This is a genomic window from Paraburkholderia ginsengisoli NBRC 100965 (assembly GCF_000739735.1).
In the GTDB taxonomy this organism is placed as follows: Bacteria; Pseudomonadota; Gammaproteobacteria; order Burkholderiales; family Burkholderiaceae; genus Paraburkholderia; species Paraburkholderia ginsengisoli.
In genome coordinates, this window is sequence record NZ_BBJF01000003.1 from 282,920 (window position 1) to 698,326 (window position 415,407).

General features: G+C 64.3%; 361 protein-coding genes, 11 tRNA genes, 1 other RNA gene, 5 pseudogenes and 1 riboswitch (1 of these 379 running past the window's edge). Of the genes and pseudogenes, 224 read left to right on the forward strand and 154 right to left on the reverse strand.

Annotated features, from left to right (window positions below; translation table 11 throughout):
- From BGI01S_RS02355 to BGI01S_RS02365, 3 genes are all read left to right on the forward strand, one after another.
- On the forward strand, positions 1-1,596 hold the 3' portion of the coding sequence (locus BGI01S_RS02355; protein WP_042321792.1) for a cation:proton antiporter. It extends 162 nt beyond the left edge of the window; only the last 1,596 of its 1,758 coding nucleotides appear in the window; its start codon lies off the left edge, out of view; the stop codon is at positions 1,594-1,596.
- A 148-nt stretch (positions 1,597-1,744) separates the two neighbouring features.
- Positions 1,745-3,289 (forward strand): type 1 glutamine amidotransferase, encoded by a 1,545-nt coding sequence (locus BGI01S_RS02360; RefSeq protein WP_042321795.1) that lies wholly within the window; start codon positions 1,745-1,747, stop codon positions 3,287-3,289.
- A gap of 577 nt (positions 3,290-3,866) precedes the next feature.
- Positions 3,867-4,634: a DUF2968 domain-containing protein gene (locus BGI01S_RS02365; protein ID WP_042321796.1), complete on the forward strand. Its 768-nt coding sequence runs from the start codon at positions 3,867-3,869 to the stop codon at positions 4,632-4,634.
- A gap of 96 nt (positions 4,635-4,730) precedes the next feature.
- On the opposite strand, the gene BGI01S_RS02370 is transcribed toward BGI01S_RS02365, so the two are convergent.
- Together BGI01S_RS02370 and BGI01S_RS02375 are read right to left on the reverse strand one after the other, a co-directional pair.
- Positions 4,731-5,831, reverse strand: coding sequence for a hypothetical protein (locus BGI01S_RS02370; protein WP_042321797.1), 1,101 nt, complete (start codon positions 5,829-5,831; stop codon positions 4,731-4,733).
- 303 nt (positions 5,832-6,134) lie between these two features.
- A complete protein-coding gene (locus BGI01S_RS02375) occupies positions 6,135-6,659 on the reverse strand; it encodes a GNAT family N-acetyltransferase (RefSeq protein WP_042322566.1) in 525 nt (174 codons plus the stop codon).
- A gap of 308 nt (positions 6,660-6,967) precedes the next feature.
- On the opposite strand from BGI01S_RS02375, the gene tcuC reads away from it, so the two are divergent.
- Complete coding sequence (tcuC, locus tag BGI01S_RS02380; RefSeq protein WP_042321800.1) at positions 6,968-8,269, forward strand: MFS transporter; 1,302 nt, start codon at positions 6,968-6,970, stop codon at positions 8,267-8,269.
- Positions 8,270-8,359: 90 nt separating this feature from the next.
- Here the strand turns inward: tcuC and BGI01S_RS02385 are convergent, their stop codons facing one another.
- Complete coding sequence (locus tag BGI01S_RS02385) at positions 8,360-10,207, reverse strand: tetratricopeptide repeat protein (protein ID WP_042321803.1); 1,848 nt, start codon at positions 10,205-10,207, stop codon at positions 8,360-8,362.
- Positions 10,208-10,434: 227 nt separating this feature from the next.
- On the opposite strand from BGI01S_RS02385, the gene BGI01S_RS02390 reads away from it, so the two are divergent.
- Both BGI01S_RS02390 and BGI01S_RS02395 read left to right on the forward strand, forming a co-directional pair.
- The gene (locus BGI01S_RS02390; RefSeq protein WP_042321805.1) at positions 10,435-11,457 is read left to right on the forward strand and encodes a cation diffusion facilitator family transporter; all 1,023 of its coding nucleotides are present in this window, start codon (positions 10,435-10,437) and stop codon (positions 11,455-11,457) included.
- Between the two features lie 159 nt (positions 11,458-11,616).
- A complete protein-coding gene (locus BGI01S_RS02395; protein WP_042321808.1) occupies positions 11,617-13,341 on the forward strand; it encodes an FAD-dependent monooxygenase in 1,725 nt (574 codons plus the stop codon).
- Positions 13,342-13,387: 46 nt separating this feature from the next.
- Here the strand turns inward: BGI01S_RS02395 and BGI01S_RS02400 are convergent, their stop codons facing one another.
- From BGI01S_RS02400 to BGI01S_RS02415, 4 genes are read right to left on the reverse strand one after another with little or no spacing between them, the layout of a single operon-like run.
- Complete coding sequence (locus BGI01S_RS02400) at positions 13,388-13,651, reverse strand: formate dehydrogenase subunit delta (RefSeq protein WP_042321810.1); 264 nt, start codon at positions 13,649-13,651, stop codon at positions 13,388-13,390.
- A gap of 8 nt (positions 13,652-13,659) precedes the next feature.
- A complete protein-coding gene (gene fdhF, locus BGI01S_RS02405) occupies positions 13,660-16,617 on the reverse strand; it encodes a formate dehydrogenase subunit alpha (RefSeq protein WP_042321813.1) in 2,958 nt (985 codons plus the stop codon).
- 14 nt (positions 16,618-16,631) lie between these two features.
- On the reverse strand, positions 16,632-18,200 hold the full coding sequence (locus BGI01S_RS02410; RefSeq protein WP_042321816.1) for a formate dehydrogenase beta subunit: 1,569 nt from the start codon (positions 18,198-18,200) through the stop codon (positions 16,632-16,634).
- Entirely contained in the window at positions 18,197-18,682 is a 486-nt protein-coding gene (locus BGI01S_RS02415; RefSeq protein ID WP_042321818.1) for an NAD(P)H-dependent oxidoreductase subunit E, read from the reverse strand. The genes BGI01S_RS02410 and BGI01S_RS02415 overlap by 4 nt, the downstream gene beginning before the upstream one ends.
- A gap of 133 nt (positions 18,683-18,815) precedes the next feature.
- Here BGI01S_RS02415 and BGI01S_RS02420 point away from each other — a divergent pair, with 133 nt between their 5' ends.
- Together BGI01S_RS02420 and BGI01S_RS02425 are read left to right on the forward strand one after the other, a co-directional pair.
- Positions 18,816-19,904: a substrate-binding domain-containing protein gene (locus BGI01S_RS02420; protein WP_042321820.1), complete on the forward strand. Its 1,089-nt coding sequence runs from the start codon at positions 18,816-18,818 to the stop codon at positions 19,902-19,904.
- Positions 19,905-20,013: 109 nt separating this feature from the next.
- Positions 20,014-20,280 carry a hypothetical protein gene (locus BGI01S_RS02425; protein WP_042321822.1) on the forward strand — a complete coding sequence of 89 codons (267 nt, stop codon included), beginning with the start codon at positions 20,014-20,016 and terminating at the stop codon, positions 20,278-20,280.
- Positions 20,281-20,363: 83 nt separating this feature from the next.
- Here BGI01S_RS02425 and BGI01S_RS02430 read toward each other — a convergent pair whose 3' ends face one another.
- Positions 20,364-20,732 carry a COG4315 family predicted lipoprotein gene (locus BGI01S_RS02430; protein WP_042321824.1) on the reverse strand — a complete coding sequence of 123 codons (369 nt, stop codon included), beginning with the start codon at positions 20,730-20,732 and terminating at the stop codon, positions 20,364-20,366.
- A gap of 268 nt (positions 20,733-21,000) precedes the next feature.
- Positions 21,001-21,570 carry a hypothetical protein gene (locus tag BGI01S_RS30040; RefSeq protein ID WP_157004104.1) on the reverse strand — a complete coding sequence of 190 codons (570 nt, stop codon included), beginning with the start codon at positions 21,568-21,570 and terminating at the stop codon, positions 21,001-21,003.
- Between BGI01S_RS30040 and BGI01S_RS02435 the strand changes: the two genes are divergently transcribed.
- The 21 genes from BGI01S_RS02435 to BGI01S_RS30815 all read left to right on the forward strand — a co-directional run bounded on the left by BGI01S_RS02435 (position 21,542) and on the right by BGI01S_RS30815 (position 42,409).
- Complete coding sequence (locus BGI01S_RS02435) at positions 21,542-22,495, forward strand: lysophospholipid acyltransferase family protein (protein WP_042321827.1); 954 nt, start codon at positions 21,542-21,544, stop codon at positions 22,493-22,495. The two genes, BGI01S_RS30040 and BGI01S_RS02435, sit on opposite strands and share 29 nt — an antisense overlap.
- A 122-nt stretch (positions 22,496-22,617) precedes the next feature.
- Positions 22,618-23,811, forward strand: a complete 1,194-nt coding sequence (locus BGI01S_RS02440) for an HlyD family secretion protein (protein WP_042321830.1) — start codon at positions 22,618-22,620, stop codon at positions 23,809-23,811.
- Positions 23,812-23,813: 2 nt separating this feature from the next.
- A complete protein-coding gene (locus BGI01S_RS02445) occupies positions 23,814-25,916 on the forward strand; it encodes a peptidase domain-containing ABC transporter (protein WP_042321833.1) in 2,103 nt (700 codons plus the stop codon).
- Positions 25,909-27,429, forward strand: a complete 1,521-nt coding sequence (locus tag BGI01S_RS02450; protein ID WP_084585243.1) for a TolC family outer membrane protein — start codon at positions 25,909-25,911, stop codon at positions 27,427-27,429. Before BGI01S_RS02445 ends, BGI01S_RS02450 begins: the two co-directional genes overlap by 8 nt.
- A gap of 284 nt (positions 27,430-27,713) precedes the next feature.
- A complete protein-coding gene (locus BGI01S_RS02455; RefSeq protein WP_042321836.1) occupies positions 27,714-28,148 on the forward strand; it encodes a hypothetical protein in 435 nt (144 codons plus the stop codon).
- Positions 28,149-28,273: 125 nt separating this feature from the next.
- Entirely contained in the window at positions 28,274-28,534 is a 261-nt protein-coding gene (locus BGI01S_RS02460) for a helix-turn-helix transcriptional regulator (RefSeq protein ID WP_042322570.1), read from the forward strand.
- 3 nt (positions 28,535-28,537) lie between these two features.
- Positions 28,538-28,924, forward strand: a complete 387-nt coding sequence (locus tag BGI01S_RS02465) for a hypothetical protein (protein ID WP_157004105.1) — start codon at positions 28,538-28,540, stop codon at positions 28,922-28,924.
- Positions 28,914-29,645 carry a ParB/RepB/Spo0J family partition protein gene (locus BGI01S_RS28875; protein ID WP_052400403.1) on the forward strand — a complete coding sequence of 244 codons (732 nt, stop codon included), beginning with the start codon at positions 28,914-28,916 and terminating at the stop codon, positions 29,643-29,645. Before BGI01S_RS02465 ends, BGI01S_RS28875 begins: the two co-directional genes overlap by 11 nt.
- On the forward strand, positions 29,642-30,121 hold the full coding sequence (locus tag BGI01S_RS30045) for a hypothetical protein (RefSeq protein WP_157004106.1): 480 nt from the start codon (positions 29,642-29,644) through the stop codon (positions 30,119-30,121). Before BGI01S_RS28875 ends, BGI01S_RS30045 begins: the two co-directional genes overlap by 4 nt.
- Complete coding sequence (locus tag BGI01S_RS02475) at positions 30,114-30,473, forward strand: hypothetical protein (protein WP_042321840.1); 360 nt, start codon at positions 30,114-30,116, stop codon at positions 30,471-30,473. The genes BGI01S_RS30045 and BGI01S_RS02475 overlap by 8 nt, the downstream gene beginning before the upstream one ends.
- A 2-nt stretch (positions 30,474-30,475) precedes the next feature.
- Positions 30,476-32,242, forward strand: a complete 1,767-nt coding sequence (locus BGI01S_RS30805; RefSeq protein ID WP_052400404.1) for a DUF927 domain-containing protein — start codon at positions 30,476-30,478, stop codon at positions 32,240-32,242.
- Positions 32,136-33,284 carry a DUF927 domain-containing protein gene (locus BGI01S_RS30810; protein ID WP_255219634.1) on the forward strand — a complete coding sequence of 383 codons (1,149 nt, stop codon included), beginning with the start codon at positions 32,136-32,138 and terminating at the stop codon, positions 33,282-33,284. The genes BGI01S_RS30805 and BGI01S_RS30810 overlap by 107 nt, the downstream gene beginning before the upstream one ends.
- A gap of 300 nt (positions 33,285-33,584) precedes the next feature.
- Positions 33,585-33,902: a hypothetical protein gene (locus BGI01S_RS02485; RefSeq protein ID WP_042321843.1), complete on the forward strand. Its 318-nt coding sequence runs from the start codon at positions 33,585-33,587 to the stop codon at positions 33,900-33,902.
- Between the two features lie 224 nt (positions 33,903-34,126).
- Positions 34,127-34,345, forward strand: a complete 219-nt coding sequence (locus BGI01S_RS02490; protein ID WP_042321845.1) for a hypothetical protein — start codon at positions 34,127-34,129, stop codon at positions 34,343-34,345.
- Positions 34,338-34,763, forward strand: a complete 426-nt coding sequence (locus BGI01S_RS02495; protein ID WP_157004107.1) for a phage antirepressor KilAC domain-containing protein — start codon at positions 34,338-34,340, stop codon at positions 34,761-34,763. Before BGI01S_RS02490 ends, BGI01S_RS02495 begins: the two co-directional genes overlap by 8 nt.
- Before the next feature lie 275 nt (positions 34,764-35,038).
- Complete coding sequence (locus BGI01S_RS02500; RefSeq protein ID WP_198488106.1) at positions 35,039-35,728, forward strand: hypothetical protein; 690 nt, start codon at positions 35,039-35,041, stop codon at positions 35,726-35,728.
- A 701-nt stretch (positions 35,729-36,429) separates the two neighbouring features.
- On the forward strand, positions 36,430-37,068 hold the full coding sequence (locus BGI01S_RS02505) for a hypothetical protein (protein WP_042321849.1): 639 nt from the start codon (positions 36,430-36,432) through the stop codon (positions 37,066-37,068).
- Positions 37,055-37,879: a hypothetical protein gene (locus BGI01S_RS02510; RefSeq protein ID WP_042321852.1), complete on the forward strand. Its 825-nt coding sequence runs from the start codon at positions 37,055-37,057 to the stop codon at positions 37,877-37,879. The genes BGI01S_RS02505 and BGI01S_RS02510 overlap by 14 nt, the downstream gene beginning before the upstream one ends.
- Before the next feature lie 271 nt (positions 37,880-38,150).
- Positions 38,151-38,939, forward strand: coding sequence for a hypothetical protein (locus tag BGI01S_RS02515; RefSeq protein ID WP_042321854.1), 789 nt, complete (start codon positions 38,151-38,153; stop codon positions 38,937-38,939).
- The gene (locus BGI01S_RS28885; RefSeq protein WP_052400406.1) at positions 38,936-41,515 is read left to right on the forward strand and encodes a glycoside hydrolase family 19 protein; all 2,580 of its coding nucleotides are present in this window, start codon (positions 38,936-38,938) and stop codon (positions 41,513-41,515) included. Before BGI01S_RS02515 ends, BGI01S_RS28885 begins: the two co-directional genes overlap by 4 nt.
- 477 nt (positions 41,516-41,992) lie before the next feature.
- On the forward strand, positions 41,993-42,409 hold the full coding sequence (locus tag BGI01S_RS30815) for a BRO family protein (RefSeq protein WP_217997656.1): 417 nt from the start codon (positions 41,993-41,995) through the stop codon (positions 42,407-42,409).
- A gap of 440 nt (positions 42,410-42,849) precedes the next feature.
- Here BGI01S_RS30815 and BGI01S_RS02535 read toward each other — a convergent pair.
- From BGI01S_RS02535 to ompA, 5 genes and pseudogenes are all read right to left on the reverse strand, one after another.
- Positions 42,850-44,082, reverse strand: a pseudogene (locus BGI01S_RS02535) (tyrosine-type recombinase/integrase); the annotation flags it as partial.
- A gap of 163 nt (positions 44,083-44,245) precedes the next feature.
- Positions 44,246-44,615, reverse strand: a transfer-messenger RNA (tmRNA) gene (ssrA, locus tag BGI01S_RS29110).
- 124 nt (positions 44,616-44,739) lie between these two features.
- A complete protein-coding gene (gene gph / locus BGI01S_RS02540) occupies positions 44,740-45,453 on the reverse strand; it encodes a phosphoglycolate phosphatase (RefSeq protein ID WP_042321858.1) in 714 nt (237 codons plus the stop codon).
- 30 nt (positions 45,454-45,483) lie between these two features.
- Complete coding sequence (gene ubiG, locus BGI01S_RS02545; protein WP_042321860.1) at positions 45,484-46,182, reverse strand: bifunctional 2-polyprenyl-6-hydroxyphenol methylase/3-demethylubiquinol 3-O-methyltransferase UbiG; 699 nt, start codon at positions 46,180-46,182, stop codon at positions 45,484-45,486.
- Positions 46,183-46,407: 225 nt separating this feature from the next.
- Positions 46,408-47,055 (reverse strand): outer membrane protein OmpA, encoded by a 648-nt coding sequence (gene ompA, locus BGI01S_RS02550; RefSeq protein ID WP_042321863.1) that lies wholly within the window; start codon positions 47,053-47,055, stop codon positions 46,408-46,410.
- 477 nt (positions 47,056-47,532) lie between these two features.
- Here ompA and gyrA point away from each other — a divergent pair, with 477 nt between their 5' ends.
- The 17 genes from gyrA (at position 47,533) to cysM (ending at position 67,095) form a co-directional block, all read left to right on the forward strand.
- Positions 47,533-50,169 carry a DNA gyrase subunit A gene (gene gyrA, locus BGI01S_RS02555; protein WP_084585245.1) on the forward strand — a complete coding sequence of 879 codons (2,637 nt, stop codon included), beginning with the start codon at positions 47,533-47,535 and terminating at the stop codon, positions 50,167-50,169.
- 128 nt (positions 50,170-50,297) lie between these two features.
- Positions 50,298-50,900, forward strand: a complete 603-nt coding sequence (locus tag BGI01S_RS02560) for a DUF2059 domain-containing protein (protein ID WP_042322585.1) — start codon at positions 50,298-50,300, stop codon at positions 50,898-50,900.
- A gap of 326 nt (positions 50,901-51,226) precedes the next feature.
- Positions 51,227-52,309, forward strand: coding sequence for a 3-phosphoserine/phosphohydroxythreonine transaminase (gene serC, locus BGI01S_RS02565; RefSeq protein WP_042322587.1), 1,083 nt, complete (start codon positions 51,227-51,229; stop codon positions 52,307-52,309).
- Positions 52,310-52,371: 62 nt separating this feature from the next.
- Positions 52,372-53,454 (forward strand): prephenate dehydratase, encoded by a 1,083-nt coding sequence (gene pheA / locus BGI01S_RS02570; protein ID WP_042321868.1) that lies wholly within the window; start codon positions 52,372-52,374, stop codon positions 53,452-53,454.
- 93 nt (positions 53,455-53,547) lie between these two features.
- Positions 53,548-54,660 (forward strand): histidinol-phosphate transaminase, encoded by a 1,113-nt coding sequence (gene hisC / locus BGI01S_RS02575; RefSeq protein WP_042321871.1) that lies wholly within the window; start codon positions 53,548-53,550, stop codon positions 54,658-54,660.
- Between the two features lie 69 nt (positions 54,661-54,729).
- The gene (locus BGI01S_RS02580) at positions 54,730-55,671 is read left to right on the forward strand and encodes a prephenate dehydrogenase (RefSeq protein WP_042321873.1); all 942 of its coding nucleotides are present in this window, start codon (positions 54,730-54,732) and stop codon (positions 55,669-55,671) included.
- Between the two features lie 19 nt (positions 55,672-55,690).
- A complete protein-coding gene (gene aroA, locus BGI01S_RS02585) occupies positions 55,691-56,995 on the forward strand; it encodes a 3-phosphoshikimate 1-carboxyvinyltransferase (RefSeq protein ID WP_042321874.1) in 1,305 nt (434 codons plus the stop codon).
- A 35-nt stretch (positions 56,996-57,030) separates the two neighbouring features.
- Positions 57,031-57,717, forward strand: coding sequence for a (d)CMP kinase (cmk, locus tag BGI01S_RS02590; RefSeq protein ID WP_042321877.1), 687 nt, complete (start codon positions 57,031-57,033; stop codon positions 57,715-57,717).
- Positions 57,718-57,879: 162 nt separating this feature from the next.
- A complete protein-coding gene (gene rpsA, locus BGI01S_RS02595) occupies positions 57,880-59,613 on the forward strand; it encodes a 30S ribosomal protein S1 (protein ID WP_042321879.1) in 1,734 nt (577 codons plus the stop codon).
- A 21-nt stretch (positions 59,614-59,634) separates the two neighbouring features.
- Positions 59,635-59,958 carry an integration host factor subunit beta gene (locus tag BGI01S_RS02600; RefSeq protein ID WP_007180889.1) on the forward strand — a complete coding sequence of 108 codons (324 nt, stop codon included), beginning with the start codon at positions 59,635-59,637 and terminating at the stop codon, positions 59,956-59,958.
- A 381-nt stretch (positions 59,959-60,339) separates the two neighbouring features.
- Positions 60,340-60,633 carry a LapA family protein gene (locus tag BGI01S_RS02605; RefSeq protein WP_042321884.1) on the forward strand — a complete coding sequence of 98 codons (294 nt, stop codon included), beginning with the start codon at positions 60,340-60,342 and terminating at the stop codon, positions 60,631-60,633.
- A gap of 70 nt (positions 60,634-60,703) precedes the next feature.
- On the forward strand, positions 60,704-61,879 hold the full coding sequence (lapB, locus tag BGI01S_RS02610) for a lipopolysaccharide assembly protein LapB (protein WP_042321886.1): 1,176 nt from the start codon (positions 60,704-60,706) through the stop codon (positions 61,877-61,879).
- Between the two features lie 90 nt (positions 61,880-61,969).
- Positions 61,970-63,373, forward strand: a complete 1,404-nt coding sequence (locus BGI01S_RS02615; protein WP_042321888.1) for a UDP-glucose dehydrogenase family protein — start codon at positions 61,970-61,972, stop codon at positions 63,371-63,373.
- Complete coding sequence (gene rfaE1 / locus BGI01S_RS02620; protein ID WP_084585258.1) at positions 63,339-64,346, forward strand: D-glycero-beta-D-manno-heptose-7-phosphate kinase; 1,008 nt, start codon at positions 63,339-63,341, stop codon at positions 64,344-64,346. The genes BGI01S_RS02615 and rfaE1 overlap by 35 nt, the downstream gene beginning before the upstream one ends.
- A gap of 95 nt (positions 64,347-64,441) precedes the next feature.
- Entirely contained in the window at positions 64,442-65,434 is a 993-nt protein-coding gene (gene rfaD / locus BGI01S_RS02625) for an ADP-glyceromanno-heptose 6-epimerase (RefSeq protein ID WP_042321891.1), read from the forward strand.
- Between the two features lie 77 nt (positions 65,435-65,511).
- Positions 65,512-65,877, forward strand: coding sequence for a ComEA family DNA-binding protein (locus BGI01S_RS02630; RefSeq protein ID WP_042321894.1), 366 nt, complete (start codon positions 65,512-65,514; stop codon positions 65,875-65,877).
- A gap of 315 nt (positions 65,878-66,192) precedes the next feature.
- Positions 66,193-67,095 (forward strand): cysteine synthase CysM, encoded by a 903-nt coding sequence (gene cysM, locus BGI01S_RS02635; protein WP_042321895.1) that lies wholly within the window; start codon positions 66,193-66,195, stop codon positions 67,093-67,095.
- A gap of 103 nt (positions 67,096-67,198) precedes the next feature.
- On the opposite strand, the gene mltB is transcribed toward cysM, so the two are convergent.
- Positions 67,199-68,383: a lytic murein transglycosylase B gene (gene mltB, locus BGI01S_RS02640; protein ID WP_042321898.1), complete on the reverse strand. Its 1,185-nt coding sequence runs from the start codon at positions 68,381-68,383 to the stop codon at positions 67,199-67,201.
- Positions 68,384-68,665: 282 nt separating this feature from the next.
- Between mltB and BGI01S_RS02645 the strand changes: the two genes are divergently transcribed.
- Both BGI01S_RS02645 and BGI01S_RS02650 read left to right on the forward strand, forming a co-directional pair.
- Positions 68,666-69,589 carry a histone deacetylase family protein gene (locus BGI01S_RS02645; protein ID WP_042322592.1) on the forward strand — a complete coding sequence of 308 codons (924 nt, stop codon included), beginning with the start codon at positions 68,666-68,668 and terminating at the stop codon, positions 69,587-69,589.
- Between the two features lie 70 nt (positions 69,590-69,659).
- Positions 69,660-70,460 (forward strand): enoyl-CoA hydratase, encoded by an 801-nt coding sequence (locus BGI01S_RS02650; RefSeq protein ID WP_042321900.1) that lies wholly within the window; start codon positions 69,660-69,662, stop codon positions 70,458-70,460.
- 152 nt (positions 70,461-70,612) lie between these two features.
- Here BGI01S_RS02650 and BGI01S_RS02655 read toward each other — a convergent pair whose 3' ends face one another.
- The gene (locus BGI01S_RS02655) at positions 70,613-71,515 is read right to left on the reverse strand and encodes an alpha/beta hydrolase (RefSeq protein ID WP_042321902.1); all 903 of its coding nucleotides are present in this window, start codon (positions 71,513-71,515) and stop codon (positions 70,613-70,615) included.
- A gap of 239 nt (positions 71,516-71,754) precedes the next feature.
- Between BGI01S_RS02655 and BGI01S_RS02660 the strand changes: the two genes are divergently transcribed.
- The 6 genes from BGI01S_RS02660 (at position 71,755) to BGI01S_RS02685 (ending at position 78,108) form a co-directional block, all read left to right on the forward strand.
- Positions 71,755-72,789 carry a methionine ABC transporter ATP-binding protein gene (locus BGI01S_RS02660; RefSeq protein WP_042321905.1) on the forward strand — a complete coding sequence of 345 codons (1,035 nt, stop codon included), beginning with the start codon at positions 71,755-71,757 and terminating at the stop codon, positions 72,787-72,789.
- The gene (locus BGI01S_RS02665) at positions 72,779-73,432 is read left to right on the forward strand and encodes a methionine ABC transporter permease (RefSeq protein WP_042321907.1); all 654 of its coding nucleotides are present in this window, start codon (positions 72,779-72,781) and stop codon (positions 73,430-73,432) included. Before BGI01S_RS02660 ends, BGI01S_RS02665 begins: the two co-directional genes overlap by 11 nt.
- A gap of 52 nt (positions 73,433-73,484) precedes the next feature.
- Positions 73,485-74,279 carry a MetQ/NlpA family ABC transporter substrate-binding protein gene (locus BGI01S_RS02670; protein ID WP_042321909.1) on the forward strand — a complete coding sequence of 265 codons (795 nt, stop codon included), beginning with the start codon at positions 73,485-73,487 and terminating at the stop codon, positions 74,277-74,279.
- A gap of 239 nt (positions 74,280-74,518) precedes the next feature.
- Positions 74,519-75,268, forward strand: coding sequence for an electron transfer flavoprotein subunit beta/FixA family protein (locus tag BGI01S_RS02675; protein ID WP_042321911.1), 750 nt, complete (start codon positions 74,519-74,521; stop codon positions 75,266-75,268).
- A gap of 13 nt (positions 75,269-75,281) precedes the next feature.
- Positions 75,282-76,217: an electron transfer flavoprotein subunit alpha/FixB family protein gene (locus tag BGI01S_RS02680; RefSeq protein WP_042321914.1), complete on the forward strand. Its 936-nt coding sequence runs from the start codon at positions 75,282-75,284 to the stop codon at positions 76,215-76,217.
- 100 nt (positions 76,218-76,317) lie between these two features.
- Positions 76,318-78,108 carry an acyl-CoA dehydrogenase gene (locus BGI01S_RS02685; RefSeq protein WP_042321917.1) on the forward strand — a complete coding sequence of 597 codons (1,791 nt, stop codon included), beginning with the start codon at positions 76,318-76,320 and terminating at the stop codon, positions 78,106-78,108.
- Positions 78,109-78,267: 159 nt separating this feature from the next.
- Here the strand turns inward: BGI01S_RS02685 and BGI01S_RS02690 are convergent, their stop codons facing one another.
- Complete coding sequence (locus tag BGI01S_RS02690) at positions 78,268-79,617, reverse strand: D-amino acid dehydrogenase (RefSeq protein ID WP_157004109.1); 1,350 nt, start codon at positions 79,615-79,617, stop codon at positions 78,268-78,270.
- A 104-nt stretch (positions 79,618-79,721) separates the two neighbouring features.
- Here BGI01S_RS02690 and BGI01S_RS02695 point away from each other — a divergent pair, with 104 nt between their 5' ends.
- The gene (locus tag BGI01S_RS02695; protein WP_042321922.1) at positions 79,722-80,210 is read left to right on the forward strand and encodes an Lrp/AsnC ligand binding domain-containing protein; all 489 of its coding nucleotides are present in this window, start codon (positions 79,722-79,724) and stop codon (positions 80,208-80,210) included.
- A 102-nt stretch (positions 80,211-80,312) separates the two neighbouring features.
- The gene (locus tag BGI01S_RS02700; protein ID WP_042321925.1) at positions 80,313-81,461 is read left to right on the forward strand and encodes a PA0069 family radical SAM protein; all 1,149 of its coding nucleotides are present in this window, start codon (positions 80,313-80,315) and stop codon (positions 81,459-81,461) included.
- Between the two features lie 15 nt (positions 81,462-81,476).
- Here the strand turns inward: BGI01S_RS02700 and BGI01S_RS02705 are convergent, their stop codons facing one another.
- Both BGI01S_RS02705 and BGI01S_RS02710 read right to left on the reverse strand, forming a co-directional pair.
- Positions 81,477-81,944 carry an NINE protein gene (locus tag BGI01S_RS02705; protein ID WP_042321928.1) on the reverse strand — a complete coding sequence of 156 codons (468 nt, stop codon included), beginning with the start codon at positions 81,942-81,944 and terminating at the stop codon, positions 81,477-81,479.
- Between the two features lie 193 nt (positions 81,945-82,137).
- Positions 82,138-83,322, reverse strand: coding sequence for a PQQ-dependent sugar dehydrogenase (locus tag BGI01S_RS02710; RefSeq protein WP_042321931.1), 1,185 nt, complete (start codon positions 83,320-83,322; stop codon positions 82,138-82,140).
- Positions 83,323-83,494: 172 nt separating this feature from the next.
- On the opposite strand from BGI01S_RS02710, the gene rpsP reads away from it, so the two are divergent.
- The 6 genes from rpsP (at position 83,495) to BGI01S_RS02740 (ending at position 87,816) form a co-directional block, all read left to right on the forward strand.
- Positions 83,495-83,749 (forward strand): 30S ribosomal protein S16, encoded by a 255-nt coding sequence (rpsP, locus tag BGI01S_RS02715; RefSeq protein ID WP_006050280.1) that lies wholly within the window; start codon positions 83,495-83,497, stop codon positions 83,747-83,749.
- Positions 83,750-83,869: 120 nt separating this feature from the next.
- On the forward strand, positions 83,870-84,604 hold the full coding sequence (rimM, locus tag BGI01S_RS02720; RefSeq protein WP_042321934.1) for a ribosome maturation factor RimM: 735 nt from the start codon (positions 83,870-83,872) through the stop codon (positions 84,602-84,604).
- Positions 84,605-84,628: 24 nt separating this feature from the next.
- Positions 84,629-85,396, forward strand: coding sequence for a tRNA (guanosine(37)-N1)-methyltransferase TrmD (gene trmD / locus BGI01S_RS02725; protein WP_042321936.1), 768 nt, complete (start codon positions 84,629-84,631; stop codon positions 85,394-85,396).
- A gap of 156 nt (positions 85,397-85,552) precedes the next feature.
- Positions 85,553-85,939 (forward strand): 50S ribosomal protein L19, encoded by a 387-nt coding sequence (gene rplS / locus BGI01S_RS02730; RefSeq protein WP_020069334.1) that lies wholly within the window; start codon positions 85,553-85,555, stop codon positions 85,937-85,939.
- Positions 85,940-86,031: 92 nt separating this feature from the next.
- A complete protein-coding gene (locus tag BGI01S_RS02735) occupies positions 86,032-86,751 on the forward strand; it encodes an NUDIX hydrolase (protein WP_042321938.1) in 720 nt (239 codons plus the stop codon).
- 126 nt (positions 86,752-86,877) lie between these two features.
- Positions 86,878-87,816, forward strand: coding sequence for a CobD/CbiB family protein (locus BGI01S_RS02740; protein ID WP_042321940.1), 939 nt, complete (start codon positions 86,878-86,880; stop codon positions 87,814-87,816).
- A 236-nt stretch (positions 87,817-88,052) separates the two neighbouring features.
- On the opposite strand, the gene BGI01S_RS02745 is transcribed toward BGI01S_RS02740, so the two are convergent.
- The 3 genes from BGI01S_RS02745 to BGI01S_RS02755 are packed head-to-tail and all read right to left on the reverse strand — an operon-like array spanning position 88,053 to position 90,602.
- Positions 88,053-88,373, reverse strand: a complete 321-nt coding sequence (locus BGI01S_RS02745; RefSeq protein WP_042321943.1) for a putative signal transducing protein — start codon at positions 88,371-88,373, stop codon at positions 88,053-88,055.
- 1 nt (position 88,374) lies between these two features.
- Complete coding sequence (gene rsgA, locus BGI01S_RS02750; RefSeq protein ID WP_042321945.1) at positions 88,375-89,346, reverse strand: ribosome small subunit-dependent GTPase A; 972 nt, start codon at positions 89,344-89,346, stop codon at positions 88,375-88,377.
- Positions 89,343-90,602, reverse strand: coding sequence for a M48 family metallopeptidase (locus BGI01S_RS02755; RefSeq protein ID WP_042321948.1), 1,260 nt, complete (start codon positions 90,600-90,602; stop codon positions 89,343-89,345). The genes rsgA and BGI01S_RS02755 overlap by 4 nt, the downstream gene beginning before the upstream one ends.
- Positions 90,603-90,803: 201 nt before the next feature.
- Between BGI01S_RS02755 and orn the strand changes: the two genes are divergently transcribed.
- Complete coding sequence (gene orn / locus BGI01S_RS02760) at positions 90,804-91,424, forward strand: oligoribonuclease (protein WP_042322595.1); 621 nt, start codon at positions 90,804-90,806, stop codon at positions 91,422-91,424.
- 28 nt (positions 91,425-91,452) lie between these two features.
- On the opposite strand, the gene mog is transcribed toward orn, so the two are convergent.
- The gene (mog, locus tag BGI01S_RS02765; protein WP_042321952.1) at positions 91,453-92,115 is read right to left on the reverse strand and encodes a molybdopterin adenylyltransferase; all 663 of its coding nucleotides are present in this window, start codon (positions 92,113-92,115) and stop codon (positions 91,453-91,455) included.
- Positions 92,096-92,707, reverse strand: coding sequence for a ribosome biogenesis factor YjgA (gene yjgA / locus BGI01S_RS02770; RefSeq protein ID WP_042321953.1), 612 nt, complete (start codon positions 92,705-92,707; stop codon positions 92,096-92,098). Before yjgA ends, mog begins: the two co-directional genes overlap by 20 nt.
- Before the next feature lie 399 nt (positions 92,708-93,106).
- On the opposite strand from yjgA, the gene pmbA reads away from it, so the two are divergent.
- Positions 93,107-94,477 (forward strand): metalloprotease PmbA, encoded by a 1,371-nt coding sequence (gene pmbA / locus BGI01S_RS02775; RefSeq protein WP_042321955.1) that lies wholly within the window; start codon positions 93,107-93,109, stop codon positions 94,475-94,477.
- A 164-nt stretch (positions 94,478-94,641) separates the two neighbouring features.
- On the opposite strand, the gene BGI01S_RS02780 is transcribed toward pmbA, so the two are convergent.
- The 9 genes from BGI01S_RS02780 to BGI01S_RS02820 all read right to left on the reverse strand — a co-directional run bounded on the left by BGI01S_RS02780 (position 94,642) and on the right by BGI01S_RS02820 (position 103,168).
- Positions 94,642-95,142, reverse strand: coding sequence for a dihydrofolate reductase (locus BGI01S_RS02780; protein ID WP_042321958.1), 501 nt, complete (start codon positions 95,140-95,142; stop codon positions 94,642-94,644).
- 98 nt (positions 95,143-95,240) lie between these two features.
- Entirely contained in the window at positions 95,241-96,638 is a 1,398-nt protein-coding gene (locus BGI01S_RS02785; protein WP_408638619.1) for a sigma-54 dependent transcriptional regulator, read from the reverse strand.
- Positions 96,639-96,815: 177 nt separating this feature from the next.
- Positions 96,816-98,267: a hypothetical protein gene (locus BGI01S_RS02790; RefSeq protein WP_042321962.1), complete on the reverse strand. Its 1,452-nt coding sequence runs from the start codon at positions 98,265-98,267 to the stop codon at positions 96,816-96,818.
- 108 nt (positions 98,268-98,375) lie between these two features.
- Positions 98,376-99,188 (reverse strand): hypothetical protein, encoded by an 813-nt coding sequence (locus tag BGI01S_RS02795; RefSeq protein WP_042321965.1) that lies wholly within the window; start codon positions 99,186-99,188, stop codon positions 98,376-98,378.
- Between the two features lie 7 nt (positions 99,189-99,195).
- Positions 99,196-99,909 carry a C39 family peptidase gene (locus BGI01S_RS02800; RefSeq protein ID WP_042321968.1) on the reverse strand — a complete coding sequence of 238 codons (714 nt, stop codon included), beginning with the start codon at positions 99,907-99,909 and terminating at the stop codon, positions 99,196-99,198.
- Between the two features lie 100 nt (positions 99,910-100,009).
- Positions 100,010-101,401 carry a hypothetical protein gene (locus tag BGI01S_RS02805; RefSeq protein WP_042321970.1) on the reverse strand — a complete coding sequence of 464 codons (1,392 nt, stop codon included), beginning with the start codon at positions 101,399-101,401 and terminating at the stop codon, positions 100,010-100,012.
- Positions 101,402-101,427: 26 nt separating this feature from the next.
- A complete protein-coding gene (locus BGI01S_RS02810) occupies positions 101,428-102,054 on the reverse strand; it encodes a hypothetical protein (protein WP_042321971.1) in 627 nt (208 codons plus the stop codon).
- A complete protein-coding gene (locus BGI01S_RS02815; protein WP_042321973.1) occupies positions 102,051-102,590 on the reverse strand; it encodes a hypothetical protein in 540 nt (179 codons plus the stop codon). The genes BGI01S_RS02810 and BGI01S_RS02815 overlap by 4 nt, the downstream gene beginning before the upstream one ends.
- An 80-nt stretch (positions 102,591-102,670) precedes the next feature.
- Positions 102,671-103,168 carry a hypothetical protein gene (locus BGI01S_RS02820; protein ID WP_042321975.1) on the reverse strand — a complete coding sequence of 166 codons (498 nt, stop codon included), beginning with the start codon at positions 103,166-103,168 and terminating at the stop codon, positions 102,671-102,673.
- 534 nt (positions 103,169-103,702) lie between these two features.
- Between BGI01S_RS02820 and BGI01S_RS02825 the strand changes: the two genes are divergently transcribed.
- A complete protein-coding gene (locus BGI01S_RS02825) occupies positions 103,703-105,097 on the forward strand; it encodes a sigma-54 dependent transcriptional regulator (RefSeq protein WP_042321978.1) in 1,395 nt (464 codons plus the stop codon).
- A gap of 345 nt (positions 105,098-105,442) precedes the next feature.
- Positions 105,443-106,414, forward strand: a complete 972-nt coding sequence (locus tag BGI01S_RS02830) for a thymidylate synthase (RefSeq protein WP_042321980.1) — start codon at positions 105,443-105,445, stop codon at positions 106,412-106,414.
- Positions 106,415-106,573: 159 nt separating this feature from the next.
- Here BGI01S_RS02830 and BGI01S_RS02835 read toward each other — a convergent pair whose 3' ends face one another.
- Together BGI01S_RS02835 and BGI01S_RS02840 are read right to left on the reverse strand one after the other, a co-directional pair.
- Positions 106,574-109,249 carry a DUF6600 domain-containing protein gene (locus tag BGI01S_RS02835; RefSeq protein ID WP_042321983.1) on the reverse strand — a complete coding sequence of 892 codons (2,676 nt, stop codon included), beginning with the start codon at positions 109,247-109,249 and terminating at the stop codon, positions 106,574-106,576.
- Between the two features lie 207 nt (positions 109,250-109,456).
- On the reverse strand, positions 109,457-110,170 hold the full coding sequence (locus tag BGI01S_RS02840; RefSeq protein WP_042321985.1) for an ArsR/SmtB family transcription factor: 714 nt from the start codon (positions 110,168-110,170) through the stop codon (positions 109,457-109,459).
- Positions 110,171-110,381: 211 nt separating this feature from the next.
- On the opposite strand from BGI01S_RS02840, the gene BGI01S_RS30470 reads away from it, so the two are divergent.
- On the forward strand, positions 110,382-110,525 hold the full coding sequence (locus BGI01S_RS30470; protein ID WP_167335623.1) for a hypothetical protein: 144 nt from the start codon (positions 110,382-110,384) through the stop codon (positions 110,523-110,525).
- 177 nt (positions 110,526-110,702) lie between these two features.
- Entirely contained in the window at positions 110,703-111,209 is a 507-nt protein-coding gene (locus BGI01S_RS02845) for an acyl-CoA thioesterase (protein WP_042321988.1), read from the forward strand.
- Between the two features lie 130 nt (positions 111,210-111,339).
- Here BGI01S_RS02845 and fumC read toward each other — a convergent pair whose 3' ends face one another.
- The 5 genes from fumC to BGI01S_RS02870 form a co-directional block, all read right to left on the reverse strand.
- Positions 111,340-112,740, reverse strand: a complete 1,401-nt coding sequence (gene fumC / locus BGI01S_RS02850; RefSeq protein WP_042321991.1) for a class II fumarate hydratase — start codon at positions 112,738-112,740, stop codon at positions 111,340-111,342.
- Positions 112,741-112,755: 15 nt separating this feature from the next.
- Positions 112,756-114,381, reverse strand: coding sequence for a phospholipase D family protein (locus tag BGI01S_RS02855; RefSeq protein WP_232624338.1), 1,626 nt, complete (start codon positions 114,379-114,381; stop codon positions 112,756-112,758).
- A 332-nt stretch (positions 114,382-114,713) separates the two neighbouring features.
- Positions 114,714-115,673 (reverse strand): ketopantoate/pantoate/pantothenate transporter PanS, encoded by a 960-nt coding sequence (gene panS / locus BGI01S_RS02860; protein ID WP_042321993.1) that lies wholly within the window; start codon positions 115,671-115,673, stop codon positions 114,714-114,716.
- 287 nt (positions 115,674-115,960) lie between these two features.
- Positions 115,961-117,373 (reverse strand): MATE family efflux transporter, encoded by a 1,413-nt coding sequence (locus BGI01S_RS02865; RefSeq protein WP_042321995.1) that lies wholly within the window; start codon positions 117,371-117,373, stop codon positions 115,961-115,963.
- 309 nt (positions 117,374-117,682) lie between these two features.
- Positions 117,683-117,904: an RNA-binding S4 domain-containing protein gene (locus tag BGI01S_RS02870; protein WP_042321998.1), complete on the reverse strand. Its 222-nt coding sequence runs from the start codon at positions 117,902-117,904 to the stop codon at positions 117,683-117,685.
- A gap of 310 nt (positions 117,905-118,214) precedes the next feature.
- Between BGI01S_RS02870 and BGI01S_RS02875 the strand changes: the two genes are divergently transcribed.
- The 3 genes from BGI01S_RS02875 (at position 118,215) to BGI01S_RS02885 (ending at position 121,457) form a co-directional block, all read left to right on the forward strand.
- On the forward strand, positions 118,215-118,670 hold the full coding sequence (locus BGI01S_RS02875) for a hypothetical protein (RefSeq protein WP_042322000.1): 456 nt from the start codon (positions 118,215-118,217) through the stop codon (positions 118,668-118,670).
- A gap of 87 nt (positions 118,671-118,757) precedes the next feature.
- Complete coding sequence (locus tag BGI01S_RS02880; RefSeq protein ID WP_042322001.1) at positions 118,758-119,021, forward strand: hypothetical protein; 264 nt, start codon at positions 118,758-118,760, stop codon at positions 119,019-119,021.
- A gap of 306 nt (positions 119,022-119,327) precedes the next feature.
- The gene (locus BGI01S_RS02885) at positions 119,328-121,457 is read left to right on the forward strand and encodes an ATP-dependent helicase (RefSeq protein ID WP_042322004.1); all 2,130 of its coding nucleotides are present in this window, start codon (positions 119,328-119,330) and stop codon (positions 121,455-121,457) included.
- A 241-nt stretch (positions 121,458-121,698) separates the two neighbouring features.
- On the opposite strand, the gene BGI01S_RS02890 is transcribed toward BGI01S_RS02885, so the two are convergent.
- From BGI01S_RS02890 to fdxA, 8 genes and pseudogenes are all read right to left on the reverse strand, one after another.
- On the reverse strand, positions 121,699-122,466 hold the full coding sequence (locus tag BGI01S_RS02890; RefSeq protein WP_042322007.1) for a DUF4088 family protein: 768 nt from the start codon (positions 122,464-122,466) through the stop codon (positions 121,699-121,701).
- Positions 122,467-122,747: 281 nt separating this feature from the next.
- Positions 122,748-123,071, reverse strand: a complete 324-nt coding sequence (locus tag BGI01S_RS02895) for an AzlD domain-containing protein (protein ID WP_042322009.1) — start codon at positions 123,069-123,071, stop codon at positions 122,748-122,750.
- 89 nt (positions 123,072-123,160) lie between these two features.
- Positions 123,161-123,901 (reverse strand): annotated as a pseudogene (locus BGI01S_RS02900) (AzlC family ABC transporter permease); the annotation flags it as partial.
- 228 nt (positions 123,902-124,129) lie between these two features.
- Positions 124,130-124,960: a helix-turn-helix transcriptional regulator gene (locus BGI01S_RS02905; RefSeq protein ID WP_042322012.1), complete on the reverse strand. Its 831-nt coding sequence runs from the start codon at positions 124,958-124,960 to the stop codon at positions 124,130-124,132.
- A gap of 127 nt (positions 124,961-125,087) precedes the next feature.
- A complete protein-coding gene (locus tag BGI01S_RS02910) occupies positions 125,088-125,564 on the reverse strand; it encodes a CreA family protein (protein ID WP_042322604.1) in 477 nt (158 codons plus the stop codon).
- A 297-nt stretch (positions 125,565-125,861) separates the two neighbouring features.
- A tRNA-Asn gene (locus BGI01S_RS02915) sits at positions 125,862-125,937 on the reverse strand.
- Between the two features lie 62 nt (positions 125,938-125,999).
- A tRNA-Asn gene (locus BGI01S_RS02920) sits at positions 126,000-126,075 on the reverse strand.
- A gap of 116 nt (positions 126,076-126,191) precedes the next feature.
- Positions 126,192-126,515 (reverse strand): ferredoxin FdxA, encoded by a 324-nt coding sequence (gene fdxA, locus BGI01S_RS02925; RefSeq protein WP_020069367.1) that lies wholly within the window; start codon positions 126,513-126,515, stop codon positions 126,192-126,194.
- A 294-nt stretch (positions 126,516-126,809) separates the two neighbouring features.
- Here fdxA and pncB point away from each other — a divergent pair, with 294 nt between their 5' ends.
- The 5 genes from pncB to BGI01S_RS02950 all read left to right on the forward strand — a co-directional run bounded on the left by pncB (position 126,810) and on the right by BGI01S_RS02950 (position 132,812).
- On the forward strand, positions 126,810-128,006 hold the full coding sequence (gene pncB / locus BGI01S_RS02930; RefSeq protein WP_042322015.1) for a nicotinate phosphoribosyltransferase: 1,197 nt from the start codon (positions 126,810-126,812) through the stop codon (positions 128,004-128,006).
- Positions 128,007-128,169: 163 nt separating this feature from the next.
- Complete coding sequence (locus BGI01S_RS02935) at positions 128,170-128,832, forward strand: LutC/YkgG family protein (protein ID WP_042322018.1); 663 nt, start codon at positions 128,170-128,172, stop codon at positions 128,830-128,832.
- 66 nt (positions 128,833-128,898) lie between these two features.
- Entirely contained in the window at positions 128,899-130,326 is a 1,428-nt protein-coding gene (locus BGI01S_RS02940; protein WP_042322019.1) for a sodium:proton antiporter, read from the forward strand.
- 54 nt (positions 130,327-130,380) lie between these two features.
- Positions 130,381-131,370, forward strand: coding sequence for a 2-hydroxyacid dehydrogenase (locus tag BGI01S_RS02945; RefSeq protein ID WP_042322021.1), 990 nt, complete (start codon positions 130,381-130,383; stop codon positions 131,368-131,370).
- Positions 131,367-132,812 (forward strand): DNA recombination protein RmuC, encoded by a 1,446-nt coding sequence (locus BGI01S_RS02950; protein ID WP_042322024.1) that lies wholly within the window; start codon positions 131,367-131,369, stop codon positions 132,810-132,812. Before BGI01S_RS02945 ends, BGI01S_RS02950 begins: the two co-directional genes overlap by 4 nt.
- A 58-nt stretch (positions 132,813-132,870) precedes the next feature.
- Here the strand turns inward: BGI01S_RS02950 and BGI01S_RS02955 are convergent, their stop codons facing one another.
- From BGI01S_RS02955 to BGI01S_RS02980, 6 genes are all read right to left on the reverse strand, one after another.
- Entirely contained in the window at positions 132,871-133,368 is a 498-nt protein-coding gene (locus tag BGI01S_RS02955; RefSeq protein WP_042322025.1) for a GNAT family N-acetyltransferase, read from the reverse strand.
- Entirely contained in the window at positions 133,368-133,643 is a 276-nt protein-coding gene (locus BGI01S_RS02960) for a hypothetical protein (RefSeq protein WP_042322028.1), read from the reverse strand. The genes BGI01S_RS02955 and BGI01S_RS02960 overlap by 1 nt, the downstream gene beginning before the upstream one ends.
- A 79-nt stretch (positions 133,644-133,722) precedes the next feature.
- Positions 133,723-135,033 (reverse strand): molybdopterin molybdotransferase MoeA, encoded by a 1,311-nt coding sequence (gene moeA, locus BGI01S_RS02965; protein WP_042322032.1) that lies wholly within the window; start codon positions 135,031-135,033, stop codon positions 133,723-133,725.
- A 61-nt stretch (positions 135,034-135,094) separates the two neighbouring features.
- A complete protein-coding gene (mobA, locus tag BGI01S_RS02970) occupies positions 135,095-135,739 on the reverse strand; it encodes a molybdenum cofactor guanylyltransferase MobA (protein ID WP_042322034.1) in 645 nt (214 codons plus the stop codon).
- Between the two features lie 11 nt (positions 135,740-135,750).
- Complete coding sequence (moaA, locus tag BGI01S_RS02975) at positions 135,751-136,860, reverse strand: GTP 3',8-cyclase MoaA (protein WP_042322037.1); 1,110 nt, start codon at positions 136,858-136,860, stop codon at positions 135,751-135,753.
- 195 nt (positions 136,861-137,055) lie between these two features.
- Entirely contained in the window at positions 137,056-140,328 is a 3,273-nt protein-coding gene (locus tag BGI01S_RS02980) for an Rne/Rng family ribonuclease (RefSeq protein WP_042322040.1), read from the reverse strand.
- A 732-nt stretch (positions 140,329-141,060) separates the two neighbouring features.
- Here BGI01S_RS02980 and BGI01S_RS02985 point away from each other — a divergent pair.
- The 4 genes from BGI01S_RS02985 to BGI01S_RS03000 are packed head-to-tail and all read left to right on the forward strand — an operon-like array spanning position 141,061 to position 144,174.
- Positions 141,061-142,086: an RluA family pseudouridine synthase gene (locus BGI01S_RS02985; protein WP_042322041.1), complete on the forward strand. Its 1,026-nt coding sequence runs from the start codon at positions 141,061-141,063 to the stop codon at positions 142,084-142,086.
- Complete coding sequence (locus BGI01S_RS02990) at positions 142,079-142,738, forward strand: HAD-IIIA family hydrolase (protein ID WP_042322042.1); 660 nt, start codon at positions 142,079-142,081, stop codon at positions 142,736-142,738. The genes BGI01S_RS02985 and BGI01S_RS02990 overlap by 8 nt, the downstream gene beginning before the upstream one ends.
- On the forward strand, positions 142,735-143,142 hold the full coding sequence (locus tag BGI01S_RS02995) for a Rieske (2Fe-2S) protein (RefSeq protein ID WP_042322044.1): 408 nt from the start codon (positions 142,735-142,737) through the stop codon (positions 143,140-143,142). The genes BGI01S_RS02990 and BGI01S_RS02995 overlap by 4 nt, the downstream gene beginning before the upstream one ends.
- 27 nt (positions 143,143-143,169) lie before the next feature.
- Positions 143,170-144,174: a S49 family peptidase gene (locus tag BGI01S_RS03000; protein WP_042322046.1), complete on the forward strand. Its 1,005-nt coding sequence runs from the start codon at positions 143,170-143,172 to the stop codon at positions 144,172-144,174.
- Between the two features lie 106 nt (positions 144,175-144,280).
- Here the strand turns inward: BGI01S_RS03000 and BGI01S_RS03005 are convergent, their stop codons facing one another.
- A complete protein-coding gene (locus tag BGI01S_RS03005) occupies positions 144,281-145,000 on the reverse strand; it encodes an SAM-dependent methyltransferase (protein WP_042322048.1) in 720 nt (239 codons plus the stop codon).
- Complete coding sequence (locus BGI01S_RS03010; protein WP_042322051.1) at positions 144,997-145,620, reverse strand: Maf-like protein; 624 nt, start codon at positions 145,618-145,620, stop codon at positions 144,997-144,999. The genes BGI01S_RS03005 and BGI01S_RS03010 overlap by 4 nt, the downstream gene beginning before the upstream one ends.
- A gap of 257 nt (positions 145,621-145,877) precedes the next feature.
- Here BGI01S_RS03010 and BGI01S_RS03015 point away from each other — a divergent pair, with 257 nt between their 5' ends.
- From BGI01S_RS03015 to nagZ, 22 genes are all read left to right on the forward strand, one after another.
- Positions 145,878-146,522, forward strand: a complete 645-nt coding sequence (locus BGI01S_RS03015; RefSeq protein WP_042322054.1) for a DUF177 domain-containing protein — start codon at positions 145,878-145,880, stop codon at positions 146,520-146,522.
- Between the two features lie 101 nt (positions 146,523-146,623).
- Positions 146,624-146,803: a 50S ribosomal protein L32 gene (gene rpmF / locus BGI01S_RS03020; RefSeq protein WP_042322057.1), complete on the forward strand. Its 180-nt coding sequence runs from the start codon at positions 146,624-146,626 to the stop codon at positions 146,801-146,803.
- 124 nt (positions 146,804-146,927) lie between these two features.
- A complete protein-coding gene (plsX, locus tag BGI01S_RS03025; RefSeq protein WP_042322059.1) occupies positions 146,928-148,034 on the forward strand; it encodes a phosphate acyltransferase PlsX in 1,107 nt (368 codons plus the stop codon).
- Positions 148,034-149,023, forward strand: a complete 990-nt coding sequence (locus tag BGI01S_RS03030; protein WP_042322062.1) for a beta-ketoacyl-ACP synthase III — start codon at positions 148,034-148,036, stop codon at positions 149,021-149,023. The genes plsX and BGI01S_RS03030 overlap by 1 nt, the downstream gene beginning before the upstream one ends.
- Before the next feature lie 101 nt (positions 149,024-149,124).
- Complete coding sequence (fabD, locus tag BGI01S_RS03035) at positions 149,125-150,063, forward strand: ACP S-malonyltransferase (RefSeq protein ID WP_042322064.1); 939 nt, start codon at positions 149,125-149,127, stop codon at positions 150,061-150,063.
- Between the two features lie 126 nt (positions 150,064-150,189).
- Positions 150,190-150,936 carry a 3-oxoacyl-ACP reductase FabG gene (gene fabG, locus BGI01S_RS03040; RefSeq protein ID WP_042322067.1) on the forward strand — a complete coding sequence of 249 codons (747 nt, stop codon included), beginning with the start codon at positions 150,190-150,192 and terminating at the stop codon, positions 150,934-150,936.
- A 154-nt stretch (positions 150,937-151,090) separates the two neighbouring features.
- Positions 151,091-151,330, forward strand: a complete 240-nt coding sequence (acpP, locus tag BGI01S_RS03045; RefSeq protein WP_004197638.1) for an acyl carrier protein — start codon at positions 151,091-151,093, stop codon at positions 151,328-151,330.
- 243 nt (positions 151,331-151,573) lie between these two features.
- Positions 151,574-152,812, forward strand: a complete 1,239-nt coding sequence (gene fabF, locus BGI01S_RS03050; RefSeq protein WP_028199203.1) for a beta-ketoacyl-ACP synthase II — start codon at positions 151,574-151,576, stop codon at positions 152,810-152,812.
- Between the two features lie 14 nt (positions 152,813-152,826).
- On the forward strand, positions 152,827-153,312 hold the full coding sequence (locus tag BGI01S_RS03055; RefSeq protein WP_322786959.1) for a protein YgfX: 486 nt from the start codon (positions 152,827-152,829) through the stop codon (positions 153,310-153,312).
- A 106-nt stretch (positions 153,313-153,418) separates the two neighbouring features.
- Positions 153,419-154,018, forward strand: coding sequence for an RNA polymerase sigma factor RpoE (gene rpoE, locus BGI01S_RS03060; protein ID WP_006051939.1), 600 nt, complete (start codon positions 153,419-153,421; stop codon positions 154,016-154,018).
- Between the two features lie 81 nt (positions 154,019-154,099).
- On the forward strand, positions 154,100-154,720 hold the full coding sequence (locus tag BGI01S_RS03065) for a sigma-E factor negative regulatory protein (protein ID WP_042322606.1): 621 nt from the start codon (positions 154,100-154,102) through the stop codon (positions 154,718-154,720).
- A 4-nt stretch (positions 154,721-154,724) separates the two neighbouring features.
- Entirely contained in the window at positions 154,725-155,768 is a 1,044-nt protein-coding gene (locus BGI01S_RS03070) for a MucB/RseB C-terminal domain-containing protein (RefSeq protein WP_042322609.1), read from the forward strand.
- 35 nt (positions 155,769-155,803) lie between these two features.
- Positions 155,804-157,324, forward strand: a complete 1,521-nt coding sequence (locus BGI01S_RS03075; protein WP_042322073.1) for a DegQ family serine endoprotease — start codon at positions 155,804-155,806, stop codon at positions 157,322-157,324.
- A complete protein-coding gene (locus BGI01S_RS03080; protein WP_042322075.1) occupies positions 157,321-157,584 on the forward strand; it encodes a glutaredoxin family protein in 264 nt (87 codons plus the stop codon). Before BGI01S_RS03075 ends, BGI01S_RS03080 begins: the two co-directional genes overlap by 4 nt.
- 202 nt (positions 157,585-157,786) lie before the next feature.
- A complete protein-coding gene (gene lepA, locus BGI01S_RS03085) occupies positions 157,787-159,580 on the forward strand; it encodes a translation elongation factor 4 (protein ID WP_042322077.1) in 1,794 nt (597 codons plus the stop codon).
- Between the two features lie 18 nt (positions 159,581-159,598).
- Positions 159,599-160,492 (forward strand): signal peptidase I, encoded by an 894-nt coding sequence (lepB, locus tag BGI01S_RS03090; protein ID WP_042322079.1) that lies wholly within the window; start codon positions 159,599-159,601, stop codon positions 160,490-160,492.
- Between the two features lie 174 nt (positions 160,493-160,666).
- Positions 160,667-161,941, forward strand: coding sequence for a ribonuclease III (gene rnc / locus BGI01S_RS03095; RefSeq protein WP_084585248.1), 1,275 nt, complete (start codon positions 160,667-160,669; stop codon positions 161,939-161,941).
- 54 nt (positions 161,942-161,995) lie between these two features.
- Positions 161,996-162,895, forward strand: a complete 900-nt coding sequence (era, locus tag BGI01S_RS03100; RefSeq protein ID WP_042322081.1) for a GTPase Era — start codon at positions 161,996-161,998, stop codon at positions 162,893-162,895.
- A complete protein-coding gene (recO, locus tag BGI01S_RS03105) occupies positions 162,882-163,835 on the forward strand; it encodes a DNA repair protein RecO (RefSeq protein WP_042322082.1) in 954 nt (317 codons plus the stop codon). The genes era and recO overlap by 14 nt, the downstream gene beginning before the upstream one ends.
- Entirely contained in the window at positions 163,832-164,596 is a 765-nt protein-coding gene (pdxJ, locus tag BGI01S_RS03110) for a pyridoxine 5'-phosphate synthase (RefSeq protein WP_042322084.1), read from the forward strand. The genes recO and pdxJ overlap by 4 nt, the downstream gene beginning before the upstream one ends.
- Positions 164,597-164,622: 26 nt before the next feature.
- Complete coding sequence (acpS, locus tag BGI01S_RS03115) at positions 164,623-165,081, forward strand: holo-ACP synthase (RefSeq protein ID WP_042322614.1); 459 nt, start codon at positions 164,623-164,625, stop codon at positions 165,079-165,081.
- Positions 165,082-165,151: 70 nt separating this feature from the next.
- Positions 165,152-166,180 carry a beta-N-acetylhexosaminidase gene (nagZ, locus tag BGI01S_RS03120; protein WP_042322087.1) on the forward strand — a complete coding sequence of 343 codons (1,029 nt, stop codon included), beginning with the start codon at positions 165,152-165,154 and terminating at the stop codon, positions 166,178-166,180.
- A gap of 143 nt (positions 166,181-166,323) precedes the next feature.
- On the opposite strand, the gene BGI01S_RS03125 is transcribed toward nagZ, so the two are convergent.
- From BGI01S_RS03125 to earP, 4 genes are all read right to left on the reverse strand, one after another.
- The gene (locus tag BGI01S_RS03125; RefSeq protein WP_042322089.1) at positions 166,324-167,703 is read right to left on the reverse strand and encodes a sigma-54-dependent transcriptional regulator; all 1,380 of its coding nucleotides are present in this window, start codon (positions 167,701-167,703) and stop codon (positions 166,324-166,326) included.
- Between the two features lie 281 nt (positions 167,704-167,984).
- Complete coding sequence (locus BGI01S_RS03130) at positions 167,985-168,191, reverse strand: CsbD family protein (RefSeq protein WP_012433871.1); 207 nt, start codon at positions 168,189-168,191, stop codon at positions 167,985-167,987.
- A 282-nt stretch (positions 168,192-168,473) separates the two neighbouring features.
- Positions 168,474-169,031, reverse strand: coding sequence for an elongation factor P (gene efp / locus BGI01S_RS03135; protein ID WP_042322091.1), 558 nt, complete (start codon positions 169,029-169,031; stop codon positions 168,474-168,476).
- Positions 169,032-169,424: 393 nt separating this feature from the next.
- A complete protein-coding gene (gene earP / locus BGI01S_RS03140; protein ID WP_042322092.1) occupies positions 169,425-170,624 on the reverse strand; it encodes an elongation factor P maturation arginine rhamnosyltransferase EarP in 1,200 nt (399 codons plus the stop codon).
- Positions 170,625-170,868: 244 nt separating this feature from the next.
- On the opposite strand from earP, the gene uvrC reads away from it, so the two are divergent.
- The 8 genes from uvrC (at position 170,869) to BGI01S_RS03180 (ending at position 177,278) form a co-directional block, all read left to right on the forward strand.
- Positions 170,869-173,091 (forward strand): excinuclease ABC subunit UvrC, encoded by a 2,223-nt coding sequence (gene uvrC, locus BGI01S_RS03145; RefSeq protein ID WP_042322094.1) that lies wholly within the window; start codon positions 170,869-170,871, stop codon positions 173,089-173,091.
- Positions 173,092-173,344: 253 nt separating this feature from the next.
- Entirely contained in the window at positions 173,345-173,938 is a 594-nt protein-coding gene (pgsA, locus tag BGI01S_RS03150) for a CDP-diacylglycerol--glycerol-3-phosphate 3-phosphatidyltransferase (protein WP_042322616.1), read from the forward strand.
- A gap of 228 nt (positions 173,939-174,166) precedes the next feature.
- A tRNA-Gly gene (locus BGI01S_RS03155) sits at positions 174,167-174,242 on the forward strand.
- A gap of 69 nt (positions 174,243-174,311) precedes the next feature.
- Positions 174,312-174,387, forward strand: a tRNA-Gly gene (locus BGI01S_RS03160).
- A 113-nt stretch (positions 174,388-174,500) separates the two neighbouring features.
- Positions 174,501-174,574 (forward strand) — tRNA-Cys (locus tag BGI01S_RS03165).
- 220 nt (positions 174,575-174,794) lie between these two features.
- Entirely contained in the window at positions 174,795-175,544 is a 750-nt protein-coding gene (locus BGI01S_RS03170; RefSeq protein WP_042322096.1) for a TraB/GumN family protein, read from the forward strand.
- Positions 175,545-175,685: 141 nt separating this feature from the next.
- Complete coding sequence (locus BGI01S_RS03175) at positions 175,686-176,666, forward strand: sensor domain-containing diguanylate cyclase (RefSeq protein ID WP_042322098.1); 981 nt, start codon at positions 175,686-175,688, stop codon at positions 176,664-176,666.
- A 111-nt stretch (positions 176,667-176,777) separates the two neighbouring features.
- On the forward strand, positions 176,778-177,278 hold the full coding sequence (locus tag BGI01S_RS03180; RefSeq protein WP_042322099.1) for a GNAT family N-acetyltransferase: 501 nt from the start codon (positions 176,778-176,780) through the stop codon (positions 177,276-177,278).
- An 88-nt stretch (positions 177,279-177,366) separates the two neighbouring features.
- Here the strand turns inward: BGI01S_RS03180 and BGI01S_RS03185 are convergent, their stop codons facing one another.
- Genes BGI01S_RS03185 through BGI01S_RS03195 form a run of 3 tightly spaced genes read right to left on the reverse strand, consistent with a single transcriptional unit; the run spans position 177,367 to position 179,373 of the window.
- Entirely contained in the window at positions 177,367-178,263 is an 897-nt protein-coding gene (locus BGI01S_RS03185; RefSeq protein ID WP_042322101.1) for a cytochrome c oxidase assembly protein, read from the reverse strand.
- Positions 178,264-178,281: 18 nt separating this feature from the next.
- The gene (locus BGI01S_RS03190; RefSeq protein ID WP_042322103.1) at positions 178,282-178,749 is read right to left on the reverse strand and encodes a copper chaperone PCu(A)C; all 468 of its coding nucleotides are present in this window, start codon (positions 178,747-178,749) and stop codon (positions 178,282-178,284) included.
- A gap of 18 nt (positions 178,750-178,767) precedes the next feature.
- Positions 178,768-179,373: an SCO family protein gene (locus tag BGI01S_RS03195; RefSeq protein WP_042322105.1), complete on the reverse strand. Its 606-nt coding sequence runs from the start codon at positions 179,371-179,373 to the stop codon at positions 178,768-178,770.
- Between the two features lie 489 nt (positions 179,374-179,862).
- On the opposite strand from BGI01S_RS03195, the gene otsB reads away from it, so the two are divergent.
- Positions 179,863-180,612 carry a trehalose-phosphatase gene (otsB, locus tag BGI01S_RS03200; protein WP_042322107.1) on the forward strand — a complete coding sequence of 250 codons (750 nt, stop codon included), beginning with the start codon at positions 179,863-179,865 and terminating at the stop codon, positions 180,610-180,612.
- A gap of 55 nt (positions 180,613-180,667) precedes the next feature.
- Positions 180,668-182,128 (forward strand): alpha,alpha-trehalose-phosphate synthase (UDP-forming), encoded by a 1,461-nt coding sequence (gene otsA, locus BGI01S_RS03205; protein WP_042322110.1) that lies wholly within the window; start codon positions 180,668-180,670, stop codon positions 182,126-182,128.
- Positions 182,129-182,245: 117 nt separating this feature from the next.
- Here otsA and BGI01S_RS03210 read toward each other — a convergent pair whose 3' ends face one another.
- On the reverse strand, positions 182,246-184,132 hold the full coding sequence (locus tag BGI01S_RS03210; RefSeq protein ID WP_232624339.1) for an ABC transporter ATP-binding protein: 1,887 nt from the start codon (positions 184,130-184,132) through the stop codon (positions 182,246-182,248).
- Positions 184,133-184,769: 637 nt separating this feature from the next.
- On the opposite strand from BGI01S_RS03210, the gene BGI01S_RS03215 reads away from it, so the two are divergent.
- The 3 genes from BGI01S_RS03215 to BGI01S_RS03225 all read left to right on the forward strand — a co-directional run bounded on the left by BGI01S_RS03215 (position 184,770) and on the right by BGI01S_RS03225 (position 187,532).
- Positions 184,770-185,834 carry a glycosyltransferase family 4 protein gene (locus tag BGI01S_RS03215; RefSeq protein ID WP_042322115.1) on the forward strand — a complete coding sequence of 355 codons (1,065 nt, stop codon included), beginning with the start codon at positions 184,770-184,772 and terminating at the stop codon, positions 185,832-185,834.
- A 226-nt stretch (positions 185,835-186,060) separates the two neighbouring features.
- Complete coding sequence (locus BGI01S_RS03220) at positions 186,061-186,915, forward strand: hypothetical protein (protein WP_042322118.1); 855 nt, start codon at positions 186,061-186,063, stop codon at positions 186,913-186,915.
- Between the two features lie 152 nt (positions 186,916-187,067).
- Complete coding sequence (locus BGI01S_RS03225) at positions 187,068-187,532, forward strand: DUF2214 family protein (RefSeq protein WP_042322120.1); 465 nt, start codon at positions 187,068-187,070, stop codon at positions 187,530-187,532.
- A gap of 185 nt (positions 187,533-187,717) precedes the next feature.
- On the opposite strand, the pseudogene BGI01S_RS03230 reads toward BGI01S_RS03225, so the two are convergent.
- The 5 genes and pseudogenes from BGI01S_RS03230 to BGI01S_RS03250 form a co-directional block, all read right to left on the reverse strand.
- Positions 187,718-189,596 (reverse strand): annotated as a pseudogene (locus BGI01S_RS03230) (ABC transporter ATP-binding protein).
- Between the two features lie 410 nt (positions 189,597-190,006).
- Positions 190,007-190,081, reverse strand: a tRNA-Val gene (locus BGI01S_RS03235).
- A 48-nt stretch (positions 190,082-190,129) separates the two neighbouring features.
- Entirely contained in the window at positions 190,130-190,864 is a 735-nt protein-coding gene (dnaQ, locus tag BGI01S_RS03240) for a DNA polymerase III subunit epsilon (RefSeq protein WP_042322129.1), read from the reverse strand.
- Between the two features lie 80 nt (positions 190,865-190,944).
- Positions 190,945-191,394: a ribonuclease HI gene (gene rnhA, locus BGI01S_RS03245; RefSeq protein WP_042322131.1), complete on the reverse strand. Its 450-nt coding sequence runs from the start codon at positions 191,392-191,394 to the stop codon at positions 190,945-190,947.
- Positions 191,391-192,251, reverse strand: a complete 861-nt coding sequence (locus BGI01S_RS03250; protein ID WP_042322133.1) for a class I SAM-dependent methyltransferase — start codon at positions 192,249-192,251, stop codon at positions 191,391-191,393. Before BGI01S_RS03250 ends, rnhA begins: the two co-directional genes overlap by 4 nt.
- Before the next feature lie 19 nt (positions 192,252-192,270).
- On the opposite strand from BGI01S_RS03250, the gene gloB reads away from it, so the two are divergent.
- The 7 genes from gloB to BGI01S_RS03285 all read left to right on the forward strand — a co-directional run bounded on the left by gloB (position 192,271) and on the right by BGI01S_RS03285 (position 202,600).
- On the forward strand, positions 192,271-193,062 hold the full coding sequence (gene gloB, locus BGI01S_RS03255; RefSeq protein WP_042322136.1) for a hydroxyacylglutathione hydrolase: 792 nt from the start codon (positions 192,271-192,273) through the stop codon (positions 193,060-193,062).
- Between the two features lie 156 nt (positions 193,063-193,218).
- Positions 193,219-194,910 (forward strand): transglycosylase SLT domain-containing protein, encoded by a 1,692-nt coding sequence (locus BGI01S_RS03260; protein WP_042322138.1) that lies wholly within the window; start codon positions 193,219-193,221, stop codon positions 194,908-194,910.
- A gap of 202 nt (positions 194,911-195,112) precedes the next feature.
- Complete coding sequence (locus BGI01S_RS03265) at positions 195,113-196,354, forward strand: MFS transporter (RefSeq protein WP_042322142.1); 1,242 nt, start codon at positions 195,113-195,115, stop codon at positions 196,352-196,354.
- 442 nt (positions 196,355-196,796) lie between these two features.
- Positions 196,797-197,951, forward strand: a complete 1,155-nt coding sequence (carA, locus tag BGI01S_RS03270) for a glutamine-hydrolyzing carbamoyl-phosphate synthase small subunit (RefSeq protein WP_042322144.1) — start codon at positions 196,797-196,799, stop codon at positions 197,949-197,951.
- 236 nt (positions 197,952-198,187) lie between these two features.
- A complete protein-coding gene (carB, locus tag BGI01S_RS03275) occupies positions 198,188-201,442 on the forward strand; it encodes a carbamoyl-phosphate synthase large subunit (RefSeq protein ID WP_042322146.1) in 3,255 nt (1,084 codons plus the stop codon).
- A gap of 151 nt (positions 201,443-201,593) precedes the next feature.
- Positions 201,594-202,070, forward strand: coding sequence for a transcription elongation factor GreA (greA, locus tag BGI01S_RS03280; RefSeq protein ID WP_042322149.1), 477 nt, complete (start codon positions 201,594-201,596; stop codon positions 202,068-202,070).
- A 20-nt stretch (positions 202,071-202,090) separates the two neighbouring features.
- Positions 202,091-202,600 (forward strand): DUF4149 domain-containing protein, encoded by a 510-nt coding sequence (locus tag BGI01S_RS03285; protein WP_042322151.1) that lies wholly within the window; start codon positions 202,091-202,093, stop codon positions 202,598-202,600.
- Positions 202,601-202,750: 150 nt separating this feature from the next.
- On the opposite strand, the gene BGI01S_RS03290 is transcribed toward BGI01S_RS03285, so the two are convergent.
- Positions 202,751-203,278 (reverse strand): YhbY family RNA-binding protein, encoded by a 528-nt coding sequence (locus BGI01S_RS03290; RefSeq protein ID WP_042322153.1) that lies wholly within the window; start codon positions 203,276-203,278, stop codon positions 202,751-202,753.
- 191 nt (positions 203,279-203,469) lie between these two features.
- Here BGI01S_RS03290 and BGI01S_RS03295 point away from each other — a divergent pair, with 191 nt between their 5' ends.
- From BGI01S_RS03295 to phoR, 11 genes are all read left to right on the forward strand, one after another.
- A complete protein-coding gene (locus BGI01S_RS03295) occupies positions 203,470-204,132 on the forward strand; it encodes an RlmE family RNA methyltransferase (protein ID WP_042322154.1) in 663 nt (220 codons plus the stop codon).
- Between the two features lie 188 nt (positions 204,133-204,320).
- The gene (gene ftsH, locus BGI01S_RS03300; protein WP_006051983.1) at positions 204,321-206,210 is read left to right on the forward strand and encodes an ATP-dependent zinc metalloprotease FtsH; all 1,890 of its coding nucleotides are present in this window, start codon (positions 204,321-204,323) and stop codon (positions 206,208-206,210) included.
- Positions 206,211-206,293: 83 nt separating this feature from the next.
- Positions 206,294-207,193 (forward strand): dihydropteroate synthase, encoded by a 900-nt coding sequence (gene folP / locus BGI01S_RS03305; RefSeq protein WP_042322618.1) that lies wholly within the window; start codon positions 206,294-206,296, stop codon positions 207,191-207,193.
- A 29-nt stretch (positions 207,194-207,222) separates the two neighbouring features.
- Positions 207,223-208,581 carry a phosphoglucosamine mutase gene (glmM, locus tag BGI01S_RS03310; RefSeq protein WP_042322156.1) on the forward strand — a complete coding sequence of 453 codons (1,359 nt, stop codon included), beginning with the start codon at positions 207,223-207,225 and terminating at the stop codon, positions 208,579-208,581.
- Between the two features lie 393 nt (positions 208,582-208,974).
- The gene (pstS, locus tag BGI01S_RS03315) at positions 208,975-210,006 is read left to right on the forward strand and encodes a phosphate ABC transporter substrate-binding protein PstS (RefSeq protein WP_042322158.1); all 1,032 of its coding nucleotides are present in this window, start codon (positions 208,975-208,977) and stop codon (positions 210,004-210,006) included.
- A gap of 169 nt (positions 210,007-210,175) precedes the next feature.
- Entirely contained in the window at positions 210,176-211,177 is a 1,002-nt protein-coding gene (gene pstC / locus BGI01S_RS03320) for a phosphate ABC transporter permease PstC (RefSeq protein ID WP_042322162.1), read from the forward strand.
- On the forward strand, positions 211,174-212,070 hold the full coding sequence (gene pstA, locus BGI01S_RS03325; protein WP_042322163.1) for a phosphate ABC transporter permease PstA: 897 nt from the start codon (positions 211,174-211,176) through the stop codon (positions 212,068-212,070). The genes pstC and pstA overlap by 4 nt, the downstream gene beginning before the upstream one ends.
- Before the next feature lie 17 nt (positions 212,071-212,087).
- A complete protein-coding gene (pstB, locus tag BGI01S_RS03330) occupies positions 212,088-212,936 on the forward strand; it encodes a phosphate ABC transporter ATP-binding protein PstB (RefSeq protein WP_042322166.1) in 849 nt (282 codons plus the stop codon).
- Between the two features lie 28 nt (positions 212,937-212,964).
- A complete protein-coding gene (gene phoU / locus BGI01S_RS03335) occupies positions 212,965-213,669 on the forward strand; it encodes a phosphate signaling complex protein PhoU (RefSeq protein WP_042322168.1) in 705 nt (234 codons plus the stop codon).
- Between the two features lie 26 nt (positions 213,670-213,695).
- The gene (gene phoB, locus BGI01S_RS03340) at positions 213,696-214,397 is read left to right on the forward strand and encodes a phosphate regulon transcriptional regulator PhoB (protein ID WP_028199153.1); all 702 of its coding nucleotides are present in this window, start codon (positions 213,696-213,698) and stop codon (positions 214,395-214,397) included.
- Positions 214,398-214,550: 153 nt separating this feature from the next.
- A complete protein-coding gene (gene phoR / locus BGI01S_RS03345) occupies positions 214,551-215,864 on the forward strand; it encodes a phosphate regulon sensor histidine kinase PhoR (RefSeq protein WP_042322169.1) in 1,314 nt (437 codons plus the stop codon).
- 100 nt (positions 215,865-215,964) lie between these two features.
- On the opposite strand, the gene ppk1 is transcribed toward phoR, so the two are convergent.
- Complete coding sequence (ppk1, locus tag BGI01S_RS03350; protein WP_042322171.1) at positions 215,965-218,028, reverse strand: polyphosphate kinase 1; 2,064 nt, start codon at positions 218,026-218,028, stop codon at positions 215,965-215,967.
- Positions 218,029-218,230: 202 nt separating this feature from the next.
- On the opposite strand from ppk1, the gene ppx reads away from it, so the two are divergent.
- Complete coding sequence (gene ppx, locus BGI01S_RS03355; protein WP_042322178.1) at positions 218,231-219,856, forward strand: exopolyphosphatase; 1,626 nt, start codon at positions 218,231-218,233, stop codon at positions 219,854-219,856.
- A gap of 80 nt (positions 219,857-219,936) precedes the next feature.
- Here the strand turns inward: ppx and BGI01S_RS03360 are convergent, their stop codons facing one another.
- The 5 genes from BGI01S_RS03360 to BGI01S_RS03380 form a co-directional block, all read right to left on the reverse strand.
- Positions 219,937-220,749: a GNAT family N-acetyltransferase gene (locus BGI01S_RS03360; RefSeq protein ID WP_042322181.1), complete on the reverse strand. Its 813-nt coding sequence runs from the start codon at positions 220,747-220,749 to the stop codon at positions 219,937-219,939.
- A gap of 199 nt (positions 220,750-220,948) precedes the next feature.
- On the reverse strand, positions 220,949-221,407 hold the full coding sequence (locus tag BGI01S_RS03365; RefSeq protein WP_042322184.1) for a SixA phosphatase family protein: 459 nt from the start codon (positions 221,405-221,407) through the stop codon (positions 220,949-220,951).
- Positions 221,408-221,679: 272 nt separating this feature from the next.
- Positions 221,680-221,756, reverse strand: a tRNA-Pro gene (locus tag BGI01S_RS03370).
- 96 nt (positions 221,757-221,852) lie between these two features.
- Entirely contained in the window at positions 221,853-222,011 is a 159-nt protein-coding gene (locus tag BGI01S_RS29230) for a DUF3309 family protein (protein WP_042322186.1), read from the reverse strand.
- Positions 222,012-222,598: 587 nt separating this feature from the next.
- Positions 222,599-222,778, reverse strand: a complete 180-nt coding sequence (locus BGI01S_RS03380; RefSeq protein ID WP_042322189.1) for a hypothetical protein — start codon at positions 222,776-222,778, stop codon at positions 222,599-222,601.
- 170 nt (positions 222,779-222,948) lie between these two features.
- On the opposite strand from BGI01S_RS03380, the gene BGI01S_RS30475 reads away from it, so the two are divergent.
- On the forward strand, positions 222,949-223,110 hold the full coding sequence (locus BGI01S_RS30475) for a hypothetical protein (protein ID WP_167335624.1): 162 nt from the start codon (positions 222,949-222,951) through the stop codon (positions 223,108-223,110).
- Between the two features lie 376 nt (positions 223,111-223,486).
- On the opposite strand, the gene BGI01S_RS03385 is transcribed toward BGI01S_RS30475, so the two are convergent.
- On the reverse strand, positions 223,487-224,848 hold the full coding sequence (locus BGI01S_RS03385; protein ID WP_042322191.1) for an MATE family efflux transporter: 1,362 nt from the start codon (positions 224,846-224,848) through the stop codon (positions 223,487-223,489).
- Positions 224,845-225,162 (reverse strand): DUF2288 domain-containing protein, encoded by a 318-nt coding sequence (locus tag BGI01S_RS03390; protein WP_042322192.1) that lies wholly within the window; start codon positions 225,160-225,162, stop codon positions 224,845-224,847. Before BGI01S_RS03390 ends, BGI01S_RS03385 begins: the two co-directional genes overlap by 4 nt.
- 108 nt (positions 225,163-225,270) lie before the next feature.
- Between BGI01S_RS03390 and BGI01S_RS03395 the strand changes: the two genes are divergently transcribed.
- Positions 225,271-226,005: a pentapeptide repeat-containing protein gene (locus tag BGI01S_RS03395; RefSeq protein WP_042322195.1), complete on the forward strand. Its 735-nt coding sequence runs from the start codon at positions 225,271-225,273 to the stop codon at positions 226,003-226,005.
- Between the two features lie 655 nt (positions 226,006-226,660).
- Here the strand turns inward: BGI01S_RS03395 and BGI01S_RS30920 are convergent.
- From BGI01S_RS30920 to BGI01S_RS03410, 4 genes are all read right to left on the reverse strand, one after another.
- Positions 226,661-226,783 carry a hypothetical protein gene (locus tag BGI01S_RS30920; RefSeq protein WP_255219616.1) on the reverse strand — a complete coding sequence of 41 codons (123 nt, stop codon included), beginning with the start codon at positions 226,781-226,783 and terminating at the stop codon, positions 226,661-226,663.
- Between the two features lie 81 nt (positions 226,784-226,864).
- Entirely contained in the window at positions 226,865-227,191 is a 327-nt protein-coding gene (locus BGI01S_RS03400; protein ID WP_042322198.1) for a hypothetical protein, read from the reverse strand.
- Positions 227,192-227,403: 212 nt separating this feature from the next.
- Positions 227,404-228,117 (reverse strand): peptidoglycan DD-metalloendopeptidase family protein, encoded by a 714-nt coding sequence (locus tag BGI01S_RS03405; protein ID WP_042322202.1) that lies wholly within the window; start codon positions 228,115-228,117, stop codon positions 227,404-227,406.
- A gap of 288 nt (positions 228,118-228,405) precedes the next feature.
- Positions 228,406-229,314 (reverse strand): aldose epimerase family protein, encoded by a 909-nt coding sequence (locus BGI01S_RS03410; RefSeq protein WP_042322204.1) that lies wholly within the window; start codon positions 229,312-229,314, stop codon positions 228,406-228,408.
- A gap of 666 nt (positions 229,315-229,980) precedes the next feature.
- Between BGI01S_RS03410 and BGI01S_RS03415 the strand changes: the two genes are divergently transcribed.
- Both BGI01S_RS03415 and BGI01S_RS03420 read left to right on the forward strand, forming a co-directional pair.
- The gene (locus tag BGI01S_RS03415; protein ID WP_042322205.1) at positions 229,981-230,811 is read left to right on the forward strand and encodes an undecaprenyl-diphosphate phosphatase; all 831 of its coding nucleotides are present in this window, start codon (positions 229,981-229,983) and stop codon (positions 230,809-230,811) included.
- Between the two features lie 310 nt (positions 230,812-231,121).
- Positions 231,122-231,195 (forward strand) — tRNA-Arg (locus BGI01S_RS03420).
- 73 nt (positions 231,196-231,268) lie between these two features.
- Here the strand turns inward: BGI01S_RS03420 and BGI01S_RS03425 are convergent.
- On the reverse strand, positions 231,269-231,652 hold the full coding sequence (locus BGI01S_RS03425; protein ID WP_042322207.1) for a DUF427 domain-containing protein: 384 nt from the start codon (positions 231,650-231,652) through the stop codon (positions 231,269-231,271).
- Between the two features lie 399 nt (positions 231,653-232,051).
- Positions 232,052-233,629, reverse strand: coding sequence for an acid phosphatase (locus tag BGI01S_RS03430; RefSeq protein WP_042322208.1), 1,578 nt, complete (start codon positions 233,627-233,629; stop codon positions 232,052-232,054).
- A 215-nt stretch (positions 233,630-233,844) separates the two neighbouring features.
- Here BGI01S_RS03430 and BGI01S_RS03435 point away from each other — a divergent pair, with 215 nt between their 5' ends.
- Positions 233,845-235,311, forward strand: coding sequence for a cytochrome-c peroxidase (locus BGI01S_RS03435; protein ID WP_084585251.1), 1,467 nt, complete (start codon positions 233,845-233,847; stop codon positions 235,309-235,311).
- A 67-nt stretch (positions 235,312-235,378) separates the two neighbouring features.
- On the opposite strand, the gene BGI01S_RS03440 is transcribed toward BGI01S_RS03435, so the two are convergent.
- Positions 235,379-235,618: a hypothetical protein gene (locus BGI01S_RS03440; RefSeq protein WP_042322210.1), complete on the reverse strand. Its 240-nt coding sequence runs from the start codon at positions 235,616-235,618 to the stop codon at positions 235,379-235,381.
- A 298-nt stretch (positions 235,619-235,916) separates the two neighbouring features.
- Between BGI01S_RS03440 and BGI01S_RS03445 the strand changes: the two genes are divergently transcribed.
- Both BGI01S_RS03445 and BGI01S_RS03450 read left to right on the forward strand, forming a co-directional pair.
- Entirely contained in the window at positions 235,917-236,303 is a 387-nt protein-coding gene (locus BGI01S_RS03445; protein WP_042322212.1) for a hypothetical protein, read from the forward strand.
- An 82-nt stretch (positions 236,304-236,385) separates the two neighbouring features.
- Positions 236,386-236,835 (forward strand): NUDIX hydrolase, encoded by a 450-nt coding sequence (locus tag BGI01S_RS03450; RefSeq protein ID WP_042322215.1) that lies wholly within the window; start codon positions 236,386-236,388, stop codon positions 236,833-236,835.
- A gap of 36 nt (positions 236,836-236,871) precedes the next feature.
- Here BGI01S_RS03450 and BGI01S_RS03455 read toward each other — a convergent pair whose 3' ends face one another.
- Entirely contained in the window at positions 236,872-237,906 is a 1,035-nt protein-coding gene (locus BGI01S_RS03455; protein WP_084585252.1) for a transporter substrate-binding domain-containing protein, read from the reverse strand.
- 142 nt (positions 237,907-238,048) lie between these two features.
- On the reverse strand, positions 238,049-239,758 hold the full coding sequence (locus BGI01S_RS03460) for a glutamine--tRNA ligase/YqeY domain fusion protein (RefSeq protein WP_042322217.1): 1,710 nt from the start codon (positions 239,756-239,758) through the stop codon (positions 238,049-238,051).
- A gap of 667 nt (positions 239,759-240,425) precedes the next feature.
- On the opposite strand from BGI01S_RS03460, the gene ggt reads away from it, so the two are divergent.
- Both ggt and BGI01S_RS03470 read left to right on the forward strand, forming a co-directional pair.
- A complete protein-coding gene (gene ggt / locus BGI01S_RS03465; RefSeq protein WP_042322219.1) occupies positions 240,426-242,186 on the forward strand; it encodes a gamma-glutamyltransferase in 1,761 nt (586 codons plus the stop codon).
- Between the two features lie 71 nt (positions 242,187-242,257).
- Positions 242,258-242,818: an RBBP9/YdeN family alpha/beta hydrolase gene (locus BGI01S_RS03470; protein WP_042322221.1), complete on the forward strand. Its 561-nt coding sequence runs from the start codon at positions 242,258-242,260 to the stop codon at positions 242,816-242,818.
- Positions 242,819-243,050: 232 nt separating this feature from the next.
- Here BGI01S_RS03470 and BGI01S_RS03475 read toward each other — a convergent pair whose 3' ends face one another.
- Positions 243,051-244,271, reverse strand: a complete 1,221-nt coding sequence (locus tag BGI01S_RS03475; protein WP_042322223.1) for a CaiB/BaiF CoA transferase family protein — start codon at positions 244,269-244,271, stop codon at positions 243,051-243,053.
- A gap of 284 nt (positions 244,272-244,555) precedes the next feature.
- Here BGI01S_RS03475 and alaS point away from each other — a divergent pair, with 284 nt between their 5' ends.
- Entirely contained in the window at positions 244,556-247,180 is a 2,625-nt protein-coding gene (alaS, locus tag BGI01S_RS03480; RefSeq protein WP_042322225.1) for an alanine--tRNA ligase, read from the forward strand.
- Between the two features lie 211 nt (positions 247,181-247,391).
- Here alaS and BGI01S_RS03485 read toward each other — a convergent pair whose 3' ends face one another.
- Positions 247,392-248,321 (reverse strand): LysR family transcriptional regulator, encoded by a 930-nt coding sequence (locus tag BGI01S_RS03485; protein WP_042322226.1) that lies wholly within the window; start codon positions 248,319-248,321, stop codon positions 247,392-247,394.
- Positions 248,322-248,465: 144 nt separating this feature from the next.
- On the opposite strand from BGI01S_RS03485, the gene BGI01S_RS03490 reads away from it, so the two are divergent.
- From BGI01S_RS03490 to BGI01S_RS03535, 10 genes are all read left to right on the forward strand, one after another.
- Positions 248,466-249,953, forward strand: coding sequence for a YbfB/YjiJ family MFS transporter (locus BGI01S_RS03490; protein ID WP_042322228.1), 1,488 nt, complete (start codon positions 248,466-248,468; stop codon positions 249,951-249,953).
- 184 nt (positions 249,954-250,137) lie between these two features.
- On the forward strand, positions 250,138-251,169 hold the full coding sequence (locus BGI01S_RS03495) for a threonine aldolase family protein (protein ID WP_042322230.1): 1,032 nt from the start codon (positions 250,138-250,140) through the stop codon (positions 251,167-251,169).
- Between the two features lie 135 nt (positions 251,170-251,304).
- Positions 251,305-251,835: an NUDIX domain-containing protein gene (locus tag BGI01S_RS03500; protein WP_042322231.1), complete on the forward strand. Its 531-nt coding sequence runs from the start codon at positions 251,305-251,307 to the stop codon at positions 251,833-251,835.
- A gap of 267 nt (positions 251,836-252,102) precedes the next feature.
- Positions 252,103-253,278 carry an iron-containing alcohol dehydrogenase gene (locus tag BGI01S_RS03505; RefSeq protein ID WP_042322234.1) on the forward strand — a complete coding sequence of 392 codons (1,176 nt, stop codon included), beginning with the start codon at positions 252,103-252,105 and terminating at the stop codon, positions 253,276-253,278.
- A gap of 57 nt (positions 253,279-253,335) precedes the next feature.
- The gene (locus tag BGI01S_RS03510; RefSeq protein ID WP_042322237.1) at positions 253,336-253,794 is read left to right on the forward strand and encodes an acyl-CoA thioesterase; all 459 of its coding nucleotides are present in this window, start codon (positions 253,336-253,338) and stop codon (positions 253,792-253,794) included.
- A gap of 4 nt (positions 253,795-253,798) precedes the next feature.
- Positions 253,799-254,737: a branched-chain amino acid ABC transporter permease gene (locus tag BGI01S_RS03515; protein ID WP_042322238.1), complete on the forward strand. Its 939-nt coding sequence runs from the start codon at positions 253,799-253,801 to the stop codon at positions 254,735-254,737.
- 136 nt (positions 254,738-254,873) lie between these two features.
- Positions 254,874-256,118: a branched-chain amino acid ABC transporter permease gene (locus BGI01S_RS03520; protein ID WP_042322242.1), complete on the forward strand. Its 1,245-nt coding sequence runs from the start codon at positions 254,874-254,876 to the stop codon at positions 256,116-256,118.
- 64 nt (positions 256,119-256,182) lie between these two features.
- Complete coding sequence (locus BGI01S_RS03525; RefSeq protein WP_042322626.1) at positions 256,183-257,019, forward strand: ABC transporter ATP-binding protein; 837 nt, start codon at positions 256,183-256,185, stop codon at positions 257,017-257,019.
- Positions 257,016-257,729: an ABC transporter ATP-binding protein gene (locus tag BGI01S_RS03530; RefSeq protein ID WP_042322245.1), complete on the forward strand. Its 714-nt coding sequence runs from the start codon at positions 257,016-257,018 to the stop codon at positions 257,727-257,729. The genes BGI01S_RS03525 and BGI01S_RS03530 overlap by 4 nt, the downstream gene beginning before the upstream one ends.
- A 411-nt stretch (positions 257,730-258,140) precedes the next feature.
- On the forward strand, positions 258,141-260,480 hold the full coding sequence (locus tag BGI01S_RS03535) for a hypothetical protein (RefSeq protein ID WP_042322248.1): 2,340 nt from the start codon (positions 258,141-258,143) through the stop codon (positions 260,478-260,480).
- Here the strand turns inward: BGI01S_RS03535 and iolB are convergent, their stop codons facing one another.
- The 7 genes from iolB to BGI01S_RS03570 form a co-directional block, all read right to left on the reverse strand.
- The gene (gene iolB / locus BGI01S_RS03540) at positions 260,481-261,281 is read right to left on the reverse strand and encodes a 5-deoxy-glucuronate isomerase (RefSeq protein WP_042322252.1); all 801 of its coding nucleotides are present in this window, start codon (positions 261,279-261,281) and stop codon (positions 260,481-260,483) included.
- Positions 261,278-262,216: a myo-inosose-2 dehydratase gene (iolE, locus tag BGI01S_RS03545; protein ID WP_042322258.1), complete on the reverse strand. Its 939-nt coding sequence runs from the start codon at positions 262,214-262,216 to the stop codon at positions 261,278-261,280. The genes iolB and iolE overlap by 4 nt, the downstream gene beginning before the upstream one ends.
- Before the next feature lie 10 nt (positions 262,217-262,226).
- Positions 262,227-264,191, reverse strand: coding sequence for a 3D-(3,5/4)-trihydroxycyclohexane-1,2-dione acylhydrolase (decyclizing) (gene iolD / locus BGI01S_RS03550; protein WP_042322261.1), 1,965 nt, complete (start codon positions 264,189-264,191; stop codon positions 262,227-262,229).
- Positions 264,188-266,239: a bifunctional 5-dehydro-2-deoxygluconokinase/5-dehydro-2-deoxyphosphogluconate aldolase gene (locus BGI01S_RS03555; RefSeq protein WP_042322263.1), complete on the reverse strand. Its 2,052-nt coding sequence runs from the start codon at positions 266,237-266,239 to the stop codon at positions 264,188-264,190. Before BGI01S_RS03555 ends, iolD begins: the two co-directional genes overlap by 4 nt.
- A gap of 70 nt (positions 266,240-266,309) precedes the next feature.
- The gene (locus BGI01S_RS03560; RefSeq protein WP_232624340.1) at positions 266,310-267,164 is read right to left on the reverse strand and encodes an ATP-binding cassette domain-containing protein; all 855 of its coding nucleotides are present in this window, start codon (positions 267,162-267,164) and stop codon (positions 266,310-266,312) included.
- A gap of 13 nt (positions 267,165-267,177) precedes the next feature.
- The gene (locus BGI01S_RS03565) at positions 267,178-268,347 is read right to left on the reverse strand and encodes an ABC transporter permease (protein WP_042322266.1); all 1,170 of its coding nucleotides are present in this window, start codon (positions 268,345-268,347) and stop codon (positions 267,178-267,180) included.
- A 143-nt stretch (positions 268,348-268,490) separates the two neighbouring features.
- Positions 268,491-269,537, reverse strand: coding sequence for a sugar ABC transporter substrate-binding protein (locus tag BGI01S_RS03570; protein ID WP_042322270.1), 1,047 nt, complete (start codon positions 269,535-269,537; stop codon positions 268,491-268,493).
- Between the two features lie 276 nt (positions 269,538-269,813).
- Between BGI01S_RS03570 and BGI01S_RS03575 the strand changes: the two genes are divergently transcribed.
- The 4 genes from BGI01S_RS03575 to BGI01S_RS03590 all read left to right on the forward strand — a co-directional run bounded on the left by BGI01S_RS03575 (position 269,814) and on the right by BGI01S_RS03590 (position 273,102).
- Positions 269,814-270,695: a MurR/RpiR family transcriptional regulator gene (locus BGI01S_RS03575; RefSeq protein WP_042322272.1), complete on the forward strand. Its 882-nt coding sequence runs from the start codon at positions 269,814-269,816 to the stop codon at positions 270,693-270,695.
- Complete coding sequence (gene iolG / locus BGI01S_RS03580; RefSeq protein WP_042322275.1) at positions 270,688-271,704, forward strand: inositol 2-dehydrogenase; 1,017 nt, start codon at positions 270,688-270,690, stop codon at positions 271,702-271,704. Before BGI01S_RS03575 ends, iolG begins: the two co-directional genes overlap by 8 nt.
- A complete protein-coding gene (locus BGI01S_RS03585) occupies positions 271,704-272,756 on the forward strand; it encodes a Gfo/Idh/MocA family oxidoreductase (RefSeq protein WP_042322278.1) in 1,053 nt (350 codons plus the stop codon). Before iolG ends, BGI01S_RS03585 begins: the two co-directional genes overlap by 1 nt.
- 118 nt (positions 272,757-272,874) lie before the next feature.
- Positions 272,875-273,102 carry a sulfurtransferase TusA family protein gene (locus BGI01S_RS03590; protein WP_041746333.1) on the forward strand — a complete coding sequence of 76 codons (228 nt, stop codon included), beginning with the start codon at positions 272,875-272,877 and terminating at the stop codon, positions 273,100-273,102.
- A 134-nt stretch (positions 273,103-273,236) separates the two neighbouring features.
- Here BGI01S_RS03590 and galU read toward each other — a convergent pair whose 3' ends face one another.
- Together galU and BGI01S_RS03600 are read right to left on the reverse strand one after the other, a co-directional pair.
- Complete coding sequence (gene galU / locus BGI01S_RS03595; RefSeq protein ID WP_042322281.1) at positions 273,237-274,118, reverse strand: UTP--glucose-1-phosphate uridylyltransferase GalU; 882 nt, start codon at positions 274,116-274,118, stop codon at positions 273,237-273,239.
- Between the two features lie 72 nt (positions 274,119-274,190).
- Positions 274,191-277,070, reverse strand: a complete 2,880-nt coding sequence (locus tag BGI01S_RS03600; protein ID WP_042322285.1) for a valine--tRNA ligase — start codon at positions 277,068-277,070, stop codon at positions 274,191-274,193.
- A gap of 271 nt (positions 277,071-277,341) precedes the next feature.
- On the opposite strand from BGI01S_RS03600, the gene BGI01S_RS03605 reads away from it, so the two are divergent.
- Together BGI01S_RS03605 and BGI01S_RS03610 are read left to right on the forward strand one after the other, a co-directional pair.
- Complete coding sequence (locus BGI01S_RS03605) at positions 277,342-279,693, forward strand: UvrD-helicase domain-containing protein (protein WP_042322289.1); 2,352 nt, start codon at positions 277,342-277,344, stop codon at positions 279,691-279,693.
- A complete protein-coding gene (locus BGI01S_RS03610) occupies positions 279,690-280,490 on the forward strand; it encodes a 5'-methylthioadenosine/adenosylhomocysteine nucleosidase (protein ID WP_042322293.1) in 801 nt (266 codons plus the stop codon). The genes BGI01S_RS03605 and BGI01S_RS03610 overlap by 4 nt, the downstream gene beginning before the upstream one ends.
- Before the next feature lie 45 nt (positions 280,491-280,535).
- Here BGI01S_RS03610 and BGI01S_RS03615 read toward each other — a convergent pair whose 3' ends face one another.
- Both BGI01S_RS03615 and BGI01S_RS03620 read right to left on the reverse strand, forming a co-directional pair.
- Positions 280,536-282,434 (reverse strand): propionate--CoA ligase, encoded by a 1,899-nt coding sequence (locus tag BGI01S_RS03615; RefSeq protein WP_042322295.1) that lies wholly within the window; start codon positions 282,432-282,434, stop codon positions 280,536-280,538.
- A gap of 343 nt (positions 282,435-282,777) precedes the next feature.
- Positions 282,778-284,037, reverse strand: coding sequence for an MFS transporter (locus tag BGI01S_RS03620; protein ID WP_042322298.1), 1,260 nt, complete (start codon positions 284,035-284,037; stop codon positions 282,778-282,780).
- A gap of 442 nt (positions 284,038-284,479) precedes the next feature.
- Between BGI01S_RS03620 and BGI01S_RS03625 the strand changes: the two genes are divergently transcribed.
- Positions 284,480-286,156, forward strand: a complete 1,677-nt coding sequence (locus tag BGI01S_RS03625; protein ID WP_084585253.1) for a methyl-accepting chemotaxis protein — start codon at positions 284,480-284,482, stop codon at positions 286,154-286,156.
- A gap of 137 nt (positions 286,157-286,293) precedes the next feature.
- On the opposite strand, the gene BGI01S_RS03630 is transcribed toward BGI01S_RS03625, so the two are convergent.
- The 4 genes from BGI01S_RS03630 to BGI01S_RS03645 are packed head-to-tail and all read right to left on the reverse strand — an operon-like array spanning position 286,294 to position 291,394.
- On the reverse strand, positions 286,294-287,169 hold the full coding sequence (locus tag BGI01S_RS03630; RefSeq protein WP_042322305.1) for an efflux RND transporter periplasmic adaptor subunit: 876 nt from the start codon (positions 287,167-287,169) through the stop codon (positions 286,294-286,296).
- Positions 287,170-287,182: 13 nt separating this feature from the next.
- Positions 287,183-287,383: a DUF1656 domain-containing protein gene (locus tag BGI01S_RS03635; RefSeq protein ID WP_042322307.1), complete on the reverse strand. Its 201-nt coding sequence runs from the start codon at positions 287,381-287,383 to the stop codon at positions 287,183-287,185.
- The gene (locus BGI01S_RS03640) at positions 287,373-289,583 is read right to left on the reverse strand and encodes an FUSC family protein (RefSeq protein WP_042322309.1); all 2,211 of its coding nucleotides are present in this window, start codon (positions 289,581-289,583) and stop codon (positions 287,373-287,375) included. The genes BGI01S_RS03635 and BGI01S_RS03640 overlap by 11 nt, the downstream gene beginning before the upstream one ends.
- A gap of 11 nt (positions 289,584-289,594) precedes the next feature.
- On the reverse strand, positions 289,595-291,394 hold the full coding sequence (locus BGI01S_RS03645; RefSeq protein WP_042322635.1) for an efflux transporter outer membrane subunit: 1,800 nt from the start codon (positions 291,392-291,394) through the stop codon (positions 289,595-289,597).
- A 155-nt stretch (positions 291,395-291,549) separates the two neighbouring features.
- Here BGI01S_RS03645 and BGI01S_RS03650 point away from each other — a divergent pair, with 155 nt between their 5' ends.
- A complete protein-coding gene (locus BGI01S_RS03650) occupies positions 291,550-292,488 on the forward strand; it encodes a LysR family transcriptional regulator (protein ID WP_042322312.1) in 939 nt (312 codons plus the stop codon).
- Positions 292,489-292,712: 224 nt separating this feature from the next.
- A complete protein-coding gene (locus BGI01S_RS30480) occupies positions 292,713-292,871 on the forward strand; it encodes a hypothetical protein (protein WP_167335625.1) in 159 nt (52 codons plus the stop codon).
- A gap of 117 nt (positions 292,872-292,988) precedes the next feature.
- Here the strand turns inward: BGI01S_RS30480 and BGI01S_RS03655 are convergent, their stop codons facing one another.
- From BGI01S_RS03655 to wrbA, 5 genes and pseudogenes are all read right to left on the reverse strand, one after another.
- Entirely contained in the window at positions 292,989-293,708 is a 720-nt protein-coding gene (locus tag BGI01S_RS03655; RefSeq protein WP_042322316.1) for an SOS response-associated peptidase, read from the reverse strand.
- Between the two features lie 373 nt (positions 293,709-294,081).
- Complete coding sequence (locus tag BGI01S_RS03660) at positions 294,082-294,888, reverse strand: metallophosphoesterase (RefSeq protein ID WP_042322637.1); 807 nt, start codon at positions 294,886-294,888, stop codon at positions 294,082-294,084.
- A gap of 60 nt (positions 294,889-294,948) precedes the next feature.
- A complete protein-coding gene (locus BGI01S_RS03665) occupies positions 294,949-296,373 on the reverse strand; it encodes an FAD-binding oxidoreductase (RefSeq protein ID WP_042322318.1) in 1,425 nt (474 codons plus the stop codon).
- Between the two features lie 225 nt (positions 296,374-296,598).
- A pseudogene (locus BGI01S_RS29235) lies at positions 296,599-297,126 on the reverse strand (DUF2069 domain-containing protein); the annotation flags it as partial.
- Between the two features lie 71 nt (positions 297,127-297,197).
- Entirely contained in the window at positions 297,198-297,800 is a 603-nt protein-coding gene (gene wrbA / locus BGI01S_RS03675; protein ID WP_042322321.1) for an NAD(P)H:quinone oxidoreductase, read from the reverse strand.
- Between the two features lie 121 nt (positions 297,801-297,921).
- Here wrbA and BGI01S_RS03680 point away from each other — a divergent pair, with 121 nt between their 5' ends.
- Positions 297,922-299,235 carry a YihY family inner membrane protein gene (locus BGI01S_RS03680; protein WP_232624341.1) on the forward strand — a complete coding sequence of 438 codons (1,314 nt, stop codon included), beginning with the start codon at positions 297,922-297,924 and terminating at the stop codon, positions 299,233-299,235.
- Between the two features lie 197 nt (positions 299,236-299,432).
- On the opposite strand, the gene BGI01S_RS03685 is transcribed toward BGI01S_RS03680, so the two are convergent.
- The 3 genes from BGI01S_RS03685 to BGI01S_RS03695 form a co-directional block, all read right to left on the reverse strand.
- The gene (locus BGI01S_RS03685) at positions 299,433-299,753 is read right to left on the reverse strand and encodes an Mpo1-like protein (RefSeq protein ID WP_042322324.1); all 321 of its coding nucleotides are present in this window, start codon (positions 299,751-299,753) and stop codon (positions 299,433-299,435) included.
- 208 nt (positions 299,754-299,961) lie between these two features.
- Positions 299,962-300,795, reverse strand: a complete 834-nt coding sequence (locus BGI01S_RS03690) for an alpha/beta fold hydrolase (RefSeq protein WP_042322327.1) — start codon at positions 300,793-300,795, stop codon at positions 299,962-299,964.
- A complete protein-coding gene (locus BGI01S_RS03695) occupies positions 300,792-302,216 on the reverse strand; it encodes an O-acetylhomoserine aminocarboxypropyltransferase (protein WP_042322329.1) in 1,425 nt (474 codons plus the stop codon). Before BGI01S_RS03695 ends, BGI01S_RS03690 begins: the two co-directional genes overlap by 4 nt.
- Positions 302,217-302,455: 239 nt before the next feature.
- On the opposite strand from BGI01S_RS03695, the gene BGI01S_RS03700 reads away from it, so the two are divergent.
- The 4 genes from BGI01S_RS03700 (at position 302,456) to BGI01S_RS03715 (ending at position 308,023) form a co-directional block, all read left to right on the forward strand.
- Positions 302,456-302,917 carry a CBS domain-containing protein gene (locus BGI01S_RS03700; RefSeq protein ID WP_042322331.1) on the forward strand — a complete coding sequence of 154 codons (462 nt, stop codon included), beginning with the start codon at positions 302,456-302,458 and terminating at the stop codon, positions 302,915-302,917.
- A gap of 245 nt (positions 302,918-303,162) precedes the next feature.
- On the forward strand, positions 303,163-305,100 hold the full coding sequence (locus BGI01S_RS03705) for an MFS transporter (RefSeq protein ID WP_042322333.1): 1,938 nt from the start codon (positions 303,163-303,165) through the stop codon (positions 305,098-305,100).
- A 253-nt stretch (positions 305,101-305,353) separates the two neighbouring features.
- Positions 305,354-306,454 (forward strand): chorismate synthase, encoded by a 1,101-nt coding sequence (aroC, locus tag BGI01S_RS03710; protein ID WP_042322337.1) that lies wholly within the window; start codon positions 305,354-305,356, stop codon positions 306,452-306,454.
- Positions 306,455-306,505: 51 nt separating this feature from the next.
- Complete coding sequence (locus BGI01S_RS03715; protein ID WP_042322339.1) at positions 306,506-308,023, forward strand: tetratricopeptide repeat protein; 1,518 nt, start codon at positions 306,506-306,508, stop codon at positions 308,021-308,023.
- 66 nt (positions 308,024-308,089) lie between these two features.
- Here the strand turns inward: BGI01S_RS03715 and BGI01S_RS03720 are convergent, their stop codons facing one another.
- Positions 308,090-309,763 carry an electron transfer flavoprotein-ubiquinone oxidoreductase gene (locus tag BGI01S_RS03720; protein ID WP_042322342.1) on the reverse strand — a complete coding sequence of 558 codons (1,674 nt, stop codon included), beginning with the start codon at positions 309,761-309,763 and terminating at the stop codon, positions 308,090-308,092.
- 201 nt (positions 309,764-309,964) lie between these two features.
- On the opposite strand from BGI01S_RS03720, the gene BGI01S_RS03725 reads away from it, so the two are divergent.
- Together BGI01S_RS03725 and BGI01S_RS03730 are read left to right on the forward strand one after the other, a co-directional pair.
- Positions 309,965-310,741: an SDR family oxidoreductase gene (locus tag BGI01S_RS03725; protein ID WP_042322345.1), complete on the forward strand. Its 777-nt coding sequence runs from the start codon at positions 309,965-309,967 to the stop codon at positions 310,739-310,741.
- 168 nt (positions 310,742-310,909) lie between these two features.
- Positions 310,910-311,341, forward strand: a complete 432-nt coding sequence (locus tag BGI01S_RS03730; protein ID WP_042322347.1) for an acyl-CoA thioesterase — start codon at positions 310,910-310,912, stop codon at positions 311,339-311,341.
- Between the two features lie 22 nt (positions 311,342-311,363).
- On the opposite strand, the gene BGI01S_RS03735 is transcribed toward BGI01S_RS03730, so the two are convergent.
- Entirely contained in the window at positions 311,364-311,909 is a 546-nt protein-coding gene (locus BGI01S_RS03735; protein ID WP_042322350.1) for a LuxR C-terminal-related transcriptional regulator, read from the reverse strand.
- 247 nt (positions 311,910-312,156) lie between these two features.
- Here BGI01S_RS03735 and BGI01S_RS03740 point away from each other — a divergent pair, with 247 nt between their 5' ends.
- From BGI01S_RS03740 to BGI01S_RS03810, 15 genes are all read left to right on the forward strand, one after another.
- Complete coding sequence (locus tag BGI01S_RS03740) at positions 312,157-312,861, forward strand: CoA transferase subunit A (RefSeq protein ID WP_042322353.1); 705 nt, start codon at positions 312,157-312,159, stop codon at positions 312,859-312,861.
- A gap of 2 nt (positions 312,862-312,863) precedes the next feature.
- Complete coding sequence (locus BGI01S_RS03745; protein WP_042322356.1) at positions 312,864-313,505, forward strand: CoA transferase subunit B; 642 nt, start codon at positions 312,864-312,866, stop codon at positions 313,503-313,505.
- A gap of 267 nt (positions 313,506-313,772) precedes the next feature.
- Positions 313,773-314,687: an alpha/beta fold hydrolase gene (locus BGI01S_RS03750; protein ID WP_042322358.1), complete on the forward strand. Its 915-nt coding sequence runs from the start codon at positions 313,773-313,775 to the stop codon at positions 314,685-314,687.
- Positions 314,688-314,768: 81 nt separating this feature from the next.
- Positions 314,769-315,122, forward strand: a complete 354-nt coding sequence (locus BGI01S_RS03755) for a RidA family protein (protein WP_042322361.1) — start codon at positions 314,769-314,771, stop codon at positions 315,120-315,122.
- A 63-nt stretch (positions 315,123-315,185) separates the two neighbouring features.
- A complete protein-coding gene (locus tag BGI01S_RS03760) occupies positions 315,186-317,429 on the forward strand; it encodes a RelA/SpoT family protein (protein ID WP_042322364.1) in 2,244 nt (747 codons plus the stop codon).
- 146 nt (positions 317,430-317,575) lie between these two features.
- Positions 317,576-317,652, forward strand: a tRNA-Val gene (locus BGI01S_RS03765).
- A gap of 252 nt (positions 317,653-317,904) precedes the next feature.
- Positions 317,905-319,812 carry a threonine--tRNA ligase gene (gene thrS / locus BGI01S_RS03770; RefSeq protein WP_042322366.1) on the forward strand — a complete coding sequence of 636 codons (1,908 nt, stop codon included), beginning with the start codon at positions 317,905-317,907 and terminating at the stop codon, positions 319,810-319,812.
- Positions 319,813-319,861: 49 nt separating this feature from the next.
- The gene (gene infC / locus BGI01S_RS03775) at positions 319,862-320,386 is read left to right on the forward strand and encodes a translation initiation factor IF-3 (protein WP_084585254.1); all 525 of its coding nucleotides are present in this window, start codon (positions 319,862-319,864) and stop codon (positions 320,384-320,386) included.
- Between the two features lie 248 nt (positions 320,387-320,634).
- Positions 320,635-320,832 carry a 50S ribosomal protein L35 gene (gene rpmI / locus BGI01S_RS03780; protein ID WP_006052501.1) on the forward strand — a complete coding sequence of 66 codons (198 nt, stop codon included), beginning with the start codon at positions 320,635-320,637 and terminating at the stop codon, positions 320,830-320,832.
- 29 nt (positions 320,833-320,861) lie between these two features.
- The gene (gene rplT / locus BGI01S_RS03785; RefSeq protein ID WP_006052502.1) at positions 320,862-321,221 is read left to right on the forward strand and encodes a 50S ribosomal protein L20; all 360 of its coding nucleotides are present in this window, start codon (positions 320,862-320,864) and stop codon (positions 321,219-321,221) included.
- Between the two features lie 158 nt (positions 321,222-321,379).
- Positions 321,380-322,393: a phenylalanine--tRNA ligase subunit alpha gene (gene pheS, locus BGI01S_RS03790; protein ID WP_042322369.1), complete on the forward strand. Its 1,014-nt coding sequence runs from the start codon at positions 321,380-321,382 to the stop codon at positions 322,391-322,393.
- Positions 322,394-322,555: 162 nt separating this feature from the next.
- Positions 322,556-324,991, forward strand: a complete 2,436-nt coding sequence (pheT, locus tag BGI01S_RS03795; RefSeq protein ID WP_042322370.1) for a phenylalanine--tRNA ligase subunit beta — start codon at positions 322,556-322,558, stop codon at positions 324,989-324,991.
- 69 nt (positions 324,992-325,060) lie between these two features.
- On the forward strand, positions 325,061-325,471 hold the full coding sequence (locus BGI01S_RS03800; protein ID WP_075301562.1) for an integration host factor subunit alpha: 411 nt from the start codon (positions 325,061-325,063) through the stop codon (positions 325,469-325,471).
- Between the two features lie 46 nt (positions 325,472-325,517).
- Positions 325,518-325,937, forward strand: coding sequence for a MerR family transcriptional regulator (locus BGI01S_RS03805; protein ID WP_042322374.1), 420 nt, complete (start codon positions 325,518-325,520; stop codon positions 325,935-325,937).
- Between the two features lie 63 nt (positions 325,938-326,000).
- Positions 326,001-326,077 (forward strand) — tRNA-Pro (locus BGI01S_RS03810).
- Between the two features lie 116 nt (positions 326,078-326,193).
- Here BGI01S_RS03810 and BGI01S_RS03815 read toward each other — a convergent pair.
- The 3 genes from BGI01S_RS03815 to BGI01S_RS03825 are packed head-to-tail and all read right to left on the reverse strand — an operon-like array spanning position 326,194 to position 330,726.
- Positions 326,194-327,345: an acyl-CoA dehydrogenase family protein gene (locus tag BGI01S_RS03815; protein ID WP_042322376.1), complete on the reverse strand. Its 1,152-nt coding sequence runs from the start codon at positions 327,343-327,345 to the stop codon at positions 326,194-326,196.
- Positions 327,346-327,357: 12 nt separating this feature from the next.
- On the reverse strand, positions 327,358-328,566 hold the full coding sequence (locus tag BGI01S_RS03820) for an acyl-CoA dehydrogenase family protein (protein WP_042322377.1): 1,209 nt from the start codon (positions 328,564-328,566) through the stop codon (positions 327,358-327,360).
- Between the two features lie 33 nt (positions 328,567-328,599).
- Complete coding sequence (locus BGI01S_RS03825) at positions 328,600-330,726, reverse strand: 3-hydroxyacyl-CoA dehydrogenase NAD-binding domain-containing protein (protein WP_042322380.1); 2,127 nt, start codon at positions 330,724-330,726, stop codon at positions 328,600-328,602.
- Between the two features lie 198 nt (positions 330,727-330,924).
- On the opposite strand from BGI01S_RS03825, the gene BGI01S_RS03830 reads away from it, so the two are divergent.
- On the forward strand, positions 330,925-331,833 hold the full coding sequence (locus tag BGI01S_RS03830) for a LysR family transcriptional regulator (RefSeq protein WP_042322383.1): 909 nt from the start codon (positions 330,925-330,927) through the stop codon (positions 331,831-331,833).
- An 87-nt stretch (positions 331,834-331,920) separates the two neighbouring features.
- On the opposite strand, the gene BGI01S_RS03835 is transcribed toward BGI01S_RS03830, so the two are convergent.
- Together BGI01S_RS03835 and BGI01S_RS03840 are read right to left on the reverse strand one after the other, a co-directional pair.
- On the reverse strand, positions 331,921-332,787 hold the full coding sequence (locus BGI01S_RS03835; RefSeq protein WP_042322386.1) for a hypothetical protein: 867 nt from the start codon (positions 332,785-332,787) through the stop codon (positions 331,921-331,923).
- A 242-nt stretch (positions 332,788-333,029) separates the two neighbouring features.
- Positions 333,030-333,734: a TetR/AcrR family transcriptional regulator gene (locus BGI01S_RS03840; protein WP_042322388.1), complete on the reverse strand. Its 705-nt coding sequence runs from the start codon at positions 333,732-333,734 to the stop codon at positions 333,030-333,032.
- Between the two features lie 180 nt (positions 333,735-333,914).
- Here BGI01S_RS03840 and BGI01S_RS03845 point away from each other — a divergent pair, with 180 nt between their 5' ends.
- From BGI01S_RS03845 to BGI01S_RS03855, 3 genes are all read left to right on the forward strand, one after another.
- The gene (locus BGI01S_RS03845; protein WP_042322390.1) at positions 333,915-334,859 is read left to right on the forward strand and encodes an SDR family oxidoreductase; all 945 of its coding nucleotides are present in this window, start codon (positions 333,915-333,917) and stop codon (positions 334,857-334,859) included.
- An 86-nt stretch (positions 334,860-334,945) separates the two neighbouring features.
- Positions 334,946-336,607, forward strand: a complete 1,662-nt coding sequence (locus BGI01S_RS03850) for an acyl-CoA synthetase (protein WP_042322391.1) — start codon at positions 334,946-334,948, stop codon at positions 336,605-336,607.
- Between the two features lie 6 nt (positions 336,608-336,613).
- Positions 336,614-337,138, forward strand: a complete 525-nt coding sequence (locus tag BGI01S_RS03855) for an Lrp/AsnC family transcriptional regulator (protein ID WP_042322393.1) — start codon at positions 336,614-336,616, stop codon at positions 337,136-337,138.
- 47 nt (positions 337,139-337,185) lie between these two features.
- Here the strand turns inward: BGI01S_RS03855 and BGI01S_RS03860 are convergent, their stop codons facing one another.
- Complete coding sequence (locus BGI01S_RS03860) at positions 337,186-337,596, reverse strand: DUF2000 domain-containing protein (RefSeq protein ID WP_042322395.1); 411 nt, start codon at positions 337,594-337,596, stop codon at positions 337,186-337,188.
- 342 nt (positions 337,597-337,938) lie between these two features.
- Between BGI01S_RS03860 and BGI01S_RS03870 the strand changes: the two genes are divergently transcribed.
- Positions 337,939-338,319 (forward strand): DUF5594 family protein, encoded by a 381-nt coding sequence (locus BGI01S_RS03870; RefSeq protein ID WP_042322400.1) that lies wholly within the window; start codon positions 337,939-337,941, stop codon positions 338,317-338,319.
- 30 nt (positions 338,320-338,349) lie between these two features.
- Here the strand turns inward: BGI01S_RS03870 and BGI01S_RS03875 are convergent, their stop codons facing one another.
- The 6 genes from BGI01S_RS03875 to BGI01S_RS03900 form a co-directional block, all read right to left on the reverse strand.
- On the reverse strand, positions 338,350-340,473 hold the full coding sequence (locus BGI01S_RS03875) for a phosphocholine-specific phospholipase C (protein WP_042322401.1): 2,124 nt from the start codon (positions 340,471-340,473) through the stop codon (positions 338,350-338,352).
- Between the two features lie 80 nt (positions 340,474-340,553).
- Positions 340,554-340,901 (reverse strand): hypothetical protein, encoded by a 348-nt coding sequence (locus BGI01S_RS03880; protein ID WP_042322403.1) that lies wholly within the window; start codon positions 340,899-340,901, stop codon positions 340,554-340,556.
- A 131-nt stretch (positions 340,902-341,032) separates the two neighbouring features.
- Complete coding sequence (locus tag BGI01S_RS03885) at positions 341,033-341,884, reverse strand: alpha/beta fold hydrolase (RefSeq protein ID WP_042322405.1); 852 nt, start codon at positions 341,882-341,884, stop codon at positions 341,033-341,035.
- An 8-nt stretch (positions 341,885-341,892) separates the two neighbouring features.
- Positions 341,893-343,491, reverse strand: a complete 1,599-nt coding sequence (locus BGI01S_RS03890) for a benzoate-CoA ligase family protein (protein WP_042322407.1) — start codon at positions 343,489-343,491, stop codon at positions 341,893-341,895.
- A gap of 78 nt (positions 343,492-343,569) precedes the next feature.
- On the reverse strand, positions 343,570-345,165 hold the full coding sequence (locus tag BGI01S_RS03895) for a 3,4-dehydroadipyl-CoA semialdehyde dehydrogenase (RefSeq protein ID WP_042322409.1): 1,596 nt from the start codon (positions 345,163-345,165) through the stop codon (positions 343,570-343,572).
- Positions 345,166-345,172: 7 nt separating this feature from the next.
- Complete coding sequence (locus tag BGI01S_RS03900; RefSeq protein WP_042322410.1) at positions 345,173-345,640, reverse strand: DUF4863 family protein; 468 nt, start codon at positions 345,638-345,640, stop codon at positions 345,173-345,175.
- Between the two features lie 201 nt (positions 345,641-345,841).
- On the opposite strand from BGI01S_RS03900, the gene BGI01S_RS03905 reads away from it, so the two are divergent.
- From BGI01S_RS03905 to boxA, 4 genes are all read left to right on the forward strand, one after another.
- The gene (locus BGI01S_RS03905) at positions 345,842-346,825 is read left to right on the forward strand and encodes a helix-turn-helix transcriptional regulator (RefSeq protein ID WP_042322412.1); all 984 of its coding nucleotides are present in this window, start codon (positions 345,842-345,844) and stop codon (positions 346,823-346,825) included.
- Between the two features lie 118 nt (positions 346,826-346,943).
- On the forward strand, positions 346,944-348,614 hold the full coding sequence (boxC, locus tag BGI01S_RS03910; protein WP_042322413.1) for a 2,3-epoxybenzoyl-CoA dihydrolase: 1,671 nt from the start codon (positions 346,944-346,946) through the stop codon (positions 348,612-348,614).
- 153 nt (positions 348,615-348,767) lie between these two features.
- Positions 348,768-350,195 carry a benzoyl-CoA 2,3-epoxidase subunit BoxB gene (boxB, locus tag BGI01S_RS03915; RefSeq protein ID WP_042322416.1) on the forward strand — a complete coding sequence of 476 codons (1,428 nt, stop codon included), beginning with the start codon at positions 348,768-348,770 and terminating at the stop codon, positions 350,193-350,195.
- A 45-nt stretch (positions 350,196-350,240) separates the two neighbouring features.
- Complete coding sequence (gene boxA, locus BGI01S_RS03920) at positions 350,241-351,482, forward strand: benzoyl-CoA 2,3-epoxidase subunit BoxA (protein WP_042322418.1); 1,242 nt, start codon at positions 350,241-350,243, stop codon at positions 351,480-351,482.
- A gap of 94 nt (positions 351,483-351,576) precedes the next feature.
- Here boxA and BGI01S_RS03925 read toward each other — a convergent pair whose 3' ends face one another.
- Positions 351,577-352,329: a TetR/AcrR family transcriptional regulator gene (locus tag BGI01S_RS03925; RefSeq protein ID WP_174447375.1), complete on the reverse strand. Its 753-nt coding sequence runs from the start codon at positions 352,327-352,329 to the stop codon at positions 351,577-351,579.
- Positions 352,330-352,631: 302 nt separating this feature from the next.
- On the opposite strand from BGI01S_RS03925, the gene BGI01S_RS03930 reads away from it, so the two are divergent.
- The 6 genes from BGI01S_RS03930 to BGI01S_RS03955 all read left to right on the forward strand — a co-directional run bounded on the left by BGI01S_RS03930 (position 352,632) and on the right by BGI01S_RS03955 (position 360,900).
- The gene (locus BGI01S_RS03930) at positions 352,632-353,915 is read left to right on the forward strand and encodes a Zn-dependent hydrolase (protein WP_042322420.1); all 1,284 of its coding nucleotides are present in this window, start codon (positions 352,632-352,634) and stop codon (positions 353,913-353,915) included.
- 126 nt (positions 353,916-354,041) lie between these two features.
- Positions 354,042-355,391, forward strand: coding sequence for an NAD(P)-dependent oxidoreductase (locus tag BGI01S_RS03935; RefSeq protein WP_042322423.1), 1,350 nt, complete (start codon positions 354,042-354,044; stop codon positions 355,389-355,391).
- A gap of 89 nt (positions 355,392-355,480) precedes the next feature.
- Positions 355,481-356,833: an NAD-dependent dihydropyrimidine dehydrogenase subunit PreA gene (gene preA, locus BGI01S_RS03940; protein WP_042322425.1), complete on the forward strand. Its 1,353-nt coding sequence runs from the start codon at positions 355,481-355,483 to the stop codon at positions 356,831-356,833.
- 115 nt (positions 356,834-356,948) lie between these two features.
- Entirely contained in the window at positions 356,949-358,460 is a 1,512-nt protein-coding gene (locus tag BGI01S_RS03945; protein ID WP_042322427.1) for an NCS1 family nucleobase:cation symporter-1, read from the forward strand.
- 66 nt (positions 358,461-358,526) lie between these two features.
- On the forward strand, positions 358,527-359,978 hold the full coding sequence (hydA, locus tag BGI01S_RS03950) for a dihydropyrimidinase (protein ID WP_042322429.1): 1,452 nt from the start codon (positions 358,527-358,529) through the stop codon (positions 359,976-359,978).
- Positions 359,979-360,117: 139 nt separating this feature from the next.
- Complete coding sequence (locus tag BGI01S_RS03955) at positions 360,118-360,900, forward strand: amino acid ABC transporter substrate-binding protein (RefSeq protein WP_042322431.1); 783 nt, start codon at positions 360,118-360,120, stop codon at positions 360,898-360,900.
- Positions 360,901-361,041: 141 nt separating this feature from the next.
- On the opposite strand, the gene leuA is transcribed toward BGI01S_RS03955, so the two are convergent.
- Entirely contained in the window at positions 361,042-362,760 is a 1,719-nt protein-coding gene (gene leuA / locus BGI01S_RS03960; protein WP_042322648.1) for a 2-isopropylmalate synthase, read from the reverse strand.
- 254 nt (positions 362,761-363,014) lie between these two features.
- Entirely contained in the window at positions 363,015-363,938 is a 924-nt protein-coding gene (locus BGI01S_RS03965; RefSeq protein WP_042322433.1) for a class I SAM-dependent methyltransferase, read from the reverse strand.
- 216 nt (positions 363,939-364,154) lie between these two features.
- On the opposite strand from BGI01S_RS03965, the gene BGI01S_RS03970 reads away from it, so the two are divergent.
- Positions 364,155-364,514 (forward strand): hypothetical protein, encoded by a 360-nt coding sequence (locus BGI01S_RS03970; protein WP_042322435.1) that lies wholly within the window; start codon positions 364,155-364,157, stop codon positions 364,512-364,514.
- 131 nt (positions 364,515-364,645) lie between these two features.
- On the opposite strand, the gene BGI01S_RS03975 is transcribed toward BGI01S_RS03970, so the two are convergent.
- On the reverse strand, positions 364,646-365,314 hold the full coding sequence (locus tag BGI01S_RS03975; protein WP_042322437.1) for a cadmium resistance transporter: 669 nt from the start codon (positions 365,312-365,314) through the stop codon (positions 364,646-364,648).
- A gap of 241 nt (positions 365,315-365,555) precedes the next feature.
- On the opposite strand from BGI01S_RS03975, the gene BGI01S_RS03980 reads away from it, so the two are divergent.
- Complete coding sequence (locus BGI01S_RS03980) at positions 365,556-366,041, forward strand: hypothetical protein (RefSeq protein ID WP_042322439.1); 486 nt, start codon at positions 365,556-365,558, stop codon at positions 366,039-366,041.
- A gap of 465 nt (positions 366,042-366,506) precedes the next feature.
- On the opposite strand, the gene BGI01S_RS03985 is transcribed toward BGI01S_RS03980, so the two are convergent.
- The 3 genes and pseudogenes from BGI01S_RS03985 to BGI01S_RS03995 form a co-directional block, all read right to left on the reverse strand.
- Positions 366,507-368,390 (reverse strand): glycosyl transferase family 1, encoded by a 1,884-nt coding sequence (locus BGI01S_RS03985; protein WP_042322441.1) that lies wholly within the window; start codon positions 368,388-368,390, stop codon positions 366,507-366,509.
- 165 nt (positions 368,391-368,555) lie between these two features.
- Positions 368,556-369,696, reverse strand: a pseudogene (locus tag BGI01S_RS03990) (DUF3443 domain-containing protein).
- 40 nt (positions 369,697-369,736) lie between these two features.
- The gene (locus tag BGI01S_RS03995) at positions 369,737-370,210 is read right to left on the reverse strand and encodes a DUF2844 domain-containing protein (protein ID WP_042322443.1); all 474 of its coding nucleotides are present in this window, start codon (positions 370,208-370,210) and stop codon (positions 369,737-369,739) included.
- Between the two features lie 458 nt (positions 370,211-370,668).
- Between BGI01S_RS03995 and bamC the strand changes: the two genes are divergently transcribed.
- Positions 370,669-371,901, forward strand: coding sequence for an outer membrane protein assembly factor BamC (gene bamC, locus BGI01S_RS04000; RefSeq protein WP_042322445.1), 1,233 nt, complete (start codon positions 370,669-370,671; stop codon positions 371,899-371,901).
- A 906-nt stretch (positions 371,902-372,807) separates the two neighbouring features.
- Here bamC and BGI01S_RS04005 read toward each other — a convergent pair.
- The 6 genes from BGI01S_RS04005 to BGI01S_RS04030 all read right to left on the reverse strand — a co-directional run bounded on the left by BGI01S_RS04005 (position 372,808) and on the right by BGI01S_RS04030 (position 379,961).
- Complete coding sequence (locus BGI01S_RS04005) at positions 372,808-373,734, reverse strand: DMT family transporter (RefSeq protein WP_042322651.1); 927 nt, start codon at positions 373,732-373,734, stop codon at positions 372,808-372,810.
- 341 nt (positions 373,735-374,075) lie between these two features.
- Positions 374,076-375,674: an L-lactate permease gene (locus BGI01S_RS04010; protein ID WP_042322447.1), complete on the reverse strand. Its 1,599-nt coding sequence runs from the start codon at positions 375,672-375,674 to the stop codon at positions 374,076-374,078.
- A 354-nt stretch (positions 375,675-376,028) separates the two neighbouring features.
- Positions 376,029-376,502, reverse strand: a complete 474-nt coding sequence (locus BGI01S_RS04015) for a hypothetical protein (protein WP_042322449.1) — start codon at positions 376,500-376,502, stop codon at positions 376,029-376,031.
- A 282-nt stretch (positions 376,503-376,784) separates the two neighbouring features.
- Complete coding sequence (locus BGI01S_RS04020) at positions 376,785-376,997, reverse strand: glycine zipper 2TM domain-containing protein (RefSeq protein ID WP_042322451.1); 213 nt, start codon at positions 376,995-376,997, stop codon at positions 376,785-376,787.
- Between the two features lie 289 nt (positions 376,998-377,286).
- Positions 377,287-379,218: a phosphomethylpyrimidine synthase ThiC gene (thiC, locus tag BGI01S_RS04025; RefSeq protein WP_042322453.1), complete on the reverse strand. Its 1,932-nt coding sequence runs from the start codon at positions 379,216-379,218 to the stop codon at positions 377,287-377,289.
- A gap of 85 nt (positions 379,219-379,303) precedes the next feature.
- A riboswitch (TPP riboswitch) is annotated at positions 379,304-379,422 on the reverse strand.
- A 128-nt stretch (positions 379,423-379,550) separates the two neighbouring features.
- A complete protein-coding gene (locus BGI01S_RS04030) occupies positions 379,551-379,961 on the reverse strand; it encodes a GreA/GreB family elongation factor (RefSeq protein ID WP_042322454.1) in 411 nt (136 codons plus the stop codon).
- Between the two features lie 559 nt (positions 379,962-380,520).
- On the opposite strand from BGI01S_RS04030, the gene BGI01S_RS04035 reads away from it, so the two are divergent.
- Together BGI01S_RS04035 and BGI01S_RS04040 are read left to right on the forward strand one after the other, a co-directional pair.
- Positions 380,521-380,979 (forward strand): hypothetical protein, encoded by a 459-nt coding sequence (locus tag BGI01S_RS04035; protein ID WP_042322456.1) that lies wholly within the window; start codon positions 380,521-380,523, stop codon positions 380,977-380,979.
- A gap of 371 nt (positions 380,980-381,350) precedes the next feature.
- Positions 381,351-382,280, forward strand: coding sequence for an EamA family transporter (locus BGI01S_RS04040; RefSeq protein WP_042322458.1), 930 nt, complete (start codon positions 381,351-381,353; stop codon positions 382,278-382,280).
- 112 nt (positions 382,281-382,392) lie between these two features.
- On the opposite strand, the gene BGI01S_RS04045 is transcribed toward BGI01S_RS04040, so the two are convergent.
- Positions 382,393-384,450, reverse strand: coding sequence for an NADPH-dependent 2,4-dienoyl-CoA reductase (locus BGI01S_RS04045; protein ID WP_042322461.1), 2,058 nt, complete (start codon positions 384,448-384,450; stop codon positions 382,393-382,395).
- A gap of 361 nt (positions 384,451-384,811) precedes the next feature.
- On the opposite strand from BGI01S_RS04045, the gene BGI01S_RS04050 reads away from it, so the two are divergent.
- Positions 384,812-385,606 carry a DUF4397 domain-containing protein gene (locus BGI01S_RS04050; protein WP_042322463.1) on the forward strand — a complete coding sequence of 265 codons (795 nt, stop codon included), beginning with the start codon at positions 384,812-384,814 and terminating at the stop codon, positions 385,604-385,606.
- 322 nt (positions 385,607-385,928) lie between these two features.
- Here the strand turns inward: BGI01S_RS04050 and BGI01S_RS04055 are convergent, their stop codons facing one another.
- Together BGI01S_RS04055 and BGI01S_RS04060 are read right to left on the reverse strand one after the other, a co-directional pair.
- Positions 385,929-386,066, reverse strand: a complete 138-nt coding sequence (locus BGI01S_RS04055; RefSeq protein WP_042322465.1) for an entericidin A/B family lipoprotein — start codon at positions 386,064-386,066, stop codon at positions 385,929-385,931.
- Positions 386,067-386,292: 226 nt separating this feature from the next.
- The gene (locus BGI01S_RS04060; protein ID WP_042322467.1) at positions 386,293-387,771 is read right to left on the reverse strand and encodes a sensor histidine kinase; all 1,479 of its coding nucleotides are present in this window, start codon (positions 387,769-387,771) and stop codon (positions 386,293-386,295) included.
- Positions 387,772-387,975: 204 nt separating this feature from the next.
- Between BGI01S_RS04060 and BGI01S_RS29245 the strand changes: the two genes are divergently transcribed.
- From BGI01S_RS29245 to BGI01S_RS04085, 5 genes are all read left to right on the forward strand, one after another.
- Positions 387,976-388,152 carry a DUF1328 domain-containing protein gene (locus BGI01S_RS29245; RefSeq protein WP_042322468.1) on the forward strand — a complete coding sequence of 59 codons (177 nt, stop codon included), beginning with the start codon at positions 387,976-387,978 and terminating at the stop codon, positions 388,150-388,152.
- 98 nt (positions 388,153-388,250) lie between these two features.
- The gene (locus tag BGI01S_RS29250; RefSeq protein WP_042322471.1) at positions 388,251-388,412 is read left to right on the forward strand and encodes a DUF1328 domain-containing protein; all 162 of its coding nucleotides are present in this window, start codon (positions 388,251-388,253) and stop codon (positions 388,410-388,412) included.
- Positions 388,413-388,512: 100 nt separating this feature from the next.
- Positions 388,513-389,085, forward strand: a complete 573-nt coding sequence (locus BGI01S_RS04075; protein WP_042322474.1) for a ferritin-like domain-containing protein — start codon at positions 388,513-388,515, stop codon at positions 389,083-389,085.
- 190 nt (positions 389,086-389,275) lie between these two features.
- Positions 389,276-389,908, forward strand: a complete 633-nt coding sequence (locus BGI01S_RS04080; protein WP_042322477.1) for a response regulator — start codon at positions 389,276-389,278, stop codon at positions 389,906-389,908.
- 20 nt (positions 389,909-389,928) lie between these two features.
- Positions 389,929-390,357 carry a response regulator gene (locus tag BGI01S_RS04085; RefSeq protein ID WP_042322478.1) on the forward strand — a complete coding sequence of 143 codons (429 nt, stop codon included), beginning with the start codon at positions 389,929-389,931 and terminating at the stop codon, positions 390,355-390,357.
- Between the two features lie 29 nt (positions 390,358-390,386).
- On the opposite strand, the gene BGI01S_RS04090 is transcribed toward BGI01S_RS04085, so the two are convergent.
- Complete coding sequence (locus BGI01S_RS04090; RefSeq protein ID WP_042322481.1) at positions 390,387-391,586, reverse strand: MFS transporter; 1,200 nt, start codon at positions 391,584-391,586, stop codon at positions 390,387-390,389.
- 260 nt (positions 391,587-391,846) lie between these two features.
- Here BGI01S_RS04090 and BGI01S_RS04095 point away from each other — a divergent pair, with 260 nt between their 5' ends.
- The gene (locus BGI01S_RS04095) at positions 391,847-392,332 is read left to right on the forward strand and encodes a DUF2569 domain-containing protein (protein WP_042322483.1); all 486 of its coding nucleotides are present in this window, start codon (positions 391,847-391,849) and stop codon (positions 392,330-392,332) included.
- 10 nt (positions 392,333-392,342) lie between these two features.
- Here BGI01S_RS04095 and BGI01S_RS04100 read toward each other — a convergent pair whose 3' ends face one another.
- The 6 genes from BGI01S_RS04100 to BGI01S_RS04125 all read right to left on the reverse strand — a co-directional run bounded on the left by BGI01S_RS04100 (position 392,343) and on the right by BGI01S_RS04125 (position 398,361).
- Positions 392,343-393,170 carry a phosphodiesterase gene (locus BGI01S_RS04100; protein ID WP_042322485.1) on the reverse strand — a complete coding sequence of 276 codons (828 nt, stop codon included), beginning with the start codon at positions 393,168-393,170 and terminating at the stop codon, positions 392,343-392,345.
- Positions 393,171-393,220: 50 nt separating this feature from the next.
- Positions 393,221-394,279, reverse strand: a complete 1,059-nt coding sequence (locus BGI01S_RS04105; protein ID WP_042322488.1) for an ABC transporter ATP-binding protein — start codon at positions 394,277-394,279, stop codon at positions 393,221-393,223.
- A complete protein-coding gene (locus tag BGI01S_RS04110; protein WP_232624342.1) occupies positions 394,276-395,241 on the reverse strand; it encodes an ABC transporter permease in 966 nt (321 codons plus the stop codon). Before BGI01S_RS04110 ends, BGI01S_RS04105 begins: the two co-directional genes overlap by 4 nt.
- Before the next feature lie 47 nt (positions 395,242-395,288).
- Positions 395,289-396,113 (reverse strand): ABC transporter permease, encoded by an 825-nt coding sequence (locus BGI01S_RS04115; protein WP_042322490.1) that lies wholly within the window; start codon positions 396,111-396,113, stop codon positions 395,289-395,291.
- Positions 396,110-397,168, reverse strand: coding sequence for an ABC transporter substrate-binding protein (locus tag BGI01S_RS04120; RefSeq protein WP_042322492.1), 1,059 nt, complete (start codon positions 397,166-397,168; stop codon positions 396,110-396,112). The genes BGI01S_RS04115 and BGI01S_RS04120 overlap by 4 nt, the downstream gene beginning before the upstream one ends.
- A gap of 113 nt (positions 397,169-397,281) precedes the next feature.
- The gene (locus BGI01S_RS04125; protein WP_042322496.1) at positions 397,282-398,361 is read right to left on the reverse strand and encodes a LacI family DNA-binding transcriptional regulator; all 1,080 of its coding nucleotides are present in this window, start codon (positions 398,359-398,361) and stop codon (positions 397,282-397,284) included.
- Positions 398,362-398,577: 216 nt separating this feature from the next.
- Between BGI01S_RS04125 and BGI01S_RS04130 the strand changes: the two genes are divergently transcribed.
- Positions 398,578-398,662 (forward strand) — tRNA-Leu (locus BGI01S_RS04130).
- Positions 398,663-398,774: 112 nt separating this feature from the next.
- Here BGI01S_RS04130 and BGI01S_RS04135 read toward each other — a convergent pair.
- Both BGI01S_RS04135 and BGI01S_RS04140 read right to left on the reverse strand, forming a co-directional pair.
- Positions 398,775-399,197 (reverse strand): PaaI family thioesterase, encoded by a 423-nt coding sequence (locus BGI01S_RS04135; protein WP_042322498.1) that lies wholly within the window; start codon positions 399,195-399,197, stop codon positions 398,775-398,777.
- A gap of 112 nt (positions 399,198-399,309) precedes the next feature.
- Positions 399,310-399,942: a LysE family translocator gene (locus BGI01S_RS04140; RefSeq protein WP_042322500.1), complete on the reverse strand. Its 633-nt coding sequence runs from the start codon at positions 399,940-399,942 to the stop codon at positions 399,310-399,312.
- A gap of 108 nt (positions 399,943-400,050) precedes the next feature.
- Here BGI01S_RS04140 and BGI01S_RS04145 point away from each other — a divergent pair, with 108 nt between their 5' ends.
- From BGI01S_RS04145 to BGI01S_RS04160, 5 genes are all read left to right on the forward strand, one after another.
- The gene (locus BGI01S_RS04145; RefSeq protein ID WP_042322502.1) at positions 400,051-400,503 is read left to right on the forward strand and encodes an Lrp/AsnC family transcriptional regulator; all 453 of its coding nucleotides are present in this window, start codon (positions 400,051-400,053) and stop codon (positions 400,501-400,503) included.
- An 82-nt stretch (positions 400,504-400,585) separates the two neighbouring features.
- Positions 400,586-401,050 carry a hypothetical protein gene (locus tag BGI01S_RS30050; protein ID WP_157004110.1) on the forward strand — a complete coding sequence of 155 codons (465 nt, stop codon included), beginning with the start codon at positions 400,586-400,588 and terminating at the stop codon, positions 401,048-401,050.
- Positions 401,026-401,637: a methyltransferase domain-containing protein gene (locus BGI01S_RS28900; protein ID WP_157004111.1), complete on the forward strand. Its 612-nt coding sequence runs from the start codon at positions 401,026-401,028 to the stop codon at positions 401,635-401,637. Before BGI01S_RS30050 ends, BGI01S_RS28900 begins: the two co-directional genes overlap by 25 nt.
- A gap of 72 nt (positions 401,638-401,709) precedes the next feature.
- Entirely contained in the window at positions 401,710-402,909 is a 1,200-nt protein-coding gene (locus tag BGI01S_RS04155) for a phytanoyl-CoA dioxygenase family protein (protein WP_042322503.1), read from the forward strand.
- Between the two features lie 121 nt (positions 402,910-403,030).
- Complete coding sequence (locus tag BGI01S_RS04160) at positions 403,031-403,534, forward strand: M48 metallopeptidase family protein (RefSeq protein WP_042322506.1); 504 nt, start codon at positions 403,031-403,033, stop codon at positions 403,532-403,534.
- A 13-nt stretch (positions 403,535-403,547) separates the two neighbouring features.
- On the opposite strand, the gene BGI01S_RS04165 is transcribed toward BGI01S_RS04160, so the two are convergent.
- A complete protein-coding gene (locus tag BGI01S_RS04165; RefSeq protein WP_042322510.1) occupies positions 403,548-405,878 on the reverse strand; it encodes an FdhF/YdeP family oxidoreductase in 2,331 nt (776 codons plus the stop codon).
- 185 nt (positions 405,879-406,063) lie between these two features.
- Here BGI01S_RS04165 and BGI01S_RS04170 point away from each other — a divergent pair, with 185 nt between their 5' ends.
- Positions 406,064-407,497: an aminotransferase-like domain-containing protein gene (locus BGI01S_RS04170; RefSeq protein WP_042322513.1), complete on the forward strand. Its 1,434-nt coding sequence runs from the start codon at positions 406,064-406,066 to the stop codon at positions 407,495-407,497.
- Positions 407,498-407,529: 32 nt separating this feature from the next.
- Positions 407,530-407,868, forward strand: coding sequence for a helix-turn-helix domain-containing protein (locus BGI01S_RS04175; RefSeq protein WP_042322515.1), 339 nt, complete (start codon positions 407,530-407,532; stop codon positions 407,866-407,868).
- A gap of 74 nt (positions 407,869-407,942) precedes the next feature.
- Here BGI01S_RS04175 and BGI01S_RS04180 read toward each other — a convergent pair whose 3' ends face one another.
- Positions 407,943-408,692: an SDR family oxidoreductase gene (locus tag BGI01S_RS04180; RefSeq protein ID WP_042322518.1), complete on the reverse strand. Its 750-nt coding sequence runs from the start codon at positions 408,690-408,692 to the stop codon at positions 407,943-407,945.
- A gap of 312 nt (positions 408,693-409,004) precedes the next feature.
- Between BGI01S_RS04180 and BGI01S_RS04185 the strand changes: the two genes are divergently transcribed.
- Together BGI01S_RS04185 and BGI01S_RS04190 are read left to right on the forward strand one after the other, a co-directional pair.
- Positions 409,005-410,159 (forward strand): BMP family ABC transporter substrate-binding protein, encoded by a 1,155-nt coding sequence (locus BGI01S_RS04185; protein WP_042322520.1) that lies wholly within the window; start codon positions 409,005-409,007, stop codon positions 410,157-410,159.
- 44 nt (positions 410,160-410,203) lie between these two features.
- A complete protein-coding gene (locus BGI01S_RS04190) occupies positions 410,204-410,746 on the forward strand; it encodes a nucleoside deaminase (RefSeq protein ID WP_232624343.1) in 543 nt (180 codons plus the stop codon).
- 162 nt (positions 410,747-410,908) lie between these two features.
- Here the strand turns inward: BGI01S_RS04190 and BGI01S_RS04195 are convergent, their stop codons facing one another.
- On the reverse strand, positions 410,909-411,508 hold the full coding sequence (locus BGI01S_RS04195; RefSeq protein WP_042322522.1) for a lysozyme inhibitor LprI family protein: 600 nt from the start codon (positions 411,506-411,508) through the stop codon (positions 410,909-410,911).
- Positions 411,509-411,827: 319 nt separating this feature from the next.
- Between BGI01S_RS04195 and BGI01S_RS29255 the strand changes: the two genes are divergently transcribed.
- Positions 411,828-412,676, forward strand: a complete 849-nt coding sequence (locus tag BGI01S_RS29255) for an SH3 domain-containing protein (RefSeq protein ID WP_084585256.1) — start codon at positions 411,828-411,830, stop codon at positions 412,674-412,676.
- A gap of 327 nt (positions 412,677-413,003) precedes the next feature.
- Positions 413,004-415,313, forward strand: coding sequence for a putative bifunctional diguanylate cyclase/phosphodiesterase (locus BGI01S_RS04200; RefSeq protein ID WP_042322525.1), 2,310 nt, complete (start codon positions 413,004-413,006; stop codon positions 415,311-415,313).
- Positions 415,314-415,407: the final 94 nt, after the last annotated feature.

Genomic DNA, 415,407 nt, shown 5'->3' on the forward strand with positions numbered 1-415,407 from the left:
GATGAGCAGACCATCCAGACGCTCGGCGAACTCGGCGTGGTGTTCCTGATGTTTTCGCTGGGGCTCGAATTCAGTCTGCGCAAGCTCTTTCAGGTCGGCGCGACGGCGATCGTCGCGGCGCTCTCCGAAATCGTGCTGATGCTGTGGATCGGCTACGAGATCGGCAGCGCGTTCGGCTGGAGCCCGATGGACTCGCTGTTCCTCGGCGCGATCCTCGCAATTTCGTCGACCACGATCATCGTCAAGGCGCTGTCCGAACTGGGCCTGAAGCGCGAGAGTTTCGCGCAGCTGGTGTTCGGCATTCTGATCGTCGAGGACATTCTCGGCATCGCGATGCTCGTGCTGTTGACCGGCATCGCGCAGACCGGGCAGTTGAGCGCCGGTCTCGCGATGGTCACACTGGGCAAGCTGCTGCTGTTCATGACGGTGTCGCTGCTGATCGGCGTGCTGGTGGTGCCGCGCGCGTTGAACTACGTCGCGCGCGCGCGCAGCGACGAGATGCTGCTGGTGTCGGTGCTCGGCTTCTGCTTCGGCTTCTGCCTGCTGGTGGTCAAGCTCGATTACAGCATCGCGCTCGGCGCGTTCCTGATCGGCGCGATCATGGCCGAGTCGCGCCATCTGCATCGGATCGAACATCTGATCGCGCCGCTGCGCGATGCGTTCTCCGCGATCTTCTTCGTGACGATCGGCCTGATGCTGAACCCCACCGTGCTGCTCGACTACGCCGGGCCGATCGCGGTGATCACGGTGGCGGTGATCGTCGGCAAGATCGTGTCGTGCGGGCTCGGCACTTTTCTCGCCGGCAAGGACGGACGCACGTCGATGCGCGTCGGCATGACCGTTTCGCAGATCGGCGAGTTCTCGTTCATCATCGCGTCGCTCGGCGTGACGCTGAAGGTGACGAGCGCGTTTCTCTATCCGATCGCGGTGGCGGTGTCGGCATTGACCACGCTGTTCACGCCGTATCTGATCCGCGCGGCCGATCCGCTGACCCGGCGCGTCGCTCAGGCGATGCCGAGCACGCTCGCCAATGTGTTCAGCCTGTACGGCCAGTGGTTGCGTAGCCTGAGCACGGGCAGCGGCGAGCCGACGCTCTTCAGCCTGACGCGGCGGATCATCTTGCAGATCGCGGTCAACCTGGCGCTGGTCGCCGCGATCTTTCTGGCCGTGTCGTACAGCGCGCCCTATACCGGCAAGCTGCTCGCGCACTGGTTGAGCTCCGAGCCGATGCAGCGCGTGGTGCAATGGAGCGTCGCGCTGGTCGTGTCGATGCCGTTCCTGGTCGCGGTCTATCGCAAGACCAAGTCGCTCGCGCTGCTGCTCGCCGAAGTCAGCGTGCAGCCGGCGACGGCCGGGCGTTTCACGAGCGCCATCCGTTATGCGATCTCCGATCTGGTGCCGGTGGTGTCGATGGTCGGCGTGTTTCTGCTGGTGGCGGCGCTGTCGGGCAGCATCCTGCCGCCGACCGGGCTGCTCGCCGTGGTGCTGATCTGCGCGGCGATCCTGCTCGCGCTTGCATGGCGCTGGTGCGTAAAGATCCATGCGTCGATGCAGATCGCGTTGCGTGAGACGTTCGAAGAACAGCCCGATCCATGAGCCGGTAACCGCGCGGCCACGACAGCGAGTTCCCTCGTCACGCCCGCAACAATGTGAGCAATTGTGTGCGGGTTTGCCGGGTGTGCTGGGCTAGCGGATAATCAGGGCATATTCATTCGTTCGCGTGGAAGGCGCCTGTCTGACTGTCATGAGCGAAAATAAACCCGACAACGCCGGTACGCCCGGCAGCCCACCGTCGCCTTCGGCGTCGCCCACGCCGACGCCGTCAGGCGCCACTCCTGGCGCAACGACTGGCGCCATGCCGCCAAACCCGGCGGCTTCGTTACCTCCCTCGCATGAAGACGCGATCCAGTCGCCGATCAAGGACGTCGTGACGCCCGCTGCCGAAGAGGCGGCCGCGCGCTCGTCGACCGACGATCCCGACAGCGCGTCGACTGTGACGCCCACCGACCCGCAAACGGCCCGGCGGCGCGACGCGGCCGAGGCGCGCAGTGCGGCTGCGGCGTCCACCGCGAAGCAGGAGGCCGAGGTGCATGAGCGCGAGGCCCGGCGTGCGGGTGCGCCCGCCGCGCATCCGGAGATCATGAAAGGCACGCAGAGCGCTCAGGGCGCGCGCGGCACGGCAAGTGCCACGAACACGATGGGCACAAAGAGCGCGCCCGCCGCGCCCACTTTCGCGAGCAGCGAGCCGCTTGCCGGCGAGCTCACCACCGCGACCGACGACACCGTCTCCGCCGAAGACGCCGAAGCTTCGGCCTCGCGTCCGGCCGGCGCGCCGCCGCCCGGCTTCGGCGCGGCGCCCGATTTCACGGCGAGCAATCCGCCGCCGCCCAACGCGTTGCCGCCGTCACCGCCGCGCTACCTGAAGCACAACGATTCGGCATGGACCGTGTTCGGCCGCATCATCGCGGCGCGCGCGCGGCAACTGTTCGATCGCGCCGGTCAGCGGATCACGCAGCGCACGCTGCGCATCGGCGTGTCGGCGCGCATCTTCCATCCGGAGCCGGGCGCGAAGGGGCTGCGCGGCAAGACCTTGCAGTACCTGGAGGAATCGATCGCGCATTGGGTGATGTCGCGCGACGTGCTGGTGTTCATGATTCCGACGGTCGGTCATCAGGGCATGCTGCACCCGAGCAATATCCGTTTGCGCGACTATGCGAAGCATCTCGACGGGCTGCTGCTGCAAGGCGGCGCCGACGTTTCTCCGCAGACCTACGCGGAGGAGGCAACCAGCCACGAGTGGCCCGGCGACCGCGTGCGCGACATGTACGAACTGGAGCTGCTGCACGAATTCGTCGAGTCGGGCAAGCCGGTGCTGGGCGTGTGCCGTGGCTGTCAGTTGATCAACGTGGCGTTCGGCGGGACCTTGTATCAGGACATCGCGACCGATGTGCCGACCGCGGGCGCGCACGTCAACGAGAACTACGACCAGCATCGGCACGGGATTCACTTTCCGGACGGTTCGACGCTGGTCAACATGTTCCCCGGCCAGCGCGATGCGATCGTCAACTCGATTCACCATCAGGCGGTGAAGACGCTCGGCCGCGATCTGAACATCGAGGCCGTATCGGCGACGGACGGCATCATCGAGGCCGTGCGTTATCGGCGTGCGCCGTTCGTGATGGGGGTGCAGTGGCATCCGGAATTTCATCGCGCGGGCGGGCCGGAGTTGCTCGATTGCACGCCGTTGCTCGATACGTTCCTGCGGGTGGCGCGCGAAACGCGGTTTTGAGGCGGTGGGTGTGCGGGCTCGCGTCTTGAGGGTGGCGCGCGGGCCTCGATGGACGTTTTGGCTGGAAGTTGGATTGGCTTGATCGGTTTGACTGGTTTGACGCACCGTCGTATGAAGCGGCGGTGCGTTTCGCTTCGCGTGCGCTGTTCCTTCTCTCTTCTCTTCGCCTGTTTCCTTTCGCATGTATCGCCGGTTGCGTTGCGTGGCCCTACGTGATTCTTTGTGGCAACTCCGTGATCGAATTTGCCAGATCCTCTTTATCAAGATAATCAGGAATCCGATCGTAATTTTTTCTTGTGATCGGCCATGCGACTATCTCGAAATTGCGCACCGACTTGCCACTCGATTCGTACAAATCCTGCGCAAGTTAGGAAGCTTCCGTGCGAGGTGGATTGATACGTTTTTCTCCTATCCGGAAACGTTTATTTCCCGATTGCGCGCTTCACTTGTCCAGTTTCATTCGTTGTCGATTTATCTCAATTTGAAGCTGCGTCAGCGCGCATTTGAGTGCTTCGCTTCGCAGCGAATCCGCGCGATAATCAGCGGCTGTTTCTGGATTTGGATGGAGCGAGCAGGTATGAAGTATCCCTTAATAATGCGGCGTGCCATGCTGCTCGCAGCCTCCTGCGTGCTGTTGCCGCATGCCGTCTCTGCGCTTGCGGCGCAGAGCGCAGAGGCGGCGCTGATTGCCGGCATGCGGCCCGCGATGAGCACGCTGACGCCGCAGCCCGATGCCGGCGCGACGACGGCGACGCCGTCCGCGGCGGATGCGTCGAACCCGGGTGAGTCGGCCAGCGACGCGCAAGGCAATGTCGCCGACTTGATGCAGATGATTCACGACGCCAGGCTGAGCGAGCTGCGGACCACGTATAACGGCAGTTACGGCGCGAGTCTGTTTTTCTATCCGCAAGAGGTCACGTACTACATCGCGTTATTTCAAGACAAACATTTCTGGCGCGTGATCAAGACCGAGAACGCGGATCGCGCGGAGGCGGTCTACGCGGGTTTCGCGCAGCAGACGGCGCAGCTCGCGGAGGTGGAGATTCGCCGTTTGCAATTGCAGGCGCAGAAGGCGTACATCGAAGACATTATCGCGACCTCGCAGGATCGCGCGAAACGCTTGCAGGCCGACCTCGACGTCGCGCGGACGCAGCAGGCCAAGGTCAACGATTACCAGCGGCAAACGGAGGGCGAGGCGGTCACGCTGCACGCGGAGAAGGAGCGGGCGCAAGCGCAACTGCGTCAGGTGCAGAACGAAGTCATGCAGTTGCAGCGGCAGACCGAATTCGGCTTGCCCATGCAGGGCGGACTGCCGATGCAAAGCGGGTCGACGAACCGGAAATGATGGCGTCGTGATGAGAAAGCCCGGCTGTGTTCACAGCCGGGCTTTTTTTGTGCCGCGATTTTTGGTTAGCGCCGGGTCGACGCTTTACTTTGCGGTTTACTTCGCGAACTGGTCCGGGACTTCGGTCACGCGACGCTGCGACATGTGGTTCATCCATTCCGTCCCGTTGCCGGCGGGCGCATGGTTTGACGAAGCAGGGCGGGACGGCGGCGCGATATCGCGCAGATGCGTTGCCGCGAACATCGTCACATCCGCGTATTCGTCGGTGCCGAGTTGCGACGGCGCGAGTGGGGAATAACGCCCCGCAGTGGACGGCTTAGGCGACGTGCGTTGTGCGGCCGGTGGGACCGCGCTGCGCGGCATCTCGTTGGCCATTGCCGCAACGTACGACAGCGGATGGCCCGGCGTGCTGCGCGCAACGTGGCGGCGGTTCTTTTCGTGTGCGCTGTCGTTCGTGTCGCGAAGCGCGTGGCGACGGTGCGCGACAGTATCGTTGCCCGAGACACGCGAGGCGGCCGTTGCTTTGGTCGATGTCGACGAGCGCGCATAGCCAGCCGCCGAGATTGATGGACTCTCCTCGCGCGCCGATGCGGTGCTTCGCGTCCGCGTTTTCACGTCGCCGGCAACCGGTCCGCGCGCACCGACGACGTCGCGCGCAAGACGTTGCGCCTCCGGTTCATTGCGATTAGCCGTGACGGTGTCCGCGGAAGTCACGGTGTCGTGCGTCTGGCGATGCATCAGATGACCGAACGCGATCCACGCGAGCATCGCCGCGCCGCTAAGTGCGCAAGCGCCGCCCGCGAGCGCGCCCCAATGTGGCCGCGGGCCGCGCGACATGGACACGAACACCGGCCCTTCGATCACCGGCGCGGCCGCAGCTTCGACTAACACCTGCGGCGCTGCTTCAACCGGCGGACGAAAGACCGTTGCACGCTTGTCCGTTGCAGCCGCAGCCACCGCGGCAGCAGCGCGCCGTGCGTTTAACGGCACCCATTTGCAGAACGAAAGGATGGCCTTGTCGCTCATGCAGAAGGTACGCAGCACCGCTGCATAGAGCGCTTTGATTTCCGTGCGCCAGCTATGGCCAGGCGCAAGCAGCGCCCAGTCGCGGCCGAAAGGCGCCGGCAGACGGTCGAGCGGACGCAGGCGCGGCATCGCGATTGCGCCTTCGACTGGGGTGAGCAAAATGGTGGACATCGGTCTCTTCCAGCGCCTCGTAGTGGGGCCGCGGTTGCGGCTGCGGGGGTCCGTGGGGACTCAGGCTCGGGGCGATGCGGACGGAACGCGTTGCGTGCGCGCAGTACGTTGCGCACGCCGCCCAGGAAGCGCGCTCATATTGAAAACAGAACGGGTGTGGGCGCGCTAGACGGTGAAGCCATTAACTACACGCGATGATGGAAGGGAATAACCGTGCGCGGAATCGGATATATCTGAAAAGGGGAACGCATCATCGCGGCGTCGACCGATACAAGGACACCGAACGATCCCGCGCGCGAGCCCTTAGCGCTTTAACCGGTAGACGTAGCGCAACGCGGTGATGTCGACACCACCCATGTGATCCGGCTCCGCGCCGACGAACTGCCAGCCTTGCCGTTCGTAGAAGCCGATCGCCGGCGCGTTGCCTTCGAGCACGTACAGATAGAGCTGCGTCTCGCCTTGCGCGCGAGCCCAGTCCTCGGCGGCGCGCATCAGCAGCTTGCCGACGCCGATGCCCTGATAGCCGGGCAGCGCATGCAGATTGTCGAGCAGCACGCCCCACGCGGACCCCGGCTGCCGTTCGACGCACACGAAGCCGACCGGCTCGCCGGCCTGCTCGGCGATCAGCACCATGCGGCGTTCGCCGCCCGGCGCAGCGAGCCGCGCCTTCCAATAGGCGGCGCGCTCGCGCGTGACTTCGCCGTCGAGGAACGCGTCGGGAAGCAGGCCGCGATACGTGGCCTGCCAACTGGCGCTGTGAATCGAAGCGATCAGCGCGGCGTCGTCGACGGTCGCGGGACGCAACGAAAGAACGGGGGTGGTTTGCATCGGGTAATGATGAACGGAAGTGCCGGGGCCGCACAGTCTACCGCGATGCATGATGGCTACCGCCGTAAGCAAACTGTATGAATTTCACTACAGCGCGATCAACGGTAACATGGGCTGGCGCGGCCTCCGCGCGAGACACAACGTTTACCCTGATTTCGCGTAAATGCGTCCGGCATGACAATGCCGCGCCCCCGGCGCGTCCTTTCCTTACCGTTCGCCTGCGGTCTCCGCTTGCCTGTGTAGCGGATCGTATCAACTGCCCGCCGTCATCGCATCGCATCGCGGCGACGGGCCTATCAGAGAATGTCATGTCCACAGCATCCCCCGCCATTTCCGTTCAGGAAGAATCCAAGGTCAAGACAGTGTTCCGCGTCGTCAGCGGCAACTTTCTTGAAATGTACGACTTCATGGTCTACGGCTATTACGCTTCGGCGATCGCCAAGACCTACTTCCCCAGCGGCAACGAGTTCGCGTCGCTGATGTTGTCGCTGTCGGTGTTCGGCGCCGGCTTCCTGATGCGGCCGATCGGCGCCATCGTGCTCGGCGCCTACATCGACCATCACGGCCGCCGCAAAGGCCTGATCCTCACACTCGGCCTGATGGCGCTCGGCACGCTCACCGTCGCGGCGATACCGGGCTACGCGACCATCGGCATTGTCGCGCCGGTGCTCGTTCTGTTCGGCCGGCTATTGCAGGGCTTCTCCGCCGGTGTCGAGCTGGGCGGTGTGTCGGTGTATCTGTCGGAGATCGCCACCAAGGGCAACAAGGGCTTCTATTGCTCGTGGCAGTCGGGCAGCCAGCAGGTCGCCGTGGTGTTCGCCGCGCTGATCGGCGTGCTGCTGAACAAGCTGCTGCCCGCCGACCAGATGACCGCCTGGGGCTGGCGCGTGCCGTTCCTGATCGGCTGCCTGATCGTGCCGTTCCTGTTCATCATTCGCCGTTCGCTGAAGGAGACCGAGGAGTTCAAGGCGCGCAAGCATCGTCCGAGCATGGGCGAGATCATGAAGTCGATGGCCACCAACTGGGCCGTCGTGCTGGGCGGCATGGGCATGGTCGTCATGACCACCGTGTCGTTCTACATGATCACCGCGTACACGCCGACCTTCGGCAAGGAAGTGCTGAAGCTCTCCGCGATCGATACGCTCGTCGTGACCGTCTGCGTGGGTCTGTCGAATCTGGTCTGGCTGCCGCTCGCGGGCGCGTTGTCGGATCGCATCGGCCGTCGTCCGGTGTTGATCGCGTTCACGATCCTCACCATCGTCACCGCGTATCCGGCGTTGCAGTGGCTGGTCGCCGAGCCGTCGTTCGCGCGTCTGCTGGCGGTGCAGTTGTGGCTGTCGTTCCTGTACGGCAGCTATAACGGCGCGATGGTGGTGGCGCTGACCGAAGTGATGCCGGTCGAAGTGCGTACCGCCGGCTTCTCGCTTGCGTACAGCCTCGCGACGACGGTCGGCGGCTTCACGCCGGCGATTGCGACGCTGCTGATTCACGTCACCGGCAACAAGGCGGCGCCGGGGCTGTTCCTCGGCGTGGCGGCGATTTGCGGGTTGATCGCGACGCTGTTCCTGTATCGGACGCCGGAGGCGCGCAATCAGTATCGGGCGGCTTGAATTTCTCCACGGCACTGCCGTGGTTGTTGATTAAGAAAAACCCCGCGTTCTCACGAACGCGGGGTTTTTTGTCAGGTGTGGCGCGCGCGACTAGCCTTTGCGCAACTCACTCGCCACGGCGTCGACCACCTCACCCCAAGCCCCCGGCCGTGGCTGACGCACGAGCGTCGCCCCCGGATACCACGGGCTACGCGTGTCGCCGTCGAACCAGCGCCAGTCCGCCGCGAACGGCAGCATCAGCCAGAGCGGCTTGCGCAGCGCGCCGGCCAGGTGAGCAATGGACGTGTCGATCGACACCACCGCGTCGAGCCGCTCGATGATCGCCGCGGTGTCCGCGAAGTCGCCGATGCGCGCGTCGAACCGATGAATCGACGCCGCGCGCGGATGCGCGTCGAGCGCCGCGCGTTCGTCGGCACTCAGGTCGGGCTGCAAGACGATCCAGTCGATGCCGTCGAGCGCGAACAGCGGTTCGAGCGCGGCGAGCGGCATCGAACGCGTTTCGTTCTGCTGGATGCGTCCCGACCACGCAATGCCGATCTTGCGTTTCGCGTGCCCGCCAAGCGAGCCGCGCCATTTGCGGCCATAGGCGGGTGGCACGTCGAGATAGGGCGTGCGGCCCGGGATGGTGTCGTAGCTCGTGCCGAGCGCGAGCGGCAGGCTCAACAGCGGGCATTGCAGATCGGCGGCTGGGCGCGGCGCGCCCTGGGCGATCAGCGTCACGCGCCACGCCTGCGCAGCAGGCGCCAGCAAGGGCAAGAGTTGCGGCTGCACTTCGAGCACGACCCGCGCGGCGCGCTGCGCGGCGAGCGGCACGAAGCGCACGAATTGCAGCGTATCGCCGAACCCTTGCTCGGCGTGGATCAGCAGCGTGCGTTGTGCGATCGGCTCGCCGTGCCAGCGCGGCAGCGTCTGCATGACCGGCTGCGCCACGGTCTGCAGACGCCATTCGTATTCGGGCAACCCGCGCGCGAAGTCGCGCAGCGTGAGCCACGCGAGCGCGCGGTTCATGTGCGCCGACGCGAGGTCGGGGCGCACGCGCAACGCCTGATCGAACGCGCGCACGGCTCGCGCAGGCGCGCCGAGCGCCTGATGCGCGTTGCCGAGACTGAGCCACGCGAGCGCGAATTGCGGATCGAGCCCGACCGAGCGCTCAAGATATGGCAGCGCCTGTTCGTGGCGGCCGAGTGCCGCGAGCGCGTTGCCCATGCCGTAGATCGCGGGTGGCAAGTTCGGCTGGAAGGTCAGCGCGGCTTCGAACGACCTGACTGCCTCGGCGTGGCGGCCGGTGGCGTCGAAGGTATTGGCGAGATTGAAATGCGCGGCGACGAAGCGCGGCTCGGCGGCGAGCGCGGCCTGGAAGCAGGGGATCGCCTCGTCGGCGCGGTTCAGCGCGTTCAGCGCCATGCCCATGTTGTTCAAGGCGCCGGCGTGGCCGGGGCGCAGTTCGAGCGCGCGCCGGAACGACGCGATCGCTTCCGTGTGACGCCCGAGCGCGTGCAGCGCGTTGCCGAGATTGTTGTGCGACGACGCGTCCTGCGGTTGCAGGCGCAGCGACCTTTCGAACGCGTCGGCGGCGTCTTCGTGACGGCCCTGCGACGCGTACGCGTTGCCGAGGTTGTAATGCGCCATCGGAAACGACGGTGCGAGCGTCAGCGCATTGCGGAACTGTTCGATGGCGTCGTCGATCTGGCCGAGCGCCTTCAGCGCGTTGCCGAGATTCAACTGCAGCGCGGCGTCTTCCGGGCGCAGGTTCACCGCGCGCCGCACGAGCGCGGCGGCTTCGGCGTGCTGGCCCTGCTGGTGGCGCAGGACGCCCAGCAGGTGCAACGCGTCGACGTGCGTGGGATTGCCGTCGAGCGTCGCGCGATAGCCGCGTTCGGCGTCGTCGAGGCGGCCGTCACGATGCGCCGCGAAAGCGCGGTCAAATACAGGTTGCATGACGGGGATGGCATTCGGGTGAGGCAGAGGCCGCATTTTCCCACACTCGCCGGAGTCCGCTCCGGTTTGACCGGGTTGATCGCGGCCTATAACATCAGAAAGGCTGTTCGTCTGTGCTGCAGCGATGCCCGATTCGTTGCGGTCCGCGATGGATTTTTCGCCGGTTTGTGCGCGGGCATGCTGGAACATGTTGCCAGGCCGGGCGACCCCTATTCTCAGGATGCGTGATGAACAAGAGCGATCATCGTGGCCACGATCACAGCGGCCACGACCACCACGATCACGACCACGTCGGTCATGACCAGGGCCACGACGCCCACGCATCCCACGGCCATTCGCACAGCGGCCACCATCACCACCACACCCCCGTCGAAGGCCACGGCCGCGCGTTCGCCATTGCGGTCGTGCTGAACATCGCGATCGTCGTAGTCCAGGCGATCTACGGCGTGCTCGCGCACTCGACCGCGCTCCTCGCCGACGCGGGCCACAACCTCTCCGACGTCCTCGGCCTGCTGCTCGCCTGGGGCGCCGCGTGGCTCGCGACCCGCCGTCCGTCGGCGCGCTACACGTTCGGCTACGGCAGCTCGTCGATCCTCGCTTCGCTCGTCAATGCGGGGCTGCTGCTGTTCGCGTGCGGCGTGATCGTCGCCGAAGCGATCGGGCGGTTGATGAACCCCGCGCCGGTGGCCGGGCTCGCGGTGTTCGTCGTCGCGACGGTCGGCGTGGTGGTCAACGGCATTTCCGCTTGGCTCTTCATGCGCGGCCAGAAGGAAGACCTCAACATCCGCGGCGCCTTCCTGCATATGGCCGCCGACGCCGGCATCTCGGCGGCGGTCGCGCTGAGCGGCCTCGTGATTATCTACACGCACTGGATGTGGCTCGACCCGCTGATGAGCCTGGTGGTGGTCGCGGTCGTGGTGGCGGGCACGTGGGGCCTGTTGCGCGATTCGCTGCGTCTCGCGCTCGACGCCGTGCCGCCCGGCATCGACATGCAACGCATCTGCGACTACCTGGCCGCGCAGCCCGGCGTGGTCGACGTGCACGACGTGCACGTGTGGGCGCTGTCGACGACCGGCAACGCGCTCAGCGCGCATCTGGTGATGCCCGCGGGCCATCCCGGCGACGAGTCGCTCGATCGCATCGTCGGCGCATTGCGCGAGCGCTTCTCGATGCAGCACGCGACGCTGCAAGTCGATCTCGGCACGACCGAGCATCGTTGTGCGCTGGATCACGCGCCGCACGCGCATTGAGCGATCGACGAAGCAGGCGGTAAGGGCCGCGTGAGCGGAGCGACGCGCTCGCAGGAAGGTCGCCGCGATCCCGCGCCCCCAGTCGCGAATGATGCAGCGCACCGCTGAACGCAATATCCGCGGCGTACACTAGAACGCATTGTTCCCTCGGAGTGCCGCATGGACGCTGTTGCCTACGACGCGTCGCCGGTGCTGATCGTCGGGGCGGGTCCGACCGGACTCGCCGCAGCGATGAGTCTCGCGCGTGCCCATATTCCCGTGCGTCTGATCGACAAAGCGATGCAGCCGAACCCCTATTCGCGGGCCATCGGCATACAGGCGCGCACGCTCGAACTGCTCGAACAGCATCGGCTGATCGAACCGTTTCTCGAACTCGGTCATCGCGCACGCATCGCCAATCTGTTTTCGAACGGCATGCGGCTCGCGCAACTCGATTTCGATCCGCTGCATACGCGTTATCCGTATCTGCTGTTTCTCGACCAGTCCGTGACCGAGCGTCTGCTCACCGAGCATCTCGCGACACTGGGCGTGACGATCGAGCGGGGCGTCGAACTGACGATGTTCTCGCAGGGCGCCGCGGGCCTTCAGGCGACGCTGCGTCGCGCGGACGGTCATACGGAGACAATGCGCCCGTCCTACCTGATTGCCGCCGACGGCGCGCACAGTGCGATCCGTCATCGGTTGGGGCTGAGCTTCGAGGGCAAAACCTTCGAGCAGACTTTCCTGCTCGCCGATCTGCACGCAGAAACCGATTGGCCCGACGACGAGTTCCATATCTTCGCGTCAGGCGAGGGACTGGTGGCGCTGTTTCCGATGGGCCACGGCCGGCATCGGCTGCTCGCGGATCATGCGATCGAACCGGCCGCGGTCGCCGCGTCACCGACGCCCGCGGTGCTCGGGGAGCCGCCGCTCGACCGCGTGCCGGCGCCGTCGCTCGAACAATGCAAGGCGCTGATCGCGCGGCGCGTGCGCGAACGCGTCGACGTGTCGGACCTCGCGTGGTCCTCGTATTTCCATTTGAACAGCCGGATGGTGGACCGCCTGCGCGTCGGCCGCATCTTCCTTGCCGGCGACGCCGCGCACGTGCACAGCCCGGCCGGCGCGCAAGGGATGAATACCGGCATTCAGGAGGCGTTCAACCTCGGCTGGAAGCTCGCGCGCGTGATCAAGGGCGCGGCGCCCGACCGCCTGCTCGATACCTACCATCTCGAACGGCATCCGATCGAGCGCGACGTGCTGCGGCAGACCGGCTTCATCACGCACATGGCCGAGGCCAATCATGGGCCGCTGAAGCTGCTGCGCGAGCGCGTGATGCCGGTGCTGGCCGCGCTCGGTCCGCTGCGCGATGCCGCGCGCCTGACCATCAGCGAGTTGGCGATTCAATACCGGCGCAGTCCGCTCACGCTCGAACGGGTACTGGACGGCGGCCCGCGTGCCGGCGAGCGCGCGCCCGATGCGCTGGTGCATGTGGTCGACGGACCGTTGGGACGCGCGCCGGGGGTCGGCTGCATTTTCGACCTGCACGATCCGGCTTTCTTCTCGCTGTTTCTGCTGGTGCCGCCGCTGCCCGTCGACGACACGCCGCTCGACCCGGCCGCCAAACATGCGCCGCCGCCGGACCCGGAACTGGAGCGGCTCGCCGACGAGGTCGAACGCATGCTGCCGGGCGCGGTGCGGATCTGGCGCATCACCGACACGACCGGCGACGGTGGCCCGGCGCTGTCGGAATCGTATGGACGCACGCGGCCGTCGTTTTATCTGGTGAGGCCGGACGGCTATATCAGCGCGCGCGGGCGCACCGGCTCCGATCTGCACGGGCTGCTGCGCCATTGCGAAGCGTGGTACGCGGTGGGGGGAGAGATACCGGAGCAGGCGGCGCTGTGACGTGCGCCGCGCCAGGAGAGCGGGGCGGGCGCCGCCGCGCCGCCGCTTAAACCGTCGATGCCGCCGCGGGCGTCAACTGCTCGCGATGCCGGACGAGCGCTTCCCTGACGAAGCCCGACAGTTCGATGCCGTCCGCGCCGTTTACACCCGGCGCCTCGTCGAGCGCCGCCAGCAGTGCGCGGCGCATGCGCGGCTCCCAGAAGCGGCGAATATGATCGGCGACGCCGGTGAGCGCTTCGTCGTGATCCGGCATCGACTCGAAGAAGTCGCCGATCCGGTTCGCCATGTCGATCAGGTTCTGAGTGTCCATCGCTCGCCTCACTTGCCCGATGTCGTGTTGGCCAGCTCGCGCTGTCTCAGCAGATCGAGCTGCTCGTCGTTAAAGCGCGAGTAGTCCTGCTGCCATTGCGACGGCTGTTCGACCGGCGTGACCTGCACCGCGGTCACCTTGTACTCCGGACAATTGGTCGCCCAGTCCGAGCTATCGGTGGTGATCACGTTCGCGCCCGATTCGGGGAAGTGGAACGTCGTATAAACGACACCCGGCTGCATCCGCTCGGTCACCTTCGCGCGCAACACGGTCTGTCCCGCACGCGATTCGATGCCGACCCAGTCGTCGGTCTTGATGCCGCGTTCCTCGGCATCGTGCGGGTGAATTTCGAGCCGGTCCTCGTCGTGCCAGCGCGAGTTTTCAGTGCGGCGCGTTTGCGCGCCCACGTTGTATTGCGACAGGATGCGGCCGGTCGTGAGCAGCATCGGAAATTTGCGTGTGACCTTCTCCGGCGACGCGATGAACTTCGTGATCACGAACTTGCCCTTGCCGCGCACGAAAGCGTCGACGTGCATGGTCGGCGTACCGTCCGGCGCGTTTTCGTTGCACGGCCACTGGATGCTGCCGAGTTCGTCGAGCTTCCGATACGACACGCCGTGGAAGGTCGGCGTGAGACGCGCGATCTCGTCCATGATCTGCGACGGATGCGTGTAGTCCATGTCATAGCCGAGCGCGCGCGAGAGCAGAATCGTCGCTTCCCAGTCGGCGTAGCCGGCGAGCGGCGGCATCACCTTGCGCACGCGCGAGATGCGGCGCTCCGCGTTGGTGAAGGTGCCGTCCTTTTCGAGGAACGACGAGCCGGGCAGCAGCACGTGCGCGTACTTGGCGGTCTCGTTGAGAAAGATGTCCTGCACGACGATGCATTCCATCGCCGACAGCGCCGCCGATACATGATGCGTGTTCGGGTCCGACTGCACGATGTCCTCGCCCTGGCAGTAGAGGCCCTTGAAGGTGCCATGCACGGCGGCGTCGAACATGTTCGGAATGCGCAGACCGGGCTCGGGTTGCAGCGTGATGTTCCACGCGTCCTCGAACAGCGTGCGCGTGATCGTATCGCTGATGTGTCGATAACCCGGCAGTTCGTGCGGGAACGAGCCCATGTCGCACGAACCCTGCACGTTGTTCTGACCGCGCAGCGGATTCACGCCCACCCCTTCGCGGCCGATGTTGCCGGTCGCCATCGCGAGGTTGGCGATGCCCATCACCATCGTCGAGCCTTGCGCGTGTTCGGTGACGCCGAGGCCATAGTAGATCGCGGCGTTACCGCCCGTCGCGTAGATGCGCGCGGCTTCGCGCACCTGCTGGGCCGGCACGCCGGTCAGCGCTTCGGTGGCCTCCGGCGCGTTCTCCGGCAGCGCGACGAAATCGCGCCACTGGTCGAATGCACGCGCTTCGCAACGCTCGGCGATGAACGCTTCGTTCATCAGACCTTCGGTCACGATCACATGGGCAAGCGCGTTGACGACCGCGACGTTGGTGCCCGGTCGCAATTGCAGATGGTGCGACGCCTTCACATGCGGCGTATCGACGATATCGATGCGACGCGGATCGACGACGATCAGCTTCGCGCCTTCACGCACGCGACGCTTCAGACGCGAGCCGAACACCGGATGGCCGTCGGTCGGGTTCGCGCCGATCACCATGATGACGTCGGCCTTATCGACCGAGGCGAACGTCTGCGTGCCCGCCGACTCGCCGAGCGTCGTCTTCAGGCCATAGCCGGTCGGCGAGTGGCACACACGCGCGCAGGTGTCGACGTTGTTGTTGCCGAACGCGGCGCGCACGAGCTTCTGCACCAGATACGTTTCTTCGTTCGTGCAACGCGACGACGTGATGCCGCCGATCGAATCGCGCCCATGCTTCGCCTGAATGCGGCGGAACTCCGACGCGGCATAGCTGATCGCTTCTTCCCAGCTGACTTCGCGCCACGGGTCGGTGATTTTTGCGCGGATCATCGGCTTCGTGATGCGGTCCTTGTGCGTCGCGTAACCCCACGCGAAGCGGCCTTTCACGCACGCGTGGCCTTCGTTCGCCTGGCCGTTCTTGTGCGGCACCATCCGCACGACCTGGTTGCCCTTCATCTCCGCCTTGAACGAGCAACCGACGCCGCAATACGCGCAAGTGGTGACGACCGAATGCTCAGGCTGGCCGAGCATGATCACGGACTTTTCCTGCAACGTCGCGGTCGGGCACGCGGCGACGCACGCGCCGCACGATACGCATTCCGAGTCCATGAACGGCTGGCTCTCGCTTGCCGCCACGCGTGATTCGAAACCGCGCGCCGCGATGGTCAGCGCGAATGTCCCCTGGGTTTCCTCGCATGCGCGCACGCAGCGATTGCAGACGATGCACTTCGACGGGTCGTACGTGAAGTACGGATTCGACTCGTCCTTTTTGTCCTTCAGGTGATTCACGCCGTCGAAGCCGTAGCGCACTTCGCGCAGGCCGGTCACGCCCGCCATGTCCTGCAGTTCGCAGTCGCCGTTGGCGGGGCAGGTGAGGCAGTCGAGCGGGTGATCGGAGATGTACAGCTCCATCACGTTGCGGCGCAGCGATTGCAGACGATCGGTCTGCGTGCGGACCTTCATGCCCGCCTCGACCGGCGTCGTGCACGACGCGGGATAACCGCGCCGTCCTTCGATTTCGACGAGGCACAGCCGGCACGAGCCGAACGGTTCGAGCGAGTCGGTCGCGCACAGCTTCGGCACGTTGACGCCGGCTTCGGCGGCGGCGCGCATCACCGAGGTGCCGGCCGGCACCGTCACCGCCTGGCCGTCGATTTCAAGCGTGACGTCGACGTCCGCGTGACGCGCGGGCGTGCCGTAGTCAGTGTCGTCGAGGAACGAGCGGTTGGTGCGTTGCTGCGTTTGCGCGGGCGCCTGCGATTTGCACGCGCAGTTGCCGGAACCGCAGCCGCCGGAGGGAGAGTTGAGCATGTCGGACATGATGGGCTCCTGGGTCAGGCCGCGGCCTTGGGCACGCTGTGGGTTGCATCGGCGAGACCGAAGTCTTCGGGGAAATGATCGAGCGCGGACAGCACCGGGAACGGCGTCATGCCGCCCATCGCGCACAGCGAGCCGGACACCATCGTGTCGCACAGATCGCGCAGCAGTTGCACCTGACGCGTGGACGTGTCGCCGTTGCGAATCCGTGCGATCACTTCTACGCCGCGCGTCGAGCCGATCCGGCACGGCGTGCACTTGCCGCACGATTCGAGCGCGCAGAAGTGCATCGCGTACTGCGCGAGTTCGGCGAGGTTCGACGTGTCGTCGTGCACGACCAGCCCGCCGTGACCGACCACCGCGCCGACGGCCGCATACGCCTCGTAGTCCAGCGGAATGTCCCACTGGCTTTCGGGCAGGTACGTGCCGAGCGGGCCGCCCACCTGCACCGCGCGCGCCGGCCGCCCGCTTGCCGTGCCGCCGCCGTAGTCGTAGAGCAGTTCGCGCAGCGTCACGCCGAACGCGAGTTCGACGAGGCCGCCTTGCTTCACGTTGCCGGCCAACTGGAACGGCAGCGTGCCGCGCGAGCGGCCCATGCCGAAGTCTTTGTAGAACGCTGCGCCGCGCGCGAAGATGATCGGCACCGTGGCGAGCGTGATCACGTTGTTGATCACGCTCGGCTGGCCGAACAGCCCCGAGAGTGCCGGCACCGGCGGCTTTGCGCGGACGATCCCGCGCTTGCCCTCGAGCGATTCCAGCAGCGCGGTTTCCTCGCCGCATACATACGAGCCCGCGCCCTTCGCGACGAACAGCTCGAAGCGATGCGCGGACGAGCCGAGCACGCTGTCGCCGAGCCAGCCGGCGGCGCGCGCGCGGGCGATGGCCGCTTCGAGCGTCGCGATCGAATGCGGGTATTCGCTGCGCACGTAGATGTAGCCGACTGTCGCGCCGGTCACGACACCCGCGATGATCATCCCTTCGATCAGCATGTACGGATCGCTTTCCATCACGAGGCGATCGGAGAAGGTGCCGGAGTCGCCTTCGTCGGCATTGCAGACCACGTACTTCTGCGCCGCTTGCGCGCCGCGCACCGTGCGCCATTTGATGCCGGCGGGGAACGCCGCGCCGCCACGGCCGCGCAGACCGGAGTCGATCAACGCGGCGCAGGCGGCGTCGCCGTCGGTTTCCAGCGCGCGGCGCAAGCCTTCGAGGCCGCCGTGCGCGACGTAGTCGGCGATGGAAAGCGGGTCGGTGATGCCGATGCGTGCGAAGGTCAGGCGCTGTTGCTTCTTCAGATAGGGAATCTCGTCGACCACGCCGACGCGCCGCGCATGCTCGCCGCCTGCGACGAAGCCGGCGTCGAACAGCGCGGCGACGTCATCGGCTTCGACGTTCGCGTAACCGATGCGGCCTTCCGCCGTGGCGACTTCGACGAGCGGTTCGAGCCACAGCAGACCGCGCGAACCGTTGCGCACCAGCTCGATCTCGATGCCGCGGCGTGCGGCCTCGGCTTCGATCGCTTGCGCCAGCGCATCGGCGCCGAGCGCGAGCGCCGACGAATCGCGGGGAACATAGATGCGCGTCATGCCGTCACCTCCACGCACTTACTGGCGGCCGCGAAGATCGCGTCGAATTTTTGCGGCGAGACCCGCGCGTGCAGCGTGCCGTTGACCATCATCGCCGGGGACAGCGCGCATTGGCCGAGGCAATACACCGACTCCAGTTCCACCGTCGCGCCGGGTTGATGGTCGGCATCGAAGCGGCAACCGGTGTGCGACTCGATATGCCGCGCGAGCGCTTCGGTGCCCATGCTGCGGCACGCTTCCGCGCGGCACAGTTGCACCGTGACCGGCGCGGCGGGCTCGCTGCGGAAGTGGTGGTAGTAGGTGATGACGCCGTGCACTTCGGCGCGCGACAGGCTCAGCGCACGCGCGAGCGGCGCAACCGCGGCGGGCGGCACGTAGCCGAGTTCGTCCTGAATCGCGTGCAACACCGCAAGCAGCGACATGCCGGGGCGCGCGTGACGCTGCACGAGTTGATCCGGCGCGATGGCATGGGAATCGTCCAAGGGGGGCTCCTCCTAAGTCATATATGCACTTGTTATTCATAAAGCGTGCACTTATGCTTCGTTTATTCAGTATGGTATGGCTGAACGATAGGCGGGCCGGACGGTGTACGCAATAGGAAGGAGTTGAACATATATGATCCGAATCGAGTGTCAGGCGCAACTGGTAGTGAAGGGCGCGGACGGCCGCGAGGCCAGCCTGTCGGACGTGGTGCCGCTGCTTGCGTTCGTCGACGAATCCGGCAGCATCGCGCAGGCGGCCGCGCTTAAGGGTTTGTCCTACCGACATGCGTGGGGTTTGTTGCGCAGCATCGAAGAGCGTCTGGGTGGTCCGCTGATTGCTAAGGAGCGTGGCCGTGGCTCAGTGCTCTCCGAACTCGGGCAGGCCGTGTTGCGCGCGCAGCGACTGTGCGGCGAGCGGCTCGACGGCAACATGCAGGCGCTCGCGAGCGAGGTGGCGAGCGACCTGAACCGCTGGCTCGCGCCGCCCACCGACGACGTGCGGATTCACGCGTCGCATGGCTATGCGGTGGCCGCGCTGGTGACGGCGCTCGTCGCGAACGATCTGCCGGTCGACATCAAATACCGCGACAGCGCCGACGCGGTCAGCGCCCTCGCGCGCGGCGAGTGTGATCTCGCAGGTTTTCACCTGCCGCTCGGCGAGTTCCGCGCGGCCTGCGCCGATACCTACCGGCGTTGGCTCGATCCACAGCGCCACGTGCTCGTGCATCTCACGCGACGCAAGCAGGGGCTGTTCATCGGCAAGGGCAATCCGAAACGGATCGCCGGCCTGGGCGATCTGGCGCGCGACGACATCCGCTTCGTCAATCGTCAGCCCGGCTCGGGCACGCGCATGCTGCTCGATCTCGCGCTGCGCCAGCTCGGCATCGACCCGGACCGGGTCAACGGCTACGCGTCGACCGAACTCACGCATTCGGCGATTGCGGCATTCGTCGCGAGCGGCATGGCGGACGTGGGCTTCGGCGTGGAGCCGGCGGCGCATCACTTCGGGCTCGACTTCATGCCGATCGTCGACGAGGACTATTACTTCGCGTGCGACCGCGCGAATTTCGAACGCGCGCCGCTCGCCACCGTGATCGACCTGCTGCGCGGCAGCGCGTTTCGCCATAGCGTCGAGCATCTCGACGGCTACGATCCGCGCGACTGCGGCAAGCTGGTCGATCTCGCCGCCGGCCTCGCCGGCTCTGGCGACGCGGCGGTGTAAGAGGCTGTAAACTTCGGTCAGCCCGCGGCGCTGCGCAGCGCCGCTGTTTCCGCTAATCTCTGAACTTCCGTTTCCGCCTTAACCTCGCGCCACGCCGCGCTGACTCGATATGAAAGCTCTTTTCCACGCATGTGCCGCCGCCGCGACCGCGGGTGCGCTGCTCGCCACCGCTTCGGTTGCATGTGCACAAAATTCACCCGGCGTGCCGGGCGGCATCCTGCAAGACGAGTTCCGTCTTGCCGAGCATCCGCAAATGCCGTTCGCCGCGTCGGCGCCCTCGGACAAATATCAGTCCGGCAAAAAATCGTCGATGCGCAAGCGCGGCGACATGGGCGATCCGAACGGCTGCAATCTGCAGTGTCCTAAAGACGAATAACGTTCTGTACACGGCGGCGCCGGCGTTGCACCGGCGCCGCCTTTTTTACGGCCGAGGTTCCATCGGCCAATCCTCAATGACTGTCAAGGCTTGGCTGTGTGCCACATGTCCTTGAAGCCGTCTCCCTTCGCATCCCCCGCCTGCTTGTCTGCCGCGTAGAGATACAGCGGATGGCCCTTGTACGCCCATTGCTGCTTGCCGTCGGCGCTCGGGATCAGCGTCCAGTCGCCCGACGGTTTATCGGTCGGGCCCGCCGTGGCCGCCGGCCAGTTGCTCATGCAGCCGCCGGTGCAGGCGCTCACGCCGGGCTTGGTGTCTTTGTCGAACGTGTAGAGCGTCATGCCGTCCGCGTTGACGAAGCGGCCGTTGTTCAGCTTGGGCGGATCGGCGAAGGCGCTGTGTTGCAGCGCGACCAGCGCGAGCGGGGCGAGGAAAAGAATTGTCTTGCGCATGATGCGGGCTCCTGTGTTGACGACGTGTTTGCAGCATGTGCTTCGAGTATAGGCAGCGGGCGCAAAGTCGCGGGCTGCCGTTGCGCCTGCCAGCCATAAACGGATGAGCGCGGGAGAATATTCCGTGCGGCTGTGGCAGTCAGATGCGGACTCACGGCGCTTGGTCAGGTATCGAATCTCCTTTGTTATTTTTCTATCTATTTGGAGAATACGAATTTTCTTGGAAATTTTTGGGAAAATTCTTTTGTTAGTTTTATGATAATCCGACTTATATCTCAATTCGTTTTGTGTTTGTCGCGAATTTGGCGAGGTTTATAAAATAATTAATCAACCTGGCCTGCCCTGGTGAGAATGCAAGCGGATCCAGCAATTGGGCGGCTTGGCGGAGGGTCTTGTGACATAGCGCGCCGCGCCGTGTAATAAGGTTTTCGGTCGAATTGGGCGGGCTGCGCGTACCGCGCCTGGAACGCCATCCAATTATATTTGCACGATAAAAATATTTATAAATATAAGATGGAAGTGTAAAAAAACGCAAACGAGCGGATATCAATAATTTCCGATGGTAAGATTCGCACTGCTTGCCGAATCGGGGTTTTATTCGCGGGCAAATTTGTTTAATCACTAAAAAGGTATTTGAAATGCAAAAGATCAATCGCAATGACCTGGCTAAATCCGCTATTGCAGGCGGCTGCTGCAAGACTGCCAACAAGACGGCGCCGGCTGCATCGAAGCCGGTGAAGGCGTAAGCCTGCGTGCCGGGGCAGTCCTCGCGGACTGCCCCGGCCTTTAGCATCAACGTGGAGTGAAACATGAGGTCGTGGGCCACCGCGTCGGTCATGCTGGCTTCGCTGCGCAATCGCATTGCGCATGCCGGGCGCAGACTGCAAGGCAGGTTGATCGCCCGCATGCCGGCTTCGGCAATCGAACCATTGGCCGCTGTCGTGTGGAAAGTCCACAGTCTCGTCAGCGCGCGCACGCGCTGGAACGGCATCTCGCGCTGCGAGATCGGCCGCGACGTGTTCGGGCTGGCGCCGTTTAGCGCCACTCAGGTGTCGTCCGGCAGTCTGCGTGAAAGCCTGATCGACAAGCGGATCTATTACGGCCGTCTGTCGCGCGGCCGCGAAGAGTGGCCGGACCTGGAGCGCGTAGCCACCCTGCTGGCCGCAAGAATCCGGCAACTGCAGGCGGAGGTGCCGGGGCGTCCCGTTATCGTGTCGCCGTTTCACTACGTGTCGCAGTACGCGAACATCTATGTGATCGACGCGTTGCGGGAAAGACTCGGACTCGAAGAGATTTCCGTGGTGTCCGGCGTGCCGCGCGATATGTACGGCGACGACCAGACACTCATCCCCAGTGTGACCGTGCTCTACACCTATGGCGACGACGACCGCAACGGGCTGGGTCTGCGTGTCGCGAAAACGCTGCGGCGCAACGGCGTCGCGGTGGTGTTCGCCGACGTGCCGCCGTTCACGCTGTACCGCTATCCGATGGAGACGGTCGGCGTGTCGATCTTCGGGCGCAATGCGCGCATTCACAACGGCGTGTTCCGGCTGGGTTCGGCGTTCAATGCGATGCTGCTGCCGTTCTATCTGCGCTTCAGGCAAGGCCGGTTCAGCGCCGAGCTGTTCGAGCCGCTGCGGCTCGCCGATCCCAACGCCCCGCAACAGCTCGCCGGTTATATCGAAACAGCCGTAACCGACAACTATCCCGACTGGCTCGTTTCAGGACATCCGTCGATGTACTCGTTCGCGCCGGTCCGCTAGACATGCCTCGCCCGGCCTGACAGCCGCGCGACACAACAAACGTCCGCCTCAGACGGACAGAGACGGGGCCGGACAGAGACCACGCAGAGACCACCCTGCCGGCACCCGACAGCAATGACGCTATGGAACCCATCAATCTCCCCCAGTTCAGGGACGTCTCATGGCGCTGGATCGCGTACGCGACCTCCACGCTCGTGAGCGCCGCGATCGTGTTCGCGTTCGTCTACGACGTCGAACTGAAGCAGGACGTGCGCGCGGAAATCGTGTCGCCATCCGAAGTCAAGATTCAGGGGCTGAGCGGCCTCGTGTCCGACATTTACGTGAACCGCTCGACGCGCGTCGCGCAGGGTGCGCCGCTGTTCCGCCTCGAGCGCGATCTTTCGCTCGCGAGCAATGGCCTGCAACGCCAGGCATTCGACGAACATGACCGGGACGAACAGATTCGCACGAGCGACGCGCAATACCTCCAGCGCAAGGCCGACCTCGGCGCGCAACTGACCGCAGCGGGGCTGACTGCGCAAAGCCGGCGCGCCGAGATTTCCGCGCTCGACGAACAACTGGCACAGAACCGCGCGCTCTCCGACGAAGCCGGCCGCAAGCTGGCGCGGCTGGAGTCGGTGGCCGACTACGTCACTGCCGACCGCATCGAGCAGGCGAGCGCCGACACTCATCAGGCGAAAGTCGCGCTCGCTCAAAGCGCGGCGCGTCGTCAGCAGCTCGCCGCCGAACTGGGCGCGGCGACCGGCACGCAAACGGGCCTCGCCGCGCAGCTCAACGAACTCGACGCGCGCCACGCGCGTGAGTTGCAGGACATCCGCATGCGCTTCGAGCAGACCCGCCAGGACGCGACGATCTCCGCGCCGAAAGCCGGCGTCGTCACCTATTCGGGTCTGGTGCCGGGGCGCACGCTCGCGCCCGACGACGTCGCGCTCGTCATCTCGACCGGCGGGAAGGGCGCGCTGCGCGCCGCGCTGCGCATTCCGTCGCGCCGGCGTGGCTTCGTGCGCGAAGGGCAAATTGTGCGGCTCAAGTTCGACGCGTTCCCGTACGCGAAATTCGGCAGCTATCCGGCGCGGATCGATTCGATTTCGCGCACCACGGTGCGCTCGGCGATGTCGCCGGCGGGCGCGTCCGAGCCGCGCAGCCCCGACGGCGATTACATGGCGTGGGCCACGCTGAGCGGCGACACGTTCAACTTCGAACGGCAACGCTTCGACATTCTGCCGGGCATGGTCGCGACCGCGAGCATCGTGATCGAGCGCCGCACCATCGCCGAATGGGTGCTCGCGCCGCTGTTCCGCGTGCTGCGAGGTTGACGATGCGCGCGATCTATCAAAACGAAGTGGCCGAGTGCGGCTACGCGTGTCTCGCGATGGTGCTGTCGCACTTCGGCCGCGCGACTGAAGTGCGTGAGTTGCAGGCATTCAGGCCGGTTTCGGCGAACGGTCTGACGTTGATGGACCTGTACGACGTCGCCGTCGAATACGGGCTCGCCGTGCAGGCCTACCGCTTCGGCGGCGGGGACCTGTCGAGCGTCAAGCGCGGATCGATCCTGCACTTCGGCGGCGCCCATTTCGTCGTGTTCGAAAAGGCCGGGCGCGGCTACGTGCAGGTGATCGATCCGGCGACCGGCCGGCGCCGCATCTCGATGGATACGTTCGTTGCCAATGTGTCGGGTTATCTGCTCGAATGCGCGCCGACGCCGGCCATGCCACGCATCCGCAACAAGTCGCGCGTGCCGGCGGCGCTCGCGCTAGTGCGCGCGCTCAATCCGCAGCTCAACGCGCAGATCGTCAAGGTGATGTTCATCGCGCTCGGCAGCCAGTTTGCGATTCTCGCGATGCCGTACCTCGGCAATCTGGTGCTCGACGACGTGGTGGCCGCCGACAACCTGAATCTGCTCAACGTGCTGGTGCTGACGTTCTCCGGCATTTTCATCGTCGGCGCGCTGAGCCAGTACATCGAAACCTACCTCGTCGAACTGCTGCACGGCCTCGTGCAGATGAACATGACCGAGGGCCTGCTGGCGAAGCTGCTGAGCAATCCGATTCCGTACTTCGAAAAGCGCCACGTCGGCGATCTGTTCGCGCGCGTGAAGGCGCAGGACGAGATCAGCGTGTACGCGACGCGCACCTCGATCGCGCTCGGCATCGACTTGATCGTCGGCCTGCTCGCGCTTGCGCTGATGCTGGTGCAGAGCCCCCAACTGACCGCGATCGCGCTGCTGATCTTCGTGCTCTACGTGGCGGTGTCGTTTGCGCTTTTCGCGCGCATGCGCGACACGCACGCGCTCGTGCTGGAAGAGTCGGCGCGCTGCGACGACACGCTGATCGAAACGATTCGCGGCGCGTCGCTGATCAAGCTGTCGCAGGGTGAGACGCGGCGCACCGCGATCTTCATGGCGAAGTACCGCGCGTATTTCGCGGCGGTCGTGCAGAATAGCCGGCTCGGCAGCGCGCGCGACGCGATCCTGAAGCTCGTCAACTACGCGGACATGATCGCGATCACCTGGTTCGCCGCGCGCCTGATGTTGGGCGGCGCGATCTCGGTTGGCGTGTTCTATTCGTTTCTGATCTACAAGTCGCTGCTGTCCGAGCGCTTCGCGCGCTCGATCAACGCGGCCTTCGAATACTTCATGCTGAGCGTGCCGGTCGCGCGGGTCGGCGATATCGTCGACGGCGAAGCGGAGCGCTACACGCCGCCGGCCGATGTGCACAAGACCGTCGAGGTGCGCAGCTTCGGGCGCATCGAAGTGCGCGACGTCACGTTTCGCTACGGCGTGTCGGATCAGCCGGTGCTCAAGCACGCGAACCTCGTGATCCGCAAGGGCGACAAGATCGTGATCACCGGCGCGTCGGGCAGCGGCAAGTCCACGCTGTTCAAGCTGCTCGCGGCGGCTGAGCCGCTTCAGGAAGGCGAGATCCTGCTGAACGGCATCGCGTGGCCGAATCTCGCCGTCGACGAAATCCGCCGTCACGCGGTGCATATGCGGCAGGGCGATCTGATCCTGCACGGCTCGATTGCGGACAACGTGTCGCTGTTCGCCGGCAACGCGGACGAAGCACGCATTCACGCGCTGCTCGACGACGTCGGCTTGCTGCCCGACGTGATGCGCTTGCCGATGCGAACGCGCACGGTGATCAGCGACACGATCGCGAATATCTCCGCCGGTCAGCGGCAGCGTCTGCTGCTCGCGCGTGCGCTGTACCAGCAGCGCGAACTGCTGTTGCTCGACGAGCCGACGTCGAATCTCGACCCCGCGTCGGTGCGGCAGATCGTTGCGTTGCTGCAGCGGATCGACCGGACCGTCGTCGTAATTACGCACGATATGTCGCTCGCGGCGGCGTTCGAGACGCGCTATCGGCTGGTCGAAGGCGAGCTGCTGTGCGAGGCGCGGGCCGAGGCGATGACCGATGAATAAGCGCACCGTAGCGGGCCTGCTGTTGGCGCTCGTCGGCGTGGCTCACGCTGCCAGCGCAGCGGCCGTCGACCTGCTCACCGTCGCGCAGCAGGCCGCCGACCGCGACGCGGCCCTGGCCGCATCGCGCGCGGGCTCGCGAGCCGCGCGGCAGGCGCTGCCCAAAGCCCGCGCGGCGTTGTTGCCGCAACTGTCGGGAGGCTGGGGGCGCGCGTACAACAAGACGGTGATGGAGGGGGTGCCGGGCGAGAGCTACTGGCAGAACGGCTGGACCGTCACACTGTCGCAGCCGGTCTTCGACTGGGGCCGCTGGACCGCGTACCGGCAAGCCGACCTGGTCGGCGCGCGCGGCACGGTCGACGCGGCGCGCGCGCAGCAGGCGGCCATCCTGCAAGCCGTGCGCGCGTATTTCGACGAACTCGCCGCCGAAGACGAACTCGCGCGCGCCGACGACTACACGGCAGCGCTCGAAGAGCACATGGCTCAGTTGCGGCGCCGGCGGGCGGCAGGGGAGGCGACCGTGATCGACTTGCAGGAGGCGGAGGCCGCCCGCGAGCAGGCGCGGCTGCAGCAACTGGACGCGCGCAGCGATTTGCGACTGCGGCGGCTGTCGCTCGAGCAGATCACCGGGCAGCCGTTTGCGGGGCTGGCGCGGCTGTCGGATACCGCGCTGATGCCGCGTCTGAGTCCCGACAATCGCGAAAGCTGGGCCGCGCAGGCCGAGGCTCACGACTATTGGGTGCAGTTGAAGCAGATCGACCGGCGCATCGCGCAGTTCGACGTCGAGAAGGCGCGGGCGCGCAATCTGCCGGTCGTGAATCTGACGGCGAGCCATACGCCGGCCGGCGCGGCCTCCGGCTATTCCCGGCCGACGACGACCACCACGGCGATGCTGTCGGTGACGATTCCGATTTTCGAGGGCGGCGAGACGGACGCGATCATCGATGAAACGCTGGCGCTCCAGGACAAGGCGCAGGAAGAACTGCTCGGCGCAACCCGGGTGGCTGGCGCGACGGCGCGGGAGAACTGGTCGCGCTTTCATGACGGCGTCACGCGGGTCGACGCGTTGACGCGTCTCGCGCGGACTTCACACGCCGCGCTGCTCGCGACGCAGGTGGGCTACAAGGTGGGCAGCCGGACGAGCACCGATGTGTTGCGGGCGGCGGAGGCGTTTTACGCGAATCGGCGGGATCTGATTCTGGCGCGCTATACGGCGATCGTCGCGTTGTTGCAGCTCAAGGCCGCGACGGCGACGCTGGATCTGGGCGAGGTCGCCCGGGTGAATGGGTTGCTGGATGGGGCGGAAAGGAGCGGGAGCGCGGTTGCGGATCGCCAAGCCGTTGCAGAAGACGATCGAGGCGTTACGGGTGAGGGCGTCGTGCCGCGGATGCAGGCGCAAGCGAGCGCCCCTCCGCCGATGACTCCCGCGCCGCCGGCGCCCTCAGGTCCGCCGGTGATGACGCCGCTCGAAGCCTTGCGCCTTGCGCAACAGAAGGCACTCGCGGCAACCCGCTAAGGAGCGCCGGCGGAAAAGAGACTGGGCGGAAAATAGAAAACCCCGCAAGCCTGAGGCTAACGGGGTTTCTTATATGACGCTCGCTGTTGCCAGCGCGATGTTTGGGGCGGCGTCACTCGAATTGTGGCGTGTAAGCCACGTCAGTGAAGGATCGCGTCGTTTTCGTTCGGAAATGTACCCCTAAAAATACCCCCGAAAACTCCTCGCTGAATGGTTTTCGTCTGGCAAGCGCCACGGTTCCCCGAGTTCTACAATCGCCGACAGCACATTTGTCACCCGATTGTATGAAACGTTCGTTCAAAAAAGCAGATGAAGCCCGCGCCTTCCTGCGGGAGTTGCTGCCGGTCGGCTCGCGCCTCCCCGGAGAAGCCGTGCGCCGGATCGCGGAACAGGCCGGGATCAACCTTCACACGCTCGACGCGGCGTCCTGTGGCTGGGTCACAAAAAGGAAGGCCGTTGACCCATCTGACGGGCGGCAGAGACATTTTTGGTGGATCGAGCCGCAGTCGAAGCCGAAGCCGCCGCCGGAACCGAAGCCGTCCAGGTGCAAGCCGGATGATGCTTTTCGGGCGGGGTATCTCGCGGCGCTGGGCGATCTTGAGTACGCATGCCGCAGCGCGCTAAAGTCCCGGCCGATAGGCTCAAAGATCAGGAACGAGGCGTTGAAGCTCCTTCGTTCAATGGTTGATGAAAAAGCGAATAAGGCAAAAGAATCATAATGTTATGAATCTTCTCGGTACGGAGAAGAGCGGGCGAGAGCCGCGTTTTCCGACCTAGGAAAAGGTTGCGCAAGCTGGCGCTCGATGGGCAATAAAGTTCGTGTTCCTCCTTTTTTGGGTTGAACATGAAAAAAGAAATTACCCCCTTGCGCTGCTTGGCTGCGGCGCTGCCGGAGTCCAAAGCGTTGCCGCTTGATGGCTTCAGCCGATGGAGCGACCTGCGCGATTTCGTCCCGATGTCGCGCGAAAGCGTGCGCTTACGCGAATTGGCAGGCCGCTTCCCGAAACGCGTAAGGCTGGGCTCGGAACGCTGCGTCGGTTGGGAAAATCGGCAAATACACCAGTGGCTGACCGATCCCGACGGCTACCGCGCTACGGAGGCTTGATTGATGACTCACGCCGAGCGCAGCACTGTACCGCCCAGCGCCTTGTCCAAACCGCGCCGCAAACACAAAGCAGAGGCGTCGCGCCGCAAACCGGTTTCGCTGCAGCGTCGCGCCAATGACGTTCTGTCAGGCCTTGACCTGATTGCGGCCCGCTTCGATCGGGCTGCAACTGATCTGGTCACAAAGAAAACGCAGTACGCAGGGATTGGTCTGGCGAGTTTGTATCGCGACTCGCAGTTCGATCTGGCAGCGCGCGACATAACGACTCCGGCTGAGCGGCGGATTGCCCGCTCCGCATGGAATTCCGCGTTTGAGCGTGAAGTCGCGCTCAAATATCCCAGTCATCCGCGTACGTTGCTGCGCAAGCGGGGGCAATGCAATGGCGGCTAGATGGCTGAAGCTGTGCGAGATCACTGAGGACTGCGAGGTCCAGATTCGCACCCAGTTGGATGAGGAAAAGGTCCGCGAATATGCCGAGGCCATGACAGCGGGCGAAAAATTCCCGCGCCCAGTGGTGTTTTTCGACAGGCTGACGTACTGGCTTGCGTCCGGCTATCACCGGGTGGAAGCCGCGCGCGTCGCCGGTCTCTCGGAGATCGAGTGTGATGTGCGTGACGGCCAAAAGCGTGATGCCGCGCTCTTTGCCCTGAGCGATAACAAGCACGGCGTTCACCTAACGCGCGTTGAAAAGCGCCGCGCGGTAGAGCGAATTATGGGTGATGGCGAGTGGACGAGGATGACCGACCTTGCGATTGCGCGACACATCGGCGTTAGCCGCGAATTTGTTAATCGAGTCCGAAACTCCTATGCGCCAGCGGATGAAGGTGTGACTAAGTCACACCTTGAGGCATTGCGGGAGGGTGGCAAAGTCATCGAGTGCACAACTTTCACGGCAACCGAAACAGCCGAAATCGACGGCGTGAAAGCCGCAACGATTACGCCTGATGCCGGTGGCACGTGCGAAGTGGAGGCCTCGTTTCCGGGTGAGCCCGAACCATCTGCCGTCGAGCTTGATGAACTTGCCGTGGCACGCGGGATTATCGCCGAGCAGGCCCGCGAAATTGCGCGTCTGACGGCCATCGTCCGTGACCTTCAGGAGATTGCGGCATGAGCCCGTTAAAAAAACGCTTGACGCCGGAAAACTCGATGCAATATTCTAATTGCGTTACTGAAACAACAGTGACTCGGGCGTCGCGGCTCGATTTGCAAAAGGCGGACAACCGCCAACCGGCGGTATTTTTTCGTCTGTATGCCTTCGCGCGTCTTCTTCAATGGCGGGCCTTGGCTGAGGGGACACCTTCGGGTGTGCCGGTTTCCTTTTGCGCCGGTCCGCGAACCCCAAAGCCCTGCGCCTGCCACCACCGCTTCGCGGCGGATGTGGCGGGTCTCGAAACCGCTGCAAAAGGAGGCCGCACCATGCGCCGCACTCACGCTCGTCCTGAGCAACCGCAATCACAAATCGAAATCATTCGTGTCGCCTTGCGCGATGCGACAACCGCGCCGACTGTGTTCGACGCACTCGACATTGCTGGCGACGCTCTGCGCCGTCTGGCCGAAATCAATCGTCAGGAGGTGGCTCGTGGATAATTTTTACTCGCGCGGCCACGGTCCGGTTTCGGATGCAATCGGACAGATTGATTTCTGTACAACGATGCCGGTCGGCGGCCTTGCCGATAACCTCGCAAAAGTCCACGCGGTGTCGCAGGGTCTCGCCGCTATTCTTCGAATTGCGCGCGCCGACGGGCTCGCGAGGGAGCGCGATGCCAGCGAAACCGGGCCGCTGCTCGCGCCGGGAGCGGTTGACGCGCTCCTGGCGCTGGGCGAGGTCTCGGCTGGAATGCTTGCAGACGACGCCGAAGCGCTTGCCGAATGGATTGGGCGCAGCGCTCGCGTTGCCGACGATGGAATTCGGCGTGCAAGCGGCAGTGAGGACTCCTAAACATGAGTGAGATCGTTTGCGAGCGAGCACGGATTGAGGCGGCGCTATCGTGCATTCCGCCTGATGTTGGGCGCGATCAATGGTGGCGCATCGCGGCATCGCTCAAAGATGAGTTTGGCGACGATGGTTTCGACGTGTTCGACCGTTGGAGCCAAGGCTGTGACCGATACTCGGTCAGCGATGCGCGCGATACGTGGCGCTCCCTGCAACCCGGTCGAGGTATCACTATCGCCAGCCTGCTCGACATGGCGAAGAGGCACGGTTTCGATCCGCGCTCGCATAGGGCTGCACCCATTGACCCGTCAGAGCAGGAGCGACGCCGTGCCGAACGCGCCACCAGAGCAAAACACGAGGATGCGCGGCGCGCGAAAGAACGTACGAACGCCGCAAAACTCGCGCTTACCGTCTGGAACACGGCCAAACCCGTACAGGGCGGCCACCCTTACCTGACACGCAAGGGTCTGGCCGCGCCGAGTACGTTACGTGAGCTTGACGCCGACAAGCTCGCCGCCCTGATCGGCTACAAGGCTTCGTCGTCGGGCGAAGAACTGACGGGGCGCATTCTGGTTGCTCGCATCCAGTCGGACACGCTGCTCACGTCAGTCGAAATGATTGACGAATCTGGGCGCAAATCGGCCCTGAAGGGTGGCGCGAAGGCTGGCGGCTATTGGGTCGCATCAGCGCCGACGAAGGCGTCAAGGCGCATTCTCGTCGGGGAGGGCGTGGCGACTGTGCTGTCGCTTCATGTGTGCACTGGGGACGCGGCTGTCGCTGCACTGTCGTCAGGCAATCTTGCGAAGGTGGCGCGGGCAATGCGCGAAGCGTTTCCGTATGCAGAGATCGTCGTTTGCGGAGACTTGGGGAACGGGCAGGATCAGGCGTGCGAAGCTGCACAGGCAGTCGGCGGCGCGCTGGCCTTGCCGGATTTCGGGCCGGATGCAGGCAACGGCCATACGGACTTTAATGACATGCTCATGCTGAGCGGTGCCGATGCTGTGCGCGACGTCATCAACGCTGCTGTTGATGCCGCCGTATGCGTGGCGCAAAGCCATGTCGCGCCGCCAGAAGAAGATGGCGGCCCACACGCGCGCTACGTCGTGTCTGACGATGGGGTTCATTACATCGGCGTCCGGCACGACCCCAAGGCCGAAAGAGACGTTGAGTTGCCGCCTGTCAGACTGTGCGACCGACTGGAAATCATCGGACGGGGCGAGGACGATTCCGGGCAGAACTATCGGATTCTCCGCTGGCGCAGTCGTGGAAGCGGGACTGAGCGGACAATTGCCCTTCCACTTGCCGAGGTCGGCGAGCGCGAAGGCTGGTCCCGTTTGCGCGGACTAGGACTGGCAGTCTCCACGGGTCGGCAGAAGACGGAACTGTTGGCCGAATATCTCCAGACGAGCGGTAGCGATGATCGGCACCGCGTGACAGCGCTCGGCGGATGGCAGCACGGCGGGTACATCCTGCCCTCGGGCGAGGTGCTTGGCAATCCGAGTGCGCCGGTCTTCTTCAACGGCGACAAGAGCGCGGTAGCAGCATATGTTGCCGCTGGAACGGTCGAAAGCTGGCGTGACTCTGTTGCTCGCCTCGCTCGTGGCAATACGAGGCCGACGCTCGCTATCGGCGTGGCGCTCGCGGCACCACTGCTGAGCCTCGTTGATCTTGAAGTCAGGCGGCATCCACATTTTCGGCAAATCCGGGTCTGGCAAAACCACCACGGCGAAGGTCGGCGCTTCGGCATGGGGCTCGCCCGGCCAGCAGGTTCTTAGCTGGGATTCGACCGCCTTGGCGCTTTCCAATGCCGCCGCCGCTCGCAACGATGGCCTGATGCTGCTCGATGAACTTGGGCAGGGCAGTCCTGATGCCGTCGCGCGGGCTAGTTATGTCGTTTTTAACGGCGTCTCGCGGATGCAGGGAGCACGGGACGGCGGGAATCGCGAGCAAGCCCGCTGGCGTGTTCTGGTGCTGTCCACGGGCGAAATTGATCTTGCGGGTTTCATGAGCGGCGGGGGGCATCGAACGCGCGCCGGTCAGGAGGTCCGACTGGCGAGTCTGCCCGCTGACGCCGGAAAGGGTTTCGGCGCGTTCGATCACCTAAGCGGGCATGCCGATAGCGGCGAGCTTGCCGAGGCCCTTGACGATGCTGCTCGCGACAACCATGGCGTTGTTGGCCGCGCATTCGTCGAGCACATCGCCGAGAATCGTGAATCCGCTGTGGCCCGGCTGCGTGTCGCTATCAAGCGTGTTCACGACGGCCTGCCGGAGGGTGCATCGGGTCAGGTTCGGCGTGTGGCGGCGCGCTTTGCTGTCGTGGCCGAGGCGCTTGAAATTGCGACGGACGTTGCGCTAACCGGATGGGATGCGGGCGACGGGCGGACGGCTGTCATGTCGTGCTTTTCTGCCTGGCTGTCCCGTTTCGGCGCGGGCAACCGTGAAGACCAGCAAATCACTGAGCAGGCGGAAAGCTGGTTTGGTCTGCACGCGGCGGGGAGGTTCATTGACTGTCGAGACGCTGCACAGCCGGACTGGCCGCCACGCATCCAAAGCTGCGCTGGGTATCTCAAACTGGATGCGTCTGGCGCTCTCTTTTGGCTCGTGGATCGCGGCGTGTTCGCCAACGAGATTGCCAAAGGCTTCGACTGCTCTGCCGCCGCCGACGTGCTCGCGGTAGCCGGGATGCTGACGAAGGGAAGCGACGGAAAGGCGACATCGAAACACAAGACGCCGGATAGACCGGGCGGGGATGCGCGACGGTTTTACAAGTTCGTTCGTACCGCCCGCGCTGATCCCGACGAGTACCAAGATCAATGATTACGCGCACACGTGCGATAAAACATGGTGGAACCGGTGGAACGGTGGAACCAATACTCTCTAGGCCTTATGTGGCGGGGTTTTTCACGGTTCCACCTCGGTTCCACCTAACTGATGCGAGGTGGAACCCATTCGGCTTTTTCAGGCATGAAATCCTTTGGTTCCACGGTGAAAATGGCTTAGGTGGAACCGTGGTGGAACCGCAATTTTCCATTGAATCAATGGCTTAAGTCACCGGTTCCACCGTTCCACCGGTTCCGCCGTCTTTTCTAATACATAGAGCGTTTGCAAGGAGTCGAAGTGAATCCGAAGGTTGCAAAGGAAGTGAATGGCCAGTACCTGATGAGTTCGGGCGCGGTTCTGCTTTTCGCCATCGAAAGTTCAGAGGGAGCCGACCGCCCGGAGTGCGGCAAAGCCCGCGCGCGCGAGATAGCAAGCAAGCTCTTCGGGCTGGCACGGACGTACGGTGATTTTCATCAGGAGGACGTGTTGCGCTCGCTCTTTGCGCGCGACGGATGGTCGGATCGTGTGGTCGATACTGCGCAATCCGCACTGCGCGGTGTGCCAACCGCCGAGCTTGTCAGAGCGCTCTCCAATGTCGGGAAGCTTGCTCAGTGACGAGGCGGGTGGTGTGAAATTCAGGGCAAAGCTGGAACCGAAGCGCCGGGCACGCGGACTCGACTGAGCGGCGGCACAGCGATGCCCATAATCGGGCCGCTGACGACTTTGCAGCACTGCGGTAATACCCAAGGGTAAGCCGGGGCGCGCGAGGCCACCGGAGGGCGCATAAAAGCGATTTGGTCAATCTTAGTGTTAGTGCTACTAAATAAATTAGGAAAACGATGGAACAAAACAACCGCAAACCGCCGCCCGAAATGGCGAGCAGCCTGCGTCGCCTGAAAGACGCGCGGGCCGTCCTGCGTGCCGTCGAGCAACGCACGCGCGTGCACCGTGACGCACCGAGCGATAGGGCCGCCGACGTGGCGAAGCGCCTCCAGGCGAATCAAGACGTGCGCACCGCCGTGATGGCGCTCATTCGCGGGGCGAATCGCGATGAGTGACCGCCCTACGAAAATGACACGTCGATTCGCGAAACGGGCCGCCAAGTGGAACGGCATCGCCGTGCGGTGTGGCGGAAAGCCGCTCGATGACGCGCGTGTGCAGGCCGCCTATGCCGCGCACGCGGCGCGGCAGGCAAGCATTCGCAGGGCAAACGACCGATTCGCCGGTTGCAAGCCCGTGACGGCTGTCGCGAAAAGCCTCGGCATGCGCCGCGATGACCTGTTTTCGTGGCTTCAACGCGAAGACTGGCTTCGGCGCGGCGAAGATGGGTGGCGCGCTACAGGCCGAGCCTTAGACGGCGAATGGGTCGTCATGCGCGGCGCGGGGGCCGTGTCGTGGCCGCAAATCACGGCGGTGGGCTTCCAGGAACTCGCCCGCCGCCTCGGCGTGAGCCGGGATGCTGACTCCGCAGCGTGAGCCTACGCGCGAGAATTTTTATACACGGTAACGCGCGGGCGCGCATGCGTGAGTTACGCGGACGCTGCCAGTGTTCGATGCAGCCGTCATTCTGCGCAGCGAAAGCTCCTCGAATGCTTGGCCGATGGCGACCCCAAACTCATGGCGCAAGGCTGAGTCGGCTAGTTGCGGTCATTCGACGACGCTGCTTTAATCGGTGACAATCGGAGTCGCTGGTCGATGATAAGCAGCCGGCCTGGCCAGCGAGGCAAAGAACAAACGACAAGCGGGGCACCATGAACAACAGCGACCAAGACAAGAGCGACGAGAATGCGAACCAAGCGGCTAGGCCGATCAAGCTGGTTACCGTAACAGCAGCTAACGGCGAAGATATGTCCGCCACGGTGGAAGGTTTCGCTCGTTTCATTGGCCTAGATCAAGTCGCGCCCGGTCGATACAGCTTGCTACTTGTATTGGCGTTATTCGGTGGCGCGCAATCGGGTATGTTGAATCCAGCCAAGGTTGTACATGAAATGCGCGCATTGGAGGGCATTGGTCCGCCGAGCAAACTGAAGGCAGCGATTCAGAACAAATATGCGCCGCTCAAGGGCTTATGGCATAAGCACTACCTCGAAGACGGCCCGCGTGCGATGGCGCTGAATATCCTGAAGGGTCTGAAAAGATACAGTATTCCGGTCTTTCAGCATCGTATTGATGAGGCGAAAGCTGCTGGTGAGGAACGCTACGTAACAGCGGAGGATATTGAAGCCATTTCCACCGATGCAGTGTATGGAAACTGGATGCGTCTAGCCGCCGCCGAAGCATTGACCGGTGAATGGATCATGTTCGCCCAGTACGAAGGCCAGAATTATTACCTTGCACTGGCAACGCATGACAGCAACACGCATGACCAAGTGCGCCAACAGATCGACGCGGTATGTTGTCAGGAATTCCCTTTCCTCGCCGACCTTCTAGCCAACGCTTGACTAGTGATTTAGGGCCATTTGCGTACGTTGACCGGATGACAGGGCAGTGTGAAAAATGGCCCGATAGCTAAAAATCACGCCCGCGTTGGCATCTCGCCACGCAATTGTCGGCTGTTGCTCGTCAGCGTTGCAAGCAATCGTAATGCCCTCTTTTTTGGGGGCCGCCACTGCCATCCTGCATGCCGCAGATTCTGGCAAGCAAGCCGTCGAATACTTTTACACCTGGCGCGCGCGTGGGCGGGCGCGCGCGAATAGCAAACTGCGTTTCGGCGGACCACAGTCGCGAACTGTCCGAAAACTGACAATGAGCAAGCCGGGGCGACTCCAAAGCGCTCGATGAAACCGACGGGCCGCGCCCCTGCTGGCGTGACACCTGGGGTTTTCTTACGCGACGTGCCTGCGCGCGGGGGCGCGCGAATATCCGATTGCTTGTCGGCGTGCAACGCCCGCGAACTGCCCGAAAACTGACCATTGGGCAAACCGAGGCGACACAGCATCGCCCGATGACAGCGCTCTGAATGTGCCGCTGCTGCCGTCATGCAGGAGTTTTCCGATGCCTGGGCGCGTGCGTGCGCGCGTAACAGGACCGGAGTCTAAGCGCAACGCTCGCGAACTGCCCAAAAACTGTCGCTTAGGAAAGCACGGCCAAGAGGCACGCCGGGCTGGGCTCACCATGTTGGCTCAACTAACGCGGAGTTCGCATGCAAGAATTGATCGATATTTTGAATGGTGGCGATAGCGCCGCTGACTTGGCGTTCGCCAAGCTGTATTTCGCAGCGTGGGGCGACCGGTCTGTTCGCCTTGCGCTCAACCGGGTTGCGGTCGCAGAGAAAGCACTGATCGACGAGGGCGCGCACTTCGAGGTCGCTGCGGCTGTGAATCAGTCACTCGCTGGCGGCGGCTCCGTCGCACAAATTCTGCGCGAGCGAGAGCTTCAGTTGATCCGCCAACGCGAGCTTTCACGCGCCGAGCGCGCCGTATTCATCGAGGCAGCGAATGCACGCCGCGCAGAGGCCGCGCCGATTCTGGCCGCGTGCGCACGGGAGCAACTCGAACTGGCGCAGACAATCGCCGCGCTCGAACTGGAAGTGAGCGCCGGTCGCGTCCACAACCGGCGCGAAGCTTCGTTGACCGCGATGCTGGATGCTGGTTTGACCTCCGAGCAGATCGAAGCCATTGGCGGTCCGAAGCCGACCGAAAACGAGCTTGCCGCGCAGCAAGCGAGCCTCGCAGCGATGCGGGCGCGCATGGCCCGCTTGAAAGCGTTTGCAGGGAGCGCGCCGTTTTTCGACCGGACACTGCTTGGCGACTCGACCGGGGCGACTAATGGCTGCCAGTGACTTTCTGACTGGACGGCCCCGCATCCTGAGTTCGCTCTGGACGGGGCTCAACCCAGCCTTGCTCGCGAAGTTCTATCCTCTCAAGCGCAACAACGACGGCGGATGGTCGCAGAGCACGGACGTGCGACAGATTTCCGAGGCGGATAGCTACTCGGTGGATGACGGTTTCGAAGTCCACGCGCCAATTACCGATGGCACCAGCGAGCTTTCTGCGAACTGGCACTCCCCATTTGAGGGCGCAGGCGCAGAGTCACAGGCTCCCACTATCTCGGCAATGCTTCAGTCCGGCTCGCTGACTCCGCAGTTGCAGGCGCTGTTTGGCATTCACGGCGATGACGCCAAGGCAGGCTCATCGGGGGTGCAGAACCTGCTCAATCAGGCGCAGGGCCGCACCGGCATTACCAAGCTGAACTCGACGCAGGTATTTAACGGGATGCCGCCCGTGAAGTTGTCGTTGACGCTGCACTTTCGCGCGCTGCTTGACCCGATCTCAGAGGTTCGCGATCCGATTATGCAGCTTAAGCAGTGGGCGCTTCCTGCTTACCTGGCCAGTGACAGCGTGGTTGCCGGGGCGCTAAAAAACGGCACGAACCAAAGCCCGCTTGAGACCATTTTTCCGTCCGTCGCGCCGCAGATCATCGGCATGCGCTACGGCGACCTGAATTATCAGCCGCTCGTTATCGAATCTGTTTCCGACCCGCTCACCGTGCCACGCGATTCGTCCGGCGCAATGATTGCCTGCACCGTGCAAATCACGCTTGGCACCCTCACGGCGCTCGACCGCCGCGACATTCAGACCATATATCTTTGACGGGGGCAGCCGTGTCTATCAGGTTCAGCAGGGAAAAATGGGAAGCGGTCCGGCTCGCCTACATCTCCGGCCAAACCGCAAAAGAATTGGAACGTCTTTACGGCGTTCCTGCCGACGCGATTCACCGAAGGTCATCCCGGCATCGGTGGGCCGACAGCGCGGGGGCGGCAGAAGCAATGCCTTGCCACGCGGCGGATCAACTGGATGCTACGTGTGAGCGGCTGGATGCCATTTGCGGACGGTTGGAGAATATTTTGGCGGCGAGGTCAACATGAGCGAGACCGATATCGAATTGGAACAGCAGCAGCGCACGCACGATGCTACGCCGCAACGCGAGCCCCGTGCGCCGATGACCGACGCGCGGCGTGAATTGCACGTCAAGCAGGCGCTCACGCGCTTCGTGCGCAACAAGAACCTGCCCGAAGAACTGGAAACGCTGCGCTACAACCTGATCGTCGCGCGCGTGCTATCGGGCATGACAGCGGTCGAGGCGGCGAAAGATTTCGGCTATGCGAATAGCACGCAACTGAGCCTGATCGAGTCCGGCGAGCGCCCGACGCCCAAGGATCACCAGTTCCTGCGGCAGGCGGCGCGCATTTATTCCGTGTCGACCGACTTCCTGCTTGGGCTCTCTCCGCACATGGAGTTCGACGCAAAGGTCTCGCACCAGCATGCGCTCATGCGTGGCACCGAGCGAATACTCGGCGGCATAGCGGCGCAGTTCACCACGGCCATGATCCAGTTCACCAACCAGACGCAGCCGGTCCCCGATGACTTCGAGCGCGTAGCGGCTGCAACAGAGCGCATTGAACAGGCAATCGCCGTTGCTCGCTCTCACGGGTTCGACGATGTGCGTGGTAGCGCAACGGTCGTGGCAGCGATGGACGCGCTGGGCCAGGCCGTCGAACCGATTCGCCGCAAGTGCAAGCAATTCCGCAGTATCGAAGGCTACTTTGACGACGTGCGCGAAGGGAAGCTTCAAGCAATCCCGTACCTCACCGAGCGATACAGCCCCCGTGACATTGCTCGCGATTTGCGGGCGGAGTGGGTCGCTCGATGAAATCCGACGACAAGGGCTTTCTGATTGCCGACAAGCCGCTAAACGTCGCGGACCTTTCCGAAGGGATTGGCGGCATCCGCAGCGATACGAGTGCAATCCTGGCGATGCTGAAATCGGGCATCAAGGATTCCGTCGCCCGTCGTCAGAAGGTGGCACAGTCCGCCGCGCCGCAGGTCGGCCCGCACGGCTCTCGCGCATCCACGGCTACCTCGCGCAGCATTGCGAGCGCGCCTGCACCTGACCGACTGCGCGACGCTCGCGGACGTTTCATCGCGGGCACGGCTGGCGTGAGCGCACTGACGCAGGCGGCGACCGCCGTCAAGACGCTAACGCGCCAACAGGGTGCGCAATACGCCGAAGCCAAGCGAGCCGAAGAAGCGCGCGACCGCGCGGGCGTGAGCAACGCAGCACAATCGCGTGATGCCCGTGGGCGGTTCGGATCGGGAGGCGGCAAGGGTGGCGCGGGTGGCGGCCACAACGATGACGGTTCTGACGGCAAAGGCATTGTCGCGAGCCTGAAGGGCTTGGGCTCTAGCCTGCACTCCACCGGCATCGATGTTGGTTCTTATGAAAAGCTCGATCCGACCGTGGAGGCGGGCAAGGAACTCAGCAAAATCGTGTCCGGCCCGTTCGGTGCGGTCGGCAAGCTGGGGAAGGCAACCATCGGGCGCGGCTTCGGGGTGGCGACCGGTAAGAATTCGCCTATCCCGTGGTATCGAAAGATTTTCGCTGAGCTACGCCTGACCCGCGAACAGGCGAGCGAGTTCAACATTGCGCAAGAGCGCACGCTGAAGGATATCGACCGAAAGACTGGCGGCGAGCACGACAGCGGCAAGGGCATTATCGGCTCGCTCGCGGGCATGCTTGGCGGCTTGCTAGGCAAAGGTGGCGGCCTGCTCGGCAAGGGCGGCGGTCTGATGAAGGCGCTTCTCGGTGGCGGTCTGCGCATGATGAAGGGCGGCGGTGGCCTGCTCGGCTCGCTCGGCAAGGGTGCGCTCGGGCTCGGAAAGATTGGCCTACGACGCCTGCCGCTGCTCGGCGCGCTGTTCGCGGGCGGCTCGGCACTCGCCAGCATTTTCGGCGACGACGACCCGAACAAGACCGCAGAGGAAAACCACACTGACCGCTTCAAGGGCGCGGGCTCCGGCATTGGCGCATTGATTGGAGGCGGCCTCGGCACACTAGTCGGCGGGCCGGTTGGCACCATGATCGGCGGCGTGATTGGCGATAGGGTCGGCGAACTTGTCGGCGAATGGCTCGCTACGGTCGATTGGTCCGCAGTGGGCAAGCAGATTACGGGCGCATGGGATGCAACGACCGGATTCTTCAAGGACTCATGGAAGACGGTAACTGACAAGCTCGGCGATATCGCAAAGACTGTCAGCGCCGCATGGAGCGTCATCGTTGATGGGGCGAAAGCCTTCCTGAAAGACAAATTTGGTCTTGACGTTGATGCCATTGCTCAGAAGGCGAGAGACGCGGCGGCGGCGGCGGCGGCATCCGCAAAAAAAGTCACCGCGCCAGTCGTTGAGTCCGTGAAGAAAGGCGCTCAGGTCGCCAAGGATGCAGGAAAGGCGGCGGTCGATTACGGCAAGGATCGCGTCGAGAAAATGGCCGAGCCGATCAAAGCGGCGGCGGCTAATGCCGTGGATGCAGCCAAGGGCGTATTCGGCGGCGGCTCGAAGGGCAACAAGGCTGCGCTCGTTGCCGAGATGAACAGTTCAGACATGACCAATGGAACTGAGCGCGCTATGTTCATGGCGCAGATGGACCATGAAAGCGGCGGTTTCCGCTCGCTTGAGGAGAGCACGAAGTACAAGCCCAAGCAGTTCCTCAAGCTTTTTGGCAAGCGCGCGGGCATCACGACTGAGGAGCAGGCGCAAGCCATCATCGACAAGGGGCCAGACGCAACTGCGGAGGCCATGTACGGCGGCGACTGGGGTAGAAAGAATCTTGGAAACACCGAGGCGGGCGACGGTGCGAAGTTCAAGGGGCGTGGATTCGTCCAGATCACCGGCAGGAACAACTACGCGGCGGCGGCAAAAGCAACGGGGCTCGACCTTATCGCTCACCCCGAACTGGCCGCCGATCCGGCGAACGCTGCGAAGATTGCTGTCTGGTTTCATCGTAGCCGCACGGGGCTTGTCGAGGCCAGCCAGAATGGCGACGTGCTCGCGGCGACAAAGAAGATCAATGGCGGGACCACTGGCCTCGATGACCGAAGCAGGCTGTTCAAACAATACCTTGCGGAAATGAACAATCCCGGCTTTTCGGCGGCGACTATTGCGGCTGGGAAGGTCGCGCCTGGCGTAGCGGTGGCAGCGTCTGTCGCGCCGTCCGTTGCACCGCCGACGGTGCAGGTAGCCGCCGCGACGCCCGTGCCGATTGCCCCCGTTCCGACCGTGACGGCACCGCCGATGAACGTTCCGCCGCCCCCGGCTGTCGCTGCGATTCCGGCGCAACTCAACACGCCGGGACCAATGGATGTACGAGTCACGAATAATCAGCAGGCCGGACAAGACCTGAGCGACCGACAACTCGCGCACATCGCGACGGGCGGCATTAGCGGAGCGTGAGCATGTCCGCGCGCGCCCGGCAGGAATAGAGCTTGCCGGGCGCGCCCGCCGAGCAACTAAACTGGCGGCGAGAGTAAGTCGTTGTTCCGTCTTCGCCGCGCCACTGAGCGCGGCTTTTTTTCGTCCGCTGAAAGCTGGGCCGCGCCCTATTTGTCGCTCAATAGCCGCATCATGGCGACGTGCTCGGCGCGCAATAGCCGTGTGGCCTCACCACGCAGGCGCTGGCCGGTTTGGAGGTGGGCGTGAATCTCTCGCGTGGTCGCGCCACGCATGTGCTGGCCCGTTTGAAGGTGGGTGTGAACCGCTTGCGTGGTTATCGCCCGAGCTTCTGAGAGCCGCCGCACTTCTCGCGCGGTGCGCAGGCGTTCCATCGTCGCTTCGATTGTTTGCGGCGGATTTCTAAAAATGAGTGGCATGGGGGCGCCCAGTGGTTCAGTGGGTGGCAGTTTGCGCCCGGCTGTGCGCTGCGATAGCGAGGTGCTTTCCGTCACTACTGTGACACGCCCGTTTGGCATGGAGTCGGTGCGCGTTGTCTTGATCGACGGTGAGCCGTGGTTCATTGCGCGCGACGTGGCGGCGGTGCTCGGCTATGCCGCGCCGGACAAGGCCGTTCGCGATCATTGCAAAGGGACGACTGAATCGGTCGCCCCTACGGCGGGCGGCGCGCAAACCATGAGTAGCCGCGAGACAGCGGAGCCGACCGGCAAGGGCCACGGCCATGTGATGCGCGATATTGATGACATGCTCGATGGCCTTGGGCAGTCCAAAGAGGGGTATATCCAAAAGTGGACACACCCCCAAAACAAGCAGGATTACGCGCCGCCGACTGCGGTGATAGGGATTACTTCGGCCTCGGGCTCCCGGAACGCATGGGCATTCGCGCGTGCGTCGTGAAGCGCGTGGTGTTGGCCCCCGTGGGTCGCGCGGTAGCTCTGGAGGCGCGCCGGGTCGATGCGTGCTGAAACATCCTCGGTACTCCATGCGCGCGGCAGTGGGCCGCCCAGCGCGAAGTAGAGCAATGGCAGGTCGTACTCAGTCCCGCCACCGTCACAGCACATCACAGGTGGTGGGTCGAGTGGGATTGCAGCGATCCACTTTCTCAACTCGTCACGGAGTCGCGCATCCGCCAACGCTCGCGCGGGCACCTTGCCGAGTTGCGGAAGTACGTGTGCTCGTACGAAGTCGCTGCACGCCTCGCGACTGAAGTCCGAGCGCTCGGCGTAGAACTCACTGCCGTCTTGGCCGACGATGCTGACGCTGATGAGTTCGGCGTTGTCGAGAGACGTGAACTCGGTATCAACGAAGTAGCGTGCCACGTTCGAGGCGCTGGTGGAGGCGGGCAATAGCGGGAGCACGGTCGCTCCCGCCTTGATCTGGCCGAGGTAGTCCGCCCACTTCTGCATCATCGCGCGGCGCTGGGAGAGGTGGGCAGTGCGGTTATATGCGCGCCCGAGTGGGTCTTTCACGGCGTGCGCAAGCTGGGCCTCGATGATTGCCGCCGACACGCCAAGCACCTCCTCAAGGATCGTGCGCGCCATTGCGCGGAAGCCGTGACCCGTCATTGTGGCTCCGTCATACCCGAGGCGGCGCAGTGCGCTGTTGACGGTGTTATCCGACATGGGGCGGTCTTTCGTCCGCACGCTTGGGAACAGAAATCGGCCGTTGCCGGTAAGCGCGCGTAGCTCGCGCAGAATGGCGACGGCCTGAGACGAAAGCGGGACGATGTGCGCGCCGCCAGCCGCCTTTCCCTGCTTCGTGCGCTTCATACGCTCACCTGGTATCTCCCAGGTGCCACCGTCCAGGTCGAACTCGATCCATTCGGCGGCGCGCAGTTCTCCGGGCCGCTGAAAAAGCAGCGGGGCAAGGCGTAGCGCGCACGCCACAGGGAGCGTGCCCTGATAGCCGTCTATTGCGCGCAGTAGTTCGGCAACCTGCTTCGGCTCGGTGATGGCCGCCATGTGTTCGGTCTGTGTGGGCGGGAGCGCGCCGCGAAGGTCGGCGGTAATGTCGCGCTGGGCGCGGCCTGTGGCGACGGCATAGCGGCACGCCTGCCCGATGTTGGCGTGGAGTCGGTGGGCGGTTTCGAGCGCGCCGCGTTTCTCGATCCGGCGTAGCACATCGAGCACATCCGTGGGCGCGAGGTCAGCAATAGGTTTGCCGCCGATCCACGGGAAGGCGTCAATCTCCAGTCGTCGGAGGATGCGGTCTCCGTGACTCGCTGACCATGTGGGCGCGTACTTGGCGTGCCACTCGCGAGAGACCGCCTCGAACGAGTTCTCTGCGTTCAGGCGCTGCGTGCGCTTTTCTGCCTTCTTCGCTTCACCTGGATCAATGCCAGTCACCAGCTTCTCGCGCGCCTCGTCGCGTTTCTTGCGTGCAGCCGCAAGCGACACGTCCGGATAAACGCCGAGTGCCAATAGCTTCTCTTTGCCCGCCACCCGGTACTTGAGCCGCCAGTAACGCTGGCCTGCGGGTGTGACGTGCAGGAACAGGCCGCCGCCGTCAAACAGCTTGAAGGGTTTCTCGGCGGGCTTCGCGTTGCGGATAGTCGTGTTGGTGAGTGGCATGGGGGTATGTAGATGCTGGGGTATGCTTGCTACCCCCGAAAATACCCCTAAATACCCCTTGCTGTCGATGGGCAAACTTTGCGGTGGATTGAAATAAAAAACCCGTGAAGCCTTGTGCTGTCACGGGTTTCTTGGTGTGGCTGGTGAAACTTTGGAGTGTATATGGTGGAGGCGGCGGGAATCGAACCCGCGTCCAGAAGCACTCTACGACCAGTTCTACATGTTTAGTTCTGTCATTTGATTTAACCCCAGTGACGCGGACGAACACGCTGCACTGAGGCGATTCACTAATTTTTCGACCCGGGCGTCGTGACACCGCCAAGGCTTAACTGACGTATATGACCTCTGTCGGTATTGCTACCGGTCTTGCGACACTAGCCCGTCAGTGAACTAGGCAGAGGACGGCGGCCCTTAGGCTGCCAGTGCGAACGTATCGTCGTTTGCAGTTACGTTTTTCCCATTGATTAACGAGGTGACGGGTCCTCGACATGCCCTAGCCGCTTCGCAACCCCTGTCGAAACCAGGTCGCCCCCGCGGTTCGTTGCTCATAATGTCTGAGCCAGACGCGGATTTTACAATAGATTGACGGCCGCGTCCTATCTCATTGGCGTAGCGGCCGCTGTGGCGCTGCTGCCGGCCTTGCCGGCTCAATGCGCGTCAGCAGATGTCGCGCAGCAGCTTCTGCAGTTCCGCCGGCGATTGCACGACGTGCTGCGCATGCCATTGCGTCGGCGGGATGTCGTTGCCGCAATAGCCGTATGCGGCCGCCACGGTCTTCATGCCGGCGGCAAAGCCTGCCTGCACGTCGCGCAGGTCGTCACCCACGTAGATGACACGTTCCGGCGCCATGTCCAGTTCGCGTGCGGCGTGCAGCAAAGGCGCCGGGTGCGGCTTCGAATGCGCAGTCGTGTCGCCGCTCACCACGCAGCCCGCGCGCTCCTCGAGGCCCAGTTGCGCGATCAGCGGCTCGGTCAGCCGAGCCACCTTGTTCGTGACGATGCCCCAGCGCACGCCCCGTGCATCGAGTTCGTCGAGCAGTTCGGGGATGCCGGGAAACAGCGTCGTCTCGATGCACAAATCCGCTTCGTAGTTGGCGAGAAATTCTTCGCGCATCGACGCAAACTCGTGGTCGTCCGGGCCGATGCCGAACGCCCCGCCGATCAGGCCGCGCGCCCCAGCGGACGCCAGCGGGCGCAGGTCTTCGAGCGGCACCATGTCGAGTCCGCGGTCGTGGCGCATCTTGTTGACGGCGGCGGCAAGATCGGGTGCCGTATCGGCGAGCGTGCCGTCGAGGTCGAAAAGCACGGCCTGGCAAAGACCGAGCGCGTCGTCGTTGTCTTCGCGTTGGGGCAGGGGGGTAGGATCGCTCATTGTTCGATTAGTCCGGCGGGTCGGGGCGGCTCAGGCGTCGCGGCGGCAAGCGAGCATGTAGTTCACGCTCGTGTCGGCGGACAGCGTGAAATGCTTGCCGAGCGGGTTGTAGACGATGCCTTTGATGTCGGCCGTGCGCAGACCGGCGGCGCGCACGAAGCTCGCCAACTCCGACGGACGGATGAAGCGCGCGTAGTCGTGCGTGCCCTTGGGCAGCATCCGCGCGATATATTCGGCGCCGATCACCGCAAACAGGTACGACTTCACGTTGCGGTTCAACGTGGAAAAGAACACCCAGCCGCCGGGTTTCACCAGCGTCTTGCACGCTGCGACGATCGCGGCGGGTTCGGGCACGTGTTCGAGCATTTCCATGCAGGTGACCACGTCGTATGTGCCCGGTTCGCGGGCGGCTAGCGCCTCGGCGGCGATTTCTTCGTAATTGACGGTTACACCACTTTCAAGGCTGTGAAGATCGGCGACGCCGAGCGCCTGCGTCGACAGGTCGATGCCTTTCACGTGCGCGCCGAGTCCCGCCATCGACTCGGACAGGATGCCGCCGCCGCAGCCGATATCCAGCACGTTCTTGCCCGCGAGATGCGCGTGGGCGTCGATCCAGCTGAGGCGGATGGGATTGAGTTCGTGCAGCGGCTTGAATTCGGCATTCGGGTCCCACCACCGATGCGCGAGGTCGCTGAATTTCTGTAGTTCGTGGGGATCGGCGTTGGTCATGGCGGAAGCTGCCTCGATGAGAGCGGTGAGCGGGCGCTCGAGGATAAACCCTGAGTATATAGGTCGAGGGACAGGGCGGCAAAAGGGCGGCGTGACGCGCGGCTACGGGGCCGCACGGACAGTGCTCTCGTCCACGGCCCGCAGGCCGCTGCCTGTATCGCGGCTCGGGCGCGCATAAAAAAAGCCCCGCCGGAGCGGGGCTTCGATACCGCGGCAATAAGGACCTTATTGCTTCGGCGTACCGACAACTTCGACTTCCACGCGACGATCCGGTGCGAGGCAGGCGATGAGTTGCTTGTGGTTCTTCTGGTTGCAACCAGTCGTGACCGGGTTGCGCTTGCCCTTGCCTTCCGTATAGATACGGTTGGCTTCGACACCCTTGCTGACCAGGAATGCCTTCACAGCTTGCGCACGGCGCATCGACAGACGGTCGTTATACTTGTCCGTACCGATACGGTCCGTGTGACCCGTTGCGACGACGACTTCCAGGTTGATACCTTGAATCTTCGATGCCAGTTCGCTCAGCTTGTCCTTGCCAGCCGGCTTCAGGATTGCCTTGTCGAAATCGAACAGAGCGTCAGCTTGATACGTAATCTTTTCGCTAGAGATAGCCGGTGCAGGTGCGACCGGTGCCGGCGGCGTCGGAGCCTGGGCAACCAGGGCGCCGTCGCACTTGGCGTTGGCCGTTGCCGGCGTCCAGAATGCATCGCGCCAGCAAAGCTCGTTCGTGCCGTTCATCCACACGTATTCGCCGGTACCATTCACCCAGTTGTCGTTCGTAGCTTGTCGCGACGCCGGCACCGACTGCGCCACGGCGGATGCAGCCATAACTGCGGTAGCTGCAATGAACGCGAGCTTTGAAAGTTTATTCATATTTCTCCTCTCGAAATTGAGATTACCGCAGGTTTACTGCGAGCCTGTTGACGAAGACAAGTCATACATTGCTCGAAGTATAACATTGGTGTGGAACAAAAAACGTGGTGTGTAGACTTCGAGCAGTGTCTAACTCTTTGTGCGTTGGCATTTTGCCATATCGTTCCCTTCCGACGATAAAAAAATCCGCCCCCGATCAAATCGCCCTTTAATTGTGGTGCTTGCGCAACAGAAGCAATCCCCGGAAGGCACCGCCAGTCATGGCTGAGCGGCGGATTGCCCCACGCACGAATCGCGCCTGACCGGATCGAAAATGAGGTCCGGCCAGACGTTTCGCTGACCTTCCTCTAATAGGTATACGTACCCTCGGCGGGAGCGGATTCGCGGCATGTTAGAATCGCGTGATGCGTTGCGCCTGCAATGCTTACGCGAAGGCGCGGAGTGATTCGTCGCCTTGGCATGTAAAAGATACGGATAATGGATCAATTCGCCAAAGAGACTCTGCCAATCTCCCTAGAGGAGGAAATGCGCCGTTCGTATCTCGACTACGCGATGAGCGTGATCGTAGGGCGTGCGCTTCCCGATGTTCGCGATGGCCTGAAGCCGGTGCACCGGCGCGTGCTGTACGCGATGCACGAACTGAACAACGACTGGAACCGCGCGTACAAGAAGTCGGCGCGTATTGTCGGCGACGTCATCGGTAAATATCACCCGCACGGCGACACGGCTGTTTACGACACCATCGTCCGGATGGCGCAGGACTTCTCGTTGCGCTACATGCTGGTGGACGGCCAGGGCAACTTCGGTTCGGTCGACGGCGACAACGCCGCGGCGATGCGTTACACCGAAATCCGCATGGCGAAGATCGGCCACGAACTGCTGGCCGACATCGACAAGGAAACGGTCGACTTCACGCCGAACTATGACGGCAGCGAAAACGAACCGGCCATCCTGCCCGCGCGCATTCCCAACCTGTTGATCAACGGCTCGTCCGGCATCGCGGTCGGCATGGCGACCAACATTCCGCCGCACAACCTCAACGAGGTCGTCGACGCCTGCCAGCATCTGCTGAAGAACCCGGAAGCCACGATCGACGAACTGATCGAGATCATTCCGGCGCCGGATTTCCCGACCGCCGGCATCATCTACGGCGTGGCCGGCGTGCGCGACGGCTATCGCACGGGCCGCGGGCGCGTGGTGATGCGCGCGCTGACGCACTTCGAGGAAATCGATCGCGGCCAGCGCATGGCGATCATCGTCGACGAGCTGCCGTACCAGGTGAACAAGCGCTCGCTGCTGGAGCGCATCGCCGAGCTGGTCAACGAGAAGAAGCTCGAAGGCATCTCCGATATCCGCGACGAGTCCGACAAGAGCGGCATGCGCGTCGTGATCGAGCTGAAGCGCGGCGAAGTGCCGGAAGTGGTGCTGAACAATCTGTATAAGGCCACGCAGCTTCAGGATACCTTCGGGATGAACATGGTCGCGCTGGTCGACGGCCAGCCGAAGCTGCTGAACCTGAAGGAAATGCTGTCGTGCTTCCTGTCGCATCGCCGGGAAGTGTTGACGCGGCGCACTGTATACGAACTGCGCAAGGCTCGTGAACGCGGCCACGTGCTCGAAGGCCTCGCGGTCGCGCTCGCCAACATCGACGAGTTCATCGCGATCATCAAGGCCGCGCCGACTCCGCCGATCGCCAAGCAGGAATTGATGGCGCGTCCGTGGGATTCGTCGCTGGTGCGCGAAATGTTGTCGCGCGCCGAGACGGAAAACGCGACGGCGGGCGGTCGCGAAGCCTATCGTCCGGACGGGTTGAACCCGTCGTTCGGTATGCAATCCGACGGCCTCTACCGTCTGTCCGACACCCAGGCTCAGGAAATTCTGCAGATGCGTCTGCAGCGCCTGACCGGTCTGGAGCAGGACAAGATCATCGGCGAGTACCGCGAAGTGATGGCGCAAATCGCCGACCTGCTCGACATTCTGGCTCGCCCGGAACGTATTACGGCGATCATCGTCGACGAACTCACGTCGATCAAGGCTGAATTCGGCGATGCGCGCCGCTCGAAGATCGAGTTGAACGCAACCGAACTGAACACCGAAGACCTGATTACGCCGCAGGAAATGGTCGTGACCATGTCGCATGCGGGCTACGTGAAATCGCAGCCGCTGTCCGAGTACAGCGCGCAGAAGCGGGGTGGTCGCGGCAAGCAGGCCACGGCGATGAAGGAAGACGACTGGATCGACACGTTGTTCATCGCGAACACGCACGATCACATTCTGTGCTTCTCGAATCGCGGTCGCGTCTACAGCGTGAAGGTCTACGAAGTTCCGCAAGGTTCGCGGAACTCGCGAGGTCGTCCGATCATCAATATCTTCCCGCTGCAGGAAGGCGAAAAGATTACGGTCGTCTTGCCGGTCAAGGAATTTTCGGCAGACAAATTCGTCTTTATGGGCACCGCGTTGGGAACCGTAAAGAAGACGCCGCTGGAAGCCTTCGGCCGCGTGTTGCGCAAGGGTATTATTGCGGTCGGTCTGGATGACGGCGATTACCTGATCGGCGCGGCCATCACGGACGGCCAGCATGACGTGATGCTGTTCTCGGATTCGGGCAAGGCGGTTCGCTTCGACGAGAACGACGTGCGTCCGATGGGCCGCGAGGCGCGCGGTGTGCGCGGCATGCAGCTCGAAGACGGACAGAGCGTGATCGCGTTGCTGGTCGCCGGCGACGAGCAGCAGTCGGTGCTCACCGCCACCGAAAACGGCTTCGGCAAGCGCACGCCGATCATCGAATACACCCGTCACGGTCGCGGCACGAAGGGCATGATCGCGATCCAGACGTCGGAGCGTAATGGCAAGGTGGTCGCCGCGACGCTGGTGGATCAAGAGGCGCAGATCATGCTGATCACCAATACGGGCGTGCTGATTCGTACGCGCGTGTCGGAAATTCGCGAAATGGGACGTGCAACCCAAGGTGTTACACTCATCAGCCTTGACGAAGGGACCAAGCTTTCCGGTCTGCAACAGGTTGCTGAGGCCGAAGCCGAAGGTGAAGTGGAAGGCGACGTCGAAGGCCCTGCCGAAGGTGACAACGGCAGTGAGGACGGTGGCGCAGCCTGATCCGCGTCGGCAGATTTCAGTCTCGGTTAATGGTTGAAAGCTATGCTGCGCCGGGAATAAGGGCGTGTCGGATCGATACGCGTCCCGCGCAGCGCGCAGTTCAAGTTAATTTCTCTTAGGGAGTAATGATGCAAAAACGATTCAAACAACTGATGTTGCTGGCTGCCCTCGTGCCGACCTTCGCTATGGCTCAAGCACTGCAAAGCCAGGCCCCGGCGGCCCCGGCTGCTGCCGCAGCACCGGTTGACCCGGCCAAGCAGGCTGCGATCAAGGACCTGCTGGACGCAATCGACGCGCAGAAGCTGGTCGGCGCGATCGGCAACAGCGCGCAAATGCAAGCCAAGCAACTGGTTCCGGCTATCCTGTCGGACGCGCTGAGCGAAAACAAGACGATGACGGACAAGCAGAAGCAGGCATCCGTCCCGGCGCTGCAAAAGAACGCCGTGCCGAAGCTGGTTGACGGCGCAGGTCAAGTGTTCGCAACGGACAGCTTCCGTCAGGACGCGATGCAAGCTCAGTACGACGCGTACGCGAAGTACTACAGCACGTCGGAAATCAAGGATCTGACCGCGTTCTACAAGAGCGCGACCGGCCGCAAGTTCATCCAGGTCCAGGACCAGGTGGGCCGCGACGTCGTGAACGGCCTGATGCAAAAGTACATGCCGCAATCGATCAAGGCAACGCGCGACCAGGCTGACAAGGAAGTTGCTTCGGTCAAGCCGGCCAAGTAATCCAGCTCAAGAGGCTGCGCTGACATCGCGCGAGCCGCTGCTTGATACGCGCGCCTGGTAGGCGGTACGGCGCGCCGGGTTTGGCGGGTTGACGGTGACAATGCGATAATGGCCGTTTGCGCACACGCGCAGACGGCCATTTTCTTTTGTGGCGCGAAAACCCGGTGGTTTCGCTGTGGCAATTCGTTTTGGCCGAGGTTCGCGCCAACGAAACCACGTCGTCGAACTCGCATGGCCCGTTTCACTGTGGCTGCGTTTGCAGCGGCCGCCTTCGCCGATTTTTGCGCGATCTTTTATTTTTCGCGCCCGCTTCCCAGGACTTCACGATGCGCGTCTTTAATTTCTCCGCCGGCCCGGCGGCCATGCCCGAAGAAGTGCTGCGTCAGGCCGCCGATGAGATGCTCGATTGGCAAGGCAGTGGCATGAGCGTGATGGAAATGAGCCATCGCGGCAAAGAATTCATGTCGATCCACGAGGAAGCGCTTACCGATCTGCGCGAATTGCTCGCGGTGCCGGCGAGCCATCGCATCCTGTTCCTGCAGGGCGGCGGTCTGGGCGAGAACGCCATCGTGCCGATGAACCTGATGGGCGCGAAACCGCGCGCGGATTTCGTCATCACCGGTTCGTGGTCGCAGAAGTCCTTCAAGGAAGCGCAGAAATACGGCACGGTGCATCTAGCCGCCACCGGCCAGACGGCGGACGGCTTCACGCGGGCGCCGGCCCGCTCGGATTGGCAGTTGTCGGACGATCCGGCCTACGTGCATCTGTGCACGAACGAAACCATCCACGGCGTCGAGACGTTCGAGATTCCCGACCTCGGCGACATTCCGCTGGTGGCTGACGCGTCGTCCCACATCCTGTCGCGCCCGATGGACATCGCGAAATACGGCGTGCTGTTCGGCGGCGCGCAGAAGAATATCGGCATGGCCGGTGTGACGGTGGTGATCGTGCGCGAAGACATGCTGGATCGCGCGCAGGCGATCTGCCCGTCTGCGTTCGAATGGAAGACCGTCGCCGAAAACAATTCGATGTACAACACGCCGCCCACCTATGCGATCTACATCGCCGGGCTGGTGTTCAAGTGGTTGAAGAAGCAGGGCGGCCTTGCCGCGATGGAAGCGCGCAATCTCGAGAAGTCGAAGCTGCTGTACGACGCGATCGACTCGAGCGCTTTCTATCTGAACAAGGTCGAGCGAGGCTCGCGCTCGAGGATGAACGTACCGTTCTTCCTCGCCGACGAGTCGCGCAACGAAGATTTCCTGGCCGGCGCGAAAGCGCGGGGAATGGTGCAGCTAAAGGGCCACAAGTCCGTCGGCGGCATGCGGGCGTCGATTTATAACGCCGTCCCGCTCGAAGGCGTCAAAGCGCTTGTCGAATACATGAAGGAATTCGAACAGAGCAACGCCTGAGTCGCTGACTCGCAGGCACGCGCATCTTTTCCAGCAGTTACCCGGCAGGGCCGTTTTCACGCATGGACGACGAACTCAATACCCGACTCAAACCCCTCCGCGATCGCATCGATGCACTCGATGCGCAATTGATCGCACTGCTCAACCAGCGCGCCGCGGTTGCGCTCGAAGTGGGGGAGGTGAAGAAGCATTTCAACGCGCCGGTGTTCCGCCCGGAGCGCGAACAGCAGGTGATCGCGCGTTTGCAGGACATGAGCGAAGGGCCGCTCGCGAGCGAGCACATCAGCGCGATCTGGCGCGAGATCATGGCGGCGAGCCGTGCGCTCGAAAAGACCATCAAGGCCGCGTATCTCGGGCCGGTCGGCACCTATAGCGAACAGGCGATGCACGAGTACTTCGGTCAGTCGATCGAAGGCTTGCCGTGCCCGTCGATCGACGAGGTATTCCGTTCGGTCGAAGCGGGCGCCGCGGAATTCGGCGTCGTGCCGGTCGAGAATTCGACCGAAGGCGCGGTGTCGCGCACGCTCGATCTGCTGCTGCAAACGCAACTGACGATTGGCGGCGAACTGGCTTTGCCGATCCACCACAATTTGTTGACGCTGAACGGCGGCCTCACGGGCGTGAAGCGCGTGTGCGCGCATGCGCAGGCGCTCGCCCAGTGCCAGCGCTGGTTGTCGACGAACGCGCCGCATCTGGAACGCCAGGCGGTGTCGAGCAATGCCGAGGCGGCGCGCATGGCGGCGGAAGACCCGAGCGTCGCGGCTATCGCCGGCGATCGCGCAGCGACCCACTACGGCTTGCTGGTGGTGAACGCGCTGATCCAGGACGACCCGCACAATCGCACGCGCTTCGTGATGATCGGCAAGCAGCCGGCCGGGCCGAGCGGATACGACCAGACTTCGCTGATCGTGTCGGTGGTCAACGAACCCGGCGCGATGGTCAAGCTGCTGGAGCCGCTGGCTCGCCATAGCGTGTCGATGACCCGTTTCGAATCGCGTCCGGCTCGCGTCGGCACGTGGGAGTATTACTTCTACATCGACGTCGAAGGCCATCGCGACGATCCGGCGGTCGCGGCCGCACTGATCGAACTCGGCGAGAAGGCCGCGTTCCTGAAGATACTCGGTTCGTATCCGCGCGCCCGCTAACGGGTCGTCGGCAACGGATGCAAGCAATGGGAAAGGGCGGCGTCGTGCCGCCCAGCCGCACATTCAACTACACCTAGTCGTTCGGAGATATTCATGACAGCGTCTTTCGGTCCTTCCTACGTGCGCGCAATCGCGCCTTACATCGCCGGCAAGCCGATCTCGGAAGTGGCCCGCGAGTTCGATCTGGACGAAGCGACCATCGTGAAGCTGGCATCGAACGAGAATCCGCTCGGCATGCCGGAGTCGGCGCAACGCGCGATGGCGCAAGCCGCCAGCGAACTCGGCCGTTATCCGGACGCGAACGCGTTCGAGCTGAAGGCCGCGTTGAGCGAGCGCTACGACGTGCCGGCTGACTGGGTCACGCTCGGCAACGGCAGCAACGATATCCTGGAAATCGCCGCGCACGCGTTCGTCGAGAAAGGCCAGTCGATCGTGTTCGCGCAGTATTCGTTCGCGGTCTACGCGCTCGCCACGCAGGGCGTGGGCGCGCGCGCGATCGTCGTGCCGGCCGTGGAGTACGGTCACGACCTCGACGCGATGCTTGCCGCGATCACCGACGACACGCGCCTCGTGTTCGTCGCGAATCCGAACAATCCGACCGGCACGTTTATCGAAGGTCCGAAGCTCGAAGCGTTTCTCGACAAGGTGCCGCGTCACGTGGTCGTGGTGCTCGACGAGGCGTACACCGAATATCTACCGCAGGAAAAGCGTTACGACTCGATCGCATGGGTGCGCCGCTATCCGAATCTGCTGGTGTCGCGCACGTTCTCGAAGGCGTTCGGCCTCGCGGGTCTGCGCGTCGGCTTCGCAATTGCCCAGCCTGAATTGACCGATCTGCTGAACCGTCTGCGTCAACCGTTCAACGTGAACACGCTGGCGCAAGCCGCGGCAATCGCCGCGCTCAACGACAAGGCGTTTCTCGAGAAGAGCGCGGCGCTGAACGCGCAAGGCTATCGCCGCTTGACTGAAGCGTTCGACAAGCTCGGTCTTGAGTACGTGCCGTCGCACGGCAACTTTGTGCTGGTGCGCGTCGGCAACGACGACGCGGCCGGCAATCGCGTCAATCTCGAACTGCTGAAGCAGGGCGTGATCGTGCGTCCGGTCGGCAACTACGGTTTGCCGCAATGGCTGCGTATCACGATCGGCCTGCCGGAAGAAAACGACGCCTTCCTCGCGGCGCTCGAAAAGACGCTCGCCACCGCTTGAGCGGTGGTTCTCACCTTTGACCCGCGCGCCTGATCGGCACGGCTTATCTGCATAACTGGCGCTTTTTCTGTGACCGACGTGGCCGCGTTTTCTTTTAACAAGCTGGTGATTTTCGGTGTCGGCCTGATCGGCGGATCGCTCGCGCGCGCGTTGCGCGAACGCGGCGAAACCGAAGGGGCGCGCAAGGTGATCGGCGTCGGGCGGTCGTCCGCGTCGAGCGAGCGCGCTTTGGCCTTGGGCGTGATCGACGGCGCGGCGGCGTTGAGCGACGATGCTGCGCTGCGTGACGCGCTGTCCGGCGCGGACTTTGTGTTGCTGGCGGCACCCGTCGCGCAGACCCAGCCATTGCTCGACCGCATCGCGCCCTATCTCGACGCGAGCACCATCGTTACCGATGCCGGTAGCACCAAGTCGGACGTGGTCGCCGCGGCGCGCGCGGCACTCGGTGCGCGGATTGGCCAGTTCGTGCCGGGGCATCCGATTGCCGGCCGCGAGTCGAGCGGCGTCGATGCCGCGTTGCCGGATCTGTATGTGAACCGCAATGTCGTGCTGTGTCCGCTGGCCGAGAATGCGCCGGACGCGGTCGAGCAGGTCGCGGCGATGTGGCGCGCCACCGGCGCTCTCGTGCGCGAAATGACGCCCGAGCAGCACGACCGCGTGTTCGCGTCGGTCAGCCATCTTCCGCACGTGCTGTCGTTCGCGCTGGTCGAGCAGATTCTCAATTCACCCGACGCCGCGTTGAAATTCTCGTTCGCGGCGGGGGGCTTTCGCGACTTCACGCGCATCGCTGCGTCGAGCCCGGAGATGTGGCGCGACGTGTGCGTCGCCAATCGCGTCGCGCTGCTCGACGAACTCGATGCCTACACCGCGGTGCTCGCGCGCCTGCGCGCGGCGATCGAGGCCGCCGACGGCGCCGCGCTCGAAGCCGTGTTCGCGCGCTCGCGAGTCGCGCGCACCGAATGGCAGGAACAGCGCGCGGCCAGCGTGGCCCCGAGCGACGCGTCGAAATAACCGGAAACTGGACTCAATCATGGAATTCCTCGATCTCGGACCGTTTTCTCGTGCGACCGGCACGGTTCGTCTGCCCGGCTCGAAGAGCATTTCGAATCGGGTGCTGCTGCTCGCGGCGCTCGCCGAAGGCGAAACGACGATCACGAACCTGCTCGACTCCGACGACACCCGCGTGATGCTCGACGCGCTCGAAAAGCTCGGCGTGCGTCTGAAGCGCGACGGCGACACCTGCGTCGTGACCGGCACGCGCGGCGCGTTCACCGCGCGCCAGGCCGATCTGTTCCTCGGTAACGCGGGCACGGCGGTGCGTCCGCTGACCGCGGCGCTGGCCGTGAACGGCGGTGACTATCGGATCCACGGCGTGCCGCGCATGCACGAACGGCCGATCGGCGATCTGGTCGACGGCCTGCGGCAGATCGGCGCGAAGATCGACTACGAAGAGAATGAAGGCTATCCGCCGCTGCGGATCCGCCCGGCACAGATCACCGCCGATACGCCGATTCGCGTGCGCGGCGACGTGTCCAGCCAGTTCCTGACTTCGTTGCTGATGACGCTGCCGTTGTTGCGCACCGAAAGCGGCGTGACCACCGTGCAGGTGGACGGCGAACTGATCTCGAAGCCGTACATCGAGATCACGATCAAGCTGATGGCGCGCTTCGGCATCAACGTGGAGCGTCACGGCTGGCATCAGTTCGTCGTGCCCTCGGGGCAGCGCTATCAGTCGCCGGGCACGATCATGGTCGAGGGCGATGCGTCGTCCGCATCGTATTTTCTCGCGGCTGGCGCGCTCGGCGGCGGCCCGCTGAAAGTGGAGGGCGTCGGCCGCGCGAGCATCCAGGGCGACGTCGGCTTTGCCGATGCGCTCATCAAAATGGGCGCGAACCTGCAGATGGGCGACGACTGGATCGAAGTACGCGGCGTCGGCAACGACCACGGCAAGCTCGATCCGATCGACATGGACTTCAATCTGATTCCCGACGCCGCAATGACGATCGCCGTCGCCGCGCTGTTCGCTGACGGCACCACCACGCTGCGCAACATCGCCAGCTGGCGCGTGAAGGAAACCGACCGCATCGCCGCGATGGCAACGGAGCTGCGCAAGGTCGGCGCGAAAGTGCAGGAGGGCGAGGATTTTCTCGTCGTCACGCCGCCTGAAAAGCTGATTCCGAACGCTTCCATCGACACGTACGACGACCACCGGATGGCCATGTGCTTCTCGCTCGTGAGCCTCGGCGGCGTGCCGATCCGGATCAACGATCCGAAGTGCGTCGGCAAGACGTTTCCCGATTATTTCGAGCGCTTCATTGCGCTCGCTCAACCCTGATTCGATCTCGAATCGACTGACGTGCGACTTTTTCGATGAAACCGACCCGTCCCTTTCACCAGACGCCCGTCATTACGATCGACGGCCCGAGTGCCTCCGGCAAAGGCACCGTGGCCGCGCTGGTTGCCGCGAGCCTCGGCTTTCACCTGCTGGATAGCGGCGCGCTGTACCGCCTCGCCGCGCTGGCCAGCCTCCGCTATGGCGTCGCGCCTGACGACGCCGACGCGCTGGTCAAGCTGATCGACGACCTGCATATCACTTTCCGCGAGGGGCTGGCGCAACTCGACGGCGTTGACGTGTCGGCGGAAATTCGCGCCGAGGCAGTCGGCAGCCGGGCGTCGGCGATTGCGGTGCACGCTCCCGTGCGAGCCGCGCTGGTGGCGCGTCAGCGGGCGTTCCGCAAGGAACCGGGGTTGGTCGCCGACGGCCGCGACATGGGCACTGTGATCTTCCAGGACGCCGTACTGAAGGTGTTCATGACCGCCAGCGTGGAGGCCCGCGCGGCGCGCCGACATAAGCAATTGATCCAAAAAGGCTTTTCTGCTAATATGGATGACTTGCTCCGGGATTTGCGTGAGCGCGACGAGCGTGACAGTCAGCGCGCAGCCGCGCCACTCAAGCCCGCAGCGGATGCAAAGCTGCTTGATACCTCTTCATTGTCGGTCGACCAGGCGGTCGAACAGGTGGTGCAGTGGTATGGAGCTTTAGTCCCGCATGGCTGATTGAAGTACGGTTGTGAATCAGCGGCGGCGCTGTAGAAGTCCGTTGTCGGTAGGTGCTTCACGATTGTCGTGAAGCGTTGTATTAACCCTTTAACCCCGCGTGGCATTCGCTTTCTTGCCGAAGTTGCTGACCGTCCCGGCCAGCCGGGCACCGCGAGAACCATGCAAATTTTGATTTTTATGTCCGACCTGCAAACCTCTACCCCGAATACCGAATCTTTTGCGGCTCTGTTCGAAGAGTCGCTGACCAAGCAAGACATGCGCGCTGGCGAAGTGATCTCCGCCGAAGTCGTGCGTGTTGACCACAACTTCGTGGTCGTGAACGCTGGTCTCAAGTCCGAAGCCTACATCCCGCTCGAAGAGTTCCTGAACGACGCGGGCGAGGTAGAAGTGCAGGCGGGCGACTTCGTTTCCGTCGCGATCGACGCGCTGGAAAACGGCTATGGCGACACGATCCTGTCGCGCGACAAGGCGAAGCGCCTGGCTTCGTGGCTGTCGCTGGAAAAGGCTCTCGACAACAACGAACTCGTGACCGGCACGATCACGGGCAAGGTCAAGGGCGGCATGACCGTGATGGTCAACGGCATCCGCGCGTTCCTGCCGGGTTCGTTGGTCGACACGCGTCCGGTCAAGGACACGACCCCGTACGAAGGCAAGACGCTGGAATTCCGCGTCATCAAGCTCGACCGCAAGCGTAACAACGTCGTGCTGTCGCGCCGCGCTGTGATCGAAGCGACCCAAGGCGAAGAGCGCGCAAAGCTGCTCGAAACGCTGAAGGAAGGCGCGATCGTGGAAGGCGTGGTCAAGAACATCACCGACTACGGCGCATTCGTGGACCTCGGCGGTATCGACGGCCTGCTGCACATCACCGACATCGCATGGCGTCGTGTGCGTCACCCGAGCGAAGTTCTGTCGGTTGGCCAGGAAGTCACCGCGAAGATCCTCAAGTTCGACCAAGAGAAGAACCGCGTTTCGCTGGGCATCAAGCAACTGGGCGACGATCCGTGGGAAGGCATCTCGCGCCGTTACCCGTCGGGCACGCGCCTGTTCGGTAAGGTCACCAACATCACCGACTACGGCGCATTCGTCGAAGTGGAATCGGGCATCGAAGGCCTCGTCCACGTGTCGGAAATGGACTGGACGAACAAGAACGTTGCACCGTCGAAGGTTGTGCAGCTGGGCGACGAAGTCGAAGTCATGGTTCTCGAAATCGACGAAGACCGCCGCCGTATCAGCCTCGGCATGAAGCAATGCAAGCCGAACCCGTGGGACGACTTCAGCCGCAACTTCAAGAAGGGTGACAAGCTGCAAGGCGCAATCAAGTCGATCACCGACTTCGGCGTCTTCATCGGTCTGCCGGGCGGCATCGACGGTCTGGTTCACCTGTCGGACCTGTCGTGGAGCGAAACGGGCGAAGAAGCAGTTCGCAAGTACAAGAAGGGCGACGAAGTGGAAGCGATCGTTCTCGGCATCGACGTCGAGAAGGAACGCATTTCGCTGGGCATCAAGCAGCTCGAAGGCGACCCGTTCAGCAACTTCGTTGCAATGAACGACAAGGGTTCGATCGTCGACGGCGTGGTCAAGACGGTGGACGCGAAGGGTGCCGTGGTTCAACTGTCGGCGGAAGTCGAAGGCTACCTGCGCGCTTCGGAAATCGCCCAAGACCGCGTGGAAGATGCTCGCAACGTGCTGAAGGAAGGCGACAAGGTCAACGCGATGATCATCAACATCGATCGCAAGTCGCGTGGCATCAACCTGTCGATCAAGGCCAAGGACTCGGCTGAGCAACAGGAAGCGATTCGCGGCCTGGCTTCGTCGGACTCGAGCTCGGCAGCCACCGGCACGACGAACCTCGGCGCGCTGCTGAAGGCCAAGCTCGACGGCCAGAACCAGTAAGTCTGAGAGGTCTGCTGCAGTATGACCAAATCGGAATTGGTCGCCCAGCTGGCTACGCGATTCCCGCAGCTTGTACTCAAAGATGCGGATTTCGCGGTGAAGACGATGCTTGATGCGATGTCGGAGGCGCTTGCCAACGGTCATCGCATCGAAATTCGCGGCTTCGGCAGCTTCGGGCTCAACCGCCGTCCCTCCCGCGTCGGGCGCAATCCGAAGTCGGGCGAGAAGGTGTTGGTACCTGAGAAGTATGTACCGCACTTCAAGCCGGGCAAGGAATTGCGTGAACGGGTAGACCGTCGTGCGGGCGAGCCATTGAAGGCCGAAGAGCCGGATGACGATCTGTAAATGCTTCGCTGCGCGTTTTGCAGCGTGGCATTGGTAGCGTCAGCGGCCAAAGCCAGTTGGCAAAAGACCAGAAAAAGCGCCTTCGGGCGCTTTTTTTTCGTCCATACATGTTGCGCCGCATCGTCGCGGCTGCTCTGTCGTGTCATGCCACGCCGGGTCACGTGCAGCTTGAATGACTGCATGCACCTGCCGCGCAATCAGAGCATGCGCCCCACCCATCCATTTGCGACAGGATAAACCCCGCGTAGTGCGCATTCCGCCACTTCCTGCCCAGCCACGAGGGCTTCAATTACAATACGGGTCACTTCGGCGCGGGCAATACCGTGGCGCGACGCGTCATCAAGCCGGCGTCACCCCGCAACTGCCGTCAAGAGACTATTCATGAAATTTATCGTCTGGCTGATCCGTGTGCTGGTGTTCGTGCTGCTGCTGGTGCTGGCGCTCTCCAACACGCAACCTGCTACGTTGAATTTCCTCGCCGGCTATACGTGGTCGGCGCCTCTGATCCTGATCGGCCTCGCATTCTTCGTAGTGGGGCTGTTGGCTGGCTTGGTGTCGGCGATGCCCGCCACACTGCGCCTGCGCATGGAAAATGGGCGGCTCAAGCGCGAGTTGCGCGTAGCGCGCGAAACCCCGGTGGTGGTCGAACAGCCGCCCATGCCGCCGTTGATCTGAATTGCTCTTCCGCCGCGCGCCTTGAGCGCGGTTTTTCCTTCCCGCTTTCCCGCACATTTGCATTAATCGCATGGATCTAGACTTCTGGTGGCTGCTCGTCATACCCGTCGCTTTCGCGTTCGGCTGGATGGCCGCGCGCTACGACCTTAAGACGCTGCTGTCCGAAAGCGCCAACCTGCCGCGCTCGTATTTCCGCGGCCTGAACTTCCTGCTCAACGAACAGCCGGATCAGGCGATCGATGCGTTCATCGAAGTGGTCAAGCTCGACCCTGAAACGGTCGAGCTGCATTTCGCGCTGGGCAATCTGTTCCGGCGCCGCGGCGAAACGGATCGCGCGATTCGCGTGCATCAGAATCTGCTGAGCCGCGCCGACCTGCCGGTCAGCGAACGCGATCACGCGCTCTACGAACTGGGCCAGGACTTCCTGAAGGCGGGCCTGCTCGATCGCGCGGAGGAAACCTTCCGCTCGCTCGAAACCGGCGACTATGCATTGGGCGCGCAACGTGCGCTGCTCACCATCTACGAAATCGAGAAGGACTGGGTCAAGTCGATCGACACCGCGCGCCACCTGGAAACGATGGGCGCCGAGTCGCTCGGCAAGGAAATCGCGCAGTTCCATTGCGAGCTCGCGCAGGAAGCGTTGCAGCAGAAAAACGCGGACGAGGCGCGCCGTCAACTCGGCTTCGCACTGAAGGCGAATCCGACCAACGTGCGCGCCACGATCCTGTTCGGTGACGTCGATGCCGCCGGCGGCGCGCAGGACGCGGCCATCGCGCAGTGGCGGCGCGTCGAGGAACAGAATCCGGCCTATCTGCCGCTGGTCGCCGAGAAGGTGATGAAGGCCTACGAAGCGCTCGGCCGTTCGCAGGAAGGCGCCGATCTGCTCACCACCTGGGTCGACCGTCATCCGACCAACGATCTGCTCGACGTCGCATATCAGCACGTCGCGTCGCTGCGCGGGCTCGATGCGGCGCACGCGCTAGCGCGCTCGCAGATGCAGAAATCGCCGAATCTGGCCGGCATGACGCGCCTGCTCGAAGCCCAACAGGCCGTCGCGGAAGAACCGCGGCGCAGCGAACTCGAATTGATGCGCACGCTGATCCGTCAGCGCACAAAAAATCTGCCGCGGTACACGTGCCAGAATTGTGGCTTCAGGGCGCGGCTTTTCTACTGGCAGTGCCCGGGTTGCAGCGGATGGGAAACCTATGCGCCGCGTCGCGTCGAACCGATTGCCGCGTCGAGTTGACGCCATCGCCCGCGCGGACGGATTTCGCGGCGAGCACATCGCCGGCCTCATGACCGGCAATCATCACCGGAACCTTCTACCGGAAAGCGTATGAAAATCACCATTATCGGCACCGGCTATGTCGGCCTCGTCACTGGCGCGTGTCTCGCTGAGATCGGCCACGACGTTTTCTGTCTCGACGTCGATCCGCGCAAGATCGAAATTCTCAATAACGGCGGCGTGCCGATTCACGAGCCCGGTTTGCAGGAGATGATCGCGCGCACGCGCGCGGCGCGCCGCATCACGTTTTCGACGGATGTCGCGGCGAGCGTCGCGCACGGCGACGTGCAGTTCATCGCGGTCGGCACGCCGCCCGACGAAGATGGCTCGGCCGATCTGCAATACGTGCTGGAGGCGGCCCGCAACATCGGCCGCACGATGAACGGCTTCAAGGTGATCGTCGACAAGTCGACGGTGCCGGTCGGCACCGCGCAGCGCGTACGCGCGGTGATCGCCGAAGAGCTGGCCAAACGCGGTTTGGCGGACAGCGAGCAACATCGCTTTTCGGTGGTCTCCAACCCCGAGTTCCTGAAGGAAGGCGCGGCGGTCGACGACTTCATGCGGCCCGATCGCATCGTGCTCGGCAGCGACGAAGACGAAGCCGGCCTGCGCGCGCGTGAATTGATGAAGCGCCTCTACGCGCCGTTCAACCGCAATCACGAACGCACGCTGCACATGGACGTGCGTTCCGCCGAGTTCACCAAGTACGCGGCCAACGCGATGCTCGCCACGCGCATCTCGTTCATGAACGAGATGTCGAATCTGGCGGACCGCGTCGGCGCGGATATCGAATCGGTGCGTCGCGGCATCGGCTCGGACCCGCGCATCGGTTATCACTTCCTGTATGCCGGTTGCGGCTACGGCGGCTCATGCTTCCCGAAGGACGTGCAGGCGCTGATTCGCACCGCTAGCGAGAGCGGCCACAATCTGCGCATTCTCGAAGCGGTCGAGGAGGTGAACGACAAGCAGAAGGACGTGCTGGTTCAGAAGATCACGGCCAGGCTCGGCGACGATCTGCGCGGCCGCACGTTCGCCGTGTGGGGCCTCGCGTTCAAGCCGAATACCGACGACATGCGAGAAGCGCCGAGCCGTCGCGTGATCGCCGAACTGCTGGCGCGTGGCGCCCAGGTGCGCGCATACGATCCGGTCGCGGTAACCGAAGCGCGCCGCGTGTTCGAGCTCGATCTACACGACACGCCCGAACAGCTCGCGCGCCTGAGTTTCGCGAGCACGCAGGACGAAACGCTCACCGGCGCCGACGCGCTCGTGATCGTGACCGAATGGAAGGAATTCAAAAGTCCGGATTTCGTGTACCTGAAGTCGGTGCTGAAGTCGCCGCTAATTTTCGACGGCCGCAACCTGTACGAACCGGACGCGATGACCGAGCTCGGCATCGACTATCACTCGATTGGACGCCCTTATGCCCAACCCTCTGAACTTCCGGCCGGTGCCTGAGGCCATGCCGGGAGCCTCCGCGTCCACGCCGGCGCAGCAACTCACGGTGGTGCCGCGCGCGCAGCTCGGCGCGGCGCGCGTGTTAGTGGTGGGTGACGTGATGCTCGACCGTTACTGGTTCGGCGACGTGAATCGTATCTCCCCGGAAGCGCCGGTGCCGGTGGTGCATGTGCAGCGCCAGGAAGACCGCCTGGGCGGCGCGGCGAACGTCGCGCGCAACGCGGTCGCGCTCGGCGCGCAGGCGGGTCTCCTGTGCGTGGTCGGCCATGACGAACCGGGCGAGCGCATCGTGCAGTTGCTCGGCGAAAGCGGGGTGACGCCGCATCTCGAACGCGATCCGGCGCTGTTGACCACGATCAAGCTGCGCGTGCTGTCGCGTCAGCAGCAGTTGCTGCGAGTCGACTTCGAAAACTCGCCGGCGCACGAGGTGCTGCTCGCGGGCCTCGCGCGCTTCGACGAATTGCTGCCGTCGCACGACGTGATCCTGATGTCCGATTACGCGAAGGGCGGCCTCACGCACGTCACGCAGATGATCGCGAAAGCGCACGCGGCCGGCAAGCCGGTTCTGGTCGATCCGAAGGGCGACGACTGGGAGCGCTATCGCGGCGCGACGCTGATCACCCCGAATCGCGCCGAGTTGCGCGAGGTCGTCGGGCAGTGGAAGTCCGAAGAGGATCTGCTCGCGCGCGTGACCAGGTTGCGCACCGAGCTGGCGTTCAAGGCGCTGCTGCTGACGCGCTCGGAAGAAGGCATGACGCTCTTCTCCGACGACGGCGTCCTGCACACCTCGGCCGTCGCACGCGAAGTGTATGATGTCTCGGGTGCGGGCGACACCGTGATCGCCACGCTCGCGGCCATGCTGGGCGCGGGTCTCACGCTGGTCGACGCGGTCGGCCTCGCGAATCGCGCGGCCGGTATCGTGGTCGGCAAACTCGGCACCGCCACCGTCGACTACGACGAACTCTTTCATTGATGCGGCCCGCCTGGTCCCTTTGAGAGCGCCTTCAGGCCGCACAAAAAAGGAATCGGCGGGGCGTCAACTGACCTCACTACCGCAGCAGGATCATCATGACCCTCATCGTCACCGGCGCGGCCGGTTTCATCGGCAGCAATCTCGTCAAGGCGCTCAACGAGCGCGGCGAACAACGCATCATCGCCGTGGACAACCTCACGCGCGCCGACAAGTTCAAGAATCTGGTCGACTGCGAAATCGACGACTATCTGGACAAGACCGAATTCGTCGAGCGCTTCAGGCGCGGCGACTTCGGCAAGGTGCGTGCGATTTTCCACGAAGGCGCCTGCTCGGACACGATGGAAACCGACGGCCGCTACATGATGGACAACAACTTCCGCTACAGCCGCGATGTGCTCGATGTCTGCCTCGCGCAGAACATCCAGTTCCTGTACGCGTCGTCGGCGGCGACGTATGGCGGCTCGAGCCGTTTCGTCGAAGAGCGCGAAGTCGAGCAGCCGCTGAACGTGTACGGCTATTCGAAGTTCCTGTTCGACCAGGTGATCCGCCGCGTGCTGCCCACCGCGAAAAGCCAGATTGCCGGCTTCCGTTACTTCAACGTGTACGGGCCGCGCGAAACGCACAAAGCGCGTATGGCGTCGGTCGCGTTTCACAACTTCAACCAGTTCCGCTCCGAAGGCAAGGTCAAGCTGTTCGGCGAGTACAACGGCTACGCGGCGGGCGAGCAGACGCGCGACTTCGTGTCCGTCGAAGACGTCGTGAAGGTCAACCTGTTCTTCTTCGACAACCCGGACAAGTCGGGCATCTTCAATCTGGGCAGCGGCCGCGCGCAACCGTTCAACGACATCGCGAGCACGGTGGTCAACACGCTGCGCGCGCTGAACGACGAGCCGGCGCTGTCGCTCGCGGAGCAGGTGCAGCGCGGGCTGATCGAATACATTCCGTTCCCGGACGCGCTGCGCGGCAAGTATCAATGCTTCACGCAGGCGGATCAGTCGAAGCTGCGCGCAGCGGGCTACGACGCGCCGTTCCTGAGCGTGCAGGAGGGTGTCGATCGTTACGTACGTTGGCTATTCGGCCAGGTGTAAATAATTCGGATACCTCTTTAAACTGGAATCTCCCGGTTGGTGATGGTCGCCAACCGGTTGTACGAGGGAGATTCCATATGTTTCGAAAAATTCTGGTTACCGCGGCCATGCTCGCCGCATTCGGCCACGCATATGCGGCGGTCGACGTCAACACGGCTAACGAGGATGCGCTGCGCGGCATCAAGGGCATCGGTCCTGCCAAAGCGAAAGCCATTCTCGACGAGCGCGCAGCGCATGGTCCGTTCAAGGACCCGGCCGATCTCGGCAAGCGTGTCAAAGGCATGGGCGGGCATACCGTCGAGCGCCTGCAGGCGGAGGGTCTCGCTGTCGGTCCGGCTGGCGCGGCTGCTAACACGCAGGTTGCGACGGCTGCACCGACCAAAGGCGCGGCCGCTTCGGCCGACGCGTCCAAAAGCAATCCCGCAGTGGCGGTAAAGAAATAACCTGACGCGAGCCGTGCGCGCGGGTAGTTCACTGCGCGCGGTTCGCAGCCGTCGTTCCCCCTTCATGGTCGGAGTGAAAAGAGGACTCCTTCAGCTGTCATGCAAATGACTGGCTCCCGCGGCTTCCCGCCGCGGGCTTTTTGCGTGGTGGACGCGCGGCTCGTGTTGCGCTTTCAGTGCGTCGACTGGCTTCGCAAACACACGCCGATCATCGCGTGCACCCATGCCGATAGAAGGGCCGCGCGGCAACGGCGGGCACGGTGGTTTAGAATCGATGGATTGAAGACTCCGCGCATCGACAGCACCAGAACCGATATGGCTTACAAAACGATTGAAGATACGATCGGCAATACGCCGCTCGTGCAACTCGTCCGGCTTCCCGACGACGAGATCCGCAGCCGCAATAACGTGATTCTCGCGAAGCTCGAGGGCAACAATCCCGCGGGGTCGGTGAAGGATCGCCCGGCCTTGTCGATGATCAAGAAAGCGGAAGCGCGCGGCCGCATCAAGCCGGGCGACACGCTGATCGAATCCACCAGCGGCAACACCGGCATCGCGCTCGCGATGGCCGCGGCGATCCGTGGCTACAAGATGGTCCTGATCATGCCGGAAGATCTGTCGGTGGAACGCCGGCAGAGCATGGCGGCGTACGGCGCGCAGATCGTTCTGACGCCCGTCACCGGCGGCATGGAGTACGCGCGCGATCTGGCCGAGCAGATGCAGCGCGAAGGTAAAGGCATCATCCTCGACCAGTTCGCGAACCCGGACAATCCGGCTGCGCACGTCGAAGGCACGGGCCCGGAAATCTGGCTCGACACCGAAGGGCGTATCACGCACTTCGTGTCGTCGATGGGCACGACCGGTACGATCATGGGCGTGTCCAGTTATCTGAAAACGCAGAATCAGGCGATCGAGATCATCGGCGCGCAACCGGAAGAAGGCTCGCGCATTCCGGGCATCCGCAAATGGCCGGAGGCCTATCTGCCGAAAATTTTCGACCGCAGCCGTGTAGACCGCGTCGAGAACGTGAGCCAGGCCGCCGCCGAAGCAATGGCGCGTCGCATGGCATCGGTCGAAGGCATCTTCGCGGGCATCTCATCGGGCGGCGCATGCGAAGTGGCGCTGCGTATCGCGCGCCAGGTCGAGAACGCGACGATCGTGTTCATCGTCTGCGATCGTGGCGACCGGTATCTGTCGACCGGGGTGTTCCCCGCGTAAGTGTGCGTCGTCACGCGACGAGCCCACATGAAAAAGCGCCGGTCGAGCCGGCGCTTTTTTTATGTCATGGCATGTGAGGCGCCCGTGGCACCCGCCACGGCATCTATTGCGAATTCCCGCTCGACGGCGCCGCGCCGTTGACGTCATTGCTACCATTGGCACCACCGCCACCGTTCACGCCATTGGCGGCGTCGCTGGCTTCCATCTGCGCCTTGACCTTCTGACCCAACTGATACACCGCGAGCGCATAGAAGAAGCTGCGGTTATAGCGTGTCAACACGTAGAAGTTCTTCAGGCCCAGCTTGAACTCGGTGCCGCGTCCCGGCGACGGCAGGTCGACCACCGTCACCGGCGTGCCGGCTTCCGCCGCGATATCCACGCCCGGTTCGTTCAGCAACAGACCGGCGCGCAGCAACTGGCTGAGCGGCCAGTGCGGCTCAGGCTGGCCGTCGGCGGCGGCTTGCGCGACGCCGAGGCTGCCGGCGTCCGAGCCGATCCGCCACACCACCGGCCGGCCGTTTTCCCAACCGTTCTGACGCAGATAATTCGCCACGCTGCCAATCGCATCCGCCGGGCTCGTGCGCAAATCGATCCGCTTGTTGCCGTCGTAATTCACCGCGTATTGCACGATGCTGCTCGGCAGGAACTGCGGAATGCCGATCGCGCCCGTGTACGATCCGAGCACCGTGCTCGGATCGATCTGCGCGTCGCGAGTCCACACCAGATAGTCCGCGAGATTCTTGCGGAACGTCGCCTGACGATCCGTGCGATTGACGGTGTTCGGGTAGTCGAAGGTGAGCGTGGTCAGCGCGTCGAGCACGCGGAAGTTGCCCATGTAGCGGCCGTAAATCGTCTCCACGCCGATGATGCCGACGATCACCTCCGGCGGCACGCCGAACTCTTCATAAGCGCGTTGCAGCGTCGCCTGGTTCTCGCGCCAGAAGCGCACGCCGGCGTTGATGCGGACCGGGTCGAGAAAGCGCGATTGATACACGCGCCAGTTCTTCACCGTCGGCGAAGGCGACGGCGTCACCAGCTTGACCGCGGTCGCCGAATAGCTGACGCCGGCAAAAAGCGCATGCAGCGCCGCTTCGTCGAAGTCGTAGCGCGCGACCATGTCGTTGATGAACGCGTCGACGTTCGCGTTGTTCGCGTAACGCTGCGGAATGATCTCTTCTTCAAACGTTTGCCCTTGCGGTACGGCCGATTGCGGTTGGCTTTGCGCGATCAGCACCGGCGGCTTTTTGGCGGCGCTTTGCGCGACTGCCGGACTGGTTGCCATGAACATGCACGATGCGACGGACAGTGAGGCGGCCAGCGTGCTGAGGTGAAGCCGGTTTCGTGCGAACAGGGCAAGCTTGACGGTCATAGTGGGCAAGGAGCGCAGTGTGCGGGAGCGGGAAAAAAGGTTCGGGGCAGTATACCCGACGCCTTCTGCAAAACCGTGTTGAACGCGACACAGCGGCGTCGTGTGGTAACTTGACGAATGTTGGCGCGCCGCAAGGGTGTGCGCCCCTGGAAGGAGACACGCTGCGCGCGCGTCGAAGGCGCCGCGTCGCAGAAGAAAATCATGGCAACAGGCTTCTATTCTCACGCCGACTGTCTGCTGCACGACATGGGGCAATGGCATCCCGAATGTCCCGCGCGCCTGCAGGCGATCGAAGATCAACTGATCGCGAGCCGCATCGACTCGCTGATCGAGCGCGAGTCGGCGCCGCTCGCCGACGAAGCCGCGTTGCTGCGCGTGCATACGCAAGCGCATGTCGACTACATCCGCGGCCGTTCGCCCGTCGAAGGCATCGCCGAAATCGATCCCGATACGACGATGAACCCGCACACCTGGCAAGCCGCGTTGCGCGCGGCGGGCGCCGCGGTGGCCGCGACCGACGCGGTGATCGAAGGCCGTTACGACAACGCGTTCTGCAGCGTGCGCCCGCCCGGCCACCATGCGGAGCCGGCACGCGCGATGGGCTTCTGCTTCTTCAACAATGTCGCGATCGCCGCGCGTCATGCGCTCGACGTGCACGGCCTGCAGCGCGTCGCGATCATCGATTTCGACGTGCATCACGGCAACGGCACCGAGGCGGCTTTCTCGGGCGACCCGCGCGTGCTGATGTGCAGCATCTTCCAGCATCCGTTCTACCCGTTCACGGGCGCCGACAATCAGGCGTCCAACATGTGCAACGTGCCGATGCCGGCGCGCTCGAAGGGCATGGAAGTGCGCGAGGCGGTCGACATGCTGTGGCTGCCGCGCCTGCACGAATTCAAACCGGAGATGCTGTTCATCTCGGCCGGCTTCGACGCGCATCGCGAGGACGACCTCGGCAACATGGGCCTCGTCGAAGACGACTACGCGTGGATCACCGACCAGATGCGCGAGATCGCGAAGCGCCACGCGCGCGGACGGATCGTCAGTTGTCTCGAAGGCGGCTACAACCTGTCGGCGCTTGGCCGCAGTGTGGTTGCGCACATGCGCTCGCTGGCCGGCATCTGAACAGCCTGAGCCTGTCGCGCCATGAGGCACGGGCGGCAGCCATGCACCGCAAAGTAATGAGGAGCGAGCCATGAACGCGGACGCGCGCAGCGCTTCACTGATCGAGATCGAACACGACGCCTATGAGGTGCCGGGTGTCGTGCTGCTGACGATGAACCGGCCCGACGCGTTCAATGCGCTCTCCGAGGCGTTGCTCGACGAGTTGCAGAGCGCGTTGACGGAGATTGGGCGATCGGATGCGCGTGTCGTCGTGATCGCGGGCGCGGGGCGGGCGTTCTGCGCGGGACACGATCTGAAGGAAATGCGCGCGGCGCCGTCGCTGGCTTATTACCAGCGGCTCTTCGCCCGTTGCACGAAGCTGATGATGACGATCCAGCGCTTGCCGCAACCGGTGATCGCGCGGGTGCAAGGCATTGCGACGGCGGCCGGCTGTCAACTGGTGGCGATGTGCGATCTGGCGGTCGCGGCGGACTCCGCGCGTTTCGCGGTGTCGGGCGTGAACCTCGGGCTCTTTTGCGCGACGCCTTCGGTGCCGTTATCGCGCAACCTGTCGCGCAAGGCGGCGCTCGAAATGCTGCTCACCGGCGAGTTTATCGATGCCGCCGAAGCGAAGCAGCAGGGCCTCGTGAACCGCGTCGTCCCCGCCGATGCGCTCGACGCCGAGCTCGCGCGGCTTGCCGCCAGCATCTGCGCGAAGCCGGTCGAAGCGGTGAGCGCCGGCAAGGGGCTGTTCTATCGGCAGCTCGAAATGGGTATCGAGGCGGCTTACCAACTGGCCGGCCAGACGATGGCCTGCAACATGATGGATGATTCGGCGCTCGAAGGCGTGCAGGCGTTCATCGAGAAACGCGCGCCGGAGTGGAAACGGTAGGCGGAGGCCAAAGGGGCGAGGTCGCCGGCGGCCCGCCATGATCGGCGCGCGCGGTGGGCTGCGGCCCGCGTCCTCGCGAGCCACACATCAGGTCGCAATCCGCAATCCCTGGCGGCCGAATGAAATCCGCGCTTCGCACGCGCGGCTCGGACTCAACGTCCTACGATCCGCTTCTCGATCCAATCGATCAGCGCCGCAATCACCCGGTCGCGGTCGACATCGTTCATCGTCTCGTGATAGCTGCCTTCGTGCAGCGTGAGCGTCTTATCCGGCGACCCCGCGTGCTGGCCGAAGGCGCGACTGCCTTCGGGCTCGGTGAGCTTGTCGGCGGTGCCGTGATACACCAGCAGCGGCATGCGCAAACCCGCCCGGCCGCGTTCGATCCGCGCCATCGCCAGTAGCAGTTCCGCGCCGGTACGCGCGGGAATCGCGCCGTGATGCACGAGCGGATCGTTGCGATTGGCGTTCACCACCGGCTGAAGACGCGACAGCAACGCGGCATCGACCTTCATGGCCGGGAAACCCGGATAGACACGGCTGATCACTTGGCTCAGCGCCAGCATCCAGCGCGGCACGTCGCGCCCTGGTGCGAGCGCGGGGCTAGACAGGATCAGACCGTTCAACCGGCGGCCGCTCGCGTCGAGGCGCTCGATCGCGTACAACGCGGCCACCGCGCCGCCCATGCTGTGGCCCATCAGGAAGAGCGGTGCGCAGCTTTGCGCGGCGGCGTCGAGCAATGCCTGCGCGTCGAGCAGATAGTCGTCGAAACGCTTCACATAGGCCCGCTTGCCGGGCGCGTGTCCGTGGCCGCGCAAGTCGATCGCGACGAGTTCGATGCCCGCGCCGTTCAATCGCCCGGCCAGCGCGGCGTAGCGGCCCGCGTGCTCGGCCAGTCCGTGCAGTAGCGCGACGGTCGCACGCGTCGGCCCGGCGGCTGGCCAGCGGTAGAGCGGCAAAGTCACGCCGTCGGCGGTCGTGACCGATGCGCGCTGCGGCCCGCCGGCGCTCCGGTTGCCCGCGCTCGCGCGCACATTGTTGTTTTGGGATGTTTCCATGGCTGCGGCCTGTCCTGATCTGGTGTCGCCCGATCATAGTCGCAGCGCCGCCCGGCGCGCGCGACTAATCGCGTCACATATTCCTCTAATGCTCTGAGGTTATGAAAAGATCGTAATTGATTATTAAAGGGAATGTCGGCGCTGCGGTAGAATTGCGGCCTCAAATCCCAATAAAAGCAACGGCGGCCGCTTGTCGGGAGCGCACAACGCTCGGACAGAGTCCGCCGTTTCGTTTTTCCATGATCGAAATACGCAATGTTTCCCAGCGGTTCGCCGGGCCCCGGGGCTGGGTCGAGGCGCTGCACAACGTCAATCTGTCGATTCCGGCGGGCGAGGTGTTCGGCATCATCGGCCGCAGCGGCGCGGGCAAGAGTACGCTCGTGCGCACGCTCAACCTGCTGACGCGCCCGTCCGAAGGCAATATCGTCGTCGCCGGTCGCGATCTGACCACGCTGCCCGCCGCGCAATTGCGCGAGGCGCGCCGCGAGATCGGCATGATCTTCCAGCATTTCAACCTGCTGTCGTCGCGCACCGTGTACGGCAACGTCGCGTTGCCGCTCGAACTCGCCGGCATGAAGCGCGACGAGATCGAGGCGAACGTGCTGCCGCTGCTCGAACTGGTCGGGCTGTCGGCGCAGAAGGACCGCTATCCGGCGCAGATCAGCGGCGGCCAGAAGCAGCGCGTGGGCATTGCGCGCGCGCTCGCGAGCAAGCCGAAGGTGCTGCTCTCCGATGAAGCGACCTCCGCGCTCGACCCCGAAACCACGCGGGCGATTCTCGATCTGCTCAAGCGCATCAATCGCGAACTGAACCTGACGATCGTGCTGATTACGCACCAGATGGACGTGATCAAGCAGGTCTGCGACCGCGTCGCGGTACTGGACGCGGGCCGCGTGGTCGAAGAGGGCAAGGTGATCGACGTGTTCCTGCAGCCGCATCATGAAGTCACGCGCGCGCTGATCGGCGACGTGATTGCGCAGGAACTGCCGCCGGCGATGAAGGCGCGCGTCGCAGAGCGTCTGAAGACCGGCAGCGGCCATTTGCTGCGGCTCGCGTTCACGGGCTCGGGCGTCGACCAGCCGATCCTGTCGGAAACGATTCGCCGCTACGAACTCGACTTCAACATCCTGCACGGCCAGATCGACGAGATCCAGGGGCAGGCGTTCGGCTCGCTCGCAGTGCTCGCGGGCGGCGAACCGGCGAAGGTGGCGCAGGCGCTCACGTATCTGCGCGAACAGGGTGTGGTGGTGGAGGAGCTCTCGCATGTTGAGTGAAATGTTCGATATGTTCGTCCAGTCGTTCTGGGAAACGCTCGTGATGGTGGGCATTTCCGGACTGGTCGGCGCATTGGTGGGGTTGCCGCTCGGCGTGCTGCTGTATCTGACGGACCGTCAGGGCGTGCTGGAAAACGTCGGCGTGAATCGCGTGATGGGCGTGATCGTCAACGCGGTCCGTTCGACGCCGTTCATCATCCTGCTGGTCGCCGTGATTCCGTTCACGCGCCTCGTGGTGGGATCGTCGATCGGTACGGCGGCGGCTATCGTGCCGCTGACGATTGCCGCCGCGCCGTTCATCGCGCGGCTGGTCGAAACCGCGCTGCGCGAGGTGGATCGCGGGCTGATCGAAGCGGCGCAGGCGATGGGCGCGACCACTTCACAGATCGTCTTCAAGGTGCTGCTGCCGGAATCGCTGCCGGGCGTGGTCGCCGGCTTGACGATCACCTTCGTGTCGCTAGTCGGCTATTCGGCGATGGCGGGCGCGATCGGCGGCGGCGGGCTCGGCGACCTCGGTATTCGCTACGGCTATCAGCGGTTCCTGCCGGAAGTGATGCTGACGGTCGTGGTGATCCTGATCGTGTTCGTGCAGTTGGTGCAGTCGTTCGGGGATTGGCTCGTGCGTCGTTTGAGCCATAAATAAATACGGGTCGTCGCAACCCGCTAACAGAGTCGGTAGATTGGAAAGGTCCATCATGCAACGTCGTTTCATTCTCAAGCTTGCCGCCACGCTCGGCGCCGCGTCGCTGTTCGCCACCGCGGCTCACGCGGAGGACAACATCAAGGTCGGCGTGACCGGCGGTCCGCATGCGCAGATCATGGAAGTCGTGAAGACGGTCGCGGCGAAGAACGGCCTGAACATCAAGGTCATTGAATTCTCCGACTACGTGCAGCCGAACGCGGCGCTCGCGGGTGGCGATCTGGACGCGAACAGCTACCAGCACGACCCGTACTTGCAGGCGCAGGTGAAAGATCGCGGCTACAAGCTGATCCGGATCGCGGACACGGTCACGTATCCGATGGGGATCTACTCGAAGAAGGTGAAGACGCTCGCCGAGCTGCAACCGGGCGCGAAGATCGCCGTGCCGAACGATCCGACCAACGGCGGCCGCGCAATGTTGCTGCTGCAAAAACAGGGTCTGCTGAAGCTGCGTACCGATGCGGGTCTGAAGGCGACGCCGCTCGACATCGTCGAGAACCCGAAGAAGCTGAAGATCGTCGAACTCGACGCGGCGCAAATCCCGCGCTCGCTGAACGACGTCGACGCCGCCGCGATCAATACCAACTTCGCGATGGAAGCCGGCCTGAAGCCGAAGCAGGATGCGATCGCGGTCGAGGATCCGAAAGGTCCCTACGTGAACATCATCGCGATCCGCGAGGCCGACCGGAACAAGCCGTGGGTTGCCAAACTGGTCGCGGCGTATCATTCGCCGGAAGTGAAGCAATTTGTCGACAGCAAATTCGGCGGGTCGGTGATCACCGCCTGGTGAGCGAGCGGCCTGCAGATATGGCAAGACACGACGGCAATGACGAATTAGACGCGTAAGTGAGAACCCGGGGTTGTCGCCCGGGTTTTTTCGAGATTAAAATAGAACGATCGTTCGATATTGCCGTCACGCCACTGAGGAGCGATATCCTCCTGCTAGAGCGCCCGCGACTACGGGCTGTCCTGAGGGCAGTCGTTATAATGTTCGTTGGGTTGACGTATTCGTAACTTTGGAGCGTGTGCATGAAAATCCTGGTGCCAGTCAAGAGAGTGGTCGATTACAACGTGAAAGTCCGGGTCAAGTCGGACGGCACGGGCGTCGACATCGCGAACGTGAAGATGTCGATGAATCCGTTCGATGAAATCGCGGTGGAAGAAGCCGTGCGATTGAGGGAAGCGGGTGTGGCGACCGAAGTGATCGCCGTGTCGGCCGGCGTTGCGCAAGCGCAGGAAACGCTGCGTACGGCGCTCGCGATCGGCGCCGATCGCGCGATCCTGATCGAATCGAATGAAGAACTGCAGCCGCTGGCAGTGGCGAAGCTGCTGAAGGCGCTGGTCGATAAGGAACAGCCGCAACTGATCATTCTCGGCAAGCAGGCCATCGACGACGATTCGAATCAGACCGGCCAGATGCTTGCTGCGTTGGCTAATCTGCCGCAAGCAACGTTTGCGTCGAAGGTTGTCGTGGCCGATGGCAAGGCGACCGTGTCGCGCGAAGTGGATGGCGGTGCCGAAACGCTGTCGTTGACGCTGCCGGCCGTAATCACCACCGACCTCCGCCTGAACGAGCCGCGCTACGTGACGCTGCCCAACATCATGAAGGCGAAGAAGAAGCCGCTGGAAGTGATCAAGCCGGAAGACCTCGGCGTGGACGTCACGCCGCGCCTGAAGACGCTGAAAGTCGCCGAGCCGCCGAAGCGCTCCGCCGGTGTGAAGGTGCCGGACGTGAAGACGCTGGTCGAGAAGCTGAAGACTGAAGCCAAGGTGCTGTGAGGAGACGGACGAAATGACGAATCTGGTAATTGCAGAACACGACAACGCGTCGATCAAGGCCGCGACGCTGAACACGATCGCGGCAGCGCAGAAGATTGGCGGCGATATTCACGTGCTGGTCGCGGGTCACAACGCGCAGGCTGCGGCCGATGCGGCGGCGAAGATCGCAGGCGTTAGCAAGGTGTTGCTGGCCGACGCGCCGCAACTCGAAGCGGGCCTCGCGGAGAACGTCGAAGCGACGGTGCTGAACATCGCGAAGGACTACTCGCACATCCTGGCGCCGGCGACCGCTTACGGCAAGAACATCACGCCGCGTATCGCGGCGAAGCTCGACGTCGCGCAGATCAGCGACATCACCGCGGTGGATTCGGCCGACACGTTCGAGCGTCCGATCTACGCGGGCAATGCCATCGCAACGGTGCAAGCTCAAGATCCGATCAAGGTCATCACGGTGCGTTCGACCGGCTTCGATGCAGTGGCAGCCGAAGGCGGCAACGCGACGGTGGAAAAAATCTCAGCCGCCGCAGACTCGGGCATCTCGCAGTTCGTTAGCCGTGAAGTGACGAAGCTGGACCGTCCGGAACTGACGTCGGCGAAGATCATCGTCTCGGGTGGTCGCGGTCTGGGCAACGGCGAGAACTACACGAAGGTCCTCGAACCGCTGGCCGACAAGCTGAACGCGGCGCTCGGCGCATCGCGTGCGGCTGTCGACGCGGGCTTCGTGCCGAACGATTATCAGGTCGGCCAGACCGGCAAGATCGTCGCGCCGCAACTGTACGTGGCCGTCGGCATCTCGGGTGCGATCCAGCATCTGGCCGGGATGAAGGACTCGAAGGTGATCGTCGCGATCAACAAGGACCCGGAAGCGCCGATTTTCAGCGTCGCCGATTACGGTCTCGTGGGCGATCTGTTCACCGTCGTGCCGGAACTGGTTAGCGAACTCGGCTAATTGCCGCAGCGCCGGAGAAAAGGCGTTTGGCAGCACACGAAGGGCGCGGGACCGATCAAGTCCAGCGCCCTTTTTTTATCAAGACAGGAGGAGAACCAAAATGAGCTACACGGCGCCCATCAAGGACATGCTGTTCGTGATGAAAGAACTGGCCGGTCTTGAAGACATCGCGACGCTGCCGGGCTTCGAGGACGCGAATCTCGACACGGCTCAGGCCGTGCTCGACGAATCGGCGAAACTGTGCGGTGAAGTGCTCGCGCCGCTGAACGTCGAAGGCGATCGCAATCCGAGCAGCTGGAACGATGGTGTCGTCACCGCGACACCAGGCTTCAGGGAAGCCTTCCGCCAGTTCGGTGCAGGTGGCTGGCAGGGTGTCCAACATCCCGTCGAATACGACGGCCAGGGCTTGCCGAAGCTGATCGCGACGGCTTGCGTCGAAATGCTCAACGCGTCGAACCTGTCGTTCGCGTTGTGTCCGCTGCTGACCGACGGCGCGATCGAAGCGCTGCTCACGGCCGGCACCGAAGCGCAAAAGCAGACGTATGTGCCGAAGCTCATTTCCGGCGAATGGACCGGCACGATGAACCTGACCGAGCCGCAGGCCGGCTCCGATCTCGCGCTGGTGCGCACGCGCGCCGAGCCGCAGGGCGACGGTTCGTTCAAGCTGTTCGGCACGAAGATCTTCATCACGTGGGGCGAGCATGACATGGCGAAGAACATCGCCCATCTCGTGCTGGCGCGCACGCCGAACGCACCCGAAGGCGTGAAAGGCATCTCGCTGTTCATCGTGCCGAAGTTTCTCGTCAACGAAGACGGGTCGCCCGGCGAGCGCAACGACGTGCGTTGCGTGTCGATCGAGCACAAGCTCGGCATCAAGGCGAGCCCGACCGCTGTCTTGCAGTTCGGCGATCAAGGCGGCGCGATCGGCCACCTGATCGGCGAAGAAAATCGCGGGCTCGAATACATGTTCATCATGATGAACGCGGCGCGTTTCGCGGTGGGCATGCAGGGCGTCGGCATATCGGATCGCGCGTATCAGAAGGCTGTCGCGTATGCGAAGGATCGCGTGCAAAGCCGCCCGGTGGATGGCTCCGCGAAACAGTCGGTGGCGATCATCCAGCACCCGGACGTACGCCGCATGCTCGCGACGATGCGCGGCCTGACTGAAGCGTCGCGTGCGCTTGCGTATGTTGCCGCCGCGCATTGCGACATCGCGCATCGTCATCCGGACGAAGCGACGCGGGCCGAGCATCAGGCGCTCTACGAATTCCTCGTGCCGATCGTGAAGGGCTGGAGCACGGAACTGTCGATCGACGTGACGAGCCTCGGCGTGCAGGTGCATGGCGGCATGGGCTTCATCGAGGAAACCGGCGCCGCCCAGTACTATCGTGACGCACGCATTCTGCCGATCTACGAAGGCACGACCGCGATTCAGGCCAACGATCTGATCGGTCGCAAGACGGTGCGCGACGGCGGCAAGGTGGCGAAGTCGCTGCTCGCCGATATCGCTGCAACGATCGAAGCGCTGGGCTCGCAACAAGGCCCGGCGTTCGACTCGATGAAGAAGTATCTGGCGCAGGGTCATCGTTCGCTGGGCGCGGCGGTCGATTTCGTTCTCGCGAATACGAAGGGCGATCCGAACGCGGTGTTCGCCGGCAGCGTGCCGTATCTCAAGCTCGCGGGCATCGTGCTGGGCGGCTGGCAGATGGCGCGTGCGCTGCTCGTCGCGGCCGGAAAGCGCGATGAAGATCCGTCGTTCTACGGCGCGAAGATCGCGACCGCGCAGTTCTATGCCGAGCATGTGCTGCCGCAGGCGTCGGCGCTCGAAGCGTCGATTACCAGTGCGAAGGGCGGGGAGAGCGTGCTGGCTTTGTCCGACGATCAGTTCTGATGCAACGCTCGCGGCGGGTTGCTGCGGCCTGAAAAAACAAAGGGCGCCTTGTGAGGCGCCCTTTGTTTTTGTTGCAGCGGTCTGCGCGATGATCGATCGGCGCAACCGCTTGCCGGATATCAGGCGCACTGCGCCCGGTGTCCGGTTTCAAGATCGAACTCAGGCATACGCTGGCCGATGCGCGCCGCCGGTCTCGCCGAGATAGCGATGCACCGACAGGTCGTCCGCCTTGATGGCCGGTTGCTTGCCCGACATCACGTCGGCCAGCAACTGGCCCGAGCCGCATGACATGGTCCAGCCCAAGGTGCCGTGGCCCGTGTTCAGGAACAGGTTCGCCACCGGCGTGCGGCCGACGATCGGCGTGCCGTCCGGCGTCATCGGACGCAGGCCGGTCCAGAACGTGGCCTTCGATGTATCGCCACCGCCGGGGAACAGATCGTTCACGCACAGTTCCAGCGTGGCGCGGCGAGCTTCGCGCAACGACTTGTCGAAACCGACGATCTCCGCCATCCCGCCGACGCGAATCCGGTCGTCGAAACGCGTGATCGCGATCTTGTAGGTCTCGTCGAGTACCGTGGAAACGGGTGCGGCCGCTTCGTCGACGATCGGCGCGGTGATCGAATAGCCCTTGAGCGGGTAGACCGGAATCTTGACCAGGCCCGATAGGAACCGGGTCGAGTACGAACCCAGCGCGACGACGAACGAATCCGCACGCACCAGCTCACCGCCGCATTGGACGCCGGCGACCCGGTCGCCCGCCATCGCGAGCGCATCGATCGGCGTGTTGTAGCGGAACTGGACGCCCAACTGCTCGGCCAGCGCGGCGAGGCGCGTGGTGAACATCTGGCAGTCGCCGGTTTCGTCGCCTGGCAGGCGCAGGCCGCCGGTCAGCTTGTGCGAGACCGCGGCGAGCGCCGGCTCGGCTTGCGCGAGTTCCGCTGACGACAGCAGCTCGTACGGCACGTTGGCTTCGCGCAGCACGGCGATGTCTTTCGCGGCGCCGTCGAATTGCTGCTGCGTGCGGAACACCTGCAGCGTGCCGCCGGTGCGGCCTTCGTACTGGATGCCGGTTTCGGCGCGCAGCGCTTGCAGGCAGTCGCGGCTGTATTCGGCGAGGCGGACCATCCGGCCCTTGTTCACCGCATAGCGCGACGTCGTGCAGTTTTGCAGCATTTGCCACATCCATTGCAACTGGAATTGCGTGCCGTCGAGGCGGATCGCGAGCGGCGCGTGTTTCTGGAACATCCATTTGACGGCCTTCAGCGGCACGCCGGGCGCAGCCCAAGGCGACGCGTAACCCGGCGAGATCTGGCCGGCATTGGCAAAACTGGTTTCGAGCGCCGGGCCGGCCTCACGGTCGATCACGGTCACTTCATGACCAGCGCGCGCCAGGTAATACGCGGTCGTCACCCCGACGACGCCACTGCCCAAAACGACGACTCGCATAGCTGCTCCAGGAAATTCAGAAGAGGTTGGAGGCCGCGCGCTCGTCGATTCGTTTGATTTCATTCGATTAACGAGGTGTAACGCGGACCGCCCAGTGTTAACCGCTATACTATTAACAGTCAGGTAGGTTTTGTTATTGTATTTTCAGAATTTTCAGCAAAAACATCATGCGTACACAGCGCCAACCGGTCCGGGCTCTCGACAAACTCGATCGCAAGATCCTGCGGCTGTTGCAGGAGGATGGCCGGATGGCGATGAAGGACCTGTCGGAACAGGTCGGGCTGTCGGTGACGCCGTGCATCGAGCGCGTCAAGCGGATGGAGCGCGACGGCGTGATCACCGGCTACCACGCGCGCGTGAACCCGGCTGAGCTGGGCGCGGCGCTGCTCGTGTTCGTCGAGATCACGCTGGATCACAAAAGCGGCAACATGTTCGACCAGTTCCGGCGCGAGGTGCAGAAGATTCCCGAGGTGCTGGAGTGCCATCTCGTGTCTGGCGACTTCGACTATCTGATCAAGGCGCGCATCGGCGAAATGGCCGACTACCGGAAGCTGCTCGGCGACATCCTTCTGCAGCTGCCCGGCGCGGTGCAGTCGAAGAGCTACGTGGTGATGGAAGAGATCAAGGAAACGCTGACGATCGCGGTCGGCGAATAGGTGGGCGCGTCGCGGACGCAAAGTTGGGCTCGACAAACGGCGTAAACACTGTATATTCATACAGGTGTTTTGCGCCGTTTCCCGTTTTCACGTGACCTAGCCGTGGCCGATCCCGATACCCGTTCCCTTCAAGAATTTCCGATCGCGCCGCCCGCGCCTCGCAAGGGGCGGGGCGCGGTGACGAACCTGCAAGGCCGCTACGAAGTCGACCAACGCGAAGCGGTCGACGACGGCTGGCTGCCGACGCAGGGAGAGGAGGGCGATGAGCCCAAGGTCTTGCGCACGCAGGTCTTCGAGGAGCGCGCCAAGACCATCCTCACGCGCAATGCGTCTCCGGACATTCCGTTCGGCGTGTCGCTGAATCCTTATCGCGGCTGCGAACACGGTTGCATCTATTGCTTCGCGCGGCCCACGCATAGTTATCTGGGGCTGTCGCCGGGGCTCGATTTCGAAAGCCGGATCTACGCGAAGATCAATGCGCCCGAGTTGCTCGAACGGGAGCTGTCGAAGAAATCCTATGTGCCCGAGCCGATCGCACTCGGCGTCAACACGGACGCGTGGCAGCCCGCAGAGAGAGACTTGCGGCTCACGCGCCGGATAGTCGAGGTACTCAGCGAGCGCAATCAGCCGTTTGCGGCGATCACCAAATCGTCGCTGATCGAGCGGGATATCGATCTGCTCGCGCCGATGGCGGCGCGCGGGCAATTCATGGCGGCCATTACCATCACGACGCTGGACGCCGACATCGCGCGCACGCTCGAACCGCGAGCAGCCACGCCGTCGCGTCGGCTACGCACCATCCGCACCTTGAGCGAGGCGGGCATTCCGGTCGGCGTCAGCATTGCGCCGGTGATCCCGTTCGTCACCGAGCCCGACATGGAACGCGTGCTCGAGGCCTGCGCTGAAGCTGGCGCGAGCAATGCGAGCTACATCGTGTTGCGTCTGCCGTGGGAAGTAGCACCGCTGTTCAAGGATTGGCTCGCCGCGCATTTTCCCGACCGCGCAGATCGGGTGATGAGCCGCGTGCGTGACATGCGTGGCGGCAAGGACTATGACTCGTCCTTTTCCGCGCGCATGAAAGGGGAGGGGCTATGGGCGGATCTGCTCAAGCAGCGCTTCCATAACGCCGTGCGCCGGTTGGGGTTGAACCGGCGCGACCGCGGCATTCTCGATATGTCGCACTTTCGCCGGATCGAGCCGCCGCCGGCCGCGGAGCCGGCGCGCGACAATCCGCAACTGAGGCTCTTTTAGCGCGGTGCGCGGCGGTTATTGCGAGATCGCCTTGGCCGCTTCCACCTGGCTTTCGAAGTAGGTCTGAAACGACAGGGCGAGGCCGGTCATCAACAGGAATGCGCCGATCAGCAGCGAAAAGATCACGACGAACACGACGGTCCACCCGGAGCGGCTCTTGCGTTGCGTTTGCGCGTTGAACTGCGCGTCCCATCTTTGATCGGGGCGCAGCCCGTAGACGATCGCGGCGAGAAACGCGGCCAGCAGCGAGACCGCGCCGAAAAAAGCCAGCACCCAGCCGAGGATCGAAGCGCGTTCGCTCGCCACCAGCAGCATCACGCCGGGGATGCCGATCAGCGTGCCGAGCAGATGAGCCCAGCCGAAAATGTCGCGTTTGCCATACAGATAGAAACGGTGGGCGCCGAGGCTGCCCAGCAGGAATGCCAGCGCAGCGGTGAGCGTCTTGGATCTGAAGCGCGGGGAAGTCGAAACAAGGGTGGACATGTAGGCGTGGGCAGAGTGACGGGCGGTCGAAAAAGGGCGGCGCCGTTGGCGCGGACCGACGCGCATTCTACGCCCGCCGCGCGCCGCTGGTCACGTGACGCGCAGGCGGGCGGCGGCTGAACTGTCGCGGGGAGGACGGCGGCAGGGCGTCTTCGCCTCGGACATACAACCGCCCCTCGTAGGGCTCGCTGGGCTACGGCGCCGAGTACGTCACGCGATAGATCGCGCCGGCGTAATCGTCGCTGATCAGCAGAGAACCGTCGGGCAACGGCAGAACGTCGGCGGGACGGCCCCAGACGGCTTCGCCGGGTTGCAGCCAGCCTTCGGCAAAGACTTCCTGGCGCGCGTTGCTGCCGTCAGACGCGGCGATCACCCGCACGACGCGATAGCCGATTTTCTTGCTGCGATTCCACGATCCATGCTCGGCGATGAAGACATTGTTGCGATACGCGGGCGGAAACATCGAGCCGTCGTAAAAGCGCATGCCCAGCGCGGCGACGTGCGCACCGAGTTTGGCCACCGGCGGCGTAAAGGCACTACACGGATGATCCTTGCCGAATTCCGGGTCGGGCGTGTCGCCGCCATGACAATACGGGAAGCCGAAATCCATCCCGGCGCGCGGCGCGCGATTGAGCTTGTCGTTGGGCACGTCGTCGCCCAGAAGGTCGCGGCCGTTGTCGGTGAACCACATTTCGTGCGTCACCGGATGCCACGCGAACCCGACCGAGTTGCGCACCCCACGCGCCATGACTTCGTAGTGGCTGCCGTCCGGGTTCATCCGGCCGATCATCGCGAAGCGGTCGCGATCTTTCTGGCACACGTTGCAGGGCGCGCCCTGCGGCACATACAGCTTGCCGTCCGGGCCGAAGGCGATGAACTTCCAGCCGTGATGTGTCTCGTCGGGCAGCGTGTCGATCACGACGGCGGCCTTGGGCGGATCGTTGAGATGGGCGTCGATCGCATCGAAGCGCAAAATTTTCGACACCGCCGATACGTACAGCGCGCCGTCGTGCCACGCCACGCCCGCCGGCGATTCCAGGCTCGAAGCGATCACATGGCGGCCCGTGACGCGGCCGTTCTGCAGTTCGAGCGCGTAGACATGCCCGTCGAGGCTGCCTATATAGAGGATGCCCTTCGGCGAGAGCGCCATCGCGCGCGCGCTCGGAACGGCGTCCGACAAGACTTCGATATGGAAGCCTGGCGGCAATTTGATGCGCTCGACCGGTGGCGCGGCGGCTGCCGACAACGTCTGGCCGGCGAGGGCAGCCGCTGCCGCGTAACGCAGCGCCCGGCTTCGCAGGCCGCGAGCGAGACCGGCAAACCACACGAGGACGAGAAAAAACGCGGGCAGAAACGCAGTCGGCGGCAAGAGTTTCACAGGCTCTCCGTCAGGTAATTCGGGCGTTCGGGCGTGATCCGGGGGGGCGGTTTGAATGGCCGGCGCCGCCCCGCTACTCAGTTTATCCCGGTAAGTGTTTGTTATGGCGTCGGTTTCCCGCTATAATCGCGTGTTTCAGTCGTTCCGAACCCCGGTTTTCAAGGATTCTAGTATGGTCATCATCCGCTTGGCTCGTGGCGGCTCCAAGAAGCGCCCGTTCTACAACATCGTCGCAACCGATTCGCGTAACCGTCGTGACGGCCGCTTCATCGAGCGCGTTGGCTTCTACAACCCGGTCGCTACGAAGGGTGAATCCCTGCGTATCGCTCAGGATCGCCTGACGTACTGGCAAGGTGTTGGCGCGCAACTGTCGCCGACCGTCGAGCGTCTCGTGAAAGAAGCGCAAAAGGCGCAGCCGGCTGCTTAATGGTAGCTAGCATGCGTATCGTCGTCGGTTCGGCCGGCGGCTCGCGCAGCTTGCGTGAGCAGTCCGATGCGCGAGTTGTTTTACTGAAGCAGACGTCGAAGCTGGCAGCGAGGTGTTCCTATGTCCGAACGTGATTCCGGCAGTTCAGGTCGCGTGAAGGCAAAAGCGGCAGCTCCGCGCGCGAAGACGTCTGATCAGGCGCCGTTCGGTGCATTCGTCCGCAAGCCGGTCGAACGAGCCGAAGGCAAGGCGCAAGCCAATGCTGCAAAGGCTGGTTCCGCTGCGGCAGAAATGCGCGCGGAAACGGTGGAAAGCTGGCCGGCCGACGCGGTCGAGGTCGGCGCAATCGTCGACGCCTACGGCCTCAAAGGCTGGGTCAAGGTAGCCGCGCATGCGGATGCCGGGCATGGCGGCGACGCGTTGCTGAGCGCGAAGCGCTGGTGGCTGTTGAAAGGCCACGAGCGCAAATCGGCGCCGTCATTGCAGGCGAAAACGCATAGCGACAGTGTGGTTGCCCATCTGGGCGGCGTCACTGATCGCGATGTGGCGCTGGCACTGCGCGGCTCCCGCGTGTATATCAGCCGCAGCGAATTTCCGGCCCTCGACGCCGACGAATTCTACTGGGTCGATCTGCTCGGCCTGGATGTGGTGAACGTTGCCGGAGTCCATCTCGGCACGGTTGCAGACATGATCGACAACGGTGCGCACTCGGTGATGCGTATCGAATACCCGGCTACCGACAAGAACGGCAAGCTGGCGGCAGGCGAGCGTTTGATCCCGTTCGTCGGCGTCTTTGTCAAAACGGTGGACCAGGCGGCGAAGCAGATCATCGTCGACTGGGAAGCCGATTACTAAAATCTTCGCTGAATGGAGAGGGCGATGCAGTTCGATGTCGTGACGCTCTTTCCAGAAATGTTCCGCGCGCTGACCGACTGGGGTATCACCAGCCGTGCCGCGAAGCAGGAGCGCTATAGGTTGCGTACGTGGAATCCGCGCGATTTCACCACCGACAACTACCGCACAATCGACGATCGCCCGTACGGCGGCGGCCCCGGCATGGTGATGCTGGCGAAGCCGCTGGAAGATGCGATCGGCGCGGCGAAAGCGGCGCAGGCGGAGCAGGGCATCGGCGCGTCGCGCGTCGTGATGATGTCGCCGCAAGGCGCTACGTTGAATCACGACCGTGTCATGCGGTTCGCCGCTGAGCCCGGCCTGATCCTGTTGTGCGGGCGCTATGAAGCGATCGATCAGCGTTTGCTCGACCGTGTCGTCGACGAGGAAGTCAGTCTCGGCGACTTCGTGCTGTCGGGTGGCGAATTGCCCGCGATGGCGTTGATGGATGCAGTCGTGCGCCAATTGCCCGGCGTGCTCAACGACTCGCAATCGGCGGTGCAGGACAGCTTTGTCGACGTGCTGCTGGATTGTCCGCACTACACGCGTCCTGAGGAATACGATGGCGTGCGTGTACCTGATGTGCTGCTCGGCGGCCATCATGCGGAAATCGAGGCGTGGCGTCGGCGTGAAGCGTTGCGCAACACGTTGAACAAGCGGCCCGATCTGATCGTGAAGGCCAGAAAGAACAAGATGTTGAGCCGTGCCGACGAGGCATGGCTCGCAAGTCTCGCAAAGGAAGAGTCGAAGGCGTAAAGCCGGCGGTCTTTCTAGCGGACACCAGGCGGCGTCGCACATGCGTGTTCGGCGCCAGATGTGAACCCATCCTCTATCGGGGCCGTAGCCGAGCGCAACAGGAAACTTCGCGCAAGGCAGGTACGAACGCCGACAAGATGGATCTAGGAGTCAGTAATGAATCTGATCGCAAAACTCGAGCAGGAAGAAATCGCGCGCGCCCTCGGCGAGAAGACCATCCCCGAATTCGCCCCCGGCGATACGGTGATCGTCAGCGTGAACGTGGTTGAAGGCACGCGTAAGCGTGTTCAGGCTTACGAAGGCGTCGTGATCGCCAAGCGTAACCGTGGTCTGAATTCGTCGTTCATCGTCCGCAAGATTTCGTCGGGCGAAGGCGTCGAGCGTACGTTCCAGACGTACTCGCCGCTGCTGGCAAGCATCGTCGTGAAGCGTCGTGGCGATGTGCGTCGTGCGAAGCTGTACTACCTGCGCGACCGTTCGGGCAAGTCGGCTCGAATCAAGGAAAAGCTGGTCTCGAAAGACCGCGCTGCTTCCCAAGCGTAAATGCTGTAAGAAAAAGCACCCCTCGCGGGTGCTTTTTTGTTTGCCAGGTCAAAATAGCGGCATGTCCCCTATCCGCTCATTCGAGAGACCCGTTGATCCGCCCCGCCTTTGAGCCTGAAGCCCTGCCTGTCGAAGCGACCGGCGCCCATTTGCCGCCGGTGGCCGGCGAGCGCCTCACACCCGATGGCCTGCGCGCGCGCTTCGAGCAGCGTCTTGACTGGACGCCCGAGCCGATCGTCGAAGCGCCGTGGCGCGTCACGCAGGGCGATCCGCGTGTGGCGTCGGTACTGGTGCCGCTGGTGGTCCGCGAGCGCGGGCTGACCGTGTTGCTCACGCAGCGTGCCGACCATCTGAACGATCACGCGGGCCAGGTGAGTTTTCCGGGCGGCCGCCAAGAACCCTTCGACGCCGACGCTACCGCGACCGCGCTGCGCGAAGCGCAGGAAGAGGTCGGCCTCGCGCCGTCGCGGGTGGAAATTCTCGGCGCATTGCCCGACTATCTGACCGGCACGGGGTTTTGCGTGACGCCGGTGATCGGTCTCGTGCATCCGCCGTTTGCATTGAAAATGGATGAACTCGAAGTGGCCGAAGTCTTCGAAGTGCCGCTCGCCTTTCTGATGGATCCGGCGAATCACGAAGAGCGCGTGTTCCGTTACGAGGGCGGCGAGCGCCGCTTTTTTACGATGCCGTATCCGCGCAATGGATCGACGGAGTCGAGTGGGCAGGGTGGCGGCGAAACAGGCAGTCATCATTTCATCTGGGGCGCGACGGCGGCGATGCTGCGTAACCTGTATCGCTTCCTCGCTGCGTGATTCGCGGGCGAGCCGTGCGTGAACATGCACTTGCCTGATGTTTGTCAGTGTCGGCGCTCAGTCGAATCCGACCCTGTGCTATCGTTATAAAACAATCGTAAAAACTCAAAAAGCACGGCGCATCGCATGACTTTTTTCTCCGTATTGCTGGCTCTGATCATTGAACAGGTACGCGCGCTGTCACCGAACAATCCGGTGTCCGCGTTGCTTCAATACCATGCGGAGTCGGCGGCGCACGGATTCGATGCCGGCAAGCCCAAGCACGGGCTGCTCGCGTGGCTCGTGGTGGTGGTGCCCTGGACGCTCGCCGTCGCGCTCGTCTACTACGTGCTGTATCACATTCATTTCGCGCTCGCGTTCCTGTGGAACGTCGCGGTGCTGTACTTCACGCTCGGCTTCCGCCAGTTCAGCCATTACTTCACCGACATTCACCTCGCGTTGAACAACGACGACGTGCCGCGCGCGCGCGAAATTCTGAATGAATGGACCGGGCTTGAAACGGTCGATATGCCCGTCAGCGAGATCGTCCGTCATACGCTGATTCATGCGGTGGTCGCTTCGCACCGCCATGTGTTCGGCGTGTTCTTCTGGTTCCTGATTCCGGTCGGGCCGGCGGGCGCGGTGCTGTACCGGATCGCCGAGTATCTGGCGCGGGCGTGGGCGCGTCCGGGCGACGAACGCACCGTCGCGTTTTCGAGCTTCGCGCAGCGCGCGTTCTTCGTGATCGACTGGGTGCCGTCGCGCTTGACGTCGCTGGGCTTTGCGATCGTCGGCAATTTCGAAGACGCGATCTATGCGTGGCGCAATCACGCGCGGCAGTGGCCCGATGCGAACGACGGCGTGTTGCTCGCCGCGGGCAGCGGTGCGCTGGGCGCGCGCCTGAGCGGGCCGCTGGCCGAGCCGTCGAGTCTGGACGCGCTCGCCACCGGCGACGGCGGTCCGATGCAGGTCGGCGACGACTGCACGCCGCGCACGCTGCAATCGGCGGTGGGTCTGGTGTGGCGCGCCGTGGTGCTGTGGATGATTCTGCTGCTGATGCTGACCATCGCGGTGTGGCTTGCCTGAGGGGCGCGGGCCTCGACAGGAAAAAAGGCAGTGCATAAAAAAACCGGGCAATCGCCCGGTTTTTTTATTGCCTTTGACTTGCGCGGCTTTGCTACGTATTGGCGGCAACGCGAACGAGGCCATAACGTATGCGTCGTGCCTGAACCGCTTCAGCATTTATCGCCCACGCGCAAACTGCATTGACCCAACCTGATAACCGACGCCTCTCGCACCAGCACCGTCTCCGTCACCCACCATCACCCATCCAACGGGTCACGCGCAGTTCCGCATTGCCAGCACACCGTGAACTGCGCTTCGAGCATTTCACCGCACTGACGGCATCGCCATCCCGGCGAGTCCGCTGCCGGCCCGTGCGAAGCCGCCTCGATCAAACGCCGGGCCATTGCTTCGTCGCGTTCATCGACGAGCCACAACTCCGGCGCGCACTGATCCGCCGGAATATCGCCGAGCGCGCCGTTCAGATAGCGGTTGTGCAACTCGCAAGCGATGCCCGCGGTCTGCAGCACGTTGACCCAATGCTGTCCGGTGATCAGATTCGGCGCGCGCATCAACCTCATGTCAGCGCACGATCTGACTGGCTTCGTGTACGAGTTGCGCGTACAGCGCGTGCCGTTCGCGGCGAATGCGGCCGTCCGCGACCGCTTCGAGAATCGCGCAGCCCGGCTCGTGCAGGTGATGGCAGTTGTAGAAGCGACAGTTCGGCAGCAGCGGCCGGAACTCCGGAAACGCGCGCTCGAGTCGCCCTTCGGTCAGATGATGCAGGCCGAATTCCTGGAAGCCCGGCGAGTCGATCAACGCGCCGCGTGCGCCGCTCGTGGCGCTGTCGTCGCCGCCTTCAATCCTCGGCAACGGATAAAGCCGCGTGAACGTCGTGGTATGGCGTCCGCTGTTCAACGCCGTCGAGATCTCGCGTGTGGCGACTTCGGCATCCGGAATCAGCAGGTTCACGAGCGTCGACTTGCCCATGCCCGACTGCCCGAGCAGGAGCGTGGAGTGACCGCGCAGATGCTCGATCAACGCGACACGCGCGGCTTCGGGTTGCGTCTTGATCGACACCTCGACGACCGTATAACCCAGCGCGCGATACGACTCGAGCCGCCTGCGCGCGCCTTCGAGTTCGCCGGTCACGTCGATCTTGTTCAGCACGATCAACGGCTTCAGTTCGTTCGCTTCGGCGGCGACGAGCGCCCGGCCGAGCAGGTCTTCGCTGAAATGCGGCTCGGTGGCGAGCACGATCAGCAGCTGATCCAGATTCGCGGCGAACAGCTTCGACTTGTACTGGTCCGAGCGATACAGCAGATTGCGCCGCTCACCGATCTCGACGATCACGCCTTGGTCCGCGGAAGTCGGCTCGTAAATCACGCGATCGCCGACCGCCACTTCGCTGCGCTTGCCGCGCGGGAAGCATTGGAGCATGGGGCCGCCGTCTTCCGGCGCGACCAGATAGTGGCGGCCATGCGCGGCCACGACGAGGCCGCCCACGCGTGTGCTGGCCGACGCGCGCGGCGCTTTCGGGGAGCGGCCGCTCATGCGTGCCGCAGCAAACGGTCGATCCGCTGCGACGCCGGCGGATGCGAGTAGTAGAACGCGGTGTAGAGCGGATCGGGCGTCAGGGTCGACGCGTTGTCCTCGTACAGCTTGACGAGCGCGTTGACGAGGTCTTGCGCATCGGTCTGCGTCGCGGCGAACGCGTCGGCTTCGAACTCGTGCTTGCGCGAACTGAGGCTGCCGAGCGGCGTGACGAAGAACAGGAATACCGGCAGCGCGAGGAAGAACAGCACCAGCGCGAGACCGCTATTGCCGCCGATCAGCGACGGCCGCACGCCGAGTCCTTCGTAGAACCACACGCATTGCGACAGCCAGCCGAGCAGCGCGAGCATCACGAGGCTGATCGCGAAGGTGACGAGCATCCGCTTGATCACGTGACGGCGCTTGAAGTGACCGAGTTCGTGCGCGAGCACCGCTTCGATCTCGCTGCCCGACAGGCGCGCGAGCAGCGTGTCGAAGAACACGATCCGCTTGGCCGCGCCGAAGCCGGTGAAGTACGCGTTGCCGTGCGCCGAACGGCGGCTGCCGTCCATCACGAAGAGGCCCTTGGCGGCGAAGCCGCAGCGCTTCATCAGCGCTTCGATACGGCTTTTCAGCGCTTCGTCCTTGAGGGGCTCGAACTTGTTGAAGAGCGGCGCGATGAACGACGGATACAGCACCAGCACGAGCATCTGGAACGCGACCCACACAACCCACGTCCACAGCCACCACAAGCTGCCGGCCTGGTTCATCAGCCACAGCACGACGAACAGCAGCGGCAGGCCGAACGCGGCGCCGAGCACGACGCCCTTGATGCGGTCGATGAAGAAGATGCCCTTGCTCATCCGGTTGAAACCGAAGCGTTGTTCGATCACGAACTGCCGGTAGTAGTCGAACGGCAGGTCGATCACGCTGGTGATCGCGATCACCGCGGCGACCAGCGCGATCTGGCCGATGTAGCCGCGCCCGAGCCAGTCGGAGATCGCCAGATCGAGCGCCTGCACGCCGCCGAGCAGCGTGAGGCCGATCAGCACGGCCGCGCTGACGACGACCTCGATCATCGTGAGACGGGTGCGCTCGACGGTGTAATCGGCGGCGCGCTGGTGCGCGCTCAACTGGATGGTGCCGGCGAACTGGCTCGGCACCTGCTCGCGATGGCCGGCGACGAAGCGGATCTGCCGCGACGCGAGCCAGAGTTTGGTGCCGACCATTGCCACGACGGCGATGACGAACAGAACGGTGAAGTACAGGGTAGGCATCCGGGGATTCCGTGGTATCTATGCGAGAATTATATGTTTGTTCCTGCCTCGCGGCGGGGGATACGCTCAAAGCGGCTTAAACCGGCTCGATCCGCCTCGAACCGGTTCGAGCCAGACGCTCAAACCAATCTCAAACGAACCAGCGCCGTGGCAGGCGAGCTTCCTGCGAAGCCGCCGGCCAAGGCCATCAGGGTTGCCTTCATGACTGACATCCTCGCATCCACCGAACAGCCGCCGCTCGTACGCAGCGACATGAATCTCATCTGGCTGGACATGGAAATGACCGGGCTCGAGCCCGACTCCGATCGCATCATCGAAATCGCGGTGGTGGTGACCAATTCGACGCTCGACCGGATGGTCGAAGGTCCGGTGCTGGCGATTCACCAGAGCGATGAAACGCTCGCCGGTATGGACCAGTGGAATCAGAACACGCATGGCCGCTCGGGCCTGATCGACCGCGTGAAGGCGTCGACGGTCAGCGAGGCCGACGCCACCGAACAGATCCGCGATTTCCTCGCGCAGTATGTGCCGCCCGGCAAATCGCCGATGTGCGGCAACTCGATCTGCCAGGACCGCCGCTTCATGGCGCGCTGGATGCCGGACCTGGAGCGCTTCTTCCACTACCGCAATCTGGATGTCAGCACGCTGAAGGAACTGTGCCGCCGCTGGCAGCCGGTCATCTACAAGGGCTTCCAGAAGCGCGCGATGCACACCGCGCTGGCCGACATCCACGAGTCGATCGACGAGCTGAAGTACTACCGCGAGCACTTCCTGATTCCGTCGGCGCTGGACGCACCGGACGCGGCGGCCGGCGCGGAATAAGCCCTTGGGCCTCGTGAAGCGTTGAACCTTAAGCTGGCCGGGGCGCGCGCACCGCGTTCTTCGGCCGGAATGCCTTCACGACGTCGGCATGGGTTTCCACGTACGGGCCGCCGATCAGGTCGATGCAGTAGGGCACCGCGGCGAAAATGCCCGGCACCTTCACCGCGCCGGCCGTGCCGCTCGCATCGGTTTCGCGCAGGCCTTCCAGCGTTTCCCTGATCGACTTCGGCTGACCCGGCAGGTTGATGATCAACGCCGCATGGTCCGCCGTTTCGCGGATCACCGCCACCTGACGCGACAGGATCGCGGTCGGCACGAAATTCAGGCTGATCTGCCGCATCTGCTCGCCGAAACCCGGCATGTCCTTCGTCGCAACCGCGAGCGTCGCCTCGGGCGTCACGTCGCGCCGCGATGGCCCGGTGCCGCCGGTGGTCAGCACGAGATCGCAGCCCACTTCGTCGACCAGTTCGATCAGCGTCGCGGAGATAGTGGGCGCGTCGTCCTGGATCAGACGCGTCACGACCTGCCACGGCGACGTCAGCGCCGTGCCGAGCCACTCCTGCAAAGCCGGAATGCCCTTGTCCTCGTACACGCCGCTGGATGCGCGGTCGCTGATCGACACGAGGCCGATCACGATTTCGTCGGCATGCTGGCGGACCGCCTTGGCCGCTTTACTCGTCGCGGTCGTCATCGTCGTCTTCCAGGGCGTCGTCGGCGTCGGAATCGCTCTGCGCGGACGGGCCGTCCGCGTTCTTGATCCACTGGAACAACTCGCGGAAATAGCGCGGCGGCTTGCTTTGCTGCGCTTCCCTGCGGGCGTTGCGGATCAGCGTGCGGCCCTGCTGCGGGTCGGCGTTCGGATGCTGGCGGATGAATTCGGTCAGCGCGGCGTCGTCGGCGAGCAGCTTGTCGCGGGTGCGCTCGATCCAGTGGAGCTTGGCCGTCTCCGCCTTGTTGACGCCGTTGTAAGTGTCGAGCGCGGTGCGCAGCGCGGCGGTTTCGTCGTCCAGCAGCGAGCGCATCACGCGGCCGACGTATTGCACCTGGCGGCGCTTGCCTTCGTGGTCGGTGATGCGGCGCGCTTCGCGCACGGCGTCGTCGAGCTTTTCGGGCATCGGCATGCGCTTGAGCGCGTCTTTGGGCAGCGCGATCAGCGCCGCGCCCAGTTCCTGCAGCTCGTGCATTTCGCGCTTGAGCTGGGACTTGCTGGGGCGGTCGTAACCGTTCTCGTCGACTTCCGGCGCGGCGGAGTCGATAGGTTGAATGCGGGTTTTGCGTGTCATGGCGGTATTGTAGCGTGCCGCGCCTGCGGGACCCGCGCAGTGGGCGTGTACAAGGGCTTTTGCGTGGCGGAGTGGTGGTGTGAAACGAAGCGGCGGGCGACCTCGCGGCAACCCGCAGTCAACCCTCGGGCAATGCACGGGCAACCCTCGCGCAACCGCGCGAACCACCTCGCGCCCAACCCGCGCCCAACCCGCGCTAGCCCGCAGGCAACTGCGCCTGCGCTCCTGGAACAACCCGCCTACGGCAAGCGAACGCCAGCCTCCCGCGAATGCCAGGTACGCCAGCGCGTACCTTGCTATGATCGCGGGATGCGTCAACCACCGCGCGCTTGCACGAGCATGCGCGCGGCATGTGCGAACACCTTGGGCCGCTCGGCCCCGAACAGGACGGCAACGACAATGGCAGCAGACATGGACGTCAAGCAGCGCTTTTTTCCGCATACCCAGGATGAACTGAAGGAAATCGCCTCGGACATCCTTCGTCACGCGAAGTCGCTCGGCGGCACCGACGCGGCAACCGAAATCTCCGAGGGCGACGGCCTGTCCGTCTCCGTGCGGCGCGGCGAAGTCGAGACGATCGAACACAACCGCGACAAGATGGTCGGCGTGACGGTGTTCATCGGCAACAAGCGCGGCAACGCGAGCACCTCGGACTTTTCTTCGCAGGCGCTGAAGGACACGGTCGCGGCGGCGTACAACATCGCGCGCTTCACCGCGGAAGACGACTGCGCCGGCCTCGCCGAAGCCGAGCTGCTCGAAACCGCGCCGCGCGATCTCGATCTCTATCACCCGTGGAATCTGTCCGCCGACGAAGCGGTCGAAATCGCCCGCCGCTCGGAAGACGCCGCGTTCGCGACCGATCCGCAGATCAAGAACTCGGAAGGCGCAAGCGTGTCGGCGCAGCACTCGCAGTTCGTGCTGGCCACGTCGCGCGGCTTCCTCGCGGGCTATCCGTACTCGCGCCACTACATCGCGTGCGCGCCGATCGCCGGCAGCGGCCGCAACATGCAGCGCGACGACTGGTACACGTCGACCCGCAGCGCGGGTGACCTGGCCGACCCGGAAGCGGTGGGCCGCTATGCGGCGCAACGCGCGCTCTCGCGCATCGGCGCGCGCGGCCTCGATACCCGCAAGGTGCCGGTGCTGTTCGAGGCACCGCTCGCCGCCGGTCTCCTCGGCGCCTTCGTGCAGGCCACGAGCGGCGGCGCGCTGTATCGCAAGACGTCGTTCCTCGTCGATAGCCTGGGCAAGCCGGTGTTCGCGCCGCACGTGCAGGTCGTCGAAGATCCGCACGTGATCCGCGCGATGGGCAGCGCGCCGTTCGACGAAGAAGGCGTGCGCACGAAGCAGCGCTCGGTCGTGAAGGACGGCGTGGTGGAAGGCTATTTCCTGTCCACCTATTCGGCGCGCAAGCTCGGCATGCAGACCACCGGCAACGCGGGCGGCTCGCACAACCTGTCGCTGCGCAGTTCGAACACGCGCCCGGAAGACGACTTCGAAGCGATGCTGAAGAAGCTCGGCACCGGCCTGTTGCTGACCGAACTGATGGGGCAGGGCGTGAACTACGTCACCGGCGATTACTCGCGCGGGGCGTCGGGCTTCTGGGTCGAGAACGGCAAGATCCAGTATCCGGTCGAGGAAATCACCGTGGCAAGCACGCTGCAGGAGATGTTCCACCACATCGTCGCGATCGGTGCGGATACGATCACGCGCGGTACCAAGCAGACCGGCTCGGTGCTGATCGAACGGATGACGATCGCGGGACAGTAAGCGCTCCGCGTCGAGCGGTTGGGTCTTGCCGCGCTACAAACAGAAACGCCACGCAAGATTTTGCGTGGCGTTTTTTTATCGAGCCGTGTCGCGCATTGCGGACGCCGCAGCGGCAACGCCGCCGACTGCTTCAGCCGTGCCGCGGTACGCTCATGCAACGGCTCTCAAACGTGTTTGCGCTTATACGTGACGAACGCATAGTCGAAGTCGTTCGGCGCGTCCGCGCGATGCGTCTCGTGCGCGACTTCTTCCCATTCGTTTTCATCGAGCTTGGGGAAGGTGGCGTCGCCATCGAAGTCCGCGGAAATCTCAGTGACGATCAGCTTGTCCGCTTGCCGCAAACCTTCGGTGTACAACTGCGCGCCGCCGATCAGAAACGCTTCCGGCGCCTGGTCCTGCGCGGCGAGACGCAATGCGTCCTCGAGCGTCGTGGCGGCGTCGCAGCCCTGAAAGCGGCGCGTCGCATCGCGCGTCACGACGATGTTGCGGCGTCCCGGCAATGGCCGGCCGATCGATTCGTGCGTCTTGCGGCCCATGATGATGGGCGCGCCCATGGTGGTGCGTTTGAAGAACGCGAGGTCTTCGGGCAGTCGCCAGGGCAACTGGTTGTCGCGGCCGATCACGCCGTTGTTGGCGCGAGCGACGATCAGGGTGAGCGTCGTCATCGAGTGGAAAGGGGAACGTAACCGGATCGATTCTACCTGACGCGCCAACGGGGACCGCCGGCCGTTCCCCCGGCTCGCCGCCGCGCCGGCACCCCGCGTCATTCGCGGGCCGCATCGCCGCCCGCCGCGAAGACTGCCTTGTCTTCGGCGTCGCTCAATTCGCGCAGGCCGTGCTGACCCATCAGCCGGTACAACGTGACGCGCGAAATGTTCAGGTCCGTCGCGGCCTCGTTCAGCCGATGCCGATGGCGCAGCAACGCCGCTTCGATCGCGCGCTTTTCGGCGGCCTCGCGCGCCTGCGTAAGCGTCACGCCCTGCTGCTCGCTGAAGTGCGCGAGGTCGAGGTCGTCGGCGGAAATCAGCTTGTTTTCCGCCATCACGATCGCGCGGCGCACGCGGTTGATCAGCTCGCGCACGTTGCCGGGCCACGTGTAGTTGTAAAGCGCCTCGATCGCGGACGGCGTGAAGCCGCGAATCTTGCGCGCGCTGTCGGTCTTGAACTTGTGCAGGATGTGATACGCGAGAATTTCGATGTCCTTGCCGCGTGCCCGCAGCGGCGGCTCGTCGACGCGCAGCACGCACAGCCGGTGAAACAGGTCCGCGCGAAAGCGCCCGTCGTGCATCGCCTCCTCGAGATCGACGTGGGTCGCGGAAATGATCCGCACGTCGACCGGGATCGATTCGCGCCCGCCCAGCCGCTCGATCTTGCCTTCCTGCAGGAAGCGCAAGAGGCTCGCCTGGCTTTCGAGCGGCAGATCGCCGATTTCGTCGAGCAACAGGGTGCCGCCGTCGGCGGCTTCGACCCGGCCGATCTTGCGCTGATTCGCGCCCGTGAACGCGCCGCGCTCATAGCCGAATAGTTCGGATTGCAGAAGATGGTGTGGGATCGCGCCGCAATTGATTGCGATGAACGGCGCCTTGCGACGCGGCGAGCGTTCGTGGATCGCGAGCGCCGTCAGCTCCTTGCCGGTGCCCGACTCGCCGGAGATGAACACGCTCGCGTCGGTGTTCGCTACCTTGCGGATCGTGCGAAAGAGCTGCTGCATCGCTTCGCAGGTGCCGACCATTTCCTCGTCGCCGGAATCGCCCGGCGGCGGCGTGAGTTCCGGCTCGCACAGCGTCACCATCCCGAACGCGTGGCCGACCAGATAGTCGACCGTCGCATGCGCGACCGGCGTTTTCACGAAGTCGAAACAGTAGTGGCGCACGAGCCGCCGCGCGAGCGGATCGTTCAGGCGCTCGCTGGTGGCGAGCGCGATCCAGCCGACCTGCTGCTGGCGCAGGCTCGCTTCGAGGCCGCCCAGATCGCGCGGCGGAAAGCTCGCCAGATCGACGATACCGGCGCACGCGACGCCGGGCTTCACGAGGCGCCCAAGTTCGTACGCCGAGCGCGCGGTGGCGACCTGCCAGCCCCGGCTTTTCAGATGCGCGACGAGTGGCTCGTCCAGCACACGCGCCGCGTACAGCAACGGGCGTTCGAGCTGGCGACGCGCCACCGCCGCGCCGCCGTCGATGGCGGCGAGGGCGGTCGACGCACCGTTCGACGGCGCCTCGGCGGCCCCGGCCGCCGACTGCGGCCGCGCCAGCGCCAGATGCGATCCTGCTCCGGCCACCGGAGCGACACTGGTCAGATGAGGTGATTCACGCACGTTCGACCTCGCATCGTTGACACGTCAGAAGGTGTAGGGAAACCGCACGCCGACCACGAAGTTCGGCGCATCCGGCGTGAGCCCGATCGACACCGCGCCGTTGATGGTCAGGTGTTTGTTCACGACGTGGTTCAGGCCAAAATTCATCGCGGCGGCCGTGGTTTCGCTGCCCGGCACCTTTTCGTACGAGCCGCCCGGCGCACGCGTTTTCGATTCGGGCTCGAGCGCCATCGTGAACGAGATGCTGGCCGAGTCCTTGTCCGAGAACGCGAGCGCCACGCCGCCGCCAAACTGCACGATGTCGCCGAGCTTGACCGTCGCCGGCTGGGTTTGCCCCTCCACCGACGAGATGTCCGCGAACGAGCGCGCGAGATTGTAGGTGTACGAAACACTGCCGAACAGCACCACCGGGTCGTAAGTCTTCAGCACCGAGACGCCGGCCGTGATGTTCCAGAAGCCGGTGCCGGTAGGCAGCTTGCTCGGCGCGACCAGGTTGGTGTTGCCCGGTTCCAGTTGCACCAGCTTCAGGCCGAACGGCGAGGTACCGGTCGGCGCCTTGAAGCGCAGACTGCCCACGATGTCCGGCAGGCTGTTGGTCTCTTTCAGGAACTGGTAGTAGATGCCGAAGTTGACATCGCCGAGCGCGCTGCTCGTCACCGACGCATCGGACAGCGTGCTCGCCGCGCCGCCCGCCCCACCGACGATGAAGTTGCTGCGCCGGTACACATACGGCACGTCGACGTCGACGCTGATGCGGTCGGTCAGGCCGTAGCGCGTGTCGAGGTCGGCCATCAACTGGTGCGACTTGGTCTCGCCCAGGTTGATGTTGCCGAGGAAGATCGCGTCGAGCGCAAGGAAGCCGGACAGCTGCAACTGGCGGCGATCGTAGTAGGTGTCGCTGATGCCGAAGTCCATCGTCAGCTTGTGGTCGAACAGCGGCGCGTGTTCACGCTGCACGACCGCCTGTTCCGCCTGCGTGCGCACCGGCTCGGCGGCGCGCTGGGTCTGGCCGACCGCGCCGCCGCTGCCGTCGGTGGCGGCGGGCAGGCCGCCCGCGTTGCCGGTCGCATTGCCGCCGTCGGGCGGCGGCGGAGTGACCGGCACCCCGGTCGCGGTGCCCGTGCCGCCGCCCGGCGCGGGCGTGACCATATTGACCTGGGCGAGCGGCGGCAGCGGCACCGGCAAGCCGTCGGCGCCGGGCTGGTCGGCCACGGCCTGACTGTCCGCGGGCGCACCGGCGCCCGGCATGCCGCGGCCGCGTTGCGCCATTTCCAGATGGACGACCTGGCGTTCGAGCGAGTGGATCTGCCGCTGCTGTTCGTCGACGACGCGCATCAACGTGTTCAGGCGTTCTTCCACGGATTGTCCGGCGAGCGCCTGCGCGCCCGCCGTGTGAGAAAAGGCCAATAGCATGACGGCGGCCGGAATGGCCGCCAGTGCCATGCGCGGCACCCTGATCGATGAACGATTTTTCATTGTGTGCTCCCCCGGTATTACGGCCGCGCGCCGCCGTCCCCCTGACGGCGCGCGGTCATTTCTGTACTGCCTTTCTACTGGTCCGGTGGCAGGTGGCGGCCCGCCGGTTTATCTCCTGTTTTGCAGCGCTTGTAGTGCGCCCAGCTGACGGATCATCGCGGCCGACATCTGCTGCGTCTGCAGATGCAACTGCAATGCGTTGGCGACTTGCTGGCTATTGCCTGCAATCTGCAGCAACTGGGCGATCTGCCCATTGCCCGGCGTAATGGTCTGAGTGGCGAGCCCGGCCGGTGTCTGCAGCGCGACGCGCACGCCGTTGCCGCTGAACGAAATGCCGGCTTTGACTGAGCCGGTCGAATTGCTGGCCGTGGCTGACGGTGCGTTGGCGGCGCTCGCCAGTGTCACGGCGTTGTTGTTGAAATCGATCAGCGCGGAGTTCAGGCCGCTGTTGCGATCGCCCGCCACCTGCGTGACTTGCGATACGCCGTTGACCGTGATGCTCTGACCGCCGTCGACCCGCGCATTGGGATTGGCACCCGAGCCGCCTGCGGGGCTGCCGGGTCCGCCACCTGTCACGCTCGCCAGCGTGGTGACGGAGGTGGAGATCTGACCGGCCGTGTTCTGCACCGCGGCGAGCGTGCCCTGGGCCAGGGCGGCCACGCCGTTGGGCAACTGCCATTGCGACAGAACGTTCAGAACGAAACCGGAGATCATCGACGCGCCGGCATATTTGCCTGTCTGATTGGCGAGCACATCGTCGTCGACCATCTGCACCCTGAGAGTGGCGGCGTCGGTGTCGTGCGTAGCGAGAAACTCGGGCACCGGTGGCAAGCCGATGCTTTGCGACGCATGGGCGCTGCCGGTCACGCCGCAGATGACGGCGCAGATGGCAAGCCCGAGCTGTGTGAGGTGTTGCTTCATGGTTGGGTCAGAACATGTCTGCCTTGTTCAAGCCGTACTCGACAAAGGGAGTCGCGGCAGTGCCGTTAGCCAGCGCACTGGCGCGCAGTTTCAGCGCGAGCGACTCGTTGTCCTGCAACAGCGGTGAATCCTCCCTGAAGGGTTTGCCGAGGACCGCGAACACGAGACCGTTCCAGGTCTTCGCGAAGTCCTCTTCGAGCACGATGCGATTTCCCAGGGCGGGGTCCGCGATGAACACGCGGCCGTCCTGCGCATGTTTGACGATCACGAAATGCTCGTACCCGTCGATGTTCATCAGAACCATGACGGGAATCTGCAAGTGGTAGAGCGCGTCGACGTTGACGCGAAAGCCGCGGCCGCGCAGACCGATGGTCTCGACGAAGTTCTTCATGTCGAGCATCGAGAAGCCGTTCTTGACGACCACTTCCGGGGTCGAGAAAACCATCATCCGGCGAATCAGTTCGGTCTCCGGAATATCGATACCGTAGCCGAACTTGAGCAGGGTGGCGAGCGCCGCCGCACCGCAGCTGTAGTCGAACTGCTGGTTGACGATGTGGCTGTAACGGAGGTCCTTCATCGAACGAACCGTCTTCGTCAGCGGCACGCCCGCCAGGGTGGACGTGTCGATGGTCGACTGCGCGTAACTCTGGTCCACGCACAGCGTGCAGCTTGCCAACGCCACGGCGAACCGTAGCGCCGGGAACCCCTTGAACCCGGACATGCTGGTCTCCTGCTGGTTCGCGCCGGCCGCTTCGATGGCGACCGGCGCGTCCTCCCAACTGTTCTGCTTTCTTCTGCCTGCCGTCGGTCCTGTCGGCAGCTTACCGGCCGCTATTGAGCGCGGCGATCGCGAGGCCGTTGTGCTGCAGGTTGCCCGCGCCGCCGGCGATGTTCACGCCGATGTTGCCGGACGCGCCCGCGAGCGAGTTGGCGCCCAGCATCGCGGTGCCCTGGAACTGCCCGACCACCGTCATGCCAGCGGTTTGCGCGTTGTCATCCGTGGCGATCATGGCGGTGGTCCGCGCGCGTTCCGGCGTGGTCGTCGTGACTGCACCGGCGAGGCTGTTGTTCTGCACGTTGCCGATACCCGACGCGACGTTCACCCCGACGTTGCCCGAGACATGCGACAGCGAGCCATCCCCGATCGACGCATTCAGATTGAAGTTGTTGATCTGGGCATTGCCGTTCGACGCCTGCGTGCTGAACACCTGCGCATTGCCGAACACGTTGCCGATGTCCACCGACGCAAGCGACACGTCGTTGCTCTGCGCGTTGCTGATGCCCTGCGCGATGTTGATGCCGAGGTTGCCCGACACGCCGCTCGCCGCATTGCTGCCGGTGGTGGCGGTCAACGTGCCGGCGGCCTGGTTGTTGTAGTACTGCGTGACCGTGCCGGTGGTGGTCGTGCTGCTGGTGGTCAGGCTGGCGTCGATGCCGAAGGCTGCGCCGTAGACGTCGGTGGACGACGAGCGGCTCGACGTGTAGCCGGATGAATGTCCGCCGGCCGATGCGTAACCCGAGCCTTCGTTGGCGTTGTAACCCCACACGCGGCCCTGGCCGGACGCTTCCGTTGCTTCGAAGCCGCCCGCGACGCCCGACGTGTTGGCGTAGCTCGATTCGTTGTAGCCGGCACGCAGACCGCCGCCGACGTTGAACGAGCCGTTGCCGTGCGACGGCGTGTCGTGCGCCTGATAGTTGTAGCCGCCGCCGATCGAGCCGCCCACCGCGAGATGGCCGCCGGAGTTGGAGCTCGTGTGGCTGAAGCCGCCCGCGATACCAGCGGCCTGCTGACTGGTTTCATAACCGCCGCCCGCTACCGACGCGCTCTGGTTGCCGTACGCATAGCCGCCCGATGCCTGGTAGCCTTGCGAGCCGGAGTTCATCGACGAGTGGCCCTGGGTCAGCACGGCGAAAGCGCTGCCGCTGCCCTTGATCGAGGTCGTGTTGCTGTTGTAGGTGGTCGCCACGCTGCCCATCATGTAGTTCTGGGCTTGCGGGACGAGCGACGCATTCACCGTGACCGACTGGTTGTTGTTGACCACCGCGCCGGCCGTGCTGGACACCTGCACGCAGCCAAACAGTCCGACCAGCCCTTCGACGGCGACCGCGTCGCCGACCAGCGTGGCGTTGAACAGGTAGGCCTTTTGCGGCGCGGCAAACGCGCTGCCGGATGCGGCAACGAGGACGGCTGCGGCAATAAGAGTGCGCTTCATGATTCGCTCCGATACTTTAAGTGTGGTCAGTTAAAAAAAGTGCCCGCCGGGGGACGGAGCACAAAACTGTTTGCCGTGGCGTTACCGGCGCCGGCTGCCTGGTTGATCTGCACGATCCCGCTGGCGTTCCTGAAGGCATCGCTGGAAATGCTTGCCTCGCGTACGCTATGAACCCCGATGGATTGACCCAGACCGCCGTTTTTCGGGGCCGTCGCGGATAGCTCCCCATCCGAGACGGACTCGACTCCGAGCGCCGCAGTCCCCAGCTGGGTGCTGTTGCGCTGCAGATTCCCTGCTCCGGCCGACTGGTTCACCAGCACCGCACCGGACGTATTCGAAAAAGCATTGGCTTCGATCGAGGCCCGCGCGGACGTGACCTTCGCGACGACCGTCGCGCTCTGCACGCTCGCGTTGAGGTTGCCGACCGCGCCGCCATTCGACACCGTGACCTGATTGACTTGGCCGTTGTCGATGCCGGCCGTTTCGTTGACCGTGAGTGCGCCGGCTACGCCGGCGCCCGCGCCGTTGCCTATGATTGCGGTGGTGCCGATGAGCGGCACCACCTGCGCATGGGCGTGGCTCGCGACGAGCGCCGCGCCGCTCATGCAGACGCACAGCGCCACCTGCCGCGAAAGACATCCGGGCGGGCTCATTTCAAACCTCCGGGCGCGCCGCTCAGCACGTTCGACAGCGGCGCGAGCGCGCCCGTCACCGACGAACTGATCGTGCCGCCGATGCCGGCCGTGGGGGCTCCGATGGCGCCGGCATTCAGCGCGACGTTGTTGCCGGTCGCCTTGCCGCTGAGGATCTGCGTGACCGCCTGCATGCCGGTGCCGTTGAGCACGCCATTGCTGGCTACGCCCGTTGACCCGTGCGCGTTCGTCAGATCGGAGTCGCCGACGAGTTGGGCGATGGCCGGATTGAACGAGTTAGCCGGGAAAGTGGTGGCTCGCACTGCGACCGGGTCCTGATCGCGGGGCACCGGGACGAACGCGTCGCGCGGCGTGACCGTGCGCTCGACGATGATGTCGCCCGGATTGACCGCCTGCTGCGCAACGGCCTCGCCGGCCAGGCATGGGGTGAGCAGGGCGAGGGCGCTTGCGACTGCGGCGGGCAGCCGGCTAAGGTCGCGGGCGGTCGACGCCGCCCGCGACCTGTGCGCGCGCGGCGTCCGAAGGGCGGTGGTCATGTCTCGGTCCTTTGTTCTGTTTTGTTCTGCGGATGACGGCCAGGGTGCGCCGTCGCCGTTGCATCGTTAATTTGTTCGCGCTACTTTCTCTGGTACGTGGCGACGTTGCTTTGCGCGGAGCGCGCGGCGTCGACCGGGATCGGCAACGGCGACGGCGGGGCGATTTCGTCCCACAGCGTCACGCGGGCGCCGCTATTGCCGCGCATCAACTGCGGCGTCGCAGCCACCATCAGCATGCCGACCGCGCCGCCGCGTTGCCGCGAGAGCGTCGGGTCGTCGAGCGCAATATCGTTCTCGGATGCCGCATCGGACGACGTGTCCGACGCATTGGGGACGAGCGGGGCGGATGGGTCGGCGGTGCCAGCCGTCGCATCGGGCGAGATCGTCGCGATCGGCTCAGTGCCCGCGAGTGGGGCGTTGGAAGCACCGGCGGATTCCGCCGGCGTGGCGGATGACGCCTGGACGGCCTGCGCGGCTTGGGCATGCACCGCGTCGGGCAGCGCGCTCAGAACGAGCGTCGCGCGCAGCGCGGCATACGGTGCGAATTTGCGCAGAGCGATGCGGAAAGCGAATCGCATGATGTGTCTCCCTGGTGCACCGCATTTAGCGAAACGTGTGCCATCGCTCGCAATCCTTTGATACGACTGAAGGCGATCGCCGATGCAGGAGAAACATTCGGGAATTCGGACAAAAACGTTTCAGTGCTGAAACGGCAGGCACAAAATACCTCTATTTCGTTAATCCGAAGGGTACAAACTACCTTCGGGTCTACGCCAGGAAAAGCGCTTCCACTTAGGTTTTATTCGTCGGCTGAATAAATGGTAATCGGCCGCCAAGCCCTGATGGTAAAAGGGTCCCCGATTAAATTCGTATAATTGTTTTCCAGGCGGCGCGCGTATAGTAAGCTCTCAAAAACAGCTTCAGATTTAAAAAAGGCCGATAACAGGCCGTCTCAAACACACACGCCGCTTTCTTGGGGATCAGCTGTCCGCACGGAATGGAATGGCCGTTCGGTTTTTGCTATTCGCGAATCCCGAACGAGTCAGCGTGTCTGAACAACAGTTCAGGTGCGTGCGTCATCCTTAACGTTCGTTGACGAAAGGATCTGAATAATGGAACCCGCAACGCGGCAACTGATTTATGTTTCACGCGATCCGAGCGCGGAACTGAATACCCGGTTTCACCAGCGCGGCTGGCATGTCGAAGTCGTTGGATCGGCGCGCGATGTGCGCCGTGCCGTTCGCGCCGGAATGGCGGCAGGCGGTTTGCTCGATCTTTCCAGCGATTTTCAGCCGCACGAAATCGCCGCTTTTGAATCCTGCCTGACCATGCCGAATGTCGGCTGGGTGGCAGCCACGATGCCGGGTCAATTACAGGACGCCGCATTGCGCCGGCTCGTGCGCGATTATTGTTTCGACTACGTGACGGTGCCGTATGCGGGCGACCGTATCGTCGATTCGGTTGGGCACGCGTACGGCATGATTTCGCTGGGCGAACCCGCTTCGAACGACGGCTCGCAAGGCGCCGAAGGCGAAATGGTCGGCTCGTGCGACGCGATGCTTGCGCTGTTCCGCTCGATCCGCAAAGTGGCGATGACCGACGCGCCGGTGTTTATCTCCGGCGAATCGGGCACCGGCAAGGAACTGACGGCGGTCGCGATTCACGAACGCTCGGCGCGGCGCAATGCGCCTTTCGTGCCGATCAACTGCGGCGCAATCCCGCCGCATCTGCTGCAATCGGAACTGTTCGGCTATGAGCGCGGCGCGTTCACCGGTGCGAATCAGCGCAAGATCGGCCGGGTGGAAGCGGCCAACGGCGGCACGCTCTTTCTCGACGAAATCGGCGACCTGCCGCTGGAAAGCCAGGCGAGCCTGCTGCGCTTCCTGCAGGAGCGCAAGGTCGAGCGGCTGGGCGGCCACGGTGCGATCGACGTGGACGTGCGGATCATTTCGGCGACTCACGTTGATATGACCGCCGCGATGATCGAAGGGCGTTTCCGCTCGGACCTCTATCACCGGCTGTGCGTGTTGCAGATCGATGAGCCGCCGCTGCGCGCGCGCGGCAAGGACATCGAACTGCTCGCGCGGCACATGCTGGAACGTTTCAAGAAAGATGCGAGCCGCCGTCTGCGCGGCTTCGCGCCGGACGCGATCGCGGCGTTGCATAACTATGGCTGGCCGGGCAATGTCCGCGAGTTGATCAACCGGGTGCGGCGTGCGATCGTGATGTCGGAAGGCCGGGCGATCACCGCGCGCGACCTGGAACTGGCCGAGTACGTCGAGATCGTGCCGGTGTCGCTCGCGCAGGCCCGCGAAGCGGCGGAGCGTCAGGCTATCGAGCTGGCGCTGCTGCGCCATCGCGGACGCCTCGGCGACGCGGCGCAGGAACTCGGCATTTCGCGCGTCACGTTGTACCGGCTGCTGTGCTCGCACGGGATGCGGCACATGGAAGGCGGGCCGATGTCGACGCCGCATGGCGACTTGCCGGCGTCGGTGCCGCATCTTTAAGGGCGCGTGATTTTTTCTAGACGCTTCCTGTGGTTCGTGCAGACCGGCGACAGGACCTGGTCCTGATAGGCCTGAGCCGGTTTGTGTGAGGCCCGCCTCGACAGGCGCGCTGCGAAGCTGTCGCCTTACTGCGCGCGAGCGTTTGCTGGCGGGCCCGTGCGACAAGCCGTGTGCCTTCAGTGCCTTCCATGCTCTCCATTCCCCACGGCCGCCTACCCCGGTTTTTTCACCGCTGCTTGCGGCGACCGGGCGTCGACCGGCCGCGCTTGTTAAAATCGGGTTTTCCGCTCAATCCCCCGGGGTGCGCGTATTGACTGAGCGCCGCGCCTCGTCGAAGGAACCCGCATGAAACAATACCTGGACCTCGTCCGCACGATTCTCGACACCGGCACGTGGCAGGAGAACCGCACCGGCATCCGCACTATCAGCATGCCGGGCGCGATGCTGCGCTTCGATCTCCAGCAGGGCTTTCCCGCCGTCACGACGAAAAAGCTGGCGTTCAAGTCGGCGGTGGGCGAACTGGTGGGGTTTCTGCGCGCGTCGCGTAGCGCCGCGGATTTTCGCGACCTCGGCTGCAAGGTGTGGGACGCGAACGCCAATCAGAACCCCCAATGGCTCGCCAATCCTTACCGGCAAGGCCCGGACGATCTCGGGGACGTGTACGGCGTGCAGTGGCGCCAATGGCCGGCGTACAAGGTGCTCGACGCCAGCGCGAGCGCGCAGCTCGCCGATGCGACAGCGCGCGGCTTCCAGGTGGTGACTGAATTCGAAGAAAACGGCAGCCCCAAGGTGCTGCTGTACAAGGCGATCGATCAGTTGCGTCAGTGCCTCGACACGATCATGCAGAACCCCGCCGACCGGCGCATTCTGTTTCATGCGTGGAACCCGGCGGTGCTGGACCAGATCGCGCTGCCGGCTTGCCATCTGCTGTATCAGTTCCTGCCGAATGTGGCGCGCCGTGAAATCTCGCTGTGCCTGTATATCCGCAGCAACGATGTCGGGCTCGGCACGCCGTTCAATCTGACCGAGGGTGCGGCATTGCTGCATCTGGTCGGGCGCTTGACGGGGTATATGCCACGCTGGTTCACGTATTTCATCGGCGATGCGCACATCTACGAGAACCAGCTCGATATGCTGCAGCAGCAGCTCACGCGCGAACCGTACGAGAGCCCGACTTTCGCGATTTCCGACCGCGTGCCGGACTACGCGAAAACCGGCGTGTACGAGCCCGAATGGCTGGAGAAGATCGAGCCGGCGGATTTCTCACTGGTGGGTTATCGGCATCATGAGCCGTTGACGGCGCCGATGGCGGTTTGAGCGCTGGTTCAAGGCGTTGGCGGTGGTTTCGGCCGGGCAACGAAAAAACCCCGCGATGGAAATCGCGGGGTTTTTTTTGCCGCTGCCGCATGGCGGATGCGGAATGACGATGCGAGGCGCCGATGTCGGAGCGGAAGCGCGAGACGGTTGCGGTCGCGCTCAGCCTTTATGGTGCTCGTCGCGGTTGCCTCCGCCCGAATGCTGGTCAGCGTGTTGCTGCTGAGGTTGGGTACGCTGCTGCTGTATCTGTTGCTGACGCGGTTCGGGGCGGGGCTGTTGCATTGGTTGTGGGCGTGGTTGCTGCACTTGCTGCGGACGTGGTTCGGGACGCGGCTGTTGCACCTGCTGCGGACGCGGCTCAGGACGAAACTGCTGAATCTGCTGCGGACGCGGATCGGCACGCGGCTGTTGCACCTGCTGCGGACGCGGCTCAGGACGAAACTGCTGAATCTGCCGCGGTTGCGGTTCGGCATGCAACAGTTGGTTCTGCGGCGGACGTGACTCAGGGCGTGGCTGCTGCGGCTGCTGCGGCTGCTGCGGCTGAATTTCGGCCGGCCGCATAGTCCGCGGCTCCGCCTGACGTTGCGCCTGCTGCATCTGGAATCCCTGCTGACGCAACTGTTGCTGTGCCACCGGATTCTCTCCGGGACGCGGGACGCCCTGTTGTTGCATCCCGGCATTGGCTTGGGCACCCGGCTGTTGCCCGAAACCCGACCGCGCCGGCGGTTCCTGAGGCCCACCGCGCGGCAGCGCCTGCTGAGCTTGTTGAACCTGTTGCGTTTGTGGCGCTCGCAGCGCCATCGGCGGATGGGGCTGCGTCCAAACAGGCGCGTGGCTCGCGTTCATGTCTGCTTGCGAACCTGCTTGCCGCGGCATGCCATGCTGTTGCGCATACCCTTCCGGATTGCCGCCGCCCGCCTGCGGCGGCCGCGGCACCCCATTCGACGGACGTCCCGCTTCGCCCGGCTGCGGTGGGCGTTGACCGGCGGCCATTTGCGGGGGCATCCCCGGCCGCGCTTGCGGCTCCGGCCCATGCGGCATCTGGCCGGCGGCACCGGCACCAAGGCCAGCCCCAGCCACTTCGCCCATCCGCTGCCCAGCCTGCCGCATCCCGCCAGGCGTCGCGGTCACCCCAGCCACTGGCGCTCCCGCGGCCGCCCCCGGGGGCCTCCCCACGATATGCGACTGCACGACCCGCACATTCCGCACCGGCAGCGCGCTCGCACCGCCGGTCATCTGAGCCGGCACCGACGTCCTCACGACAGGCTGCCCGCCGCCCGGCACCCGTCCGCCGCCTTGCGCAAATCGCTGCGCGAGGCTGTCGTGATAAGCGGCGGGCAACGCGGGACCGCGTGTGGCGATCACCGGTCGCGCCGTCACGCCCGCCGGCGGGCGGTAGTTCGCGTTGCGCTGACCCGGCCCGAAGCTTTCCCGCACCGGCGCGATCCCCGGTCCGCCGGGGTTGATCCGCGCGTTGTGCCATTGGCGCGGGTCGACCTTCTGCGCGAAGCGTCCGACCGGCTGGCCGTGGACGAACGCCGTCGCCGGCACCGCGGTCAAGCCGCCGCGCGCGCGATAGTTGACGTACGGGTTGGACATATCCACGTGGCGGTGGCCGTCGGCGATCGTCGTCCGGTTCACGCGGTTGTAGTAACCCGGGCTCCAGTGATCGCGATGACCCCAATGCGGGTGCCACGGCTCGCCGGGGCCAAGCGGAAACCACGCGACGCCGGCCGCCACCACGCCGCCGATCGCCAGATTCACACCCCAGTCGCCGAAGCCGCCATCGCCGGCGCCCTCGTCGTCGCCGACGAACGCGACTAGCGCCGGCGCATAGGCCGGCGGCGCGTCCGCTTCGAGCGGTCCCGGCACCCATGCCCACGTGTCCTCGACCTGCACCCAGCGGCCGTAGTGGTACGGCGCGAAGCCCCACGGTTGATCGTCGACCCAGGTCCAGCCCCATGGCGCCTGCCAGAGCCAGTGGCCGTCGTGGTAGGGCGCCCAGCCGGCGGGCGTCGCGCGCGGCACCCACACTTCGCCGTGTTGCGGGCTGTCGCGCCACGTGCCGTTGGCGTCGAGATCCTGATAGCCGGGGATATCGCGCGACACGTAGCGTGCCGACACGGAGCGGTCTTCCGCGGCATCGCGGCTCACGGCCCACTGGTCGAGGCTGTCGAGGCCCGGCACCTGGTCGTCGGCGAGCGTTTGCAAGTTGGTGCCGCCGAAGCGCACCTGCCGCCCTGCCGCGACCGGCACCTGGCCGCCGTCACCGTACACGGTGGCGCTGCCGCTGCGCACGGTCACCGTGGTGCTGCTGCCGTCGGGCGCGACGTCCACACGATAGTCGCCGGGGCTGTTCACGCCGAGCGCGAGATTCGGCGTGTCGACCTCATACGACGAACCCGGCGGCAGTTCGCGCACGCGGGTCGACAACGTGCCTTGCGCGACTTTCAGTTGCGCGCTGCTGTCGTCGAGATTGAGGACGTCGAGGCTGGTGGATTGGCCGAGGCGCACGGCAGTCGAGCCGATGTGCAACTCGGAGCGCGCGTTCCGATCGTTCCAGAGCTGGTCGCCGGTGGTGAGCGGGCGGTTGATTTGCGCGTACGACCAGTCGGCGGCGCCGGCGGGCTCGGTAGTCACGGCGCCGGCGGTGTAATTCAGCCGGGCGATGCGCCCCGGCGGATCGGTGTTCTGGGTGGTGGCTGCGTCCTCGGGCGCCGGCGGGCTATCCTGCGCCGGCGCGACTTGCGCGGCGCACAGGAAAACGGCGGCGGCGATCAGCGTGTAGCCGGGGACGGAGCGCCGCGAATGGGCGCGGGCGATGACGGTTCTCATGACTTATCTCCTGCGGACGCGGCGATCGGCCTGGTCCGTAAGTCACTGTACCCGTGGCGTTTGTTTCAAGGCCCCCACTTTTGTAAGGCGCTCTGATCGGCGTGTAACAAAAGGTCTCGCCGGCAGTTGGGACGCGCTCCCTGCGCTGCGCACTCTTTTCCGCGGATGGCCCCGGCGGCATGGCCGCGACCGCCGTCAGCCACCTGCTCACGCTGCCAGAAACGCGTCGAAATGACGGTGGCCCGCCGGCGTGATGCGCAGAATTCTCGGCCGCTCGGTCCGCTCGACCCAGCCGTGCGCCGACCACGCGTCGAGCAACGCCGCGCCGAGCGCGCCGCCCAGATGCGGCCGCCGTTCGCTCCAGTCGGGACAGGTGCAGGCGAAGCGCCGCCGACGGCTTTTCTGGACCGACATGTCGATGCCCCATTCGGCGAAGCGGGTGGCGCCGTCGTCGGTGGCTTCGAGCGTAGTGCCGTGTAGCGTCAGCAGACCGCGTCCGACCAGCCGCTCGAACACCTGCACCGACAGTTCGCCCGCCATGTGGTCGTAGCAGGTGCGGGCGTAGCGCATGTCGAGCGGCACGGTGCACACCGGGCGGGGCACGGTCCGCTGCGGCGCGCTGACTTGCGCGACGTTGGCGAGCGCCTCGATCGACGCGGCGATGTCGGGCGACGCGATCCGGAAATAGCGATGCCGGCCGCGCACTTCGAGCGCGAGCAGGCCGCCGTCGACGAGGCGCGCCAGATGCGCGCTGGCCGCCGACGGCGAGAGCCCGGCGATCATCGTCAGTTCGCCGGCGGGGCGCGCGCTGCCGTCCATCAGCGCCCACAGCATCGCGGCTCGGCCGGGATCGGCGAGCAGCGCGCCGATGCGACTCAAGCCTGGGAAATGGTTCTGCTCGTCGGTGAGCGGGGTGGGCATGGGGCGTCTCCAGTGGGCTGCGGCGGATGGCGCGCGATGCGCCATGCAGTCCACTGTAGCGGGCTGCGCGATTCGATGTTTCAGCTTAGCGTGAACAGTCGAATGTGACAGCTACGAAATTCCGGCGCGCACGGACAACGGCGCGCCGTTCCGGTGCCGCGTCGGGCCGCCAGGCTAGAATCGAAGTCTGTCTTTGCAGGAACACGTTGTGATGAAAACTCTTCTGGCCGTTGCGGTTGCGGCGTTGCTGCTCGCCGCCTGCGCGCAGGGCGGTGCGGGCACGGGCTCGGGGGCAGGCACCGGCAGCATCAGCATGTACGGCACGATCGACGAAGGGATTACCTTCCGCAAATAGGCGCTTTTCCAGCGCTCGCGCGAGGGCCGTCCGTGCGCCCGTCCACTTGCCGTTCGCCGAAGACCCGCCGGCTTGCGGGCAACATTTCTCCATCGCAGCCGGCCGAACCCGTCACGCGGTCAATATTGCGCTCGTATAATCGCCTCCTTTCAATGCATCCGATTGACCGGAGTCAAGATGAGCACCCCTCCCGTAGCGCCGCTGGACCGTTCGGAAACCACTTTCCGCTTTCTCGCCGAGCCGAGCTCGGTCAATTTCGGCGGCAAGGTGCACGGCGGCGCGCTGATGAAGTGGATCGACGAGACCGCGTACGCGTGCTCGGCGGTGTGGTCGGGACGCTATTGCGTGACGGTCAGCGTGGGCAATATCCGCTTCCGCCGGCCGATCCTGGTCGGCAATCTGGTCGAACTGCGCGCGCGCGTGGTCGCGACGGGGCGCACCAGCATGCACATTCACGTATCGGTGCAGGCGGGCGATCCGAAGGGCGGCGAACTGCTGCAAACCACCGATTGCCTCGTCGTGATGGTCGCTGTCAACGAGAACGGCCATCCGGTGCCGGTGCCGGCCTTCGTGCCGCAGACCGATGAGCAGAAGCGTCTTGCGAAGTACGCGATGGACGTGAAGGAAGCGCTCGACGCGATCGTCGAACTGAAGCCGGAAGAAGTGGCGCAAGGGAAGGTTTAAGCCGCGTCTGCAACGGAGCGCGCTCGCGGGCCGCGCGAACCTTGCGTTCGCGTCGGCGCCGGGGAGCCGCGGCAAAAGTCGCTACGCGAGCGGCCCGTCCTTCAGGCCGCCCGCACGCCGCCCCCACGTTTCATCCCGCCGAATTCCCGACCATATCCTTCGGTCGCACCCATTCGTCGAACTGCTGCTCGGTCACAAAACCGAGCGCGAGCGCCGACGCCTTCAGCGTGGTGCCTTCCTTGTGCGCCTTCTTCGCGATCTGCGCGGCCTTGTCGTAGCCGATGTGTGGATTGAGTGCTGTCACCAGCATCAACGATTCGTTCAGCAAAGTATCGATGCGCTCGTTATTCGGCTCGATGCCGACCGCGCAGTTGTCGTTGAAGCTATGCGCGCCGTCGGCGAGCAAACGCACCGATTGCAGCACGTTGTGCGCGATCATCGGCCGGAACACGTTCAGTTCGAAGTTGCCGCTCGCGCCGCCGATATTCACCGCGACGTCGTTGCCGAACACCTGCGAGCACAGCATCGTCAGCGCTTCGGACTGGGTCGGGTTGACCTTGCCCGGCATGATCGAGCTACCCGGTTCGTTTTCCGGAATCGACAGTTCGCCGAGGCCGCAACGCGGGCCGCTCGCGAGCCAGCGGATGTCGTTGGCGATCTTGTTCAGGCTTGCCGCGACGGTCTTCAACGCGCCATGCGCGAACACCAGCGCATCGGCCGCGGCCATCACCTCGAATTTGTTAGGCGCCGACACGAAGGGCAGGCCGGTCAGCTTGCCGATCGCCGCCGCGACCTTGTCGGCGAATTGTGGGTGCGCGTTCAGACCCGTGCCAACCGCCGTGCCGCCTTGCGCGAGTTCGTAGAGATGCGGCAGCGCCGATTCCACGTGACGGATACCGTGATCGAGTTGCGCAACGTAGCCCGAAAACTCCTGGCCGAGCGTGAGCGGCGTCGCGTCCTGCAAGTGCGTGCGGCCGATCTTGACGATGCCGGCGAAGGCCTTCGCTTTGCCGTCGAGCGTGCCGCGCAGCGTCTTCAGCGCCGGTAGCAGATGCTTGACGATTGCGTATGCGGCGGCCACGTGCATCGCGGTCGGGAACACGTCGTTCGACGACTGGCCGCGGTTCACGTCGTCGTTCGGATGCACCTTGCGCGCTTCGCCGCGCTCGCCGCCGAGCAGTTCGCTCGCGCGATTCGCGATCACCTCGTTGAGGTTCATGTTGGTCTGCGTGCCGGAGCCGGTCTGCCATACGGCGAGCGGAAACTCCTCCGGGTGCTTGCCGTCGATGATCTCGTCGGCCGCCTGCATGATCGCCTTCGCCTTGCTTTCGTCGAGTACGCCGAGGCCGTGGTTCACCTCGGCGGCGGCGCGCTTGATGACAGCCAGCGCGGTGATCAGCTCGGGCGACTGCTTCTCGGTCGAGATCCGGAAATTCTGCAGCGAGCGCTGGGTTTGCGCGCCCCAGAGGCGCGCGTTCGGCACGGCGATCTCGCCGAACGTGTCGCGCTCCATGCGTACGTCTTCAGTCATGTTTCACTCCGCTTCTCAAAGTTCTGCGTTGACCGGCAATAGGGAGAATAGACCTGTTAGTGCGTTCCGGTATAAACCTGCCTGCGGGTCGAAAATGTAGGTGCGCGGCGCGCCGTTGTCGACGTCGGTCCACACGAGCGGCGAGAGCGGCGCCCCGATCGAGCGCAGGTAGGCGAGTTGCGCGTCGTCGGCGAGCGTGACGCGATAGCTTTGTTCCGGCGACGTCGCATGCTCGAAGATCTGCGCGACCTGTTCGGCGAGTTCGGGGCTGTGGATCACCAGCGCGAGCTCGGTGTTCAGATTGGCCGAGCGCGGATCGAGGTTCATCGAGCCGATCACCAGAATCTTGCGGTCGATCACATACGTCTTCGCATGCAGGCTCGCGCGCGAACGCGACCCGGCGATGCCCGCGCGCGGCGTCTCCTGGCGCGGCTTGAATTCGTACAACTCGACGCCTTGTCGCAACAGCGGCACGCGATACGGACTGTAGCCCGCCTGCACGGCGACCGCGTCGGTCGCGGCGAGCGAGTTGGTCAGCACGGCGATGCGCACGCCGCGTTGCGTCAACTCGCCGGCGGTCTTCACGCCGGCGTCGTGCGGGACGAAGTATGGCGAAATGATCAGGAAGTCTTTCTGCGCGTCGCGCATCAGTTCGCCAAGCCGCTGCATCGGCGGACTGACGTAGTCCGGTGACGGATGTTCGATCTTCTCCGGCAGGTCCGCCTTGAACTCGGCGCGCGCCCACGTCAGGCCGAGTTGCTCGCTCGCGATCTGCGACGCGAGCGGGGTCGCGTTCAGCGGCTTCGCGTTGTACGGGTCGGCGTTGGTGCGCCAGTGCTGGCGCAGGTCGTCGCGCGTCTGGTCGAGTTCCTTCGCGTCGAACTTCTGCTTGTTCAGCACGCGCAGCGGATACGAGAGGCTGCTGTTCCAGTAGTCGTCGAAGCTCGACGAGACATCGGCGGTGATCGGGCCGGCGGCCAGCACGTCGAGGTCGCGAAACTGCAGCGTTTCGCTCGCGCTGAAATACTCGTCGCCGAGATTGCGGCCGCCGACGATCGCCAGCTGGTTGTCCGCGATCATCGCCTTGTTGTGCATGCGGCGTGTGAAGTGGCCGATCTGCGTGAACACATTCGTGGTGCGTTCAAACACGCCTTCCTGCGCGCTGCCGAACGGATTGAACACGCGAATCTCGATGTTGTCGTGCGAGTTCAGCCCCGCCATCAACCGGTCGATGTCCTTGAAGTTCAGATCGTCGACCAGCATGCGCACGCGCACGCCGTGATCGGCCGCGTACAGCGCCGCGCCGAGCAGCAGCTTGCCGGTGGTGTCCTCGTTGGCGATGTAGTACTGCATGTCGAGCGTTCTGGTCGCCGCGCGGGCGAGCGCGATGCGCATCTGCAACGCGTCGGTGCCGCTCGACAGCACCCGAAAACCCGACTGCTCCGGATGGGCCGCTTCAAGCGGCGCGAGCGCGGTACGCAGCGGCGTCGTTTCGGTGACGGGCAGCGCGTGCGTGACCGGACGGTCGAACGCGGTGGCGGGCGGTTTGGTCGCGCAGGCGGTGAGACATGCGGTGGCACAGCACAGCAGGATAAGCCGTCTCGTTGCTCCCCAGCGGACCTGGTTCCAGGTTGCGCTCAATACGCGCCTGCTTTGCAGTGCGCTCTGAATCTGTTCGTGATGCCCCGGCACGCTGTCATCCCCTTGTTTTGCAAGCTTCTTGTGGCGGCAGCGCGGATGGCTTACTCACGCTGTCGAGAAAAGCATTCTAAGGGGAATCGAGGTCAGCAGTTTTCGTGCCGCGGTGTGTGCGCAATGACGGATTGGGGTAGCGGGTCGATTGCGCTGTGGCGTTGGCCAAGACCAGGCGATGTGTGCCGGCCAAAGGCCGCGGTCAATCCGGCGGCACTCGTGTCGAGCGCCGCCGCGACCGCTCTTTAAAACCGCGGTCGCGACGGTGTAGCGAGTTCGCGTTAGCCGCGCTCGACGTTCAACGCACGCTCGCCGTCGGCATGCGTCGAGCCTTTCGCCGGACGTCCCGCCCAGTAGCCAGCGAGCAGCGAGCCGGACAGGTTATGCCAAACCGAGAACAGCGCGCCAGGCAAAGCGGCGATCGGCGTGAAGTACAGCTTGCCGAGCGTCGCGGCAAGGCCGGAGTTCTGCATGCCCACCTCGATCGCGAGCGTGCGGCAGACGGCTTCGTCGAAGCCGAGCAGACGCCCGCCCCAGTAACCGCCGAGCAGGCCGATGCCGTTATGCAGCACCACGCCCAGCATCACCACGAGGCCGACCGATGCGATGCTCTTCTGCGTGCCGCCGACCACCGCGCCGATGATCAGCAGGATCGCGACCATCGATACCAGCGGCAGAATCGGCTCGACCCTGCGGACGGTCTTCGTGAACAGGTGATTGATGATGAGGCCGACCACGATCGGCAGCGCGACGATCTGCAGGATGCTCATCAGCATGCCGTGAACGTCGACGGCGATCGACGCGTCCACGTAAAGACGCGTGAGCAGCGGCGTCGCGAACACGCCGACGAGCGTCGACAGCGCGCTGATCGTCACCGACAACGCGACGTCGCCGCGAGCCAGATAGATCATCACGTTCGATGCGGTGCCGCTCGCGACGCTGCCCACCAGCACCATCCCGGCGGTCAGGTCGGGGGGCATGCGCAGCGCCTTGGCGATCACCCAGGCGGCGAGCGGCATCACGAGGTAGTGCAGCACGATACCGGCGATCACCGGCGCGGGGCGCGTGAAGACACGCTGGAAATCGGCCACCGACAGCGTGACGCCCATCGCCAGCATGATGATCGTGAGGAGCGTGGTGACGTGCGGTGAGACGCCTGAGAACGACGCGGGGGAAAAGTACGCGGCAATCGAAACGAGCACGGCCCAGAGCGGAAATAAGCGGGTGACGCGGGCAAGCATGACGGGTGGTCCTTGGTTATGTTTTATGGCGAGAAAATCGAGGGTCGGTCGAGCGGGCCGTCGTGACGCGGTAAGCGGCGGCGCGCGTTCGGCAGTCTGCCGTGCGAACTCGGCATGCCGTGCGGCGTGGGTGGGCCTTGGGGCGGCGCCGGCCTTCGTGAGGCATGCGGGCGCGGTCTCGGCGCGTGGCGCGGGTGCGCGCCCGTGCGCCGAGCCGGGCATTTTACCTTTTGCGGCGAGGTGGCCGGGAGCGGGTGAAGACTAGCCACATCGCCGGGCCGTCGAACTCACACCGACCCGACGGGCGGCGTCACCCGCCCGCCCGGCACGCGCCGCAAGCTCAGCTTATGAAAGCGCAGCGTCATCAACACCGCGACGCTCGCAAGCCCGGCCGCGAGTCCCCACCACAAACCGCGCGCGCCCAGGCCGAAATGAAACGCCAGCGTGTAACCGGTCGGAAACCCGATCACCCAGTAGCCGAACGCCGCGGCGATCATCGGCACGCGGGTGTCCTTCAGGCCGCGCAGGCAGCCGGAACCGACCGTCTGCATGCCATCGACGATCTGGAAAATCGCCGCCACGCCCAACAACGAACTCGCCAGCGCGACCGTCGCCGCGTTGGCCGGGTCGTCGAGATGCAGGTAGAGGCCGACGATCCAGTGCGGCGCGGCGATCAGCACGATCCCCGACAGCGTCATGAAGCCGACGCCGAGCGCCAGCGCGACGAAGCCCGCATGGCGCGCGGCCAGCGGCTGCCCGGCGCCGTCCCAGAAGCCGACCCGGACATTGGCCGCCTGGCCGATCGCGAGCGGCACCATGAACGCCACCGACGCGACGTTCAGCGCGATCTGATGCGCGGCCAGTTGCGATTCGCCTAGCAGCCCGACCATCAGGCCGGTGGCGAGAAAGAGCGTCGACTCGACGCCATACGTGATCGCCACCGGCCAGCCGATACCGAACAGTTCGCCCATCAACGGCACGTTCGGCCGCGTCGCGACGACGAAGTGACGGAAGCGCGGGCGCAGATGCAGCAGCGCCATCAACACGACCGCGGTCAGCCAGACAGTGATCGACGTCGCGGCCGCGGAGCCGAGAAAGCCGAGCCGCGGCAATCCCCAGGCGCCGTGGATCAGCCCGTAGTTCAGAAATGCGTTGACGACGACGCTCGCGATCGACACCCACAGCAGACGCCGGGCTGCGCCGATCGCTGGCAGGAACGAGCGCATCAGGCCGACGCCGATCAGGCTCGCCGGCGCGCCCCAGCGCAGCACCGCCGCGTATTCGCCGACGTTGTGCGCGAGCAGGCCCGGCTCGCCGAACGCGAGCAGGATCCGCGACGCGAACGACAGCAGGATGAACGCCGGCACTGATAGCAGCACGGACAGCACGAAGCCGGTCCAGTAGATGTGCGGGACGCGGCTGTCGTCCTGGGCGCCGCGCGCATGCGACACGCTCACGCTGACCGAGGTCAGCACGCCCTGCAACAGCGTGACCACGACGAAGAACAGGTTGGCGCCGAGCCCACCGGCGGCGAGCGCATCGGGGCCGAGCGAGCCGAGCAGGATCGTGTCGGTGACGCTCATCGCCATCTGCGAGAGCTGCGCGATGGCGAGCGGCGCGGCGAGCCGGGCGGTATCGGCTGCATGGCGGGACAGGGTCGGCGGCCGGGTGGCCACCCGGGTGAAGCCGGATTGAGTCATGAAGCGCCTGGCGGCGGAAGTGGCGACAGGGACGGTGGACGCGGAAGGCGCGCCGCGCTTGCGTCAGGCGCCGACGGCGGCGCGTTTGGGCGGCAGCCGTTCAGCGGCGGAAACGAAAGCGCCGCAAGCTCGCGAGCCGCTCGTATCGGCCGGGTTTGTCTGGCGAAACCAACAGCTTATTGCGTCGCTCGGGCGATGTCGATGGAAGACGCACGTTTGTGGTGCGCGCGGTGCTGCGAATTTTCGGACTCAGTGGGGCGTCCGCGATCGCTGGGGGGGGGAGCTAAGCGACCGCTTGATGAACTCGCGTCAGTGCGCTTCGTGAACCGCGATCCGCGTGTCGCCGAGCAGGACCACCTGGCCCGCGCGGATTTTGCAGGTTTTACGCGTTTCGACCCGGCCGTCGACGGTCACGGCGCCGTCCGCCACCATCATTTTCGCGGAGCCGCCGCTGTCCGCGAGACCCGTTATCTTCAGGAGATTGTGGAGTTCGACGTAGTCGCCGGTGAGCGTGAAATCGAGGTTGGGCATGGCGTTTGCACCTTCAGGCAAAGGGTTCGCATCATAAAGCAGAAGCTTGCCCTGGATGAAATTTGTGGTGAATGCCGGCTCGGCGAAAGGAATTGCAAGCAGTTGTTATGCAGTTGTCGGAAAATGAAACGTTCCGTAACACTATTCGTGCATCGCGAATTTCACTCGTAAAGTGCATGTCAGTAGCAAAACTTGCTGGATCGTTGAGATGTCCAGTACGAAGAAGACCAGGCGAGGCACGCGGCACACCCGTTTGTGCGCGACGCCGGATAACTCGCCCGCGTCACAACAACTTTAGAGAGGATTTGTCATGACCAAGATTCATTCACTCCTGATCGGTACCGCCTTCACTGCTTTTGCCGCTACCGCTGCGGTGGCGCAGACCGCGCAACCGGCCGCGGGTATCAGTGGCCAGGCACAGATCCAGACCCAAGGCGCCGATGTCGCGCCCGCGGCGCCCGCCGCGCAGGGCGTGCAGCCGGTTACGCCGGCGCCGACCCGTCTGACGGCATCGGGCTCGACCGACCCGCTGGTGCAAAAGCGTGACGCCAACGCGAAGGCGAACGCGGAATATCGCGCATCGAAGAAGGCGTCGAAGGCTGAGTTGAAGGATCAGCAGAAGGCCGCCAAGGTGCAGTACAAGGAGCAGGTGCGCGACGCGAAGATCAACCAGAAGGCGGACAAGCAGGCCGCCAACAACGAAATGAAGATGAACATGGAAGGCCAGACCGCCACGCAGGCGGACGGCGCCGACGTCAAGCACTAAGCCTTAAGCCTTTCCGAAGCGCGCGGGCGCGGCGACTGGATTCGCCGTCGTGCCGCGCGTTTCGCACCACGTTTGCGGAGGTATCGGATGAAGATCACGAAATCCACGAAGCACCGCATTTATGCGGCGTTGATCGCGGGATGTCTGTCGTCGGTGGCGTTCGCGCAGGCTAGCGATCCCACCGCTGCGCCGGTCACCCACGCCGACAAGAAGGCCGTCAAGGAGCAGTCCAAGGCGGACAAGAAGGCGGCCGTCGCGCAAGCCAAGGCCGACAAGAAGAAAACCGACGCTCAGGCCGACGCCGATAAGGCCAGCGCCGACGCCAATCTGAAGGATGCGAAGAAGCAGTAGGTTGTTGTAGCAGCCGGGCTCGGTGAACCTCGCGTTCCGGCGCCGCGTTGCTCAGTGAGAAACAGCCCGTCGCGCGGTGATGCGCGACGGGCTAATTTTTTGTGCTCGTTTTCTTGAGGTCGCCGTGCAAGGTCTGTCTGCAACGCGGCACGACGCAATCGCGTCGATTTAGGCGGCACCACCGCCCCCGCAGGGTCTCAAGCAAAATCCCGGAACAACATCAAAAAAAGGGTCGCTTGTCGGCAATCGTTGTATGGATATACAGTGTGCGTCGCCACCCGAATCCATCCAACGTCCGAATCTACCGTGCTCCCCGTCGCCGAATCTCCGCCGCCGTTCGACACCGCCGCCTGGCTCGCGAAGCTCAACGACGCGCAACGCGAAGCCGTCGAATACGGCGCCGATACGCCCGATGTGCCGCCCGGCGCGCTGCTGGTGATCGCGGGCGCCGGTTCCGGCAAGACCAACACGCTGGCGCACCGGGTCGCCAATCTGGTGGTGAAGGGCGTCGATCCGCGCCGCATCCTGCTGCTGACTTTTTCGCGTCGCGCCGCGCAGGAGATGACCCGTCGCGTCACGCGCATCGCTGGCGCGGCGCTCGGCACGCGCGCGGCGCTCGCGCAAGGGCTGACGTGGTCCGGCACGTTCCACAGCGTCGGCGCGCAGCTGCTGCGCGAGTACGCCGATCTGATCGGCCTCGCGCCCGCTTTCACGATCAACGACCGCGAAGACTCCGCCGACCTGATGAACCTGGTGCGCCACGAACTCGGGTTGTCCGCGAAAGAGCGGCGCTTTCCGGCCAAGGGCACCTGCTTCGCGATTTATTCGCGCGTCGTCAACACCGGCGCGTCGCTGGGCCATGTGCTGGAGAACGCGTTTCCGTGGTGTCGCGAATGGGAAGCCGACCTGCGCATGCTGTTCGCCGCCTATGTCGACGCGAAACAGAAGCAGAGCGTGCTCGACTATGACGACCTGCTGCTCTACTGGTCGCACATGGCCGCCGAGCCGGCCATCGCGGCGGACCTGTCGGCGCGCTTCGATCACGTGCTGGTCGACGAATATCAGGACACCAACCGCCTGCAGGCGTCGATCCTGCTCGCGCTGAAGCCGGACGGCCGCGGCCTGACCGTGGTCGGCGACGATGCGCAGTCGATCTACTCGTTTCGCGGCGCGACCGTGCGCAACATTCTCGATTTCCCCGCGCACTTCGACCCGCCCGCGCGCCAGGTCACGCTGGAACGCAACTACCGGTCGACCGCGCCGATTCTCGCCGCGTCGAACGCGGTGATCGAACTGGCGAGCGAGCGCTACACGAAGAATCTCTGGACCGACAAGGCGTCGGCCCAGCGTCCGCGGCTCGTCACGGTCGCCGACGAAGCCGACCAGGCGCGCTACATCGTCGAACAGGTGCTCGAAGCGCGCGAGCAGGGCATGAAGCTGAAGTCGCAGGCGGTCCTGTTTCGCGCCGCGCACCACAGCGCCGCGCTGGAGATCGAACTGACCCGGCGCAACATTCCGTTCGTCAAATTCGGCGGGCTGAAATTTCTCGATTCGGTGCATGTGAAGGACGTACTCGCGGTGCTGCGCTGGGCAGAAAATCCGCGCGACCGCGTCGCCGGCTTTCGCGTCGTGCAATTGCTGCCGGGCGTCGGGCCGGCCACGGCGGCGAAGGTGCTCGACGAGATCGTCGTGCGCGCGGGCGACGGCAATCCAGTCGACACCGCCGCCAGTGCGCTGGCCGCATTCGCCGCGCCCGCTCGCGCGCAGGAGGACTGGCATCCGTTCGTCAAGCTGATGTCGAGCGTGTACGGACGGCAGACGCCGTGGCCCGCCGAATTCGAAATGGTGCGCCGCTGGTACGAGCCGCATCTCGAACGCAATCACGAGGACGCCGCAATCCGTCACGCGGACGTGCTGCAGATGGAAAGCATCGCGGGCACGTATGCGTCGCGCGAGCGTTTTCTAACCGAGCTGACGCTCGATCCGCCCGACGCCACCAGCGACGAATCCGGCGTGCCGCTGATCGACGAGGACTACCTGATCCTGTCGACGATCCATTCGGCGAAAGGGCAGGAGTGGCGCAACGTGTTCGTGCTGAACGGCGTCGACGGCTGCATTCCGTCCGATCTCGGCACGGGCAGCGAAGAGGAAATCGACGAGGAGCGGCGTCTGCTGTACGTGGCGATGACGCGTGCAAAGGAGGACCTGCATATCGTCGTGCCGCAGCGTTTCTACGTGCACAACCAGACGCATATGGGCGACCGTCACGTGTGGGCGTCGCGCACGCGCTTCATCCCCGCGCATCTGATGCCGTTGTTCGACGCTTATGCGTGGCCGCGCGTACCGGTGCCGAGTGCGCCGACTGCGACGGGGCTCGCCGCGGCCGCGCGGGCGAAGATCGAGATCGGGGCGAAGCTCAGGAAGATGTGGGATTAAGGCGGGGGCTTTTGCCGGCTTGTGTGACTCAATTCGATGCGGGCCGCCGTGGGCGCTCAACGGTGCGAAGCGTGCGCGATGCGCGCGGTGTTGAGCGCAACCGCGTGATCAGTTCGGCCAGTTCGCCATGATGGCGGTTTAGCGATTCCTTGAACCGCCAGCGGTTGAATGACCAGAGGGCCGCCGTTGCCGCCGTTTTGTCGCCTTGTGCCGCCCCCGGCCGCTTGCGTATCCGCTGCGTCTACCGCGACTGCCGTTGCTGCTGTTGCGGCGCCGGCCGCGGCGGCACGAAGAAATTGCGCAGCCAGGCCGCCAGCCGTGAAAACACGTCGTACGGCTCGTCGACGAAAATCTCCGGCTTTAGCAGACGCAGGTATTCCATGATCTGCTGCGCTTCCTGCTTCTGGAACGAGCCGTGCGAAATCCCCAGACGCAGCAAGCCGCGCAATTCGCCGAGCTTCTCGCGTGCCGTGCTGCCCACGTTCGTTTCGCACGCCACCTTGGCCTCGTAGACCCGCTGACGTAAAGACTCCACCAACCGCCAGGCAGGCGTCTGCATCACTTCCTCGAGCGCCTGGATGTCCTGCGCTGCGCTCTTGATTTGCGCCGCGAGCGGATCGATCAGCGTCGCGTCGCCTTCCGCTTCCTTGACGATCGCCGCCGCCCAGTCGCGGCATTGCTTCGCCAGTTCCTCGGGCGTCCATTCCGAGCGCGCCGCGAAGCCGAAACCGAATTCGCCCGCCTGCCGCATCAGAATCGCGACGACGTCCGGAAACTCCTTGTCCAGCGTGCGCTTGGCCCACGCGTACTGGCCGCCCTGCAACATCCGTTGGACCGCGTGCTCGGTCAGCGGCACCATGTTGTCGAGCAGCTTGGCGCGCAAAAAGTCCTCGAACGACGGCGTCGCGAACTGCGGATCGAGCTTCAGCGAAACGCGCAGAAAAGCGTCGAAATCCTTGCGCAGCGACGCAATGGTCTCGTCCTTGAGCTTGAGGGTGATTTGACCCATGTTTATCCCGTTTGGTCCTGCCGCACGGCGTGGTCGCATCGTCCGGCCGTACGCGGTTCGGGACGACGCGACGCCGGATGCCGACGCGGTTGATTCCTGCCTGTTGCCGCGTAACCAGCGGGACGAATCCCGATGAGCGGACCTCGACTACATATCGGCGGATTGGGCGAAAACTTGAGGGCGCGGGCGGTGGCCGCCGCTTCAGGGGGATGCGTCGTCCGGCTGGCGCGCGCGTGGCGCGGACCGGACGACGCCGGTGTAGCGATGAAGGCGGCTTGCAGTTATTTCAGGACCACGCATTGCCAGAGGAAAAACACCGTCAGGCCGACCGCGATGGTCAGCAGCGGCCGCCGCGTCAACGCGCTGACGACGACAGCAGCCAGCGCGCCGACCAGTTGCGGATTGCGCCAGGTCAGCTCGGCGCCGGCGCCGTGCGGCGAAACCGCCATTGGCATAATGATCGCCGTCAGCACCGTCACCGGCACGAAGCCGAGCGCGGTGCGCACGAGTGGCGAGAACACCAGCCGGTCGCCGAGCACGAAGACGGCGGCACGAATCACCCACGTGATGACCGCCATGCCGAGGATCAGAGCGACGTAATTCATTGCGATGCCTCCGCGGTTTGGCGTGCGCCGCGTGCGCTGCGGCTGTCTTCCGGGTATTGCGTGCCTTGGTTGTCTTGTGTGCTTTGCTTGCGTTGCGTGCCGCGCGAGTTGGTCCGCGACGTCGACAGCAGGACGCCGACCGCGACGCCCGCGAACACCGCGCCGAGCAGGCCGAGCTTGTACGGCCAGGCTTGCCAGAAGAAGGCCAGCGTGCCCGCGGTGGCGGCGGCCGCGATGTAGCGCAACGCAACGAGTTGCGGCACGACGATCGCGATGAAGGTGGCGACCATCGCGAAGTCGAGGCCGAGCGATTGCAGGCCAGGGAAGGCCGCGCCGAACAAGAGGCCGGCGACGGTCCAGAGCTGCCAGTTCAGATACATCGCCAGACCCGCGCCGAAGAAATAGTGCGGGCCGACCGTGCCGGGTTCGCGATGCCGGTAATGCTCCCACGCGACCGCGAAGACTTCGTCGGTGAGCAGCGCGCCGAGCACGCAGCGCCAGCGCGTCGACAGGTGCGCGACGTGCGGCGCGAGCGTCGCGCTGTACAACACATGACGCAGATTGACGACGAGCGTGGTCGCCAGGATCACGGCGAAACTCGCGTGGCCGGCAATCAGACCGAGCGCGATGAACTGCGCGGAGCCCGCGAACACGACGAGCGACATCAACTGGCCGTGCCACAGATGCAGTGGACCGGATGCGACGAGGGTGCCGAAAATGACGCCGAACGGCGCCGCGCCGACCATCATCGGGATGATGTCGCGCGCGCCCGCGGTGAATTCTTTGAAATGGCCGGTGCGACTGGGCTGGCCTGGGGTGGAATGGGTCAATCTTGCCTCCTTGGTGCGCGAAGGATAGCTGGAAGTCGGGGGTGGGGGCTTGTACGTTCTTGCGGCGGGGGAGTGGCGCCAGGTGCAGAGGTGGGGAGGGGGGGCGAGGCGGAAAGCGAAGAGGCGGAGAGCGGAGAGGCAGAAAACCGAGGTCGACGGAACAGAACGGCCAAAGCCAGCGAAGCACTCCTCAAAGTACCAGCGGATGCATCGCGCTTGCCCTTCGCCTCAAACCCCCTGCCACCGCCCCGGCGGCACCCCGAACATGCGCCGGAAATGCCGCGTGAAATGACTTTGATCGGTGAACCCGCTGGCCGCGGCGACATCCGTCACTGACACGCCCGCGCGCAACGGCGCGAGCGAGCGCTGCAAACGCATCTGGTTGCGCCACGCGTGAGGCGGCAAGCCGGTCGCCTGGGTGAACAGGCGCGCCGCGTGAAACGGCGATAACCCCGCCGCCCGCGCAACCTCGGCGAGCGTCACGGGCTCGACGAAATCGCCGCTCAGACGTTCCTGCATGATCGCGACGCGAGCGTCGTCGGCGGCAAGCTGGGACGGCGCCGGTTGCGTCTGCGAGTAGCGGACCAGCAGCGTCGACAACGCGTCGAGCATTGCGGCCTCGGCGGCGAGCACGTCGTCGCCCGCTTCGAGCAGACGATGCGCGCGCGCGAGCCGCATCGCCAGATCGGGATCGCGGATCACGCCGGGCGCAAACCACGGCAGCGCCTGCGGCTTGCCGCTGAGTTCATTGGCGAGATCGTGGATGAAATCCACCGGCGCATACACCACGCGATACCGCCAGCCCGCCTCGACCGCTTTCGAACCCGTGTGCAGCTCGCCCGGATTGATGATCGGTACGCTGCCGGCTTCAGCGACATAATCCGCTCCACGATACCGATAACCCTCCGCGCCCGCGACGATCACCGGAATCGTGTACGCATCGTGCCAATGCGGCGTGAACTCGTGATCGTGATATTCGGCCGTGAGCAGGTCCGCGCCGGGCAGGAGCGGCGTGCGCCAGTAGCGGGCGGAATCTCGAAAACGATGGGCGGCAGTCATGGTGAAAAGTCCGGCGGGACCGGTCAGTGTAGCGCGTCGCGAGCGCTCACGACACCGGCCTTGCGTTGCTGGTCCTGCGTGTTCGAGCGGTCGGCCGAACTGCGTCGTCTGACGCTCGACGTCGCGCTTACTTGACGGGGATCGTCGTACCGGCCGGCATCGGCACGGCGCTCACGCTGTTTTTCGCGCTGCCGCTGACGACTCGGTCGCTATAAGTGAGATACACCAATGCGTTGCGCTTCGTGTCGGCGACGCGCACCACATGCAGCGATTTGAAGATAAGCGACATGCTCACGGAGAACACGTCGGCCTGCTGCTTCACGGGGCCCGTGAAATGCAGCGCGCCGACCTGGCGGCAGGCGATCGACGCCTCGGTCGGATCCTCGGCGATACCGAGCGTGCCCTTGACGCCGCCGGTTCGCGCGCGCGACACGTAGCAGGTCACACCTTGCACGATCGGGTCGTCATAGGCCTCGACGACCACGCGGTCGGAACCCGTGATGCGGAAGTTGGTATTGACGCTGGCGACTTCTTCGCCGTGCGCCGACGACAGAAACAGTGCGGCGGCAGCGGCAAGCGCGACGCGCGACGAGATGGATTTCATGGGATTGCCGAGATCGAATGTGAGCATGCGGTGGGGCGCGAAACGCGCGCCGGAACATCGCCATCGTATAACGGCATGTCCGGAAGAGGGCCGGCGCCGATGAGCCGGCGGATCTGCATTAGCAGCCGCGCTATATCCGGCAACCGCCTGCACGGAGCGGGCAACGAGAAGTGCGACAGGCGACGGGCGATCAGCCAACGAACCCAATCTCGCCATGCTGCAATCGAGTTGAGCAACGTGCCAAGTGCGATGCACAAAAGAAAAAAGGCCCGCACGGATGCAGGCCTTTCAGAATTTTGGCTCCTCGACCTGGGCTCGAACCAGGGACCTACGGATTAACAGTCCGGCGCTCTACCGACTGAGCTATCGAGGAACAGCAGTACAACTTGATCTACATAAAAAAACCCGTCTTGGTTAACGGGCTTTTGCAATTCTTGGCTCCTCGACCTGGGCTCGAACCAGGGACCTACGGATTAACAGTCCGGCGCTCTACCGACTGAGCTATCGAGGAACAGAACAACAACAGCAGAGAAGCGAAATTTTAGAGGCAGCTTTAGTGCCTGTCAATACCCCGCGCTCATCTTGATTTAATTTCGGCTCGGGCGGGCGCGTGACAGGCTGTGAAATTCAGCGCGCGAGCAGCGCGAGCTTTTCCTTCACATCCTTGAACTCGTCGGCTTCCGGCAGCGGTGCCTTGGTCTTGGTGATGCTCGGCCAGTTCTTCGCGAGATCGGCATTCAGCTCGATGAAGTTTTGCTGGTCGCCCGGCACATCTTCTTCGGCATAAATGGCGTTCACCGGACACTCGGCAACGCACACGGCGCAGTCGATGCATTCATCGGGGTCGATCGCGAGGAAGTTGGGACCTTCGCGAAAGCAGTCCACCGGGCACACATCGACACAGTCGGTATAGCGGCACTTGATGCAGCTTTCGGTCACAACGTGAGTCATTCAGGCAGCTCCTGCATGCGGAATCAGGGAAGGCGAAAACGCCAAAAGCGATATTGTAACGTAACGTCAAGAGGCACATGCAGCATCGGGCCGCGCCTTTTATATGTTTTCGTGATTAGTTTATGGCGTGCGTCGGGGTGGCTTCTTTTTGCGGCATTCGGCGCGAGCGTCCGCCGGCGCGCTGAATCCGGGCGCATTCGGGTAACATGCGTCAAGTCGACGCGCACGGGCGCGTCCTACGCGCATGGCTTGAGTCCGGCCTTTCGTTTTTCCCGCGGTCCAGTTCGCACCATCATGATTATTACTTCGCTGCTCGATACCGATCTGTACAAGTTCACGATGATGCAGGTGGTATTGCATCATTTTCCCGCCGCGAACGTGGAGTACCGTTTCCGCTGCCGCACGCCGAATGTCGACCTCGTGCCGTATATCAGCGAGATTCGCGACGAAGTGCGCAAGCTCTGTGAGCTGCGCTTCACCGACGACGAGCTCGACTACCTGCGGCGCATGCGTTTCATCAAGGGCGACTTCATCGAGTTTCTCGCGCTGTTTCATCTGAGCGAGAAATACATTTCGATCGAGCCGTCGCCGAAGGGCAATGGCGAAATCGACATCGAGATCAAAGGGCCGTGGCTGCACACGATCCTGTTCGAGATTCCGATGCTCGCGATCGTCAACGAGGTCTATTTCCGCAACACCCAGCAAAAGCCCGACTACAGCGAAGGGCGCGGCCGCCTCGTCGAGAAGATCCAGTTGCTCGGCGCGCGTCCGGAATTCGCCGACTGCAAGATCGCCGACTATGGCACGCGCCGCCGCTTCTCGAAGCAATGGCACGAGGAAGTGATCCTCACGCTGAAAGACGGTCTCGGCGAGCAGTTCGCCGGCACCAGCAACGTCTTTTATGCGATGAAGCACAGCCTCACGCCGCTCGGCACGATGGCGCACGAATACCTGCAGGCATGCCAGGCGCTCGGCCCGCGCCTGCGCGACTCGCAAACCTTCGGCTTCGAAATGTGGGCGAAGGAGTATCGCGGCGACCTCGGTATCGCGCTGTCCGACGTCTACGGCATGCAGGCGTTCCTGCGCGACTTCGACATGTACTTCTGCAAGCTGTTCGACGGCGCGCGCCACGATTCCGGCGATCCGTTCGACTGGGGCGAGCGCCTGCTCAAACACTACGAGGCGAATCGCTGCGATCCGCGCACGAAGATCCTCGTGTTCTCCGACGCGCTCGACATTCCGAAAGTGCTGCAACTGTACGAACGCTTCCGCGGCCGCTGCAAGCTGGCGTTCGGCGTCGGCACCAATCTGACCAACGACCTCGGCTACAACCCGCTGCAGATCGTCATCAAGATGGTTCGCTGCAATGGCCAGCCGGTGGCGAAGCTGTCGGACTCGCCGGGCAAGAACATGTGCGACGATAAGGCCTATCTCGCGTATCTGCGCCAGGTGTTCGGCATCGCGCAGCCCGAGGAAGAAGCCGCGAAGTAACGCGGCTCAAACGTCGCTCGTGTGCTACATCGGTTCGCGTGGGGATCAGTTTGAACGCGCTTCCGGCGCGGGGCAATATGCCGTTCGGCCAGGGTGTTCGCGCGAAGGGCGGCCGGTATAATCCTCGTCACTTCGCACGGCTGTCGACACGAGGACTTCGCATATGGACACATCGATTGCCCGCCGCAACATCCTGGCGCGCATCCGCGCCGCGCAAGGGCGTGAGCCCGAGCCGTCCGCCGCCGAGCGCGAGGCCGCCGCGGACTATCTGACGCGCCATCCAGCCGGCCCGCGTCCGGAGATGCCGGCCGACCTCAGCGCGCGCTTCATCGAAGAAGCGCAGAAGCTGTCGACTACGGTCGACACCGTTCAAACGCTGGCGGACGTGCCGGCCGCCGCGTATCGCTACCTCACCCAGCATGCGTTGCCGCTGCAGGCGATTGCCTGGCAAACGCTGCAAGATCTGCGTTGGGCTGACGCCGGCCTCGCCGTCGAATTCCGCAAGCCGCGAGACGGTGACGTGGTCGGTCTCACCGGCTGCTTCTGCGCGACTGCCGAGACCGGCACGCTGGTTTTGCTGTCGGGCCCGGAAACCTATGCGTCGGCCGGCTTGTTGCCGGAAACGCATATCGCGATCGTGCCGTCATCGCGCATCGTGTCGGGTCATGAAGAGGCGTTCGGCCTGATCCGCAAGGAGCGCGGCGAATTGCCCCGCGCGGTCAATTTCGTTTCGGGTCCGTCGCGCACCGGCGACATCGAGCAGACCATCGTGCTGGGCGCGCATGGCCCTTACCGGGTGCATGTGATCGTCGTCCAGGATGCCTGAACGGCCAGCGCGGCCGCGTCGCAACGCGCGTACGCAGGCGCCCGCCATCACAAGGATTTCAACGATATGAAAGGGCATGCCGTAGGCGTGAGCATGTTGCTCGCCGCTGCGCTGACGCTAGCCGCGTGGTCTCAACCCGCGTCGGCCGCGACGCTCGACGGCGCGACCTTGTCGGCGTTGTGGGGCCTGCCTTTTGCGGGCGTGTTGTTGTCGATCGCGGTGTTGCCGCTGATCGCGCCGGCGTTCTGGCATCACCACTTCGGCAAGATCGCGGCCGCGTGGTCGTTCGTGTTCCTCGTGCCGTTCGCGCTCACGTTCGGTGTGGACGTGGCGTTCGCGAAACTGATGCACGCGATTCTCGACGAGTACCTGCCATTCATTGTTCTGCTGACCGCGCTCTACACCGTCGCGGGCGGCCTCTGCGTGCGCGGCAATCTGCATGGCACGCCGCGTCTGAACACGGCGATCCTCGCGCTCGGCACTGTGCTCGCGAGTGTGATGGGCACGACCGGCGCGGCCATGCTGCTGATCCGTCCATTGCTGCGCGCCAACGACAATCGCCAGCACGTCGTCCACGTGGTGGTGTTCTTCATCTTCCTTGTCGCGAACGTCGGCGGCTCGCTGTCGCCGTTGGGCGACCCGCCGCTTTTTCTTGGTTTCCTCGAAGGTGTCAGTTTTTTCTGGACCACCCAGCATCTCCTGTTGCCGATGCTGTTCGTGACCGGCGTGCTGCTGGGCGGCTTCTACGCGCTCGACTCGTACTATTTCCATCGACGTGAAGAGCGTTCGTCTTTGCCCGATCCGACGCCCGACGCTGCGCCGCGCGGCATCGACGGCAAGATCAATTTCGTGTTTCTCGCCGCGGTGATCGCGCTCGTGCTGATGAGCGGGCTGTGGCGGCCGCAGATCGCGTTCGACGTATTCGGCACGCAGGTGGCGTTGCAGAATGCGGTGCGCGACGTCGCGCTGCTCGGCGTCACGTTGCTGTCGCTTGCGTTCACGCCGCGCGCGGCGCGCGTCGGCAACGATTTCAACTGGGCGCCGATCGAGGAAGTGGCCAAGCTGTTCGCCGGCATCTTCGTGACGATCGCGCCGGTCATCACGATGCTGCGCGCGGGCGAAGCGGGTGCGTTCGCGGGCCTCGTTCATCTGGTCAACGACCCCGCGGGCCAGCCGCGCGACATCATGTACTTCTGGGCGACCGGGCTGCTATCTTCGTTTCTCGACAACGCGCCGACCTATCTCGTGTTCTTCAACCTGGCCGGTGGCGATGCGCAAACGCTGATGACGACCGGCGCGACCACGCTCGCGGCGATTTCGGCCGGCGCGGTGTTCATGGGCGCGAACACGTATATCGGCAATGCGCCGAACTTCATGGTGAAAGCGATCGCGCAATCGCGCGGCGTTCGCATGCCGAGTTTTTTCGCTTATCTGGGCTGGTCCGGTGCGGTGCTGTTGCCGCTTTTCGCCGTCACCGGGTGGCTGTTTTTCTGACGCTGATCGCGCCGCCGAGGCACTCGCGCTCGACGCGCCATACGGAGAATTGCAATGCAGAAGATCCTCGTCGCCCGTTCGATCTTTCCCGATGTGATCGAACGCCTCAAACAGTACTTCGACGTCGACTGGAACCAGGGTGACGTGCTGCCCGCCGACGAACTGAAGCGCCGTCTTGCAGATAAGGACGGCGCATTGACCGCCGGCGAGCCGATCGACGCCGGTGTTCTGGCGGCTGCGCCGCGTCTTCGCGTGGTCTCGAACATGGCGGTGGGCTACAACAACTTCGACATGGCCGCGTTTAACGCCGCGAAGGTGCTCGGCACCAATACGCCGGACGTGCTGAACGAATCGACCGCCGATTTCGGCTGGGCGCTGATGATGGCAGCGGCGCGCCGCATCGCGGAATCGGAGCACTGGCTGCGCGCGGGCAAATGGCAGAAGTGGAGCTATGACGGCTTTCTCGGCAGCGACCTGTACGGCTCGACGCTCGGCGTGATCGGCATGGGCCGGATCGGCCAGGCGCTTGCGCGCCGCGCGCAGGGTTTCAACATGCAGGTGATTTATCACAACCGCTCGCGCGTGGCGCCGGAGATCGAAGCTGAGCTGAATGCCACGTACGTGTCGAAGGAGGATCTCTTGCGACGCGCCGATCATGTCGTGCTCGTGCTGCCGTACACGAAGGAAAGTCATCACACGATCGGCGCGGCCGAACTCGCGCTGATGAAGCCGCCCGCGACGCTCACCAACATCGCGCGCGGCGGCATCGTCGACGACGCGGCGCTGGTCGACGCGCTGCGTTCGAAGCAGATCGCGGCGGCCGGTCTGGACGTGTTCGAAGGTGAGCCGCATCTCAACCCGGAGCTGTTGAACGTGCCGAACGTCGTCCTCACGCCGCACATCGCGAGCGCGACCGAGGTCACGCGCCGCGCAATGGCGAACCTCGCCGCCGACAATCTGATCGCAGGCCTGGGGGAAGGGCCACGTGCAGGCCGGCCGCCGAACCCGATCAATCCGGACGTGATCGGCGAGGCGCGTTCATGATGATGATTCTGGTGGCGGCCGTCGCGGTGCTGGCGGTCGTCCTGGTCATTGCGTTGGCGCTGCTGATGCGCGTTCATGGCCGCGCGGACGACACCGAGCAGTTCGAACTGCTCAACGAACGCCTCGACATCGCGACCGACACGCAGGCGCATGCGTACGAGCGCCTCGAGCGGCAACTGCGTAACGACATCACCGAGACTGCGCGGGTGTCGCGCACCGAGCAGAGCAGCGGCTTCGCGCATTTTCAACAGACGCTGGCCGCGCAGTTCAGCAGCATGACCACGGTGCAGGGCGGCAAGATCGACGCTTTCGCGCAGCAGCTCGACGCGGTCCGCCACAGTCTGCAGGCACAGGCCCAGCAGGCGCGCGACGAGCAGGGCCGTTCGCTCAAGCAGTTCGGCGACACGCTGAGCCTGCAACTGGGACAGCTCACCGAGGCGAACGATCGGCGCTTTGCCGAAGTGCGCGCGACCATCGAGCAGCGGCTGAAGGATATCGAGGCGAACAACTCGGCCAAGCTCGAAGAAATGCGCCGCACCGTCGACGAAAAATTGCACGCCACGCTCGAGCAGCGTTTGGGCGAATCGTTCAAGCTGGTGTCCGACCGGCTCGAGCAGGTGCATCGCGGATTGGGCGAGATGCAGACGCTGGCGGCGGGTGTCGGCGATCTGAAGAAGGTGCTCACCAACGTGAAGACGCGCGGCACGTGGGGCGAAGTGCAGCTGGAAGCGTTGCTCGAACAACTGCTCACTGCCGATCAATACGCGAAGAACATCGCGACGGTGCCGAAGAGCACGGAGCGCGTCGAGTTCGCGATCAAATTGCCGGGGCGCGCGGAGCAGGGCAGCGCGGCCACGCCGGTCTGGTTGCCGATCGACGCGAAGTTTCCGCGCGAAGACTACGAGCGTTTGATCGAAGCGCAGGAGCGCGCCGATCCGGTCGCAGTGGAAGAGGCGTCACGCGCGCTCGAAGCGAGGATTCGCGCGGAGGCGCGCACGATCGCCGAGAAGTACGTGGCACCGCCGCACACCACGGACTTCGCGCTGCTGTTCCTGCCGACCGAAGGGCTGTATGCGGAAGTGCTGCGCCGGCCCGGACTCACGGACCTGCTGCAACGCGACTATCGTGTGACGATCGCGGGACCGACCACGCTGACGGCGCTGCTCAACAGTTTGCAGATGGGCTTCCGGACGCTCGCTATCGAGAGGCGTTCGAGTGAGGTGTGGCAGGTGCTCGGCGCGGTGAAAACGGAGTTCGGCAAATTCGGCGACGTGCTGGCGAAAACCAAGGCTCAACTGGAAACCGTCACGCGCTCGATTGAAGCTGCGGAAACGCGCACGCGCATGATGGGCCGCAAGCTGCGCGACGTCGAAGCGTTGCCCGGCGACGACGCGAGAGGTTTGCTTGGCGATGCGTTGTCGGGTGTGGAAGGCGACGAGTAATAGGGCGGCGGGTTGACGCGTCGGTTACGCGGGAGGATGAAGCGTTAACCGTCCGCGTTCAATCCACGTCTGCGTCCGCGCTTGCAGCCAACTGCCCAAGCGCCTCTCCGGTCACCCGCACTACGCGCCAATCCGGCAGCACAGTCGCTCCGAGCTTCTGATAGAAATCGATAGCCGGCTTGTTCCAGTCCAGCACCGTCCACTCGAACCGCGCGCATTGCCGCTCCACCGCGAGGGCCGCAAGACGTCGCAGCAATGCGGTGCCGAGCCCGCTGCCGCGTTGCGAAGGCTGCACGTAGATGTCTTCGAGATAGAGGCCGCGCTTGCCCGCGAAACTCGAATAATTGTGGAAGAACAGCGCACAACCGACGATGCGGCCCGCATCCTCGGCGACCAGCGCTTCGATCGACGGCCGTGCGCCGAACAGCGCGTCGAGCAGACCCTCTTCGGTCGCGACGAACACGTGCGTGAGATTTTCGAATTCCGCCAGTTCGTACGTCAGCGCAAAGATGGCGCCCGTGTCCGCCGGCGCGGCGGTCCGGATCGTCGCAGGCATTACGCCTCTTCGGGGGCGTCGGTCAGGTGAATCTCAATACCGCCGAAGCGCGACGCCACCCAGTTGTACGCGTGGCATGCGATCCACAGCAGCACGAAACCGAGGATCGCGTTCAGCAACAGCGCGCTGAACACCGTGCTCAATTCCACCGAACCGTAGCGGAAGAACGCGACCAGCACGCCGAGCAGCACGATCGGCACCGAGAACGTCAAATACACGAGGATGAGTGCTTTGGCCGTCTGTCCAGGTGCAATGAACGAGATCTGTTTTTTCATGTAAGTCAAACCCGTGTGTCTTAGTGGTAATGGGTAAAGCGGCAAATGATCGCGAGTGGAAGCGCCGGATTCGCAGGCGTCAGATGAGACCGTCGAACAGCATGATCGCGACGCGCTCGCCTTCGTCGATCGTGCCTTCGTCGTGTCCGAGCACGATAAAGCAGTTGGCTTCACTCATCGAACTCAGCACGCCCGAGCTTTGCGAGCCGGTCGGCGTGACGTGCCATTGTCCGTGCGCGTCCTGTTCGGCGATACCGCGCTGGAATTCGGTACGGCCGGCGCGCTTGCGAATCGCCTGGCGGCTCGCGGCGTGAATTGTCGGCAGCGGCTGAGGCGTCGCACCCGACATCAGCAGCAGCACCTCGCGCACGATCTGGTAGAACGCCACCATCACGGCGACCGGATTGCCGGGCAAACCGAAGAATAGCGCGGGCAGTCCGACGCCCGGACGCTCGCCGGACCAGATGCGGCCAAAGGCGAGCGGCCGGCCCGGGCGCATCGCGAGACTCCAGAAGGCGACGTCGCCAAAGGTCCGCAACAGCTGTTTCGTGAAATCGGCTTCCCCGACCGACACGCCGCCCGAGGTCAACACCACGTCGGCGCTCGCCGCGGCGCTGCGCAATGCGGCTTCGAGTACGGCGGGTTCGTCGCGCACCACGCCGAGATCGAGCGCATCGACGTTCAGGCGCCGCAGCATCGCAAACAGCGTGTAGCGGTTGCTGTCGTATACGGAGCCCGCATCGAGCGGCTCGCCGAGCGAACGCAATTCGTCGCCGGTCGAAAAGAACGCGACGCGCAGGCGCCGCCGCACGCTGACTTCGCCGATGCCGAGCGACGCCAGCAAGCCGAGGTCTGACGCCCGCAGGATGCGGCCGGCCCGCAGCGCGGCATGGCCGCGCGCCAGGTCCTCACCGGCGAGGCGGCGGTTGGCGCCTGGAGCGACGGCGTCGGCGGCAAAGCGGACCGACGACGCGTCGGTGCCGGGTTCGACCAGCTCCTGGGGCACGACCGTGTCGCAGCCTTCCGGTATGCAGGCACCGGTCATCACGCGCACGCACTGGTTCGGGGCGACGCGGCCCGCAAACGGATGCCCGGCCAGTGCCTTGCCGGCGACCGTCAGCTCGACGCCCGACCCGCCGGACTGAGCGGCGGCCAGCGCCGCGCGCGGGAACGCATAGCCGTCCATTGCGGAATTGTCGTGCGACGGGACGTCGATCGGCGACACGATATCGGCGGCGAGCACGCGGTCGAGCGCATCGCGCAACGCAACGCGTTCAACGGCCGTCACCGGCGCGGCCCACTGGCGAACAATCGCCTGAGCGGCCGGCACGGGTAGCGCGTGAGGATCGTACTGCGCGACGCAGCGGGAAAATTCGTTAAGCGTGGTCATGAAGAGCTGGGCGTCGCGACCGGAGACGGGCGCGGCAGTTGCCGCGCGGCCGGGGCGGGTGTCAACCGGGGCCTCGATCGCGTTCGAGGTCGGCGAGTTCTTGTAACGAGTTGGCATTGTAAAACGCGCGATCGTCGGTAAAGGTGACTTCCACCGTCCTGTGGCGTGCGTACCACGCGCGGACTTTGCGCTCGCCGGCATCGAGAAACGCGGCCAGATCGTCCGCGAGCGACGTGCGCAGCAGCGCGAACACGGGGTGCAAGGACGCCGCGCCGCGGGCGTCGACGGTCGTGACGGTGGCGATGTCGGCTTGCTGGGTGTGCAGCGCCTGTGCGAGGCGGGCGGCGAGGTCCGCGGGCAGCCACGGCGAGTCGCAGGGCGCGCTCAGCAAATACCCGGTGCCGGCGGCGTGCAGGCCGGCCAGCAAACCCGCCAGCGGCCCGGGAAAGCCGGGCAGCGTATCGGCGACCACCGTCGCACCGAAGGGCTCGCCCAGTGCGGCGTAGGTGTCGGGATGGCGGTTGGCGCTGATCAGCAGCGCGCCGGTCTGCGGAACAAGGCGCCTCAGCACATGAGCGGCGAGCGGCTCGCCATGCAGCGTTTGCAGTCCCTTGTCGACACCGCCCATGCGCATGCCGCGCCCGCCCGCGAGCAGCAGGCCGGTGATCTGTTCACGCGAGGGTTGCGTTGGTAGCAAGGGGGCCATGTGCCGGCCGCTCAGCCGCCGATGTACGACATTTCGACGCGGCGGCTCGCCGGTTCGCCTGAATCGGCGGGCTGGCTGCCGCGCAATTGCGAATAGCGATCGCTGCGGCCTTGCCAGATTTCGGCGACGGCGGTGGCAATGTCGGCGTCGCTCGCGCCACTGCGCAGCAACGCGCGCAGATCGTGGCCGTTCGAAGCGAACAGGCAAAGGTACAGCTTGCCTTCGGTCGACAGGCGCGCGCGCGTGCAGCTTGCGCAAAACGCCCGCGTGACGCTCGAAATCACGCCGATTTCGCCGCTGCCGTCGACGTAACCCCAGCGTTGCGCGGTCTCGGCGGCGCTGTGCGCGTCGAGCGGGACGAGCGGAAACTGTTCGGCGATGCGGGTTACGACGTCGGCCGACGGCAGTACTTCCGTCATGTTCCAGCCGTTCGACGTGCCGACGTCCATGTATTCGATGAAGCGCAGCACCGTGCCCGAGCCTTTGAAATGGCGCGCCATCGGCACGATTTCGCCGTCGTTGGTGCCGCGTTTGACGACCATGTTGACCTTGAGCGGCGCGAGCCCGACCGCGTGGGCCGCCTCGATGCCGTCCAGCACATCGGCGACCGCGAAGTCAGCGTCGTTCATACGGCGAAACAGCGTGTCGTCGAGCGCGTCCAGACTGACCGTCACGCGGGTCAGGCCGGCGTCCTTCAGACTTTGCGCCTTGCGCGCGAGCAGCGAGCCGTTGGTGGTCAGCGTCAGATCGAGCGGGCGACCCGCCGGTGTGGTCAGTTGCGCGAGCCGTTCGATCAAAAATTCGAGGTTCTTGCGCAGCAGCGGCTCGCCGCCCGTCAAGCGAATCTTTTCGACACCATGTGCGACGAAGAGTCGCGCCAGTCGTTCGATTTCCTCGAAACTCAGCAACGCGCTGTGCGGCAGGAACGCGTAGTCCTTGTCGAACACCGCGCGCGGCATGCAGTACACGCAGCGGAAGTTGCAGCGATCCGTCACCGAGATGCGCAGATCGCGTAGCGGGCGCGACAACGCGTCGTGCAGCACGCCGCGGGGCGTCTGCACGGGGCCGGCGATGACCGGCGCCGCGCTGAGATCGGCAACTGGGATGATGCGTCGGGACATGAGGGCTTGTCGGGTGCTTGAGAGGGCAGCTGGAGATTGAATTCTATAGGAAATGCTTCCGGCGACAGCCGGTTGGCGGCCCGCGTCGGGGTATACGGGGGGCCGCCTGTCGAGCTGCGCGCGACCCGGCGCCTCGTCCCATAAAAACAAAAAGCCCGCCGGTGAGGGCGGGCTTTTCGGGTGAGGCGGGGCGGCTTACTGCGGATGCTTGCCCGTTTCCACTTGTTGCATCGGCGCGCTGTCCAGCGCCGGCAACGGTTTGCGCTCACGCACCACGCGAGCCGGCTTGACCGTCTGCGCAGCGGCTTCCTGCGCGGCACGCAGCTTGTCGGCGTCGGTGTTCACCCAGACGAGACCGGCTTGTTCCAGCACCGGCTTGAGGGTTTCCGCCGACACCGCGCCGCTACGCGGTGCCTGCGGGGCAGCGGCGGCGGGCGCGACTTCGATCGCGGCCGGTTCTGCCGCCGGCGTCACTGCCGGCTGCGCTTCGACGATCTCGGCTTGCGGCGCCGGCACAACCGCCGGTGCTTCGACTGCTACGGCCACGGCCGGGGCCGGGGTTTCGACCGGAGTCGTTGCGGCTTGCGCTTCGACCGCAGGCGCAACTGCCGGCGTTTCGACAGGTGCTTGAGCCGGCGCTTCGGCACGGGCCACCGGTTCGCCCAGCGAAACCGTCTCGCTGGCGGCCGGCGCGGCTTGCTCCGCCTCGACCGGCGCGGCGGCTTGCGCCACCAGTGCTTCCGCAGCCGGCTCTACTACTGCCGGTGCGGCCAGCGCCTGCTCGACCGGGACGATCGTTTCAGTCTTCGCAGCCTTCTCGACGGCCAGAGCCGGCGTTTCGGTCGTAGCATGCAGCTCGGTTACGACGGCGGTTTCGGTTGCCACGGCGGGGACCACCACCTCTACGGGCGTCACGTCCTGCGCTTCGCTGACTTCGGCCTTGTGCTCGACCGGCTGATGGGCCGTGCGCACCGGCGCTTCGTCGTTCACGTTGAGATTGTCGCCTTCGGCTTCCGCGACGTCCGCTGCGAGGTTGCCGTTCACGTCCTCTTCACGCTCACGACGGCCACCGCGACGGCCGCGACGGCGACGACGACGCTCTTCACCTTCACGCGCCACCGCTTCCTGATCGACCGGTGTGCCGTTTTCGCCCACGGTGACCTGGTTGCGCGCCAGTTCGTCCGCCGCTTGCGCGTCGGGTTGTGTGGTCAGCGCATCGGTGGTCTCCGTTTGCGATTTGCGGCGTTCGCCGCGCTCAGCACGTTCGCCACGTTCACGGCGCTCGCCGCGTTCCTGACGTTCGCCACGCTCTGCACGCGGTGCGCCTTCGACCGCTTCCGCGCGATCCGCGCCGCGATTGTCGCGATCACGGTTTTCGCGGCCTTCGCGCGGTTCACGGCCTTCGCGGGCCTCGCGCGGCTCACGTACGTCACCACGCGCTTCACGATTGCCACGCGGTTCGCGGGCTTCGCGCGGCTCGCGAGCTTCACGTGCCTCACGGCCTTCACGCGGCTCGCGTTCCTCGCGACGCTGCGACGACTGCTGGCCCTGAGCCTGACGACCACCGGCCGTGCCTTCCGCCCGGCCTGCCGCATCGCGGCCGCCGGTGCCGTTACGGCGATTGCGGTTGCGCTCGCCGCCGCGTTCGCCGGTGCGCTCACCGCGCTCCGTGCGCTCGCCGCGTTGCGGACGCGCCTGCTTCTCGGTCGTAGCCGGCGCGACAGGCGCCGGTGCGGCCGGCTGCATGCCGAACAGATTCTTCAGCCAGCCGATGAAACCGCCGCTCGCCGAGGCCACCGCCACCGGAGCCGGGGCGGCGGCCGGACGAACCGGTGCGCTCGGCGCCGGCTTTTCAGGCGTGATGCCCTTGACCGCTGCTTCCTGCTTCGGCTTCACCTCTTCGGCACGCTTGCTGTAGCCGGTTTCCGATTCCAGTTCGCGGGCCGCTTCTTCGGCCATCTTCCACGAAGCGCGCGGATCGTCGAGGCGCGCATCGTCGTGACGCAGGCGCTCGAGCTTGTAATGCGGCGTGTCGAGGTGCTTGTTCGGAATCAGGACGACGTTGACCTTGAAGCGCGACTCGATCTTGTTGATTTCAGCGCGTTTTTCGTTCAACAGGAAGGCGGTCACTTCGACCGGCACCTGGCAATGGATCGCCGCGGTGTTTTCCTTCATCGCTTCTTCCTGAATGATCCGCAGCACTTGCAGCGCGGACGATTCGGTATCGCGGATGTGACCCGTGCCGTTACAGCGCGGGCAGGTCACGTGGCTGCCTTCCGACAGCGCCGGACGCAGACGCTGACGCGACAGTTCCATCAAGCCGAAACGCGAGATCTTGCCCATCTGGACGCGCGCGCGGTCATGCTTGAGCGCGTCTTTCAGGCGCTGCTCGACTTCACGCTGGCTCTTGGCCGATTCCATGTCGATGAAGTCGATCACGATCAGGCCGCCCAGGTCGCGCAGGCGCAACTGGCGGGCGACTTCGTCGGCGGCTTCGAGGTTGGTGCGTGCAGCCGTTTCCTCAATGTCGGCGCCCTTGGTGGCGCGCGCCGAGTTCACGTCGATGGCGACCAGCGCTTCGGTGTGGTCGATCACGATCGCGCCGCCCGAGGGCAGCGGCACCGTGCGCGAGTACGCCGTTTCGATCTGGTGTTCGATCTGGAAGCGCGAGAAGAGCGGCACGTCGTCGTGGTAGCGCTTCACCTTGCTGACGTTGTCCGGCATCACGATGTCCATGAAGGCACGGGCCTGGTCATGGATTTCGGTGGTGTCGATCAGGATTTCGCCGATATCCGGCTGGAAATAGTCGCGAATCGCGCGGATCACGAGGCTCGATTCGAGATAGATCAGCATCGGCTGGCCGCTCGAACCGCTTTGCGACGCGGCTTCGATTGCGCGCCACAACTGCATCAGGTAGTTCAGGTCCCACTGCAGCTCTTCGGCGCTGCGGCCAATGCCGGCCGTGCGCGCGATGATGCTCATGCCTTCCGGCAATTGCAGTTGCGCCATGGTTTCGCGCAGTTCCTGACGGTCGTCGCCTTCGATCCGGCGCGACACACCGCCGCCGCGCGGGTTGTTCGGCATCAGAACCAGATACCGGCCGGCGAGCGAGATGAACGTGGTGAGGGCCGCGCCCTTGTTGCCGCGCTCTTCCTTCTCGACCTGAACGATCAGTTCCTGACCTTCCTTCAGCGCGTCCTGGATGCGCGCGGAGCGCATGTCGACGCCGTCACGGAAGTACTGGCGGGCGACTTCCTTGAACGGCAGGAAGCCGTGGCGGTCTTCGCCATAGTTGACGAAACACGCTTCAAGCGACGGCTCGATGCGAGTAATGATGCCCTTGTAAATATTGCCTTTGCGCTGTTCGCGGCCGGCGGTTTCGATGTCGATATCGATGAGTTTTTGCCCATCGACGATGGCAACGCGCAGTTCTTCCTGCTGCGTCGCGTTGAACAACATTCGTTTCATTGAACGACTCCAGAGCGGCTGAGCCTGCCTCGGGCTGCGCGGTTGTCAGTCGCGAGAGCCATGAGGGCAGCGGCATGCCGCGCCTTATTGTGTTTTCACAAGCACGCTGGAGCGGGAAAAATGGCGGGAGAATTGCCTGAGAGGGCCCGGCCACATTGAAAAATGGGCGCGGTGCCGCAGGGCACATGCGAACACGGCTTCAAATAACGACCCGACACGCCGCGGGTTCTGCCGGCAGACCTTCATAAGCCTTTTGTCCACTCGCGCCGGTGCGCCAACTGGGCGCGTGACCGGAGGGTCGAAGGCTGCGGTCATGCCGCAGTGGGAAGTTCGCGCAGGCGGCGCGTCTTTTCCTACTGGGGGTGTCTCGCCTCATTTTGACGTCGCCATGTCTTGTACTTTCTACAAGACGCCTCGGGCGCACGCCGTATTTTCGCAACCTGCAGCTTCGTACAGCAGGGCGTCCAACCGCCCGATACCGAAGCTGAAAGTTAAATTCTTTTTTACCAAAATTCCGTTACCGTCGAAGCCGACCTTGACCGAACGCGCCTGTGGGCGCCGTCCCTGCCGGGTGCTGACTTCGTGCGTGCAACTTGTTGCATCTCATTTGAGGGTGAGCAACCAGACCCCGGCGCAAGTAAAATAACGGTTTATCGCTTGCACCTGCGCAATCCGCCCGAATTCCGGACACTGCGCCGGCCGCCGCAGACTGCTGGGCAAATTATATTCAGAATGAAAGAGTTAGGCAAAATATCCCAGAAATCGGTCGCAAGCGACCAGGTCTCGTTGATCGAGATCGACGACAGCGCGGCCGGACAGCGCATCGACAACTTCCTCCTGCGCGTCTGTAAAGGCGTGCCCAAGAGCCATATTTATCGCATCCTGCGTAGCGGGGAAGTGCGCGTCAATAAGGGCCGGATAGACGCGCAGTACCGGCTCGAGCTGGGCGATCTGGTGCGCGTGCCGCCCATCCGCGTCGCGCAGCCGAACGAGGCCGCCGCGCAAGCGCCGGTGCCGGCCGCTCACTTCAACATCATTTTCGAAGACGACCATTTGCTCGTCATCGACAAGCCCGCCGGCGTCGCGGTCCATGGCGGTAGCGGCGTCGCGTTCGGCGTGATCGAGCAGATGCGCGAGGCGCGACCGCAGGCGAAATTCCTTGAACTGGTGCATCGGCTGGATCGCGAGACCTCCGGCATCCTGATGCTCGCGAAGAAGCGCGCCGCGCTCGTCAATCTGCACGAGCAGATCCGCGAGAACAAAATGGATAAGCGCTACTATGCTTGCGTCCACGGTGACTGGGCGAGCGACTGGGGCCGCCGCCGCGCGGTCAGGGAGCCGCTGCACAAGTATCTGACCGCGGACGGTGAGCGCCGTGTGCGGGTGCAGGCGGACGGGCTCGCGTCGCACACGGTGTTTAATCTGATCGACCGCTGGCCGGAGTATGCGCTGCTCGAGGCGGAGCTCAAGACCGGCCGCACGCATCAGATCCGCGTTCATCTGCAGCATCTGGAACTGCCGATCGTCGGCGACGCCAAGTACGGCGACTTCGCGCTGAACAAGGCACTGGCGCGCGCCAACGCAAAGCCGGGCCTCAAGCGCATGTTCCTGCACGCGTACCGGCTGAAGCTCGTCCATCCGGCCACGGGCGCGCCGCTGCAATTCGAGGCGCCGCTGCCGGCCGAGTGCCGCAGCTTCATCGCGCAGCTCAACGAATTACGAAATGGGTCAAACCCGGAGACGACACGGCATGGCTAGAGAGCAATTTGATCTGATCGTCTTCGATTGGGACGGCACGCTGATGGATTCGACCGCGCACATCACGCGCAGCATCCAGGCGGCCTGCCGCGATCTCGGCCTGCCGGTTCCCGCCGACGAAGCCGCGAGCTACGTGATCGGCCTCGGCTTGCGCGAAGCGCTGCAAATCGCCGCGCCGACGCTCGATCCGTCCGAATATCCGCGTTTGGCCGAGCGTTATCGCTTCCATTATCTGGTGAAGGATCAGACCACCGAGTTGTTCGCCGGCGTGCGCGAAATGCTGCAGGAGTTGCGCGATCAGGGCTATCTGCTGGCCGTGGCGACCGGCAAGAGTCGCGTCGGATTGAACCGTGCGCTCGACCAGTCGCGCCTGACCAGCCTGTTCGACGGCACCCGCTGCGCCGACGAGACGTTCTCGAAGCCGCATCCGGCCATGCTGCATGAGCTGACGCGCGAACTGGGGCAGGATCCGGTGCGCACGGTCATGGTCGGCGATACGACGCACGATCTGCAAATGGCGATCAACGCGGGCGTCGCGGGCATCGGCGTGACTTATGGGGCACATCCGGCCGGCTCGCTGAGCGCGTTGTCGCCGAAATTCGTCGCGTCGAGCGTGAGCGCGTTGTCCGGCTGGCTGCGGGAGAACGCATGAATGCCGACCCGGCCGAAGCGGCGGTGCAGGAGGCCGTCCGCATTTGCGCGGCGCAGGAACTGGTTGACGGCGGCGCGGGCGTAAGGCGCGCCGCGCGGCTGGGCGGCGACGACGTTGTGGTGTTCTTCGTGCGCTACGACGGCCGCCCCTACGGCTATCTGAACCGCTGCGCGCACGTGCCGATGGAGCTCGACTGGGCGGAGGGACAGTTCTTCGAATCGTCCGGTTTATACTTGATGTGCGCGACACATGGCGCGATTTACGTGCCGGATACGGGCAAATGCGTCGGTGGTCCGTGCCGCGGCGGCAGATTGCGACCCGTTCAGGTCGAGGAGCGGGACACCCCTGAAGGCCGCGCCGTGTTCTGGCTGCCCGACGGCGGACTGCGTCCCGCCACGCCCTGATTTTTCTCCCTTCTTTCCAGATCCCGCATGTCCGACAATTTGACTCCCGAGCCGCAGGACCTGTCTCCGACTGGCCGCTCCCGCACACCTGCCGACGAGCCCGGCTGGGAGCGGGCGGCGCTCGAGCGCATCGCGCTCGCGGCGATCACCGAACAGCGCGCCGCGCGCCGGTGGAAGATTTTCTTTCGTTTTCTCTTTCTGATCGTTCTGCTGCTGCTCGTGTGGGGCGCGATCAGTTTCTCCGGCGATCGGGTTGCAGTCACCGGCCGTCATACGGCGATGATCACACTTGACGGCGAAATCTCCGCCGATACGAATGCGAACGCCGAAGATGTCAACGCGGCTCTGCAAAGCGCGTTCGACGACTCGGGCACGGCCGGCGTGATCCTGCGCTGCAACAGTCCGGGCGGCAGTCCGGTGCAGGCGGGCATCATCTACAACGAGATCCATCGCTTGCGCGCCAAGTACCCGTCGATTCCGCTGTATGTCGTCGTCGGCGACATGTGCGCGTCGGGCGGCTACTACGCGGCTGCGGCGGCCGACAAGATCTACGTGGACAAGGCGAGCATCGTCGGATCGATCGGCGTGCTGATGGACAGCTTCGGTTTCACCGGCCTGATGGACAAGCTGGGGATTCAGCGCCGCCTGCACACGTCGGGTGAGAACAAGGGCTTTTTCGATCCGTTCTCGCCGGAAACGCCGAAGATGGACGAACATGCGCAAGACATGCTCGATCAGATTCACGCACAGTTCATCGACGCAGTGAAGAAGGGGCGTGGCAAACGTCTGCATGAGACGCCCGACATGTTTTCGGGCCTGTTCTGGACGGGGCAGAAGAGCGTCGAACTGGGTCTGGCCGACGGTTTCGGCGACGCCGATTATGTGGCGCGCGAGCTTTTCAAGGCGCCGGATATCGTCGACTACACGGTGAAAGAGAGCATTACGGACCGTGTCGCGCGCAAATTCGGCGCGGCGGTCGGCAGCAGTGCCGTGCATGCGATGGCGCTGGGCGGAAAGCTGAATCTGCGCTAACCGGCTTTGGGTGAAACGTGTAAAAAAGCCTCGCGCGGTCGTCAATGAACGCGCAGGGCTTCTTCATTGGCTCCGATGTGGACGTTGAAGTGCGGCTAACGCCACGTTAAACCGCCAGAATCAGGAAGATGGCCGGCCGCTTGTGCAGTTCCAGGGCCGGCTTCTTCTTCCAGTCAGCCACCGTGCGGCTGGCGATCGTTTCCGTCTCCAAGGTCAGGTCGACCGCGACGCAGACGAGCGTGGAGGACGTGCACGTCGCCAGCAATGTGTCGAGCAACTGGCGGTTCCGGTAAGGCGTCTCGATGAAAATCTGCGTCTGCTTGCCCTTGCGCGACTGTTGCTCCAGATCTTGCAGGCGCCTGGCGCGCTCTGTAGCGTCGACCGGCAGATAGCCATGAAACGCGAAGCTCTGGCCGTTGAGCCCCGACGCCATCAACGCGAGCAGAATCGAACTCGGTCCGACGAACGGCACGACTTTCACGCCGCGCTCGTGCGCCCGGCGCACCAGCAGCGCGCCCGGGTCCGCGACCGCCGGGCAGCCGGCTTCGGAGACGAGGCCGGCGTCCGTGCCGGCGAGCAGCGGCGCGAGCAGTTTGTCGATTTCGCCGGCTGGCGTGTTGACGTTCAGTTCGCGAATCTCGATTTCCTGGATCGGCCGCTCGGTGCCGACTTTCTTCAGGAACGCACGCGTGGTTTTCGCGTTTTCGCCGATGTAATAGTGGAGCGCCGCGGCGCGGGCACGCACGGGCGCGGGCAGCACGGCGTCGAGCGCGTCCGCGTCGCCTTCGCCGAGCGTGTTCGGAATCAGATAAAGCGTGCCGCTCATTGCGCCCCCAGAAGTGGATAACCAGCTGCCAGCAACATGCGCGACAGTGCGATCAGTGGCAGGCCGACGAGCGCAGTGGGATCGTCGGAATGGATGGCTTCGAGCAAGGCGATGCCGAGTCCTTCGGATTTGGCGCTGCCGGCAACGTCATAAGGCGTTTCGGCACGCAGGTACGCATCGAGCGCGGCATCCGGCAGGTCGCGGAATTGCACGCGGGTAATCACGTCGACGGTTTGCGCCGTGCCCGAGGCGCTGTCGAACAGGCAGAGCGCACTATGAAACAGCACTTCGCGACCGCGCATCGCTTGCAACTGGGCAAGCGCCTTGTCGTGCGAGCCCGGTTTGCCGATCTGCAGGCCGTCATAGGTGGCGACCTGGTCGGAGCCGATCACGAGCGCGGCGTCGGGGTCGGCGGTGCCGAGGCCGCAGGCTACCGCGCGCGCCTTGGCTTCGGCGAGCCGCAATGCGGTGACTTCAGGGGTTTCGCCAGCGAGCGGCGTTTCATCGATCGCCGGCACGACGACGTCGAACGGCACGCGCAGGCGTTCGAGCAGCTCGCGACGATACGGCGAACTCGACGCAAGAATCAGGCGTGGCGGGCGATTGGGGGAATCTGGCATGGGCAACCAACGGCTAGGGAGGCGGGGCGTACGGGGCTGCGCGGAGTTCGCGCGCGTACGGGCTTAAGTGTTTGACTCGAAAAGACAAAACGGATATGATTTCGGGCTTTTCATCGGTATGCTTGCGCTAGGCGGGTCCCGGTGTGTTCAACAAAGCTCCATGCGAGCAGCGAGTTGAGCACGGCGCCGTGGGCTTCGCAGGCTGTCTCGCAAACCGGTTTACCCTCGGCGAAATCCTTGCCGACGCAGGAGCGCACATGACTCAACATCCTGGCAACCCTGCTGGTCTGCCCGACCCGCATGAACTCGATCTGTTCGAATTTGCGCGAAGTGGGCGCCAGGCCGCGGGTGTCGTGCGCGTCTCGCAACTGCCGCGCATGTTAAACGAAGTCCCGGCAGAAGCGCCAGACCGCGATACCGCGTTCACCTGGCAAGCCGAAGGGGCGACGCAGCCGGAATTGCAGGACGACGGCACCGAGGGTCCCCAGCCTTATTTAAGGATGGCGATTCACGGCGCCGCGTGGCTCGAATGCCAGCGGTGCATGACGCCGTATTCGCAGGCGTTCAACGTCGATGCAACTTACCGGATCGTCAACACTGAGGCGGAAGCCGAAGAGTTTCCGCTCGACGAGGATGAAGTCGAAGTGATCGTGGGCTCGCGCCAGTTCGATCTCGTCGACTTGATCGAAGAAGAGTTGCTGCTTTCCTTGCCGCTCGTGCCAAAACACGAGGTCTGTCCCGAGGTGCACGAGAGTCTGGTCTCTGGTGTGGCCGGTGCCGAAGGCGAGGGCGACGAAGCCGCGCTGGACGAAGCCGATGAGGGCGATGAGCCCGAGCGGCCCAATCCGTTCGCGGCGCTCGAAAGTCTCAAGCGCGGTGAGCCGGGCGACAAGAAGCACTGAACAGTTGCATGGGAGCGTGATGCGGGCGCATTGGCCATTCGGCCAATGGCGGACTCCGGATCGTGCTGTGTTAGAATTCGGAAAATTTTTAGGAGTTAGTCATGGCAGTTCAACAAAACAAGAAGTCGCCGTCGAAGCGCGGTATGCACCGTTCGCACGATTTCCTGACGGCAGCGCCGCTGGCCGTGGAACCGGGCACGGGCGAAGTGCATCTGCGTCACCACGTTAGCCCGAACGGCTACTATCGCGGCAAGAAAGTCGTCAAGACGAAGAACGACTAATCGTTTCACTGCGTTGCGCCCTATGGCGTTTCGCGTGGCGATCGGCTCGCTTGACATTTTCCTGGTTCGGCAAAAAGGCGGCATTCAACTGCCGCTTTTTTGTGCCTGAAATTCGTCGCACTCCATGACAGTAAAGCTCACGATAGATTGCATGGGAGGCGACCACGGCCCGTCCGTGACCGTTCCCGCTGCCGTCAACTTCGTTCGTTCGCATCCCGACGCGCAGTTGCTGCTCGTCGGCATTGAAAGTGCGATTCGTGCGCAGCTGAAGAAGTTGAAGGCTCAGGACCTGCCGGCGCTGACCGTCGTGCCTGCTTCCGAGATCGTCGCAATGGACGATCCGGTCGAGGTCGCGCTGCGCAAGAAAAAAGATTCGTCCATGCGCGTGGCGTTGAACCGCGTCAAGGAAGGCGAGGCGCAAGCCTGCATTTCCGCCGGCAACACCGGCGCGCTGATGGCGGTCTCACGTTACGTGCTGAAGACGCTGTCGGGAATCGAACGCCCGGCCATCGCGTCCGCATTGCCCAATCCCAATGGCTACACGATGATGCTCGACCTGGGCGCCAACGTCGACTGCGAACCGCAGCATCTGCTGCAGTTCGCCGAGATGGGGCACGCGCTCGTGTCGGCGCTCGAAGGCAAGGAGCGGCCCACCATCGGGCTGCTCAACATCGGCGAAGAAGTCATCAAGGGCAACGACACCATCAAACGTGCCGGAGAACTGCTGCGCGCGAGTACACTTAACTTTCACGGCAACGTCGAAGGCAACGACATTTTCAAGGGCACAGTCAACGTGATCGTCTGCGACGGTTTTGTCGGCAATGTCGCGTTGAAGACGTCGGAAGGTCTCGCGCAGATGCTGTCCAACATCATCAAGGAAGAGTTTGGCCGCTCATGGCTCACCAAGGTGATGGCGGTGCTCGCGTTGCCAGTATTGATGCGTTTCAAGAAACGCGTCGATCACCGGCAATACAATGGCGCCGCGCTGCTCGGTCTGCGCGGACTGGTGATCAAAAGCCACGGTTCCGCCGATGCCTACGGGTTTGAGTGGGCTATCAAACGCGGGTATGATGCCGTCAAAAACGGCGTGCTGGAGCGCCTTGCGCGTGCAATGGAAGAGAACGCGGGTTCTCTCGAACAGGCGGCGCGCGACGCAAGCGGCGCGGGTCACGCAAGCCCGATCGCCGGCCAGCCTGCCGAGCCCTACGCTGCGCAATCCTCGAAGGCATAATGGCTCAATCCACAATTTATTCCCGCGTGCTGGGCACCGGCAGCTATCTGCCGCCTAACCGCGTCACCAATCAGGATCTGGCGGAGCGTCTCGCGAAGCAAGGCGTCGAGACGAGCGACGAATGGATCGTCGCCCGCACGGGCATCCATGCGCGCCACTTCGCCGACCCCGACGTCACGACCAGCGATCTCGCATTGATCGCGTCGCAGCGCGCGATCGAAGCGGCGGACATCGATCCGCAATCCATCGATCTGATCATCGTCGCAACGTCCACGCCGGACTTCGTGTTTCCGAGCACGGCGTGCCTGTTGCAGAACAAGCTCGGTATCAAGAATCACGGCGCGGCGTTCGACGTGCAGGCCGTTTGTTCGGGCTTCGCGTACGCGGTGGCCACGGCGGACAGTTTCATTCGCAGCGGCCAGCATCGCACGGCGCTCGTGATCGGCGCGGAAACCTTCTCGCGCATTCTCGACTTCAACGACCGCACCACCTGCGTGCTGTTCGGCGACGGCGCCGGCGCGGTGATCCTGCAGGCGTCCGAAGAACCGGGCGTGCTCGCGAGCGCATTGCACGCGGACGGCAGCCACTCGAACATTCTCTGCACGCCGGGCAACGTGAACGGCGGCGTGGTTGCCGGCAGCGCGTTCTTGCACATGGACGGGCAGGCGGTGTTCAAGCTCGCCGTCAACGTGCTCGAAAAGGTCGCAGTCGAGGCGCTCGAGAAAGCCAATCTCACGGCCGGGCAGATCGACTGGCTGATTCCGCATCAGGCCAATATCCGCATCATGCAAAGCACCTGCCGCAAGCTCGGCTTGCCGCAGGAACGCATGGTCGTCACGGTGGGCGAGCACGGCAATACGTCGGCTGCGTCCATTCCGCTCGCATTCGACGTCGCGGTGCGCGACGGCCGCATCAAGCGCGGCCAGAACGTGCTGATCGAAGGTGTCGGCGGCGGCTTCACTTGGGGCGCGTCGGTTATCCGCTACTGATAGCGGCGACGTAGTAGGAGGCGCTGCTTGCGGCGCCGCGCCGGCGGTGAGCTCGACGCCGCGCGCCACCCACATCTGACTAAATCGATTTTGGGGACGATATGAAATTTGCGTTCGTTTTTCCTGGGCAGGGTTCGCAGACGGTTGGCATGCTTAACGCGTTCGCCGATCACGCGATCGTGCGCGAAACGGTTCAGGAAGCGTCCGACGCGCTCAATCAGGACCTCGGCAAACTGATTGCCGAAGGCCCTGCCGAAGATCTCAACCTCACCACCAACACCCAGCCGGTCATGCTGACCGCGGCCTACGCGATCTATCGCGCGTGGCAACAGGCGGGCGGCCCGGCGCCGGCGATCGTCGCGGGCCACAGCCTCGGCGAATACACCGCACTCGTCGCGGCCGGCGCGATCGCATTTCGCGATGCTGTGCCGCTCGTGCGTTTTCGCGCGCAAGCCATGCAAACCGCGGTGCCGGTCGGCGAAGGCGGCATGGCCGCAATTCTCGGTCTCGACGACGACACGGTGCGTGCGGTCTGTGCGGAAGCGTCGGCGGCGGGCGGTGTGGTCGAAGCAGTGAATTTCAACGCGCCGGCGCAAGTCGTGATCGCCGGGCATAAGACCGCGGTCGAAAAGGCCTGCGAAGTCGCGAAGGCGAAGGGCGCGAAGCGCGCGCTGCCGCTGCCGGTGTCGGCACCGTTCCATTCGTCGCTGCTCAGGCCGGCGTCGGATCAATTGCGCGAGTATCTGGCGAGTGTCAACGTACAAGTGCCGGCGATTCCCGTCATCAACAACGTCGACGTCGCCGCGGTCAACGAACCGGCCAAGATCAAGGATGCGCTGGTGCGCCAGGCGGCCGGCGCAGTGCGTTGGGTGGAGAGCGTGCAGGCCATGTCGGCGCAGGGCGTCACGCATGTGATCGAGTGCGGTCCGGGCAAGGTCCTTGCGGGTTTGACCAAGCGTATCGATGGGAATCTGGTCGGCGCGTCGGTGTTCGACCCGGCCTCGCTCGAAGAAACGCTTAAGCTGGTGACGGCAGGCTGAAGGGCTCCTTGCACTCGCCTCGGACATGAGCGCCGCAAGGTCGGCGCTTGAGCGCCGTCGCATTACGCATCGGCATCAGGAATCATCAGAATCAATCAGCCCTGCGAAGGGCATCCGGACTGACAGATGGAAAAGACTCTCGACAAGCAGATCGCAATCGTGACCGGCGCCTCGCGCGGCATCGGCCGTGCAATTGCGATGGAACTGGCGCGCCAGGGTGCTACGGTGATCGGTACGGCGACCAGCGAAGGCGGCGCCGCGGCCATCAGCGAAGCGTTCAACGCGGCCGGCGTGAACGGCCGTGGTGCAGTGCTCGACGTGAACGACGCGGCTGCGGCGGAAGCGCTGATCGACGGCACGGTGAAGGAATTCGGCGCGCTGCACGTGCTGGTGAACAACGCCGGCATCACGCAGGATCAGCTCGCGATGCGCATGAAGGACGACGACTGGGACGCGGTCATCGACACCAACCTGAAGTCGGTGTTCCGTCTGTCGCGCGCGGTGCTGCGCCCGATGATGAAGGCAAAGGGCGGCCGCATCATCAACATCACCTCCGTGGTCGGCTCGTCCGGCAACCCTGGGCAGATCAATTACGCCGCCGCCAAAGCGGGCGTCGCAGGTATGACGCGTTCGCTCGCACGCGAGATCGGCAGCCGCAACATCACCGTGAATTGCGTCGCGCCGGGTTTCATCGATACCGACATGACGAAGAGCCTGCCGGAAGAGCAGCAGACCGCACTGAAGACGCAGATTCCGCTGGGCCGTCTCGGCAGCCCGGAAGATATCGCGCACGCCGTCGCGTTCCTCGCGTCGCCGCAAGCGGGCTATATCACCGGCACGACACTGCATGTGAACGGCGGAATGTACATGTAGTAACCAAATTCGGTTACTATCCGCGCCTTGACGCGTTTGCAAATGCGTAAGGCGCATGCCTTGACAGGAACCCGATGCGCTGCTTTTTTGCCGGGTCAAACCTGATAAAATGCGCGCACCTGTATTTTTGAACTTCTTTTCCCTTGGAGGGGTAATGGACAATATCGAACAGCGCGTCAAGAAGATCGTCGCAGAACAACTGGGCGTTGCAGAAGCTGAAATCAAGAACGAAGCTTCGTTCGTGAACGACCTCGGCGCCGACTCGCTCGACACCGTTGAGCTCGTGATGGCCCTCGAAGACGAATTCGGCATGGAAATTCCGGATGAAGAAGCCGAGAAAATCACCACCGTTCAGCAAGCGATCGATTACGCTCGCGCGAACGTCAAGGCCTAAAGTCATTCGCGCCTGCGTTTCTGCGTTGGCGGCGTATGACGCCCTGCCGTGTCGGTTGCCGACGCCAGCAGGGCTGGCGCGTTTTGGCGTACTGCTTGCCGCGCCGTTTGCCATGCAGGAGCCAGCGATGTTGACTGCGCAAATTTTCGCGCGATTGCCGACTTAACAGCCACAGGGCACACAGGGCAGAATCCTGTGGCCGCTGTGGCTTTTGCTTTTGTCATCTATGAAAAAGGGGTTACCGTGAGCCGCCGTCGTGTTGTTGTTACAGGCCTGGGGCTGATTTCGCCTGTTGGCAATAATGTTGCCGACGGCTGGGCCAATCTGGTCGCCGGCAAGTCGGGTATTGCCAATATCACGAAGTTCGATGCATCGAACTTCTCGACTCGTTTCGCCGGCGAGGTGAAGGGCTTCAATATCGAGGACTACATCCCCGGTAAGGAAGCGCGCCACATGGATACGTTCATCCATTACGGCGTGGCTGCAGGCATCCAGGCGATGCAGGACAGCGGCCTCGAAGTCACCGACGAGAATTCGGAGCGTATCGGTGTGGTGGTCGGTTCGGGCATCGGCGGTTTGCCGATGATCGAAGTGACGCAAACCGAACTGCTCAATCGCGGCCCACGCCGTATTTCGCCGTTCTTCGTGCCGGCGTCGATCATCAACATGATCTCCGGCCATCTGTCGATCAAGTTCGGCATCAAGGGTCCGAATCTCGCCATCGTCACTGCATGTACCACCGGTCTGCATTGCATCGGCGAGGCTTCACGTCTGATCGAATACGGCGACGCCGACGTGATGATCGCGGGCGGCGCGGAATCGACCGTATCGCCGCTGGGTATCGGCGGCTTTGCGGCGGCGCGCGCGCTGTCGCAACGCAATGACGATCCGGCCACCGCGAGCCGTCCGTGGGACAAGGACCGCGACGGTTTCGTGCTGGGCGAGGGCGCGGGCGTGATGGTGCTCGAAGAGTACGAGCATGCGAAGGCGCGCGGCGCGAAGATTTACGCCGAAGTCAGCGGCTATGGGATGAGCGGCGACGCCTATCACATGACCGCGCCGCTGGAAGACGGCGACGGCGCACGCCGCTGCATGCTGGCCGCGATGAAGAACGCGGGCATCAATGCCGATCAGGTGAATTACCTGAACGCGCACGGCACGTCCACGCCGCTCGGCGACCTCGCTGAAACCACCGGCATCAAGCGCGCGTTCGGCGATCACGCCAAAGATATGGTCGTGAATTCGACCAAGTCGATGACGGGTCACCTGTTGGGCGGCGCGGGCGGTCTGGAGTCGGTGTTCACCGTGCTGGCCGTGCATCATCAGGTGTCGCCGCCGACCATCAACATCTTCAATCAGGATCCGGCCTGCGATCTCGATTACTGCGCGAACACTGCGCGGGAGATGAAGATCGACGTCGCGCTGAAAAACTCGTTCGGGTTCGGCGGCACGAACGGCACGCTGGTCTTCAAGCGCGCCTGATCGCCTGATAGCGGGTGACGCACCAGTCGACGACGCCGGCTCTGCCGGCGCTCTCCCTCGCATCGGCAACGCCCGAAGGAGCGACGCAGCGGATCGCGCTGCGTCGCTCCTTGTCTATGCGCGTTGCGTTGGGGGTGTTCGTACTGACGGCGACGTTGGCTGTCTACACCTGTGCCGCGTCGCACCTGGGCGTATGGGAGGCGGTTCCGTTGACGCTTGCCGTGGGGGCACTGCTCAGCCTCTGCGCAGTCAGACACGAGCGTGCGCAACCAGTCGCGCTAAGAATAGGGCGGGACGAATTGTCTGCCTGGGATCAGGCGGGCAAGCTGCTGGCGCAGGGCAGGATTGCCGGCTGTTCGCAGTGGAGCGGGCGCCTGCTAATTCTCGCGCTCAAGCCTGACGCGGGACGCTCGAGTACCTTGCTGCTTGCCGCCGACTCGCTCCCGGTATCCGTTTTCCGGGAACTGTCGGTGTTGGGCCGACGCGCCGCCGGCGCCTGACTGTAACGACTGTAACCGCTGTTACCGGAGTAACGTGCCCGGATGATGTGGACGCTACAATGGTGCCCCGCCATGCGCCCTATAGTTAAGTTAACGGATTTATCAGGTGAGCGAAAAAGAAATTGATCAGGTGCTGGTCGAGCGCGTCCAGAAGGGCGACAAGGCCGCGTTCGAGCTTCTGGTCTCCAAATACCACCGCAAGATTCTCCGGCTGATCTCCCGTCTCGTGCGAGACCCCGCCGAAGTGGAGGACGTCGCGCAGGATGCCTTTATCAAGGCGTACCGGGCGTTGCCTCAGTTTCGCGGGGAATCGGCTTTTTATACGTGGTTGTACCGGATTGCGGTCAACACGGCAAAGAACTACCTTGCCACCCAAGGCCGCCGCGCACCCACTTCGACCGAAGCAGATGCTGAAGAAGCTGAAACTTTCTCGGACGCCGACCAACTAAGGGATATCAACACGCCTGAGTCGATGTTGATGAGCAAGCAGATCGCTGAGACGGTCAATGCTGCGATGGCGGTTTTACCGGAAGAATTGCGCACCGCCATTACTCTTCGTGAAATTGAAGGTTTGAGCTACGAGGAAATCGCTGAGATGATGGGCTGCCCAATCGGCACCGTCAGATCACGAATTTTCCGCGCTCGCGAAGCCATTGCGGCAAAATTGCGTCCGTTGCTTGACACACCTGAAGGCAAGCGCTGGTAATTCCCAGCCGGCCGACCGGGCACGGGTGCAATATCTGGATTAGTGGTGTCACTACGGGGTATTTGTAAGATGGGGAGCATCATGGGGTCGGTCTCGGTGCAATCGCAAGCCAGTTCGCGCGGTGAACGTCTGTCCGCTTTTGTCGACGGTGAGCTGGTCGGCGAAGAGCATCTGAATCTGGACAAGTTTCTTGCCGGGCTGGACGGTGAAGACCGCGTGGCCTGGTCGAGCTATCACCTGATCGGGGACGCGCTGCGTTCGGACGATCTGGCGATCAGTCCAGCCACGAGCAGCGCGTTCCTGAACGGTTTCGCCGCGCGCTTCGAAAATGAGCCGCACGTGTTCGCGCCAGCTGCCATGCCGGTCGCGCGCCGTTTGCTGGCGTTGCGCCGCCGTGTCGTGCCGGCGTTTGCCGTAGCGGCCGCCGCGGCCACGCTGACGTGGATCGTCGTGCCGCAACTGCAAGGCGTGCCGGGCGCTCCGGGCGCGCAACTCGCATCGCTGCATGGCGACGCGGTACAACGCGTGGCGATGGCGCCGGTGTCGGGAGCAGCGCAGCCGATCGCGCAGGACGCGAACATCATCCGCGACGCAAGCCTCGATCAATATCTGGAAGCTCACCAGCAATTCGCGCAACAACCGGTCATGGCGGGCTCGATGCCGGTGATTCGCGCAGCTTCAGTCTCTACGCAAGGCCAATAGTTTGATGCAGACTCCGCGGTTGAATAAAACGACTATCTGGGGGCGGCTGCCGACATTTCTGTTCTGCGCAGCCGTATTGTTGTCCGCTACGCCGCGGGTCTTTGCACAAACCGCCGATCCGCTCGTCGCCCGTCGCACGGCCGCGGATCTGCTCGATCGGATCCATCAGGCTGCTCAGCAGCAAAACTACGAAGGCGCGTTCGTCTATCAGCGCGGCAATTTCGTTCAGACGTCGCGTATCGCGCATTACTCGACCCATTCCGACGGCGAATTCGAGCAACTCGAGAGCCTCGACGGCAAGCCGCGCAAAATGCTCCGTCATAACGACGATCTCTACACGTTCGTGCCGGAGCGGCGTCTGTTGGTAGTCGAGAAGCGCCAGAACAAAGATTCGTTCCCGGCCCTGCTCGCGGTGAGCGGCGAACAGGTCCTGTCTGTCTACGAGCCCAAGCTGCTCGGTGAGGACCGCGTCGCGGGCGTCGACAGCCAGGTGATCGAACTCGATCCGAAGGACGCATATCGCTTCGCCTACAAGCTTTGGGCCGACAAGAAGACGGGCCTGCTGCTGCGCGCGCAAACCCTCGACCCGAACGGCCAGGTCCTCGAACAGTTGTCGTTTTCGCAGATTCGCATCGGCGTGCCGGTCGACAAAGCAAGCATCGTCAATGGCATTCGTAATACGGCGGGTTGGACGGTGGTGCGTCCGCCGGTCGAGCCAGTCGACATGGCCGCGCAGGGCTGGCAGATCACGCCGACCGTGCCGGGCTTCCGCATGATCCGTCAGTTGCGTCGTCCGATGGCCGCGCGCGAAGCGGGTCAGCCGACCATTCCGGTGGACCAGGCCGTGTTCTCTGACGGCCTCGCGGCCATTTCGGTGTTCGTCGAGCCGGTCGAGAACAACACGCGCAAGGAAGGCTCGGGAGACAGCGGCGCCACGCACGTACTAGTCAAGCGCCGGGGCGACTTCTGGATTACTCTGCTCGGTGAAGTGCCCCAGACCACATTGCAGCAATTTGCGTCTGCCATAGAATACAAATCTCCGAAGTAACCCTCCGAATCCTGAATCCCTCGGCTTGCTACGATATGACGACTTTCTCGGTGCGCAAATTCCTCGCGGCCGCGGTGGTAGCGGCGTGTTTGCCGCTCGTGCCGCACATGGCGTCGGCGGCTCCCGCCGCCAATCTGCCCGACTTCACTGACCTGGTCGACAAAGTCGGCCCGGCGGTCGTCAATATTCGCACGACTACTCGCGTGTCAAACAGCGGTCCCCGCGGCGGTCTTCCGCCCGGTATGGACGACGGCGACATGTCGGAGTTCTTCCGCCGCTTCTTCGGCATTCCGTTGCCGCAGTCGCCGCAATCTCCGGGGGCGCCCGGTTCGCCACGCGGCGGCGACAACGGCGGCGGCAGTGGCGGCAGCCAGGACACGCCGGATAGCAACGATCCGGAGCAGAACAGCGGGGTGGGCTCGGGCTTCATCCTGTCGGCGGACGGTTATGTGATGACCAACGCGCACGTCGTCGACGACGCGGACACCATCTACGTCACGCTGACCGACAAGCGCGAATTCAAGGCGAAACTGATCGGCGTCGACGACCGCACGGACGTCGCCGTCGTGAAGATCAGCGCTGCCAATCTGCCGACCATCACGATCGGCGACTCGAACAAGGTGCGCGTGGGCGAGTGGGTGGTCGCAATCGGCTCGCCATTCGGTCTCGAGAACACGGTGACGGCCGGCATCGTCAGCGCCAAGGGGCGCGATACCGGCGACTATCTGCCGTTCATCCAGACCGACGTGGCGGTCAACCCGGGTAACTCGGGCGGTCCGCTGATCAACATGCAGGGCGAAGTGATTGGCATCAACTCGCAGATCTACAGCCGCACCGGTGGCTTCATGGGCATCTCATTCGCGATTCCGATCGACGAGGCGATGCGTGTCGCCGATCAACTGAAGAGTTCCGGTAAGGTGGTGCGCGGCCGTATCGCGGTGGCGATCGGCGAAGTGACCAAAGACGTCGCTGACTCACTCGGCCTGCCCAAGGCGCAGGGCGCGCTGGTGAGCAGCGTCGAACCGGGCGGCCCGGCGGATAAGGCCGGCGTGCAGCCGGGCGACATCATTCTGAAGTTCAACGGTCATTCGGTCGACACGGCCACGGATCTGCCGCGCATGGTCGGCGACACGAAGCCGGGAACCAAGTCGACGATCACCATCTGGCGCAAGGGTCAGACGCGTGACCTGCCGGTCACGATCGCCGAGATGCAGCCGGACAAAACCGCGAAGGCGGATCAGAAGAAGCCGCAGCCGCCGAAGCAGCGCGCGACGAACGCGCTGGGTCTCGCCGTCAGCGACATCCCCGCTGATCAGTTGAAAGCGCTGAAGCTTCACAACGGCGTGCAGATCGACGCGGTGGACGGCCCGGCGACACGTGTCGGCCTGCAGAAAGGCGACATCGTGCTGCGGGTCGGCGACACGGACATCACGAGCGCCAAGCAGTTCGACGAACTGACTTCGCACCTCGATTCGACGAAGATGGTCGCGCTGCTGGTTCGTCGTGGCGAGAATACGCAGTTCGTGCCGATCCGCCCGCGCAGCGCGCAGAAATGAGCGGAGCGGCGCCGCTCACGCTCTACGGGCGAGCGTGGTGCCACCTCTGCGACGACATGCGCGCCGCGCTCGAGCCGTTGCTGACCGAGTTCGGCGCGCAGGTCGAGGTGATCGACGTCGACAGCGATCCGCTGCTGGAAGCCCGTTACAACGAACTGGTGCCTGTTCTGGTCTGCGACGGCGTCGAACTGTGTCACTATCACCTCGACGCAGCGCGGGTTCGTACCGCACTGGCCGCACGTGCAACGGCGGCCCGCTGAGATTACCCAAGGGTTCAACGACCGCACAAACGCGCGTTGCGCCCACCGAGTTTCACGCCTCTCCTGAGCCATCTTTTTCCCCGAGCTTCGCAAGATGCGCCGGGCGATAGCCTTTTCGGCTAAAATAGATAGGTTTTTCACCTACTTACAAGGCGTGCTCCGCTATTGTCCGAGCGCGCCTTTTTTGCTTGATCGGCACTGAATGGATCATATTCGTAACTTCTCGATCATTGCGCACATCGACCATGGCAAGTCGACGCTCGCCGATCGCATCATCCAGATCTGCGGCGGCCTGTCCGACCGCGAGATGGAATCCCAGGTGCTCGACTCGATGGATCTCGAGCGCGAGCGCGGCATCACCATCAAGGCACAAACCGCCGCACTGACGTATCGCGCCCGCGACGGGCAGGTCTACAACCTGAACATGATCGACACGCCGGGCCACGTCGACTTCTCGTACGAAGTCAGCCGCTCGCTGTCCGCATGCGAAGGCGCGCTGCTGGTCGTCGATGCGAGCCAGGGCGTGGAGGCGCAAACCGTCGCCAACTGCTACACGGCGATCGAACTCGGCGTCGACGTGATTCCGGTGCTCAACAAGATCGACCTGCCGGCTGCGAACCCCGAAAACGCGATCGCCGAAATCGAAGACGTGATCGGCATCGACGCAACCGACGCCACGCGTTGCAGCGCGAAGACCGGCCTCGGCGTCGAAGACGTGCTCGAAGCGCTGGTCGCGAAAGTGCCGGCGCCGAAGGGCGATCCCGAAGCGCCGTTGCAGGCGCTGATCATCGACTCGTGGTTCGACAACTACGTCGGCGTCGTAATGCTGGTGCGCATCGTCAACGGCACGCTGCGTCCGAAGGACAAGATCCGCATGATGGCGACCGGCGCTCAGTACCCGGTCGAGCACATTGGCGTGTTCACCCCGAAGTCGAAGAATCTCGAATCGTTGTCGGCGGGGCAGGTGGGTTTCATCATCGCCGGCATCAAGGAACTGGCCGCGGCGAAGGTGGGCGACACCGTCACGTTGGTAAACCGTCCGGCGCCCGAGCCGCTGCCGGGCTTCAAGGAAGTGAAGCCGCAGGTGTTCGCCGGCCTCTATCCGGTCGAAGCGAACCAGTACGATGCGTTGCGCGACTCGCTCGAAAAGCTGAAGCTCAATGACGCTTCGCTGCAGTACGAGCCGGAAGTGTCGCAGGCGCTCGGCTTCGGCTTCCGTTGCGGCTTCCTCGGTCTGTTGCACATGGAGATCGTGCAGGAACGTCTCGAACGTGAGTTCGACATGGACCTGATCACCACGGCGCCAACCGTGGTGTACGAAGTCCTGCAACGCGACGGCACGATCATCATGGTCGAGAATCCGGCCAAGATGCCGGAGCCGTCGAAGATCGAAGAAGTGCGCGAGCCGATCGTCACCGTGAATCTGTACATGCCGCAAGACTATGTCGGCTCGGTGATCACGCTGTGTACGCAAAAACGCGGCACGCAGATCAACATGCAATATCACGGCCGCCAGGTGCAACTCACGTATGAAATTCCGATGGGCGAAGTCGTGCTCGACTTCTTCGATCGTCTGAAGTCGATCTCGCGCGGCTATGCGTCGATGGATTACGAGTTCAAGGAATACCGCGCGTCCGACGTCGTGAAGGTCGACATGCTGATCAACGGCGACAAGGTGGATGCGCTGTCGGTCATCGTGCACCGTTCGCAAAGCCAGTATCGCGGCCGCGAAGTGGCGGCGAAAATGCGCGAACTGATTCCGCGCCAGATGTACGACGTAGCGATCCAGGCGACGATCGGGTCAAACATCATCGCGCGTGAAAACATTAAAGCGTTGCGTAAGAACGTGCTGGCAAAATGCTACGGCGGTGACATTTCGCGTAAGAAGAAGCTGCTCGAAAAGCAGAAGGCAGGCAAGAAGCGAATGAAGCAGGTGGGCTCGGTGGAAATTCCGCAAGAGGCCTTCCTCGCGATCCTGCGTGTCGAAGACAAATAAGTTGAATAACGGAACGCTATGAATTTTGCGCTGATTCTTTTTGTGCTCGTCATTTTGACGGGCGTCGCATGGGTCGCGGACAAACTGGTTTTCCTGCCGAAACGGCGCCGCGCGGCGGAAGCCGCGGTCGCCGAGTTCGACCGTCAGCAAGCGCGCATCGGCGAGCGTTTCGCCGACGAAAACGCGGCGCAAACGCGCGCGCGTTTGCGTGACGACAAGCTGCGTCAACCGTGGTGGCTCGAGTATTCGGCGAGCTTTTTCCCGGTGATTCTGGTTGTGTTCGTCGTGCGCTCGTTCGTGGTCGAGCCGTTCAAGATTCCGTCGGGCTCGATGGTGCCGACGCTGCTGGTGGGCGACTTCATCCTCGTCAATAAATTCGAATACGGTATCCGTCTGCCGATCACCAACACGCAAGTCACGCAGGGCAGTCCGCTCGCGCGCGGCGACGTCGTGGTGTTCCGTTATCCGAAAGACGAATCGGTCGACTACATCAAGCGCGTGATTGGCCTGCCGGGCGACGTCGTCGAGTATCAGGACAAGAAGCTCACGATCAACGGTAAGCCGGTGCCGGAAACGCCGCTTGCCGATTATCTCGACGAAGAGCGCCTCGGTTACGCGAAGCAGTTCGAAGAAGATATCGACGGCCGCAAGAACGCGGTGCTGAACAATCCGGCGGTGCCGCCGTTCATCGTCGGCGCGGAAGATTTTCCGTATCGCGACAACTGCACGTACAACGCACACGGCGTGATTTGCAAAGTGCCGCCGGGCAATTACTTCATGATGGGCGACAACCGCGATAACAGCGCGGATAGCCGTTACTGGGGTTTCGTGCCGAACCAGAATATCGTCGGCCGCGCCTTTTTCATCTGGATGAACTTCAGCGATCTGAAACGCATCGGCTCATTCCACTGAGTTCGTCTGCGTCGATTGCACGACACGCCGCGCAACTGACCCGCATCCGGTCACATCAGTCGCGGCGTGTTATCACGCTACTTTAAAAACCCGCGGTAACGTCGCTTCACCACGCTTTTTCCGCAGGCCGCCCCGCGTTTTCGCCGGGTCAGGCGCCCGCGTTATACTCTGCCCATGCCCCTATCTCCGTTGGAAAGCCGACTGCGCTACGAATTTCGCAATGCGGAATTGTTGCGCCAGGCTTTAACGCACCGTAGTCATAGTTCCACGCACAACGAACGGCTCGAATTTCTCGGCGACTCCGTTCTGAATTGCGCGGTGGCTGCGCTTTTGTTCCAACGTTTCGGCAAACTGGACGAAGGCGATCTGTCGCGCGTTCGTGCCAATCTGGTGAAGCAACAGTCGCTATACGAAATCGCTCAGGCGCTTAATATTTCAGAAGGCTTACGACTCGGCGAAGGCGAATTGCGCAGCGGTGGTTTCCGCCGCCCGTCGATCCTCGCCGACACGCTTGAAGCGGTGCTGGGCGCGGTGTTCCTCGATGGCGGCTTCGACGCCGCGCAGACGGTCATCAAGCGCCTGTACGTGCCGATTCTCGATCACATCGATCCGCGCACGCTCGGCAAGGATGCCAAGACGCTGCTGCAGGAGTATCTGCAAGGTCACAAGATCGCGCTGCCGACTTACACGGTCGTCGCGACGCATGGTGCGGCACACAATCAGCAGTTCGAAGTCGAATGCACGGTGCCGAAGCTGGACGTGAAAGTGTCCGGTTCCGGCGCGAGTCGTCGCGCGGCGGAGCAGGCGGCGGCCAAGAAGGCGCTCGACGAAGTGATGGCGGCGGCCCCCGCCGTTGTCGCGAAGCCGAAGCGTTCCAAGGGCGCGCGCGCGGCGAAAAAAGCCGAGCCGGAGATTGTGCCCGGCGTCACGGGTGTCCAGGCCGCGCTGGATTTGCGCAGCCCGGAGCGCAAGAGCGAACGCGGTACGGCACGCGGCGAACCGCGCGCTGCGGCTCTGGACTCCGCTGCTGAAAGGTCGGCCGTGGAAAAGTCCTTTGCCGAAAAGTCCGCCGTGGAAAAAACCACCACCGAACGCCCCACGTTGACCGCCGCCGGCGCACCGCTCGCAGTCATTCGCGCGGCGCACGTCGAGTACAGCGGGCAGGACAAAGCCGAGCGCGCCGACAAGCCCGAAAAGTTGGATAAGGCGGACAAAGCTGCCACCCACCCGACGGTCACGCACACGAGCGACAAAGCAGCACCAGCGGACAAACCGCTCGACGGCAAAACCGACGCCGCGTCCGCGCGCAGCGCAGACCGCCAGCGCAGCCGCGAAGCGATACCCGGTACAGCCGCCGCGTCCACATCAGGCGCGTCGGCCGCCCCCACCGAACACGAACCCGGCGTAGCCGACGCGGTGCAAACCCGCGTCGCCGATGCGGGCCATTGATTGCCATCGGCGCGCCATTCCCGCGTGTCGATCTGAACTTGCCGTAGCCTGAATATGAACGCTCCCACTCCCACTGGTTTTCGCTGCGGCATGGTCGCGATCGTCGGCCGCCCTAACGTCGGCAAGTCCACGCTGATGAACGCGCTGGTCGGCCAGAAAGTCAGTATCACGTCGCGCAAGGCGCAGACCACGCGCCATCGCATCACCGGCATTCACACGCTCGAAGACGCGCAGTACATCTTCGTTGACACGCCGGGTTTCCAGACCAAGCACAGCGGCGCGCTGAACCGGTCGCTCAATCGCGCGGTCACGTCCACGCTGACCTCGGTCGACGCGATCCTGTTCGTGATCGAAGCCGGCCGCTTCGGCCCGGACGATCAGAAGGTGCTCGACCTGATCCCGCCGTCGGTGCCCACGCTGCTGATCGCGAACAAGCTCGATCGCGTGTCCGATAAAGATTCGCTGTTCCCGTTCATGCAGCAGGTCAGCGCGCTGCGCCAGTTCAGCGAGATCGTGCCGCTGTCGGCCAAGCACCCCGAGGACATCAAGCGTCTGATGGCTACCGTCAAGCCGTTCCTGCCGGAAGGCGCGCCGATTTACGGCGAAGACGACCTGACCGATCGCAGCGAGCGCTTCCTGGCCGCAGAAATCCTGCGCGAAAAAGTGTTCCGCTGGACCGGTGACGAGCTGCCGTACACGAGCACCGTACTGATCGACAAGTTCGAGACCGAAGGCCGCCTGCGCCGCGTTTTCGCGACCATCATGGTCGAACGCGACACGCACAAGGCGATGATCATCGGCCAGAAGGGCGCGAAGCTGAAGCAGATCAGCACCGAAGCGCGTCTCGACATGGAAAAGCTGTTCGACGGACCGGTCTATCTGGAAACCTTCATCAAGGTGAAGAGCGGCTGGGCCGACAACGAAGCCGGACTCCGTGCGTATGGGTACGAATGACGCGTGGATGACGCTGAATTCCGACGCTGCGCCGGACGAATCACAACCGGCCGCGCCGGCGCGCGAACCGTCGAAACCGGCGCGTAGTCGCGCCAAAAAATCTTCCAGCACGAGCTCCCAAGGCGCCCCGGGCACCGAAGGCGAGCCGCGTGAATCGGCAAGCGGCGCGACAAGCCGCGCGACGACTCGCGCATCACCCCGCCGCGCGCCGCGCACCTCCGCTTCCGACTACCGGATCGCGGAGCAACCCGCTTTCGTTCTACATAGCTATCCGTATCGCGAGACCAGTCTGATCATCGACGTGCTGTCGCGCGACCACGGCCGTCTCGCGCTCGTCGCGAAGGGTGCGAAGCGCCCGCATTCCGCGCTGCGCGGTGTGTTGCAGACCTTCCAGCCGCTCGCGCTGTCGTGGTCGGGTAAATCCGAAGTGCGCACGTTGACCGGCGCCGAATGGGTCGGCGGCATGCTGCCGTTGACTGGCGGCGCGCTGCTGTGCGGCTTCTATGTCAACGAGCTGCTGGTCAAATTCTGCGCGCGCGAAGATCCGCATCCCCAACTGTTCCATCACTACGTCGTAACGATGACGCGTCTCGCGCACGACGAGCCGCCCGTGCAGGTGCTGCGCTCGTTCGAACGCGTGCTGCTGCGCGAGACCGGTTATGCGATGTCGCTCGATCGCACCGTCGCGCGTAAAGCTGTGCTGCCCGAAGGCCGCTACGTGTTCGATCCGGAGCGCGGCGTGCGCGAAGCGTCCGACGACTGGCCCGCGCAATGGCCGGTGGTCGCCGGACAAACCTTGCTCGATATGGAGCAGGACGATTACCATCGAGCGCAGACCGTGGCGCAAAGCAAAACACTGATGCGCTTTCTGCTCAACACTTACCTTGGCGGCACGCCGCTCGCGACGCGCCAGATCCTGATCGAATTGCAGAACTTATGAGCTTCTTTCTTACGTCGCCGACTGTGATTGACTTGGGCGTGAACATCGATCACGTCGCTACGCTGCGCAACGCGCGCGGCACGTCTTATCCCGATCCGATCCGCGCGGCATTGATGGCCGAGGAGGCCGGTGCGGACGCGATCACGCTGCATCTGCGCGAAGATCGCCGCCATATCGTCGACGCCGACGTGCGCAAGCTGCGCCCGCTGCTGAAGACGCGGATGAATCTCGAATGCGCGGTCACGCAGGAGATGCTCGACATTGCCTGCGAAGTGCAGCCGCACGACGTGTGTCTCGTGCCGGAAAAGCGCGCGGAGCTGACGACCGAAGGCGGCCTCGACGTCGCCGGCCAGTTCGAAGCGGTGCGCGCCGCCTGCAAGCAACTCGCGCAAGCGAAGTCGCGCGTGTCGCTCTTCATCGATCCCGACGAAACGCAGATTCGCGCCGCGCACGAAGCCGGCGCGCCGGTGATTGAACTGCACACGGGCCGTTACGCGGAAGCGCACGATCCCGCCGAACAGCAGCGCGAATACGAACGCGTGGCGCGCGCGGTCGAATTCGGTTTGACGCTCGGCATCAAGGTCAATGCCGGTCACGGCCTGCACTACACCAACGTGCAGCAGATCGCGGCGATCGACGGGATCGTCGAGCTGAACATCGGCCACGCGATCGTCGCGCACGCGATCTTCGCCGGCTGGGACAACGCGGTGCGCGAGATGAAGGCGATCATGGTCGCCGCGCGTCTCGGCGCGCGCGGCTGATGCGGCCCGACACGGCGGTCTCCGGCATGGCGATCTACGGCATCGGCACCGACATCGTTCAGGTCAGCCGCGTCGCCGCGGTGATGACGCGCACCGACGGGCGTTTCGCGGAGAAGGTCCTCGGCCCCGACGAGCTGCGAATCTATCACGCGCGCCACGCCCGTTCGGCGGCGCGCGGTCTCGCGTTTCTCGCCACGCGCTTCTCGGCGAAAGAAGCGTTCTCGAAGGCGATCGGCCTCGGCATGCGCTGGCCGATGACCTGGCGCGCGCTGCAAACGCTCAACAAGCCGAGTGGCGAGCCGATGGTGGTGGCGTCCGGCGAGCTGGCCGAATGGCTCGACGCACGCGGCATCACGGCGCGCGTGACGATCAGCGACGAGCGCGACTACGCGGTGTCGTTCGTGATCGCGGAGACGGCGCAAGCGGGCGGGGCGGAGGCCTTGGACGCGGCACCGACGCCGCCCCCGCCGACCGTCGCCGGATAAAAAATATTCTGGGCGCGGCCCGCGCTGGCCGCGTCTCTTCTTGCCCAACGCTTCCTTCCAGCGAAACTCGATGAAAACCACTCCCGGACCGGTGATGCTCGACGTGGTCGGCAAAACGCTGAACGACGACGACAAGCGCCGCCTTGCCCATCCGATGACCGGCGGCGTGATCCTGTTCGCGCGCCACTATGAGAGCCGCGCGCAACTGATCGCGCTGACCGATGCGATCCGCTCGGTCCGCGAGGATCTGCTGATCGCCGTCGATCACGAAGGCGGCCGCGTACAGCGCTTTCGCACTGACGGCTTTACGGTGCTGCCGGCGATGGGCAAGCTCGGCGCGCTGTGGGACAGCGACGTGCTGCACGCCACCAAGGTGACGACCGCGGTCGGCTACATCCTCGCGGCGGAGTTGCGCGCGTGCGGCATCGACCTGAGCTTCACGCCGGTGCTCGATCTGAACTACGGTCAATCGCAGGTGATCGGCGACCGCTCGTTTCACCGCGATCCGCGCGTGGTGGCCCTGCTCGCGAAGAGTCTGAATCATGGCCTCGCGCTGGCCGGCATGAGCAATTGCGGCAAGCACTTTCCGGGGCACGGTTTCGCGCACGCGGACTCGCACGTCGCGATGCCCGTCGACGATCGTTCGCTCGACGAGATCCTGCACGACGACGTGGCGCCGTATGACTGGCTCGGCTTGTCGTTGGGAGCGGTGCTGCCTGCGCACGTCGTCTATCCGCAGGTCGACTCGAAGCCGGCTGGTTTCTCGCGTGTGTGGTTGCAGGACATCCTGCGCAAGAAGCTGCGCTTCGAAGGCGCGATTTTCAGCGACGATCTGTCGATGGAAGCCGCGCGCCAGGGCGGCACGCTGACGGAAGGCGCGAGCGCCGCGTTGCAGGCCGGTTGCGACATGGTGTTGATCTGCAATCAGCCGGACGAAGCGGAGAAGGTGCTGGATGCGCTGCGCTTCACGCCGTCGAAGGAATCGCGGCGGCGTCTGAAGCGGATGCGGCCGCGCGGCAAGGCGCTGACGTGGAGCAAGCTGGTCGCCGAGCCGCAGTATCTGGAAGCGCAGGCCTTGCTGCGCAGCGTGTTCGCGTAGAGCGTAGACGGCAGACCGTCGAGGTCGTGTGAGTGGTGCGTGGTCACTGTGCGGCCACGGCGAGCGGGCCGACAGAAAAACGGCGTCTTGATTGGATCAAGGCGCCGTTTTTTTGGGGGGAGCTTGTCGAGTTTCAGCCGAACTCAGTTCAACCGCATGCGTTGCAGCTTGTTGTACAGCGTCTTCGGACTGATGCCGAGCAGCGACGCCGCCCGGTGACGCGTTCCGCCGACCGCATCGAGCGTCGCGCGAATCAGCATTTCCTCGACGTCGGCGAGCGGCGTACCGACCGTGACCTGCACGCGGCTGCCGTTCAGATCGCGGCCGTTCGCCGAGCCCTCGTCGGCGCGCAACGACTCCAGCACGTCGCCCGACGCGTGATACGCGCGTCGCACGCGATCCTGCAATTCGCGCACGTTGCCCGGCCATTCGTACGCGAGACACTCGCGCAGGAAGTTCGGGCCGATCTGCTTGGGGCCCTCGGACGTGCCGCGCGCGGCGGCCTCGTGATTCGATTCGTCGACCACCGCCTGCGCGATCAGCGCCGGATCGTCGCCGCGTTCGCGCAATGGCGGCAGCGTCACCGCGGCGGCTTCGAGCCGTAGCGCGAGCTCCTGCAGCAGGCTGCCGTCGGCCACCGCTGCGCGGGGGGGCTTGCGGGTCGACGCGATCAACCGGAAGTCTGTCGCGACCTGATTGGTGCCGCCGACCCGCATGAACGTCTGCGAGTCCAGCGCGCGCAGCAGGGCTTCCTGCTGCGCGCGCGGCAATTCGGCGATTTCGTCGATGAACAGCGTGCCGCCGCTTGCCTGCTCGAACAGGCCCGGCTCGCGCTGCTCAGCGGCACCGAACGCGCCGCGTTCATGCCCGAACAGCAGGCTGTCGAGCGAGCGATGCGCGCCGACGCCGCCCGCGCCACGCACGTCCAGTGTGATGAAAGGTCCCTTGCGACGCCGACTCATGTCATGCAGCGTGCGCGCCGCGATCTGCTTGCCGGTGCCGGTTTCGCCGCAAATCAGCACGGCCGCCTCGGTCGGCGCGATATGTTCGATCGTGTCGTACACGTGCTGGATCGCGCCGCTGCGGCCGAGCATCGATCCGAACCGGCCGAGCTGACGCAGCGACGCACGCAGGGTCTGCACTTCCTCGGTCAGTTCGTACGGACGCGGAATGCGCGCGAGCAGGCTGCGCAAACGCGGGATGTTGACCGGCTTGAGCAGGTAGTCCCAGATGCCGTGCCGCAGACCCTCGATCGCGCTCTCGACCGTCGCGTTGCCGGTCATCACGATCACGGGCAAGGCACCGCCGGGCGGATGCGCGGGCAAATGCTGCAGCAGGTCGAGACCGCTGCCGTCCGGCAGATTCAGGTCGACCAGCACGACGTCGGGAATGAAGCGCGTCAACGCGGCCCGCGCCTCGGCGATGGTGGTCGCGGTGTCGACGGAGAAGCCGTCGGCGGTGAGGATGGCGGACAGGCCTGACAGGCTATTGGGATCGTCTTCAACAATCAGGGCGTGTGGCATGGCAAGCGCAATTTTTTAGATGGATGGAATACCCGCTGCGCTGCGCCGCTCTTTCGACGGGCGCGCAATACAGGCGCGGTGGCTGGCCGGTACGATGAGTCGGATGCCGAGCCGGGAGGTGCCCGGCATGGACGACAGCCATGCGAATCGCCGGGGCGCGGCACGCAGCAAATGGGGCAGCAATTCGACTCACGAAATTCTGGTCCTTTGGCTTTCACGGTGACGCCCGTTTTACGCCGGCGGGCGCAGTCAGGGCGTCTGTAGTTCTTGCATCCGCTCTGTCAGAAATCCCGGTTGCTATCGAAAAACCGGCGCACTTCACGTTCCGCCTCTTCGCGGGTCTTGCCGTAGCGTTCCTGAATCAGGCCGGCGAGTTTGTCGGCGCGGCCTTCGGCCTTGGTCAATTCGTCGTCCGTCAGTTCGCCCCATGCTGTCTTCGCCTTGCCGACCATCTGTTTCCACTTGCCTTCAGCAATGTCGTTATTCATGGTGCTCTCCCGTGTTGAAAAAAATAAAGCCGTACCGGCTTGGGTTCACAGCAAGCAGGGACTATGCCACCTGCATTTGCTTAAACTTTTCAATGGTTTGTCCACTGCCGGGCGGGAAGATTGGAGCGCGGGACGGCAATTTGGAGAAGCGTGCCGGTAAAGTTTTCCTCAACCGTACACGGCGTCGCGAAAAAGAAAAAGCGCCCACATTGGGCGCTTTTTTTTGCCATTTTTTCCGCAGCGCGGGCGTTGCGCCGGCGCGGGATTCAGGCGTGCAGGCGCTTACGCGCGGCTGCGGTACTCGTGGGTACGCGTGTCGATTTCGATCTTGTCGCCGATATTGCAGAAGAGCGGCACTTGCAGTTCGAAGCCGGTGGTCAGCTTGGCGTTCTTCAGCACCTTGCCCGACGACGTATCGCCCTTGACAGCCGGTTCCGTGTAGATGATCTCGCGGACCAGCGTGGTGGGCAGTTCGACCGAAATGGCTTTCTCGTTGTAGAACACGACTTCGCAAGCCATGCCGTCTTCGAGGTAGTGAAGGGCGTCGCCCATCATTTCGCTTTCGACTTCGAACTGGTTGTAGTCGGCGTCCATGAACACGTACATCGGGTCGGCGAAGTACGAGTACGTCACTTCCTTGCGTTCCAGCACGACGACGTCGAACTTGTCGTCTGCCTTGTACACGCTTTCCATGCCTGCGCCGGTCAGCAGGTTCTTGAACTTCATCTTGACGACGGCGGAGTTACGGCCCGATTTGTTGTATTCGGCCTTTTGCACGACCATTGCGTCTGCGCCGATCATCACGACGTTGCCGGTGCGGAGTTCCTGTGCGGTCTTCATAAAACTGTCCTGTACGAAATGAGTAGCTTCAACTTTTGCTCAACGGCATACGGCGCAAGCGGCTTCGGCGCTTTGCCGATCGCACGCCGCGCCGAATGAATCCGGCGGCGGAACGCGAATCGGTGAAGCGTGGCCGGCTTGCCGTGAGGAGCGGCGGCGGGGCCGCATTGCGCAGCCCTTGATTCCGGCGATCCCCAACCATCCGTTACCTGCTTTTTACCCGGAGCGGGCGTGTACACGAGTGGCGCCGAGCCACAACATACGTCCCTTTTTTGACATTGGCGCCGTCGACCCGGAGGTCGGGCACATCTGGCATCTGTCACGACATCTTTCAATGCCGGGTTCGCTGTTGCGATCGGGCCGCGCTTGCGTCGTCGGCCGTTGGATAACCGCTTATTTTAACTGACTTTTTGCGAACAAGGCCAGATTTCCAGCGAGGTCGCCTACCTGGGCGAGTTCGCCGGCCCATTCGGCGGCCCGCCGCTGCAGCGCCGGGCGGTGGCGCTGGAATTCCGCCCAATCCGGGCGGCCCGCGCCGTTCCATGCGTGCCAGAAACGCGCGAGGGCTTCCTGCGCGTCGGCGGGCAGGGTGCGGGCGTAGTGCGCGAGCGCAGCGTCGAGCTTCGGCAGATGGGCGTCGTCGGCCTGCGGGTAGATGTGCCAAACGAACGGTTTCGCCGCCCATTGGGCGCGTACGAACGAATCTTCGCCGCGTACGAAGTTGATATTGCTCGCCCACAACAGCGCGTCGTAGCCGGCTTGCGCGGTGAAGGCGAGCGCATGCGCGGTCAGGTTGCCGCGCGCGGCGTGCGTGCCGGCGGGAAACGACGACTGGCCGAAAAAGCGCGCCACCGCGCCGGAAATGCGGCCTTCGGGCACCAGCAGCACGACCGGCCCGGCGCTGTCGCGCCATTGTTCGAGCAGGCTGTCGACGGCGGGGTTTTCGTACGCGAACAGCGAGACGACCGTCGCGTCGGCGGGCGGCGGCGCGTGGCCGGTGGTCTGCCGCCACCATGCGTCGCGCGCTTCGGGCGATGCCTCGAAGGCCGCGCGCGCCGCGTCGAGATGCCGTTCCTTCAGCACGCCGCCTGTGCCGGGGCCGAGTCCCGGGAAAAAGAACGTCTTCGTCAGCGCATAGCGCGGATGGGGCGACGGTCGCAGATGAAAGTCCGCGACCCAATCCTCGGCGCTCAGATATTCGAGATTGAACCAGACCGGCGCGCGCTCGCGCTCCGCCATCGCGGCGACGTAGATGGGCGGCAGTTCGCAGCCGAACGCCTCGATCACGACATCGGCAACTTCGAGCGTGTCGCCGGCATGGGCCGGCTCGCGCCAATGTTCGACGACGATCCCGCCGACCGTCTGCCGCGCGCGATCCAGCGCCAGCGACGGACAGAGTTTCTGGAACGCATGCAGATCGTCGGCGAACACGCGCACCTGCCAGCCGTGCTCGCTCGCGAGTTGGCGCGCGAGGCGCCAGCACACGCCGATGTCGCCGAAATTGTCGATCACCGCGCAGAAGATATCGCAGGCGATCGCGGTGGAAGCGGATACGGCGGCGGTGGGCGCGGAGCGGGTCGGGTCGGTGGACATGGCGGCCTGATGGGCGGATTCGAACGACGGGCGCGGTTCGCGCGCTGGACGACCCCGCGGCTCCTGTCGCGCTACGCCGCCCCCGAGCGTTGCCGGGTTCGGCGCGCGGCACGGTTCGAACGCACGCGGAATGTTCTAAACTGGCGATTCTAAAGCCTCGCCCCCGATTGTGTGCGCCAGTTTTGCGAGGCGCGCGCCACGCGGCGCAAGGCCTCGCGAGACAGTCCCACCTAATCGACCCTGCATGACCGAACCCGAAGCAACCGACGTTTTCGAGCCGAAAAAAGTGCTCGCCCAGCTACCGCATCTGCCCGGCGTCTATCGTTATTACGACACACACGGCGCGGTGCTCTACGTGGGCAAGGCGCGCGATCTCAAGAAGCGCGTGTCGAGCTACTTCACGAAGACGCTGTTGTCGCCGCGCATCGCGATGATGGTGACGCGCATCGCGCGCATCGAGACGACCGTCACGCGCTCCGAGGCCGAAGCGCTGCTTCTCGAAAACAATCTGATCAAGGCACTCGCGCCGCGCTACAACATTCTGTTTCGCGACGACAAGTCGTATCCGTACCTCAAGCTGACCGGCCACAAATTTCCGCGCATGGCCTATTACCGGGGTTCGGTGGATCGCAAGAATCAATACTTCGGGCCGTTCCCGAGCGCGTGGGCGGTGCGCGAGAGCATTCAGATCCTGCAGCGCGTGTTCCAGTTGCGCACCTGCGAAGACTCCGTGTTCAACAACCGCACGCGGCCTTGCCTGCTGCATCAGATCGGCCGCTGCACGGCGCCGTGCGTCGGGAATATCAGCGAAGAGGATTACGCGCGCGACGTCGCCAACGCGTCGCGCTTTCTGCTCGGCCGGCAGGGCGAGGTGATGAAGGAGCTCGAGCAGAAGATGCACGCGTTCGCGAGCGAGCTGAAGTTCGAGCAGGCCGCGGCGGTGCGCAACCAGATGAGTTCGCTGTCGACGGTGCTGCATCAGCAGGCGATCGAAGTCGGCAGCGATAGCGACGTCGACATTCTCGCGGTGGTCGCGTTGGGTGGGCGTGTCTGCGTGAATCTCGCGATGGTGCGCGGCGGCCGGCACCTCGGCGACAAGGCGTATTTCCCCGCGCATGTGGAAAGCGCGTTGACGGCGGACGAGGGCGGGCTCGAAGAGGGCGGCGAAGATGAGGCGCTGCTCGGCGTCGCGATGGATGCGGGTCGCGCGGGGGAGCTGGGCGTGAGCGGTGACGTGGAGTCGTCCGAGACGGCCGCTGCCGATGCCGCTGCCGATGCGCTCGCGATCGCGCACGACATGCCGTCGGAAGACGAAGACGCGGAAGAGGACGAAGCCGACGTCGCTGATGCTGACGACATCACCGCCACAAACCTTGTCGCTTCCGAACCGTCGACGCCGCGTAAAGGCCGCACGTCCGGCGGGATCGAATCTGAAGTGCTCGAAGCGTTCATCGCCCAGCATTACCTGGGCAATCGCGTGCCACCCGTGCTGGTCGTCAGCCACGCGCCGGCCACGCGCGAACTGGTCGACGTGCTGACCGAGCAGGCCGGCCACAAGGTGACCGTGCTGCGTCAGCCACAAGGACAACGGCGCGCGTGGCTCGCGATGGCTGAGCAGAATGCGCGGCTCGCGCTGGCTCGTCTGCTGTCGGAGCAGGGCTCGCAACAGGCCCGCACGCGCGCGCTCACCGATACGCTCGGCATGGAATGCGACGACCTCGCGCATCTGCGGATCGAGTGCTTCGACATCAGCCATACGATGGGCGAGGCGACGCAGGCGTCGTGCGTGGTGTATCACCATCACAAGATGCAGTCGTCCGAATACCGCCGCTACAACATCACCGGCATCACGCCCGGCGACGACTACGCGGCGATGCGCCAGGTGCTTACGCGTCGCTACGAGAAGATGGTCGCGCAGGCCGCCGCGAATGCCGCCGACGCAGCCGCCGAATTGCAAGGCGACGCGGCCGCCGCTGCGTCGCTCGCAACGGATGCCGCGGAACCGGCGGCGGCAGGCGGCATTTTGCCGACCATCGTGTTGATCGACGGCGGCAAGGGCCAGGTCGAGATCGCGCGCCAGGTGTTCACCGAGCTGGGGCTAGACACCGGCATGCTGGTCGGCGTCGCGAAGGGCGAGGGCCGCAAGGTCGGCCTCGAAACGCTGATCTTCGCCGACGGCCGCGCGCCGCTCGAACTCGGCAAGGAAAGCGCGGCGCTGATGCTGGTCGCGCAGATTCGCGACGAGGCGCACCGCTTCGCGATCACCGGCATGCGCGCGAAGCGCGGCAAGACGCGGCAGACGTCGCGGCTCGAAGAACTCGAAGGCGTGGGTGCGAAACGGCGTCAACGGTTGCTCGCGCGGTTCGGCGGATTGCGCGGCGTGGTCGCCGCGAGCGTCGAGGATCTGGCGAGCGTCGAAGGGATTTCGCAGGCGCTGGCCGAACAGATCTACCGGCAATTGCACTGAACGCGGCGCGCTGGAGCAGGGGCGGGTCAGGCGATGAGCGGTCGCTAAGTGGCCAATAAGCAGTCATTGCGCAGTCGCTCACTGCGCAATGAGCATCCGCTCTGCCGCCAGCAGCGACCGGCCGACAACCCATCAGCACCCGCCCGGTGGCACCCACGCGGCCCGCGCCCCCACGCTAGCGCGCCGCTTTGCTTGTGGCAGGCCCTGTGACACGGCACAATTGCATCTCACTCGTCAGACGCTGCGCCTGCCCATGCCGTTTAATTTCCCGATATTCCTGACCTGGCTGCGGATCGTCCTGATTCCGCTCGTCGTCGGCGTGTTCTATTTGCCCGACATGATGATGAGCCCCGCGCACCGCAATCTCGCGGCTGCAACGATCTTCATTCTGGCGGCGCTCACCGACTGGTTCGACGGCTTTCTGGCCCGCAAGTGGAATCAGACCTCGGCGTTCGGCGCGTTTCTCGATCCGGTCGCCGACAAGCTGATGGTGACCGCCGCGTTGCTCGTGCTCGTGCAACTCGCGCGGATCGATTCGGCGATTGCGCTGGTGATCGTCGGGCGCGAGATTGCGATCTCCGCGCTGCGCGAGTGGATGGCGCAGATCGGCGCGTCGAAGAGCGTCGCGGTGAATTCGCTCGGCAAATTCAAGACGGTCTGTCAGATGGTGGCGATTCCAATGCTGCTGTTCTACGGACCGTTGTCATTCGGCGGCGGCGTGACGGTCGACACACGCGTGTGGGGGCTGTGGCTGATCTATCTGGCCGCGTTCCTGACGATCTGGTCGATGCTCTACTACATGAAGCTCGCGTGGCCGCAGATTCGCGAACGAGGTGGCGTTGCGTGAGTGGAGAAGGTCACGTCGACGGCGATTGCGGGTGCGCGAAAGCAGGTTCGAACGTGACCGACGCATCGGCGAAAACTTTTATTAAAGACATTCGCAAAAGGGGTTGACACGTTTCAGTCGTTTCTCCATAATCTCGTTTCTCCGATGCACGCAGTTTGAGGCAACGGACGCAGTAAGAGAGTAGTTGCAGTAAATAAGGCAGTAGTTAGCAGCAAGTAGCAGTACAACGCGGGAGTAGCTCAGTTGGTAGAGCGCAACCTTGCCAAGGTTGAGGTCGCGAGTTCGAGCCTCGTCTCCCGCTCCAGTTTTTTGAAGCACCGCGTTGTTTGGCGAAGTAGAAATGCAGCGCGTTGTGGTGGTAAAGCAGTGCAATGCGGGAGTAGCTCAGTTGGTAGAGCGCAACCTTGCCAAGGTTGAGGTCGCGAGTTCGAGCCTCGTCTCCCGCTCCATACATAAGGGGAAGCAGCGCTTCCCTTTTTGTTTGATGGGCTGATCGTTCCGAGTGTTCTGATCGTCCACCAGACAAATCTGCGAGCCTGCAGCTAGGTTCCAGTCCGCTTGCGGCGCGATAGCAAAGCGGTTATGCAGCGGCCTGCAAAGCCGTTTAGGCCGGTTCGACTCCGGCTCGCGCCTCCAGTAGTTGATGTAAAGAAAAGCCCCGACTTGTCGGGGCTTTTCTTTTTTGCGCGGCGCTTTTGTCGTGGCGAATGCGAGCGAGTCATGCGACCCGGCATTGCGACCGGACGAAGCAAATGTCATCCGCCGATGCTGTGCGATCGCAGCGGTGATTCTGCGTCGCCGTCATCGTGATGCTGATGACGCACAATGCGTGATTGCCCGTTCCTACCGAGGCCGCATGTACCTACAACTCACCGGCACCAACTTGCGCGTGCTCGGCTCGATGCATCTGTTTCCCGCGACCAGTCGCAGAACACCGCCCTGGGTCGCCGAAGCCTATGACTGGGCCGAAGCGCTGATCTTCGAATCCGATCCGCCGACCATCCTGCCGTTCCTGAAGACCGACCCGCAGCGCGGCGCCGCTGGACTGCGAGCTTTGCTGCCCGCCGACGCATGGGCGCAACTACAATCGCTGTGGCCCGCAGACGGCCCCGTGGGCCCGCTGGCCGACCTGCATCCGTGGGCCGTGCTGGTTGTCGCGCCGACACTGTTTCAGCAGGTCGTCGAAGGCGTCGAGCCGCGCATGCTGCGCTCGGCGATCACGCAAGCCAAACCCTATCGCTATCTCGAGACCGCGCAAGAAGTGGCGGAGCTGCTCGCATCGATTCCGATGGAGGCGATCGGCGCGGCGCTCCGCCTGCTGATGGCTGAGCGCGACGAGCCGCAACGCACGCTCGAACGGATGCACGCGGCCTGGCTGGAAGGCGATCTGCAAGCGGTGCAACAGATCGCCGTCGAGTCGCCGATGTTCAATCTTCCAGGCATCCGCCACGCGATTCTCGATGCGCGCAATCGCGCATGGGCCGCGCGTTTGAGGGCGTTGCTTCCACAGCGCGAGCGCACCCTGGTGGTGGTCGGCGCGCTGCATTTATGCGGGCCGGGCAATCTGCTCGAGTGCCTGGAACAGCCTGTCGAACCGGTCTTCTAGGCGCGTCGCAGCCCGCTGCCGGCGTGTCCACGCACCCCCAATGCCGGAACTCCGACGGCCTCGCTCAATCCCACGGTGAAGAGTGCCGCTATACACTAGCGGCCCACGACTCCGATCATCACGCAGCCCAGGGAACACGACATGCATGTCCCACCGATGCCCAGCAATGAAAGCGCCCGTATCGACACCTTGCGGGCGCTGCACATTCTCGACACGTCGCCGGAAGAACGCTTCGACCGGCTGACCCGGCTCGCGAAGCGCCTCTTCGGCGTGCCGATCGCGCTCGTGAGCCTTGTCGATACGAACCGTCAATGGTTCAAGTCGTGCGCGGGGCTGACGGCGGCCGAGACGTCGCGCGACGTGTCGTTCTGCGCGCACGCGATTCTGGACGACGACATTTTCATGGTGCCCGACACGCTCGCCGACGAGCGCTTCCACGACAATCCGCTGGTCACGGACGACCCGAATATCCGCTTCTATGCCGGCTGCCCGTTGACGGTCGCGAATGGCAGCAAGCTGGGCACACTGTGTCTGATCGACGTGAAGCCGCGCGGCCTCGACGACGAAGAACGAGCCTTGCTGCGCGATCTCGCGCATATGGCCGAACAGGAACTGGCGGCGGTGCAGCTCGCCACGCTCGACGACCTGACGCTGCTGTCCAACCGGCGCGGTTTCGAAGCGCTCGCGCAACACGCGCTGAACGTCTGCAAGCGGATGGACAAGCCGGCGTCGCTGCTGTTCTTCGATCTGAACGACTTCAAGCAGATCAACGACACGCGCGGTCATGCCGAAGGCGACCGCGCGTTGCAAACCTTCGCCGAAGTTTTGCGTACCGCGCTGCGCGAAAGCGACGTGATCGGACGGCTCGGCGGCGACGAGTTCGTCGCGCTGCTGACCGATGCGGACAACACGGAGACGCAGGAGGTGACGCAGCGTCTCACGCAATTGCTCGACGTGCGCAATGCCGAAGCGCGGCGCGGTTATCAGATCCGCTATAGCGTAGGGCAGATGCGCTACGATCCCGCCCGCCACGTGTCGATTGCCGAATTGCTGGCCGCGGCCGATGCGGCAATGTACAGCCACAAGCAGGCGTCGAAGGCGCGCACCGCGCAACGTAGCTGAAGCATGGAAAAGGCGGGAGGCGCGGCACGCCCGCGTGGCTTTAGGCTCTCGCGCGCGGCATAATTGCGGCTCGTCGCCCGCGCCGTCGCGCATCTTTTTTGAAAGCATCTGATGACTGAAACGAAGCAATCCGCCGCTACGCGGCTCGCCCAACTCGAATGGCGCTGGAAAACTTTCGCGGACCTCACGAGCGTCGAAGTCTATGAGCTGCTAGCCGCGCGCAGCGCGGTGTTCATTGTCGAACAGGACTGCGTGTATTGCGATATCGACGGGCTCGATATACAGGCGTGGCATCTGTTGGCGTATGGTGACGGCGTCGATGGAGCGGCGCCGCAACTGGCGGGCTACTTGCGGGTGCTGCTGCCCGATGTGACGGACCCCGATGTGCGCATTGGCCGGGTGCTGACCACGGCGCAGTTTCGCGGCATTGGTCTGGGCAACGCGATGCTCGAACGCTCGCTCACGCATATTCGCGCGCAGTGGCCCGCGACGCCGATCCGTCTGCATGCGCAGGCGCATCTGCAAGGCTTCTATGGCGCATTCGGCTTTGCGCTGGTCTCGGAGATTCACGACGAGGATGGCATCCCGCACGTGTGGATGCGTTCGGTCTGAGTGTGTCGTCGTGAAGCGCGGCACGAGTCCGGTGGCGCGCTTCGATCGTTTGCAATCAAGCGCTGCCCTTCGATCAGCCGCGATACCGCTATCCGCGCCGTCCGCTCGCCGGTGCTGAGGCTGTCGCCGTCGACGTATGCGAGAAATCCCGCGCCTTCCCACGCCGTTCGGCACGCAGGCGTCCGCGTGCCGACAGTCGCATCCAGTGACGCAGCGCGATCAGCGCGCCGATCACGCTCATCATCGAACCCGGAATCCACAGCAACAGCCCGCCGATCTGCTGATCGCGCATCGGGCTGAGCCATGTGAACGCGCGGCCGCAGATCGAATAGATCGGATACAACTCATGCGGTGTGAAAAAGATGAACGCGCCGAGGATGATCTGCGGCGGAATCGCGGCGATCACCACCAGCACGCGCTTGCCGGGCGCCAGACGCGCCGGCGGCGCCGGTCGCGGATCGAGCACGAGCCACCAGAACAGCAGGCCGTCGATCACCATGCTCCAGTTCATCACGCGATACAGCCGCCAGTCGAGCATCGCGACGAAATGAATCGGCGACATCAGCCAGAAGTAGATCAGCCCGACGAACAGCGTGACCGCGACGACAGGGTGCATCACCACGTCGAGCAGCTTGCGCATGATCGGCGTCGCCAGCGCGGGCCGCACGAAGCGCTGCCGCCACGAAAACGGAATACCCGCACGCAACGCTGCGCCCGGATACGACAGCGCGATGAAGAATGGCCCGAGGTGATGCAGCACCAGATGCTGCAGCCGATGCATGAAAAACTCATGCTCGAAGAAATAATCGAGCCGCGTATGCAGCACGGCATATAGCGCCATTAGCCCGAACCAGAAGGAAAGGCGCCGCGCGAACGACAGCTTCGCACGACGCGCGCCGCGCACGAACAGGATCGCCGGCACCAGCAGCGCGATCACGACGGTCGGCGAGAATTCCCAGGGGTCGAGCCAGTAGAGCAGATTCATCGCTGCACGTTGCTCGGGTTACTTGGTCTGCGCGGGCGACTTGACGGCGAACGGCGTATCGAGCGTTTCGCCGTCGGAGAACTTGAGCTGCAGATGCACGGTGTCGCCCGGTGCGACTTTGTGCTTCGCGTCTTCGAGCATCACGTGATAGCCGCCCGGCGAGATCGACACCTGGCCGTGCGCGGGCACCGTCAGCTTGTCGACCATCACCATCTTCTGCGACGAACCGTTCGACACGGTCTGATGCAGCATCGCGTCGCCATAGTCGTTGCTGGAAATGTCGACGAGGTCGACCGGCTTGTCGCTCGCGTTGACGAGCGTCGCGTAGCCGGCCGCGGGCAGGTTGTTTGGCAGCCACCGCACCCATGCATCCTTGACGCTGATCGCATTGGCGCCGGCGGCTTGCGCGGACGAAGCGAAACCGAACGGGAGGGAGACGGCGAGAGCGCAGCTCAGTGAAGCGAACGTTTTGATCTTGATCGACATGAATGGACTCGGGAAAGGTCAGGAACGGGCATCGATGATACGACGCAGGTCTTGCGCGATCGTATCGGGAGTGTCGTGGTCGGTGGCCAGCAGGCGCGCGTGACCCTGGCTGTCGAACACATAAACGGCGGAGCTGTGCGTGACTTCGTAATTGCCGCTGGGGTCGCGCTTTTCCATCTGATAGGCGACGCGATAGCGTTTCGCGAGCGACTCGATCTGCCAGTCGCTGCCGGTCAAACCTTCGGCGTGCTGTGAGTCGAAGGCGCCGACGTAATCGCGCAATGCTTGCGGCGTGTCGCGCGCGGGGTCGACGGTGATGAACAGGATGCGCACCTTCTGCGCGTCCGGGCCGAGTTTGCCGAGCACCTGCATCAGCCGGCCCATCGTCTCGGGACACACATCCGGACAATGCGTGTAGCCGAAATAGACGAGCGACGTACGGCCTTTGAATGAAGCGCCGGTGACGGGGCGGCCGTCGTCGGCGGTCAGCGTGAAATCGAGGTCCGGAAGATGGCCGCTTACGTTGGTCAACTGCCAGGGCTGCGTGCGGGGCGAGCAGGCGCTTAATGTGGCCAATGTGGTGACCAATACGGTGGCCAATGCGGTGGTCAGTGCGCCTATCATCAAAGTCCGTGCGAACCCGCGCTCGGTGCGTCGCCGGCGCGTTGCGGCGACGGGCGGCTGAGGGTGTCGAGGTGAAATGATCGGGAACAAAGCAGGGCTCAATGACTCGATTGAAGAGCGGCGCATGACGGTGCCGCTCGATGGCGCGGCGCGCTTCCGCCTGATTCTCGCGCAGCAAGCAGGCCGCCATAGTGTGCAAAGATGGCTTCGACGGCAAGCGTCTGCGTGGCAGCGACTGTAGCGCAAAATCGTCGGCGGCGTCGCGCAACGCCCGCGGCGCGCGGTTCACAGGACGATTTGACGCAGCCGGCTGAAAGCGGGTTGAAGCCGGATTGTTCTCGTTCCGAATGCAACCAGGGCCAGTCAACGTACGCGGACCCGGCGGACAGGCTGCCGACCGTTCCCGCTGCTTTCTCGAAAAATTGACCGATGCGCGGTAAGATGCGCACACTTTTCCGGCCGCAGAAGGCTGAAAGGCGAACCCAAGCGATGCAAGCACTTCCGGCTGTTCTGTCTCCGAGCGAGACGGCATTTTTCTTCGACTTCGACGGCACGCTCGTCGAACTCGCGCCCACGCCAGACGGCGTGCTGGTAGAACCGCGCGTGCTCGACCTGCTGGCCGAGCTGCGCAGCTTGACGAACGGCGCGGTCGCGATCGTGTCGGGGCGCGGCATCGACAGCATCGACGCGTTTCTCGGCATGCCCGATCTGCCGATCGCCGGTTTGCACGGCGCCGAGCGGCGCGACGCGAATGGCGACACACAGCGCATCGGCTTCCATGACGAGCGGCTCCTGCGCATGGAGCAGGTGCTCGCGCAGGTCGTCAACGAACACCCCGGCATGCTGCTCGAAATCAAGGGCGCGGCGCTCGCGCTGCACTACCGCAACGCGCCGGACCGCGAGCCGGTCGCGCGCGAGGCGACCCAGCGGCTGGTCGCCGATTACGCCGGCGCGTACGTCTTGCAGCCGGGCAAGATGGTCTATGAAATCAAGCCGAAGGATGTCGACAAGGGCCGCGCGATGCGCGCGTTCCTGGACGAGCCGCCGTTCGTCGGCCGCCAGCCGGTGTTCGCCGGCGACGATCTGACCGACGAGAAGGGCTTCGCCGTGGTCAACGAGCGCGGCGGCCTGTCGATCAAAGTGGGGGCGGGCGAGACGATGGCGCATACGCGCATCGAGTCCGTGCCGGCGCTGCTCGACTGGCTCGAATCGATCGTCGCGGCGGCGCGCGCAGCATGATGCCGGCGCCGCATCGCTCAACGCATACAACGCACTGCATCGGGAATCGCGCTTCATGAGTCGACTGATCATCGTATCGAACCGGGTGGCGCCGATCTCGGAGGGCGGCCCGGCGGCGGGCGGTCTGGCGGTCGGCGTGTACGACGCGCTGAAGGAGACCGGCGGCATGTGGTTCGGCTGGAGCGGTGACGTGCTCAGCTCCGGCCAGCCGCAGATCAAGGTCGAGGAGCGCGGTCCGGTCACGTTCGCGACCGTCGCGCTGATGCGCCGCGATTACGACCAGTACTATCGCGGCTTCTCGAACGCCACGCTGTGGCCGGCGTTTCACTATCGCGCCGATCTGCTGCAATACGACCGGCACGACTTCGAAGGCTACTGCCGCGTCAATGGCTGGCTCGCGCAACAGCTCGTGCCGCTGCTGCGCGAAGACGACGTGATCTGGGTGCACGACTATCACCTGATCCCCTTCGCGCAGGCCTTGCGTGCGGCCGGCGTGAAGAACCGCATCGGTTTCTTTCTGCATATCCCGTTTCCGGCTTCGCAGGTGCTGCTGGCGGTGCCGCCGCATCGCGAGCTGGTCGAGGCGCTGTGTTCGTTCGATCTGCTCGGTTTCCAGACCGCGCCTGATTTGCGCGCGTTCGGCGATTACATCGTCAACGAAGCGAACGGCACGGTCGATACCTCGGCGAACGGCCCGCAGACCATTCACGCGTTCGGCCGCACGTTGCGCGCGGCGGCTTATCCGATCGGCGTCTATCCGGACGAGATCGCCGAACTCGCGAAAGCGGGTGAGCGTGGCAAGCCGGTGCGCACGATGAAGGCGACACTGCATTCGCGCAAGCTGATCATGAGTGTGGACCGCCTCGATTATTCGAAAGGGCTGGTCGAGCGTTTCCGCGCGTTCGAACGGCTGCTCGAACACGCGGCCGCGCAACGCAACAAGGTGTCGTTCCTGCAGATCGCGCCGCCGACGCGCGCCGATATGCACGCATACCAGGACATCCGTTTGCAGCTCGAAGGCGAGTCGGGACGTATCAACGGACGCTTCGCCGAACTCGACTGGACGCCGATCCTCTACATCCACAAGCAGTACGAGCGCTCGGTGCTGGCCGCGCTGTTTCGCACCGCGCACGTCGGCTACGTCACGCCGCTGCGCGACGGGATGAACCTCGTCGCGAAGGAGTACGTGTCGGCGCAGGATCCGGAGAATCCGGGCGTGCTGGTGCTGTCGCGTTTTGCCGGCGCGGCGCAGGAGCTGGAGGGGGCGCTGATCGTCAATCCGGTGGATATCGACGGCATGGCCGAGGCGCTCGCCAAGGCGCTCGCGATGCCGCTCGCGGAGCGTCAGGCGCGCTATCGCGACATGATGGCGCAGCTGCGCGAGAACAATGTGTCGGTCTGGCGCGATAACTTCATGCGCGATCTGCAGAATGTGGTGAGCGCGAAGGCCAGCCGAAGCAGAAAGGTGCGTGCGGGCTCGGGCAAGCAATCAATCAGTGAGAGCTTGGCGGAATAGGGCGCGCGCAGTTCGTCGGCGCTATTTGCCTGATGTGGATTCGCGCAGGCACACTCGGGACATGTACAAAAAAAAGCCGCTCAAAAAGCGGCTTTTCTTCTGCCTGGTCGGTGTTGCTCAGACCACGTGCTGTTCGTCGACCTTCTTGCCGCCGATGTGCAGCGTCGCTCCCTTGCCGTACTGTTTCGTGAGCAGGTCGTGATACAGGCCCGGACGATGGCGCAGCTCTTCCGGGCTGCCGTCGTCGATTACCTTGCCCGCGCTCATCACGATGATGCGGTCGAAGTTGTTCAGCGTCGACAGCCGGTGGGCGATCGCGATCACCGTGCGGCCGACCATCAGCCGGTCGAGCGCCTTCTGGATCGCTTCTTCCGACGCGCTGTCGAGTGCCGACGTGGCTTCGTCGAGCAGCAGGATCGGCGCGTTCTTCAGGATGGCCCGCGCAATCGCGATCCGCTGACGCTGGCCGCCGGACAGCTTCACGCCACGGTCGCCGACGATCGTGTCGTAGCCTTCCGGCATCGCTTCGATAAAGTCCGCGCAACGCGCTTCACGCGCGGCCGCCAGCACTTCCTCACGGCTCGCCTCGGGGCGTCCATAAGCGATGTTCTCGTACACCGTGCGATGGAACAGCGAGATATCTTGCGGCACCAGCGCGATCGAGTGGCGCAGGCTGTCCTGCGTGACCGCCGCGATATCCTGGCCGTCGATTTTGATCGCTCCGCCTTGTGTTTCGTAGAAGCGTTGCAGCAGCGCCAGCACGGTGGACTTGCCCGCGCCCGACTTGCCGATCAGGCCGACCCGCTGGCCCGGTTCGATATGCAGATCGAAGTGATCGAGAATCGGACGGCGGCGCGGGTACGCGAACGTCACGCCTTCGAAATCGACCCGGCCGCCTTGCGGCACAAGTTCGGTCGCGCCGTCGCGGTCCGGCATGCCGTGCGGTTCGAGCAGCGTGCGCACCGCCTCCGCGAGTCGCGCGACGTGCTGCGTGACATCGACGAGCGCGACGGCGAGGTCGCGTGTGCCGTGCAGAATCGTAAAGCCGAGCGAGCTGACGAGCACGATGTCGCCCGAGGTCGCCTTGCCCTGATCCCACAGCCACAGCGCCCAGCCGAGCAGACCCGCTGACAGCAGCGCGGTGATCACCGCGTGCAGCAGCCGCAGCTTTTCCAGATAGAGCAGGCTCTGCTGGCGCGCGTCCATCTCGGCCTTGACCGTCGCGCCGAAGCGTTGCTGCTCGCGAAACGTCATGCCGAACGCGCGTACGAGGCCCATGTTGCTGATCACGTCGACCAGTTCGCCGTCCACTGACGCCGCCTTGGTCGCGAAATGATGATGGCGCGCCGAGCCGCGTCCCGCGAGCTTGTACAGCACGACCGACAGGATCGCCGAGCACAGCATCAGACCGCCGGCCATCAGCGGATTCACCGCGGTGATCATGACGATCGCGCCGAGCACCGCGATGCACGGCGGCAGCACGTTCCACGCAGTGGTGTTCTCGGCGGTGTAGACGGCGTTGGACGTCGCGGTGATCCGGCTTGCTAGCATGCCGGGCTGTTTTTCGGAGTAGTAGCTCGGCGAGTGTCCGCTCAGATACGAGAAGAGATCGCGCCGCAGGTCGCCGGTCACGGCGACGAACGTATGCGCGGCGACCCAGCCGCCGACCCGCCACAACAGATTATCCGCGGCGATCAGGCCGACGAGGATCGCGAACGCCCCCCACAGCGGACCGGGGTGATGCCGGCCTTCGCCGAGCACGTCGATCAGATGTTTGATCGCGTATTGCGAGGCGAGCGCACAGCCCACGGCCGCGAATACGCTGCACAGCACAATCGCATGCGCGAGCGGATGGCGGCGGATAAAGCGGAAGAGAAACGCAAGCGGCCGGTGCGCATAGCTCGCGAGCTTTGCGTTCTGGGCGTTACGCTGGGCGACGGTTAAATGTTCCAATTGATCGTGAGGTCGAGGTGTTTCGGGTTGTGCATGCAAAGCGCGGGCCATAAAAAGGTTCGCCGCGAAGCCGATGCTTCGCATTGTAAACATGCAAAAGCGATTGCGCCCTGTGTATCCGGGCCTTGACGCGATTGATTTCGCGATAGACGTCTGCGACCTGCAATTGCTGGACCCGTTGCCGGGCCGGGCGTTCGCGCAGATTGCCGATAAATTCGAGATATAATTACAGATTGCATTCAACCGCGCCGCGGCATTTTTTCAATGTTTGCCGGCAAGGTTGACGCAGGAGCTTACAGACGCCGCATGCGCGGTCGCTGCCGAAAGCCAGTTGCCACTGTAGAACTGTCTTATAAAACAAGGGTTTGCAAAGTGTTTCGCGTTTGTAACAACGTAAAGACTTTGAAATGTTGTGGTGCAGCGAGGATCCCGGCACTGATAATGCGTGCTTTGAGGGCCCGCGGAAAAATCTGACAGTTTGTCAACGCGTGTGTCACATGTGCGTTTACTCGCAGATGCGCGGACGGTTAGCCGGTCTGGGCTCACTTCCCAAGCGATACATCGCAGGATTTTCTCGAAAGAATCAGGCCCGCGCCCGGCATGTCGGGCCAGACGGCCCTGGCGAGCAAGCGAGTCGCTTTTACCAAACGCAGTATTTTTGCCTGATTTTTACTAGGAGTTCTCCATTATGCGAATCGCTCAAATCGCTCCGTTGCACGAGGCGGTTCCTCCCAAGCTGTATGGTGGTACGGAACGCGTGGTGTCCTATCTGACCGAAGCGCTGGTCGAGCAGGGCCACGACGTCACGCTCTTTGCGAGCGGCGATTCGCAAACTTCGGCGAAACTCGAAGCCTTCTGGCCGCAGGCGCTGCGCCTCGACCCGACGATCCGCGACGTGATGGCGCCGCACATGCTGCTGCTCGAAGAAGTGCGCCGCCGCGCGGACGAATTCGACGTGCTGCATTTCCACATCGACTACTACCCGTTCTCGCTGTTCGCGCGTCAGCCGGTGCCGTTCCTGACGACGCTGCACGGCCGTCTCGATCTGCCGGAACTGCAGCCGATCTTCAACACGTTCAATGACGTGCCGGTCGTGTCGATCTCGGACAACCAGCGCATTCCGCTGCCGCAGGCTAAGTGGGTGCAAACCGTTTATCACGGTCTGCCGGAAAACGTGCTCACGCCGATCAAGGACGTCGAGCCGGGCTACCTCGCATTCCTTGGCCGCGTCTCGCCGGAGAAGGGTCTCGACCGTGCGATCCGCATCGCCGGCCAGGCAGGCATGAAGCTCAAGGTCGCTGCCAAGATCGACAAGGCCGATCGTGCCTATTACGAAGAAGTGATCAAGCCGCTGATGGCGCTCCCGCACGTCGAATACATTGGCGAAATCGGCGAAGCCGAAAAGCGTGAGTTCCTCGGCAACGCGCATGCCCTGGTGTTCCCGATCGACTGGCCGGAGCCCTTTGGTCTCGTGATGATCGAAGCAATGGCTTGCGGTACGCCGGTGATCGCGTTTAACCGTGGCTCGGTGCCGGAAGTGATCGAAAACGGCGTGTCGGGTTTTGTCGTCGAAGACGAAATCAGCGCGGTTGCCGCCGTGAAGCGTCTGCACACGCTGCCGCGCGCCGGAGTGCGCAATGCATTCGAGGCACGCTTCTCGTCGAAGGTGATGGCGAAGAACTACGTCGCCACCTACGAAGAACTGCTGCGTCAGAAGCACCGCACGGTGCTGCGCGAAGTCAACGCAAACTGATCGGCAACAGGCGGGCGGACGCGCTTCCGGGCGCTCCGTCAGCGCCACCTGCAACGCCCCGTGAGCCAGCGCTCACGGGGCGTTGTTGCATGCGCGCCGCGTTTTTTGCGCTGTGTGGCCGAAAGTGTGGTGTTCGCGGCGGTAAGAATGAGCCACTCTCGGTAATATCCCTATAATGGCCGAGCCGCAAATTTGGCTGCGGCGCCGCCGACGACAGGAGGATGCCTTGGCGAGAACGAAAGAGACGCGTGCGAATGCCGCGCCTGGCGCCGGAACGATTTTCGCGTTGCGCGCCATCGGTCTCGTGCTTGCCGCTCGCTGGCTTTTTTCAATGGCGCAGATGGACCTGGCCGCCGCGCTGTCGGCGATGGTGTCGTCGCCTTGGGCGTGCATCAACCTGGTTTTCCTGTTCCTGCTGCTTTTCCTGCCCGGCGCGCGCGCCGTGGCCGAGCGTCCGTTTCATCCGCTGCCGCAATGGCTGCGGCAGGCGCTGCGGTTGTTCGCTTTTCTCGGCTTCCTGTTCGCGGTGTGGTCGGTCGGCGCATTTGTTGCGAACGCCGGCTGGCGGCGCGCGGTGCAAGCGGTGGCGGCCACCAACGGCTGGCTGCTGGTCGCGCCGCTCCTGTACGCGGCCGTGCTGTGGATCTGCCGGCCGCGCCCGCTATGGCGCACCAACATCGCCGCGCGGCGGTTTGCGATCGGCCGTTATGCGGTCGCGCTCGACCCGGTTACGCGCACCGTGAGCGTGTGGGCGGAGCGTCGCAAGGTGGGGCAGTACGACGCGCGTGAACTGTCCGTGCGCTGGGCGGCCGGGCAGGACCTCCGGCCGACACCGGCGGCCACGCCCGCGGTCGTGTTCGGCGGCGTGGGCGAGCCCGGTGCGACGGCTGCGCCGCTCGGTTCAGTCGCGGCTCCCGCCCTTGCGCGCAGCGCATTGGGCCGCCGTCCGAAAGTCGAATTGTTGTGGGATTCGCCAGCCGCTGCGGGCCACAATCGGCAAACCGTCTTTCGCGCCACGCTGACCACCGAGGGCGATCGGGTCGCGGCCCGTGCGCTTGACTCAACGTTGCGCCAAGTCTGAAGCAGCATGCTTTTGTACATTCGGCCACGTCGTGTGGCCGATGAGCACGTCGCAAATCGAGCCTTGGCCGATAATGCAGCCATGGCGCCTGGCGCTTGCGCGCGGGTGAGTCGACATACATCGATCGTGTCGCGTCTTTTGCAGGAGTCGCTATGCTGGTTCGCTGGTTGCTTGCCGCCCTTCATCTGCTCGCTTACGGCTTTGCGCTCGCGTCGATTCTCCGACGCACCTGGGCGTTGCGCCGCGCCTCGGTCCCCGCCGCGCTGCGCTCGGTATTTCGCGCGGATACCGGGTGGGGCCTTTCCGCACTGGTGTTGATCATCACCGGCTTGATGCGCGTTTTTGGCAGCTACGAGAAGGGCGCGGACTACTATCTCCACGAGCCGCTCTTCCACGTCAAGATGACGCTGCTGGTGCTGATTCTGATCCTCGAAGTGCCGTCGATGCTCGCGCTGATGCGCTGGCGCGCATCGATCCGCAAAGGCGCTCCGCCGAATCTGAAAAAGGCGCGTGCGTATGCGCGCTACAGCGTGATCCAGACGGTGCTGCTGGTGCTGATGGTGTTTGCGGCAACGGGGATGGCGCGCGGCATCGGCCTGCCGACGGGCGTGGTGTAGTGAGGCGCTGACTGTGCCCACTGCGCTGCGCGCTGGCTGCATAACGACGGGAAAGCGAAGCACTGCACGGCGCGCCTCCTGATCGCGGGCGCGCGCAGCCAGCGCGCGCAGCGCCGCCAGAACGCGCCTTCATTCGGCCGCGTCTACCGCGTCTATTTGGCTGGCGCTTCGCACATTCGCTGCGACTACTTCCCCACCAGCAAACCCGAATCATCCACCCGTTTCCGCATCGATGCCGGCGGTCTCGCGCATGAGCTCCGCTTCGCCGAGACCCTTGACCAGCTCCAGCGCCTGACGTTCGAACAGACGCCGATACAGCCCGTTCTCGCGCCTGATCAGCGCATCGTGACTGCCTTCCTCGATGACCTTGCCCTTGTCCAGTACCAGCAGCCGGTCCAACGCTCGCACAGTGGACAGACGATGCGCGACCACCAGCGTCGTGCGGCCGATCATCAGCCGCTCCATTGCCTGCTGGATCAGCACTTCGCTTTCGCTGTCGAGGCTCGACGTCGCTTCGTCCAGAATCAGGATTGGCGCGTCGGCGAGAAAGGCCCGCGCAATCGCGACGCGCTGGCGTTCACCACCCGAGAGCTTGACGCCCCGTTCGCCGACCAGCGTGTCGTAGCCATTCGGCAGCGCGCTGATGAAGCCGTGTGCACTCGCGAGCTGCGCGGCACGCTCGATCTCGGCGCGGCTCGCGCCCGGTCGAGCATAGGCGATGTTCTCCGCGAGCGAGCGGTGAAACAGCACCGGCTCCTGCTGAACGATTGCGATCTGGCTGCGCAACGACGCTTGCCGCACCTGGGCGATGTCCTGGCCGTCGATCGTGATCCGGCCGCCGGAAATGTCATAGAGGCGCTGGATCAGCTTGATGAACGTCGTCTTGCCCGAGCCCGAATGCCCGACCAGCCCGATACGCTCGCCGGCGGCAATGCGCAGCGAGAAGTCGTCGTAGAGCGGTGTGTCGTGCGCGCCGTAATGGAACGTGACGTGCTCGAAGCGAATCTCGCCTTGACCGATCGCGATCGGGCCCGCCCCGCGACGATCCTCGATGCCGAGCGGCTGACGTTCCAGCGCCACGAGTTCTTCCATGTCGTTGACCGAGCGTTGCAGATTGCGGATATGCATGCCGACGTCGCGCAGATAGCCTTGCAGCATGAAGAACATCGTCAGCGCAAAGGTGATGTCGCCGACGCCCGCCTGGCCGCGCACCCACAACAGCAACGCCACGCCGAGGATGGCGGCCTGAATTGCCGCCAGCATGCCGCCCTGGACGCCGCCGTTGATGGTGCCGCGCACCCATGTGCGGCGCGTGCGTTGACGCCATTTGCCGATCACGTGCTGAAGGCGCGCTTCCTCGCGTTCTTCGGCGCCGAACGCCTTGACCACACCGTTGCAACTGACCGCGTCGGCGAGCGCGCCGCCCATGCGGGTGTCCCACGCGTTCGCGAGGCGCGCGGCCGGCGCGACGAAGCCGAGCGACATGGCCACCGTCACGGTGATATACAGCAGCGAGCCGACGCCGACGACTGCGCCCATCATCGGCCAGCGCCAGCCGAGCAACGCCGTCGCGCCGATCAGCATGGCGAGCGATGGCAGCAGCGCGATCAGCAGCGTGTCGTTGAGGAGGTCGAGCGCCCACATGCCGCGCGTGATCTTGCGCACCGTGGAGCCGGCGAAGCTGTTCGCGTGCCAGTCGGTTGAAAAGCGTTGCACGCGATGAAACGCGTTCGCGGCGATCTCGCTCATCATCTTCAGCGTAAGCCGGATGATGTTGAAGTAGACGCCCTGGCGAAGCAGGGTGGCGCTGACGCCGAGTGCGGCCAGCGCGCAGAAGGCCGTGATCGCCGCGTGCCACGCGCTGCGCTCGGCGGCGGCGCCGGATGCGATTGCGTCGACGAGACGTCCGGCGAACACCGGCGTGAGCACGTCCGCCAGTGCCGAGCACAGCACCAGCGCCGCGATGACGACGACGCGCCACGGCTGTTGTGCCCAGTGATGGAAAGTGAAGCCGAGGACGTCCTTGAAGGACTGTCCGCGAAAGTCGAGTTTTTTATTAGCCATTTGCCACGACCCCGGCAACGCGTGAACGCACCGAGGTTCCAGTCAGAAGCGAAAGGATGAGACAGTCAAGCGTGCCGGATGCATCGGCAATGCGACGAAGGGCTGTCTGGGATTTGCGCGTCGCGCGCTGTCAGCGCGGACCCGCATCAGCGGCGACCCGACGACTTTTAAGGTCGTGAGAGAAGCCGCGAGACCATGCAAAGAAGGGCGATGTGCACTGCGAACATGTGACGCCTCCCTTTGGGTCGAATGAGGTGGAGAAGATGGACGGCGCGAGTGCGCCGAAAACCGACTATATCAGCAGTATCCGGCGGTCGCCAACCTACGAATTTACGGTGCTGAAAATGGAAAAGGGCTTACGCATTGCTGCGTAAGCCCTTTTGTCTTCGGTGATCGACACACCAAAATTCTGGTGGGTAGTACTGGGATCGAACCAGTGACCCCTGCCGTGTGAAGGCAGTGCTCTACCGCTGAGCTAACCACCCGAAGAGATTCAAATTATGTCAGGGATTTTCACACCCGTCTAGTCTTTTTTAAGCGATCTGCTCATTTTCTGTAGGAGCGGGTTCGAGGCGCCATACGCTCGTGCCTTTGACCGCTTTGTCGAGGCCGTCGAGCACCGCCTGGTGCGCGGCAACTTCGTCGTCGCTGGCGGCGATCACCAGCAGTTCCAGTGACTCGAGAGCGACACGCGGCGCATGCGCGTCGCCGCCGCCATGCGATTCGCCGAGCATGTCGATGACGAGGCTCTCCTGGCCGCGCGTCATCGCCAGATAGACTTCGGCGAGCAACTCCGAGTCGAGCAGTGCGCCGTGCAGCGTACGGTGCGCGTTGCTGATGCCGAAGCGGTCGCACAGCGCATCGAGCGAATTGCGCTTGCCGGGGAACATCTGCTTGGCGCGCGCGAGCGTGTCGATGATCTCGCCGCAGTAGGTGCTCACCTTCGGCAGGCCGAGCAGCGCGAACTCGGCATCGAGAAAGCCGATGTCGAACGGCGCGTTGTGGATGATCAGGTCCGCGCCCTGGATGAAGTCGCGAAACTGATCGGCGATCTCACCAAACTTCGGCTTGTCGCTGAGGAATTCCGTGGTCAGGCCGTGCACGGCCAACGCGCCCGGATCGCTGTCGCGTTCCGGGTTGATGTAGAAGTGCAGGTTGTTGCCAGTGAGCCGGCGGTTCACCAGTTCGACGCAACCGAGTTCGAGGATCCGGTCGCCGGTGCGGGCATTCAGGCCGGTGGTTTCGGTATCGAGAATGAGTTGACGCATGTCGGATTAGCCTGCCTCAGAAAATTGCAGCGAAGAAAAGAACGGCGAAGAGAGCGGCGCAGCGGTGTGCAACGCGGCGCTCATCCGATCTGCGCGAGCGACGCGACGCCACGATTGGCCAGTTGATCGGCACGTTCGTTTTCCGGGTGCCCGTTGTGCCCGCGCACCCAGCGCCATTCGATCTCGTGCTGCGCGACAAGCGCATCGAGCCGTTTCCACAGGTCGGCATTCTTCACCGGCTGCTTCGCCGCGGTGATCCAGCCTTTCTTCTTCCAGCCGTGAATCCATTCGCTGATGCCTTTCTGCACGTACTGCGAGTCAGTGTGCACGATCGCCTTGCAGGGGCGCTTCAGCGCTTCGAGCGCGGCGATCACGCCCATCAGCTCCATGCGATTGTTGGTCGTGTTGGCTTCGCCGCCGAACAGTTCCTTTTCCTGGTCGCCGAAGCGCAGCAGCGCACCCCAGCCGCCAGGGCCAGGGTTGCCCTTGCAGGCGCCGTCGGTATAAATGTCGATGAAATCGGGAGTCATTGAGTGTGGTTGCGTGTGTTCGGGGTGGCGGCGGGCGCGAGGCCAGGCGCAAGCACGGGTTTCTTCACTTTCAGTGGGCCGACGAGGCGCATGCCGCGCACGCGCTTGATCGCCTTGATCATGTAGGTGGCGCCGAAGATCGGCCACCAGCGGTCGCCGGCGGCTTCCATGAAGCCATAGCGGGCGAGCCACTGGTCGCTCGCAAGCGGCGGACGATAGCAGCCGAAGCGCCCGCGTTCAAGGTCGAAGCCCAGCAGCTTGATCCAGTCTTTCAGGCGCGTGAAGGCGATCAGATCGACGGCAGCGGGCACGAACGGCTTGCCGGTCACCTTGCCGACCGACTGCCGCGCGCCCCACAGCGACAGCGAGTTGAAGCCAAGAATGATGAGTTGCCCTTCGGGCATCAGTACACGTTCGGCTTCGCGCAGCAGCCGGTGCGGGTCGCTCGTGAATTCCAGCGTGTGCGGCATTACGATCAGATCGACGCTCTGTGCTTCGAACGGCAGATCCAGCAGGTCGCACCAGACCGCGCTGCGGCCGGCCGGCGCCGGCAGGCCCGTCGGGCCGGCTTGCGCCGCGCCTTGGGCCGCTCCACGGCGGGTGCCGGCATGCGCCGCGAGACCGCGCGGAAAAGTGTAGGGCGCGCTGGCCCCGCTCGCCGCGTCGAGCACGAGACCGCGGCACGGCATGCGGTTTTCGCGCAACGCATCGAGCTGCGGCAGGCCGAGTTGCAGCGCATGATAGCCGAACACGTCCGACACCACGCGGTCGAGCTGGGTCTGTTCCCAGTCGAGCACGTAGCGGCCAGGCGGTGAATCGGTCCAGGCGGGCCAGTCTATAATCGCTCGGTCAGTCATATCAAAGAATGCGTCGCCTATGAATGCGCTCGAGTACGTACCGGTCCCGGCGTTTGAAGACAATTACATCTGGGTCGTTTCCGACGGACACCATGCGGTCGTCGTCGATCCGGGCGAGGCCGCCCCCGTGGGTGCCTATCTGGCCAAACGCGGATGGCGGCTGAGCGCTATTTTACTCACGCACCATCACCAAGACCACGTCGGTGGAGTGGCCGATCTGCTGGATGGCCAGGGTGTGCCGGTCTACGGCCCCGCCGGTGAAGCGATCCAGCATCTCACGCACCGTCTCGAAAACGGCGGTCGCGTGACGATTGCTGCGCCCGCTCTCGAATTCAGCGTGCTCGACGTGCCTGGTCACACGAGCGGCCACATTGCCTATTTCCAGGCGGCGGACCCGCAGGGCACGCCGCACGTCTTTTGCGGCGACACGCTGTTCGCGTGCGGCTGCGGCCGGTTGTTCGAAGGCACGCCGAAGCAGATGCTCGCGTCGCTGGATGCGCTCGCCGCGCTGCCCGGCGCGACCGAGGTTCATTGCGCGCACGAATACACGCTGTCGAACATCCGCTTCGCGCTCGCCTGCGAGCCCGACAATGCCGAACTCCAGGCGTGGCGCGACAAGGCGGCCGAACTGCGGGGGCGCCACGTGCCGACGCTGCCGACCACCATCGCCCATGAGCGCGCCGTCAATCCGTTCCTGCGCGCGGACAATCCGGCGGTGCAAGCCGCGTTGCAGGAGCAGTTGCACGAAAAGGTGTCCGATCGACTGACGGCCTTCACGCTGATGCGGGAATGGAAGAACCGCTTCCGCTGATCCGCACCGCATTAGTCGCTCTTCACGCTAAAAATCGGAAAAATTCGCCAAGCCCAAGATTTCCTTGATTTTTTTACTAAGTTTCCGATTGACGTAAACGTTGCCGTTTCGTACTATCGGCTGCAAATTCCAGCCCTTGTGGAAGCCGAGACGTTCATGCGATTTATCTTCAGTGCGTTATTGGTTCTGACACTCGCCGCTTGCGCGAGTCAGGGACCGACAACGAGCAGTTCCTCCCACGCAACCAACCCCGCCACCCAGCAAGCCGTAGCCGACGCACTTCGCAGGACAGCCACCGCCAAGGAAACGATCAACGTAGACCAGGGTTCGGTCACGCAGTTGACGAGCTCGGACGCCGATCTGTGGGGCCGTATTCGCCGTGGTTTCCAGATGCCGGACCTGCAGACTGACCTCGTCGACATGCAGGCCAGTTGGTATGCGCAGCGTCCCGATTACGTGCAGCGCATGACCGAGCGTTCGCAGAAGTACCTGTACCACATCGTCGAAGAGCTCGAGGCGCGTCATATGCCGACCGAGCTCGCGCTGCTGCCGTTCATCGAGTCCGCGTATAGCCCGCAGGCGTTGTCGGTCGCGAAGGCGGCCGGCATGTGGCAGTTCATGCCGGGTACGGGCCGCACCTACAACCTCAAGCAGAACATGTGGCAGGACGAGCGCCGCGACGTACTCGCGTCGACCAGTGCCGCGCTCGACTATCTGTCGCGTCTGCATGACATGTTCGGCGACTGGCAACTCGCGCTCGCCGCGTACAACTGGGGCGAGGGCAACGTGCAGCGCGCGATCGCGCGCAACGAAGCGGCGGGCTTGCCCACCGACTACCTCAGCCTGCGCATGCCGAACGAGACGCGCAACTACGTGCCGAAGCTGCAGGCGGTGAAGAATATCGTGATGAACCCGCAGGTCTACGGGCTCACGTTGCCGTCGATTCCGAACCATCCGTATTTCGTCACGGTGACCACGTCGCACGATATCGACGTGGAGATGGCGGCGAAGCTCGCGAATCTCTCGCCGGATGAATTCCGCTCGCTGAACCCGTCGTTCAGAAAGCCGGTGATTCTCGGCGCGACGCAGCCGCAGATCCTGCTGCCGTTCGACAACGCCAGCGCGTTCGAGCGCAATCTGAAAACATATTCCGGCTCGCTGTCGTCGTGGACCACGTACACGGTCGACCAGCGCGCGACGCCGTCGGCGATCGCACAGAAGATCGGCGTCGACGCCGACACGCTGATGGAAGTGAACAAGATTCCGGCCGGCATGCGCCTGAAGCCCGGATCCACGATCGTGGTGCCGCGTGGTTCGGACGACGACGAGGACATCAGCGCGGACGTCGCCGAAAGCGCGGTGCTGGCAATGGAGCCCGACGTTCCCGATACCCGCAAGATGCTGATCCGCGTGCGCCGCAGTCAGTCGATGGCCGCAATCGCCGTGCGTTACGGCGTGTCGGTCGGTCAGTTGAAGGCATGGAACCGGACGCGGCGCGATCAGGTGTCGCGCGGCCAGGTGATCGTGCTGCACGTGCCGGTTGGCAAGGCCATGCCGAGCGAGCCGGGCCCCGAACGCATCGCGACCGACGTGCAAGGCGGCGGCGTCGAGAAGATCGGCACCCGCGTCGCGGACACGCGCAGCGAATCGAGATACGATAAGAAGAAGGGTCGTGGCCGGTACGTGATGAAGGTCTCCGAACCGGTAGCGAAAGTCAGCAAGCCGACGGCATCCAGCGCCAGCAAGGGCAAGGTGACCAAAGTGTCGGCTTCCACGTCCGGCAAGGCGTCGAAGGCCGCGGCAGAGAGCCGCCCGAAGACCGCGGCCAACGCGAAGAAGGGTAAGTAGACCAATAGCGGCTCCCACGGTAGTGACCACATGCGTTGCGGGGGCAGCGCGTGAATTGCGCTCCGATCACGCACCGTGTTTATTCCAACGCCGTCACCTGTGGTGACGGCGTTTTTCATTGCACGGACCATTGCGGGCGAATCTCGCGTATTTGCTTTATCTTTCGTGCTTTGGCCCATGTCGGCCGTTCTTCCCGAAGCTTATGTCGTCGACCCAACTGCGCGTCTTTCTGCTGTTTTCCGCGGGCTATTTCGTTTCCTACGTGTTTCGCGGCGTCAACCTCGGCTTCGCGCCGTTCATCACGCACGATCTCGGCTTGTCGGCCACCGATCTGGGTCTGCTGACCAGCCTGTATTTCCTCGGTTTCGCGGGCGCGCAGATTCCGGCCGGCGTGTTGCTCGATCACTTCGGCGCGCGCCGGGTGACCGCCGCCACTTTGCTTTTCGCCGCGTTGGGCATCTGGGTATTCGGCGCCGCGCAGAGCCTTGGCATGATGATGATCGGCCGCCTGCTGATCGGGGTCGGCGTGTCGGTGTGTCTGGGCGCCGCCTTCAAGGCGCTCGCGCAGCACTTCGCGACGGCGCGCCTGCCGCTGATGAACGGACTGGTGATGGCGATCGGCGGCTTCGGCGGCGTGATGGTGGGCTCGCCGCTGACGTGGGTGCTGGGCTTTGCGAGCTGGCGCGCGGTCTGCGTCGGGCTGGGTCTGCTGACCGTGCTGGTGGCGCTCGCGCAATGGACGCTCGCGCCGGACACGAAGGAAACCCATCACCAGGCGAGCCTCGGCACGCAGTTCAAGGGCACGCTGCATATTCTGCGCAGCGTGGCGTTCTGGAAAATCGCGTCGTTCTCGGTTGTCACGCAGGGCGTGTTCTACGCGATGCAGTCGCTGTGGGTGGGCGCGTGGTTGCGCGACGTGCAAGGCTTCGAGCCGCACGAGGCCGCCGCGCTGGTGTCGGTTCTCGGCTTCGCGATGATGGCCGGCTGCGTCGGTTTCGGCGCGGCGGCGCGCAATCTCGAGCGGCGCGGGATTTCGCTCTATGCGTTTTGCGGCATCGGCATGGCGCTGTACGTGTTGACCCAGTTGCTGATCATGTTCAAGGCGCCGCTGCCTGCCGGTCTGCTGTGGGCAGCGTATGGGATTTTCGGCGGCACGGGCATCCTCAGCTACGCGGTGATGGCCCGGCATTTTCCCGCCCAGATGATCGGCCGGGTGAACACCACGCTGACGCTGATTATTTTCCTGCTGATCTTCGGCTTCCAGATCGGCGTGGGCGCGGTTCTGTCGCACTGGCCGGCAAGCGGCGGGCATTATCCGCAGGTCGCGCATCTGAGCGCATGGGGGATTCTCGTGACGCTGCAGGTGTTGAGCGCGATCTGGTACGCGCTGCCGAGCCGGAAGACGGCGCGGCCGCCCGAGGCGCCTGTCGAGCAGGAGGCGTGAACCTGTCGCGGCCGGGGCCGCAAAGGCCGTGCGAATTGACCGGCGTTCTACCGAATCGCGTCGGGCAAATTTTGTTGGGCGGCTGCGGGCCTTGTCCAGCAAGGCTTTGAACGAGGCTGCGACGCGCATGCCCACGCCGGCCGGCCATCTCGGATTTGGACGGAATGGCGTTTTCAGGCTATAATTTCAAGGTTTGAGCTTATCAACCCGCACCCTAGCGCCTACCTCTCCCATACCGTTCATCCGCCGCGCGCCATTGGCGTAGCAAGAAGGGCCCCCGCAGCCAGCCGATCCGTCCACACAATGGATACGCCGCGCGCCTCTTGCAACGTCGCAGGCAGTACGCGAGCGAGTCTGCGCGCGCATCCCCTGGATGTGCTTCGCTGCGGCTCGCAGTCGGATAGGCTGGTCGGCAACAGGGTGTTCCCCCAAGGAGTCTCCCGTGTTGCCGTCATTTTCTCCCGCTCTGCTCGCGCTCGCCGACGGCACGGTCTTTCGTGGTTACTCGATCGGCGCCCCCGGGCATACCATCGGCGAAGTCGTGTTCAACACCGCTATCACCGGTTATCAGGAAATCCTGACTGACCCGAGCTACGCGCGCCAGATCGTGACCCTCACGTATCCGCATATCGGCAATGTCGGCGTGAACGCCGAAGATGTCGAAGCGACGAAAGTCCATGCCGCCGGCCTGATCATTCGCGATCTGCCGGTTCTCGCGTCGAACTTCCGCATGGAGCGTACGCTCCCGCAATACCTGCAGGACGAAGGCGTGGTCGCCATCGCCGGCCTCGACACCCGCATGCTGACCCGCGTTCTGCGCGACAAGGGCGCGCAGAACGGCGCGATCCTCGCTGGTTCGGACGACGAAGCCAAGGCCATCGAACTCGCCCGCTCATTCCCGGGTCTCTCGGGCATGGACCTCGCGAAGGTCGTGTCGACGAAGGAAACCTACGAATGGACCCAGACCGAATGGCGTCTGGGGACTGGCTACGGCAAGCAGAACGCGCCGAAATACCGCGTGGTGGCGTTCGACTACGGCGTCAAGTACAACATCCTGCGCATGCTGGCCGAGCGCGGCTGCCACGTCACCGTGCTGCCGGCGCAGGCTAGCGCGGCCGACGCGCTCGCGCTCAACCCGGACGGCGTGTTCCTGTCGAACGGCCCCGGCGACCCGGAACCGTGCGACTACGCGATCGCGGCGACGAAAGAACTGATCGAGCGCGGCATTCCGACCTTCGGCATCTGCCTCGGTCATCAGATCATGGGCCTCGCGGTTGGCGCAAAGACCATGAAGATGAAGACCGGTCACCACGGCGCGAACCATCCGGTGAAGGATCTGGACGACGGCCGCGTGGTCATCACGTCGCAGAACCACGGCTTCGCGGTCGACGCCGACACGTTGCCGGCCAACGCCCGCGCCACGCACGTCTCGCTGTTCGATGGCACGCTGCAAGGCTTCGCGCTGACCGACAAGCCGGCGTTCTGCTTCCAGGGGCACCCGGAAGCGTCGCCCGGTCCGCACGATATCGCTTATCTGTTCGACCGCTTCACTGCGTTGATGGACGCCCAGAAGGGCGGCAAGAGCGCGGCGGCGTAAGCTACGGCGGCTCGGCGCTGCGGGCTTGCCAGCAGAAGTAGTTTGGCAACCCGGCAGCGCGCACCTCGCTTGGCGATGAGCGCAAAAAGCGCAGCGCTCAGGGTGCGGAGGCACCGCGAGGCGAGCCGCCAGGAACAGCACACAGCAGCGCAAATGCAGCGCACAGCAAAGCGCGCGCAACGCAACACCGACGCGCGCCGACGGAAAGAATTCAGGAATACATTAGCGAGAGCGTTATGCCCAAGCGGACAGACATCAAGAGCATCCTCATCATCGGCGCGGGTCCGATCATCATCGGCCAGGCGTGCGAGTTCGATTACTCGGGCGCGCAGGCGTGCAAGGCGCTGCGTGAGGAAGGCTACAAGGTCATTCTCGTCAACAGCAATCCGGCGACGATCATGACCGACCCGAACACGGCCGACGTGACCTACATCGAGCCGATCACGTGGGAAGTGGTCGAGCGCATCATCGCGAAGGAGCGCCCGGACGCGATCCTGCCGACGATGGGCGGCCAGACCGCGCTGAACTGCGCGCTTGATCTCCACGGGCACGGCGTGCTGGAAAAGTACAAGGTCGAGCTGATCGGCGCGTCGCCGGAAGCAATCGACAAGGCAGAAGACCGCCAGAAGTTCAAGGACGCGATGACCAAGATCGGCCTCGGTTCGGCCAAATCGGGCACCGCGCATTCGATGGAAGAAGCGCTGGCGGTGCAGGCGGACATTGCTGCGCAAACCGGCAGCGGCGGCTATCCGGTCGTGATTCGTCCGTCGTTCACACTCGGCGGCTCAGGCGGCGGCATCGCGTACAACCGCGACGAATTCGAAGAGATCTGCAAGCGCGGTCTGGACCTGTCGCCGACGCGTGAACTGCTGATCGAAGAATCGCTGCTCGGCTGGAAAGAGTACGAGATGGAAGTGGTCCGCGATACCAAGGACAACTGCATCATCGTCTGTTCGATCGAAAACCTGGACCCGATGGGCATCCACACCGGCGACTCGATCACCGTCGCACCGGCGCAAACGCTGACCGACAAGGAATATCAGATTCTGCGTAACGCGTCGCTCGCGGTGCTGCGCGAGATCGGTGTCGACACTGGCGGCTCGAACGTGCAGTTCTCGATCAATCCGAAAGACGGCCGGATGATCGTGATCGAAATGAACCCGCGCGTGTCGCGCTCGTCGGCGCTCGCGTCGAAGGCGACCGGTTTCCCGATCGCCAAGGTTGCGGCCAAGCTGGCAGTTGGCTACACGCTGGATGAGTTGAAGAACGAGATCACCGGCGGCCAGACCCCGGCATCGTTCGAGCCGACCATCGACTACGTCGTCACCAAGATCCCGCGTTTCGCGTTCGAGAAGTTCCGCGAAGCCGATTCGCGCCTGACCACCCAGATGAAGTCGGTCGGCGAAGTGATGGCGATTGGCCGCACTTTCCAGGAGTCGTTCCAGAAGGCGCTGCGCGGTCTCGAAGTCGGCGTCGACGGTCTGGACGAAAAGACTGATAACCGCGACGAGATCATCCGCGAGATCGGCGAAGCCGGTCCGGATCGCATCTGGTACGTGGGCGATGCGTTCCGCGTCGGCATGACGGCCGCAGAAATTTTTGAAGAGACCGCGATCGACCCGTGGTTCCTCGCGCAGATCGAACAGATCGTCCTGAAGGAAAAGGCGCTGGCCGGCCGCACGCTCGCGAGCCTCTCGAAGGAAGAACTGAAGTACCTGAAGCAGAGCGGCTTCTCGGATCGTCGTCTCGCGAAGCTGCTCGGCGCGAAGCCGGCGGAAGTGCGTCAGCGCCGTATCGAGCTGAACGTGCGCCCGGTGTACAAGCGCGTCGACACCTGCGCGGCCGAGTTCGCGACGAAAACCGCGTACATGTACTCCACGTACGAGGAAGAGTGCGAAGCGAACCCGACCAACAACAAGAAGATCATGGTACTGGGCGGCGGCCCGAACCGGATCGGTCAGGGCATCGAGTTCGACTACTGCTGCGTGCACGCCGCGCTCGCGATGCGCGAAGACGGCTACGAAACGATCATGGTCAACTGCAACCCTGAAACCGTTTCGACCGACTACGATACGTCCGATCGTCTGTACTTCGAATCGCTGACGCTGGAAGACGTGCTCGAAATCGTCGACAAGGAAAAGCCGGTCGGCGTCATCGTGCAATACGGCGGTCAGACGCCGCTGAAGCTCGCGCTCGATCTCGAGGCGAACGGTGTGCCGATCGTCGGCACGTCGCCGGACATGATCGACGCCGCCGAAGACCGCGAGCGTTTCCAGAAGCTGTTGCAGGACCTCGGCCTGCGTCAGCCGCCGAACCGTACCGCGCGCGCCGAAGACGAAGCGCTCAAGCTCGCCGACGAAATCGGCTACCCGCTGGTGGTGCGCCCGTCGTACGTGTTGGGCGGCCGCGCGATGGAAATCGTGCATGAGCCGCGCGACCTCGAGCGCTATATGCGCGAGGCCGTGAAGGTGTCGAACGACTCGCCGGTGCTGCTCGACCGCTTCCTGAACGACGCGATCGAATGCGACGTGGATTGCATTTCGGATGGCGAAGCCGTGTTTATCGGCGGCGTGATGGAGCACATCGAACAGGCGGGCGTGCACTCCGGCGACTCGGCTTGCTCGCTGCCGCCGTATTCGCTGTCGAAGGAAACCGTCGCCGAACTCAAGCGTCAGACCGGCGCGATGGCGAAGGCGCTGAACGTGGTCGGCCTGATGAACGTGCAGTTCGCGATTCAGCAGGTCCCGCAGGCGGACGGCTCGAAAGAAGACATCATCTACGTGCTCGAAGTGAATCCGCGCGCATCGCGCACGGTGCCCTACGTGTCGAAGGCGACCAGCCTGCCGCTCGCGAAAATCGCGGCGCGCGCAATGGTGGGCCAGAAGCTCGCGCAGCAAGGCGTGACGAAGGAAATCGTTCCGCCGTACTTCAGCGTGAAGGAAGCCGTGTTCCCGTTCGTTAAGTTCCCGGCAGTCGACCCGGTGCTCGGACCGGAAATGCGTTCGACCGGTGAAGTGATGGGCGTGGGCCAGACGTTCGGCGAGGCGCTCTTCAAGTCGCAGCTCGCGGCTGGCTCGCGTCTGCCTGAGTCGGGCACGGTGCTGCTGACCGTGATGGACGCCGACAAGCCGAAGGCCGTCGAAGTCGCGCGCATGCTGCACGAACTCGGTTACCCGATCGTCGCGACCAAGGGCACGGCCGCCGCGATTGAAGCGGCCGGCGTGCCGGTGAAGATCGTCAACAAGGTGAAGGACGGCCGTCCGCACATCGTCGATATGATCAAGAACGGCGAGATCGCACTCGTCTTCACGACGGTCGACGAAACCCGCGCCGCGATCGCCGATTCGCGTTCAATTCGCATGAGCGCGCAGGCGAACAAGGTCACGTACTACACGACGATGTCCGGCGCGCGGGCCGCCGTGGAAGGTTTGCGCTATTTGAAAGACCTCGAAGTCTATGATTTACAAGGGCTCCACGCTCGCCTAAACTAAGGCTTCGAATACCTGTCCAAGATGTAAGTGCCGCGGTTAAGCGGCGTTCCGCAGGTGCTGTGTGCCGGGTTTTGCCCGGAACGCTGGCTCCCGCGGAATGCACTTAACCGCGGTGATTTTTTTTACGGCTGTTTTTTGCATAGAGTTGTTTATGAGCACTGTTCCATTGACGAAGCGCGGCGCGGAAATGTTGCGCGATGAATTGCAGCGCCTGAAATCGGTTGAGCGTCCCTCGGTGATCAATTCGATCGCGGAAGCGCGTGCACAGGGCGATCTGTCGGAAAACGCGGAATACGACGCGGCGAAGGAAAAGCAGGGCTTTATCGAAGGCCGGATTGCCGAGATCGAATCGAAGCTGGCCGGTGCGCAAGTGATCGACCCGTCGCAAGTGGAAGCCGACGGCCGCGTGGTGTTCGGCGCGACGCTGGAACTGGAAGACCTGGAGTCGGGCGCGTCGGTCAAATATCAGATCGTCGGCGACGACGAAGCGGACATCGACCACGGTCTGATCTCGATCAGCTCGCCGATCGCGCGCGCATTGATCGGCAAGTCGGAAGGCGACGTTGCGTCGGTGCAGGCGCCGGGCGGCGTGCGCGAATACGAAATCATCGCGGTCAGCTACGTTTGAGGGTGGCCCGGGAGTCCCAAATGCCACATCGATTGTTCCGTCTTCTGACGGTGGTGTGGGTCGGTAGTCTGCTGACTATCGGCTATGCCGTCGCTCCCGTGCTGTTCACGTCGCTCGACCGGATCGCCGCGGGTGCGGTCGCAGCGCAGCTCTTTCGTATCCAGGGCGTGGTGGGCGTGGTGTGCGGTGTTCTGCTGCTGGGTCTTGCCAATCTGCTCGTTCGCCGCGGCAGCGAGTCTTATCGCCAGTTGCGCTGGTTGATTGCTGGGATGCTGGTATGCGTGCTGGTCGGTTACTTCGCGTTGCAGCCGTTCATGAATGCGATGCGCGAGGCCGCGCTCGAAGCAGGCAGCGACGTGGGGCATTCGGTTTATGCGACGCGCTTCGGCATCCTGCACGGCGTGTCGAGTCTGTTCTATTTGATCGAAAGCCTGCTGGGCGTGGCGCTCGTGTGGAAGCTGCCTGCGAGCATTGGTGGGTCGGCGGCGGAGCAGGATGCTCACGATGCCGCGGGGAAGGTGACTGGCTGAAGAGGGGTCGAGGCAGAGAGTGCCTTGCCTGCGGGTGGGTTCTTATGATGCTTGGGGGATGCTCGGGCGCTTGCCGGGGCATACAGCTTCCGCCCCGAGTCAGCAGAGTTTCAGGTCAAGGTGCGGACCTCGCCGCACCTCTTGTCCCGCTTACTTCGACGACTGATGTGAGCGCTTCGCGCTAGTTTGACGCTTCTTCGCGCGCTTGATGTTGCCGCCTTGCGTCACGCGTTCATTGCCGCGCACCACGACCGCTTTCGCCTTCGGCTTGCGCATCGGAATTTCGCTGGGTTTCACGACCGTGACGACGCGTGGCGCGCGACCCTTGCCCGGTTTGGCTTCGACAGCCGCTTCGCGGGCGCTCGGCAGCGCGCCGCGCTTTGCCTTCACCGCGGGTTGAGCCGATTCCGGCTTCCAGATCACCAGCAGCTTGCCGATGTGCTGGATCGGCGCGGCGTTCAGTTTGTCGCAGATCTCTTCGTAGATCGCGATGCGCTCTTCGCGTTCGTCGCCGAACACGCGGATTTTGATGAGCTGATGAGCGCCAAGGTGGACCTTGATCTCGGAGAGCACAGCGTCGGTCAAGCCTTCGGCGCCGACGAGCACGACCGGTTTGAGCGCATGTGCCTGGGAGCGCAACTCGGCGCGTTGGTCGGAAGAGACTTTGAGGGCTGGCATGGAAAGTGGGAGACTCGACTAAAATGGCGGCACCTGCGTTCCCGGGCGATTTGCTCGATCGGGTCGATTCAACAGGGCGGCGCGTCAGAACAACAGAATCGCGGATGACCGTCAGTTAGACGGTGGCCGCGCGAATTAACCGCGTATTATCCCCTAAAGCGCGTCACCACGCAGCAAGAGTTCAATCTTTAATGGCAAAAAACAAGTTCAACACCGCGTGGCTGCATGACCACATCAACGATCCCTACGTGAAAATGGCGCAGCGGGAGGGCTATCGCGCCCGCGCAGCCTACAAGCTCAAGGAAATCGACGAACAGGACAAGCTGATCCGGCCGGGGCAGGTCATCGTCGACCTCGGCTCCACGCCGGGCAGCTGGAGTCAGTACGCGCGCAACAAACTCGCTAAAGGCTCGCAGCGCGACGCCGAACGCGAGGGCGGGATCGACGGTACGATCATCGCGCTGGATTTGCTGCCGATGGAGCCCGTGGCCGATGTCCATTTCATTCAGGGCGACTTCCGCGAGGACTCGGTGCTGGGCCAACTGGAAGAATTGGTCGGAGAACGCCAGGTTGACCTTGTAATTTCGGATATGGCGCCCAACCTGTCGGGAGTGGCGGTGGCGGATGCCGCGCGAATCGAGCACTTATGCGATCTCGCGCTGGAATTTTCGCAAAATCACCTGAAACCGGATGGTGCCCTTTTAGTCAAATGCTTCCACGGCAGCGGTTATAGCCAGATTGTCGAAAAGTTCAAGCGTCAGTTCAAGGTGGTGGCGGCCCGCAAGCCGAAAGCGTCGCGGGACAAATCGTCAGAAACGTTTATTTTGGGTAAGCATCTCAAGCGGTCCGCATAGGGCCGCTGTAGAACGGTTCAGCCTCTGCCGATAAATGCTCATGGCGCCGGAAATCGGCGCTTTAATGGCGCGCTACGCTATTTCTGTGGTAGCGAAACCTTATGGCAGGGGTCTGCGGACTGGATTAGAATGCTTTCGTGGTGCCGCAAGGCAAATGTAGGCGCCCGTCTAAGTGAAGGAGTGGTGCTTTGAACAACAATATGTTTTCGAAGGCAGCAGTGTGGCTGGTTATCGCACTGGTGCTGTTTACGGTGTTCAAGCAGTTCGACAAGCCCCGTGTCCAGGAAGGCGTTTCCTATTCGCAGTTCATGGACGACGCGAAGAACGGCAAAGTCAAGAACGTTATTGTCCAGGGGCGGAACCTCACGGTCACTCCAGCAGACGGCCAGAAGTACCAGATCGTGTCGCCCGGCGACATCTGGATGGTCGGCGATCTGATGAAGTATGGCGTTCAGGTGAGCGGCAAGGCTGACGACGAACCCAATGCGCTGGTGTCCGCGCTGTATTACCTCGGGCCGACGATCCTGATCATCGGCTTCTGGTTCTACATGATGCGACAGATGCAGGGGGGCGGCAAAGGCGGGGCCTTCTCGTTCGGTAAGTCGCGCGCGCGTCTGATCGACGAGAACAACAACGCAATCAATTTCACCGATGTCGCCGGTTGCGACGAAGCCAAGGAAGAAGTCTCCGAACTGGTCGATTTCCTGCGCGACCCGCAGAAGTTCCAGAAGCTGGGTGGGCGTATTCCACGCGGCGTGTTGCTGGTCGGCCCTCCGGGAACCGGTAAGACGCTGCTGGCGCGGGCTATCGCCGGCGAAGCGAAGGTGCCGTTCTTCAGCATCTCCGGGTCGGACTTCGTCGAAATGTTCGTCGGTGTCGGTGCGGCTCGTGTGCGCGATATGTTCGAGCAGGCCAAGAAGCACGCTCCGTGCATCGTGTTCATCGACGAAATCGACGCGGTCGGCCGCCATCGTGGCGCTGGCATGGGCGGCGGTAACGACGAACGCGAGCAGACGTTGAACCAGATGCTGGTCGAGATGGACGGCTTCGAAGCGAACTCGGGCGTCATCGTGATCGCGGCAACGAACCGTTCGGACGTGCTCGACAAGGCGCTGCTGCGTCCGGGCCGTTTCGACCGCCAGGTGTATGTCGGCCTGCCGGATATCCGCGGTCGCGAACACATCATGAAGGTTCACCTGCGTAAGGTGCCGATTTCGAACGACGTCGACGCGGCAGTGATTGCACGCGGCACGCCTGGCTTCTCCGGTGCCGATCTCGCGAACCTGGTGAACGAAGCCGCGTTGTTCGCGGCTCGCCGTGGCAAGCGCATCGTCGAAATGACGGACTTCGAAGATGCGAAGGACAAGATTTTCATGGGTCCGGAGCGCAAGTCGGCGGTGATTCGCGAAGAGTCGAAGCGCGCGACGGCTTACCACGAATCGGGCCATGCGGTGATCGCCAAGCTGTTGCCGAAGGCCGATCCGGTGCACAAGGTCACGATCATTCCGCGCGGCCGTGCGTTGGGCGTGACGTGGCAGTTGCCGGAGCATGACAACGAAACGTACTCGAAGGACTACCTGCTCGATCGTCTCGCGATCCTGTTCGGTGGCCGGGTGGCTGAAGAGTTGTTCCTGAACCTGATCAGCACGGGCGCGTCGGACGACTTCAACAAGGCGACGCAAACGGCGCGTGCGATGGTGGCTCGCTTCGGTATGACGGACGCGCTCGGACCGATGGTCTACGTCGACGACGAAAACGACGCAACGCCGTTTGGCCGTGGTTTCACGCGGACCATTTCGGAAGCGACGCAGCAGAAGGTCGACGCCGAAATCCGCCGCGTGCTGGACGAGCAGTACAATCTCGCGAAGCGTCTGCTGGATGAAAACCGCGACAAGGTCGAAGCGATGACCGCCGCACTGATGGAGTGGGAAACGATCGACGCCGATCAGATCAACGACATCATGGCTGGCCGTCCGCCGCGCTCGCCGAAGAGCTCGCCGCCGTCGGCAAGCGACGCCTCGTCGGGCGGCAGCCCGGGCACCGAGGTCAAGCCGGGCAGCGCAACCGCGCCGGCCTGATAGGCGACCAGTAGAAAGTGCGGGCCGGTGTGTTTCACACCGGCCCGTTTTGCATTTATCCGTTTTACGTGAAGCATTGCTACGTGTCGAAAGCCGATCTATCTTCCCCTCCCATTCCTGAGCCGCTGCAGTGCGGCCGCTTCAAACTGACCTTTGAACGCCCGTTGGTCATGGGCATTCTGAACGTCACGCCCGATTCTTTTTCCGACGGCGGCAAATACGCGATGCGCGGCGATGCGCTACGCCAGGCGGAGCGCATGATGCTCGACGGCGCGGACATCATCGACATCGGCGGCGAATCGACGCGCCCCGGCGCGCCGCCGGTGCCGCTCGACGAAGAACTGGAGCGTGTGATTCCGCTCATCGAGCAGTTGCGCGGGGCGAATGTGCCGTTGTCTGTCGATACGTACAAGCCGGAAGTGATGCGTGAGGCATTGAGCGCGGGCGCCGATCTGATCAACGATATCTGGGGCTTCCGGATGCCCGGCGCGATCGACGCTGTACGCGATAGCGCATGCGGGCTGTGTGTGATGCATATGCTCGGTGAGCCGCAGACCATGCAGCTCGGCGAGCCCGCCTACGTGGACGTCGTGAGCGAAGTCCGGCGCTTCCTGGAGGAGCGGGTGGCTACGCTGCAGCAAGCGGGGATTGCGCGTGCACGTATCAGCGTCGACCCGGGTTTCGGCTTCGGCAAGTCGGTGATCGAACATAACTACGCGCTGCTCGCGGATTTGCCGGACACCGCACCGCGAGCCGTGCCGCCGTATCCGATTCTCGCGGGCATGTCGCGCAAGTCGATGGTCGGCGCGGTGGTCGGGCGCCCGGCTGCGGAGCGCGTCGCCGGTAGTGTTGCCGCCGCAGTGTGCGCGGCCGAACGGGGTGCTGCAATTTTGCGCGTGCATGATGTCCCGCAAACAGCAGATGCATTGAAAGTATGGGCAGCCATGCGCGACGCGGCGAATCGCGGCCGCGCGCGCGGTTGAACCCACAGCAAACGAGGGAGAGAAAAAACATGGCACGTCGTTACTTCGGAACGGACGGGATTCGGGGCAAGGTCGGCGAAGGGCCCATTACGCCGGAATTTGTGCTGCGGCTCGGCTATGCAGCCGGCAAAGTGCTCGCGGGCGCGGATCGCTGGGCCAAATCGGGCGCGCGGCCGACGGTGCTGATCGGCAAAGACACGCGCGTGTCGGGCTACATGCTTGAAGCCGCATTGGAGTCGGGCTTTTCGGCGGCTGGCGTCGACGTGATGCTGGCGGGCCCGATGCCGACGCCTGGCATCGCCTATCTGACACGCGCGCTGCGGCTTGCCGCGGGCGTGGTCATCAGCGCTTCGCACAATCCGTACTATGACAACGGCATCAAATTCTTTTCCGCCGACGGCAACAAGCTGCCGGACGAAGTGGAAGCGCAGATCGAAGAGCAACTCAATCTGCCGCTTGCCTGTGCGGCATCCGAGCAGCTCGGCAAGGCGCGGCGCCTCGACGACGCGGCCGGACGCTATATCGAGTTCTGCAAGAGCACGTTCCCGGCGGCGTTCGACCTGCGCGGCATGAAGCTGGTCGTCGATTGCGCGCACGGCGCCGCGTACGACGTCGCACCGCACGTTTTCCACGAACTCGGCGCCGAGGTGATTCCGATCGGTGTGTCGCCGAACGGCTTCAACATCAACGACGGCGTCGGCGCCACTGCGCCGGACGCGCTGGTGCGCGCGGTGCGTGCGAATCACGCGGACCTCGGTATCGCGCTCGACGGCGACGCCGACCGTCTGCAGGTGGTGGACGCGGCGGGCCGCCTGTATAACGGCGACGAGCTGCTGTACGTGCTGGTGAAGGACCGCATCGCGACCGACGGCAAGGTCGTAGGCGCGGTCGGCACCTTGATGACCAACATGGCGGTCGAGGTCGCGCTGCAGGAGGCGGGCGTGAAGTTCGTCCGCGCGGCGGTGGGCGATCGCTATGTGCTCGAGCAACTGCGCGAACACGGCTGGCAACTCGGCGCGGAAGGCTCCGGCCATATTCTGTCGCTGGACCGCCATTCGACCGGCGATGGCATCGTCTCCGCGTTGCTCGTGCTGGCGGCGATGCAGCGTAGCGGGAAATCGCTCGCCGAGCTGCTCGACGGCGTCACGCTGTTCCCGCAGAAGCTGATCAATGTGCGCATGAAGCCGGACGCGGACTGGAAGGGCAGCGATGCGATTCGCCGTGCGATCGGCCACGCCGAGAGTGCGCTGAATGGCCGCGGCCGCGTGCTGATCCGCGCGTCCGGCACCGAGCCGGTGTTGCGCGTGATGGTCGAGGCTGAGAATGTCGACGACGCTGTGCGCCATTCGGAAGCGATTGCCGACGCGGTCAAGCAAGCCACGGCGTAGGCCAGTTCTTTAGAGCACGCGGCGAGGCGATCGGATATCGTCCCGCCGCGTGCCGTTTTAGCCACCAACTCCGGCACGGTAACCAACCGCCATGAACGCGGCCAAATAAATATCAAACCCGCCCAACCCTAGCTCTCTTTACGCCGCCCGCCTCATCTCCGGCGCAGCCCGCTTCACCCCCACGTAAACGTTCACATCCGATCTTTTTCACCTAATCTCGCTAGAGTACGGTCCGACGTCGCAACGCCGTCGATTTATTCGTCCCTGCACCTTTCATTCGGTAATGCCACTGTCACGCCCGCTTCACGGTTAGTCACGTTACTGTCACAAAGAGGCCCTAAGCTTCGCGGTGTTCGTGTTACTCGCTCACACCGCTCACACCTTGGAGGTCTCATGAAATTGATGCAAACCGTGTTCGCTGGCGTCGCTGGCGCGCTTTTCGCGATCGCCGCGCAAGCCGCAGACATCACCGGCGCGGGCAGCACCTTCGCAGCACCGATCTACACGAAGTGGGCCGACGCCTATCAGAAGTCCGGCGGCGGCAAGGTGAACTATCAGGGTATCGGTTCGTCGGGCGGCGTGAAGCAGATCGTCGCGAAGACTGTCGACTTCGCCGGTTCGGACGCTCCGCTGAAGGACGACGAACTCGCCAAGGAAGGCCTGTTCCAATTCCCGACCGTGGTCGGCGGCGTGGTGCCGGTCGTCAACGTGCCGGGCGTGAAGCCGTCTGAACTGGTGCTGTCGGGTGAAGTGCTCGGCGACATCTATCTGGGCAAGATCAAGAAGTGGAACGATCCTGCGATCGTCGCACTGAACCCGAAGCTGAAGCTGCCGGACACCGACATCGCCGTGGTTCGCCGCGCCGACGGTTCGGGCACCAGCTTCATCTGGACGAACTACCTGTCGAAGGTCAACGCGGACTGGAAGTCGAAGGTCGGTGAAGGTTCGACGGTCAACTGGCCGACCGGTACGGGCGGCAAGGGCAACGACGGCGTCGCAGCCTTCGTGCAACGTCTGCCGGGCGCAATCGGCTACGTGGAATGGGCGTACGCGAAGCAGAACCACATGACGTACGTCGCGCTGAAGAACTCGTCGGGCACGGTGGTCGAGCCGAAGACGGACACCTTCAAGGCAGCGGCAGCGGGCGCGGACTGGTCGAAGTCGTTCTATCAGATCCTGACGAACGAGCCGGGTAAGAACGCATGGCCGATCGTCGGCGCGACCTTCGTGCTGCTGCACACCGCGCAGGACAAGCCGGCGCAAGGCACGGAAACGCTGAAGTTCTTCGACTGGGCGTTCAAGAACGGCACGCAGGCCGCGAACGATCTGGACTACATCTCGCTGCCGGATTCGGTCGTGTCGGAGATCCGCACGCAGTGGAAGTCGAAGGTGAAGGACGCTGCGGGCAAGTCGATCGCCGACTAAGCTCTCGGTAAGCAACAGCATCGTGTAACACGTTGGCCGTCCTCATGTGAGGGCGGCCAACGGCATTACCCCAGGCATTAATCAGGGCTTCGATCCGGCATCAACCCAAGCTTCACCGGCCGCACGACACGTGTCATACGGCAACTGGAAACAGGTCCATCAGGCTCTCATGTCCGATATCCATTTAGCGTCCGGCGCCAGCAGGGCCAACCCGCCCGGCAGCACGTCGCAGCAGAAGGCGCCCAGCCGCGCCGGCGACGTGATCTTCGGCGGCCTGGCTCGCCTCGCCGCCATCATTACGTTGCTACTGCTCGGCGGCATCATCGTTTCGCTGATCATCGCCTCCATGCCGTCGATCAGGGAGTTCGGTCTGAGCTTCCTGTGGACCGCCGAGTGGGATCCGCCAAGCAAGCAATTCGGCGCCCTGGTGCCGATTTACGGCACGATCGCCACGTCACTCATTGCGCTCATCATCGCGGTGCCGGTCAGCTTCGGCATCGCGCTTTTCCTGACCGAACTCGCGCCTGCATGGCTGCGCCGGCCGCTCGGCATCGCGATCGAACTACTCGCCGCGATCCCGTCGATCGTGTACGGCATGTGGGGCCTGCTGGTGTTCGCGCCAATCTTCGCGACGTGGTTCCAGAAGCCGCTCGGCGCGGTGCTCGGCGGCATTCCATTCGTCGGTGCGCTGTTTCGCGGGCCGCCGATCGGCATCGGCATCCTGTGCGCGGGCGTCATCTTGGCGATCATGATCATTCCGTACATCGCATCGGTGATGCGCGACGTGTTCGAAGTCACGCCGGTGCTGCTGAAGGAATCGGCGTACGGCATCGGCTGCACGACGTGGGAAGTGATGTGGAAGATCGTGCTGCCCTTCACCAAGAGCGGTGTGATCGGCGGTGTGATGCTCGGTCTGGGCCGCGCGCTCGGCGAGACGATGGCGGTCACGTTCGTGATCGGCAACACCAATCTGCTCGACAACATCTCGCTGTTTTCACCGGGTAACAGCATCACGTCGGCGCTCGCCAACGAATTCGCGGAAGCGGATCCGGGCCTGCACACATCGGCGCTGATGGAACTCGGCCTGATCCTGTTCGTGATTACTTTCATCGTGCTGTCGATTTCGAAATTCATGCTGCTTCGCCTCGAGAAAGGGGAGGGCGCGAAATGAGCCAGTCCGCTCTGAACATGCCGGGTTCGAACGACGCCGCCGCGCTCGAAGCGATGCGCGTGCGTCTGCAAGGACGCCGCCGCATGAAGAACGCGCTCGCGCTGACGATGTCGCTCGCGGCGATGGCCTTCGGTCTGCTGTGGCTCGTGTGGATTCTCTATACGACGCTGCGTCTCGGTATCGGCGGTTTGTCCATCGAGCTGTTCACGCAGTCGACGCCGCCGCCGAATACCGACGGCGGCGGTCTCGCGAATGCGATCGTCGGCAGCGTGATGCTGGTCGGCCTCGCCACGTTCGTCGGTACGCCGATCGGTATTCTGGCGGGCGTCTATCTCGCCGAATACGGCCAGAAAGGCTGGCTCGCGAACCTCACGCGCTTCATCAACGACATCCTGCTGTCGGCGCCGTCGATCGTGATCGGTCTGTTCGTGTATGCACTGGTGGTCGCGAAGATGGGTCACTTCAGCGGCTGGGCCGGCGTGTTCGCGCTCGCGCTGCTGCAGATTCCGATCGTGATCCGCACCACCGAAAACATGCTGAAACTGGTGCCGAACGCGCTGCGTGAAGCGGCCTTCGCACTCGGCACGCCGAAGTGGAAGATGGTGCTGTCGATCACGCTGAAGGCGTCGATTGCGGGCATCGTCACCGGCGTGCTGCTGGGCGTCGCGCGGATTGCCGGCGAAACCGCGCCGCTGCTCTTCACGGCGCTGTCGAATCAGTTCTTCTCGATGAACATGGGTCAGCCGGTCGCGAATCTGCCGGTCACGATCTACAAGTTTGCGATGAGCCCGTTCGCGCAATGGCAATCGCTCGCGTGGGCCGGCGTCTTCCTGATCACGCTCGCGGTGCTGGGACTGAACATCCTCGCGCGCACGATCTTCTCGAATAAGTAAGGGCGGAGTGTAATCCGATGAATATGGCAGAAACTCAACTCAATCCGATCGCGCGTCCCACCGCGCCCGCCGGTTTCGATCCCGCCCAGAGTGGCCAGGCGTCGTCGCCGTCGCGTCCGAAAATCGAGGTCAACGACCTGAACTTCTTCTACGGTAAGTACCACGCGCTGAAGAACATCAACCTGCAGATTCCCGAAGGCAAGGTGACCGCGTTCATCGGTCCGTCGGGCTGCGGCAAGTCCACTTTGTTGCGCACGTTCAACAAGATGTACGCGCTCTATCCGGAACAGCGCGCCGAAGGCGAGATTCTGATGGACGGCGAAAACCTGCTGACCTCCAAGCGCGATATCTCGCTCTTGCGCGCGCGGATCGGCATGGTGTTCCAGAAGCCGACGCCGTTTCCGATGTCGATCTACGACAACATCGCGTTCGGCGTGAAGATGTTCGAAACGCTGCCGCGCTCGGAGATGGACGACCGCGTCGAATGGGCGCTCACCAAGGCCGCGTTGTGGAACGAAGTGAAGGACAAGCTCGGCCAGAGCGGCTACGGTTTGTCGGGCGGCCAGCAGCAGCGTCTGTGTATTGCGCGCGGCATCGCGATCCGTCCGGAAGTGCTGCTGCTCGACGAGCCGTGTTCGGCGCTGGACCCGATTTCGACGGGCCGCATCGAAGAATTGATCGCCGAATTGAAGAGCGATTACACGGTGGTGATCGTCACGCACAACATGCAACAGGCGGCTCGCTGTTCGGACTACACTGCCTATATGTACCTTGGCGAACTGATCGAATTCGGCGACACCGAAAAGATCTTCATCAAGCCGGTCCGCAAGGAAACTGAAGACTACATCACGGGCCGCTTCGGCTAATTCGCCGGGCAAAACAACGGAGTACGACATGTCCGATAAACATCTGTCCAGCCAGTTCGACGCCGACCTGAACCTGGTTTCGTCGAAGGTGCTCGAAATGGGCGGCCTCGTGGAATCGCAGATCGTCAACGCCATGCAGGCGCTCAACGAGTTCGACCTCGATATCGCCGAACAGGTGATCGCCGCCGAAGACCGTCTGAACAAGATGGAAGTGGAAATCGACGAGGAATGCAGCAACATCATCGCGCGCCGTCAGCCGGCCGCGCGTGACCTGCGCCTGTTGATCGCGATTTCGAAGACCATCACGAATCTCGAACGCGCCGGCGACGAAGCCGAAAAAATCGCCAAGCGCACCAAGCGTCTGATGGAAGATGGCGCATCGCGCACCATCAATATCGCCGAGATCAAGCTGTCGGGCGAAATGGCGGTGTCGATCCTGCGCCGCGCGCTGGACGCGTTCGCGCGTCTCGACACGGTCGCCGCCGCACAGATCGTGCGCGACGACAAAGCGATCGACGAAGAATTCCGCGCGTTCGTGCGCAAGCTGATCTCGTACATGACCGAAGATCCGCGCTCCATTTCCGTGGGCCTCGACTTTCTGTTCATCGCGAAGGCGATCGAACGGATCGGCGACCACGCGAAGAACATCGCCGAATTCATCATTTACATCGTGAAGGGCACCGACGTGCGGCACAAGTCGCGCGACGCGCTCGAACGCGAAGCACTCAGTTAATCCAGAGAAAAGGACCAGAGGTGCCGATGCCCAGCAGCATTCTCGTCATTGAAGATGAGCCCGCCATTTCCGAACTGATTTCGGTCAATCTTCAACACGCCGGACACTGCCCGATTCGCGCGTACAACGCGGAGCAGGCGCAGAACCTGATCAGCGACGTACTGCCCGACCTCGTCCTGCTCGACTGGATGTTGCCGGGTAAATCGGGTATCGCGTTCGCTCGCGATCTGCGCAACAACGAGCGCACGAAGCACATTCCGATCATCATGCTGACCGCGCGCGGCGATGAGCAGGACAAGGTGCTCGGTCTCGAAATCGGCGCGGACGACTACGTCACCAAGCCGTTCTCGCCGAAGGAATTGATGGCGCGCATCAAGGCGGTGTTGCGCCGTCGCGCGCCGCAGTTGACCGAAGACCTGGTCGCGATCAACGGCCTCAAGCTCGACCCGGCGACGCACCGCGTGGCCGCGCATGCGGAAGGCAGCGAGATCAAGCTCGATCTCGGCCCGACGGAATTCCGTTTGCTGCACTTCTTCATGACGCATCCGGAGCGCGTGCATAGCCGTACGCAACTGCTTGATCAGGTGTGGGGCGATCACGTGTTCGTCGAGGAGCGCACGGTCGATGTGCACATCAAGCGCCTGCGCGCGGCGCTCAAGCCGGCCGGGTGCGATGCTATGATTGAAACGGTGCGCGGCAGCGGCTACCGGCTCGCGAAGAGCGCGTGAGGGTGCCTGATTCGTTGGCGGCGCGTGTGTCCGCGTGCCGCTCGTGCTGTTTGGCTTCATATCGGTAGCCCACGACACCCGCGTCAGTTTCGCAACACCAGGCGCCGCCGCATTCACTGCGGCGCGCGTGTTTTTCTCTTCGATCGCTAGACCATGAACATCATCTGGGCGCGCTCCATCGTGTCGGTCGTGCTGCTGGCTGTTCTGTGCGCGGTGGTCGGCGCACTCGTGAACATCAAGGCAGCACTCGTTCTTGCGATCGTCATGCTGCTTGCACAGAGCACCTTCAGCACCTTTCATAAACAGCGCCTGTGGCGTCTGCTCGACGCGCCGGTGTATGGCGAAGTACCGAGCGCGCCAGGCATCTGGGGCGAAATCTACTATCGTCTGCACAAGCTCGCGAAGCGCTGGCACGCGCAGGTGCGCCAGGTCGAGCAGCAGCACTCGCGTTTCATCCAGGCGATCCAGGCGTCGCCGAACGGTGTTGCGATGCTCGACGATCACGATCAGATCGAGTGGTGCAACGCGATCTCGGAGAGCCACTTCGGCCTCGATGCGAAGCGCGATTTGCGTCAGCACATCACGCATCTGGTGCGTCATCCCGACTTCGTCCGCTATCTGAACTCGCACCGGTACGAAGAAATGCTGATCATGCGCGGCATGGGCGACAAGCGCCAGAACGTGCTGTCGGTGCAGGTATTTCCTTATGGCGAGAATCGCAAGCTGGTGTTGTCGCAGGACATTACCGAGCTGGAACGCACCGACGCGATGCGGCGCGACTTCGTCGCCAACGTCTCGCATGAACTGAAGACGCCGCTCACCGTGCTGTCCGGTTTTCTGGAGACGATGCGCGAGTTGCCGTTGAGCGAGGCCGAGCGCTCGCGCTATCTCGAACTGATGGAGCAGCAGGCGTCACGCATGCGCCATATCGTCAGCGATCTGCTGGTGCTCGCGAAACTCGAAGGCGACAACAAGCCGCCGAGCGACCAGATGATCGACATGCGTGCGGTGCTGCGGCATCTGCGCGACGATGCGCAGAGTCTGTCGAGCGACCACCACAGGATCGTGTTCGACGCCGACGAAGGGCTGACCGTCACAGGCGTGGAAACCGAAATACTCAGCGCGCTCGGCAACCTCGTGACGAACGCGATTCGCTACACGCCGGACGGCGGCGCGATCAAGGTGCACTGGCATGCGCAAGGCGGGCATGCGGTGTTCTCCGTCACGGACAGCGGGCTGGGCATTCCGGCCGCGGATATTCCGCGATTGACCGAGCGTTTCTATCGCGTCGACCGCAGTCGTTCACGTGACACCGGCGGCACGGGGCTGGGACTCGCGATCGTCAAGCACGTGCTGCAGCGACACGATGCGCAACTCGACGTGAAGAGCGAGGAGGGGCGCGGTAGTACCTTCACCGTGCGCTTTCCGGTGTATCGCACCGCGCGCCGGCAACCTGCGCCGGTTTGACTACAGCTCGATCAAAGCGTCGGAATGAAAAAACCGCCTGAAAACAGGCGGTTTTTTTACGCGTGTCGTGCCGGCGCGCCTGCTGCGGCGAGCCACGTTCTCACGGACAGAACTTCCCAAGCAGGCTCATCTGCGCATTGCGCGACGACTTGCCCGGCCGCCGACGACGATAGTGGCCGTCGCTTTGCATCAGCCACGCGGACTGGTTGTCGCCGAGAAACGCGGACAATCCTTCGGCGATCACGCGCCGCTTCAGACGCCGGTTGTTGACCGGGAACGCGACTTCCACGCGCCGGAAGAAGTTGCGGTCCATCCAGTCAGCGCTCGACAGATACACCTGCTCCTTGCCGTCGTCGTAGAAGTAGAAGATTCGATGGTGTTCGAGAAAGCGCCCGACGATCGAGCGCACCGTGATGTTCTCCGATAGCCCCGGCACACCCGGCTGCAACGAACACACACCGCGCACGATCAGATCGATCTTCACGCCCGCCTGCGATGCTTCGTACAACTCGGCGATTACCGTGGGCTCGAGCAGCGCGTTCATCTTCGCGACGATGCGCGCCTTCTTGCCGGCGCGCGCGTGCTCGGCTTCCGCGCGAATCGCCTCGACCAGTTTCGGATGCAGCGTGAACGGCGACTGCCACAACTCGTGCAGCTTCAGCTCGCCGCCGATGCCGGTCAGTTGCTGGAACACGTGATGCACGTCTTCGCAGATTTTCTGATCGGCGGTCATCAGGGCGAAGTCGGTATAAAGACGCGCGGTGCGCGGATGATAATTGCCGGTGCCCAGATGCACGTAGCGCTTGAGCGTGGTCTTGCCGCCTTCCGACACGCGCCGCACGATCAGCATCATCTTCGCGTGGCACTTGTGGCCCACCACGCCGTAGACGACGTGCGCGCCCACCGCTTCGAGTTGCGAGGCCCAGTTGATGTTGGTTTCCTCGTCGAAGCGCGCGAGCAGTTCGACCACCACCGTGACTTCCTTGCCGTTGCGCGCGGCCTGCATCAGCGCGTCCATTAGCGGCGAGTCGGTGCCGGTGCGATAGATGGTCTGCTTGATCGCCATCACGTTCGGATCTTTGGCCGCCTGCAACAGCAGTTCGAGCACCGGCTGGAAGCTCTCGTACGGATGATGCAGCAGCACGTCGCCCTGATCGATCACGTCGAACATGCTCGTGCTGTTGGCGATGCTCGGCGGAATCGCGGGGATGTGCGGCACGAACTTCAGATCGGGGCGGTCCACCATCTCCGGCAACTGCATCAGCCGCACGAGATTGACGGGGCCGTTCGCGTAGTAGCAGTCCTTGTTGGACAGACCGCTTTCGTCGAGCAGGCGCCGCACGACATGCGCGGGCGTTTCCGCCGACACTTCGAGCCGCACCGCATTGCCCAGATGGCGCGCCGGCAATTCGCCCTGCAACGCGACGCGCAGATTGGTGATTTCGTCTTCGTCGACGAACAGTTCGCTATTGCGCGTGATACGAAACTGGTTGCAACTACGCACCACCAGGTTCGGAAACAGCTCGCCGACAAAGCGTTGCAGCAGCGAGCTGAGCAGCACGAAGCCGTGCGGATAGCCCGACAGGTCCTGCGGCATGCGCACGAGTCGCGGCAGCGCGCGCGGCGCCTGCACGATGCCCATCATCGCCTGACGGCCGAACGCATCCTTGCCCTCGAGTTCGACGACGAAATTCAGGCTCTTGTTGAGCACACGCGGAAACGGATGCGCGGGGTCGAGTCCGATCGGCGTGAGCACCGGCAGCAGTTCGTCGAAGAAGTAGTGGCGCGCCCATTCGGTCTGCGCTTCGTTCCACGCTTCTGTGCCGTGAAAATAGATGCCTTCCGCTTCGAGCGCGGTCAGCACCGTGTCGTGCAGCATCGTGTACTGACGATGCACGAGCTTCTGCGCGCGCTCGACCACGAGATCGTACACATGCTGCAACGACATGCCGTCCGGCGACAGCGCGCCGGGGTTGTCGCGCATCTGTTCCTGCAGTCCGGCCATGCGGACTTCGAAGAATTCGTCGAGATTGCTACTGGTGATGCAGATGAAGCGCAGGCGTTCGAGCAAAGGAACGGCGGGGTCGGCAGCTTGTGCCAACACACGCTCGTTGAAACCCAGAATGCCCAGCTCGCGATTCAATAGGGGATAGCGGATGGACATCGGCAGCGAGAATGGAATGTCAGGTAGAGAGGCGGAAAGACGCTCGGAAATTCTCACAGTATGATGACGTTCTTATGACATTCTCGAATTCTTAAATTCTACGCCCGATTCGTTGCGTGTCGTCAATATGACGCAGTGTATATGGGACCATGGGGCAACCCCATCGCTGCGAGGTGACATCGTGAGTCCCGGTACGCTTAGAATGGCGTCTTTGAACAGCGCGGCCGGACCCAGGGCGCCGAGGGCGGCGGGGCGACCCGCAACGCCCGCCGCGCTTACCGCCGCCGCGCTCGCGCGCATGGAGTCCGCAAACCCGATGGTCAATACGCCACAACTTCTCGCCGCCGTCGATCTCGGTTCGAACAGCTTCCGGTTGATCGTCGGCCGGGTCGAGGAAACCGACGCGGGCAGCCAGATCTATCAGGTCGACGCGTTGCGTGAACCGGTGCGTCTCGCCGCCGGTCTGTCACGCGACAAGATGCTCGATCGTGCGTCGCAGGTACGTGGCTGGGATGCGCTCAAGCGCTTCGGCGAACGGCTGCGCGACTTCCATCCCGATCACGTTCGTGCGGTCGCCACCAACACGTTGCGCATCGCCAAGAACGCCAGCGAATTTCTCGGCGAGGCGCAGGCCGCGCTCGGCTTCCCGATCGAAGTGATCGCGGGGCGCGAGGAAGCGCGCCTCATCTACGCGGGCGCGGCACACTCCGTGCCGGCCAGCGCGGGCAAGCGGCTGGTGGTCGACATCGGTGGCGGCTCGACGGAATTCATCATCGGTTCGCACTACACGCCGATCAAGATGGAGAGTCTATATATCGGCTGCGTGAGTCACAGCCGCGCGTTTTTCCCGGCCGGCAATGTCGACGAATACACGATGCGCCAGGCCGAACTCGCCGCGGGCCGCGAAATCCAGATCATTTCCGCCGAGTACAAGAAGACCGGCTGGGAGCAGGCGATCGGTTCATCGGGCACTGCGCGCGCGTTGGCCGAACTCGTCGAAGCGAATAATTTCAACGATCCGGGCGTCACGCACGGTATCTCGCGCGGCGGCCTCGAACGGCTCAAGCGCGCATTGATCAAGGCGGAAAACGTCAACCGGTTGAAGCTGGTCGCGTTGAAGGGCGACCGTATTCCGGTACTGGCCGGCGGCCTGTCGATCATGATCGCGGTGTTCGACGAACTCGGCGTCGATTACGTCGACACCACCGACGGCGCGTTGCGCCTCGGCGTGATGTACGACCTGCTGGGCCGCTCGCAGCACGAGGACATGCGCACGGTGACGGTGGAAGGCTTCATGCGCCGCTATGGGGTGGATCGTGCGCAGGCGGGGCGCATCGGCGATCTGTCGATGAGCTTTTACGACCAGTTCGCGGAGCCTGACGAAGAGCGTCGTGTGGAAAACCGCATGTTCATCGGCTGGGCGGCGGCGCTGCATGAAATCGGGCTGTCGATTTCGCACAGCGCGTATCACAAGCATTCGGCCTATATCGCCAGCAATGCGGACATGCCCGGCTTCTCCCGCACCGACCAGGCGCGGCTCGCCGCGCTCGTGCTCGGTCATGCGGGCAAGCTCGGCAAGCTGTCGCAAACGCGCGAAGTGGAGTGGCCGCTACTGTTCTGTCTGCGGCTCGCTGCGCTGTTGTGCCGCCGGCGTGCGGATGTCGGCTTGCCGGGGATCACGGTCGCGCGGGTCCACGGTGGCTACGAGGTGCGCTTGCCGAACGAGTGGGTGACCAACAATCCGCTGACCGACTACAGCCTGATTCAGGAAGCGGCGGAATGGGAGAAGGTCGGCATTCCGTACCGCGTCGTCTACACGGACGATTGATTCGCGTGTGAGGGGAGGAAATGAAAAGCCCGGCAATTGCCGGGCTTTTCATTTGCGTCGAGCACCGCTGCTAGACGCGCTCAGCGCGGCAATGCATCGCCGAGGAAGTGGCGGGCATAGCGCGCATTGATATCGGACAGACGGAACAGCGTCAGAAAGTCCGCGGTGTTGAAGTCGGGGTCCCATGCGGGCGCGCCGCAAATTTTTGCGCCCAGACGCAGGTAGCCTTTGACGAGCGGCGGCGGCGCGACTTCGATGCCCGTCTGCAATTCATCGACCGGCAGCGGCGTGTGCGCGAACGCGCGATATTCCGGCGCGGTCAACGCGTTATCGCGCAGCGAGCAATACAGATTCGCCGCGTAGTGGCCGCCGTCGACCATCGCGACGCTCGCGCAGCCGAGCATCGTCTCGTAGCCGTTGTGCTTCATGTACGCGGCGAGACCGGCCCACAGCGACATGATCACCGCGCCGCTACGGTAGTCGGGATGCACGCACGAGCGGCCCACTTCGACCATCTTCGCGCGCAGGTGTGTGAGACGCGACACGTCGAACTCGCTCTCCGCATACAGACGTCCGATGCGCGTGGCCTGATGCGGTGGCAACGCGCGATACGTGCCGACTACTTTCAGCGTGTCGAGATCGCGCACCAGCAGATGATCGCAGTACGCGTCGAACGCATCGACGTCGAGACCCGCGGGGCCCGTCAGATGCGCGCCCATTTCATCGGCGAACACACGGTAGCGCAGACGCTGTGCTTCGCGCAGTTCTTCATCGGTGCGCGCCCACGTCACTTGCAGCCGATGCTGCGCGGTGACCGTTTCCTCGGCGCGCGGCAGGCGGCGCGTTTCGAAGATCGAAGCGAGGGGCAGGGTGGGCGTCGGCAGTTCTCGCATGGGGCGTCCTGGTCGAAAAAAGGAAGACTTCTTTTTTCGCCAATGTAGTAACGCCTGGTGACGCTCGCATGGCAACGCGATGACGATTAAATGACTGCCCGTAAGCCGCGTGCGCGCGGGTTGTCATGTCGGGTGTCATGCGCGCGGCTGTCGGTGGCACGCGGATTTCATGCGTCGAGGGTTTTCGACGCGCGCCGGCTCAGACGAGATCCGGTGTGATCGCCGCGCGCAATACCGCCTGTTCGCCGCCGTCGCGCTCGCGGCTCGCGATCCACCACACGCCGGCTTTCTTTAGCGGCCAACTGGCGTTGCTGTCGCCGAGCAACCGGGCGGCAACGTGGCCGAGCGTCGGTTGATGCCCGACGATCACGACGGTCTGCGCGATGCCGTTGGGCCAGCCGGCGGCCTTGAGTACGTCGTCCGCGCTGGCGTTGGGCGCGAGTTCGCGCACCACGCGATACTGGTCGCTCAGCGTCTCGGCGGTTTGAATGGTGCGCACGGCGGGACTCGCGAGCACGACGGCGTCGGCGGGCAAGCGCGTGCGCAGCCACCGCGCGACGTTTTGCGCCTGTTTGCGGCCACGCGTGGTGAGCGCGCGGGCGAGATCGCCGGCGGCGAAATCCTCGGCTTCGGCATGACGCCAGAGAATCAGATCCATGCGTGTCTCCTTGACGCGGGTTGCGGCGGATTAACAGCCCCGCTCGTCTCGATCATTCGATCACTGTCGCATGCGGACCTGGTAGTTCGCAAGGCGAGGACTGCGGGCACTTTTGCTTCGGCTCTTTCTTTGGCGACTCGCGTTTCAGCTCGCGCGATGCAGCGAGAGACGTCGCGAGCGCGCGGACTCAGAAGCTACAAAACAGAAAATCGGAAAGCCAAAAGCAAAAACCCGCGAAGCCGGAGGCTACGCGGGTTTCGTATTGCTTTTCGTGGTCGGAGCGATAGGATTCGAACCTACGACCCTCTGATCCCAAATCAGATGCGCTACCAGGCTGCGCTACGCTCCGACGAATCCGAGATTCTACGGGGCATGGGGTGCCAGAGTCAACCATGAATTGCGTCGGGCTGAAAATGGCCTGCGAGGGCGAGGGTTGAGTGCAGGGTTATATGCGTCCCATCAGCAGCAACACGATCACGATGATCAACACGACACCGAGCACGCCGGTCGGCCGGTAGCCCCAGCCGCTGCTGTACGGCCAGCTCGGCAACGCGCCGATCAGCAGGATGATGAGCACGATCAGCAGGATGGTTCCAATGGTCATTCGAGTTCTCCCTGTCCGGCCGTCTCGGATGATTCGGCCGTATCGTCAGTTGGTTCGGCGCATGCGCGCCGGGACGTCGACGCGCATCGCGCGTGCTTGATTTGCAACGAGTGATCAGCAAGGCATGTGCCTATGGGCGCGATGGACCGGAATGCTGCGGGAACGGCGCGCAGAGTGCGCGTGGGTGACGCGAGGATGGCGGGCGCGCGTGGCGTCGAGTGAAAAACTGCGCAGGGAGTAAAGCGAACTAGTGGGGCGTGGCCGGGACGCCAGCACGTAGGGAAGAGAGGCGAAGCGACGCAATCGCAACGAAGCCGCGATGCGGAACCGTCGACGGAGTCAGCGAACGTGACGAGGGGCGCTCGATGGTCGCGGGCGCGTCTCGCTTCATGCGACGCGACCTACCGCAGCAAGCTGTGGATTCTTGCCGGTTGCATGTATCGTCGTGGCAACTACGGCTGGCGAGGTCGCCCACGCGAACGCACGGTGGACCACCTTGACTCAGTGAATCCGCCGTTCACTCGTTTGCTACGCGCATGACACCCACCGCATGCCGCCAATGAGCACCCCAACACCCCAACCCAGCCTCAATGCCGCGGACGTCTCCAATGGGGCATATGCAGATGCTGATGAGTTAGCCAGTGATGCAGCATCCCTTCGCCGTCGTGTTCGCGCCGGTACGTTCTCGATTCGAAAATCGACAACGCGAGCAGCACGACCAGACCAATGCCGAGTCCGACCAGACCCGCGATCGTTTCAGCGTCCATGGCAATCTCCTCTCACAGCGCCTGTGACTTCATAGTAGGTCACGCGTCGTGAAATGGCAGGGGCGGGCTGCAAGCCACGGCGTCGCGTGGCGCGCTTTGCAGGTAGACTCTCGGCGCTTCGGTGGCTGCCACGCCCCCGTTATCTGCGTTCTGTCTGGAGAGACCTGCTTATGATCCGCGTTCCGATGATTGCGTTGCTGCTGTTCGCCAGCCTGGCTGGCTGTGCGGACAATTCGTCCGGTCACCGCAAAGGGCCGCCGCAAGATCCCGCCGACTATCACGGCGTGCCCACCGACACCCGGCCGCCGTCGATGGTGCCTGCCGCGCCCTGAGGCCGCGGCGTATCGGTTGAAGCATCGCTGGAAGGAGGCGAAGCACCGGCGCGGGCACGCCGGCGCTTCTGACCCGCGCAAACTGTTCGCGCGGAGAACGCGGGCTGAGGATGATTCTAGGGTGAGTGCCGCGGGCAATATGTGTGCGCTTGTTTCAAGCCGTAACCGGGTGCCGCAATGCGAAATGAATCGCGGGACGGATGGCGGTCAGCCGGAACGGCGGCCGGTGTGAACCGCTTATGTCAGCGCGCCCCGCCGGGGTCTGTAGAAGACACATCGAACGCGCAAGCGCATGCGTTCAGTCACGCTTCGCCTGGCGCTCGCCGCATGCACGCGAAACACGCGTGCTGCGCTTTAGCCTCGTCCCAGGCGATGCTCACGCCCTCGCCGTTCCCACCCCGCGCACGACGCCCGGCAAATACCGCGCAAGCGTGACGCCGCGTGCGGCCATGAAGATCATCATCGCGGCCCACAGGCCGTGATTGCCGTGCAGCGCGAGCAACGCCGACGACACCGCCACGAACACCGCCAGCGACACGATCATCGACAGCATCAGTTCGCGCGTGCGGGTCGCGCCAATGAACACGCCATCGAGCAGAAAGCCCCACACCGAAATCACCGGCGACAACGCGGCCCACGGCAGATAGGTTTCGGCGGCGGCGCGCACCGCGGCCTGATCGGTCAAACGTTCGACGATCCACGCGCCCGCGCCCCAGTACACCAGCGCGAAAGCCAGCGCGCCGAACCCGGACCACAGCGCGGTGACCTTGACCGCCTGCGTGAACGCGTGCCGGTCGCGTGCGCCGATCGCTGCGCCCACCAGTGCTTCAGCGGCGTGCGCGAAGCCGTCGAGTCCATACGCCATGACGGTCTGGAAATTGAGCAGCAGCGCGTTCGCGGCGAGCGTCGCATCGCCTTGTCGCGCGCCAAGGTGTGCAAACCAGCCGAACGAAGACAGCAGGCACAGCGTGCGCACGAAGATGTCGCGATTGAGCACGATCAGACGCTTGAGCGCTGTGGTGTCGAACAACGCGGCGCGGTTCAGCGCGGCCAGACCGCGCGGCCTGCCGTGCCACAGCAACGCGGCGCCGAGCACGAAGCCGAGCGCGTCGGCGGTGGCGGTGGCCGCGCCGATGCCGGCCACGCCCCAGCCAAAGCCGTACACGAACAGCAGCACCGCCGCGATATTCACCCCGTTGATGAACACCTGCGACAGCAGCGCGAGCCGCACTCGCTGCGTGCCGAGCAGCCAGCCGAGCACGACGTAGTTGCCGAGCGCGAGCGGTGCGGCCCAGATGCGCGCGTGGCAATAGAGCTGCGCGTGACGCTGCACCGCGTCGCTGCCGCCGAGCGCGCGCAACGCGTAGTCGATCAACGGCAGTTGCAGCGCCAGCACCGCCGCGCCGATCGCGGCCGCCATCAGCAGCGCGCGGATCACCGTGTTGCGCAATTCGGCGTGGTCGCCCGCGCCGTGCGCCTGCGCGACGAGCCCGGTGGTGCCCATGCGCAGGAAGCCGAAGCCCCAGAACACGAAGTTGAAGAACAGGCCGCCGAGCGCGACGCCGCCGAGGTACGACGCGCCGTCCAGATGACCGGCGACGGCGGTGTCGACCGCGCCGAGTATCGGCTGGGTCAGATTGGCGAGGACGATCGGAAACGCGAGCGCCAGCACGCGGCGATGCCAGCGCACCGGAACGGCGGACGCGGGCGCATCGGCGCCGCGCGCGGTGTCGTTCAACTGCGTTCCTGCACGCACACCCACGGCGACACGACAACCGCCCACAGGTCGGGGTCGCGCGCGGCGAAATCGGCGGCGGTGTCAGCCTGCACGCGCTCGACGAGGCCGGCGGACAGCCATTGCGTGACCTGGGGGGTGTCATCGCTGGCGATCGCTTCAGCGACGCTCACGAGGTCGAGGTCGCGCGCGACGCGCAGCAGCATGCCGCGCGCGAAAAAGCGTTCGAGTTCGGTCCAGCCGATCTTCGCGGTCTCGGCGAGCAGCTTGGCGTACAGCGGGCTGTGGGTGCTGTGGGTGGCGTCGTTGGAAGTCATCGTAAGCGGATTCTGGCGGGGCCGTTACTATAAACCATCGGCGCGGGCCGCCAGGGCGGGGCGCGTTCCGGTACGCTCGGGGTTTTCCGAAACCGATTCTGAACCTTCATGCCACTGGATTCAACGACGCCGGCTGCGGCCGCGCCCAGCCACGCCGTGAGCGACGCCACGCTTACACGCGCCGACGTGGAGCGCCTGATCGGCGCGCGCCATGCCGACTCCGGCAACCACGCGCCGCTTCATTTCACCGATTGCGATTTCGAGGGCACGGATCTGTCGCGACTCGACTTGCGCGGCGCGGAGTTTCATCGCTGCACCATCGTCGAGACCTCGTTTTTCGGCGCTTCGCTCGCCCACAGCCGTTGGATTCGTTGCCGCGGCCGGGAGGCGGATTTCGGGTCGGCCGATCTGGTCGACGCAGCGTTTCAGTCGAGCGATCTGAACAACACCAGCTGGCGGCGCGCGAAGCTCGCGTCGGCGTCGTTTCGCGGTTGCAAGCTGACCGGCGCGAACTTCGAGGCGTGCACGGCGCTGGGTTTGAGCTTCGTCGAAACGCTGCTGGTCGGCGCACATCTGCGCGGCCTGTCGTTTCGCAAGGCGACCTTGCAGCAACTGGATTTCTCCGACGCCGATGTCGCTGGGGTCGATTTCCGCGAGGCGATTTTCGACGGCGGCAGCCTGCGCAACGCGCATCTGAAGGGCGCGCGCTTCGACGGCGCGGACCTGCGTGAGGCGGACTTGAGCGGCGTGCGGCTCGTCGATGCGGCGCTGTTCAAAGGCGCGACGATTTCGCATCAGCAGGCGGCGGTGCTCGTCACCGAACTGGGGTTGCGCGTGATGTGAATCCCCGGAATTTGCATTGGGCGGATTCGGCGATCCGGTCAATGCAAACGATTGGCGTCCGGTATTCGTCATTTGATTAATGAGTTAGAATCGCCGTTTGAATTTCAGATCGAAATTTGTCGGTTGATTTGATAGTATTGATATTCCGCCATACGCGAATTTTTTACGCAGACGTCAATTGTTAATCGCTAGCGTTGAATATCGGTTAATACGTTGGTTTCGTGCGTTGGCGCACCAAGATTACGCGAAGCGTTAACCGACTCTTTCGCGCTCGGCCGGTTAGTTAAAATCGGCCAGAGCCCTTTCCTCAGGCGATTTGCGGGCGATCAATGCCCCTGCTCGCCACAGCGTGGCATTGCGCGGGCCGCCGGACCGCTGAAGGGTTTTGAAGCACGCTAATGATTATCTCTGCGGCCCAGGGGTGCGGCGTTTTTAGCCTGTTTAATCCAGACACTTTCGGTTCAATGACTGTGGAATCCGTTCGCCGCGTCACACTGATCGCGTAATTAATTGATTGCACTTGTAAATGGGGGTTGTTAGATTTCGTTCTGGCGCATGGTGAACCGGTCCTTTGCCGATATGCGCCGAACCCCCGTTAGCCCGGCCTCGTGCCGGGCTTTTTTTCGCCGCGACGTTGCACCGGGTCACGCCGCCTTCACATCCGCGGTGGATCATCGAGGATTATCTTTTTCATCGCGCCGGACATGACCTGGGTGATCATTTTTGTCGGCGTCTGGCCGATCGCGCTCAGCGTACTGTTTCGCTTCGCCGCGCGCATCGATCCGCGCTCCGGCCGCTGGCGACGCCGCTAATTCGCGCGGCGCCGCTGCTTGCCTGGGGCAGCCGCTGTTATGCGCGCTTACTGCTTGCAGCGAACCACCATCGAGCGATTCTTCACGTTCGCACCGAAAATGCCGCCGACCGTGCCGCCGGACGTCGCGCCGTTATCGACGTCCTTCGACACGACGTCGTAGCCGTAATTGCCGCAGACTTCGCCCGCGCGCTTGTAGCATTCGGCCCAACTGGCGCTGGCGTCGCTGCCGCTGCAGTTGATCGCGAAGCCGGTGTCGCCGGTCGGCAGGTAGGTCATGGTGGTGGTGCTGGAGCAGCCGCCGAGGCCGCCCAGCGTCAGCAGGCCGAAGCCGACCGCCGCGGCCGTCGCGACGGACGCAAATGCGCTCTTCATTGCAGGTTCCTTACAGATAACGGGGGAAGACACGGCGTGAAGCCGGGTCTCTCTGGATTGAGCGCTTTATAGCACGCCGGGTTCCCCGCACCCAGGTTGCAGGGCGCGTGCCCGACGTGGCACGGGCGCGGGGTACAGGCGTCCGCCAGGCCGTCCAACAGCCGCCCGGGACACGTGGCCGGTGCGCTGGACGCCTGCTGCCGCGCGACCGGTCAGCGCGGCGGCAACGCCTGCGACGGGTCGATCGAGCGACCCTGGTAGCGCAGCTCGAAATGCAGCATCACGCGATCGGTGTCGGTGTCGCCCATCTCGGCGATTTTTTCGCCGCGCTTGACCGATTCGCCTTCCTTCACCAGCAGCGCCCGGTTGTGCGCGTAAGCGGTCAGATACTCGGCATTGTGTTTGAGGATCAGCAGATTGCCGTAACCGCGCAAGCCGTTGCCTGCATACACCACCGTGCCGGGCGCGGCGGCGACCACCGGCGTGCCGGCCGCCGCCGAAATGTCGATGCCCTTCGAATTGGCGCCGTCAAAGCGCCTAATCACGCTGCCGTCGGCCGGCCATACCAGCGAGATCGACGACGCTGGCGCGGCGGCCGGCGCGCTTTCCGCAGGCGTCGGGCGCGGCGCCGCCGACGCGTTGCTACTTCCGCTGCCGCCGCTGCGCAGCGCGCCGCTCGTCGATGCCGCGCCGCCCGGCGCGACGCGCAGCACCTGGCCGACCTCGATGCTGTCCGGGTTGGTCAGGTTGTTCCAGCGCGCGATGTTTTGCACCGACTGCCGGTTGCCACGCGCGATCTTCGACAGCGTATCGCCCCGTTCGACCCGGTAGAAGCCTGGCCCCACCGGCGCGGACCCGCACGCGGCGAGCACTGCCAGCAACGACGCGCAGGCGAGTCGTTTGATCATTTTTGTTGTTCCCAGCATTGGACCTCGCAAAGCGCTGCCGCGCGCCGATCCCGATCACGTGGCAGGTGGATACAAAGCGTCCGATTCTAACGGTTTTGCAATGCAGCATCCGAAAACGAGGCGGTGAGGGCGGCGGCGAGGCGGTCGGGAGGTGTGGAGTGCGGCGGCAAATGCGGTGCCGCGCGGTCAACCACGCCGCGCCAGTCGCCGCAAAAAGCCGCCGTCATCGCGGCCGTCAGAACTGCCGTCGAGCCGCCGGCCAGACCGCCGCGAAAACCGCGGCTCGCTCCGGTCGAAGCGCGGCGCTCAAGCGGTTTTTTCGACGCTGATGCGCAGCGCCGCCGTCTCGGTCTGGCCCGGTTCGAGCCAGCGCAATCCCAGGCCGTTGTGGATCGCGTCCGGCAGACCGAGCCAGGGCTCGACGCAATAGAAATCCGACTCGGCGGCTTCGGTCCAGGTCGTCACCGCGTACCAGGGCGCCGAGCCCGGCCGTTGCAGATCGATCGTGACGACCCGGTGCAGACCCGGCGCGATCAGCCGCACCGGCCGATCAGGCGTGCCGGCGAGGCAATGGAAGCGGTCGTGGATGCGCGCCTCGTCGAGCGTATAAGGCGCGTCGCCAGGCTCGGCGGCGCTGATCGAACCGTCGGCCTGCTGGTAGCGCCGCTCGGTGCGCGGCAATTCGAGCGCCGTCTCGGCGCGCTGCGTGTGCGGCAGCGTGAAGTAGAAGTGATGGCCGGCGTAGTACGGCAGGCGCGCGTCGCCGGTGTTGGTGGTGGTCAGCGTGACGTCCAGCGTGCGCGCATCGGCGAGGGTGTAAGCGGCTTCGAAACGGAAGCCGAACGGATAGCCGCCGCGTGTCGCTTCGCTGTCGGTCAGGGTCATGCGCAAGCCGGCGCCGTGGACATCGGCGTGGGCTTCGAACGGCAGGTCGCGGGCGAAGCCGTGCATCGGCAGCTCGCGCACCGTGCCCGTGGCGTCGCGCCAGAAGCCGATCTCGCCATCGACGCGATGCCGGCCGAGAAACGGAAACAGCAGCGGATTGCCGCCGCGAATCCGCGCCGGCTGACTCCAGTCGGCGTGCTCGGGCCAATGAATCACCTCTTCGCCGTCGATTATCCACGACAGCAGACGGCCGCCGGCTTGCGGCGAAAAGCGGAGCACGGAGGTGTCCTGGGCGATCTCGAGAATGTCCTGTTGCGGGGAAAGCGGCATGGTCGATGAATTGATGAGTGAGGGTTGAAGGTGGCGCGATAGTCCCGCGAGCGGGCGTTGCCGCGGCCCAGTGCAGCGATCGAAACAGCGGTCGGGCACAGGCCGAGGCAGCGGCCATCCGCCGCCGCGCGAGAGAGGGATTTTGCGCTGCTTTGCGCTACGGGGAAACCCTTCTCGGGAAATTGCGGGTGTCGGAGGAAGGCGATCCCTGTCGATAATCCTCGGACTGCCCGGTACTCCATTACCGGGCGAGATCGGCTCAGGAGGTGTTATGGATCTCGCAATGGCAATGGGTGTGGCGTTGTTCGGCATGTTCGCGGCAAGCACGGTCTACTTCTTTCACAAGCTCGAACGCTGATTGACGCATCCCGTGGCGCGAGGCTGTCCGTCAGGACGGCTTTTTTGCGCGAGCGCTGATTCAAGCTCCGTCTTTCCGGCATCCGTTCTGCGATGCTCACAGGGTCGCCGCCCACGGTAGGCCTTGCTTCCTTGCTGCGGCGTAACAACGGTTTCCAGTTGTGACGCAGCGCATCAAAATTTCCCTGAATGTGACCTAACCGCTTGGCGCTGACATTGCAGCCAGGCATAATCGGTGCGCTTTTGAGGCGTCCGATTTCCCTTTCGCGGCGCGCACTTACCTCACATTTTCCTTACAAGGACCGTCGCGTGAACCTGTCGTTTCTGATTTTCCTGAGCGTGCTGCAGGGCGTCACCGAACTGTTTCCCGTGAGCAGCCTCGGTCATACGCTGCTCGTGCCCGCGCTGTTCGGCATGCATATCGACAAGCATGCGCCGCAGTTGCTGCCGTTCCTCGTCGCGCTGCATCTCGGCACCGCGTTCGCGTTGCTGTGGTATTTCCGCCAGCGCTGGTGCGAACTGGTGCGCGGCTTCTTCGCGTCGTTCGGCGGCCGTCGCAACGACGACGCGCACATGATGTGGGCGCTGATCATCGGCACGATCCCGGCGGGGCTCGTTGGGCTGCTGCTGGAAAAACGCCTCGAGCGGATTTTTCATGACTTGCGGATCGTCGCGATCGCGCTGATCGTCAACGGGGTACTGCTGTGGTTCGGCGATCGTCTGCAGCGCACGCGTGCGCATCAGGCACCTGAGAAGCTGACGTTCCGCCAGGCATTTTTCGTCGGCCTCGCGCAAATCGGTGCGTTGATTCCCGGCTTCTCGCGCAGCGGTCTGACGATGATCGCCGGCAATGCGGCCGGCCTGACGACGGAGAAGGCGGCGGAGTTTTCGTTCCTGCTCGGCACGCCGATCATCTTCGCGGCCGGCCTGCTGGAATTGCCGAAGCTGTTCCATGCGCCGGGCCAACTTGCCGACGCGCTGCTCGGCGGCGTACTGACCGCGATCGCCGCGTACCTCAGCGTGCGTTTCCTGATGCGCTATTTCGAAGGCCGTGGACGGCTGGCTTCGTTCGGCGTGTACTGCGTGATCGCGGGGATCGTGTTCCTCGGCTGGTTCGCACTGCATCCGCAACCGGTCTGACGTAGTCCGCGCGTGCGCCGTGCGCTCGCGCGCAGGGAGCGATCGGTTATAATCCGGGCCCGGCTGAAGTTGCCGGGCCCGTTTCGTTTTTGTGAGCGGGCCAGCGGGCAGCTTGCGTTGCCTGCGTGGACGGATCGAAGCGGGCGGCGGCGCGTGGACCAGGATTTCCGGTCTCCGGCGCGGTCAGTTACAATTTCGGCATGCACGAACCCTCTGGTTCGCGCGAGCCTAGGCTCCAACTATCCCGTACGCGGGTTCTCATTGCGGGCGATGCGCGTTGTGCGCGGTTGTTGCATCGCCTCACTTCATTACGGCAGTAGCTCAGCTGGATAGAGCATCGGCCTTCTAAGCCGAGGGTGGGGGGTTCGAGTCCCTCCTGCCGTACTTCTCAAATGCGTTCAGTGCACACGCGCTCGCCGCGGTTTGCGGCACAACGCGTTTTGGCTGCGCGCCGTGTTCAGTTCTCGTCGCGCACCTCGATCGAATCGACCCGATCCGGATAGAACGCGAGATGCTGCGCGATCTCCTTCACCGACGCGTACGGCGCCTCATACGTCCACACCGCATTCACCATCCGCTCGCCGCCGATCGGCACGCTGTAATACGCGCAGTCGCCTTTGTACGGGCAGTAGGTTGTGTGCTCGCTACGCTCCAGCAGGCTCATCTCGACATCGGTCCGCGGCAGGTAATACACCGGCGGGTATGATGCCTCGCGCAGCACCAGCGCCTTGCGCGTATCGGCGATCACCCGTCCGGCCACGGTCACGACCACGCGGGCTCGCGCTGGCTCGACGATGATCGGATGAGCGGGACCGGGGACCTTGATGGATTTTTCAGTCATCTTGTCGAACTCCTGAATGAGTGGGCAGCGCTGCCGCACGGAGGGGAGGATAGGGACGATGCAGGCCGGCGTCGACGGTGACGATTGCGCGTTGGGTCGAGCATACGCCGCTCATGAGAATGCGTGCGGCCGACGCGTGAATCGGCGCTGGGCGCGCCACGCGCCCAGCCTCGGCGCGCCAAAAAAAGTGGCGGAAAAAGCGACAACAGAAGACGACAAACAAGAACGAAAAAACGGGCAGCCGAAGCTGCCCGTGGAAGTCTCGCGATGAGGCGGACTGTTGCTTGCTGATGCCTCCGTTGCACGGCGCGTCGCATGCGCGTCACCGATTCGCGGTGACTGGCATGTCAAGAAAGAAAACCGGCCGCGCCCACTGCGACGCGCCCGGCTGTCACACCCTCAATGCTTGATCTCGAGCGCCGCGGTCAAATCGCCCAGCGGCTTGCCGCCGTTGCCGACCAGCGCCGCGTCGCGCGCCGCGATACCCGGCAGTGTCGGCAGCGAGAAGCGATGCGTGATGAAGCGCAGGATCGACGTCGTGTCGTACTGTGTGTGATCGACGTAACCCTTCTTCGCGTACGGCGAGATGATCAGCGCCGGAATGCGCGTGCCCGGACCCCAGCGGTCGGCCTTCGGCGGCGCGACGTGATCCCAGAAGCCGCCGTTTTCGTCGTAGGTCACGACCACCAGCATGTTGTTCCACTGCGGGCTCTTCTGCAGATGGGAGATGACGTCCGCGATGTGCTGGTCGCCGCTCGCGACGTCGGTGTAGCCCGCGTGCTCGTTCAGGTTGCCCTGCGGCTTGTAAAACGACACTTGCGGCAGCGTGCCCGCATCGATCGCCTTGATGAACTCCGAGCCGCCCATGCCGCCGTCGAGCAGATGCTGCGCGCGGTTCGCAGTGCCCGGCGCGAGATCGGCGAAGTAGTTGAATGGCTGATGGTGCGGCTGGAAGTTCGGCGCCGTCAGGTTCGCGCCGTAGATCACGTTCGCGGTGCCGTCCTGCGCCGCCGCGGCCGCCGCGCCCCACGCGCCGCCGTACCAGGCCCACGACACCTTCGCGTCGTTCAGCAGATCGCCGATGTGCTTCTGCGTCTGCGGCGGCAATGTAGTCGCCTGGCTCGGATCGGCGAGGTTCGCGTCGCCGCCGCTCGCTGCCTTGTTACCGCTCGGCTGATACGGCGGCTGCATCGTGTTGATCGCGTAGAAGTCGGGCGTCAGGTTGCCCGACAGCACGTACTTCGGCGGACCACTCTGCGCCGAAGCCGGCGAGTTCGACGCGAGCTTCAGCGTGACGCCGTCGCTTTCCACCGCCGAGATCGATGCGGCCGCTGGGCTCTTGTCGGCGTTTGGATAGACCGGCGTGCATGCGCACACGAGCCACTGGTGATTCAGGAACGAGCCGCCGAATGCGCCCATGAAGAAGTTGTCGGCGAGCGTGTATTGCTGGGCGATCTTCCAAAGCGGCAGCTTGTCGGCGTTGAGCGAGTAGTGGCCCATCACGAGGCCGCCCGAATCCGCCCATGCGGCGAACCTGTCGTTCTTGCCGCCGTTGATCTGCATCTGGTTCTCATAGAAGCGGTGATACAGGTCGCGCGTCGTCGCGGTGATCGGCGTGTTGAACCCCTTCGGGTCGTCGATCGCGAACGGGGTGTTCGGCAGATTGGCCGTCATCGCCTGTGTGACCACCGGCGTCACGCCGGTTTGCGTGAGACCGTTCCACACCTGCGGCAGCGTCGCGAGCGGCGCGCCGTCGCGGTCCAGCTGCGTGGAGTTGGCCGCGGTCACGTTCTGCAGGCCGTTCGCGCCCGGGAAATTGCCGTACAGATTGTCGAAGCTGCGGTTCTCCGCGTAGATCACCACGACCGTCTTGATGGACGTGATGTCCGGCTGTGTGACTTCGCTGCCGCCGCACGCATACAGACTCAGCGCTGCTGCAATCGCGATGGGCGTCGCGCAGATCAGTTTCTTGTTCATTTGAATGATTTCTCTCTCTCGCGTTGGGGACAGGCCGCGCGCATTGCTTACACGAACGACCGCCGGCGAAAGTTTGGCCAGGGAATTTGACAGAAAGATGTAATTAATTACGAAACCCATTTTTCGACGAAGTTGTCGTCGGCGATATGTCATTTAATCGACATGCAAATGAAATACGCTCGCCGACTTCACTATCGCAAACTCACATCGTTCATATGCGGCTTGGTCTGGCGGGGATTCGGGAAACTGGGATTGGGCGCGACGCGCTGCGACGCGCCGGTTCGGCAAGGACGAGCGCGCGGCACGCGGCGCTAATCGCGCTGGCCGCTGTGACGTTGGCGGTGAGCGTGGCCGCGTGCGATGCGGGCGGGGCGAGCGCGAATGCCACCGCTGCGGGGGCGAATGCGGAGGCCGGCGCAAAAGCAGCGGCGAGTGTCCCTGCCTCTGCTTCAGCAGCGCCGGTGGCGGCCGCCGCGACGAAGGTCGCGTCTCACGACGCCGGCCAGTCGCGCGCGCAGGTCTACGAATCGGTGCGGCAAATGACGGCGCTCGGCAAGCAGCTCTTTTTCGATGCGTCGCTATCGGGCTCAGGCAAGCTCGCCTGCGCGTCGTGCCACAGTCCGGAGCATGGCTTTGCGCCGGCCAACGCGTTGTCGGTGCAATTCGGCGGCAGCGACATGCACCGCACCGGCATGCGCGCCGCGCCGACGCTCAAGTACCTGCAAGCGGTGCCGGCATTCGCGGAGCACTACCACGAGTCCGACGACGAAGGCGACGAAAGCGTCGATGCGGGACCCACTGGCGGCTTGACGTGGGACGGCCGGGTCGACCGGGGTGGCGAGCAGGCGCGCATTCCGCTGTTGTCGTCGTTCGAGATGGGCAGCACGCCGGCCAAAGTCACCGCGGCGGTCAAGGCCGCGCCGTACGCGGGCGCGTTCCGCCCGGCTTTCGGCGAGCATGTTTTCGATAGCGACGACGCCACCTTCAAGGCCGTGCTCCAGGCGCTCGAAACATTCGAGCAGACGCCCGAGGTGTTCTATCCGTACACGAGCAAGTACGACGCGTACCTGGCGGGCAAAGCGCAACTGACGCCCGCCGAACTGCATGGCCTGCAGCTTTTCAACGACGAGCAGAAAGGCAATTGCGCGAGCTGCCACATCAGCCAGCGCACCCGCGACGGCGCGCCGCCGCAGTTCAGCGACTTCGGCCTGATCGCGATCGGTGTGCCGCGCAATCGCGCGCTGCCGGTCAATCGCGATTCGCACTTTTACGACCTCGGCGCGTGTGGCCCGGAGCGCACCGACCTGAAGGGGCGCGACGAGTTTTGCGGCCTGTTCCGCACGCCGACGCTGCGCAATGTCGCGCTGAAGAAGAGCTTCTTCCATAACGGCATCTACCATTCGCTCGATCAGGCAGTGCGTTTCTATGCCGAGCGCGACACCCATCCGGAGAAGTTCTATCCGGCTTCGAAGGGCAAAGTGCAGAAGTTCGACGATCTGCCGCCGCGCTACTGGGCCAATCTGAACACCGAGGCGCCGTTCGACCGCAAACCGGGCGACAAGCCGGCGCTCGACGAGGCCGAGATCAAGGACGTGGTGGCGTTTCTGAAGACACTGACCGATGGGTATCAGGCGCCCGGCGCGACGGTCCACGTGGCGACCACGGGCGCGGCTGCGAACTGACTGACGGGAAGGGGATCGTGGGCCGCCTGTGTGTTCCTCGGCCCGTGTCGAGCGGGTAGCAGATCGCTCAGTGGAGCGCGTCGGCGAGGATGTAGTAGCAGGCGCCGACCAGCAGAGCAAAAGACATCAACACGCAGGCGACGCCGGTGCGCATCAGCAGATTGGGCCAGCGCGGCTTCGGCACGGCGTCCATCCGCACGATGCGCGGCATCAATCCAGGATCGCGGCCGATCGCAACCGGTACGAGCGCGACGCACAGCAGTGCGAGCGTGACGGCGAAAATTTCCAAAGCGAGAAAGAAGTTCATGACGAGCTGTCTGAGGCTTGACGGCTGTTGGGCGAGAAAAACGCATCTTAGGGACGCGGTTCTTAAGCCGATATTGGAATAGTCCTAAAATTGACTGCGCCCTTCGCCCGTGTCGACGGAAGATGCGCCAGATCAAGGTAGGCGGACGGCTCGCGCTTGGCCCACCTCCCGCGCAACGACGGCGACGTGCGCCGCGCGGTTGGTTCGAAGGGGGCATGCTATGCTTTTGGGGTCCAGATCAAGAGCCGCGGCCCACGCGCTCGAGACCGCCCCGGAACACTTTCGAGGAGAATTCTTCATGTCGATGCGAACCCGTGTGCTGCTTCATCTGACCGGCGCGAGCCTGCTGCTGGGCAGCGCAATCGGCGCGCAAGCGGCGAATCTCGGTTTTCTGAACGACACGCCGATCTCTTACATGAAGCAGCGCGACATCGCGTCGGTCAAGAAGGCCGTCATCGCCGCGCTCAACGAGACGAAGGACGGCGAAAGCGCCCACTGGGTCAACGAAGGCACCGGCAACAGCGTGAAGATCGACGCGACGATCTCCGTCGTCGACACCGCCACCGATGGCGGGCGTACCTGCCGCAATCTCGCCGTGGAGTTGAACGCGAAGGGCCAGTCGATGCATCTACGCCCGCAATTCTGCAAGGAAGGCGGCGCCTGGCAATTGCAGAAAAAGAACTGAGCATGCAGGCCGTGATCGCGGCGCGCGCCGGCCTGCTGCCGGCGTTGCCCGAAGCCGCGCGTTGTCGCGCTGCGGGGCGTCGATGAGCCCGCGCGTCGTTTCATGCGGCATCGTTCTGCTCGACCCGAACGGCCGGGTGCTGCTGGCGCATGCGACCGAAACGTCGCATTGGGACATTCCGAAAGGACACGGCGAGGAGGGTGAGGCGCCGCATGTCACGGCGTTGCGCGAGATGGTCGAGGAGACCGGTATCGCGATCGAGCCGGAGCGTCTGAAGGATCTGGGCCTGTTCGTCTATCGGCGCGACAAGGATCTGCATCTGTTCGCCGCGCGCGCCCGTGGCGACGAACTCGATCTGAGCGCCTGCACGTGCACGTCGCTGTTCCCGCGCCGCTCCGACGGCACGCTGATTCCCGAGATGGACGCCTACCGCTGGGCCGCGATCGACGAGATTCCGAAGTACGCGAGCCGCAGTCTCACGCGGCTCTTTCAGACGACGTTGTCGCTAGCAGAGTTGCATCGGGGGTTGTAGCGCAGGCTGCCGGGCGTGTCACGCCATGTTCGACTCCTAGTCGAGCGCGCGATCGTTCGGATGCGCAAACAGCGCGCGGTTCGACTCCGACAGCGGAAAATTCAAATTGATGCCGTGCGGCGGAATGGGCTGTGTGAACCACTGCCTGTACAGGCGTTCTGCGTCGCCGGAAGTCTGCGACCGCGCAATCACCCGGTTCACAAGCGCGCGGAAAGGTTCGTCGCCCTTGCGGAACATGCACGCATAGACCTCGTAGCCGAGCGGCGTGCCGGTCACCACGAAGTCGTCGGGACGAGGGTCGGTTGCCTTGAAGCCGTACACGATCGGCTCGTCCATCAGGAACGCAACCGCCCGGTCGTCCTTGAGCGCGGTGAACGCTTCCAGATGATCGCGCGCGCTGGTGATGCGCATGTTCAGGTGCTTGTCGGTATTCAGGCGGCGCAGCAGGCGTTCGTCGGATGTGCCGGCGGTCGTCACCACCGTCTTGCCGGCCAGATCCGCAAAATCGGTTATGCCGCTGTTCTTGCGCGTAATCATGCGCACCGCGTACTGGAAGAAACTGTTCGAGAACGCAGCAACGTTTTCGCGCTCCACCGTATGCGTGGTTGAGCCGCATTCCAGATCGATCTGGTTGTTCAGCAGCATCGGCGTACGGTTCGACGAAGTCACGGTGATTTCGTGCACCTTCAGTTGCTGCAAGCCGAGCGTCTTCTTGATTTCATCGACGATCTGCAGCGCGATGGTCTGCGAATAACCGACCGTTTGCTTGCCATCGAAGTATGAGAACGGAATCGACGCTTCACGCACGCCGAGCACGATCACGCCGTCGTCGTGGATCTTTTTGAGCGTACCGGTGAGTTCGTCCGCGCGAGCAGGGGCAGCGAGCGACGCGGCGCCGAACGTGAGCAGTGCGCCAAACGCGACGAGCGCGCAACGCGCGCGGCACGTGGTGCGCGCGGCGGCATTGGCGCGCGTGCGGTGTGCGTGGCGTGCGCCGTCGGCCGAACCTGTCGTTATCGTCCCGGCGCCTGCACCGGTACTTGCCCCGCGTCGGCGGGCTGCAGCTTTCATCGGGCCTCCCGGACCGGCGCGCCCAACTGGCCGCGCAGTGACTGTCGATGCAACTTCATGCAACGAAACGGCGTGCATCCCGTGAAGCGGGATGCACGCCGTCTTCAACTTCAGATGCGTGACGAACGGCAGCCGCTCCAGCTTACGCCGGCTTGCCCCAACTGTCGCGCAAGCTGACGATGCGGTTGAACACGGGCTTGCCCGGCTTCGAGTCGACGCGGTCGGCGACGAAGTAGCCGTGGCGCTCGAACTGATAGCGCTGCTCCGGCAACGCGTCGCGCGCGCCCGGTTCGAGGTACGCGTTGACCACGCGCTTCGAATCCGGATTCAGCGCTTCGAGGAAGTCGCGGCCGCCGGCGTCCGGTTGCGGTTCCTTGAACAGCCGGTCGTAGATACGCACTTCGGCGGGGCAGGCGGCCGCCGCGCTGACCCAGTGAATGTTGCCCTTGACCTTGTAGGTGTTCGCGCCTTCGGTGCCCGATTTGCTGTCCGGGAAGTAGTTGCAGTGGACCGCGACGACGTTGCCGTTTTCATCCTTGTCCGCGCCCGTGCATTCGATCACGTAGCCGTAACGCAAGCGCACCTTGTTGCCCGGGAACAGGCGGAAGTAGCCCTTCGGCGGCGCTTCGTTGTAGTCCTCGCGCTCGATCCACAGTTCGCGCGAAATCGGGAATTCGCGCACGCCCTGTTCCGGATGATGCGGGTGGACCGGCGCGCTGCATGGCTCGGTGACGCCTTCGGGGAAGTTGTCGATGATCAGCTTGACCGGGTCGAGCACGGCGACGGTGCGCGGCGCCTTCGCGTCGAGGTCGTCGCGCAGCGCGCCTTCGAACACGCTCATGTCGATCCACGAATCGACCTTCGTGACGCCGATGCGCTCGCAGAACAGCTGGATCGCTTCGGGCGTGAAGCCGCGGCGGCGGACGCCGACGATGGTGGGCAGGCGCGGGTCGTCCCAGCCGTCCACGTGGCCTTCGTTCACCAGTTGCAGCAGCTTGCGCTTGCTGGTGATCGCGTACGTCAGGTTCAGACGCGAGAACTCGATTTGTTGCGGCAGCGGGCGCGTGAAGATGCCGGCTTCGGCGAGCTCGTTCAGAATCCAGTCGTACAGCGGCCGGTGGTCTTCGAACTCCAGCGTGCACAGCGAATGCGTGATGTTTTCCAGCGCGTCCGAGATGCAGTGCGTGTAGTCGTACATCGGGTACACACACCACTTGTCGCCGGTACGGTAGTGATGCGCGAAGCGGATGCGGTAGATCACCGGGTCGCGCATGTTGAAGTTCGGCGACGACATGTCGATCTTCGCGCGCAGCACGTGCTCGCCTTCCTTGAACTCGCCCGCCTTCATGCGGCGGAACAGGTCGAGGTTTTCCTGCACCGAGCGCTCACGGAAGCGCGACGGCGTGCCGACTTCGGTGGCCGAGCCGCGGTTCGCGCGCATTTCCTCGGCCGACTGGCTGTCCACGTAAGCCTTGCCGCGCTCGATCAGCAGTTCGGCGAATTCGTACAGCTTGTCGTAGTAGTCGCTCGCGTAGTAGAGCTGTTCCTTGCCATCTTTTTCCCACTCGAAGCCGAGCCAGCGCACCGAGTCGATGATCGATTCGACGTATTCGACGCTTTCCTTTTCCGGATTGGTGTCGTCGAAACGCAGATGGCACACGCCGCCATAGCTGCGCGCGACGCCGAAGTTCAGGCAGATGCTCTTTGCGTGACCGATGTGCAGATAGCCGTTCGGCTCGGGCGGAAAGCGCGTTTCGACGCGCTGGCCCCACTTGCCGGTGCGGTTGTCGTCGTCGATGATGTTGCGGATGAAATTGGATGCCGCTGGCGCGTCGTTGCGTTCGGTATTCATGCGAGATGGTGAAAGTCTGTCGGGGGTGCGTGGATGCGCCCACTTATCCGACAATTCTACCTGACGACTCCGCCGCCGGCAGGCGAGTGCGGCTTGCAGCCAACGTTCCGGCGGTTTTGCGGCGGATTCGGGGGGCGTTGGCGCTGTAACAGGAGGTAAAACGTTTTGTTGACGCAGCCGGCGGCGACTTAGGATGCGAGCGGCGCGGGCCTGTTCTTTTACGTTACCGCAGGGAGCTTGTCGAGGTGGCAGGTGTCCATGGGGTGGAGAGGCCAGGTGTCGCTGCCTCGCCAGCTGGGCTCCGACGCAGCATGTTGTGCTCATGCAGCGTGCGTGCCGCGTTTGGGTGGCGCTCATGTCGCAGTCAAACGCCGGAGCTTTTTGGTTCAACCTCGGTCCGCGTTGGATCGCCCGCAGGCCGCACACGGCTTGCGTGAATACGTTGACGGCGCGCTCACGCGCATGGCGCCACACGAGGCTGGCTCTTGACACCTCGCCTGCCAGCCGTTCGATATTTTCCGGGGCCGTGCAGCCTGCGATTCGACGCGCAGCGCGTGCATCCGTCGCAGCCGTCCACCCAGGCCGCACCGCCCGCACCGTCCATCGCGCCTTGCACGAACGTCAACCGCTCGTGCACCATGGCGCCCTTAGTTGCCGGAGTTCTCGGATGTCTGTCCCGACGCACGGCGCGCTTCGCGCGCCTTTCGCTTCTCTTCGCCATTGTTCTCTTTATCGCTCGCGGCTCGTGATCGCTTCGGCGCTGGTCGCCACGTTCGCCGGCGGCGCGCTCGCGCCGACCTGCGTGCTGGCGAAAACGCCGCCGCCCAAGGCCGTGCTCGATGCGTCGGCGGTAGCCGTGCCGGATCGCTATAGCGCCGACGCCGCGCAGCAGATATTCGCCGCCGGCGGCAACGCGGTGGATGCCGCCGTGGCGATCGCCTTCACGCTGGCCGTGACCCGGCCGGATGCGGGGAACATCGGCGGGGGCGGGTTCATGACAGTGTTCATGGACGGCAAGCCGTACTTTCTCGACTACCGCGAGCGCGCGCCGCAACAGGCGACTCGCGGCATGTACGTCGACGACAAGGGCAACCTGGTGCCGGGCATGAGCGTTGTCGGGCATCGCGCGGTGGGCGTGCCGGGGACCGTCGACGGCATGTGGGAGGCGCAGCGGCGCTTCGGCAAGCTGAAGTGGAAGCAGGTGCTGGCGCCCGCGATCCGCTATGCGACCGATGGTTTCGCGGTCGACCCGTCGTTGCAGCAGCGCCGCGACGCGGCCGCAAAAAACTTCGCCGGCAAGACCAATTTCGACGCCTACTTCTCTGGCCTCAAGGCGGGTGCGACGTTCCGTCAGCCCGAACTCGCACAGACCTTGTCGCGGATCGCCGGCGACGGCGGCCGCGAGTTCTACGAAGGCCGCACCGCTGAGCTGATCGCCCAGCAGATGTACGGTCACGGCCTCGTCACGAAGCCGGACCTGATGCAATACAAGGCGGTGTGGCGCCAGCCGCTTTCCGCCGACTGGAACGGCTACCGCGTGATCACCGCGCCGCCGCCGAGTTCGGGCGGCATCGGGCTGATCCAGATGCTGAAGATGAGAGCCGCTTTGAAGCCGGCGTTCGATGGCGTCGAGCTGAACTCCGCGCCATACATTCACCTGATCGCGCAGATCGAGGACCGCGTGTTCGCCGACCGGCAGCAATACCTCGGCGATCCGGATTCGTACAAGGTGCCCGCCGACAAACTGATCGACGACGCCTACCTCGCGCAACGCGCTGACGAGGTCAAAGCCGACGAAGTGCCGGGTGCGGCGCCGGTGAAGCCGGGCCTCGGCGACGCGCAGCCGGAGAAGGCGCAAACCACGCACTTCTCGGTGGTCGACAAGTGGGGCAATGCGGTGTCGAACACCTACACGCTGAACGGCGATTTCGGCGCGGGCGTGGTGGTGGACGGCGGCGGCTTCCTGCTGAACGACGCGATGGACGACTTCGTCACGAAGCCGGGCGCCGAGGGCCTGAGTGGCGCCGATCTCAACACAGTGGCGCCGGGGCGCCGCCCGCTTTCGTCGATGACGCCGACCCTGCTGTTGAAGGACGACAAGGTGGCGCTCGTGATCGGCACACCGGGCGGGTCGCGCATTCTGACGTCGATTTTCCAGGTGATGACGAATCTGTACGACTTCAACATGACGCCGACGGATGCGCTGGCCGCGCCGCGGTTTCATCATCAGTTGCTGCCGCAGAAGACGATCTACTTCGAGCCGCATCATCCGATTGCCGGCGAGGTCGCCGAGCAGTTGAAGGCGTTGGGCTACACGCTGGAGGAGCAGTCGTTCAACGGCGATGTGCAGATGATCCGTATCGATGGCACGATGCCGGAGCCGGCGGCGGATCCGCGAGGTGTGGGAGTGGGGCGGGTGATGCGGTGAGGTCAGGTCTCGGGTTTGCGGGAGTGCGAAGCAAACGGCAAACAAAAAACCAACTGCGAACGGGGAACGCGATGAGCGAACAAAAACTGAACATGCTCGTGCTGCCGGGCTATCAGAATTCTGGCGCCGGCCACTGGCAAACCCGCTGGGAAGCACTCGATCCGGCGTTCACGCGCGTGCAGATGCCTGACTGGGATCATCCGGTGCGCGACACGTGGTGCCGCACGCTCGACGCTGCGGTAGCCGCTGCCGATGCGCCGATGGTGTTCGCCGCCCACAGCCTCGGCTGCCTGACGACTGCCTTCTGGGCGACGCACTATGCGAGCGCGGCGCAGCTTGCGAAGGTGGCGGGCGCGTTGCTGGTCGCGCTGCCCGATCCATCGGAGGCGCACTTTCCGCAGGACGCCAGCGGCTTCTCGCCGGTGCCGCTTACGCGTTTACCGTTCGCGAACATCGTCGTGGCAAGCAGCGACGATCCTTATGGCGGCGTGCCGTTCTCGCAGACTTGCGCGAACGCATGGGGCAGCCGCTGGATCGACATCGGTCCGCGCGGCCACATTAACGCGGATAGCGGTCTCGGCGATTGGGATGAAGGGCGGGGCTGGTTGGCTTCGTTCGGCGCGCGGGGTTGAGTGGGCGTGGGCGCAGGTGGTGTGCAGCGAGCGGCGGCTGACACGATCGCGCAATCGCCGCGTATTGCGTGAAGCGTTCGCCGGAGCGGCCCGCGTGCGGCATCGGCATGGTGGCGATCATCGCCACCACCACGACGCAATCACACACCACACCATCACAACATCACGACATCACCGCTCCGAACCGCTGCCGCCGCACCTCGTCTCCGCCACGCCGCTCAACTGAATCGCCTCAAATCACCGACTTCGCCCGCAGTTCCGCGACCCTCGCCTCGTCATAACCCAGCACGTCGCGCAAAATGCTCTCGGTGTGCTCGCCGAGCGTAGGCGGATGAGCCAGCGCTTCGGGCGGCGTGCCGGTCATGTTGATCGGATTGCGCACCAGCTTGACCGTGCCGCCCGACGGATGCGGCAGATCGACCTGCATCCCGCGCGCCACCACCTGCTCGTTCTCGAACACCTCGCCGAGATCGTTGATCGGGCCGCACGGCACACCGGCCGCTTCGAGCGCGGCGATCCATTGCTGCTTGCCCTGCAGTCGAACCATGTCCGCAAGGATCGGCACGAGGATGTCGCGATGGCGCACGCGCGCCGGGTTGGTCGCGAAACGTTCGTCCTCGGCAAGCTCGGGACGCCTGCCCACTTCGACGAACTTGCGGAACTGCCCGTCGTTGCCGACCGCGACGATGATCCAGCCGTCGCTCGTCTGGAAGGTCTGGTACGGCACGATGTTCGGATGCGCGTTGCCCCAGCGCACCGGCGGCTGGCCGCTCGCGAGATAGTTCGAATTCATGTTGGCGAGCATCGCCACCTGCACGTCGAGCAGCGCCATGTCGATGTATTGCCCCTCGCCTGTGCGGTCGCGGTGCGTGAGTGCGGTGAGCACGGCGATGGTCGAATACATTCCGGTCATCAGGTCGGCGATCGCGACGCCGGCCTTTTGCGGACCGCCGCCCGGCTGGCCGTCGCGCTCGCCGGTAATGCTCATGAAGCCGCCGATCCCTTGCACGATGAAGTCGTAGCCGGCGCGCTGCGCATACGGCCCAGTCTGCCCGAAGCCCGTCACCGAGCAGTAGATCAGATCCGGCTTCACTTCCTTGAGCGATGCGTAGTCGAGCCCGTACTTCTTCAACTGGCCGACCTTGTAGTTCTCCAGCACCACGTCGCTTTGCACGGCCAGTTCGCGGATGATCCGCTGGCCTTCGGGCGACGCGATGTCAACCGTGACCGAGCGCTTGTTGCGGTTCGCCGCGAGGTAGTACGCGGCCTCGCGCGTGTCCGTGCCTTCCGGTGTCTTCAGATACGGAGGGCCCCAGTGGCGGGTGTCGTCGCCGACTTCGGGGCGTTCGATCTTGATGACGTCGGCGCCGAAATCGGCAAGCGTCTGCGCGCACCAGGGGCCGGCGAGCACGCGAGTGAGGTCCAGCACGCGGATATGACTGAGAGCGCCCATCTTGTTGAATGTCTCCTATGTAGCCAAGCGGCGCGCAAGGCGTCGCGGATGGGGGCAATCTTAAGCGATTCCCGCATGCCAACGCAGTCAGCCTAACGTCATAGGACGAATCGCGTGCATCTCGATATTGCGCGCTACCCGGTGAATCCTGGCCAAACGGCTAACGATGCGGGGCGGCCCGTCGCGTACGGGCGCCGATCCCGTATAATCAGTCGTTTAAGAAACAAACAGTTGGCGCATCCCACGATGCCGCCGGTAACAGCCAGGACCGTCCCCCGCACGCTATGAAAGCCGCCGAAATCCGCGAGAAATTCCTCAAGTTCTTCGAATCGAAGGGCCATACGATCGTTCGCTCGTCGAGCCTTGTGCCCGGCAACGACCCGACATTGCTCTTCACCAATTCGGGAATGGTGCAGTTCAAAGATGTGTTCCTCGGCGCGGAGTCGCGTCCGTATTCGCGTGCCACTACCGCGCAGCGCAGCGTGCGCGCCGGCGGCAAGCACAACGATCTGGAAAACGTCGGCTACACCGCGCGTCACCACACGTTCTTCGAAATGCTGGGCAACTTCTCGTTCGGCGACTACTTCAAGCGCGACGCGATCCACTACGCGTGGGAGTTGCTCACGGGCGTGTACCAGTTGCCGAAAGACAAGCTCTGGGTCACCGTCTATCACGAAGACGACGAAGCGCACGACATCTGGGCGAAGGAAGTCGGCGTGCCGGTCGAGCGCATCATCCGCATCGGCGACAACAAGGGCGCGCGCTACGCGTCGGACAACTTCTGGCAGATGGCCGACGTCGGCCCGTGCGGCCCGTGCTCGGAAATCTTCTACGATCACGGCCCGGACGTGTGGGGTGGTCCTCCGGGGTCGCCTGAAGAAGACGGCGACCGTTACATCGAGATCTGGAATCTCGTGTTCATGCAGTTCAGCCGCGACGCCCAGGGCAACATGACGCCGCTGCCCAAGCAGTGCGTCGACACCGGCATGGGTCTCGAACGTATCGCCGCAGTGCTGCAGCACGTGCACAGCAACTACGAGATCGACCTGTTCCAGGCGCTCATCAAGGCCGCGGGCCGCGAAACCGGTGTGAGCGATCTGACCAACAACTCGCTGAAGGTGATCGCCGATCATATTCGCGCGTGCTCGTTCCTGATCGTCGACGGCGTGATCCCGGGCAATGAAGGCCGCGGCTACGTGCTGCGCCGGATCGTGCGCCGCGCGATCCGCCACGGCTACAAGCTGGGCAAGAAGGGCTCGTTCTTCCATCGCATGGTGGCCGACCTCGTCGCGCAGATGGGCGGCGCCTATCCGGAACTGAAGGATGCGGAACAACGCGTGACCGACGTGCTGCGTCAGGAAGAGGAGCGCTTCTTCGAGACCATCGAGCACGGCATGTCGATCCTCGAAAGCGCGCTGGCCGACCTCGAAGCGAAGGGCGGCAAGACGCTCGACGGCGAACTCGCGTTCAAGCTGCACGACACGTACGGTTTCCCGCTGGACCTGACCGCGGACGTGTGCCGCGAGCGCGAAGTGACGGTCGACGAAGCCGCGTTCGACGAAGCGATGGCGCGTCAGCGCGAACAGGCTCGCGCGGCGGGCAAGTTCAAGATGGCGCAGGGCCTCGAATACTCGGGCGCAAAGACTACGTTCCACGGCTACGAAGAAGTCGTGTTCGACGACGCGAAGGTGATCGCGTTGTACGTCGACGGCGCGTCGGTGCAGGAAGCGGTTCACGGCCAGCAGGCCGTCGTCGTGCTGGATCACACGCCGTTCTACGCGGAGTCGGGCGGCCAGGTCGGCGACCAGGGCGTGCTCGCGAATGCGAGCGTGCGTTTCGCGGTGACTGACACGCTCAAGGTGCAGGCCGACGTAGTCGGTCATCACGGCACGGTCGAGCAGGGCACGCTGAAGGTCGGCGACGTGGTCAAGGCGGAAATCGACGCGGTCCGCCGCGCTCGCACGCAACGCAACCACTCGGCCACCCACCTGATGCACAAGGCGCTGCGCGAAGTGCTCGGCACGCACGTGCAGCAGAAGGGTTCGCTCGTCGACGCGGACAAGACCCGCTTCGACTTCGCGCACAACGCGCCGATGACGGACGAGCAGATCCGCCGCGTCGAAGAAATCGTCAACGCCGAAGTGCTGGCGAACGCGCCGGGCGTCGTGCGTCTGATGCCGTTCGACGAAGCGGTGAAGGGCGGCGCGATGGCGCTGTTCGGCGAAAAGTACGGCGACGAAGTGCGCGTGCTCGACCTGGGTTTCTCGCGCGAGCTGTGCGGCGGCACGCACGTGCAGCGCACCGGCGACATCGGCCTTTTCAAGATCGTGATGGAAGGTGGCGTGGCGGCGGGCATTCGTCGCGTGGAAGCGATTACCGGCGACAACGCCGTGCGCTTCGTGCAGGATCTCGACGCGCGCATCAAAGCAGCGGCGGCGGTGTTGAAGGCGCAGCCGTCGGAACTGACACAGCGGATCAGCCAGGTGCAGGAGCAGGTGAAGTCGCTGGAGAAGGAACTGAGCGCGTTAAAGTCGAAGATGGCTTCGAGCCAGGGCGACGAACTGGCCGGCCAGGCAATCGAAGTGGGCGGCGTGCATGTGCTGGCGGCCACGCTGGAAGGCGCGGACGTCAAGACGCTGCGCGAGACGGTCGACAAGCTGAAGGACAAGCTCAAGAGCGCGGCGATCGTGCTGGCTGCGGTTGACGGCGGCAAGGTGAGCCTGATCGCCGGTGTGACGGCCGATGCAAGCAAGAAGGTCAAGGCGGGCGAGCTGGTCAACTTCGTTGCGCAGCAAGTCGGCGGCAAGGGCGGTGGCCGGCCTGACATGGCGCAGGCGGGCGGCACCGAGCCGGCGAATCTGCCGGCTGCGCTGGCTGGCGTGAAGGCCTGGGTCGAAGGTCAGCTCTGATTCGAGTCTGATTGCAGCATGCGGGCCACGCGGGACGTCGGAAGTATCGGCGTCCCGCGTGGCCCGCAGTTTTTTATGCCGCCCGCCGGCTCTACCTGGCGGGCATCGACGCGGCGCGATTCAGCTGTTCGTTGGCGGTTCGCCCGTGGCCGGTCCGCGATGTCCATGCGGTTTGTCTGCTCGCGGCTTTCGGCCGCACCGACAACAACGGTCAGGCAACGTCCGTCGCCGTAGGCGCATCCTCGACGCCCTTGGCGGGCGAATCCCCCACCTCGTTCGGCGCCACCAGCGTGCGCCGCAGCGCATTGAGCGCGGACGAAAAATGCCCGCGTCGCCAGACGAGCAGCGTCTCGATCGTCCCGATATCGGGCAGCTCATGCACCGCGATATTGCTCGCGTCGGCTTGCAGTTCCAGCACCGAACGCGGCGCCACCGCCACGCCCGCACCGGCTGCCACGCATGCGACGATCGCGTGATAAGAGCCGAGTTCCAGCACGCGCGCGGGCCGCACGCCGTGTTCCAGATACCACTTCTCGATATAAGACCGGTAAGCGCAGCCGCGCTCGAACGCGATCAGCGTCGATAGCGCGACGTCGCGCACCTCGTAAATCGGCCGATGCCCGCGCGGCGTCAGCATGACCAGCTCTTCCGTGAACACCGGCACCGTCTCGAACAGATCGCCGAGCGTCGCCGGGTCCAGCGGCGTCGCCACGAGAGCGGCATCCACTTCGAACTCGCGCACCCGCTCGATCAGCTTGCCGGTCGTGCCGGTCTCCAGCTCCAGCGCGACGGCGGGCCACTGCTGGTGATATTGCGCGAGCAATCCGGGCAGGCGCGTCGCGGCGACGCTTTCCATCGTGCCGAGCCGCAGGCGTCCGCTCGGACGATCTTCGCGCACCGCGTGACGCGCCTCGTCGGCGAGAGCGAGCAGGCGCTCCGCGTAGGGCAGCAGCGTCTCGCCGGCCGGCGTCAATACGAGCCGGCGGCCGTCGCGGATGAACAGATCGGTGCCGAGCTGCTCCTCCAGCTGCTTGATGCGCGTGGTCACGTTCGATTGCACGCGATTGAGCTTGGCAGCGGCGCGCGTCACGCCGTTTTCCCGCACGACCGCGCGAAAAATGGTCAAGGCGGCCAGATCCATGATTCTCTCCCGGCGATGGTTGATATCCGAATTATTCATTTTTCGTGATTCAAAGGTCAAGCTAATATGCATTGAACGATCCCCATCCGGCCGCCGCCATGTCGGCCTGCCGGGCCGCCGCCTCGCCGTCATTTCCTGCCGATCATGAACGACCTCGCCACCCATCCGTACGACAGCTTTTCCAAACCCCACGCCGCCCGTCGCGCGGCGCTGGCCTGCATGGTGGCGCTGGCCGTCACCCTCGGTATCGGACGTTTCGCGTTCACGCCGCTGCTGCCGCTGATGCTGCACGCCGGCGGGGCGCTCGGTCAGCCGCAACTCGACATCCGGCAGGGCGGCTGGCTGGCATCGTTCAATTACGCGGGATATTTCATCGGCGCGGTCACTTGTGCGGCGTTGCGGGTCGAGCCGTCGCGCATGGTGCGCGGCGGGCTCCTCGTGACGGTGCTGCTGACGCTCGCGATGGGCGTAACGAGCCAGTTCTGGGTCTGGGCGGTGGTGCGCTTTGTCGCCGGCGCGGTCAGCGCGTGGACTTTCGTGTTCGCGTCGCAGTGGGGCTTGCGGCGGCTTGCGGAGCTCGGCGCGCATGGCTGGAGCGGTGTGATCTATACCGGCCCGGGCGTGGGAATTGTCGGGACCGGCTTGCTGGTGAGCGCCGCGGGCGGCTACGGCGCGACCATGGGGTGGATCGGTTTCGGGCTGATCGGCGCGATTCTGTCGGTCGCGGTGTGGCCGGTGTTTGGCGCAGTCTCGGGCGTGAAAGCGCGAACGGTCACGGCCCGCGCGGGCGGTACGGCGGCCCGTGGGGAAGCGGAGCAAGGTGTTGCCGGTGATCCGGTGATAAGGGGGCAGACTCAAGATCGCATCGCTGCCAGCCCCGTTTCCGGCGAGCGCGCCGTGCGCCGACCCGCTATGGACGAAGCGGCCATCGGACCGTCCAGCGCGAGTGAGCCGGCCGCTGCCCGTCAGGCCGCCGGCGAGCCGGTCGCTCGCGAAAGTGCGGCGAGCCCGGGCGTCGGCCGCTTCCGGCCCGCATCCGCCGCGCAGCGCGCCGACGCCCTTTGGCTGGTCTTGCTCTACGGCGTGCCCGGCTTCGGCTACATCATCACCGCGACCTTTCTGCCCGTGATCGCGCGCCATGCGCTGCCGGGATCGTCGTGGCCGGACCTGTTCTGGCCGATGTTCGGCGCGGCGTTGATCGTCGGCGCGTTGCTGGCGGCGCGTCTGCCGACGCATTGGGATAACCGCACGCTGCTCGCCGGATGCTATGTGCTGCAAGCCGCCGGCATCGCGCTCGGCATCGTCTGGCCGACGGCGGGCGGCTTCTCGTTGGGCAGCATGCTGATAGGCCTGCCATTCACCGCGATCACGCTGTTCGCGATGCGCGAGGCGCGTCGGCTGCGCGGCGACGACGCAGCCGGCCTGATGGGTTATGCGACCGCGGCCTACGGTATCGGTCAGATCGTCGGCCCGCTGGTTGCCGCGCCGATCGCCGAACACACCGGATCGTTCTCGCCGGCACTCTGGCTGGCGGCGGGTGCGCTGCTGCTCGGCGCGGCGGGACTAATTGCGGTGGCGCGGCTGCCGCGTGACCGCAGCGGTGGACGGATGCCGGAGTGCGGGTGCAGCTAGCCGTCTTCAGGGCGGCGGCGTTGGCCGGCGGGAGATCACTCGACACCGCACACCCGACGCCACCCGCACCCCATCGAACCCACCCTTCCGACCAAACCCCACAAACGAAAACAAATCCCGCGCCGCCGCACTAAAATGACCGCTTTCCGTCATTACCGCGCCTGTCGCCGGGCGCGCCGCCCTCATGCAACATTTCGCGTCCGATAACTACGCCGGCATCTGTCCCGAAGCGCTCGACGCGCTGATCGCCGCCAACAACAGCGGCCACGAACCGGCCTACGGCGACGACTCCTGGACCAACCAGGTTTGCGATCGTCTGCGCGAGCTGTTCCAGACCGATTGTGAAGTTTTCTTCGTATTCAACGGCACCGCGGCTAATTCGCTCGCGCTTGCGTCGCTGTGCCAGTCGTATCACTCGGTGATCTGCCACGAACTCGCGCACATTGAAACCGACGAATGCGGCGGCCCCGAGTTTTTCTCGGGCGGCTCGAAGCTGCTGACCGCGCCGGGCATCGGCGGCAAGCTCACGCCGGATGCGATCGAAGCGGTCGTCACGCGCCGCGCCGATATCCACTATCCGAAGCCGAAGGTCGTCACGCTGACGCAATCGACGGAACTGGGCACCGTCTATAGCGTCGAGGAAGTGCGGGCGATCGCGGCGATCGCCAAACGCCGTCATCTGAAGGTGCATATGGACGGCGCGCGTTTCGCGAACGCGGTCGCGGCCCTCGACGTGCATCCGTCGGAGATTACGTGGCGCGCGGGCGTCGATGTGCTGTGCTTCGGCGGCACCAAGAACGGTCTGCCGGTCGGCGAGGCGGTGGTGTTTTTCGACCGCGCGCTTGCCGACGACTTCGCCTACCGTCTGAAGCAGGCGGGCCAACTAGCGTCGAAGATGCGCTTCATCTCCGCGCCGTGGCTCGGCCTGCTCGACAACGACGTCTGGCTGCGCAACGCGCGGCATGCGAATGCAATGGCGCAATTGCTGCAAACGCGGTTGCGGGAAATTCCCGGCGTGAGCATCATGTTCGAGCGCGAATCGAACGCGGTGTTCGCGCAACTGCCTGCGCAGGCCGCGAAAGCGATGCGCGCACGCGGCTGGAAGTTCTACGAGTTCATCGGCGCGGGCGGTTGCCGCTTGATGTGCGCGTGGGACACGCAGCCGGAAACGGTCGAGCGTTTCGCCGCTGAAGTGCGGGAGTTGTGCGCGGCGTGAGCGGAGGGTGTCGCGGCTTCATGGCCGGCTTCTGGGCAATGCCTAAAGTAGCCCAAAGCAGCGCACAAAACACCACCCAGAACAGCGCGCAAAACACCAGACACGAGACTAGACAGAAGAGACACCCCTCACGCCATGACCGAATACCGATTTTGTCCGCGCTGCGCCACCCCGTTGACCGAGCGCGCCGATCCCGAGCATGAAGGCGGACGCATCCGCCAGAGCTGTCCCGATACCGGGTGCGGCTATGTCCATTGGAACAATCCGCTGCCGGTGGTGGCGGCGATCGTCGAGTACGAGGGCAAGATTCTGCTTGCGCGCAATGCCGCGTGGGCCGAGGGCATGTTCGCGCTGATCACCGGCTTCCTCGAAAACGGCGAGACGCCGGAAGAGGGCATCGCTCGCGAGGTGTTTGAAGAGACTTCGTTGCGCGCGGAGACGGTCGAGTTGATCGGCGTGTATGAGTTCATCCGCAAGAACGAACTGATCATCGCGTATCACGTGAAGGCGTATGGGACTATCGCGCTGTCGCCCGAACTGTTGGAGTACCGGCTCGTCGAGCCGGCGCACTTGCGGCCGTGGCGCGCGGGTACCGGTCAGGCGCTCGGCGAATGGATGCGGCGGCGCGGTTTGCCGTTCGAGTTCGTCGAACGACCGGGGCAATAAGCGCCGCGATCGATCACGCGGCGAAGCGTGCGATGAACCGTGCGCTGGACCGGATACCGAACCACGCAACCAACCTCGTAAGCAACCAGGCAACCAAGGGAACCAGGCAACCAAGGCAACCAAGGCAACCAGGCAACCAGGCAACCAGGCAACCAGGCAACCAGGCAACCAGGGCAACCACGTAACCCGCACAGCAGACCGCGAGCAACAACCGCCCCGCTGCTCGCTACACCCTTCAATGAGTTCACGTTCGGAGAGAAGCAACGCATGGCTTACATCTACTACCTGACTCACATCCATCTGGGCTACGACGCGCTGGCACAACTGCCGTCCGAATGCGCGCGCATCGGCATCAAGCGGCCGTTGATCATCAGCGACAAGGGCGTGGTGGCGGCAGGCATCGTCCAGCGCACGCTCGACGCGTTGCAGCTCGGCGACGTGCCGCTCTTCGACGACACCCCGTCGAACCCGACCGAAGCGATGGTGCTGGCCGCCGCGCAGCGTTATCGGGAGGAAGCCTGCGACGGTCTGATCGCGGTGGGCGGCGGTTCGTCGATCGATCTGGCGAAGGGCGTCGCCATCATGGCCACCCATACGCCGGAAGGCGTGCCCTTCGGCACGCTCGGCGCGCTGACCCAGTACGCGACCATCGAAGGCGGCAGCGCCAGGATCACCGACGCGGTCGCGCCGCTGATCGCGGTGCCTACCACCGCCGGTACGGGCAGCGAAGTCGCGCGCGGCGCAATCGTGATCCTGGACGATGGCCGCAAGCTGGGCTTTCACTCGTGGCATCTGTTGCCGAAGTCGGCGATCTGCGACCCCGGTCTCACGCTCGGTCTGCCGCCGGGCCTGACCGCGGCGACCGGCATGGACGCGATCGCGCACTGCATCGAAACCTTTCTCGCGCCGGCCTTCAATCCGCCCGCCGACGGCATCGCGCTCGACGGACTGGAGCGCGCGTGGGCCAGCATCGAGCGCGCGACCGCCGACGGCAGCGATCGCGACGCGCGCCTGAACATGATGAGCGCGTCGATGCAAGGCGCGATGGCGTTCCAGAAAGGACTCGGCTGCGTGCACTCCCTGTCGCATCCGCTGGGCGGCCTGAAGGTGAATGGCCGCACGTCGCTGCATCACGGCACGCTGAACGCGGTGGTGCTGCCCGCGGTGCTGCGTTTCAACGAGAGCGCGGCCAGTGTGATCGCCGAGCGCCGCTATGCACGCATGCGCCGCGCGATGAACCTGCCGGAGCATGCGGATCTCGCGCAGGCGCTGTTCGATATGACGGCGCGGCTCGGTCTGCCGACGGGTCTGAAGCAGATGGGCGTGGACACCGGCATGTTCGACAAGGTGGTGCAGGGCGCGCTCGCGGATCACTGCCATCGCACGAACCCGCGCGAAGCCAGCGCCGACGACTACTATCGCATGCTGACCGAGTCGCTCTGACGCGAGTCACGCAAGCGCGCAACCGCCCAATCGTCCAACGGCCACTCCCCACGTCCCATGAAGAAACCCGTACCCGCCGCTCGCGCGGCCTACTCGCACTTCCTGCCGATCACCACCCGCTGGATGGACAACGACGTCTACGGTCACGTGAACAACGTCGTCTACTACAGCTACTTCGACACCGTGGTGAACGAGTATCTGATTCGTGCGGGCGTGCTCGGTATCGAGCATGGCGCGACGATCGGGCTGGTGGTCGAAACGTATTGCAGCTACTTCGCGCCGCTGGTGTTTCCCGAGCGCATCGAGGCGGGCTTGCGGGTGACGCGCATGGGCACGTCGAGCGTGCGCTACGAAGTGGGGCTCTTCAAGGAGGGTGACGATCAGCCCGCCGCGCAGGGACATTTCGTGCACGTGTACGTGGATCGCGTCACGCGCCGTCCAGTGAGTCTGCCCGCCGCTCTGCGCACGGCGCTCGAACCGCTTCTCGTCGCCGCGCACGCCGATCAGTTGGAATAGGCGCGTGCAGTCGTTCGTCATCAACCTGCTCAACGGCGTCAGTTACGGCCTGCTGCTGTTCATGCTGTCGGCCGGGCTGACGCTGATCTTCAGCATGCTCGGCGTGCTGAACTTCGCGCATGCGAGTTTCTACATGCTCGGCGCGTACGTCGGTTTCTCGGTGGCGGCGCGCGGCGGATTCTGGAGCGCGCTGGTGATCGCGCCGCTCGTGGTCGGTCTGATCGGCGCGGCGCTGGAGCGCTGGCTATTGCGACGCGTGCGCGTGCACGGCCACCTGCCGGAGTTGCTGCTGACGTTCGGCGCTGCGTATCTGCTCGGCGAACTGGTCAAGCTCGGCTGGGGTTTGAACCCGCTTGCCGCGACGGTGCCGCCGCTGCTCGACGGACCGCTTTTCACCGTCTACGGCGCCGCGTTCGCGCGCTACCGGGCGTTCATGATGGCGGTGTCGCTGGCGATGCTCGCGGCGTTGTACGCGGTGTTGCGCGTGTCGAAGGCGGGGTTGATCGTGCGCGCCGCGCTCACGCACGCGAGCGCCGTCGAGGCGCTCGGCCACAACGTGCCGCGCGTGTTCACCGGCGTGTTCGCCGCCGGCACCGCGCTTGCCGCGCTGGCCGGCGTGATCGGCGCGCCGCTCTTCGTGATCGAACCGGCGATGGCGGAGTCGCTCGGCTCGATCGTGTTCGTGGTGGTCGTGATCGGCGGGCTCGGCTCGCTGAGCGGGGCGCTGGCGGCGTCGCTGCTGGTCGGCTGCGTGCAGACGCTGGCGGTGGCGAGCAACGTGTCGCTCGGCGATGCGCTGTCGATCATCGGCGCGGCGGCGCCGGTCGAGTGGGACGCGCTGACGCTCGCGCAAGTCGCGCCGCTGATTCCTTATCTGCTGCTCGTCGCGATGCTGGCGCTGCGTCCGCGCGGGCTGTTCGGACGGCATGACGATCATGCGTAAGCGCGAGCGGGGATCTGGATCGTCCGCGGCGCCTGGGTCGTCGGCAGGGTCCGAGAGCGGTGCAACTGATGCCGCGAGTGCGATCAGCGCGACCACTGCAACCAACGCAACCAACGCAACGCGCTCCCGCTCGCTCTTGCGCACCTGCGCGCCCTGGCTCGCGCTCGTCGCGTTCCTCGCGCTGCCGCCGTTCGTGTGGCCGCAAAGCTGGCTGCTCGCCTATCTCGCGCAGAGCGCGACGATGATCGTGTTCGCGCTCTCGTACAACCTGCTGCTCGGCGAAACCGGGCTGTTGTCGTTCGGGCATGCCGCGTATGCGGGGCTCGGCGCGCTGGCCGCCGCCCAGGTGTTCAACCGGATCGGCGTGCCGCTCGCGCTGCTGCCGTTGATCGGCGGGCTCGGCGGCGCGCTGTGCGGTGTGCTGTTCGGTTTCGTCGCGACGCGGCGCGCCGGCACCGCGTTCGCGATGATCACGCTCGGCCTGGGCGAACTCGTGGTGGCGGCCGCGTGGGCGCTGCCCGACTGGTTCGGCGGCGAGGCGGGCGTGGCGATCGATCGCACGAACGGCGCATCGCCCGGCAGCGCCGGGGGCTGGACCTTCGGCCCCGCGCGCGAGGCCTACGCGTTGATCGCGCTGTGGTGTCTGCTGGCGAGCGCGGCGATGTTCGCGTTGTCGCGCACGCCGTTCATGCGGCTCGCGAACGCGGTGCGCGACAACCCGGCGCGGGCCGCCGCGATCGGCTGCTACCCGCGCCGCATCCGCTATGGCGTGGTGGTGCTGTCGGCGTTTTTCGCGGGCATCGCGGGGACCTTGGGACTGATCAATATCGAACTGGTGTCGACGGAAAGCGTCGGCATGATGCGCTCGGGCGCGGTGCTGATCGCCACGGTGATCGGCGGGACGGCGGCGTTTTTCGGGCCGGTCGCGGGGGCGCTGGTGCTGACGTTTTTCAGCGTGGCCGTGGCGAGCGTCACGCGGGCTTGGCTGTTCTATCTGGGGCTGTTCTTCATCGTCGTGGTGGTGACGTCGCCGGATGGACTCGCGGGCTTTGTCGAGCGGCATGCATCGCGTCTCGCGGCGCAGGGCTGGCGCCGATGCCGCGCGGCGTATCTGTGGAGCGCGGCCGCGACGCTGCTAGGGAGCGCGGCGGTGGTGCTCGCGGTGCAGTGGGCCTATGCCGCGCAATTCGGCGCGGACGACGGCGCGGCTTTCGACGTCAACGGCACACCGTGGCCGCTGGCGCTTTCACCGCTCAGGCTCGGCGTCGCGATCATCACGCTGGCCGCGCTCGGCGCGCTCGCGATGCACTATGCGAAGCGCGCGCGAACGCGGCTCGCGCTTCGCGTGGGCGCGACGCCCACGGCAGGAGGCCAGCGATGATCCCATCTCCCGCGCAGGCAATAGCCGTTCGCGCAATCTCGCGGCAACGGCCCGGAGCATCGTCATGATCCCCGCACTGGCGCTCTACGGCATCCAGAAACGTTTCGGAACCACGCAGATTCTGCGCGGCGTCGATCTCGCGATCGAGCCCGGCGAACGTCATGCGCTGATCGGCCCGAACGGCGCAGGCAAGTCGACGCTCTTCAATCTGATCGCGGGCGGCGCGCGGCCGAACGTCGGGCGCATCGACCTGTATGGCGCGGAGATCACGCGTCTCGCGCCGGCGGCGATCGCGCGTCGCGGGCTCGCGCGCAGCTTCCAGAGCACGAGCGTGTTCGCGCGCCTGACCGTGTTCGACAACTTGCGCTGCGCGGCGCTGCTGGCCGAGCGCGGCCGCCTGCGCTGGTGGCAGCGCTTCAGCGGCTCGCGCACGGTCGACGCGCACGCCGCCCGGGTGCTCGACGCGGTCGGCCTGAACGCGCGCCGCGATGTGCCGGCCGGCACGCTCAGCTATGCCGAGCAGCGCGCGCTCGACCTCGGCATCGCGCTCGCGGGCGGAGCGCATACATTGCTGCTCGACGAGCCGACCGCCGGCATGAACCGAGCGGAAGCGGCGCGCGCGATCGAACTGATTCGCGAGTCCACCGCCGGTCGCACACTGCTGATGGTCGAGCACGACATGGACGCGGTCTTCGCGCTGGCCGATCGCATTTCGGTGCTGGTGCAAGGGCGCGTCATCGCGAGCGGCACGCCGGCGGCGATTCGCGCGGATGCGGCGGTGCGCGCCGCGTATCTTGGCGAAGGATTCGGCGAGAACGCGGCCGAACGGAGCGGCGGAGGGTCGGGCAAAACGAGCGGCGAAAGACCCATTGACCGGCGCGGCACACGGGGCGGCGCATGAACGCGTTGCTGGAGATTCGCGCCCTGAACGCGTGGTATGGCGCGAGCCAGGCCTTGCATGGCGTCACGCTGCGCATCGAGCCGGGCGAAGTGCTGGCGCTGGTCGGACGCAACGGCTCCGGCCGCTCGACGCTCGCGCGCGCCCTCATGGGCCTCGTGCAGAGCGAAGGCGAACTGCGTTTCGCGGGCCGCTCGCTCGACGGTCTGCACACGTTCGAACGGGCGCGTCTCGGACTCGGTTATGTGCCCGAGCATCGCGACGTGTTTCCAACGCTGAGCGTTCACGAGAATCTGCAACTCGGCATCGCGCCGCATGCTCGCGGCCGCACGCCGCGCTTTACCTTCGACGACGCGTACGCGCTGTTTCCCGTGCTGGCCGAACGCAAGCGCACGCGCGCGGGCGCGTTGTCGGGCGGCGAGCAGCAGATGCTGACCCTCGCGCGCGCTTTGCTCGGCGATCCCGATCTGCTGGTGATCGACGAACCGGGCGAGGGCCTCGCGAGTCTCGTGATGGAGCAGGTCGCCGGCTGTCTGCGGATGTTGCGCGAGCGTGGCGTCGCGATGCTGCTGATCGAGCAGCGGCTGGTGATCGCGCGGGAGATTGCCGGTCGCGTTGCCGTGATGGGACATGGCGAGATCGTGTTCGACGGCGAACTGACGTCGTTTCTGAAGCGCACCGACGTGATGCAGGAGTGGCTTGGCATCGGTTGAGCGGGCGGCTTTCGCGGGGCGGCTTATTGCGTCGCCACGGGCCGGTTCGGGCCTGCTTCCTTTGGCGTTCGAATGACGTTCAAGCCGCTGCCGAATGTTTCGCGTGCCTGAATATCTCCGCGCGTGCAGCGCAGCGCGTATATCGCGGCGCGCGTGCCGTTTGAATCGTCCTTGGCCGCCTGCCAAACACGCCCGAGACACGCGGCTTTTCATCGATCCATCAGCAAAATTCAAACGCCTGCCCGTTTGGTGAACGCCCTCCAGAAATCTTGTCGGCAGCGCGCGGACAAATAAAGACAATCAGGTCAGAGGCGCGCAAGGGCGGCATCGTGTTTAAAGCCACCGTATGCGTGACGATCCCTGCCGTATCCGACGCGCGAAAGGCGCGTCGCGGCTTAAGGAGGAGACGTCATGAAAGAGACACCGGCGTTGGGCGAAGGGTCGCGTGACGAGCGGCAAGCGGTTTATCGGCATGGGCGGGAAGCGAACGGCGCATGGCACTCGCGCTTCGGCATCGGCGCGGCGCTGCTGACGGCCGCGCTGCTGATGTCCGCTTGCGCCGACGCGAGTTCGACTACGGGCGACGCGACGTCTCCGCGGTCCGGACCGCAGAGCGTGGCAGCGGGCGCGGCCGGCCATGAAAGTGCTTCGGATTCCGATGCATCGTTCGCGCGTCCCGCGCTCGAACGCGCCAAAGCCCGGCAACTCGCGGCCGAACAACGCATCGCCGCGCGCGTGCCCGCCGCGAGCGGCATGAGCGAAAAGCGCAGCCGCCCGTTGACGCTGCGCGATTCCGGCATCGACGGCTCGCTGATGTTCGCGCGTGACGTCGACTTTCGCGTTACCGGCGACATCGGCTTCATGATTCACGACATGGCGGCCACGCTGATCCCGGCGCGTCCCGGCCAGCCGATCGTATTCGACGATCCGGCCAGCGTGACGATCGACGTCCACCGCGGCGAAGTCACGCTCGACGGCGCCAAGCTCACCGCGATCTTCAACCGCTACCTGTTCCGGTACCAGGGCTCGCCGCTGCGCAATATGCGCGTGGTGCCGCAGGACGGCGGCAATCTGCGCATCACTGGCGAAATGCACCGCGACACGTGGGTGCCGATCGCGCTGACCGGATCGCTGTCGATGCGCAGCGCCGACGAACTCGTGTTCCATGCCGACCACGTCGACGTCGCCGGCGTCGGCGCGGACAAGCTGATGCAGGCCGCGCACGTGACGATGGCCGATCTGCTGAAAGTCGACACGCCAATCGCGCGGCTCGAAGGCGACGACGTCGTGATGCAGGCGGCGAGGCTCACGCCGCCGCCCGCGTTGCGCATGACGATCACGCGGATCGACACGAGCGCCGCCGGCGTGCGCTTCACGCTCGACGACCGCAGCGTGAAAGAGATCGACTGGCCCGCCGCGATGCCCGCGCGCGGCATGCTGGTGCAAGGCGGCGACGTGAAGTTCATGCGCTCGATGCCGATGAACATCGACATGGCCCTGACGCCGCTCGACGCCGACGCGCCGTTCGTGCTGGACCTGTATCGCTACCGCGAGCAGATGGCGGCCGGCTATTTCACCTTCGACGAAGCGGGCGCGCTGAACGTGCGGCTGCCGTCGTATCCGACGCTAACCAGCGCCAGCGCCGGTGCATCCGGAGACGCAGCGTCGCAAACCGGAAGCGCGAGCGCGCGCTATAACGACAGCTTCATTCGCGCGCAACAGGCCGCGCTCACGCAGGCGCGGCAAGTCTGGCAATACGTGCCGCAGAATTCGCGGACCGCATCGTCATCGTCGGCACATGCGATGCCGGTTGGCACGCGCGCGGCGTCTTACGCGATGGCTCACGCGTGTCTCGCGAAGTCCATGGCGGCGTCGGGTTCGGCGCCGCTCGACGAGCGTCACTCGGCGGCGTCCGCGCCGTTGATCCATGTGCAGAACGTCGACTTCTACGTGGCAGGGCGCATCGGCTTCCACGTGCGTTCGCTCGATGCGCAGATGGTGCCGAAGCAGCCGGGGCAGCCGGTCGATTTCGACGACCCCGATCAGTACGACATCCGTATCATCGGCGGCGAGGTGGTGCAGCCTTGGTCCGCGATGGCGGCGCTCTTCAACGACTATCTGCTCGACTACGAGCCGCGCTCGCTCAACGATCTGCGACTGAAGCCGGTCGACGGCAAGCTCGAAGTGACCGGCGGCATCAAGCTGTGGAACCACTTCCCCGGCGTGTGGCTGCCGACCACGCTGAGCGGCACTCTCGTCGCGAAGGACGAGCGGCATCTCGTGTACGAGCCGAGTTCAGTGAAGGTGCTCGGCGTCCCGCAAGCGGGGCTGCTGCGCGCGCTCGACATTCCGTTGGCGTCGTTGACGCCGTTCGCGCGCAAGGGCGTAACGTTGCAGGGCAACCAGATGGTGTTCGACCAGAACACGGTGTTTCCGCCGCCGGTGTTGCAGGGACGGCTCGCGAGCGCGACGGTGACCGACGAAGGTCTGCTGCTGAAGTTCAAACGCGACGGTGCGCTCGCCACCGCGAAGCCGCCCGCCGGCGCAGGCAGGAGCTTCGTGTGGATCGAATCGGGCGACGTGAAGATGTTCAATTCGCTGGTCACGAACACGCGGACTTACATCGAGGACAGCTCGAACCCCGGCGTGATGAAGTTCAATCTGTACGACTATCGCCGCGACGTCGCGAAGGGCACGATACGTATGGGCACGGACGGCGCCTTGACCGTCGATCTGGCCGCCCGAAAATGATCAAGCATCCTTATTAATGATCCACTCGTGCGCCGGGTCGTTGCGGAAATGCCAGACCCGTTGCGCGCCCGCCATCACGTTCAGATAGTACGAGTCGTACCCGTACGGCACGACCACCGGATGATAGCCGCGCGGCACCATCACAATGTCGTGATTCTCCACGGCCATCGACTCGTCGATGTCGCGCATATCGGTGTACACGCGCTGGAACGCGAACCCCTGCGGCGGATCGAGCCGATGATAGTAAGTCTCTTCGAGCGAACTCTCCTGCGGGACGTTGTCGGTGTCGTGCTTATGCGGCGGATAGCTCGACGCGTGGCCGCCCGGCGTTCTGACTTCCACCACCAGCAGCGATTCCGCGGGCTCGGTCTGCGGAAGAATATCGCAGACATAGCGCGTATTCAGGCCTCTGCCGCGCGTGGAGCGCTTCATCGAAGCGGGCTCGATCAGGCGCGCCGGCAACTCGCCTTTGGCCGGCGCGCTCGCCACGCCGATCTCCGCATCGCGGCACGCGCGCACCGTCGCGCGCACGTTCGGCGGCAGATACACCGCATACGGCGCGGCGTCCTCGAACACGCTGTCGCGCGAACCGAGCGAGGTCCACGAGGTGCCGGCGGTTTCGATATCCACCGCGCCGGTGAGCACGACGATGCACACCTCGCGCGACGTCTCGAGCACGTGCACGACTTCGTTCGTCCCCAGCCGATACGCCGCGAAACCCACGTAGCGCCAGCAAGCGGACTGCGGTGTCACGCGCGCTATCGTCTGGCCTTCGGGCTGTGCTTTCACCAATAAGCTCATGCTGCCTCCTTCGTGCTGTTGTCCGTGGTGTCGAGCGGCGTATCGACCAGCGCGCGCAAGGTCATGTAACCCTTTTGCGCGTATTCGAACGACGGCGCCACCACCGGATCCTGTTCCGCTTCGACGACCAGCCAGCCGCGATAGCCATGCCGCTTCAACCGCTCGATGATCGCGGGGAAATTTATCGCGCCGTCGCCGGGCACCGTGAACGCGCCGGCAATCACCGCGTCGAGAAAACTCCAGTTGCGATTGCGTGCGAGCTTCGTCACTGCGGGGCGCACGTCCTTGCAATGCACGTGGCACACCCGCGCGATATGTTTATCGAGCACCGCCAGCGGATCGCCGCCCGCAAACGTGATATGCCCGGCGTCGAACAGCAGGCCGACGGCGTCGCTCGTGCGCGCCATCAGTTGATCGATGTCGGCGGGCGTCTCGACATACGCGCCCATGTGATGATGGTACGCAAGCCGCACGCCACGGCTTAACGTATAGCGCGCGAATTCGTCGACGCGCGCCGCGTACCCGACCCACTGCGCGTCGCTGAAGAAGCGCGGCCGTTGATAGAGCGGGCGCGGCGCGCCCTGAATCGAATCGGCGACTTCGCCATACACCATCACCTTCGCGCCGTTTTGCGCGAGCAGGTCGAGATGCGGACCGACCGCCGCGATTTCCTCTTCGACGCTGCGTTGCGCGAGGCGGCCCGCGAGTCTTCCCGAGTACCAACCCGAAACCAGTGCGAGATCGTATTGCGCGAGCAGCGCCTTCAACGCCTGCGGCTCGCGCGGAAACTTGTTGCCGAGTTCGAAACCCTCGTAGCCGATCTGCCGGCCTTCCGTCAACGCGACGTCGAGCGGCGTCTCGCCGCCCAGCGACGGCAGATCGTCGTTCATCCACGACAACGGGTTGATGCCGATGCGTACGTCGAAAGCAGTCATGCGAGCGTCCTCATTCGTGGTCGGTGCGTTCATCGGCGGCGGGCGGGTCGGCGCGCGCGGCGAGCTGCGCGTCGTATTTCGCGCGCGCGTCGCGCACCGTGTCGCGCGACGAGACTTCGGGCACGGCGACTTCCCACCACCAGCCGCCGTCGTCGGTGGTGCGGGCGGGGTCGGTGTCGATGCTGACCACGTAGGTGCGATCCGCCGCGCGCGCGCGTTGCAGCGCGGCTTCGAGTTCGGCGATGTTGGCGGCGTGCTCGGCTTGCGCCCCGAGTGCTCGCGCATGCGCGGCGAAGTCGATGCGCGGTGCGCCGAGCGGGCCTTGCACGCAGTTCTCGAGCAGGTTGTTGAACGGCGCGCCGCCGCATGCCTGTTGCAAGCGGTTGATGCAGCCGAAGCCGCGATTGTCGAGCACCACGATAATCAGCTTCGCGCCGAGCATCACCGAGGTCGCGATCTCGCTGTTCATCATCAGATAGCTGCCATCGCCGATGATCACGATCACGTCGCGCTCGGGCCGCGCGAGTTTCACGCCGAGTCCGCCGGCGATCTCGTAGCCCATGCACGAATAACCGTACTCGACGTGATACGCGCCCGGTTTGCCGGCCCGCCACAGTTTATGTAATTCGGCGGGCAGCGTGCCGGCCGCGCACACGACGATGTCGTCCATCGCGGAGCGCGCGCTCGAACGCTGGACCGCGCCGATCACGTCGCCCTCGTAAGGCAGCACCGCGTCGCGTTGCGGCGCATGCGTGAGCGTCGTCACCGTGTCGCGCCAGCCGGCCGCGAGCTTGTGCGCGCGCGCAGTCCACGTGCGTTCCGCGTGCCATCCCTGCAAGGGTTCGGCGAGCGCTTCGAGCGCGAGCCGCGCATCGGCCTCGACCACCATCGCGCGATGCTTGAGGCCGTCGAACGCGTTCGCATTGATTGCGATCACGTCGGCCTGCGTGAACAGCGTGTTCGAGCCGGTGGTGAAGTCCTGCAGCCGCGTGCCGATTGCCAGCACGCAGTCGGCGTCGTGCGCGAGCGCGTTCGCGGCGGGCGAGCCGGTCACGCCCAACGCGCCCGCATTCAACGGATCGTTCCACGCGAGCGAGCTTTTGCCGGCCTGCGTTTCCGCAACCGGGATGCCATGCGTGCTCGCGAAGCGGTGCAACGCTTCGGCCGCGTGGCTGTACAGCACGCCGCCGCCCGCGACGATCAGCGGACGCTTCGCATGCCGCAAACGCGTGCACGCGGCGTCGATTTCGTCGATGCGCGGCGCGGGCGCAGGAAAGCGCACGACGCGCGGCGCGAAGAACGCGGCGGGGAAATCCCAGGCCTGCGCCTGCACGTCCTGCGGCAATGCGAGCGTGACCGGCCCGCACATCGCCGCGTCGGTCAGCACGCGCAGCGCGCGCGGCAACGCGCTCAGCAATTGCGCGGGATGCACGATGCGGTCGAAGTAGCGCGATACGGGTTTGAACGCGTCGTTGGCGGAGACGCCGCCGTCGTTGAAATCCTCGACCTGCTGCAACACAGGGTCGGGCTCGCGCGACACGAAGATATCGCCGGGCAGCAACAGCACCGGCAGACGGTTCACATGCGCGAGCGCTGCCGCCGTCAGCAGATTGGTGGCGCCCGGTCCGATCGACGTCGTGACCGCCATCATGCGGCGGCGGAAATGCGCTTTCGCGTACGCGATCGCGCTGTGCGCCATCGCCTGTTCATTGTGGGCGCGCAGCGTGGGCAGCGCATCGCGATGCTGATACAGCGCTTCGCCGATGCCCGCGACATTGCCGTGCCCGAAGATCGCGAACACGCCGCCGAAGAGCGGCTCGGTGCCGTTGCCGTCTTCGCGCGCCACGCGTTGTGCCGCGAGATAGCGCACCAGCGCCTGGGCGGTCGTCAGCCGCACGGTGCTGCCTGCCGGCGTGTGCGTGTGGGTGGCGTCGTTGGCGGACGCCGCGTCGTGATGCAGTACGCGCTCGTTCATGCCGCCTGCTCCTGATGAACCCGACTCGCCGTGCTCGCCGGCGTGTCACTCGCGCCGCGCGCCGCACGCCATGACGCGATCAATGTTTCGAAGGTATGGCGCACGCGCGCGATCAACTCGTCGTCGCCGATTTCACCGGCGAGCCACGCGTGGCTCGGCTCGTGGAAAATCGTGCGGCCCACCGTGAAGCCGCGGCACGTGGCCGACTGCGCGGCCGCGCGAAAGCCTTCGTTCAACTGCTCGACACCCGCCGACAAACCGAGCAGCACCACGCCCCGGCAATACGGGTCGCGCTCGGCGATCAGCGCGTCGACGGCCTGCCATTGCGCGGCGTCCATCGGTTCGAGCTTCCACCACTCAGGGTAGAGGCCGATGTTGTACAGGCGCTTCAACGCGCGGTACACGGTATCCGGCGCTTGCGGCAGATGCGCGTGCTTCGGCGGAATCACTTCGAGCAGCAGTTCATGGCCGCTCGCCTGCGTGGCATCGTAGAGCGCGCGCAACTGCGCTTCCTGCTCGAGACGTTGCTCGATGGGTTCGTCGGGATGAAATTGCACGAGGCATTTGACGACATGCTCTTGCGGCCATGCGATCAGCGACGTGCCGATCGAACGGCCATGATCGAACACCAGCGGCACCGAGCCCGGCAATTCAACCGGACGGCCGATCCACCAGCCGCGCCCGGTGGCCGCATTCAACGCGTCCTGGCCGTAACGGTCGTCGATCAGCACGCCGATGCGATCCTGCAAGCCCAACGCGCTTTCGGTCTGTGCAACGGCGTCGACGAATAAGCCCTTGAGCCGCGCGATGCGAGCTTCGTCAGCGCCGGTCTGCTGCGCGAGTTCGAAGAACTGGTTGCGATGATCGAACGCGAAACCGAGCACTTCGCGCCACTGTTTGCGAGCCGGCGACACGCGATGCAGACGTGCCAGTGTCGCGTCGCGATCGGGGCGGCGCATCCGTTGCGGATCGGCTTTGGCCTCGCGCAGGAAGTAATCGAGTTCGGCCGGCGTCGGCATCGCCGGCGCGCAGCCGTGCCGCGACACGACCAGCGCGCCGCTCGCATTCGCGGCGCGCGCGCACGCTTCGAGCGGCTGATCGCGCAGCCATCCCGAGAGAAAGCCGGAAGCGAACGCGTCGCCCGCGCCGAGCACGTTCAGCACTTCGACTTCGACGCCGCCCTGAAGCGGCAACTCGTCGAGCGAAGCGGGGACCGCGCCGTCGATGATCTGGCAGCCCAGCGGCCCGCGTTTCAACACCAGCGTCGCGGAGGTCACGGCGCGGACCATCGCGAGCGCGTCGACCAGTTCGCTCCTGCCACCGGCGATGCGAAACTCTTCCTCGGTGCCGATCACCAGATCGAACAGCGGCAGGATGCTTTGCAAATGCGCGCTGACGCCTTCGCTCGCGACGAAGCGTGTCTCGCCATCCGCTTTGCCCGTGAGCCCCCACAGCACGGGTCGGTAATCGATGTCGAGCACCGTGCGCACCTGGTTGCGGCGCGCGTAGTCGAGCGCGCGGCGGCTCGCTCGGTTGACCTGTTCGGTGGAGAAGTGCGTGCCGGTGATCAGCAGCGCCTTCGACGACGCGATGAACGCCTCGTCGAAATCCGTTTCGTCCACCGCCATGTCCGCGCAGTTTTCGCGGTAGAAAATCAGCGGGAACGTATCGCGGTCTTTCAGGCCGAGCAGCACGAGCGCGGTCAGGCGGTCGCGGTCGATGCGCACGTGGCTGACGTCGCAACCTTCCTTCGTCAGCGTTTCAGTGAGAAAGCGCCCCATGTGATCGTTGCCCACGCGCGCGAGCATCGCCGCCGCGAGCCCGAGCCGCGCGCAGCCGAACGCGATATTCGCCGACGACCCACCGAGATACTTCGCGAAGCTCGACACGTCTTCGAGCCGCGCGCCGACCTGCTGCGCGTATAGATCGACGGCGAGGCGGCCGAGACACACGATGTCGCGGCGGCGACCCGGCGCGAAACGTCCGCTGCCCGCCGTGCTGGTGGCCGAAGGCGGCGCGGTGCCGCCGGATGTGCTGGAGTGATCCATGAGTATCCCTGAATAGCTGAGCGCGCTTGCCGCGAGGCGCTGCAAGCGCCGGACGAGCCGCGCGAATCGATCAGATCGTCGCGCCTTCGAGTTCGCCGATCATTTTCTGCATCTCGGCGCCGCCGGCCATCATGTCGAGCACTTCGTCCTTGCTGATAGTGTCCTTCGTGAACGTGCCGAGCGAGCGGCCGCGATTGAGCAGCGTGAACGAATCGCCGATCGGATACGCGTGGTGCACGTTGTGCGTGATGAAGATCACCGAGATGCCTTTGGCGCGCGCCTTGTGAATCAGCTTCAGCACGTTGAAGCTCTGCTTCACGCCGAGCGCGGCGGTCGGTTCGTCGAGTATCAGCACGCGCGCGCCGAAGTGAATCGCCCGCGCAATCGCGAGACATTGCCGCTCGCCGCCGGACATCGTACCGATCGGCTGATGCGGGTCGCGCACATTGATGCCCATTTCGGCGAGTTTGTCGCGCGCGGTCGCCGCGCTGGTTTCGAGGTCCATCACCTTCAGGAACCCGAACAGTTTCTTTTGCGGCTCGCGTCCCATGAAGAAGTTGCGCGCGACCGACAGCAGCGGCACTAGCGCCAGATCCTGATAGACGGTGGCGATGCCGAGATCGAGCGCATCTTTCGGCGACTCGAACAGCACCGGCTGGCCGTCCACCAGATATTGTCCGGAGGAGGGCTGATGCACGCCGGCGAGCGTCTTGATCAGCGTCGACTTGCCCGCGCCGTTGTCGCCGAGCAGGCAATGCACTTCGCCGCGTTTCAGGCGCAAGGTCACGCCGCTTAGAGCGATGACCTTGCCGAAGTACTTGCTGACGTTTTCGAGTGCGAGGATCACGTCGCCGTCGCTTGCATCGCGCGCTTCAATCGCTTCGTCTGCGCTAGGCGCCGGAGTTGAAGAATTCGTGTCTGACATATTCGTCTCCCCGTTACGACTGCGCGACGCGGCGGCGCACATAGTGATTGAACAGCACGGCGATCAGCAGCATCACGCCGAGGAACACGCGAAACCAGTCCGAACTGATGTTGGTGTACGTGATGCCGATTTGCACCACACCGAAGATCAGCGCGCCGAAACACGCGCCGATCACCGAGCCGTAGCCGCCCGTCAGCAACGTGCCGCCGATCACCGCGGCAATGATCGCTTCGAATTCCTTCTGCAAGCCACGGTCGGCCGCCGCCGAGCCGATATCGCACACTTGCAGCACCGCGAACAGGCACGAGCAGAACGCGGTCAGCACGAACAGCGAAATCTTCACGCGACGCACCGGCACACCGACGTTCTTCGCCGCGTTCGCGTCGCCGCCCACCGCGAGAATCCAGTTGCCGGCGCGCGTTTTCGCGAGCACGAACGCGCAGACGGCCGCGAGCGCGAGCCACCACAGAATCACTTTCGGAATCCCTGGCACGAGCGCGTGGCCGTTGTCGAGCATGGTGCCGATGCCGTGATGCGCGAGCATCGTGAACAGACCGTGAAAGGCGACGCCATGGAACAGCGTGTTCGCGAGCCAGTCCTGTTGCGCGAGATCGCCGACACCGGAGACGATGGTGCGATCGGCGAACATGATCGACAGCGCGAGCGTGAGGCCGCGCAGGATGAACAGGAACGCGAGCGTGACGATGAACGACGGCAGGCGCGTGCGCATCACCAGGTAGCCGTTCAGCGCGCCGAGCAGCATCGAACCGGCGAACGCGAACAGGATCGAGAGCGAAATCGGCCAATGAAAATAGACCGACGGAATCGCGACCATCATCCCGGCGAAACCGATCATCGAACCGATCGACAGATCGAACTCGCCGGCGATCATCAAGAGACACGCGCCGACCGACAGGATGCCGAGATACGCGGACACCTGCGACCAGTTCATCACGCCGTCGAGATTAAACATGCCGGAGTTGCCGGCGCCCACGGCGAAGATGAGAAACACCAGCACCGCGCCGGAAATCGCGGCAAATTCCGGGCGATTCAGCAAGTGCCCGAACTTCGATTCCTTGCGCACGCGTTCGTCCGCATCCGGTAGCGACGGGGCGGGGTTCTCGCGCGCCGCGGCGGCATTCGTCTTGACGTGCGGTGGGAAGTGTTTGCCGGCTACACCCATGATGTCTCCTTGGTGCCCGGTTGCGTCTCCGGCGAGGCGGGGATGCGGTGCGAGAACGGCAACCGGTGAAATGCGCGCGGACGGCGGGCGGCTCGCTTCGTTCGAAGCGTGGCCCGCCGCGCGTGGGACTGGCTACAAAAGAATCAGCGGTACTGGCCTGCGTACTTGATGACCTTGTCGATGTTTTCCTTCGTGATGAAGCCCGGGCCCGAACGGATGTTCTTCGTCCCGTACGACGGCGCGAGGCCGTAAGTGGCAAGCCGCGCCTTGAACTTCGGATTCGCTTCGAGGATCTGGCGGATCTTCACGGGGTCGGTGGTGTGCTCCTTCTTCACGATCGCCAGCACCGCGACCGGGATATAGCCCTGCAGGTACGGCTGCTGATCGATTGCGAACTGGATCGTGCCGGCCTGGATCGCCTTCGCGATGTCGTCGGAGAAGTCGAAGGTCGCGAAGTAGATCTTGCCCGCCAATCCCATCTGCTGAACCGCTTTCAACGTGGCCGACGCCGGGGTCGGTCCGAGCGTCAGGATTGCGCCGGTGTTCGGGTGATTGCGCAGGAACGCACTGACCTTCGACTGGATTTCGGTCGGGTCCTGGCCGGAGTCGATCGTCGACGTCTTGTAATCGACCCCGAGCGCTTCGGCGAAACCGCGGCAACGGTCGAACGACACGGTGTTGGTGGCGATGTGATTCACGCACAGGAACGACTTGACGCCCGCGGCCTTGGCCTTTTCGCCGGCCGCTTTACCGGCGACGTATTCGGGTTGGCCCACGTGCATGATCGCGCCGAGTTGTGCGCTCTGTTCCTCGGTGCCGGAATTGATCGTGACGAGCGGAATCTTCTTCGCGGTCACTTTGCCGATCGCGCTTTTCAGCACGTCGAAATCGGCGATGGTGACGATCACGCCGTCGTAGTTGCGCGCGGCGGCCTGTTCGACGAGGCGCGCCATGTCGGCGATGTCGCCGTTCGGCGGATTGCGATAGTCGGTCTCGACGTTGAAGTCCTCGTCGGCCTGTTTGATCGCGTTCTTGATGGTGTTCCACCACGAGTCCGAATCCGGCGCGTGGCTGATCAGCACGAAGTGGGCGTCGGCTGCGCGGGCGGCCGAGGCCGCGCCGAATCCCGTCGCCAACGTCAATGCCGTCACCAGAACCCTGAGCGCCGCGTTGCCCTTGCAAAGTCTCATTGTCTCCACCTTTCTCGGTCTGTCGTTATTGAGGGAGCGTCTGGCGGGCGGCTTTCAATCCGCATGCTGGCCGGCGCAAGTCCACCGAAGCACCATCGCTCACGACCAAGAGTAGGTCATCTTCCGAGGCGTTGCAATGAAAATTTCATGACAAATAAAAATGGAAAATACGTTCCATTTGATGGGGCGGCTGCCTATAATCGGCAGCGTCGGAAGGCCGTCCTGCGGGGCGTGCGGGCGGCTGACGCACTGCAATAAAGCACTTGAGAGAGAGTCATGGCGGAAGAGAGCACGGAAGCATTGCCGAGCGTCGAAGAATTGATGCAGCGCATCGCGGAGAACTACGACGCGCTGCCGCGTCAGTTGAAGAACGTGGCCACCTATATCGAACAGAACCGTTCGAGCGTGATGGTCGACCGCACCAGCGACATCGCCGCGAGTTGCGGCGTGCATCCGTCGGCGGTGGTGCGCTTTGCGCAGCGCTTCGGCTTTTCCGGCTTCTCCGATCTGCAGGCGGTGTTTCGTCAGGCTTACACGGGGCAGGGCACGTCGTCGCCGAGCTATCAGCAGCGCATTCGCAAGCTGATCGATGAGAAGCCGGGTGCGTTGTCCGGCGGCGCGGTCGCACGCGAATTCATCGCGGCGTCGCGTGGCGGTCTCGAAGAACTCGAAGCGGGGCTCGACGACAAGCAGTTCGACGCCGCGGTGAAGATGCTGCAGCAGGCCGACAACATCTACGTGATCGGCGTGCGGCGCTCGTTTCCGGTGGCGAGCTACATCGTCTACGCGTTGCAGCACACGCCCAAGCGCGTGCATCTGGTGTCCGGTTTCGGCGGCATGTACCGCGAACAGATTCGCAGCGTGAAGAAGGGCGACGTGGTGATCGCGATCAGCTTTGCGCCATACGGCAAGGAAACGCAGTACTGTCTGCGCGTCGCGCATCATCATCAGGCGAAGACGCTGGTTATTACGGATAGCCAACTATCTCCGCTGTCGCGATACGCGAGCACGCAGCTCTATGTGAAGGAGGGCAGCGCGTTCGCGTTCCGCTCGCTCACCAGCACGATCTGCTTGTGCCAGGCATTGTTCATCGCGCTCGCGTACAAGCTCGAACTGAATGTTGAAGAATCCAAAGACACAGGAGGATACGATGACTGACGCGGTAAACAAGATCGACGTGGCGGTGTTCGGTGCGGGGCGCATCGGCAAGATTCACGCGGCCAATCTCGCGCGGCATCCTGGCGTGCGGCTCAAGTATGTGGTCGACGTGAATCGCGAGGCCGCCGCCGCGCTCGCCGCCGAGCATGGCGCGCAGGTCGCGGATGTCGACGGCGCGATGGGCGACGCGTCGATCGGCGCGACCGTGATCTGTTCGAGCACGGACACGCACGCGGACCTGATCGTCAAATCGGCCGCGCAGAAGAAGCACGTGTTCTGCGAGAAGCCGGTTGATCTGACGCTGGAACGCGCGCGGGTTTGCGCGGAAGCCGTGGGGCGCGCGGGTGTCGTGTGCATGATCGGCTTTCAGCGCCGCTTCGACCCGACCTTCTCCGCGTTGAAGGCGCGTATCGATGCGGGCGAGATCGGCGAGCCGGAAATGCTGGTGGTGACGAGCCGCGATCCGGGCGCGCCGCCCGTCGAGTACATCAAGCACTCGGGTGGCATCTTCAAGGACATGCTGATTCACGACTTCGACATCTTCCGCTGGATTCTCGACGACGAAGCCGACACGTTGCACGCCACCGGCAGTTGTCTGAGCGACCCGGCGATTGCCGACGCGGGCGACATCGATTCGACCGCGGTGACGATCCGCACGAAGCGCGGGCGCCTCTGTCAGATCAACACTGCGCGCCGCGCCGCGTACGGTTACGACCAGCGCTTCGAAGTGCTCGGCAGCACCGGCATGCTACAGGCGGGCAACGTGCGGCCGACCGAAGTCACCGCCTATTCGAAAACCGAAGTGTCGAGCGACGTGCCCGAGGCGTTTTTTCTCGAACGTTATCGCGCGGCGTACGCGCTTGAAATCGCGCATTTCTTCGACGCGGTCACGCACGGCAAGCCGGTGCGCACGACCGTCGCCGATGGCCTGAAAGCGCTAGAACTCGCCGACGCCGCGACTCGTTCGTGGCGCGAAGGCCGCGCGCTCAAACTCGGCGAGGCGTCGTGATGAGCGCGGCCACGCAGCGGCTTCGTGTCGGCGTGGTCGGGCTCGGTCGGCTCGGCAAGCGGCACGCGGAGAATCTCGCCTATCGCGTACCGGGCGCAGCGCTCGTGGCCGCGTGCAGTCCGCTGGAAGACGAACGCGAGTGGGCTCGCGACGCGCTGCCCGAGCCGCGTCTGTACAGCGATTACGCCGACCTGCTCGCGGACGCGGACGTGGAGGCGGTGTGGCTCGTCACGCCGTCGTCGCTGCACGCGCAGCAGATTGTCGACGCGTTGCGCGCCGGCAAGCATGTGTTCTGCGAGAAGCCGTTGTCGCTCGATCTCGCCGAGTGCGAGCGCGTGCTGACCGAAGCCGCGCGTTATCCGCATCTGCAGACGACCATCGGCTTCATGCGACGTTTCGATCCGAGCTACAAGGATGCGTTCGACAGGATCGCGGCGGGGCAAATCGGGCGGCCGTTCCTCGTGCGCTCGCAGACCACTGACCGCAACGACACCGACGGCTTCTTCGTGCGCTTCGCGGGCACGTCGGGCGGCATCTTCCTCGATTGCACCGTGCACGATATCGATATCGCGCGCTGGCTGCTCGGCAAGCCGCGCGCCAAACGCGTATTCGCGGCGGGCGCGGTCGCGCTGCACGAGGGGCTGCGCGAATTCGGCGACGTCGACAACGGCGTGGCGATCTGCGAGTTCGAGGACGGCAAGCTGGCGATGTTCTACGCGTCGCGCACCCAGGCGCACGGCAACGACACACATAGCGAGGTGATCGGCACGGCTGGCACGCTCGCGATCGGCCGCAACCCGCGAGCGAATCGCGTCGAGATATACGACGCGACCGGCATCCGCAACGAATGTACGCCGAGCTTCTTCGATCGTTTCGAAGACGCGTTTCTGCACGAGGCGCGCGCGTTCGTCGCGGTCGCGCAGGGCGGGGCGGACTCAGCGGGAAACGCAGCGGCGCAGGCGGGCGCGACTTTGGCCGACGCGCTCGAAGCAACGCGCATCGGCATTGCGTTGCGGCAGTCGCTGGAAAGCGGGCAGGCGGTAACGCTGTAGCGTCGCAATCCACGCGCCGGTGTCGGCTCGGGCGGCGACGCGCGGCCTGCTGTAGAATTTGACCCTCTGTCCGGCGTCGCTCACGACGCCTTGTCCCCGAAGGTCATCGTCGATGCAAATTCAGATTCACAAAGAAGTCGATGCGCGCGGGCTGATGTGCCCGCTGCCCATCTTGCGCGCCAAGAAGGCGCTCGCCGACATGGAAAGCGGCCAGATTCTCAAGGTGCTCGCGACCGATCCCGGCTCGCAGCGCGATTTCGCCGCGTTCGCGAAGCAGACCGGCAATGAGATCGTCGAAAGCTCCGCCCAGGACAAGGTCTTCACGTTCCTGATGAAGCGCCGCTGACGGGCGGCCACGCCGCCATTACCGGCAAGCACGCGTCAAACAAAAGGCGCTGTGCCCGCGAATGCGGGGCACAGCGCCTTTTTTACGTCGGCTCGATGCTAGTTGGGACTAACGGGGGCTGGCGCGAACGCAGCTCAACCTTCCAGAACGGGCGAACGGGTGCGCAGATATTCCGCGAAATCCGCCGCCACTTCCGGGTGGCGCAGCGCGAACTCGACCGTCGCCTTCAGGTAACCGAGCTTGCTGCCGCAATCGAAACGCGTGCCGTGGTACTTGTACGCGAGCACCTGTTCGTCGGCGAGCAGCGACTGGATCGCGTCCGTCAGTTGCAATTCGCCGCCCGCGCCCGGCTTGATCGAGCGAAGGTGGTCGAAGATGCGCGGCTTGAGCACGTAGCGGCCCACCACGCCGAGATTCGACGGCGCCACGTTCGGCTCCGGCTTCTCGACGATGCCCGACATCTTGATGATCGAGTCTTCCCACTCCTTACCGTCGACAATGCCGTACGACTTGGTTTCCTGCGCCGGGATTTCTTCGACGCCGATCACCGAGCTGTGATAGTGATCGAACACCTCGATCATCTGCGTCATCACGGGCGGCGTGCCGTACAGCAAGTCGTCCGCGAGAATCACGGCGAACGGGTTGTCGCCGACCAGCTTTTCCGCGCACAGCACCGCGTGGCCGAGGCCCAACGCTTCCGCCTGACGCACGTAGAAGCAGTCGACATGGCTCGGCTTGATGCTGCGCACGAGTTCCAGCAATTTGTCCTTGCCGCGCGCTTCCAGCTCGGCTTCGATCTCATAGGACTTGTCGAAGTGATCTTCAATAGCGCGCTTGCTGCGGCCCGTGACGAAGATCATTTCCGTAATGCCGGCCGCCATCGCTTCTTCGACCGCGTATTGAATCAGCGGCTTGTCGACGATCGGCAGCATCTCTTTCGGGCTCGCCTTCGTGGCAGGGAGGAACCGGGTGCCGAGACCTGCTACCGGAAATACCGCCTTTGTAACTTTTAGCATGTGATTACCCTGAGTCCTCTGGTTTGGCTATCAGTCCTGCCCGCCTTTGCTGCGGCGGGCATGGAGCGTCGATCAGACCGGCAAACGAGCCAGTTGGGCTTTCAGTTTGCCCACTGTGGCTTCGAAGTCGGCCAGTCTTTTCTGCTCCTGTTCAACGACTGCCGGCGGCGCCTTTGCAACGAAACTTTCATTCTGCAATTTGGCATTGCACTTGGTGACTTCGGTGCTCAACCGCGCAATCTCCTTCGACAAACGCTCGCGCTCGACCGCGACATCGATCTCGACCTTCAGCACGAGCTTATCATTGCCTACGATAGCAATTGGCGCGCCATCCGCCTGCGCATCGAGCGCTGCCTCGTCGGCGATGATCTGCACTTCCGACAAACGGGCCAATGCCTGGGCATACGGAGCAAAGGTGCGCAGGCGCTCCGCGTTGCCGGTGGCGAGCAACGGCACCTTGACCGCCGGCGACAGATTCATTTCGCCGCGCAGATTCCGGCACGCGTCGATGACCGCTTTCAGGTCGGCGGCCCACTGCTCGGCTTCTTCGTCGATCTTCGACGGCTCGGCGATGGGGTAAGGCTGCACCATGATGGACGCCTCGCCCTCGGCCGCCCCTTCAGGGTAACGCCCGGCCAACGGCGCCACTTTCTGCCACAGCGCCTCGGTGATGAACGGAATTACCGGATGCGCGAGGCGCAGCACCGTTTCGAGCACGCGCAGCAGCGTGCGGCGGGTGGCGCGCTGCTGGTTCGGCTGACCCGTCTGGATCTGCACCTTCGCGAGTTCGAGATACCAGTCACAGTATTCGTCCCATACGAACTTGTACAGGGCGTTGGCGACATTGTCGAAACGATAGTCGGAAAAGCCCTTGGCAATTTCCGTTTCGACGCGTTGCAGGCGCGACACGATCCAGCGATCCGCCGACGAGAAATTCAGGTGGCCGTCCGGGCCGCATTCGCCGCATTGTTCCGGTTTGCCGAAGCCGCAGTCGTGGCCTTCGCAGTTCATCAGCACGAAGCGCGTGGCGTTCCACAGCTTGTTGCAGAAGTTGCGGTAGCCTTCGCAGCGCGCGAGGTCGAAGTTGACGTTGCGCCCGAGCGTGGCCATCGACGCCATCGTGAAGCGCAGCGCGTCGGTGCCGAACGCCGGAATACCGTCGGGGAATTCCTTGCGGGTTTTCTTTTCGATCGACGCGGCCTGCTTCGGATTCATCAGTCCGGTGGTGCGCTTGGCGACCAGCGCGTTGAGGTCGATGCCGTCGACGATGTCGATCGGGTCGAGCGTATTGCCCTTGCTCTTCGACATCTTCTGGCCTTCGGCGTCACGCACGAGACCGTGCACGTAGACCGTGTTGAACGGCACCTTGCCGGTGAAGTGCGTGGTCATCATGACCATGCGTGCGACCCAGAAGAAGATGATGTCGAAGCCGGTGACCAGCACCGACGACGGCATGAAGTGCTTCAGTTCCGGCGTTTCGTTCGGCCAGCCGAGCGACGAGAACGGCACGAGCGCCGACGAGAACCACGTATCGAGCACGTCTTCGTCGCGCTTGAGCGCACCCGTGTAGCCGGCTTCAGTGGCCTTGGCGCGCGCGCCTTCTTCGGTCTTCGCGACGAAGATCTCGCCGTTTTCGCCGTACCACGCGGGAATCTGATGGCCCCACCAGAGTTGGCGCGAGATGCACCAGTCCTGGATGTTTTCGAGCCACTGGTAGTAGGTGGTGGTCCAGTTTTCCGGCACGAACTTGATCTCGCCGCCGCGCACGACGTCGAGCGCGGTTTCGGCGATCGATTTGCCCGGATTGAACGTGCCTTCCGGCGCCGGCTTGCTCATTGCGACGAACCATTGGTCCGTCAGCATCGGCTCGATCACGACGCCCGTGCGGTCGCCGCGCGGCACCATCAGCTTGTGCGGCTTCACCGATTCGAGCGCGCCGAGCGCTTCGAGGTCGGCCACCACCTGCTTACGCGCTTCGAAACGGTCGAGGCCGCGGTATTTTTCCGGGGCGTTGTCGTTGATCTTCGCGTCGAGCGTGAGGATTTCGATCATCGGCAGCTTGTGGCGCTGGCCGACCTGATAGTCGTTGAAGTCGTGCGCGGGCGTGACCTTCACGACGCCGGTGCCGAACTCGCGGTCGACGTAGTCGTCGGCGATGATCGGCACTTCGCGGCCCGACAGCGGCAGCGTGACCGTCTTGCCAATCAGCTGCGCGTAGCGTTCGTCTTCCGGATGGACCATCACGGCGGTGTCGCCGAGCATGGTTTCCGGACGCGTGGTGGCGACCGTCAGATGACCGGAGCCGTCGGTGAGCGGGTACTGGATGTGCCACAAGTGGCCGTTTTCTTCCTCGCTGACCACTTCGAGATCGGACACGGCGGTGAGCAGCACCGGGTCCCAGTTCACGAGGCGCTTGCCGCGATAGATCAGGCCTTGTTCATACAGACGCACGAACACGTCGCGCACGGCGGCCGACATCTTGTCGTCCATCGTGAAGTACTCGCGCGTCCAGTCGATCGACGCGCCGAGACGGCGCACCTGATTCGTGATGATCGAGCCGGACTGCTGCTTCCACTCCCACACGCGTTCGACGAACTTCTCGCGGCCGAGGTCATGGCGCGACACGCCTTGGGCGTCCAGTTGGCGTTCGACGACGATCTGCGTGGCGATGCCCGCGTGGTCCGTGCCCGGCACCCACAGCGTGTTTTCACCGAGCATACGGTGATAGCGGGTGAGGCCGTCCATGATGGTCTGGTTGAACGCATGGCCCATGTGCAGGGTCCCCGTGACGTTCGGCGGCGGCAGCTGGATCGAGAAATCCTTGCGGTTCTCGTCGAAGGAGGGCGCGGCGTACGCGCGCTTTTCCCATTCCGGGCCCCAGTGGGCTTCGATAGTGTGGGGCTCGAAGCTTTTGGCAAGCGTTGAGGTGGTGTCGCTCGGGGTCTCGCTCATGTGTCGATCGGCTGGTGAATGCAAAGAATGCTCGATTATAAGCGGCGCGGGGCGGGGGGGGATTTTTGCTCGCGGCCCGGGAATTAAGGCTTTGGGTTTTTTGCGATGTTTGTTGGCCAACAACACAACACGAACAAACCCCCGTGGAATCAAGGAAAGGCCAACACCCCAGCACCACACCCCCCACCGCGCCGCGAGCAAAAATCCCCAAAAAAACCAACCCCCCGCAGGGGCCTATAATGACGCACGAACTGCCGCCCCTCCCCAAAAAATGCCCGATCTGCTAGCCAATCTCAACCCCGAACAACACGCCGCCGTCACACTCCCCAACGAGCCCGCGCTGATTCTCGCGGGTGCGGGCAGCGGCAAAACCCGCGTCCTGATTACGCGTATCGCGTGGCTCATCCAGCACGGTCTCGCGTCGCCCGCCACGATTCTGGCGGTGACCTTCACCAACAAGGCCGCCCGCGAAATGATGTCGCGTCTGTCGGCGCTCTTGCCGATCGACACGCGCGGCATGTGGATCGGCACCTTCCACGGCCTGTGCAACCGCATGCTGCGCGCGCATCATCGCGACGCGGGGCTGCCGGCGACCTTCCAGATTCTCGATACCGCGGATCAACTCTCCGCGATCAAGCGTCTGATGAAGGGCCTCAACATCGACGACGAAAAATACCCCGCGAAGAACCTGCAGTACTTCATCAACAACGCGAAAGAGCAGGGGCTGCGGCCGAAAGACGTTGACGCGACCGACAACTTCAACCGCAAATTTGTCGAGCTCTACGAAGCCTACGATCAGCAATGCCAGCGCGAAGGCGTGGTCGACTTTCCGGAACTGCTGCTGCGCTGCTACGAACTCCTCGCGCACAATCCGCCGCTGCGCGCGCATTATCAGGCGCGTTTCCGGCACATCCTCGTCGACGAGTTCCAGGATACCAACAAGCTGCAATACGCGTGGCTCAAGCTGCTCGCGGGGCAGACCAACTCGATCTTCGCGGTCGGCGACGACGACCAGTCCATCTACGCGTTCCGCGGCGCGAACGTCGGCAACATGCGCGACTTCGAGCACGAGTTCAACGTGCGTCACCTGATCAAGCTCGAACAGAATTACCGCTCGCACGGCCATATTCTCGATGCCGCGAATCAGCTGATCGCCAACAATTCACGGCGCCTCGGCAAGAATCTGCGCACGGATGCGGGTCATGGCGAACCGGTGCGGGTCTACGAGTCCGCGACCGATACGCAGGAAGCCGGCTGGATCGTCGAGGAAATCAAGGCGCTGATCAGCACCGGCACGTCGCGCAGCGAGATCGCGATTCTCTATCGCAGCAACGCGCAGTCGCGCACGATCGAACACACGCTCGTCAATGCGGGCATCGCGTATCGCGTGTATGGCGGCCTGCGCTTTTTCGAGCGCCAGGAAGTCAAGCATGCACTCGCGTATCTGCGCCTGATCGACAACCCGAACGATGACACCGCGTTCGCGCGCGTCGTCAATTTCCCGACGCGCGGCATCGGCGCGCGTTCGATCGAGCAGCTCGCGGACGCGGCGCGTCTGTACAACTGCTCGATGGCCGCCGCGATTCCGTACGTCGCCGGCAAGGCGGGGTCGAGCCTCGCGGCCTTCGCGAACCTGATCGGCAAGATGCGCGCGGAAACGGAACGCATGAGCCTGCCGGAAACGGTCGAGTACGTGGTGCGCACGAGCGGTCTCGCAGATTTTTATCAGAACGAACGCGAAGGTCAGGACCGGCTGGAGAACTTGCAGGAACTGGTCAACGCGGCCGCCGCGTTCGTCAGCGAAGAGGGCTACGGGATGGACACGCCCGCGCGCTCGATTCCGCTGCGCCCGGGCGCGACCGCCGCGCCCGAACTGGCGGTCGCCACCGACGATCCGAATACCGTCGTGCTGGACGCGCCCGGCATCGCCGATCCCGCGCAAAATCCCGACACGATGACGCCGCTCGCCGGCTTCCTGTCGCACGCATCGCTCGAAGCGGGCGACAACCAGGCGCAAGCCGGCCAGGAAGCGGTGCAACTGATGACGGTTCACGCGGCGAAGGGGCTGGAGTTCACGGCGGTGTTCATCACCGGTCTCGAAGAGGGGCTGTTCCCGCACGAGAACAGCGCGATGGAATCGGACGGTCTCGAAGAGGAGCGGCGTCTGATGTACGTGGCGATCACGCGCGCGAAGGAGCGGCTGTATCTGTCGTTCGCGCAGAGTCGGATGCTGCACGGCCAGACGCGCTATAACATCCGTTCGCGCTTCTTCGACGAACTGCCGCAGGAGACGCTGAAGTGGCTCACGCCGAAGGTCGAGGCGGGCGCGCGCTGGGGCGGCCGCTCCGATAACGCGGGCTATGGGCGCGACTGGTTTGCGCGGCCGGGTTATACGGGGCCCGCGTCGTCGACGCCGGCGCCGCTGCCGTCCTTCGCGAACGAGCAGCGCGCGGCGGAGACGGGCTTTCGCGTCGGCCAGCAGGTGTTCCACACGAAGTTCGGCGAAGGCACGATCACCGCACTCGAAGGCGGCGGCACCGACGCGAAGGCGCAGGTCAAATTCAAGCGGCACGGCGAGAAGTGGCTGGCGCTCGCGGTCGCGAAATTGCAGGCGGTGGAATGAGCGGGGGCGTGGGTAGCGGCGGCGCGCCGCTTTCACATCGTCCGCTGGGCATTCTGGCGGCGTTGCCGCAGGAGCTCGGCGATCTGATCGAAGCGATGCGCGCGGAGTCCGGCGTGCGCACGATCACGCACGGTCAGCGCGACTATCACCTCGGCACCGTCCACGGTGCGCCGTGCGTCGTGACGCTGGCGCGCGTCGGCAAGGTCGCGGCGGCCGCCACGGTCAGTGCGCTGATCCATGCGTTCGATGTCGAAGCGGTCGTGTTCACCGGCGTCGCCGGTGGCGTGGGCACCGAGGTGCGGGTCGGCGATATCGTCGTCGCGGACACGCTGTTGCAGCACGACCTCGACGCATCACCGCTGTTTCCACGTTTCGAAGTGCCGTTGCTGGGCGTGTCGCGCTTTGCGGCCGACGCCGCATTGGCCGGCCGGCTCGCGGCGGCTTGCGAGCGCTTTGTCGCGGAGGAAGGCGCGGCGTCGGCGGCGCGCTTCGGCACGCGCGAGCCGCGCGTGCATCGCGGGCTGATCATCAGCGGCGATCAGTTCGTTGCCAGCGCGGCGGGCGTCGCGGCGTTGCGCGACGCGTTGCCGGATGCGCTCGCCGTCGAGATGGAAGGCGCGGCAATCGCGCAGGTTTGCCATGAGTACGGCGTGCGGTGCGCCGTGGTGCGCACGATTTCGGATACCGCCGACGATCATGCGCCGGCGTCGTTCGTGTCATTTCTGACGGACATCGCGGGGGCGTATTCGAACGCGATCCTGACGCGATTTCTCGACACGCGGGGCGCGGCGGTTTGAGGTGCGAACGCGGGCGATGAGGCAAGCGCACGCAACCCGCTCACCTCACTCCTTCGCCCCCAACGCCTCCCGAACCTGCTGCAACGCAGCCGGATCTTCGATGGTCGGCAGATCGCCCGGCTCGCGTCCTTCGGCGAGCGCCGCGATCGCACGGCGCAGCAGCTTGCCCGAGCGCGTCTTCGGCAGCATCGACACGACCACCACGCGCGCCGGCCGCGCAATCGCGCCGAGCTGTCGTTCGACCGTCGCCGTGAGTTCGGCTTCGAGCCGCGCGCGTTCGCTCGGATCCGCATCGGCCTGCGCGCCGCGCAGCACCACGAAGGCCATCGCGGCCTGACCCTTCAGCGCATCCGTCACGCCGACCACCGCGACTTCCGCGACGGCCGCGTGGCTCGACAACGCTTCCTCAATCTCGCGCGTGCCGAGCCGGTGGCCCGCGACGTTGATCACGTCGTCAGTGCGGCCGAGGATCGTCACGTAGCCGTCTTCGTCCTGCACGCCCCAGTCGAAAGTCGAATAGACCTGCTGGTTCGGAATGCTCGACCAGTAAGTGCCGACGAAACGATTGGCGTCACCCCACACCGTCGACATGCAGCCCGGCGGCAACGGATAGCCGAGCGTGAGCACGCCCTTTTCGCCGACCGCGCAGGGCTCTCCCGTCAGCTCGTTGCGCAACGTCAGATCGAAGCCCGCCGACGGCACGCCCGGCGAGCCGAGCTTGGTCGGCAATGCTTCGACGCCGCGCGGAATCGCCAGCATCGGCCAGCCGGTCTCGGTCTGCCAGTAGTTGTCGATCACCGGTTTGCCGAGCGCGTCGGCGATCCATGCGGCGGTCGGCTCGTCGAGTGGCTCGCCGGCGAGGAACAGCGTGCGAAGGCTCGACAGATCGGCCTTTTTCAGCAGCGCCGGGTCCTGCCGCTTCAGCACGCGCAGCGCGGTCGGCGCGGTGAACATCAGATTGATCTTGTGTTGCTCCACGAGGCGCCACCAGATGCCGCCATCGGGACGGATCGGCGTGCCTTCGTACATCACCGTGGTCAGCCCCGCGATCAGCGGCGCGTAGACGATATAGCTATGGCCGACCACCCAGCCGACGTCCGATGCGGTGAACATCGTGTCGCCCGGCTTGCCCTGAAAGATGTGTTCCATCGATGCCGCGAGCGCGACCGCATAGCCGCCGACGTCGCGTTGCACGCCCTTCGGTTTGCCGGTCGTGCCCGACGTGTACAGCACATACGAGGGCTCGTTCGATTCGAGCCATTCGCACGGCACGTGCGCGTCGAAGAACTGTTCGCGCAGCGGCTCGTAGGCGGTCAGGTAATGCGCGTTCAAGCGTTCCGGCGCGAGTTGCCGGTCAATCAGCAGTACGCGCGGCGTCTTGTGCATCGCGCGCGCGAGCGCTTCATCGATCAGCGGCGCGTAGTCGATCACCTTGCCGCCGCGCGCGCCGGCATCGGCCGTGACGATCAGCACGGGCTTCGCGTCGTCGATGCGCGCAGCGAGGTTGGGCGCGGCGAACCCGCCGAATACCACGGAGTGAATCGCGCCGAGGCGTGCGCACGCGAGCATCGCGAACAGCGCTTCCGGGATCATCGGCAGATAGAGCAGCACGACGTCGCCGCGCTTGACGCCGAGCGAGCGCATCACCGCGGCCATCCGGTTAATTTCCGCGTGCAGTTCGGCGTAGGTGTAGCGCCGCTCGATGCCGGTTTCGGTCGACACGTACACCAGCGCGTTCTGCTGCGCGCGTTCGGCGAGGTGCCGGTCCACCGCGTTGTGACACAGATTCGTCCGGCCGCCGACGAACCAGCGCGCAAACGGCGGGTTCGAACGGTCGAGCACGCTGTCGAACGGCGTGTGCCAGTGAATCCGCTGCGCCTCGTCGCGCCAGAAAGCCTCGGGGTGCTCGATCGAACGGCGGTGGAAGTCGCGATAGCTGGTCATCTGCGGCGATCCTTCTGCTGCGTGGGTGAACGGAGGTCGGGTCGTGAGGCCGGTGCGTGGCGCGGGATCGCGCAGGCGTCGCACGAGCATCGCACAAGCATCGCACAAGCATAGAGCACGCGCGGTGCGGCGGACAACGCGGGTTCACCATGAGCGAAGAGGCGGCTGTTGAGGAAGTGTGCCGGCTGGGCGGGGACGCAGTCCGGAGCGCGCATTCGGGCGCGCATGCGTCGGCACTCGCATCACGTTAGCCTACTGCCGCGTGCCCACCATCATCGCCTGCCTCGCAAAATGAAAAAGGCGCCGCAGCGCCTTTTCCCCAATCAACTCGCAATTCGACCCATCAGGCTTTCGCGCGCTTGCCCTCGACATCCGGCAACAGCACCGTCAGCACGCCGATCAGCGGCAGGAACGAGCAGACCTTGTAGACGAACGCGATACTGGTCGCATCGGCCAGCTGTCCGAGCACCGCCGCGCCGATACCGCCGAGTCCGAACGCGAAACCGAAGAACAGCCCCGCGACCATCCCCACCTTGCCGGGGATCAACTCCTGCGCATAGACGAGGATCGCCGAGAACGCCGAGGCCAGCACCACGCCGATGATCACCGTCAGCACGCCGGTCCAGAACAGGTTCGCGTACGGCAGCAGCAGCGTGAACGGCGCGACGCCCAGAATCGACACCCAGATCACATACTTGCGGCCAATCTTGTCGCCGATCGGCCCGCCGATCACCGTGCCCGCCGCGACCGCCGCGAGGAACACGAACAGATGGATCTGCGCGGCCTGCACCGACAGATGGAACTTGTCGATCAGATAGAACGTGAAATAGCTGTTGATGCTGGCGAGGTAGAAGTACTTCGAGAACACCAGCAGGATCAGCACGCCCATCGCGAGCATCACCTGATTGCGCGACAGCGTTGCGTGAGCCGAGTTGCTGCGCGCCTTCTTCACCGACGGATGCTGCTTGTACCACCGGCCAATCCGCGTGAGCACGACGATTGCGACCAGTGCCGCCGCCGAAAACCACGCGATGCTGCGCTGTCCATGCGGAATCACGATCAGCGCGGCGAGCAACGGCCCGAGCGACGAGCCCGCGTTGCCGCCGACCTGGAACAGCGACTGCGCGAGCCCATGACGGCCGCCCGACGCCATGCGCGCGACCCGCGACGATTCCGGGTGGAACACCGACGACCCGCAGCCGACCAGCGCCGCCGCGACCAGCAGCACGCCGAAGCTCGGCGCGACCGACATCAGCAGCAGGCCCGCGAGCGTGAAGCCCATGCCGACGGGCAGCGAATACGGCTTGGGATGCTTGTCGGTGTACGCGCCGACGAGCGGCTGCAGCAGCGACGCGGTGATCTGGTAGGTCAGCGTGATCAGCCCGATCTGACCGAACGACAACGAGAAGTTGTCCTTCAGCATCGGGTAGATCGCGAGGATCAACGACTGGATCATGTCGTTCAGCAGGTGCGAAAAGCTGATCGCACCGAGCACGGAGTAGACCGTGCGCTGGACCTTGGCGGCCGGTTGCGCGGCTGCGGCAGGGGTGCCGCTCGTGGCCGGCGCGCCGGTGAGGGCGCTTTTATCGAGGCTCGTTTCCATACGCTAGATGAGAGAAGAAAAGTGGTGAATCAGATTGCGAAGGCGGCCGACGGATCGCGAGTCTGGAGCTTGCTGCTGCGGCATTTCGACGCGATTACCGGCGTTTTCAGTCGTTGATCGAAGTTTAATGTGGCTTGAGCGAATTGTAAGGACAACTTTTGTCGCGAATCGGACATGGGGTCGGATGAATCCGATTGTCGCCGTGTCTCGACGCACGCGGCGCCGCAGACGTCTGATAAAAGCAGCCCGGCGATTTTTGGCCATGTATAAAACGGGCGCGGACGCGCAGCTTACGAGGCGGCGCGTCGAGGACCGGGCGATACGCGGCCGGCATGCGCGAGCGGCGTTAAAGATCGCAGGCGCGGCTGCCGTCAACCCGGAGAGATAAGCAGCAATGCCGGAACCGACCTTTCCGGCAGTCAGATACGTGGGGACGGGGAATATGAAAGCAGTTTCGCGAGGCGGCCAGCACGGCGCGGGGATGTGGGCGGACGGGCAGGCGGCGGGCACGACGCCGTCGCGTGGACAGAGCGGGCGCTCGCGCGCCGTGAAGCTCAAGGGCTTGTCGGTGAAGGCGACGTTGCGCATCGCGTTCGCGGTGCTGCTGATCGGCACGCTGTTGATCGGCGTGTTCTCGCTGGCGCAGATCAGCCGCCTGAATGCGTCCGCGCAATCCATCTACGATCAGGGGCACGTCGCGAGCCGCGCGGCCGAAGAAGCGCGCGGCCACATGCTGCGCGCGAGCCGCGCGCAGAAGATGCTGCTGACCGCGACCACCGCGAAGGAGCGCGACGAACTCGGCGCGGATATCGACAAGGGGCTCGCCGGTCTCGCGGCGCAACTCGGCACGCTGCAGCAATACGTCGATGCCTCGGATGCGAAGGCGCTCGAGCAGCAGAAGGCGTTCGCCGCCGCCGTCACCGCGTGGAGCGGGCATCTGCGCGACTTCGTGACGCTCGTCAAAGCACAGCCGCTCGACCTCTCGCAAATGAATTGGCAGGTCGGCACGCAGGACGTGTCGCTGCTGGTCGAAACCGGCAAGCTCGAAAAACTCGTCGACGAACTCGTCGCGCAGCGTGGCACCGCCGCGAAGGCGACCATCGACGCGTCGGGCTTCATCTACCACTCGTCGTTCGTGATGATCGCGGTGATGACGCTCGCGCTGATCGCGCTCGCGTTCGGCATCAGCGAGTGGGTGGTGCGGCGTCTGGCCGGCCAGCTCGGCGGCGAGCCGGCGTACGCGAAGGAAATCGCCAGCCGGATCGCGGCCGGCGATCTGTCGAACCGGATCGCGCTCGGCCGCAAGGACAAGTCGAGCATGCTATACGCGCTGCACGACATGCAAAGCGGTCTCGCGACGACGGTCTCCGATATCGCGTCGAGCGCGGACGCGATTGCGACCGCGTCGGGGCAGATCTCGATGGGCAACCTGGACCTGTCGCAGCGCACCGAGCAGCAGGCCATGGCGCTCGAGCGCACCGCGAGCAGCATGGAGCAGTTGACCTCGACGGTCCGTCAGAACGCCGACAACGCGAAGCAGGCGAGCACGCTCGCGAACAACGCGTCGGAGATCGCGGAGAAGGGCGGCGCGGTGGTGAGCCGCGTGGTCGCGACGATGAACGACATCAACGACAGCGCGCGCAGTATCGGCGACATCATCGGCGTGATCGAGGGAATCGCGTTTCAGACCAATATTCTGGCGTTGAACGCGGCGGTCGAGGCGGCGCGCGCCGGCGAGGAAGGCCGCGGGTTCTCGGTGGTCGCCGCCGAGGTGCGCAACCTCGCGCAGCGCAGCGCCGCTGCCGCGAAGGAGATCAAAGGACTGATCAGCACGTCGGTCGAGCGCGTGAGCAACGGCTCGACGCTGGCTCAGGACGCCGGCCAGACGATGGATGAAGTGGTCAAGGCGGTGAAGCGCGTCACCGACATCATGGGCGAGATCTCGGCGGCTTCGTCGGAGCAGAGCGCCGGCATCGAGGAGATCAACCTCGCGGTCACGCAGATGGATTCGGGCACGCAGCAGAACGCCGCGCTGGTGGAGCAGGCCACGGCCGCGGCCCGCTCGCTGGACGATCAGGCGCGCGGTCTGAAGGCGATGGTGGGGCAATTCAGGCTATAAGCGCGGCTAAGTGCGGCGCCGATTGCGTTTGCCGCCGACCCTGCTCGTGTTCAGGGTCGGCCGCATTGATCGGAGCGCGGTCATTGCGGGCTAGATGCGCGTCGATCGTGCGCAGCCCGTCACCGCTCCGGTCGGTTTCAACTCGCCGAGGCGCCACCCGGCTTCACGACGATCGTGCAGGTAATGCCCGCCGCCAGCATCACGTCGTCGGGCACCGAGTCGATCTTCACGCGCACCGGCACGCGCTGCGCGAGGCGGACCCAGTTGAAGGTCGGGTTCACGTCCGCGAGCAACTCGCGGCTTTGCGGATTGTCGCGATCGTAGATGCCGCGCGAGATGCTCTCCACATGACCTTGCAGCGTGCCGCCGCTCATCAGCCGGACTTCCGCCTTGTCGCCGATGCGCACGTGCGGCAGCTTGGTTTCCTCGAAGTAGCCGTAGACCCAGAACGAGTGGCTGTCGACGATCGCCAGCTTCGCGTTGCCGGCGGTCGCGTAGTCGCCACGGAACACATTCAGGTTGGTGACGTAGCCGTCGACCGGCGACACCACGCGCGTGCGCTCGAGGTTCAGCTTCGCGGCGTCGAGCGCGGCGAGTGCCTGCTGATACGACGCCTCGGCGGCGGACGCAGTATGTGTCGCGTTCTCGCGGCTTTCCTTCGACACCACCAGCGCATCCATGTCGGCGCGCCGTTGCGCGTCGTCACGCTTCATCGTCAACTCGGCCTTTCGGGCGGCCACCGCCGCCTGCGCCTGCTCGACCGCGATCTGATAGTGCGACGGATCGATCTGCATCAGCAGGTCGCCCTTTTTCACCAACTGGTTGTCCTTCACCGGCAGATCGACGACCGCGCCGGACACATCCGGCGCGACGTTGACGATCTCGGCGCGCACGCGCCCGTCGCGGGTCCAGGGTTCATCCATGTAATGCACCCACAACACGCGTCCAATTAGGATCGCGACGATAAAAATAATGGCTGTCGCGATGAAGCCAACGAAATTTCGGATGGTCATGTTTCGACTCTGATCAACGATAAACGGCGAGGCCCAGCAGGCCGCACACACACACGAGCAAGCTGGCCCGGAACAAGGACGGATGCCACACCACGCGATACAGGCCCGTATAGGCGATCACGCGATCCAGCACCCAGGTAAGCGCGGCCCCCGCGATGAACAGCAGCACGATGGCCGGCATGTACGCATCGAGGATGGCGATATCACGAGGCATGAAGAACTCCTTCTGACGCGTCGGCGCGTCCGCTCATCATCGGTTCGAGCGGCGATTGCGGATCGAGCAGCGCGGTACGAATGAAATGCAGTTGACTCAGGATGCGTTGCAGCCGGTGCCGCTCGTTGCGCGGCGGCGAGAAGCCGGCCAGCAACTGCTGAAGCCCGGCGATCGCAGCGTCCGTGTTCGCGAGCGCGCGCTCGAAGCGGTCTTCGCGCGGCCGCTCGAACAATGCGCTCAGCGCGTCGCGCATCGTCTGCACTGCGACGCGCCACGGCGTGGATTTCGCGTAGCGCGCGTCGGCGGGCAGCGCCGCCACTTCGTGACGCAGATCGATTACCGCGTTGCCCACTTCGAGGACCGAAAAGAGCCAGCGCAATGTGTCGCGTTTGAGTTCAGGCTCGTTCGGCGCGAGCGCGTTGATCTGGAACATCAGATCGCGCGCGCCGCTTTCGAAGCGCGAACGCAGCCGGCGCAGACCGGCGCCGCTCGCCAGCACGACCTGGCGGCGCAGGTCCACCAGCAGGCGGTTGCGCAGCCACGGCGTGGACGGCGGCAGCAACACCGCGAACGCGATCGACGACACCAGCATCGACAGCACCAGCGCCATCGCGTCGTTCATGAACGAGCTCGGGTCGTAGTGCATCAGGTTGTCGGGGCCGGCGAGGAAACAGAAGAAGATGCAGTAGCCGATGCCGTAGCCGGCGAGCAGCGGGCGGGTGGTCATGAACACGCCGAGCAGCAGGAACGGCGTGAGCGCCGCGCACAGCATCACGAAGCCGTCGATGTGTGGAAACACGCCGAATACGGCGATCAAACCCATCAGCGTCGCGACCACCGTGCCACCCGCCATCTGGAACGCGGTGCGCTTCGGATTCGGCGACGCCGACGCCAGCGCGCAAACCGCCGCGGCGTTCAGCGTCAGCGTCGAGCCGCTCGGCCACGCGGTCGCGATCCAGAACGCGCCGAGCACGATCATTACGATCGTCGCGCGCAGTCCGGCGACACCCGCCGCGATCGCGTTGGTCTTCGGCTCGTAGCGGTCGATCCAGCGTTCGCGCGCGTGCGTGTCGACCGACAGCGACGCATACGTGGCCGCGTACGCGTGCAGATCGTCGATGAAGCGGTACAGCAGTTCGGCGCCCGTGTCGAAGTCGAGCAGCGGCGCGTCCGGATGCGTTTCCAGTTCGGCGCGTGTCGCGCGTACGCGCCTGGGTAACGCGCCCTTGTAGGCTTCGAGTTGCGCGGCGGCGTGTGCGGCGTCGCTGGCGCTCAGCACCGGCTCGCCGGATTTCGCGAGCAGCGGGGCGATCTCCTTGAAATACGGATCGAGGGCGGCGATGGCGTCGCGCGCGCCGTTCGTGTCGGTTGCGCGCAGCCGGTTCATCAACTGATGCAGCGCGTGAAAGCGCGTCGACGCGGTCATGAACTCGCTGTTCAGACGCGCGAGACGGCCGCCGCGCATCCGCGAATCCGGGCCTTCGAACACGGCCACGCTGCGCGCCGCTTCGAAGCCGACGATGTCGGCGATGAAACGCGCGTTGGTCGCTTCGATCTGCGCGCGGTCATTGCGGCCGGCGAGCGTCGCCGACACGTATTCGACGAACGCCGAGAAACGCGCGCGCACGGTGCCGCGCATCTGCAGGCCGGCGAACTGCGGAAACACGAGGCCGCTGACCGCGCCCGCGCAGACGATGCCGATCACCACTTCGGCGACCCGCGTGAGCGCGCTCAGGAACGCGCCGTCCGGATGCTGCGACGCGGGGATGCCGATCAGCGCGGCGGTGTAGCCGGCCAGCACGAAACCGTACGAGCGGAAGTTGCGGTTGCGCGCGGCGCCCGCGGTGCAGATGCCGACCCAGATCGCCGTCGAGACGATGAACAGTTCCGGCTGCTGCGCGAACAGGCCGAGCAGCGCGAGCATCACGACGAGGCCGACGAGCGTGCCGCAGATCCGGTAGAAGCTTTTCGCGAACACCATGCCGCTTTGCGGCTGCATCACGATGAATACGGTGGTCATCGCGGTGCGCGGCTGCGGCAGGTCGAGCTTCATCGCGATGCCGAGCGCGAGAAAGCAGGCGGCGAGCGCCTTGAACAGGTAGATCCACGTGAGGCCGTCGGTGCGCGCCCATTCGGCAGCCGACGCGCACAGCGCGGCGAGCGGCGAGGGACGCGCGGTGGAGGAGGGAGAGGCTGACATGGACGGCTTCCTCACTCGGCCGCGGACGTGGCGACGCCGGCGGTGGCAACCGCGCGCGGTGTGGCGGCGGCTGCCGGCGTCGTTGTGCTCGTGGCGGTTGCGGTGCTTTTGGCGGCGCGTGTGCGGTGGGCCGCGGGGCCGAGCGTCGCGTTTGCCGGCGCGGCGGCGCGTGCCGATTCCGCGGCGGGCTTGCCTGCGGCGGTCGCGGCATTGCCTTCAACAGGCTCGGAGCCGTCCGCGTGGCTCGCCGCGTCCGTTTGGGTGGCAACGCCGTCCGACTTCGCGGAAGCATCTCCCGTAGTCGGCGCGGCGTGGCTCTTGCCCTTGCCGTGCGCCGGCAGCGTTTCGTTCGCCTGCGGACCGTTGGCCGGATCGTCGAGCCCGCCGCCCAGCGCCGTGACCAGTGACGCATGTGCGCCCAGCCGCTCGGCCTGGATCTTCGCGACGCCTTCCTGCGCGCGCAGCAACTGATTCTGCGCGATCAGCACGTTCAGATAGTCGGTCAGACCGCGCTTGTAACCTTCGCGCGACAGATCGTAATTCTTCTGCGCAGCCGCGACCGAGCGCTCGGCATCGCCGGACTGCGTGGCGAGCGAGCGGATGCGGATCACCTGATCCGAGATGTCTTTCAGCGCGCCGACGATCGACTGGTTGTAGCGCTCCACCGCTTCGTCGTAACCGGCCGAGGCCGCGCCGAGTTGCGAGCGCAGACGGCCGCCGTCGAAGATTGGCAGCGACAGCGCCGGCCCCGCGCTCCAGCTATGCGACGGGTTCTTCAGGAACTGAAAGAGCGGCCCCATTGCCGCATATCCGCCGATTGACGCCAGCAGGTTGATGTCCGGATAGAAGTTGGCCTTGGCGACGTCGATGCCGCGCGCCTGCGCGGCGACGGTCCAGCGCGCCGCGACCACGTCCGGCCGATGGCCGATCAGATCCGCCGGCAACGCGCTCGGCAACCCGGCCGGCGCGGCCGCGAGCGACAGCGTAGGGCGCTGGATCGTGTCGCCCGCGCCCGGACCCTTGCCCGCCAGCGCGGCGAGCTGATTGCGGCCGAGCGCGATCTTTTCTTCGATTTCGTCGATCTGGCGCTCGTACTCCGGCATCGGCGTTTCGGCCTGGCTCACTTCGAGCTGCGTGCCGATGCCGCCTTTCAGACGGCGGTTAGCCAGGTCGACGATTTGCTGCTGTTGTTGCAACGTGGCCTTGGCGATGTCGAGCAGCGCATAGTCCAGTGACATCCCGATGTACGTGCGCACCACGTTGCCCTGCAGTTCGAGCTGGGCGGCGCGCGCATCCGCGGCGCTGGCATGGGCGGCGTCGAGCGCGCGCTCGGCGGCGTTCTTGTCCTTGCCCCAGATGTCGAGGTGATACGACAGTGCGAGCGTGCCGGTGTTGTTCCACGATTGCTCGCCCGCGAGCGGCCCCGGGCCGTAGTACAGGTTGTCGGCCCACTTCTGACGCTGGATCGACAGACTGCCGTTGACCTGCGGCGACAACGCCGAGCGGGCGACACCCGCCATCGACATCGCCTCGCGCACGCGCGCCTGCGCGGCCGCGAGGCTCGGGTTACCCAGTTGCGCGGCTTCGATCCATTGGTTCAGTTGCGGATCGTTATAGGCGCGCCACCAGTCGGCGGCCGGCCATTGGGCGTCGGCGTTCGCCGCGCGGATCGCGTTGCCGGCGTCGAGCGAGGACGGCTCGATGCCGTGGTCTTGCGGCGCAATGCCTCCGGTACTTGCACAGCCGGCGATTGTTAATAGGATCGTAAGAACCGCGGCTGCAGAGATCCTTTTTGGTACCGGAGACTGCACGATTTCCTCCAAAATTGACTATAGAAGCTAGTGCGTCATTATATTTTTTGATCGATTGGGGAATAACCGGTAAAGATGCAAGGCATTTTTACGCCGCATGAGATAATCGCCTTTGCGAATCGTGTAACAATCGCTTCCGATCACAGAGGGAAGGTATGGATACGCTTCAAAACATGCGCGTATTTGTTCGGGTCGTCGAAGCGGGCAGCTTCACGGGTGCCGCGCAGCATCTGAATACGACTACGGCTTACGCGTCGCGCGCGGTTTCCGATCTGGAAGCGCATCTGCGCACGCGCCTGCTGAACCGGACGACGCGCCGCATCGCGCTGACCGAGGCGGGCGAGCGCTATTTGCAGCGCTGCGAGCAGATTCTCGCGTACGTCGACCAGGCGGAAGCCGAGGCGAGCGACGCGCACGCGCGTCCGTCCGGCAAACTCAAGGTCCACGCGATGACGAGCTTCGGCCAGCACTACGTGGTGCCGGCCGTCGGCCGCTATCAGGAGCGCTATCCGGATGTGCACATCGAGCTCACGCTCGCGCAGCGCATGCCCGATCTGCTCGACGAAGGGTTCGACGTGTCGCTGACGCTCGCCACCGGTCTGCCGGATTCCGGGCTGGTGTCGCAGCGCCTGGGCAGCGCGTTCAGCATTGCGTGCGCGTCGCCGGCTTATCTGGAGCGGCACGGCGTGCCGCAAACGCCCGCCGACCTCGCAAGCCATACGTGCCTGCAAATGGTGACACCGGTGTTTCCGCCCGACCGCTGGACCTTCGACGGTCCGAACGGCGAGGAAACGGTCGCGCTCGGCTCGACGCCGTTTCAGGTGAACGTCGCCGAGGCGATGGCGGTTGCGGCCTGCAAGGGTATGGGCATCGGGCTGATCCCGATCTATTCGGCGATCAGCGGTTTGCGTAGCGGCCAGTTGGTGTGGTTGCTGCCGGAGTACACGTCGCAGGAAATGAATCTGTACGCACTGTACGCGTCGCGCCAGTATCTGGACGCGAAAATCCGCACCTGGGTCGAATTTTTGCGCGACGAACTGCCGGCCACGCTGGCGGTGGATCAGGAAGAATTGCGTCAGTTCGCGCGTTCCTGACGCGGCGCGGCGCCCTTGCGCGCCGGACGGTCGTCCGCCACGTCGCAACGCGCCGGCCCGAAGCCGCTTGCCGGGCGGTTACACAAGTGCCGCGTCGCAACATTTCCTTACTTCTGGTTCGCGGTCGATTTGCTAACGTGTGGTTCATGCGCTGCCGGCTTCGGCCGCACGCGCCCGCTTCACTGCCGTTCGGCACATCGCAACAACCGAAGGACGAGGGACTCATGGATACGCATCTGATGATCGGCGTGGCCGTCATGCTGGGACTGATCGGGATCGCCGCGTCGCGCGATCTGCTGCGCCGTCTGCGCGAACAGCAGCCGCAACTGGTGCCCATCAAGGTCGAGCGCCCGGATCCGCGGGCGCAGCGACGCGACCGTTGAGCCTGCGAGCATTTTCGCGGCGCTTCATCGACGGGGCGCCGGGCCGTTGCAGTCGCGGCGGCGCTTTTCTCTCCTTAATTTTTCCGCTTCCTGATGGTCAGGGACGCGTGCGCTTTTTCAGTGCAGCGCTTCGATCAACCCGGGTTCGTCGTTGAGCGTGCGGTCCACTTCGTGACTCACCCGGTGCCAGCGAAAGCGGCCGGCGGCCAGGCAGGCGCTGCGCGCCAGTTGCTCGAGTTCATCGGGTGGCAGCGCTGGGTCCAGCCAGCGGCGCGCCGCATCCGGCGCGAAGGCCAGCGGGCGGCGGTCGTGTATGTCGATCAGACCGGCGTCGGCGCTGGCCGTCACGATCACCAATCCCATCCCCTCGGTTTGCGGCTCGGCGCCGCGTACGCTCGACAACGCCGCGAGATACATCGGCGCCGCGCTTCTCAGATACACGAAGTAGGGCTGGCGGTTTTTTGCGTCGGGCTGCGCCGGTTCATCCGGGTTGCCGCCGACCGGCGCGCTTTCCACCCGCCATTCGAACCAGCCGTCCGCCGGCACCAGCACGCGACCGGTCTTCCACAATGCCTCGAAGTAGCGCGCGGTCGGCGCGGTGTCGGCGCGCGCGTTGATCGTCTGCGGCAGGTGCTGTTCGCGCGCCCAGTCCGGGCAGTAACCCCAATGAATCGCCCGCAGCGTTTGGTCCGGATAAATCGCGAGTGGATGGGTGCCGGGCGCGAGGTTGTAGCCGGGGCGGCGGTCGGCGGCGTCGAATAGCATCAGCGGATCGGCAAGGCCGAGGAGGTCGGCGTAAAGCTGCGGATCGCGATACTGGCTGATTCGACCACACATGAGCGACCTCCGGAGACGACCTGCGTGGCGGGTTGCCGCGATTCGGCCGACTGGCTTGTGGAGCGCGGAGTCAGCCGGATTTAGCTTGCAGGGTGCTGGTGCTGGTGCTGGTGCGGTTGTTGGGCATTGTCACGGTCGAGCCAGTATGGCTGGTCGCTGGTAGCTGCTATGGGGCACGGGCAAGCAGCTGCGAACACAACCCGCTACAGGCAACCGGTCTCCCGCAATCAGCAACAGGCCATCGCCCATCGGCCACGCCCCGTGCACTCCTGTAAGCCATCAATGACGACCACGCACCCACACCCGCACCCAACGACCGCAGCGTAATGCCTATGCTCCCGCCACGCTATCCAGACCGGCCCCAAGCCGCACCCTAGATCTCGACGACCTTATCCCACGCGAATTGCGGATTCTCCCACTGCCCGGTGCGCCGATCGCGATAGCCGCGTGGATTGCAGACCACGCGCGTGCCGTTCACGCTGTAGTCGAACGGCGTATGCGTATGCCCATGGATCCACAGCGCGACGGGCGGGCGGACCAGCTCCGGCAAGTGATTGACGAAGCCCGCCGACACCCGGTCCTGCGCGTAACGCTCGGCGAGGCTCAGCCGATGCGGCGCGTGATGCGTGACGACGATCGTCTGCCCGCCGAACGGCCTCGCCAGTTCGCTTTCGAGCCATGCACGCGCCTGCCGGTGCAGCGCGAGCGAATCGGCGGGCGTGAAGTCGCGCGTGGCGTCGTGGGTGTCGTGCGGCCAGTTCATCTGGATCAGGCCGCGGAAGTCGAGCATGACGCGGCTCGACGCGTCGATCGAGTCGGCGAGCGCGTCCGGGTCCGCCCCGTACAGTGCGAAGTCGGTCCACAACGTAGTGCCGAGCACACGCCAGCGGCCGTGAGGGTCGACCAGCGCGGCGTTGTTCAGCACGTGAACGTTGTCGACCTGCGCGGCCGCGTCGTGGAGCGCGCTCTCGAGCGCGCCGAACTCACCGTCGTAGTACTCGTGATTGCCGGGTACGTAGACCACCGGCGCCGAGCCATCGAAAGTCTGCGCGGCCCAACGCGGGCCGGCCGCATGATTGTGGATGTCGCCGGCCAGCACGATCAGATCCGCATGCGCATGCGGGATCAGCTCGGGCTCGTCGTTCTCCAGATGCAGATCGGACAGCACTCGAATCTTCACGGCCACGGCTCCTGCAACGCAAAGGCCTCGCGCGGAAGGCGAGGCGTCGGACTTCAGGCTTTAGCTTAGCGCAAGCACCTTGCCCGGGTTCATCAGGTTAAGCGGATCGAGCGCACGTTTGACGGCGCGCATCATCCGCACCTCGACGTCCTGCTTGTAATGCGCAGCCTCGTCGATCTTCAATTGGCCGAGCCCGTGTTCCGCGCTGATGCTGCCGCGATGTTGCTGCACGCTGTCGTAGACGATCCGGTTGATCGGGCTCTGGTACTGCTCGAGAAACGCCTTCGCGTCCACGCCCTCGGGCGCCTGCACGTTGTAGTGCAGATTGCCGTCGCCGAGATGCCCGAACGTCACCATGCGCGCGCCGGGCGCGGCCTGCGCGACAGCCGCGTCGGTCGTCTCGATGAAGTGGCCGATGCGCGAAATCGGCACCGCGATGTCGTGCTTGATGTTCAGCCCTTCCTCGGCCTGGGCGAGCGGAATGTGCTCGCGCAGATTCCAGAACGCACGCGACTGCGCGAGGTTTTCCGCGACCACCGCGTCTTGCACCAGACCTTCCTCGAGCGCCGTTTCCATCAGACGCTCGAACAGTCCGCGCGCGTGTGCCTCGCTTTCGCTGTCCGACAGCTCCAGCAGCACGACTTGCGCGTGAGGCTCGGCGAATGGATAGCGCATCTGCTCGAAATGCCGGCCCACCAGCCGCAGACAGAAATCCGACATCAGTTCGAAGCCGGTCAGCAGCGGCCCGGCGACGCGCTGCGTGAGCGACAGGAAGTCGAGCGCCGCATGCGGCGAGGCGAGCGCGGCGAGCGCGGTGACGCGCGCGGCCGGCTGCGGATGCAGCTTCAGCACGGCCGCGGTGATGATGCCGAGCGTGCCTTCCGCGCCGATGAACAGGTCGCGCAGATCGTAGCCGGTGTTGTCCTTGCGCAGTCCGCGCAGGCCGTCCCACAGTTCGCCTTGTGGCGTCACGACTTCGAGGCCGAGGCACAGCTCGCGCGTGTTGCCGTAGCGCAGCACGCCGGTGCCGCCCGCATTGGTGGCGAGATTGCCGCCGATCGTGCAGCTGCCTTCGGCGGCGAGGCTCAACGGGAACAGACGCCCGGCCGCTTCGGCGCGTTGCTGCACCTCGGCGAGGATGACGCCGGCTTCGACGGTGATCGTGTTGTTGTGCGGATCGATGTCGCGCACGCGATTCAGACGCCGCAAGCTGATGACCGCCTGCGCGCCGCTCGCGTCGGGCGTGGCGCCGCCGGCGAGCCCGGTGTTGCCGCCTTGGGGCACCAGCGCGATGCGATGCTCGACCGCGAGTCGCACGAGCGCAGCGACTTCAGCGGGCGTCGCCGGGCAGAGCACCGCGCAGGCCGCGCCGGTGTAGCGGTGGCGCCAGTCGGTGAGATACGGGGCGGTGTCGTGTGGATCGGTCAGCACCTGGGCTGCGCCGATGGCGTCGCGGCAGGCGATGAGGAAAGCGGTCTGAGTCATGTTGATTGGTCGGTCGGCGGGTACGGGCGGAAAGGTCGGACAGGGTGGCGCGCTCGGGTCTTGGTCTGCGTGTCAGAGACCGCGGTTGGCGCGATTGTCGGGGTCGGGGTCGGGATCGGCGCCGGTTGCTGTCTGGGTTGCGGCGGCGGTCGGTGCTGCATGTGGTGCCACCTGGGTCGCTGGCTGGGTCATCGCAGGGCTCGTTGCCGGATGCGGTTCTGCGCCGGTCGTATCGCGAGCGTCTGCGTGAGTTTGGGCATCGGCGGCGGCCTGCCGTTCGGCCGACTTCGCAGTTTCCTTCGCGGCGTGTTTGGCCGCGCGCTTGAACGGCGCGACGTAAGCCAGCGCGCAAACGAAGAAGATCACCGCGAGCGCGGCTTGCAACCAGCCGAGACGCGCGCTCAGCCCGCGATCGCTCCAGCCGCGCACGACGCCTTCGGCGAAATACAGCAGGCTCAGCATCGACGCCCATTGCAGCGTGTAGAGCCGGCGCCGCCACACGCCCGGCAGGGCGAGCAGCAACGGCAACGCCTTGAGTACGAGGGCGGAGCCGCCCGGACGCAACGGTGCGAGCCACCATTCCCACGCGACGGACAGCCCGATCAGCGCCAGCAGCGCGGCAGTCGCACCGAGCGCGGCAGCGGGTCTGGCCTGCACGGGCAGCGCGGTGGCGCACAGGGATGCGGCCGTCGTGTCGTCCGCGCTTGCACTCGTGCCCGTGCCGACACCGGCCGGCTTCAACCCGGATTGCATACCGGCCTGCACGCCGGGCCGCATCTCGGGCTTCATTTCACGCTTCATCTCAGGCTTCGCTCCGCGCCCGCTCACGGCCTTTCGCTCATCGACGCCGCCGTGCGCGCGACGCGTGCGCCGAGTGCGATGGCGAGTGTTTTTTCGTCGGCGGAGATGCCTTGCGCGGCGCTGCCCGCGCGCGCGAAATGCGACGCGCCGTACGGCGTGCCGCCGGTCTGCGTGGTGCTCAACGCGCTCTCCGTGTATGGAATGCCGACGATCAGCATGCCGTGATGGAGCAGCGGCAGCATCATGCTGAGCAGCGTCGATTCCTGGCCGCCATGCAGGCTGCCGGTGGAGGTGAACACGCAGGCCGGCTTGCCGGACAGCGCGCCGGCGAGCCACTGCGGCGTGGTGCCGTCGAGAAAGTATTTGAGCGAGGCGGCCATGTTGCCGAAGCGGGTGGGCGAGCCGAGCGCGAGGCCAGCGCATTCTTCGAGGTCGCGCAACTCGACGTACGGCGGTCCTTCAGCGGGAATTTCCGGCTGGCTCGCTTCGCAAACGGTGGAAACCGCCGGCACGGTACGCACGCGCGCCTGCATGCCGGGGATGCTGTCGACGCCGTGCGCGATCGCCAGCGCAAGCTCGCGCGTGGCGCCGTGACGGCTGTAATAAAGCACGAGAATGTCTTTCATAGGCCTCATCGGTGAACGGGTATTATAGGGGTTCGGTCCGCCGCACAGGCCACTCATGGCCGTTCGGCCAGGTGCCGCACGCGGCGCCCCCGGCACCGGTTCACGAAGCAAGGAGGTGGGTTTGTTGTCCAGGGTGCGTTTCGATCTCGACACGCTCAAACGACTTGCGCGCTTTGCCGCGCAGCGCATTAGCGAAGACCGTATTCCGCAGGTGGCCGGCAGTCTCACGTTCACTGCGATGCTGGCGCTCGTGCCGCTCGCCACGGTGGCGTTCGCGCTGTTCACCGCGTTCCCGATTTTCAGTTCGTTCCAGGACTCGCTGCAGCTTTTTCTCGCCGACCACCTGATGCCTTCGCAACTGAACAGTCAGATTTTCAAGTATCTGAACCAGTTCGCGTCGAAGGCCAAAGGGCTGACCACGATCGGCATGATCCTGCTGTTCCTCACGGCGGTGATGACGATGATGACCGTCGAATCCGCGTTCAACGTGATCTGGCGGGTGCGCAAGGCGCGGCCGATCGCGCAGCGCATTCTGGTCTACTGGGCGATCATCACGCTCGGGCCCATTCTGATCGGCGTGAGCCTGTCGATCTCGTCGTATCTGTTCACGCAATCGATGACCTTCACGGCGGCCCAGCGCATCACGCCGCTCATCGAGTGGGCGCTCACGGGCGCCGCGCTGCCGCTGACGGCGCTCGCCTTCACGATTCTCTACGTCTATCTGCCGAACTGCCGTGTCGAATGGCGCGACGCGGTGATCGGCGGCGTGACCGCCGCGATCGCGTTCGAGCTCGCCAAGCGCGGCTTCGGCTACTACGTGCGGCGCATTCCGACCTATACGGCCGTGTACGGCGCATTCGCCGCCGTGCCGCTGTTCCTGCTGTGGATGTACCTGTGCTGGTTCATCACGCTTGCGGGCGCGATGATCGCGTCGGCGTTGCCTGCAATTCGCATCGGCCAGTTTCACCGGCCCACGTTCGACGGCAGCAATCTGTTCGATTCGCTCGAACTGCTCGCGCGGTTGTCGGAAGCGCGCGACGCGGGCAAGCGCGGCTACACGGTGCCCGAGCTGTCGCGCATGCTTCGCCGCGATATGGACATCACGCTTTACCTGCTGCAGCGGCTTGAAGAGATCGACTGGATCGCGCGTCTGCAGGAGGACAACGCCGGCCCGCATTTCCTGTTGCTGGCGAATCCGGCGCAGGTGACAGTCGAGCGCCTGTTCGACATGTTCGTGATCGATCGCGCGGAGCTCACGTATCAGCTCGAACTGGAGTCCACGCGCGTGGATGGCGACACGCTGCTGGCGTCGCTCGATAACGACAAGCTGAAGGTGACGCTTGCCACGTTGCTGGCGGCACGGGCGGCGGCCAGGGCGGCACGCGCCGGAGAGCACGAGCGTGACGCGACTTCGATGCCGCATCAGGCGGCTTGAGAAGGCGGGGCCGCTGACGGTCGTCCCGCGTGGCGAGAACGAAGTGGAAACGGCGAAGGATGCGCCGAGCAGTGAGCGCATCTGCGCGCTATCAGGCGCGCTTGAAATGTCCGGTGAAACGATCGCGCTACGACAGCAACACTGTGCCGCATGGCCAGGCGCCGCGCCGCCTGCCACGAACCGATCCGGAAGAACAACTACAACGAAATCCTGCCGACACAAATATCCTTGAACATCACCCAATCCCCCATCAGGCTATAGAGCGGATGGCGGAAGGTGGCCGGCCGGTTCTTTTCGAAGAAGAAGTGCCCGACCCACGCGAAGCCGTAGCCGCAAATCGCGGCTGCCGGCAGCCATAGCCAGTCGCCGGTCGCGAGCGCCATTGCGAGACAGCCGATCACGCCGAGCGACCCCACGAAATGCAGCCGCCGCGAGACGAGGTTGCGATGCTCGCTCAGATAGTACGGATAAAACTCCGCGAAACTCGCGAAGTGATCGGTGTGCGCGGTGTGAGCCATGATGGCCTCCGGATTGAAACGCTGTTCGACCTCTTACCCGTCGCTCCCATTGTTTCGTCTCGTGCCGGCAAGTCTTGCACGCGCCGAAACAGGACAGGCTCGATCCATTGTGCGGCTATCGGGTCCGGTGCGCAACCTGGCCATTCGGACGATGGCGCCGCTGTTTCGGAACGCCTATCGTACGGATTCGCGCGCTGACTGACGACGGCTAGCGGGCGTCGCGGGGTGGCCTGGACGCGAAGCTGAACAGCGCGTCGAGCGTGGCATCGGGTTGCTCGGTCATCAACGCGTGGCCTGCGTCGAGCGTGACGGTGTCGACCGGCACGCCCGCTTGCGTTAGCGCATCGGCGAGCGCCTTGGCCGCACGCGGCGGGGTCATCGCATCGCGCCGGCCGACGATCAGACGCGTCGCGCAACGCACCTGGGCGGCGCGGGCGAGACCGTCCGCGTAGTCGTTGCACGCGCTGAAGTCGGTGTGGAAGAGGTGGGCTTCGCCACTCGCCGAGACCCGCTCCATCAGCCGTTGGTTCATGCCGTGCAGCCAGAAGCCCGGGCCCGGGCACGAAGGCTTGGCCGCCAGCGTCGAATGCGACCATTGATTGACCATGCCGATCGCTTCGGGCTCGCGATGCAGCGCGGCGTCGAGTAGTGCGTCGGAGACGGCCATCGGCATCGCGGTGGCGAGCAGCGCGAGATGCGTCGCGCGCTGCGGATAGCGCCCGGCGAAGTCGAGCGCGATCAGCGAGCCCATGCTGTGGCCCGCGACGAACGCGCGTTGCACGCCGGCCGCGTCGAGCAATGCGGCGAGCCAGTCGGCCAGCGCCGGCACGCTGGCGAGCGCGGGGCCGCTGCTGCGACAGTGGCCGGGCAGGTCCACCGCCAGCACGCCGAAGCCGTGGTGCGCGAAGTATCTGCTTTGCAGCGCCCACACGCTGTGGTCGTGCTCGGCGCCGTGGATGAACACCGCAGTCGGCAGGTTCGCGTCGAACGGTTTGCCGCCGGTGTAAGCGTACGCGGGGCGTCCTTGAACGGTGACGATCATGCGGACTCCGGGCGGGATTTCGAGGCGGTGTCGGATGGGGCGGGCGAGCCGGTTTTTGCAGCCGGGGCGCCCACGTTGTTTGCGGTGTTTGCAGCGGACGCACTCGCCGCGCCACCTCGCGCCACCGCGGCGGCGCCCGCTCTTTGCGCGGCCTTCAACGCGCGCTTGAGGTCGTCGATCAGGTCGTCGGGATCTTCGAGGCCGATCGACAGGCGAATCGTGCCTTCGGCGATGCCGGCAGCGGCGAGCGCGGCGGCATCCATGCGGAAATGGGTGGTCGAGGCAGGATGGATCACCAGCGAGCGCGCGTCACCGACGTTCGCGAGGTGCGAGAACAGCGACAGCGCCTCGATGAAACCACGGCCGGCGGCGCGATCGCCGCGCAGGTTGAAGCTGAACACCGCACCCGCGCCACGCGGCAGCAGACGCTGCGCGAGCGCGTGGTCGGGATGGGTCGGCAGTTCGGGATAGGCGACCGATTCGACCGCATCGTGAGCGGCCAGGAACTCGACCACGCGGCGCGTATTGGCGACGTGCCGCTCCATGCGCAAAGGCAAGGTCTCGATGCCTTGCAGCAGTTGCCATGCGGCTTGCGGATGCAGGCACGCGCCGAAGTCGCGCAGACCTTCGCGGCGCGCGCGCAACAGGAACGGCGCGACCGTGCTTTCCTCGCTGAACACCATGCCGTGAAAGCCCTCATAAGGCTCGGTGAATTCGGGAAAGCGCCCCGACGCGTCGAAGTCGAACGTGCCGCCGTCCACCAGCACGCCGCCGATCGTCGTGCCGTGACCGCCAAGGAACTTGGTGGCCGAGTGATACACGAAGTCCGCGCCATGCTCGAACGGTTTGAGCAGGTACGGCGTCGTGAAGGTCGAGTCGACCAGCAACGGCACGCGGTGCTCGTGCGCGATCTGCGCGACGGCGGCGATATCGAGCACGTCGAGTCCGGGGTTGCCGAGCGTCTCGCCGAACAGCAACCGCGTATTCGGGCGCAGCGCGGCGCGCCACGCGTCGAGATCGCCAGGTTTGACGAAGGTCGTTTCGATGCCGAAGCGGCGCAACGTGTAGTGCAGCAGGTTGTGCGAGCCGCCGTACAGCGCACTGGAGGCGACGATGTGCGAGCCCGCGCCCATCAGCGTGACGATCGCCAGATGCAGGGCGGCCTGGCCGCTCGCCGTGCCGATCGCGCCCGCGCCATTTTCGAGCGCGGCCACGCGTTCCTCGAACACGGCCACGGTCGGATTCGAGATGCGTGAGTAGACGTGGCCGGCGCGCTCCATGTTGAAGAGCGCCGCGGCGTGGTCCGAGTCGCGGAACGAAAACGAAGTAGTCTGGTAGATCGGCGTGGCGCGCGCGCCGGTGGCGGGATCGGGAGCAGCGCCGGCATGCAGCGCAAGCGTATCGAAACGGTTGGCGGACATCGTGGGCGGCGGGGCCACGAGCGGCCTCGCGAAAGAAGAAAGTGGCGGCCATCCTATCACCGGCACGCTGCGCATCAAGCGCGGTTTTCCCGATGCGCCAATGCGCGGCGATGCAAATTCGAGATGGTGGACGCCCGCTGAGCCTTGCTGGGCGGGCCGCTTTCCTTTTATGAGCCTTTCCGCTAGGATCGAAAAACCATTCATGCATTGCCAGCTAGCGGGTATCACGGAGACAGATCATGCGAGTCAGCGACATTCTTAAAGTCAAAGGCAACACCCTTTTTACGGTCACACCGGATACCACGCTACACGAAGCAGTCAATGCGATGGCCGAGCACGACATCGGCTCGCTGGTCGTGATGGAATACGGCGATCTCGTCGGCATGTTGACGTTTCGCGAAATCATTTTGACGCTGAGCAAGAACGGCGGCAGCGTCGGCACCTCGACGATCCGCAAGGTCATGGACGACCATCCGCTCACCTGCACGCCTGAAACGGACGTCAACGAAGTGCGCCGCATGATGCTCGAACATCACGTGCGTTATCTGCCGGTGCTGGAAAGCCGCACGTTGATGGGCGTCATTTCGTTCTACGACGTGGCGAAGGCCGTGGTCGAAGAGCAGGGTTTTGAAAATCGCATGCTCAAGGCCTATATCCGCGACTGGCCGGAAGAACAGCAGGAACAACAGCCCGCGCGTTAATGCTCGGTGACTGAGCTTCGCGCTCGGGGCGCTGCCATGAGCGTGAAAAAGCAGAGAAGGCGCACGCGAAAGCGGGCGCTTTTTTTGTGCCCGTCCGCGTGGCGCGTGTTTCTTCAAAAGCGTGGACTTGTGCGCGGGTTCGAGTCGCGCGTCCGCGCGATGGGTCGCCTGACGAACCGCTCGCGCCCGGCGCCGTTCGCGGCGCCTTTTCCGTTGTTGCTCTTCTGGGCCGTTCTCCGAACTTCATGAGCGATCGTCCGTTACCCGCCGCCCGGCGCGCTGCTCGCGCGCACGATGCGCACGAATCCCAATTCAAGCTCCTCAGCCAGTGCCGTTTCGCGCCGTTTTTCTGGACGCAGTTCCTCGGCGCGATGAACGACAACGTGTTCAAGATCGGCTTCACGTCGCTCGTCACGTATCAGGCGGCGCGTTTTTCCGGCGTCGATCCGGCTACCGCCGCGTTCCTGATCTCGGCCATTTTCATCCTGCCGTTCATGCTGTTCTCGGCCACCTCCGGACAGATCGCCGACAAGTACGACAAGGCCATGCTCACGCGCTTCGTCAAGAGTTTCGAGATCGTCGTGATGCTGATCGGCGGCGCGGGGTTCTGGCTGCATAGCGCGCCGCTGCTGTATCTGTGCACGTTTCTGATGGGCGTCCATTCGACCGTGTTCGGCCCCGTCAAGTACTCGTATTTGCCGCAGCATCTGTCGAAGACGGAATTGGTCGGCGGCAACGGCATGGTCGAGATGGGCACCTTCGTCGCGATCCTGATCGGCACGATCATCGGCGGCGCGGGCGCGGGTCTCGCCGAACACGGCGCGCTGGTGCTGGCCGGCGCGTGCATCGCGATCGCGCTGGTGGGGCGCGTCGTATCGGGCTTCGTGCCGGCCACGGCCGCGCCGGAACCCGAACTGCGCATCAACTGGAATCCGGTCAGCGAGACGTGGCGCAACCTGAAGCTCGCGCGCGAAAACCGCACAGTGTTCCTGAGCCTGCTGGGCATTTCGTGGCTGTGGTTCGTCGGCGCGACGTTTCTGTCGTCGTTCTTCAGCTTCGCGAAGAACGTGCTGTCCGCCAACCCGGATGTCGTGACCGTGCTGCTCGGCACGTTCTCGATCGGCATCGGCATCGGCTCGCTGTTGTGCGAAAAGCTCTCGAAGCGGCGCGTCGAAATCGGGCTCGTGCCGCTCGGCTCGATCGGCATGAGCGTGTTCGCGATCGATCTGTTTTTCGCGAGCCACGCACTGCCGCCCGCCGGACACCTGCTGAGCGTCGGCGAGTTTCTCGGACGGCTTGCCCATTGGCGCGCGCTCGCCGATCTGTTCCTGCTCGCGATGTTCGGCGGCTTCTACAGCGTGCCGCTCTATGCGCTGATCCAGAGCCGCAGTCAGCCGAGCCACCGCGCGCGCATCATCGCCGCGAACAACATTCTGAATTCGCTGTTCATGGTCGTGTCGGCGTTGATGGCGATGGCCCTCACCGCGGCCGGCTTCAGCATTCCGGCGCTGTTCCTCGTCACCGCGCTGCTGAACATCGTCGTCGCGACCTACATCTATTCGCTGGTGCCGGAGTTCCTGCTGCGCTTCATCGCGTGGGTGCTGGTGCACACGTTCTACCGGATTCGCCTCGTGCATGCCGAGCGGATTCCGGAAGAGGGCGCGGCCGTGCTCGTGTGCAACCACGTGAGTTTCGTGGATGCAATCGTCATCATGGCCGAGAGCCCACGGCCGATCCGCTTCGTGATGGATCATCAGATCTTCAGGTCACCGTTCGCGGGCTGGGTATTTCGCCACGCGAAGGCGATTCCGATCGCGCCGGCGCATCAAGACGCGGCGTTGCTCGCGCGTGCCTATGAGCGTTGCGCGCAGGCACTCGCGGAGGGCGAACTCGTGTGCATCTTCCCGGAAGGCAAGCTCACGCGAACCGGCGAGATGAATCCGTTTCGGCACGGCGTGACGGAGATCATCAAACGCACGCCGGCGCCGGTCATTCCGATGGCGCTGCGTGGCCTGTGGGGCAGCGTGTTTTCTCGCGCTGACGATGCGCGCTGGCCGCGGCCGATCCAGAAGGGCGTGATGAGCCGGCTGAGTCTGGCGGTAGGCGAGCCGATCGCACCGGCGGAGGCGACGCCGGAGAAGTTGCAGCAGATCGTCACGGAGCTGCGCGGCGCGCGGAAGTAAGGGGTGGGGGGTTGCGGTTGATGCGCCGGCCGGAATGGCTGCGGAAAATATCCCATTGAATTGACGGTGCATCCAGCAACCGAACAGATAATTCTCACGCGAAGCGGCGTCTCTCCCGACAGCCCGCGCGAACCAATGCGATCCCGCGCCCTGGTTGGCCCTGGCCGATCGGCCAGCGATGGCGCGCAAGCCGTTCCACGCGCGATGGGGCTGGCATAATAGCGCTTTCCCCGCATTTCTTTGGACGACGCCCATGTCCGGCAACACGCTCGGTACGCTTTTCACTGTCACGACCTTCGGCGAATCGCATGGCCCCGCAATCGGCTGCGTGATCGACGGCTGCCCTCCGGGCATGGCGCTCAACGAAGCCGACATCCAGTTCGAACTCGACCGCCGCAAGCCCGGCACGTCGCGCCACGTCACGCAGCGCCAGGAGGAAGACAAGGTCGAGATCCTGTCGGGCGTGTTCGAAGGCCAGACCACCGGCGCGCCGATCGCGCTGCTGATCCGCAACACGGACCAGCGCAGCAAGGACTACGGCAACATCGCCGACACGTTCCGCCCCGGCCACGCCGACTACACCTACTGGCAGAAGTACGGCATTCGAGACTATCGCGGCGGCGGCCGTTCGTCGGCGCGTCTGACGGCGCCCACGGTGGCGGCGGGCGCGGTCGCGAAGAAGTGGCTGCGCGAGAAGTTCGGCACCGAGATTCGCGGCTACATGGCCGCGCTTGGCGAGATCGACGTGCCGTTCGTCGACTGGGCGCAGGTGCGCGAGAACCCGTTCTTTGTGCCGAACGCGGAGATCGTGCCGCAACTGGAAGCGTACATGGACGCGCTGCGTAAAGACGGCGACTCGATCGGCGCGCGCATCAATGTCGTGGCGTCGGGTGTTCCCGTCGGGCTCGGCGAGCCGCTGTTCGACCGTCTCGACGCCGACATCGCGCACGCGATGATGGGCATCAACGCGGTGAAGGGCGTCGAGATCGGCGCGGGTTTCGCGAGCGTCGCGCAACGTGGCTCGGTGCACGGCGACGAGTTGACGCCTGAAGGTTTCGTCGGCAATCACGCGGGCGGTGTGCTCGGCGGCATTTCGACCGGGCAGGACATCACGGTGTCGATTGCGATCAAGCCGACGTCGAGCATTCGCACGCCGCGCCGCTCGATCGACAAGGCGGGGCAACCGGCAGTCGTCGAAACGTTCGGACGGCATGACCCATGCGTCGGCATTCGCGCCACGCCGATCGCGGAGTCGATGCTCGCGCTGGTGCTGATCGACCACGCGCTGCGCCACCGCGCGCAATGCGGCGACGTGTCTGTCAGCACGCCGAAGATCGCGGCGAGCGCGCCGTAAGCGGCGCTTGTCGAACGTTTCCGGAATCGTTGCGCACCGGCTGGCATCCCCATGGTCGATTTGAACGCCGGGCTGGCGGATAGCCAGCTCGTCACTTTGCGTGCGCGTGCCGCCGCGTCGGAGGCCTCCGCCGGCGACTGCTTCGCTTACGGCCATCTGCTGCTGCGGCACGCGGGCCGCGACAAAGCCCGCCAGCGCGAGGCGCTCGCCGCCTTTGTGCGCGCTTATCAGCTCGATCCTTCGAGCGAACCTGCGTTGCTGCACACCATTGCGCAGACGGCGTTCGTCGTGCGCGACTGGGCGCTGCTCGACTCGGCGACCGGTCTGCTGCTCGCGCAGAATGCCGAGGACGCGAACGCGCTGATCTGGCGCGCGGCCGCGGTCCAGCAACGCGACGACTTCGCTACCGCCGAGCAACTGCTGCGCGAAGCGGTGCACGTCGTGCCGGGCAATCCGGTGGCGCTTCACAAGCTCGCGCTGTGCCTCAAGGAGCAGGCGCGTTTTGCCGAGGCCGAGGCGCTGCTGCGGCAGGTGCTGGCACTGTCGCCGAACAACGCGCATGCGCTGTTCGATCTGTCGGAGCTCGAAATCCGCTCGGGCCGTTTCGCCGACGGTTGGGCGAACTACGAGTCGCGCACCGCCTTCGCCGACGATCTGAACAACGCGCAGCAAGCGCTCGCGGCAATCAGCGCGCATTGGCGGGGCGAATCGCTGGCCGGCAAAACGCTGGTGGTCTACGGCGAGCAGGGCAATGGCGATTGCCTGTGGGCGGTGCGCTTTCTGCCGCTGCTGGCCGAGCGGGCACGGCGCGAAGGCGGCCGGGTGATCTTCGGTCACGACGGGCCGTTGCGGCACCTGTTCGAGCGGACATTGCCGGCCGATTTGCCGCTCGAAACGAGCCTCGATACGCGGCCCGATTTTCATTGCGGGCTGATGAGCTTGCCGCTGCGGCTCGGCATCGTCGATCCAAACGGGTGGGGCGCGCCGTATCTGAGCGCCGATCCGGCGCACGTGCGGACGTGGCGCGAGCGGATCGATATGCATGGGGCACACGCCGCGTCCACAGCGGTCGCCGTGCCCACCGCGCACACGCAGCGCAGTCTCAAAGTTGGCCTGGTATGGAACGGCAATCCGGAACACATACGCGACATGCGTCGCTCGGTGCCGGTCGCGCAACTCGAGCCGTTATTGAATGTGCCGAACGTGAGCTATTTCGCGTTGTCGCCGGGGCGCGGCGAGACGATCGCGCAGTGGCGCGCCCAAGGTCTCGACGTGGTCGACTTGACCGGTCATTTTCAGTCCGGCTTCGACGATGTCGCCGCGTTGCTCGCGAATCTGGATCTGGTCGTGACGATCGACAGCGGGCCCGCACATCTGGCGGGCGCGCTCGGCGTGCCGACGTGTTTGATGATCGATCGCGTGTCGGCGTGGTTCTGGGGCGATGAATCGCCGCGGACGGCCTGGTACGAGTCGATCGAGCTGGTGCGCCAGCCGCGCGTCGGCGATTGGGCGCCGGTGGTGGCGAAAGTGCGGGAACGGATTGAGGCGATGACGCGCGAGCGTCGGTGAAATTTCCGCCTTTTGCGCGGCGCCAGCGAGGATGCGGGCGCCGCGCGAAGGCAAACAAAGCGGCAATTACATATTCGGATAGTTCGGACCGCCGCCGCCTTCAGGCGTGACCCACACGATGTTCTGCGTGGGGTCCTTGATATCGCAGGTCTTGCAGTGCACGCAGTTCTGCGCATTGATCACGAGCCGCTCGCTGCCGTCGTCGTTCTTGACGAACTCATACACCGCCGCCGGACAGTAGCGCGACTCCGGACCGGCATAGGTCTGCCAGTTCACGTTCACCGGCACCGACGGGTCTTTCAGCGTCAGGTGAGCCGGCTGGTTCTCTTCGTGATTCGTGTTCGAGATGAACACCGAGGACAGCCGATCGAAGGTGAGCTTGCCGTCCGGCTTTGGATACGTGATCGGCGTGCACTGCGAAGCGGGCTTGAGCATCTCGTGATCGGAATGCTGATGATGCAGCGTCCACGGCACGTTGCCGCCCAGCAGCTTCTGCTCGATGCCGACCATCAGCGTGCCGAGGTACAGGCCCTTGCTCATCCACTGCTTGAAGTTGCGTGCGCGGTAAAGCTCGGTGTGCAGCCACGACGTCTTGAAGCTCTCCGGATAGGCGGTGAGTTCATCGCTGGTGCGGCCGGCCTGGACGGCTTCAAATGCCGCTTCAGCGGCCAGCATGCCAGTCTTGATCGCCGCATGCGAGCCCTTGATGCGCGACGCGTTCAGGAAGCCCGCGTCGTCGCCGACCAGTGCGCCACCCGGGAACACCAGCTTCGGCAGCGACATCAGGCCACCGGCCGTAATGGCGCGCGCGCCATACGACACGCGCTTGCCGCCTTCCAGAATTGCGCGGATCGCCGGATGCGTCTTGTAGCGCTGGAATTCTTCGAACGGCGACAGATACGGATTCGAGTAGCCGAGGCCGACCACGAAGCCCACCACCACCTGGTTGTTGTCCATGTGATAGAGGAACGAGCCGCCGTACGTATCGTTCTGCAGCGGCCAGCCGGCCGTGTGCATTACCAGCCCCGGCTTGTGTTTCGCCGGATCGATCTCCCACAGTTCCTTGATGCCGATGCCGTAGACCTGCGGATCGACGCCTTCGCGCAGCTTGAACCGGTCGTTCAGCTGACGGCCCAGATGCCCGCGCGCGCCTTCGCAGAACAGCGTGTACTTCGCGTGCAGCTCCATGCCGAGCTGGAAGTTTTCGGTCGGCTCGCCATCCTTGCCGATGCCCAGGTTGCCGGTCGCGACCCCTTTCACGGAACCGTCGTCGTTGTACAGCACTTCGGCAGCAGGAAAGCCCGGGAAGATTTCGACGCCCAGCGCTTCGGCCTGCTGGCCCAGCCAGCGCGTGACGTTCGCGAGGCTGATCACGTAGTTGCCGTGGTTCTTGAAGTTGTCCGGCAGCGCCCAGGTCGGCACGCTCTTCGAGCCCGTTTCCGTGAGGAACAGGAACCGGTCTTCGGTCACATCCACCGTGAGCGGTGCGCCTTTTTCTTTCCAGTCCGGAATCAGCTCGGTAATCGCGCGCGGGTCCATCACCGCGCCCGACAGGATATGCGCCCCGATCTCCGAGCCCTTCTCCAGTACGCACACGCCAAGCTCGACGCCCTTGGCGGCCGCCAGCTGTTTCAGGCGGATCGCCGCGGACAGTCCAGCCGGGCCGCCGCCGACGATCACGACGTCATATTCCATCGACTCGCGCGGGCCGTACTGCTCAATGAGACTTGCGGGGGTCATTGATGCTCCTCTTACCGTTAGAATGCTTTTTTCGGGTTCGTATTGTGGGCGATCGATCCCCGCACTGCAACCGGAGCCGCATAGATTAGCACGATCGTTCTATTCATGTGATACGGTATTGGGCCCGTTGCGCGCCGGCAGCGTCGGTCCTACCGCACCCTGTCAACCGCATCTGGCATTACAACCGAACAAGGAACGTCAATGGGCCGTTCGATCAATCTGGAAGGCAAGGTCGCGCTGATTACCGGCGCTTCGAGCGGGTTGGGAAAGCGCTTTGCTCAGGTGTTGTCGCAGGCGGGCGCCAAGGTCGTGCTGGCAAGCCGTCGTACCGAGCGTCTGAAGGAACTGCGCGCCGAGATCGAAGCGTCCGGCGGCGCCGCGCATGTCGTGTCGCTCGACGTGACCGATTATCAAAGCATCAAGTCGGCGGTGGCGCATGCGGAGACCGAGGCCGGCACGATCGATATTCTCGTGAACAACTCGGGCGTGTCGACCACGCAGAAACTCACCGAGGTCACGCCCGCCGACTTCGAATATGTGTTCGACACGAATACGCGCGGCGCGTTCTTCGTCGCGCAGGAAGTCGCCAAGCGCATGATCATGCGCGGCAATAATGCGCAGAAGCCGTCGTACCGGATCATTAACATCGCGTCGATGGCGGGCCTGCGCGTGCTGCCGCAGATTGGCTTGTACTCGATGAGCAAGGCCGCCGTCGTCCATATGACGAAGGCGATGGCGCTGGAGTGGGGCAAGCACGGCATCAACGTGAACGCGATCTGCCCGGGCTATATCGACACCGAGATCAACCATCACCACTGGTCGACCGAGCAGGGGCAGAAGCTGATGTCGATGCTGCCGCGTCATCGCGTGGGCAAGCCGGACGATCTGGACGGGCTGCTGCTGTTGCTCGCGGCCGACGAATCGCAGTTCATCAACGGCTCGGTGATTGCCGCCGACGACGGCTTCGGCCTTTCCTGAGCCCGTCGATTGGCGCAACGGCGAAGAAAGTGTTTTACGCGCGCGGGCTCTTCTGTTGCAGAGGAGCCCGCGTTATCGTGCGGGGCGTTGACAGACCGGCGCGCGCGCCGGCTTCGCGGCCCCTCGCGGGTTTCACTACTGTAAAGAAGCAGGAAGAACGGAAGTACGATGAGCGATTTTCACGCAGTTTTCGAGATGTCGATGCCGATCCGCTGGGGCGACATGGACGCGTTCGGCCATGTGAACAACACGGTCTATTTCCGCTACATGGAGCAGGTGCGGATTTCCTGGTTCGAGCAACTGGGGTTCATCGGCGGCAACGCGGATGGGCAGGGACCGGTGATCGTCAATGCGTCGATGGAGTTTCTCAAGCAACTGCATTATCCCGGCGACGTGATCGGCCGGATGTCGGTCGCCACGCCGGGGCGCAGCAGTTTCGACACCGGCTTCGAGCTGGTGCGCGCCGACGACCCGCACACCGTGTACGCGCGCGGCGCCGCGCGTTGTGTGTGGATCGACTACGCGGCAGGCAAGTCGGTGCCGGTACCCGATCTGCTGCGCGCGACCATCGAGCGCGCCGCGCTGGTCAAGGCCGCTTGACGGGCGTTGCGGCTCACACCCTTCAATTCCCGAGCAAGCGCTGCAAGAGCTCGGTCGCATTCCCCGTATCGTATTTGCGCATCAGCCGCGCGCGGTAGACGTCGACCGTGCGCGGACTGATCTCCAGCACGCGGCCGATCTGCTTGCTGGTCTTGCCCGTCACCAGCTGCGCGGCGATTTCGCGCTCGCGCGGCGTCAGCTCCACCGCGACGCGCCGCGTCGCGCTCAGATCCTCGAAGGTCCAGACGCCCGCCGCGTGAGGGTCGGCACGCTGCTGCGCGCGGCCCGTCACGTGACACCAGAACAGTTCGCCGTTGGCGCGCTTCATGATACGGTCGTCCGCGTAGCTGCCCTGGGCGGTCATGATCGGCGGAATGCGCGCGCCGATCCGCTCGAATTCCTCCGCCGACGGATACAGCACCTGAAACGACTGGCCGAGCAGCGACTCGCGTGAGCAGCCGAAAATCGACGCGAGTTCGTCATTGCAGTCTTCGATAATCCGTTCGCGCGACAGCACGAGTCCGATCGGGGCAAGGTGAAACGCGGTTCGGTAATCCAGGGCGGGCATGGGTTGGCGGCTAGTACTTATGTAGTTTTGCGTATTGTGCCGTATGGCGTGCGCAGCGTACTCTTTCGGGCACATGACAACGCGGCGCAATCGTCCGCGGCGGGCTTTCTTGCCCAGCGCGGCACAGGCCGGGCTGGGCGCACCGCCTGCCGGGATGACTGGAATGACGTGTCGGGCTTCGCCCGCAGAACGTCGTGTCGACCGCAATGATCCGGTTTCGGGTTTCCATAAAGGAAGGGACATACTGATGAACAAGGTCTATCCAGGCGCCGCCGAGGCGCTGAAAGACATCGTCAAGGACGGGCAGACGTTCGCCGTCGGCGGCTTCGGGCTGTGCGGCATTCCGGAGGCGCTGATCGGCGCGCTGCGCGATTCGAACGTGCAGGGCATCACCTGCATCAGCAACAACGCGGGCGTCGACGGGTTCGGCCTCGGTCTGCTGCTCGAAACGCGCCAGGTCAAGAAGATGATTTCGTCGTACGTCGGCGAGAACAAGGAGTTCGAACGCCAGTATCTGGCCGGCGAACTCGAACTGGAATTCACGCCGCAAGGCACGCTCGCCGAGAAGCTGCGCGCGGGCGGCTCGGGCATTCCGGCATTCTTCACCAACACCGGCTACGGCACGCTGATCGCCGAGGGCAAGGAAACCCGCCAGTTCGGCGAGAACCACTATGTGCTCGAACATTCGCTGACAGCCGACGTCGCACTCGTCAAGGCATGGAAGGCCGACAAATCGGGCAACCTGATCTATCGCCGCACCGCGCGCAACTTCAACCCGATGTGCGCGATGGCCGGCAAGATCACTGTCGCGGAAGTGGAGGAGATCGTCGAGGTGGGTGAACTCGATCCGGACGCGATCCACACGCCCGGCATCTTCGTGCAGCGCATCGTGCTGAATGCGCATCCGGAAAAACGCATCGAACAACGCGTCGTCCGCGCGAAAGGAGCTTGATCATGGCATGGACTCGTGACGAAATGGCCGCGCGCGCGGCGAAGGAATTGCAGGACGGTTTCTACGTGAACCTCGGCATCGGTCTGCCGACGCTGGTGGCGAACCATGTACCGGCGGGCGTCGAAGTGTGGCTGCAGTCGGAGAACGGCCTGCTCGGCATCGGCCCGTCACCGACCGAAGAGGAAGTGGACGCCGACCTGATCAACGCGGGCAAGCAGACGGTGACCACGCTGCCGGGCTCGTCGATTTTCTCGTCGGCGGACTCGTTCGCGATGATTCGCGGCGGCCACATCAACCTCGCGATTCTCGGCGCGATGCAGATCAGCAAGAAAGGCGACCTGGCCAACTGGATGATCCCGGGCAAGATGATCAAGGGCATGGGCGGCGCGATGGATCTGGTCGCGGGCGTCAAGCGCGTGGTGGTGCTGATGGAGCACGTCGCGAAGGGCGACCAGCACAAGATTCTCGAAGAATGCACGCTGCCGCTGACCGGTGTGGGCGTGGTCGATCAGATCATCACGGACCTCGGCGTGATCGACGTAACGGAAGACGGTCTGAAGGTGACCGAACTGGCGCCGGGCGTGAGCATCGACGAAATCAAGGCGAAGACCGGTGCGCCGCTCGACGTGAGCGCGGTGAGCTGACGCTGATGAGGGTCGTCGACCGGCCGCCGGCGTGCAGAGCGGTGTAGTGCGGCGACGGCAACCATCACGCAGTTTCTTGAGCGGGCGAGACGCGAGTCTCGCCCGCTCTGTTTTGTGCCGCGCGTGTTCTTAGGCTGTCCTATACCATCCGGCCGATCCTTGCCGCGCGGCAAAGCGGTTTACAATCGTTTGAAGATTGAACGCCTGTCTCTGCCCCGCTGTGCTCGAGCCCGCGCCCGATTTGCAGCGCTTTCGCAAGGAACCCCGATGACCGCATCGACCTCCGCTTCCACCGCCGGGCAACCCGCTCCGCGCCAACGTTACGTGCAGTGCGCAAGCGCCGCTGGCTTGCACCGCGTCGCCTACACCGAATGGGGCGACCCGGACAATCCGCGTGTGCTGCTGTGCGTGCATGGCCTGACGCGCTCGGGGCGCGACTTCGACCGCGTCGCGGCTGAATTCGCGGGCACCTACCGCGTGGTCTGTCCGGATGTGGTCGGGCGGGGCTTGTCATCGTGGCTCGCGAACCCCAACCTGTATGGCATCCCGCAATACGTCGCCGACATGGTCACGCTGATCGCGCGGCTGAATGTCGAAACGGTCGACTGGTTCGGCACGTCGATGGGCGGCCTGATCGGACTCGGGCTCGCCGGCTTGCCGGACACGCCGATCCGCAAGCTACTGTTGAACGATGTCGGCCCGCATCTGGAGCCGGGCGCCGTGCAACGTATCGGCGACTACCTCGGCAAGCCCGCGCGTTTCGAAACGCTGCAGCAGGGCATCGACTACGCTGCATTGCTCGCGCAAACCTTCGGTCCGCTCACGCCGGACGAATGGCGGGAAATCAACACGCCGCTGCTGCACGAAAAGGACGGCGCGTGGCTGTTCCGTTATGACCCGCGTATCGCGCAGCCGTTTGCCGCGACCACCGAAGAAGCCGCGAAACTTGGCGAGGCCGCGCTGTGGCATTCGCTCGCGTCTTTCCCGGGGCCGGTGCTGGTGGTGCGCGGCGAGCAATCCGATCTGCTGTCGCGTGAAACCGTCGCGAAGATGGTGGCGAGTGGACGCGCGGTATCGAGCGCGGAGATCGCCGGCGTCGGGCATGCACCGGCGTTCCTCGCGGCCGATCAGATCGGGATCGCGAGACAGTTCTTTATCGGCCCCGCCGACGACGCGTCATAATAGCGGGTTCCGCGTGGCGTCTTTGATGGGCGTCATGCGGAGCGCATTCTGATCAACTTTCAACCCATTTCAGGATTCTTCATGGCAGTCATTCGTCATCACGTCGGCAAGCGCCTCTCGGAAACCGCCGTGCACAACGGCACCGTGTACCTCGCAGGCCAGATCGCCGAAGACGCGGATCAGGACATCACGGGGCAGACGCGCGAAGTGCTCGGCCACATCGACCGTCTGCTGGCCGAAGTGAACAGCGACAAGTCGCAACTGCTGTCGGTGCAGATCTACATTTCGGACATGGTGCATTTCGCCGGCATGAACGCGGTATGGGACGAGTGGGTCGCGCAAGGCAACACGCCGCCGCGCGCCACCGTCGAGGCCAAGCTCGCCAACCCGAAGTGCCTCGTCGAAATCGTCGTGGTCGCGGCTCAGCTCAGCTAGGCAACGCCCGTTCACCGTTGTTGAAATCCTGTTGATTCGTCTGGCCCGGCGGGCCGTCGCACCATGAATACCGAAATCGTTACGAGCACGCCTCACCCCATTCCTTCCTTCGACGAAGCGATGGCGTTCGTGCGCGAGCATGCGGGCGAGGTGCGGCTGTCGTCGGGCGAGTTGCTGGCGGATCATGCCGCGGGTACGGCGTCGATCATGCGCAAGCTCAACGTCGATCCGCCGGCGGTGCTGGCGGCGGCGCTGTTTGCGTTGACACCGCATCTGCGCGACCCGGAGCGCGTGATCGCCGACAACTTCGGCGAGGAAGTCGCGCAACTGGTCGGCGACGTGCGCAAGCTGCTGCGTCTCGGCACGGTCAGCTTGCGCGCCGCGCAGAACGCGATACCCGAAGCCGGGCGCGATGCGCAGGCCGCGCGCCGCGCGCAGGTCGAGGCGCTGCGCAAGATGCTGCTCGCGTTCGCGCAAGACATTCGCGTGGTGCTGATCCGGCTGGCGTCGCGGCTGCAATCGCTGAGGTATTACGCGGCGGCGAAGATCACGCCATCACCTGACGTGGCTCGCGAAACGCTCGATATCTACGCGCCGCTCGCCAACCGTCTCGGCATCTGGCAATTGAAGTGGGAACTCGAGGATCTCGCGTTCCGCTTCGAGGAACCGGTCACCTACAAGCGCATCGCGAAGCTGCTTGACGAGAAGCGCATCGAGCGCGAGAGCTATGTCGCGCAGGCCATCGAACGCCTGCAACAGGAGCTGGCCGCGGCGCATATCCGCGCGGAGGTCAGCGGCCGACCGAAGCACATCTACAGCATCTGGCGCAAGATGCGCGGCAAGGAGCTGGACTTTGCCGAGCTGTACGACGTGCGCGCGTTTCGCGTGATCGTGCCGGACATCAAGGATTGCTACACCGTGCTCGGCATCGTGCACAACCTGTGGCAACCGGTGCCGAGAGAGTTCGACGACTACATCTCGCGGCCCAAGCCGAATGGCTATAAGTCGCTGCACACGGTGGTGATCGGCGACGACGGCCGCGCGTTCGAAGTGCAGATCCGCACACAGGAAATGCATCAGTTCGCCGAGTACGGCGTGGCCGCGCACTGGCGCTACAAGGAGGCGGGTGCGCGCGGTTATGGCGGCCAATTCACCGCCAATGAGAAGTACGACGAGAAGATCGCGTGGCTGCGGCAACTGCTCGCGTGGAAAGACGAGGTGACCGAGGGCGAACACGGCGAGCAGCGCGCGGCGCAGCCGTGGGAGCAACTACGCCAGGCCACGCTCGACGACGACCACATCTACGTGCTGACGCCGCAAGCCCGTGTGATTCCGTTGCCGCACGGCGCGACGCCGGTCGATTTCGCGTATCACCTGCATAGCGAGCTGGGGCATCGCTGCCGCGGCGCGCGCGTCGACGGCGCGATGGTGCCGCTCAACACGCAGTTGCAGAACGGACAGACGGTCGAGATCGTCGCTGTGAAGGAAGGCGGCCCGTCGCGCGACTGGCTCAATCCGCAGCTCGGCTATCTGCATAGTCCGCGTGCGCGGCAGAAGGTGCGCGCATGGTTCAACGCGGTAGAGGTGCAGGAGCACATCGCGAGCGGCCGCGCGATGGTCGAAAAAACCTTGCAGCGCGAAGGCAAGACGTCGGTCAATCTCGATCAGTTGGCGGCCAAGCTCGGCTTCAAGACCACCGACGATCTGTTCTCCGTGGTCGGCAAGGAAGAGTTCAGTTTGCGGCTCGTTGAGCAGGCGTTGCACGATGCGCCGCCACCGGAGCCCGTCGTCGAGGCGCCCGAGCACTTCGAGAAACGCAGCAGCGGGGCAAGTGTCGCGCGCGGGGCATCCACCGGGGTGCTGGTGGTCGGCGTCGACGCGTTGCTCACGCAACTCGCGCGCTGCTGCCGGCCGGCGCCGCCCGACGACATCTGCGGTTTTGTCACGCGCGGCAAGGGCATGTCGATCCACCGCAGCGATTGCCCGACTTTCCAGCGGATGGCCGACCGTGCGCCAGAGCGGGTGTTGCAGACCGCGTGGTCGGCGGATGTGATGAGCGGGAGAGGCCAATCGGTCTATCCCGTCGATCTCAGCATCGAGGCCACGGACCGGCAGGGTTTGCTGCGCGATATTTCCGAAGTGTTCGCGCGTGAAAAGATGAATGTGATCGGCGTGAAGACGCAGACGCGCCGCAATGCCGCGTTCATGCAATTTACCGTCGAGGTGTCGAGTGCCGCGCAGATTCAGCGCGCGTGCACGCTGCTCGGCGAAGTGACGGGCGTGGTGCGTGCGTCACGCAAGAACTGACGCGGGCGCGATGGGGCGCGCGGGGCTCATGCCGCGCATCAGCTTTGCATTCACAGCACGCGCGTGGCAGCACGAACGGAAATTTAAAGTCGGTGCATAAAAGTACTTGCCAAGCGGTGTGGGGCTCCATATAATCTCGTTTCTTCAGGCTCGTAGCTCAGCTGGTTAGAGCACCACCTTGACATGGTGGGGGTCGTTGGTTCGAGTCCAATCGAGCCTACCAACGAAAGAGAAATTCCGGTTTTGCCGGGGTTTCGCAAACTGCAGCAAGCGCCCTTGGCGCAAAAGGCGAATACGGTTATGACACCGCGAACGTTGACCGAAGCCACTTCGGAGCGACGCTAGTCGAGGACCAATTTCGCCAATGTAGTTTGCAGGAAATGTGAATGCGGCCCCTCGAAAGTGGGGCCGCATTTTTTTTGGTTTTTTGACCTTGTTGTATGTGCCGCCGCCGGTCGGCACCACGGAGAACGCAATGGTTTCGATACGTCTGCCTGACGGTTCTGTTCGACAGTACGAGCATCCGGTGACCGTCGCCGAAGTGGCGGCCTCGATCGGCCCCGGCCTCGCGAAGGCCGCGCTTGGCGGCAAGATCGACGGTGAGCTGGTCGATACGTCCGCGCTGATCGATCACGACGTGGCGCTCGCCATCGTCACCGAAAAAGACGCAGACGGTCTCGATATCATCCGTCACTCGGCAGCGCACTTGCTCGCGTATGCGGTGAAGGATCTGTACCCGGAAGCGCAGGTCACGATCGGCCCAGTCATCGACAACGGTTTCTACTACGACTTCGCGTACAACCGTCCCTTCACGCCGGAAGATCTCGAAAAGATCGAAAAGCGCATGCAGGAACTCGCGAAGAAAGATGAGCCGGTCTCGCGCCGCGTGGTGTCGCGCGACGAAGCGGTGGACTACTTCAAGAGCATCGGCGAGAAGTACAAGGCCGAGATCATCGAATCGATTCCGTCCACCGACGAGATCAAGCTGTATTCCCACGGCGGCTTCACCGATCTGTGCCGCGGCCCGCACGTGCCGTCCACCGGCAAGCTGAAGGTCTTCAAGCTGATGAAGGTGGCAGGCGCATACTGGCGCGGCGATTCGAAGAACGAACAGCTGCAGCGCATCTACGGTACGGCCTGGACCAAAAAGGAAGACCAGGAAGCGTACCTGCACATGCTCGAAGAAGCGGAGAAGCGCGATCACCGCAAGCTCGGCAAGCAACTCGACCTGTTTCACATGCAGGACGAGTCGCCGGGCATGGTGTTCTGGCATCCGCGCGGCTGGACGCTGTGGCAGCAGGTCGAGCAGTACATGCGCCGTCGCGTGAACGATGCAGGCTACCTCGAAATCAAGACGCCGATGATCATGGACCGCTCGCTGTGGGAAGCGTCGGGCCACTGGCAGAACTATCGTGAAAACATGTTCACGACCGAATCGGAAAAGCGCGACTACGCGATCAAGCCGATGAACTGCCCGGGTCACGTGCAGGTCTTCAATCACGGTTTGCGGTCGTATCGCGATCTGCCGTTGCGTTACGCGGAGTTCGGTTCGTGCCACCGCAATGAGTCATCGGGCGCGCTGCATGGCCTGATGCGCGTGCGTGGTTTTGTTCAGGACGACGCGCATATTTTCTGTACCGAAGACCAGTTCATCAGCGAGTCGATCGCGTTCAACACGCTGGCGATGAGCGTCTACAAGGACTTCGGTTTCGACAACGTCGAGATCAAGCTGTCGCTGCGCCCGGACGCGCGCGCCGGCACGGATGAAACGTGGGATCGCGCCGAGCAGGGCCTGCGCGAGGCGCTGACGGCCTGCGGCGTGACGTGGGAAGAGCTGCCGGGGGAGGGCGCGTTCTACGGCCCGAAGGTCGAGTACCACATCAAGGACGCGCTCGGCCGCTCGTGGCAATGCGGCACGTTGCAGCTCGATATGGTGCTGCCGGAGCGCCTGGGCGCCGAATATGTCGCCGAGGACAATAGCCGCCGCCGCCCGATCATGCTGCACCGGGCAATCGTCGGATCGATGGAGCGTTTCCTCGGCATTCTGATCGAGCACCATGCGGGTGCGATGCCATCGTGGCTCGCGCCGATGCAGGTTGTCGTGATGAATATCGCGGAAAGTCAGGCCGAATATGCGCGGTCTCTAGCCCAATCGTTGCAAAAACAAGGGGTTAGAGTTGAGGCTGATTTGCGCAACGAGAAGATTAGCTATAAAATACGCGAGCACACGCTGGAAAAGGTGCCGTACCTGCTGGTGGTCGGCGACAAAGAGCGTGAAGCCCAAACGGTAGCCGTGCGTGCCCGTGGTGGTGTCGATCTTGGCGTGATGCCCCTCGATGCCTTCATTGAGCGTCTGCGCCAGGACGTGCAGTCGTTCAACTGAGCCACTTGGTAGGCCGGCTCGTTTTTTTAATTTTTAGAGGAAACGTAACATCGCTACTGATAAGTCTGCGCACCGCATCAACGGTGAAATTACGGCACCCGAGGTGCGTCTGGTCGGCGTCGAGAACGAACCGCTCGGCATCGTGAAGCTCGCTGATGCGTTCCGTATGTCGGAACAGCAAGATGTGGATCTGGTTGAAATCGCGCCGCAAGCGGTTCCGCCGGTCTGCCGCTTGATGGACTACGGCAAGTTCAAGTACTCGGAAGCGAAGAAACAGCACGAGGCGAAGCTCAAGCAGAAGGTCGTCCAGGTCAAGGAAGTCAAATTCCGCCCGGGTACCGACGACGGCGACTACAACGTCAAGCTGCGCAACCTCATCCGCTTCCTCGAAGACGGCGACAAGACGAAAATCACGTTACGTTTCCGTGGCCGCGAAATGGCTCACCAGGAAATCGGTATGCGCATGCTCGAGCGCCTGCGCACGGACCTCGACGAAGTCGGTCAGGTCGAGCAGATGCCGAAAATGGAAGGGCGCCAGATGATCATGGTGCTCGCTCCGAAGAAAAAGAAGTAAGCGGCTGGAGCGGCTGCGCGCCACGTGGTGCGTGCTCTGGGCGGTGAAAGTTTGAATGATGCTGTGTCGGGTATCCGGTGCGGTATCAGCAGGTTTCGGAATGGCGTGCGTGCAAGCGTGCGCTGCTTCCTGAAAAGCGGCCGCTGGCAGTACCGGCGGTCTGCATACCAAGTGGAATGGGTTTCGAAGGGCGGGTTATGGCCATCTGGCCGACCGCACACCCATATCCATCTAATAATGGAGTTGTCATGCCGAAGATGAAGACCAAGAAGAGTGCTGCAAAGCGCTTCGTGGTGCGTCCGGGCGGTACCGTCAAGCGCGGTCAGGCCTTCAAGCGCCACATTCTTACCAAGAAGACCACCAAGAACAAACGCCATTTGCGCGGTTCGACGGCAGTTCATGATTCCGATCTGAACTCCGTGCGCGCAATGCTGCCGTTCGCTTAACCCTTAACCGAAACTCATAGGAGCAAGACATGCCTCGAGTAAAACGTGGGGTTACCGCACGGGCCCGTCACAAGAAGATCATCAAGCTGGCCAAGGGTTACCGCGGCCGTCGCAATAACGTCTATCGCATCGCCAAGCAGGCGGTCATGCGCGCAGGCCAATACGCCTACCGCGATCGCCGCAACAAGAAGCGTGTGTTCCGTGCATTGTGGATCACGCGTATCAACGCGGCGGTGCGTCAGCACGACATGACGTACAGCGTGTTCATCAACGGCCTGAAGAAGGCTTCGATCGAACTCGACCGCAAGGTGCTGGCCGACATGGCTGTGTTCGACAAGGCTGCTTTTGCTGCGATCGTTCAGCAGGTGAAAGCCGCCGTTGCAGCCTGATTGCGCTTCTGGCAATTAAAACTGCGTGGTTCGTTGCAGCGAACATCCGGTAGTCTCGGTGACGCTGCAGCAAAAACGGGGCTCCTCACCGAGCCCCGTTTTTGTTGGTAGAACCAGTTTTGCTTCGATTGAACACTGACGTTGAAATGATGGGATCAATGGATCTGGACCAGATTGTCGCCGACGCGCAAAAAGCCTTCGCAGAAGCCTCCGACGTCACCACCCTCGAGAACGAGAAAGCGCGCTTTCTCGGCAAATCGGGTGCGTTGACCGAGCTGTTGAAGGGCCTTGGCAAACTCGATCCCGAAACGCGCAAGACCGAAGGCGCACGGATCAACCTCGTCAAGCAACAAGTGGAAGCCGCGTTGACGGCCCGCCGTCAGGCGCTGGCCGACGCGTTGCTGAATCAGCGCCTCGCCGCTGAAGCCATCGACGTCACGCTGCCCGGCCGCGGCACTGGAGCAGGCAGCCTGCACCCGGTGATGCGCACATGGGAGCGCGTCGAACAGATTTTCCGTACGATCGGATTCGACGTGGCCGACGGCCCCGAGATCGAAACCGACTGGTACAACTTCACCTCGTTGAACAGCCCGGAAAACCATCCGGCGCGTTCGATGCAGGACACCTTCTACGTCGACGGCAAGGATGCCGACGGCCGTCAACTGCTGTTGCGCACGCACACGAGCCCGATGCAGGTGCGCTACGCGCGCACCAACACGCCGCCGATCAAGGTCATCGTGCCGGGCCGCACGTATCGCGTGGACAGCGACGCGACGCACTCGCCGATGTTCAACCAGGTCGAAGGCCTGTGGATCGACGAGAACATCAGCTTTGCGGACCTGAAGGGCGTCTACACCGACTTCCTGAAGAAATTCTTCGAGCGCGACGATATTCAGGTGCGCTTCCGTCCGTCGTATTTCCCGTTCACCGAACCGTCGGCCGAGATCGACATGCTGTTCGAAACGGGCAAGAACGCCGGCAAGTGGCTCGAAATTTCGGGTTCGGGCCAGGTTCACCCGACGGTGATCCGCAACATGGGCCTCGACCCGGAGCGCTACATCGGCTTCGCTTTCGGCAGCGGGCTCGAACGCCTGACGATGTTGCGTTACGGCGTGCAAGACCTGCGTCTGTTCTTCGAAAACGACCTGCGTTTCCTGCGTCAATTCGCCTGAACCGGCGCGTACGAACGCGACAAGCATAGAGCGCGGCATCGCACCTCGTGCGTGCCGCCAGCGTCCCCGGCGGGGCGTTGCGAGTGAACCGAATACGAATCCCGAGTCACGCGAAGCCACTGCCGGACGTGGACCTAACCTGATCAGAACGTACACAGAACCATGCAATTCCCGGAATCCTGGCTGAGAACCTTTGTCGATCCGCACCTGACGACCGACGAACTGTCGCACGCGTTGACGATGGCCGGTCTCGAAGTCGAAGACCTGCGGCCGGCCGCGCCGCCGACCTCGAAGATCGTCGTCGGCCAGGTGCTGGAAGTCGTCAAGCACCCGGACGCGGACAAGCTCAACGTGTGTCAGGTCGACGCCGGCACGGGCGCGACGTTGAACATCGTGTGCGGCGCGCCGAACGTGACGCCGGGCATCAAGGTGCCGGTCGCGCTGGTCGGCGCGCAACTGCCGCCGGCCGAAGAGGGCGGCGCGCCGTTCGCGATCAAGCTGTCGAAGCTGCGCGGCGTGCAGAGTGAGGGCATGCTGTGCTCCGCTCGCGAGCTGAAGCTGTCGGAAGATCATAGCGGCCTGCTGATCCTGCCGGAAGCGGCGCCGATCGGTCAGGACATCCGCGAAACGCTGAACCTTGACGACACCGTTTTCGAAATCAAGCTGACGCCGAACAAGGCGGACTGCCTGTCGGTGTTCGGCGTGGCGCGCGAGACATCGGCGATTACCGGTGCGCCGTTGCGCCCGCTGGACATCAAGCCGACGCAAGTTAAGCTCAACGAAACGCTGCCCGTGAAAATCTCCGCGCCCGATCTGTGCGGCCGCTTCTCGGGCCGCGTGATTCGCGGCGTGAACGCCCGCGCGAAGTCGCCACAGTGGATGGTCGAGCGGCTCGAGCGTTCGGGTCAGCGCAGCATTTCCGCGCTCGTCGATATCTCGAACTATGTGATGCTCGAACTGGGCCGTCCGTCGCACGTGTTCGACCTCGACAAGATCCACGGCGGCATGGACGTGCGTTGGGGCCGCAAGGGCGAAACGCTCAAGCTGCTGAACGGCAACACCGTCGAGCTCGATGAAACCGTGGGCGTGATCGCCGATGAGCAGCACATCGAAAGCCTCGCGGGCATCATGGGCGGCGACAGCACGGCCGTCACGCTCGACACCACCAACATCTATCTCGAAGCCGCGTTCTGGTGGCCCGACAGCATTCGCGGCCGCTCGCGCAAGTACAACTTCTCGACCGATGCGGGCCATCGCTTCGAGCGCGGTGTCGACTATGCGACTACCGTCGATCACATCGAACGCATCACGCAGTTGATCCTCGACATCTGCGGCGGCGAGGCCGGTCCGGTCGACGATCAGATCGTCAACGTGCCGAAGCGCGAGCCGGTGAAGATGCGCGTGTCGCGCGCGAACCGCATTATCGGCGTGAAGGTCGACGCGGAGGAAATCGCGCAGATCTTCACGCGCCTCGGCCTCTCGTTCGAGCGCGATGGCGACACCTTCGCGGTGATGCCGCCGTCGTACCGCTTCGATATCGAAATCGAAGAAGACCTGATCGAAGAAGTCGCGCGCATCTACGGCTTCGAAAAGATTCCGGCGCGTCCGCCGGTCGCAACGAGCGAAATGCTCGCGACCAACGAAACGCAGCGCTCGATCCACGTGATTCGTCACGCGCTGGCCGCGCGCGATTACGCGGAAACGGTGAACTTCAGTTTCGTCGACGCCGAGTGGGAACAGGATTTCGCCGGCAACGACAAACCGGTTCGTCTGCTCAATCCGATTGCGAGCCAGTTGTCGGTGATGCGCACGACGCTGTTCGGCAGCCTGATCAACGTGTTGCGCACGAACCTGAATCGCCGCGCGGCGGACCGTGTGCGTGTGTTCGAAGCGGGCCGCGTGTTCCTGCACGATCCGTCGATCAAGGCCGGCGAGCTGACGGTCGAAGGCTTCGCGCAGCCGAAGATGATCGGCGCGCTAGCCTACGGTCCCGCGCTCGACGAGCAGTGGGGCGCACCGACGCGCACGGTCGACTACTTCGACATGAAGGGCGATCTGGAGGCGCTGCTCGCGCCGGCGGTTGCGCGGTTCGTGAAAGCGGAACATCCGGCGTTGCATCCGGGACGCAGTGCGCGTGTCGAAGTTAATGGCCGCGCAGTGGGTTGGATTGGCGAATTGCATCCGCGCTGGATGCAGAAATACGATTTGCCGCATGCGCCGATTCTGTTTGAAATTGAAGCTGAAGCATTAATGCAGCGCGTATTGCCCACTCCGGCGGAAGTATCTAAATTCCCGCCGGTGCGTCGCGATATCGCCGTGGTCGTCGATCAGAAAATCGAGGTCCAGGCGCTGCTCGACGAGCTTCAGAAAGCCCAGTCCGAACCCGCTTGCAAGAGCGTCCAGAAGGTTGCGCTTTTCGATGAATTCCGTCCAAAATCAAACACTTCCGGTGGTCTGGCCGCTCACGAGAAAAGCCTTGCGTTCCGTGTGACCTTGCAAGATACTGGCGGAACCCTTCAGGATGAAACGGTCGATCTGGCCATTCAAACTCTGGTGGAACGTCTGGCTCGAGTATATGGCGCACGGTTGCGCGGATAACCCGCATTTAACAATTGCACGGCTGTTTCCGCATCCTTTGTTTTTTGCTTGGCGCGCCATTTGATAGATATGAATGAAATGAACTCGAGTGATTTCGAAGCCCTTCTTACGGCGCAACGCAGCGCCATGATTCGCGATATTCCGACATCACCCGCCGTCGTTTCTACTGAAACGCCGACGCTTACCAAGGCGGAGCTTGCCGAGTTGCTGTTCGACAATGTCGGGCTCAACAAGCGGGAAGCGAAAGACATGGTCGAAGCGTTTTTCGAGGTGATCCGCGATGCGCTGGAGAGTGGCGACAGCGTGAAGCTGTCGGGGTTCGGCAACTTTCAGTTGCGTGACAAGCCCCAGCGTCCCGGCAGAAACCCGAAGACCGGCGAGGCGATTCCAATCGCCGCGCGTCGCGTTGTGACGTTTCATGCAAGTCAAAAGCTGAAAGCGCTGGTCGAGAACGGCGCTGAAGCGAGCTTCGCGCGCTGATCGACTGGCGCACTCCTGCGCAACCCACTACGACGGCTAACTGACGATGACAGCGACGATCGAAAAAGTCGTCTTGCCTCCGATTCCGGCGAAGCGCTACTTCACGATCGGTGAGGTCAGCGAGCTATGCGGCGTGAAACCGCATGTGTTGCGTTACTGGGAGCAGGAGTTCACGCAGTTGAGGCCGGTCAAGCGGCGCGGCAATCGTCGCTACTATCAGCATCACGAGGTGCTGTTGATCCGGCGGATTCGCGAGTTGCTGTACGAGCAGGGCTTCACGATCAATGGTGCGCGCAACCGGCTCGATTCGCATGGCGGCGGCGCGCATGGTGGTCCGGGTGCAGCGGGCGAGGAAGGCGAGGGCGCAGCCGCTGCGGAGCAGGTCCCTACGCAGGCGACAGCCGCGGTGGACGTCGAGCAGTTGCGCAAGGAATTGCTGCACGTCATCGATTTGTTGAATCATTAGGTCGCTTTGTTCGTACGAAGCGGTTCTAATCGAATGAAGTGTCTGTTATAATTTTGTGCTGTTCGGGGCGTAGCGCAGCCTGGTAGCGTACCTGCATGGGGTGCAGGTGGTCGGAGGTTCAAATCCTCTCGCCCCGACCAAAGAAATCAAGGCCTCACAAGCAATGCTTGTGAGGCCTTTTTCGTTTTCGTCGCTAGCAAATCGCTGGCAAAGCCGCGCATACCACGCGCGGCCTTCACAGATCCTCAAGCGGTCTTCACCCAGCCCCCAGCGCCACGAACCTCTCCAGATGATGATCCTCATCCCCAAGCTGATGATCGATCATTACAAGGCGCTTCGCATAGTGAGCGAGCGGCAGTTCCCACGTCATGCCGATTCCGCCATGCAGCTGAATACATTCCTCCGCAACCAGCGCGCCGATCCTGCCGATGCTGTACTTCGCCGCCGATACTGCCCGCTCACGCACCCGCCGCTCGCCATCGAGCGCCGCGGCCGCATTGATCACCGCTGAGCGCGCCTGTTCGATTTCAAGCAGCAGATCGGCCATCCGATGCTGCAAAGCCTGGAAGCTGCCGATCGGCACGCCGAACTGCTTGCGCGTGCGCAGATACTCGAGCGTGTGATCTTTCGCGACATCCATCGCGCCGACCGCTTCCGCACACAACGCGAGCACGCCGCAGCCAATCGCATATTCGAGCGTCGCGAAGCCTTCGCCCGCGACGCCGAGCACGGCATCATCGCCGAGCGCGACGTTGTCGAACGTGACTTCGGCCGCGCGTCCGCCGTCGATCTTCCGATAGCCGCGCACGTTCACGCCCGCTGCGTCGCGAGGCACGAGAAAGAGGGTGAGGCCTTCTTCCGCGTCGTCGGCGCCGCTCGTGCGCGCCGACACGAGAAACACGGAAGCATGCTCGCCATGCTGGACAACCGCTTTCGCGCCGTTCAGTTGCCACGCGGCGTTGCCGCTGTCACTGTCGCCATTGCCACGTTGCGCACGCGTCGTCACACGCGCGAGTTCGTAGTGCGAATCCGGTTCTCCATGCGCCAGTGCGACGATCCGCGACCCATCGATTAACTCACTGAGCGCGGCTTGCTGCGTATCGTTGCCGCTGCGAGCAATGGCCCGCCCGACGATCAGCGCATCGAGAAACGGCTCGACCACGAGACCACGGCCGAGGCTCTCGAACACGACGGCGATATCGAAACCGCCGCCGCCGAACCCGCCGTGCGCTTCATCGAACAATGCGCCGATAATGCCAAGCTCCGCAAAGCGCCCCCACAGTTCCGTGCTAAAACCTTGGTCCGAGCGCGCGATCCGATCGCGCGTCTCGAAGCCGTATTGCTCGCTGACAAACCGGTTCAGCGTATCCGCCAGCATGCGGCGGTCTTCGGTGTGCTGGAAATTCATGACGTGCGCCTCTTACAGTCCCAGGATCATTTTGGAAATGATGTTTTTCTGGATTTCGTTCGAGCCGCCGAAGATCGACAGCTTGCGATTGTTGAAGTAAAGCGAAGCGGCGCTCGCGGCTTCATCGGGGCCGACCGGTAGGTCATCGAAACCGTCGTGCAGCGCTTCCTCGACGAACGGCTGTGCATACGCGCCCATCGCGCGGCGCGTCAGCGACGAGATTTCCTGGCGAATCTCGGTGCCGCGAATCTTCAGCATCGAACTCTCGGCGCCCGGCACGCCACCGCCCGCCACTGCCGCGATCACGCGCAGGTTGGTGGTCTTCATGTTCTCCAGGTCGATCTCGACGCGCGCCATGCGCGCCGCGAACGCGGGGTCCCGCGCCAGCGGCTTGCCGTTGCGCAGTTGCTTCGCGGCAATCTTGCGCAGCCGGTTGAACGCGGCCACAGAAAAACCGACGCCCGCGATATTCGTGCGCTCATACGTGAGCAGATACTTCGCGTAGGTCCAGCCCTTGTTCTCTTCGCCGACGAGATTCGCCACCGGCACACGCACGTCGGTGAAGAACACTTCGTTGACTTCGTGCTCGCCGTCGAGCGTGATGATCGGGCGCACGTCGACGCCCGGTGTATTCATGTCGATCAGCAGGAAGCTGATGCCTTCCTGCTTGCGCACGTCGGTCGCGGTGCGCACGAGGCAGAAGATCATGTTCGCGTAGTGGCCGAGCGTGGTCCACGTCTTCTGGCCATTGACGATGTAATGCTCGCCTTGCGCATCCGAACCGCGCACGGCAGTCGTTTTCACTGACGCCAGATCGGAGCCCGCGCCCGGCTCCGAGTAGCCCTGACACCACCAGTCGGAGCCGTCGAGAATACGCGGCAGCCAATACCGCTTCTGCGATTCGCTGCCGTATTTGATCAGCACCGGCCCGAGCATGTTGACGCCGAACGGCACCACGCGCGGCGCGCCGGCCAGCGCGCATTCGTTTTCGAAGATGAACTTCTGCACCGCGTTCCAGCCGGGACCGCTGTACTCCTTCGGCCAGTGATTCGCCAGCCAGCCTTGCGCATGCAGAATCGCGTGCCATTCGGCCATGTCGTCGCGCGTGAGGCGGCGCCCGCCGTGCACCTTGTCCGCGAGTCTTCGTGGAAGCCGGTCGCGCAGGAAAGCCTGCACGTCGGCGCGGAAGGCTTCCTCGTCAGGGGTGAAGTTCAGATCCATAGCGGGTTATTCCGTAGAGATTGAGAGGTCGTGTCAGGCGGTCTGATTCAGGCTCGCGAAATCGGCGCCGCGTTCCACGAGGTCGATCAGCAACGGCGACGCTTGCCAGAACAGCGGGTCTTCTTTCGCGAACTCGCGGATGTCGGCGAGAATTTTTGGCAGGCCGACCCTGTCCGCGTATTTCATCGGACCGCCGCGATAACGCGGAAATCCATAGCCATACAGGAAGGTCACATCGACATCCAGCGGCCGCAGCGCGATGCCTTCGTGCACGACGTTCGCGCCTTCGTTGATCATCGCAGCCATGTAGCGGCGCACGATCTCCTCGTCGGTGAAAGTGCGCGGCGTGATGCCGGCGCGCTCGCGTTCGGCGTCGATGATCGCTTCGACTTCCGGATCGGGCGTGCCACTGCGCGATCCTTCGGGGTACAGATAAAATCCGCGTCCAGTCTTCTGGCCGAACCAGCCGCGTTCGCACAGGCGGTCGGCGATCTGCACGTAGCGCGCGGCGGGGTTGCGGGTGGCCGCGCGTCGCTTGCGCGTGGCCCAGCCGATGTCGCCGCCCGCGAGGTCGACCACCTGGAACGGACCCATCGGAAAACCGAAGGCCCGCACCGCCGCGTCGATCTGGTAGGGCGACGCGCCGTCTTCCATCATCGCGTCGGCGGCGCTGCGATACACAGCGAGCACGCGGTTGCCAATGAAGCCGTCGCACACGCCCGCGCGCACCGGCGTCTTGCGCAGCTTCTTCGCGAGTTCGAACGCGGTGGCGACCACGTCCGCGCTGACCTGCTTCGGCACGACCACTTCGAGCAGCTTCATGATGTTGGCGGGCGAGAAGAAGTGCAGGCCGATCACGTCGGCGGGACGCGAGATGCTGGCGGCAATCGCGTCGATGTCGAGATACGACGTGTTGGTCGCGAGCACCGCACCGGCTTTGCAGACGCGATCCAGTTCGGCGAACACGGCCTTCTTCACCGCGAGGTCTTCGAACACGGCTTCGATCACGAGGTCTGCTTGAGCGAGCGCGTCGTACGACGTGCTGCCGTTCCAGCGCGTCATGATCTCGGCTTTCTTTTCCGCGCTCAACCGGCCTTTGGCAATCAGTCCATCGTAGACCTTTTCGATGTGCGCGCGCCCACGTGCAAGCGACCCGTCGTCGCGTTCGACCATCGTCACCGGCAGCCCCGCGTCGAGCACCGCGACCGCGATGCCCGCGCCCATCGTGCCGCCGCCCACCACACCGATGCTGTTGAGCGCGCGCGGTTTCGCGTTGCGCGTCTCGGGCGCCTTCAGCACCTCGCGCTCGGCAAAGAACGCGTGAATCAGGCCGGCACGCTGCGGGCTGTCGATACATTGCAGGAACAGTTTGCGTTCGAGTCGCAGGCCGTCGTCGAAAGGCTGTTCGGTCGCGGCTTCTACGGCCTCGACGATTTTCAGCGGCGAGAACAGGCCGCGCGACTTCTTCGTGGTGTCCGCGCGCGCCGTCGCGACGGCGGCAAGACCCGCGGCGCGATCGGCGAGCGCTGCGGCGTCGCGCGTGCGGCGCACCGGCGCGTGCGCGGCCAGCAGTTCGTGCGTGTACGCGAGCCCTTCCGCGAGGACATCGCCGCTGTTGCCGAGCCGGTCGACCAGACCCAGCGCCAACGCCTCCTTCGCGCCGGCGTGCCGGCCGCTGAGGATCAGATCGAGCGCGGCGGCCGCACCGATCAGACGCGGCGTGCGCTGCGTGCCGCCCGCGCCCGGCAGCAGCCCGAGTTGCACCTCGGGCAACCCGAGTTTCGCGCCGTCGACCGCGAGCCGGTAGTGCGCGGCGAGCGCCACTTCCAGACCGCCGCCGAGCGCCGCGCCATGAATCGCGGCGACGACCGGCTTCGTGCACGCCTCGATGCGGTTGCACACGTCCGGCAGCGACGGCGGCGCCGGTGGTTTGCCGAATTCGCGAATATCCGCTCCGGCGATGAAATTGCGCCCCGCGCCGACGATGAGCACGGCTTCGACGGCCTTGTCGGCGTCGGCGGCTTCGATAGCGGCGAGCAGGCCGCGCCGCACGTCGGCGGACAGCGCGTTGACCGGCGGATGGTCGAGGGTGACGAGCAGCACCTTGCCGCGCAGTTCGCGCGTGACAGTGGCGGCGTCGGCCGAAGGGGTGAGGGTCATGGTGTCGTCTCCTGGGTCGGCCGGGGGTGGCGCTTCAGCGCCTTTCCGGCCCCATGCAAGTTGATGGCTCACTGTTCTGGCGGCAGGCCGGACAAGCCGGGTCTGGCGAAGTGTCCTGATTGTGAAGCGGTCAAGGTTTGTTGACAATTCCATGGGCGATTGACAGACTGTCAAGGTTATTTTGACAAAGGCGCGGCGATGGACGTCAATTCCCTGACTTTGCTCGTCGACATCCTTGATGCCGGCAATCTGAGCGAAGCCGCGCGCCGGCTTAAGATGAGCCGCGCGAACGTGAGCTACCACCTGAATCAACTGGAGCGTTCGATCGGGCTGCAACTGGTTCGACGCACCACGCGCCGGGTCGAGGCGACCGAAATCGGTCTGCAGCTTTACGAGCACGGCCGCACGATCCAGAACGCGCTGCTCGCGGCGCGCGAGTCGGTCGCAACGCTCGGCCAGAGCCTGCAGGGGCGTGTGCGGCTCAGCGTGCCGAGCGGCTACGGTCAACTCGTGATGTCGGACTGGCTGATCGCGTTCAAGCGGCTGTATCCCGGCATCGTGCTGGATGTGATGTTCGAAAACCGCGTCGAGGACCTGATGCGCGACGAAGTCGACATCGCGGTGCGGGTGATGTCGGAGCCGCCGCAAAACCTGGTGGCGCGCGACATGGGACCGGTGAGTTACGTCGCGTGTGCATCGCCGGCTTTTGCGCAGACGCATGGGATGCCCGCGAGACTCGACGATCTGCGCACCGCGCCGCTGATCACGGCGGCCGTGGTCGGCCGGCAGTTACGCGTCGCCGCCTATCTGCGCGACGAGCGGCACGAAGTGCTGCTGGAGCCGGCGATCATCTCCGAAAACTTTCTGTTTCTGCGGCAGGCGGTGCTCGCGGGGCTGGGCGTAGGGCTCGTGCCCGACTATGTGGTGCAGGACGACCTGAAGCGCGGCGACGTCGTGACCGCGCTCGATGAATGGCGCCTGAGCATCTTCGGCACACACATGTACATGCTGTATATGCCGAACCGGCATCACACGCGCGCGGCCGCGACTTTTATCGAATTCGTTTTGCAGCAGGCGCAGGGAAGTGGGCGCGGCGTGGCGGCGTGAGAATGGGCGCGTCGTTGGACGCGCGGCACTGCGAATGGCCAACAGGCACGCGACGAGTTTTCGCGCAGCGCGTGCGCCGCTTGTCGCTCACACGCCGAGTCTGCGCCCGATCGCCGTCCTCACCATCGGGACACCGATCTGCAACAGCTTGCGCACGCCTTCGTCGAGTCCGACCTTCTGCACGGTGTTGTCGATCATCGTCTGCATCACGCTGGTTGGGTAGAACTCGCGGAACAGGCTGTTCGCGCCGGTTCGCGCGAACACCTGATGCAGGAACGAACCGGCGGGCGGCCCGATCCGTTTGAAGAGCCCCATCTTGACGACGCGATTGTTCCAGAGATGCAGTGCGTAGGAGTCCGTGCAAAGCGCCGAGCATTCGTCCAGGTACTTCGGCAGAAATACCTTGTAGTAGTCGTCGAAATGCACCGGGTAGAACAGGCTTTCGGGCAGACCAGCCTTCATGCCGTAGATCGCCGTCAACAGACGCGGGCCGGTGTCGCCCCAGCTGAGGTTGGTCTTTTTCATCGCCTCGACCCGTTGGATCACGTCGTGCAGACGCGCGTCGTCGGGATCGAGGCGCAGCAGCGCATTACAGATGCTGGTGCCGCTCTCCCTGCCGATCAGATTGGGCGGCGCGTTGAGATCGAAATCGCGCAGCAGCAACATGTCGGTGTCGATCCATATCTCGTCGGTCTTCGTGAACATCACGAAGCGGAAGTAATCGGTGAAATGCGCGATCGACGGCACGCCATGAATCGGGAAGTCGTTCAGCGCGTCGGGCGGCAGAATCGCGCTGGCGTCTTTCGCGGCCACGCCGGTGGGCAGATTCCGGATCGGCTCGTAACTGTACAGCGCCACTTCGCTACCGAAAGCCGTGAATGAATTCAGGCACGCCACCTCATAGGGCGAGAGTTCGGGACCATGCCAGAACGACGCAAACCTTGCTTTACTCATAAGGTATCCGGGAGTAACCGCTGAAGATGAGATTGGCGCCGTGCGCGACGAGCGAGTGCCGCTCCTGGCACAGCTACTTCCCCGGATACTAGGCGAACAGATTGGCCGTCACGCATAAAAGGCCGTAATCACACACGAGTTGGCGCAAAACGCTGAGGTGGCTGGCGTCTTGCAGGAAATCGGACAGCGCTCGGCACGCGCTGCGCGAGAAATGCGACGGTCTCCCAGGCGACGCCGCGGCGCTATTTCGACACCGCCGCCTCGAAGCGCTTCACCGCGCCGACGATATCGCCGCGCAGTTGCTGGAGCGCGGCGCGCCGCGTATCCGGCGGCACGAGACCTTGCCACAGCAGGCCGGCAAGCGACGCGGCGGTGGCTTCGATATCGACGGCTTTCTCTTTGCGCACGGCGTCCCATAGCACGTGTTCCATCGGCCCGTAGACGGCGGAGCGCAACAGGCCGAGCGGCATGTCGGCACGCACGTCGCCATTCGCGACGCCTTCGGCGAGCACGCTCATCATCGGCGCGGTATAGCGGCGCTGCAATTCGACGATCACGTCGCCGAACTTGTCGTCCTTCTCGCGTCCTTCGGAGAGAATCAGCGCGCACAGTCCAGTGCCGTCGACGGTCAACCGGTACAGATGCGTGCGCACCAGGTACGTGAATTTGCTGCGCGTACCGGCGATCAGCGGCAATTCGTTTTCGACCTGCGCGATGATCTCGTCATACCAGGTGACGAGCACGCGCACGCACAGATCGCGTTTGCTCGCGAAGTAAGTGAAGATCGTCGCCTCGGAGACGCCGACGCGCCGCGCGATTTCCGTCATGGTGGCGCAAGCGTAGCCGACTTCGGAAAACACGAGCCGGGCCGTTTCAAGGATTGCCTTGAGACGCTGCTCGGAGCGCGCCTGCACGGGCACGCGGCGGGAGACGGAGGATGTGGTCATCGAGACAATGGCTGCGGCGGATGGAAAGGGCGGATAAATTGAGTTTAGCTCAATCTCTGTTCCAGTAACCATTCGCGAAAATAGCGTTTGCAAATTACGTTGCTATATTGGTTCACTCATAACTTGAGTTACACTCAATTTTTTCAAAGCCGCAGCAAGCAAGTGATGGAGACACCCCACATGCCTACCGCTTCGCAACACACCTCATCGCCGCCCACTTCGTCGAAGGGCTACCGCTCGGTCTTTCGGGAGGGCCTCTTCGACGGCCAGGTGATCGTCGTCACCGGTGCGGGCAGCGGGCTGGGCCGGTGCACGGCGCACGAACTCGCGTCGTTAGGGGCGAGGCTGGCGCTGATCGGCCGCAGCGAAGACAAGCTGAGAGCCGTGCAGGCGGAGTTGGCCGCGGACCATGAGCAAGTCGCCGGCGGCCATCGAATCTACTCATGCGACATCCGCAACGAGCAGCAGGTCTGCGAAACGATTGCATCGATCATCACGGAGCTGGGCCGCGTCGACGGTCTTTTCAATTGTGCCGGTGGTCAGTTTCCAGCCAGGCTGGAAAACATTTCGTTGAACGGGTGGGACGCGGTCGTGCGCAACAATCTGCACGGCACTTTCCTGATGTCCCGCGAGTGCTACACGCAATGGATGCAGCATCACGGCGGCACGATCGTCAACATGCTCGCCGACATCTGGGGCGGCATGCCCGGCATGGGCCACTCGGGCGCAGCGCGCGCGGGCGTCTGGAACTTCACGGAGACCGCCGCGTGCGAGTGGGGTCACGCGGGCGTCCGGGTCAACGCGGTCGCGCCGGGCTGGATCGCGTCCGCCGGCATGGACAGCTATCACGAAGACTACCAGGCCCTACTGCGCACGCTGAAGCACAAGGTCCCACTGCAACGCTTCGGCACCGAATCCGAACTCGCCAGCGCCGCCGTGTTCCTGCTCTCCGAGGCGTCGGCGTTCATCAATGGTACGGTGATCCGCGTCGATGGCGGCGTGCCGAACGCGCGACATTCGTGGCCGTTGCCCGACGCGGAGCGTACGATCGAATACAACGGTTTTCCGCGCTATCAACCGCCAGCCGGTTTGCGGGACGAGGCTGCGCCGAAGGCCGCGACGTAGGCGGGCAAGCGACGACATCCCGCCACGCACCGAGAGCAAACGGACAGCGACGCGACGGCGCCCCCAGGCGACACGAAGGAGACACGATGAACCTCGAAGGCCAGACCTACGACTCGCTAGCGGCGAATTTCGCCTGGCGTATTCCGGCGCGCTACAACATGGGTGTTGATGTCTGCGATAAATGGGCCGACGGCTCGGGCCGTCTCGCGCTGATTTATGAAGACCCCGACGGCCACGCCACGCGCTACACGTTCGACGAACTGAAGAGCCTGTCCGACCGCTTCGCGAACGCATTGCAGTCGAGTGGCGCGCAACGCGGCGACCGCATCGGCATCTTCCTGTCGCAATCGATCGAAACGGCCATCGCGCATCTCGCCGCGTACAAGGCGGGCATGGTGGCCGTGCCGCTGTTTGCGCTGTTCGGCGTCGACGCGATCGAACATCGCCTCGGCGACAGCGGCGCGGTGGCGTTGATCACCGATCACGCGGGCGTGCAGAAAGTCGAGGAAATCCGCGCGGCGTTGCCGGATTTGCGCAGCGTTTTCAGCGTCGATATCGACGAGGATCACGCGGACCCGCGCGCGCCCGTGCGTTCGTTCTGGCAGGCTCTGAAAAACGCGTCCGCTGACTTCACGCCGCTCGACACCGCTGCCGACGATCCCGCGGTCATCATCTACACGTCGGGCACGACCGGCAAACCGAAGGGCGCGTTGCACGGGCACCGTGTGCTGCTCGGCCACTTGCCGGGCGTCGAGATTTCGCAGCAGGGCTTTCCCGCGAACGCGACGCTGATGTGGACGCCCGCCGACTGGGCGTGGATCGGCGGACTGTTCGACGTGCTGCTGCCGTCGTGGCATCACGGCGTCGCGGTGCTTGCGCGTCGTTTTGCGAAATTCGACGGCGAGGCCGCGTTCGATCTGATGGCGCGTCATGCGGTTTCGCATACGTTTCTGCCGCCGACCGCGTTGAAGATGATGCGCGGCGTCGAGCGGCCTGAGCGTTGGAGCCTCGCGCTGCGTTCGGTGGCGAGCGGCGGCGAATCGCTTGGCGAGGAATTGATCGGCTGGGGCCGCCAGGCGCTCGGCGTGACGATCAACGAGTTCTATGGGCAGACCGAGTGCAACGTCGTGGTGTCGTCGTGCGCGGCGCTGTTCGAACCGCGCTTCGGCGCGATTGGCCGCGCGGTGCCGGGGCACCACGTCGCGATCGTCGATGCGCACGGCAACGAACTGCCGCCGGGCGCCATCGGCGATATCGCGGTGGCCGCGCCCGATCCGGTGATGTTCCTCGGCTACTGGCGTAACGAGCCCGCGACGCGAGAGAAGTTTCGCGGCAAGTTTCTGCTGACCGGCGACCTCGGCACGCGCGACGCGGACGGCTTCATCCGTTTCGTCGGCCGTGGCGACGACGTGATCACGAGCGCGGGCTACCGGATCGGACCCGCGTCGATCGAAGATTCACTGCTGCGCCATCCGGCGGTTTCGATGGCGGCCGTGATCGGCGCACCGGATCGCGAGCGCACCGAGATCGTGATGGCGTTCGTGGTGCTGAAGCCTGGCTTTATCGGCGACGCGGCGCTAGTGCGCGAGATTCAGCAGCATGTCAAAACGCGCCTCGCCGCGCATGAATATCCGCGCGAGATCCGCTTCGTCGAAAGCCTGCCGATGACCGCGACCGGCAAGGTGATCCGCAAGGCACTGCGTGCGGGACTAACGCAGGACGCGGACGATCCCGCCGCTAAAACCTGAATATCGATGACTCAAGACTTACGCAAATCCTCGACCCGAACCGCGAGAACGCTCAGGACGTCAGGCCCGAGGACAACCGCCGCCGCACTCGACGACACCGACCGCAAGTTGCTCGCGCTGCTCGCCGAAGACGCCACCCGCACTTACGCGGAACTCGGCAAGCTGCTGTTTCTGTCGGCGCCCGCGGTCCACGAGCGCGCGAGGCGTTTGAAGAAAGAAGGCGTGATCAAAGGCACCGTCGCCGCACTCGATGCGGCCAAACTGGATCGGCCGTTACTCGCGTTCGTGCACGTCGATACGACGAGTTGGGCGGTCACGCGGCAATTGCTTGCGCTCGAAGAACTATCGGACGTCGAGGAGATTCACACTGTGACGGGCGAGAGCGCGATGCTGCTGAAAGTACGCACGCGCGACACGCAGTCGCTCGAACAACTGCTCGCGCGCATTCACGCGATAGAGGGCTTCACCGGCACGCGCAGTTATATCGCGCTGACCACGTATCTGGAACGCGGACCGAGCCCTGACCTGTAGCGAGCCGCGCGTCCTTGGCACGCCGCGCGACGGCGCGAGCGTGTCGCTCACGCATGCAGCGCAAGACCCTTGACCGCCTTGTCGACCGCTTTCCTCGGCCCGCGCACCGCGAGTCCGACGAGATCGGGCGTGTCGGCGGGCTCCGCGCGAAACGCCTCGCGATTCGCTGCGTCGTGGCCGGTCGAGAACATCGCGCGCACATACACCGCGCGCGTCAACTCGCGTTCGATGCCTTGCCGGAACGCACGCAGCAAACCCGCGTTATCGGCCTGATACACCATCATCGGCTGACCGAGCAGGCGCGCGTGATGGCGCCCGGCTGCGTCCTCATATGGCTCGCCGAGTGCCTCCGGCGCCGCGCCCGCGATGCCCGTGGCGAGAAACGCGGTCACATTGAGTTTTTGCCAGACGGCGAGATCGTCCAGCACGATGATCGCGACTTTCGTATCGAATTCCATCACGCACTACGCTCCATGTTCGAAAGGGTTTCACCAGTCGAATCTTATGGAAATTCGGCGCGCGTAGGGATGGGCGCGCGGTAAAAACGAATGGGCTTCGGCGAACGCGCGTTTGCGTCGCGTCCTTGTCGGTTTTTGCCTAATGGGGTTAGGCGTAGGTCCGCTTCATCGAAGCCGCGTGCTGCGATGCAACCTGGCCCGGCCGCGCGTCCATCGCCGCTCGCATGCGGACGAAGCGCGTGGCGAGCGACGCGGAAGCCAGAGCCAAAGCCGATCCGGCGGTGCGCCGCTCGCATGCTACGATGCTTCGCTTAATGCGTATGCAAGCGATCGGAGACATAGATGCGTCCGGAGAGTGCCGCCCGTTTCGACGAAGAGTTCGCGCCTCGCATCGCCGAGGCAATCGCCGCCTGTTTCGCCACGACCGTGCATACCGAAGTGCTGCCGTACGGCGGCCCTCGGCACCCCACGCGCGTGCGGATTCATGCGGCGCCGCTCGCGGATCTCGGCCACTACGCGCATCCGTTGAATCTGTACCTGACGTGGGACAGCGACGAGATCGAAAGACTGATGGACGCGCAAGGACCGACGCGCTTCGCCAACTATCTCGCCGCGCTGCCGCGCAAGCTGAGCGCGTGGACCCACGCGCGCGAACTGGATTTTCTGTCGCACACGCAGGGTGAGCCGGTGGCGTTGATCGGCGGGCTCGACTTCGAATCGTGAGCGGCGCGCGCGGCGTGTTGTGCGTGACGCTCAGCCCCCCAGCGCCGGATCGCTCATGCTGCTCTTGCCCGTCTCCACGTGTCCGGCGAAGCGCCGCACGAACGTCGCGTCGGTATCGACCGTTATCGCCAGGTCGTACCAGCCGTGCGCGTTGCGCAGATCGAGGTAGAGCTGTTCGGTATCGCCGCCGCGCACCGAATGTTTGATGACGTGGTTCGCGTCGTACGCGTTGACGATCGTGAACTGGCAACGCGCGCTGCCCACGTTCTCCAGCCGCAGTTGCAGATTGCCGTTCGACACGTCGTAACCCTCGGCGACTTCAGGACGCGCGACCTCCGAGCCGTGCCACCACCCGCCGCGTGCGGCCGCCTTGCCCGCGAAGCGGCGCAGAAAACCGTTCGGGCCGTGCACCGTGAAGTCGTAGCTGCCGTCCGCATTCAACGGCAACAGGTCCTGCAGGCGCTTGCCCGCTTCGACGGTATAGCTGCGCGGCGCGTCGGCGCTGAGCGCGGCATACACGAGAAACACCGCGCCGGTGCGTCCCGTGTTGACGAAGCGCATCGTCAGCTTGCCGGCCGACGCATCGCTGTGTAGGCGCACGAACAGTTCGTACGGCAATGCGCGCGCCGGGCGCACGCCGGGCTCCTGCTGCGGCACGGCCTGCACGGCCGGCGGCAGCGGTACGTAATCCGGGTGACGGTTCTGATCGGCGGGCACATAGGCGCTCGTGCCCGGCAGCGTCGGCAGGGCGGTGTTCGGATTGTCGAAGTTGAATGCCGATGTCAGATCGCCGCACACCGCGCGGCGCCACGGCGTGATGTTCGATTCGCCGAGATTGTGCTGCTGGCCGAAGCGCTTTTCGATGAAGCGGATCACTGACGTGTGGTCGAACAGTTCCGAGCACACGTAGCCGCCTTTCGACCACGGCGACACCACCAGCATCGGCACGCGCGGTCCGAGTCCGTACGGCGCCGCGGCGGTCTTCGCATCGCCCGGATAGATTTCGTGCGTGGTGTCCACAGTCGACAAACCGTTGGCGTTCGACGAAGGCGCGAACGGCGGCGCGATGTGATCGAAGAAGCCGTCGTTCTCGTCGTAGTTGATCAGCAGCACGGTCTTGCTCCACACCTCGGGATTCGACGTGAGAATCTGCAGCACCTGATCGATGTACCACGCGCCGTAATTCGACGGCCAGTTCGGATGCTCCGAATACGCTTCGGGCGCGACGATCCAGGAGACTTGCGGCAGCGCGTTGTTCTGCACGTCGCGCTTGAGGATGTCGAAGTAGCCGTCGCCTTTCGCCGCATTGGTGCCGGTGCGCGCGTTGTCGTAGAGCGGGTTGCCGGGCTGCGCGTTGCGGTACTGATTGAAGTAGAGCAGCGAGTTGTCGCCGTAGTTGCCGATGTACGGGTTCTGCGTCCAGCCCCACGAACCGTTGGCGTCGAGGCCGGTGCCGGCGTCCTGATAGATCTTCCACGAAATGCCCGCGTTCTGCAGCACTTCCGGATAGGTGGACCAGCCGTAGCCGAGTTCGGAATTGTCGATCACGGGGCCGCCGCCGCTGCCGTCGTTGCCGACCCAGCCGCTCCACATGTAATAGCGGTTCGGGTCGGTCGGGCCCATCAGCGAGCAGTGATACGCGTCGCAGATCGTGAACGCATCGGCAAGTTGATAGTGAAACGGGATGTCGTCGCGTGTCAGGTAGGCCATCGTGGTCGCGCTTTTGGCGGGCACCCACTGGTTGTTGAGCCCGCCGTTGCACGCGGCATGCGTGCTGCCCCAGTCGTGCGCGAGATCCTGCAGGAATTGCAGACCCAGGTTCGGCGCGGTGGGTCGGAACGGCAACACGTAGCCGGTATTGGCGGGGTCCGCCGCGAGCGGTTGATACCACACGGGCTTGCCGTTCGGCAGATCGATGGCACGGGTGTCGCCGAAACCGCGCACGCCTTTGAGCGTGCCGAAGTAATGGTCGAACGAACGGTTTTCCTGCATCAGCACGACGATATGTTCGACGTCGCGGATCGAACCGGTGCGGTTATTCGCTGGAATCGCGAGCGCGTTGCGGATGCCCAGCGGCAACATGCTCAATGCGGTGGCTGAACCGGCGGCTTGCGCGGCGGAGCGCAGAAAATCACGGCGATTTTTTGAAGTCATGGTGTTGGCTTTCGATCTTCGGTTGACGAACGATACCCGCAGCGCGCGAGCCGAAGCCGCGCGTCGTGGGCGCGCGGAACTCAATCCACAGTGTGGATGACGGGTGGGGCGAGCGGCGTCGGCGCGGCGGCGGACAGCGTGGCGCCGGCGTCGGAGGTGGGCAGCGGTGGGGTTTGAATCGTGAGCGCGGCGGGTGCGGGCGAGGTTGACGCTGGGTCTGCCGGCAGGATCGCGCGCGCGGATGTGTTGCCGTTGCTGTTTTCCGCGGGACTGGCGATCGAGCTCAGCGTGCTCGTGCCGGCTGTGTCGTCGTTGCTATCGTTACCGCATGCGCCGAGCAGCGTGCAGAGCGACGTGGCAATCAACGCACTCGTCAAACGTTTGCGCCGCGAAGCAGGAATGAGCGTGAGCGTGGACACAGCGGACATGGGAATGTCTCCGGCACGGGGAAGGGGCGCCAGGGCATCGGTGTGCCGAGGTCAGCGATGCGGCAGCATAATCGCTTACCTGTGTAATTTTTGTGAAGGGGCGGTGAGATGCGGCGGCTCACCGCTTGCTGCTAGGAGTCACCACTCCCCAGAACGAAAGCGCCAATCGCCTCATTCAACCTCTCCGGCGCATCCCGATGCGGCGAATGTCCGCAAGCATCGAGCTTGACGAGCCGCGCGTGCGGTACGCGATCCGCGATCGTATCGATCTGCGCCATCGTGCCGTAGTTGTCATCACGCCCCTGCACCGCGAGCAGCGGCCGGCGAATCGACGCGAGTTCCGCCACGATGGACCACTGCTTGAACGCCGGATTCAACCAGACATCATTCCAGCCATAGAACGCGGATTCGACATCGGCGTGATAGCGGCCGAGCTTGTCTCGCAGGTCGGTGGACTCGTAGAGCCGCTTCGTCTGCGCGATGCTCTGCACCGAAATGTCTTCGACAAACACGTGCGGTGCGATGACCACCGCGCCCGCCAGCGCATCGGGATAAAACGCCGCGTACAGCAGCGCAATCGAGCCGCCGTCGCTATGGCCCATCACCCACATCCGCTGGCGTTCGCGCATATCGATGTCGAGCGCGTCGAGTAGCGCGGGGAGAACATCGCGTGCCTGGGCGGTCATGAAATCGACGGGCCATTTCACGTTGTGCGCACGCGGCGTCGACTGTCCGTAGCCTGGCCGCGAATAAACCAGCCCACGCACGCCGAGCCGTTCGCACAATGTTTGCGGCCAGTCGCGCCACATCGCAACCGAGCCGAGCCCTTCGTGCAGGAACACGGCGATCGGCGCGTCGGCCGCCGTCTCGTTGACCCAGCGATATTCGATGCGCAACGGCCCATGCGATGCGGTAGCGGGCAATTCAGCGAAATGGCGGCCCGTATTAGTGGTCGCGGCGGCAACGAGAGCGGGATTCTGCATGGATCACCTTATGACTGTTCGCGCAGTTTGAAGCGTTGAATCTTGCCGGTGGCGGTTTTCGGCAGATCGTCGGCGAACACGATATCGCGCGGATATTTATGCGGCGCGAGCCGCTCCTTGACGAAGGCCTTCAACTCCTCCGCGAGTATCTCAGACGGCGCGAACTCGCGCTTCAGCACGACGAACGCGCGGGTCTTAACGAGGCCGCCGTGATCGACGCCGACCACCGCCGCTTCGAGCACCGCAGCGTGCTGCACGAGCACCATCTCCACTTCGACCGGCGACACATACTGGCCGCTGACCTTCAGCATGTCGTCGCTGCGGCCCGCATAGACATAGCAGCCATTCGGCAAACGGCAGTACTTGTCGCCGCTGCGAATCCATTCGCCGAGAAACGTCGCGCGCGTTTTCTCGCGATTGCTCCAGTACATCAACGCGGCGCTCGGCCCCTTGATATACAGATCGCCGATCTCGCCATCGGGCACGAGGCGACCGGCTTCGTCGCGCAACTCGACTTCGTAGCCTGGCACCGGACGGCCGGTCGTGCCATATTCGACCGCGCCCGCGCGATTCGACAGGAAGATGTGCAGCATCTCGGTCGAACCGATGCCGTCGAGAATCTCGGCGCCGAAATGTGCGGTGAAGCGCTCGCCGATCTCACGCGGCAATGCCTCGCCCGCCGACGTGCAGACGCGCATCGCGACAGCGTCACGCGCGGGCAGATTGGGCGACACGAGCATGCTCGCGTACAGCGTGGGGACGCCGTAGAAAACGGTCGGGCGATGCCGCACGAGGCGCGCGAAAATCGCGTCGGCGGTCGGGCGCTCGGCCATCAGCACGGCAGTGGCGCCGACCGACAGCGGGAAGGTCAGCGCGTTGCCGAGACCGTACGCGAAGAACAGCTTGGCGGCGGAAAACACCACGTCGCTCTCGGCGATCCCCAACACGGCCTTCGCATACAGCTCGGCGGTCCAGTACAGATTCGCGTGTGTGTGGACGGTGCCCTTCGGCTTGCCGGTCGAGCCCGACGAATACAGCCAGAACGCGATGTCGTCGCAACCGCTCGCACAGCCCTTGACGGCGGGCGCGGCGGCGTCGATCAGCTCGTCGAGCCGCGGCGCGGCTACGGGGTCGCCGTCGAGCGGCTGTGAAACGATCAACTGGCAACCGTCTTGTTCAGCGCTATTCAGTTGACCCAACGCGTGCGTGACGTTCGGCAGCAACGCACCCGTTACGATCACCGCGCGCGCGTGGCTATGCGTGAGCATGTACACGTAGTCGGCGGGAGTGAGCAGCGTGTTCGCGATCACCGGCACGACGCCCGCGTACAGCGCGCCGAGAAAAACGACCGGCAGCGCCACGGTGTCGAGCATCACGAGCAGCACACGCTCTTCGGGATGCACGCCGAGCGTGCGCAATGCACTCGCGAAGCGTCGCGCGCGGTCTTCGAGCTCGCCGTAGGTGGTGGTGCCCGCATCGTCGACGTAGGCGATCTTGTTGGCCCGCGCTTCATTCAACCGAAACAGGTGGGTGGCGAAGTTGAACAGCGCGGGCGGCGGCGCGACCGGCGCGGACTGACTTGCGGCTGTTTCCAGCAGGGCTTCCATGTGTCTCCTCCGTCTGTGGGGCGGTCCGGCCGTTGTGTGCTCTTGATCCGCGCGATGCGTGCAATTCGTCGCGTGCCGCTAGGGCGTGGGCGAGTGAGTCGTTTGCGTGAGCGTGTCGATAGCCGCGGCCGGCGCCTGGATCGCACTGCGCCGGTGATAGAACGCCAACGCACGCAAGCCGCCGAGTTCTTCGCCACCGCCCGCGCGGCCGGGGCCACCATGCAGCGACATCGGCATCACGTTGCCGTGGCCGGTCTGACTTTGCTGAACCGATGGCGAGATCGCATGCACGCGGCCGTGCGAGTCGGCGAGTTCGAGCGCCAGCCGGCCGAGATGCGCATCGTCGTTCGAATAGATCGACGCGACGAGCGAACCCTGGCCGCGTCGCGCCAACTCAACCGCATGCGCCTCCGGCAAGCCGCTGCCGTGGGCGGCGACGCGATAGGGTGCAACCGCGGCTACGGGGCCGAACACTTCGACGTCGTGCAGCAGCGTCGCGCTGTCCGGATCGTTGACCACGAACAGATGCGGCGCGACGCATGCCGCAATCGCCGGGTCCGCGTCGATCAGGGGCGCGGCCGAGCCGTCGTAGGCGAGCACCGCTTCCTCGCGCAATGCGGCGATGCCCGCGAGCACGTTCTCGTATTGCTCGCGGCTCACGAGCGAGCCCATCCGCACGTCGTCGTTGCGGGGGTTGCCGACGCTGATCTTCGCGAGCTTCGCTTTGAGTGCATCGAGCACCGTTTCGAGCGCGTCTTCCGGCACGAACGCACGCCGGATCGCCGTGCATTTTTGCCCGGACTTCACTGTCATTTCCCGCACCACCTCCTTGATGAACAGATCGAAGGCGGCCGTGTCGGGCTTTGCATCAGCGCACAGGATCGCGCTGTTCAGACTGTCGGCTTCGACGTTCAGACGAGCGCCGTGCTGCACGAAAGCGGGATGCTCGCGCAGCGTCGCGGCGGTGTCCGCCGAGCCGGTGAACGACACCACGTCGAAGGCGCGAATCTGATCGAGCAGACCCGCCGAGCCGCCGCAAATCACGGAGAGCGCACCGGGCGGCAGCAGGCCCGCGTCGACCACATCGGCGATCATGCGCTGCGTGAGCCACGCGGTGGCCGTGGCGGGCTTGACGATGACCGGCACGCCGGACAACAGCGCGGGCGCCGCTTTCTCCCACAGTCCCCACGCCGGAAAGTTGAACGCGTTGATGAAGAGCGCGACGCCGCGCGTCGGTGTCAGCACGTGCTGCACGCTGAACGATCGATCCTTGCTCAACGCGACGCTGTCGCCGTCGCGCAGCGCGTGCACGTCGCCGAGCGACGCGCCGAGTTTTGCGTAGTACGACAAAGTAAAAATGCCGCCGTCGATATCGACGGCCGAGTCGTTGCGCGTGGTGCCGGAGTTCGCGGTGGCGATCGCGTAGTAGTCGTCGCGCTTCGCCTGCAGCAGCTTGACGATGTCGGCGAGGCGGGCGGCCCGCTGCGCATAGGTCAACGCGCGCAATGCGGCGCCGCCCTGATCGCGAGCGAAGCCGAACGCGTGCGCGAGGTCGAGGCCCGCGCTTGACACACGCACGAGCGCAACGCCGGTCACCGGATCGGTGAGCGTCGTGCCCGCGCCTCTGCCGGCGATCCACTGGCCGGCCACATGATTCTTCAGGAGTTCGGTCATGATGTGCTCAGGCGGGAGTGAATTCGATCGCGCCTTGCGGCAGCAGATACAGCACCAATGCCTGACCATTCGTGACGGTCGGGCGATGCGCGGAGCCGGGGCCATACACGCACCAGCCGGCCGGGTGGCCGTCGAACGTCGCGCCCTCGGTGAGCGGCATGATCAGATCGATCTCGCCATGCGGGTGAACGTGATGCGGACCGGCAATGTCGCGCATGTCGACCACGTCGACGGAAAAGCCGTGGGTCTCGGGCAAGGGCTTGAAGATGCGGCCATAGCGGATGCCGGCGCCTTCGCGGTTGCACAGCCAGCCTTCGGCGACGCCAGTCCGGCACGCGTTCGCGAGATCGCGGAAGGTCGCGCCGTCGGCGGGGCAGGTGTCGTTCAGCCACGCGGCGAGTTGGCCGTCGAGCGGCCGGCCGGCGAGTTGCGCGGTGACGCCCGCAATCAGGCGCTGGAATTCATGTGGGGACATGCGACCTCCAGATGGCGCGTTCACACAAGGAAGGCGCCTGGAGGCACCTTAATGCATGCGTGTTGCCGCGCCGTCTCCGTGACGCTGCCGAATCAATTCGACAGCGTTTGTTATTGGATCAATATTTGGCGAAAATTAACCGTTCACCTGGTGCGTGTCAAGCACTATAGTACATATATCGCAGTCCAGAGGTGATTAAACATGAATCAAAAGTACTCTCCTGCGCCATTGGACGAGGCCGCCGCCGCCGACGACGCCAGCCCCGCCGAACGCACTGAGCGCGGCGCCGAGCGCGAGGAGCGCGATCCGTTCCTCACGGCAATGGGCGAGCGTGTGCGGCTGCTGCGCGCGCGCCGCGGCATGACCCGCAAAACGCTCGCCACCGAAACCGGTTTGTCGGAACGGCACCTGGCGAATCTGGAGTCGGGTGTCGGCAATGCGTCGGTGCTGGTCTTGCGGCAACTTGCGGCCGCGTTGAACTGTCCGCTCGCCGAAGTGATCGGCGACGAAACCACCGCGTCCGCCGAGTGGCTGCTGATCCGCGAGCTGCTGCACGGCCGCGATCAGGCGGCGTTGCAGCGGGCGCGCGTGGCGCTCGCCGAGATGTTCGCGCAGGCGCCACGCGACCCGCATCGCAAGGACCGGATCGCGCTAATCGGGCTGCGCGGGGCCGGCAAATCGACGCTCGGGCGGATGCTCGCGCAGGAACGCAAGGTGCCGTTCGTCGAGTTGACGCGCGTGATCGAGCAACTGGCCGGCTGCCCGCCATCGGAGATTCATTCGTTGTACGGAGCAAGTGCTTACCGGCGCTACGAGCATCGCGCGCTGGAGGCCGTGATCCACGAGCATGAGCGCGCGGTGATTGCGTCGCCGGGCGGGCTGGTGTCGGAGGCGGGTACCTTCAACGCGCTGCTATCGCACTGCTTCACCGTGTGGCTGCAAGCCACGCCGGAAGAGCATATGCGCCGGGTCGTCGCGCAAGGCGATTTGCGGCCGATGTCAGGCAACAGGGAAGCGATGGACGACCTGAAGCGCATCCTCGCAGGTCGCGGCGAACTGTACGGCCGTGCCGACATGACCTTCGACACCAGCGAGAAAACGCTCGCGGACGCTTATCTGCAATTGCGCGACCGCCTCGCCGCGCGGCTCGCCGCGGAATCGCCGGATGACGCCCGGTTGAGCTGACAGGCAGCGGGCAGGTCAGGGTTTACTAGCAAACATGCATTAAAGTGCTTTACACGGGTATGGCAGTGCACTATTGTTCAAAAAACGATTTTGCATCGTCCAGTCAGGAGACGCCCCCATGTCCGCAGCAGAAACCGCCCTCGCGCCGGTCGACTACCGCACCGATCCTTCGCAGTACAAGCACTGGAAGCTGAGCTGCGACGGCCCGGTCGCGACGCTCGGCATCGATATCGCGGAAGACGGTGGCATCCGCGACGGCTACAAGCTGAAGCTGAATTCCTACGACCTCGGCGTCGACATCGAACTGCACGACGCCATACAGCGCATCCGCTTCGAACATCCCGAAGTCAAAACCGTGGTGCTGACGAGCCTGAAGGACCGCGTGTTCTGCTCGGGTGCCAACATCTTCATGCTGGGGCTGTCGACGCACGCGTGGAAGGTCAACTTCTGCAAGTTCACGAACGAAACGCGCAACGGTCTCGAAGACTCGTCGCGTCACTCGGGCCTGAAGTTTCTCGCCGCGGTGAACGGCGCGTGCGCCGGCGGCGGCTACGAACTCGCGCTGGCCTGCGACGAGATCTATCTGATCGACGACCGCTCGTCGTCGGTGTCGTTACCGGAAGTGCCGCTGTTGGGCGTGCTGCCGGGTACCGGCGGCCTCACGCGCGTCACCGACAAACGCAAGGTGCGCCACGACCGCGCCGACATCTTCTGCACGGTGGTCGAAGGCGTGCGCGGCGAACGCGCGAAAGCATGGCGTCTCGTCGATGAAGTCGTGAAGCCGAACCAGTTCGATCAGGCAATCCAGTCGCGCGCGCTCGAACTCGCGGCGCAAAGCGACCGCCCGGACGACGCGCAAGGCGTTGTGCTCACGCGGATCGAACGCACGGATCGCGAAGACGGCCTGACCTATAAAACACTCGACGTCACGATCGATCGCGCGAAGCGCATCGCGACGTTCACGGCTCGCGCGCCCCAAACCGAACCGCCTTCGAGCATCGACGCGATCGTCGCCGCGGGCGTCGACTGGTGGCCGCTGCAATTCGCGCGCGAACTCGACGACGCGATCCTGTCGATGCGCACCAACGAACTCGACGTCGGCACCTGGATCTTCAAGACTGAAGGCGACGCGCGCAACCTGCTCGCCGCCGACGCCACGCTGATGCAGCACAGGGACCACTGGTTCGTACGCGAGACGATCGGGCTGCTGCGCCGGACGCTCGCGCGCATCGATGTGTCGTCACGCTCGCTGTTCGCACTGATCGAACCGGGTTCGTGCTTTGCCGGCACCTTCGCGGAACTCGCATTCGCCGCCGACCGCACGTACATGGCCGCGTTGCCGGGCAATGAGGAAGAAGAGCCGGCTATCACGCTGTCGGAAGTCAACTTCGGTCTTTATCCGCTGGTCACGCACCAATCGCGGCTCGCGCGGCGCTTCTACGAAGAGGCCGAGCCGCTCGACGCGGTGCGCTCGCGGATCGGCCAGCCGGTCAAGCCGGTGGAAGCCGAGCGCCTCGGTCTCGTCACCGCATCGCCGGACGATATCGACTGGGCCGACGAAATCCGCATCGCGCTCGAAGAACGTGCGGCGATGTCGCCGGATGCATTGACGGGTCTCGAAGCGAATCTGCGCTTCAACGGCCCGGAGACAATGGAGACCCGCATCTTCGGGCGTCTTACCGCGTGGCAGAACTGGATTTTCAACAGGCCGAACGCGGTGGGCGAGAAGGGTGCGCTCAAGGTGTACGGCAAGGGCAGCAAGGCGCAATTCGACGTCTCGCGCGTGTGATATCCGCCTGGACGTGCGCATGAGTGCTCGCAGTTCGAGCAACGCGCAGCACGCACTTCACGCGAACCGCGCGACCAGACGCAACGCCAGTTGCCCAATCCCGATACGCGCCTCTCACCGTCAGCACTGCAGCTTCCTAACAAGGAACCGACCATGTCAACGATCAACTACAGCGAAAAGATTCCGAACAACGTCAACCTCGCCGACGACCGTGCGTTGCAACGCGCCCTCGAACAGTGGCAGCCGAATTTCCTGTCGTGGTGGGGCGATACGGGACCGGAAGGCTCGCACGGATACGACGTTTATCTGCGCACGGCGGTGAGCGTCGACGCGGGCGGCTGGGCGCACTTCGATCACGTGAAGATGCCGGACTATCGCTGGGGCATCTTCCTCACGCCTGGCGAGCAGGATCGCAAGATTCACTTCGGCGAACACAAGGGCGAAGCGGCATGGCAGGACGTGCCCGGCGAACATCGCGCGAACCTGCGCCGTATCATCGTCACGCAAGGGGACACGGAGCCGGCGTCGGTCGAGCAGCAGCGTCACCTGGGGCTGACGGCGCCTTCCATGTACGATCTGCGCAACCTGTTCCAGGTCAACGTCGAAGAGGGGCGTCACCTGTGGGCAATGGTGTATCTGCTGCACCGTTACTTCGGTCGCGACGGTCGTGAGGAAGCCGAAGCATTGCTCGGCCGCCGTTCGGGAGACGACGACAATCCGCGCATTCTCGGCGCGTTCAACGAGAAGACGCCAGACTGGCTCGCGTTCTACATGTTCACGTACTTCACCGACCGCGACGGCAAGTTCCAGTTGTCGGCGCTCGCGGAATCGGGCTTCGACCCGCTCGCGCGCACCACGAAGTTCATGCTGACCGAGGAAGCGCATCACATGTTCGTCGGCGAATCGGGTGTGTCGCGCGTGATCCAGCGGACCGCACAGGTAATGAATGAACTCGGCACCGACGATGTCGCGAAGATTCGCGCGGCCGGCGTGATCGATCTGCCGACCATCCAGCGCTATCTGAACTTCCACTACTCGGTGACGATCGACCTGTTCGGCGCCGATCATTCGTCGAATGCGGCCACGTTCTATAGCTCCGGTCTGAAGGGGCGCTATGAAGAGAACAAGCGCGACGACGATCATCGACTGAACGGCCAGAGCTACAAGCTGCTCGACGTGCAGGACGGCAAGCTGGTCGAGCGCGAAGTGCCGATGCTCAACGCGATGAACGAAGTCCTCCGCGACGATTACATCAAGGACTCGGTGGCGGGCGTCGGGCGCTGGAACAAGGTGCTCGAAAAGGCCGGCATCGATTTCCGCATGACGGTGCCGCATAAAGCGTTCAACCGGCAGATCGGCACCTTTGCGGGCACGCGCGTATCGCCGGACGGCCGTGTGATCAGCGAGGCCGAATGGGCCGCGAACGAAGCGAAGTGGCTCGCGTCGCCCGAGGATCGCGCGTTCGTCGCGTCGCTGATGGGCCGCGTCACGGACGCGGGCAAGTTCGCGAACTGGATTGCGCCGCCCGCGATGGGCGTGAACCGTCAGCCGATCGACTTCGAATACGTGCGCTTTAACTGAAACGAACGCACGCGCGGCGCGTAGTACACCCTGGTGGAGGAAGTCATGAACGGCCCAGTATCGATCGAAGTTTTCAGGCAGCATCTGATCGATCCGGAAATCTGCATTCGCTGCAATACCTGCGAAGAGACTTGCCCGATCGATGCGATCACGCACGACGATAACAACTATGTGGTCAAGGCGGATGTCTGCAATGGCTGCATGGCGTGCGTGCCGCCATGTCCGACCGGAGCAATCGACAACTGGCGCACCGTGCTCAAGGCCGACGCGTATCCGATCGACGAGCAATTCACGTGGGACGTACTGCCGGAGCAGAACACGATGGCGGTGGCCGCCGTGGAAGAATCGTCGGGCGCGGGTGTGTCGGGCGACACGTCCGACGAAGCGGGCGGTATCGAAGTGGACACCGTGCGCGGCTCGGTCGTGCCGCCGTGGTCGGCCGCGAAGCCGTATGTGAACCTCTACACGCACAAGGCGCCGACCACCGCAACAGTGGTCGGCAACTACCGCCTGACCGACAGCACGACCGATAGCGACATCCATCACATCGTGCTGGATTTCGGTTCGATGCCGTTTCCGGTTCTGGAGGGCCAGTCGATCGGCATTCTGCCGCCCGGCGCGAGCGCCGATGGTCGCACGCACCACGCGCGGCAATATTCGGTGGCGAGCCCGCGCGACGGCGAACGGCCCGGTTATAACAACGTGTCCCTGACAGTCAAGCGAGTCTGCCAACAGCACGGCGATGCGATCGACGGCGTGTGTTCGAACTATCTGTGCGATCTGAAGAAGGGCGACGTGATCAACGTGATCGGTCCGTTCGGCGGCACCTTTCTGATGCCGAACCACCCGAACTCGCATCTGCTGATGATCTGCACGGGCACCGGCTCCGCGCCGATGCGTGCGATGACCGAGTATCGCCGGCGGCGTCGTCTGAAAGGCGCGACCGGCAAGCTGATGCTGTTCTTCGGCGCGCGCACCAAGGAGGAACTGCCCTACTTCGGACCGCTGACGAATCTGCCAAAGGATTTCATCGATACGAATCTGGCCTTCTCACGCACGCCGGGGCAGCCGAAGCGCTACGTTCAGGATGCGATGCGTGATCGCGCGGTCGACGTCGCGAGCATGCTACGGGACGACAACACGCACATCTACGTGTGCGGTTTGAAGGGCATGGAAGATGGTGTGTTGCAAGCGCTCAAGGAGATCGGCGAGCGGCATCAACTGGATTGGGAAGCGCTGTGGGCAAAGCTGAAGCGCGAAGGGCGCCTGCATCTGGAGACCTACTGAAGCGCCGCGCTTTTCGCCGCGGTTCCCACGCGACAGTACCGCTCACGAAGGCCCCGCGAATCCTGCCGGTTCGCGGGGCCTTCGTGCTTGTGCATTATCGCGAAGGATCGACTCCGTCCTCGTGCTGCGCAGGCGATACCGCACCGCATGCGCGAATCACCAGTTGCACGACCTCTTCGGTGGTGGTCTCGAACGCCTTCTGCGTCAACGCGCGCTTGCCCTTGAGTGCGCGAATCTGCGCGTCGAAGTCGGCGTAGTGCTGGGTCGTCGCCCAGATCATGTACATCAGCGTCTGCGCATTCACCGGCGCGAGCAGGCCGCGCGCAATCCAGTCGTCGATCACCTTCACGCGGCTGTCGAGCCACGGCTTCACGCGCCCAGTGAGGATGTCCTCCATGTGCTCTGCGCCGTGGATGATCTCGCTCGCCCACACCTTCGAACCGAGTGGCCGGCGGCGCGATAGCGCCATCTTCGCGCGCACATATCCGCCGATCGCTTCGACGGGGTCGTCGCTGCACTCGAACGTGTCGGCCGCTTTGTGCCAGTCTTCGAACAGGTCTTCCAGCACGCGCCGATAGAGCGCGAGCTTGGTCGGGAAGTAGTAGTGGACGTTGGCTTTCGGCAAGCCTGCACGCTCCGCAATCATCGCGGTGCTCGCGCCGTCGAGTCCGCGTTCGGCGAAAACCGCCTCGGCGCACGCCAGCAGATGCGCTTCATTCGACTCGCGAATGTGGGCCTTGCGCCGCCGCAAAGGGGCGCGTGTTTCGTCGTTTTCCGTGAGGTCGGCCGCCACGTCGTCGTCTCTCATGTTCGCCTTCGTCGGCATCCGTGCCGCGTCGCGCTTCATTCTAGTCGTTTGACGCGGCGTCCACATGCGTATTCGTCGCGCGTCACGCCGGCGTGCTGCAATGCAATGGCACGCTTCTCGCTCTGTTTCCCATCGAACGAAAAGCATTGATTTGGCGGGGCTAATCGTCTACAACCTGTCCAACTGGACAGGATTGAGAGAGCGGGCGATGCCCAGGGTTTGCCCTCCGTGCGAGAGGCGGGCCAGTGCGTAGAACCTTGCACCGCCGCCGTGCGGGCACGCCCCAAAACCCGCCGCCCATGCACCAGTTTCATGTCGGTTCACCGAAAGGAGCGAGACGAATGAACGCGGTATCCGAAGCGCTGAAACAGCATGCCGAGCCCTCGACGTCGATCAGAGTCGACGGCAAGCGGCTGTGGGACAGCCTGATGACAATGGCGAAGATCGGCGCCACGCCCAAGGGCGGCGTGTGCCGCCTTGCGCTCACCGACCTCGACAAAGCGGGCCGCGATCTGATCGTTAGTTGGGCGAAGGAAGCGGGCTGCACGGTCACGATCGATCAGATGGGCAACGTGTTCATGCGCCGCGCTGGGCGCAATCCGGAGGCGCTGCCGGTGATGACCGGCTCGCACGCGGACTCGCAGCCGACCGGGGGGCGCTTCGACGGCATCTACGGTGTACTGGGCGGGCTCGAAGTGATTCGGAGTCTGAACGATCGTGGCATCGAGACCGAGCATCCGGTCGAAGTGGTGATCTGGACCAACGAGGAGGGCTCGCGCTTCGCACCGGCGATGGTCGCCTCGGGCGTGTTCGCCGGCGTGTTCACGCTCGACTACGGCCTGTCGCGCAAGGACGTGGACGGCAAGACCATCGGCGAGGAACTTCAGCGCATTGGTTATGCGGGCGACGTGCCGTGCGGCGGACGGCCGTTGCATGCGGCTTTCGAACTACACATCGAACAGGGGCCGATTCTCGAAGCCGAGCAGAAAACCATCGGCGTCGTGACCGATGCGCAAGGCCAGCGCTGGTACGAGATCACGCTGACCGGCCAGGAAGCGCACGCGGGTCCGACGCCGATGCCGCGCCGTCGCGACGCATTGCTCGGCGCCGCGCGCGTGGTCGATCTGGTCAATCGCATCGGGCTCGACAACGCGCCGTTCGGCTGCGCGACGGTCGGCATGATGCAGGTCCATCCGAACTCGCGCAATGTGATTCCAGGCCGCGTGTTCTTCACGGTCGACTTCCGTCATCCCGACGACGCGGTGCTCGCGAAGATGGACGCCGCGTTGCGCGAGGGCGTTGCCGGGATCGCGAACGGCATCGGACTCGAAACCGAACTGGAGCAAATCTTTTACTACGCGCCGGTCGCGTTCGATGAAGCCTGCGTGAAGTCGGTACGCGCGGCCGCGGAGCGTTTCGGCTATCCGCATCGGAACATGGTGTCCGGCGCGGGGCACGACGCGTGTTATCTGTCGCAAGTCGCGCCGACTTCGATGGTATTCGTGCCGTGCGTCGATGGGATCAGTCACAACGAAATCGAGGACGCCACTTTCGAATGGATCGAAGCGGGCGCTAACGTGTTGCTGCACGCGATGCTGGAGCGTGCATGCGAGCCGGCTTCATAACGCTACAGCAGTCGTCGTTCATTCGCTTCAAGCCTTAAACGCAGTGCCAAAAAACATGCCGTCCCGGCTGCGCTTCGGCGCAGCCGGCAGGTACGGCTACGTCCTCACATCGAAGAAGGAACGTGTATGGCCATCAAGCAAACCGGCGATATTGCGGCTCAGCGGATGTCGCCCGAGCAGCTTTCGTGCGAGTTCACCGACATCGCGCCTTTGCTGGACGCGAGCGCGGCGGCCGCGGCGGCGAGCCGCTGTCACTACTGCTACGACGCGCCGTGCGTGAACGCGTGCCCGACGGGCATCGACATTCCGAGTTTCATCCGCAAGATCGGCAACGGCAATCTGAAGGGCGCGGCGGTGGACATCCTGTCGGCCAATCCGCTCGGCGGCATGTGCGCGCGCGTGTGTCCGACCGAGATTCTGTGCGAAGGCGCGTGCGTGCGTAATCATCAGGACGCGAAGCCGGTGGCGATCGGCGCGTTGCAACGACATGCCACCGACCACGCGATGGCGCGCGGCGAGCCGCTCTTCAAACGCGCGGCCGACACCGGCCGGCATGTCGCGGTGGTCGGCGCGGGACCGGCGGGGCTCGCGTGCGCGCATCGGCTCGCGCTCGCGGGTCATCGCGTGACGATCTACGACGCCCATGCGAAAGCCGGCGGCCTGAACGAGTACGGCATCGCCGCCTATAAAACCGTCGACGACTTTGCGCAGCGTGAAGTGGCATGGCTGTGCTCGGTCGGCGGTATCCAGATCGAACACGGTGTCGCGCTTGGGCGCGATATCCAGCTCGATACATTGCGCCGCCAGCACGATGCCGTGTTTCTCGCGATCGGTCTCAGCGGCGTGCGTGCGCTCGCGCTGGACGGCGAAGACCTGAGCGGCGTGATGAACGCGGTGGACTTCATCGAACAGATTCGCAGCGCTAACGATCTCGGTACGGTGGCCGTGGGCCGCCGCGTCGTCGTGATCGGCGGCGGCAATACGGCGGTGGACGCCGCCGTGCAAAGCCGCAAGCTCGGCGCGACGTCGGTGACGATGGTCTACCGGCGCGGCGTCGAGTCGATGAGCGCGACCTGGGCCGAGCGCGACTTCGCGCAGACCTGCGGTGTCACGCTCGTCACGCACGCGAGCCCGATGCGTTTGCTCGGCGCGGACGGCGTGGTCACGGGCGTCGAATTCGCACGCACGTCGAGCGACGGCGAGCAGGAGCGCTTCGTGATCGAAGCCGACATGGTGCTCAAGGCGATCGGGCAAACGCTGGTGGCGGTCGGCATCGAGTGCGAACTGTTGACGCTCGACGGCAGCCGCATCGCGGTCGATGCGAACGGACAAACCTCGCTGCCCGACGTGTGGGCCGGCGGCGATTGCGCGGCCACCGGCGGCATCGACCTGACCGTGCAAGCGGTGCAGGACGGCAAGGTGGCCGCCGCCGCGATCGACGCGCAGTTTGCCCGCACGGCGGTGAAGGCGGCATAGCGCCAGGTAGCGTCAGATAGCGCGTCCCAATTCACGCCTTTAGCAACCCGGGCACCAGACAAAAAACAGCAGTCCCCAAGGAGCCGAACATGGCTGATCTGCGCTGTACGATTGCCGGCATCACTTCGCCGAATCCTTTCTGGCTCGCGTCCGCGCCGCCGACCGATAAAGCCTACAACGTGAACCGCGCGTTCGAAGCGGGCTGGGGCGGCGTGGTGTGGAAGACGCTCGGCCTCGACCCTCACGTCGTGAACGTGAGTTCGCGCTACGGCGCGGTGCAATGGAACGGTCAGCGCATCGCGGGGCTGAACAACATCGAGCTGATCACCGACCGCCCGCTCGACGTCAACCTGCGCGAGATCGCGCAAGTCAAACGCGACTGGCCTGAGCGCGCCATGATCGTGTCGCTGATGGTGCCGTGCAACGAACGCGACTGGAAGTGGATCCTGCCGCTCGTCGAAGACACCGGCGCCGACGCGGTCGAACTGAATTTCGGCTGCCCGCATGGGATGAGCGAGCGCGGCATGGGCGCGGCGGTGGGCCAGGTGCCGGAGTACGTGGAGATGGTCACGCGCTGGGTCAAGGAAGGCACGAAGCTGCCGTGTCTCGTCAAGCTCACGCCGAACATCAGCGACATTCGGCTCGGCTCGCGAGCGGCGTACAAAGGCGGCGCGGATGGCGTGTCGCTGATCAACACGATCAACTCGATCGTCGCGGTCGATCTCGACGCGATGTCGCCGCTGCCGATGGTCGACGGCAAGGGCACGCACGGCGGCTACTGCGGGCCGGCGGTGAAGCCGATCGCGCTGAACATGGTCGCCGAAATCGCGCGCGATGTGGAGACGCCGAACCTGCCGATCTCCGGCATCGGCGGCATCTCGTCGTGGCGCGACGCCGCCGAGTTCATCGTGCTCGGCGCGGGCAGCGTGCAGGTCTGCACGGCTGCGATGCATTACGGCTTTCGCATCGTCGACGATCTCGCCGACGGCCTGTCGAACTGGATGGACGAAAAAGGCTACGCGACGCTCGACGACATTCGCGGCCGCGCCGTGCCCAACGTCACCGACTGGAAGTACCTGAACCTGAAGTACGACATCAAGGCGCGCATCAACCAGGACAAGTGCATTCAATGCGGGCTGTGCCATATCGCCTGTGAAGACACCGCGCATCAGGCGATCATGAAAGAAAAAGATGGCGTCCGTCATTTTGAAGTGATGGACTCCGAATGTGTCGGCTGTAATCTGTGCATGCACGTGTGCCCCGTCGAGCAATGCATCTCGATGGAGCGTGTGGATAGCGGCGGGTACGCGAACTGGACCACGCATCCGAACAATCCGGCGCGCGCGGATCTGGCGGAAAGCACGCCGAACGAGGCGACGGAAACCGCCGCTGAAACCGCCGCGCAAGTGGAAGCACCCACGCATGCGGCGAAAGCGGCCTGACCGATGAAGTACCGGTAACGACGTAGCCTTTCTATTGAAGAACCCGTCTTTCCCCAAAGGCCCGACGCGCCACCAGAAGCCGCACGGGCCGCAACGATCAAGTGGAGATCTTTCGATGAAGCAGACCGCGCATTCCGTCGATCCGCAGTTCGCGGCCGGCGTGCAGGGCAGCGAGCTTTACAACGACGACCTTGCGCCGACCGGTCCCGCGCAGCGCACGTGGCGGTGGTATCACTTCGCCGCGCTGTGGGTGGGAATGGTGATGAACATCGCGTCGTACATGCTCGCGGCCGGATTGACGGAGCAGGGCATGTCGCCGTGGCAGGCCGTCGTGACCGTGCTGCTCGGCAATCTGATCGTGCTGGTGCCGATGCTGCTGATCGGTCACGCCGGCGCGAAGCACGGCATTCCGTATGCGGTGCTGGTGCGCTCATCGTTCGGCACGCGCGGCGCGAAACTGCCGGCGTTGTTGCGGGCGATCGTCGCGTGCGGCTGGTACGGGATTCAGACGTGGCTGGGCGGTAGCGCGATCTATACGTTGCTGAACATTCTCACCGGCAATGCGCTGCACGGCGAGGCGCTACCGTTTCTCGACATCTCGCTTGCACAGCTCGCGTGTTTCCTCGTGTTCTGGGCGCTGCAGATCTACTTCATCGTGCACGGCACCGAAGCGATTCGCCGGCTCGAAAGCTGGTCTGCGCCGATCAAGATCGTGATGTGCATCGCGCTCGTGTGGTGGGCGACTTCGAAGGCGGGCGGCCTCGGCTCGATGCTGTCGGCGCCGTCGCAATTCGTGCCGGGCGGCAAGAAAGAGGGCATGTTCTGGGCAACCTTCTGGCCGAGTCTCACGGCGATGGTCGGCTTCTGGGCGACGCTCGCGTTGAATATCCCCGACTTCACCCGCTTCGCGAAAACGCAGCGCGATCAGATCATCGGCCAGACGATCGGTCTGCCGGTACCGATGGCGTTGCTCTCGGTGATTTCGGTGGTGGTGACATCGGCGACCGTGGTGATCTACGGCAAAGCGATTTGGGATCCTATCGATCTGACGAGCCGCATGACCGGCATCGGTGTCGGCGTCGCGCTGATCATCCTCACGCTCGACACAATGTCGTGCAATCTCGCGGCGAATCTCGTCGGGCCGGCCTATGACTTTTCGAGCCTGTGGCCGAAGGGAATTTCGTATCGGATCGGCGGCATGATAACCGCAACCATCGCAATCGTGATGATGCCGTGGAAGATTCTCGCGACCACGCAGGGCTATATCTTCACGTGGCTGGTCGGCTACTCGGCGTTGCTGGGTCCGGTCGCCGGCATCCTGATGGTCGACTACTTCCTGATTCGCGGCACGCGGCTCGACACGCGCGAACTGTTCGACGAGCAGGGCGAGTACAGCTACACCGGCGGCTGGAATATCGGCGCGGTGGTTGCGCTGATCGTCGGCGTGCTGCCGAATCTGCCGGGTTTTCTGCACACCGCGTTCCCGGCGTCGTTTCCGAACGTGCCGGCAATCTTCAATACGCTCTACACGTATGCATGGTTTGTCGGACTTGCGTTGGCGTCGATCGTATACAGCGCGTGGATGAAGCTGAGCAAGGGACCGAGCGCGCGCGTGGCGAGCGCTTGAGCGCAATCGCGTGACGCAGACGCAGCTAGCAACATCGAAACCAGCAGTTCACAAGGAGGCGGCAACATGACGACCCTGATTCGCGGCGGCACTATTATCGACGCGGAGAACACGTATCGTGCGGACGTGTTGTGTGCGGACCCACAAGACGGCGGCACGATCCTGCAGATCGGCGCGGACCTGGAGGCGCAGGCGGGCGCGACGATCGTCGACGCAGGCGGGCAGTACGTGATGCCCGGCGGCATCGATCCGCACACGCATATGGAATTGCCGTTCATGGGCACCACGGCCAGCGACGATTTCTACACGGGCACGGCGGCGGGTTTATCGGGCGGCACGACGAGCATCATCGACTTCGTGATTCCGAGTCCTAAGCAACCGCTGATGGAAGCGTTCAACGAGTGGCGCGGCTGGGCGGAGAAGGCGTCGGCGGACTACGGTTTTCACGTGGCGGTCACGTGGTGGGACGAGTCGGTCTATCGCGACATGGGCACGCTGGTGCATGAACACGGCGTGTCGAGCTTCAAGCATTTCATGGCCTACAAGAACGCGATCATGGCCGACGACGAAGTGCTCGTGAACAGCTTTTCGCGTTCGCTCGAACTCGGCGCGCTGCCCACCGTGCATGCGGAGAACGGCGAACTGGTGTTCCAGTTGCAGCGTCAGTTGCTCGCGAAGGGCTTCAAGGGTCCGGAGGCGCATCCGTTGTCGCGGCCGCCCGAAGTGGAGGGCGAGGCGGCCAATCGTGCGATCCGCATCGCACAGGTGCTGGGCGTGCCGGTGTACATCGTGCACGTGTCGTCGAAAGACGCGGTCGATGCGATCGCGCGCGCGCGTAGCGAGGGTTTGCGCGTGTTCGGCGAAGTGCTGCCGGGCCATCTGGTGATCGACGAGGCGGTGTATCGCGATCCCGACTGGACGCGCGCGGCCGCGCACGTGATGAGTCCGCCGTTCCGCTCGGCCGAACATCGCGAGGCATTGTGGCGCGGCTTGCAGGCCGGGCAATTGCACACCACGGCGACCGATCACTGCGTGTTCTGCGCGTCGCAGAAGGCGATGGGCCGCGACGACTTCACGAAGATCCCGAACGGCTGCGGCGGCGTCGAGGATCGCATGGCGGTGCTTTGGCATCACGGCGTGAACTCGGGGCGTCTCACGCCGAACGAATTCGTGCGCATCACGTCGACCAACGCTGCGCAGATTTTCAATCTGTATCCGCGCAAAGGCGCCGTGCGGGTCGGCGCGGATGCCGACCTCGTCGTGTGGGACCCGAATGCGAGCAGGACGATTTCGGTGAACACGCATCACCAGAAGGTCGACTTCAATGTGTTCGAAGGGATGACGGTGCAGGGCGTTGCGATGCACACGCTCACGCGCGGCGCGCTCGCCTGGACCGATGGCGAATTGCGCGCGGTGCGGGGTGCGGGGCGTTACCTGAAGCGTCCGCCGAATGGTGCTTACTTCGATGCGATTCGCGTTGCTAACAAGCGCAAGGAGCCGCATCCGGTGGAACGTTAGGCGCTCATCGCGCGAGGGGCTTTGAAAAATCGCAGACGGTTTGCTACAGTCCGCCGGGTCTGCCGGACGCGAGCGCCGGTGACGACCAGCCGAACGCAGGACTCGGCCACCGCTGTAGCAAACCCGACGGAGCCTCTTGATGAAGCCGATTCGTTTGATGCTGCTGATCGCGCTGTGGCAGGCGGTGGCGGCGAGCCCGGTCCACGCCGCCGATGCCCTGGCGCAAATCTGCTCCACGGGGGTGTTCAGGATCGGCACCGAAGGCACCTACGCGCCGTTCACGTATCACGACGACGCGGGCAAGCTGACGGGCTTCGACGTCGAACTTGGCGCGGAGATCGCGCAGCGCCTCGGCGTCAAGCCGCAATTCATCGAGAGCAAATGGGACGGCTTGATCGCCGGTCTCGATGTGAACCGCTACGACGCGGTGATCAACGAAGTGGCTATCACCGACGCGCGCAAAGCCAAATACGATTACTCCGATCCCTACATCACGTCGTACGCAGTGCTGCTCGTCGCGTCGGACAATACGTCGATCAGGTCGTTCGACGACCTGAAGGGCCGGAAGTCCGCCAATACGCTGACCAGCAACCTCGGCAAGATCGCGGCGGCGCACGGAGCGGAAATCATTCCGGCGCAGGGCTTCAACGAATCGATTGAACTGCTGACCTCGGGGCGCGTCGATGCAACCATCAACGACTCGCTGACTTTCCTCGACTTCACGAAACGCGCGCCGGATGCGAAGGTGAAGATGGTCGCCGTCGATACGTCGCCGGACAGCAGCGACAAATCGGCCGTGCTGATCCGCAAGGGCAACCCGCAATTGCGCGCGGCAATCAACAAGGCGCTAGGCGATATCAGGAAAGACGGGACGTATGTGAAGATTTCGCGGAAGTATTTCGGGCGCGACATGTTTCAGTGAGCGACTGACGCCACTTGTCCGCTTGCTTATTGCTTATTGCTTATTGCTTCTTGCTTATGTACCGCGCACGCGTAAAAAGAAAAGGGGGCGTCGCAACGCCCCCTCGAACAACACACCAGGCAGTCAACGCAGACCTGAGTCTCAGACCGCCACGTCCTCCGTTACGTCGTTCAACGCGGCGTCGAAGAAACGTTCCTGCGCTTCGGCACTGACGCGTGCGTAGGCACGATTGACGCCGCTGATCACCGCGCGAATCGACGCCGTCACCAGGTTCGCATCGATGCCGACGCCGAACGCGCTGCCGGCCACATCGGCGCCCGCCATTTCGGCGATCGCCACCGCGCGCGCGTCGGCGCCCTGGGTCAGCGCGCGTTCTTCATAGTGCTGAATGCGCACCGGTGCGCCGACCGCGTGCATCAACGCGTCGAGCGGACCGTTGCCTTCGCCGCGCAGCACGCGCGGTGTGCCGTTGATTTCAACCGTGAGCTTGATGTGTTCGCGGCCGTCCCGCTCGTTGAGGTTGTGTCCGATGTAGCGCACCGGTTCGACGGTTCGCACGTATTCCTGCTGGAACAGTTCCCAGATTTGCGCGGGCGTGACTTCGTGGCCGCTGTCGTCGGTGAAGCGCTGCACGGCCGAGCTGAAGTCCACCTGCAGGCGACGCGGCAACACCACGCCGTAGCTCTGTTCGAGCAGATACGCAATACCGCCTTTGCCCGACTGGCTGTTCACGCGAATCACCGAGTCGTAAGTGCGGCCGAGGTCGCTCGGATCGATCGGCATATACGGCACTTCCCAGATCGCATCCGGCTTCTGCACGGCGAAGCCCTTCTTGATCGCGTCCTGATGCGAGCCGGAGAACGCGGTGAACACCAGATCGCCGACATACGGATGACGCGGATGCACCGGCAACTGCGTGCATTCCTCGGCGGTGCGCGCGACTTCGTTGATGTTCGAGAAGTCGAGCTCCGGATCGACGCCCTGCGTGTACAGGTTCAACGCGAGGGTGACGAGATCGACGTTGCCGGTGCGCTCGCCGTTGCCGAACAGGCAGCCTTCGACGCGATCGGCGCCCGCCATCACCGCGAGTTCGGCGGCAGCGACCGCGGTGCCGCGGTCGTTATGCGGGTGGACCGAGACGATCAGCGAACCGCGGCGCGCGAGATTGCGGTGCATCCATTCGATCTGGTCCGCGTAGACGTTCGGCGTGGCCATTTCGACGGTGGCCGGCAGGTTGACGATGGCTTTGTGCTCGGGCGTCGGTTCCCAGATGTCGAACACGGCGTCGCACACTTCTTTCGCGAATTCGAGTTCGGTGCCGCTGAATACTTCCGGGCTGTATTGCAACGTGAAGTGCGTTTCCGGCGACGCATCGGCGAGACGCTTCGTCGTGCGGGCGGCCTTTTGCGCGAGTTCTTTCACGCCGCTCTTTTCGAGGCCGAACACGATCTTGCGGAATTCCGGCGCGGTCGCGTTGTACAGATGGACGATCGCGCGCGGCGCGCCACGCAACGATTCGAAGGTGCGTTCGATCAGATCGTCGCGCGCTTGCGTCAGCACTTCGATCGTCACGTCGTCGGGGATATGGCCGCCTTCGATCAGCTCACGCACGAAGTTGAAGTCGGTTTGCGACGCCGATGGAAACGCGACTTCGATTTCCTTGAAGCCGATCTGCACCAGCGTCTTGAACATGCGCATCTTGCGCTCGGCATTCATCGGCTCGAACAGCGCCTGATTGCCGTCGCGCAGGTCGGTGCTCATCCAGATCGGCGCGCGCGTGATGGTGCGCGACGGCCATTGGCGATCCGTCAAGTTGATGGGCTTGAACGAACGGTATTTGGTAGCAGGGTTTTTCAACATTTTCATCATCCGAGGGTGAGACCAGAAGGCTGGGAGTCGACCGGACGACGAAAACGATACAGGGCCGCCGGTCGAAAACCGGGGCTGGGTCAGTTACTGGGGATTAAGCGGTGCTTCGGTGTATCAGATGGAAGCGCGCAGCAGCAGACCTAGCCCGGTAGAGCGGGCTAGTAGTAGCGATAGGGTGGTCTGGGCGCGGTACATAGTGCGCAATAGGAACATATTCTCGGGACGGCGTCAAGCGCGGCCGTGGATCAATGGACGGGTTTCACGAAGCGCAAGGTCATGCGGTCAGACTCGCCGATCGCCGCGTAGCGGGCTCGGTCTGCATCGCCGCCCTCATAGCTCGGCGGCAGCGACCACACGCCGTGCGGGTAATTTTTCGTGTCGCGCGGATTGCTGTTCACTTCGCTGCGACCGGCCAGTTCGAAGCCGGCGGCCCGCGCGTGAGCGATCACGTAGTCTTCCGTCACGTAGCCGCTGTCGATGGTCTGTTGCAGCGATGTACCTGGCGCCGCGCGGTGTTCCTCGACGCCGAGCACGCCGCCCGGTTTGAGCGCCGCATAGAACGCGCGGAGGTTGGCGTCGATCTGACCGTCCTTGATCCAGTTGTGGATGTTGCGAAAGGTCAGTATGCGATCGACGCTGGCGTCGGCGGGAAAGCCGCTGAACTGTCCCGCGTGCAGGGTGCCGACCACGACCTTGCCGTACACGGCGGGCGTGGCCGCCAGCTTGCGCGCGAACGCCGCGCGGCCGGCCTGTGCCTCCGCCGATGGCGCGCCTTGCGGGCCGTCGTATTGCGCCTCGTACAGCTTGCCCTGATCGTGCAGGTAGGGCGCAAGGATTTCGGTGTACCAGCCGCCGCCCGGCGCGATTTCGAGCACGCTCTGCGACGGCGCGAGTTCGAAGAATTGCAGCGTTTCATTCGGGTGGCGATAGACGTCCCGTGCGCGCGCCTGGTCGCTGCGCTGCGGGCCGGAGACGGCGGCGTCGAGCGAGGTCGGCGAGGTGGACGATATGGGCCGGGCCGAGGCGGCCGTCGACGCGGTGGCGGATGCCGACGAATTCGACGCCGTCGGAGCGGCGCAGGCGGCCAGCAGCAGCGTGATGCCGAAGGCCGCGAGCAGGCCGCGCAACATGCGCGTAGCGGAGTGGGGGTAAGCGTTCATGGCAGCCATTATCGGGGGCGAGTGACGCGGAAGGAAATCGGCAATCGACATAAGGATAGGACGAGGCCGAATTTGCGCGCTGTTTTGGGGGCGTTGGCCGGGTCGCGGCGATAACCGAATCCGAAGCGCGGGCCGGCGCGTATAAATGAAGTGATCAGCGCGCCGCGCCATGGCTTTCGACCGCGCGGACCTGATCCCTTTCATTTCACTTTGCCGGAGGCAGGCATGAAACGACTATCGGGCACGTCGAAGGTAGTGCGGGTTCTGCTTTGCGCAGCCGCGTGCGGGTTCGCCGCGCACGCGGGGGCGCAGGGTCTGAGTCCGCAGAACGATATGAACGCACCGCAGAACAGCACGCGTCTGATGCCGAATGCGGCACTCGGCAGCGAATATCCGACGCACGGTAACCAGCAGGCCGGCGAACTGAATCTGAATCCGACCGACCCGCGGGCACAACTGGTCAACGGTTTGCCGAATCACACGAACTCGGGCGGCTATGGCTCGCCGCTCGCCGGCGTGCGCACTTATGTGCAACCCCAGTCGCCGACGCCCGCGCCCGCGCAGCCGGCGGCACCGTCGAACTGAGGGGCGTAGGCGACGGCCGTGCCGCATCGCGCGCCAGCGGCAGCGCATCCTGGCATGGGCCGTGTTGTTTCGAGGCGGACTCTTTGTTCGAAACGGTAGACGCAGGCGTCGCCGCCCAGTTGCTCAAATGCTCAGATGCCGAACACGATGCGCAACGTATCGTTCTGCGCGATCACCGACGCACCGATCGCCAGCAGCAAGACAGGCAGCAGCGCGCCGCCGTAACGACGGATCGGCGCGCCCAGCAACGGGTGCTCGACGAGCCACACCGCCACGGCGCACCACAGCCCGATCATCGCGACGAACACCAGCGAGATGAGCGCGTTCTGGTGCTGTGAATGGCTGGCGTACAGCGGCACATAGACGGCAAGGTTGTCCGACCCGTTGGCTATCGCGACGCCGGCGACGGTCCAGCAGGATGAGCCACGGCTTGCCGCGGCCGCGCCGGTCGCGCGGGCCGGCGCGGTGGATACAGGTGCGCTCGCGGCGTCGCCTGCCGCGTCACGCGCGGCTTCCTGCTCGGAATGGGCGGGATCGCGGCGCTCCCACGCTTTGCTCAGGCCGATGCCGATCGGCAGCAAGCCCAGCAGACCGGCGTAACCGGCGGGCAATCGCGTCAGCAAGACCGCGAGCAGGAGCGCTCCCGCGATCAGCATCAACGACCCCGCATACTGCCCGACAATCACGCGACGTCGTGCGGCCTTTGCTTTCGTTTCCGCAAGGAACGCGAGCAGCACGAACAGGTTGTCGATATTGGTGGCGGCGTAAGCCGCGATCGCGAGCAGGGCGAGGCTGATCATGCGAGAAAAGCCGGTCGATACAGCGTGAGAGATGCGGCGACGCGTCGACGGCGCAGCGGATGAGTTCGACACGATGCCAACGCGAGCCGGTGCGGTCAAGCGGCCGTTCGGTGAACTGCGTCGTTGCAGGCGGGGCGCGCGAGACGTCCGCTTCTGGTGGGAGACAGCAGGCGTGCGGGTCCGATGTCGAGCGACGGGTGCGTAAGCTACAATTGCCGACGGCTTGAAAAACGGAACATCAATGAAGATTCGGATTCTCTCTATCGCCTGCGTCACGACCGCAGCCGCGCTGCTCGCGGCCTGCACGACCGGCTCCAGGAACTCGGGCGCATGCGAGCAGTTGATGCGAAGCAAGCTGGCCGCGACGTCGTCGGATACATTGAAGGTCGCTCACCGGGCTGCCGCCATTCGCGGCTCGCGGGTGGTGGTCGAAGGATCGATCGAGCATGTGAGGACAGCCTCGGAAGTGGCGGCGACGATGCCGGCCTCGGCCGCGCTGGCGGCCTCCGCGCCGGGCGGGATTGCGGGGACGAGAGCGGTGACGGCGGCGACTGCGGCGTCGGGTGTCGAGGCGTCGTCGAAAAAGCCGATTCAACCGAAGACGGTCAGTTTGCCCGCGGCCGCCGAATGCACGTTCCACGGCGAGGATCTCGATGTGTTCCGCTGGCTGGCGCCGGCCAAACTTGCGACGCCGCCCGATCAGGCCGCTAGCGAAGCTGCGGGGTAAGTGGCGGCATTTCGTGTCGTACCAGGCTTGTGCGCGCAAACCAATGACACGATATTTTGCGGATGCTCATCGCGCGCCTGGTGCGAGACGCGTCACGGTTCTTTGTCTCGTGCATATCGAGCGCGAAGTGCGTCCTGTTTGATGGACGATGTAGTGCTTCATGGCATGCTCGGCTCGCGCTCGCAAGATGGATGACACCAAGTTTGTGGATGCGCCTCGCGCATTCGTTGCGGATGCGCTTCCCGGTTCTTTGCGGCATGTGTGAGGAGCATCTTGCCGGATGAACCACACAGCGCTTGCGCTATGCGGGGCCGGCGTCTGCGAGGTGGCATCTACGCTGCACGCCATACCCAAACGGCGAGCGAACGTTAGCTAACCCGCGCCGTACTCCGCCAGATGTACCGGCAAGCGCTACCCGTCAGCACCCCGTCACGTCACATCCGCACAAAGCCCATACCCACCACTTCACCTCATCGCCTCCGCCCGCTGCCTCCGCGTCCCCCGCACCAGCTTCAACACACATTCACCGAACGCCTGAGGCCGTCCCTCGAAACAGCGTTCCACCGCCCGAGTATCGATCAACCTCTGCCTTAGCGCCGTGCGCTCGGCGCGAGCGTCGATCATCCGCACGGCGGCGGCGACATACTCGTCGACGCTATCCGCAACGGTCCACGACGGCATGTCCACCCGCTCGAACAGCGCGCCGTCGATGCGCTCGAACACTTCCGGCCCGCGCTTGCAGACGCCAGGCAAACCCAGCGTCAACGCATCGACGATGCCGTTGGTATTGCCGAATGGAAACGGACTGAGAAACAGGTCCGCCCGATTGACGCGCGCCAGATAGCCCGCGTAGTCGTGAAAGCCATGCACGTGCGCGCCCGGCAGCGCATCGCCGATCACCGCGCGCATCCGGTCGAGCGGCAGACCGGCCTGCACGCCGCTCATGAAGTGAAACTCGACAGGCGTCTGCGCACGCGCGGCGATCTCCCGGCAGGCTTCGAGAAAGCCGGGATTGAGCTTCATCGCGCTCGCCGTGACGACGATCTCCAGCCGTTCGCGCGGCGGCGCAATCTGCGCGACGATCTCCGGCAGCGCTACCGACGGCCGGTACGGTTGACCGTCTTTCGGCAGTTTCATCAGACGCTCGCTGAAGCAGCTCGGGTTGCCCACGTAGTCTTCCTCGACGCTGATACGGTCGATCTTGTCGGAGTGCGTGGTGGCCGGATGGCCGAGACCCGCGATCTGCAGCGGCGCGACGCGCAGGTTCGACATGAACACCGTCAGCACGAACATGCCGACGCTCGGCATATACAGCACGTCCGGCTGCTCGGTCGCGGCGAATTCACGGATCGTCGCCAGGCATTCGCCGATATATTCCGGGTCCTTCAGTTCGATGAAGCGGTCGAACACCGCGCGCCCGAGGTCGTCGACCGCGTAGTCGAAGCCGAAGCCGACCACCTCGAAATGCTCGCGCGCGGCTTCCAGCGTGCGCGAGTGCGTGCGGTAAATCGAATGCGGGCCGCTGAACCATTCCAGTACGACGATCATCAGCGGCTTCCTGCCGCGCGACGCGCGGCGTCCGCGCTGCGCGGGCACCGGCTTCGTCGGCGCGGGGAGATCGGTCAGTCCCAGTTGCGCGAGCTTGCGCCTCACGAGCTCGTTGATGTCGCGCTTGATCTCATGCCGCCGCGGGGTGTCCGCGTAACTGCAGAACATGTACGCGTTGTGCAGCAACGCGGTCGGCAGGTCGTCGAGGTCGTCGATTTCCCGCAGTTTGCCGGGCAGCCATTCGACCAGTGCCTCGCGTTTGAGATGCGCATTTGCCGAGCCCTTGAAGGTGGGTGCGAGCAGCACGAGCGCGAGGCTGGCGGCGAGCGCTTTGTCGTAAGCCCAGAGCGTGGCGAAGTCGAGTTCCAGTTCCGACTCGGTCGAATAGAGTGCGCAAAGCTTTTCGACGAAGCGGTCGCCGGCCAGAAACTCCGCATTCTCCGGGCCGCGCGGATTCAGGTAACGCACGACATGGTCCGCGTTGCCGAAGGCGGTGGTGGAGAATACCAGGCCGGTCCACTCGTGCAGCGTCAAAAACAGATTGAAGCACGCGGGCGGCAGGTCGAATTGCGGATCGGCGAACAGCGTCGACGCCGCGCTCGCGAGGCGCGTGCAGAAGCGCTGGCGCTGCTCGGCCGCCGGCAGACCGCTCATGTTGGACGCGAGAAAGCTCGCGTCCAACAGGCCGCGCTTGTGCTGCAGCAGCGCCAGCGCGGCGATCAGCTGGACCGCCGCCTTCACGTGCTGCCGCGTATAAACGAGCTGTTCGAAGTGGTCGAGCGAAAAGGTGGGTTCTTCCATCGGGCGACATGTCAACGTAGGCAGGACTAACTATCTGGAGAAAGATAGCCAGCCGGATCGCTGAATTATCGCTGCCGCCCGATATCAAATTTGCCGGCCCGATCGATTTGGGAAATTTCCGCGCGGACTTGGGCCATATCGACAGCGGCCGGGTCCGCGCATCGATCAGAATGCGTAATAAGGACCTTGGCCGGCCGAAGTATCGCGCGACGCGATCGCGGTGTAGACGCGCTTTCCGTAGAAGAACGGCAAGCCCCAGCCGAAGCCGCGTGCGCCAATGCCGGCAAGATTGTTGAACGCGTTATTCGGCGACGCGAACATCGAGCTCGAATTGCCGATCGAAAACGCCAGCGCGCGCGTCGCGCCGTCGACCCCGACGATCGTGGCGGCGATCGTCTGCGGCGAACTCGGGCAGTACCAGAAGCCGCATTGTGGAAGCTGGGTGTTGCGGAAGAAGAGCCCGTTCGAGCCGCTGTCGATATAGCTTTGCGCATACGTCTGACCGCCCGCGCTCGTGACCAGATAGCCGTTGGTCGCATTCGCCCTGACAACGCTGGCGCCGCCGAGTGTGTTGTTCGCCTGCGTGCCGATCCCGAAGATCAGCGAGCCCGCCACGCTGGCCGCGCCGGTGTCGGCAATGGGCGGCAGGTCGATCACCACGCCGTTGTTGTCGAGCGCGAAACGGGCGACCGGATTGGCCACCTGCTGCGCGAGTGACTGCGCGCTTGCCACGCATGCGCCGCTGGCGTCGCAGCGGTAGTACCAGCGCGGCAGCGCGGCGTTGGCGCAGCCGCTGCCGCAGTCAGTCGTGAACAGGCCGATGCCGAGAATGCCGTTGCCGCGCAGGCCCGCGACCGTCAGCATCGCCGGACCCGCGCTGGCGCATTCGGCGGGCACTGTGGGAAGTGACGGGTCGGCGATCAGATGGATCGGAATCGACTCGGGACCTGGCCCGCCATGCGCACGTCCGCGCGACGCACGGCGCCCCACGCATAGCCGCTGCCGAACACCGCGCACTCGCCGCTGACGCCGCCGCCCGATGGCACTGCGGGCAACGCGAGGCTCGCCGGCAGCGCGGAGGCTAGAAGGCGCAAGCCGTTCGAGCCGGTGTCGACCTGGACGTCGTCGATCGTCGCGCAGTTGCTGGTGCCGGTCTGGCAGATGGTGACGCTGGTCGTCAGCATGTTGCGCGTCAGGCCGCGCTCGTCTGCGACGAGCTGGCCGGACTGCCGCCGCCCCCGCCGCCACAACCGGCGAGAGCCGCGCAGACGAGGAGCAGGGCAGAGAGTCGAGAGGAGGGCTTCATGATGGATTCCGATCGTCGAAGAGTTGGCCTGGTGGCGCGCTTACTGCAGATCGTCGGCGGTGACGCCGGGCGGCAACGCGGCGGGCAGCCACGCACGCCCGACGTAGCCGCGCATCGGACCGCCGGATTCGACGATCACGTCCGGCTGGGCGATCCGCGAGCCGTGCAGATTGCCGTCCGCTCCCGGCGTGGCGGCACCCGCGCGGTAGGAGTCGGCGTACTGGCCGAGCAGCGCGTGCAGGTCCGGCATGGTCGGGCCTTCCCACGCGTAGCCGACGATCTTGCCGGTGCTGGTCGCGTACTCGTTGATGGTCGTGTTGCCGGCGTCGGTCAGCGTGCGAACGCGCAGTCCGCCGTTGAAGAGCGACCGCACCGCGGCCGCGGACCCCGCCGTTGTCGTCGTCTGGCTCGGCATTGCGCCGCCCAGTTGCGCGTGGGCGCCGGCGCTCGCGCAGAGCGCCACAAAGGCGAGCGCCTTGGCGGTGAGAGAGTGTGAGAAACGGTACTTTGACATGGCGGTCTGCCTCGCTATCTGAAGTGTTATGGCTTTATTGAGATGTTTAAATCACGGTAACACTTGGGTTTTTGGATCGTGACCTGGCGCGTGGTCACTGTCTAATGCGCTGTCGGAATGCGAGAGGGGCGTGCTAGGACTTTTCTTTTTGAAAACAAAGATCTGACGATGTTGTAGGGGTGGCCCTACACGACATTCGGAAATGTTGGCAAATGTTAAGCGGGCGAGGGCACGGAGTTTTTCGTCCTGAGCACGACGCATTTTTCTGCCGCGAAGTTGCGCCGGACGACACACTTCCCAAGCTGTTCATCGGCGCCTTCGCCGCGCGTGTGGCAAGCGTCGCGCGCTGGTCAATTGGCGGGCAAACCCCAGTTTTTGCACACGGCTCGCCGGGACCGGTAAAATGTTGGGTTGATCCACGGAAACTTGCCGTGGCGTAGCGGAAGGATTCCCCGAACATGACTGATCTTCGTCTTACCAAGCGGTTTGCAGTAATGCTGATGGCAGGCGGGCTGGTCGCCGGCTGCGGCACCTCGTCGCCGACCAAAATCGACTACAAGAGCGACTCCAAATCAAAGCAGGTGTCGCTCGCCGTCCCGCCGAACATGATCGACGAGACAGCCGATCAGCGTTCGTTGCCCCCGCAAGGCGGCGAAACTTCGTTGTCCGCGCTTCGGCAGGTTCAGGCGCAAGCGCCGTCGGCCAGCAATAACGTGGCGGTGGTGCCGCCGGTCAGCGGCATGCACATCCAGCGCGACGGCACGGAAAGCTGGCTCGTGATCGACAACAAGGCGCCCGCCCAGGCGTGGGAACAGATCCGCCGCTTCTGGCAGGAACAGGGCTTCCTGCTGGTGGTCGACCAGCGCGACAAGGGCGTGATGGAAACCGACTGGAACGAGTCGCACGCGCAGATCAGCGACGGCCTGATCCGCAACACGCTGTCCAAGGCAATGGGCAACAGCTATGTGACCTCGGAGCGCAACAAGTACCGCACGCGTCTCGAAGCCACGCCGGCCGGCGGCACCTACGTGTTCATCAGCCAGAAGGGCATGCGCGAGGCGCTCACGGGCACCAACAACGATTCGAGCCAGTGGGTACCAAAGCCGAACGATCCGGCGCTCGAACAGGAATATCTGAAGCGCCTGATGGCGGCGCTCGCGCTGGCCGATTCCCGCAAGGCGGGCGGCACGCAAACCGCGGATCTGTCGCCGGCGGGCACGCAAACGGCGCCGAACGCGGCGACCACCGGCGCGAAGTCGGCTGCAGCGGCGACGGCGGCCCAGAACGTCGCGCTGTCGGCGCAACAGCCAACGCCGGACGCGGACTCGGCGAATACGGAGGCGCAGTTGTCGTCGACCGAACTCACACTCGGCGAGCCGTATGACCGGGCTTGGTTGCGCGTGGGCCTCGCGCTCGACCGCAGCAACTTCACCGTCGACGACCGCGATCTCAGCCGTGGTCTGTACTTCGTTCGCTACGTCGATCCGAAGGATCTATCGTCGGCCGAGCAGGGCTTCTGGAGCCAGGTGTTCCACGGCAAGAAGGAAAAGGTCGCCAAGCAGTATCGCGTGAACGTGCGCGCGGTGACGCCGGACCAGACGCGCGTGGCCGTGGTCGACGACCAGGGCGCGATCGACCAAAGCTCGCAGGCCAAGCAGATCATGAGTCTGATGGTCGACCAGCTGCATTGAGCTGGGGAACCCTGAACTGCTAGCGGGCAACGCAGTTTGAAAAGCCGCCCGGGATCATGTCCCGGGCGGTTTTTTTTTCGCTCGTGTCAGACGTGTGGGGGCGTCGCGCGCATGTGTTTGCTCCTGTCCCTGAGTGAGAGCGCGGTATCAACCTGAGCTCGACGGAATCGGGCCATGTTCGACGTCATCCTTTCCTGGGATATGGGCAGCGAGTCTGCTCGTTCTCGCGCCGGCCTGCGGCGCCGCTTTGAGTCCCCGCGAGACGCGCCGGCCAACCCGACTCGTGATGCGGCATTTGGATCCCAGTGCACGAAGTGGCCGCTCGGTTGGAACGGCTGGCGTGCGCGTCGGTGGATCAGGCGTGCAGGGACGCTGAGCGCCCTTATGTAACGTGACGTTACCCCCGTGACGTAACTTCAAAGACCTCCGCACGACACTTCACGTCGATCGCCTCAGGCGAAAAAAATCTATATCAATCAAGCGTCTGAGACCATTTCGTGATCTTGGCCTCAATTTGGCACATAAGCTGCTTAAAAGACTCATAGGGCCGGATTAGATTTGCCGACGTGAATTTTGGCGCGTCTCCAAGCCTGCCTGCGATTCAAACCTTTCCGGCGCCGGCCGAAGACCGGCGCCGCGCCCGATGACGGCCTGCGCGCGACGCGCGGCCTCGGTGGCCCCGTCGCCTATCCTCGTAGGGCGACGGTTTCGCCCGCACTCCGACCGGAGTGCGGGCTATTTTTTTGGTAGGGAGATTCGCAGCGATCCGCACTTTTGCAACCGTCCGATGTCAGGAGCTGAGCAGAACGTGAGCGGCGCAGAGAGGGGAAGAGAGGGGAAGCGAGGTGAAGAGAGGCGAAGACAGGGCGACGCCGCCGGCTGGCGTCGCGCGAAACGAAACGGCTTTCAGGTATCGGCGCGGCGTGTGCCGACCCACGGCAGACGCTTGATCACGCCAGTTGCTAGCGCGGTGCCGACGAGAATCACCGCGCAGCCTTCCAGCATGCCGGGCGACACGCCTTCGCCGAGAAACAGCGCGCCCCACAGAATCCCGAAGATCGGAATCACGAATGTCACGGTGATCGCGCGCGCCGGTCCGGCCACCGCGATCAGATGGAAGAACAGCATGTACGCGACGCCCGTACAGGCGATGCCAAGCGCGATCACCGCGCCCCACGCGTGCAGCGAAATCGGCGCAGCCGGCCAGTAGATCACGGCGAGCGGCAGCAGCACGATGGTCGCGCCGGTCATCGTCCCGGCGGCGACGGTCAGCGCATCGACGCCGGTCAGGTGACGCTTCGTATAGTTCGCGGCGACGCCGTACAGCAGCGTCGCGCCGAGCGCGGCGCCGGCCGCGAGCGCGGTGGTCAGCGGCGTCGCGGCCGAGCCGTTGGGCGTGGCGATCTGATCCCACACCAGCATCAATACGCCGAGAAAGCCGATCACGAGACCGAGCGTGCGCAGCGCGCTCAGGCGGTCGCGCAGCCAGAGGAAGCCGACCAGCGCGCCCCACAATGGCGTGGTCGCATTGATCACCGAGGTCACGCCCACGGACAGCGTCAATTCGGCATAAGCGAACAGGCAGAACGGCGCCGCCGAATTCAGGATGCCCACCACCAGCAGCGGAAACGCGCGCGTGCGCAGGATCGTCGCCGATTGCTGCAGCGGCCGTCGCGCGAGCAGCACGATCAGCAAAAAGGCCGCGCCGATGCCGACGCGCAGCGCCATCAGCGGCGCGACGCCGAAGTCGGTCACACCGACGCGGATAAACAGGAACGACGCGCCCCACAGAGCGGCGAGGATCAGCAGTTGCAACAGGTTTTGAGGTTTCATCGGGATGGCGCCGCGCGCGGTTGAGTCGGGACGCCTGCGCATCGTAGCAGCGTGATCGCGCGAAACGTTTCAGGCTGGAATGAAACGGCAAGTTTCGGGAGATCGAGGCGTCCGGTGCCTGTGATCGTAAGCGTTTGCGGCGGCGGGCGCAAAACGAGCAATTCTCACGCTGTTGTGAGAAAAATTGCGATGCGGCGATCGGGGCCGGCTGGGCATGGCTTCGCCGGATTGGGACGCGGTTAAAAAGCGTGAATTATTTTGCGGCGACGCGCTCTGCTTCCCATCACTCCGGAAAGCAGAGCAAGCCTGTCGAACACAGCCCACCCGTGCGACTCAGCGCATCAATGCGGAATCATCCACTGCAAGAAGTTCTGCTGCGCCCAAACCAGCACGCCGAGCAGCACCGTCAACAGGATCGAATGCTTGAAGGTCTTCGCGAACACCACGCCTTCCTTGCCTTTGAGTTCGGTGGTCGCCACGCCGGTCGAGATGTTCTGCGGCGAGATCATCTTGCCCATCACGCCGCCCGACGAGTTGGTCGCCGCCATCAGTACCGGACTCAGATTCAACTGATTGGCCGCGACCACCTGCAGGTTGCCGAACAGCGCGTTGCCCGACGTATCGCTGCCGGACAGGAACACCGCGACCCAGCCGAGAAACGCCGAGACCAGTGGAAAGAACGGCCCCACCGACGCGACGCCGAGACCGAGCGTATAGGTGAGCCCCGAATAGTTCATCAGATACGCGAGCCCGACGATGGTCGCTACCGTCAGGATGGCGATGCGCGTCTGCACCCAGGTGTCGGCGATCGCCTTGCCGAACTCGCGCGCGCTCAGGCCGACCACGAATGTCGTGATCAGCGCCGCGACCAGAATCGCGGTGCCGGTCGCGAGCGGCTGGAAGTCCCATACCGCCGCATACGGCGTGTTGTACAGCGTGATGAACACGGCCTTGTCGAGGCCCGGCCACGGCACCTTGACGTCGCCGATCGTGAAGACCCTGGCGACGGTCCACACAATCACCACCACCGACACGATGATCCACGGATACCATCCCTGGCCGCCGCCGATCTTGCCGCGCACTTCGCCGACGCGGTCGATGTTGACCGCGAACTTCGGATCGGCGGCGGGTTTCCAGATGCGCAGGAAAGCGATCGTCAGAATCAGCGACACCATCGACGACAGCACGTCGGTCAGGCTGTAGTTCACATAGTTCGACGCGATGAACTGCGTCAACGCGAAGCTCGCGCCCGACACCAGCAGCACCGGCCACACGCGCAGCATGTTGCGAAAGCCCGCATACACGCCGATCACGTAAAAGGGCAGCAGGAATGCGAAGAACGGCAACTGGCGTCCGACCATCTTCGCGAGCAGATCGGACGGCAGATGCGTGACCGCGCCGAGCACGGTGATCGGTACCCCGAGCGCGCCGAACGCGACCGGCGCGGTGTTGAAGATCAGCGTGAAGGTGAGCGCTTCGAGCGTCGGAAAGCCGAGCATGATCAGCAGCGAACTGGTGATCGCGACCGGCGTGCCGAAGCCGGAAATCCCTTCGAGCAATGCGCCGAATGAAAAGCCGACCACGACCAGCACGACGCGCCGGTCGTTCGGCAGGTTGTCGATCATCCACATGCGGAAGGCCGCGAAGCGCCCTGAGCGTTGCGCGATGTTGTACAGCAGGATCGCGGTGAACACGATCCACATGACCGGCCAGCATGCGAACACCGCGCCGGCGAACACTGAGTTCAAGGCCAGCCCAACCGGAAACTGCCAGACGAGGACCGCGACGATCAGGCCGGCGATCAGCCCCGCGAGCGACGCCTGCCACGCCGGTCTGCGCGCCCAGCCGAGCAGAAGCAGCACGACGATGATCGGCAATACGGCGACGAGAAACGAAGGCAATAGCGAATTACCGACCGGGGTGAGTAGTTGATGAAACATCACGTCTCCTTGAGGGGTTCGGCTCGACGCGGAATCACACAGGCGGGACGCGTCGCGGAAGCAGGACGGACGAGCGTAGGCGGAACGTAAGAGACGAACCGCGTGGCTTATTAAACAGACGCTGTATGGCCTTCCGAAGCATAGAACCGTGCGCGGGGACGTCAAGAAGGGAAACTACCGGCGCGATGAAAGACGTGACGAAACGCCGGGGTTGTGTTTCGCATGATCAGGAGACCACTCTGCGCGACGCGAAGTGAATGCGCGTCGGCGCGTCGGCGCGATTGCGCGAATGGGCGGCCGTGTGCCCGCTTTATCGTGAAGCGATAGGTAGGAAAGCGGGCAAGTGGCAGGCGTTCAATGCCCGTGATGATGTCCCCATCCTCCGCCTCCCCAATACCCGCCAATGCCGATCGACACAGACGGCCCGTAGAAGCCGGGATAACCGTAATAAGCGGGGTAGGCGGGATAGACAGGAGGCGGGTAGTAGGCGGGATAAGCCGGCGCCACATAGACGGGCGGAGCCGCGACCGGATAAACCGGTTGTTGCGCGACTTGCGCTTGCTGCTGTGCGCGTTGCTGCGCATCGGCGGGATCGGTCTGACCCACGGGGACGTCCTGCTGCACGGCTGTCGCGGGGGCCGTTGCGTACGTCGAATAGTAGGCAGGGTAATAGCCGGACGGATAGTAACCGTATGGGTAATAGCACCCCGATAACGTCAGCATGCAGAGCGTGCCGCCCAGTGCGACGCCTCCGCGGAACATCCGAGGAAATGCGCGCGGCGGCCAGAGGTCGAGCGCGCGGAAAGGGGTGATGACGCGGGACTTCATGACGCGCTCCTGGTTGAACCGTCCGCCGCCATCGACGGCGTGACGACTTCTTGAGCTTACGCTCCCGCAGCGCGAACACGATTGCAAAACCGTAACGGTTTATTGCATGTCATTGCAATGCGTCATTTGACGCTCGAATCGAACCGTTCGAGAAGACGCTATTCGTCTGTTCGTCCTGTCCAGGGAGAGCGCGGCGGATTGAAGGAATCGGTTCAATCCGCACGCGACTCACGCGTTCACATCGACATCGATTAGCAACGCATCACAGCAACATCACGCCGCTCACTTACCGACCTGATTACCGATAATGCCGCCGGCCGCCGCACCGCCGATCGTCGACAATGCGTTGCCCCCGATCGCCGCGCCCGCGGCGCCGCCAAGCCCCGCGCCGATGGCCGTATCGCGACCTTGACGGCTCATGCCTTCGCACGCGGAAAGGCTCGCAACGAGTGCAACGATGGCAGCGAGCGTACCGATTTGACGGATCGATTTCATGATGCTGACTCCGGTTGGTTTAATTGTGGAAAGTGATCATCGAGATGGGACATAACACCCCGTCCATGCATTTGATCTTAGCCGCGCGTCCCGTATCCAGATGTGTGCGCTTGTCAGCGGACTGACGGCTTCGTAATCAAATGTTTCGCCTCGGTTGCCTTTCGTTAGCACGCGGCGTGCCCGCTGCGCGTCAATGAAAAAGCCCGCCAGTGGCGGGCTTCGACGCTGCGATGCGTGTTTGTGATGAATCGGCTGGCGGCAATAAGCGAGCCGATCCGCACGTCCTGCCTTACTGCCGCTGATAGATCTCCGCGCCTTTCTTCATGAACTCGATCGACTTCACTTCCATGCCTTTCTTCAACGCTTCGTCGTCGGTGACGCCTTGCTGCGCCGCGAACTCGCGCACGTCCTGCGTGATCTTCATCGAGCAGAAGTGCGGGCCGCACATCGAACAGAAATGCGCGACCTTTGCCGAATCCTTCGGCAGCGTTTCGTCATGGAATTCGCGCGCCTTGTCCGGGTCGAGGCCGAGATTGAACTGATCTTCCCAGCGGAATTCGAAGCGCGCCTTGCTCAGGGCATTGTCACGCACCTGCGCGCCCGGATGACCCTTCGCCAGATCGGCAGCGTGCGCGGCGAGCTTGTACGTGATGATGCCGGTCTTGACGTCGTCCTTGTTCGGGAGACCCAGGTGTTCCTTCGGCGTCACGTAGCAGAGCATCGCCGTGCCGAACCAGCCGATCATCGCCGCGCCGATGCCCGACGTGATGTGGTCGTAGCCGGGCGCGATGTCCGTGGTGAGCGGTCCAAGCGTGTAGAACGGCGCTTCGTCGCACCATTCCAGTTGCAGGTCCATGTTCTCCTTGATCAACTGCATCGGCACGTGGCCAGGGCCTTCGATCATCGTCTGCACGTCGTGCTTCCACGCGATCTGCGTGAGTTCGCCGAGCGTCTTCAGTTCGCCGAGCTGCGCTTCGTCGTTCGCATCGTAGATCGAGCCCGGACGCAGGCCATCGCCGAGCGAGAAGGCCACGTCATATGCCTTCATGATTTCGCAGATGTCTTCGAAATGCTCGTACAGGAAGCTTTCCTTGTGATGCGCGAGGCACCACTTCGCCATGATCGAGCCGCCGCGCGACACGATGCCGGTCATCCGCTTGGCGGTGAGCGGCACATATTGCAGACGCACGCCAGCGTGGATCGTGAAGTAGTCGACGCCTTGCTCGGCCTGTTCGATCAGCGTGTCGCGGAAGATTTCCCAGGTCAGGTCCTCAGCCTTGCCGTTGACCTTTTCGAGCGCCTGATAGATCGGCACCGTGCCGATCGGCACCGGGCTGTTGCGGATGATCCACTCGCGCGTTTCGTGAATGTGCTTGCCGGTCGACAGATCCATCACCGTGTCGCCGCCCCAGCGGATCGCCCACGTCATCTTGTCGACTTCCTCGCCGATGGACGACGTCACCGCCGAGTTGCCGATGTTCGCATTGACCTTCACGAGGAAATTGCGGCCGATGATCATCGGCTCGCTTTCCGGGTGATTGATGTTGTTCGGGATGATCGCGCGGCCGCGCGCCACTTCCTCGCGCACGAACTCCGGCGTGATTGCCGTGAGCCCATTCGGACCGAATGCGCTTGCGCCGAACGCCTGCCCCGGGTGCTGACGGCCCATCATCGCGGCGAGCTTTTCGCCGTTCGGACCGCTCGTCTTCAGGCTCTCCAGATACTCGGCGCGACGCTGGTTCTCGCGAATCGCGATGTACTCCATCTCCGGCGTGATGATGCCTTGCTTCGCGTAGTGCATCTGCGACACGTTCTTGCCGGCGATCGCGCGACGCGGCGTGCGATGCAGGCCTTTGAAACGCAGGTCGGCGGTGGCGGTGTCGGCCGCGCGTTCGCGGCTGAAGTCGCTCGACAGGCCAGTCAGCGCTTCGGTGTCGCCGCGCTCTTCGATCCACGCCTGACGCAGCGCCGGCAGACCAGCGCGGATGTCGATCTTCGCATCCGGATCGGAGTACGGGCCCGACGTATCGTAGACATAGACCGGCGGATTCTTTTCGCCGCCGAAGCTGTCAGGCGTATCGGCCTGCGAGATCTCGCGCATCGGCACACGGATGTCGGGACGCGAACCGGTCACGTAGACCTTGCGCGAATTCGGCAGCGGCGCGACGGCGGCTTCGTCGACGTGGGCATCGGCGGAAATGAATTTGGGATTGGCGTTCATTGTGTCTCCAAAGCAAAGTGGGGGGCTAAGCAGGAGACGAGACGGAAGTAGTCGGAGATCGCGAGAGGTGATGCGGTGGAACTGGGTGCGAAATCCGTACGCTTCCCTGCGCTGGCATTATCCAGATCAGGTTCAAAGGGTATTTCTCACCCGCGCGGCACGGACCTCCAACCTCCGTGCGACGCAGGACCCCCGCGTTAGCAGCGCACACGATACACCGCCAGGCCGCTGCTTGGCAACCCGTTCCACGGGTCGAGTCGCGGACCGGGGCCCGATGCGCGGTGTCTTTTGCTGATGGGGGCGGACTTGCCGGCAAGGAGCCGGCGCGTGATTTAGCGCGAGAAATCGTCGGCGGCTTCGGGCTGATAGAGGATCTTGTCGAGCTTCAACACCTTCTCCGTGCCGCTTGGCGGCGTGAAGCGGATACGCTCGCCGCGCTTCGCGCCGAGCAGCGCGAGACCGGCGGGCGAGAACACGTTGAGGCGCCCCTGCGCGAAGTCCGCGTCGGGCGGATAGACGACGGTCCACGTCATCTGCTCGCCGCTGCCTTCGTCGATCAGTGTGGCTTGCGAATTCATCGTCACCACGTTGGCCGGAATCTCGCGCGAGTCGACGATCACCGCGCGCTCCAGGACGTCGTCGAGCATGTCTTGCAGCTTCGCATCCGCGCCGGGCGCGGACGCATGCTTCTCGAGACGGGCGACGTCGAGTTCGGTCAGGTAACAGGGCTTCGTCTTTTTCATGACGGGTACTCCAATTCGATCTGCATATAAGGGAACAGCGTGCGATGAGATCGGCCCGGAGCCCGACGACGCGGCCCAGGCAATGGAGCGGGCAGCGTTAGATCGGGCGCCGGGCGGCAGGAAGCGGGAGCGTTCGGGACGGCTCGGCGGCCGGATGCGGCGCGAACTCCGCGCGCGCGTCACCGGTTGCGCGGCGCGGGCGCAAACGGATGAGGGCACGGGAAGTCGGGAAGCGCATCGAAGTGGCCGGCAGGTGTCGGAAGAAAGTGGAGAGGGCGTTGCCTGAAAGCAGGAAGCGACGCAATCGAAAGGTGAATGTTAGCACGCGGCTGCGCGTCTCTTTTTCGATTTGCGGCGCCTTTGCAGTTGTGCAACATGCGGCGCCGTGGCGCTTGTTATGTCCTCAAGCCTATCGCAAAAATGTCGTTAATGGTTGTGCGGGTTGTAAAGGGTTCCGTGATGAGGCCTGGCGGGTGGCAAAGACTGCCGCCGGGCGTGGCGATGGAACACCGGCTCGCATGAGCGATAAAAAAGCGAATCGGGTCTCGGGAGAGTGCGCATGGAAAAGAACACATTACGGTTGCGGACACTCGGTGCGATAGCAGGTGCGATGGTATCGCTGGCAACGCCGTTGATGGCGTGGGCGGCAGCGGGTGGGACGATCTCGTTCTCAGGAGCGATCGTCGCGCCGCAATTGCGCATGACTACGGGCGTGACGTCAGCCGGGCTGCCGGTCGCAACCGCGGGTGCGCAAGCGCGGCGGATGGAGCCGGCTCTGACGCTGACTTTCGATGCGCCGCCGGGCGTGGCGGCCGGTGCGGATGTCTCGTTGCAAGTCAATGACGGCGTGCCGCCGCGCAATCTCGTGGCGGCGCGTTTCGTCGATAACGGCGGGCGTCCCGCCACGGCCCGTAATGGACACTACCAGGTCGGCCGCAACGGCGGCGTGTTGTCGGTGTCGCCCGCGCGGGCGGACACGCCGGATACGCGCGTGACGGTTGTCGTGAGCTACGAATGAGTTCGCGCCCCGAGGTTTCGTAGGCGCGCTATGGCGGGGACCTCGCGAAGCCAGCGCCAAAAAAGCGGCGATACGTCCCCCACTTTTTCTGTTGCAAGTACGCCGAAAAGTTACGATTCTCCCCCTCGACGCGGTGGGCGCTTACTGCATAATGCGATGCGCGCCGCAACCTTGGCGCGTGTTCGCCGTGGCCCGATTTCTCCCGGCTGCCACGGCCTTGTGGCCCTTTGGTCATCTATCGCCCTTCCGTTCCACCGACATGTCCGCCAGCCTCGCCCGCCAGACCGCATCGCCGATGCGGTGTCCGCCATCCCGTCACCGGGTCTACAGCGGAGGCGCATTACCTCGAGCGGCATGGGCGGGTTGAACGCATGTCGCTGCAACGCTCCACCTTTTTCCCGCGTGGTTTGCCGATCCGTTTGCCGCAGTCGCACAGCGGCCAGATCGCGCTCGCGCTTGCCGTCGTCTATCTCGTGTGGGGCTCGACGTATCTCGCCGTGCACGTCGCGCTCGGCTCGTTTCCACCGCTGCTGCTCTCCGGACTGCGCAACCTGTTTGCCGGCCTAGGCCTGTTCGTCTTCGCGGTGCGTCGCAAACCGGTCTGGCCGAGCGCCGCCGAGGTTCGCAATGCCGGACTCGTCGGCACGATGCTGGTGGGCCTGTCGAGCGGTATGCTGGCCTACGGCATGCGCACGGTCGGCACCGGTACCGCGGCCGTGATGGTCGCGACCGTGCCGCTGTTCGCGACGGTGATCGCCGCCGTCGCGGGCCGCAAGATCGGCCGGGGCGAGTGGTTCGCGGTAGGGCTGGGTCTGGTCGGCATCGCGATCCTGAGTCACGGCGACAGTGCGCCGGGCTCGGCGGGCGGCAGCCTGGCGATTCTGTGCGGCGCGCTGTTCTGGGCCGGCGGCGCGCATCTGGCCGGGCGTCTGAAGCTGCCGTCGGACCTGTTTCTGTCGACCGCGTTGCAGATCGGCCTGGGCGGCGCGATGTCGACGATGGTCGCGTGGGCCTCCGGCGAACGGATGCTCGACGTGCATGTCCTGCCGATGCTGGCGTTCATCTATCTGATGCTGATCGGGACAATGGCCGCGTACGTCGCGTATGGTTTTCTGATCCGGCATACGAGCCCGATCATCGCGAGTAGCTGCATGTACGTGAATCCCGTGGTCGCGGTGGCGCTCGGCGCGCTGCTGCTGGGCGAGCCGGTCACGCGCTCGACGGTGATCGCGACCATCGTGATTCTCGCGAGCGTCGGGCTGTCTTTCTGGTTCGATTACAGGAAGAAGGGGCTGGCTTGAGTTGTTGCGCTTTTCGCCTGGGGCGGGGGCTCAGGTCGGAGTGGTTAGATCACATTGGGATTGGGCTTCCTCCAGCCGACGCTCAACCTCCGACCCGACGCGCCCGCCGCCTTCAAAGCGCCGCCGCCACTTCCGCGCCTTCGCGGATCGCGCGTTTCGCATCCAGCTCGCTCGCGACCCTGGCGCCGCCGATCACGTGATAACGCGGGCCGCCGCGCTGACCCTCGCCGCTCGCCGTCGCGGCCGCATCCGTCTGCGGCAGCAGATCGCGCAACGATTCCTGCCCGGCGCACACGACGATCGTCTCCACGTCGAGCCACTCCTCGACGCCTTCGCGCTCGATCTTCAGACCACGCTCGCCAATCTCCCGATACGACACACCGCCGAGCATCGTCACGTCGTTCCTCGCCAGCGTCGCGCGATGCACCCAGCCCGACGTCTTGCCGAGCCCCATGCCGAGCTTGCCGGCCTTGCGCTGCAATAGCCAGATCTGTCGCGCGGGTTGCGGCGTGGCCGGCGCCTTCAGTCCGCCGCGTTCGCGCACCGCGAGATCGACGCCCCATTCGTCGAGCCACGCATCGCGCGGCATCGGCAGCGGGTCGCCCGCGCGATGCAGCAGAAACTCGCTGACGTCGAAGCCGATCCCGCCCGCGCCGATCACCGCGACGCGGCGCCCGACCGGCGCGCCGCGCAGCACGTCCACATACGACAGCACGTTCGGTCCGTCGATGCCCGCTATCGATGGCTTGCGCGGCACGATGCCGGTGGCGACGATCACGTCGTCGTAAGCCGCGGCGGCGAGCAGCGCGGGATCGACGCGCGTGCCGAGCCGCACGTCAACCTGGTGGCGTTGCAACTGACTCTGAAAGTAGCGGATCGTCTCGCTGAACTCTTCCTTGCCCGGCACGCGCATCGCCAGATTGAACTGCCCGCCGATCGTCGCGCTCGCATCGAACAGCGTCACGCGATGCCCGCGCGCGGCCGCCACCGTCGCCGCCGACAAACCCGCCGGGCCTGCGCCGACCACCGCGATCGAACGCGCGGCGCGGGCGTCCGTGACTGGCCGGTAGACCAGCTCGGTCTCGCGTCCCGCGCGCGGATTCACGAGGCAACTCGCGCGCTGGTTCCTGAAGGTGTGATCGAGGCAGGCCTGGTTGCACGCGATGCACGTGTTGATCTCGTGCGCGCGGCCCTCGGCGGTCTTCAGCACGAACTCGGGATCGGCGAGCAGCGGTCTCGCCATCGACACCAGATCGCCGGCGCCCTCGGCGAGCAGGGCCTCCGCGACCTCGGGCGTATTGATGCGGTTCGACACGATCACCGGCACGTTGACCGCGCGCTTCAAGCGCCCGCTCAACTCGGCGAACGCCGCGCGCGGCACCGAGGTCACGATGGTCGGCACGCGCGCTTCGTGCCAGCCGATTCCCGTGTTGAACATCGTCACGCCGGCCGCTTCGAGCGCTTGCGCGACCTGCACGGTTTCATCCCACGTGTTACCGCCTTCCACCAGATCGATCAGCGAGAGCCGGTACACGACGATGAAACGTTCGCCGCACACCGCCCGTACCCGCTCGACGATCTCGCGCGCGAGCCGCATGCGGTTCTCGATACTGCCGCCGTAGCGGTCGGTGCGCCGATTGGTGCGGGGGCACAGGAACTGGTTCAGCAGATAGCCTTCGCTGCCCATGATCTCGACGCCGTCATAACCGGCGCGCTGAGCGAGCCGCGCACAACGCGCATAGTCGCGCACGGTCTTCGCAATCCCGGCGATGCTCAACGCACGCGGCTTGAACTTCGAGATCGGCGACCGGATTGCGGACGCGGATACGACGAACGGCTGATACCCATAGCGGCCCGCATGCAGGATCTGCAGCGCGATCTTGCCGCCTTCGGCGTGCACCGCGTCCGTCAGCAGCCGATGATTGCGCAGATCGAACACGGAGTTCAGCGTGCCGCCGAACGGCAGCAACCAGCCCTGACGATTCGGCGAGATGCCGCCGGTGACGATCAGGCCCACGCCGCCTTTCGCGCGCTCGCGGAAATAGGCGGCGAGCTTCGGGTAGTTCCAGAAGCGATCCTCCATGCCGGTGTGCATCGAACCCATCACCACGCGGTTGCGCAAGCGGGTGAACCCGAGATCCAGTTCGGCGAGTAAGTGCTGGTAAGACATGGGGAGGGACCGTGTAAGTATTGGAGGCGTTCGCACGATACACCGCACCTCGGGCCAACCCGCCGAGGAAAAATTCTAATCCTCGCAAACCATTGCTCCGTAAGACATTTATCAGCCGTCGTAAGCCATATCGCCGAGCGCGGCACACGCATTGCTCAATGCGATCGTCCATCGACACGGACCGCGCCGACAGAAAAAGCAGGCGCGATGTGCGGCAGGGATAGGAGGGGGTGCCTGTTTCGGAGAGCCGCCCGGGACCGTTCAAACAATCGACGAACACGGTTTCAGGCGGCGCGATGTCCGAAGCGGGACGCCCGTAGATCAATGGGTCGAGAGCCCAACATCGATATAGGTGAACACAATGAAAATGATCCGAACCATGGCGGCCGTCGTTGCCGTTGCATCCGTTCTGAGCGCTTGCGGCGGCGGCTCCGATGACGTAGGCAAGGAACTCGGACTGACCAATCCGCAGATCCACTTCATTCACGCGATTCCGAGCGGCCCGGCCGTCGACTTCCTCGTGAACGGCTCCGCACCGTCCGGGCAGACGAACATCTCGTACAAGGGCGTGACGAACTTCACCAATATCAACACGGGCTCGACCAACGTCGGTTATGCGGCGACCGGCACGACGACCGCGCTCGCGAGCGGCAACTTCCCGAACGTCGCGAAGGGCCACGAGTACACGGTGCTAGCGTTGCCGGGTCTCGCCGCACCGGACATCGGCCTGATCGACGATCCGTTCGACAAGGGTCTGCTGTCCAATAGCGCTCGCGTGCGCGGCTTCAACGCATCGGCGAACGCGACCAACCTCGACCTGTATCTGGTTCAGGCCAGCGCCACCAATATCGCCAACGTCTCGCCGACGATGCCGGGCGTCGCGTTCAAGAACGCGGTGCCGGCGAGCGGCCAGGACTCGATCTACGTGTCGGGCGGCGATTACGTGCTGATCGCAACCGCGGCCGGCAGCAAGACGCCGATCTTCCAGTCGCAGTCGTTCTCGCTGGGGAACAATGCCGACTGGCTGGTGACGTCGGTGCCGATCGGCGGCGTGCTGAGCCAGCTGCTGCCGGGTCAGATCCATCTGCTGATTGCGCAGAACGGCAACACGACCACGCCGAGCATCGAGTTGTCGAATACGCTGACGGGTGAGTAAGCGGGGGAGCAGGTGAACTGGCCACGCGTTCGGTCAGGCACGCATCGATGACGTGCCGCCGGCGCGACAGGCGCAGAAAATAACGACAAGTCCTGGGGAGGACGGAGCGGCGATCCACGAGAGTGGGTCGCCGTTTTGTTTTAGCGGTTTTGTTTTTTGTTCGGACGCCTATGTGTTCTCGAGCGGCTGGCATGTCCGCAGGAAGACCCACTAAAAGCCCGCAAAAAAAGCCCGCCACGGTTCCCCGTGACAGGCTCGTCGAATCGCCGCATGACGCGGCGCCACGAAGGCGCCGCCCTTAGGCTACTCGTGCATCACCAGCTTACTTGGCCTTTTCAGCCGAGTTCGAGATGGCGTTGCCGCCCTTCGAAATATCCTCGCCTGCGCCGGCCACCGTGTTGCAGGCGGAGAGCGATGCGGCCGAGCCAGCAATGAGAAGCAAAGCGATCAGTCGGGCCATGGAAGTTCTCCTTGTCGAAAATGCGTCGGTTGACGTGCCGTATTGCGTGGCACGCGCTAGCTATCGTCCGACCGGGGCTTACGCCAGTCGATCCGGTCTGATTGCATGGTAAAAAAAGGGCGGGGGCGGCGCTGTCGGTTGCGCTGCGATTTTGTTGTAGGCGGGCTCCGGTGTTTGCGTCGGCGCACTCCTACAACGATGCTTCGTCCGATGCCACGCGGCTTTGCTAGACAAGCGTGCGCGACGGCGTCGCCGGCGGCAGATCGACCGACGGCGTCGCGGTGCTGACGCTCGGCATCGCCACGTCGATGTCGGTGCCGTTCGGCACGCCGCGCCGGATCTCGAAGCGTCCGCCATGCGCGGCCACCCGCTGACGCATGCCGAGCAAGCCGTGCGTATGGGTGCGCTTCAGATCGGCCGGCGTGATGCCGACGCCGTTGTCGGCGATATGCAGCGCCACCTGGCCGTCGCCGACCTGCAACGCGATCGACACCTTCGACGCCCGCGCATACTTCGCGGCATTCGTCAGCGATTCCTGCGCGACGCGGAACAGCGCGATCTCGGTCTGCTCGTCGAGCTGGATGTCGTCGGCGGGCAGGTGCAGTTCGAGCGTCCAGTTGTTGCGCTGCGCGGCTTCGTCGGCGAGCGTGCGCAGCGCGGTGACGAGCCCGAAGTTCGCCAGCACCGTGGGCCGCATGTCCTCGATGATGCGGCGCTTCAGCGCAATGCCCTGATCGAGATTGGCGAGCGCGCGCTTGAGCTTCTCGGAGATGTCGGGCGCGCTGTCCTTCAGCTTGCGGTTGGCCCACGCGACATCCATCTTGCTCGCGGTGAGAATCGCACCGAGCTCGTCGTGCAGTTCGCGCGCGAGCTGGGTCTTTTCGTTTTCGCTGACCGCCTGCAAATGCCAGCCGAGCGCTTCGAGCTGACGCGTGCGTTCGCCCACAAGCTGATCGAGTTCTTCCTGCTGCGTGATCAACTGACGTTGCACACGCGCCTGCCGGTCGATCTGAATGCCGAGGTTGCGAAACAGCAGGATGAACAGCACGATGTTCAGCGCCGACAGACCCGCCGCGCACAGCGTCGAAATGCGCTGATCGGCGCGGCTCGCGGCGAGCGCATGCTGCGCGCGGCGCTCCTCGTTGTCGCGCAGCAGCGAGAGGGTGCTGTCGATCAGCGATGCGTCGGCGGGATTGACGTGGCTCGCGCTGCCGCATGCGCCGAGGTCGAGCGGCTGTGGCGCCGCGCTTTGCAACGCGGCGGCGCCCGCGCCGATGCGCGCTTCGATCAGCGCGAGAATCTGCGTGAAGCTCGCGAGCTCGGCGCTGTCCGCGCGGCCGCTGCGATAGAAGCGGTCCAGTTGCTGGGTGCTCTGACGAATGCGCGCCGCGCTCGCGCAGAAAGCGTGGGCGGATGCTTCGTCCTTCGTCAGAAGAAAATGGTTCTGTTCGGCGGACAGACTCGATAGCTGACTCGCGAGCGTGCTCAGTTGCACGGTGACGTCGCGCGCTTCGAGCGCGGTTTCGTATTCGGCGGTGATGCGCTGACGCGCCGTTTCGAGGATCACGAGACCGCCCACCGTGATGACGATCGCCACCGTCATCGCCAGCGCCCAGCTGCGATTGCGCATCCAGTCGCTCAGGCGCGCGGCTGCGCCGGGTACGGCTGGATCCTGCGTGGTCGACACGTTCTGAACTTCTGGCACATTCGGCTCCTCGGCTGGGGCATCAGTGTAACGTCCGCGACGCGGCATCTCATCCCGTCATCACGCATCGTCGTCGCGTAACGCTGCCGTAATCCAATGTAAGCGGATTCTCACACGAAAACCGGCGTGCGTCGGAATGCGCGCGGCTTCGCCGATCGATAGGATGGACCTCGTCGTTCAATCATTGTCTCGGAGGAAGCCATCATGTTGAAGTGGGCGTTGTTCTTCGCCGTCATCGCGGTGATCGCCGGGCTTCTCGGCTTTACCGGCGTAGCGGCCGGTGCGGCGGCGATCGCGAAGTTCCTGTTCGTCGTGTTCGTGATTCTGTGCGTGGTGTTCCTCGTGCTCGGCTTCGTGGTGACGAAAAAGATCATCGATTAGCGCCGCTGCGCTGAAGCGGTTGCAGACCGCTTCTCCGACAGCGGCGAGCGGTTCGCTTCGAGCCGACCCCCCGGCATCCACAGGAAAGGAGAGTCGCCATGTTGCACTACGCCATCGTCTTCTTCGTGATCGCGCTCATTGCCGCCGTGTTCGGTTTTACCGGCATCGCGGCAGGGGCGGCCGAAATCGCGAAGATTCTGTTCTATATTTTCCTCGTCGTGTTCGTGGTCACGTTGCTGCTCAGCGTGTTCCGAACATAGGCCAGCGCGCATAGACGCGTAGTCATGACCCTACCGGCGCATCAGGCGCGATTCGTGCGGGATGCGCAATTCCCCCAATACCGCAGAAAGGAGAATTTCAATGGCGAACCAACCTGACGCTCAAGGCGCGGCAGCTGAATCCACCGATCCGTTCGTGATGGACGTCAAGAAGATCCGCGAGGACGCGCGCAAGCACATGTCCGACGGCGCGGTCACGCAAACTTATGGCGCGGATCTGAAGACGGTTCTGCAGCTGCTCAACGACTCGCTGGCCACCGAGATCGTCTGCGTGCTGCGCTACAAGCGGCATCACTTCATGGCCAAGGGCATCAACTCCGAGGCGGTGGCCGCGGAGTTCGCCGCGCACGCCGCCGAGGAGCAGGGCCACGCCGACAGCATCGCCGAGCGCATCGTGCAACTGGGCGGCGAGCCGGACTTCGCGCCCGACGGTTTGAAGACGCGCTCGCATTCGGAATACAAGGAAGGCGAGAACCTCACGGACATGATCCGCGAGAACCTGATCGCCGAGCGCATTGCGATCGACACGTACCGCGAGATCATTCGCTATCTCGGCGACAAGGACGTGACGACGCGGCGTCTGTTCGAAGAGATTCTCGCCGTTGAAGAAGAGCATGCCGACGACATGGCGGATCTGCTCGAAGGCCGCGAATAATGCGGTCCGTGCGGACGGCGCGGTTGGTGCGATCCGTGCGATTGGCGCGGGTGGGTCGGGAGGTATCCCGCGCGGCGCGTGTCGTCCGCTTGACGAACATCCGGCCTGGGCGAGGCATGAGCCAGTGTCCGAGCCGGAGGTCTTTACAATGTCTGCTTTGGAGCGATTCCAGCGCAGGGGCAGCAAACCGATGATTCGAGTGTTGATAGCCGACGACCACGCGATCGTCCGAGGGGGCTTCAGGCAGTTCGTCGCCGACGAACCGGATATGTGCGTCGCCGCCGAAGCCGCCACCGGCGACGAAACCATCAGCCTCGTGCGCGAGCAGGCGTTCGACGTGGTGCTGCTCGACATCGCGATGCCCGACAAGAACGGCATCGACACGTTGCGCGTGATCAAGCAGGTGCGTCCCGAGCAGGGGGTGCTGATCCTCTCGGGCTACCCGGAGAGTCAATACGCGATCAACCTGCTGCGCGCGGGCGCGAACGGCTATCTGAACAAGGACTGCGAGCCCGACGAAATCGTGCGGGCGATCCGCGCGGTGGCGCGCGGCCATCGCTATCTGTCGGAGGCGGTCGCCGACACGCTCGCCGACAACCTCGACAAACCGGCCGCCGGCCGCCCGCACGAAGCGCTGTCCGAGCGTGAGTTCCAGATTTTCTGCAAGCTCGCGGCCGGGCAGATTCCCACCCAGATCGCGGAGGAACTGCATCTGTCCGTGAAGACGGTGAGCACTTATCGCGCGCGCGTGCTGGAGAAGATGCGGTTGGCGAACAATGCCGATCTGACTTATTACGCGATCAAGAACGGCTTGATCGAATAATGGACGATCGAGATACTCCGATGAACAGCGAATCGAACTCCGTTGCCGAACGAGCCAGCCGCGCGCCGTTGCGCGTGTTGCTGATCGAGGATTCGCCGCTGATCCGCCGCAGCCTCGTCGAAGCGATCGACGCGTCCGGTTCGCTGCAGGTGGCGGCCTATGCCGATTCCGCCGATCAGGCCATCGCGCTGCTCGCCGACGAAGCCTTCGACGCGGTGATCGTCGACCTGCAGCTGAAGCAGGGCTCGGGCGCGCCGGTGCTCGCGTACTTGCAGCGCGAAGGGATGATCGATTCGATGTTCGCGGCGGTGCTCACCAATCACGCGTTGCCCGCGTATCGGGAGCGCTGCGAACAGTATGGCGTGCGCCACTTTTACGACAAATCGTTCGAGTTCGACCGGGTGATCGACGCGCTCCACGAGTATGCGTCGGCGCGAACCGGCGACTGAGCCTGAGTGAGCCGCCGTTGAACCCACTCTCAGTGCGCGGCGCGCGCCGGCAGGCGTAGATGATTCCAGGCGGCGAATGCCGCGAACGCGATGCCCGCCACGCTGACGCCGAGCCATCCGAAGGCGGGCCATACCGCCGCGCCGACTCCCGAGCCGAGCGCTCCGCCGATGAAATACGCGACCATGTAGACCGTATTCACGCGGCTGCGCGCGTCGGGCTTCAGCGCGTAGATGCGCGACTGATTGGAAATCTGCGCGGCCTGCACGCCAATGTCGAGCACGATCACGCCGATCACCAGCCCGACGATGCTTTTCGCCGACGCGCCGAACACGACGAATGACAGCGCCACCAGCACGATCGACACCGTGATGATCGCGCGCGGCCCGCGCTTGTCGGCGAACTTGCCGGCGAGCGGCGCGGCCATCGCACCCGCCGCGCCGACGATGCCGAACAGTCCCGCCGCCTGCGGTCCGAGATGAAACGGTGCGCCCGCCAGCAACAGCGCCAGCACCGACCAGAAGATGCTGAACGCCGCGAACAACGCCGCGCCGGTCAGCGACGCTTCACGCAGCGCGCGATGTTCGACCACCAGATGCCACATCGACACCAGCAGCTTGCCGTACGGCAGCGTCGAGGTCGGCTGGCTCTTCGGCAAGCGCAGGATGATCACGACTGCCAGCAACAGCAACGCGACGACGGATGCGCCGAACACCGCGCGCCAGCCGAAGTACTCGCCGATCACGCCCGACGCGGTCCGCGCCAGCAGAATGCCCAGCAGCAGACCGCTCATCACCATGCCGACCGCGTGGCCGCGCTCCGACGGCGGCGCGAGTTCGGCCGCGAACGGCACCGCCTGTTGCGCGATGGTGGCGAGCACGCCGATCGCCAGACTCGCAACGATCAGCACCGCGAGGGTCGGCGCCGCGGCGGCGACGACGAGCGCGACGCACATGCCGGCGATCTGCAACAGGATCAGACGGCGCCGGTCGAAGCGGTCGCCGAGCGGGGCGAGCAGCAGCATGCCGGCCGCGTAGCCGAGCTGCGTGACGGCCGGCACCGTGCCGACCCACGACGCACTGCCCGGAAACGACTGGCGGAAGTTGTCGAGCAGCGGCTGGTTGTAATAGATGTTGGCGACCGAGACGCCGGCGATGGTGGCGAGCAGGAACAGCAGGCCGCGCAACGACCGGTCGGCGGAAGCGGGAGAGGAAGCGTCGGAGGTGGACATGAGAGAGCCGGATCGACGGACCGGCCCATGCACGGTCCTCAAGCGTGCCGATCATACCGGAGCAGGGCGGATCGTGCTGGGCCCCGCGAAGTTCGCACTCCGTGCGAAAGGTCAAGGAAAGTGCGAGGCGTGCGCAACGGTGCTGACTGACCGCGGCTGCTGCCGCCGGCCGTGATATTGAGATGGTCGTGCGGCTTGGGTCCGTAAAATCGGCGCGCCCGACCCACCCGGCTCACCTGCCCATTCCTGCGACCCACCCGATGACCTCGACCCTGAAACCTGTACCTCGACTCATCGGCGGCTGGCTGCTCGTCGCGTTGATCTGCCTTGCGGTGTGGGTGCTTTGTACCGCCGCTGCGGCGCGCGAACCGCTCGAGCTGATGCTCCAATGGGAACTGCTCGCCGTGTTCGCCCGTCACGAAACGCACGGCTGGTATCGCATCGTGATCGCGCTCACCGGTCTGGATGCGCTCATCGGCGTGTTCACCGTCGCCGGGGCGGGGTGGCTCGCGCTGCTCGCGTGGCGCAAGGCGGCGCGCTTTCCGGCGCAGCTGCAAACCTGGCTGTTCGCGATTCTCGTGATGCGTACCGGCGCGTATCTGTTCGGCGCTTATCTGACCGACACGATCGGCGTCGAGATCGCGCTGCCTGTCGACGGGTTCGTGCAGGCCGCGATTGCCGCCGCGCTCGGGATACCGTATTTCAGGTTGTCCCGGCGCGTGCGCGAGACCTTCGTCAACGCGTGAGCGGCCGCGCTCAGTCGATCAACGCGCCCGCGGGTTCGTAAAACGGATAGGGGCCGTCGGCGGCCTCCACATACGCGTGGTGCGTGACGATGCCCGTCGCCGGGTCGTAACGATGCAGCGCATACGCGGGCGGCTCCATCACGAACGCCGACGGCGCGTCGTCACGCAGATCGAGCGCGACCTGATGCGCGGGCGCCGGCACCGCCGAGGCGATCGTGCCGCCGAAGCGCACGAACATCGGCCGATGCACGTGTCCGCAGATTACCCGCTCCACATTCGGATGACGCGCGATCAACGCGGCGAGCTTATCGGCCGCGCGAGGGTCGAGCCGTAGTGCGTCCATATGGCCGATCCCGCACGCGAACGGCGGATGGTGCAAGGCCACGACGGTCGGCTTGCCTTGGGCCGCGTCGAGTTGCGTCGCGAGCCACGCGAGCCGCGCGTCGCACAGCGTGCCCGCGCTTTGTCCCGGCACCATCGAATCGAGCGCGATCACGCGCAACGGGCCGACGTCGAGCGCGTATTGCACGAACTCGCCGCCGCTGCGCAATTCCGCGCGCTCGGGAAACGCCGCGCGCAACGCGTTGCGCTCGTCGTGATTGCCGACCAGCAGGAAGTAGGGAATTTCCAACGGCAGCAGCAAAGTCTTCAGGTGTTCGTACTGTTGCAAGTCGCCCTGATCGACGAGGTCGCCGGTGACGATCACCGCGTCCGGGCGCGGGTCGAGCGCATTGAGCGCGGCGACGCAGCGCGCGAGATACGCGCCGGTGTCGACACGGCGGTAAGCGAGCGCGCCCGGCCGCTTGATATGCAGGTCGCTGATTTGAGCCAGCAGCATGGGGAGTCCTTTCTACTTTCTATTGCGCGCCGGGATAGGGCGCGGCGTTCTTACGATAGCGCAATCAGCGCATTCTGCGCGATCGAGATGCCGACCGGCGTGCCGCGCGCCAGTTCGACCCGGCCGGCGACGTCGATCAGCAATGGGTCCGGCGCTGCGCCGCCGATCGTCAGACGCGTGCGTTCGCCCAGAAACGCGCTGCTTTCGATGCGGCCGCGCAGTTGCGCACTGACCGGGTCCGCGAGCCACGCGTCTTCGGGGCGGAAGAAAATCTCGTGCCGCCGGGTTGCGTGTGCGTCGATGTGCGAGGGCCCCGGCGGCAGCGGCACGGCGCCGCCCGCCGTCGTCAGCATGCCGTCGCGCGCCTCGCCCGCGAGCCGGTTGATCGTGCCGACGAACTGCGCGACCGTGCGGTTCGCGGGCCGGTAGTAGATGTCGCGCGGCGAGCCGATCTGCTCGATGCGCCCGGCGCTCATCACGACGATGCGGTCGCCCAGTTCCATCGCCTCGGCCTGATCGTGCGTCACGTAGACGGTCGTGATGCCCAACTCGCGCAGCAGCGCGTTCATCTCGCTGCGCAACGCGTCGCGCAGACGCGCGTCGAGGGCGGTGAGCGGTTCGTCGAGCAGTAGCACGCGCGGGCGGACCGCGAGCGCGCGCGCCAGCGCCACGCGTTGCCGCTGACCGCCCGACAATTGATCGATCGGTTTGTCGGCATGCGCGGTGAGACGCATCATGTCGAGCAGTTCGTCGACCCGTTGCCGTGCGATCTCGGTGGGCACGCGTTTGATCTTCAGGCCGTAGCCGATGTTGCCGCGCACGCTCAGGTTCGGAAACAGCGCATAACTCTGGAACACCATGCCGACCTGGCGCTTTTCGATCGGCAGCGCGGTGACGTCGTCGTCGCCGAACGCGATGCGTCCGCCCACGTCCGGCGTTTCGAGTCCCGCGATCATGCGCAGCGTCGTGGTCTTGCCGCAACCGGACGGCCCGAGCAGGACCAGCGTTTCACCGGCGTCGATGCGCAGATCGAGCGGTTCGAGCACGCGCGTGCCGCGAAAGGTTTTCGCGCATTGTGTGAGCGTGATGGGAATGGAAGCGAGTTTCATGGCGTCTTGATGGACTCCGGAGAGGACGTCGAAGCGGGCCTGGGCTCTGACCCGGAACTTGACCCGGAAGCGGACTGCACGGCTGAAGCGGCGCGGCGTTTCCTCGCCGCGCTGCGTTGGCCGGTCGGATCGACGCCGAGCCATTGCATCGCGACGAGCAGGGGCATCGTCATGATGAAGAACAGGATCGTGTACGCGCTGCCGATCTCGATGCGCAACGACGCGTAGGTGTCGGCGAGTCCGACCGGCAGCGTCTTCGTGTCGGGCGTGTGCAGCATCCACGTGAGGTTGAATTCGCCGATCGACAACGTGAGCACCGCCAGCGCGCCGGCGACGATGCCCGGCCGCGCATTCGGCAGCACGATCGTCGCGAAGCGTTCGAGGAAGCTCGCGCCGAGACTCGCCGCGCCTTCTTCGAGCGTGCGCAGATCGCTGCTCGCGCATACCGCCGCGACCGCGCGCACCATGAAGGGCAGCGTGAACACCACATGTCCGACGACGATGAACGCGACGCTCATCCTGAAGCGCGTGAAGCCGCCGTAGACCACCAGCAGCGCGAGTGCGGACGCGAGCCCGGGCAGCGCGATCGGCAGCACGAGAAACTCTTCGATGATGCGCGAGACCCGCGTTTTGCTGCGCGCGAGCACGTAGCCCGCGGGCACGCCGGTGAGCAGCGTAATCAGCAGCGTCGCCGTCGCGACTTCGAGCGACAGCCACACCGAGCCGTGATACTGCGTCCACACTTCGACGAGCCAGCGCAGCGTGAGTCCGCTGGAGACGCCCTTGAAGTAGTTGACGGTCAACCCGGCCATGATCGACATCGCGACCGGCACGATCAGAAACGCGCACAGCAGCAAGGTGACGAGCCACTGACCGGCGGCGACGCACGTTCGCGCGTCGGGCAGGCGTAGCCGTGAGCGCGGTTTGGCCGCGGGCGGCAAGGAAGCGGTAACGGAATTCATCGACGTGTGAGGTTGGGGTTGGGAAGCGCCGCGTTGCGACATGCCGCTCATGCGCTCGCCGCGACCGCCGCGCCGCTCACGCTGCGCGCGAACGCGAGCACGGCCCACGTGACGATGCCGAGCACGATCGACAAACCTGCCGCCGTCACCATGTTCGCGTTGAGGGTGAACTCGGTGTAGATGGTCATCGGCAATACGTCGATGTCGGTGGCGAGCGTGAAGGCCGTGCCGAACGCGCCCATCGCGGTCGCGAAGCACACCGCGCCCGCCGCGATCAGTCCCGGCGAGAGCGCCGGCAACACGATGTCGCGCGTGATGCGCCACGGCGATGCGCCGAGCGAGCGCGCCGCTTCTTCGAGCGACGCGTCGAGCCTGGTCGCCGACGCCATCACGGTGACGATCACGCGTGGAATCGAGAAGTACAGGTAGCCGAGAAAGAGGCCGCTCATCGAATACGCGAACACCCAGCGGTCGCCGGTGAGTTTCAGCGACAACGCGCCGATCAACCCCTGACGTCCCGCCAGCATGATGACCATGAAGCCGATCACGACGCCGGGAAACGCGAGCGGGAAGGTGAGCAGCGCGAGCAGCGTGCGCTTGAACGCGAACTCGCGGCGCGCGAGCAGCAGCCCCGCGATCACCGACAACACCAGCGTCGCCGCCGTGACCGCCGCGGACAGCACGACGGTCGCGCCGAGGCTCGACAGGTAGCGCGGGTTCGTCAGCAACGCGCGATAGGTCGTGAACGCGTGGCCGTCGCCGCTCAACTGCGCGAGCGACGCCATCGGCAGAAGCCAGAACGCGAGGAACACCGCCAGCGCCGGCGCGAGCAACGCGATGCGCCAGCGCAGCGGGAACGTGATGTCGTTCAATGCATCACCTGCAGATAGCGTTCGCCGAAGCTCGCCTGCTTCTCGGCCATCTTGCCGAAGTCGACCGGTTTGGCGCGCGCGTAGTCGGCGGCCGGCAGGAATCTGGCGGCCGTTTGCGCGCTCATCGCATTCGCGCGCACCGGACGCAGATACGCTTCGGCCCACAGTTTCTGGCCTTCGTCGGAGAGCACGAAGTCGAGCACCTTGCGGCCGTTCGCGTCGTGCGGTGCGCCCTTCACGAGGCTCATCACGTACGGCACCGAGATCGTGCCTTCCTGCGGAATCACGAACTCGACGTTCGCGTGATCCTTGTACTTCGCGCGATACGCGTCGAAATCGTAGTCGAGCAGGATCGGGATTTCGCCCGACATCACGCGCGCGTACGCGGTCTGCTTCGGCACGATCGGCGCGTTGGCCTTCAGCTTGCGAAACCAGTCGAGACCCGGCTCGAAGTTATCGAGCGTACCGCCGAGCGCCTGGTTCACCGCGACCGCGCCTGCATAGCCGACGAACGCGCTCGACGGATCGAGGTAGCCGATCATGCCTTTGTATTCGGGCTTCAGCAGATCGGCCCACGAGCGCGGCACTGGCTTGCCTTCGAGCGCGTCCTTATTGACGAAGAAGCCCAGCGTGCCCGAGTGGATCGTGAACCAGTAGCCCTGCGGGTCCTTCAGGTTGGCGGGAATGTCGTCCCAGTGCGCGGGCTTGTATGGCTGGATCACGCCCTTGTCCTTCGCCTGAAACGCCGACGACACGCCGAGATACACGACGTCGGCGACTGGGCTCTTCTGCTCGGCCATCAATTGCGCGATCGACTGGCCGGAGTTCTTGTTGTCGAACGGCACGCGGATGCCGGTCTTCTGCTGGATTGCCTTGATCTGGCTCGCCCAGTCGGCCCATTCGGGCGGGCAGTTGTAGCAGATCGCGGTTTCGTCGGCATGGGCCGCGTGCGGCGCGAATGCGGCAAGCGCCGCACCGGCGACGATCGTGACCTGCGCGAGTGTGCGCCACAGCGGTTTGAGCGACGAAGCGAAGCGTGAGGATGAGCGGATCACTGCGGGTCTCCTGATGAGGACGAGAGCGGGTGTGAGCGTGGGTTGAAGATCGATGAGTGCGAGCGGCCGTGCGGGTGTGCTGTGCGTGCAAGCGTCGCGGCTCGTGCCGCGCGTCACGGCAACGGCCATTCGATTACCGCCGACGCATGCGGGGACGTGCGGTCAGCACTCTCCGCGCGGCTCGAAATCGCCGCGACGGTCGCGCCTTCGCGCAAGCTGTGCGGCAAGGTCAGTGCGAGCGATGCATGGGCGCCGGCGTCGTCGTTGCCGGTCACGCGCGCGAGCAGGCGCCGCCATGCCGCGCAGCCGATCTCGCGATTCGGCGCGCAAATGCTCGCGAGCGGCGGCGACAGCAGTTCACCCATTGCGAGGCCGTCGAAGCCCAGAATCGACATGTCCTGCGGAATGCGCAGACGCGCGCGACGCAGGCCGCGCATCACGACCATCGCAAGCAGGTCGTTGCTGCAGAAGAGAGCGGTCGGGCGATTCGGCCCGCTCGTCAGATGCGCGAGCACGGACGGCGCCAGTTCTTCCGCGTTGAAGTCGACTTCGAGTGCCGGTGCCGGCGTGAGCCCGGCTTGCTGCATCGCCTGCGCGTAGCCGAGATGACGTTGGCGCGCGCGGTCGGACGCGGCCAGCGTGCCGGCCAGCATCAGGATGCGGCGATGGCCGTGCGCGATCAGCGAGCGCACGCCGTCGTACGCGGCGAGCCGGTTGTCGACCGAGACCGACGGCCGGCGCACCGTGTCGTTGTGCATCAGCACGTAGAGCAGTCCGGCGCGGTCGAGCTCGTCCAGCAAGGGATGCGTGTCGGCATCGGTGACGGTCAGGACCAGCCCTTCGACGCGCTGTTCGCGCAGCGTTTCGATCGCGTGACGCTCGCGTTGCGCGTCGTACTGGGTGGTCATCAGCATGAGGCGGTAGCCTTGCGCCGACGCGAGTTCGTCGATGCCTTGCAGGCATTCTGCGAATACGGGATTGGCAAGCGTCGGCAGGATCACGCCGATCAGCCGCGTGCGCTCGCCGCGCAGTTGCCGGCCGAGCGGGCTTGGGCGGAAGTTCAGCGCGTCGATGGATTGGCGCACCTTGTCGAGCGTGAGCGGGTTCACGGTGTGCGGCGCGTTGATCGCGCGCGACACCGTGGCAATGGAAAAGCCCGCGTGCGCGGCCACATCCTTGATCGTCGGGATCATGCTTTCCGCTCCTGCTGAAAACGTTTTCGTGAGCGGATTATCGGCAACGTTTGTGACTGCCGGATGACTGCGGATTCGCTTGAAGAGTGGCGGCGGGCGAGCCGCGCGGCGCGGCCATCGTGCCGGTATGACGCAGCGCATGCTCCGGACGATGCACCGTTTGGTGCGCCCGTCGGGCAATGGTAGAATTCGCGTCCACGCGAGGTTGCGCCCCCCGCCGGGGTGATGAAATTGGTAAACATAGCGGACTTAAAATCCGCCGCTTAACGGCTTACGGGTTCAAGTCCCGTCCCCGGCACCACGGTTTTTTCAGCCGCTTTTTCCCGATCAACGAAAACATCGCGCGTCGGCGCGAGCGGTATGCATTCGCCTCGCGCGTCTGTACCTGCGCATCGCTCCCTTCACGCCCGTCGTTACCGCCGAACATTGGCGATGGTGGCCTGCATCAGGGCGACCACCTTGTGCGCTTCCCCGGCTCCAGAGTACGCGCGGACTTCACCCGTGCAGACCGTCAGGAGTTTTCCCGCATTCTGTACCCGTCCGATAGCCACGAAGCGCTCGCCGATGGCCGGCCGCAACAGATTGATTTTGAACTCCGCGGTGACGACCTCGAAGTCAGCGGGCGCCTTCGTCAAGGCCGCATAGCCGCATGCGGTGTCAAGAATGCTCGTGGTGGCGCCTGCGTGAAGATACCCGTGTTGCTGAGACAGGCCGCGCGAGAAGGGCAACTCGATCTGTACTTCGCCTTCTGCTACCAGCGTAAGCCGTGCACCGAGGGTGACCATCAGCCCCTGCGCGTTGAAGCTGTCCGAAATGCGTCGATGGATTTCGCTCATTGGATTCGTTTGCAAAGAGTCAAGGCTGGATCAACTGCGGGACTGCGCCGTGGCTGTCCGTATTTGTCACTAGTCCTCGCCGCTCACGAGCGGCGTGTGGTCTTGCAGGCTATCACCTGAACGCCAATAACTGCTCGGCCAGCAGAAGCACGGCGATCACAATCATAGCGGCTCCTGAAACTTTGCTGACCATGCGCGCAGCCTTCGGACGCGTACGCAGCACAAGCTTCGATCCGACACCCACCAACGTGTAGATGATGGCGCAATTGGCAATGTGCACCAGGCCCATTGCCGCTATCTGTTCGGAGATCGGCCAGCCGCTAGTGCGGCTGGTGAATTGAGGAAGCAACGCCAGAAAAAGCAGAAGCGCTTTCGGGTTCAGACCGCTGGTGGCGAAACCGCGCATCGACCACTTCAAGTTCGAGTTCGTGACCTCTTCGTTAGCGACGGTCAACTCGGAAGGGCGCGCGAGAATATTGCCGCCAAGCCATAGCAGATAGCTCGCTCCTACGACAGTCAGCGCGGTGAGAATGGCCGGAACGCTCGCCACGAGAGCGCCGATGCCCACCGCCACCACAACGGTAATTGCCAGATACCCGCACAGCATTCCCGTGATGGCGGGCGCGATTGCTCGCTCACGCAAGCCCGCCGCGATCACATACGCCCAGTCCGCACCCGGCACCATCACCAATGACAAAGAAACAAGCCAGAACGCCGTCAACAAACTGATTTCCACCGCCGCCATCCCCATCAATAAACACGTTTTTCCGAAGGGGAAATGTTACGGGGTGGTCGATCGAAAGTGCTCCCTATTTCTTGTCAGCAGCGAGCACTTTCAGCTAGTATTTCGCGAATGGACGACATTGACCGCAAGATTCTTGCTGAACTGCAGCAGGATGGAAGACTCTCCGTCACGGAACTGAGTGAGCGCATTGGCCTCAGCCTGTCGCCTTGCCAGCGGCGCCTTCGAGCGCTGGAGAAGGCCAAGGTCATTAGCGGCTATCGCGCTATGATCGATCCGGCATCGGTCGGCTTGAACTTCTCGGCGATCGTGTTCGCGACGTTGCGAGAAGTCACGAGCAAGAATGTGTCGGCATTCGAAGGCGCATTGCTGGGCATCCCGGAGATCACTCGGGCCGAACGTCTTTTCGGTGATCCGGACTACATGCTGCACGTCGTCACACAAGATCTGAAAGCGTTTCAGACGCTATATGACCGTAGTCTTCTGGCGCTGCCCTGCGTGCTGCGGTTGTCGTCGACCCTTGTGATGAAGAGCATCTGCCAGGACCGGCCGCTTCCGCTGTGATGATTGCGGATCTGCCGAATGAACGCTTCGAATAGGTATCGATGCAGTTCTTCATTCGTCGCAGGGCCCGCGTCATTTCCTGTTGACGATTCGCTTTATCGCGCTTGGCGCGACGGCTGCCGGTTGCCATCGTGAGATGTTCGCGCATTGCGTTTCAGTCTCCTGTGCGAACGTCGAGTACTCCTCCAAATGCGTGCATAATCACCCAATTCGCGGATACGGGGAGGATGGCAAATTGAAAGGAAATGAACTCGATTTGTACACGACGCAGGAGCCCAGCCACGCCCTCGCGTTCGATCTTTTCAGCGACACGTGGTTTTCCACCGTGCCCCATTACGGCCTGGGCGCGGCTCCGCATTTCGAGGACGGCCGCATTCAGTGGCTCGAACGCGTGTGCGGCGGCTTTGCCGGCAAGAGCGTACTCGAACTCGGTCCGATGGAAGGCGGCCACACCTACATGCTCTCGCACGGTGGCGCGTCACGCGTTCTGGCCATTGAGGCAAACTCAAAAGCCTTTCTGAAGTGTCTGCTGGTTCAGACGCGTTGAAGTTCAGCGCCGAGTTCATGTATGGCGACTTCCGCCAACTTCTCCAGAAACGCGATCAGCACTTCGATCTGATTCTCGCGAGCGGCGTGCTTTATCACATGACCGATCCGGTGTCGTTGCTCGACGATATGGCGCACGCGTCCGACTCGATCTGTATCTGGACGCACTACTACGACGCCGACGTCGCGCGAACGAATCGCAACATGCAGCAGCATGTCGATGTGGAACCGACCATTTCGGAGTTCCGTGGCCGGCCAGTCACGACGCATCGGATGAACTATCTTGGCGCGATCGAGAACAAGAAGTTCATCGGCGGCACCGCACCGCACGCTAACTGGATCACCAAAGAAAGTTTGCTGGCCGTTCTCCAGGAGCTTGGTATGACGGTGATCGTCGGACTGGACGATCAGGATCATCCTGCGGGACCGTCGATTCTTCTCTACGCGACGCGTATTCCGAACTTCAACGAAGCCAGTTATCTCGAACACAATCCCGATGTGGCGCAAGCTGTGACGAATGGGCATTTCACATCGGGAGCCGAGCATTACATCCGTTTCGGACGCGCCGAAGGGCGCGCACCCGAGTGAGCGGCGCAGGGCAGCCCACTGTGCGCCCGCGTCGATTTGCATGATAGCGAACGTTCTCGAGAGTAGCCCAACATGAACAATCGAGTTCCAGCCCAGCAACGGTTTTTCGACCTGCCGGTGATCGCGGAAACGCCTATCGATCCTCAAACACAGGTCTTCAAATACGAAGCCTTTCCGGCGAGCGGCCCGCTTCCGTGGCTCGACGCTCCCGACGCGCAGCAAAAGATCGCGGTGCGTTTGCGCGACGGCGAGATCACCGGGCAGCAGGCCGAATGGTGTCGAAAGTGGGTTGAGGACGGCTACCTGATCATCGAACGTTTCTTCGACGAGAAGCAACTCGATGCAACGTGGAGCGCCTACGAGATGGCGATCGAAACGGGCATGTTGAAGCCGCCCGTCGAGCCGCTGTTCGATGACGATTCGCTGCCCGGCCGCACGCTCAATCCGCACTTTGCGGTCGATGAAATCCGCGCGATGCTGTTCGACGAAAGAATGAACGAAGTGGTCAGCCTGCTGCTCGGCGCGAAGGCCGCGCCGTTTCAGACGATTGGCGGTCACAAGAGCAGCGAGCAACTGCAACACTCCGACTCGATTCACATGTCCACATATCCGAACGGCTATCTGGTCGCCAACTGGATCGCGTTCGAAGACATTCATCCGGACTCCGGACCGTTGGTCTTTCATCCCGGCAGCCACAGGTTGCCGTACCTGATGTCCGAAGCGCTGGGGATGCCGTTCGGCTGCGGCTATTCGGCGTATCACGACATTTACGAACCGGCGATCCAGAAGACCATCGCCGACCATGCACTGGAAGCGCACTATTTCCTGCCGAAGAAGGGTGACGTGTTGCTATGGCATGCGAATCTTCTGCATGGCGGCAGCAAGATGAAAGATCCGGCCCATGTCAGCCGTAAGGCGCTCGTCTGTCATTTCTTCTCGCAGGGATGTCTGTGCTATCACGACCTGACGGGAATGCCATCGACACTAACGCCGCTCGAGTTCGACGCCAACGCTTATCTGGAAGCGAATCCGGACGTCAGGGCGTCGGGCGGAAATGCGTTGCAGCACTATGTGTACTATGGCCGCTTCGAAGGGCGTCCGATGCGGCTTCCGCAGCCTCATGAAGCCGTGGTTCCACCGGAACTCGTCGCGCTCGGTTTCGATACCGTGCTGTATCTCGAAGCGAACCCCGACGTGGCGGCAGCCGGCGTCGACCCGGTCGCCCATTATCTGGAGTACGGCAGAGCGGAGAACCGGCGCATCCGGCCGTGAGCCATTCGACCGGCTTTTCGCGCGAGGCGGCGTTCCAGGGCACAATCCCGGCATAGTTAACCGCATCGGCGCTACCTGATTCGCCGAAGCGGCGAGGCGCGAACACCTGCACATCGTCCCCATGTCCCACCTGAAATACCTGACCGGCTACCCGGCGCCTTTGCAAGAGAAGGTGAGAAACCTGATCGCCGCCGAGCAACTGGGCGACTATCTCGCGAAGCGCTACCCCAACACGCACGACGTGCAAACCGACCGCGCGCTCTACGCATATTGCGCCGACCTGAAACGCGAACACCTGCGCAGCGCGGAGCAGATCGACAAAGTGACCTACGACAGCAAACTCGATGTGGTGCGCCACGCGTTGGGTCTGCACACGAGCATCTCGCGCGTGCAGGGCGGCAAGCTGAAGGCGAAGAAGGAAATCCGCGTGGCGTCGCTATTCAAATCCGCGGCGCCGGAGTTTCTGAAGATGATCGTGGTGCACGAACTCGCCCACCTGAAAGAGAGCGATCACAACAAGGCGTTCTACCGTCTCTGCGAGTTCATGCAGCCGGGCTACCACCAGATCGAATTCGATCTGCGTTTGTACCTGACGCATCGCGATCTGACGAAAAAACAGGGCTGACGGGCAGCGGCTCTCAGGCCGCCGCCGCGTCGATTTGCGCCGACGCCTTCAGCAACACCGGAATCGATTTCGACGTGGGCGTGCCCGCACCATCGGCCACTGACGACAGCGGCACGAGCGGATTCGTCTCCGGGTAATAAGCGCCAAGACAGCCGCGCGGAATGTCGTACTCCACCAGCAGGAAACCGTCGGCGTGTCGCTCGATGCCATCGGCCCACACGCTCTTGATATCCACCCGCTGTCCCGCGACGAAACCCAGCATCGCCAGATCGTCCTTGTTGGCGAACAGCACGCGCCGTTGTCCATACACGCCGCGATAGCGGTCGTCGAGGCCGTAGATCGTCGTGTTGTACTGATCGTGCGAGCGCGTCGTCATCAGCGTCATCAGCTTTTCGCCATGCTGTTTGCGCGCTTCGTGAATCGGCGTCGCGACGTCGATCGCGTGCACGAGGAACTGCGCCTTGCCGCTCGGCGTCTTCCAGATCCGCTCGCGCGACGCCACGCCCAGATGAAAACCGCCGGGGTTCTTCAGGCGCTCGTTGTAATCGTGAAAGCCGTCGATCACCTGTGCGATGCCGTCGCGAATCAGCGAGTAATCCGCCGCCTGCGCGAGCCAGTCGACCTTGCCGCTGCCGAGCGTCGCGTGCGCCATCCGCGCGACGATCGCGATTTCCGACAGCAGATTCTCGGACGCCGGCCTGTTCATCCCATACGAGATGTGCACCATGCTCATCGAATCCTCGACGCTCACGCCTTGCGCGACGCCGTTCTGCAAATCGATCTCGGTGCGTCCGAGCGTCGGCAGGATCAGCGCGTCGCGACCATGCACGAGGTGGCTGCGGTTCAGTTTGGTGGTGATGTGCACGGTCAGATCGCACGAGCGCATCGCTTCCCACGTGCGCGGCGTATCCGGCGTCGCGATCGAGAAATTGCCGCCCAGACCAATGAACACTTTCACCTTGCCATCGAGCATCGCCTGAATCGTGTTGACGACGTCGAGCCCGTGCTCGCGCGGCGGCTCGAAATCATAGACCTCGCCGAGCCGGTCCAGAAACGCCTCGGCCGGCTTCTCCTCGATGCCGACCGTGCGATCACCCTGCACGTTCGAGTGGCCGCGCACCGGGCAGAGCCCCGCGCCGCGCCGGCCGATATTGCCGCGCATCATCATCAGGTTCGACAGCAACTGCACTGTCGGCACCGAATTCTTGTGCTGCGTGAGGCCCATGCCCCAGGTCGAGATCACCGCGCGCCCCTTCACGTAGATGTCGGCGAGCTTCAGCACATCGTCGAACGGCACGCCCGCTTCGGCGACGATGGTGTCCCAGTTCTCGGCGCGCAGATCGTCCGCGAATGCGTCGAAACCGACCGTGTGTTCGGCGATGAAGTCCACATCGAGAACGCGTGCGAGACCCGAAGCGAGCGCTTCGTCGTCGAGTTCGATCACGCGCTTGGCGACGCCCTTGATCAGCGCGAAGTCGCCGCCGACCTTCGGGCGGATGAACACGGAGCTGATCTTCGTGCTGCCCATCGTCAGCATCTCAACGGGATGCTGCGGGCTCGCGAAACGCTCCAACCCGCGCTCCTTCAGCGGATTGATCGACACGATGGTCGCGCCGCGCTTCGCGCACTCGCGCAGTTCGCCGAGCATGCGCGGATGGTTGGTGGCCGGGTTCTGGCCGAAGATCAGCAGCGTGTCGGCGTGTTCGAAGTCGTCGAGCGTCACGGTGCCCTTGCCGATGCCGACCGTATGCGGCAGGCCGCGGCTGGTCGCTTCGTGGCACATGTTCGAACAGTCGGGGAAGTTGTTGGTGCCGTACATGCGCACGAACAGCTGATAGAGAAACGCGGCTTCGTTGCTCGCGCGGCCCGATGTGTAGAACGCGGCGCGATCCGGATCGTCGAGGCCCTTCAGATGGCGCGCGATCAGCTCGAACGCTTCGTCCCAGCCGATCGGCACATAGCGGTCGGATAGTGCGTCGTACACGAGCGGGTCGGTCAGGCGGCCGTGCTGTTCGAGTTCGAAGTCCGACTGCGCCATCAATCCTTCGACCGTGTGCTGCGCGAAGAACGCGGGCGTCACGCGTTTGCTGGTCGCCTCGGCGGCCACGGCCTTGACGCCGTTCTCGCAGAACTCGAAGGTGGACGCGTGCTCGCGATCCGGCCACGCGCAGCCGGGGCAGTCGAAGCCGTCCGGCTGGTTCTGCTTGAGCAGCGTGCGGTAGTTGCCGCCCGTCACCTTTTCTTTCAGCAGGTTGATGGCGACGTACTTCAGCGCGCCCCAGCCGGCGGCCGGGTGGGTGTACGGTTCGATGCGCGGTTGGCTGCGAGCTTCAGATTTCTTCATGGTCTTGGTCTTGCCGCTGGGTAAGGCTTCACAGGCCTCGACGAGGCTTTTAAGCTGATACCTGCAAGCCTACTGTGTTCCAAAACCCGCGCTGCATACAGAAAATTGGAAAGCGGAGGGATACAGTTGCCTGATTTCTGTCATAGACTGGCGTTCCCGGCGACCTCTTTCCTTGACCGAAGCCCTTGAAACTGTACGAAAAGCTCGCCGATGAAATGACCGAAGCCGTGCGCCGCGGCGTGTTCGCGGCGGGCGAGCGGATTTTGTCGGTGCGGCAGGCGAGCCAGCAGCACGGCGTCAGCATCAAGACGGTGCTGCATGCGTATGCGTTGCTGGAAAGCCGGGGCATCGTCGAAACGCGGCCGCAGTCTGGCTACTTCGTGCGAGACGCCGCCGCGAAGGCGCTCGCGCCGGCGGCGCCGCAGCCGGGCGACGGCCGCGCGCCGCAGTCCGTGCCGGTGGCGGCCGAGGTCGACGTGAGCCGGCTGGTATTGTCAACGCTGCGCAGCATCCGCGCGCACGACGCCGTGCCGTTCGGCTCGCCGTATCCTGACCCGTCGCTGTTCCCGTGGCGGCGCATCAACCAGTACGCGAACGCGATCGCGCGCCGTCAGGCGAGCTGGAATCTGATCGACGACCTGCCGCCGGGCAACCCCGAGCTGATCCGGCAGATTGCGCGGCGCTACGCGGAGAACGGCATGCCGGTCGATCCCGGCGAGATCGTCATCACCCTCGGTGCGACCGAGGCGATCAACCTGAGCTTGCAGGCGGTTGCGAAGCCGGGCGATACGGTGGCGGTCGAATCGCCAACCTACTACGCGATGCTGCACGCGATCGAGCGCCTTGGCATGCGCGCCATCGAAGTGGCGACGCATCCGCAACACGGCATCGACATCGACGCGCTCGCGCAGGTAATCGCCCGGCAGAAGATCGCCGCCTGCATGGTGATGCCGAACTTCCAGAATCCGCTCGGCTTCCAGATGCCCGACGCGCGCAAACGGCAACTGGTCGAGCTGCTTGCCGCGCACGAGATTCCGGCGATCGAGAACGATGTCTACCAGGAGCTGTATTTCGGCGACACGCGGCCGTCGACACTGAAGACCTACGACACCCGCGGGCTGGTGCTGCACTGCGCGTCGTTCTCGAAGAGTCTGACGGCGTCGTACCGGATCGGCTGGGCGCTGCCGGGACGTTATCGCGCGCAGGTCGAGAAGCTGAAGTTTCTCAATACGCTGACGACGCCCTCGGTGCCGCAGGTGGCGGTGGCCGATTACTTGCGCCAGGACGGCTACGATCGCCATTTGCGGCACGTGCGCAAGGTGTACCGGCAACAGGCGAGCATCATGACGGCGCTGGTGCAGCGGTTCTTTCCGGTCGGCACGCGCGTGTCGGCGCCGCAAGGCGGCTATGTGCTATGGGTGGAACTGCCTGGCCGCGTCGATTCGATGCGGCTCTATCGGGCGGCGCTCGCGCGCAGCATCACGGTCGGGCCCGGGATGATGTTTTCGACGAGCAACGATTTTCGCCATTTCATCCGGCTCAACTACAGCTATCCGTGGACGGCGCAGACCGAGGCGGCGCTGAAGACGCTCGGTGAACTGGTCGGGCAGATGGCATAAACCAACGAATGCAACCCAGCGAGGAGACAGAGATGGACGACGATGAGATCGACCCGGTGCTGGCCGCCGTGCTCGCGCAGCTGTGGCGCGCGCATCGGGAGACGCCGGGCGGCGCGTGGTCGCTCGCGAAGCTCTCGAAGCAGGCGGGCGTGCCGATGAGCGGCTTGCGTCGGCAACTGACGGCGCTTGCCGATGGCGGTCTGGTGGATACCACGTTCACCGAGGAAGGGACAGGGACCGCGCGTTTGAGCGAGCTGGGCGAGGGGGTGTGCGCGGAGCTGTTTGGCGAGAACGAGGGCGGGGGACCGGACGGCGACGAAGCGGGCCCGGACCCTCACTCGGACCTGGACCCGCCGCCGAAACTTCACTGACGCATCGCTCGGCGCGGTTCATCGCGTTTCAGATCCGCCTGCGCAAACCGAACGGCGACTCGCCCCACGCGTCATCAAAGCTGGCTCATCCCGCCATCGACGATGATCTCCGTGCCCACGATGAACGCCGATTCCGGCGCCGCCAGGTGCAGCACGGTCGACGCGATTTCCTCCGGCGTGCCGAAGCGGCCGACCGGCACCTGGTCGCGAATCTGTGCGGCGGTGGCTTCGAGCGCGGCGGCGTCGAGGCCGAGTTTGCCGTAGAGCGGCGTCTGCACCGGGCCGGGGCTCACCACATTGACGCGCACGCCTTGCGGCAGCAATTCCGCCGACAGCGTCTTTGCGAGCGAAATCACCGCCGCCTTGCTGGCCGCATAGACCGACGACGACGGCATGCCGATATGCGCATTGATCGAGCCGTTGATGACGATCGACGCGCCCTTGTTCAATAACGGCAGCAGCGCCTGAATCTGGAAGTACGCGCCTTTCACGTTGGTGTTGAAGGTCGCGTCCCAGAAGGCTTCGTCGACGTCGGGGAAGGCCGCGAACTTCGCGGTGCCCGCGTTCACGAACACTGCGTCGAGCCGCAGGCCGGCCGCGCCGATCGCCGCGGCCAGTTCGCGCGCCGCGACGAGCGAACCGGCGTCGTTGCGCACCGCGACCGCGTTGGCGCCGAGCTGGGCGCGAGCGGTGTCGAGCGCATCGGCGTCGCGCCCGGTGATGACGACGCGCGCGCCTTCATCGACGAACGCCTTGGCTGCCGCGAAGCCGATGCCGCTGCTGCCGCCGGTGACGAGAACCGTTTTGCCCTGGAAGCGAGTCATGTTGTTTCTCCGAAAGAGTGTTGCGGGTTGGTGATTGGGATAGTGCGCCCGATCGGGATGCTTGCCGTGCCACTTTCCCGATGGACTCGTTCGAAAAGATCGAACATGTCCGCCGGCGGGTCGTGGCGCCGGTAGCCGGCGACCCGGACGCCGTCCATCGGACCACCACAATACGGGTTCCGTTATGGGCGGGATAACGAATAAAAATTTTTCCGCTGAAATTGGCCTTCGAATATGGCCCCCTATGCTGGAGCCTTGCCCGGGCGGTCCGGGCGCTGTGACAGGCACGGTCAAACCATCTTCGGAGAATCCATGAAAACAAAGCTGGCGCGAGCGCTGAACCCTTCCTTGCGCATCCAGGCCATCCGTAACGTGCTGGGCGCCGCGTGCGGCGCATGCGCCGGCGCAACCGTCGCCGCGGCCCTCGTATTCGGCGCCGGGCTGGCGGTGGCGGCGACCACCCAGCCGGTCGGCGTCGCGTTCGTCTATCTCGGCAATCCGGGCGACGCTGGCTGGACCTATGCGCACGAGCAGGGCGTGAAAGAAGTCGAGGCGAAGTTCGGCGACAAGGTCAAGGTGACGCGCGTCGAGAACGTGCCGGAGTCGGCGGATTCGGAGCGTGTGTTTCGCGATCTCGCGGCGAAGGGCAACCGGATCGTGGTGGGTTCGAGCTTCGGCTTCCAGGATTTCGAGCTGAAAGTCGCGAAGGATTTCCCCGACACCGTGTTCGAGCACGCAACCGGCTTCAAGAAGGCGGGCAACTTCGCGACCTACGACGTGCGCACTTATCAGAGCGCCTATCTGGCAGGACTGGTTGCGGGCTATACGACCAAATCGAATACGCTCGGCTTCGTCGGTTCGGTGCCGGTGCCCGAAGTGGTGCGCAACATCAACGCGTTCACGATGGGCGCGCGCTCGGTCAACCCGAACGCGCGCGTGAAGGTGGTGTGGATCAATAGCTGGTTCGATCCGGGCCGCGAGAAGCAGGCCGCCGAGACGCTGATCGGCCAGGGCGCCGACGTGCTGATCCAGAACACCGATTCGACCGCGACGATGCAGACCGCCGAACAGAAGAAGGTGCATGCGTTCGGTTGGGACTCCAACATGAAGAAGTTCGGACCGAACGCGCAACTCGGCGCGTGCGTGAGCAACTGGGGCGTGTATTACACGCATCTGGTCGACCAGGTGATGGCGAACAGGTGGACCAACGCGCCGGTCTGGTGGGGCCTGAAAGAGCACGCGATCGATCTCGCCGACATCAATACGAATGCGGTGTCGCCAGTTGCGCAAAAGGCGCTGAGCCAGAAGCGCGACGACATCATCTCCGGCAAATTCGATCCGTTCGCGGGCCCGATCACGGATCAGGCCGGCGCGGTGAAAGTCGCCGCCGGCAAATCGCTGAGCGACGCGGAACTGTTGCGCCTGAACTGGTTCGTGCAGGGTGTGGACGGTACGCTGCCGAAGTGATCGATTGATTCGGTTGCCTAACGATTAAATGGAGGAGATTGCCTGTGAGTCTGACCGTCCCGAACGAGGCCGCCACGATGGCGGCGAACTATCCGCCGCAGGGGTTGACGCCGACGCACGAGCAGATCGTGCGGCATCTGCGGCATTCGAGCCGGGTCGCCGAGCGGGCGACGCTGCTGGGACATCATCCGTTCGGCGCGGTACTGGTTGGGCCGGACCAGGAAACCGTGCTGATGGAACAGGGCAACGTCGATACGGTGAATCACGCCGAATCGGTGCTGGCGCGCGTGGCGGCGTTGAACTTCACGCCGGAGTATCTGTGGAGTTGCACGTTGTACACGTCGGTCGAGCCTTGCTGCATGTGCGCCGGCACGATGTATTGGGCGAACATCGGCCGGGTGGTGTTCGGCATGACCGAGAAGCGCCTGCTGGAGGCGACCGGCGATCATGCGGAGAATCCGACCATGAGCGTCGATTGCCGCTATGTGTTCGATCACTGCCAGAAGCCGGTCGAGGTGATTGGGCCGGTCGCCGATATCGAAGCGGAAGTGATGGAGGTTCAGCACCGCTTCTGGAGCGGGCGGTAGCGGAAGTTTTTTGTTTGCGGCTGCCGGGTCTGTTTGCGACGGCAGCCGCTGTGTGAATAGTTCACGCGGAGCAAGGAGGCGGGCATACAGGCATCCGCAAGCCTGCATGCCTGTACGCCCGACTCTCGTTGGTTAATTGGCCTGTATCTGCAACCCATCTCCTCATTGCGCAGTGTCTGCCTGCGTTTGCGATGACTCCACCATGGCAACGCCGCAGAACCAGTCGCTGCCGTGCAGCTTGTAGTTCCACTGGTTGCTCGTCCGCCTGATCACGCTCGCACACTGCTCGTTCACCACCGGGCCGGGATTCGCGGCCGTGCATTGAAGGAGCGCGTTTGTCCCCGTTCGCGCCGCATGCGCGAGCACCGTCGACGGTTCGCTCCGGTCGCCCGATCCGGCCGGAGCCGGCGATGCGGGCGAAGGGTCCAGCGGCGTCCCCGTGTGCATGCTGTCGATCAACCGCTGCAATTCCCCGATACGCGTCGCGTACCACGTCTGCAGACACGCTGCGTCGTGGCAATTCGCTTCTCGCCATACCCACTTTCTGTCGCTGTCGTCGAGAAACGCGCGACGCCTGACGACTCGCCGCCGCGCTTTCCAGTACAGTTGGCCCAGCGTGTCGTCGAGCTTCGAGAGCGCTGCGTCGTTGCAGATTATCTGCTCGGTGAGCGAGCGTCCGCGATGGCAGTCGAAGCTGGTGGCGTGAGCGGCCGGATGCGCGAGCATCAGACCGGCGAGCAGAAATGGGCGGAAGACTTTCATGGAGGTCCCGGCGGTGCATGGATTTTTCATGCACCGGATGATCGACCGGGCGAGCTCATCGCAGACGCCCGAAAAAAGCGGGACTTCGGGCAAGTCGTTACCAGATATTGCCTCGCGCGTTTCTGTGGGGGAGCGGCGCTAGCACCGCGCACTAGCTCGAACTGGCGGCTCAGGCACGCGCCGTGCAAACGCGCCATGCGCGAACGCGCGATGCGGCGAGACGGGACGAGCCGCGCCGCGCATCGCTTATAAACCTGTTGCGGTGTTGGGCATACAGGCTGGCCGGCAGCTATTAGCGGCCCTTGAAACGGGAGAAAGAATGAAACAACACCTGGTCCGATGTCTTTACATGGCGGCGGGTTTGCTGGCGCTGCCCGGCGCGGCCGACGCGCAGTCGCAGGCCTTCACGAGCAGCACGGTCAATGTGCGGGCGGGTCCCGCATCCGATTACCCGATCGTCGCGCAGTTGCCGGGCGGCGTCCCGGTGACGGTGATGGGCTGTCTCAGCAACTATCAATGGTGCGACGTCGCGGCGCCGAATCTGCGCGGCTGGGTGTATGCGTCGCGGCTCAGTTCGCCCTATCAGGGCGGCAATGTGCCGTTGATGAACTACGGCACCGTGCTCGGCCTGCCGATCCTGGGTTTTTCGATCGCCGATTACTGGGGCAACTATTATCGCGGCCGGCCCTGGTACAACCAGCAATCGCGCTGGTCGCATCATGCGCCGCCGCCACCGCCTCGACCCGGGGCCGGCCGGCCGCCGGGCGGCCATCAGCCGGGGCATCCGGGCGGCCCGCCGCCGGGGCACGCGGGGGGGCGGCCACCGGGAGGTCCGCCGCCGGGGCATACGGGTGGTGGACGGCCACCGGGTGGTCAGCAGCAGCCGGGGAACGCAGGGACACGGCCACCGGGAGGTCAGTCGCCGGGTAATGCGGGTGGACGGCCACCGGGTGGTCAGCAGCAGCCGGGGAACGCAGGGACGCGGCCACCGGGAGGTCAGTCGCCGGGTAATGCAGGTGGACGGCCGCCGGGCGGCGGCCAGCAAGGCGGCGCAGGCGGGCGTCCGCCAAGCGGCGAGTCACACGGTGGTGGCAATCGTCCTCCGCAAGGAGGTGGCGGTGGCGGCGGTGGCGGCGGAGGCCATCCGCCCGGAGGTAACAACAACTGAAAAGGCTGAAGCCGCTCAACCCGCCGAGGTCACTCGCTCACACCAGCGCGGCCCCGGCGCGGGTTTGCACCTCAAACGAGCGGCATCTCGTAAGCCGCCAGGTTGGCGCTATTGCGAACGCAACAGCTCGCGCCAACGCCCGCGATCCGGCCCATCCATCCCCAACGCTTCCGCCCGATTCCCCCTCGACCCTGCATCCCACCCCCGAGCCCAAAACAATCCCACCCCTCCGCCCGCTATGTACGAAGAATATTCCGCACCGGCTTCGCGTAAACCCCGGTGCGCCGCGTACACTAGTTTGCCGATGTTGGGTTGGGGGGCGCATATATGACTTGCGAAGCGACATCAGATGACACGCTGGGAGCAGCGCCGGAGGGCACCCGTTACCGGCCGGATCTGGCCGAAGAGGTGTTGGCGTCCGAGCGTAGCGTGTTGCGGCTGATTACCCGCAATGCGCCGCTTCCGGAACTGCTCGACGAGGTATGCCGCCGCGCGGAAGCGCTGCTCGGCGAAGGCGCGTCCTGTTCGATCATGCTGCTCGACGCCGACGGCGTGCACATGAGGGTCGGCGGGGCGCCATCGCTGCCGCCGCATTTCAGCGCGACGGTCGACGGCATCGCGATCGGGCCGCGCGTCGGCTCGTGCGGCACCGCGATTTACGAGCGGCGACTCGTCATCGTCGAAGATATCGAAAACGATCCGCTGTGGGCGGACTACCGGCAGCTCGCGCTGCCGCTCGGCTTGCGCGCGTGCTGGTCCGTGCCGTTCGAAAACGATGCCGGCATGGTGCTGGGCGCGTTCGCCGTGTATTACCGCACGACGCGCCGACCGAGCCCCGAAGAGGAAGCGATCCTGCGCGACATCGGCGGCAGCGTTGGTCTCGCGGTTCATCAGGACGTGATGGCGCAGCGTCTCGCGCATAGCGAAGAGCATCACCGGCTGGTGGTCGATCATCTGAGCGAGGGCATCGTCGTGCAGTCGCGCACGGGCGTTGTGCTGGCCTGCAATCCGAGCGCGCAACGCATGCTGCGCACGACCCCGCAGATCGTCGGCCGCAGCATTCAGACCGTGATGATGCGCGCGTATCACGAGGACGGCTCGGCCGTCACCGATGCCGAGCGCCCGACCACGCGGGTGCTCGCGACCGGCAGGCCGATCCTCGGCGTGACGATCGGCGTGGAACTGGTCGGTGGCGACGTCGTGTGGATCACGGAGAACGTCGTACCGATCTTCCGGCCCGGCGACAGCGAACCGGGTTCGGTGCTGATCTCGTTCACCGACATCGGCCCGGTGCGCGAGGCGCAACGCCAGCTCAAATTCCTCGCCACGCGCGACTCGCTCACGGGCCTGTACAACCGCGCCTATCTCACCGAGCGGATGCGCGATCTGTTCGAGCCGGCCGCGACCCATGCGGGCGGCGAACCGGCGAGCGTCGCCGTGCTGTTCGTCGATCTCGACGGCTTCAAGAAGGTCAACGACACCGCCGGTCACGAGGCCGGCGACAGCCTGCTATGCAGCGTCGCGGAGCGGCTGTCGGCGTGCGTCGGACGCGGCGACACGCTCGCGCGCGTGGGCGGCGACGAGTTCGTGATCGTGATCAGCGCGTATGAGAACACCGGGCATCTGATCGGACTCGCGCGCCGCATCCTCGACATGATCGCGGTGCCGTTCGCGGTGGCGGGCAACGAGTACTACCTGGGCGCGTCGATCGGCATCAGCCTGTTTCCGGAAGATGGCCGGGACGTCGCGACGCTGATGCGCAATGCCGACTCGGCGATGTATCACGCGAAACAGCGTGGCCGCAACAACTTCCAGTTCTTTACCGCCGAACTGAACCAGCATCTGCAACGCCGCTTCACGATCGAGCAGTCGCTGCGGCGCGCGCTCGCCGCCGACGAGCTGAGCCTCGTGTACCAGCCGATCGTCGATAGCCAGGACGGCCGCACGATCGGCGCGGAGGCGCTTTTGCGCTGGCACAACACCGAGCTGGGCAACGTGTCGCCGGCCGAGTTCATTCCGGTGGCCGAAGACGCGGGGCTGATCGTCGAGATCGGCGGCTGGGTGCTGGCGCGCGCCTGCGAGCAGGTCGCGCAATGGCGGCGCACGCTGGCGCCGGATCTGATCGTCGCGGTGAACCTGTCGCCGCGGCAATTCAACGACGGGCTGCTGGAGCGCATCCAGGGCTGCCTCGCGGAGTCCGGGCTCGAACCGGCGGCGCTCGAACTGGAGATCACCGAACGGCTGCTGATGAGCGACAGCGACACCGTGCTGCCGATGCTGAGCGCACTGAACGCGATGGGCGTGCGCGTGTCCGTCGACGACTTCGGCACCGGCTATTCGTCGCTGTCGTATCTGAAGCGCTTCCCGCTGCACAACCTGAAGATCGACCGTTCGTTCGTCGCGGGCTTGCCGGATCATCGCGATTCGATTGCGATCACCCAGGCGGTAGTGGCTATGGCGCATTCGCTCGGCATGAACGTCACTGCGGAAGGCGTGGAGACCGTCGAGCAGGCGGCTTTCCTGCGCGCGATCGATTGCGACAAGCAGCAGGGTTATCTGTACAGCCGGCCGGTCGGCGCGAGCGCATATGCGCGCAGCCTGTGCGACGCGCAGTTGAGCCTCGCCGGCGAGTCTTGAGCGCGGCGAAGGCGGCGAGGTGCGTTGCCTGCTGCCGAGGCGGTTTTAGCGGCGCGCCGCCGCCTCTGCCGATCCGATTGTTCAGATTGCCAAA

What these genes read in the sequence shown, in the direction of transcription:
- boxA (WP_042322418.1), top strand. Translation starts at nt 350,241, where the DNA reads ATGAACGGCCCAGTATCGATCGAAGTTTTCAGGCAGCATCTGATCGAT.
- BGI01S_RS03995 (WP_042322443.1), bottom strand. Translation starts at nt 370,210, where the DNA reads ATGTCAAAGTACCGTTTCTCACACTCTCTCACCGCCAAGGCGCTCGCC.
- BGI01S_RS04050 (WP_042322463.1), top strand. Translation starts at nt 384,812, where the DNA reads ATGAAAATGATCCGAACCATGGCGGCCGTCGTTGCCGTTGCATCCGTT.
- BGI01S_RS28875 (WP_052400403.1), top strand. Translation starts at nt 28,914, where the DNA reads ATGGCGGCTAGATGGCTGAAGCTGTGCGAGATCACTGAGGACTGCGAG.
- BGI01S_RS02890 (WP_042322007.1), bottom strand. Translation starts at nt 122,466, where the DNA reads ATGGGTCAAATCACCCTCAAGCTCAAGGACGAGACCATTGCGTCGCTG.
- uvrC (WP_042322094.1), top strand. Translation starts at nt 170,869, where the DNA reads ATGACCGAACCCGAAGCAACCGACGTTTTCGAGCCGAAAAAAGTGCTC.
- BGI01S_RS02940 (WP_042322019.1), top strand. Translation starts at nt 128,899, where the DNA reads ATGAAAGGGCATGCCGTAGGCGTGAGCATGTTGCTCGCCGCTGCGCTG.
- BGI01S_RS02385 (WP_042321803.1), bottom strand. Translation starts at nt 10,207, where the DNA reads ATGCAACCTGTATTTGACCGCGCTTTCGCGGCGCATCGTGACGGCCGC.
- cysM (WP_042321895.1), top strand. Translation starts at nt 66,193, where the DNA reads ATGGCTTACAAAACGATTGAAGATACGATCGGCAATACGCCGCTCGTG.
- BGI01S_RS03125 (WP_042322089.1), bottom strand. Translation starts at nt 167,703, where the DNA reads ATGCCACACGCCCTGATTGTTGAAGACGATCCCAATAGCCTGTCAGGC.
- BGI01S_RS02430 (WP_042321824.1), bottom strand. Translation starts at nt 20,732, where the DNA reads ATGCGCAAGACAATTCTTTTCCTCGCCCCGCTCGCGCTGGTCGCGCTG.
- rpsP (WP_006050280.1), top strand. Translation starts at nt 83,495, where the DNA reads ATGGTCATCATCCGCTTGGCTCGTGGCGGCTCCAAGAAGCGCCCGTTC.
- BGI01S_RS02490 (WP_042321845.1), top strand. Translation starts at nt 34,127, where the DNA reads ATGGAACAAAACAACCGCAAACCGCCGCCCGAAATGGCGAGCAGCCTG.
- BGI01S_RS04200 (WP_042322525.1), top strand. Translation starts at nt 413,004, where the DNA reads ATGACTTGCGAAGCGACATCAGATGACACGCTGGGAGCAGCGCCGGAG.
- BGI01S_RS04180 (WP_042322518.1), bottom strand. Translation starts at nt 408,692, where the DNA reads ATGACTCGCTTCCAGGGCAAAACGGTTCTCGTCACCGGCGGCAGCAGC.
- pheA (WP_042321868.1), top strand. Translation starts at nt 52,372, where the DNA reads ATGGACGACGAACTCAATACCCGACTCAAACCCCTCCGCGATCGCATC.
- BGI01S_RS04140 (WP_042322500.1), bottom strand. Translation starts at nt 399,942, where the DNA reads ATGGCGGCGGTGGAAATCAGTTTGTTGACGGCGTTCTGGCTTGTTTCT.
- BGI01S_RS02835 (WP_042321983.1), bottom strand. Translation starts at nt 109,249, where the DNA reads ATGAGAACCGTCATCGCCCGCGCCCATTCGCGGCGCTCCGTCCCCGGC.
- gloB (WP_042322136.1), top strand. Translation starts at nt 192,271, where the DNA reads ATGAATGCGCTCGAGTACGTACCGGTCCCGGCGTTTGAAGACAATTAC.
- BGI01S_RS02805 (WP_042321970.1), bottom strand. Translation starts at nt 101,401, where the DNA reads ATGAAGCGCACTCTTATTGCCGCAGCCGTCCTCGTTGCCGCATCCGGC.
- BGI01S_RS04015 (WP_042322449.1), bottom strand. Translation starts at nt 376,502, where the DNA reads ATGAAGTCCCGCGTCATCACCCCTTTCCGCGCGCTCGACCTCTGGCCG.
- BGI01S_RS02935 (WP_042322018.1), top strand. Translation starts at nt 128,170, where the DNA reads ATGGACACATCGATTGCCCGCCGCAACATCCTGGCGCGCATCCGCGCC.
- boxB (WP_042322416.1), top strand. Translation starts at nt 348,768, where the DNA reads ATGTCAACGATCAACTACAGCGAAAAGATTCCGAACAACGTCAACCTC.
- BGI01S_RS04090 (WP_042322481.1), bottom strand. Translation starts at nt 391,586, where the DNA reads ATGTCCACCTCCGACGCTTCCTCTCCCGCTTCCGCCGACCGGTCGTTG.
- iolB (WP_042322252.1), bottom strand. Translation starts at nt 261,281, where the DNA reads ATGAGCTTATTGGTGAAAGCACAGCCCGAAGGCCAGACGATAGCGCGC.
- BGI01S_RS03075 (WP_042322073.1), top strand. Translation starts at nt 155,804, where the DNA reads ATGACGACTTTCTCGGTGCGCAAATTCCTCGCGGCCGCGGTGGTAGCG.
- BGI01S_RS03450 (WP_042322215.1), top strand. Translation starts at nt 236,386, where the DNA reads ATGAGCCCGCGCGTCGTTTCATGCGGCATCGTTCTGCTCGACCCGAAC.
- BGI01S_RS03500 (WP_042322231.1), top strand. Translation starts at nt 251,305, where the DNA reads ATGACCGAATACCGATTTTGTCCGCGCTGCGCCACCCCGTTGACCGAG.
- BGI01S_RS02830 (WP_042321980.1), top strand. Translation starts at nt 105,443, where the DNA reads ATGAAACAATACCTGGACCTCGTCCGCACGATTCTCGACACCGGCACG.
- BGI01S_RS02615 (WP_042321888.1), top strand. Translation starts at nt 61,970, where the DNA reads ATGAAAATCACCATTATCGGCACCGGCTATGTCGGCCTCGTCACTGGC.
- BGI01S_RS02445 (WP_042321833.1), top strand. Translation starts at nt 23,814, where the DNA reads ATGCGCGCGATCTATCAAAACGAAGTGGCCGAGTGCGGCTACGCGTGT.
- BGI01S_RS02990 (WP_042322042.1), top strand. Translation starts at nt 142,079, where the DNA reads ATGGCTAGAGAGCAATTTGATCTGATCGTCTTCGATTGGGACGGCACG.
- BGI01S_RS03715 (WP_042322339.1), top strand. Translation starts at nt 306,506, where the DNA reads ATGGTCGATTTGAACGCCGGGCTGGCGGATAGCCAGCTCGTCACTTTG.
- thrS (WP_042322366.1), top strand. Translation starts at nt 317,905, where the DNA reads ATGGTTTCGATACGTCTGCCTGACGGTTCTGTTCGACAGTACGAGCAT.
- BGI01S_RS02740 (WP_042321940.1), top strand. Translation starts at nt 86,878, where the DNA reads ATGACTTTTTTCTCCGTATTGCTGGCTCTGATCATTGAACAGGTACGC.
- BGI01S_RS03475 (WP_042322223.1), bottom strand. Translation starts at nt 244,271, where the DNA reads ATGGGCGCTCTCAGTCATATCCGCGTGCTGGACCTCACTCGCGTGCTC.
- fumC (WP_042321991.1), bottom strand. Translation starts at nt 112,740, where the DNA reads ATGACTGAAGACGTACGCATGGAGCGCGACACGTTCGGCGAGATCGCC.
- BGI01S_RS02875 (WP_042322000.1), top strand. Translation starts at nt 118,215, where the DNA reads ATGACCAAGATTCATTCACTCCTGATCGGTACCGCCTTCACTGCTTTT.
- trmD (WP_042321936.1), top strand. Translation starts at nt 84,629, where the DNA reads ATGCAGTTCGATGTCGTGACGCTCTTTCCAGAAATGTTCCGCGCGCTG.
- BGI01S_RS03285 (WP_042322151.1), top strand. Translation starts at nt 202,091, where the DNA reads ATGCCACATCGATTGTTCCGTCTTCTGACGGTGGTGTGGGTCGGTAGT.
- BGI01S_RS03225 (WP_042322120.1), top strand. Translation starts at nt 187,068, where the DNA reads ATGCTGGTTCGCTGGTTGCTTGCCGCCCTTCATCTGCTCGCTTACGGC.
- rnhA (WP_042322131.1), bottom strand. Translation starts at nt 191,394, where the DNA reads ATGACTCCCGATTTCATCGACATTTATACCGACGGCGCCTGCAAGGGC.
- BGI01S_RS04035 (WP_042322456.1), top strand. Translation starts at nt 380,521, where the DNA reads ATGGAAAAGAACACATTACGGTTGCGGACACTCGGTGCGATAGCAGGT.
- moeA (WP_042322032.1), bottom strand. Translation starts at nt 135,033, where the DNA reads ATGACCACGCTTAACGAATTTTCCCGCTGCGTCGCGCAGTACGATCCT.
- BGI01S_RS03490 (WP_042322228.1), top strand. Translation starts at nt 248,466, where the DNA reads ATGAACGACCTCGCCACCCATCCGTACGACAGCTTTTCCAAACCCCAC.
- BGI01S_RS03195 (WP_042322105.1), bottom strand. Translation starts at nt 179,373, where the DNA reads ATGATAGGCGCACTGACCACCGCATTGGCCACCGTATTGGTCACCACA.
- rsgA (WP_042321945.1), bottom strand. Translation starts at nt 89,346, where the DNA reads ATGAGCGGCCGCTCCCCGAAAGCGCCGCGCGCGTCGGCCAGCACACGC.
- BGI01S_RS02960 (WP_042322028.1), bottom strand. Translation starts at nt 133,643, where the DNA reads ATGAAAAAACAGATCTCGTTCATTGCACCTGGACAGACGGCCAAAGCA.
- BGI01S_RS03510 (WP_042322237.1), top strand. Translation starts at nt 253,336, where the DNA reads ATGAAGAAACCCGTACCCGCCGCTCGCGCGGCCTACTCGCACTTCCTG.
- BGI01S_RS02600 (WP_007180889.1), top strand. Translation starts at nt 59,635, where the DNA reads ATGACCAAATCGGAATTGGTCGCCCAGCTGGCTACGCGATTCCCGCAG.
- lapB (WP_042321886.1), top strand. Translation starts at nt 60,704, where the DNA reads ATGGATCTAGACTTCTGGTGGCTGCTCGTCATACCCGTCGCTTTCGCG.
- BGI01S_RS02800 (WP_042321968.1), bottom strand. Translation starts at nt 99,909, where the DNA reads ATGTCCGGGTTCAAGGGGTTCCCGGCGCTACGGTTCGCCGTGGCGTTG.
- BGI01S_RS03080 (WP_042322075.1), top strand. Translation starts at nt 157,321, where the DNA reads ATGAGCGGAGCGGCGCCGCTCACGCTCTACGGGCGAGCGTGGTGCCAC.
- rpmI (WP_006052501.1), top strand. Translation starts at nt 320,635, where the DNA reads ATGCCGAAGATGAAGACCAAGAAGAGTGCTGCAAAGCGCTTCGTGGTG.
- pmbA (WP_042321955.1), top strand. Translation starts at nt 93,107, where the DNA reads ATGGCAGCAGACATGGACGTCAAGCAGCGCTTTTTTCCGCATACCCAG.
- fabD (WP_042322064.1), top strand. Translation starts at nt 149,125, where the DNA reads ATGAAATTTGCGTTCGTTTTTCCTGGGCAGGGTTCGCAGACGGTTGGC.
- BGI01S_RS02660 (WP_042321905.1), top strand. Translation starts at nt 71,755, where the DNA reads ATGATCGAAATACGCAATGTTTCCCAGCGGTTCGCCGGGCCCCGGGGC.
- BGI01S_RS03455 (WP_084585252.1), bottom strand. Translation starts at nt 237,906, where the DNA reads ATGAAAGCTGCAGCCCGCCGACGCGGGGCAAGTACCGGTGCAGGCGCC.
- BGI01S_RS04145 (WP_042322502.1), top strand. Translation starts at nt 400,051, where the DNA reads ATGGACGACATTGACCGCAAGATTCTTGCTGAACTGCAGCAGGATGGA.
- recO (WP_042322082.1), top strand. Translation starts at nt 162,882, where the DNA reads ATGGGTACGAATGACGCGTGGATGACGCTGAATTCCGACGCTGCGCCG.
- BGI01S_RS03850 (WP_042322391.1), top strand. Translation starts at nt 334,946, where the DNA reads ATGAACCTCGAAGGCCAGACCTACGACTCGCTAGCGGCGAATTTCGCC.
- phoR (WP_042322169.1), top strand. Translation starts at nt 214,551, where the DNA reads ATGAACATCATCTGGGCGCGCTCCATCGTGTCGGTCGTGCTGCTGGCT.
- BGI01S_RS04020 (WP_042322451.1), bottom strand. Translation starts at nt 376,997, where the DNA reads ATGAAATCGATCCGTCAAATCGGTACGCTCGCTGCCATCGTTGCACTC.
- BGI01S_RS03215 (WP_042322115.1), top strand. Translation starts at nt 184,770, where the DNA reads ATGCGAATCGCTCAAATCGCTCCGTTGCACGAGGCGGTTCCTCCCAAG.
- BGI01S_RS03705 (WP_042322333.1), top strand. Translation starts at nt 303,163, where the DNA reads ATGAGCGATCGTCCGTTACCCGCCGCCCGGCGCGCTGCTCGCGCGCAC.
- BGI01S_RS03640 (WP_042322309.1), bottom strand. Translation starts at nt 289,583, where the DNA reads ATGTCAGCCTCTCCCTCCTCCACCGCGCGTCCCTCGCCGCTCGCCGCG.
- BGI01S_RS03975 (WP_042322437.1), bottom strand. Translation starts at nt 365,314, where the DNA reads ATGATCAGCCTCGCCCTGCTCGCGATCGCGGCTTACGCCGCCACCAAT.
- BGI01S_RS02950 (WP_042322024.1), top strand. Translation starts at nt 131,367, where the DNA reads ATGATGATGATTCTGGTGGCGGCCGTCGCGGTGCTGGCGGTCGTCCTG.
- BGI01S_RS03930 (WP_042322420.1), top strand. Translation starts at nt 352,632, where the DNA reads ATGAACGCGGTATCCGAAGCGCTGAAACAGCATGCCGAGCCCTCGACG.
- fdxA (WP_020069367.1), bottom strand. Translation starts at nt 126,515, where the DNA reads ATGACTCACGTTGTGACCGAAAGCTGCATCAAGTGCCGCTATACCGAC.
- BGI01S_RS03430 (WP_042322208.1), bottom strand. Translation starts at nt 233,629, where the DNA reads ATGAACAAGAAACTGATCTGCGCGACGCCCATCGCGATTGCAGCAGCG.
- BGI01S_RS04155 (WP_042322503.1), top strand. Translation starts at nt 401,710, where the DNA reads ATGAACAATCGAGTTCCAGCCCAGCAACGGTTTTTCGACCTGCCGGTG.
- BGI01S_RS03740 (WP_042322353.1), top strand. Translation starts at nt 312,157, where the DNA reads ATGAACAAGGTCTATCCAGGCGCCGCCGAGGCGCTGAAAGACATCGTC.
- BGI01S_RS03010 (WP_042322051.1), bottom strand. Translation starts at nt 145,620, where the DNA reads ATGCCAGATTCCCCCAATCGCCCGCCACGCCTGATTCTTGCGTCGAGT.
- BGI01S_RS02505 (WP_042321849.1), top strand. Translation starts at nt 36,430, where the DNA reads ATGCAAGAATTGATCGATATTTTGAATGGTGGCGATAGCGCCGCTGAC.
- BGI01S_RS04040 (WP_042322458.1), top strand. Translation starts at nt 381,351, where the DNA reads ATGTCGCTGCAACGCTCCACCTTTTTCCCGCGTGGTTTGCCGATCCGT.
- BGI01S_RS03815 (WP_042322376.1), bottom strand. Translation starts at nt 327,345, where the DNA reads ATGAATTTCCAGCACACCGAAGACCGCCGCATGCTGGCGGATACGCTG.
- BGI01S_RS03750 (WP_042322358.1), top strand. Translation starts at nt 313,773, where the DNA reads ATGACCGCATCGACCTCCGCTTCCACCGCCGGGCAACCCGCTCCGCGC.
- BGI01S_RS30805 (WP_052400404.1), top strand. Translation starts at nt 30,476, where the DNA reads ATGAGTGAGATCGTTTGCGAGCGAGCACGGATTGAGGCGGCGCTATCG.
- BGI01S_RS02360 (WP_042321795.1), top strand. Translation starts at nt 1,745, where the DNA reads ATGAGCGAAAATAAACCCGACAACGCCGGTACGCCCGGCAGCCCACCG.
- BGI01S_RS02695 (WP_042321922.1), top strand. Translation starts at nt 79,722, where the DNA reads ATGCGTACACAGCGCCAACCGGTCCGGGCTCTCGACAAACTCGATCGC.
- otsA (WP_042322110.1), top strand. Translation starts at nt 180,668, where the DNA reads ATGAGTCGACTGATCATCGTATCGAACCGGGTGGCGCCGATCTCGGAG.
- BGI01S_RS03870 (WP_042322400.1), top strand. Translation starts at nt 337,939, where the DNA reads ATGCGTCCGGAGAGTGCCGCCCGTTTCGACGAAGAGTTCGCGCCTCGC.
- BGI01S_RS02790 (WP_042321962.1), bottom strand. Translation starts at nt 98,267, where the DNA reads ATGAAAAATCGTTCATCGATCAGGGTGCCGCGCATGGCACTGGCGGCC.
- BGI01S_RS02745 (WP_042321943.1), bottom strand. Translation starts at nt 88,373, where the DNA reads ATGAGGTTGATGCGCGCGCCGAATCTGATCACCGGACAGCATTGGGTC.
- BGI01S_RS02515 (WP_042321854.1), top strand. Translation starts at nt 38,151, where the DNA reads ATGAGCGAGACCGATATCGAATTGGAACAGCAGCAGCGCACGCACGAT.
- BGI01S_RS04055 (WP_042322465.1), bottom strand. Translation starts at nt 386,066, where the DNA reads ATGGCCCGACTGATCGCTTTGCTTCTCATTGCTGGCTCGGCCGCATCG.
- BGI01S_RS03185 (WP_042322101.1), bottom strand. Translation starts at nt 178,263, where the DNA reads ATGAATCTGCTCTACTGGCTCGACCCCTGGGAATTCTCGCCGACCGTC.
- iolD (WP_042322261.1), bottom strand. Translation starts at nt 264,191, where the DNA reads ATGAACGAGCGCGTACTGCATCACGACGCGGCGTCCGCCAACGACGCC.
- ppk1 (WP_042322171.1), bottom strand. Translation starts at nt 218,028, where the DNA reads ATGTCCATCCGCTATCCCCTATTGAATCGCGAGCTGGGCATTCTGGGT.
- BGI01S_RS02560 (WP_042322585.1), top strand. Translation starts at nt 50,298, where the DNA reads ATGCAAAAACGATTCAAACAACTGATGTTGCTGGCTGCCCTCGTGCCG.
- otsB (WP_042322107.1), top strand. Translation starts at nt 179,863, where the DNA reads ATGCAAGCACTTCCGGCTGTTCTGTCTCCGAGCGAGACGGCATTTTTC.
- BGI01S_RS03820 (WP_042322377.1), bottom strand. Translation starts at nt 328,566, where the DNA reads ATGGATCTGAACTTCACCCCTGACGAGGAAGCCTTCCGCGCCGACGTG.
- BGI01S_RS02500 (WP_198488106.1), top strand. Translation starts at nt 35,039, where the DNA reads ATGAACAACAGCGACCAAGACAAGAGCGACGAGAATGCGAACCAAGCG.
- fabG (WP_042322067.1), top strand. Translation starts at nt 150,190, where the DNA reads ATGGAAAAGACTCTCGACAAGCAGATCGCAATCGTGACCGGCGCCTCG.
- BGI01S_RS02650 (WP_042321900.1), top strand. Translation starts at nt 69,660, where the DNA reads ATGAACGCGGACGCGCGCAGCGCTTCACTGATCGAGATCGAACACGAC.
- BGI01S_RS03600 (WP_042322285.1), bottom strand. Translation starts at nt 277,070, where the DNA reads ATGAGCGAGACCCCGAGCGACACCACCTCAACGCTTGCCAAAAGCTTC.
- rpsA (WP_042321879.1), top strand. Translation starts at nt 57,880, where the DNA reads ATGCAAATTTTGATTTTTATGTCCGACCTGCAAACCTCTACCCCGAAT.
- panS (WP_042321993.1), bottom strand. Translation starts at nt 115,673, where the DNA reads ATGCTTGCCCGCGTCACCCGCTTATTTCCGCTCTGGGCCGTGCTCGTT.
- BGI01S_RS03065 (WP_042322606.1), top strand. Translation starts at nt 154,100, where the DNA reads ATGGGGTCGGTCTCGGTGCAATCGCAAGCCAGTTCGCGCGGTGAACGT.
- BGI01S_RS04185 (WP_042322520.1), top strand. Translation starts at nt 409,005, where the DNA reads ATGAAAACAAAGCTGGCGCGAGCGCTGAACCCTTCCTTGCGCATCCAG.
- BGI01S_RS02880 (WP_042322001.1), top strand. Translation starts at nt 118,758, where the DNA reads ATGAAGATCACGAAATCCACGAAGCACCGCATTTATGCGGCGTTGATC.
- BGI01S_RS02495 (WP_157004107.1), top strand. Translation starts at nt 34,338, where the DNA reads ATGAGTGACCGCCCTACGAAAATGACACGTCGATTCGCGAAACGGGCC.
- BGI01S_RS28885 (WP_052400406.1), top strand. Translation starts at nt 38,936, where the DNA reads ATGAAATCCGACGACAAGGGCTTTCTGATTGCCGACAAGCCGCTAAAC.
- aroC (WP_042322337.1), top strand. Translation starts at nt 305,354, where the DNA reads ATGTCCGGCAACACGCTCGGTACGCTTTTCACTGTCACGACCTTCGGC.
- BGI01S_RS03925 (WP_174447375.1), bottom strand. Translation starts at nt 352,329, where the DNA reads ATGAAGCGCGACGCGGCACGGATGCCGACGAAGGCGAACATGAGAGAC.
- BGI01S_RS03655 (WP_042322316.1), bottom strand. Translation starts at nt 293,708, where the DNA reads ATGTGTGGTCGAATCAGCCAGTATCGCGATCCGCAGCTTTACGCCGAC.
- BGI01S_RS03980 (WP_042322439.1), top strand. Translation starts at nt 365,556, where the DNA reads ATGAAGATTCGGATTCTCTCTATCGCCTGCGTCACGACCGCAGCCGCG.
- BGI01S_RS03575 (WP_042322272.1), top strand. Translation starts at nt 269,814, where the DNA reads ATGGCGGAAGAGAGCACGGAAGCATTGCCGAGCGTCGAAGAATTGATG.
- fdhF (WP_042321813.1), bottom strand. Translation starts at nt 16,617, where the DNA reads ATGTCCGACATGCTCAACTCTCCCTCCGGCGGCTGCGGTTCCGGCAAC.
- BGI01S_RS03755 (WP_042322361.1), top strand. Translation starts at nt 314,769, where the DNA reads ATGGCAGTCATTCGTCATCACGTCGGCAAGCGCCTCTCGGAAACCGCC.
- BGI01S_RS03360 (WP_042322181.1), bottom strand. Translation starts at nt 220,749, where the DNA reads ATGCGAGAACTGCCGACGCCCACCCTGCCCCTCGCTTCGATCTTCGAA.
- BGI01S_RS30475 (WP_167335624.1), top strand. Translation starts at nt 222,949, where the DNA reads ATGATCCGCGTTCCGATGATTGCGTTGCTGCTGTTCGCCAGCCTGGCT.
- pdxJ (WP_042322084.1), top strand. Translation starts at nt 163,832, where the DNA reads ATGAGCTTCTTTCTTACGTCGCCGACTGTGATTGACTTGGGCGTGAAC.
- ggt (WP_042322219.1), top strand. Translation starts at nt 240,426, where the DNA reads ATGTCTGTCCCGACGCACGGCGCGCTTCGCGCGCCTTTCGCTTCTCTT.
- BGI01S_RS03380 (WP_042322189.1), bottom strand. Translation starts at nt 222,778, where the DNA reads ATGGACGCTGAAACGATCGCGGGTCTGGTCGGACTCGGCATTGGTCTG.
- BGI01S_RS03745 (WP_042322356.1), top strand. Translation starts at nt 312,864, where the DNA reads ATGGCATGGACTCGTGACGAAATGGCCGCGCGCGCGGCGAAGGAATTG.
- BGI01S_RS02465 (WP_157004105.1), top strand. Translation starts at nt 28,538, where the DNA reads ATGACTCACGCCGAGCGCAGCACTGTACCGCCCAGCGCCTTGTCCAAA.
- BGI01S_RS03665 (WP_042322318.1), bottom strand. Translation starts at nt 296,373, where the DNA reads ATGACTCAGACCGCTTTCCTCATCGCCTGCCGCGACGCCATCGGCGCA.
- BGI01S_RS03860 (WP_042322395.1), bottom strand. Translation starts at nt 337,596, where the DNA reads ATGGAATTCGATACGAAAGTCGCGATCATCGTGCTGGACGATCTCGCC.
- BGI01S_RS03030 (WP_042322062.1), top strand. Translation starts at nt 148,034, where the DNA reads ATGGCTCAATCCACAATTTATTCCCGCGTGCTGGGCACCGGCAGCTAT.
- BGI01S_RS02460 (WP_042322570.1), top strand. Translation starts at nt 28,274, where the DNA reads ATGAAAAAAGAAATTACCCCCTTGCGCTGCTTGGCTGCGGCGCTGCCG.
- BGI01S_RS30920 (WP_255219616.1), bottom strand. Translation starts at nt 226,783, where the DNA reads ATGCGCGCGGCGAAGCGAAACAGTACGCTGAGCGCGATCGGCCAGACG.
- pstS (WP_042322158.1), top strand. Translation starts at nt 208,975, where the DNA reads ATGAAATTGATGCAAACCGTGTTCGCTGGCGTCGCTGGCGCGCTTTTC.
- BGI01S_RS03955 (WP_042322431.1), top strand. Translation starts at nt 360,118, where the DNA reads ATGAAGCCGATTCGTTTGATGCTGCTGATCGCGCTGTGGCAGGCGGTG.
- BGI01S_RS03535 (WP_042322248.1), top strand. Translation starts at nt 258,141, where the DNA reads ATGAAAGAGACACCGGCGTTGGGCGAAGGGTCGCGTGACGAGCGGCAA.
- BGI01S_RS03365 (WP_042322184.1), bottom strand. Translation starts at nt 221,407, where the DNA reads ATGGATCTGATTCTCTGGCGTCATGCCGAAGCCGAGGATTTCGCCGCC.
- preA (WP_042322425.1), top strand. Translation starts at nt 355,481, where the DNA reads ATGGCTGATCTGCGCTGTACGATTGCCGGCATCACTTCGCCGAATCCT.
- BGI01S_RS04105 (WP_042322488.1), bottom strand. Translation starts at nt 394,279, where the DNA reads ATGAAACTCGCTTCCATTCCCATCACGCTCACACAATGCGCGAAAACC.
- iolG (WP_042322275.1), top strand. Translation starts at nt 270,688, where the DNA reads ATGACTGACGCGGTAAACAAGATCGACGTGGCGGTGTTCGGTGCGGGG.
- pstC (WP_042322162.1), top strand. Translation starts at nt 210,176, where the DNA reads ATGTCCGATATCCATTTAGCGTCCGGCGCCAGCAGGGCCAACCCGCCC.
- gph (WP_042321858.1), bottom strand. Translation starts at nt 45,453, where the DNA reads ATGAGCGATCCTACCCCCCTGCCCCAACGCGAAGACAACGACGACGCG.
- BGI01S_RS03570 (WP_042322270.1), bottom strand. Translation starts at nt 269,537, where the DNA reads ATGAGACTTTGCAAGGGCAACGCGGCGCTCAGGGTTCTGGTGACGGCA.
- BGI01S_RS03650 (WP_042322312.1), top strand. Translation starts at nt 291,550, where the DNA reads ATGGATACGCTTCAAAACATGCGCGTATTTGTTCGGGTCGTCGAAGCG.
- BGI01S_RS03070 (WP_042322609.1), top strand. Translation starts at nt 154,725, where the DNA reads ATGCAGACTCCGCGGTTGAATAAAACGACTATCTGGGGGCGGCTGCCG.
- BGI01S_RS29250 (WP_042322471.1), top strand. Translation starts at nt 388,251, where the DNA reads ATGTTGCACTACGCCATCGTCTTCTTCGTGATCGCGCTCATTGCCGCC.
- BGI01S_RS04075 (WP_042322474.1), top strand. Translation starts at nt 388,513, where the DNA reads ATGGCGAACCAACCTGACGCTCAAGGCGCGGCAGCTGAATCCACCGAT.
- BGI01S_RS02685 (WP_042321917.1), top strand. Translation starts at nt 76,318, where the DNA reads ATGAGCTACACGGCGCCCATCAAGGACATGCTGTTCGTGATGAAAGAA.
- BGI01S_RS30470 (WP_167335623.1), top strand. Translation starts at nt 110,382, where the DNA reads ATGAAAACTCTTCTGGCCGTTGCGGTTGCGGCGTTGCTGCTCGCCGCC.
- BGI01S_RS30480 (WP_167335625.1), top strand. Translation starts at nt 292,713, where the DNA reads ATGGATACGCATCTGATGATCGGCGTGGCCGTCATGCTGGGACTGATC.
- lepB (WP_042322079.1), top strand. Translation starts at nt 159,599, where the DNA reads ATGAATTTTGCGCTGATTCTTTTTGTGCTCGTCATTTTGACGGGCGTC.
- BGI01S_RS03900 (WP_042322410.1), bottom strand. Translation starts at nt 345,640, where the DNA reads ATGTCCCCACATGAATTCCAGCGCCTGATTGCGGGCGTCACCGCGCAA.
- wrbA (WP_042322321.1), bottom strand. Translation starts at nt 297,800, where the DNA reads ATGAAAGACATTCTCGTGCTTTATTACAGCCGTCACGGCGCCACGCGC.
- carB (WP_042322146.1), top strand. Translation starts at nt 198,188, where the DNA reads ATGCCCAAGCGGACAGACATCAAGAGCATCCTCATCATCGGCGCGGGT.
- aroA (WP_042321874.1), top strand. Translation starts at nt 55,691, where the DNA reads ATGGAATTCCTCGATCTCGGACCGTTTTCTCGTGCGACCGGCACGGTT.
- BGI01S_RS03015 (WP_042322054.1), top strand. Translation starts at nt 145,878, where the DNA reads ATGACTCAACATCCTGGCAACCCTGCTGGTCTGCCCGACCCGCATGAA.
- moaA (WP_042322037.1), bottom strand. Translation starts at nt 136,860, where the DNA reads ATGTCCCGACGCATCATCCCAGTTGCCGATCTCAGCGCGGCGCCGGTC.
- BGI01S_RS03170 (WP_042322096.1), top strand. Translation starts at nt 174,795, where the DNA reads ATGTACCTACAACTCACCGGCACCAACTTGCGCGTGCTCGGCTCGATG.
- BGI01S_RS04080 (WP_042322477.1), top strand. Translation starts at nt 389,276, where the DNA reads ATGATTCGAGTGTTGATAGCCGACGACCACGCGATCGTCCGAGGGGGC.
- BGI01S_RS02655 (WP_042321902.1), bottom strand. Translation starts at nt 71,515, where the DNA reads ATGGAAACATCCCAAAACAACAATGTGCGCGCGAGCGCGGGCAACCGG.
- BGI01S_RS02795 (WP_042321965.1), bottom strand. Translation starts at nt 99,188, where the DNA reads ATGAAGCAACACCTCACACAGCTCGGGCTTGCCATCTGCGCCGTCATC.
- BGI01S_RS03605 (WP_042322289.1), top strand. Translation starts at nt 277,342, where the DNA reads ATGCCCGATCTGCTAGCCAATCTCAACCCCGAACAACACGCCGCCGTC.
- BGI01S_RS03000 (WP_042322046.1), top strand. Translation starts at nt 143,170, where the DNA reads ATGTCCGACAATTTGACTCCCGAGCCGCAGGACCTGTCTCCGACTGGC.
- BGI01S_RS03005 (WP_042322048.1), bottom strand. Translation starts at nt 145,000, where the DNA reads ATGAGCGGCACGCTTTATCTGATTCCGAACACGCTCGGCGAAGGCGAC.
- BGI01S_RS03265 (WP_042322142.1), top strand. Translation starts at nt 195,113, where the DNA reads ATGTCGTCGACCCAACTGCGCGTCTTTCTGCTGTTTTCCGCGGGCTAT.
- hisC (WP_042321871.1), top strand. Translation starts at nt 53,548, where the DNA reads ATGACAGCGTCTTTCGGTCCTTCCTACGTGCGCGCAATCGCGCCTTAC.
- BGI01S_RS03495 (WP_042322230.1), top strand. Translation starts at nt 250,138, where the DNA reads ATGCAACATTTCGCGTCCGATAACTACGCCGGCATCTGTCCCGAAGCG.
- BGI01S_RS02665 (WP_042321907.1), top strand. Translation starts at nt 72,779, where the DNA reads ATGTTGAGTGAAATGTTCGATATGTTCGTCCAGTCGTTCTGGGAAACG.
- rpmF (WP_042322057.1), top strand. Translation starts at nt 146,624, where the DNA reads ATGGCAGTTCAACAAAACAAGAAGTCGCCGTCGAAGCGCGGTATGCAC.
- bamC (WP_042322445.1), top strand. Translation starts at nt 370,669, where the DNA reads ATGACTGATCTTCGTCTTACCAAGCGGTTTGCAGTAATGCTGATGGCA.
- BGI01S_RS03425 (WP_042322207.1), bottom strand. Translation starts at nt 231,652, where the DNA reads ATGACTGAAAAATCCATCAAGGTCCCCGGTCCCGCTCATCCGATCATC.
- rplS (WP_020069334.1), top strand. Translation starts at nt 85,553, where the DNA reads ATGAATCTGATCGCAAAACTCGAGCAGGAAGAAATCGCGCGCGCCCTC.
- BGI01S_RS02420 (WP_042321820.1), top strand. Translation starts at nt 18,816, where the DNA reads ATGATCCGAATCGAGTGTCAGGCGCAACTGGTAGTGAAGGGCGCGGAC.
- BGI01S_RS02390 (WP_042321805.1), top strand. Translation starts at nt 10,435, where the DNA reads ATGAACAAGAGCGATCATCGTGGCCACGATCACAGCGGCCACGACCAC.
- BGI01S_RS02910 (WP_042322604.1), bottom strand. Translation starts at nt 125,564, where the DNA reads ATGAAATCCATCTCGTCGCGCGTCGCGCTTGCCGCTGCCGCCGCACTG.
- BGI01S_RS02440 (WP_042321830.1), top strand. Translation starts at nt 22,618, where the DNA reads ATGGAACCCATCAATCTCCCCCAGTTCAGGGACGTCTCATGGCGCTGG.
- BGI01S_RS04085 (WP_042322478.1), top strand. Translation starts at nt 389,929, where the DNA reads ATGAACAGCGAATCGAACTCCGTTGCCGAACGAGCCAGCCGCGCGCCG.
- BGI01S_RS03485 (WP_042322226.1), bottom strand. Translation starts at nt 248,321, where the DNA reads ATGGATCTGGCCGCCTTGACCATTTTTCGCGCGGTCGTGCGGGAAAAC.
- BGI01S_RS02755 (WP_042321948.1), bottom strand. Translation starts at nt 90,602, where the DNA reads ATGCCTACCCTGTACTTCACCGTTCTGTTCGTCATCGCCGTCGTGGCA.
- BGI01S_RS03445 (WP_042322212.1), top strand. Translation starts at nt 235,917, where the DNA reads ATGTCGATGCGAACCCGTGTGCTGCTTCATCTGACCGGCGCGAGCCTG.
- BGI01S_RS02815 (WP_042321973.1), bottom strand. Translation starts at nt 102,590, where the DNA reads ATGACCACCGCCCTTCGGACGCCGCGCGCGCACAGGTCGCGGGCGGCG.
- BGI01S_RS02895 (WP_042322009.1), bottom strand. Translation starts at nt 123,071, where the DNA reads ATGAATTACGTCGCTCTGATCCTCGGCATGGCGGTCATCACGTGGGTG.
- BGI01S_RS02945 (WP_042322021.1), top strand. Translation starts at nt 130,381, where the DNA reads ATGCAGAAGATCCTCGTCGCCCGTTCGATCTTTCCCGATGTGATCGAA.
- dnaQ (WP_042322129.1), bottom strand. Translation starts at nt 190,864, where the DNA reads ATGCGTCAACTCATTCTCGATACCGAAACCACCGGCCTGAATGCCCGC.
- BGI01S_RS04165 (WP_042322510.1), bottom strand. Translation starts at nt 405,878, where the DNA reads ATGAAGAAATCTGAAGCTCGCAGCCAACCGCGCATCGAACCGTACACC.
- BGI01S_RS03435 (WP_084585251.1), top strand. Translation starts at nt 233,845, where the DNA reads ATGCGGCTTGGTCTGGCGGGGATTCGGGAAACTGGGATTGGGCGCGAC.
- BGI01S_RS03840 (WP_042322388.1), bottom strand. Translation starts at nt 333,734, where the DNA reads ATGACCACATCCTCCGTCTCCCGCCGCGTGCCCGTGCAGGCGCGCTCC.
- serC (WP_042322587.1), top strand. Translation starts at nt 51,227, where the DNA reads ATGCGCGTCTTTAATTTCTCCGCCGGCCCGGCGGCCATGCCCGAAGAA.
- pncB (WP_042322015.1), top strand. Translation starts at nt 126,810, where the DNA reads ATGATTATTACTTCGCTGCTCGATACCGATCTGTACAAGTTCACGATG.
- nagZ (WP_042322087.1), top strand. Translation starts at nt 165,152, where the DNA reads ATGAAAACCACTCCCGGACCGGTGATGCTCGACGTGGTCGGCAAAACG.
- gyrA (WP_084585245.1), top strand. Translation starts at nt 47,533, where the DNA reads ATGGATCAATTCGCCAAAGAGACTCTGCCAATCTCCCTAGAGGAGGAA.
- pheT (WP_042322370.1), top strand. Translation starts at nt 322,556, where the DNA reads ATGCAATTCCCGGAATCCTGGCTGAGAACCTTTGTCGATCCGCACCTG.
- BGI01S_RS04125 (WP_042322496.1), bottom strand. Translation starts at nt 398,361, where the DNA reads ATGATCCCGACGATCAAGGATGTGGCCGCGCACGCGGGCTTTTCCATT.
- acpP (WP_004197638.1), top strand. Translation starts at nt 151,091, where the DNA reads ATGGACAATATCGAACAGCGCGTCAAGAAGATCGTCGCAGAACAACTG.
- BGI01S_RS30045 (WP_157004106.1), top strand. Translation starts at nt 29,642, where the DNA reads ATGAGCCCGTTAAAAAAACGCTTGACGCCGGAAAACTCGATGCAATAT.
- BGI01S_RS04195 (WP_042322522.1), bottom strand. Translation starts at nt 411,508, where the DNA reads ATGAAAGTCTTCCGCCCATTTCTGCTCGCCGGTCTGATGCTCGCGCAT.
- BGI01S_RS03400 (WP_042322198.1), bottom strand. Translation starts at nt 227,191, where the DNA reads ATGAAGAGCGCATTTGCGTCCGTCGCGACGGCCGCGGCGGTCGGCTTC.
- BGI01S_RS02865 (WP_042321995.1), bottom strand. Translation starts at nt 117,373, where the DNA reads ATGACTCAATCCGGCTTCACCCGGGTGGCCACCCGGCCGCCGACCCTG.
- acpS (WP_042322614.1), top strand. Translation starts at nt 164,623, where the DNA reads ATGGCGATCTACGGCATCGGCACCGACATCGTTCAGGTCAGCCGCGTC.
- pstA (WP_042322163.1), top strand. Translation starts at nt 211,174, where the DNA reads ATGAGCCAGTCCGCTCTGAACATGCCGGGTTCGAACGACGCCGCCGCG.
- BGI01S_RS03250 (WP_042322133.1), bottom strand. Translation starts at nt 192,251, where the DNA reads ATGACTGACCGAGCGATTATAGACTGGCCCGCCTGGACCGATTCACCG.
- BGI01S_RS02645 (WP_042322592.1), top strand. Translation starts at nt 68,666, where the DNA reads ATGGCAACAGGCTTCTATTCTCACGCCGACTGTCTGCTGCACGACATG.
- rfaE1 (WP_084585258.1), top strand. Translation starts at nt 63,339, where the DNA reads ATGCCCAACCCTCTGAACTTCCGGCCGGTGCCTGAGGCCATGCCGGGA.
- BGI01S_RS30040 (WP_157004104.1), bottom strand. Translation starts at nt 21,570, where the DNA reads ATGACCGACGCGGTGGCCCACGACCTCATGTTTCACTCCACGTTGATG.
- BGI01S_RS02680 (WP_042321914.1), top strand. Translation starts at nt 75,282, where the DNA reads ATGACGAATCTGGTAATTGCAGAACACGACAACGCGTCGATCAAGGCC.
- BGI01S_RS04010 (WP_042322447.1), bottom strand. Translation starts at nt 375,674, where the DNA reads ATGTTTCATCAACTACTCACCCCGGTCGGTAATTCGCTATTGCCTTCG.
- BGI01S_RS03390 (WP_042322192.1), bottom strand. Translation starts at nt 225,162, where the DNA reads ATGACTTCCAACGACGCCACCCACAGCACCCACAGCCCGCTGTACGCC.
- BGI01S_RS04005 (WP_042322651.1), bottom strand. Translation starts at nt 373,734, where the DNA reads ATGAAACCTCAAAACCTGTTGCAACTGCTGATCCTCGCCGCTCTGTGG.
- BGI01S_RS04175 (WP_042322515.1), top strand. Translation starts at nt 407,530, where the DNA reads ATGGACGACGATGAGATCGACCCGGTGCTGGCCGCCGTGCTCGCGCAG.
- BGI01S_RS04110 (WP_232624342.1), bottom strand. Translation starts at nt 395,241, where the DNA reads ATGAATTCCGTTACCGCTTCCTTGCCGCCCGCGGCCAAACCGCGCTCA.
- BGI01S_RS02365 (WP_042321796.1), top strand. Translation starts at nt 3,867, where the DNA reads ATGAAGTATCCCTTAATAATGCGGCGTGCCATGCTGCTCGCAGCCTCC.
- BGI01S_RS02675 (WP_042321911.1), top strand. Translation starts at nt 74,519, where the DNA reads ATGAAAATCCTGGTGCCAGTCAAGAGAGTGGTCGATTACAACGTGAAA.
- BGI01S_RS02450 (WP_084585243.1), top strand. Translation starts at nt 25,909, where the DNA reads ATGAATAAGCGCACCGTAGCGGGCCTGCTGTTGGCGCTCGTCGGCGTG.
- mobA (WP_042322034.1), bottom strand. Translation starts at nt 135,739, where the DNA reads ATGGCCCCCTTGCTACCAACGCAACCCTCGCGTGAACAGATCACCGGC.
- BGI01S_RS03945 (WP_042322427.1), top strand. Translation starts at nt 356,949, where the DNA reads ATGAAGCAGACCGCGCATTCCGTCGATCCGCAGTTCGCGGCCGGCGTG.
- BGI01S_RS03890 (WP_042322407.1), bottom strand. Translation starts at nt 343,491, where the DNA reads ATGGAAGCCCTGCTGGAAACAGCCGCAAGTCAGTCCGCGCCGGTCGCG.
- BGI01S_RS02510 (WP_042321852.1), top strand. Translation starts at nt 37,055, where the DNA reads ATGGCTGCCAGTGACTTTCTGACTGGACGGCCCCGCATCCTGAGTTCG.
- BGI01S_RS02690 (WP_157004109.1), bottom strand. Translation starts at nt 79,617, where the DNA reads ATGAAATCAAACGAATCGACGAGCGCGCGGCCTCCAACCTCTTCTGAA.
- pstB (WP_042322166.1), top strand. Translation starts at nt 212,088, where the DNA reads ATGAATATGGCAGAAACTCAACTCAATCCGATCGCGCGTCCCACCGCG.
- plsX (WP_042322059.1), top strand. Translation starts at nt 146,928, where the DNA reads ATGACAGTAAAGCTCACGATAGATTGCATGGGAGGCGACCACGGCCCG.
- BGI01S_RS03985 (WP_042322441.1), bottom strand. Translation starts at nt 368,390, where the DNA reads ATGGAAGAACCCACCTTTTCGCTCGACCACTTCGAACAGCTCGTTTAT.
- BGI01S_RS03800 (WP_075301562.1), top strand. Translation starts at nt 325,061, where the DNA reads ATGAATGAAATGAACTCGAGTGATTTCGAAGCCCTTCTTACGGCGCAA.
- rfaD (WP_042321891.1), top strand. Translation starts at nt 64,442, where the DNA reads ATGACCCTCATCGTCACCGGCGCGGCCGGTTTCATCGGCAGCAATCTC.
- era (WP_042322081.1), top strand. Translation starts at nt 161,996, where the DNA reads ATGAACGCTCCCACTCCCACTGGTTTTCGCTGCGGCATGGTCGCGATC.
- efp (WP_042322091.1), bottom strand. Translation starts at nt 169,031, where the DNA reads ATGAAGACCGCACAGGAACTCCGCACCGGCAACGTCGTGATGATCGGC.
- BGI01S_RS03880 (WP_042322403.1), bottom strand. Translation starts at nt 340,901, where the DNA reads ATGTCCGCTGTGTCCACGCTCACGCTCATTCCTGCTTCGCGGCGCAAA.
- BGI01S_RS03295 (WP_042322154.1), top strand. Translation starts at nt 203,470, where the DNA reads ATGGCAAAAAACAAGTTCAACACCGCGTGGCTGCATGACCACATCAAC.
- rimM (WP_042321934.1), top strand. Translation starts at nt 83,870, where the DNA reads ATGTCCGAACGTGATTCCGGCAGTTCAGGTCGCGTGAAGGCAAAAGCG.
- BGI01S_RS03885 (WP_042322405.1), bottom strand. Translation starts at nt 341,884, where the DNA reads ATGCAGAATCCCGCTCTCGTTGCCGCCGCGACCACTAATACGGGCCGC.
- phoB (WP_028199153.1), top strand. Translation starts at nt 213,696, where the DNA reads ATGCCCAGCAGCATTCTCGTCATTGAAGATGAGCCCGCCATTTCCGAA.
- BGI01S_RS03625 (WP_084585253.1), top strand. Translation starts at nt 284,480, where the DNA reads ATGAAAGCAGTTTCGCGAGGCGGCCAGCACGGCGCGGGGATGTGGGCG.
- BGI01S_RS29230 (WP_042322186.1), bottom strand. Translation starts at nt 222,011, where the DNA reads ATGACCATTGGAACCATCCTGCTGATCGTGCTCATCATCCTGCTGATC.
- BGI01S_RS03290 (WP_042322153.1), bottom strand. Translation starts at nt 203,278, where the DNA reads ATGCCAGCCCTCAAAGTCTCTTCCGACCAACGCGCCGAGTTGCGCTCC.
- BGI01S_RS03735 (WP_042322350.1), bottom strand. Translation starts at nt 311,909, where the DNA reads ATGCCCGCCCTGGATTACCGAACCGCGTTTCACCTTGCCCCGATCGGA.
- BGI01S_RS02955 (WP_042322025.1), bottom strand. Translation starts at nt 133,368, where the DNA reads ATGCCTGCGACGATCCGGACCGCCGCGCCGGCGGACACGGGCGCCATC.
- BGI01S_RS03615 (WP_042322295.1), bottom strand. Translation starts at nt 282,434, where the DNA reads ATGACCAGCTATCGCGACTTCCACCGCCGTTCGATCGAGCACCCCGAG.
- BGI01S_RS03395 (WP_042322195.1), top strand. Translation starts at nt 225,271, where the DNA reads ATGCCACTGGATTCAACGACGCCGGCTGCGGCCGCGCCCAGCCACGCC.
- tcuC (WP_042321800.1), top strand. Translation starts at nt 6,968, where the DNA reads ATGTCCACAGCATCCCCCGCCATTTCCGTTCAGGAAGAATCCAAGGTC.
- BGI01S_RS02995 (WP_042322044.1), top strand. Translation starts at nt 142,735, where the DNA reads ATGAATGCCGACCCGGCCGAAGCGGCGGTGCAGGAGGCCGTCCGCATT.
- BGI01S_RS03730 (WP_042322347.1), top strand. Translation starts at nt 310,910, where the DNA reads ATGAGCGATTTTCACGCAGTTTTCGAGATGTCGATGCCGATCCGCTGG.
- BGI01S_RS02370 (WP_042321797.1), bottom strand. Translation starts at nt 5,831, where the DNA reads ATGTCCACCATTTTGCTCACCCCAGTCGAAGGCGCAATCGCGATGCCG.
- BGI01S_RS02455 (WP_042321836.1), top strand. Translation starts at nt 27,714, where the DNA reads ATGAAACGTTCGTTCAAAAAAGCAGATGAAGCCCGCGCCTTCCTGCGG.
- alaS (WP_042322225.1), top strand. Translation starts at nt 244,556, where the DNA reads ATGAAAGCCGCCGAAATCCGCGAGAAATTCCTCAAGTTCTTCGAATCG.
- BGI01S_RS03760 (WP_042322364.1), top strand. Translation starts at nt 315,186, where the DNA reads ATGAATACCGAAATCGTTACGAGCACGCCTCACCCCATTCCTTCCTTC.
- iolE (WP_042322258.1), bottom strand. Translation starts at nt 262,216, where the DNA reads ATGACTGCTTTCGACGTACGCATCGGCATCAACCCGTTGTCGTGGATG.
- BGI01S_RS03175 (WP_042322098.1), top strand. Translation starts at nt 175,686, where the DNA reads ATGCATGTCCCACCGATGCCCAGCAATGAAAGCGCCCGTATCGACACC.
- BGI01S_RS03905 (WP_042322412.1), top strand. Translation starts at nt 345,842, where the DNA reads ATGAATCAAAAGTACTCTCCTGCGCCATTGGACGAGGCCGCCGCCGCC.
- BGI01S_RS02605 (WP_042321884.1), top strand. Translation starts at nt 60,340, where the DNA reads ATGAAATTTATCGTCTGGCTGATCCGTGTGCTGGTGTTCGTGCTGCTG.
- BGI01S_RS03895 (WP_042322409.1), bottom strand. Translation starts at nt 345,165, where the DNA reads ATGACCGAACTCCTGAAGAATCATGTGGCCGGCCAGTGGATCGCCGGC.
- BGI01S_RS02400 (WP_042321810.1), bottom strand. Translation starts at nt 13,651, where the DNA reads ATGGACACTCAGAACCTGATCGACATGGCGAACCGGATCGGCGACTTC.
- cmk (WP_042321877.1), top strand. Translation starts at nt 57,031, where the DNA reads ATGAAACCGACCCGTCCCTTTCACCAGACGCCCGTCATTACGATCGAC.
- BGI01S_RS03530 (WP_042322245.1), top strand. Translation starts at nt 257,016, where the DNA reads ATGAACGCGTTGCTGGAGATTCGCGCCCTGAACGCGTGGTATGGCGCG.
- rnc (WP_084585248.1), top strand. Translation starts at nt 160,667, where the DNA reads ATGCCCCTATCTCCGTTGGAAAGCCGACTGCGCTACGAATTTCGCAAT.
- phoU (WP_042322168.1), top strand. Translation starts at nt 212,965, where the DNA reads ATGTCCGATAAACATCTGTCCAGCCAGTTCGACGCCGACCTGAACCTG.
- BGI01S_RS02410 (WP_042321816.1), bottom strand. Translation starts at nt 18,200, where the DNA reads ATGACGCGCATCTATGTTCCCCGCGATTCGTCGGCGCTCGCGCTCGGC.
- BGI01S_RS02630 (WP_042321894.1), top strand. Translation starts at nt 65,512, where the DNA reads ATGTTTCGAAAAATTCTGGTTACCGCGGCCATGCTCGCCGCATTCGGC.
- orn (WP_042322595.1), top strand. Translation starts at nt 90,804, where the DNA reads ATGACTGACATCCTCGCATCCACCGAACAGCCGCCGCTCGTACGCAGC.
- BGI01S_RS02825 (WP_042321978.1), top strand. Translation starts at nt 103,703, where the DNA reads ATGGAACCCGCAACGCGGCAACTGATTTATGTTTCACGCGATCCGAGC.
- mog (WP_042321952.1), bottom strand. Translation starts at nt 92,115, where the DNA reads ATGACGACCGCGACGAGTAAAGCGGCCAAGGCGGTCCGCCAGCATGCC.
- BGI01S_RS03260 (WP_042322138.1), top strand. Translation starts at nt 193,219, where the DNA reads ATGCGATTTATCTTCAGTGCGTTATTGGTTCTGACACTCGCCGCTTGC.
- BGI01S_RS04030 (WP_042322454.1), bottom strand. Translation starts at nt 379,961, where the DNA reads ATGAAAAAGACGAAGCCCTGTTACCTGACCGAACTCGACGTCGCCCGT.
- BGI01S_RS04045 (WP_042322461.1), bottom strand. Translation starts at nt 384,450, where the DNA reads ATGTCTTACCAGCACTTACTCGCCGAACTGGATCTCGGGTTCACCCGC.
- BGI01S_RS02905 (WP_042322012.1), bottom strand. Translation starts at nt 124,960, where the DNA reads ATGACTGCCGCCCATCGTTTTCGAGATTCCGCCCGCTACTGGCGCACG.
- BGI01S_RS03505 (WP_042322234.1), top strand. Translation starts at nt 252,103, where the DNA reads ATGGCTTACATCTACTACCTGACTCACATCCATCTGGGCTACGACGCG.
- BGI01S_RS02820 (WP_042321975.1), bottom strand. Translation starts at nt 103,168, where the DNA reads ATGCGATTCGCTTTCCGCATCGCTCTGCGCAAATTCGCACCGTATGCC.
- BGI01S_RS03585 (WP_042322278.1), top strand. Translation starts at nt 271,704, where the DNA reads ATGAGCGCGGCCACGCAGCGGCTTCGTGTCGGCGTGGTCGGGCTCGGT.
- BGI01S_RS03935 (WP_042322423.1), top strand. Translation starts at nt 354,042, where the DNA reads ATGGCCATCAAGCAAACCGGCGATATTGCGGCTCAGCGGATGTCGCCC.
- BGI01S_RS03725 (WP_042322345.1), top strand. Translation starts at nt 309,965, where the DNA reads ATGGGCCGTTCGATCAATCTGGAAGGCAAGGTCGCGCTGATTACCGGC.
- pheS (WP_042322369.1), top strand. Translation starts at nt 321,380, where the DNA reads ATGGATCTGGACCAGATTGTCGCCGACGCGCAAAAAGCCTTCGCAGAA.
- BGI01S_RS02980 (WP_042322040.1), bottom strand. Translation starts at nt 140,328, where the DNA reads ATGAAACGAATGTTGTTCAACGCGACGCAGCAGGAAGAACTGCGCGTT.
- BGI01S_RS04160 (WP_042322506.1), top strand. Translation starts at nt 403,031, where the DNA reads ATGTCCCACCTGAAATACCTGACCGGCTACCCGGCGCCTTTGCAAGAG.
- BGI01S_RS03830 (WP_042322383.1), top strand. Translation starts at nt 330,925, where the DNA reads ATGGACGTCAATTCCCTGACTTTGCTCGTCGACATCCTTGATGCCGGC.
- BGI01S_RS03855 (WP_042322393.1), top strand. Translation starts at nt 336,614, where the DNA reads ATGACTCAAGACTTACGCAAATCCTCGACCCGAACCGCGAGAACGCTC.
- earP (WP_042322092.1), bottom strand. Translation starts at nt 170,624, where the DNA reads ATGTCCACCGACCCGACCCGCTCCGCGCCCACCGCCGCCGTATCCGCT.
- BGI01S_RS03970 (WP_042322435.1), top strand. Translation starts at nt 364,155, where the DNA reads ATGAAACGACTATCGGGCACGTCGAAGGTAGTGCGGGTTCTGCTTTGC.
- galU (WP_042322281.1), bottom strand. Translation starts at nt 274,118, where the DNA reads ATGCTAAAAGTTACAAAGGCGGTATTTCCGGTAGCAGGTCTCGGCACC.
- glmM (WP_042322156.1), top strand. Translation starts at nt 207,223, where the DNA reads ATGGCACGTCGTTACTTCGGAACGGACGGGATTCGGGGCAAGGTCGGC.
- rplT (WP_006052502.1), top strand. Translation starts at nt 320,862, where the DNA reads ATGCCTCGAGTAAAACGTGGGGTTACCGCACGGGCCCGTCACAAGAAG.
- BGI01S_RS02985 (WP_042322041.1), top strand. Translation starts at nt 141,061, where the DNA reads ATGAAAGAGTTAGGCAAAATATCCCAGAAATCGGTCGCAAGCGACCAG.
- BGI01S_RS02840 (WP_042321985.1), bottom strand. Translation starts at nt 110,170, where the DNA reads ATGCCCACCCCGCTCACCGACGAGCAGAACCATTTCCCAGGCTTGAGT.
- BGI01S_RS03845 (WP_042322390.1), top strand. Translation starts at nt 333,915, where the DNA reads ATGCCTACCGCTTCGCAACACACCTCATCGCCGCCCACTTCGTCGAAG.
- BGI01S_RS03210 (WP_232624339.1), bottom strand. Translation starts at nt 184,132, where the DNA reads ATGGCCCGCGCTTTGCATGCACAACCCGAAACACCTCGACCTCACGAT.
- BGI01S_RS03690 (WP_042322327.1), bottom strand. Translation starts at nt 300,795, where the DNA reads ATGATCGTCACCGTTCAAGGACGCCCCGCGTACGCTTACACCGGCGGC.
- BGI01S_RS02395 (WP_042321808.1), top strand. Translation starts at nt 11,617, where the DNA reads ATGGACGCTGTTGCCTACGACGCGTCGCCGGTGCTGATCGTCGGGGCG.
- BGI01S_RS03460 (WP_042322217.1), bottom strand. Translation starts at nt 239,758, where the DNA reads ATGAATACCGAACGCAACGACGCGCCAGCGGCATCCAATTTCATCCGC.
- thiC (WP_042322453.1), bottom strand. Translation starts at nt 379,218, where the DNA reads ATGAACGCCAATCCCAAATTCATTTCCGCCGATGCCCACGTCGACGAA.
- BGI01S_RS02870 (WP_042321998.1), bottom strand. Translation starts at nt 117,904, where the DNA reads ATGCCCAACCTCGATTTCACGCTCACCGGCGACTACGTCGAACTCCAC.
- BGI01S_RS04100 (WP_042322485.1), bottom strand. Translation starts at nt 393,170, where the DNA reads ATGCTGCTGGCTCAAATCAGCGACCTGCATATCAAGCGGCCGGGCGCG.
- BGI01S_RS03525 (WP_042322626.1), top strand. Translation starts at nt 256,183, where the DNA reads ATGATCCCCGCACTGGCGCTCTACGGCATCCAGAAACGTTTCGGAACC.
- BGI01S_RS02375 (WP_042322566.1), bottom strand. Translation starts at nt 6,659, where the DNA reads ATGCAAACCACCCCCGTTCTTTCGTTGCGTCCCGCGACCGTCGACGAC.
- BGI01S_RS03875 (WP_042322401.1), bottom strand. Translation starts at nt 340,473, where the DNA reads ATGACTTCAAAAAATCGCCGTGATTTTCTGCGCTCCGCCGCGCAAGCC.
- greA (WP_042322149.1), top strand. Translation starts at nt 201,594, where the DNA reads ATGAGCACTGTTCCATTGACGAAGCGCGGCGCGGAAATGTTGCGCGAT.
- BGI01S_RS03440 (WP_042322210.1), bottom strand. Translation starts at nt 235,618, where the DNA reads ATGAACTTCTTTCTCGCTTTGGAAATTTTCGCCGTCACGCTCGCACTG.
- BGI01S_RS02705 (WP_042321928.1), bottom strand. Translation starts at nt 81,944, where the DNA reads ATGTCCACCCTTGTTTCGACTTCCCCGCGCTTCAGATCCAAGACGCTC.
- hydA (WP_042322429.1), top strand. Translation starts at nt 358,527, where the DNA reads ATGACGACCCTGATTCGCGGCGGCACTATTATCGACGCGGAGAACACG.
- BGI01S_RS04135 (WP_042322498.1), bottom strand. Translation starts at nt 399,197, where the DNA reads ATGAGCGAAATCCATCGACGCATTTCGGACAGCTTCAACGCGCAGGGG.
- BGI01S_RS03700 (WP_042322331.1), top strand. Translation starts at nt 302,456, where the DNA reads ATGCGAGTCAGCGACATTCTTAAAGTCAAAGGCAACACCCTTTTTACG.
- lepA (WP_042322077.1), top strand. Translation starts at nt 157,787, where the DNA reads ATGGATCATATTCGTAACTTCTCGATCATTGCGCACATCGACCATGGC.
- BGI01S_RS03470 (WP_042322221.1), top strand. Translation starts at nt 242,258, where the DNA reads ATGAGCGAACAAAAACTGAACATGCTCGTGCTGCCGGGCTATCAGAAT.
- ompA (WP_042321863.1), bottom strand. Translation starts at nt 47,055, where the DNA reads ATGAATAAACTTTCAAAGCTCGCGTTCATTGCAGCTACCGCAGTTATG.
- BGI01S_RS03695 (WP_042322329.1), bottom strand. Translation starts at nt 302,216, where the DNA reads ATGTCCGCCAACCGTTTCGATACGCTTGCGCTGCATGCCGGCGCTGCT.
- BGI01S_RS03805 (WP_042322374.1), top strand. Translation starts at nt 325,518, where the DNA reads ATGACAGCGACGATCGAAAAAGTCGTCTTGCCTCCGATTCCGGCGAAG.
- BGI01S_RS02810 (WP_042321971.1), bottom strand. Translation starts at nt 102,054, where the DNA reads ATGAGCCCGCCCGGATGTCTTTCGCGGCAGGTGGCGCTGTGCGTCTGC.
- BGI01S_RS02670 (WP_042321909.1), top strand. Translation starts at nt 73,485, where the DNA reads ATGCAACGTCGTTTCATTCTCAAGCTTGCCGCCACGCTCGGCGCCGCG.
- yjgA (WP_042321953.1), bottom strand. Translation starts at nt 92,707, where the DNA reads ATGACACGCAAAACCCGCATTCAACCTATCGACTCCGCCGCGCCGGAA.
- BGI01S_RS02435 (WP_042321827.1), top strand. Translation starts at nt 21,542, where the DNA reads ATGAGGTCGTGGGCCACCGCGTCGGTCATGCTGGCTTCGCTGCGCAAT.
- BGI01S_RS03190 (WP_042322103.1), bottom strand. Translation starts at nt 178,749, where the DNA reads ATGTCGATCAAGATCAAAACGTTCGCTTCACTGAGCTGCGCTCTCGCC.
- mltB (WP_042321898.1), bottom strand. Translation starts at nt 68,383, where the DNA reads ATGTTCATGGCAACCAGTCCGGCAGTCGCGCAAAGCGCCGCCAAAAAG.
- leuA (WP_042322648.1), bottom strand. Translation starts at nt 362,760, where the DNA reads ATGTTGAAAAACCCTGCTACCAAATACCGTTCGTTCAAGCCCATCAAC.
- BGI01S_RS03560 (WP_232624340.1), bottom strand. Translation starts at nt 267,164, where the DNA reads ATGTCAGACACGAATTCTTCAACTCCGGCGCCTAGCGCAGACGAAGCG.
- BGI01S_RS03835 (WP_042322386.1), bottom strand. Translation starts at nt 332,787, where the DNA reads ATGAGTAAAGCAAGGTTTGCGTCGTTCTGGCATGGTCCCGAACTCTCG.
- BGI01S_RS02845 (WP_042321988.1), top strand. Translation starts at nt 110,703, where the DNA reads ATGAGCACCCCTCCCGTAGCGCCGCTGGACCGTTCGGAAACCACTTTC.
- BGI01S_RS03555 (WP_042322263.1), bottom strand. Translation starts at nt 266,239, where the DNA reads ATGGATCACTCCAGCACATCCGGCGGCACCGCGCCGCCTTCGGCCACC.
- BGI01S_RS03130 (WP_012433871.1), bottom strand. Translation starts at nt 168,191, where the DNA reads ATGAATAACGACATTGCTGAAGGCAAGTGGAAACAGATGGTCGGCAAG.
- BGI01S_RS02780 (WP_042321958.1), bottom strand. Translation starts at nt 95,142, where the DNA reads ATGACGACGCTCACCCTGATCGTCGCTCGCGCCAACAACGGCGTGATC.
- BGI01S_RS03405 (WP_042322202.1), bottom strand. Translation starts at nt 228,117, where the DNA reads ATGCTGGGAACAACAAAAATGATCAAACGACTCGCCTGCGCGTCGTTG.
- BGI01S_RS03565 (WP_042322266.1), bottom strand. Translation starts at nt 268,347, where the DNA reads ATGGGTGTAGCCGGCAAACACTTCCCACCGCACGTCAAGACGAATGCC.
- BGI01S_RS03635 (WP_042322307.1), bottom strand. Translation starts at nt 287,383, where the DNA reads ATGCCTCGTGATATCGCCATCCTCGATGCGTACATGCCGGCCATCGTG.
- boxC (WP_042322413.1), top strand. Translation starts at nt 346,944, where the DNA reads ATGTCCGCAGCAGAAACCGCCCTCGCGCCGGTCGACTACCGCACCGAT.
- BGI01S_RS03610 (WP_042322293.1), top strand. Translation starts at nt 279,690, where the DNA reads ATGAGCGGGGGCGTGGGTAGCGGCGGCGCGCCGCTTTCACATCGTCCG.
- BGI01S_RS03685 (WP_042322324.1), bottom strand. Translation starts at nt 299,753, where the DNA reads ATGGCTCACACCGCGCACACCGATCACTTCGCGAGTTTCGCGGAGTTT.
- BGI01S_RS03410 (WP_042322204.1), bottom strand. Translation starts at nt 229,314, where the DNA reads ATGCCGCTTTCCCCGCAACAGGACATTCTCGAGATCGCCCAGGACACC.
- BGI01S_RS03620 (WP_042322298.1), bottom strand. Translation starts at nt 284,037, where the DNA reads ATGGAAACGAGCCTCGATAAAAGCGCCCTCACCGGCGCGCCGGCCACG.
- BGI01S_RS03720 (WP_042322342.1), bottom strand. Translation starts at nt 309,763, where the DNA reads ATGACCCCCGCAAGTCTCATTGAGCAGTACGGCCCGCGCGAGTCGATG.
- BGI01S_RS02425 (WP_042321822.1), top strand. Translation starts at nt 20,014, where the DNA reads ATGAAAGCTCTTTTCCACGCATGTGCCGCCGCCGCGACCGCGGGTGCG.
- ubiG (WP_042321860.1), bottom strand. Translation starts at nt 46,182, where the DNA reads ATGACCAACGCCGATCCCCACGAACTACAGAAATTCAGCGACCTCGCG.
- pgsA (WP_042322616.1), top strand. Translation starts at nt 173,345, where the DNA reads ATGCCGTTTAATTTCCCGATATTCCTGACCTGGCTGCGGATCGTCCTG.
- BGI01S_RS04095 (WP_042322483.1), top strand. Translation starts at nt 391,847, where the DNA reads ATGACCTCGACCCTGAAACCTGTACCTCGACTCATCGGCGGCTGGCTG.
- ppx (WP_042322178.1), top strand. Translation starts at nt 218,231, where the DNA reads ATGGCGTCTTTGAACAGCGCGGCCGGACCCAGGGCGCCGAGGGCGGCG.
- BGI01S_RS03630 (WP_042322305.1), bottom strand. Translation starts at nt 287,169, where the DNA reads ATGACCATCCGAAATTTCGTTGGCTTCATCGCGACAGCCATTATTTTT.
- BGI01S_RS03825 (WP_042322380.1), bottom strand. Translation starts at nt 330,726, where the DNA reads ATGACCCTCACCCCTTCGGCCGACGCCGCCACTGTCACGCGCGAACTG.
- BGI01S_RS29245 (WP_042322468.1), top strand. Translation starts at nt 387,976, where the DNA reads ATGTTGAAGTGGGCGTTGTTCTTCGCCGTCATCGCGGTGATCGCCGGG.
- BGI01S_RS03965 (WP_042322433.1), bottom strand. Translation starts at nt 363,938, where the DNA reads ATGGCTGCCATGAACGCTTACCCCCACTCCGCTACGCGCATGTTGCGC.
- BGI01S_RS03180 (WP_042322099.1), top strand. Translation starts at nt 176,778, where the DNA reads ATGACTGAAACGAAGCAATCCGCCGCTACGCGGCTCGCCCAACTCGAA.
- BGI01S_RS29255 (WP_084585256.1), top strand. Translation starts at nt 411,828, where the DNA reads ATGAAACAACACCTGGTCCGATGTCTTTACATGGCGGCGGGTTTGCTG.